The sequence below is a fragment of the Nonomuraea mangrovi genome (assembly GCF_042681425.1).
In the GTDB taxonomy this organism is placed as follows: Bacteria; Actinomycetota; Actinomycetes; order Streptosporangiales; family Streptosporangiaceae; genus Nonomuraea; species Nonomuraea mangrovi.
On sequence record NZ_JBHUFV010000033.1, the window covers coordinates 820,400 to 1,172,269 of the forward strand.

The following is a 351,870-nucleotide window of genomic DNA, read 5'->3' on the forward strand; positions in this document are numbered from 1 at the left end:
GTAGAGGTTCCCACCGACACTTCGCTCAGGTGACGACATCGGGAAGCCCGTGCGCGTCGGCCCTGCCGCGAACATCCCGACCAGCGCGGATCGCGACATATGCGGACCGGTGAGACCGCCGCGAGAGAGTCGTCGGCGCGGTGGACCGCCGGTCGCCGACGAGCGCGTTGGGCTGCCGGGTGGTGCGGGATCACGCTAGGGTGAGGCCCGGTAAAAGGGGGACATAGGCGTATACGGGCGGAGTTACCGTGCGTGGGGATAAGGTCACCGCGCTCGTCGCGGGCGGGGTCGTGGCGATCCTCGCGGTCGCGGCGGCGGTCTTCGGCGTGGGCGTCTCGTCCGCCAACCCGAAGCTGGCGGACGTGGGCGCGTGGCTGTGGTCCAAGGCCAAGGGCAGGGTCGTCCACGTGAACGGCCTGTCGGGCGAGGTCGACGGCTACCTTGACGACAAGCCCGGCAAGTCCATGAAGGTCGTGCAGGACGGCACGAACGTGCTGCTCGTCGACAGCCGCACCGGCTTCGTCGGCAGGATCGAGCCGAGCCAGCTCACCGTCTCGCAGACCAAGAACTTCGGCGCCGCGGGACTCCAGCTCGTCGTCAGCGGCTCCGACGCGTACGCCGTCGACCCCCGTGGCAGGGTCCAGCGGATCGACCCCGTCACGCTCAACACCACCGGAACGCCGCTCGACCTGCCGGGCCCGCTCGGCTCCGCGCGCATCGACGGCGGAAGGCGGCTGTGGGTGCCCGTCACCGCGACCGGCGAGGCCGTACCCGTCAGAGCGGGTGTGAAGGAGCGCGCGGTCAAGGTCGGCGAGGCAGGAGAGGAACTCGCGATCACCATCGCGGGCGGGCTGCCGGTGATCACCAACACCCGGGCGGCCTCCACCGTCATCATCGGCGCGGACGGCGGCGCGGGCGAGATCACGCTCCCCAAGGAGGTCGCCCAGGCCGGCAAGGGCGGCGTGCTGACGCCCGCGTCCACCGAGGGCTCGCTGGTGCCGATCCTCACGCCGGGCCGCGACGGCCTGCTCGTCGTGATCGACACCATGTCGAACGCCGTGCAGACCACCGACCTCTCGGTCAGGGAGGCGGGTGTCCCGCAGGTGCTCGGCACCAAGGTGTACGTGCCCGACCAACGGGCCGGCGCGATGATCGTGTGGGACACCGCGGCCGGCGGTGACCCCGTGCGGATGCAGGTGGCCGACCGGCCGGGTCCGATCGAGGTGTTCGTCAAGGACGGCCTGCTTTGGGCCAACGACGAGAACGGCGACAGGGCCGTCGTCATCGATCCTGAGGGCCGCAGGCACGCCGTGGACAAGGACGACACCGACGTGCCGGGACCCACGCGCACGCCCAAGCCGCGCCCCACGCCGACGACGGTGCCGACCAGCACCGTGCCGGATCCCGACCCCGAGCCAGAGTCGACCAGGACGGTGCCCGACCCCACGGAGGAGGCACCCGAGCCGACCAGGACCGCGCGGAAGAAGCCGACGCCGAGCCAGACGCCCACGCCGTCCGAGACGCCCACTCCGACCCCCAGCCCTTCCGCTCCGGGCGCGCCGGGATCGGTCTCGGCCAAGTCGGGACCCGGCAAGGTGGATGTGACGTTCGGCGCTTCGACGGGTGGCAAGGTCGAGAAGTACACGCTCAAGGCGTCGGGCCAGGGCAAGGTCATCCCCGAGTCGGTGGGCCCTGAGGGGCCCTTCCAGTTCGAGTACGCCTCAGAACAGTGCGCCGAGGTGAGTTTCACCGTCGTCGCGCACTGGGCGGGCGGCGAGGTGGAGTCGCAGTCGTCCGCGTCGGCCATGCCGTGCGTGGCGCCGGGCGCGCCGACGAACTTCCAGGCCAAGGCGAAGAACAAGGGCGCCGACCTGACGTGGGGCGCCCCCGAGAACGCGGCGGGACAGGGCGTGACCTACGTCCTGTCGGGCGCGGCGAGCAACAACGGGATCGAGGGCACCTCGTTCGGCGCCGAGGGGCTGAGGAACGACGCCAAGCACGAGTTCTCGCTGAAGGCCAAGAACGCGGCGGGGGAGAGCCAGACCGCCGCCACGGCCACCGCCGACCTCGCCTATCCGAAGAAGGCCTACCAGAACGCCAACAACAACCAGACCGACTCGTTGATCCAGTGCGGTCCTCAGGGCGGCTGCGAGGTCGGCAGGATCCCGAAGGGCCAGTACCGGTCGCTCACCGTGATCTGCCAGACGAAGGGCCGATCGGTGTCGGAGAGCGAGAGCGGCGAGAGCAGCGACGTCTGGAACAGGATCGAGTGGAACGGCGGCGTGGCCTACATCAGCGACACGCTGATGGCGATCCCCGGCAGCGGCCTGGCGGCCGACGGGCTCTACGAATGCGAGAACTGAGTTGAGCTACCCTGACACCGCCTCGATGGCGGGCCAGTTCGCGCAGCGCTTCCAGCTCCTCGCGGGCAACATCGAACACGTCATCAGAGGCAAGCGCGAAGCCGTCGAACTGGCCCTGGTCTGCCTGTTCTCCGAGGGACACCTGCTCATGGAGGACGTCCCAGGCACGGGGAAGACGACGCTGGCCCGCTCGATCGCCGCCAGCGTCGACGCCGAGTGGCGGCGGATCCAGTTCACGCCTGACCTGCTGCCCAGCGACATCACCGGCGTGTCGATCTTCAACCAGGCGCACCAGAAGTTCGAGTTCCACCACGGTCCCGTCTTCGCCAACATCGTGCTCGCCGACGAGATCAACCGCGCCTCGCCCAAGACCCAGTCGGCCCTGCTGGAGGTCATGGAGGAGCGGCGTGTCACCGTCGACGCCGAGCCGCACCCCGTGCCGAGGCCCTTCATGGTGGTCGCCACCCAGAACCCCGTCGACATGGACGGCACCTACCCGCTGCCCGAGGCCCAGCTCGACCGCTTCCTCATGAAGATCTCCGTCGGCTACCCCGACCACTTCGCCGAGGTCGAGATCCTCAAGGCGGGCGCGCAGGTCGAGCGGCTACCGCAGGTCGCCCGCGCCTCCGACGTCGCCGCGATGATCGACTTCGCGACCCAGATCCACGTGGCCGACCCCGTCTACGACTACATCGTGGCCCTGGTCGCCGCCACGCGCGCCAACCCCTACCTGCGCCTGGGCGCCAGCCCCCGCGCCAGCCTCGCGCTGCTGCGCGCGTGCAGGGTCAGGGCCGCGTCGACGGGCCGCCACTACGTGGTGCCCGAGGACGTCAAGGCCCTGGCCGTCCCGGTGATCGCGCACCGGCTCCTCCTCACCCCCGAGGCGGAGCTGCGCGAGCGGACCGCCGCCGACGTGCTGGGCGAGCTCATGGCCGGAATGCCGGTACCGCAGGCGGCCTGACATGCTGACCCCGCTGGGCTGGGGCACCCTCGCAGGGTCGCTCCTCCTGTACGTCGCGGGCTTCGTCCTGGGCTACAGGGAACCCGTGGTGCTGGCCACCGGCGGCCTGCTCGCCCTGGCGGGCGCGCTGGCGTGGACGGCGCCGAAGCCCAAGCTGGAGGTGCGGCGCGAGGTGACGCCGCTGAAGGTGCCGCGCGGCGACGCGGCGGTGGCCGTCCTCCAGGTGAGCAACCTCGGCGGCATGGCACTGGCAGGACTGCGGGCGCGCGACAGGTTCGGCGCGAGCGACCACACCGTCGAACTGCCCCGCCTGCCCAGGGGCGCGGCCCGGACCGTCTCCTACTCGCTGCCCACGGGCGTGCGCGGCGAGATCCCGGTCGGCCCGCTGCTGATCGTCCGCGCCGACCCGCTCGGCCTCACCCGCAGGGTCCGCGAGTACGGCGAGGCCGTCACCCTGCTGGTACGGCCTCGCACGGTCGCCCTGCCGGTCCCGCCGTCCGGACGCGCGCACCATCTGGAGGGCCCGACGAGCGACAACGCGCCCAGCGGCACCGTCACCTTCCACACGTTGCGCGAGTACGTCGTCGGCGACGACCTGCGCCATGTCCACTGGCGCTCAAGCGCGCGCACCGGCACGCTCATGGTCCGCCAGCTCATCGACGCGAGCCTGCCGACCACGACCGTGGTGCTCGACACCCGCGACCTGGACGAACTGTCCGTGGACGCCGCCGCCTCCGTCTCGCTCGCCGCCGCGCGCGCCGGCTTCCCCGTCAGGCTGATCACGGGGGAGGGGGTGCTCGCCGAGACGAGGGCGGACGCCGACCTGGTCCTCGACCGGCTGGCGCTGGTCGGCCCCTCCGACTCCCATGAGGGGGTGCGGCTGGCGCGCGGCGGCGGCTCCCTCGTCCTGGTGACCGCCGACCCCGCCGAGGCGGCCCGCGTGGCTGGAGTCAGGAAGCGGTTCGACAGGGTGATCTGCGTGTTCACCGGCCAGGCGGAGGTCAGCGTGCCGGGCGTGACCACGCTGCGCGTCAGGGACCTCGAGACCCTCCCCTTCGTCTGGGCGGCCCGATGAGCGCCCTTCCTTCGTCCGGGTGGCCCGATGAGCGCCCTTCCTTCGTCCGGGCGGCCCGGTGAGGGCCCTCTTCCGCGTCCGGGCGAGCCGATGACCGCGCCCACTCCGAGCCCGGCGTGGCGGCGGCTCGCCGCGCTCGCCGTCGTCGCCGCGATCACCGGCACCGCCGGATGGGGATTCCACCGCGTCTTCCCCACGACGGACCTGCTCGCCGTCGTGGCCCCCGCCGCGTGCGTGCCCGCCCTGATCGCCGCGCTCACCAGGACCAGGCCGTTGTGGCTCCCGCTCGTCCTGAACGTCCTGCTCTTCGCCGCGGCCACCGTCCCCCTCTACGGCGGCCTGGCCCCGCGCTTCCCTCTAGACCTCGCGAACGCCTGGCAGGCGCTGCTCACCACCCTGCTGCCCGCGCCGGCCGAGCCCAGGCTGCTCGTCCTCGTGCACGCGCTGGTCTGGCCGGCGGCCATCGCGGGCGCGGAGACGATCACCCGCACCAGGCTGAGGCTCGCGCCCGCCCTGCCGGCCTTCCTCGTGTACGGCGTGGCGCTGCTGCTCGGCGTCGACGGCGAAGGCTCCAACCTGGCACCGACGGCCGTCCTGCTCGTCCTGTCCGGCGTCCTGCTGGTCCTGCGTGAGGATCGGCCCGCCACGTGGCTGGTCGCGGCGCTGCCCGCCCTCGGCGTGGTCGCGCTCGCCGCCTCCCTGCTCGGTCCTCTGCTGCCGATGGCGCGGGAGCCGTACAACCCTCGAACGGACGCCGAGCTGCCGCCGCCGGTCAGGGTCGGCAGCGTCAGCCCGCTCGACAGGGTGTCGGCGTGGCTGCAGATCCCCGACCGGCCGCTGTTCACCGTGAAAGCGGACAAGCCGCTGAACTGGCGGCTGGCCGTACTCGATCGCTACGACGGGGTGCGCTGGACGTCCGGCGCGCGTTTCCAGCCGACGGGCGGCAGGGTGCCGTCCGACGAGTGGACGGGCAGGACCACGACCGTGCGGCAGACGGTCACCTTCGAGCAGCTGCAGGGCACGTGGTTGCCCGCCGCCGAACGGCCCGCCGAAGTGACGGGCGCGCGCGGCCTGGCCGTGGACCCCGACAGCGGGGCGTTGCTCACCTCGGCCAAGACGGGCAGGGGGTTCGGCTACCAGGTGGTCTCGCGCGTGGCCGCGCCCACGAGGGAGGACCTGCTGGCGGCGGTTCCCGCGGCCGACCCCGCCCTGACGGCCTTCCCTCCCGGTCCGCAGGAGGAGCCGTTCAGGAGGACGGCGCGGCAGGCGACCAAGGGGGCGGACACGCCCATCGGCCAGGCATACCGGTTGCAGAAGTTCCTGAGGACCACCGCCAAGTACGACATCACGGCGCCGCCTGGGCACTCGCTCAAGGCTCTGGAGTTCTTCATGGACACGACCTATCGGGGCACCTCCGAGCAGTTCGCGTCCGCCTTCGCGCTGATGGCCAGGACGCTGGGACTGCCTGCCAGGGTGGTCGTGGGATTCAGGCCAGGCGCGCCGGAGAACGGCGTCTACCACGTGCGCTCAGGACATGTCCTGGCGTGGGCCGAGATCAAGTTCGAGAAGCTCGGATGGCGGCCTTTCTACCCCACGCCCGGCAGGAGCGGGGCGAAGGACGACCACGACGTGGTGTCGGCGGAGATCCAGGAGAGCGAGCAGCTCGAGGGCGAGTTCGGCCAGGGCGGCACCTCGAAGGCCAAGGAGCCTGCGGCGAAGAAGACGCCCGTCGGGCCCGTGGCCTCGGACGGGGCGTCCCCGTGGTGGTGGACGGCCGCCGCGGTCCCGCTCCTGTACCTGGTCGTGGCGGCGGCGCTGCCGTGGTGGCGGCGTCGATCCCGCCGCCGCGGCGGGACGGCCGCCGACCGGGTCATGGGGGCGTGGCGTCAGGCCTGCGACGACCTCGGGCTGGGCGGAGAGCGGACGCTGACGGCCGCGGAGGTGGTGGCCGGGCACCCTGACGCGCGGGAGCTGCGGCCGCTGGCCGACCTGGCCAACCACGTCAGGTACGCGCCGGACACGCTGGGCGAGGAGGGGGCGGAGGCCGCCTGGCGCTGCAGCGACGCGGTGCGCGCCCATGCCCGCCGTACGAGGTCCGTCCGCGCCCGCCTGCTCCGTCGCCTCGACCCCCGCGCCTTCACCCGCTCCTGACCCGTCCTCCCCGGCCCGCGCGCTCACCCGCCGAGCCGGCGGCGGAGGTTCTGTCGGCGCCGCCCCGTAGGCTCCCCCTGTGCCGAACGATCTGCGCAGAGCCCGCCTGTCAGCCCAGCTGCTGCATCGCCCGTCCGTCCTCGACGCCGGCGAGATGGTCCGCCACCTGCTCGCCGTCCAGGCGCAGGACGTCCCCTCGGCGCTGCTCGCCTTCCGCGCCAGGTCGGCCTCGGTCACCGTGAAGGAGATCGAGGCCGCATGGGAGGACCGCGAGATCGTCAGGGCGTGGGGACCGCGCGGCACCCTCCACTTCGTCCACCGCGACGACCTGCCCTGGCTGCTCGCCCTGACCCGCAACGACACCGGCACGATGCGCAGGCTCGCCCAGGAGGGCGTGACGGGCGACGACCTGCCCGCCCTGATCGGCGACGCGCTCGCGGGGCAGGGCCCGCTGACCAAGGCCCAGCTCGAAGCGAGGCTCGCGGGCCGCGCCAAGGGCCAGGGGGTCGTCCACCTGGTCGCTCTCGCCGCCTTCCACGGTCTGGCCGTCCTGGGCCCGCTCCACCGGGGCAAGCCCACCTACGTGCACGCGGTCGACTGGCTCGGCGCGCCCGTCACCTTCGAACAGGACCGCGACAGGGCGCTGGCCGAGCTCGCCCTGCGCTACCTGCGCGCGCACGCCCCCGCCACCCCCGACGACCTCGCCGCCTGGTCGGGCCTTCCGCTGGGCACGGCCCGCGCCGCCTTCGACCTGATCGCCTCCCGCCTCGAGGCGGCACCCCTCGGCGGCTTCACGCTTCGGGGCGCGGACGCGGAAGCGGGCGGGCAGACCAACGGCGCGGTACGGCTGGCGCCCGCCTTCGACGAGTACCTCCTCGGCTGGGCCGACCGCGCTCTCATCCTCGAGGAGCGGCACCGCCGCGCGGTGTTCCCCGGCGGCGGGATCCTGCGCCCTGTCATGCTGGCCGACGGTGTCATCGAGGGCACGTGGTCACGCAAGGGCGAAGAGGTGACGCTCGCGCCGTTCGAGCAGCGGGATCCGGGCCCGTGGAAGGCGGAGGTGGCCGACGTCCGCGCCTACCTCAGCGGGTCACCGCGCCCCTGATGCAGTACGGCTTCGACCACGCCACCGTGCTCTTCTGACTGATCTCCAGCGCCGCGCCGACCAGGAAGCAGTAGCCGGTGTCGGGGTCCAGGCCCACCACTCTGGCCGTGGTGTCGCCCGCCTGGAGCGAGGCGAGCTGCTGCCCGTCGGCCGGCTCGCGCTGCAGGATGAGCGGGTAGCGGCGGGCGTCGGCGGGCAGCGTCCAGCGGAGGGTGACCACGGCGCCCCTGTCGGCGACCATGCGAAGCCCGCGAGGCGCGAGGGCGTCGCGCGCCGCCTTGCCGATCTCGGCCGGCTTGGCCGACTGAGGATCCTTGGCCGGCTGCGGCTCCTTGGCCACCGGCGGCTTCGGCTGCGTCCCCGGGTCCTGCGGCTGTCGCCAGGGGAGGAGGAGGACGAGGAGCACGCCGGCCGTGGCGACTGCCGCGACCGCACCGCCGATGAGGAGGCGTCCGCGCAGCGGCGACCGGCCTGAGCGGGCGGGAGCGGTGAAGGCATGGCGCGCCTCGGCGTACCCGGGTGCCTCGGCATGCCCGCGCGGTCCGCCGTCGGGCCGGTGCCCGGGAGGCGCGGGATGCCCGGGGTGGACCGCGCCGGGCGCGTGCGGTGGACCTGCCGCCACCGCGGAGGAGGCGACGCCGGGCGGCACGGTAGCGGGGGCCACTGAAGCGGGGGCCACTGAAGCGGGGGAGACAGATGCGGGCGCCGCTGAAGCGGGGGCCACGGGGGTGGGTGCCATGGAGCCGGGGCCGGGGGGAGGTCCGGCGGGGGCGTACGGCGAGCCGGATGCCGGCGCGGCGGGCGGCGCGTGCACGGATGGCGACGTCGCGGGTGGGGCGTGCACGGATGGAGACGTCGCGGGAGGGGCGTGCACGGATGGCGACATCGCGGGTGGGGCGGCCTGCCGTACGGGGAAGGTCGGCTCGCCTCCGGGGGCGGGCTCGGCGGCGACGAGGTCGGTGACCGGCAGGCCGAGTTCCTGCTGCACCTCCCGCAGTCGCCTGGCGAACGCCCACGCCGACTCGTACCGTGCCGAGGGCGCCTTCGCCATCGCGCGCACGATCGCGCCCGCGACGGCGGACGGCACGTCGGCTCTGTTGATCGGCGGTGGTTCGGCGCTCAGGACCCTGAACATCAGCGGCGCGATCGAAGGGTCGGTCGCCGAGTGGAAGGCGGGCTGGCCCGCGAGCAGGTGGTACAGCGTCGAGCCGAGCGAGTACACGTCGGTGGAAGCGCTGTGCGGCTGCCCGCTCAGCACCTCGGGCGCGGCGTGCAGCGGCGTGAACGCCTGTGCCGTGGCCGACGTCTCCGAGGAGTCGACCACCCTGGCCACGCCGAAGTCGGCGATGGCGGGCTCGCCGTACCGGGAGATGAGGATGTTCTGCGGTTTGATGTCGCCGTGCAGCACCCCGGCCTCGTGCACCGCGGCCAGGGCGGCGGCGAGCTTGACGCCGGTGCGCAGGACGTCGGCCACCGGCAGCGGCCCCTGCGCGCGCACCCTGTCGCGCAGCGAGCCGTTCTCGAAGAACTCCATCGCGATGTACGGCTTGCCGGAGCGGGTCGTGCCGGTGTCGAACACGGTGACCACGTTCGGGTGGCCGGTCAGCCGCCCGGTGAGCTGCAGCTCGCGCTGGAACCGGCGCATGGTGCGCGCGTCGACCCTGTCCACGGTCAGGACCTTGAGCGCGACGACGCGGTCGAGACGCTCCTGGTAGGCCTTGTAGACCACGCCGAAGCCGCCCTGGCCCGCCGTGTCGAGCACCCGGTAGCCCGGCGCGTCCTCCCCTGGCAGCACGTCCCCTCCCCCCGTCCCGGGCGAGTTTAGTGTGGTTTCAGGTGACTCGCGGGGCGTAGGGGCATTTCAGGTCACCACCAGGGGACGTCGGCGGCGGGGATCATGAGCCAGGCTCCGCCGGCCACCGAGGCGCCCGCCACCAGCAGGAAGAACAGCACGTAGAAGCCGCCGGGCAGGAACGTCAGCCGGGCGAGCTGGTCGGCGTCGGAGTCGGGCGCGTGGCCCCTTCGCCGCTTGTGCTGCAGCTCCAGGATCGGCCTGACCCCGCCGAACAGCAGGAACCACACCGCGATGTGCGCCACGATCATCTGGATGTCGCCGGGGGCGTACATGGACAGGGCGAACACCGCGCCGCCGGTGACGAGCAGGATCAGCGCGCCGTACAGGTTGCGGATCAGCAGCAGCATGCAGACCAGGAAGCCCAGCACGGTCCAGACCAGCAGCGTGACCCGCCCCTCCGCGGTCAGCCACGCGCCTGCCAGCCCCAGCAGGGACGGGGCGAGATAGCCGGCCAGCGCGGTGAAGATCATGCCGGGGCCCGTGGGCCTGCCCCTGGTGAGGGTCACGCCCGAGGTGTCGGAGTGCAGGCGGATGCCCTGCAGTTGGCGGCGGCTGAGCAGTGCCACCAGCGCGTGGCCGCCCTCGTGGGCGATCGTGACGAGGCCTCGCGAAAGGTGCCACGAGGGGCGGTAGGCGACGATCGCGAACGCGGCCAGTGCCGAGAGCGCCACGACCCACAGCGCGGGCGGCGACTGAGCCTCGACCAGGTGGGCCCATAGCTTGTCCATCGAACCCGACCCTATCCGGTTGCCCCTGCTCCTGTTGAGCGGATGACGCCTGGAGGCCGGGGTTTCCGGCGCGATGCGAGGTGTGCGAGGAAGGCCGGGCTCGGCGGTGCGAGCTCGCGCGCCAGAGAGCCGCCCGAGAGCTTCCGCGACCGCGAGGGGCCTTGGGTAAGGTCGCCGTGTGGGGATAGAACAAGATTCTGCCATTCCTGCCTGGTGGCAGGCGCTCGGCCTGCCGGGCATCATCGACCTGCACGTCCACTTCCTGCCCGAGCGCATGGAACGCCGGGTCTGGCACCACTTCGACCACGGCGGCCCTCTCATGGGCGACGGCTGGCAGATCCGCTACCGGCAACCGGTCGAGGAGCGCGTCGCCCTGCTGACCTCCATGGGCGTGCGTGCCTTCCCCGCCCTCGCCTACGCGCACAGGCCGGGCATGGCCGCCGACCTCAACGCCTGGACGCTCGACTTCGCCCGCAAGGTACCCGAGTGCCTGCCGTCGGCCACTTTCTTCCCCGAGCCCGGCGTCCTCGACTACGTACGGCAGGCCCTGGACGACGGGGTCAAAATCTTCAAGATCCACCTCCAGGTCGGTGCCTTCGACCCTCGCCTGCCCGAGCTCGACCCCGTCTGGGGCCTGCTCGCCGACGCGGGGGTCCCCGTGGTCGTGCACGCCAGCTCCGTTCCCGTCCCCGGCGGCTGCGTGGGCGTCGAGCCCGTCGCCGAGGTGATGCGCGGCCACCCACGCCTGCGCATGGTGATCGCCCACCTCGGCATGCCCGAGTACGAGGACTTCTTCGCGCTGGCCGAACGGCACGAGCGCGTCGCCCTCGACACCACCATGGCGTTCACCGACTTCGCCGCGCGGCTCATGCCCTTCCCCGCCGCGCTCAGGCCCCGGCTGCGTGAACTGGGCCTTGCGGGGAAGGTGCTGCTCGGCAGCGATTTCCCCACCATTCCGTACGCCTACGCCCACCAGCTCGACGGCCTGGACAGACTCGACATGGGCGATGACTGGCTTCGCGCGGTGTGCTGGGAGAATGCGGTACGCATGATCTGAATTGGAGGGGGACGTCATGGACAACCGGCACGTGGCCTTGATCGGCGCCTTCTACGAGGCGCTCGCCAAGGGCGACACCATCGCCATGGAGCACTGCTACCACCCCGACGTCAGCTTCGGCGACCCCCTGTTCCAGGAGCTCGAAGGCCGCGACAGGGTCATGGCCATGTGGCGGCTGATGCTGTCCAGGGGAAGCGGTGTCGCGGTGACCTTCCGCGACCTCGCGGCCTCCTCCCACGCGGGTAGCGCCCATTGGACCGCCCGCTATACCTTGACCAGCACGGGCCGCGAGGTCGTCAACGAGGTGGAGGCCTTCTTCCGCTTCGAGGACGACCTGATCGTGCGCCACCGTGACGACTTCGACTTCCGCCTGTGGTCCAGGATGGCTCTCGGCAGGCCCGCGGGGCTGCTGCTCGGCTGGACCCCGATGTTCCGCAAGACCATCCGCGATCGCGCCCACCGGGCTCTCGACGAGTTTCAGCTGTCCTAGGAGGTCGGGTATGGCACGGATGAGGAGCTTCCTGCGCAGCGGCGTCCGCGAGCCCGCCCCCGAGCACTCGATGGATCCGCGCGCCGACGAGGACTCGCCCTACCGCCCCACCGTCATCGACAACGCCCTCTACCTCGACGGCCACCGCATCGGCACGCCCGCCTCCCTCGCCGACGCCTTCGACAGCCTCAAGAAGACCCCCGGCAGCATGGCGTGGATCGGCCTCTACCGGCCGAAGGACTGGGAGCTGGCCAAGCTCGCGGAGGAGTTCGGCCTGCACGAACTGGCCCTCGAGGACGCCATCGTCGGCCACCAGCGCCCCAAGGCCGACCGCTACGGCGAGATGCTGTTCGTGGTGCTGCGCGCCGCCACCTACCTGGACGACGTCGAGGAGGTCGCGTTCGGGGAGGTGCACGTCTTCGTCGGCGCCAACTTCGTGATCACCGTACGGCACGCGGAGTCGCCCGACCTGAGCGCCGTGCGCCGTCGCATGGAGTCCGACCCCGACCTGCTGCGCCAGGGGCCGCAGGCCGTGCTCTACGCCATCCTCGACGCGGTGGTCGACGGCTACGCCCCCGTCGTGGCCGGGCTGCAGAAGGACATCGAGGAGATCGAGGTGCAAGTCTTCGGCGGTGATCCCTCGGTCTCGCGAAGGGTCTACGAGCTGTCCGGCGAGGTCATCGAGTTCCAGCGGGCCACCAGCCCGCTGCTGCCGATGATCGACGGGTTCATCGCGGGCGCCTCGAAGTACGGGGTCAACCAGGAGTTGCAGAGCTACCTGCGGGACGTGGCCGACCACGCGATCACCGTCTCCGAGCGGGTGGCGGGGTTCCGTCAGCTCCTGCAGAACATCCTGGTGATCAACTCGACGATGGTGGCGCAGGAGCAGACCAGGGCCAGCTACGCGCAGAGCGAGGAGGTCAAGAAGATCTCCGCGTGGGCGGCCATCCTGTTCGCGCCGACGCTGGTCGGCACGATCTACGGCATGAACTTCGACCACATGCCGGAGACGCACTGGGTGGCCGGGTACCCGTTCGCGCTGGTGTTGATGGCCGCGGTGTGCCTGGTGCTCTACCTGGTCTTCAAACGCCGCGACTGGCTGTGACCCCACCTCGGGTGTCGCGGGTACGGCGGGCGCGGGCCGCCTGCCGTACCCGGGAAAGGGTCAGCCGAGCAGCTTCCTGGCGGCCTGCTCGATCTCGGCCTCCGACAGCAGCACGTGGTCGGCCGCCTCGCCCAGCGGGATGAAGCTGTCCGCCGACGTCACCCGGGCGATCTGTCCGGAGAAGCCCGCGTCCAGCATCTCCGTCATGACGCCTTCGGAGACCCCGCCGGTCCGCCTGCACTCGTCGGCGATCAGCACCTTGCCGGTCAGCTCCGCGGCCCGCATGAGGTCCTCCAGCGGTAGCGGCGCCAGCCACCTCAGGTCGAGCACCCGGCAGCTCACCCCGTCCTGGGTGAGCTTGACCGCCGCGCGCAGGCTCATCCGCACGCCGTTGCCGTACGTCACGATCGTCAGGTCGCGTCCGTCGCCGTAGCCGCGCGCCCGGCCGATCGGCACGTGCGTCTCCGCCCACCTGGACGGCGGCGCGTACGGCGCGAGCCACCCGTTGTCCCCGTCGTCGAACAGGTCGCGCGTGTTGTAGAGGGCGATCGGTTCGAGGAACACGCACACCGAGCCCTCGGTGCGCGCCGCCGCCAGGCAGGTGCGCAGCATCGCGGAGGCGTCGTCGGGCCTGGACGGCGAGGCGATGACCACGCCGGGGATGTCACGCAGCGCCGCGACGGAGTTGTCGTTGTGGAAGTGCCCGCCGAACCCCTTCTGGTAGGCGTATCCGGCCACGCGCACCACCATCGGATTGCGGTAGGCGCCGCGGGAGAAGAACGACATGGTCGCCGCCTCGCCGCGGATCTGGTCGAGCGCGTTGTGCAGGTAGGCGAGGTACTGGATCTCGGGGACCGGCAGCATCCGCGACACGCCCGAGCCGAGCGCGAGACCGAGGACGGCCTGCTCGTCGAGGAGCGTGTCGAAGACCCTGCCCGCGCCGAAGCGCTTCTGCAGGCCGCGGGTCACACCGTAGACGCCGCCCTTCTTGGCGACGTCCTCGCCGAAGACCATCATCTCGGGGTAGACGGCCAGCGCGTCGGCCAGCGTGCGGTTGATCGCCTGGGACAGCGTGAGCGGCTTGTCCTCCTTCTCCGGGAGCTGTCCCGCGAAGGCCTTCTCCCTGGCGGAGGGCTCGGCGGCGACCGGGCTGATCTTGGCGATCAGGTCCGCCCTGCGCGGCGCGAGCGGTTCGGCGATCTCGCGGGCGGAGGTGAGCTTGGGTGTGCGGGTGGTCTCCATCGCCATCCGCAGCAGGTGCTCGCGCTCGGACTCGTAGCGCTTGAGCAGCTCCTCGGGGGTGGCGAGCCCGGCCTCGACGAGGAGGGCGGCGGTGCGCACCAGCGGGTCGCGCTCGTAGTCGGCGCGGATCTCGCGCTGGGTGCGGTAGGAGGATTCCACGTCGGAGCCGGCGTGGCCCATCAGCCGCACGGTGTCCAGGTGGAGGAAGGCGGGCGCGCGTGTCGAGCGGACGTGGTCGGCGGCGCGGGTGGCCGCGTCGTAGGCGTCGGCCAGGTCGCAGCCGTCGGCGTGGAAGTACTCGATGCCGGGGCGGCGGGCGGCCGTCGCCACCCATCCCTTGGGCGTGCGGACCGAGATGCCCAGGCCGTTGTCCTCGCACACGAACAGGATGGGCAGCGGCTGGCCCTGGTAGGTGGCGTAGGAGGCGGTGTTGAACCCCGACAGCGCGCTCGCGTGGTTGGTCGAGGCGTCGCCGAAGCTGCACACCGTGATCGCGTCATCGGGCCACGGCGTCGGCACGCCGATCGCCTTGGCCCGCTCGATGGCCAGCGCGACGCCGACCGAGCGCGGCAGGTGACTGGCGATCGTGGAGGTCTGCGGGATGATCGCGAGGTCGGGATGGCCGAAGACCTTGTGCCTGCCGCCCGCGATGGGCTCGTCGGCTGAGGCGGTCAGCCCCAGCAGCACGTCGCGCAGCCCCTGCTCGGGCAGGCGGCCCGCCATGGAGGAGCGGGTCAGGTAGAAGGCGCCTGAGCGGTAGTGGAGCAGCGCGGGGTCGGAGGTCCTGACGGCGGCCGCCACGGCGGCGTTGCCCTCGTGGCCCGCCGAGCCGATGGTGTAGAAGCCCTCGTTCTGCTCGCGCAGCCATCTGGCGGCGACGTCGAGCAGCCGGCTGCCCAGTTGGCGGTCGAACAGCTCGCGGCAGCGTTGCCCGGTGAGCGTGGTGCCGTCTCTGACGGGCCCCGCCGGGTCTCTGGGAGCGCCCGCCCTGAGCGTCGCAACCGCTTCGGTGAAATGAGTCTCAACAGTGTCGCGCGCCACAAGCCCGATTATGTCGCGCGCATGGTCCCTTCGTCTGCCCGAACGTGAGGACGAAGTTTTTGTCTGACCGATCTGAATGACAGTTTGTCAGCTTTTCAAACGCTTTACCTGTCCTAAACGTCTACTTTAAGTACGACGTGGCACCCTCATGCCGCGTTTCAACCACCGGGGAAAGGAACGGAGTACCCGAATGTTGCAACGCTTCCGAGCGACAGCTGTTGCACTCGCGGTTGGAGCAGGGGCCCTCGCCCTGACACCTTCCGCGATGGCGACGGCGGCACCGAGCATCTCGAAGGTGGATGTCTCACCATCACCGATCGTCGTGACGGGCGACCAGCGGGTCACCGCGACGTTCTCGTTCTCGACCAGGGGAGCGGGCAAGGCCGAGCTGCAGCTCAAGCCCCCTGGCGACGCGAGTGTCGGGTCGCCGGTCGACCTCACCGCCTCGCCGCACGGTCAGTGGACCAGGTGGACGGGCAAGAAGACCTTCGACGCCAAGAGCGAAGGCAGGTGGAGCTTCCTGGCGATCGCCCATGACGGCAATGGCGGGGAGAGGTCCACCGACGGCACGTTCGCCGTCGAGGTCAGGAAGACCGCGGCGGACACCAGGATCGTCGATTTCGGCGCGCATCCCGACCTGGTCTCCGCGGGCGACCACATCTCCGTGTCCGGCCGGCTCCAGCTGGAGCGCGGCGGCTGGCAGGGGTACGGCGGGCAGCGCGTCACCATCACCTTCCGCGAGAAGGGCACCGACGCCTACCGGCACATCACCACGGTCGACACCAGCCGCAGCGGCTGGTTCGCCACCAAGGTGAGGGTCGAGGCCACCGGCTGGTGGCGGGCCGAGTTCGGCGGCAACGCCGACACCAAGGGCTCGGTCAGCGACACCGACAGGGTCGACGTCAAGGCCAGGTCCCGCGACAGCAGGATCGTCGGCTTCGACGCCTACCCCGAACCGGTCGACAAGGGCGACAGGCTCGCCTTCAGGGGAACCCTCCAGGCGGAGGGCTCCCACGGCTGGGAGGGCCTGTCGGGCCAGCGGGTGGCCATCCTGTTCAGGGCCGAGGGCTCCAGCCGCTGGGAGCGGGTGACCGGTGACTGGACCGGCCGCGACGGCCGCTTCTGGGCCGGCGCCACCGCGCAGGCCTCCGGCTGGTGGCGTGCGGTCTTCGAAGGCGCCAGGGGCGTCGACGGCTCCAGCAGCGACAGCGACTGGGTGAGGGTCGTCAAGCCCACCCCGCCGCCGAAGGACACGAGCAGGCTGGTCAAGTTCAACGCCTACCCCGAGCCGGTCAAGTACGGCAAGTACCTGCGGTTCAGGGGCGTGCTCCTGGTCGACGGCGGTGGCTACGAGGCGAAGGTCGCCCTGTACTTCCTGCCCAAGGGCTCGAGCAAGTGGCAGTACGTCAAGACGACCAACTCCACCGGCAGCGGCAAGCTGTACACCAAGGTGAAGGCCTACAAGTCGGGCTACTGGAAGTTCGTCTTCGGCGGTGACGGAGACACCTACGGCTCCCAGAGCGGTAGGGACTACGTCCGCGTCAAGAGGTAAGTGACCGAGAAAGGGGCCTGGTCGCCAGACCAGGCCCCTTTCCCATGGCCGTCAGACGGGCCGCTACTCGGCCTTCCTGAACTGGGCGATCGCGATCCCGAGCAGCGCCAGGCCGAGCAGCGCCACCAGGCCGATCTCCATGCTCACGGGCACCTGCCAGCCGAACCACTGCACGCCCGGGTTGAGCAGCGCGTTCACCTGAGGAGGCAGGGAGAGGTGGGAGAAGACCGCCTGCCGCATGGGGTCGACCGCGTAGGTCAGCGGGTTGACGGTGGTCAGCACGTGCAGCCACGAGGGCAGGTTCGCCAAGGGGAACATCGCGCCGGACAGGAACATCATGGGCATGATCGCCATCTGCATCAGCCCGAAGAAGGTCTGCATGTTGCGCATGCGGGCCGCCAGCGTCACACCGAAGGCGGTGATGGTGAACGCGGCGAGGAACATCTCCGCCAGCAGCGTCACCATCAGCTCCGGCGAGTACGGCACGCCCACCAGCCCGGCCATCGCCAGGATGATGACGCCCTGCCCGACGGCCACCACCGCGCCGCCCAGGCACTTGCCCACGACGATCGACCCGCGAGAGACGGGCGCGACCAGCATCTCCCTCAGGAAGCCGAACTCCCTGTCCCACACGATCGACCCGGCGGAGAACATCGCGGTCATGATGACCGTCATCGAGATCATGCCGGGGTACATGAACGTGCGGAAGTCGACGCCGGGGATCGAACCGCGCACCAGCGTGCCGAGACCGGTGCCCATCACGAACAGCCACAGAACCGGCTGGATGAGCATCGACAGCATGCGCGTGCGGTCGTTGACGAAGCGCAGCATCTCGCGGTGCAGCACCACCTTGACGGCGCGCAGGTCGTGCGCCATGCCGCGCGCGGGCATCCGCACGCTCACCACGTCGGTCGCCATCAACGCCTCACCATCGCCTTCATCCACTCGTTGCCCGAACCGGACTCGGCGTCCCTGATCGTCGAGCCCGTGTAGGACATGAACACGTCGTCGAGGGAGGGACGCGACACGCTCACCGACCTGATGGGCAGCCCGAGCTCGGCGAACAGCCGCGGCACGAACTCCTCGCCCGAGGCGACCGCGAACGTCACCGCGCCCTCGTGGACGGCCGCCTCGATGCCGAACCTGCTCTGGAGCGCCGCGATGGCCCTGGTGTCGTCGCCGGTGTGGATCTGCACCCTGTCCTTGCCGACGCTCGCCTTCAGCGCCTCAGGGGAGTCGATGACGACGATCTCGCCGTGATCGATGATCGCGATCCTGTCGCAGTACTCGGCCTCGTCCATGTAGTGCGTCGTCATGAAGATCGTGATGTCCTCCTTGTGGCGCAGCTTGTTGATGTAGCCCCAGATGGCCGAGCGGGTCTGCGGGTCGAGGCCGACGGTCGGCTCGTCGAGGAAGAGCACGCGCGGCGAGTGCAGCAGGCCGCGGGCGATCTCCAGCCTGCGCTTCATGCCGCCGGAGAACGTCATCACCTTGGCGTCCTTGCGGTCCCACAGCGCGACCATCTCCATGACCTGCCGGATGCGGCCGGGGACCGCGCTCTTGGGCACGCCGTACAGCTCGGCGTGGAAGCGGAGGTTCTGCTCGGCGGTCAGATAGCCGTCCAGCGTCGGGTCCTGGAAGACCAGGCCGATGTTCTGGCGGACCTGGTCGCGTTCCCTGACCACGTCGTGGCCCGCGACGCCGGCGGTGCCGCCCGTGGGGTTGACCAGCGTGCACAGCATGCTGATCGTGGTGGTCTTGCCGGCGCCGTTGGGGCCGAGGAAGCCGAAGACCTCGCCCGCCCGCACCTCGAAGTCGACCCCCTTGACGGCCTCGACCTTGCCGTAGGTCTTGGTCAGGCCCTTCACCGTGACCGCGCTCATTCGCCCTCCGCCAGAATCTTGAAGATGGACCTGCGGGTTCGCTGGAGCAGTTGCTTGGCCGCGGCGACCTGGCGGTCGTCCGCGATGCGCGCCAGATGTCCGAACGCCTCGCTGACCTGTCCCCACAGCAGTCGCAGCTCGTGCCTGTCCTCAGGCACCGAGCCGGCCACCTGCTCCCATGGTGACAGCGTCTGCGCCCGCTCGCTGAGGTGTTTCCGCCCGAGCTCGGTGAGCCGGTAGGTACGGCTGCCGCCGGCCTCGTCACCGGTGAGCAGCCCCTCGTCCTCGAGCTGCTGGAGCGCCGGGTAGACCGAGCCGGGGCTGGGCCGCCACACGCCTCTGCTGCGCTCCTCGATGTCCTGGATCATCTGGTAGCCGTTCCTGGGCGCCTCGCCCAGCAGGCTGAGCAGCGCAGCCCGCACGTCACCCTTGCGCACTCGAGGTGCGAAATCCGGCATGTCGCTCTCCAACTATCGAGATACCCAAAAGATATATCTAGATAGTTGGCAGAACAACCCGTTTTCGGGACGGCTACGGGGATGTGGCGCCGAAGGCTCGCTCGGGGGCCGGGTCAGTCGTTAATGGTCGTTAACCGAGGGTGGCGAAGGCGGCCATCGCCATCCCGCGCAGCAGGTCGCGCATCGCCTCGGCGGGCAGTTCTCCCGCGCTGTGCGGCGTGGAGTTGAGCAGCCCGAACACCGCGTGGGTCGCCGCACGCAGGCGCGGCGGAGGGCAGGAGGGGTGCAATTCCGCCAGCACGGTCACCCACTCCTCGACGTAGAGCCGCTGCAACCGCCTGATCTGCCGCCGGTGCGGCTCGGGCACGTTGCCCAGCTCCCTGTCGTGCACCGTGATCAGCGCGGGCTGCTCGAGCGCGAACGTGATCTGCACGTCCAGCAGCGCCTCCAGCGCTGACGTGGCGTCGTGGGCGCTCGTCACGACGGCGACCGCGGCCTCGCGCAGGCGCGTGCTGATGTCGGTGAGCATCTCCACCAGCAGCGCCTCCTTGCCGCTGAAGTGGCGATAGAGCGCGGGCCCCGACACTCCGACCGCGCCGCCGAGGTCCTCGATGGACACGCCGTGGTAGCCGCGGGCGGCGAACAGCGTGGCCGCGGCCTCCAGGATCTCGCCTCGGCGATTGCGGGTAGGAGTGCTCACATCCCACATTCTAGACACAGACGTTAATGATGATTAACCTTCAGGGCATGTTCAAGCGCAACGCCGAGGTCAACGAGCGGCTGGCGGCCGAGCTGCGCGAGCGCCTGGCCGAGGCCGCGAAGGGTGGTCCCGAGCGGTCCAGGCAGCGCCACGTCGAGCGCGGCAAGCTGCTGCCACGCGACAGGGTCGACGGGCTGCTCGACCCCGGGTCCCGCTTCCTGGAGCTGTCGCCGCTGGCCGCCAACGGCCTCTACGACGACCAGGCTCCCGCGGCAGGCATCATCACGGGGGTCGGCAGGGTCTCGGGCCGCGAGTGCGTGGTCGTGGCCAACGACGCGACGGTCAAGGGCGGCACGTACTACCCGCTGACCGTCAAGAAGCACCTGCGCGCGCAGGAGGTGGCGCTGCAGAACCACCTGCCCTGCCTCTACCTGGTCGACTCGGGCGGCGCGTTCCTCCCCAAGCAGGACGAGGTCTTCCCCGACCGCGAGCACTTCGGCCGCATCTTCTACAACCAGGCCACGATGTCGGCGCGCGGCATCCCGCAGATCGCCGCCGTCCTCGGCTCGTGCACGGCGGGCGGCGCCTACGTCCCCGCCATGAGCGACGAGGCCGTGATCGTGCGCAACCAGGGCACGATCTTCCTCGGCGGGCCTCCGCTGGTGAAGGCCGCCACGGGCGAGGAGGTCACCGCGGAGGAGCTCGGCGGGGGAGACCTGCACGCGCGCGTCAGCGGCGTCACCGACCACCTGGCCGAGGACGACGCCCACGCGCTGGCGATCGTCCGCGACATCGTCTCCACGCTCGCGCCCAGGCAGGCCGCGCCGTGGGAGCGCCGGGCACCCGAGGAGCCGCACCTCGACCCGCAGGAGCTGTACGGCATCGTGCCGCCCGACACCCGCACGCCGTACGACGTGCGCGAGGTGGTGCGCAGGATCGTCGACGGCTCCCGCTTCCTCGAGTTCAAGGCCGAGTACGGCACGACGCTGGTCACCGGGTTCGCCCACATCCACGGCCACCCCGTCGGGATCATCGCCAACAACGGCATCCTGTTCGCCGAGTCGGCGCTGAAGGGCGCGCACTTCATCGAGCTGTGCGACCAGCGACGCGTCCCCCTGGTCTTCCTGCAGAACATCAGCGGCTTCATGGTCGGCAAGGCGTACGAGGCCGGCGGCATCGCCAAACACGGCGCGAAGATGGTCACCGCGGTGGCGTGCGCCCGCGTGCCCAAGTTCACCGTCGTCATCGGCGGGTCCTTCGGAGCGGGCAACTACGCCATGGCGGGCAGGGCCTACTCCCCGCGCTTCCTGTGGATGTGGCCGAACGCCCGCATCTCGGTGATGGGCGGCGAGCAGGCCGCCAACGTGCTCACCACCGTCGGCACAGCGGACGCCGACGCGATCAGGGCCCAGTACGAGGACCAGGGCAACCCCTACTACTCCACGGCCCGCCTGTGGGACGACGGCGTGATCGACCCGATCGACACCCGCACCGTCCTGGGGCTGGGCCTGTCCGCGGCGGCCAACGCGCCGCTCGAACCCGTCGGCTACGGCGTCTTCCGGATGTGATGATGTTCAGCACCGTACTGATCGCCAACCGGGGCGAGATCGCCGTCCGGATCATCAGGACGCTCCGCGCCATAGGGATCACCTCTGTCGCGGTCTACACGGAGTCCGACTACACCGCCCCTGACGCGGCCCCGCTGCACGTGCGCATGGCCGACCAGGCACTCCAGATCCCTCACTACCTGGACATCGAGGCACTGGTCGCGGCGGCCAGGGCGTCGGGCGCGCAGGCCGTCCATCCCGGCTACGGCTTCCTCGCCGAGAACGCCGCCTTCGCGCGCAGGTGCGCCGCCGAGGGGCTGGTCTTCATCGGGCCGCCCGCCGACGCCATCGAGGCCATGGGCGACAAGATCCGCGCCAAGCGGACCGTCTCCGAGGCGGGCGTGCCCGTCGTGCCCGGCGGGATCGGCGCCGACCTGGAGACGTGGACCGACTTCCCCGCGCTGATCAAGCCATCGGCGGGCGGCGGCGGCAAGGGCATGGTGCTGGTGCGCACGGCGGGCGAGCTGCCCGAGGCGCTCGCCTCGGCCCGCCGTACGGCGGAGGCCGCCTTCGGCGACGGCACCCTGCTCATCGAGCGCTACATCGAGAACCCCAGGCACATCGAGATCCAGGTGCTCGCCGACACCCACGGCGGCGTCGTCCACCTGGGCGAGCGCGAGTGCAGCCTGCAGCGCAGGCACCAGAAGATCATCGAGGAGGCGCCCTCGCCCTTCGTCACCGAGGCGATGCGCGAGGGCATGGGCGCGGCGGCGGTCGAGGCGGCCCGCTCGGTCGGCTACACCGGCGCGGGCACCGTCGAGTTCATCGTCGACGGCGTCTCCGGCGACTACCACTTCATGGAGATGAACACCCGCCTGCAGGTCGAGCACCCCGTCACCGAGCTGGTCACCGGACTGGACCTGGTCGAGCTCCAGGTGCGGGTGGCCGCGGGCGAGCCGCTGCCGTTCGGACAGGACGAGGTACGGCTGCGCGGCCACGCCGTCGAGGCGCGCGTCTACGCCGAGGACCCCGCCCGCGGCTTCCTGCCGACCGGCGGCAGGGTCCGCGCCCTGCGCGAGCCCACCACGGTCAGGGTCGACTCCTCGCTGGCCGAGGGCGTGGTCGTCGGCAGCCACTTCGACCCGATGCTGTCGAAGGTGGTCGCCTGGGGCGAGGACCGCGCCACCGCGCTGCGGACCCTCGACAGGGCTCTGGCGGAGACGACCGTGCTCGGGGTGACGACGAACATCCCGTTCCTGCGGGCGCTCGCCGGGCACCCCGACGTCGTCGCGGGTGAGCTGGACACCGGCCTGGTCGAACGGGTGCTGCCGGCGCTCGAACCGACCGCGGACGTCCCCGACGACGTCGTGGCCGCCGCGGCGCTGCTGTTCCACAACGCGCCGCCCGCCACGGACCCGTGGGAGGTCGCCGACGGCTGGCGGGTCGGCGAGCGGGCGTGGACGACCTGGCGGCTGGAGTCGCGCGACGGCGTCCACGAGGTCGCGGTGCGCGGCCTGCCCGCCTCCGGCGCCGAGGTCCGCCTGGAGCCCACCGGCGTCATGAGCGCCAGGGCGGTCGTCGAGGGCGGCGAACTCGCCGTCACGCTCGGCGCCCGCTCCCTCCGGTTCGTCGTGGTCCGCGAGGGCGACACGGTATGGCTGGGGCGCGAGGGCGCGGCCTGGACGCTCACCAGGCACAGGATCGGCGACCCCGGCGACAGGCCGGGAGCCGCGGGCGGCGGCGACGGGATTGTGCGCAGCCCCATGCCAGGCACCGTGCTGCTGGTCAAGGTCGCGGCCGGCGACCAGGTGAGCGAGGGGCAGCCGCTGGTCGTCGTCGAGGCGATGAAGATGGAGCACACCGTCACCGCCCCCGTCCAGGGCACGGTCACCGAACTGCCGGTCAGGGCCGGCCAGCCCGTCGACATGGACGCGGTACTCGCCGTCGTCTCATCGGAGGAGTGAGTCGCATGCCGTACGCCATGGACGGGCTTCCCGAGCGGGTCACGGTCTACGAGGTGGGGCCGCGCGACGGCCTGCAGAACGAGAAGGCCGTCGTCCCCGTCGAGGTCAAGGCCGCCTTCATCGACAGGCTCGCCGACGCGGGACACACCGTGATCGAGGCGACCAGCTTCGTCCACCCGAAGTGGGTGCCTCAGCTGGCCGACTCGGCTGAGCTGCTGGCCATGCTGGAGCGGCGCCCCGGCATCCGGTATCCGGTGCTCGTCCCCAACGAGCGCGGGCTGGACAGGGCGCTGGAAAGCGGCGTCGACGAGGTGGCCGTCTTCGCCAGCGCGACCGAGACCTTCGCCAACAAGAACCTCAACCGCGGCCTGGACAGCCAGTTCGAGATGTTCGAGCCGGTCATCGCCCGCGCCCTGGCCGCGGGCGTGAAGGTGCGCGCCTACGTGTCGATGGTCTTCGGCGACCCGTGGGAAGGCCCGACGCCGGTCGAGCAGGTCGTGCGGGTCGGCACCCGGCTGCTCGACCTCGGCTGCCACGAGCTGTCGCTGGGCGACACGATCGGCGTGGGCACCCCGGGCCACGCCACCGCGCTCATCGAGGCCTTCCCGTCGCCCGACCGGCTGGCCGTCCACTTCCACGACACCTACGGCCAGGCCCTGGCCAACACGCTCGCCGCGCTCAAGGCGGGCGTCACCGTCGTCGACGCCTCCACCGGAGGCATCGGCGGCTGCCCCTACGCCGAGTCGGCCACAGGCAACCTCGCCACCGAGGACCTGGTGTGGATGCTCCAAGGACTCGGCGTCGACACGGGACTCGACCTCGGCAAGCTCGTCGCCACCAGCGTCTGGCTCGCCGAACGGCTCGGCCGTCCCAGCCCGTCCCGGGTCGTCCAGGCCCTCTCGAAAGGCTGAACAACCATGCTCAACGACGAGTACGAAGAGCTGCGCAAGACCGTCGAGGCCTTCGCCCGCGACGTGGTCGCCCCTGTGATCGGCGATTACTACGAGCGCGAGGAGTTCCCCTACGACATCGTCCGCCAGATGGGCACCATGGGCCTGTTCGGCCTGCCCATCCCCGAGGACTACGGCGGGATGGGCGGCGACTACTTCGCGCTGTGCCTCACGCTGGAGGAGCTCGCCAGGGTCGACTCCAGCGTGTCCATCACCCTGGAGGCGGCCGTCTCCCTCGGCGCCATGCCGATCTACCGGTTCGGCACGGCCGAGCAGAAGGCTCAGTGGCTGCCCGAGCTGACCTCGGGACGCATGCTCGGCGCCTTCGGGCTGACCGAGCCCGGAGGCGGCAGCGACGTGCCCGGCGGCATGCGCACCACCGCCGTGCTGGACGGCGACGAGTGGGTGATCAACGGCACCAAGGCGTTCATCACCAACTCCGGCACCGACATCACCGGCGTCGTCGCCGTCGCCGCGCTGACGGGCGAGCGTGAGATCTCCACGATTCTGGTGCCCTCGGGCACGCCCGGCTTCACCGTGTCGAAGAAGTACTCCAAGGTCGGCTGGAACGCCTCCGACACCCGCGAGCTGTCCTTCGCCGACTGCCGCGTGCCGTCCGCCAACCTGCTGGGGGAGCGGGGCAGGGGCTACGCGCAGTTCCTGCAGACGCTCGACGAGGGGCGCATCGCCATCGCCGCGCTGAGCGTCGGCCTGGCGCAGGGCTGCGTGGACGAGTCACTGCGCTACGTCCGCGACAGGCGCGCCTTCGGCCACCCCATCGGCCACTACCAGGCCATCCAGTTCAAGGTCGCCGACATGGAGGCCCGCGCCCACACCGCCAGGCTCGCCTACTACCACGCCGCCTCGCTCATGATGGCGGGCAAGCCGTTCAAGAAGGAGGCGGCCATCGCCAAGCTGGTCTCCTCCAACGCGGCCATGGACAACGCCCGCGACGCGACGCAGATCTTCGGCGGCTACGGGTTCATGAACGAGTTCCCCGTGGGTCGCTTCTACCGCGACGCGAAGATCCTGGAGATCGGCGAGGGAACCAGCGAGGTGCAGCGGATGCTCATCGCCAGGCAACTCGGCATGGCGGACCTCTGATGCCCGGATCGGGGGCATATGCTCGTGATTCTGGAGTTCCGAATTGGACGACCCAGTGGGAACGATCTATGGTCCACGTCATGACCTCAGACGATCTGCACATTCGGAGGGCGGAGCCGAGCGACGCTGATGAGATCTTCGCGCTTGCGCGGGAGTTCGGGCTGACCTTCAGGCCCGAGCGCGCGGCCTTCGACCTGGCCTTCCCGCAGCTGCTGGAGAACAAGGACGCGCTGGTGCTCACCGCGGTGGCCGAGGGCCGCGTCCACGGCTACCTGCTCGGCTACGTGCACCTGACCCTGTTCGCCAACGGGCCGGTCGCATGGGTGGAGGAGGCCATGGTGCAGACCGGGTTCCGCAGGCAGGGCATCGGCCGCGGCCTGCTGGAGGAGTTCGAGGTCTGGGCACGGGAGAAGCAGGCGGGCTACGTCGCCCTCGCCACCCGCCGCGCCCCTGAGTTCTACCGGGCACTGGGCTACGAGCAGTCGGCGAGCTTCTACCGCAAGGTGCTCCGCTGAGTTTCGTCAGTATCTGATGGCATCCTGTTGGGCGTGAGCATCAATACGGTGAGTCCCCGGTTCGTCGGCCGCACCGACGAACTGGCCGCTCTGGAGTCGGCGCTGCGCCGTGCCCGCGAGGGCGCGTCCTCCACCGTCCTGGTCGGCGGGGAGGCGGGGGTCGGCAAGACCAGGCTGATCAGCGAGTTCACCGAGCGCGTCACCGATGCCAGGGTGCTCGTCGGCGGCTGCCTGGAGCTCGGCACCGACGGCCTGCCGTTCGCTCCCTTCACCGCGGTGCTCCGCAGGCTCGTGCGCGACCTGGGCCGCGACGCGATCGCCGCGATGGTGCCCGGCGGCTCCACCAGGGGCCTCGGCCGGCTGCTCCCCGAGTTCGGCGAGCCCGAGGGCGACGGGCCCGAGGCGCGCGCGAGGCTGTTCGAGCAGGTCCTCGGCCTGCTGGAGGGGCTGGCCGAGCGGGAGCCCACCGTCCTGATCGTGGAGGACGCCCACTGGGCCGACCGCTCCACCCGGGACCTGCTGTCCTTCCTCGTGCGTTACCAGCGCTCCGACCTGCCGCTGCTGATCATCGCCACCTACCGCGCCGACGACCTGCACCGCACCCATCCGCTGCGGCCGCTGCTCGCCGAGCTCGGGCGGGTCGCCTGGGTCAGGCGCCTCGAGCTGCGCAGGCTGAGCCGCCGCGAGGTCGTCGAGCAGGCCACGGGCATCCTGGGCAGGCTGCCGGGCAGGTTCGACGTCGACGACGTCTACTCCCGCAGCGAGGGCAACCCGCTGTTTGTCGAGGCGCTGCTGGCGGGCGACGGGCACGACAGCGTTCCCGAGTCGCTGCGTGACCTGCTGCTGGCCAGCGTCGAGCGGCTGCCCGACGACACCCAGGAACTGCTGAGAGTGGCCAGTGCGGGCGGCGCGCGGATCGATCACGCGCTGCTGACCGCCGTCGCGGGGCTCGACGACGGCGACCTGTCGAGGGCACTGCGCCCCGCCGTGGCGGGAAACGTGCTGGTCGTCGACGGCGAGGGCTACTCCTTCAGGCACGCGCTGATCCGCGAGGCCGTCCACGACGACCTGCTGCCAGGCGAGCGCACCCGCCTCCACACCCGCTTCGCCAGGACGCTGGAGGACAACCCGCTGCTGCTCCCCGCGACCAGGGCCGCCATCGAACTGGCCCATCACTGGCACGCCGCCCACGACGTCAAGCACGCGCTGGTCAGCGCGTGGCGCGCGGCGGCCGCGGCGCGCAAGGCCACCGCCTACGACGAGCAGCTCACCATGCTCACCCGGGTGCTGGAGCTGTGGGAGCAGGTGCCCGACGCCGCCGAGCTCATCCAGATCTCCTACATCGACGTCCTGCGGGCCAAGATCATGGTCTCCCATCTGGCGGGCGAGTTCGAACGGGCCATCTCCCTCTCACGGGCCGCCCTGCGCCTGGTCGACGCCGACAGCGACCCGATCACCACCGCCAAGCTCCTGCGCCACAGGGGCCTGGCCAGCTACGACCTCGGCCGCAAGGGATACGTCGACGACCTGCGCGCCGCGGCGCGCCTGGTACCCGCCTCGCCGCCGACACCGCTGCGCGCCAAGATCCTCGAAGCCCTCGCGCGCATGCTCAACACGCCGGACGTCTGGACGGAGAGGCAGACGCACGCCGAGGAGGCGCTGCGCATCGCCCGCCGGATCGGCGACGGCACCACCGAGGCACAGGCTCTCATCACGCTGACCTGGGCTTCCAGCCACAACGCCGAGGCCGACCAGCAGCTCGGCGGCTACACCGAGGCCAGGCGGATCGCCGGCGCGGCGGGCGCCTACAACGCGCTGATGCGGGCGGCCATCTCCGAGTCCGACACGCTGGAGGGCTGGGGGCGCCACGAGGCGGCCGCCGTCGTCGCCAGACAGGGCATCGCCCAGGCCGAGGACTACGGCCTCGCCCGCACCTCGGGCGCGTTCCTCGCGATCAACCTGGCCGAGCCGCTGGTCTCGCTCGGTCGCTGGGACGAGGCGCTCGAGGTCATCGAGCACGCGCTCGACCTGGCGCCGCCGCCGCCGTACCGGGCCAGCCTGCTGGGGTTCGCCACCGACATCGCACTCGCGCGCGGCGACGCAGACCGGGCGGAGACGCAGTTCAAGGAGGCCGCGGGGCTGCTGTCCTCGGGCTTCTACCGTGACCAGACCATCCTGCCCAACCTGGGCAGGGAGCTGAAGCTCCGGCTGGCCGGCGGCCGGCAGGAGGCCGCGCTCGAGGTGATCGCGCGGGCGCTGCGCACCCAGGACCTGCCCGCCAGCCCGCGCTACGCGTGGCCGTTCATGGTCGCCGCGATGCACGCCCTCACCACCGTGTCGCCACGGGGGCTGGCCGGGTATGCAGGCTCGAGCGCGGACCCACGGTTCGGCCTGTCCGACCCTGCCGAGCCCGTGCCGTCAGCCGACGAGCTGGTGGCGGCGCTGAGTGGGATCGCGGCCAAGGTCGACGTCAAGGGCGACCTGCAGCGGGCGCTGCGCCTCAACTTCGCGGCCCTGCTCGGGCACGACGTGGCGGCGTGGGACCTGGCGGCGGGGGCATGGGAGGCGCTGGACCAGCCGTACGAGCGGGCGGTGGCGCTGCTCGGCGCGGCCCACGCCGCGATCGCCGACCCCTCGGCCCAGCCGGTCGGCACCCCGGGATCCGGCGCCGCTCCGGGATCCGGTCGCATGCCAGGATCCGATGCCATGCCGGGCGGCCTGGCCGTGGGCGGCACGGACGGCTCGGGCTCGGACGGTGGCTCTGGCTCTGGCTCGGGCGGTGGCTCTGGCTCGGGCGGCTCTGGCCCGGGCGGTTTCTCTGGCGCGGGCGGCTCGGGCTCGGGTGGTTTCACGGCTTCGAGCGGCAGGGAGGCGGCGGCCGAGCGGCTGTCCGTGGCGCGGACGCTGGCCGAGCGCCTGCTCGCCGCACCGCTCCTGGCGGAGATCGACTCGCTGGCCCGGAGGGCGCGCATCCCGCTGACGGGCGAGGCGCCGGTCGAGGACAGCAGGCTGGGGTTGACCGCGAGGGAGTTCGAGGTGCTCAAGCTGGTCACGCGCGGGCTGAGCAACAAGGAGATCGCGGCCGAGCTGTTCATCTCGGTGAAGACGGTCAGCGTGCACGTCTCCAACATCCTGGGCAAGCTGGGCGCCGCGTCCCGGGGCGAGGCGGCCGCCACCGCCCACCGCCTCCACCTGTACGACACCCCCATCCCCTGACCACTCACCTCGCCTGCCTCGCAGTGACCGGCGCGGCCTGTCCCCGGGTGACGCGCCCTGCCTGGCCCGTAGCGATCGGCGCGGCCGGTCGCCGGAAGACTCGCCCTGCCCGGTCCGTAGTGATCGGCCCGGCCCGTCGCCAGGCGACTCGCCCTGACTGGCCTGTCGCGGGGTGACGCGCCCTGCCTGGCCCGTAGCGATCGGCGCGGCGTGACCGGCGCGGTCTGATCCATCCGCACCGCTCCGCGGAGGCGCACGGAGCGAAGGGGCACGGCCGTCCCAACGCTCGCGGAGTCAGGGAGGGGACGCTTCGAGGGAGCCGCGGAGGATCGTAAAGATCGGAGGGGTGCCCGGGCCCTCCACGGGAGGACCCGGGCGGTGGAGGGGACGTTCGGGTCGTGGGGCCCTCGGCGGGGTGAGGGCCCAGGGTCAGCTGGTGAGCTGGGCGTCGAGGCGGTAGCCGTCGACGGTGACGTAGACCTGGTCGCCGGGCCGGGCGTTCAGGCGCATCAGGACCGGCTGCAACGAGTCGAAGACCGGCTGCTGGTCGCGCCACACCAGGACGACCGCGTTGTCGCCTGGCCCTGTCACCGACAGCAGGGTGCCCGGGCGCATGCCGAGCTGGGCCGCGTATCCCTCGGGGACGGCCACGGGCCCGCCGCGCAGATGCTCGGGGGTGACGTCGATGCGCTGCCAGCGGCGCGGGTCGGAGGTGGGGCTCGGCGGCGGGGGCGGCGGCGAGGAGGGCGCGCCGGCCAGCAGCGGGGGTGGTGCGGAGGCTCCTGCCAGCAGCGGCGAGCGCCCGCCTGACAGCGCCGACAGCGTCGCCAGCGCGGCGCTCGGGTCGATCTGTCCCTGGGGCGTGGGCGGGACGGGCTGGCCGCCCCTGTGGTGGTGACCGTTGGCCCCCGGCGTACGGCGCGGCAGCGGCTGCTGTACGGCGGGCTGAGCGAAGGCCGCCTCGATGGGCGCCTCGGCGGGGAGGGCGTCGAGCCATGCCTTGGCGGAGTGCCGCCTGATGCCGAGTTCGCCGAGCAGTTCCTCCACGTCGGCGTCGGCGGGATGGGCCGCGAGGAGTTGCCTGGTACGCGCCTGCAACCCGGTCAGGTCGCCGACGACGAGCCAGCCGTCCTGCAGGCGGCGGTCGGGCATGAGCGTGACCAGCACCCGCCACAGCGGGCTGCGCAGGGTCGGCACGATGACGGGGTGGGCGGGGTCGGCGCCGATCAGCTGTTCCTCGGTGGCCGCGGTGCCGAGCCACTCGGTGAGGCGGAACATGTGCCCCGTGACGGGCGCGGACTCCGAGGAACGCAGCCAGTGCAGGACGCGTTCCTCGGCGGTGCGCTGGGACTGGGACAGCACGTCCCTGTCGACCAGGAGTTTGTGAGCGAGGGTGCGCAGCGTGTCGGGCTCGGCGGCGAACAGGCGGTTGACCGCCACCGCCAGCTCCAGCCGGTCGAAGGAGCGGAACAGGCCGTCGACCACGCGGACCATCGGGTAGTCGTCGTCGGGAGTCCCCGCGGGAGCCGACACGGGGGGTGCCGCGAGGGGCTGGCTCGGATAGGAGCCGCCCTGCTGCGCGGCGAACGGCGAGGTCTGGCTCGGCGGGGGAGCGGCCGCACCGCCCTGCTGGGCGGGCGGGGGAGCGCCGGCGCCCTGCCCGGGCGCGCCTGCGGGCCGGCCGGGCATACCAGGCTGCCCCGGCCCACCAGGCTGCCCGGGCATGCCGGGCTGGCCGGGCCTACCAGGCTGGCCGGGTGCGCCAGGCTGGCCGGGCGCACCGGCTCCGGGCACGCCGCCCGGCTGACCCGGCTGACCCGGCTGGCCTGGCTGACCCGGCTGACCCGACTGGCCTGGGGCCCCACCGGGCTGGGCGGGGAAGGCCCCGGTCGAGGGCCTGCCGGGAACGGCCGGGAAGGACCCCGTCGAGGGACCGCCGGACGGGGAGGGAGAGGAGCCTGCGGGCGTTCTGCCCGGGACGGCGGGGAAGGAGCCTGTCGAGGGGCCGCCGGGCTGGGAGGCGAACGAGCCGGTCGAGGTCCGGCCGGGAACGGCGGGGAAGGACCCGGTCGAGGGGCCGCCTGGAACCGCGGGGAAGGACCCGGTCGAGGGGCCGCCTGGAACCGCGGGGAACGACCCGGTGGAGGGCTCGCCGGGGCGCGCGGCGGCGGGGTCCTGCGCGCCGGGTCGCTGGGGTAGCCCCGGCCCCTGGGCGCCGGGCCGCTGGGGAAGCGGGGCGCCCTGTCCTGGGTCTTGACCCTGCTGAGGGGCGAAGAACCCGCCCTCAGGCGGCTGCGACGGCGTCTGCGGCCGCTCCGCCGGGCGTTGGGGGAGCGCTCCCGCGGGACGTACGGCTGAAGCGTCAGAGGTCGCGGGGATGCGCCCCAGTACTTCTCTGAACACCGATTCCACGACGACCTCGGTCGAGGCCGACGAGGCCGGAGAGCCCAGGTCCCCGGTGCTCAACCGGCGCAGCACCCGCCACCCGCCGAGGTCGGAGATCACCGTCCTGGCGGGTTCGGGCCAGCCGGGCAGCGAGGGGTCCACGTGGTGCACGTGCAGCGCGGGCAGCACGTCCGCCAGCGGCAGGTGGTCCCATCGGGAGGCGGCGAGTCGCGCGAGCCGCTCGCACATCCACTCGACGCCGGTGGTGCCGAGCGCCCGCGACAGCGAGAGCGAGCCCCACCAGCCGGTGGGGAGGCGAGGGTCGGCCAAGGCTTCGGCGACCTGCTGAGGACGGCTCCAGCGCAGCGCTGGGACCAGGTCGCTCAGGCAGATCGATGACTCGACGTCCATCGGCGGACCGCATCCTCCCCAGAAAGTTGTGACGCGTGTGGCTAATGGTGCAGCCTACGCCGCAAGCTATCAATCGGTGTGAATAGGGTAAAGACGGTTGGCACCCAAACCGTACCGTGGGCGTCCCCCGACGATGGCCACAGCGTCGGCTCCCGCGTCGCATCCGGCGTCGAGAGATGCCAGGTCATCGGCACCGGCGAGCATCGCCGTGAGAAAACCCGCGGCGAAGGCGTCTCCCGCTCCGGTGGAGTCGACCACGGCGCGTTCCCTGCCCTTGGTCGTGGCCGTCACACGTCCATTTCTGGCCAGGATCGCGCCGTCCGCGCCGAGCTTGACCGCCGCCGTGCCATACAGGGTGCTGAGCCTCTCGGCGGCCGCCTCGGGAGAGCCGGCGCCGCTCAGCAGGAGCGCCTCGTCCCTGTTGGGGATGACCAGTCCCGCCGGGGCGGTCTCGGTCAGGAAGCGTTCGACGCCGAACTCGCGCAGGGGGCCGGTCGAGGCGGGGTCGACGCTGATCGAGAGGTTCAGCTCCGCCGCCGCCCTCATGGCCAGCCTGGCCAGCTGGAGTCCTGGCTCGGCGAACAGCGTGTAGCCGGAGATGTGCAGGTGACGCACGCCGTCCAGCAGGTCGGGTGACCAGTCGTCGGCGGAGATGCGGCCACCCGCGCCGCGGTTGGTGAGCATGGAGCGCTCGCCCGTGACGTCGACCATCGCGATGACCACAGCGGTCGGATGGTCGGGGTCGACGCGCACGTGCGGGCGCACGCCGACCTTGGCCAGCTCGGCGGTGTGCCACTCGCCGGTGTCGAAGCCCACCCTGGTCAGCAGCCGCGAGTCGGCGCCCAGGTGGGCGGCCCACGAGGCGGTGTTCGCGCCCGAGCCGCCGGGTCGCAGCACGATGTCGGCCGCGGTGTCGGTGCCCGTGCGGACCGGGGAGCCGTGGATGGCGACGACGTCGGTGACGACGTCGCCGATCACCAGGAGTCCGGCGCTCATCCCCGGGCCCACGCGACCGCGATGTCGCCGGCGACGCGGACGTTGCCGCGGACGGCGGCGAGATTGGCCTCCAGGGATGCGCCGTCGGTGCCGCGCACCAGGTAGGAGAGCAGGAACGGGGTGATGGCCTGGCCGGTCACGCCCTCGCGCTCGGCGGCGGCCAGCGCCTCGGCCAGCACGCGGTCGTGCAGAGCGGGGTCGAGCTGCTCGGCCACCGGCACGGGGTTGGCGACGATCAGGGCCGTCTCGGGGCCGCCGAGGGCGTCCTGGCCGCGCATGATGGCGGCGGCCTGCTCGGGCGACTCGATCCGCCAGTCGATCGGCTGGCCGGAGCTGTGGAGGTAGAAGCCGGGGAAGGTGTCGGTGCGCAGCCCTGCGATGGTGACGCCACGCGTCTCCAGGCGCTGCAGGGTGGCGGGCACGTCGAGGATCGACTTCACGCCCGCGCAGACGATGGTGATGCGGGTGCGGGCGAGGGTGTCGAGGTCGGCCGACTCGTCCTGGTCCTGCGTCCAGCCGCGGTGCACGCCGCCCAGGCCGCCGGTGGCGAAGATCCTGACGCCCGCGCGGGCGGCCAGGAAAGAGGTCGCCGACACGGTGGTCGCGCCGCTGGCCCCGAGGGCCGCGGCGACGGGCAGGTCACGCTGACCCAGCTTGCGCAGGCCGGGCTCGGTGGCGATGCGGACCAGCTCGTCCTCGTCCAGGCCCACCCTGGCCACTCCGTCCAGCACGGCGATCGTCGCGGGCACCGCGCCCGTCTTGCGGACGATCTCCTCCAGCTCCCTCGCGACCTCCAGGTTCCGCGGCTGGGGCAGGCCGTGGGAGATGATCGTGGACTCCAGGGCCACCACGGGCGCGCCGGAGGCGAGCGCCTCCGCGACCTCGGCGGACGGGCGGAGGATGGGGTCAGTCGTGCTGGGCATGAGGTGGTTCGTGCTCCTTGGACGCGCTGGTGCTGGTGTCTTCTGGAACGGGCCAATGGCCGGGAATTGTTCCAAAAGGAGCAGGTTACCCCTGGTCAGACGAGGAGCGCCACGCCGCCCAGCGAGAGCACGACGATCATGGCGGTGGCAATGCCGCCGAGCAGCAGCGCACGCCCGCCCCTGGCGAGTTTGCGCACGTCGATGCCGGTGCCGAGACCGAACAGCGCGGCGGCAAGCAGCAGGCCGCTGATCTGGGGCGCGACGTCGGTGATCGGCTGCGGGACCAGTCCTGTGCCGCGTACCGCGACCATCAGCAGGAAGCCGAGCACGAACAGCGGGACCAGCGGCGTCGTGCGCTTCCTGTCCGCGCCCACGCCCTGGCCACGCAGGCGCAGCGAGGTCAGCGCCACCAGCGGTGCGAGCAGCACGACCCTGGCCAGCTTCACCGTCACCGCCACGGCGAGCACGGCGGCGCCGCCGGCCGCGCCGATCGCGGCGACCTGGGCGACCTCGTGGACCGACGCGCCCGCCCACACGCCCAGCTGGTGCGCGGTCAGGCCGAGCCACGAGGCCATCAGGGGGAGCAGCACGATCAGCGCCGTGCCGTACAGGACGACCACGCTCAGCGCGCCGGCCACGTCGTCGTCGTCGCTGACGCCGCCCTCGCCGCCCGTGGCCTCGTGCATGCCCGCCACCGCCGCGGCGCCGCAGATGGAGACGCCGGTGGCGACCAGCAGCGAGGTGCCCTGCGACAGGCCGAGTCGCCGGCCGATCAGCGGGGTGAGGGTGAAGGTGACCCCGGTGGCGAGCGCGATGACCGCCAGCGGCTGCCAGCCGAGCGCCAGCACGTCCGGCACGGCGATCTGCACGCCGAGGACGACGATCGCGACGCGCAGGACCGTCCGCGCGGCGAACCTGAAGCCAGGGGCGAACGCGGCGCCCACGCCGACGGTGTTGGCCAGGGCCGCGCCCAGGACCACCGCGACGATGGCCGGGCTGACCACCGGCACGAGCCTGTTCACCGTCAGCGCCACGACGACCGCGGCGGCGGTCAGGCCGAGCCCTGGCAGCAGCCCGCGGACGTTCGAGGTGCGGGCGCGGGCGGCGGGTGGGCCGGCGGTGAGAGTCATGCTCCCAGTCTTCGGGCCGGTATCGGCGTTCAGTAGGCCGATCTTGACTGGGAGGTCATAGCCTGAGGCTATGAGTGAATTGCCCGACTTGGAGTCCTTGCGGCTTCTGGTCGACGTCGGCGGGCTCGGCAGCCTCGGGCAGGCGGCCAGGGCCGCGGGCATCGCGCAGCCCTCGGCCAGCAAGCGCATCGCCAGACTCGAACGCCGCCTCGGCGTGCCGCTGCTCGAACGCACGCCTCGCGGCTCGACGCTGACCGCCGAGGGCAGGATGGTCGCGGGCTGGGCGGCGCAGGTGCTGGACGCGGCGCACGAGCTGATGCGCGCGGTCGAGGCGGTACGGCAGGGCGAGGCCGCCCAGCTCCACGTGGCGGCCAGCATGACCGTGGCGGAGTACCTCGTGCCGCGCTGGCTGGGTGAGCTGCAGAGCCGCGAGCCCGACATCCAGGTGGGGCTCGACGTGATGAACTCCGCCGACGTGGCGGTACGGGTGCTCGGTGAGAAGGTCGAACTGGGCTTCGTGGAGGGGCCGTCGGTCCCGGACGGGCTGGCCAGCAGGGTGGTGGCCACCGACCGGCTGGTCGTCGTGGTCGCTCCAGGGCATCCGTGGGCGCGCCGCCGTACGGTGCTGCGGGTGGCGGAGCTGGCAGGTACCCCGCTGGTGGTGCGCGAGCCGGGATCGGGCACCAGGGAGACCCTGGACCTCGCCTTCGCGGGGCAGCGCGTGGCCAGCCCCCGGCTGGAGCTCGGATCGAACGCGGCGGTGAAGGGCGCGGCCCAGGCGGGGGCGGCGCCCGCGGTGCTGAGCGGGCACGCGGTGGAGGCCGAGGTGGCCACGGGGCGGCTGGTGGAGGTGCCGCTGGCCGGGCTCAACCTGGTGCGCAACCTGCGGGCGGTGTGGCGTCGAGGCAGGTCGCTGACCGGGCCGGCCGCCACGCTGCTGGCGATCGCCTCCCGTCCGTGACGCCTTGACGGTTCGAGGCATATCTAGGACAAATAGGTCGTATGTCATATGACGTCGTGATCGCAGGCGCCGGGCACAACGGCCTGGTCGCCGCCGCCTACCTGGCCAGGGCAGGGCGCAGCGTGCTCGTCCTCGAACGGCAGGACCACGTGGGCGGCCTGGCCATCTCCACCAGGGCCTTCCCCGGCGTGGACGCCCGCCTGTCGCGCTACTCCTATCTCGTCAGCCTGCTCCCCACGAAGATCGTCAAGGATCTGGGACTCCGCCTCGAACTGCGCAGGCGGCGCTACGCCTCCTACACGCCCGTCGGCGACGGCGGCCTGCTCGTCGACAACGCCGACGACGAGCGCACGGCCGCGTCGTTCAGGCGCGTCACAGGAGGAGAGTCCGACTACCGGGCATGGCAGGAGTTCTACGCCATGACGGCGCGCGTCGCCGAGCGGGTCGCCCCGACCCTTCTCGAACCGCTGCGCTCCGCGGACGAGCTGCGCGCGACCATCGGCGACGAGGCTGCCTGGCGCGACCTGTTCGAGCGGCCTATCGGGCAGGTCGTCGACGAGCGGTTCGCCGACGACACCGTGCGAGGCGTGGTGCTGACCGACGCGCTCATCGGCACGTTCGCCGATCCCGCGGAGGACCTGCTGGCCAACCGGTGCTTCCTCTACCACGTGATCGGCGACGGCACGGGCGAGTGGAACGTGCCGGTCGGCGGGATGGGCGCGGTCACCGGGGCGCTGGAGGAGGCCGCCAGGCAGGCGGGCGCCACCATCAGGACGGGCGCGGAGATCGTGGGCATCGACCCCTCGGGTGAGGTGACCTTCCGCGACGCGGAGGGCGAGCACGCGGTCAACGGCCGGCACGTGCTGGTCAACCTGCCCCCCGCCGTCCTCGACCGGCTGACGGGACGCGCTCCGGCGACCCCCGAAGGCGCGCAGCTCAAGGTCAACATGGTGCTGAGCAGGCTGCCCAGGCTGAAGGACGCCGACGTCGACCCGCGCGAAGCCTTCAGCGGCACCTTCCACATCAACGAGAGCCGCGAACAGCTCGCTCGCGCCTACGCGCAGGCCGCGGGCGGCGAGGTGCCGGACCTGCCGCCCGCGGAGGTCTACTGCCACTCGCTCACCGACCCCTCCATCCTGGGACCGGGCCTGAAGGCGGAGACGATGACGCTGTTCGGCCTGCACATGCCTGCCAGGCTGTTCCCGGAACATCGTGACGAGGCGGTGGCCGCGACCCTGCGGTCGATCAACTCCGTCCTCGCCGAGCCCCTGGAGGACTGCCTGCTCATCGGGCCCGACGGCGAGCCGTGCATCGAGGCCAAGACGCCGCACGACCTGGAGACGGAGGCGGGGCTGCCCGGCGGCCACATCTTCCACCGGGACCTCACCTGGCCGTACGGCGAGACGGGCACCTGGGGCGTCGAAACCGAGAACCCGCGCATCCTGCTGTGCGGCGCGGGAGCCAGGCGGGGCGGTGGCGTCAGCGGCATTCCAGGACACAACGCCGCCATGGCGGTTCTGACCGGACCTTCATGACGTTCTCATGAAGGCGGTCTACCGTTGGTGACCATGAGTGATGGCGCGCGGTTGCTGGTGGTGGACGACGAGCCCGCCCTGCGGGAGGCGCTGCAGTCGAGCCTCGAGTTCGAGGGCTACAGGGTCGCCACCGCCTCCGACGGCCAGGCCGCGCTCGACGCGCTGGCCCGCGAGGGCTACGACGCGGTGCTGCTCGACGTCATGATGCCGCGCCTGGACGGCCTGACCGCGTGCCGCAGGCTGCGCGCGGCCGGCAACCACGTACCCGTGCTGATGCTCACCGCCAGGGACGCGGTCGGCGACCGCGTCTCGGGCCTCGACGCTGGGGCCGACGACTACCTCGTCAAGCCCTTCGAACTGGACGAGCTGCTGGCGAGAGTGCGGGCGCTGCTGCGCCGCAGCTCGCTCGGCGGGCCGAACACGGACCACGCGCTGGCCTTCGGCGACCTGCGCATGGACGGCTCCACGCGCGAGGTCACCAGAGGCGGGCGCCGCCTCGACCTGACCAGGACCGAGTACCTGCTGCTCGAACTGCTGCTCGCCCATCCGCGCCAGGTGCTGACGAGGGAGCAGATCCTGACCGAGGTGTGGGGCTTCGACTTCGAGCCGACCTCGAACTCGCTGGACGTCTACGTGATGTACCTGCGGCGCAAGCTGGAGGCCGAGGGCGAGCCCCGGCTGATCCACACCGTTCGAGGAGTGGGGTACGTGCTGCGGGCCGCCACGTGAGGCGACGCAGCCTGCGCTCGCGGTTGACACTGCTGGTGACGCTGGCGGTGGCGGCCGCGATCGCCGTCTCGGCCGTCGGCTGCTACGTGATCGTCGAGCATGAGCTGTACGACCAGATCGACCGGACCTTCGACGAGCAGCGGACCAAGCCGGCCTGGATCAAGCAGCAGGACGTGGACCGCCTGCTCCACGAGTGCCGGCCGACACCCGACTCCACCCCGCACTACGGCGGCCGCCCTCCGCAGTCGACCATGGTGATCTACGCGAACAGGTCACGCCACGACTGCTACATGGGCCCCGGACTGACCGTCCGTCCCAAGGACCTGCGGATCGCCGCCGAGGGCGGATGGGACCTCTACGACGGCACCACGGCCACGGGCAAGCCGGTGCGCGTCTTCGTCGAGTCCCCACGCCCCGGCATGGCGATCATGGACACCCGGCCGCTCGGCGAGATCCTGGGCACGCTGCGCACCCTCGCGGTCCTGCTGACCACCGTCGCCGCCATCGGCGTGCTCGGGGCGGCCTCCGCCGGCCTGCTCGTCTCCCGTACGGCCCTGCGCCCCGTCGGCCGCCTCACCAGAGCCGTCGAGCACATCGCCAAGACCGAGGATCTCAACACCAGCATCCCCGTCGACGGCACCGACGAGATCGCCAGACTCAGCCGCTCCTTCAACGCCATGACCGCCGCCCTCGCCGGATCCCGCGAACGCCAGCAGCAGCTCGTCGCCGACGCGGGACACGAGCTGCGCACCCCGCTCACCAGCCTGCGCACCAACATCGACCTGCTGCTGCGCAGCGAGCACACCGGCAGGGCCATCGAGCCCAAGGCCAAGGAGCGCCTGCTCGTCAACCTCAAGGCGCAGTTCGAGGAGCTGTCCACGCTGGTCGGCGACCTGCTGCAGCTGGCGCGCGGCGAGTCCGACCACGAGCCGCACGTCGAGCTGGCCTTCCACGACGTCGTCAACGCCGCCGTCGCCCGCGCCAGGCTGCGCGGCGCCGACGTCACCACCGACCTCGAGCCCTGGTACGTCGAGGGCCACCCGTCCTCTCTCGAACGCGCCGTCATGAACCTGCTCGACAACGCCGCCAAGTTCAGCCCCGGCGGCAAGGTCGAGGTGGAGCTGCGCCAGGGCGAGCTGACGGTCCGCGACCACGGCCCCGGCATCCCCGCCGACGAGCTCCCGCACGTCTTCGAACGGTTCTGGCGCTCGCCCTCGGCCCGCAGCCTGCCCGGATCGGGGCTCGGGCTCGCCATCGTGGCGCAGGCCGTACAGGAGACCGGGGGTGAGGTCCGGCTGGACAACGCCCACGGCGGCGGCACGATCGCGCGGATCACGCTGCCAGGCTCGCCCGTTCTCACTCACTCCTAAGAGCGACCTCAGTCGCGTCCAAGACGCTGTCGCGACCTTGTACACATGAAGACAGCACTCAGGACGCGCCTGGTCGAGGTGGTCGTCCCGGTACACAACGAGCAGCGGGCGCTGCCGGTGTGCGTGGCCCGGCTGCACGAGCACCTCACGACCTCCTTCCCCTACGGCTTCCGCATCACGATCGCCGACAACGCCAGCTCGGACTCCACCTGGCGGATCGCGCAGGAGCTGGCCGCGCACTACCCCGAGGTGCGAGCCGTCCACCTCGACGAGAAGGGCCGCGGCAGGGCGCTGCGCAGCGTGTGGGCCGGTAGCGACGCCGACGTCGTGAGCTACATGGACGTCGACCTGTCGACCGATCTGGACGCCTTCCTGCCGCTGGTCGCGCCGCTGCTGTCAGGACACAGCGACCTGGCGATCGGCACCCGGCTGGCCAGGACGGCCAACGTGGTGCGCGGGCCCAAGCGCGAGTTCATCTCCAGGGTGTACAACCTGCTGCTGCGCGGGGTCATGGGCGCCCGGTTCTCCGACGCGCAGTGCGGATTCAAGGCCGCGCGCACCGAGATCGCCCAGGCGCTGCTGCCCGCTGTCGAGGATCAGGAGTGGTTCTTCGACACCGAGCTGCTGCTCCTGGCCGAGCGGCACGGCCTGCGCATCCACGAGGTGCCCGTCGACTGGGTGGACGATCCGGACAGCAGGGTCGACATCGTGAAGACGGCCATGGACGACCTGCGCGGCATGACGCGAGTGGCCCGCAAGGCGCTGTCGGGAGCGGCCAACCTCACCGTCCCGCCGCGCGTGCAGCAGGCCGAGCTGCCCCAGGGCATGGCACGGCAGCTGCCCAGCTTCGCGGTCATCGGCGTCGTCAGCACGGTCAGCTACCTGGTGCTCTACTCCCTGCTGCGCCTGGTCGTGCCCGCCTTCGCCGCCAACGCGGTCGCGCTGTTCACCACGGCCGTGGCCAACACCGCCGCCAACCGTCGCTTCACCTTCGGCGTGAAGGGGAGCGCAGGCGTGCTGCGCCACCAGGTCGAAGGGCTGATCGCCTTCCTCGTGGGGCTCGCGCTGACCACAGGCGGGCTGGCCATGGTGCCCGAGGGCGCGCCGCACTGGGTGGAGCTGATGACGGTCATCGTCGCCAACGGGCTCGCCACGCTGGCACGCTTCCTGCTCCTGCGGGTGTGGGTGTTCAACCCGAAGCGGAGGAACGCCCGATGACCGTCACCGCGCAGCCTTCCTCCCCCGGGGCCGAGACGAGCCGTGGATGGCCCGCCCGCGCCCTGCTCGGCCCGGTCGACGATCCGCGCTGGTCGCGGCCCGCCCTGTGGAGCGTGCTCGCCGTCGCCTTCGTCCTGTACGCGTGGGCGCTGAGCGGCATGGCCAACGAGTACTACGCCGCCGCGATCCTGTCGGGGACCAAGAGCTGGAAGGCCTTCTTCTTCGGCGCCCTCGACGCGGGCTCCTTCATCACCGTCGACAAGCCGCCGCTGGCGCTGTGGGTGATGGGCCTGTCGGCGCGGGTGTTCGGGTTCGGCACCTGGAGCATGCTGCTGCCCCAGGCCGTGGCGGGCGTGGCCGCCGTCGCCGTCGTCTCCTCCGCGGTACGGCGCAGCGCGGGCCACGCCGCGGGGCTGGTCGCGGCGCTCGTCATGACGCTGACGCCGATCACGGTGGCGATCAACCGCGACAACAACCCCGACACCGTCCTGGTGCTGCTCCTGGTGACGGGCGCCTGGTTCGCTCTGGAAGCGGTCAGGCGGGGACGGCCGCGCTCGCTGCTGCTGTGCGCGCTGTTCGTGGGGCTGGCGTTCAACACCAAGATGTTGCAGGCCTACCTGGTCGTGCCCGCCTTCGCGCTCGCCTACGCGGTGTTCGCCCGGGCTCCGTTCGCGAAGCGGCTCCTTCACCTGTCGGCGGCCGGCGTCGTTCTGGTGGCCTCCAGCGCGTGGTGGATGGTGATCGTCGACCTGTGGCCCGCCGCGTCACGGCCGTACGTGGGCGGCTCGACGGACAACTCGGTGTGGGACCTGGTCATCGGCTACAACGGGCTCGGCCGGATCTTCGGGCAGGGCGGCGGGCGGGGCGGGCCCTCCTTCGGCGGCGAGCCGGGAGCGGGGCGACTGTTCAACGACGTCATGGCGGGGCAGATCTCGTGGCTGCTGCCGCTCTGCGCGGTGGCGCTGGTGTTCGCGGCGGCGCGGTGGCGGGCGCTGCGGGGGCAGGGGGCGGCGTGGGCGGTGTGGGGCGGCTGGCTGCTGGTCCACTACGCGGTGTTCAGCTTCTCCAGCGGCACCTTCCATCCGTACTACGCCACCGCCATGGCTCCGGCCGTGGCCGCGGTGACCGGGATGGGCGGGGTGCTGATGTGGCGGGCCTACGGGGAGTCGAGGGCGTGGGCGTGGGCGTGGGTACTGCCTGCGTCGGTGGCGCTGACCGGCGCGTGGGCGTTCGTGGTGTTGCGCCGTACGCCCTCGTTCGTGCCGTGGCTGGCGTGGGCGGTGGCGGCCGCGGCGGCGCTCGCGGTCGCCGTACTGATCGTCGCCGCGCTCGGGGCGGGTGCGCCGCGTGCCGGCGGGTCGTGTGCGGGTGGGCCGCGTGCGAGTGGGCCTTGGGCGGGTGCGCCGCGTGCCGGCGGGTCGGGGCGGCGGGGGCCGTGGCGGCCGGCGGCGTGGGCGGTGGCCGTGGCGCTGCTCGCGGGACTGGCGGGGCCCGCGGCGTACGCGGTGACGCCGCTGAGCTCACCGGTCAACGGGACCAACCCGACGGCGGGACCTTCGGGCGGAGCTGATCGTTTCGGCGGCGGCCCTGGCGGGTCCGGCGCGATGGGCCGCCCGCCTGCGGGACAGCAGGGCCAGGACGGCCCGCCTCCCACAGGCCAGTCCGCCCAGTCGGACCAGACCGGCCAGTCGGGCGAGGCCGCACAGCTCGGCCAGTCGGGGTGGAGCGGCCAGTCGGGCGAGGCCGCGCAGGACGGCCAGCCGGGGTGGAGCGGGCAGGACGGGCGGTGGGGCGAGAGCGGGCAGGGTGGGCAGGATGCGGGGCGGATGCGGGGTGGTGGTCCTGGGTGGGAGATCAGCGACGAGCTGACCGCCTATCTGAAGGAGCACCGGAACGGCGCCACCTGGCTCGTCGCGGTCGGCAGCGCGGGGCAGGCCTCGTCGCTCATCCTGGAGACCGGCGAGCCCGTGATCGCGATGGGCGGCTTCACCGGCGCCGACCCCGCGATGACCGCCGATCGGCTGCGGGAGCTCGTCTCCTCAGGGCAGCTGACATACGTCCTGGCCGGCGGTGGCGGCGGGCGGGACGGCGGCAGCGCAGAGGTCACCGCGTGGGTGGAGGAGAACTGCCCGCCCGTGGAGGGACAGGAGGGTCTGTACCGCTGCAGCCCGTGACCCCTCATGACCCAGGGCGGCCTCGGGCGCCGGCCGTTCCGCCATCGGCTACTCTTGGCCGGTGCGACGTGCGGACAGTGCCCGAGGCAGCAGGGCGGACCAGGCTGACCAGCGCAGGGCCGAGCTGCTGGAGGCCACCCGCAAGGTCGTGCTCGAACGGGGGCTGGCCAACACGAGGGTCGCCGACATCGCCAAGGCGGTCAACGTCAGCGGCGGGCTCATCCACTACCATTTCGCCACCAAGGACGAGCTGATCACCGCCATGCTGCGGGCCACGCTCGACATCGAGAGCGCGCGGCTCGACCAGCTCGTCTCCGGCGAGGGCGACGCCGTCGAGCGCCTCGACAGGGTGCTGCGCTTCTACATCCCGCAGTCGCGCTCCGACCAGAGCTGGCTGCTGTGGATCGACGCGTGGAACGCCGCGCTCAGGGAACCCGCGGTCCGCACAATCGTGCTGGAGCTGGAGACGACCTGGATGCGCGCCCTGGAGCAGGTGATCTCCGAGGGCGCCGACTCCGGCGAGTTCACCTGCGAGGATCCCGCGGGGGCGGCCGAACGCATCGACGCGATGCTGGACGGGCTCATCATCCGCTACACGCTCCACCCGAACGTGCTCTCCCGTCCCAGGCTGCTCGAACACGCGCACATGGCCGCGGCCCGCGAGGTCGGCATCTCCCCCGACGCCTTCGCCCCCAAGCCCTGACGCCCCAGCCGTGACGCCGCCGGCTGTGACCGCGTCCTCGGCGACCGCGTCCAACAGCGGTTCGGCACTGTGGTGGCGCTGGATGTCACGGTCATAGGTTTCCGGATCACGGGGTGCGGCCCGGTCAGTGCACAAGATCGCCACGCCCGCTCGGTCCGCGGCCTTTTCGGTACCGTTGAACGGGCCGTGCAGGAGCTGCTTCAACGAGGCGGGCGGTGGCGTTCCACCGACACGGCTCAGCGCCCAGGCAACCGTCACCTCACACCTGGGCCGCCTCATGACCGAACTCCAGCTGTCCAGCCGGGCCCAAACCGTTGTCTTCGCTTACGAGACCGGCCTGATCATCCCCGGATCCAGCCACCACGCCTGAGAGGGGTTGCCGTCGTACTCGCCGATGGTCGGGCGGATGTGGCGTGATCGGCGGTGATCTGTCGAAAGGCCGCCGGACGTCCTCGGTGGACCGGGTAGCGTGGGGAGACCCTCGTGATCGTCACGTACGACGAACGGGTCGCGGCCACCGCGGACCGGCTGATCTCCATGCGCGACGGGATGTTCGTCGACGACACCCGGATGGCCGGCTCCTACACGCGCGGGCTCGGCGGGCTGATCGGGCTGGAGGGCTGAACGTCATGGGCTCCATCGTGCTCGTCATGCGTCTGGTGCTGGCTGACGTGCGCCGGCACAAGGTCCAGGCCGTGATGCTCCTGCTCGCGGTGACCGTGGCCACCGCCACGATGGCCCTGGGCCTGTCCCTGCGCGGCGTGAGCGAGGCGCTGTACGAGCAGACCCGCGCGGCCACCGCCGGGCCGGACGTGGTGGCACTCTCCGGCGACACGGGCCCAGCCGTGACCTCGGCCCTGGTTTCGCTGGCGAACGAGCCCGAAGTCATCGCCCGCCATGGCCCCTATCGCATCGTCTACGCCGACCTCACCACGCGCGATTCCACCTCGTCCCCGTGGTGGTGCACGGCTTCGCCGACAAGCCAGGCGCGGTCAACCGGCCGCTGGTGACCTCGGGTCAGTGGGTACGCTCCGGCGGCACGGTCCTCGAACGCGGCTTCGCCTCCGCGCTGGGCGTCAGCGTCGGCGACCACGTCACCATCGCCGGCCGGTCGTATCCCGTCGTCGGGATCGCCGTGACCGCGGCCACCACGCTGCGGGCCATGCGTACGGCGACCGTCACGGCGCTGGCCGCCACCGCGCGCCAGCCCCGTCACCGCCCCTGGCTCACCGCGCTGTCCGCGCTGCTGCCCACGCCGCTGCTGCTCGGGCTGCGACTGACCGCCCGCCGGCCGGGCCGCGCCGTGCTGCAGGCGTGCTCCACCGCCGCCACAGTGATCGCGATCGTCGCCCTGCTGACCCTCTACGCCCAGCCGGAGAGGGGCTACGGCCTGGACGGCTCCGTCGCCCTGCCCAACCTGCGGGGCGAGCACGACCGCCGGATGATGCTCGCCGTCACCATCCTGCTGATCGCACTCGCCGTCGTGAACACCATCACGTTCACCTGGACCACTGCCATGGAAGCCCGGGCGAACATGGCCATCGCACGTACCCTCGGTGCCACCCCCGGACAGATCGCCAGGGGACTGTCCACCGCCCAGCTTTTGTTCAGTCTCCCCGGCGCCGTCATCGGCGTCCCTCTGGGCATCGGCCTGCTCTCGTTCTTCGCCGCCGGGAATTCGGCGGAACCCCCTTCCTCCTGGCTGCTCGGCGCCGCATGCGCGACCCTCCTGGCGACGGCGGTACTCACCGCTCTCCCCGCACGCCTGGCGGCCCGCCGGCCCGTGGCACAGACCCTCAGCGCCGAAACGGCCTGACCGGCCAGCCCAGTACGCGTCAGCCGTCCTGGCCCGTGTCCGGGGTCGTCCGGCCGCACGCCGGACGGAGCTCCGGCCACCGATGTCGCGCACCCGGGTTCCGGGCGCCATGCGATGATTCTTTACATCATGTAGTGGTCACGTTACGGTATGTAATCACGTGCACTCGAGCAGGAAGGCAGTACATGCCGTTCAGGACCCTCATGACCGTCGCGGCAGCCGTCGCGTTCGTCGCCTCTCCCCTCTCCGGCGGGCCGGCCGCCGCCGGTACGGCGAGCGTGGCCGCGTGCGGATACATCCCGCCGACGTTCACCGACGACCCCGCCTACGAGCACTGCGCGACCGACACCAACGTGTGGATCCGGGTCGATCGCTTCATCCGCGGCGACTACGAGCGCTGCGTGGGCCCGGGCAGGACGAAACTCGACAAGGACGCGGTCAACGCCTGGTACATCGGACAACTCTGCTCCCACCCGGGGGACACGCGCGGCGTGAGCTGACGAGGTTCACGTCCCCAACGGCGGAGCGGGAGGCGAGGTCCCGCCCGCCCGCGGGGGCGTCAGGCGGGAAGGGCGGCCAGGAGGTAGGCCAGGCGGGCGGCGGCGCTGTCGACGTCGTCGATCGTGCCGAGCCGGTAACCCCACGAGGTGACGTAGGCCCCTTCGGGCGAGCAGGTCACGGTCTCGGTCAGGGTGAGCGAGAAGCGGTTGACCACGGAGACGAATGCCGGCTCGCTGGCCAGTGCGAGGTTCTGAACCCGCAGGTCGGCGTGGGTCCCCGCCGCCCTGGCGAATGCCTCGAGGCACAGCATGGTGTCCAGCATCGTGCATCACCTCCGCATCAACTGTGCGCTAGGGTTGCACGATCTTGCTGCGGAATGCAAGCAATTGTGCCCATTAATGTGGCGATTGTTTGCCGTATCCGTTAAGGACGCGCATGATGACCGCTCGACCGGCCTCGTCGAACTCCGCGACCTTGCAGTAGTCCTCGAACAGCCGGCTGTAGAAGCCGATTTCGTGCAGCTCGGTGAGCCGCACCTCCTTGGTGCGCGTCGGCACCAGGACGATTTCCTCGTCGAACATCCAGAAGCCGGTGATCGGCGCCGACGGCATGTCGTGCTCGAAGGGGATGATGCCGAGCCGCACGTTGGGCAGCGTGCTGACCGCGAGCAGCCGGTCGTACTGGCCGCGCATGACGTGGTCGGGCCCCATCTTGGTGCGCAGCGCCCCTTCGGTCATGACGAAGCGGAACGTGCGCGAAGGGTCGTAGAGGATCTCCTGCCGCTGCATGCGCACGCGGACCGAGGAGTCGACCGCCTCGGTGGTCTGGAAGGCGTGCTTGAGGCGAAGCAGCACGTTGCGGGCGTACTCAGCGGTCTGCAGCAGCCCGAGGACGATACCGCCCTCGAAGACCCGCATGGCCTTGGCCTTCGACTCCATCTCCCGGATGTCCTCCTGGATGGAGGCCATCCCGCCGCGATCCTGCTGACCCCAGTCGGCCTGGCGTACGCCGAGGGCGACGGCCAGCGCGAGCAACTGGTCGACGGCGTCGGCGGGCGCGCCGACGCCCTCCGCCCATGCGAGGACGTCCTCCTCGGTCGCCGTCTGGCGGGCGTTCTCCAGGCGCGAGACCTTGGAGGCCTGCCACTGGAGGCGGGCGGCCAAATCCTTGCCCGACAGCTTGGCCGCCTCGCGTAATTGCCGCAATCGAAGCCCGAGGTCGATGCGCGCCTGCTGGAACGTCGTCACGCCGACAGAGAGTAGCCCCGGGTTCGGTTGTCGAACCAGGGGCAGTTTCGCAATCGTGATCAAGCAGTCACAACACTCGGCGGGCGATGTCGACCAGCAGTTCGCGTGGCACCTCCACCGCCCCCTCTCCCTCGAGGACGTCCCTGAGGTCGGCGAGCGCCTCGGGATCGGTGACCTGGAGGCCCTGGACGACGATGGTGCCGCGGTCGGTCTCGTAGAGGGTCGGGCACGCGCCCCCCTCTGACGTGGAGCCGAGGAACCGCATGCGCATGGTGATCCTTCCCCGAACTGCATGACAATTGCGCGCAATTGTAGGGGTCGGATGTCTGTTTATGCCGAAAAATCGCCGTATTTGGTCTTGGCTGCGGCTCTCTTGTCCGGCAGGTACTCGCTCGGCCACAACGCCGAGGGCGAGGGGGTGTAGGAGCGCAACACCCGCCGGGCGATCGACGCCTGGTGCACCTCCGTGGGACCGTCCATGATCCCCATCAGCGGCGCCGCCTGCCACAGCCGCGCCAGCGGCGTGTCCGTCGAGACGCCGAGCGCTCCGTGCAGGTGCATGGCCCGGTAGACGACGTCGTGGAAAACCCTGGCCGCCGCCACCTTGCAGGCCGCGATCTGCGTGCGGGCCTCGCGCGTCGAGGACTGGTCGATCAGCCACGCCGTGTGCAGCACCAGCAGCCTGAACTGCTGGATCTGCAGGTAGGAGTCGGCGATCGCGGCCTGGGTGAGCTGCTTGTCGGCCAGCACCCCGTCCACGGTCCGCCGCGACAGCGCCCGCTCGCACATCATGTCGAAGGCGCGCTTCACGGCCGCGACCGTGCGCATGGCGTGGTGGACCCTGCCGCCGCCGAGCCTCGCCTGGGCCACGGCGAACGCGCCGCCCTCCTCGCCGAGCAGCGCGTCCTCGCCGACCACGACCCGGTCGTAGCGGATGTGGGCGTGGTGTCCCGAGCGCTCGCCCATGGTGCCGATGTTGCGCAGGATCTCCACGCCGGGGGTGCCGGCGGGGACGAGGAACATCGACATCCGCTTGTACGGGTGCGCGTCGGGGTCGGTGACCGCCATGACGATGAGGAAGTCGGCGTTGGCCGCGTTGGAGGTGAAGTACTTCTCCCCGTCCAGGATCCACCCTCCTTCCCCGCGTACGGCCCGCATCGTGAACAGCCGGGGGTCGGAGCCGCCCTGCGGCTCGGTCATCGAGTACGCGGAGAACACCTCGCCCTCCAGGAGCGGCTTCAGGTAGCGCTCCTTCTGCTCGGCGGTGCCGTACATGGCGATGATCTCGGCGTTGCCGGTGTCGGGAGCCTGGCAGCCGAAGATCACCGGAGCCCAGGTGGAGCGGCCGATGAGCTCGTTCATCAGCGCCAGCCTGAGTTGGCCGTAGCCCTGGCCGCCCAGCTCGGGCCCCAGGTGGCAGGCCCACAGGCCCTGCTCGCGCACCTGCCGCTTCAGCGGGTCGACGATCTTTCTCAGCCGTTCGTCGAGCTTCTGGTAGGCCTGCCCGGGAAAGGCGAGATCGAGCGGCTCGACCTCCTCTCTGATGAAGACGTCCATCCAGTCCAGCTTGGCCTGGAACTCAGGCTCTACCGAGAAATCCATGTTTGCGCCCTCGCGAACAGGTCCAGGGTGGTCTGATGAAGAAGGTCACCGATGTCCTTGGGCGCCTTGCCCGCGCAGGCCCGCGCGTGGGTGCCCTCCAGCACGATGCCGAGCTTGAAACAGGCCATGACGACGTACCAGTCGACCGCCGACAGGTCCCGCTCGGACAGCTCGGCGTAGCAGGCGATCAGTTCCTCCGGCGCGGGCAGCTCGGGCAGTTGCTCCCGGGCGGACGGCAGCGTGGCCACCAGCCAGCCGAGGTCGAGCAGCGGGTCGCCGATCGTGCACATCTCCCAGTCGACGATCGCCGCCACCCAGGGTCCCTCGCGCGAGAACATCAGGTTGGCCAGGTGGTAGTCGCCGTGCATGATCCCCGGCGTGAACGCGGCCGGGGTGTGGCGCTCCAGCCACGCGGCGGTCTCGCGCAGCCGCGGGATCTCGGGGCCTGGGTAGCCGTCCAGCCTGCCGTAGGACTCCAGCTCGCCCATCCAGCGCGGCACCTGCCGCTCGAGGAACCCCTCGGGCCTGCCGAAACCGGGCAGCACGGCGGGGGAGACCCTGCCGAGCGCGGCGAGCGCGACGGCCGCCTCCAGTCCCATCCGCTGCCTGATCGCCGGGTCGGAGGCGTGCGGCTCGGGCAGCCCGAGGGTGGGGTTGAACCCGTCGACCGGCTCCATCAGGTAGAAGACCGGTTCCTGCTCCGTCTGCGCGGCCACCAGCCTGGGCGCCGGGACGTCCGTCCCGTCGAGCGCGGCCAGCACCCGCGCCTCACGGCGCAGCACCTCGTTGCTCTTCGCCCGTACGTGCAGCGGCGGCCTGCGCAGCACGTACGGCACGCCGCCCCTCTCGAAGCGGACCATGACGTTCTGCGTGCCGCCGGGAACCGGTTGGACCTGCTCGAAGCGGCCGCGGGGCAGGTCATGGGCGTCCATCCACGCGCCGAGCACGTCGAAGTCGATCAGGCTGAGGTCGATGTGCGAGGAGCTCGTTGCCACCCCAGAACCGAACCATGTTCTGGTTGCTGGGTCAACCCAGGGCCTGCATCGTCGGCGTGAAGAGCCGCCTGAAGTCGCCGGGCATGCCGTCGCCATGGACCATCGCGCTGGTGCCGAAGTAGTGGCTCACGCCATGCTCGGCGGCCCACGCCACCAACTCGGGGTGGCGCTCGTCGAGATCGAGACGCACCGGCAGCTCGACGCCCGCGACCAGGTCGGCGATGAGGTCGCGTGCGGTGGCAGGGTCGTCGGCGACGACGGGGCCGACGACGAGCGTGTCGTCGTTGCGCCACACGCCGCCGAAGCCGGTCACGCGCCCCCCTGACTCGGCCACCCTGACGCGTTCGTGGAAGGCAGGCATCCTGCGCAGCACCGCCGATCGGTCGGCGCCGAACGGCCCGGCGTCGTATGCCACGATGGCCTCGACGTCGTCGGGGTCCTTGACCTCGCGGGTGACGCCGGGCGCCTGCCCCGTGAAGTGCCCCTTGTGGGTGACGACGCCGGAGATCGTGCGGAAACCGACCCGCTCGTAGAGGGGGCGGCCGTTCTCGGTCGCGTGCAGCGACACCGTCCTGCCGGACGCCCGTGCCAGGACGTGGTCCATGAGCCTGCGGGCCATGCCCTGCCTGGCGTACCTGGAGGCGGTGAGGACCATGCTGATCACGGCGTGGTCGTCGCCGTACAGGGTGACGACGGTGGTGGCGGCCAGCCCTTCGCCGTCGGGGGCGTCGATGCCGTAGGCCTCCCCGACCTCCAGCAGGAAGCGCCACTTGTGCCTCTCGGGACCCCAGTCGCGGCTCACGGCCAGCGCGGCGCAGGCGTCCAGGTCGGATTCATCCAGTCGGCGGATCTGCATGCGGGCCATCCTGGCGGACACCGGCCAACCGCGACAAACCGGCCGGCGAGCCGCCCACGGCGATGGCGGCGGCGTGGAAGGCGGGAAACCACGTCGCCAGGTCGAGCAGCAGGAACGGGACGGCGACCACGAGCACACCCGCCGGGTACAGGGCCGAGCGACGGCTGTCGCTCCACCGCCTGAGCAGCGAGACCAGCACGAGCAGCGCCGACGCGGGGATCAGGAACAACGCGCCGAACCCGGCGGCGTCCTCGATCGGCGCGGGAAGGGCGACGGGGTTGCCTCCCGTGCCGCCGTCGCCGCGCGGCCAGTCGAACGTGGCCACGGCGACGGCCAGGCACCCGATGGTCAGCACCGAGAGCCAGATCAGCCACGGCCACGCGGGACGCCCGTCCGGGAAGAGCGCGGTGACCAGCAGCAGGGGCGCCATCACCTGCGGCACCCAGATCCAGTGGTGCAGCCAGTCCTCGAGGCCGACATCCGAGCCCGAGTCGATGTGCAGCCCCGGCAACTGGCTCAGCATGCCGACGACGCCCAGCAGGCCGCCGAACATGAAGATCATCCCGATGGTCCTGGTGTCGCGCATGGCGCCGGTCCACGCCCCCGCGAGCAGCATCACCGCGGCCCGCGCGGCCTCCGCCCCCACCTCGTCGGAGAAGACGCCGAACCCGGCTCGTACGGCGCAGCACACCACCACGGTCGCGATGCCCGATGCCGCCACGATCCAGAAGCGCACATGGCTTTTATAGCAAATGCGTAACGATGGGCGAATGGAATGTGTTGTCGGAATTGATGTCGGCGGGACGACGATGAAGGGCGGACTCGTCCGCGACGGTTCCGTCCTCCACGCCGAACGCCGCCCCACCCCGCGTGCCGAAGGGCCCGGCGCGGTGATCGCCGCGATCTCCGCCTTCGTCGCCGACCTGGCGGCGCCGCGCGGGGAACTGCGGCCCACGGCGGTGGGGCTGGCCGTCCCCGGCCTGGTCACGCCCACCCACGCGGTGTTCTCCGCCGCGTTCGGCTGGCGTGACGTGCCCGCCGAGGCCTTCGCCGACGTGCCGCTGCCTGTCGTGCTGGGCCACGACGTGCGCTCGGCGGGCGCGGCCGAGCTCGCGTACGGCGCGGCCCGCGCCGAGCCGAACGTGCTGTTCCTGCCCATCGGGACCGGCATCGCGGGCGCGATGGCGCTCGACGGCGCCCTCTACGGCGGCGCCGCCGGCTGGGCCGGGCAGATCGGCCACATCCCGGTCCATCCGGACGGCCTGCCGTGCGGATGCGGACAGCGCGGCTGTCTGGCCGCCTACGCCTCGGCGTCGGCCATCGCGGCCCGCTGCGGCGAGACCTCGGCCGCCGCCGTGGTCTCGCGCACCGACCAGGAGGCCCGCCAGGTGTGGGACGAGGCCGTGGACGCGCTCGCCCTCGCCTTGGCCACCTACACGCTGCTGCTGGATCCCGCGCTGGTCGTCATCGGCGGCGGGCTCGCGCAGGCGGGGGAGGCGCTGGTGGGACCGCTGCGCGCGCGGCTGGCCGCGCGCCTGGCGTTCAGGCGCCCGCCCGGGGTGGAGGTGTCGGCACTCGGCACGCAGGCGGGACTCCTCGGCGCCGCCCTCCTCGCCACCCGCGCCACCGCCTGAGTCCCGGAGCGCGTTCGCAGCGTCGCGACGGTGCGACGACGCCAGGTCGCCTGGGCGCCTCAGCGCAGGAACGCCTCCGGCACCTCCACGGTCCGGGCGCGCAACTCCTCACCGAGCGCCTTGGCCTGCGGGTCGAGCCGGGTGCTCGCCGCGACGCCCCTGCCCAGCAGCCCGTGGACGACGAAGTTCAGCGCATGGAGTTTGGGCAGCTCGTACCGCTCCACCGTCAACCCCTCCAGCGAGGGAAGCAGCGCCACGAGCCGCTCGGCGGTCAGCGTCCCAGCCAGCCAGCCGTACTCCTCGGGTGTCCGCACCCAGACACCCAGGTTCGCGTTGCCTCCCTTGTCGCCCGATCGGGCTCCGGCGACCCGGCCCAGCGGCGCGGCCACGGTCGGCACGCCGGCCCCGTCCCACCGCGGCACCGTGGGCTCGGCGGGCACGCGCACCCCCGCGTCCGGCCGCTCGGCGGCGCCCGGTTGTCTGGAAGCGTCCGGCCACCTGGAAACGTCCGGTTGTCTGGAAGCGTCCGGCCACTCGGAAACGTCCGGCCGCTCGGAAGGGGTGAACGCGACCTCTTCGCCGTCCACGAAGACCCGGGGGCGGACGTCGGCGGCGGGGACCAGCGTCGGCCAGTAGACGCCGTAGGGGGAGGCATCCCCTGGCGGGGTCAGCCCGTAGAAGCCCGGATAGCTGGCCAGCCCCGTCTCCACCACCGCCGAGGAGAAGACCCGCCCGGCCCTGCGCGCGTCCCGGTCCATGACGGTGATCCGCAGCAGCGGCGGGTCGAAGGAGACGTCCACCGACTCGAACGACTCGCGCGGCGTCCGCGCCCAGATCGCCTCCTGGGCCACCCTGGCCTTCTCCTCCAGATCGAGGCCGGTCAGCACGAGAGTCATCGTGTTGCGGTAGCCGCCCAGGTAGTTGACCGCCACCTTGAGCGTGCCTGGCGGCGGTTCGCCCCTGACCCCCGACACCCGCACCCTGTCCAGGCCCTCCTGCGACAGCTCGATGGTGTCGAAGCGGGCCACCACGTCGGGCCCGAGGTAGCGCGGCGAGCCGATCTCGTACAGCAGCTGCGCCGTGACCGTGCCGACCGAGACCATGCCGCCGGTGCCGGGATGCTTGGTGATCACCGAGGAGCCGTCCTCGTGCAGCTCGACGAGGGGGAAGCCGCAATGGGCCAGGTCGGGCACCTCGTGGAAGAAGGAGTAGTTGCCGCCCGTCGCCTGGCAGCCGCACTCGATGACGTGCCCCGCCACGACCGAGCCCGCCAGCGCGTCCAGGTCGTCGGGCCGCCAGCCGTACCGCCAGATGCCGGGGCCGGTGACGAGGGCGGCGTCGGTGACCCTGCCGGTGACGACCACGTCGGCGCCCGCCGACAGGGCCGCGGCGATGGGGCGGGCGCCGAGGTAGGCGTTGGCGGTCAGGACGGGCTCGGCGAGCTTCTCGCCGGTGTCGAGGTTGACCAGGTCGAGATCGTGCCCGGTGACGTCGTCGCCGGTGACGTAGGCGACCTTCGCGCCGAGGCCCAGCTGCCGGATCGCCGCCGCGCAGCCTTCGGGGTCGAGCCCTCCGGCGTTGGAGACGACCTTGATGCCGCGCTCGAGGCAGGTCCCGAGCACCTGCTCCATCTGCTTGACGAAGGTCGGCGCGTAGCCAGGGCGGCCCTTCATCCGGTTGCCCGCGAGAATCAGCATCGTCAGCTCGGCCAGCCAATCGCCGGTGAGCACGTCGATCGGGCCGCCCTCGACCATCTCGCGGGCGGCCGACAGGCGGTCGCCGTAGAAGCCGCTGCAGTTGGCGATCCTCAGCACCACTTCGGCGGCCTCTTCTCCATGAAGGCGGCGATGCCCTCCTGGCCCTCCTCGGAGGTGAAACGCTGGGCCGACAGCGCGGCCATCTGCCTGAGCCCCTCCTCGAACGAGACCGAGGGAAGGTCACGCACCAGGCGCTTGGTGATCGCCAACGCCTCGGGGCCGCCCTTGACCAGCATGTCGGCGTAGTGGGCGACCGTGGCGTCGAGCTCCTGCATCGGGACGGCCTTGTTGATCAGGCCGATCTCCTGGGCCCTGGTCGCGTCGAACACCTCGCCCGTCATGAGGTACTCGGCCGCGGCCCTGGCCTCCAGCCGCCGCAGCACGGGCACCGAGATCATCGCGGGCACCACGCCCAGCCGCACCTCGGAGAAGGCGAACGACGCGGTCAGCGGCGCGATCGCGAAGTCGCAGGAGGCCACCAGGCCGAGCCCGCCCGCCCTCGCGGTGCCGTTCATGCGGCAGATGACCGGCTTCGGGCTCTCCCAGATCAGCGCCATGATCTCGGGGAACGAGGCTGTCACGGGGGCGTCGCTCACACCGCGAGCGGGCTCGATGCGCTGCTCCTTCAGGTCCGCCCCTGAGCAGAACACCGTGCCGGTGCCGGTCAGCACGATGACCCGCACCTCCGGCTCGGCCAGCGCCCAGTTCAGCCGGTCCTCCAGATCGCCCAGCAGCCGCACCGACAGCGCGTTGCGGTTGGGCGGCGAGTCCAGGGTGATGGTGGCGATGCCACCCTCCAACTCCTTGTGGACCAGGCGCGTCATGCTTCCCCTTCCTCGATGATCGCGAGCACGGCTTCCGCCTCGACCTGCGAGCCCTTCTCCACCATGACGGCGGAGACGACCCCGTCGGCGGGCGCGGCGATCTGATGCTCCATTTTCATCGCTTCGAGCACCAGCACCACCTGGCCCTTGGCCACAGCCTCGCCCTGCTCGACCTCGACCCGCAGCACGCTACCCGGCATGGGCGCCAGCAGGGAGCCCGGAGCGTGGTGTTCGGCGGGTTCGGGCAGGCGGGAGAGCGGAGTGAGCCTGGTGTCGCCGACGTAGACGCGGGCGCCGTGGTGCGCGACGGCGAACGCGCGGCGCATCCCGCCGACCTCGACGACCACCTGGTACGGCGTCGCGCTCACGACGGTCACCTCGTCGGGCACCGGGTCGTAGCAGACCTCGATCTCCTCGAACCTGGCCACCCGCGGCTGCGACCGGACGTTGCGCCACCCGGAGGGCAGGCTCCGCTGCACGGTCGCGGCTTCCCTGTTGCGGGCCGCCGTGGCCAGTGCCGCCGCGAGCGCCTCCAGTTCGGTGGGCGCGGCCGGGCCGCCGAGGTCGTACTCGTCGAGGAAGCCCGTGTGCGTGTCGCCGCCGGCGAACGCCGGATGCGCCAGGACGCTCCGCAGCAGGGCGCGGTTGGTGACCAGGCCGTGGACGCGGGACCTGTCCAGCGAGGCGGTCAGCTTCCTGATCGCCTCGGCGCGGCTCGCGCCGTACGCGATGATCTTCGCAAGCATCGGGTCGTAGTGGGTGGACACGACGGAGCCCGACTCGACGCCCGAGTCCACCCGGACAGGGCCGGGGATCTCGAACAGCTCGACCACTCCCGACTGGGGCAGGTGGGAGGCGTCCTCCGCGTACAGCCTGACCTCGACCGCATGGCCCCTCGGCGCGGGTCCCCGACCGGGCAGTGGCGCCCCTTCGGCGACGCGCAGCTGCAGCTCGACCAGGTCCACGCCGTAGACCAGCTCGGTGACGGGGTGCTCGACCTGGAGGCGGGTGTTCATCTCCAGGAAGGCGATCGTGTCGTCCTTGAGCAGGAACTCCACCGTCCCCGCGCCGACGTAGCCGATCTTCGCGGCGGCCGCGACGGCCGCCGACTCCAGCCGTTCGCGCAGCTCGGGGGAGACGGCGGGGGAGGGGCACTCCTCCACCACCTTCTGATGGCGGCGCTGGATCGAGCACTCGCGCTCGCCGAGCGCCCACACCGTCCCGTGGACGTCGGCGAGGATCTGCACCTCGACGTGGCGGGGGCGTTCGAGCAGCGGTTCGACGAACACCGTGCCCTCGCCGAACGCCGACTCGGCCTCCCTGCTCGCCGCGGCGACGGCCGCGTCGAGCTCGCCGGGAGTCCTGACGACCCGCATACCGCGCCCGCCGCCGCCCGCCGCCGCCTTGACCAGCAGCGGGTAGCGCCAGCCCGCCCCTTCGCCCTCGCGGGCCGCCTCGACGGGCAGCGACGGCAGGACGGGCACGCCCGCCTCGGCCATGAGGCGCTTGGCCTCGATCTTGGAGCCCATCGCGGCGATCGCCTCAGGAGGCGGGCCCACCCAGGTCAGGCCCGCGTCGATCACGGCCGCGGCGAAGGCCGCGTTCTCCGACAGGAACCCGTAGCCGGGGTGCACCGCGTCGGCGCCCGACCGCTTCGCGGCCTCGACGAGGGTCTCGACGTCGAGGTACGACAGCGGCCTGCCGAGCCGCACGGCCAGGTCGGCCTCGGTCACGTGCGGCGCGTCCTCGTCCACGTCGGAGAAGACGGCGACGGTCTCGACACCGAGCTCGCGACACGTGCGGAAGATCCTGCGGGCGATCTCGCCCCTGTTGGCGACCAGCAGCCTGCTGATCGTGCCGTGCGTCGCGGTCATGGCCTGAACACCCCGAATCCGGCCGCCTCCGGCACGGCCGCGCTGTTGATCGCCGACAGGCACAGCCCGAGCACCGTGCGGGTGTCGCGCGGGTCGATCACCCCGTCGTCGTACAGCCTGCCCGACAGGAAGAACGGCAGCGACTCCTGCTCGATCTGCGCCTCCACCATGGCCCGCATCGCCGCGTCGGCCTCCTCGTCGTAGACCTGCCCGCGTGCCTGCGCCGCCTGCCGTCCGACGATCGACAGCACGCCCGCCAGCTGCGCGGGACCCATCACGGCCGATTTGGCGCTCGGCCAGGCGAACAGGAAGCGGGGGTCGTAGGCGCGCCCGCACATGCCGTAGTTGCCCGCGCCGTAGGACGCGCCCATCACCACGGTCAGGTGCGGAACCGTCGAGTTCGACACCGCGTTGATCATCATCGCGCCGTGCTTGATGATGCCGCCCTGCTCGTACTCCTTGCCGACCATGTAGCCGGTCGTGTTCTGCAGGAACAGCAGCGGCGTGCGCGTCTGGCCGGCGAGCTGGATGAACTGCGTGGCCTTCTGCGCCTCCTCGCTGAACAGCACGCCGCGCGCGTTGGCCAGGATCCCGATCGGATAGCCGTGCAGGGTCGCCCACCCGGTCACCAGGCTGGGCCCGTAGAGCGGTTTGAACTCCTCGAACTCGCTGCCGTCGACGATCCTGGCGATCACCTCGCGCGGGTCGAAGGGCACCTTCAGGTCCTCGGGGACGATTCCCCTGAGCTCCTCCGCCGCGTACCTCGGCTCCCGCACGGCTCGCGGTCCGGCGCCCAGCTTGCGCCACCGCAACGACTTCACGATGCTCCTGCCGATGCGCAGGGCGTCGTGCTCGTCGGCGGCCAGGTAGTCGGCCAGGCCGCTGACGCGCGCGTGCATCTCGGCCCCGCCGAGCGACTCGTCGTCGGACTCCTCGCCCGTGGCCATCTTGACCAGCGGCGGGCCGCCGAGGAACACCTTCGCGCGCTCCTTGACCATCACCACGTAGTCGCTCATCCCCGGCACGTAGGCGCCGCCCGCCGTGGAGTTGCCGAAGACCAGCGCGATCGTCGGGACGCCCGCGGCCGACAGCCGCGTCAGGTCCCTGAAGACCTGCCCTCCGGGGATGAAGATCTCCTTCTGCGTCGGCAGGTCGGCGCCACCCGACTCCACCAGGTTGACGTACGGCAGGCGGTTGCGCAGCGCGATGTCGGCCGCCCGCAGCGTCTTCTTCAGCGTCCACGGGTTGGACGCGCCACCTCGGACCGTAGGGTCGCTGGCGGTGATCACGCACTCGACGCCCTCGATGACGCCGATCCCTGTCACCACGCTCGCGCCGACGGGGAAGTCGCTTCCCCACGCCGCCAGCGGGGACAGCTCGAGGAAGGCGGAGTCGGGGTCGACCAGCAGCTCGATCCGCTCCCTCGCCAGGAGCTTGCCGCGCCTGCGGTGGCGGTCCACGTACTTCTCGCCGCCCCCCGCGACGGCCTTGCCGTGCTCGGCGTCCAGGTCGGCCAGCTTGGCGAGCATGGCGCGCCTGCGCGCCTGGTACGCGGGGTCGGCGGTGTCCAGCCTGCTGATGATCACCTGTCCTCCTTCCTGTCGGTCTCTGTCATGCATCCCTCGCCGCCCTGCCCACGGTCGACGTAGGGGACAGGCCCGGAAGTTGACGGTGACGTCAGGCCGATCGCCCGGGCCCAGAGCCTGGTCAGGTGGTCGACGGCCGTGCGCTCGTCGGCGCGCTCGCCCAGATCCAGCCAGACGTGGGCGAAGTGCTCGACCATGCCGCCCAGCATGATCGCCGTCAGCCTGGGGTCGAGCGTGGGATCGGCCAGGCCCTGTTCCTGCAGCCTGCGCAGGCCCTCGGCGCCCCGCCTGACGAACACCTCCCTGAGCTCCAGCAGCAGCCCGCGGAAGCGGTCGTCGCCGGTCGCGATGTGCTCCAGCATCCTGAGCAGCCGGGAGTTGGCCGCCCACGCGCGCAGGTAGAGCAGGTTCGCGGCCTCGACACGGGCGTACGGGTCGTCGGGGACGGTGGGGCCGACGACGCTCGCGGTGAACATCTCGCCCACCGCCGCGCCCGCCACCTCGCCGAACAGCGCCTCTTTGGAGTCGAAGTAGGTGTAGAAGGTGCCGTGCGAGACTCCGGCCCTGGCGCAGACGTCGTCGATGCGCACGGCGTCGTACCCGTGCTCCTCGAACGCCTCGCGCCCGGCCTGGAGCAGGGCGGCCCTGGTCCGCCGCCCGCGAGCGGTCAGCGCCTCAGACTTGACGATCACGTCAACAATCTAGCAACGCCGTGCCCGCCCGGTGAAGGGCCCCCGTCAGAAGTCGCGGGAACGAGAGTCCCGTCCGGGTCGCGGGAACGTGAGTCCCGTCCGGGGTCGCGGGAACACGGGGACCGTCCGGGGTCGCGGGAACGCGAAGGGCCCGGAGGACGCGGGTGCGCGTCCTCCGGGCCCTTCGCCGGTCAGCGGGTCAGCGGGTCAGCCGCAGTGGCTCCAGCCGCTCTTCCACGACAACGTGCCCCAGGAGCCGCCCCAGATCACGCACTTCTTGACCGCGGGCAGCCTCACCGGCCCCGCGTACGCGGTGAACGAGCCGGGGTTGGAGCCGCTGCCGCCGTCCTTGACCTGGAGGACGGCGTTCATCGACACCTTGGCGGGCACCACGTACTTCGACATCGTGACCACGCAGTTCCTGCCCGCGCTGGTGTTGTACAGCAGGTAGATCGTGGCCTTCGTGCTCAGCGCGTGCGAGTCGATCACCTTGTAGCCCGACCCGCAGACGCCGCCCGCCGTGTACGGGTTCGGCTTCGGCGTCGTGGTCGGCCTGGGCGTCGTGGTGGGCTTGCTCGTGGGCTTCACCGTCGGCTTGGGCGTCGGCTTGGGCGTCGGCTTGCCGTACGCGTCGCCGACCGTCGGCTCGGTCAGCCCCGTCGGCTCGGGATCGGGGTCGACCATGCCCGTGCTCTTGGTCGGCTTGGCCGTCGGCTTCTTCGCCGCAGGCCGCGACGGCGACGGCTGCTGCTGGGCTGGAGGCACCGTGGTGTGCGGCACGGAGACCGCCGGTTCGTCCACCTCCTTCTTCTTCGACCTGGTCACCTCGGGCGTCGGGGTGTCCTGCGTCAGCTCGGGCGAGATTTCGGGCTCGGCCGGCTGCTCGGCCGGGGGCAGCACCTCGGTGGAGCCGGCGGTCGGATCCTTCGCGGCCTGGCTGGCAGGGGAGTCGATCGCGACCAGCTCCGCCGGGACCCTGCCGCCCGCGTTCGCCCATACGACGGTGCCCGCCAGCAGGACGGCCCCCGCCGCCGCGACCGACACCGCGACCGTCACCGTACGGCGGCGCGTGCTCGAACCACCGGGCTGGGCCGTGTCACCGGAGGGCGGACGCTGACCGGGGACAGGAGCGCCGGGGGCGAACGGCTGTCCCTGCTGCGGAGGCATGGGCTGGCCGCCTGGCGCCACCGGATGGCCGGGCCGGCCACCGGCCTGCCCGAGCTGACCACCGGCCTGGCCGGCATGTCCGGGCTGACCTGGCTGTCCGGCGTGGCCCTGCTGTCCGAGCTGTCCGGCCTGGCCCTGCTGTCCGGGCTGGGGGAACGGCGGCGGCAGCTTGCTGCCGGTCTGGTGGACGGCCATCGCCGTCTCCCCGGTCGTCTGCCCCGTCAGGCGCGCGATCAGCTGCTCGGCCGTGGGCCGCAGCGCCGGATCCTTGGACAGACACGCGGCCACCAGCTCGCCGAGCACCCCGTCGAGCCCGCCGGTCTCCGGCTCCTCGTTCAGGATCCGGTTCATCACGACCGGAATGGAGTCGGAGCCGAAGGCGGGCTTGCCCGTCGCGGCGAACACCATCGTGACGCCCCACGCGAACACGTCGGCCGCCTCCGACACGGGAGCGCCGCTGAGCTGTTCGGGCGCCAGGTAGGCGGGCGTGCCCATGGCCATCCCCGTGGCCGTCGCGCCGGGGGAGTCCAGGGCGCGGGCGATGCCGAAGTCGATCACAACGGGGCCCTCGGGCCCCATGAGCACGTTCGCGGGCTTGAAGTCGCGATGCAGGATCCCCGCACGGTGGATGGCCGCCAGGGCGGTGGCCGTGCTGATGGCCAGCCGCTCCAGGGCCGCTCCCCTGCGCGGCCCCTCCCCGTCGACCAGCTGCCGCAGGGAGGGCCCCGGCACGTAGTCCGTCACGATGTACGGCCGGCTGCCCTCCAGATCGGCGTGCAGCACGGGCGCGGTGCAGAACCTCGCCACACGCTGCGCCACCGCCACCTCGCGCAGGAACCTCGTTCGCGCGTCGGCGTCGGCCACCAGCGCGTTGTGCAGGAGCTTGACGGCCACCTGCTCGCCTGCCGGGCCTTTGCCCAGGTAGACCACGCCCTGCCCGCCCTCGCCGAGCCGCGCGGTGATCTCGAACGCACCCAGCCGACGCGGGTCGTCCGCGGTCAACGGCTGGAACTGAGTCACGTCGAACCCCCGTATTCCATCTATAGGTGGGGCAAAACGCTATCAGTGTGGTTCGTGAGCCGTCTCACCGGTTTGACGATTGGTCCGGATCGCGATCGACCGGGCGCAGTCAGACGGCGACATGGACCCCGCGTCGACCTCCACGTCGTAGGCGACTCCATCGTGCACCAGCAGGGCCTGGGAGGCGGCCATGCCCGTCACCCTGTCGCCGCGCCCGCGCTCCCTCGCGGCCGCCACCTCGGGGTCGCACCGGACGCCCACCCACAGGACGTCCAGCCCCTCGAGCGCCGCGCGCCAACGGTTCTGCCGCGCCGTACCGTCGAGGAAGACCTCGTCGATGATCACCCTCGCGCCCGCGCGCGCCATCGCGGCCACGCCCGCCATCCACGCGCCGTCCAGTTCGCTGAAGGCGGGCCCGACACGCACCTCGCCGTCGGGGGTGACCGTGACGAACGAGGGCGGCATCCCCTCGATCAGGGTGTCCACGCCGAAGGTCAGCCAAGGGTCGGGCAGGATCTCCTGAAGCGCGCGGGCGAGCGAGGACTTGCCCGCGCTCGACCCGCCGTTCAGCACGATGACGTTCAAATCGCCTTGCCAGGGTTGAGGATGCCGAGCGGGTCGAAGACCCGCTTGATGCCCTGCTGGACCTCGGTCACGACCGGCCCCGCCTCCATGCCGAGCCAGCGGCGCTTCAGCAGCCCGACGCCGTGCTCGCCGGTCAGCGTGCCGCCGAGTTCCAGCGCGGCCCTGAACACCTCGTCCGCCGCCGCCCACACGGCGGCGGGCGGCTCAGGCGTGCCGTGCTCGAAGACGAAGACAGGATGCAGATTGCCGTCGCCCGCGTGGGCGACCGTGCAGATCATCACGTCGTGCCTCGCGGCCGCCGCCTCCACCGCCGAGATCATGTCGGGCAGTGCCGAGCGCGGCACGCACACGTCCTCGACCAGGCACGCGCCGAGACGCTCCTTGGCCTCGTAGGCCATCCGCCTGATGCCGATGAGGTCCTCGGTCTCCTCAGGAGTCGAGGACACCGCCACGAAGGAGGCGCCGTTCGCCTCGCACAGCTCCCGCATCATCTCCGCCATCGCCTGGCCGTCGGAGGCGTCCGACTGGCCGATCAGCATGGCGTTGGTGGCGTCCTCCAGGCCGATGTTGCGCCAGTCGTCGATCGCCTTCAGCGTGGCCCTGTCCAGCAGCTCCATCAGGGACGGCTGGCAGCCGGCCGCGATGATCGCCGACACGGCCGCGGCGGCGTCGCGCAGCGAGCCGAACTCCGCGGCGATCGTCGCGGGCGGAGCGATCGGGGCGCGGCGCAGCCGTACCGTCGCCGAGGTGATGATGCCGAGCGTGCCCTCCGAGCCGACGAACAGGCCGGTCAGGTCGTAGCCCGTCACGCCCTTGACCGTGCGGCGGCCGGTGTTGAGGATCCTGCCGTCGGCCAGAACGACCTCGAGGCCGAGCGCGGAGTCGCGGGTCACGCCGTACTTCACGCAGCGCAGCCCGCCCGCGTTTGTCGCCAGGTTGCCGCCGATGGTGGAGATCTCGTAGGAGGAGGGGTCGGGCGCGTACATCAGCCCGTGCTCCCGCGCCGCCCTGTCCAGGTCGGCGGTGATCACGCCGGGCTCGACGACGGCGATCTCGTCCGCGGGGTTCAGCTCGCGGATCGCGGCCATCCTGGCCAGTGACAGCACGACCGAGCCCTCGCTGGCGGTCGCCGCTCCCGCGAGGCCGGTGCCTGCGCCGCGCGGCACGACGGGAACCCGGTGCTCGGTGGCCCACCGCATGGTGGTCACCACGTCGTCGCGGCAGGTGGCGAGGACCACCCCGAGGGCCTTGCCCGGCTCGAGGAACGTGCGGTCGCGCGCGTACGAGTCGACCACGTCGGGGTCGGTCAGCACCCTTCCTTCGGGAAGGCTCTTCACAAGTGCCTCAATCACGTTGAGACTCTACGACCCGATTTGCGCCAGCCGCACGTCAGGGCCAGACTGCCCGGATGGATCTCTCCTGTCCGGAGTGCGGCAAGGCCGACAGGGTGGCGTCGGTACCGGGGGTCGTGGCCGACGGTACGAGTTTCCACCTCGGGCGCGCGAGCATGCCCAAGGACCGGGCCGTCGTCGACCTGCCCGCCGCCTCGCTCCTCGGTACCAGGAAGCACCCGATGACCAGGACCCAGCTGGCGGTGTGGCTGTCCTTCCCCGCCAGGCACGAGGTCCCCAGGGCGCGCCACCAGGGCTACGTCCTGCTCGGCTTCGCCGCTCTCGCGCACGTGGTGCTGGCGCTCACGCTGGCCATGAGCGACCGGACGAACGTCCTGATCGACCTGCTGGGGCCGTTCTGCGCGACCGGCGTGTTCTGGTGGTTCGGGCTGATGTTCGTCATGGGCGCGCACGGCGCGCGCAAGCGCGACCAGGCCGAGGCGCCGGCCCGCGAGCAGGCGCTCCAGGTGTGGCAGGAGCTCTACTACTGCTCGCGGGACAACGTCGCCTTCGAGCCTGGGGTGGGCGTCGCCTTCCACCCCAGCGAGACCCGTGAGTACATCTTCGGCTTCAGGTACGGCAGGCGCCGTCGCCCCTGACGCCGCCCGTCAGGCCTGCGACAGCAGCTTCTCCGTCGCGACCAGGCGGACGCACACGGCCAGACCCGTGATCGCCTCCTCCAGCTCCCCCAGGTCGGGGTAGGTGGGGGCGATGCGGATCGTGCGGTCGGCGGGGTCGTCGCCGTACGGGTGCGTGGCGCCCGCGGGCGTGAGCGCGATGCCCGCGGCCTTCGCCTTGGCGACGACCTCGCGCGCGCAGCCCTCGGGGACGTCGAGGCTGATGAAGTAGCCGCCCGTGGGCGCCGACCAGGAGGCCAGCCCCGTGCCGCCCAGCTCCTTGGTGAGGATCCTGTCGACGGTCTCGAACTTCGGCCAGACCAGCTCGGCGTGCCTGCGCATGTGCGCGGCCAGGCCCTCGGCGTCGCGCAGGAACTCCACGTGGCGCAGCTGGTTGACCTTGTCGGGGCCGATGCTCTGCTTGGAGAGGTTGCCGAGGTACCAGGCGACGTTGGCGGGCGAGGAGCCGAAGAAGGCCACGCCGCTGCCCGCGAGGCTAACCTTGGAGGTCGAGCCGTAGACGAAGGCGCGGTCGGCGTTGCCGTGCTCCTCGCACAGGGCCAGCAGGTCGGCCAGCTCGGTGTGGGTGTCGGTGAGGTGGTGCACCGCGTACGCGTTGTCCCAGAAGATGCGGAAGTCGGGCGCGGCGGTGGACATCGAGGCCAGGCGGCGGACGGTCTCGTCGCTGTAGGTGACGCCCGAGGGGTTGCTGTACTTCGGCACGCACCAGATGCCCTTGATCCGCGGGTCCTCGGCGACCAGCCGCTCGACGACGTCCATGTCGGGGCCGTCGCCGGTCAGCGGCACCTGGATCATCGTGATGCCGAAGCGCTCGCACAGGGCGAAGTGCCTGTCGTAGCCGGGCACCGGGCACAGGAAGACGATCTCGTCCTCCTCGACCCACCGGCGCGAGGCGCCGGGCAGGACGCTGAGCAGCGAGAAGACGATCGAGTCGTGCATCATCGCCAGGCTGGAGTTGCCGCCCGCGACCAGCTGCGCGGCGGGAACCTGCAGCTGCTCGGCGAACAGCTCGCGGACCTCGGCCAGCCCCTGCAGGTTGCCGTAGTTGCGGATGTCGGTGCCGTCGGCCGCCAGGTGCGTGGACGGCAGGCCGTTCATCCCGTCGGCCAGGTCGAGCTGGCGGGGGGAGGGCTTGCCCCTGGTCAGGTCGAGCTTCAGGCCGCGCCGTACGAGGGCGTCGTAGTCGGCTGCGGCCTGCTCGCGCTGAGCGGTCAGCTCGTCGAGGGTCACGGGATGTTCCTTCCTTAGGCTGAGATACGAAGAATAGTGGGTGTCGAAACGATAACGGCGTAGGAGCCCCGTCACCGCGTCAACCGCCAGAGAGAGGTGACCTCCGCGGACCTCGCCCGGTGCAACGGGTCGGCGGCGTCGGCGGCGCGCCGGTGGTGTGGCCTGGCCTCGAGCCGCCCCGCCACGCGCAGGCCCGCGTCGGCGAACGCGGCCAGCAGGTCCCTCCTGGTGCGCAGGCCCAGGAGCTCGGCCAGGTCGGACAGGATCAGCCAGCCCTCGCCGCCCGGGGCCAGGTGCGCGCCCAGGCCGCGGACGAAGCCGCCGAGCATCCGGCCTCCCGGGTCGTAGACGGCGTGGTCGAGCGCGGTGTGCGGCTCGGCGGGCAGCCACGGCGGGTTGCACACCACCAGCGGGACCCTGCCCTCGGGGAAGAGGGAGTGCCTCCTGACCTCCACCCTGCCGCTGAGGCCGAGGCGGGCGAGGTTGTCGCGGGCGCAGGCGACGGCCCGCTCGTCGACGTCGGTGGCCAGCACGCGCCCGACGCCGCGCCCTGCCAGGACGGCGGCCAGCACACCGGTGCCCGTGCCGACGTCGAACGCGGCCTCCAGGGAGGGGAGCGGCGCGCGGGCCACCAGGTCCACGTACTCGCCGCGGACCGGGGAGAAGACGCCGTAGTGCGGATGGATCCTGGCGCCCAGCGCGGGCACCTCCACGCCCTTCCTGCGCCACTCGTGGGCGCCGACGACACCGAGCAGTTCGGTGAGCGGGACGAGCGTGGGGCGGTCGGCGGAGCCGTACGCCTCGGCGCAGGCCGGCCGTACGTCGGGCGCCCTGCGCAGGGGGACGGTCAGGTCGGCCGCCAGCGGCACCAGCAGCCGGCCCAGCAGGCGCGCCCTGGCGGCGCGCGCCCGCCGGTACTCGTGGAAGCCGGACGGCGCCGCCGCCTTCCTGTCGATACGGCGGGCCATCGCGCGCAGCAGCTGCCTGGCGTTGTGGTAGTCGCCCCGCCACACCAGCCCCGTGCCCTCAAGGGCCAGGCGGTGGGCGGTGTCGGCCTTCGTCGTGTCGTCGGCCGCCGTCAGGGCGGCGGGCGGGGGCTCGGCGGAGCGCCATCCCGCCGAACGGGGACGGCCTTCCTCGGTCCAGTGGACGTCGAGCATCGCGTGCTCCTCTTGATCGATGGGGAATGTCGATGAAGAGCACTTCGACGCGGAGGGGACGGGCTAGCGGGTCACGGACCTCCGCGAGGAAGCGCGAGCCGCGGCGTCACCGAGAACGCTGCCCAGTACGGCGAACGACATGATCAACCTCCTTGGGGTCCGCCTCATGCTAGCCGTGCCCATGCCTGTGTCCGTGCCCGTGTCCCTGGGCGGGCTCGTGCCCAGGCCCGTGGTCGGGGTCCTGGACGTGTCCGTGCCCGTGGCCGACGAGGGCGGCGGGCCTGCCCGGCGGCACGAGTCCGAGCGCGACGGCCGCCGCCACGGCGGCTGCGCCCGCGCACCAGGCAAGCGCCGCGGGGAAGCCGCCCACCGCCAGGCTGGAGACCACCGCGACCCCGATCGAGCCGCCCAGCTCGTGGAAGGTGTTGATCACGCCGGAGGCCACGCCCGCCTCCCCCGGGGGGACGTTGGCCATGGTCGTCGCCGTCGCGGTGACGAAGGCGGGCCCGATGCCGAAGGCGGCGAGCACGAACCCCGGCAGGAGCGTGGTGGCGACGCCGGCCTCGGGCGAGACGCGGGTCATGAGGGCGGCGCCCGCGGCGGTGAGCAGGAAGGCGCCCACCGCGACGGGGCGGCCGCCCACCTTGCCGATCAGCCGCCCGCCCAGGTGCGCGCCGAGCGTGATCGCGACCGCCACCGGCAGGAACAGCAGGCCCGTCTCGAGCGCGCCGTACCCCAGCTCCCGCTGCAGGTAGAGCGAGCTGAGGAAGAACAGCCCCAGCATCAGTCCCGTGGCCATGAGCATGACGAACGTGCCCGACAGCACCGGCCGCCTGGCCATCGTGGCCGCGCGCATGAGCGGCGCCTCGGTCACCCGCTCGACCCACACGAACACCGCGTACAGCACGGCGGAGGCGGCCAGCCACAGAGCCGCCGTCCCCCATCCGGCCTCGCCCGCGCTGACCAGCCCGTAGATGAGCAGCGCCGTGGCGGCGGTGACCAGCAGCGCGCCCGGCAGGTCGAGCGGACGCCGGGCCGAAGGGGTGGAGGCGGGTACGAAGGACGGCAGCGCGGCCAGGACGATCAGGCCGACGGGCACGTTCACGAAGAACGCCCACGCCCATCCGGGGCCCGCGGTCAGCAGGCCGCCGAGCAGCACGCCGACGGCCGCGCCCGTGCCGCCGATCGCCGCCCACACCGCCAGCGCCCTGGTGCGGCGCTCGCCGTGGAAGACGCCGGTGATGGTGGCGAGCGCGGCAGGCGACAGCAGCGCGGCCCCGACCCCCTGCAGCCCGCGCCCCGCGATCAGCGCCCCTCCACCGGGGGCCAGCCCGCACAGCAGCGAGGCGAGGGTGAAGACGGCGAGCCCTGTCATGAGCATCCGGCGCGCGCCGAAGGCGTCGGCGAGCCTGCCGCCGAGCACCATCAGGCCGCCGAAACACAGCGTGTAGGTCGTGACCACCCAGGTCAGCGCCTCACGGTCCAGGCCGAGGTCGGTCCCGATGGACGGCAGCGCGACCTGCACGACGGTGATGTCGATGATCAACATGAACTGGGCCAGGCAGAGCAGGACCAGCAGCATGGCGAAAACACCCCTCTCATAACTCGTACAATAGTGTTCGAGTTATGAGGCAAGCATACGGAGGGTTGGTATGTCCAGCCCTGTCAGGCGGCGAGAACCGAGCGGAGCGTCCTGGTCAGCACGTCGGCGGCCTGAGCGCGCGGCAGGCGGCCCGCCTCGATCTCGCCCGCCGCGCTGTGCAACAGCCCGAAGAAGGTGCTGACCAGCCACGACAGCGGAAGATCGGTGCGGAAGGCACCCTCGTCCATGCCGCGCGCGATCAGCTGCTCGACCCTGGCCAGCGGCTTGCCGTGCCGTTCGCGGATCCGCTCGGCCGGCAGCGCCCTGTCGGCGGCGACGAACAGGCGGCTGTGCCGGTCGAGGATCTCCCACGAGGAGGAGATCAGCCTCTCCATGGCCTGCGCCGGGGGCACCCCTTCGAGGTCGAGGCCGGACAGCGCGAGCTCGGCGTGGTCGACGGCATCGCGCAGGACGGCGTCGACCAGCGACTCCCTGGAGGGGAAGTGGCCGTAGAGCGTGACCCTGCCGACGCCCGCCTCCTTGGCGATCTCCGCCACGCTGACGCCGGGGTCGGCGCCCAGCAGGCGTGCGGCCGTGGCCAGGATCGCGGCGATGTTGCGCTCGGCGTCGGCCCTGCGCGGCTGCGTCGACTTGCCCATGGTCAAACTGTATGTCCCGGCGTACGCTCCCCGAATGTCCACCGAACTCACGCTCGACGGCATCGTGGCCAGGGTCTGGCCCGGTGAGCACCCCCGCTACCTCGCCATCCTCGTCCACGGGTACGGCGAGCACATCGGCCGCTACGAGCACGTGGCCGCCGCCCTCCTGGCGCACGGAGCGGCCGTCTACGGCCCGGACCACAGGGGACACGGCAGATCCGCCGGCGAGCGCGTGCTCATCGAGAACTTCGAGGACGTCGTCACCGAGGTGCACGCCGTCGCCGAGCGCGCCATGGCCGACCACCCGACGGTGCCCGTGGTCGTGATCGGCCACTCCATGGGCGGCCTGATCGCCGCCCGCTACGCCCAGCGGTACGGCGAGGCCCTCGCCGCGCTCGTCCTGTCGGGCCCGGTCATCGGCACGTGGGAGGCGATCGACGTCCTCCTGTCGCTGGAGGAGATGCCCGACATCCCCATCGACCCCGCCACCCTCTCCAGGGACCTCTCGGTCGGCGCCGCCTACGCCGAGGACCCCCTCGTCTGGCACGGGCCGTTCAAGCGCCCGACGATCGCCGCGTTCGCCGCCGCCATGGAGACGATCGCCAAGGCGGGCGGCCTGGGCCCGCTGCCGACGCTGTGGATCCACGGCGAGGACGACCAGCTCGTTCCCCTCGCCGGCAGCAGGAGGGGCATCGAGGCCGTCAGGGGCGACGACCTCACCGAGGTGATCTATCCCGGCGCCCGCCACGAGGTGTTCAACGAGACCAACAAGGAGGAGGTGCTGGCCGAGGTCACCAGGTTCATCGACCGCGCGCTGGGTTGCTGGAACTCCCCATAGGCGAACGTGGCGCAGCGGGTGGTCTTCCGGCCGCTGCTCAGGGGGTCCGGAGGTCGGTGGGGCCGTTCCACGGGGTGGCGGGCAGGCCCGTGACGCCGGCGTCGGCGGCGAACAGCCCGCCTCCCGCGGTCGTGATGACGAGCGTCGAGCCGACGAAGGCGGCGCTCGAGGTCTTCGGCGAGGCGACCTTCACGGTGTCGAGCAGCCGCCCGCCGGGCGTGTGGCGGCGCACCTCCCCTGCGCCCCAGATCGCGATCCAGAGGTTCCCCTCCACGTCCACGGCCAGGCCGTCCGGCAGCCCGTCGCTCACCTGGAGGATCACCGTGCGCGGCCCGACCCGCCCGGTCTCCACGTCGTACGGCTGCGCCCACACCACCCCGGGGATGCTGTCCACGTGGTACAGCGTCCGCCCGTCGGGCGACCAGCCGAGCCCGTTGGAGATGGTCAGCCCTTCGGCCAGCACGCTCACCGTGCCGTCCAGCTCCAGCCGGTAGAGCTTCTCCTGGCCCTGCCTCTCGTCCTTGGCCAGGCTGCCGGCGAGGAAGCGCCCCGCCGGATCGCACCGGCCGTCGTTGAGCCTGCTCACCGTCCCCTCGGGCAGCACCCTCGGCCCCATCGTGGTCCGCTCGCCGATCGTCGCGAAGCCGTACTGCGCCGCGACCAGGAGGGAGCCGTCGGCGGCGGGCGCGACCGCGCCCACGGTGCCCGGCAGGGTGTGGGTCCTGACGACCCGCAGATCGCCGTCCCTGAGTAAGCCCTCCATGATCCGGCCGGTCGGGATGTCGACCCAGAGCAGCCGCTCGGCCACGGGGTCCCACAAGGGCCCTTCGGCCAGCTCGTAGGTCTCGGTGGACAGCGAGTCGGCGATCATCGCAGCTCCTTCACGATGGCGTGGATTTCGGGAAGCGCCTCCACCAGGGAGGACAGGGGCGTCCGGTAGGCCAGCGCGCTCACGCTGACCGCGCCGCTCGGCGTGGTGGCGGAGGTCAGGAAGACGGGGACGGCCACGCAGTTGACCCCTTCCTCGTTCTCCTGGTCGTCGACGGCGCAGCCCTGCTCGCGCACCGCCGCCAGCTCCGCGCACAGCTCCTCGGCGGCGACCTTGGTCCTCGGGGTGCGGCGCTCCAGCGGGCCCTGCCTCGCCCACGTGGCCACGGCCGCGTCGTCGGGCAGCGTCCAGGCCAGAAGCAGCTTGCCGACACCGGTGCTGTGGGCGGGGTTGCGGCCGCCGACCGTGGAGGTGAGGCGCACCGGCCCCGAGGGGGGATCGACCTTGGCCCGGTAGACCACCTCGCGCCCGTCGAGCACCGCGTAGTGCGCGGTCTCGCCGAACCGGCCCGCCAGCCGTTCCAGCGCGGGGCGGATCCTGACGTGGTCGGGCCTGGCCTCGTGGTGGGTGAAGGCCAGCCGGAGGAACTCGTCGCCCAGCAGGTAGCGGCCCCTGCCGTCCTGCACGGCGAACCCGGCGCGGCGCAGGGCGGCCAGGGCCCTGTGCACGGTGGGCTTGGGGCTGTCGACGGCCTTGGCCATCTCCTCCAGGCCGATGCCCTCGGGCCGTTCGGCCAGCACCCGCAGCACCACGAGCACCCTGTCGGAACCGACGAGCCGGTCTTCTCCTCGCGGCGTTTCGGGGTTAGGGTCGATCACGTTCCGAATGTTAGATCAGTGTTCCGGTTAATGGAAGAAGCGCATGCGTAGCTCGCACTGGTACGAGGGAACCCACCGAAACGCCTACATCCACCGCGCCTGGATGCGCCGCGGCCTGCCCCACGAGGCATTCGAGGGTGGCAGGCCGCACATCGCGATCGCCAACACCGCCTCCGACCTCACCCCGTGCAACGTCCATCTCGACGAGATCGCCACCAGCGTCAAGCAGGGCGTGTGGGAGGCGGGCGGCGTCCCGCTCAACCTGCCGGTCATGTCACTCGGCGAGACGAACCTCAGGCCGACCGCGATGCTCTGGCGCAACCTGGCCGCCATGGCCACCGAGGAGATGCTGCGCCAACCCCATCGACGGCGTGGTCCTGCTCGGCGGCTGCGACAAGACCATCCCCTCGCTGCTGATGGCCGCCGCCTCCGTCGGCCTGCCCGCCGTCGTCGTGCCGGGCGGGCCGATGCTGACCGGTCACTTCCGCGGCCGACCCCTCGGCTGCGGGACCGACGTGTGGCGGCTCAGCGAGGAGGTGCGGGCGGGCACGCTCTCCCAGGAGGCGTTCCTGCGGTCGGAATCGGCGATGATCCGCAGCAAGGGCCACTGCAACACGATGGGCACCGCCTCCACGATGGCGTGCGTGGCCGAGGCGCTCGGCATGACCGTTCCCGGTACGGCGGGCACGCCGGCGGCCGACAGCAGGCTCCTGGAACGGGCCCACGAGACGGGCCGCCTCGCGGTCGCCATGGTCGCCGAGGACAGGACGCCGGCCCAGGTGCTCACCCGCGCCGCCTTCCACAACGCGATCGTCGCCCTGGCCGCGATCGGCGGCTCGACCAACGCCGTCGTGCACCTGCTGGCCGTCGCCGGACGGCTCGGCGTCGACCTCACGCTGGACGACTTCGACAGGATCGGGGCAGGGGTGCCGCTCCTGGCCGACCTGCAGCCCGCAGGACGGCATCTGATGGACGACCTGTTCAGGGCGGGAGGACTGCTCGCGCTGCTCAAGGAGGTGAGCGACCTGCTGGACCCCTCGGCGCCGACGGTCACGGGACGGCCGCTCACCTCGTACCTGGACGAGGCGGAGATCTGGGATGAGACGGTCATCAGGCGTCGCTCGTCGCCGCTGCTGGAGGACGCGGGGATCGCCGTCCTGCGCGGCAACCTGGCGCCGCGCGGCGCGGTCATCAAGCCCGCCGCCGCCTCGCCCGAACTGCTCACGCACAGGGGCAGGGCGGTCGTCTTCGACAGCGTCGAGGACCTGCGCGAGCGGCTCGACTCACCCGACCTCGACGTCGACGAGACCAGCGTGCTGATCCTGCGCGGCTGCGGGCCACGCGGCTACCCCGGCATGCCCGAGGTCGGCAACCTGCCGCTGCCCGCGAAGCTGCTGGCCAAGGGAGTGCGGGACATGGTGCGCATCAGCGACGCCCGGATGAGCGGCACCGCCTACGGCACCGTCGTCCTGCACACCGCGCCCGAGGCGGCGGTCGGCGGGCCGCTGTCGCTCGTGCGCACGGGCGACCCGATCGTGCTCGACGTGCCCTCCAGGCGGCTCGACATCGACATCCCGCAGCGGGAACTGGCCGCCAGGGAGCCTGTGACCACGGGGTTCGCGGCCCCCGAGCGGGGATGGCAGCGGCTGTACATCGACCACGTCATGCAGGCCGATCAGGGCGCCGACCTCGACTTCCTGGTGGGATCGAGCGGCCACGAGGCCGGCAGGGAATCCCACTGAGGGGAGAAATCCGCGCGGACGGCTTCCGGTACGGCGGCCATTGGCGTGAAATGGAGTGATCGGGGCAACACTCCGCGTGGAGGGGAGCAGCCGTGACGACCGTTCGCGAGACCTCGATGCAGCAGGTCAGACGTCGCCGCACGGGAACCGTCATCGTCTCGTGGCTGTCGACGACCGACCACAAGGTCATCGGCTACCTGTACCTGATCACCTCGTTCGTCTTCTTCCTCATCGCGGGCGTGATGGCCATGATCATCCGAGCCGAGCTCGCCCAGCCCGGCATGGAGTTCGTGACCCAGCAGCAGTACAACGCCCTGTTCACCATGCACGGCACGATCATGCTGCTGCTCTTCGCCACCCCGCTGTTCGCCGGGTTCGCCAACGTCATCATGCCGCTCCAGATCGGCGCCCCCGACGTCGCCTTCCCCCGGCTGAACGCGGTGGCGTACTGGCTGTTCCTGTTCGGCGGCATCATCGTGCTCGCCGGATTCGTCACCCCCGGCGGCGCGGCCGACTTCGGCTGGTTCGCCTACACGCCGCTGTCGGCCGGGACGTACTCGCCGAGCGTCGGCGGCGACCTGTGGATCATGGGACTGGCGCTGTCGGGGCTCGGCACCATCCTCGGTTCGGTCAACTTCATCAGCACGATCATCGGCATGCGCGCCCCCGGCATGACGATGTTCAGGATGCCGCTGTTCACCTGGAACACGCTGCTGACCAGCATGCTCGTGCTGATGGCCTTCCCCGTGCTGGCCGCCGCGCTGCTGGTGCTGGAGTCCGACCGCAAGCTCGGCACCCACGTCTTCGACCCGGCGACGGGCGGGGCGCTGCTGTGGCAGCACCTGTTCTGGTTCTTCGGCCACCCCGAGGTCTACATCATCGCGCTGCCGTTCTTCGGCATCATCACCGAGGTCATCCCCGTCTTCAGCCGCAAGCCCATCTTCGGCTACATCGGCCTGGTCGGGGCCACGATCACCATCGCCGGGCTGTCGATGACGGTGTGGGCCCACCACATGTTCCCGACCGGCCAGGTGCTGCTGCCGTTCTTCTCGTTCATGACCTTCCTCATCGCCGTGCCCACCGGCGTCAAGTTCTTCAACTGGATCGGCACCATGTGGCGGGGGCACCTGAGCTTCGAGACGCCCATGCTGTTCGCCGTCGGCTTCCTCCTGACGTTCCTGCTCGGCGGGCTGACCGGGGTCATCCTGGCCTCCCCGGCGCTGGACTTCCACATCAGCGACACCTACTTCGTCGTCGCGCACTTCCACTACGTGGTGTTCGGCACGGTCGTGTTCGCGATGTTCTCGGGGTTCTACTTCTGGTGGCCGAAGATGACCGGGCGGATGCTCGACGACCGGCTCGGCAAGGTGCACTTCTGGTCGCTGTTCGTCGGCTTCCACACCACGTTCCTGATCCAGCACTGGCTCGGCATGGTGGGCTTCCCCCGGCGCTACGCCGACTACAGCCCCGCCGACGGCTTCACCACCCTGAACCTCATCTCGTCGGTGGGCGCGTTCCTGCTCGGGTTGTCCACGCTGCCGTTCCTCTACAACATCTGGAAGACGGCGCGCACGGCGCCCAAGGTGACGGTCGACGACCCGTGGGGCTACGGCGGTTCTCTCGAATGGGCGACCTCCTGCCCTCCGCCCCGCCACAATTTCGTCCGCATCCCGCAGATCCGCTCCGAGCGGCCGGCCTTCGACCTGCACTACCCGCGCCTCGCCGTGCAGGCCGGCCTGGTCGACGAGCCGGAGCCCGCACGGCTCGAGAAGGACCACATCCCGGCAGACCGGGCACACGCAGAGGAGGGCCACGAGGCGCCGAGGGAAGGCGGGCCCGGCGCCCAGACATGAGGTACCACGCCGCACCAGATCGGGGCTTTCCCAAACCCCGGCCCGGTGCTTACGTGGAAAGCGACGTTTCGCCAATCTAGGGAGATCGGCGATGACAGGTTCACGTACTCCCTTCAGCCCGGAGACCGCGCCCTGCGGCAGGACGTCCGGCGGTGAGCGGCTGGTCGACGACGACGGCTACGGGCTGCTGATCAGAGACCAGTACTTCGACTGCGGGTGCCGCAGGATCCGCCACGAGTACCACGACGGCAGCATCCACCTGAGCGCCGTGCGCCACGACGGCAAACGCGTCAGGGAACAGGACCAGCCCGACCACGGGAGCTGAGACATGATCGACGTGCTCATTGTCGGGGGCGGAGGGGCGGGCCTGCGGGCGGCGATCGCGGTCGCGGAGACCGACCCCTCGCTGACGGTGGCGGTCGTGTCGAAGGTCTATCCCATGCGCAGCCACACGGTCTCGGCCGAAGGCGGCGCCGCGGCGGTCATCGGGATCGGCGACACCCTCGACGAGCACGCCTACGACACGATCTCGGGCGGCGACTGGCTGTGCGACCAGGACGCGGTGGAGGCGTTCGTCGCCGAGGCGCCGCGCGAGCTGATCCGCCTGGAGCACTGGGGCTGCCCGTGGAGCAGGGAGAGCGACGGGCGGGTCGCCGTCAGGCCGTTCGGCGGCATGAAACGCATGCGTACCTGGTACGCCGCCGACAAGACCGGCTTCCACCTGCTCCACACCCTGTTCCAGACCACGCTGAAGTATCAGGAGATCATCCGGTACGACGAGTGGTACGTCACCCAGCTCATCGTCGACGACGGGCGTGTCCACGGCGTCGTCGCCATCGAGATCAGGACGGGCAGGGTCGAGGCCATCGCGGCGAGGACCGTCATCCTGGCCACCGGCGGCTGCGGGCGCGTCTTCCCCTTCACCACCAACGCGGCGATCAAGACGGGCGACGGCATGTCCCTGGCCTACCGGGCCGGCGCGCCGCTGAAGGACATGGAGTTCGTCCAGTACCACCCGACGGGACTGCCGTTCACCGGCATCCTCATCACGGAGGCGGCCCGCGCGGAGGGCGGCTGGCTGATCAACAAGGACGGCTACCGCTACCTGCAGGACTACGACCTCGGTCAGCCCACGGACACGCCCAAACTGCGCAGCATGGAGCTCGGCCCCCGCGACCGCCTGTCGCAGGCCTTCGTCGCCGAGCAGAACAAGGGCCGCACGGTCGAGACCCCCTACGGGCCCGTCGTCTACCTCGACCTGCGCCACCTCGGCGAGGCGAAGATCGACATGCGGATCCCGTTCGTCAGGGAGCTGTGCAGGAGCTACCAGAACCTCGACCCGGCCACCGATCTGATCCCGGTCAGGCCCGTCGTGCACTACATGATGGGCGGCGTCCACACCGACCTCGACGGCGCGACCCCGATCGCGGGTCTGTACGCCGCGGGAGAGACGGCGTGCGTGAGCATCAACGGGGCCAACAGGCTCGGCTCCAACTCGCTGCCCGAGATCCTCGTCTTCGGCGCGCGAGCGGGCGCGGCGGCCGCGGGGTTCGCCAGGTCGCACCAGGGCGGGCAGGCATCCGCCGTGCGCAGCCAGGGGGAGGACGAGCGGCGACGGCTGCGGCGCGTGCTCGACGACGGCCGCGGTACCGGGCCGAGGATCGCGGACCTGCGCGAGGAGATGCAGCAGACGCTGGAGGGGGCGGCGGGCATCTACCGGACAGGCGACCCGCTCGCCAAGGCCGTGGAGACGCTGGCGTCGCTGCGGGAGCGCGCGGTGGACGCGCGGGTGGACGACCACAGCGCGACGTTCAACACCGAGCTGATCTCGCTGATCGAGCTGCACGCGATGCTGGACGTCGCGGAGACCGTCGTGGCGTGCGCGCTGAACAGGACCGAGTCCAGGGGCGCGCACCAGCGGCTCGACTTCCCGGCCCGCGACGACGCGGGGTTCCTGGCCCACTCGCTGGTCCACCGCGCCCCGTCCGGTGTCCCCTCGGTGGGCCTGCTGCCCGTCACCCTCACCCGGTGGCCCCCCGGCGAGAGGGTGTACGGCCGTGACTGAGAAGCGGGCGGTGGAAGCGGCGATGCGGATGGGAGGCCGATGAGCACCAAGGAGAGCGAGCGGGCGGCGCGGAGGAAGGCGGCGGCCGACGGGCACGGCACGGAGACGATCAGGCTGGAGATCAGTCGCTACCGCCCCGAGCAGGACACCGAGCCGGTCTTCGAGTCCTTCGACGTGCCGATGAGTGAGGACTGGGCGATCCTCGACGGGCTCAACTACGTCAAGGACCAGCTGGACGGCACGCTGTCGTTCCGGTGGTCGTGCCGGATGGGCGTGTGCGGGTCCTGCGGCATGAACGTCAACGGCAAGCCCAGACTGACCTGCGGTACCTTCCTGTCCGAGTTCGGCAGGGGGCCGGTCAGGATCGAGCCGCTCAAGGGCTTCCCCGTCATCCGCGACCTCGTCGTGGAGATCGACGACTTCCTGGCCAAGCTCTCCCACGTGCGGCCGTGGCTGATCAGGGAGGGCGAAGAGCTGCCGCTGACGGCGGAGTACGCCCAGACGCCCGAGCAGCTCGAGGCCTACAAGCAGTACTCGATGTGCATCAACTGCCTGCTGTGCTACTCGGCCTGCCCCGTCTACGTGCTCAACCCCGACTTCCTCGGCCCGGCCGCGATCGCGCTCGCCCAGCGCTACAACCTCGACTCACGCGACCAGGGCGACCGGCTCGACCTGCTCAACAGCGACGAGGGGGTGTGGGGCTGCACGTTCGTGGGCGAGTGCACCAGTGTCTGCCCCAAGCACGTCGACCCCGCCGAGGCGATCCAGCGCTACAAGGTCACCGCGGCCATGCGGTCGGTCCTGCCGTGGAGCAGGAGATGACCGCCGGAGCCTATCGGCCGCCCCGCGACAGGGTGTGGTTCCTGCGCTCGCGGGCCTACGCGGTCTTCGTGGCCAGGGAGCTGACCAGCGTCTTCGTCGCCTGGACGATCGCCTACCTGCTGCTGCTCATCGCGGCCGTGACCGGCGGCACCCTCCAGGAGTTCGCCGTCCTGGCCGCACGCCCGTGGATGATCGCGCTCAACGTGCTGGCGCTGGCGGCCACCACCTTCCACGCGGTCACCTTCCTCAACCTGGCCCCGAAGGCGACCGTCGTCAGGCTGGACGGCTGGCGGGTGCCCGACTTCATGATCCAGGGCGGCAACCACACCGCGTGGCTGCTGGTCTCCGCCGTCCTGGCGTGGGTGGTGCTGCGATGAGACGCACGCCCGAGCCCTACCTGTGGCTGCTGTTCAGCGCAGGAGGTGTGGTCGCCGCGCTGCTGCTGCCCGTGCTGGTGCTGCTGTTCGGGGTGCTCATGCCCCTCGGCGTGCTCGACTGGCCCGCGCAGGCCGAGCTCGCCGCGCTGCTCGACCCCCTGGCTGTACGGCTGGCGCTGGTCGCGGTGGTCCTGCTGTGCCTGTTCCACGCCGCCCACCGGATCAGGTTCACCAGCGAGGAGGTCCTCGGCATCGCCAGGCTCGACCCGATCATCGCGGTCCTGTGCTACGGGGCCGCGATCGCCGGAGTGGTGGTCGCCGTCCTCCTGCTCTTCTGACATACCGCTTTCCGCGACATTCGGAACGATCTCCAGTTAGGCGCTTAACGTCCGCACTGCAGAACCTCTGTGGCCATTCGCCCGGTAGATCCCGGGAAGAGAGGGAATGTAGTGCACAGCACGAAGCGCCTCTTAGCGGTGCTGCCCGCGCTCGCTCTGCTCACCGGCGGCCCGCCGCCGGGCCAGGCCGTCGGCGCCGCCCGCTACGAGCCCGCCCCCGGCGACTCCTACATCAACTACGTCCAGCCCGCCGAGGGCTTCACACCCCCCGACCCGCCCGCTCCCGGCAGGAACGCCCGCGCGAGGATCCCCGCCCGCGAGCACGACAGGAAGTTCAGCAGCGGCAACCCGGTCACCGCCCGAGTCCTGGCCGCCAGGGAGAACCAGGCCGTCAGAACCGGCCGCAACCCCGCCGACCTGCTGTTCAAGAAGTCCCGCACGACGAAGACCGCCAGGCTGCTGACGATCCTGGTCGAGTTCAACGACCGGGCCGACGACGACTTCGCCGGGTTCGAACGGCTCGCGGGGCCGAGAAGCGCGCCCGACGACTGCGTCAAGGAGCCGCCGGGCACGAAGGCGAACGGTCCTCGCCACAACCGTATCCCCGACCCCGCGACCCTGCCCCGCAGGGACGACTTCAGTTTCTGGGTGCCCGACTTCAGCCCCGCCCACTACAACCGGCTCCTCTACTCCAAGCAGGGCGTCACCGCCCGCGGCGTGGACCTGTCGGGGCTGACGATGCGCAACATGTACGAGGAGATGTCCAAGGGCGCCTACTCCGTCACCGGCGCCGCCGCCGGATGGATCACGGTGCCGCACTCCGAGGCCTGGTACGGCGCGGCCGCCTGCGGCAAGCCGTACCAGGACATGTCCGGGCACCCGGGCAACCCGCGCGGTCACGCGCAGCTGCCCGTCGACGCCGTGAACGCGCTGGCCGCCGCCCAGCCCCGCTTCAGGTGGTCCGACTACGACATCGAGGACCTCGGCGACGCCGACCGCGACGGCGACTTCGACGAGCCCGACGGCGTGATCGACCATCTCGTGCTCGTGCACGCGGGCAAGGACAAGTCGGCGGACGGCGGCGCGCAGGGCGCCTACGCGTTATGGGCGCACTCCGGCGCCGTCGCGGGCGGCCACCCCGTTCCCGGCACGAACCTCAAGGTCTCCAACTACATCGTGCAGCCGGAGGACGCGGGCGTCGGCGTGTTCGCCCACGAGTACGGACACGACCTCGGCCTGCCCGACCTCTACGACACCAGCGGCGCGGCGAGCTCGGCCGTCGACTTCTGGGACCTCATGGCGGCCGGCTCGCACGCGGGCCCGCTCTACCAGGCCATGCCGTCGCACATGGGCCTGTGGGCCAAGTGGGTGCTCGGCTGGGCCGACCCCGAGATCCTCGGCCCCGGCGACGGCAGCCGCCTGCTCACCATCGGGCAGTCCTCGCGTACGCCGCGGCTGACCGCGGACGGGGTCAGGGTCGACCTGCCGAGTGAACCGCTGAAGATGCTCGACCCGCACGGCGGCGGGCGGATGTGGTGGTCGGGCATGGACCAGGAGTGGGCCGACGTCAAGCTCACCAGGCAACTCGAGGTTCCCGCGGGAGCCGAGCCCCGCTTGTGGATGTGGAACAACTTCGACATCGAGGCCGACTACGACTACGGCTTCGTCGAGGTCTCCACCGACGGCGGCGCGAGCTGGGCCCAGCAGAAGGTGTTCACCGCTTCGGGCGGCGAGGTCAGTACGCCCGACGACTACACGGACCCCAACAAGGCCCTGCACGGCTACGGCGGCAAGCGCTACGGCCTCACCGGCACGACCAACGGCTGGCGGCGCGACTACGTCGATCTCAGCCCGTTCGCCGGCGAAACGATCAGGCTGAGGCTCGCCTACAACACCGACGCGGGCACCACCGCGCGCGGCTGGTTCGCCGACGACCTCGCCCTCACCAGCGGCTCGGTCACCGTCTGGAGCGACGGCGTGGAACGGGGCGCGGACGGATGGGTCGCCACCGGCGGCACCTTCACCAACACCGCCGGCCAGGGCTGGACGGTCAGCACGGGCTCCCGCCGGATCTCGCGCTTCTACCTGGCCGAATGGCGCAACCTCGACGGCTTCGACCGGGGCCTGGCCCACGCCTACGACACCAGCTACCTGCGCGACGGCGCGTGGAAGGTCGAGCGGGTGAAGTACAACGCCCCCGGCCTGCTGATATGGCTGCGCGACTCCACCTACGCCAACAACGTGCTCGCCCCGACCCTGTTCGACGGGCCGAGCCTCGGCGTGAAGGGCGGGCTGCTGCTCGTCGACTCGCACTACGAGCCGCTGCGCCGTACGGGGAAGGCGGCCGCGGCCGACCCGAGGGTGCGCAAGAACCTCGACGGCCGCGTCCAGTCGTCCAACGCCGCCTTCTCCTCGGCCAGGACCTACCCGTTCAGGGAGTGCGTCGAAGGCGAGCCGTTCACCGAACACTGCGCCTCCTATCCCGCGCAGAAGGGTGTGCCCGCCTTCACCGACGCCAGGACCTGGTATCCGGGCCTCGACCTGGTCGAAGGCTCGCTCGACTACCGCGACTTCGACGCCTCCGCCGTCATCCCCGCCAAGGGCGCCTACTCGACCAGGGTCGTCGACGCCGACGGCGGCCCCGCCACCGAGCTGTACGGCACCGAGATCGCCGGCGGCCACGTCCTCGGCACCGGCGACCCGGGCGAGCGCGCGTTCGGCGTCCGATTCGCCCTTGTCACCGCGCTTCCCGGCAACCTGGGCGCGATCGTCCGGGTCACCCCGCCCAAGAAGTGATCACCCGGCCGCCGAGGTGAAGGCCCCGGCGGCCCTACCATGTCATCCATGACCGAGCTCCGCAGCAAGGCCGAGCACACCGAGGCCATCCGCAGGGACCGCAGGATCGCCGTGGTGATCAACACGCGTTCCCGCCGTGGCCGCCGCCACTACTTCGAGGTGCTGGACCAGATCCACGCCTTGGGCTTCGAGCCCCTGGCGGAGTACTCCGTCGTCAACCCCAAACGGCTGCGCGCCCACCTGGACAGGGCGCTGGAGACCAAGCCGGACCTGCTCGTCGTCGGCGGGGGCGACGGCACGCTCTCGTCGGCCGTGCGCCACGTCGCCCACCGCGACGTGGCCCTGGGCGTGCTGCCGCTCGGCACCACCAACAACTTCGCCCGCAGCCTCGGCCTGCCCCTCGACCTGGCAGGCGCCATCCGCGTGTTCGACACGGGCAAGGTCGCCGACATCGACCTGGGCATGGCCGAGGACAGGCCGTTCGCCAACCTGGCCAGCTTCGGCGTGTCGGTGGAGGTCGCGAACACGGTCAAGCCGTGGCTCAAGCGCATCCTCGGCCGGCCCGCCTACCCGCTGACCGCCCTGACGATCCTTCCGGGGCACAAGCCCTTCCGCGCCGTCCTCACCGTCGACGGCCAGCGCCACGAGCTGCTCACCGACCAGCTCAACATCGCCAACGGGCGCTTCCACGGCGGCTGGCAGGTCGCCCGCGACATCAGCATCGACAACGGCATGCTGGTGGCCTACCAGCTCGGCTCCGGCAAGAAACTGCGGCTGCTCGGCGAGACCCTGGCCCGCGCCACCACGGGCAGGTGGCGCAGCCTCGCCGGCGGGCCGTTCGTGATGGGCCGCGAGATGCTCCTGGAGACCGACCCGCCGATGGCGGCCGACGTCGACGGAGAGGTACGGCTGCGCACCCCGATCAGGCTCCGCGTGGTGCCCAACGGGGTGCGGGTGATGGTGCCGTCAGACTTCCAGGACAGCTGAGGCCTGCCTGTACCAGTCGAAGGTGCGCCGGACGCCCTCCTCCAGGCCGATCCTGGGCTCGAACCCCGTCAGCCGCCGCAGCAGGGAGATGTCGGGGCAGCGGCGGGCGACCGAGCCGGCCGGAGCGGGAACCGGGTCGATGAGCGGGTCCTCGCCCGCGACGCGGAGAACCAGCTTGGCCAGGTCGGCGATGTTGGTCTCCTCCGTGTCGTCGCCGATGTGCACGATCCGCCCGAACGCCTCGGGGGTCGCCATCAGCCGCACCATCGCCTCGACCGCGTCGTCGACGTAGCAGAAGGCGCGGCTCTGCTCGCCGCCGTACAGCGTGAACGGGTTCTCTCCGCGCATGGCCCGCAGCGAGAGCTCCGGGATCACGTGGGCGGTGCCCATCCTGGGGCCGTACACGTTGTGGAAGCGGCCGACGACGGCGTGCGCGCCGTGCAGCACCGCCGCCTCGCCGTGCAGCTTGCTGATCGCGTAGGAGAAGCGCGGCGACGCCACGTCCTGGATCACCAGCGGGACGCTCTCCGGCGTCGGCACGGGGACGAGGCCCGCGGTGACGCCGCCAGCGTACGCCTCGCTGGTGGAGGCGAAGAACAGCGGCGCGTCCCGTTCGATCCAGCCCAGCAGGTGCATCAGCGCCAGGGTGTTGACCCGCAGCACCCGCGAGGGGTCCCGCTCGACGTTGCGGACGCCCACGACGGCGGCCAGCATGTAGATCTGGTCCCAGCCGTGCTCCAGCTCCAAGTAGGACCGGGGGTCGGTGAGGTCGGCGTGGCGGACGTCCAGCGCCATCCCCTCCAGGTCCGCGTCGCGCCTGCCCCTGGAGAAGTCGTCCACGATGGTGACGGCGTGGCCGTCGGCCAGCAGGCGCCTGGCGAGGTGGAGTCCGATGAAGCCGGCGCCGCCGAGCAGAAGGGTTCTCATCGCGCGTATCCGATCCCCGCGTAGCGGATGCCGCGGCCGGTGAGCCGGTCCTCGTCGAGAATGCGCCAGGAGTCGAACAGCACTCTGAGAGGGGTGTCGCCGATCTCCATGCCCCGGTAGTCCGGGTGGTCGTTGATGATCAGCATGGCGTCGGCCTCGGCGAAGGCCTTGTCGAGGCTGACGGGCCGCCCGCCGTACCGGGCGATGACCTCGTCGGCGACCAGCGGATCGTGGCCGAGGACGGTCAGCCCGGCCCGGTCGAAGATCGGCATCATGTCCTCGACGGGGGTCCCGCGCATGTCGTCGGTGGCGGGCCAGCCCTTGTAGGCCCACCCCAGCACCGACAGCGTGACGCCGTCGGTCTCGCCGAAGACCTCCTGGATCATGGCGACCAGACGCTCGGCGACGTGGGACGGCAGCCGCTCGTTGAGCGCGCGCGCATGGCCGACCAGGGACGTCGTGGCGCTCGCCTGCATGAGGTAGGGGTCCTTGGTGAGACAGCCGCCGCCCACGTAGCCGGGCTTGGCCAGGTCGGGGCGGGGATAGTCGAGGTTGGCCGCGCGGATGACCTCCAGCGGGTCGAGCCGGTGCTGCTCGGCGACGAGGGCGAGCTCGTTGCCGTAGGCGTAGATGAGGTCGGTGTGGCAGTTGTTGGCGAGTTTGACCATCTCGGCCGCTTCGAGGCTGGAGACGGGGACGATCTGGTCGGCCAGGCCCTCGAACAGCTCGATGCCCGCGTCGAGGGCCGCCTGGTCGAGCCCGCCGATCACCTGGGGCAGCTCGACGAGCTCGCGCAGCGCCTGCCCCTGGATGGTCCGCTCGGGTGCCATCACCAGATGGGTGCCGGGACGCAGCCGGGGGAGCACGACGGCGCGGCTCGTGCCGATCGGGACCGTGGAGCGCACGACCACGAGGGTCTGCTCCCCGCACGCCTGCGCCGCGGCGGCCAGGTTGTCCAGACGCGGCGTGCCCGTGCCGAGGTCGACGGGCGTGGAGACGCACAGGATGACCGCGTCCAGTGGCTCGTCAGGCAACGCCGAGCCGATGCGGACCCGGGTGCCGAGCTGCTCGGCGAAGATCTCCTGCACGCCCGGCTCGAACACGTGGACGCGGCCGTGGGACAGGGCCTCGACGACGGCGGGGTTGGCGTCCACGCCGTGGACGACGAAACCCTTGCGGGCCAACGCCGCGGTGAGCGTCAGGCCCACGTATCCCATGCCGACAACGCCGACGGTCTTCGGCATCGTCACTCCTTTCCTTCGCAGGGGGAACTCACCAGGTCCAGTGCGACCGTGGTGACGTCGCCCGCGAATCCGTGCCTGCGATAGGCCGCGCAGGCGGTACGGCGGTTCGCGGGGGTGGTGGCGTAGTCGGTGGCCAGGACGGCCTTGCCCCTGGCGCGCAGCGCGGCGGCCTCGGCGAGGTTCTCCGCGCACCAGTCCGCGGCGCACGCCTGGTCCGTCGCCCTGAAGAACAGCTCCTCCATGCCGATGCCGTCGATGGCACCGGTGTAGCCGCTGTGGTGCCGCAGCTCGGGCGAGTTCTGCGGCACGATGAGGAAGCCGGGCTTGGCGGCCTTGGCGTAGGAGCTGATCTGGACGATCAGGTCGGTCATCTTCCTGCCGAGGCTGTGGCGGGTCTCGCCGGGCACGCGTGCCAGGTCGATCTCCTCGTACGCCAGGGGCGTGTCGAGGTAGACCCCGTCGAAGCCGGCCTTCACCGCCTGGTCGACTCGCGGCCTGATGACCCGCTCCCACCACCGCGGATCCCAATATCTGACGAAATGCTCGTCCGGCCAGTCCGGCCACACGTTCAGCTTCAGCTCCGCGGGCAGGCCCGCGTACTCCGACCTGAACTCCTCCACCGAGCCGATCTCGAAGTAGGCCAGCACCTTCTTCCCGCTCTCTCGCACCGCGGCGATCTCGGCGGCGGTGAAGTATCCGGGAACGGTGGCGTCGCGCGACAGGTCGACGATGGCCAGGTCGTGCGGGGCCGCGGCGACCGTGTCCAGCCTGCCGCCGGGATAGCCGGTCAGCACGTAGGCGAACGAGGAGACCCTGAGCAGCCCCTGCGCGCCCGAGGCGGGCGCGCAGCCGGTCGTCACCAGCAGCAGGAGGAACGTCGCGGCAAGCCGCCTCACCCCTCCTCCGCCATGGCCGCGACGGACTCGGCCAGGCCGTGGACGGGACGCCAGTCGAGCACCTTCTCGGCGCGCGTGATGTCGGCCCGGCTCCAAGTCGCCGCCCCCGACCTGTCGGACCCGCCCGCGACCTCGTGGATGCCGCCGGTGTAGCCCATCGCGCGGGCCAGCAGCCCCACGGCCTCGCGCACGGTCACCGCCTGCCCCGACCCCACGTTGAACACCCGCTCCTCTCCGAGGTCCGCGAACGTCGCGGCCACCACGGCTCGCGCGACGTCGCGCACGTCCACGAAGTCGCGCAGCGCGTCCAGCGGCCCGAGCGTGATGTCGTCCTTCGCCTCGCGCAGCAGAGCCGCGGCCCGTCCCAGGACGTTCGCCTGCGAGAGGCCGGGTCCGACCGGGTTGAAGACGCGCAGTGACACGCCGTCCACCGCCCCCGAGGTGATCAGGCCCGTTCCCGCCAGGTGGCTCACGCCGTAGGCGGTGACCGGCCGTGCCTCGTCGTCCTCGTGAACGGACCGGCCGTACGGCGTGGGGCCGTACTCGGCCGCCGAGCCGAGCCGTACCAGCCGGGCCGAGGGCGTCACCGCGCCCATCGCCTCCACGAGCATCGCCACCACGCCGGCGTTACCGCGCAGCAGCTCGTCGGGCCCGCCCGCCATCCGGCCCACGCAGCTGAGCACCGCGCCGGGCCGTACGGACGAGAGCAGCTCCGCGACGGCCTGCACGTCGGCGGTCAGCAGGTCGAGCCGCGACCTGCCCGCGCAGACCACCTCCCCGACCCTGGGGTCGCGCTCCAGCTGGGCGCGCACCTGGCGGCCGAGGAACCCCGACGCGCCCAGCAGCAGCACCCTCACCGCGCCCGCTCCCGCTCCGGCAGCAGCAGCGGCCTGATCTCCTCGAAGCGGGCGTTGGCCTCGTCGTAGTCGTCGGGCCTGCCGATGTCGAGCCAGTAGCCGTCGAACTCGAAGACCGCGGGCGGGCGCCGGTGCGCCAGCAGGTCGAGCACCAGCTCGTCGAATCCGAAGGACATCCCTTCCGGGTAATCCTCGATGCAGCCCCGCGACAGGGCGTAGACACCCATGCTGACCAGGTAGCTGAGCAGCGGTTTCTCCCTGAAACCCGTGATGTGCCCGCCCGCGGCCTCGAGCACCCCGAAGTCGATCTTGACGACGCGCGGGGCCGTGGCCACCGTCAGCGGCGCCGCCGAGTCGGTGTGCCGGCGCAGCAGGTCGGCGTAGTTGAGCGTGGTCAGGACGTCGCCGTTCATGACGAGGAAGTGCTCGGGCAGCCGATCCCTGATCGAGAACAGCGGTCCGATCGTCGACAGCGGCGTGATCTCCTCGGTGTAGTCGACGGCGAGATCCCACCTGGCGCCGTCCCCGACGAAGGCCCTGATCAGCGGTGACAGGTGGCCGACGGCCAGCGTGACGCTGGTGAACCCCTGCGCGGCGAGCTGGCGCAGGATGATGTCGAGGATCGCGTACTCCTCTCCGATCGGCACCAGCGGCTTGGGCAGCGCGGAGGTGTACGGCCGCAGCCGCACCCCCTTGCCGCCCGCCAATATGACGACGTGCATGAACATCCCTTTCAGCGGTGGGATCGGCGTGCGATGCACCGAGTGTCGTGGCGCCGAGTTTCACTTCGGTTCCTCTGTGGTTTCTCGCTGGGGCTAGGGTCGGTGGCTGTGGGGTTCAAGGGCGCCGAGGACAGATGGCGCGACAATCTCGGTAACCTGCGCAACGTCGTGCGCCAGGAACTGGTGACCAGGCAGCTCGAACGGCACCTGCCCGCCGGGCGCGCCGCCGTGCTCGACGCGGGCTGCGGCCAGGGCACGCAGGCGCTGCGCCTGGCCGGACGGGGCCACGACGTCACCGGCGTCGACGCCTCGCGGGACCTGCTCGACCTGCTGCCGGAGGGGCGGATCAGGGCCGTGCACGCCGACCTGGACGCTCTGCCGTCGCTGTTCGAGCCCGCGTCGTTCGACGTGGTGCTCTGCCACGGCGTGCTGATGTACCTCGACGACCCCGGGCCGCTGCTCACCGACCTGGCGCGCCTGGTCAGGCCGGGCGGATTCCTGTCACTGCTGGTGCGCAACGGCGACGCGCTGGCCATGCGTCCGGGCCTGGCGGGCGACTGGCGCGCGGCCCGCGAGGCCTTCACCGCCGACGGCTACACCAACAGGCTGGGCGTGCGCGCGAGGGCCGACCGCCGCGCCGACCTCACCGCCGCCCTCGCCGCGCGCGGCCTGGAGGTCACCCACTGGTACGGCGTGCGCGTCTTCACCGACGCCGACTCCGCCGTGGCCTGTCCGCCCGGCGACCTCGACGAGCTGATCGACTGCGAGGAGCTCGCGGGCCGTACCGACCCCTACAGAGGAGTGGCCGCGCTGACACATCTCATCGGTGGTAGACAGGAAGCATGAAACGTCCCGGCTCATGGTGCGAAACGCCGCGCCCGCCCCAGCCGTGGTGCGAGCGTCCCGCGCCTGCCGCCCCCTGGTGCGAGGTGCCGAAGTCCCCGGTGCTCGGCGTTCTCGGCGCGCTGCTGAAGGCCGCCAAGCGCTGAGGTTTCCCCCGCGCGGTGCGGGTAGTCGTCATGGTCATGCGGTGCCAGACGCGACCGGCCCGGTTGGAGCCCGCCGACTACGCGGACAGTCGGAGCTCGGCCGCAATCGTGGCCGGAGCTTTGCTCATGCTTGCCGCCATTCTTGGTCTTATCGGTAGAAACCGGGTCAATCACGCGACGCCCCCGATTCCCGAAGCGGAGATCGAGAGCGCCAAGACCGACATCGACGTGGTGGAAGAGAGGGCACGACGATGACCGAGACCGATCCGGGCTTCAGCGAGGCGCACGCGGGCGACGTGGGCGCGCGCCGGGCCACGGTGGGCACCCCCACCGACCACGAATCCATCAACGTCCCGCCGACCAGGGCGGGCGCCGCCGAGAACGCGGAGGCGGCCGCCGAGGCGCGCACGCCGCACGAGGAATTCGTGCCCGAGCCTCCCATCCCCGATGAGAAGGCCGAGGCGGAGGCGGCCGCGCGGGCGAGGAAAGAGCGCGACGAGCAGGACACGAGGACGACAGGCGCCGGCCGTCCCGGGGGCACGGGCAGCCGGACGGCAGGCGGGGCGGAGGACGACATGGGTAAGGACATGACCGAGACGCGCAGGGAACGGGGCGGCACCGTCGAAGCCATGGTCAACAAGGCCGACGTCAAGGGCAGGGCGAGCGGGATGGCGGGCGCGGCGAAGGACAAGGTCGCCGCCGTCGCCGACAAGGTGCCCGACCAGGTCAGGGACGCCGCCGGCAAGGTCAGCGCCGAGGCCAAGCGCAGGCCGCGCCTGATGATCGCGGCCGCCGGCGCGCTCGCGCTGCTCGTCGCCCGCAGGCTGCTGAGGCGCGGCCGGAGGTAGGACCGGTTCAGGGGGAGGCGAACGAGCCCGATACGCTGCCGCAATGATGCGTCGCGCGGTGATGGCCGCGATCCTGGCAGCCGGCATGGCCGGGTGCGCGGGCGGTGGCGCGGTCAGCGACCTCGGCAAGATCGTCGAACGCGGGCCCGGCGCGACCACCGAGGTCCTGGTGACCAAGGGACAGCGGTTCTCGCTCTCGCTCACCGACGGTGAGTGGGACCTCAAGGGCGTGCCCGACGCCAAGGTGGCCTCCTTCATCAGCGAGGAGCACGCCGACGGCCACTCCTACTTCGTCTTCAACGCCAAGCACCCCGGCAGCACGCGCGTGGAAATCACCGGCAGGGGAGAGGTGATCTTCGAGATCACCGTGCAGTAGGGTGCCGCGCATGAGCGATCTCCGAGAGTTCATGCGGGTGCGGGCCAGCGCCGACGGGGCGGAGACGGTGACCTGGTGGACCGGCGACGTCTACGCCTACCTCCCCGATGACGGACCACGTCACCTGTTCGGCTTCGAGGGCGTCAACGTGGCACGGGCGGTGGAGGGCGACGGCGGCTGGGAGCTGCTGACCAGGGAGGCGGCCGCCTACCTCGACCCCGCCTCGCGCGACCCCCTCGACACGTGGGACAACCCGTTCACCGGCCGGGCCGTGGACGTCCAGCACGTCTACAACGACCCCGTCAACCAGCGGCTGCGCGGCTTCACCGTGCCGACCACCAGACTGGGCGGCACGGTCGTGTTCAACACCGACATCCTGCTGGCCTATCCCTCGCCGCTGAAGGTGGCCGACTACCCCGACAACTCCTTCAGCGACACCTACCGGGCGATGGAGCTGTTCCAGTTCTTCGCCCCCGCCGCCGACCTGGAAGGCGAGGCGTCCTCGGTGCCGAGCACGCTGTCGTGGTGCAGGGTCTCGCCGTGGCTGCCGTGGATGGAGATGGCCCAGCGGCCCGGCGCGCTGGTCTACCACTGCAGGGGCGCCAAGGTCGGCGAGGTGCCCGGCAACCTGGAGGCCTTCTTCGGGCCGATGAGCGCGCCCACCGAGTGGAGCGCGCCCAACCAGTCGAGCTGGACGACGTTCGTTGACCGAAGAAAGTTCTAATCATAGATTGCCCAGGTGACGGTGCACCAACCCGGCCTGGGCCGGTACTACGAGGACTTCGTCGTCGGCGACGTCTACCAGCATCCGCTCGGCCGCACGATCAGTGAGGCGGACAACACCTGGTTCACGCTCCTGACGATGAACACCAACCAGAACCACTTCAACGCGCACTTCGCCGCGGGCGCCCCGGCCGGGAAGATCATCGTGAACTCCGGCCTGTCCGTGGCGATCGTGCTCGGCCTGTCGGTGATCGACGTCAGCCAGACCGCCATGATGAATCTCGGGTGGGACGAGATCAGGCTCACCCACCCCGTCTTCATCGGCGACACGCTCTACGCCGAGTCGAAGGTGCTGGACAAGCGCGAGTCGAAGTCGCGCCCCTACGCGGGCATCGTCACCTGCGCGACCCGCGGCCTCAACCAGGACGGCGACGAGATCATGTCATGGCGGCGGACCGTCATGGTCTACAAGCGGGACGCGCCGCACGACAAGGGCTACTTCCCGACCGCGAAGAACGGACCGATGTGATGGACTTCGAACTCGACGAGGACCAGCAGCTGTTCCGCGCCACCCTGCGAGAGTTCGTCGACAAGGAGATCGTGCCCGTCGCCGCCGAATGGGAGCGTTCAGGGCGCTACCCGGCGGAGATCGTCGAGCGATTCAAGGAGCTCGGCCTGTTCGGCATGACGATCCCCGCCCGCTACGGGGGGCTCGAGCTCGACCGCGTCTCCTACGCGCTGGTCTTCGAGGAGATCGCGCGCGGCTGGATGGGTGTGGCGGGCGTGCTCGGCTCCCACTCGCTGTCCGCGTGGATGATCGACCGGTACGGCACGCCCGAGCAGAAGGACCGCTACCTGCCCGGCCTGGCCAGCGGCGCCCGCCGTACCGGGATCGCGTTGACCGAGCCCGCAGCGGGCACCGACCTGCAGGGGATCACGACCCGCGCGGTCCGTGACGGCGACCACTACGTGATCAACGGGGCGAAGACGTGGATCACCAACGCCCGCCACGCCGACCCGATGCCCGTCCTGGTGAAGACGTCGGTGGAGACGCCCGCGCACAAGGGCATGTCGATGCTGCTGGTCGAGGCGGACACGCCCGGCTACACCGTCAGCCGTGACCTGCCCAAGCTCGGCTACAAGGGGACCGAGACCTGCGAGATCACGCTGCAGGACGTGCGCGTGCACAAGGACAGGCTGCTCGGCGGCGTCGAGGGGCGCGGCATGCAGCAGGCCCTGTCCGCGCTGGAGCTCGGCAGGGTGAACATCGCCGCCCGCGCGGTCGGTGTCGCGCAGTGCGCCTTCGACGCCGCTCTCGCCTACGCCAGGCAGCGCGAGGCGTTCGGCAGGCCGATCGGCGACTTCCAGGCCATCCAGCTCAAGCTCGCCGACATGGCCACCGACATCCAGGCGGCCAGGCTGATGACCTACTGGGCCGCCTCCCGATCGGCCAAGGCGGAGGCCGCCATGGCCAAGTACTTCGCCTCCGAGGTGGCGCTGCGGGTGACGATGGAGGCCATGCGGGTGCACGGCGGGTACGGCTACTCGCAGGAGTTCGTCCTCGAGCGCCTCTACCGCGACGCGCCGCTGATGGCCATCGGCGAGGGCACCAACGACGTGCAGCGCATGGTGATCGCGAGGGAGCTGCTGAAGGGAGCGGTTAGGGTCGGCTGGTGAGCTGTCTGTTCTGCGAGATCGTCGCGGGGGAGCGGGACGCCTTCGTCGTCACCTCCGACGAGGTGGCGGTCTCCTTCCTCGACGCCAGGCCCGTCTTCAAGGGGCACCTGCTGGTCGTGCCGCGCGAGCACGTGGAGACGCTGACCGACCTGCCCGACGTGGGGCCCTTCTTCGAGCGTGTCCAGCACCTGGCGGGCGCGGTCGAGAAGGGACTGGAGGCGGCGGGCACGTTCGTGGCGGTGAACAACCGTGTCAGCCAGAGCGTCCCGCACCTGCACGTCCACATCGTGCCGCGCAACAGGAAGGACGGGCTGCGCGGCTTCTTCTGGCCGCGCGTCAGGTACGACTCCGACGAGGAGGCCGAGTCCTACGCCGCCGCCATCAGGCGAACCAGCTGAGCGACTGCCCGTGCGGGCCGGCGTAGGCCAGTGGCCTGTCGTCCATGACCAGCGCCATCACGTAGCGGTCGGCCGGCGGCGGGTACGGCGGGCGCGCCCACGGGATCCGCGCGGGCCCCTCGTTGGCCAGCCAGCGGCACGGCAGCCCGCGCACGGTCGCCGCGAAGCGCTCCCGCTCGGCCTCGCTCAGGTACGGCATGACCGCGGTGTGGAAGACGACGACCGTGGCCTCCTCCGGCGCCGCCGCCACGAGCTCCTCGACCGTGTCGTTGAGGTCGCCGCGCACCAGACGGGGCGGCTCCCGCCGCGCGACGGCGAGCGCGCGCTCCAGATTCGCCAGCCGTTCGGGCTGCCACGGCCAGACCAGCGCCTTCAGCCAGGCCACCGCGTCGGGGTCGCGCACGCTCAGCGGGTTGAGGTCGACGCCGGCCCGCCACACCACCCCGGGCACCCTGTCCGGCAGCGGCGCGGGGCCGGTGACCTCGCACCTGAAGGCGCCCTCGCGTGGCCCCACCACGTGCTCGGCCCCGTCCGGCCGGGTGTAGCGGTAGCCGTACCGGTCGGGAAACAGGCAGAGCCCGGCCGAGGCGCCCACCTCGATCAGCGCCAGCGGGCCTTCGAGCAGACCGAGCGCGGGCAGCAACGCCGCGCACCTGGCGGCCTCGTTGGTCTGCGTGGAGCGCGCCATCATGGTCGCGCGCACCGCGGGCCAGCTCCGCCTGACGAACGCGGAGAACTCGGGATAGGAGGTGGTGGGGCCGCCCAGGTAGCGGACGGCGGCGAACAGCAGATTGGGCTGCTGCTTGGCGGGCGGCAGGGTGGCGAGCGACTTCAGGAGAGCGGGATCTGCGGCGATCCCCTCGGTCAACGGCCGGTAGCCGGTCGCCTCCACCCGCCCGAACAGCTCGTAGCGACGCGCGAGATCGTCCACACCGGCAGCATAGAGGTAGGCTCCGCCCGTGGAACCCGTGGTCGTCGTCGTGCTCCTTGCCCTGCTCGTGGGCGGCCCCGCGCTCGTGCTGTGGCGGGTGCTGCGCGGGCGCCGCGAGCTCGGCTCGGGACCCGCCGAGCGGGCCACTTTCGAGACGCTGCACACCGCCTCGCAGGCGGCGCCGCCGCTGCGCGCCGGACTGTCGGAGGACGGCGCCCAGAAGGCGTCCAGGCACCTGCGCGAGCTGCTCGGCTCGCCGGCGATCGCGATCACCGACGGCGAGCGGCTGCTGGTCTACGACGGCGCGGGCGAGCACCACGCGCCCGAGGCGTTCGCCCACGCGGCCGGGACGCTCAAGGACGGCCGCACCCAGGTGCTCCACCTCGACTGCGACCTGCTGGAGTGCCCGATCAGGCACGCGGTGGTCGTGCCGCTCACCACCGACGACAGGGTGGTCGGCTCGCTGGCCGCCTACGGCGAGCACACCTCGGCGGGGCTGGTCCGCGCCACCCAGGAGGTCGCCCGCTGGGTCGACTCCCAGCTCGAACTCGCCGAGCTCGATCGCAGCCGCACCCTGCTGATGGAGGCGGAGGTGCGCGCCCTGCGCGCGCAGATCTCCCCGCACTTCATCTACAACTCGCTCACCACCATCGCCAGCTTCGTCCGCACCGACCCCGAACGCGCCCGCGAGCTGTTGCTGGAGTTCGCCGACTTCACCCGCTACAGCTTCCGCAGGCACGGCGACTTCACCACCCTGGCCGAGGAACTGCGCTCCATCGACCGCTACCTCATCCTCGAGCGCGCCCGCTTCGGCGACCACCTGCGCGTCACGCTGCGCATCGCGCCCGAGGTGCTCCCGGTCGCCGTGCCCTTCCTGTGCCTGCAGCCCCTGGTCGAGAACGCCGTACGGCACGGCCTCGAATCCAAGCACGGCGTCGGCCGCATCACGATCCTCGCGGAGGACGCCGGCGCCGAGTGCCGCATCAGCGTCGAGGACGACGGCCTCGGCATGGACCCCGACCGCCTGCGCCGCATCCTCGCGGGAGACATCACGGCCGAGAGCGGCGTCGGCCTGGCCAACGTCGACGAGCGGCTGCGCCAGGTCTACGGCGACGAGTACGGCCTCGTCGTCGAGACGGCCCAGGGCGCGGGCACCAAGGTCAACATCAGGGTCCCGAAGTACCACCCCGGCGTCTCGGCCCGCTGAGCAGGCCCTCCGGCCTCGGCCCCTCGACCGCGCGCGGGACAGGGCACGCCGTACGGGTTCTCGACGTGGCGGCGGAACCGATCGAGGCGGTGTCCCGCGGACCATTCGACGATTTCGCGAGCATGTGACCGGGTCGTGACAGGCTTGACGCCTGATGTCTGTTTCATCACTCTCAAATGATTGGAGGGAGAGCTGTGAACGGGCTGCGGGTGCTGGCGGTGGACGATGAGCTTCCCGCGCTCGAGGACCTGTCGTACCTGCTGCGGGCCGACCCCAGGATCGGCGAGGTGGCCACCGCCCGCGACGGGGCGGCGGCGCTGCGGCTGCTCGACAGGGCCATCGCCGAGGGCAGGCCGATCGACGCGGTCTTCCTCGACATCAGGATGCGCGGGCTGGACGGGGTGGTGCTGGGCAGGCTGCTGTCGCAGTTCGCCAACCCGCCGCGGGTGGTCTTCGTGACCGCCTACGAGGAGCACGCGGTCGACGCCTTCGAGATCAAGGCCGAGGACTACCTGCTCAAGCCGGTGCGTCCCGAACGGCTCGCGGAGGCGATCAGGCGGGTGTGCGTCTCCGCCGACGTGCCGGTCGAGAGCGCGGAGTCCGACACGATCCCGGTCGAGCTGGGCGGCGTGACCCGCTTCGTCTCCACCGCCGACGTCGTCTACGTGGAGGCGCAGGGCGACTACGCGCGCCTGCACACCTCCACCGGCAGCCACCTGGTGCGCATCCCGCTGGCCACGCTGGAGGAGCGGTGGGCCTCCTCGGGTTTCGTCCGCGTGCACCGCAGCCATCTGGTGGCGGTCAAGCACATCGAGGAACTGCACATCGACTCGGGCCGGTGCACGGTCAGGGTGGGCGACACCGAGATCCCGGTCAGCCGCCGGCACACGCGCGAACTGCGTGACCTGCTGCTGAGGAGGGCGAAACGATGAAGGGCCGCGTCACCGTCACCAGCCCGCGCACGGCCGCCGCGCGCCGTCCGCGCTATCCGGCCAGCAGGGAGATCGACGAGCAGACGCGCCTGGGCGAGGTCTACATGCGCTCGCTGCTGCGCACCCAGTTCAGGCTGGCCCTGTTCGTCTGCACGGTGCTGGCCTGCGTGGTGCTGGGCCTGCCGCTGCTGTTCCTGCTGGCGCCCGACCTGCGCTCGGCCGACCTGATGGGCGTGCCGCTGCCGTGGGCGATGCTGGCCGGGCTGATCTACCCGCTGTTCGTCGTGGGCGCCTGGCTCTACGTACGGCAGGCCGAACGCAACGAGCGGCACTTCGAAGACCTGGTCGAGCGCCAGTGAATCGTTCCTGGCTCGCGCGAGCGGCGGGGGTGGCGGCGTGAGCCTCGCGGCCGTCGGCCTGGTGATGGTCGCGGCGATCCTGATCGGGGCGTTCGGGCTGCGGCTGTCGCGCACCACCTCCGACTTCTACGTCGCCTCCCGCACCGTCACCCCGCTGTGGAACGCCTCGGCCATCGGCGGAGAGTACCTGTCGGCCGCCTCCTTCCTCGGCATCGCGGGCCTCATCCTCACCCACGGCGCCGACATGCTGTGGCTGCCCGTCGGCTGGACCGGCGGCTACCTCGTGCTGCTGGTGCTGGTCTCGGCGCCGTTGCGCCGCTCGGGCGCCTACACGCTGCCGGACTTCGCCGAGTCCAGGCTGGAGTCGATGGCCGTGCGGAGGACGGCCAGCGTGCTGGTGGTGCTCATCGGCTGGCTGTACCTGATGCCGCAGTTCCAGAGCGCGGGCATCGTGCTGCGCGCGATCACCGGGGCGCCGGGCTGGGTGGGCGGGCTGCTGGTCGCGGTGGTCGTGGCGGTGAACGTGCTGTCGGGCGGGATGCGGTCGATCACCTTCGTCCAGGCGTTCCAGTACTGGCTCAAGCTGACCGCGCTCGCGCTTCCGCTGGTGTTCCTGCTCATGGCGTGGCACTCCGGCGGTTCGCCCGGCCTGTCGGAGCATGACACGGTCCACTGGCAGCTGCCGCTGGCCAGCACGAAGGAGTACGGGCTCTACTCCACCTACTCGCTGATCCTCGCGACCTTCCTCGGCACGATGGGGCTGCCGCACGTGCTGGTGCGCTTCTACACCAACCCGGACGGGCGGGCGGCCCGCCGTACGACGCTGGTGGTGCTGTCCCTACTGGGCGCCTTCTACCTGCTGCCGGCGCTCTACGGGTGGCTGGGCAGGATCTACACCCCCGACCTGGCCGGCACGGACGCGGTGGTCCTGACGCTGCCCACGCGGGTGATCGGCGGCACGCTCGGCGACGTCCTGACGGCGCTGGTGACCGCGGGCGCGTTCGCGGCGTTCCTGTCGACCTCCTCGGGGTTGACGGTGTCGGTGGCGGGCGTGATCGCGCAGGACCTGCTCGGCGGCGGCGCGGTGCGCGCCTTCCGCCTGGCGACGCTGATGGCCGTGGCGGTGCCGCTGGGCCTGGCGGTCTGGGCCAGGGCGCTGCCGGTCGCCGACGTGGTCGGGCTGGCGTTCGCCGTGGCCGCCTCCTCCTTCTGCCCTTTGCTGGTGCTCGGCATCTGGTGGCGCAGGCTGTCGTCGGCGGGCGCGCTGGCGGGGCTGCTGGTCGGCGGCGGCCTGGCGTGCGCGGCGGTGATGGCGCAGATCACCGGCGGCCCGTACGGCGGGCTCGTCGGGGCGCTGCTGGCCCAGCCCGCGGCGTGGACGGTGCCGATCGCGTTCGCCGTGATGATCGTCGCGTCGTTCCTGACCCCGCATCGGGTGCCCGCGGGAGTGGCCCGCACCATGGTGCGCCTGCACACGCCCGAGACGCTCAACCTGGACCGCGGCGACTGGCGTCCGCGCTCGTCGTGACCGGCAGCTCGCCCGACCCGCGCACCACCAGCTCGACCGGCACCCTGACCTGCCGCGGCGGCCCCGCGCCCAACAGCAGGTCCACGGCGGTACGGCCGAGCAGCGCCGTGTCGTAGCGCACCACCGTCACCCCCGGGTCGAAGACGTCGGCCAGCGCGAAGTCGTCGAACCCCACGAAGGCGGGTTTGTCCTGCCGGCCCCTCAGCGCCTGCAGGATGCCGATCGCCGCCCTGTTGTTGGTGGCGAAGAAGGCCGTGGGAGGGTCGGGCAGCGCCAGCAGCCTTTCCACCTCGCGCCCCGCCCGCCACGGGTCGAACACGCCGCGCGTCACCAGCGTCTCGTCCACGACGCCAAGCGCCTCGCGGTAGCCGCGCGCCCTGTCGTGCACCGAGCTGAGCGCATCGTCGTCGGAGATGAGCGCGATCCGCCGGTGCCCTCGCGCCATCAGGTGCTCGGTGGCCAGGCGCCCGCCCTTGAAGTCGTCGAGCAGCACCGCGCTGGACTCGGGCACGCCGGACGGCAGCCGGTCGACGAACACCGCGCGCAGCCCGCCGGCCAGCAGCTCGCCGAGCCAGGCGTGCCGGTCGGCCGAGGGCACCAGGATGAGGGAGTCGACGCCGCGCGCGAACATCGACTCGACCAGCATCCGCTCCCGCTCGGGCCGTTCCTCGTAGGAGCCGAAGACCACCAGTGCCTCGTGCTCGGCCGCCGCGCTCTCCACCGCCGCGGCCAGGTGGGAGTAGAACTGGTTGGAGATGTTCTCCATCACCAGGCCGATCGTGAGCATCGCCGCGCCCCTGGCCAGGCGGCTGGCCGCCTCGTTGCGCCGGAACCCGAGCGCGTTGATGGCCTCCTGCACCCTGACCTGGAGCGCGGCGCTGACGTGCGGCTCCTGGTTGACCACCCTGGAGACGGTCTTGAGGCTCACCCCCGCGTGCCTGGCCACGTCGGCCATGGTGGGAACCTGCTTGCGCGCTGTCATAGGGTCCCCCCATGAACGATGACTGGATCTGCGGCAGGCTGGGCGAGGACGAACCGTGGGCGCTGGGCGCGGTCAATCCTCCGATCTTCGAGAACTCCCTGTTCACCTTCGAGACGGCGGCCGAGCTCGCCGAGGCGATCAAGGACGAGGACGAGCGCTACGTCTACTGGCGCGGCACCAACCCCACCGTCGACCTGGCGCAGCGCAAGCTGGCCGCGCTGGAGCGGGCCGAGCGGGCCAAGTGCTTCGGCTCGGGGATGGGCGCGATCTCGGCGACCATCTCGTCGCTGGTGTCGGCAGGCGACCACGTGCTGGTGCTCGGCTCCATCTACGGGCCGACCACGCAGTTCCTGCGCTACCTGGAGAAGTTCGGCGTCACGCACACACATGTCGGCGACCTCACCGGCCTTGACAGCGCTATCAGATCGAACACGCGAGTACTCTACTTCGAGTCGCCGTCCTATATGAGCTACCGGCTGGTGGACATCGCCGAGGTGGCCGCGTGGGCCTCGGGACAGGGTCTGGTGTCGGTGATGGACAATACCTGGTCCACGCCGCTGTTCCAGAAGCCGCTCACCATGGGCGTCGACCTGGTGATCCACTCGCTGTCGAAGTACGTGGGAGGGCACAGCGACCTGGTCGGCGGGGTGGTGGCCGGCTCGACCGAGCTGATCAGGCCGATCGCGCTGACGGAGTACCAGCTGTACGGAGCGGCCATGTCGCCCCACGACGCGGCCAAGGTGATCAAGGGGCTGCGCACGCTGCCCGTGCGGATGGCCGCCCACCAGGAGCGCGGACTGGCCGTGGCCGCCTTCCTCGACGCGCACGAGGCCGTGCGGGTCGTCCACCATCCGGGGCTGGCCTCCCATCCCGACCGTGGGCTGGCGTCGCGGCAGATGGCGGGCTTCTCCAGCGTCTTCGGCTTCGAGCTCGGCAGCGACGACCGGCAGGTCGTGGCCGCCTTCCTCGACCGGCTCAAGGTCTTCAGGATCGCGGTGTCGTGGGGCGGGTTCGAGAGCCTGGTCGCCGCGCCCGCGCTGACCATCGAGGAGTCGGTGCGCGCCACCATGGGCGTCCCCGTCGGGCTGGTGCGGCTGTCGGTGGGTCTCGAACCCGCCGACACGCTCATCGAGGATCTGGCTCTAGCGCTCGAGGGGGTTGTACCCCTAGCTTGAGTGACAGCGCTGTCACTCAGGAGGCACCCATGAGAACTCCCCTCCTCGCGGCCCTGGCCGCCGCCACCCTCACGATCGCCGCGTGCGGTTCGGGCTCATCGTCCGACGGCGGCGGCACGGTCAGGCTCCGCATGATCGAGAGCCTGACCAGCCCCGACAGGACCAAGCTGATCAAGGGTCTGCTCGCCGAGTTCGAGAAGGCCAACCCGGGCGTGGAGGTGGAGCTCATCTCGCCGCCGCTGGACAGCGCGGACCAGAAGATCACCCAGATCCTGCAGACGAAGAAGGACCTGGACGTGCTGGAAGTGCGCGACCACACGGTCAAGTCCTTCTCCAACAACGGCTGGCTGGCCGAACTGCCCACCACGCAGTGGCCGGGCTGGAACGACCTGACCGAGCTGGCCAAGAAGAAGGCCGTGGAGGTGGGCGGCAAGCCGTACCTCATCCCCTACGGCTTCTACCAGCGGGCGCTGTTCTACCGCACCGACTGGGGCATGACCAAGCCGCCGACGACCTGGGAGGAGCTCTACCAGGAGGGCAAGAAGATGACGACCGCCGAGCGGTACGGCTACTCCTTCAGGGGCGGCAAGGGCGGCGCCGACTACGCGGTCCAGATGATCAGCGCCTACAACGGCGAGGCGCTGGACCCCGAGAAGTCCTTCTACCTGAAGGACAAGAAGACCATCTTCTCGACGCCCGAGGCGGCCCAGGCCATGGACCTCTTCGTGAAGATCTTCAAGGAGGCGTCGCCGCCCGACTCGGTCTCCTGGGGTTACCCGGAGATGGTGCAGGGCTTCACCTCGGGCGTCACCGGGATGCTGATCCAGGACCCCGAGGTGATCAAGACGGTGGAGGAGAGCGGGGTCAAGGCCTGGTCGACCGCGCCGATCCCCAAGGGTCCCACCGGCTACGCCTTCCAGCCCGTCGGCTACGCCGGATGGGGGGTGACCTCCTTCAGCGCCCACAAGGCCGAGGCGGTCAAGCTGGTGCAGTTCCTGTCGGAGGCCAAGCAGAGCATCGCCTTCGCCAAGGGCAACTCGCTGATCCCGATCTCGGCCTCGGCGCAGAAGGACCCGCAGTTCTCGCAGGGCGCGTGGAAGGCCTACCTGGAGGCGCAGCAGGACCCCAAGCAGGTCATCACGATCAGGCCCGTCGACTCGCCCGGCTGGAGCCAGTTCCTCGTCGACTCCGACCGTGACGTGCAGGCGCTGCTGACCGGCAAGAAGAGCGCGGCCGACGTGCTGAAGAGCTGGGACGCGTTCTGGGCTGGTCAGGCTTCGTGAGCCGTCCCGCCTTCACCACGCGGAAGGCGGGGCTCATCGCGCTCTGCCTTCTGCCGGGGGTCGTCTTCGTCGCCCTCTTCACCTACTACCCGATGGTGCGCGGCAGCGTCATCGCCTTCCAGCGCTACAACCTGTTCGACCTGACCTCGACGCCGTTCGTCGGGCTGGACAACTTCAGGGCGGTGCTGGCCGAGGACCGGTTCTGGACGGCACTGCGCAACACCGGCACCTGGGTCGTCGTCTCGCTGTTCTTCCAGTTCTTCCTCGGGTTCGGCCTGGCCCTGCTGCTGCGTCGCCACTTCCGTGGCAGGGGGCTCTACCAGGCGTGGGTGTTCTTCCCCTGGGCGATGTCGGGGTTCCTGATCGGGCTGCTGTGGCGGTGGATGTTCAACGGCCAGTTCGGCGTGATCAACGACCTGCTGCTGCGGACGGGCCTCATCGACACCCGCATCGGGTTCCTCTCCTCGCCCGGCTGGGCCATGACGTCGGTGATCGTGGCCAACGTCTGGTACGGCGTGACGTTCTTCGCGATCATGATCATGGCGGCGCTGCAGTCGGTGCCGCGCGAGCTGTATGAGGCCGCCGCCGTGGACGGAGCCTCCAGGCTGCGGCAGTTCTGGCACGTGACGCTGCCGCACATCCGCCCGACGCTTGCGCTGATCGTGCTGCTGCGGATCATCTGGATCCTGAACTTCCCGGACCTCATCTACTCCATGACCGGCGGCGGTCCCGCGGGCTCCACCGACATCGTGACGACCTTCCTGATCCAGCAGGTGATGGGCGGCGACTACGGCAGGGCGGGCGCGGTCGGCTTCCTCGTCCTCGGCCTCCTGCTGGCCTTCAGCGTCTTCTATCTCAACGCCACCCGTTTCGAGAGGTCCCGATGAGCGTGCGGCGAGTGGCCAAGGCGGTCGTGCTGGGAGCCTGGCTCCTGATCACGGTCTTTCCGCTGTACTGGATCGTCGTCACCTCGCTCAAGCCCAAGAGCGAGATCTTCTCCATGCCGTTGCGCTACTGGCCCGGCGAGCTCACCTTCGAGCACTACGCCGAGCTGTTCTCCTTCGCCGACTTCGGCCGCTACCTGCTCAACAGCATGGTGGTCGCGCTGGTGTCGGCGGCGGTGGTCACCGTGATCGGGGTGCTCGGCGGCTACGTGCTGGCCCGCTTCGACTTCCCCGGCAGGGGAGCGCTCATGCTGGCCTTCCTCGTCACGCAGATGATCCCGCTGTTCATCGCCCTGGGCCCGCTGTACCTCCTGATGTCGGACCTGGGGCTGCTGAACCGGCTGCCCGGGCTCATGGTCGTCTACGTCGCCATGCTGGTGCCGTTCTGCACGATCATCATGCGCGGATTCCACGAGCGGGTGCCCGCGGCGCTGGAGGAGGCCGCGCAGGTGGACGGCGCGTCGAGGCTGCAGGCGATGGTGCGGGTGATCATCCCGGTCATGCTGCCGGGGGTCGCGGCCACCTTCATCTTCGCCTTCGTCCAGGTGTGGAACGAGCTGTTCCTGGCGATCACGTTCATCGACAGCGAGGATGCCAAGACCGTCCCGGTCGCCATGAACTCCTTCATCACCCAGTACGACATCGACTGGGGATCGATGGCGGCGGCCACCGTGGTGTCGGTGATCCCGACGCTGGTGCTGTTCGCCGCGATCCGCCGTTACATCGTCGAAGGGCTCACCGCGGGCGCGGTGAAGGGCTGATCGCGGCGCACGCCCGACCGTTCAACCCGCAAATCAGACCTTTCATCGCAAGCCCTCCTCAGTTGGCCGCCGCGGCGTGGCGGCTCGCCGAAGGAGCGGCCTGACCCCCTCCACGGAAGGTAGCTTGCCCTCCTACCTTGTGCGTGATCCGCATCACACCCTGGAGGGCGTTGAGCCGTGACTACCAGAGAACATGACACGTCTGTCTACGAACAGGTGCAGGCAAGCAGTGAGTTCCAGGAGCTGAAGCGGCGCTTCAGGGCGTGGACCTTCCCCATGACCGTGGCGTTCCTGGCCTGGTACCTGCTCTACGTGGTGCTGTCCGCCTGGGCGCGTGACTTCATGGGCATCAAGCTCCTTGGCAACATCAACGTCGCGTTGGTCTTCGGTCTGCTGCAGTTCGTCTCCACCTTCTGGATCGCCTGGGCCTACGCCAGGCACGCGGAGAAGAAGCTCGACCCCATCGCCGACAAGCTGCGCCACGAGGTCGAGGAGAAGACCCAGTGAACCTCTCCGCGATCCTGTTCCTGACCTTCGTCCTCGTCACGCTCGGCATCACCTTCTGGGCCAGCCGCCAGACGAAGACCGCCGCCGACTACTACGCCGGCGGCCGCTCCTTCAGCGGATTCCAGAACGGCCTGGCCATCGGCGGCGACTACATGTCGGCCGCCTCGTTCCTGGGCATCGCGGGCATCATCGCGCTGTCCGGCTACGACGGCTTCCTCTACTCCATCGGCTTCCTGGTGGCGTGGCTGGTCGCGCTGCTGCTGGTGGCCGAACTCATGCGCAACTCAGGCAAGTTCACCATGGCCGACGTCCTGGCCTTCAGGATGAGCCCCCGGCCCGTGCGCACCGCGGCCGGCGTCTCCACGATCGTGGTGAGCATCTTCTACCTGCTGGCCCAGATGGTGGGCGCGGGCGCGCTGGTCGGCCTGCTGCTCGACATCCACTCGGCCGAGGGCAAGGTCTGGACGATCATCGGCGTCGGCGTCCTGATGATCATCTACGTGGTGGTCGGCGGCATGAAGGGCACCACCTGGGTCCAGATCGTCAAGGCCGTCCTGCTGATGGGCGGCGCGGCCCTGGTCACGCTGCTGGTGCTCGGCAAGTTCGGCTTCAACCTCTCGGCGTTGCTGGGCGACGCGGCCGCGCAGAGCGGCAAGGGCGACGCCTTCCTGAACGGAGGCGGCAAGTACGCCACCGACGCCCAGGGCCTGGCCGGCAAGATCGACCTGATCAGCCTCGGCCTCGCGCTGGTGCTCGGCACCGCGGGCCTGCCGCACATCCTCATCCGCTTCTACACCGTCCCGACCGCCAAGGACGCCCGCAAGTCCGTCCTGTGGGGCATCGGCATCATCGGCACCTTCTACCTGCTGACCCTCGTCCTCGGCTTCGGCGCCGCCGCCGTGGTCGGCAGCAAGGCCATCGCGGCGGGCGACAAGGCCGGCAACACCGCCGCCCCGATGCTCGCCCAGCAGATCGGCCAGGACATCTTCGGCCCGGTCGGCGGCACGATCCTGCTCGCCCTCATCGGCGCCGTCGCCTTCGCCACCATCCTGGCGGTGGTCGCGGGCCTGACCCTCGCCTCCTCCTCCAGCTTCGCCCACGACCTGTACGCCCACGTGTTCAAGCGCGGCAACGCCACCGAGCGCGAGGAGGTCGTGGTCGCCAGGGTGTCGGCGTTCGTCATCGGCGCGGTCGCCATCGGCCTCGGCATCCTGGCCCAGGGGCAGAACGTGGCCTTCCTGGTCGCCCTCGCCTTCGCCGTCGCCGCCTCGGGCAACCTGCCCGCGATCCTCTACAGCCTGTTCTGGAAGAGGTTCAACACGGTCGGCGCGGTCTCGGCCATCTACGGCGGCCTGGTCTCCGCCCTCATCCTGGTGATCTTCTCGCCGGTGGTGTCGGGCTCGGCGACCGCGCTGTTCAAGGACGCGAACTTCGCCTGGTTCCCGCTGTCGAACCCGGGCATCCTCTCGATCCCGCTCGGCTTCTTCTTCGGCTGGCTCGGCACCGTGCTGAGCAAGGAGTACAACGCCGGCAAGTACGCCGAGATCGAGGTCCGCTCCCTCACCGGCGTCGGCGCCGAGAAGGCCGTCGAGCACTGACCCGCCTGATCGAAGGGCCCGGCTCCCGCGGGAGCCGGGCCCTTCGCCTGCCGTACGGCCGCGGCCCCCTCAGCGGGAGGCCTCGTCCAGCAGGGTGAGCTCCTCGGCACCGAGCCGCAGGTGGACCGCGTCCAGCAGCGGCTTGAGCTGGGCCACCTCCCGCGCGCCTGCCAGCGGAGCGGCGACGGTCGGCTGCGCCAGCAGCCAGGCCAGCGCCACCGACGCCTGCTCGACGCCCCTTCCCGAGGCCACCGTGGCCAGCGCCTCGAGGACGCGCGGTCCCCGCTCGGTCGTCAGGTACTCCCCGGCCTTGCCGGCGCGCGGGCTGTCGACGACCACGCCCGGCGCGTACTTGCCCGTCAGGAAGCCGCGCGCCAGCCCCGCCCACGGCGTGCTCGACAGCCCCTCGCGGGCCACGACCTCGCGCAGGTCGCCCTCGTAGCCGCGCTCGACGAGGTTGTAGTGCTGCTGCAGCGCCACGTAGCGGGTCAGGCCCTCGTCGTCGGCGACGCGCAGCGCCTCGGCCAGCCGCGGCCCCTCGTGGTTCGAGGCGCCCAGGTGGCGGACCTTGCCTTCGCGCACCAGAGCGTCGAAGGCCGCGAGCGTGTCGGCGAGCGGGGTGTCCTGATCGTCGATGTGCGCCCAGTACAGGTCGATGCGGTCGGTGCGCAGGCGGCGCAGCGAGTTCTCCACCGCCGCGCGGATCGTGGCGGGCGACAGGCCCTGGAAACCGGCCAGCATGCCGACCTTGGTGGCCAGGACGATCGAGTCGCGGTTGCCGCGCTCCGCCATCCACTCACCGATGATGATCTCCGAGGTCGGCTCGCCCGTCGCCCAGCTCGGGTAGACGTCGGCGGTGTCGATGAAGTTGCCGCCCGCCTCCACGTACGCGTCGAGGATCGCGAAGGAGGCCTCCCGGTCGGCGGTCCAGCCGAAGGTGTTGGTGCCCAGGCAGAGGGGGAACACGGACAGGGCCGTGGTGCTGATCGTTCGCATCCGGCTATTATGCGCGGGTCTCATAGGGAGGCCGGATGACGGGCCGGGTCATGGTGCTGGGCGGTCTGCTCGTCCTGGCCGTCGCGATCGTGGTCGCCGTACTCGTCGCCAGGAGCCCCGGTCCCGGCGATCGGCCGGCGCCCGCCGTGCGGCACACCCCCGGACAGATCGGCGAGGTCACCGAGCGGCGGCTCGACGAGCGGCGCATGGAGCTGACGATCGAGTCGGCGGCGCTGGAGGCCACCACCAGGGTGAGACTGCTGCTGCCCAAGGGCTGGTCGCGCGACGCCGGCCGCACGTGGCCCGTGCTGTGGCTGCTGCACGGCGGGCTCGACAGCTACACCTCGTGGACCGCCAGGACCGACGTCGACCGCCTGACCAGGGACACCGGCGTCATCGTGGTCATGCCCGACGGCGGCAGGTGTGGAAGCTACTCCGACTGGTGGAACGACGGCGAAGGCGGGGCGCCCCGCTGGGCCGGCTACCACCTGAAGGAGCTGCTCCCGCTGCTGGAGTCCCGCTACCGGGCCGGCGGGCGGCGCGCCATCGCCGGCTACTCGATGGGCGGGCAGGGCGCCATGCTCTACGCGGCCGAGGGCCACTTCCAGGCGGCGGCCTCCTTCAGCGGCGCCGTCGACATCCTGCAGGAGGGAGTGCCGCAGGCGGTCATGGCGGGGACCACGGTCGGCTGCTTCGGCACCGACTGGAAGCGCATCTGGGGCGACCCCGACGCCCAGCGCGACATCTGGCGCGCGCACAACCCCTACGACCAGGCCGGCAGGCTCAAGGGCGTGCGCCTGTACGTGGCCTCCGGCACCGCCGAGTTCTGGGAGGACCCGGCCGAGCACCTGGCGGGCAAGGCGGGTAAGGCGTTCGCCGCCAGGCTCGAGGAGCTCGGCATCGCCGTACAGACGCACTTCTACCGGGGCAGGCACGATCACGCCCACTGGCAGCGGGAGCTGCACCGCGCCTACCCCATGCTGATGCGCGCTATCGGTGCTCGATGAGCTCCCGATGGCCGCTCAGATCGAGCGCACGCGGCGTGAGCCACCACACCGCGATCCCCGCCACCAGCATCAGCGCCGCTCCCGCCGCCCCCGTGACCGCGAGGGAGTCGGTGAAGGCCGCCTGCGCCTGCCGGGCCAGCAGCGCCCCCGCCTCACCCGCTTCGCGGGCGACGCGCAGCGCGCCCCCCAGCGACTCCTGGACGGCCTGCGCGGGAAAACCGTCGGGCACGGCGAGATGGGCCCGGTAGACGGCCGCGGCGACGCTGCCGAGCACGGCGACGCCCAGCGCGCCCCCCAGCTCGTAGCTGGTCTCCTCGATCGCCGCCGCGCTGCCCGCCTTCTCCGGCGGCGCGCCCGCCATGATCACCGCTGAGGCGATCGCCAGCGATCCCATGCCCGCGCCCACCAGCAGCAGCGACAGCGCGACAGGGCCGTAGCCGAGCGGGCTCGGCGCCACGAACAGCACCAGGAAGCCCACTCCCGCCACCAGCAGGCCGCCCGCCAGCACCGTCCTGGCGCCGATCCTGGCCGCGAGGGCGGGCGCCAGTGGTGACACCACGAAGGCGCCGACCGCGGCCGGCAGCATCCGCACGCCGGTCTCCAGCGGCGAGTAGCCCATGACGAGCTGCATCCACTGCGCCAGCAGCAGCATCATCGCGGCCATCGCGATCGAGGTGGTCAGCGCGGCCACCGTGCCCGCGCTGAAGGCAGGGCCGCCGAACAGCCTGATCTCCAGCAGCGGGTCCTTCCTGGCCAGGCAGCGGCGCACGAACCACGCCAGCGTCACGACGGCGACCGTGAGGGCAAGCCAACCGTCGACCGCGCCGAAGTGCTTGATGCCGTAGACCAGCGCGACCATGCCGGCGATCGACAGCAGCGTGCCGAGCGCGTCCCAGCGGCCCGGGGCCGGATTGCGCGACTCGGGCAGCAGGATCAGCCCTGCCACGATCGCCAGAGCCATGACGGGCACGTTGACCAGGAACGCCGCGTGCCAGCTGAACACCTCCAGCAGCAGCCCGCCGAGGATGGGCCCGAGCGCGCCGCCCAGCGCGGCCATCGCCGACCAGATACCGAGCGCGGTGGCCCGCTCCCTCGGGTCGGTGAACAGGTTGCGGATCATGGACAGGGTCGACGGCATGATCATCGCGCCGCCGACGCCGAGCAGCGCCCTGACCGCGATCAGCTCGGCGGCGCTGTCAGCCTGCACCACCGCCACCGACGCCACGCCGAACAGCGCGAACCCGCTGATCAGCATCCTCTTGCGTCCCCACCTGTCGCCCAGCGCGCTGACCGTGACCAGCAGCCCTGACACGGCCAGGGAGTAGGCGTCGACCATCCACAGCAGCTCGGTCGCGCCCGGGCGCAGGTCCTCGGAGATGGCGGGCAGCGCCACGTTGAGGATCGTCATGTCCATGACGACCAGCAGCAGGCTCGCCGACAGGACGGCCAGCGCCGCCCAGCGGCGTCCGGCGGTCATCGCCCGGCTCCGTTGAAGAAGGCGTCGACGAGCAGCCCCGCCATGTCCCTCCTGGCCACGTCGCCCCTGCGAAGGCTCTCGCGAACGGCGACGAGCAGGCCGTACCACGTGTTGCTGATCCAGCGGACCGGAAGCTCGGCGCGCAGCACCCCGGCCCGCTGGGCGGCGGCGAACAGGGCGATCTCCCGCTCCTCCAGCTCGTCCGAGCGGCGCAGCAGGTCGGGATGGACGGCCATGGCGTGGTCGGTCAGCGCGAAGCCGTGCTCGTCGGCGACCTCGACCAGGGCGGTGAGCAGGTCGCGCAGCGTGCCCCGCAACCGGTCCTGGTCGTTCTCCTGGGCGGCGGCGGTGAGGCCGACGGCGTCCTGTGCCTGCTGCCAGCGCTCCAGAGCGCGCCTGCCCAGCGCGACGAGGAGGTCGTCGCGGCTGGAGAAGTGGCGGTGCAGGGTCGCTCTGCTCACCCCTGCCGCCTCGGCCAGTTCGGCCATGGACGCGGTGGGGTGGTCGTTGAGGTGGTGGATCGCCGCTGTGACGATCTGGTCGGCCGTCACCGCCATCATACATCTCCGTCTCTTTTGCGACATCAATGTCTCATACGATACATGATTCCTTCATGTACGGTGATCTCCCCTTGACGGCAGGTACCTGGCGTGAGGGCCTTGGCTATCGTTCGGGCTGTGCACGAGACCTCCATGTCGCCTCGCGCGGCACACTCACCCCAGGTCCTTGAGGAAAGCGACTCGCGGACGCGGATCCTGGACGCGGCGGAGGAACTGTTCGCCGGGGGAGGCTACGCGGCCACGCCGACCTCGTTGATCGCCAAGCTGGCGCAGGTGCCCAAGGGCCTGCTGTTCCACTACTTCCCGCGCAAGATCGACGTCCTGGTGGCCCTGGTCGACGAGCGGACGCTGGTGGAGGAGGCCAAAGAGGTCGACGCGGTCCCCGGCGATCCCGCGGGCACGCTGTCCAAGCTCGCGCGGCGGCTCCCGCTGCGGGCCTCACCGGCCATGCGGCGCATCCTGTTCAGGGAGGCCGACACGCACGGATCGGTACGCGAGCGGCTCGGCAGGCTGAACGGGGAGCTCATCGGGCGGGCCCGGTTCGCGCTGGAACTGGCGCTTCCCGGGGCGCGGGGGGACAAGGCCAGGCTGGAGGTGGCGGCGGCGACGTTCGCGGCGGTCCTTCTGTATCAGGAGAACCTCTGCCAGCTCACCGGCCACCAGATCGACCCCGACGCCGTCGCCGACCTCATCGCCCACTCCCTCGCCTGAGGCTCGGCTGCCCGTGGACCTCCGGGCGTCTGGCGCGCAGGCCGGGGCGAGCCCGTCAGGCGGGGGCGAGGTCGCGGGTGAGGGCGGTGAGCTCGTCCATCGCCGCACTCAGGTGGTGCATCAGCCGCCACTCGTCGTCCACGCGGTTGGGGCAGGTGACGATCCCGAAGTCGAGCGCGCCGTCGTAGGAGAAGCAGGTGATGTTGAGCCCGCCGCTCACGTCCGTCAGCACCGACACCGGGTAATACGACAGCACCCGCCCACCGCACAGGTACAGCGGGAACTGCGGCCCCGGCACGTTGCTGATGATCAGGTTGATCGGCGGGAACGCCACGGAGGCGAGCTTGAACACCGCCGGCGTCAACGCCGAGATCGGCGCGGGCAGCATCGCGCACAGCTCGTTCAGCCAGCTCGCCGGCGACATCGCGAACCTGCGCTTGGCCGTGCGCATGGTCTCGCCCGTCGCGATCAGCCGTTCGCGCGCGTCGGCGACGTGAGTCGGCATGGGCGTGATCATGGCGGAGATCTGGTTGCCCACGCAGTCGCGCGCGCTCGCCGTACGCGTGGCGACCGGAACGGCGGCGATCAGCGGCTGGTCGGGCAGCGCGTCATGCTCCTCCAGCCAGGAGCGCAGCGCGGAGGCGCACACCGCCATCACCACGTCGTTGACGCTCATGCCGAAGGTCTTGGCGACGTGCTTGACGTCCTTCAGCGGCACCGAACCGTAGGCGAAGCGCCGCTCGGCGCTGATGGGGCCGTTCAGCGGCGTGCGCGGCGCGGACAGCGACGGCAGTTCGGGGCGTGGCCTGGCGTCGCCCGTGACGAACCGGGCGGCCTTGGCGATCAGCCGCGAACCCGGCAACGTGGCGGCGACGGGGATCGCGTCGAGGTCGCCCGCGGCCCTGGCCAGCGAGCGCACCGCGTTGACCGGATGCGAAGCCGCCCTTACGGCCGCGCCCGCCAGCATGTCGAACAGGTGCGGCGCCTGCGGCGGCGGGCAGGAGGGCGGCTCGACCGAGCGCGGCTCGGGGGAGAGGTCGAGCAGCGTGGCCAGCGTCTCGGCGCCCGACACTCCGTCGATCGCCGCGTGGTGGACCTTGGTGTAGACGGCGACCCTGCCGTCGGCCAGCCCGGTGATCAGGTGCATCTCCCACAGCGGATGCTCGCGGTCGAGGTGGCGGGCGTGGAGCGTGGCGACGGTCTCGGCCAGCTCCGCCTCGCCCCCGGGGGCGGGCAGTTCCACCTCGAACAGATGATTGTCGATCGAGAAGCCGGGGTCGGGCGCCCAGTAGGGAAGGTCGAGGCCGAACGGCACGCCTGCCACCCGCAGGCTCAGCGCCGGTGAGAGGTGCAGGCGCTCCAGCAGGAGGGCCGCCAGGCCCGCGCGCGTGATCGCACCCGATGGAGCGCAGCTCGGGTCGAGAATCGCCACCCCCGCCACATGCGCGGCGGTCGTCGCGGACTCGGCACTCAGGAACTGCGCGTCGAGCGCGGTCAGCTGCGTCATCGGGCCTCCCTCTCCACGATGCGGCCATCGTGACCCGTCAGGATTTCGGGAACGTTTCTGCGAGAGTCTTTCAGATGAATTCCAGGACGCAGACCAGTCATTGTGGAAAGCTTTATGACCTCCCAGCTCAGGTCATCGAAGTGACATTTTCCTATCCACTGGTAACCAGAATAGGATGCCGCACGACCGCGTCGAAGTGGTAGCCGAAGGGATGGCGGGCGCTGCGCAAGGGCTGGCGCGCCCCGGTGTCGTCGACGGCCCTGGCGAGCAGCGCGTGCGGGCCCTCCTCGCGCGGGGTCCACGCGATCCGCCATAGCAGCCACGCGTCGCGCAGATGGCCGCGCCGTTCGGCGAGATGCCAGGTCAGGCCGTTGTCGGCGCTCACCTCGACGTGATGGATACGACCCGTGCCCGACCACGACCTGCCGTACAGGCTGTGCCGCGCGCCGGCTTTCAGCACGGCGGGCCAGGGCAGCTCGAACGCGCTTTTCACCGTCATGGTGGTCACGCCCGGGTAAAAAAGCGTGTTCCATGGCGTGAACAACTCGCTGGTCGAAACTTCGAGGTCGCCGAGCCATTTGACGGAGGCGATTCCGGCCCAGCCGGGGACGATGAGACGGGCGGGAAAACCGTGGTCCGGGGGCAGGGGAGCGCCGTTCATCTCATAGGCGACCAGCACGTCGTCGAGCGCCTTTTCGACCGGGAGCGGGCGGCGCACGTGGCCGAGGTTCTCGCCCTCGTGGATGAACGGCTCGTCGAGGCCCGTGGCCAGCACGTCCACCGCGTCGCCGCGCAGGCCGGCCATCTCCAGCAGGTGCCTGAGCGCGACGCCCTTCCACCGCGCGACGCCGACCGCGCCGAGCCCCCACTGCATGCCTGGGGTCGCCTCGCGCTGCTGCGTGCCGTAGAGGCGGCGGCCGTTGCCGGCGCACTCCAGCGCGACGTCCCTCACGCGGTACGGCATGGCGCGCAGCTGGTCGTAGCCGATCTCCAGGTGGCGGCGCAGGCCCCTGCCGTGCAGGCGCAGCCGCCAGGTGGTGTGGTCGACGCGAGGGGTGGAGGTGTGGTTGCGGACGAAGAATCGGTCATTGGGGGTGTGGTAGCCCCGGCCCGCCATCGCTTCCCAGCGCATCTCCGCGCTGCCTTCGTGGAGGGTGAACAGGTGGGCCGGCAGGGGTTTGACGATGGTGTCGGTCGCTAGCCTCATGGTTCTCCTAATTCCCTACCTCTTAACCATCCAATCCTGGCAGGGAAGACACCTTCGTGTCCCGCAGGTGCGGCGAGCGCGTGCCAGCCGGGCCGGACCCCGCCCTCGGGGACGCGTCCGGAGCGTAGGGTGATCAAGCGGGAAGGGGAACTCGCATGAAGTCATATGTCGTGACCGGAGGCGGCAGGGGCGTCGGACGGGCGATCGTGCGCCGCCTGCGCGAGAACGGCGCCGAGGTGGTCGCCATCGAGATGGACCCCGAAGCCCTGACATGGGCCGACGCGGCAGGCGTGCACGCCGTGACAGGGGACGCGTCCAACGAGGCGGTCGCCGAGCGCGCCGCCGACCTCGCCGAGAAGGCGGGCACCCTCACCGGATGGGTCAACAACGCGGCCGTCTTCAGGGACGCCTCCCTCCACGACACCGGCACGAAGGAGGTCCTCCGGCTCATCGGCGCCAACCTCGACCCCGCCGTCGTGGGCTGCGCGGTGGCGATCAAACGCTTCCTATCGAGCGGCGTCCGGGGCGCGATCGTCAACGTCTCCTCCCACCAGGCGCAGCGGGCGGTGCCGGGCTGCCTGCCGTACGTGACGGCCAAGGCGGCGGTGGAAGGACTCACCAGAGCCCTGGCCGTCGAGTACGGCGCCCGCGGCATCAGGGTCAACGCCGTCGCCCTCGGCTCGATCACCACCGAACGCTACGAGCGCCTCCTCGCCGACCTCGGCCCGGACGAGGCGGCGCAGGTCGAGGCGCAGATGGCCCAGGTACATCCGGTCGGCAGGGTGGGCAGGCCCGAGGAGGTGGCGGCGGTCGTGACGCACCTGCTGTCGGAGGAGGCCGCCTTCATCACCGGCGCCACCGTGCCCGTCGACGGCGGCCGGTCGATCCTCGCCTTCGACCCCGAGGCACACCCACCCGCCCCCTGACCCGTCGAGCCTGACGGCCCGCCCACCTGTGGCGTCGACGCGGCCCGGCCCGCCCACCTTTGGCGTCGACGCGGCCCGGCTCGGCCCGGCCTGTCTTCTCGGCCCGGCCTCCGCCTCCGTCTGGCCCGCACCCTGTCCGGCCACCACCTCTCCCCGCCGCGGGAGCTGTCGTCACCGCCGATCACTCCTCACCCGGAGTCCGCCGGTGCCCCGCGCGGCCGAGGACACCGTCACGCGACGTGCGGCGCCGTCGGAAGGCGGGCCGCGCCGAGCTGCGGCCAGGTCCCATGTCGGGTCGGGGTCGGCCTTCCGGGCGGCCTCCAGATGGGCGGCGGCGCCACGGCGACGTGACCTTCCCGCCGGGCGTTCCCGCAGCCTGGCCACCTCCTGGCGTGATGGAGCGCCCCCCAGGGATGATCAGAGGGGATTCAGCGGCCGAGAAACGCCAGCAGCCTGTCGATCGGCCACGTGTTGATCACGTCGTCGGGTGTCAGCCACGCCCGCTGCGCGATGCCGACGCCGAAGCGCTGGTTGCCCAGGTGTGGGATGGCGTGGGAGTCGCTGTCGATGGAGAACTTCACGCCGTGGTGCTTGGCCAGCCGTACGAGGTCGGAAGGCAGATCCGAGCGGTCGGGGAAGGAGTCGATCTCCATCGCCGTGCCGGTGCGGGCCGCCGCGCGGAAGACCGCCTCCCAGTCGGCGTCGACGGGCTGCCGCTTGCCGATCTTGCGGGTGGTGGGGTGGCCGATGATGTCGACATAGGGGTTCTCGCAGGCGGCGATGAAGCGCCTGGTCATCTCCTCGCGGCTCTGCGTGAAGTGGGAGTGGACCGAGGCGACGCACACGTCGAACTCCCTCAGCACCTCGCCGGGCCAGTCGACCGAGCCGTCGGGGGCGATGTTGAGTTCGGTGCCGTGCAGCAGCCGCATGCCGGTGTAGCGGCCCTGCAGCTTCCGCAGGACGCCGCGCTGCTCGATCGCCTTGTCGAGCGTCATCCGCTGCATGGCCAGGTCGGGCGCGTGGTCGGTGACCGCGTAGTAGGCGTAGCCGAGCGCGTGGCCCGCCGCGACCATGTCCTCCAGCGAGGCGATGCCGTCGGTGAGGTCGGTGTGGGTGTGCAGATCGCCCTTGAGGTCGTCGAGGGTGACCAGGACGGGCAGTTCGCCGCGCAGCGCCGCCCGCACCTCGCCGCCGTCCTCGCGCATCGTCGGCGGCACCCACTGCATGCCGAGCGCCGCGTAGATCTCCTCCTCGGTCTGCGAGGCGATCAGCCGCTCGCCCTCGAACAGGCCGTACTCCGACAGCTTCCAGCCCTTCTTCACCGCCATTTCACGGATGGCGACGTTGTGCTCCTTGGAACCGGTGAAGTAGATCTGCGCGGCCCCCCACGCCTCCGCGGGCACCCTGCGCAGGTCGATCTGGATGCCGCTGGTCGTGCGCACCGAGGTCTTCTTGTCCCCGGAGGCGATCACCTCGGCGACGTACGGCTGCGCCCTGAACTCCTCCATGATCGACTCCGGCGCCACGGCCAGGATGTCGATGTCGCCGATCGTGTCCTTCATCCGCCGCAGCGAGCCCGCGTACGCGAGCCGTTCGGCGCTCAGGGACGCCATGACGCTCTCGGCCAGCGACATCGCCACCCCGATGTGGACCCGGCGGCCCGCCTGCTCCAGCTGCTCGATGCCCTTCACCAGGTTGGCGAGCGTCTTGGGCCCCAGCCCCTTGACGCCGTCGAGCCGCCCCGCGCCGATCGCCTCGGCGAGCGAGGCGGGCGAGTCGATGCCGAACTCCTCGAACAACATGATCGCGGTCTTCGGCCCGAGCGTCGGCACCCTGGTCAGGCTCCGCACGCCGTCGGGCACGCGCTCGCGCAGCGCGTCGAGCTGCCTGAAGCTGCCACGCTGCAGGAACTCCTCCATCTTCAACGCGATCGCCTCGCCGACCCCGGGCACCTTGCGCACGTCGACCTGCGAGATGTCCTCGGGGAACCCGGCGATCGCCTTGGCCGCCTTCTGGTAGCTGCGCACTCTGAAGGCGTCTCCACCGGTGAGCGCGAAGAGCTCCGAATACTCCTGAAGGGCGGCTGCCGCCTCGTCGTTTGCCCGTGCCATGGGGCCCAGCGTAGGGGAACGCTCTGACACTTCCAGATCACGGATCGGCCTGAATTGAATGTCGCCCCTTGTGTCAGATCAGGTGCGATCAGTACGAACGGAACTGAACCTTCTGGAGGAACTCCGTGCGCTTACGTGTTCTGATCCCTCTGCTGTCCGTCCTGCTCCTTCCCTCCGGTACGGCCTCCGCCGACCCCACGCCCCCCGTCAGGGACTTCGGCAACGGCGCCGACCGCAACGAGGAGGCCGCGGGAGTAGCCGAGTCCAAGGCCAAGACCCTTCGCGAGCTCGCACCGGAGCTGTCGTGGCATTCCGACCACGGCCGCGGCTACCCGCGCAGGACCACGCTCCCCATCCCGCCTGAGAACCCCGCCGACGCCTCCATCAAGCTCGGCCTCATCCCGCACCACGCCATCGCCGCCAAGCTCAACCAGCTCCAGGCCGTCGGCGACAGGGTCAGCGCGGAGGTCGTGGGCCGTTCCGCGGGCGGTCGTGACATGTATCTGGTGACGGTCACCGCCCCGGAGAGCGCCGCGGAGACCCGCAGGCAGGAGCAGCTGCGCCGGCAGATCGAGAGCGGCCGTGCCGTCCAGGCGAGGAAGTACAAGGCGCCGGTCTTCGTCAACGGCAACATCCACGGCAACGAGTGGGAGGGGACCGACGCCAACCTGCGCGTCATCGAGGAACTGGCCACCAGTACCTCGCCCCAGATCAAGGACCTGCTCGCGCACACCCGCCTGTACTTCAACATCACCGCCAACCCCGACGGCCGCGTGCTCGGCCAGCGGCCCAACGGCAACGGCTTCGACCTCAACCGCGACTTCGTCACCGCCTCCCAGCCGGAGACCAGGGCGATGCGCCAGATCATGATCGACAACCAGCCCGTCGTCATGATCGACCTGCACGGCTACGTCAACGGCACCCTCGTCGAGCCGACCACCCCGCCGCACGGCGCCAACTACGAGTACGACCTGTTCATCAGGAACGCCTACGCGAACGCGCTCGGCATCGAGCAGGCCATCCTCGCGCTGGGCTACACCCCCGAGAAGGACGGCACGTTCCCGCCGCAGATCCCCTTCCGCGACTCCGCCGAGGGCTGGGACGACTGGCCGCCGATCTTCACCCCGCAGTACGCCCCCTTCCACGGCGCGGTCGCCTCGCACACCATCGAGTTCCCGATGCGGGTCAACGGCAGCGACTACACCACGCAGCCCGTGGCCGAGCTGCAACGCCGTAGCCGCATCAACGTCGACATCGCCTCGGCCGCGATCAGGGCCACCTACACCTTCGTCCAGAACAACAGGGAGAAGCTGGTCGGCGACCAGGTCGAGATGTTCAGGCGCGGCGCCGCGGGCGAGCCCTCCAAGCAGGTGCCCCTCGGCATCGTGCCGGGCTTCGGCCCCGAGGACGTCTACAACACCACCTACCCCCGCGCCTACGCCGTTCCCGCCACGGGCCCCTCGGCCGCGCGCCTGGTCGACCACCTCATCGCCAACGACGTGAAGGTCGACAAGGCCGTCCTGCCGTTCCGCGCCGGCGGCAGGACCTATCCCCCCGGCACCTACGTCGTCGACATGCGCCAGCCCAAGCGCGGCATGGCCAACGTCATGCTGGAGGCGGGCGCCGACATCAGCCCGCGGGTCGATGCGATGTACGACATCTCCGGCTGGAGCCACGGCCTGCTGTGGGGCGCGACGGCCGACCCGATCACCGACCGGCGCTTCCACGTGGCGGCCGTGCCGGTCAGTGCCGCCTCACCCACCGGCTCGGTGCCGCATAGCAGCGGGCCGCTCGCGCTGAAGGTGGACGACGCCAAGGCGGTGCGCGCGCTCAACGACCTGCTCGGCCAGGGCGTGGCCGTCACACTGGCCGCCGACGGCGTCGCGATCGTGCCCGCCTCGGCACGCGAGGCCGCCAGGACCGCCGCCGACCGGTACGGCGTGCCGTTCACCAAGGCACCACAGGCCTCCGGCACCCCGCTGTCCAGCGTGCGGATCGCCGCGGCGGCCTCCGCCGACGAGCTGTTCACACTGCGCGAACTGGGCTTCGCCGTCACCCCCGTCTCGACCGCCGTGCTGAACGCGGGCTTCGACTGGAGCGGCACCGACGTCCTGTTCGTCTCGAGCGGGCTGTCGTACGGCGCGCTCAACCCCGCGGCCAGGACGGCGATCGAGGCCTTCATGGCCAGGGGCGGCGTCGTCACCCGGGGCGGCACCGGCGCGAACTTCAACGCCGCGGCGGGGCTGCTGACCGTCACCGCGGTGGCGGGCCGCGGCGACGCCAACGGCGTGGTCACGGTCTCCTCCACCACCGGCCCCGTCGGCACGGGCTCGCCCGCGCACTCGTTCGTCTACTCGCCCCGCTGGTTCACCGCGCTCGGTCCCGAGGTGAAGGTGGAGCAGTCCTACACCGCCGAAGGGCCGCTGGTCGCGGGCCACTGGCGGGCCAACGCGGACGGCACCGGCGGTCCCGAGGCCGCCAGGGGCCAGGCGGCCGTGGTCAGCGGCAGGGACGAGCGCGGCGCGGCCGTGGTGCTCTTCGGCACCGAGCCGATGTTCCGCAACCACCCCAAGGGCCTGTTCCCGCAGGTGGCCAGGGCACTGTTCTGGACCGCCTCCTCGGCGAAGGTCCTGACCCCGTAGACGGGCTGCGTGGGCGTCCCCCCTCGCCCACGCCGCCGGCACCGCGTGAGCCGGGCCGTACCCCCCTGACGGCCCGGCTCACGCATCCGTCCCGCACGTGCGACGTCACGGCGGCCCGCGGAGTCCTGCTGGAGCGCGCGTGATGGACGGGCGGCCACCGGCGGACCACAGTGGCCGTGGCCGGGCCTGCCGTACACCTGCGGTGAGGAAACCTGCCTCCGGCCGCTTGCGGTGAGGAAATCTGCCCGGCCTGCGCCTGCGGTGACGAAACCTGCGTCCGCGGTCAGGAGACCCGCCTCGGCCTGGCGCAGTCAGAAGCGCACCTCGCGCGGGCGGTACGGCTCGGCGAGGAAGGCGAGCTCCTTCTCGCTGAGTTCCACCGACACCGCCGCCACCGCGTCGTCCACGTGCCTGTCCTTGGTCGCGCCGACGATCGGGGCCGTCACCGCCGGCTGCCGCAGCAGCCACGCCAGCGCCACCTGCGCGGCGGGCAGCTCGCGGTCGCGGGCCACCTCGGCCACCCGCTCCAGGATCAGCCGGTCGTTGTCCGGGTCGTACAGGTAGTCGATCCTGCCGTCCGAGCCGCTGCGCGCGGTGGCCGCCGAGGTCGAGCCTGCGCGGGCCAGCGTGCCGCGCGCCAGCGGGCTCCACGGGATGACCCCGACGCCCTGGTCGGCGCAGAGGGGCAGCATCTCCCGCTCCTCCTCTCTGTAGAGGAGGTTGTAGTGATGCACTTCATGCTAGATGTTGACCATGACGCCGACAGCACCCCCCATCCCTGTCGTCTCCTACGCCCGTATCTCGGCCGACCTCCGGCGCGATGAGCACGGCGTGCAGGATCAGCACAAGGTCAACCGGCAGACGGCTGCCAAGTACGGCTGGACGGTCGTGTGCGAGTTCACCGACAACGACCGGTCGGCGGCGAAGGCCGACATCGTGCGGGACGACTTCGAGGCGATGCTACGCGTGCTGCGGGCGGGCAAACTGCCGAACGGCACTCTCGTGCAGGGCGTGGTCATCGTCGCGGCGGACCGGCTCGCCCGCCGCCCTGGCGACTACGAGCGGTTCGTCGAAGCGATCACCTATCAGGATGGGAGGGTGTTCGCCGACGCTCAGGGCCGCCAGGACCTGTACAGCGAGGACGTGGAGAGCATGGGCCTGTTCGGCGCGGTCATCTCCAAGATGGAGGTCCGCAAGATGCAGCGCAGGATGCGGCGCTCGCACCGGTCCCGCGCCGAGAAGGGAACACCAGCGGGCGGGCCTCGCCCCTTCGGCTGGAAGCCGGATCGCCTCGCCCTGGAGGAGAAGGAAGCCGCTCTGCTGAGCCAGGCGGCCAGGGACTTCCTCGGCGGCCGTTCCGTTCACTCCATCGTGCGGGAATGGCAGGAGAAGGGCGTCAAGACCTCGCTCGGCAACCAGTGGTCCGTCAACTCCCTGAAGATGGCGCTCTGCAACCCCCGCATCTGTGGGCTACGCGAGATCGGCGGTGAACTCGTGCGCGACCCGAACGGCGAGCCGATCCGAGGTCAGTGGACGCCGATCATCACCGTCGACGAGTGGACCGCGATCCGGGCCGTGTTCGACAGCCGCAAGGGGTACTTCGTCGGACGGGACATGAAGATCGTGAAGCCGCATGCGGCGGACTATCGGGACCCCACTTATCTGCTGGCGGGCATCCTGCGGTGCGGTGCCACGCTTCCGGACGGGACGCTGTGCAACACCCCGCTGCGGTCGAACCGCCAGAAGAACGCGGGGCATCACACGTACTGCTGCCTGAGCAAGTCCGAGGGCGGTTGCGGTGGAGTGTCTCGACGCGGCGACAAGGTCGATGAGTACATCTCGGAAGCCGTGCTGGCGAAGCTGGAAGAGAGATCGTTCAGCGCTGCGGCCCAGCAGACCACATGGAGCGGTGAGGCGGATCTGAAGGATGTGCAGGAGCGGATAGACGAGCTGACCCGTCAGTGGAACACCAAGAACATCGGCAACGAGCTGTTCTTCAACCTCATCCCGGGCCTGGAGAAGGAGAAAGCGCGACTGCGAGCGGAAGAGGCGAGCTTCACCGCTTCCGCTGAGACGCGGCAAGCCCGCGCCAACACAAACGTGGCCGAGATCCGGCGACGTTGGTACCTGCCAGAAGCGGAAGGCGGACTCCCTGTTTCGCGGAAGCGCGCTTACATCCGTGAGGCGCTCCACGCAGTGATCGTGTACCCGGCTGGCAAGGGCAACAAGATCTTCGATCCAGATCGGCTTGATCCCATCTGGAAGGAGGGCTGATCGGTAGGACGTCCAAGACGTCTTCCGCACGCTTCCGAGGCTGTCACTCTTACCTCAGGGTGACAGCCTCCTTGCTTTCACACCTATGCAGCCGTAGGCAACCGGACGCCACGGGACGCAGCCGTATGCAGCCGGACGCCAACGGACGTTCTCGCACTCGCTGAGGCGGGAACTTCGGCCTGCGTGAACGCGTCCTCGTAGTGGTACAACCGATCTACGCAGGAAGCTACCGACCCACCCACGGCACGACACAGCGAGCATCTCGGCGAATCACCTCAGGCGCATACACGAGTCCGGGCACACCATCACTTCTCGACCACCGATGATCCGTCGGAGGGCCCCGGCCCGACGGTAGGTGTCCACACAGAGCGCGCCATTCCCACTCTCGCCGCACTCCATCACTGATCTCTCTCGCTGCTGCGCTCCACCCGCCAACGGCTGTCTTCAGGCTGCCCTGACGGCGTGCGCTCCGTCGTGGACGTCAGGTGCGGCGGTGGCTCCACCCACGAGGGAAGGAGGCCACCTGAAACCTGAAACCCCCCTGTCTGCCCAGGAGTGGGGCAGGCAACAAGCCGCTCGATCTCCTCGCTGGTCGGAGGAGAAATGGCAGCGCATCGCCACGGTCCTCGGCGTTTGCGTCGCCCCCGCCTCACTGCCCGACGACGCGTCAGGCAAGGAGGCCGCGTGACCGTGTCCCCTACCTTCTCCTCCGACATGGTGGCCGCGATGGAGCGAGCGGCCATGCCGGACTTCGCCCGCTGGCAACGCATGGTGTACGCCACGGGCGGATGCGCTCAGCCCGTCCGGCTGCACGGCGAGAGGGTCACCCTGGACAGCCGGACGGGTGAAGTCCTGGACGTCTATCGGACTGCCGACGAGCCGACCGGGTTCCTGCTCACGGCGTGCGGCAACCGGCGCGCTTCACGGTGCCCGGCCTGCTCGGCGGTCTACAAGGACGACACCTACCATCTGATCATTTCCGGGCTGCGCGGCGGCAAGGGCGTCCCGGAGGAGGTGAGAGAGCATCCGCGCGTGTTCGCCACCTTCACCGCCCCGTCCTTCGGCGCGGTCCACGCTCACCGAGAGAAAGGAGGCAAGACCCTGCCATGCCGTCCTCGCCGAGACCATCCGATCTGCCCGCACGGACGGTCCGAAGGCTGCGGACGACGGCATGAGCTTGACGACCCGCAGGTGGGGCAACCGCTGTGCGTGGACTGCTACGACTACATCGGGGCTGTGCTGTGGAACGCTCACGCGGGCGCGCTGTGGCGGGAGTTCACCAAGGCCATGCCGTCCGTCCTGGCCCGTCTGCTCGGCATCACCCGGGCGGAACTACGTCGGATGGTCCGGCTGTCGTATGCCAAGGTCGCCGAGTACCAGGCGCGTGGCCTGGTCCACTTCCACGCGGTGATCCGGCTCGACGGACCGGACGGACCAACCGACCAACCACCGGACGGGGTCTCGGTCGAGCTGCTCGACCGGGCGATACGCCAGGCCGCTCAACAGAGTGCCGTCCGAGTGACGGACGGACTGTCGCTGACCGTTCGCTGGGGTGATCAGCTCGACGTCCGACCGGTGTACGTCTCGCCCGACCTGGAGGGCGTGAGCGATCAGCGGGTGGCAGCGTACGTGGCCAAGTACGCCACCAAGGGTGCCGAATCGGCCGGAACCGTCGACCGCCCGATCCGGCAGCCGTGGGAGATCGCGCGGCTGAAGGTGTCCGAGCATGCCCGTCGCATGATCTACACGTGTTTCAGCCTGGCTGACCTTCCTCCGTACCGAGAGCTGCTGCTTCGGCAGTGGTCCCACATGCTCGGCTATCGGGGCCACTTCTCCACCAAGTCACGCCACTACTCGATCACCCTCGGAGACCTCCGGCAGGCACGAGCGGACTACCGCGCCGAGCAAGCCCGCATCTTCCTCGGCCTCCCCGCCCTCGACCCAGACAAGACCCTCACTGTCGCCGAATGGCGCTATGCCGGGAGCGGCCTCCGCAACGGAGAGCCCTTCTGGGCGGAACTCGCCCGCCAACGCATCGCCACAGCGCGTCGCATCGCACTCGAACGAGACAAGCACGTGGCCTGATCGGGGCTCCGCACGGGCAGCACATGACGCACGACTGAGCCCGAGATAGGTGTTAGCGCTAGCGCCTCACCTGCTAGCGCTAGCACCCCCGCTAGCAGCCCAACCGGGCGTTGATCTGGCCGTTAGCAGCTAGCAGCCGATACCCGACAAGCTCCATGTAACTGAAATCCGGGTTATCGCGCCCCTCGACGTGCCTCTAGACCTAGTGGGGCAGCCCTCTAGGTCTAGAGGTGCCTCTAGAGGCTCATAACCGCCCTGACCAGCGGTCTAGAGGCTAGAGGCGCTCAGTCGCGTTGAGCTCCTTCGGGCCAGATGACCCGGATGCGTACCCCTCGCCGTCGTGCCTCTGCCACCACGTCAGCGGTTCCGCCGTAGCCTCGGGCAGGCTTGCCGTCCCAGACGGCGAACAGTTCGTCGGCGTGGTCGAGCATGCGACGGCTGGCGACCATGTGGGATTCGGACGTGGACTCGACGAACTCCAGCCGATGAACCTGGGCGGCGCGGCTCGCCAGCGCGTCATACTCCGGGTGGGCCTCGACTGGTAGACCGTCTCGGTACTGCTCGGCTGGGACCACAGCCTCCAGAACGCCGCCGAGATCGAGGACCGCGCGGGCGAAGATCTGATCAGCTCCGTCCGCCAGGCAGGACAGGCCGGTGATCGCGGGAGCGTGCTCGGCCAGGGCCTTGCGTATCGCGTCGTCGATCAGCGTGACGGTCTGGGACGGTAGGCCGCGATGGCCGGAGACAGCAATGCGGATCATGACCCTCCTAGAGGAGCGTGGCCTGTAGACGTTCGTCGAACGCGCGCACACTCGCCGTCTTCGGACCGTTGTAGGTCCTACGGAAGCGCCTGGCGCGATGGATCACCCGTTCCGAACCATAGGTGATCCCCACGGTGAGGGCGTTGGACGCCAGATGGAACGCCTCGTCATGGTGCCCGGACAGGGCCTTGGCGGTCGCGATCTCGGTCATCAGCACACCGCGTTGCTTGGCGGCGGGCTGGGCGGATGACAGCGACTCGGCGAACGCGGCCACGGCTTCCTCAGGACGGTCCAGCCGCACCATGACCAGGGCTCGATAGCCCGCGAGTTTGGCGTGGTCGAACGGGAACACCCACGGCCACGGCGGCGCGGTAGCTCGTTCGCTGGCCGTCACCGCTGACTCCGCCATCCGCAACGCCATGAGAGCCGAGGGCGCGTCGTGGGCGCTTGCGTGGCCGAGAGCCTCGATGCTGGACATCCAAGCGCGCGCGGTGGCCGGTGGTCGCTCGCCGAGTTCCTTTCGCGCGTGGGCGAGCAGCCCCAGGGCCAGCGTGGGGTCATCGGCGTCGATCTCGAACGCCGCCAGGCTGCCGATCATGTAACCAGCGAGCAGCGAATGCCCTGCCTGGCGGGCGCTGTCGATGGCCAGGCGGTAGTAGGTACGGGCGGTGCCGGTGTCGTGCATGTCGGCGTGTACCCATGCGGCGAACCCGGCAGCCTCGCTCAGCCCTGCCCGAATGTCACCTGCGAAGTGGGAGCGGGACGCACGGTTGAGGATGCGGCTCGCGAGATCGACGTGAGCCATCGCTCCCTTGGCCAGTTCGCGAGCTGGGGTATTGGCTTCCAAGCGGCGCTGTGCACCGGTGATGCTGGTCAAGGTCGGCGCGGTGGTCTCGTCCACCTCCGCGCGTTTGGGCAGTGCCACACCCACGAGTGCGGTCAGAGCCACCGCCTTGCCGAATTCTCTGCGCTTCGTCGGATCGTCATCTCCTCGGGCACCGAACCGGAGCATATGAAGCGGGACCCCGATTCGGATGGATATCTCCCGCACCTGGTCCACGGTGAGCGGTAGGCGACCGCGCAGCACCTTGGACACCCAGCTCTGGGAGTAGCCGACCGCCTCGGCAAGCTCGGCCTGTGTCCATCCGTTCGCCTGCCGTATCTCGGCGAGGATGGCCGCTAAGTCGCACTCGGCCAGAGCGGCGGCTACGGCGGGCGTAGACCAGAACTGAGGCGGTAGATGGCCTTGTGTCTGGGTCACAACGCTAGGTTAGGCCGCCAAGTGCGGCGGCACCGATATTCCTGACGAGAATATCCACAGCACCCTCAGTGCTACCGCGTTCACCTGCGGACATGCCCCGCGTGATGATCGCCCCATGAGCGCACCCCCACAGCACACGCTGCCGGTCGCCTCGCCCGGTGGCCCCCCTCCTCCCCTCGGTGATGCGGAACGGCTGGCCTCCGCTCTCGCAAGGCACGGAATAGCCGCCGACGTCCACGACGGCTACGGCCTCGCCTTGATCTCGGTATGGGTCGGCTTGGTCGTGTGGTGTGACGGCGAGCGCTTCTGGTGGCGCGCGGGATGGGATGCCATGAGGAAGCGCGTCGTCTACGCATGGCATCCGGCGATAGAGCCTGTCCGGGCTGCCCGCCGTATCGCCTTCCGGTACGCCGACCTCCGAGCGGCGCAGCCGCCGTTCGAGCTGATCACGGAGGTCCTGTGATCATCGCCGCGACTGGCCTACAAGTGGGGGACAGCCTGGCGTTCGTGCGGGTCCCCGAGGACGCGCCGCACCACATCAGGCCGCTATCCACTCGACGTCGAAAGCATGCGAACAGACCGTTCTGGCACCTGTGGAACCGCTGGCACCTGTGGGGCTCCGTCATCGAGATGGAACGGGTGCTGAGGCATGCTCCCAGCGACGCGCGCGACTGTGAGCGAGTGGTGTGGGCCTGGTGCGACTTCGGTACCGCTTCGATCATGGTGCACATCCCCGCCGACGACCTGATCTTGATCCAACGCCCGGAACGGGCCCCGGTCGGCGTCGCACCCGATGCGTGGCTGACCACCCCTTAGACGGCGCGGTGGTGCGGTGTGTCCCCTTCAACCGCAGGGGAGGGGATGCCCCCGTCTCCGCATCACCGCGTCCTCAGGGGCGGGTGCGGCAGCGTGGTTGATCTTCAGCCTTTAGGGTGGCTGGAGGCCCACACATCCCACGCTGCCGTACCTCCCCTCAATTGGACGCCTGTACGATCACCTGGCGGTACCCGGGTAGCTCGATGGCAACCCGACCCGGAGCGCAGGGCCGCCAGGCCCGAGCACCGGAAGCGGGGCGGCAGTTCTGATCTTGAGGTCGGCATGGAATGCTTTCGGCCATGACGAAACCGGATGAAGTACCCCAGACACGAAATTCTCAGGTAGAAAACCTGCGCAACATGGGCACTGCGGCGATCGCCCTCGGGCTGCTCATCTCTGTGGCCTTGCCCTTCACCTTCGGATTAGCCATGCCTGTGTGGCTGATGAGCGCGATTGCGCTGCTCGTGCTGGTAGGTGTAGGTCTTCGGATCGAGGCCGCGATCAGGGACCGGCCGCAGCGCTAGGTGCTCTGCCCTGACCCTCGCAGGTTGCCGAAAAGGGAGTCCTCAGGCGGCCACCAGGACGACTTGGGACGCGACCGCAGATCGCTACACGCGTGGGCTGTTGCTCGTCGGGGCCGACCGACCGCGTGCGGTGGCGGGCGCGTACGGCCCCCTAGGGCCGCATGCGCAAGCCCGCCTGGCCGCAAAGCGGGCGGGCGGCCCCGAGGCGAGCGAAGCGAGCCCTTGACCCTGTAGAGATAGTTGTCGCCGAGCCGCTCCATTGAGTACAGAGTCGATCTTGAATGGAGTGCACGAGGTAGGCGGCCAATGTGGCAAACATGCAGGCCAGCGGCTCTGTGAGGGCTGGCTGGCGGGCCATCTCAAGCGGCAAGAGCGTACGTCCATTCCTTCCCGCATGAAGTGAACCACTTGTTGTAGTGGTTCTGCATCGCGACGAATCTCGTCCAGCCGTTGGCCTCGGCGACGTGCTGGGCCTTCGCGAACTGCCACGCCCACATGGACGAGGCGCCGATGTAGCGGGCCTTGCCCGCCTTGACCACATCGTGCAGCGCCTCCATGGTCTCCTCGATGGGCGTCTCGTCGTCCCACCGGTGGATCTGGTACAGGTCCACGTAGTCGGTGCCGAGCCGCTCGAGCGAGGCGTCGATCGCCGCGTGGATGTGCTTGCGGGAAAGTCCCCGGTCGTTGACCGCCTTGCCGACGGGGAAGTAGACCTTCGTCGCCAGAACGTAGTCCTCACGCCTGGGGAAGATCTCGCGCAGCAGCTTGCCGGTCACGACCTCGCTGGCGCCTGCGGTGTAGACGTCGGCGGTGTCGAAGAAGGTGACGCCCGCCTCTGCCGCCCGCCTGACGATCGGTTCGGCCTGCTCCTACGTGAGCACCCAGTCCCACTGCTCGGGGTCGCCGTAGCTCATCATGCCCAGGCAGATCCTGGAGACCTTCAGACCGGTGCTGCCAAGCCTCGTGTAGTCCATGAGTGTCACTTTATGGGGGCTTGATGGGGGGAATAGCGATCAGAACGAATTATCGGGAATGCACATCTAACCCGGAATGGCCTCGGGGGCTAACACAGGTGAGGTGTCAATGGTCTCGGTCAAGCGCGCAGCTGCCAAGCTCCTGTTCGGAGCCCGCTACGACAAGGTGCCATGGGGGCAGCGAGTCTACGTCCGCCCTGGTGAGCGCCTGGTTCGTGAGGCGCAATGGCGCATCAAGGTCGCGGGGGCGAAGACCATGCCCCTGGCCGAATACCGGCGGAGAGTGCCGCTCGGGGAGATCGAGGAATTCCTCTCGTGCATGATGTGCGGCGAGTCCAGGCAGCAGCCGCTGTTCGAGCCGACGGGCGGAAACGGCTGGCGTTACCGCGTCGTCCGCTGCCCCTCGTGCGGCTTCCTCTACCGCAACCCCAACATCAGGCCCGAACGGCTGGCCGACCTGTACGCCGACTCCTACAGCAGCTTCCTGACCGGCAAGTACGCCGAGAACCGGCAGCGCCGATACCGCCTCACGATGGACGCCTTCTCCCCGGTCTTCGACGACGGCAAGGGCAGGCGGCTGCTCGACTTCGGCTGTGGTGCGGGACTGTTCCTCGAACTGGCCGAGCAGCGCGGCTTCGACGCCGTCGGCGTGGACCTGTCGCCCGACTCCGTCGAGCAGGCCAACGCCAGGCTCTCGCACGCCAGGGCCTACTTCGGCGCGCCCGAGGACGTGCCGGAGATCGCGGCAGGCGGGTTCGACGTCATCACGCTGTGGTCGGTGCTGGCGCACCTGCCCCGGCCGCTGGAGGACTTCGAGCGGTTCAGGAGCCTGCTGGCGCCCGGGGGCGTGCTGCTGATCCTCACGGTGAACGCGAGCTCCCTGCTGCTCAAGGCCTACGCGTCGGCGTGGAGCGGCTTCACCAAGAACCACCTCATGTTCTACTCCTCGCGCACGCTGCCGACGCTGCTGCGCCGTACGGGCTTCGCCGGGGTGGCGTACGCCCCGCACTACGGCGACACGATCGAGGAGGGCACCACGAGGCTTCCCGAGGCGATGCGCGTCAGGTTGCGGCGCGCCGTGGAGAGCAGCGACGGCGGCAACATGATGCGGGCTCTGGCCTTCGCCGACGACAAGGCGATCGAGACGTGGCGCGGGACGCTGGGGGTGCGCAGGCTCAAGGCGTGATCATCGTCACGCCCGGTACCGAACCGATCGAGGCCAGCGCCTTGCCCGCGTCGGCCAGGCCGATCGTGCGGGTGACGAGCTGGTCGGGATGGAGGATGCCCGCCCTGATCAGCTCGAGCATCGGTCCGTAGGCGTGGGCCGCCATGCCGTGACTGCCGAGCAGGCGCAGCTCGTGGGCGATCACCCTGCCCATCGGCAGGGGCGTGCGCTCGTCCGGCAGCAGTCCCACCTGCACGTGGCGGCCCCTGCGGCGCAGGCTCTCGATCGAGGCGGCGGCCGTCGAGGGGCTGCCGAGCGCGTCGATGGACAGGTGCGCGCCGCCCCTGGTCAGCTCCCTCACCTGGGCGGCGGCATCGCCTGAGGAGGCGTTGACGAAGTGGGTGGCGCCGGCCCGCTCGGCCAGGTGGAGCGCGTCGGTGCTGACATCGACGGCCACGACCCTGGCCCCCGCCGCGGTGGCGATCATGATGGCCGACAGGCCCACGCCTCCGCAGCCGTGCACGGCCACCCACTCGCCGGGCTTGGCCTCGCCGACGTGCGCGACGGCGCGGAAGGCGGTGGCGAAGCGGCAGCCGAGGCTGGCCGCCGTGGTGAAGGCCATCTCCTCGGGCAGCGCGATGAGGTTGACGTCGGCGTGGTCGATGGCGACCTGGTCGGCGAAGGAGCCCCAGTGGGTGAAGCCCGGCTGCGTCTGGCGCTCGCACACCTGCTGCTCGCCCGCGGCGCAGGCCGCGCACGAGCCGCACGCGCAGATGAAGGGGACGGTGACCCTGTCGCCCTCGCGCCACTCGCGCACGTCGGAGCCGACCGCCGCGACCACGCCGGCCAGCTCGTGCCCCGGCACGTGGGGGAGTGAGGTGATGTCGGGGTCGTGGCCCTGCCAGCCGTGCCAGTCGCTCCTGCACAGGCCCGTCGCCGCCACCTCGATCACCACACCGTGGGGCGAGGGGGAGGGGTCGGGCGCCTCCCGAACGTCGAGATCGCCGCCGAACAGGTCGAACATCACCGCGCGCATCTCATGAGCTTAGAGTGACCTCCCGCAGCCTGCGCAAGGCCCGGTGCGAGGGAGAACCCGGTTCGGTGGTGTACAGGACGAGCCGCAGGTCCTCACGGTCGGGCACCGGCAGGACCTGGCAGATCGCGTCGATCACGCCGGCGACGGGATGGGTGACGCGCTTGCGCTGCTCCCTCCGCACCTCCACCTCGTGCATCGCCCACAGCCGCGCGAACTCGGGGCTGAGCGCCAGCATCTCGGCGACCAGCGCCTGGATGTCCGCGTCGTCGGGGTAGCGGCCCGCCGCCCAGCGCAGGTCGGCCACCGACGCCCTGGCGAAGCGGCTCTTCTCCTCGTCGCCCAGGTGCTCGGCCAGGTCGGGGGAGCGGAAGACCCAGCGGATGACGTTCAGGTCCTCGACCGGCTGGCTGTCGAGGTCGCCCATGAGAGCGCTCGCCAGCGGGTTCCACGCCAGGATGTCGTACTTCGCGTCGAGGACGTAGGCGGGCACCTCCTCGAGGAAGGCGATCAAGTGCATGGTCCCCGGCGGGACGTCGCCGCGCCTGCGCGCGGGCTCCAGTTCCTGGCCGGCCAGGTGGAACAGGTGCGCGCGCTCGTCCGTCGTCAGCATCAGCGCCCTGGCCAGCGCGTTGAGCACCTGCCGCGAGGGGTGCGGTCCCCTGGCCTGCTCCAGGCGGATGTAGTAGTCGATCGACATGCCCGCCAGCTGCGCCACTTCCTGTCTGCGCAGTCCGGGGGTACGGCGGCGCTCCCCGCCGGGCAGGCCCACCTCGTGCGGCCTCACCCGCTCCCGTCGGCTGCGAAGGAATCCGGCCAGCTCGTCACGCTTCATGCCGCCCAGTCTTCACCAGGTCGGCGATGCGTGGGTGGTACCGCCGATCCCAGCCTCCCCGGGTCTCTCCCGCCCCGTCACCGATCGCGCGAGGGTGCAGGACATGACCACAGCACTCATCACAGGCGCCAACAAGGGCATCGGCTTCGAGATCGCCAAGCAGCTCGGCGAGCGCGGCATCACCGCGATCGTCGGAGCGCGCGACGAGGAACTCGGCAGGGCCGCCGCCGAGCGGCTCGGCCAGCCGTACGTCAGGGTGGAGGTCACCGACGCCGGCAGCGTGCAGGCCGCCGCCAAGTGGATCGAGCAGGAGTACGGCTCGCTCGACATCCTCGTCAACAACGCGGGCATCACCGTCTGGCAGGAGGACGCCAGGCCCAGCGCGACCTCTGCCGACGTCCTCCGCCAGGTGTATGAGGTGAACGTGTTCGGCGTCGCCGTCACCAACGCGATGCTGCCGCTGCTGCGCCGCTCGGCGGCGGGCAGGATCGTCAACATGTCGAGCGAGCTCGGCTCCCTCGCGATGGCCATGGATCCCGAGACTCCCTGGTGGCCCTACAACCTGGTCGCCTACAACTCCTCCAAGACCGCGCTCAACATGGTCACCGTGTCGTACGCCAAGGAGCTGTGGGAGACCCCCATCAAGGTCAACGCCGCCAACCCCGGCTACTGCGCCACCGACCTCAACGCGAACACGGGGTTCCGCACGGCGGAGCAGGGCGCGGCGATCGCCGTCCACCTGGCCACCCTCGACGCCGAAGGCCCCACCGGCACGTACCTGCAGGACGACGGACCGCTTCCCTGGTGAGGTGTGGACCCTTGCCTGTCGGACAGTAAGGGAGGCATGGGACAAGACGTTGACAAGGAGCGGTTCTCCGAGGCGGAGTACACCCGCTTCGGCCGGCGCCTCACGGAGCAGCTCGGGGAGCTTCGCGAGTTGCTCGGCAGACCGGGCTTCGGTGAAGGCCCCGCGACCGTCGGAGCCGAGCTCGAGCTCTTCCTGATCGACGAGCGCGGACGGCCGCTGCCGCGCAACGCCGAGGTGCTGGAACTGCTCGGCGACGACCGGCTGACCGTGGAGCTCGGCCGCTACAACGTGGAGGCGAATCTCACGCCGCTTCCGCTGGAGGGGCGCCCCTTCGAGAGGATGGCGGCCGAGACGCAGGAGCTGACGAGGGCCGTCGACGGCGCGGTCGGCTCGCTGGGCGGCGGGGGAGCGCTGCCGATCGGCATCCTGCCCACGCTCGGCACCGGCGACTTCACCCAGGCCGCCATCAGCGACGAAGCCCGCTACCGGGCGTTGAGCAGGGGGATGCGGCGGCTGCGGCTGGAGCCGTTCATCGTCAGGATCGACGAGCTGGAACTGGAGGTGCAGGACGTCATCCTGGAGGCGGCCAACACCTCCTGGCAGGTTCACCTGCGTACCCCTGCCTCCTCCTTCGCCAGGACGTACAACGGCGCACAGCTCGCCATCGGCCCCGTGCTCGCCGCATGCGGCAACTCGCCGTTCTTCCTCGGCAGGCAGTTGTGGGAGGAGACCAGGATCGCGCTGTTCGAGGAGGCGGCCGACGACCGAGACGTCGGCCGCCGCTTCCGCAGGGACGGCCGCGTCACCTTCGGCTCCGACTGGGTGCGGGAAGGGGCCTACGAGCTGTTCGAGCGGTGCGTGCGCGACTACGAGCCGGTGATCCCGGCGCTGTCGTCGGGTGGCGAGCTGGCCGAGCTCAGACTCCACATGGGCACGGTGTGGCAGTGGAACAGGCCCGTGCTCGACCCCACCGGCGAGGGCCACCTGCGCATCGAGTTCCGCGCCCTGCCGGCCGGGCCCACCTGCGCCGACATGGCCGCCAACAGCGCCTTCCTGCTGGGGCTCACGCTCGCGCTGGCCGAGAAGGACCTGACCGCGCTGCCGTTCGGCGACGCCTACCAGAACTTCTACCGGGCGGCCATGGGAGGGCTGCAGGCCAAGCTCTCTTGGGAGGGGCGCGAGGTGCTCGCCGCCGACCTGGTGCTGTCGTTGCTGCCCGAGGCCAGGGCGGCGCTGCTCAAGGCGGGCGTCGAGCCGTCCGACGCCGACCTGGAGATCATCGCACAGCGGGTACGGCTGGGCCGCACGGGAGCGGTGTGGCAGCGCGAGGCGATGGACGAGCTGGGAGGTGACAGCGAGGCGATGGTGAGGCGCTACCACGAGAACGCGCTAACCGGCCTTCCCGTGCACATGTGGCGTTAACCGAACCAGAGGCCCCTTGCGTTCGTCAAACTATCCCAAAGGAAGAGTAAAGCGAGGGTCGAGGGGAACATGGCTTCCAAGGGGATGGTTCCGGCCGACAAGGCGCCTTTCACACTGCGCCGGGCTACCGGGACCCTGGCGGACGGCGCGGCCAAGCTGGCCGCCGACATCGGGGCGGCCTCTGTCGAGGCCGTGCTGGCGCAGGCCAACAGGAAGGCCGTGCGCAAGGGCGCGGCGGGCGCGCTCGGCACGATGCAGCCCAGGCCCGCCGACTGGTACGCCTTCGACGAGAAGGACAACGACACCGCTGACTGGTATCCGCAGGGCCTGACCTGCGGGGAGGACTCGGGCTCCGCCGCGGTGCCGGTGTTCGTGGCCAGCTGGTACTTCAAGCCGACGGCGCCGGTGGCCGAGCGGGGGATCAGGGTGACGTTCATGAGCCCCACCTCCCTGCGCTACCAGCACGCGCTGCTGGTGGAGGCCAAGCCCGACGGGTCGTACGGGCCCATCAACATCCACGCGGGCGGGATCGCGTGGTACGGCGAGCACCTGTACGTCGCCGACACCACGCGGGGGCTGCGGGTCTTCGACCTGAACCACGTCCTCGACCTGCGCTCCGCGCAGAACGACCTCGGGGACGCCTCCCGCATCGGGCGGGACGGCGGGAGGTTCCACGCCTTCGGGTACCGGTACGTGATCCCGCAGACGGACTTCTGGCGAGTGGTGACGCCGGGGGCGCTCTTCTCGTTCGTCGCCGTGGACCGCAGCACCTCGCCGCACGCGCTGGTGTCCGGCGAGTACGTGCAGGACACGCCCACCGGCAGGGTCGCCAGGTGGGACCTTCCCCTGACGGACGGGACGCCGAGGGACGCCTACGTCATGCCGCACGCCAAGATCCAGGGGGCGGTGTCGTCCGGCGGGAAGTGGTACCTCAGCCAGGCGGCGGACGCGCGCACCAACGGCAAGCTCATCGTGGACGCCGGCGGCAAGGTGACGGTCCGGCCGTTCCCCGTCGGGCCCGAGGACCTGACGGTGTCGGGCGGGCGCGTCTGGAGCGTCACCGAGTTCCGCAACCGCCGCGTCATCTTCGGCGTCCCCCTGTGAGCCCGGCACACGTCCGCATGCCGGAAAGACCGAGCAGGTTCCGGCGAGGCACCCGCCCGGCACTCTCCTGGTCAGGCGTGCCGCACCGGGTCCGTGGCGTCGCGCGGCCGGACGAGCCGCGCGATCTCGTCGGCCTGCTCCGGCCCCTGGACGGCCGCGCCGAGGGCGGCCTGCTCGCCGGCCGCCGAACCGGCCACTCCGGCCGCCGAACCGGCCGCTGAGTCGGTCGCTGTGCCGGCCGTCACGGCCGGCTGCTCGTCGGGAGCCTTCTCCGCCGCGCGGGCCTCGGCGTCGTTCGCGGCGCGGTCGAAGAACCGCAGAAGCTCCACCGGCAGCGGCATGACCAGCGTGGAGGTCTTCTCCGCCGCGACCTCCACCACCGTCTGGAGGAGTCGCAGCTGCAGCGCCCCAGGCGTTTCCGACATGATGGCCGAGGCGTCGGCGAGCTTGCGGGCCGCCTGGTACTCGCCCTCAGCGGTGATCACGCGGGCGCGCCGTTCCCGCTCGGCCTCGGCCTGCCTGGCCACCGAGCGCTTCATTCCCTCGGGCAGCTGGACGTCCTTGATCTCCACCCGGTCGATGTGGATGCCCCAGCCGAGCGCCGGACTGTCGATCATCAGCGCCAGGCCCTTGTTCAGTTCCTCGCGGTTGGAGAGCAGGTCGTCCAGCTCGCTCTTGCCGATGATCGAGCGCAGCGAGGTCTGCGCCACCTGTTCCACCGCGAACAGGTAGTTCTGCACCTCGACGGCCGCCCGCAGCGGGTCCTCCACCCGGAAGTAGGCGACCGCGTCGACCTGGACGGAGACGTTGTCACGGGTGATGCCCTCCTGGGTGGGCACCGGCATCGTGACGATCTGCACGTTGATCTTCCGCATGCGGTCCACGACCGGAATGAGGAAGGTGATCCCCGGCTGGCGGATCTTCCGCTGTGCCCTGCCGAAGCGGAAGACCACGCCGCGCTCGATCTGGTTGACGATCTTGATGCCGCTGACCGCCGCCACGAAGAGGACGAGGGCGATCAACCCGAGCACGATGGTGGTGACTGTGACCATGGCCGTGTCCCTTCCAGTTCGAGGCTAGGCCCGGGCACACCTCGTCGCAGGCAAGGAATCCGTCAAGAAATGCCGACGGCCCGCACAACGGGGCTCGGCGGCCTCACACGGTCAGCACGTCCCCTTCGCCGCCCGCCACGGTGCCGAGCTCCGCGCACGCGCCGATGAACCGCTCGCAGATCCACGCCCGCTCGGACCCGCGGGCGAGCTCGGTCCTGCCGTACTCCAGCTTGATCGGAACGGCGCGCAGCCGCACCCCGCCGTGATCGTCGAAGGTCACCAGGAAGAGCAGTGAAAGATCGTTGCGCAGCACCGGATCCACCGCGTAGTCGTCGATGAAGTCCCCCATGTCGAACAGCACCGGCAGGGCCACACCGTGCGCGACGTGGGCCGAATGGCCCGCCACCAGGGTGGCCCCCGCGGCCACGAGAGCCTCGGCGGCCGCACGGACGTAGGGCAGCGGGCGCGCGGTCATGTTGGGCCCCCAGTGCGGGGTGACCAGGACGATGTCGGCCCTGGTGCCCGCCACGGTCTCGGTCAGCCAGGGCGGCACCCGCCTCGTCAGGTCCGCGTAGGCCACACCGGGCCGGTCCTGGCGGGCCGCGAAGTCGGCCGGGTGGTCGGTCGCACCGATGATCGCGATCCGCAGGCCGCGCACGGACAGCACGGCGGGCCGTCGCGCCTCGGCCACGTCGGCGCCCGCTCCCACCGCGGGGATCCCCACCCGGTCCAGCTGCTCGCGGGTGTCGAGCAGCGCGTCGTAGCCGTAGTCGAGGGCGTGGTTGTTGGCCAGCGTGACGCAGCCGACGCCGAGCTCCGCGAGCAGGTCGGCGGCCTGGGGCGGCGCCCGGAAATGGAACGGCTTGCCCGGGGCAGGCCACGGGCTGCCCCGTTCGGAGATGCAGCACTCCAGGTTGAGCACGAACAGGTCGGCGTCGGCGAGATGGCCGCGGACCTCGTCCGACAGATAGGCGGCAGGATCGGCGGATCTCGCCAGCAGGACGGCGACGCCCCGTCCGAGCATGGTGTCACCGGCCAGCGCGAGTGTGACGGACATGACGGTGCCCTACCCACCGGTCCGCCCTGCGCACCCGCCGGCGGAGCGGACGACGGGCACGCGCCCCGGCCCGACCCGCCCCGTGCGCCCCGGTCCCCGTGCGCCCCGGTCCCCGTGCGCCCCGGTCCGCCCGCGCGCCCCGCCCGCCGCGCGCCCTGCCGGGATGATCGCTCACGCGTCGAGGTGCCGGTGCAGCGCCCGCCGGTAGTCGCGGTCGAAGTCGTCGTAACGGGCCCGCAGCTCGGCGCCGGGCCACGCCTCGGGCAGCAGCTCGGGGGGCAGCAGCGGATCGGCCAGCAGGTGCCGCAGCACCGCCGCCGACACCAGGAAGCCCTCCGCCAGCCCCTCCGCCTGGCCGAGCGACTTCAGCAGCCGCCGCGCCTCGGCGGCCCATCCCTCCAGATCCCACAGCAGCCCCGTCGGGTCCTCGCGTGGCGTGCCGTCCACGAGCGTGCACTGCGCGGTGACGATCTCCGGCCACTGCCTGATCAGGTTCGCCGGCCGTAGCCAGGTGCCCTCGCGCAGCTCGGCCAGGCGCAACGCGGTCATCGTGTGCCGCAGCGCCGCCCTGTCGGAGGGCGCGCGCCGCTCGGCGGTGACGATCGCGATCTCCCACGTGCCGTCCCACGCCCTCGTGTGCGGGGAGCGGCTCTCGTCCTGCCTGGCCTGCCGTTCGCGCAGCCGCGAGGACAGCGCGTAGCGCCCACCCTCCTGTACCAGGTCGCCCGCCGCCACCATCCGCGAAAGGGCCACCCGCACGGTGCCCTCGGCGATGCCGAACACCTCGCCGATGCGTACCAGGGCCCTGCTCGGCAGGCGCGGCGGGTGGCTGCCGAGCAGCGCGCTCAGTACGGCCGAGCGCGCGGTCAGAGTATTACGGTCTTCCATCGCGTGTCGATTATATGTAACACTCCGAGAATGGCGAGCTATCTGATCGAACCCGTCGACGGCCCGAGCGGCCGTTACGACACCTCGCGCTACCAGGGAGCGGCCGGCCGCAACTGGTGGTCCTGCGACCCTTCGCTCCGGTTGCTGATGCGCCGCCATCTCGGCGAGGGCTACGGCTGGGCCGAACCCCACCTGTCCCGCCTCGGCGCGCTCATGGGCGGATCGATCGCCGCGTACGCGGAGGAGACCGACCGCAACCCGCCGCGCCTGGAGAAGTACGACAAGTGGGGGCGCGACATCAGCCAGGTCGTCATGCCGCCGTCGTTCACCGCCGCTCGCGAGGCGCTGATGGCCGACAACTTCACCTCGCCGGGGTTCGCCGCGACCGCCACGCGGAACGGCGCCGACCCCGCCGCGCTGGCGGCCGCCTGGACATACCTGCTCGACCAGGCGGACATCGGGATGGGCTGCGCGCTCGGCACCGGCGGGGACATGGTGGTCTCTCTCGCCGAGAAGCACGCGCCCACGGACGTTCTCGATCGGGTCCGCTCGATCTTCGCCAACGGCTTCTACTCCGGCGAGGCCGCTCAGATGTTCACCGAGCGGACCGGCGGCTCCGACCTGGCCGCGCTGGAGGCCCACGCCGAACCGGACGGGGAGGCATGGAGCCTGACCGGCCTGAAGTGGTTCGCCTCCAACGCCAACGGGTCCGCGTTCGTGGTGCTGGGCAGACTGCCCTCGGGCGACGTGGCACCGTTCCTCGTGCTGTGGGAGCGGCGCGACGGATCCCGCAACGCCGTACGGATCAGGAGGCTCAAGGACAAGCTCGGCACCCGCTCGGTCGCCTCCGCCGAGGTGGAGTTCACGGGGGCCGAGGCGTTCCTGCTGGCCGGCTCGGGCTCGGGCTCCAGTCTCGGCACCATGATGAAGCTCACCAACGCCTCACGGCTCGGCGTCGCCATGATGGGCGTCGGCGTCGCCCGCCGCGCCCTGGTCGAGTCGATCTGCTACGCCTCGGCCCGCGAGGCCTTCGGCCGCCGGCTCATCGACCAGCCGCTCATGCGCCGCAAGCTCGCCGAACTCGTCGTCGAGGTCGAGGCGGCGCAGGCGCTGGTCTTCGACGGCCACCTCGGCCCGCGGCTGCGGCTCGCGCCCGCCCTCGTCAAGCTCCGCGCGGCCAGGCTCGGCCTCACCGCGGCCAGCGACGCCATCGAGATCCACGGCGGCAACGGCTACATCGAGCAGTGGCCCGTCGCCCGCCTGCTGCGCGACGCCCAGGTCAACCCGATCTGGGAGGGCGGGGACAACATCCTCTGCCTGGACGTGCGCAGAGCGATGCTGAAAGAGCAGGCCCACCTGCCGTTCCTCGACCGGCTCCGGTCGGCGGCGACGTCGTCGCTGGTGCACGCGCGCGTCGACGACCTGGAGAAGGCGATCACCGCGTGGCAGTCGCTCGCCCCGGCGACGGCCGAGGCGAGGCTGTACCCGCTCGCGCAGTTCATGGCCGACGTCTACGCGGCCGCTCTGCTGGAGGAGCAGGCATCCTGGGGGCTCGACGACGGGCGCAAGAGCGTGGTCGCCCGCCGCTACGCCGAGGCCCACCTGGCCGATCGCGGACCGCTGCGCGGGATCGACGCCCCTGACACGGACGACTTCGACGCGCTCGTCGCGGGGGCGTTCGCCTGATGGCGGCGGGTCCCAGGGTCCGCACCCGACGACGGAGGACGAGATGACCGTTCGGAGCGAGCGAGAAGGCCCCGTCACCACGGTGGTGCTCTCCAGACCGGAGGCCCGCAACGCCGTCGACCGCGAGACCGCCGACGCGCTGGTCGAGGCCTTCACCGCTTTCGAGGCGTCCGACGCGGCCGTCGCGGTCCTGTGGGGCGAAGGCGGCGCGTTCTGCGCGGGCGCCGACCTCAAACGCCTCGACAACCACGTCGGCGAGGACGGCGGCGGGCCCATGGGACCCACCAGGATGCGCCTGACCAAGCCGGTCATCGCCGCCGTCGCGGGACACGCGGTCGCCGGGGGCCTCGAGCTCGCGCTCTGGTGCGACCTGCGGGTGGCCGAGGAGAACGCGGTGTTCGGCGTCTTCTGCCGCCGCTGGGGCGTCCCTCTGATCGACGGCGGCACGGTACGGCTGCCGCGCCTGATCGGCCTCTCGCAGGCCATGGACATGATCCTCACCGGCAGGCCCGTCCACGCCGACGAGGCGCTGCGCATGGGTCTGGCCAACAGGGTCGTCCCTTCCGGCCGGTCCCGCCAGGCCGCCGAGCGGCTGGCCCGCGACCTGGCCCGCTTCCCGCAGACGTGCCTGCGCGGCGACCGCATGTCGGCCCTGGAACAGGAGGGGATGACGGAGGAGGACGCGATCGTCAACGAACTGCGCCACGGCGTCGCCGCCCTGGGCGAAGCGGCGGACGGCGCCGCCCGCTTCGCCCGGGGCGCGGGACGCCATGGAGACTTCTCGGCATGACCGACGACGTCCACCGGTACAACTGTTCACACGGCCGAGGCTCGACCTGGACGCGGTGACCGCCCGCGCGTACCCGGGCCTGGACAGGCTCGCGATCACCTACCGCCCCGATCTTGTCGGTGTGCTCACGTAGGGTGAGACCATGCCGGACATCGACGGTGTGACGATCACGAGCCCGGACAAGGTGGTCTTCCCGCAGGGCGGGCGGACCAAGCTCGACCTGGTCCGCTACTACCAGGCGGTCGCGGAGGGGGCGCTGCGCGGCGTCTCGGGGCGGCCCATGATCCTCAAGCGGTTCGTGCACGGCATCGAGCAGGAGGCGTTCTTCCAGAAGCGCGCCCCCGCCAAGCGCCCCGCCTGGATCGAGGTCGCCGAGCTGCGGTACAGGTCGGGGCGGAGCGCGGAGGAGGTCGTGGTCACCGACACGCGCCAGCTGCTGTGGGTGGTCAACCTGGGCTGTGTCGACCTCAACCCGCACCCCGTGCGCGCGGCCGACCTCGCGCACCCCGACGAGCTGCGCATCGACCTCGACCCGGTGCCCGGCGTGCCCTGGGGGCAGGTGCTGGAGACCGCCCAGGTGGCGCGCGAGGTGCTCGCCGACCATGGGCTGGTCGCCTGGCCGAAGACATCGGGTTCGCGTGGCTTCCATGTCTATGCCCGCATCACGCCCGACTGGGACTTCTCGCAGGTACGGCGTGCGGCGGAGGCCGTCGCCCGCGAGGTCGAGCGCCGCGCCCCCGATCTGGCGACCAGCCGGTGGTGGAAGGAGGAGCGGCAGGGCGTCTTCGTCGACTACAACCAGAACGCCTACGACAGGACCGTCGCCTCCGCCTACTCCGTCAGGCCGGTTCGGGACGGGCGCGTGTCCACGCCGCTGACGTGGGAGGAGGTGCCGGGGTGCCGTCCGGAGGAGTTCACCGTCGACACCGTGCCGAAGAGGTTCGCCGCGCTCGGCGACCCATGGGAGGACATGGACCTGCACGCGGGCTCGCTCACCTCGCTGCTGGAGCTGGCCGAGGCGCAGGGGCCCCCGCCCGAGCGCACCGAGGTGCCGCTCATCGAGATCGCCAGGGCGCAGCACAAGGACGAGGCGCTGGCGGGCCTCGAAGCGTGGAAGGCCCGCCATGCCGCCGTCGTGGAGTTCCTCGAGCCCGCTGACGTGCTGGTAGACGGGATGAGGGGGCGCAGCAGCGTGTGGTATCGCATCAGGGTCAACCTGCAGCACGTGCCCGAGGGCATGCGTCCCGAGCAGGAGGCGCTGGAGGCGGACTACAACCCGTGGCCCGCCGACTGGCGCCCGCCCGAGCCCTGAGAACCGGCCGTGCAGGGGCGCTGGAACCGGCGCTCCTGCCGGCGCCTGAGACCGGCCCTAGACCAGGCCCTCCTCCACGACACGGTCCAGCTCGGCGAGCACGCCGGTGACGGGCGTGCAGGCCGGCAGGCGCGGCGCGCTGAAGTAGCCGGGTTTGTGCGCCCTCAGCAGCGCCTCGCCGTCCAGCGGCCACGTGAAGCCGCGCCGCCCGAGCAGTGTCGCGAACACCTCGCTCGCCAGCGCGTGGTCGCGGGCGGCCAGGTGCCTGATCGGCACGGGGGAGACCGCGTCGCCCCTGAGATAGCGGCTGACGGCGTCGCGGTAGCGCCCCCTGGTTACCAGGGAGGGGTCGGCGAAGGCCGCCTCGACGGCGCCGAAGTCGGTGTAGTAGCCGAGCCCGTCGCGCTCGTCGAAGATCAGCGCGACGCTCTCCTCCTCGTGGAGATGGTCGGGGAACTCCAGCGACGTGAACGCCCGCATCCGCGCCGCGACCTCCTCGCCCCGCAGGACCACCAGGTCGGAGCCGAAGTGCTCGACGAACTGCCGCCGCTGCGCCGCCTGGATCTGCCAGGCCTCGGCCAGCAGGGCGGGGTTGCGGAACACCCTGGCCGGATGGCGCAGCACGGCATCGGCCGCCGCCCGCACGAGTTGCGGCCGCATCTCGGCGGTGTAGACGGCGGGGGTGGCGCTGATCATCCAGTCGTCCAGGGTGACGGGGATGAGCCGCCCGACCATGAACATCCCCGGGTCGAGCACGTCGAAGGCCGCCTCGCCCAGGTCGGAGTGGGCGGTGTAGGTCAGCTCGTCGATCAGGTTGAACAGGATGATCGCCGGGCCCGCGACGGTGTGGACCTCGAAGATGCCCTCCACCACGTCCTTCCAGCCGAGCACCATGGCCCGCTCGGCCTCGTGCAACTCGGGACGCTCCGCCACGAACCTGTCGATCAGCAGGTCGCCTCCGGGCAGGCGGTACTCCAGCGCGAAGTGGTCGAGGGCGAGCGCGGAGGTCGCCTCGTCGGTGATCACCCCGTCGGGGAAGAAACGGCTGTACACCAGGCCGAGCTCCCTGGTGAACCTTCCTGACACCGCGAACTCCAGCAGCTCTGGTTTCAGCTCCGCGGCACGCGCGAGTAGATCCATGGGGCGACCTTAGCCGCGAGCCTCACCGGCTTGAGGTGATTTTCGGTAACCGTCACGGGACAGTCTGTTACTCCGGCGGCTGTCCGATGTCCTCGTTCCACACCTGGGGCCACTGCTCGATGAACGCCGCCATCAGCGCGCGGCATTCGGCGGAGTCGACGACCACGACCTCCACCCCGTGGGCGATCAGGAGGTCCTCGCGGCCCATGAACGTCCGGTTCTCGCCGATCACCACGCGCGGGATCTCGTAGAGCAGGATCGCGCCCGTGCACATCGCGCAGGGCGACAGCGTCGTGTACATGGTCGACCGCCGGTAGACCAGCGCGCTCCTGCGCCCGGCCCGCTCCAGGGCGTCGGTCTCGCCGTGGCGGATGACGCTGCCCTCCTGCACCCTGCGGTTACGGCCCGCGCCGAGCACCTCGCCGTCGGCCACCAGCGCCGCCCCGACGGGCACTCCGCCCTCGGCCAGTCCCGTGCGGGCCTGCTCGACGGCGATCTCCAGGAAGTCCATGGGCCCACCCTAGGGTGCTGCAACCGGCGTGCAAGGATCGCGCCCTACCTTCGGGGCATGTCAAGCCGATGGCTGTTCGGAATGGCCGCCGCCGCTGCGGCCGCCTCCCTCACGCTCCCAGCCGCCGCGGCGCACGCCGCGGCCCCCAGGCCGGCCACCCTGCCCGCCGCCCAAGCCGCCGCTCAGTCCGCTGTCACGGCTGCCACGCAGGCCCCCAAGGCCGCCACCACGGCCCGCAGGCTGTTCGGCGCCTGGCTGCGCGACGACAGGACGGCCGCCGCCACGTTCGCCACCCCGGCCGCGGTCAACACGCTGTTCGCCTACGTCTTCCGCGCGCCCGACACCTTCGCCGGCTGTGTCGCCGGCGCCTGCGCGTTCAGGCACACGAGCGTCCGCGTGCCGGGCGAGCTCAACGGCATCCTGATGATCGCCTCCGGCGGCAAGGTCGCCAAGGTCTACACCTCGCGCCACTACTCGAAGGAGAAGGCGGCCAGGCACCTGCTGGGCGCCTGGCACAAGGGCGATCGCAACCAGGGCGCCGAGGTGGCGACGGCCGCGGCCCTGAAGACGCTGTTCAAGGTCAAGTGGGACCCTCACGGCGTGCCGTACACCTTCCAGGGGTGCGAGAAGAGCGTCTGCTTCTGGTCGTACGAGGGCGGCGCGATGCTGATGCACGTGGCCGGCTCGAAGGCGCGCGGGTACGAGGTCAGGTCGATCAGCTACGTCGCCGACTGATCGGCCCACCTGTCGGCCCACGCCATCAGCGGGCGCATGGCCTCGACCAGCGCCGCGCCGCTCTCGGTGAGCGTGTAGCGGATCTGCACCGGCGTGGTCGGCCGCACCTCGCGCGCCACCACGCCCGACGACTCCAGCTCGCGCAGCCGTTGCGCGAGCAGGCGTTCCGACAGGCCGGGGACCGCGTCGCGCAGCTCGCCGTACCGCGTCGCGCCTCTGGCGAGCGCCAGCAGGATGACGCCGTTCCACCTGCGGCCCACCAGCTCGATGGCGACCTGGAAGTGCGGGCAGTGCCGCAGCAGTGCCTCGGGAGAGGTCATCACTTACCTTCCGTAAGCTGGTTATGTAATGTAAGGCCTATGACCGATTTTATGCATGAACTGTGGTTCGGCGCCTTTCTCACCCCCACCGCCGAGAACGCGCACACGCTCATGCGTCAGGCCGCGCTCGCCGAGGACGTCGGCCTCGACATCATCGGCGTGCAGGACCATCCTTACCAGCCGTCCTTCCTCGACACATGGACGCTGCTGTCGGTGCTGGCGGCGCGTACCCAGCACATCAGGTTCTTCCCCGACGTGGCCAGCGTGCCCCTCAGGCCGCCGGCCGTCCTGGCCAGGGCCGCCGCCAGCCTCGACATCCTGAGCGGGGGCAGGGTGGAGCTCGGCGTGGGGTCCGGGGCCTTCTGGGACGGCGTCGCCGCGATGGGCGGGCCCCGCCGTACCCCCGCGCAGGCGGTGGCCGCGCTCGCGGAGGGCATCGAGGTGATGCGCGCGCTGTGGACGCCCGGCGGCCCCGTCGCCTTCGACGGCGAGCACTACCGGCTGGACGGCGCCGCGCCAGGGCCGTTCCCGCCGCACCGCATCGGCGTGTGGGTCGGCGCCTACAAGCGCCGCATGCTGGAGCTGACCGGGCGCACCGCCGACGGCTGGGTGCCCTCGTCGGCCTACGCCGCGCCGGAAGAGCTGGCCGCGATGAGCGCGGTCGTGGATCGCGCGGCGGCCGACGCCGGCCGCGACCCCGCGCTGATCCGCCGCGTCTACAACGTCAGCGGCCGTTTCTCGCGTCTGGCAGGCCCGGGCTTCCTGGACGGGCCGCCCTCACTGTGGGCCGACCAGCTCGCCGAGCTGGTCCACCTGTACGGCATGAGCGTGTTCGTCATGGCCCCCACCGAGGAACGCGACCTCAAGATCTTCGCCGAGGAGGTCGCGCCCGAAGTCAGGGCGGCCCTCGGGCGCGAGCAGCGGCAGGCGGCCGAGCCGGGGACGAGCCCCTCTGCCACGCTCGACGAGTCGAGCAGGCCGCGCCTGCCCAAGCGCGACCTCGCCGAGCTCTCGCCCGCCCAGCGCGAACGCGGCATGCACCTGGTCAGGGTCCACGACGGCCTGCGCGAGGAGCTGGCCGAGATCCGGAAGGGCCTGGAGCAGGTCGCGGCCGGCCGTGGGGAGGTGGCCGCGCTCCGCTCGCTGATCAACCGGCTCACGATGCGGCAGAACTACTGGACCCTCGGCAGCTTCTGCGCCTCTTACTGCAGGGTCGTGACCACGCACCACACCATCGAGGACGAGCGCATGTTCCCCGCGCTGAGGGCCGCGCAGGCGTCGCTGGCACCCGTCATCGACCGGCTGGAAGAGGAGCACGAGGTCATCGCAGGCCTGCTGACCGGCCTCGACGCCGCGCTCGTCGCCATGGTCGAGGACCCCGACGGCATCGACGGCGTCCGCGACGCGCTCGACGCGCTGGCCGGGGCCCTGCTGTCGCACCTCGAGTACGAGGAGCAGGAACTGGTGGAGCCCCTCGCCCGGCTCGATCTGGACGTGTGACCCGTGAGCTACACCTGCGCCGTCGCGACCCCGCACACCCTGGCCACGGACGCCGCCTGCGACGCGGTCAGGAGCGGAGGCAACGCGCTCGACGCCGCCCTCGCCGCGGCGGCGACGCTCGCCGTCGTCTACCCCCACAACACCTCGGTCGGCGGCGACCTGATCGCCCTCGTCCGCACCCCCGACGGCCGCGTCACGTGCGTCAACGCCAGCGGCCCCGCGCAGTCCCGCGCCGACAGGGCGGCGCTGGCCGCCCGCCACGGCGACGCCATGCCCGTCACGGGACCCGACACGATCACCGTGCCCGGCGCGGTCGCGGGCTGGGACGCCCTGCACGAGGCGGGGGCCGCGCGCCCCTGGCCCGCCCACTTCGAGGCCGCGGTACGGCACGCCGCCGCCGCCCCCGTCGTGCGGGGGCTGGCCGAGGCGATCGCCGACGCCGACGAGCTGATCGCCGCCGACCCCGGCATGCGCGAGGTCTTCCGCCCCGGCGGCAGGCCGCTTGCCGCCGGTGACACGCTGCGCCAGGACGCGTTGGCCGCCACCCTCGCGGAACTGGCCGCCCACGGCCCCGCCACCCTGTACGGCGGGCCGCTCGGCGCGCGCCTGTCGGATTGGCTCGGCCTTGATGACCTGGCCAGGTTCGAGGTCGAGCGCACGGCGCCGCTCAGCCGTGCCTTCCGCGGGTACGAGGTGCACACCAGCCCGCCGAACACCCATGGCTTCCTGCTGCTGCAGGCCCTGGGCGCCAGGGGGCCGCTCGCCGCGGCCTTCCACCGGGGCATCGCCGACAGGGCCGCGTACCTGGCCGACCCGAGGTTCGTCCCGGTGGACGTGGACACCCTCCTGGACCCGGACAGACCGGATCTCGTCGCGCCGGCGTCCGCGGTCAGCGGCAGGGCGACGGGCGACACCGTGGCGGTCGTGACCGCCGACAGCGACGGACTGGCCGTCTCGCTGATCCAGAGCCTGTTCCACGGTTTCGGCTCGGGCGTGCTCGACCCGTCCACCGGCATCCTGCTGCACAACCGCGGCTCGTTCTTCTCCCTCGACCCCGCCTCGCCCAACGTCATCGCGCCCGGCAAGCGGCCCGCGCACACGCTCATGCCCGTCATCGTCACCAAGGACGGGCGGCCCGCGTGGGTGGCGGGAACGATGGGCGGCAAGGCCCAGCCGCAGATCCTCACCCAGGTGCTGCTGCGCCTGCTCGAAGGGGCCGATCCCGCCGCGGCCGTGGCCGCGCCGCGCTTCGTCGTCGGCGGCCTGGAGGTCGGGCAGCGGGAGGACACGATCAGCGCCGAGGCCGACCTGCCCGAGCTCGGGGAGCTGGCCGGGACGGGGGCGCCGCTGGTCGAGCTGCCGTCCCGCTCGGAGTGGGTGGGCCACGCCCAGGTGGTCGCGGCGGACCCCTTCGCCGCTGGTAGCGACCCGCGCAGCGACGGATCGGCGGTCGTGGTTCACATGTGATCAGCGGGGTACTACGCACCCTAGTACCTTTGCGTGCCGGGGGGTGATCATGACAGAGGTCCTGGCCGTCCTCTGCCTGCTCGCCGCCGGGGTGGCGGGGGTGTACCTGGTGTCGCTGCGCGTCGCCCCCGCCAGGGTCATGCCGTTCCCCGCGCTGCCCGAGCACGCGCTGTCCCGCTTCCACGTCCGCTGGTACGCGGTGGCGCTCGTCTTCCTCGCCTTCGACATGGAGATGGTCTTCATGTACCCGTGGGCGCTCGTCGTGGCCGAGGTCGGCGCGGCCGCGGTGGCCGAGATGTTCGTCTTCCTCGGCCTTCTGATGGTCGGCGTCCTCTACGCGTGGCGCGAGGGGGCGCTGCGGTGGGCCTGACCGGGTGGCTCGCCAGGGTGGCGGCGCGCGGCCCCAGACCCCTGGTCGTCACCGCGCCCTTCGGCACCGGCGCGCGACTGCTGGTGGAAGCGGAGACGGCCCGGAGGGGGTGGCTGCCCGCCCTCTCGCCCGCGGCGGCGAGCGTGCTGGTGGTGTGCGGCTCGCCGGGCGCGGAACTGGCCGAGCTGGTACGGCAGGCGTGGGCGGCCGTCCCACGCCCCCGCGCCCTGGTGCGGTTGCCCGAGCCGGTCGGCGCGGCCGAGGTGGGGGAGAGCCTGGACGGGGCGGTCGCCGCGCTGGGCGAGGCCCGCCATGACGACCACGATGAGACGCCCCCGCCGCAAGACCGCCGCGAACGCGGGCCGGACGACCCCGGAAGTCACGAGCACGGGAGTCGCCGGCACGGGAGCCACGGGCACGGGGGTCGCGAACCCGGGGATCACCAGCACGGGAGTTGCGAGCCCGGGGGTCACCAGCACGGGGGTCGCGAGCCCGGGGAGCACGCTCGTCACATGGGCGGCCCCGGCGGCCTCGCGATGGCCACCAGGGGCGACGACCGGGACGGCCTGCGGCTCGACCGGCTCCACGTCCCTCTAGGCCCGATCCTGCCCGACTGGCCGGCGGGGCTGATCGTCCACACCGTCATGCAGGGCGACGTCATCCAGGAGGCCGGCGTCGAGATCCTCCCTGGCGGTGGCCGCTCTGCCGTGCCGTACTGGATCGAGCCGTGGACCTCGGGGGCCGTGACCAGGCGAACGGGAGGGCGACGGCGAGCGGCGGCGCGGCTCGACGGCCTGGGCAGGCTCCTCGGCGTCGCGGGCTGGCCCGCGGCGGCCGCGCAGGCGCGCCGCCTTCGCGACGACCTGCTCGACGGCGGCGGCGACGGCGACGGCGGCGACGGCGTAGCGGCGGCGCGGGGCTTCGACAGGCTCGACCGCAGGGTGCGCCGCTCCCGGATCCTGCGCTGGATGCTCAGGGACGTCGGCCTCGTCGACGGCACCGACGTGCTGGGCCGGATGGAGCGCATGCTCGACGACATCGGCGTCGCACTCGACGAGCGCGTCCCGATGGACGGCCCGCCTCCGCCCGGCCCCGCGCTCGACCTCCTCCCCGGGCTGCTGGAGGGCGCGGAGCTGGCGCAGGCCAGGCTGATCGTGGCGAGCCTCGATCCCGACGTCGAGCGGGTGCTCCATGCCTGAGCTGCTCGCGCTCGCGGCTCTCGCGCTCGGCGCGGCGAGCCTCGACGGCGCGCTCGCCACCCGCTCGCCCGCGGCCGCGCTGCGGGAGACGGCCAGGCTGCTGGGCCGGCAGCGCCGCCGGACGCCGATGCCCGACCTGCTGCTCATGCGGATCGGCGTCGTCAGCCTGCCCTTCTTCGCGACCCTCGCCATGATCGTTCTACCCCTGGGCGGCGCCGCGCTGGTGGAGTCGAGCGTCGGCATCGTCTGGTTCAACGCCATGGAGGTCTGCGCGTGGGCCTCGCTGTGGCTGACGGGGTGGGGACCCAACTCGGTCTATCCGCTCATCGGCGGCTACCGCTTCCTCGCCCAGGGGCTGGCCTACGAGCTGCCGCACATGTTCGCGCTGATCACGGTGGCGCTCGGCGCGGGCTCGCTCGACCTGCGAGCCGTCGAGGAGGCGCAGCGGGGAGCGTGGTTCGCCCTCTGGATGCCCGTCGCCTTCGCGATCTACCTGATCTCCGCGCTGGCCATGGCGTTCTGGGGGCCGATGAGCCGGCCGCTCGGCTCCGATCTGGCCGGAGGGGTGACGGCCGAGTTGTCCGGGCCCGACCGGCTGGTCTTCCAGGCAGGCCGCTATCTCATGCTCGCGGTGGCGGCGTGGGCGGCGGGGCCGCTGTTCCTCGGCGGCGGCGGCCTGGCGGGGGCGGCGGCGGTGCTTGCCGTCCTCGTGCTCGTCAAGCACAGGGTGCCGGCGGTCAGGATGGACCGCTTCACGCAGGCCTCGTGGCTGGTCCTGCTGCCTCTGGCGCTCCTGCAACTGCTCGTGGTGGGAATCGTGGTGATCTGATGCTGTTCTGGGTGCTGGCCGTCGCGTCGGTGGGGTTCGGCGTCACGGTGTTCGTGGTCGACTCCATGGCGCGTGCGACGTTCGCGCTGCTGGCCTCCTTCCTCTGCGTCGGGCTCACGTTCCTGCTGATCGACCTGGCCTATCTCGGCGTGCTGACCATCCTCATGATGGTCATGGAAATGATGATCATGGCGGTCTTCATGATCATGTTCATGATGAACCCCGCGGGGCTCATGCCGATGACGATGGTCCACAACAACCGCGGCTCGGCGCTGATCGCGGGCGCGGTGTTCGCGGCCCTGGCGGCGGGCGCGCTGCTGACGCCGTGGCCCGAGCGCAGGGGAGCGCCGCCCGCCGATCCCACGCACGCGCTCGGCCTGGCGATCATGGGGCCGCAGATGCTCGTGATGATCGTGCTCGGCGTCGCCATCCTGGCCACCATGATCGCGGCCGTCGTCCTCGCCACGCACAGGGGGCGCTATGACGCTTGAGTCCTTCCTGCTGCTGGCGGCCGCGCTCTTCGCCGTCGGCGTGTACGGCACGCTGTCCCAGCAGTCGATCGTGATGCTGATGATGGGCCTCGAGCTCATGATCAACGGTGTGCTCGTCGCGGGCGGCGCGTTCTGGTACTTCCTCGCCCCCTCCTCCGCCGACGGGCAGGTCCTCGTCCTGGTCGCGCTGACGGTGATGGCGCTGGAGATGGCGATGGGCTTCGCCGTGGTCACCGCCATCTTCAGGGCGCGCGAGGTGGACACCACCGACGGGGCGGGTGACCTCAAGGGATGAACGCCCTGCTGCCGGGCCTGCCCATGCTCGCGGGCGGACTGCTGGCCTGGACGCGGCGCGCCGACAGGATCGCCGCTCCCGTCGCCGTGCTGGTCGCCCTGGTGACGCTGGCGGCGGCCTGCTGGGCGGCGGTGGTCAGGCCGCGGGTGACGTTCGAGCTGTTCGGGGGCATGGCGGCGGGGTCGGCGGTCGACGGGCTCTCGGCGGTGATGGCGGTGACGGTGGCGGCGGCTTCGCCGGCCGTCCTGGTCTTCGCCGCGGGCGACGTCGGCGAGGACAGGAGCAGGTTCTTCGGCCTGATGCTGGTGTTCGTCGGCGCGATGCTGCTCACGGTCACCGCGGCCGACCTGGTGCTGCTGCTCGTGGGATGGGAGCTGATGGGCGCGATGTCGTACGCGCTGATCGGCTTCTGGTGGCGCGATCCCGGCCGCGTCAGGTCGGCCACCGTCGCCTTCGTCACCACCCGCGCGGGCGACCTCGGCCTCTACTTCGCCGCCGGATGCGCGGTGGCCGCGGGCGCGGGCCACCGGGACGTGTTCGCGCTCGCGGGCCTGGCGCGGACGGCGGACCCGTGGCGGGATCTGATCGCCGCGGGGATCGTGCTGGCCGCGCTGGGCAAGTCGGCGCAGCTCCCGTTCTCGTTCTGGCTGTCCAGGGCGATGGCCGGCCCGAGCCCCGTGTCGGCGCTGCTGCACTCGGCCACCATGGTCGCGGCGGGCGCCTACCTGCTGCTGCGGCTGCAACCGCTGCTGGCGGCCACCGGCTGGGCCGCGGCCGCCGTGGCGTGGGCGGGCGCGCTGACCGCGCTGCTGCTGGGCGCCGTGGCCGTCGCCCAGCGCGACCTCAAGCAGCTCCTCGCCGCCTCGACCTGCGCCCAGCTCGGGTTCATGGTGCTGGCGGCGGGCGTCGCGGCCGTGGCGGGCGGCGCCGCGCACCTGGTCGCGCACGCCGCGGTCAAGAGCCTGCTGTTCCTCTGCGCCGGCGCCTGGCTGACCTCGATGGGCACCAAGGACCTCGCCGAGTTGCGCGGCGCGGCCCGCCGTCACCGGCTGGTCGGCGTCACCTTCGCCGTGGGCGCGCTGGCGCTGGCAGGGGTGCCGCCGCTGTCGATGTGGGTCACCAAGGACGCGATCCTGGCGGAGGTCTCCTCCGCGCCGCTGCGCGTCGTCGCGCTCGGCGGCGCGCTGCTGGCCGCCGCCTATGCCACCAAGGCGGTCGTCGCGGTCTGGGGCGAGGGCCGCAGGCAAGGGCGCCCCGTGGGGGTGCTCGAACGTCTCCCGCTTCCCGCCCTGGCCGCGGTGGCCGCGGCCTTCGGGCTCGTCGGGCTGCCCGTGGTGTACGGCCGGTGGTCCGCGCTGCTCGGCGACGCCTCCGCCCGCGCGCCCGGGGCGGGGGAGTCGGCGCTGTCGGGGGTTCTGGCGGTGGCCGTGGCGCTGCTCGCGGCCCGCGTCAGGCCTGCCGTACCGGCGATCCTGGCGGGCTGGCTGGGGCTGGAGCGCCTGGCGGTCGCGGCGGTGTGGCGGCCCGCCGACCGGCTGGCCCACGCGCTGGCCAGGTTCGACGACCAGGTGGTCGGCGGCGCGGTACGGGCCGTGCCCAGGGTCGCCACCGCGGCCGCGCGCCTGGCCAGGACCGGTCTCGAGGCGGGCGTCGACGGCATGGTGAGAGGGGTCGCGAGAGGCGCCGCGAGGGCGGGTGAGCTGGCCAGGCGCCCGCAGACCGGGCAGATCCACACCTACTTCGCCCAGGCCGCGGTCGCCCTGCTCCTGCTGGCCGTCGTGCTCGTCCTGACGAGGTGAGGTGTGCTCTCCCTCGCGGTCTTCCTGCCGCTGCTGGCGGCCGCCTTCCTGCCCTTCGCGGGACGCGCGGCCCGCTGGGTCTGGCCGGCGGCGGCGGTCGCCGACCTCGCCCTGGTGATCGCGATGTGGGTCGGCTACGGCGGCGGGGTCGGCTACGAGCAGCGGCTGCGCTGGATCCCCTCGATCGGCGCCGGCTACCACGTGGGGGTCGACGGGCTGTCGCTGCCGCTGATCGCGATGACGGACGTGCTGTTCCTCGTGTGCGCGCTCTACGCCAGGCGCGATCGCGCGTTCGCCGCGCTCTTCCTGTTCCTGCAGACGGTCTCGCTCGGCCTGTTCGCCTCCCTTGACCTGCTGCTGTTCTTCGTCTTCTTCGACCTGTCCATCGTCGGCATGTACGCCGTGATCGTGGGCTGGGGGCACGGCGACAGGTTCCGCTCGGCTCTGCTGTTCTTCCTCTACACCTTCCTCGGCTCTCTGGTGCTGCTGCTCGGCTTCATCGGCCTCTACCTGGCGGGCGGCACGTTCGACATGGTCGAGCTGGCGGGCCGGCCGCCGCCCGCGGGCGCGGCCGTCCTGCTGGCGGTCTGCGTCGGCCTCGCGGTGAAGACCCCGGTCGTCCCCCTGCACACCTGGCTGCCGCCCGCCCACACCGACGCGCCCGCGGAGGGTTCGGCGATCCTGGCGGGCGTGCTGCTGAAGATGGGCACGTACGGCTTCGCCAGGATCGCCATGCCCATGCTCCCGGGGCCGTGGCAGCGCCACGCCTGGTTGATCATCACCGTGGGCCTGGTCAGCGTCCTGTACGGCGCGCTCGTCGCGATGGCTCAGGACAACCTCAAGCGCCTGATCGCCTACACCTCGGTCAACCACATGGGCTACATCGTGCTGGCGCTGGGCGCGGCGGGGCTCGTCGCGGGCGGCGCGCGGGCCAGGGAGCTCGCCGTCAGCGGCGCGGTCACGCAGATGGTCAGCCACGGCCTGATCACCGGGGCGCTGTTCCTTCTGACCGGCGTGCTGTGGGACCGGGTGCGCAGCTACGACCTGCGCAGGCTCGGCGGCGTCGCCGCCACCGCGCCGGTGTTCGCCGCGCTCACCGCCGTGGCCGCCTTCGCCTCGCTCGGCCTTCCCGGGCTGTCGGGCTTCATCGCCGAGTTCCAGATCTTCGTGGGGGTCATCGGCGCGGGCGCGCTCTGGCAGGGGGCGCCGGCGATCGCCGGCATCCTCATCACCGCGGCCCTCCTGCTGCGCGCCCTGCACAAGGCATTCCTCGGGCCGCCGGGCGAGCTGTCCGTCACGGACGTGAAGCCGCGGGAGCTGGGCGCGGTCGCCCCTCTCCTGCTGCTCTCCCTGGCCATCGGCGTGGCTCCCCGGTGGCTGCTCGACCTGGTGGAGCCGTTCTCCGCCGCCCTCGTCACGCTGGTGAGCCGATGATCGCCGGCCTGCTCCCCGAGATCCTCGTCCTGACGGGCGCGGTCGCGGGCCTGCTCGCGGGCATGTTCGCACGGCGTGACAGGCAGTGGATCGTCGCGTGGATCTGCGCCGGTTTCCTGGTCGCGGCGGCGGCGACGACGGCCGTGGCGGCGGGTGGGGGCATGGCGGGTGGGGGCATGGCGGGTGGGGGCATGGCGGGTGGGAGCATGGCCGTCGAGGGGTACACCGTCGACGCCCTCACCATCGCCACCAGGCTCGCCGTCGTCGCCGCCACCCTCGTCGTGCTGGCCATGGCCGCCGGGTGGGCGCGCGGCCTGCGCCGCGAGGCCGAGCTCTACGTCCTGATCCTTCTCTCCTCGCTGGGCGCCATCCTGCTCGCGGGCGCCGCCGACCTGCTCCTTCTGGTGGCCGCCTACCTGCTGGCGAGCATCCCCTCCTACGCGCTCGCCGGGTTCGCCAAGGACGCCAACGGCACCGAGGCGGCGCTGAAGTACTACCTGATGGGCGCCTTCCTCGGCGTCCTCATGCTGGCAGGGGTGACCCTGCTGTACGGCGTGGCGGGTACGACCGCCTACCGCCAGACCGGGGGCGCCGGCGTCGCGGCGGTCCTGCTGATGGCGGGGCCGCTGTTCAAGGCGGGAGCGGTACCGGCCCACTTCTGGGTTCCCGACGTCGCGCAGGGCGCCTCCAGGCCGGTCGCCGCCTTCGTCACCACGGTTCCCAAGCTGGGCGCGTTCGCCGCGCTGTTCCGCCTGACCACCGAGGTCGTCGACGTGCGTCTCGCGGTCGCGCTGGTCGCCGCCGCCACGATGACGCTCGGCAACCTCGCCGCCTTCTACCAGGACAACGTCCGCCGCCTGCTCGGCTACTCGACGATCAGCCAGGCGGGCTATCTGCTGCTGCCCGTCGCGGCCGCCGGCGGCACCGCCATGGCCGAGCCGGCGCTGCTGTTCTACCTGGCCGCCTACGCGGTCACCAACCTCGGCGCCTTCGCCGTCGTCGTGGCGGTCGGCGGGGACGCCGTCGCCGACTACGCGGGCCTGGCGCGCGGCAGGCCGTGGCTGGCGGCGTCGCTGGTCGTGTGCCTGCTCGGCCTGGTCGGCACGCCGCCCACCGCGGTGTTCGCCGGCAAGGTGCTGGCGATGTCGGCCGCGTGGAGCGGCGGGCTGGCCTGGCTCGCGGTGCTGGCCGCCGTCAACACGGTCGCGAGCCTGTTCTACTACCTGCGCTGGATCCTGCCGCTCTACCGCGCCGGTGGCGCGCCGGGCGGGTCCGCAGGGCGCGTGGCATGGGTGGCCTATCTGACCGCCGCGACGTCCCTGGTGTTCGGAACGACCCTCTCTATCTACTATGCGCTATCGTAGAGATGGGTCGGAAACTGCTCTGTCCAGCGATATCACCAACTACGGAGAATCATGGCCAAGATCCGAGTCCTGCTCGCGGCGGGCGCGCTCGCGCTGCTCACCGCCTGCGGCTCCACGACGGGACACGACATGGCGGCCGCGCCGAGCGCCGCTCCTGCCGCCACCACTCCTGCCGCCACCACGGCGGCCGCCTTCAACGAAGCGGACGTGATGTTCGCGCAGATGATGATCCCGCACCACCGGCAGGCCGTGGAGATGGCGGACCTCGCCGCTACGCGTGCCGCCGATCCGGAGATCAAGAAGCTGGCCGCGAAGATCAAGGCGGCCCAGGACCCGGAGATCCAGACCATGACGGGATGGCTGAAGGCGTGGGGCCGGCCCGTACCCTCTGGCGGGATGGGCCACGCGATGCCTGGCATCATGTCGGAGGAGCAGATGAAGGAGCTGAAGCAGGCCAAGGGCGCCGCCTTCGACAGGCGCTTCGCGGAGCTGATGATCGCCCACCACGAGGGCGCGATCGAGATGGCCCGCACCGAGAAGGCCGACGGTGCCGATCCCGCGGCCAAGGAGCTGGCCGAGACGATCGAGAGCACCCAGCAGGCCGAGGTCACCGAGCTGCGGCAGCTCCTCGACCGCCTCTGACCATGCCGCCGAACGGCCGCCGAACGGCCGCCGAACCGCCGGCGAACCGTCGCCGAACCGCCGCTGGTGCGCCGCTGGTGCGCCGCTGGTGCGCCGCCGCGGGGCGGCCGTCGCATCCTCGCCGACATAACGGACTCCGTCTGGATTAGGTGCTCCACCTCGACCGCCGAGCACACCATTGACGCGTGATGTCACGAGACGAACGCCAGAGCAGGCCGTCCAGGCGGGCGTTCCTGACCGGCGCGGCGGCCGGCGGCGCGGGCCTGGCGGTGGGGGCCGCGGGCGCGTCGGCGCTGGCTAGCGCCGTACGGCAGGACACTCCCGCCCCGCAGGAGCTCATGTCGCAGGGCGGCGCCAGGGTGGCGCGGGCCACGTTCAGGGCCGCGCACCAGCCGGGCATCCTGACCGGGCCCGCGTCGGCGTGCCTGCTGGTCGCCTTCCGCTGCCTCGACCCCGACAGGCGAGCGCTCACCGGCACGCTGCGCGCGCTGTCGGCCGAGCTCGAAAGGCTCATGGCGGGCCGTGCCCTCGCGCCCGCCACCGCCGACCTGCCGCCCTCCGACAGCGCGCTGCTGCTCGGCCAGGGCCGCCAGCACGTGCTGGCCACGCTCAGCGTCGGAGCGTCGCTGTTCGACCGCAGGTACGGTCTGGCCGCCGCCAAACCCGCCGAGCTCGTGCCGATGGGCGTGCTCGCCAACGACGTGCTGGATCCCGCCCGCACCCACGGCGACCTGCTGCTGCTGTTGCAGGGCGACCACCCCGACGTGTGCGTGCACGCGCTGCGCGCGGCCGTCAGGGCCACCAAGGGCGGCCTCGCACCGGCCTGGTCGCAGGACGGCTTCGCCAGGCCGGACGCCACCGCGAGGGCGGGCACGACCGGCATGCGCAACCTGCTCGGCTTCAAGGACGGCACCGGCAACCCCGACGCGGGCAAGCCCGCGGTGATGGACAAGGCCGTCTGGGTCGGCGCCGACGACGGCGAGCCGGCCTGGGCCGTGGGCGGCAGCTACGTCGCCGTCCGCCTGATCCGGTTGCTCGTCGAGCAGTGGGACGGCACCTCACTCACCGAGCAGGAACGCGTCGTGGGACGGCGCAAGGACAGCGGCGCGCCGCTGGACGGCACCAAGGAGACCGACGTCCCCCGCTACCGCGACGACCCCGACGGCAGGCTCACCCCGCTCGACGCGCACATCCGCCTGGCCAACCCGCGCACGGCCGGCGCGGAGAAGGCGATGCTGCGCAGGGGCTTCAACTATGCCCGCGGGCTCGACGACCAGGGCCTCGCCTTCGTCAGCTACCAGCGCAGGCTCGCCAACTTCCTGCAGTCGCAGGCCAGGCTGAAGGGCGAGCCGATGGAGCGGTTCACCCGCCCGGAGGGCGGCGGCTTCTACTTCGCGCTGCCCGGCCTGACCGGCGACGATGACTACCTGGGGCAGCGGCTGGTCGAGACCTGATCGAAAGCCGGTGACTCCGTTAGCTGCCCAGAGCCTTCGCAGGACCGTTCGTCAATCATGAGCCTCATGATGGGAATGACGAGACGAGGCTTACTCGGGGCCGCTCCCCTTGCCGCCGTGGCGGGAGCGGGCATCAGCGGGTACGAGGCCGGCGGCCAGACGTGCGCCCCCGTGACGGCGGCGGTGAACATCTTTCCCGACGACCCCCGCTACCAGGAACTCACCGTCGGCTACAACCAGCGCTGGGTCGGCACGCCCGACTACGTCCGCCTGGTCAGCTCCACCGACCAGGTCGTGCGCGCCGTGCAGGAGGCGGTCGACAGGGGCAAACGGCTGTCGGTGGTCTCGGGCGGCCACTGCCTGGCCCCGTTCGTGTTCAACTCCGAGGTCGACGTCGTCATCGACCTGTCCGGCCTCGGCGGCGTCTCCTTCGACCCGCGCCGCCAGGCCTTCGCCGTCGAGGGCGGCGCGCGCCTGTCGGCCGTCTACGAGACGCTGTTCAAGAAGTGGGGCGTCACGCTCCCGGGCGGCATGTGCCCCACGGTCGGCATCGGCGGCCACGCCACAGGTGGCGGCTACGGCTTCCTGTCCAGGCAGTTCGGCGCGGTGATCGACCACCTGGAGGCGGTCGAGATCGTCGTGGTCGACCGTTCCGGCACCGCTCGCGCGGTGGTGGCGGGCCGCAACCCGGCCGACCCCCACCACGACCTGTGGTGGGCCAGCGCGGGCGGCGGCGGGGGCAACTTCGGCATCGTCACGCGCTTCTGGTTCCGCACCCCGGGGACGAGCGGCGCCGATCCGGGCAGGCTGCTGGTCAAGCCGCCCAAGGACGTGCTGCTGAGCGCGGTGGGCATACCGTGGAGCGCGCTGGACGAGGCGAAGTTCACCCGGCTGGTCACCAACTGGGGCCGCTGGTACGAGCAGCACGCCGCGCCCACCTCGCCCGCCAGGGTGCTGTCGGGCATCGCCTCGCTCGCCCACCGCTCCGCCCAGAACGTCTTCCTGCTGACCCAGGTCGACGCGACCGCGCCGGGCGCGCAGCAGCTGCTGGGCGACTACCTGGGCGCGCTCACCGAGGGGCTCGGCGTGGACGCGGTGGTCGCCGCCCAGCCCGCGCAGAAGCTGCCGTGGCTGCACGCCGTACGGCTGATAGCCGCCAGCATCCCCTCCTTCATCAACCCGACGCTGCGCGGCGCGTCGAAGTCGGCCTACCTGCGCACCGGCTACACCCAGGCACAGGCGGCGGCGATGTACCGGGCGCTGACCCGCACCGACTTCGCCAACCCGGCGGGCGCGGTGACGCTCGCGGGCTTCAGCGGCGGTGCGGTCAACGCGGTCCCCGCGAACAGGACCGCGCTCGTCCACCGCGGCGCCGCGTTCTGGACCCTGTTCGAGACCCAGTGGCAGGACCCGGCGGCCGACGCCGCCAACATCGGCTGGCTGCGCGAGCTGTACGGGTCGGTGTGGTCGGCCACCGGCGGCTACCCGGCGCCCAACGCGCAGGCCGACGGCTGCTACATCAACAACCCCGACCCCGACATCACCGATCCCGCCTTCAACCGGTCGGGCGTCCCGTGGCAGACGCTCTACTACAAGGACAACTACCCGAGGCTCCAGCGGATCAAGGCCGCCTACGACCCGCGCGACGTCTTCAGGCACGCGCAGTCGATCGCCCTGCCCTGACCCGGCCCTGACGCGGTGTCGCAGCGCACGGAGTGTCCGGGCCTACTTGACCAGGTCCCCGCGGCGTCCTTCCGGTGCGCGCGCCCCGCTCCCTAACGTCGGTTCCACCTACGCAGTGACGGAGGATTGCGGTGATTCATCAACTCATCTTCGCGGCGCCCAAGCCCGGAATGTCGGAGGAGGACTTCCAGCGGTACTGGGTCGAGGTGCACGCGGTGAAGTACGCCAGCAAGATCCCGCAGATCAGGAAGTACCTGATCGACACCACGATCCCCTTCGAGAACGAGCTGTGGAGCGGTGTCGCGGAGATCTGGCTGCGCGACGAGAAGGAGCAGCTGGAGTCGCTCCAGACGCCCGAGTTCCTCGAGGGCGCGCGCAAGGACGAGCCCACGTGGGCGGCCTTCTGGCGGACGGTCGTCCTCGACACCGACGCCCACGAGATCGTCAAGGGCGACGAGCTCGCGCCCGAAGCGGGGGTGAAGCTCATCGTGCTGGTCAAGCGCAGGGAGGGTCTGCCGCTGCGCGACTTCAGGAGCCACAGCCTCGGCGAGCACGCCGACCTGATGAGCAGGGTGCCGGGCCTGCGCCGGTACCTGCAGTGCCACACCAGGGACGGCTACTACGGCATCGGCGAGGCCGTGCTGGACGCCGCCTACCTGCTGTCCTTCCCCGACCGGCAGGCGCTGGACGAGGCGTTGTCCTCCGCCGAGTTCGCCAAGGCGCAGGCCGATCTGGAGTCGTTCGTCGAGCCCAGGTACATCCACCGCCTCCTCACCAGGGAGCACTGGATCATCGGGCCTGAGAGCCGCTGATGGCCGGCTACGACTACGTCGTCGTGGGCGCCGGCGCGGCCGGCGCCGCGCTGGCAGCCAGGCTGGTCGAGCGCACGGGCGCGAGCGTCCTGCTGCTGGAGGCGGGCGGACCCGCCGACCGCGACGAGATCCGCAGAACCGACATCCCCTCCATGGCCTCGCTGTGGGGGGACCCCGAGGTCACCTGGCAGCACCTCACCGAACCCCAGCGGGGACTGAACGGCCGCCGTATCGCACTGCCGCAGGGCAAGGTGCTGGGCGGTGGCACCTCGGTCAACGCCATGCTGTACGTCAGGGGAAACCGCCGCGACTTCGATCACTGGGCCGGGCAGGGCAACGAGGGCTGGGCCTACGAGGACGTGCTGCCGTGCTTCAGACGCGCCGAGGACTACGAGAACGGCGCCGACCGGTACAGGGGCGAGGCGGGTCCCCTCCGGGTCGTCCGTTTCGCCAGGCCCTCGTCTGTCTCGCAGGCGTTCGTCAGGGGCGCGGCGGAGCTGGGCTTCCCCGGCGGCGACGACTGGGACTACAACGGCGTCGAGCAGGAGGGCGCGTTCTTCTACCAGTCGACCAGGACGAAGGACAACGAGCGGGTCAGCACCGCGGCCGCCTACCTCGACCCGCTGCTCGGCCACGCGCGCCTCACCGTCGTGACCGGCGCGCGGGCCACCCGCGTGCTGCTGGACGGCACGACGGCCACGGGCGTGGAGTACGTGCGGAACGGCGTGAGGCACCGCGCCGACGCCGCGGCCGAGGTGATCGTCTCGTGCGGCGCGCTGACCTCGCCCCAGCTGCTCATGCTGTCGGGCATCGGGCCCGCCGAGCACCTGCGCGAGCGGGGCGTCACCCCGGTCGTCGACCTGCCGGGCGTGGGCGCGAACCTGCAGGACCACCTGATCCTCGGCGTCGCCTACGCCGCCTCGGCCGACCTGCCGATGCCCGAACTGCTGGCGGAGGCGGGGCTGTTCCCGCCCGACGACCCCGACCTGCAGCTGCTGTTCGGCCCCGTGCAGTTCGTCGAGGACGCCTACAGGATCGACGGCCCCGTCTACACCTTCGCCCCCGTGCTGGTGAAGCCGCGCAGCAGGGGGACGGTCACCCTGCGCTCGGGCTCGCCGGGCGACCTGCCGGTCGTCGACCCCCGCTACCTCGACGACGAGGCCGACCTCCAGGCGCTCGTGCGCGGCATCGAGCTGTCGAGAGAGCTGGCGCACACCGCGGCGATGACCCCGTTCCGCGACAGGGAGAGCGCCCCGGGCCGCGCCGCGGACCTGCGCGCCTACGTGCGCGAGACGGCCACCACCGTCTGGCATCCCGCCGGCACCTGCCGGATGGGCCGCGACCCTCTGGCGGTCGTCGACCCGGCGCTGCGCGTGCACGGCGTGGACCGGCTGAGGGTCGCCGACGCCTCGATCATGCCGACCGTCCCCGCAGGCAACACCGCCGCCGCCACGAACATGATCGGCGAGCGGGCGGCCGACCTGATCGTGTGAAGGAGCCGACCGTGGCAGACAGCTACACCTACATCGTCATCGGGGCGGGCGCGGCGGGTTCCGTGCTGGCCGCCAGGCTCAGCGCCGACCCCGGCGCCACCGTCCTGCTGCTGGAGGCGGGCGACGCGCGGGTCACCCCCGCGGTCAGGAGTCCGCACAGGTGGAACGAGGTGCTGTTGACGGAGCTCGACTGGGCCTACATGAGCGAGCCCCAGCCGGGACTCGGCGGCACCCAGGTCTACTCGGCCGCGGGCAGGGGCCTGGGCGGGACCTCGAACATCTACCACATGATGCACACCAGGGGCAGGCCGCAGGACTACGACAGCTGGGCCTACCACGGCTGTCCCGGCTGGTCGTTCGACGACGTCCTGCCGTACCTGCAGCGGCTGGAGGACCAGCTCGACGGGCACAACCCGCTGGCCGGCAAGGGCGGCCCGATGACGGTCGCCGACGCGGAGCAGACCGGCAACCCGATCTCGCGCACGTTCATCGACGCCTGCGCGGAGCTCGGCCACCCGCGCCTGGACGACTTCAACGCGGGGCTGTTCGGCGCGGGCTGGCACCACGTCAACATCAGGGACGGCGTGCGGTGGGGCGCCCGCGAGGCCTACCTCGACCCCGCGCTCGACCGGCCGAACCTGACCGCGCTGGCCGGAGCGCCCGCCGGCAGGCTGCTGTTCGAGGGCGACCGGTGCGTGGGCGTGGAGTACCTGCGCGAGGGCCGCACGCAGGTCGCCAGGGCCGAGGCCGAGGTCGTCGTGTGCGCGGGCGCCATTCAGTCGCCCAAGCTGCTGATGCTGTCGGGGCTGGGGGCGCCCGGGCACCTGGCCGAGTTCGGCATCGGCGTGCGGGCCGACCTGCCCGGCGTGGGGGCCAACTTCCACGACCACCCGCTGGTCATCGGCCCGATCGGCTACATGGCCAAGCCGGGCGACGACCCGAGGGGACAGGTCACCGAGGCCGCGCTGTTCTGCGGCTCGCAGGACGGTGTGCCCGTGCCCGACCTGGAGATCAGCCTGGTGCATCGAGCCCCGTTCGGTGAGAAGTTCTTCGCCAACGTCATCAGGCGCGTCCAGACCGGGCAGCCGGTCGCCGACGTGAAGGAGCTGGTCGACCCGCACGTGATCCTGAGTCTGTCCGGCGTCGTCCGGCCGGTCTCCCGCGGGTGGGTACGGCTGGCGGGCTCCGACCCCTGCGCCCACCCCAGGATCAACGCCAACTACTTCGGCGACCCTGTCGACCTCGACCGCACGGTCACCGTCGTCGAGATCGCCAGGGACATCTACCGGACCAAGGCCTTCACCGACGAGTGGGGTCTCACGGAGGTCGCGCCGGGCCCGGACGTCACCACCCGGGCCCAGCTCAGGGAGTGGGTGAAGGCCAACACGGGCTCCTACTACCACTTCGCCGGCTCCTGCAGGATGGGGACCGACCAGGACGCGGTGGTCGACCCGCAGCTGCGGGTGCGGGGCGTGGAGGGGCTCAGGGTGGCCGACGCCTCGGTCATGCCGTCGCTGGTGACGGCTCATCCCCATACCACGGTTGTCATGATCGCCGAAAGGGCGGCGGACTTCCTGCTCGCCGCGAATTAACCTCGGTGTCATAGATAGAACTGGCGATGCCACCATAAATGGCTTCTGTCACAAACCCCGTGATATTTCAATAATTACTACGTAAGGGGAGATATCGAATATTAGGGGCGGCCAGATGGCCATATACACGAATGTACAATCGCGGGGGACCTGGCTCACGCCATTCTGCGAAGACGTCTTCTCCACCTTCCTGCGGTCGGACCAGCGCCGGTGGGGCGAGGTCTACGTGCAGGGCCTGGTGTCGGTGCCGGGGCGCAAGTCGATCCGCAGGATCTCCGACCACGTGGTGGGCAGGCCGGTCGACCAGTGCCTGCAGCAGTTCGTCAACCAGAGCCCCTGGGACTGGGCCCCGGTACGGCAGCGCCTGGCCCAGCTCCTGGTCGAGGCGATCAGGCCGAAGGCCTGGGTGCTCGAGGAGGTCGTGTTCCCCAAGAACGGCGCCAACTCCGTCGGGGTGGCCCGCCAGTTCGTCCACTCGGCGGGCCGCCTGGTCAACTGTCAGGTCGGGCTCGCCCTGGTGCTGGTGGGCGAGCACGGCGGCTGCCCGGTCAACTGGCGGCTGCTGCTTCCCCGCTCGTGGGACGAGGACCCCGACAGGCGCGGCAGGACGCGGCTGCCCCACCACGAGCGCAGCAAGCCGCGCTGGCGGCACCTCCTGGAGGCCATCGACGAGATGGTGATCGACTGGGGGCTGCCGCCGGCGCCGATCGTCCTCGACGCCAGGGCGACGCCCAAGGTGGACCCGCTGCTGGCAGGGCTCGCCGAGCGGGGCCTGCCGTACCTGGTGCGCGTCACGCCCAACACGCTGGCCTCGATCGGCCCTGGGATCACGGCCAGGCCGCTGCTCGAACCCGTCAGGCCCAGGCTGCACGCCGTCGCGGGCCGGCCGTACGAGGGGAACAGGTGGCAGGCGGGTCCCGGCGCCAGGCCGATCTGGCTGGCCGACGGCAGGTCGCGGCTGCCCGACCTGGCAGGGCTCGTCGGCCTGCGCAACAGGGCGGCGGCCGAGCTGACCAGGGCCTCGGCCGAGTCGGGGCTGCAGCACTTCGAGGGCAGGTCCTTCCCCGGCTGGCACCACCACGTGACGCTCGTGTCCGTCGCGCACGGCTACCGGCTGCTGCGCGGGCTCGAAGGCGACGTCCTCGACACGAAAGGCTCGGAGGAGCTGTGCCTGCGCCCCCACGGATGACCGACCGCCTCGCCGAGATCGAGCTGTTCGCCGGGCTCTCCGGCGAGCAGCTCGCATGGCTGGCCGAGGCCGGCGTGTACAAGGAACTGGCCGACGGAGAGATGATCTTCCGGGAGGGCCAGGTGGCCGAGGCCTTCTTCGTCCTGCTCGACGGCGAGCTGGTGATCAGCAAGGACGTCGGCGGGAGGGAGGAGGTGCTGGCCAGGCACCTCGGCGGCGGGATGGAACACCAGTTCACCGGGGAGCTGCCGCTGCTCACGGGCGGCGACTACCTCGCCTCGGCGGTCGCCGTGGGATCGGCGCAGGTCATGGTCTACGACCGGGCCGCCTTCTTCGACATGATGGAACGCTGCCCACAGGTGTGCAGGGTCCTGCTGCCCGTGCTCGCCATGCGCATCAACGGCATGGAACGGCAGGCCGGGCACAGCCACATGCTCCAGGGGCTCGGCATGCTGGCCGCGGGGCTGGCGCACGAGCTCAACAACCCCGCGGCCGCCGCCGTGCGGGCCACAGGGGAGCTGAAGTCCGCGCTGCCCGACCTGGAGGCCGCGGCGATGTCCTGGGGCGAGCTGTCGGACGAGGGGGAGCGCCGGCTGGTCGAACGGCTGCGCGCCGCCCACGCCCACCGCGATCCGCAGGACGCGCTGGCCGCGGCCGACGCCGTCGACGAGATCGAGACCTGGCTCGACGAGCACGACCTGCTCGGCGAGAAGGGTGACGAGTTCGGCGTCGTCCTGGCCGAGCACGGCACCAGCGGCGCCGTCCTCGACGGGCTGGCCGCGCGGGTGCGGCCGGAGGCGCTCGGCCCCGCCGTCGCCTACCTCGCCATGGCGCTGCAGGCCGGCGCGCTGGCCGAGGACGCGGCCGAGGCCGGTCAGCGGGTCGTCGAGCTGGTGCGCCGCACCGCCGCCTACACCAACCTGGACAGGGCGCCCGAGCGGGAGGTGGACCTGCGCGAGGGCCTCGAGGCCACGCTCGCCCTCATGGCGCCCAGGCTGCGCGGCATCAGCGTGCGCCGCGACTACGGCTGCGTGCCGTCGCTGAAGGTCTTCCCCGGCGACCTCAACCAGGTGTGGACCAACCTCATCGACAACGCCGTCGACGCCATGGGCGGGACGGGGGAGCTGACGATCAGCACCAGGTGCGAGGGCGGCCACGCGGCGGTGGAGATCCGCGACACCGGCCATGGCATCCCCTCCGACGTGCTGCCGCGGGTGTTCCAGCCGTTCTTCACCACCAAGGACGTCGGCAAGGGCACAGGCCTCGGCCTGCACCTCAGCATGGACATCGTCACCCGCAGGCACGGCGGCACCATGGAGGCGACCTCCGTGCCCGGCGACACCCGCTTCGTCGTCCGGCTGCCGCTCGGCTAGCTCTCGGCCCGGTACCGGTGGATCATGGCGACCGCCATCGCGCCCTCGCCCACGCTGGAGGCCAGCCGCTTCACCGAGTTCGCCCGCGCGTCGCCCGCCGCGAACACGCCAGGCACGCTCGTCTCCAGCAGCAGCGGCGAGCGCGGCAGGTCCCACTCCGGCAGCGCCGAGGCGGGGCCGAGATCGGGCCCGGTCAGCAGGAACCCGTGCTGGTCCCTGCTGACCATGCCGTCCAGCCACTCGGTGCGCGGCCTGGCCCCGATGAAGGTGAAGACGTACTCGGCCTCCTCGGTGCTCTTCGCGCCGGTCGCCGCGTCGTGCAGCGTGATGCGCTCCAGCCGCTCGGTCCCCTCGGCCGAGACCACGGTCGTGTACGGCCTGACCGTGATGTTGGGCGTCGCCTCGATCTCGTCGACCAGGTAGGCCGACATGCCGCTGGCCAGCCCCCGCGAGCGGACCACCATGGTGACGTGCCTGGCGTTCCTGGCGAAGTGGAGCGCGGCCTGACCCGCCGAGTTGGCGCCGCCGACGATCCAGACGTGCCGGTCGGCGCACGACTCGGTCTCCGAGGTCGTCGCGCCGTAGTAGATGCCGGCCCCCTCGAAGCGCCCGGCGCCGTCGGCGTCGAGGCTGCGGTAGGACAGGCCCGTCGACAGCAGCACGGAGGCGGCGGTGACCTCCTTGCCGTCGGACAGGCGCAGCAGGCACGCCCTGCCCGCCCTGCGCAGCGCGACCGCCTCGACGGGGGCCAGCACGTCGACGCCGAACCTGAGCGCCTGCGTCACCGCCCTGCCCGTGAGATCGACCCCCGAGATGCCGGAGGGGAAGCCGAGGTAGTTCTCGATCCTGCTGGACGTGCCCGCCTGCCCGCCCGGCACGTACGCCTCCACCAGCAGCGTGGCCATCCCCTCGGAGGAGGCGTAGACCGCCGCGGCCAGCCCCGCGGGCCCGCCGCCCACGATCGCCAGGTCGTAGTGCGGATGGCTGAGCTCGGCCGCCAGGCCGAGCGCCGTCACCAGCTCGCCGTGGCTCGGCCTGACCAGGCGCTCGCCCTCGGGCAGCACCACGACCGGCAGGTCGGCGTCGGGCGAGGCCGCCTCCTCGAACCTGAACGGCAGGCGGTGTCTGGTGAGCAGGTCGCGCAGCCGGTGCGTGGCCGGCGCGAACCGGTGCCCGAGGATGCGGATCCCCTGGTACGGGGGCTCGTAGCCGGACTCCCAGTCGGCCAGCAGCTCGTCGAGCACGGGATACAGCCGCTCCTGCGGCGGCTCCCACGGCTTGGTCAGGTAGTGGTCGAGCCGCACCTCGTTGATCGCCGCGATGGCGACGCCCGTGTCGGCGTAGGCGGTCAGCAGGACCCGCTTGGCGGAGGGGAAGCGCCTGGCGGCCTCGGCCAGGAACGCGATGCCCGTCATCTCGGGCATCCGCTGGTCGGCCAGGATCAGCGCGGGCTGCTCCCCACGCTGGAGCAGCGTGTCGAGGAGCTGGATCGCCTCCAGCGGCGACCCCGACGCGAGGACTCTGAAACGCTCCCGGTAGGCGCGCGACAGGTCGCGCCTGACCGCGCGGAGCACGTGGTCGTCGTCGTCCACGGCCAGCAGGACCGGGCGGTGCGGCTCGTGCATGTTTCGCATTCTGCACACGAATTCCGCATACCCGAGGCGGCACCTGACGAAGTGCCGGAGAAATTCGCTGACTTGACGGAATGGGATCCTGCGCCTTGCCGGTGAATAGCGGCGCTTGTTTGACTCCGAACGCGGACGATTCACCTAACAACGGGAGTGATCGATGTCGCGCACCATTCTCATTGTTCTCTCCGAGTTCGGATATTGGGGCGAAGAACTGGTCGGCCCGCTGGCCGCCTTCGACAGGCAGGGCTACCAGAGCGTCATCGCCACGCCCACGGGCAAGCGCGCGCACGCCCTGCCGCCCAGCCTCGACCCGGGCTACGTCGACCCGCCGCTGGGCCGCTCGGTGACCACCCCCGAAGTGGCGGTCGAGGCCAGGCGGGTCGACGAGTCGAACAGGCTCGACGACCCGCTCAGCCTCGCCGACTGGATTCCCGAACGCCCCTACAACAGCGCCGACGGCTATCTCAGGAAGGTCGAGGCCTACTACAGGGAACTCGGCAGGGTCGCCGACGACATCGCGCGCTACGACGCGCTCGTCATCGTCGGCGGCAGCGGCCCGATCGTGGACCTGGCCAACAACGGCAGGGTGCACGACCTCGTCCTGGCCTTCGTGCGCGCCGGCAAGCCGATCCTGGCCGAGTGCTACGGCATCGCCTGCCTGGCCTTCGCCCGCGACTGGGAGGACAGGGCCAGCATCCTCTGGGGCAAGCACGTCACGGGTCACTGCAAGGAGTACGACTACAAGGACGGCACCGGCTTCTTCGGCGTGGACTTCAACATGGGGCCGCCGCCGTACCCGCTGGAGTACATCCTGCGCGACGCGACGGGGCCCGACGGCCGCTACCACGGCAACGTGGGCAAGGAGACGTCGGTGATCGTGGACTACCCGTTCGTCACCGCCCGCTCGACTCCCGACTCCTACCCGGCGGGCGAGAAGCTGGTCGAGGTGCTCGAGTCCGGCCTGCGACGCTACGGCTGGTGACCATGACCGCGCGCCCAGCGAAGAACGCGATCTTCGAGCAGTTCGCGGCCGACGGCATCTCGCTGATGTTCGGCAACCCCGGCACGGTCGAGCAGGGCTTCCTCGACGTGCTGGAGGAGACGCAGGCCATGGGTTACATCCTGGCGCTGCAGGAGGCGGCGGCCGTCGGCATCGCCGACGGCTACGCCAGGGCCGGCGCGCGGCCCGCGCTGGTCCAGCTGCACACCGGGGTCGGCCTCGGCAACGCCGTCGGCATGCTCTACCAGGCCAAGCGCGGCCACTCGCCGCTCGTGGTGATCGCGGGCGAGGCGGGCGTGCGCTACGAGTCGATGGACTCGCAGATGGCCGCCGACCTGGTCGCCATGGCCAGGCCCGTGACGAAGTACGCCACCAGGGTCACCCACCCGGGCTCGGTGCTGCGGGTGCTGCGCCGCGCGGTCAAGACGGCGATGACGCCGCCGCGCGGCCCCGTCTTCGTCTCGCTGCCGATGGACGTGCTCGACGAGCCGACCACCGAGCCCGCGGTGCCGAGCACGGTCCCGAGCAAGGCGACGCTGCCAGTGCCGGGGGAACTGGAGCGGGCGGTGGCCGCCCTGCGCGGCGCCCGCAGGCCCGTCGTGCTCATGGGCGACGGGGTGTCGGTGTCCGGCGCCCAGGCCGAGCTGGCCGCGGTCGCCGAGGCGCTCGGCGCGCCCGTGTGGGGTGTGGACTCCTCCGAGCTGAACATCGACACCACCCATCCCCTCTACAGGGGGCAGCTCGGCCACATGTTCGGCGAGCACAGCGCGGCCGCGCTCGAGGGCGCCGACGCGGTCCTCATCGTCGGGACCTACGTCTTCCCCGAGGTGTTCCCGCTGCTGGACAGCCCCTTCCCGCAGGGCTGCGCGGTCGTGCACATCGACCTCGACGACTACGAGATCGCCAAGAACTTCCCCGTGGACGTCGCGCTCGTCGCCGATCCCAAGGCCACGCTCGCCGCGCTGGCCGAGCGTCTCGGCCCCGGCGAGCCGCTCCAGGAGCGGGCGGCCGAGCCGTACGGGGACACGATGATGGACCTGTTCGCGGCGGAGCTGGCCAGGCGCGCGCCCGAGGGGCTCGTCGTCTTCGACGAGGCGCTGACCTCCTCACCCGCCCTGCTCAGGCACCTGCCGCCGCGCCTGCCCGGCAGCTACTTCCTCACCAGGGGCGGCTCGCTCGGGGTCGGCATCCCGGGGGCGATCGGGATCAAGCTGGCCAGGCCCGAGGCCGAGGTGGTCGCCTTCACGGGGGACGGCGGCAGCATGTACACCATCCAGGCGCTGTGGACCGCCGTCAGGTACGGCGTCGCCGCCCGCTTCGTCATCTGCGACAACCGCCGCTACCAGCTGCTCGACGACAACCTGGAGCAGTACTGGCGCGAGCGCGGCGTCGCCTCGCACCCCCACCCCGAGGGTTTCGACCTGTCCCACCCCGAGATCGACTTCGTCAGGCTGGCCAGGGGTCTCGGAGTTCCGGCCGTCAAGGTCGCCAAGCCGGCCCAGGTGGAGCCGGCCGTCGCCCGCATGCTCGCCGAGCAGGGCCCGTTCCTCGTCGATCTCGTGACGACCTGAGAGGTGCACCGTGAGTGAGAAGCGACTGGCAGGACGCACGGTCGCGATCCTGATGGAGAGCGACTACGTCGAGCCCGAGCTGCACTACTACCAGCGCCGCTTCACCGAGGAAGGGGCGCGGGTGGAGTTCCTCACCCGCCTGTGGGGGCAGGAATCGATCACCTTCCGAGGGCATGAGTACCAGCTGCCGTTCACGGTGACGGGGGACCTGGAGAGCGCCGACCTGAGCGCGATCGACGTGCTCATCGTGCCGTCGGGCATGGTGTCCGACCGGCTGCGCTACAGCGAGGACGTGCACGAGCTCGCACCCGCGGTCACGCTGCTGCGAGACGCCTTCGCCGACCCGCGCCTGGTCAAGGGCGTCATCTGCCACGGCCTGTGGCTCGCCTCGCCCATCCCCGAGGTCGTCAGGGACCGCAGGGTGACCTGCCACAACAACCTGATCGGTGACGTGCGCAACATGGGCGCCGTCTACACCGACCAGGACATCGTCGTCGACCGTGACCTGGTGACGGCCCGCAGCGCCGACCACTGCCACGAGTTCGCCCGCATGATCATCGACCTCGTGGCGGCCGAGAAGCCCGCGGAGAGCGGCTACCGGCCCGACTTCACCTTCTCCGACCTCGTCGCCGGCTACGTCACCGACTTCGAGGCGGGCGTGATCGGCCTCAGGACCAACGACGGCAGGCGGGTCAAGGTACGGCTGACCTCCACCACCACCGCGCAGTACCTGCGCAACCTGGCCGAGCCGTACCTCGACGCCTCCGGCCACCTGGACCAGTTGCTCACGCCCGGCGGCTACCTGTTCGCCCACGGGATCTTCTATCCCGAGCACGGCTCGTACACCGTCGAGGCCAAGTCGCTGACCTTCCTCGGCAAGACCTCCGGCGACTACACCTTCGAACAGCCCGACTGGTGGGTGCGCCAGATCCGCGAGCTCGGCAGGTTCTACCGCAGGGCCCAGTTCGGCAACGAGGGCCCGATCGACTACGCCTCCTACCGCACCATGCTGCGGCTCGGCGGCGACAAGGTCGACCACCACGTGCAGGAGACCGACACGATCTCCCGCATGATCTACGGCATGTCCTCCGCCTACATGCTCACCGGCGACGAGGACTTCCTCGAGGTCGCCGAGCACGGCGCCGCCTACCTGCGCGAGCACATGCGTTTCGTGGACCGCGACGAGGACGTCGTCTACTGGTACCACGGCATCGACCTGCGCGACGGCGGCGAGCGCAAGCTGTTCACCTCCGAGTTCGGCGACGACTACGACGCCATCCCGATGTACGAGCAGATCTACGCCCTGGCGGGGCAGACTCAGCTCTACCGCCTGACGGGCGACCCGCGCATCGCCTCCGACGTCGAGGGCACGCTGCGGCTGTTCGCCAAGTTCTTCCACGACCCGGACAAGGGCGGCTACTACTCCCACATCGACCCGATCCTGCTCAGCCCGCACCACGAGTCGCTCGGCCCGAACAGGTCGAGGAAGAACTGGAACTCCGTCGGCGACCACGCCCCGGCCTACCTGATCAACCTGTTCCTCGCCACCGGTGACGAGCGGCACGCCGCCATGCTCGAGGAGACCTTCGACCTGATCGTCGAGCACATGCCGCGACAGGACAGCCCCTACGTCCAGGAGCGCTTCCACGCCGACTGGTCGCCCGACACCACCTGGCACTGGCAGCAGAACAGGGCGGTCGTCGGCCACAACCTGAAGATCGCCTGGAACCTGATGCGGATGATGTCGATCCGGCCGAAGGAGCGCTACCAGCGGCTCGCCACCGGCATCGGCAGGAAGATGCCGGGCTACGGCAGCGACCCGCAGCGCGGCGGCTGGTACGACGTGGTCGAGCGCACGCTCGAGTCCGGCCAGAGCATCCACCGGTTCACCTGGCACGACCGCAAGGCCTGGTGGCAGCAGGAGCAGGCGATCCTCGCCTACCAGATCCTGGCCGGCCTGACCGGCGAGGGCGAGTTCCTGCGCAGGGCCAGGGAGTCGGCCGCCTTCTACAACGCCTTCTTCCTCGACCACGACGAGGGCGGCGTCTACTTCAACGTGCTCGCCGACGGGCACCCGTACCTGCTGGGCAACGAGCGGTTCAAGGGCAGCCACTCGATGAGCATGTGCCACGCCGCCGAGCTGTGCTTCCTGGCGACCGTCTACCAGCGGCTGCTGCTGGACGGGGAGCCGCTCACGCTCTGGTTCAAGCCGCGGCCGGACGGGTTCACCGACAGAGTGCTGAGGGTCGCACCGGACGCGCTGCCGCCCGGCAGGGTCAGGCTCGAGTGGGTCGAGGTGGACGGCGCGCCGTACCAGCTGTTCGACGCGGCGGCGATGACCGTGAAGCTGCCCGACACCTCGGTGCCCGTGACGGTGCGCGCGCACCTGGCACCGGTCGAGGAGTAGAGATGGACGTTGGCAAACACCTCATGGGCGAGGTCACCGTCATCACCATGGACGGCACGCTCGACAGCGCGACGGCGCCCAAGGTGCAGCAGGACCTCGAGGCGCTCTTCCCCGACGAGGGGCTGGTGGTGCTCGACATGAGCCGCACCACCTACATGTCCAGCGCGGGGCTGCGGGTGCTGCTGCTGATCTACCGGCGCGCGCAGGGGAGCGCGGCCAGGCTGGCGCTGACCGGGCTGCCGTCCGACGTGCGCGCGGTCATGGACGCGACGGGTTTCCTCGGGTTCTTCACCGTGGTCGAGTCCGTGGAGGAGGCGCTGGCGGTATGAGGGCGCTGGAGCCGATCGACGCCTACCCCACCCATCGGATCGCCGGCTTCCCCGTGCGCGCGGGACGGTCGCTGCCCTTCGGCGCCACCAGGGTGCCGGGCGGCGTGAACTTCTCCGTCTACTCCAACCACGCCACGTCCATGTCGCTGGTGCTCTACAAGGCGGGCGCGCCCGAGCCGATGGCCGAGCTGCCCTTCCCCGAGGCGTTCAGGATCGGCGGCGTCCACTCGATGACCGTCTTCGACCTCGACCCCGAGGACATCGAGTACGGCTACCGCGCGGACGGCCCCCACGAACCGCACAGGGGCCACCGCTTCGACACCTCCCAGGTCCTCGCCGACCCCTACGCCAGGATGAGCACCGGCATCGGCCCCTACCGGCACAGGTCGCGCGTCGCCCTCGACGACTTCGACTGGGAGGGCGACCGCTCGCCCCGGCTGCCGCACGAGGACCTGGTGATCTACGAGCTGCACGTGCGCGGCTTCACCATGGACCCCTCCTCGGGCGTCGCGGCGCCCGGCACCTACGCCGGCCTGGTGGAGAAGATCCCCTACCTGCGGCGCCTCGGCGTGAACTGCGTCGAGCTGATGCCGGTCTTCGAGTTCGACGAGACCGACAACATCTTCACCGGCGTCAACTACTGGGGCTACAACCCCCTCGGCTTCTTCGCGCCCAAGGCCTCCTACGCGGCCACGGGCCGCCATCACATGCAGGTCGACGAGTTCAAGCACATGGTGAAGGAGCTGCACAAGGCGGGCATCGAGGTGCTCCTCGACGTCGTCTTCAACCACACGGGCGAGGGCGACGAGCGCGGCCCCTCCATCACGCTCAAGGGGCTGGACAACGCCACCTACTACATGCTCACCCCCGACGGGCACTACTACAACTTCAGCGGCACGGGGAACACGCTCAACTGCAACCATCCGGTGGTGCGCGGCTTCGTGCTCGACTGCCTGCGCTACTGGGCCGCGGAGTTCCACATCGACGGGTTCAGGTTCGATCTGGCGGCCATCCTCGGCAGGGGCGCAGACGGCGAACTGCTGCACAACCCGCCGCTGCTGGAGTCGCTGGCCTACGACCCCGTCCTGCGCGACTGCAAGCTCATCGCCGAGGCGTGGGACGCGGCGGGGCTCTACCAGGTGGGCAGCTTCCCCGACTACTTCCGCTGGTCGGAGTGGAACGGCCGCTACCGCGACACCCTGCGCAGGTTCCTCAAGGGCGACCTCGGCGTCACGGGCGAGCTGGCCACCAGACTGGTCGGCTCGCCCGACATGTACAGCCGCAGGGGCACCTCGGCCACCGTCAACTTCGTCACCTCCCACGACGGCTTCACCCTGCGCGACCTGGTCTCCTACGACCACAAGCACAACGAAGCCAACGGCGAGCACAACAGGGACGGCGACAACAACGACCTGTCGTGGAACTGCGGCGCCGAGGGCGAGAGCGACGATCCCGTGGTCCTGTCCACCAGGGCCCGCCAGACCCGCAACGCCCTACTGCTCCTGCTGGCCAGCAGGGGCATCCCGATGCTGCTCGCCGGCGACGAGGCCGGCCGTACCCAGCGGGGCAACAACAACGCCTACTGCCACGACAGCCCGCTGACGTGGTTCGACTGGAGGCTGGTCGAGGACAACGCCGACCTGTTCGCCTTCGTCAGGAGGGCCATCGCGTTCAGGCGGGCCCACCCCGTGCTCAGGAGCGGCAGCCCCGAGCAGGTCACCTGGCACGGCGTGCGCGCGTGGGCGCCCGACTGGTCCACCCACTGCAGGCTGATGGCCGCGATGTTCGACGGCGGCGCGGACGACTGCGTCTACGTCGCCGCCAACTCCTACTGGGAGGGCCACACGCTCGACCTGCCTGCGCCGCCGCGCGGCATGGCCTGGCACCTGTTCGCCGACACCGCGGCGGCGTCCCCGTGGGACGCCCACGAGCCGGGGGCGGAACCGCCGCTCGCCGACCAGTCCCAGGTGGAGATCGGCCCGCGGAGCGTCCTCGTTCTGGTCACGCACGAGAGGGAAGAACAATGAGTTTCCAGGTGAGAATGAACGTCGAAGGGGACACCGCGACGCTGAGGCTGTCCGGCGAGCTCGACGGGCGGTCGGCGCCCGAGCTGAACCAGCTCGTGGGCGAGGCCGTCGAGCGGCGGGTCGGCAAGCTGGTGCTCCTGCTCGACGAGCTGACCTACATGTCGTCGGCCGGGGTGCGCTGCCTGGTGTTCGCCCACCAGAAGCTGCCGAGCGGCTCGGAGATCACGCTGGTCGGCACGCAGCCCGAGGTGGCCGAGACCATCAGGCTCACCGGCTTCGACCGCAGCATCGTGATGACGTGATGCTCGCCTATCGCCTCAGGATTGACGGGTCGAACACGTCGATGCCAGGGGTGGTGGCCGACTTCGTCGAGGCCCTGGCCGGCGAGGCGGGCCTCACCACCCACCAGACCTACTGGCTGCGGCTGGCGGCCGACGAGATCACCACGAACATCGCCCATCACGGCTACCGCGGCTGCGGGGGAGTGGTGGACATCGCCGGTGAGATCGAGCCCGACCGGCTGCGCGTGTGGATCGAGGACGACGCGCCACCCTTCGATCCCACGCTCTACGACCCCGCGCCCAGGCTGGCCGTACCGCCGTGCCAGCGTGAGGAGGGCGGCTACGGCCTGCTGCTGGCGCTGAAGAAGGTGGACGAGTTCAGTTACGAGTTCGTCGGGGGACGCAACCGCAACATTCTCGTCATGCAGCTGCTCGGACGGGATGGAGAAGCCGGTGCCGAATGCCCTCGTGATAGCTGAGACCGCCGACGCCGCCTCCGAGGCGGTGATCGAGCTCGACGGCGCGCTGCGAAAGGAAGGCTTCGAGGTACGGCACGCCGCCCCCGACGACCTGTCCACGCACCACGCCTGGCCGCACCCCGACCTGCTGCTGGTGTCGGCCTCCGTGGGGCTGCACCGGATGGCGCTGGTCAGCCGGCGCTTCGTCGTCGAAGGCCGCACCCCCACGATCGTGGCCTTCCCCGGCGAGGACCTGGCCGCGCTCGAGGAGTGCGTGCGCGGCGGCTTCGACTACCTGACCAGGCCGTTCCTTCCCAGCCTGCTGCGCAGCAGGGTCAACTCCTGCTGGGAGCGCTGGCAGCTCAGCAGCACGGTCGAGGAGATGGCGGCGCTGGCCAGCCTGCGCGAGTACGAGCGCGAGCTGAGCATCGCCCGCGAGATCCAGGCGGGGTTCCTGCCGGAGTCGATGCCCGCGATGGACGGATGGGAGATCGCGGCCAGCTTCCGCCCCGCCAGGCAGGTGGCCGGCGACTTCTACGACATCTTCACCCTCGTCAACGGGCGCAGGGTGGCCTTCGTCGTGGCCGACGTGTGCGACAAGGGCGTCGGGGCAGCGCTGTTCATGGCACTGATCAGGACCCTGCTGCGGCACACCGCCGAGCACACCGGCCTGGCCCAGGGCGTCAGCGACGACCTGGCCGTGGCGGTCAACGGCGCGTCGAACGACGGCACGCTGCCGCTGCTGTCGCTCGGCGCGGGGCCGCTCATCCAGGCCGTTGTAGGGACCAACCAGTACATGGCCCGCAACCACCTGAAGCAGGGCTACTTCGCCACGATGTTCTTCGGCGTGCTGAACCCGCGCTCCGGCGACCTGCTGTACATCAACGGCGGACACAACCCGCCCATCGTGATGCACGCCGACGGCCGCCGTACCATGCTGCCGCCGACGGGACCCGCGGTGGGCATGCTCGCCGACAGCTCCTACACCCTCGGCCACGTCCACCTCGCCCCCGGCGACTCGCTGTTCGCCTACACCGACGGGGTGGTCGAGGCGCGCAACCTCGAGCACCGGCTGTTCGGCACCGACCGGCTCATCGAGACACTCGGTGGCGCGGGGCCGGCGGCGGGCCTGCTCGACACGGTCGACCACGCCGTGCGCCGATTCGTCGGGACCGCGGAGCAGTCGGATGACATCACCACCCTGGCGCTCCGCAGGATCCCGCTCTGACTCAGGCGGCGGGTGTCTCCGCCGCGGTCGCCGTCGTCACCATCGAGACGGCGACCGCGACGTCCCATCCCGAGCCGGACTCTCCGCCGTGGAACCCGGTGGCCAGCAGCGTCGCCTCGGCCTCCCTGCCCGCCAGCAGCAGCGCGTCGATCAGGCAGGCCGTCAGATGCGGCGTCAGCCACGGCGGACCCGCCCCCATGCCGCCCGCGAGCAGCGCCAGCGCCCTGCGCAGGTGGAAGACCGCCTCCTGCGGCCTGGTTCGCAGGGCCACCATGGCCTGCGCCGCGTGCGCGAACAGGGCGCTCTCCCTGTCGCCCCTCTCGACCCTGGCCGCGCTCTCCGCGCCTGCCCCGGTCAGCGCGAGGACCCACGCCCGGTAGGCGTCGTACATCGGCCGCGAGGGCGAGCCCGCCCGTCGCAGGAAGTCGCCCGCGGCCGCGGGACTGCCCAGCCCGCAGGCCAGGTTGATGGCCCTGGCCAGCGCCAGGTGCGGGGTGTTCTCCACCACCCCCGCCGGCAGCGAGTCGAGGAACCTCATGCTGTCGTACGTCCTGCCGCGCAGCAGCAGCAGGTGCGCGAGCGGGACGGCGACCAGGTGGCCCATCCCGCACCACGCGGCCGCCTTGCACAGCTCGTAGGCCCGGTCGAAGGCCAGCCCCGACCACGCCTGCCAGGTCGCCTCCACCAGGTGCAGGGGCGGCGCGGCCGTACCGGCTCTGGCGCGCCACTCGGTGACCGGCTGCATCTCCCAGCCGTCGTGGGCGCGGCTGAGACGGGCGCCGAGCCCGCGCCCGACGAGCAACTCGCGCAGCAGCGCGGCGTTGCCCCTCGTCGCCGCGTGCAGCGCGGCGGCCGTGGCCTGCCTGACGTGCCCGCCCGCCAGCGAGGTGAGCAGGGCCGCCACCTCACCGACCGTGAACGGCGGCAGCGCCAGGCTGCGTGTGCCAGGCTCGAAGCGCAGGCAGTCGGTGGGGTCGGGGCGCCTGGCCTGTTCCCCCGACAGGGCGGTGACGATGACGGTGCCGACCTTCCTGCGGCCGAGCTCCCGCAGCGCCAGCAAGCTGTCGTGCCCGCTCAGGTGCGCGTCGTCGACGACCAGCAGCAGCGGCCTGACGGGGGCACTCGGGACCCGGCCCGCGATGCCGGCCGCCGTGACGGAGGCGTGCAGGCGGACCACGTCGTAGCCGGCCGCCTCCGGCGAGCGTAACGCCTGCTCGACCAGCGAGCTGCGCCCGCTGCCGGGCTCCCCCGTGATGACGATCGGTCCAGGCCTGGCCGCCCGCAGCGCCGCCCTGATCGAGGCGAGCTGCTGACTTCGGCCGACGAAATTCCACTCCATACCTTCCCCCTGTCAAATGATCGCTATGGAAATGCTTGGCGGAGGCACGGCAACGGGTCAATGTCAATGTGACGAAATGGATTGTCGTATCGGTCTACGAACCGATGACAGTTCGGGTCAGGCCTTCTACACTCGGGTCCGGACTTTGCACGGTCATTGTTAACGCGGTGGGGGTCGTACAGGGGGTCCAGTGTCAGGTGACGACTGGAATCGTCAGGAGCTGGCCAGGTTCTTACGCAGCAGGAGAGGCCGGGTCAGCCCCGAGCAGGTGGGTCTGCCCACGGGGGGGCATCGGCGTACCAAGGGCCTGCGGAGAGAGGAGGTCGCGGTCCTCGCGGGGCTCAGCCCCACCTGGTACACCTACCTGGAACAGGGCAGGGACATCAGGCCCTCGACGCAGGTGCTCGACAGCCTGGCCAGGGTGCTCGGCCTCACCGAGGACGAGCGCCGCTACATGCACACGCTCGCGCACGGGCAGGTGGCCAACCCGCAGCCGCTGGAGCCCGAACTGGCGGCGGGGGAGGTGATGCGGGGCCTCGTCGAGCTGATGCGGGGGCACGAGTTCCCGGTCTACGCCACCAACATCTACTGCGACATGCTCGCGTGGAACCCCGCGGCGACCGAGTGGTACGACGACTGGGGCGCGATGCCACAGGAGCAGCGCAATTTCCTGCGCTGGGTCCTGCTGTCGCCGCTTGCGCGCGACCGGCTCCCGGACTGGGAGGAGGACACCAGGGATCTGGTGGCCCGATGGCGCTCGGAGGTGGCCAGGTGGCCGGGCGACGAGCGCATGCAGGCCAGGATCGCCGAGTTCGCCAAGGCGAGCCCGGCCTTCACGCGTTTCTGGCGCGAGCACGACGTGCAGGAGCACCGCGCCCTCACCCGTGTCATCAACCATCCGCGGCTAGGCGCGCGCAAGCTGCGGATCATCCTTCTGCTGTCTCCGGACGAGCCGAAAGTCGGCGCGGTTATCCATTATCCAATGGATGCGTAAACCGAAATCTCCGGGAAATGCAATTGCAGCAATATGTCGGCTCCCGGTATTTCGTCAGCTGTTAATTGACAGTCTTGGCCCCGCGCCCGACCTTGGGTGATGTCGCGAACCATCAATACGGGTGCGCGGTCGCCACGAATTCCCCGGCGGCCCGTGCACAGATGGGAATGGGAGCATGCACAAGAGCAATGGGCGAGATCCCGTCGCCATCGTCGGTGCGAGCTGCAGGTTGCCCGGTGCGCAGGATCTCGGCCAGTTATGGGAGGTCCTCACCGAGGGCAGAGACGTGATCGGCACCATTCCGCACGACAGGTTCGACATCGAGACCAACCACGGCAGGCGGCGCGACGTCCTGCGCGGCGCCGGAGGCTATCTGGACGACATCACCGGTTTCGACGCGCGCTTCTTCGGCGTCTCGCCCTTCGAGGCGGTCAGGCTCGACCCGCAGCAGCGCGTGCTGCTGGAGGTCACGTGGGAGGCCCTCGCCGACGCCGGCATCCCCGCCGAGAGCCTGGCCGGCACCAACACGGCCGTCTACACGAGTCTGCTGTCGTCGGGCTACTGGGACCTGCTGCGCGGAGTCGGGCTCTACGACATGCACGCCGCGCTCGGCGCCGCCGTCAGCGGCATCTTCCCCGGACGCATCTCCACCATGCTCGACCTGCGCGGCCCCAGCATGGGCGTGGAGGCGGCCTGCGCCACCTCGCTGCTGGCCGTCCACGTGGCGTGCAGGGCCCTGTGGTCGGGCGAGACCGACCTGGCCATCGTCGGCGGCGCGAACCTGCAGATCGTGCCCGACCTCTACTTCTCCCTCGCCGACGCGGGCGTGCTGTCCAGCTCGGGCAAGTGCATGTTCGGCGACGTCCGCGGCGACGGCTACGTGCGCAGCGAGGGCGTGGCCAGCGTGATCCTCAAGCCGCTGTCGCGCGCGCTGCGCGACGGCGACCGCGTCTACGCCACCATCCTGGGCTCCTCCTGCACCCACGACGGCCGCACGGGCGGCTCCATGGTCGCGCCGGGGCTGGAGGGGCACCGGCAGATGCTGCGCTCGGCCTACCTCGACGCGGGCGTCTCTCCCTGCGACGTCGGCTACGTCGAGGCGCACGGTCCCGGCACCCGCGCGGGCGACCCGACCGAGCTGGCCGCCCTCGACGCGGTCCTCAGGGAGGGCCGCGAGGAGGGGGACAGGTGCCTGGTCGGCTCGGTCAAGTCCAACATCGGCCACACCGAGTTCGTGGCGGGGCTGGCGGGGCTGCTCAAGACCGCCCTCGCCGTACGGCACCGCACGATCCCCGCCACCCTGCACGTCGAGGAGCCGCACGAGGTGCTGCGGGAGCCGTACCGGGCGGTGGAGCTGGCCACCGGCATCCAGGAGTGGCCGCGGCCCGACCGGCCTGCCGTGGCGGGCGTGAGCTCCTTCGGCATGTCGGGCACCAACATCCACCTGGTGCTCTCCGAGGCGCCCGCGGCTGAGGAGCGCACCGCCGCTGCGCCGAGGCCCGTGTACGTGCTGCCACTGTCGGCGCGTGATCCGCAGGCGCTGCGCGAGCTGGCCGCCGACTACGCCGACCTGCTGGACGGCGAACCGGAGCTGGAGGACCTGTGCTTCAGCGCCGGCGCCCGCAGGTCGCAGCTCGACCGCAGGCTGGCCGTCGTCGGCCCCGACGCCGCGTCGCTGGCCGCCTCGCTGCGCGTGTTCAGCGAGAGCGGGCTCGACGACGGCAGGTCGCTCGTCGCGGGCGAGAACCGCGTGGCCAGGCAGCCCAGGGTCGTGTTCGTCTTCCCGGGCCAGGGCGCCCAGTGGGCGGGCATGGGCAGGGACCTGCTGGCCCGCGAGCCGGTCTTCGCCTGGCATCTGCACGAATGCGCCAAGGCGGTGGAGGCCGAGCTCGGCTACTCGCCGGTCGACGTCCTGCTCGGCGAGCACCCGATGACGGCCGTCGACGAGATCCAGCCCACGCTGTGGGCGATGCAGGTCGCCCTGGCCGCGGTCTGGCGCGAGTGGGGCATCGAACCCGACCTGCTCATCGGCCACAGCATGGGCGAGATCGCGGCTGCGGTCGTCGGCGGCTCCCTGAGCGTCGCCGACGGCGCCGCCGTCGCGTGCAGGCGGGCCCGCCTGCTGCGGGAGGCGGGCGGATCGGACGGCGCGATGTGGGCCGTGGCGCTCGGCGAGCAGGACGCCTATCAAGCCATCGGCGAGCACGCGGGACAGGTGTGCGTGGGCGTGGTCAACAGCAGGTACGCCACCGTGCTGTCGGGCGAGGCCGCCGCGCTCGAGCGGGTCGTCGAACCGCTGAGACGGCGCGGCGTGTTCTGCCGCAGGGTCGACGTCGACTACGCCTCGCACGCCCCCCAGGTGGAGCCGCTGCGCGACGCGCTGCTCGACACGCTGTCAGGGCTCAAGCCCGCGCGGGGCGACGTCCCGCTGCACTCCAGCGTGTGGGGCAGGCTCGTCGAGGGCGAGGAACTGGACGCCCGCTACTGGTTCGAGAATCTGCGGCTGCCCGTCCGCTTCGCCGACGCCGCGCAGTCCGTCATGGACGGCGGCAGGCCCACCGTCTTCATCGAGATGAGCCCCCACCCCCTGCTGCAGTCCTGCCTCGAGGACGAGATCCAGGCCGGCGGCGCCAGGGGCGCGGTCATCTCCTCGCTGGAGCGGGCGGAGCCGGAGGCCGACGTCCTGGCCGCGGCCCTGGCCAAGGCCTTCGCGCTCGGCTGCAGGCCCGCGTGGGAGCGGCTGCACCCCGACGGCGGGTTCGTCCCGCTGCCCGCCTACCGGTGGCAGCGCCGGCGCTTCTGGCCCGACTCGGCCAGGAGCGCGCAGCCGCCGGAGCCCTCGCCGGTCGTCTCGCGGCCCGACCTCGCGGGGTTGTCGGAGGCCGAGCTCGCCGCCTCCGTCGCCCGCCTGGCCGCGCAGGTCCTGGCCGTGCCGGGGCACGAGGTCGGCGTCGACGTCCCGCTCGCGCACCTCGGCCTCGACTCGGTCCTGGCCACCAGGTTCAGGGACAGGATGCGCCGCGACCTGGGCGTGGACGTGCCGATCCGCAACCTGCTCGGTCCGAGCACGCTGCTCGACCTGGCCACCGAGCTGAGGGCCGCCCGAGTCGCGGGCGCGGCCTGACCGGCCGCGGGACGGGCCCTTCGCCGCCGCCGTCCCGGGTGGCAGTCCGACTGCCAGTATCAAGCGGCTCTGGGACACCTGCTCCGCAGGCCGGAAGATGGGTGCCATGGTGATCGCCGTGATGACCGCGCTGGTCGGCGGCGCGCTGGTGACAGGGGTCTGGCTGAGCGTCCTGCTCACGGTCTTCACCCCCAGGGGCAGACCGTCCAGGCTGGTCCGCGGTACCCTGCGGACCCTCGCGTCCGTGCTCGTCGCGGTCGCGGGGCGGCTGCCTCGCCGTGTGCGCGAGCCGCTGCTCGACCTGTGCGCGCCGCTCGCCGTCTTCACGGTGGCCGCGATCTGGCTCGGCGTGTCGTCCGCGGGCTTCGCCCTGCTGGACGGCACGCCGCTGCGAGAGGCCGAGTGGGCCTCCAGAGGCCTGCTGCTGGCGGCCGTCACCGCCTACCTGCTCCGCTTCCTGCACGCCTACGGCAGGCGCGAACGCCTCGTCGCCAGGCTGGCGGGAAGCGTCTGCGGTCCCCGCGACGCCGACGCCCTGCTGGCCGCCTACCTCAGGACCGGCTCACGCGACCACCTCGACACCCTGTTCGCCGAGTGGACGGGCTGGATGACCGAGGTCGAGAGCACTCACATCGCCCACCCGACCCTCACCTTCCGCAGGCCCGCGGGCGACCTGGACTGGCTGAAGGCCGCGGTCATCGTCCTCGACGTGGCCGCGCTCACCGAGGCGCTGGCTCCCAGCTGGGCCCCGGCCCACACCCGCGCCCTGCTCGACACCGGCACCCGCTGCATGCAGCGCCTGGCCGCCGAACTGTGCATCAGGCTGCCGCCCGTGCCCGTCAGCCTGCAGGGCCGCGAGGAGAGCAACTTCTCCGACACCCTGCGCGTCGCCCACGATGCCGGCCTGCCCGCCGAGTGCGACGCGCAGGCCGCGTGGGTCGTCTTCCAGCACCGGCGCATCGGATACGCGCCGCACGCCTACGCCATCGAGGCGCGGCTGCACTACGAGCTGGACTGATCGGACTCCTGCCAGGTCCACTTCGGGACCGCGCGCAGCGGGTGGAGCTCCTCGTCGGTGGTGGCGAGGGAGTTCTGCTGGGCGACCCGCGAGCCGAACTCCAGGTGCTCGCGCACCGCCTCGCGGAACGGCTCGTCGGCGGGCAGCCCCGCCTCGTCGAAGGACTCCATGTACAGCGCCACGAAACGCTCGCGCTGCTCGTCGGTGATGTTGAGATGACGGTGCACCTGGACGAGGTAGTCGAATCCGAGCTCACGGGTGAAGCGGTCGGGCCCGCCGAAGGACTCGGCCGTGAACCAGGTCAGGTGATCGACGTGGGTGGCGCGACGCTCGGGAAACAGCTGCTTGAGCAGGGGATCCTCGAGGACCTTCACGTAGAAGATCTCCTCGAGCCTGTGCAGCGCGTCGTCGCCGCCTGCGTGCGCGTACAGACTGGTCATGCACCCACCTTCATGGTCACCCGCGGGGTTGTCCAGCACGTTCGCCCTGAAGGAAACCCGTCGAGCTGCGTTAAGTCAGCCTGTCCGCCGCGCTCGAGCCGTCCTTACGGTGGTCCTCCGGATCGCAGGCGGAGGAGGAGATCGTGCGCGCAGCCGTGATCACGCAACTGAACTCACCGTGGGAGTTCAAGGAGCTCGCCGACCCCGTGGCGGGTCCTGGCCAGGTCGTCGTCCGCATCCAGGCATGCGGCATGTGCTTCAGCGACGTCCTCGTCCACCGTGGGCACTGGCCCGTCCAGCTGCCCATCGTGCCCGGCCACGAGCCGGTCGGCGAGGTCGTCGAGCTCGGCCCCGGCGTCACCACGCTGCGCGTGGGCGACAGGGTGGGCGTCTCCTGGATGCAGCGCGGCGAGGGCCGCTGCGTGCACTGCCAGAGCGGCAGGCCGGTCCGCTGCGAGCACACGCAGACCTGGATGGACCTCGGCGGCGGCTACGCCGACCTGATGCTGGCCTGGGAGAGCGGCTGCACGCTGCTGCCCGAAGGCCTGTCCTACACCGACGCGGCGGTCGCCTTCTGCGCCGGGTTCACCTCGATGAGCGGTCTGCGCAACGCCGACCCCCGGCCCGGCGAGCGCGTCTGCGTGCTCGGCGTCGGCGGGCTCGGCCACATGGCCGTCCAGCTGGCCGCCGCCATCGGCCTGGAGACCGTCGTGCTCACCACCTCGCCCGACAAGGCCGAGTACGCCAGGGAACTGGGCGCCACCGAAGGCGTCGTCGTCGACGGCGACCCGGGCAAGGCGCTGGCCGAGGCGGGCGGCGCCGACATCATCCTGGCCACCACGACCTCCGCGGACCAGGTCGCGAAGGTCCTGTCGGGCCTGCGGTACGGCGGGCGCCTGGTCACCATGGGGGTCACGGGACCGCTGCAGGTCGAGGACATGATGACGCTGCTGTTCAAGCAGTGCTCCATCAAGGGCAGCACCCACAACAACCGCTCCGACCTGGTCGAGGTGCTCACCCTCATGGCGCAGGGCAAGGTCGTCCCGCGCGTGGAGAAGTACCCGATGGCCGAGATCAACGAGGTGCTCAAACGCGTCGAGGCGGGTCAGGTACGCTACCGCGCCGTGCTGGAGCACGACTGACATGCCCGAACCCGGCATCGTGGTGGCCAACAGGGAGCACCTGTGGTGGCTGCTCATCGAGGCGTCCCAGCTGGAGCACATGATCATGTGCCAGTACCTCTACGCCGAGTTCAGCCTGAAGGACGCCGGCGAGCTGACCGCCGAGCAGGCGGAGGCGGTCGGCAGGTGGCGCGAGACGCTCCACGGCATCGCGGTCGAGGAGATGCTGCACCTGGCACTCGTCGCCAACCTGATGGCGGCCATCGGCGCGGCGCCCACCTTCGGCAGGCCGAACTTCCCCCAGCGTTCGGGGTACTTCCCCTCGGGGTTCCAGCTCGACCTGCTGCCCTTCGGCGAGCAGGCGCTGCGGCACTTCCTGTTCCTCGAACGGCCCGAGGGGATGCCGATCGAGGACGCCCACGAGTTCGTGCCCTCCGCGCCGAGCCGCACCACGCTCGCGCCCGAGGAGCTCATGCCGCGTGGGCAGGAGTACACCACCATCGGGCACCTCTACCGCGGTCTCGAGGAGGGTTTGCGGGCGCTGTGCGACAGGCTGGGCGAGCAGGCGGTCTTCGTCGGCTCCCCGCGCGCCCAGGCCACGCCCGAGCTGTTCCGCTGGCCGCAGCTGACCGCCGTCACCGACCTGAAGTCGGCCCTGGCCGCGATCGAGATGATCATCGAGCAGGGGGAGGGTTCGCGCGGCGACTGGCGCCAGGCCCACTACGGACGCTTCCTGGCCATGTGGGAGGAGTACCGCGCCCTGCGCGAAGCCGATCCCGCCTTCGAGCCGGCCAGGCCGGTCGTCCCCGGCTACCTGCGCCAGCCGTACGACATCGTCAAGCCGGTGCCGCTGATCGCCGACCCCGGCACGCGCGCCGTGGCCGAGGTCGCGGTCGTCGCCTACGAGCTGGTCCTGCACGTCCTGACGCGGTTCTTCACCCACACCGACGAGAGCGACGAGCAACTCGGCCTGCTGGTGGGCACGGCGATCGGGTTGATGGCCCAGGTGCTGAGGCCGTTGGCGACCGCGATGACCATGCTGCCCTCCGGACGGCAGGGGAGCACCGCGGGGTTCGCGTTCGAGATGTACTACGCGATGACCAACTCCGTGCCCTGGCGCGAACCGTCGTGGGCGCTGCTGCACGAACGGACGCTGGTGCTCGTCGAGCGATGCGCGCAGATCGAGCGCTCGGGCGGCGCGCCCGCCGAGGTGGTCGCCGCCGGACGGCGTGCCGCCGAGATCGCCGAACGCCTCGCCGCGCACGTGCCGGCACACCTGCGGCCGACCTCACGAACTGCGTGAGCGACTTGCCGAGGTACCAGCCGGTTCTTTGACCCCCGCCGCGCGGCCGTAAAAGCATTTCCGCAGGAGGCAGTATGAAAACCAGCGCCGACATCACGCCCGAGCTCCTGGACGGACGGTGGCGCAGCCCGTTCGCGGCCGAGGTCTTTCCCGGGATCTACGGCATCGACGACTTCTGGCTGCGCAGCCCCTTCTGGGCCATCCACTTCAACTCCTACAAGGACCCCGACTGCGGAGAGCGGCTCTTCGAGCTGATCATCACCGGCTTCTTCGACGTGCTGGGCCCGAGCGCCGTCACCGAGGGGGCCAGGGAGGTCGACTTCTCCCGCACCAAGACGTGCCTGCGGCTGTTCGACGACGGCCTGATCGCGGCGGCCGAGGAGGTGAAGGCCGGCAGCGGGCACTGGGAGAAGGGCCAGTGGCAGGACGTCTCGCTCGGCGGCTGCCCCCCGATCGACCTGCCGGGCGTGGACGACTGCCCGCTGGAGTACGACCTGCTGGGCATCGACGGTGACCGGCTCTACTTCGGCCAGCGCCACCACGACGAGGCGGGTTCCATCTGGACGCGCCGCTCGCCCGGCCTGCTCGACTACTACGTCGTGCGCGTGACGGACGAACCACCGCAGGCCGGGCACGGCGCCGAGTGGGGCCCGACGGAGTGGTTCCGTCTCACCAGCTCCTACCCGACCAGAAGTGGAGACAAGCTGTGACCATCACCCAGGCAGCGGTCGTGGAGGGGCCAGGGGCACCCTTCACACTGCGAGAGGTCGAACTCGACGAACCCCGGCAGGGCGAGATCCTCGTCAGGATGAAGGCGGCGGGAATCTGCCACACCGACCTCACCGTCGCCGCGGGGCTCATCCCCTTCCCGCTGCCGGGAGTGCTCGGCCACGAGGGCGCGGGCGTCGTCGAGGAGGTCGGCCCGGGCGTGACCAAGGTCCGTCCCGGCGACCACGTCGTGCTCACCTTCACCTCCTGCGGCGGCTGCGCGTCGTGCAGGCTCGGCCACCCCGCCTACTGCACCACGTGGATCCCGCAGAACCTCATCGGCGGCAAGCGCGCCGACGGCAGCTCGCCCATCAGCAGGGACGGCACGCAGCTCGGCGGCCGGTTCTTCGGCCAGTCGTCGTTCTCCGAGCTGGCGATCGCCGACCAGCGCAGCGTGGTCAAGGTCGTCGACGACCTGCCCTTCGAGCTGCTCGCGCCGCTCGGCTGCAGCATCCAGACCGGCACCGGCGCGGTGTGGAACACGCTGAAGCCCGAGCCGGGCTCCTCCATCGCGGTCATCGGCACAGGCTCGGTGGGCCTGGCGGCCGTCATGGGCGCCGCGCTCATGCCCGTCGCCGAGATCATCGCCGTCGGCCGCAGGCAGGACCAGCTCGAGCTGGCCGCCAAGTTCGGCGCCACCCACACCGTCGACAGCAGTCAGGCCGACCTCGCCACCGCCCTGCGCGAGATCACCGCCGGCGCGGGCGTGGACTACGTCGTCGAGGCCGTCGGCAACCCCGACGTGCTGCGCGGCGGCATCGAGGCGCTGGCCCCCCGCGGCGCGGTCGCCGTCGTGGGCGCGCCGCCGTACGGGGTGGAGGTCTCCATCGACGTGCACCGCCTGCTGCCGGGGCGGCGCGTCCTCGGCGTCTGCGAGGGCGACAGCGACCCCGACAGGCTGATCCCCCTGCTGGCCAGGCTGATCAAGGCAGGCCGCCTGCCGATCGAGCCGCTCGTCAAGGAGTACCGCTTCGCCGACATCCAGTCGGCCGTGGACGACTTCAAGGCCGGCAAGAACCTCAAAACGATCCTGCGATTCGGCTGAGAGGCAACCATGGAGATATTCGAGCTCGGCGACTTCCAGCTCATCTCGGGCGCCACGCTTCCTGCAGCGCGCCTGGCCTACCAGACCTTCGGCGAGCTCAACGCCGCCAAGGACAACGTGATCGTCTTCCCGACCTTCCTCGGCGCCCCCGCCGAGGTGCTCAACGGGTGGATCGGCGAGGGCAGGCCGCTCGACCCGAGCAGGTACTTCATCGTGCTGCCCGGCCACTTCGGTCTCGCCCCCTCCTCCGCGCCCAGCAACACGCCCGCGCCGTTCGCGGGGCCCGCCTTCCCCGAGGTCTCCATCGCCGACGACGTCATCGCCCAGCGCAGGCTGCTGGCCGATCGCTTCGACGTGCACGAGGTCCGCCTGGTGCTGGGCTGGTCGATCGGCGCGATCCAGGTCTACGAGTGGGCGCTCAGGTTCGGCGACGTCGTGCGGCGCATCGCGCCCATCGCGGGTGCGCCCACCCCGCCTCCGTGGACCAAGCTGTGGCTCAAGACCGTCGTGGAGGAGCCCATCACGGCCGACCCGCACTGGAACGGCGGCGACTACCAGGACGCGTCGGCCGTCAGCGGCGGCCTGGCAAGGGTCGCGCACGGCTCCGCGCTCACCGCGCCCCCTCGCTCCTTCTACTACGGCAGCGCCGAGGTCTGGCGCACGCTCGGTTTCGACAGCGTGGACGGCTTCGTCCAGGGCTTCTGGGAGGGCTTCTGGCTGCCGCAGGACCCCAACGACGTGGTCGTCCAGGCGCGCAAGGCCCGCGCGTCCTGGCCCGGCGCCGACGGCGAGACGCTGCAGGAAGTGCTCGGCCGCGTCACCGCCAAGACCACCGTCGCCGCGCTCACCGGCGACTCGCTGTTCCCGCCCGCCGAGTGCAGGCAGTACGCGAGCTGGATCCCCGGCGCGCAGTTCAGGGAGATCGACAGCGTCTACGGCCACCTGGCCACCTTCGGGCTCAGCGAGGGAGACGTGAAGGCGATCGACGACGTCATCCGGCACGCCCTCGAAGGCTGAAGGGAGGTCCACCTTGTCCCAGGCAGAGTTCGTCAGGTTCCTGCGGGCCGCCCGCGACAGCCCCGCCATGCTCGAACGCTACGCGCCCATGGACATGTCGCGGATGATGTTCCACGCGCGCGGTGACGGGTTCACCTTCACCATCAGCGAGGTCGGCCAGGTCGTGGGCAGGCTGGAGGTCGACGTCGTCGTCGGGAAGGACGGCGAGTCCTTCGACGGCTCCAGCGGCCTGTGGCGGCAGATGTGGGGCAGGCGCTACCTCGACTACCTGGTCCACGACGTCGTCTCCCGCTTCAGCGACGAGGAGCTCTCGTGAGCACATCGGGCCTCATCGACTTCCTGCGCGGGCTGGCCGACCGGCCCGAGCTGCTGGACCGGCTCAAGGACAAGCCGAAGAGCGAAGTGATCGCCGCCGCGGGCGGGACCTTCACCGAGGAGGAGTTCAACTCCTTCGTCTGGGACCTCGAGGAGCGCCTGGCCAAGTCGCGCGGCGAGGCCTTCGACGCCGAGTTCTCGCTCTGGCACCTGCTGTGGGGCCAGTACTACCTCGAGTTCCTCGTCCACGACCTCGTGCCCACCCTCGACAGGGAGCGTCAGTTATGAACGGGTTGTACCTCGGGCGTGAATGGAACGTCGAACACGACAGGCGCGCCAAGGTGAGCGACGCCGAACTCCGCTACACGGTGCTCGGCGAGGGCGAGCCCGTGCTGTGCATCCACGGCACCAGCATCGCCGACAGCCTCATCACCCCGTTGCGGTTCCACCAGCCGCTGCTGGACGACTACCAGTTCATCAGCTACTACCGGGCCGGCTACAACGGGAGCACGCTCCACAAGGACTCGCTCAGCATCGAGGAGGGCGCCGAGCACGTCAGGGAGCTGCTCGACCACCTGGGCATCGACCGGGCGCACATCATGGCCTTCTCCTTCGGCGGCGTGATCGCCTTCCAGTTCCTGCTGTCGCACCCCGAACGGGTACGCAGCGCGATCCTGCTGGAGCCCTACCTGCCGCGCGAGGAGCCCCAGGCGATCCAGGCCAACGTCGACGCCTTCATGGGCGCGATGAAGCTCTACGAGAGCGGCGACAAGCTCGGTGCCGCGCAGCGGTACATGGAGTCGGTGTGCGGGCCGAACTTCCTGTCCGCCGTGGACATGACCGGGCCGCTCGACGTGTGGGAGAGGGTCGAGGAGTGCGTCGACACGACGTTCACCGTCGACTTCCCCGCGATCTCCCAGTGGGGCTTCAAACCGTCCGAGGCGGACCGGTTCGCCGACGCCAAGCCGGCCATGCCCGTGCTGGCCGTGATGGGCCTCGACAGCGAGTCGGCCATGCCGGGGTTCAGGGAGACGCAGCGCTTCCTGATGAACTGGCTGCCCCAGGCCGAGCGCTGCGGGATCCCGAACGCGACGCACGGCCTGCAGAGCATGAACCCCGTCGCCGTCGCCGAGGCCGCCCACGCGTTCCTCCGGCGCGTCGGCGGCTCCTAGGTGCGCGACAGCCGGTCGGCGAGCCTGATCGGCTCGGGCAGGCGGTAGGCGGGCGCCATGCGCAGGACATGGGCACAGGCGCGGTCGAGGCCGATCCGGTGCCCCTGGGACACGTAGACCGGCTTCACCCCGCGCCGCGTCCGCAGCGCGCGGCCGACGACCTCGCCGTCGAGCAGGATCGGGCTCCACGATCCGCGCTCGGCGGCGGGGTCGTCGTGCGTTCCCACGAAGGCGGTCTTGGCCACGCCGATCACCGGAAGGCCGGTCAGGACGCCCAGGTGGCAGGCCAGGCCGAAGCGGCGGGGGTGCGCCAGGCCGTACCCGTCGCAGACGAGCAGTCCCGGCGTGACCGTGAGCTCCTCCATGGCGGCCAGCAGCGGCGGCAGTTCGCGGAAGGCGAACAGGCCCGGCACGTAAGGGAAGGCCGCGCGCCGGCGGACGACGGCGCTGTCCACCACCCGCAGCGTGTCGGCCTCCAGGACGACGACGGCCCCTGTCACCTCGTCGCCGTCGGCGGCGTAGCCGACATCGAGCCCTGCCACGAACTCCACCCGCTCGGGCCCCTCGTCGTCGAGGTCGACCAGCGGGCGCAGCCGCTCCTGTACGGCCTCGGCCTCGGCGATGGTGGTGGGCCACTCGTGCGCGGACGTCATCCCGACATCCAACCGCGTCCTGCGTCCGCTCCGCACCCCGGATGGGGGCGCGAACTCAGCCCGGGGGAGGAGCGGCCAGGCCCGCGCCGCGTCGTCGACGTGGATCCAGCAGTTGGTCCCGCCGCCGCCGGTCGGGACGCACGGCCGCCGCTTGCGCATCAGGTCGGCGAACATGTCGCTGAAGGCCCGAGGGCCGTAGAACAGGCCGTACCGCAGCGCGACTCCTTCGACGTCGCCCGCGCCGAAGGCCTGCTGCTCGGTGGACTCGCAACCGGCCACCACGGTGTCGGCGTAGGAGCGGCGCGGCAGGCCGAAGGCGTCGGACTCGGTCAGGACGCGGTCACCGTGGTCGGCGTAGCCGTAGCCGAGGATCATCGACTGCGTGACGAGGCGGCGCGCGCCCACGGCCCGTGCCGCGGCGAGCAGGTTCTCTGTTCCGGTGTGCCGCAGCGCGTTGGTGGGGTCGCCCACCTTCAGCCGGGGTGCGGCGCCCCGCAGCGCCGTGGCCTCGTGCAGGACCGCGTCGGCCGTCATGTGGCCCGCGCCGGTCAGCGCCCGGACGAGGGGGACCCCGATGGCTCCTGTCGCGCCGGCCAGCAGGACCCTCATCGCGCTCCCGCCTTCGCCGCCGCCCCGTCCGTACGGCGAGCGGCGGCCAGAGCGAGCACCCCGATGACGAGGAGCGCCCAGCTGCCCGTGACGGGGAAGTAGAGCACGCACAGCGGCACGCCCATGGCCAGCAGGTACCACCCGACCTGCGCCGGCACCCTCCCCGTGGTCCGTACGGCGTGCAGGGTCAGCGTGCCGAGCGCCAGCAGCGCGACGCCGCACGTCATGAACCACACGCTCGACTCGCGCACCCAGAAGTCGGGTGCCTCGGTGTCGACGACGCTGCCAAGGAAGCCGTCGCCGGCGATGGCGGCCCAGGCGTTGGGCTGGGCCAGCGCCCAGACGAAGTGAAGTAACGCGGTCGCGATGATCAGCCGGGGGACCCATCGGGCCAGTCCGTTCATGCGTTGTCTCTCCGATCGTGCGGCGCCAGGCGCATGGCCAGCGCGTAGATCTCACGCAGGTCGTCCGCGGGCACGGGGGGCACGACCTGCTGGGCCCCGACCAGGACGAGGTAGAGCAGGTGCGCCATCGGCTCCACCTCGGCCTCCGGTCCGCCGAGCTCTCGCCACAGGGACCTGAGGTAGTCGACGCGCAGCCGGTCGACGCGCCGCTGGAGGGCGTGGACCTCGGGGTCCTGCAACGCCCACGCGCGCATGGCGATCTCCAGGTCGTGGTTGCCGCCCTTGTCCTCAAGGATCAGGTTCATCAGGCGGTGCAGCCTGGCGGACGCGGGTTCGCCCCCGACCTCCGCGCCCGCGATGTAGCGGCTGGTGTGCTCGGCCTCGAAGTGTTCGAGCAGGTCGGTCTTGAACCCGGACATGCCCTTGAAGTGGTGGTAGAAGGACCCTTTGGTCAGGCCGAGCTCGGCGCACAGGCGCTCGATGGTCAGCGCGGGGGCGCCGTCCTGGCCCAGCACCATGAGCCCCGCTTCCAGCCAGTCGCGTTTGCTTGCCATGTCCGGCACCGTACCATACGGGATGGTATGGAGTTGGAGCGGCACGAAAGAGGGTGCCGCCCACCTGGCCTCACGACGCCACGGCGCTCGGCGCGGGCGTGAGACTCGACAGGTAGCCCGCCTTCTCCTTGATCGGCACCAGCACCCGCACCGAGCCCGCGTTCTTGAACGTGAACGTCATCGGCACCCACCCCGTCGCCCGCACGCCGGTGACGGTGGCGACCGGCCGGTCGGTCCCGATCGGCTGCCGGGGCGGCAGGTCGAGCGGCGCGGCCAGCCGTACCGATCCGCCGCCTTCGACGCCGATCCGCTCCAGGCGATCGGGCTGCGGCTGGTCGTTGATGATCACCGCGTACAGCGGCAGCTCGCCGGGCGCCGGCTGTCCCGGCTCGCCGCCGAGAAGAAAGGCGTTGCGCAGGTGCAGGTTACGCTGGCTGGCGTTGGCACCCTCGTTCGCCGGCTGATGGACGTGCGTGACATCGCTGTAGTCGGGTCTTTCGCTGCCGCACGCGCCGCAGGCGAGGGCGAGACAGAACGAGGTGGCCACGATGACGCGAGAGCTCGACACGGCAGCCCTCCTGACACGAGGAGTCGGAACTTTCGCGCTACCCCCACCGGTCCGCGTGTAACTCGCCGTTCCCGCAGGTCGCACGCGGAACCTGGCCGCCGTGGGGGTCGCGGGTCAGGACGTCGGCCCTGGAGCCTTCGCGCACATGAGCCGCCCCGCCGCGGCGATCGCGTCGCCCGGCATGCTCGCGTTGACCTGCACCACGACCACGCGGCGGCCGTCCTCGGTGCTCATGGCGGCGCCGCCGTACCCGAGGATCAGGCCGGAGTGGGTGAGCACGTCCACACCGCAGTGGAGCCGCTCGGAGAAGACGCCGTACCCGCCCTCGCGCATGACCCTGCCCTCCGGCCGCGCCCCGCCGAAGAGCGCGCGGTAGAAGGCGGCCACGTCCGCGGCCGTCGAGACGAGCCCGCCGGCGGTCCAGAAGATCGACGCGTTCACCCTGGTGGCGCCGTCCCGCCCGTGCGCGAGGTGTGCGGGCAGCAGGGAGGTGGGCAGCTCGGTCGAGCGCAGGGCGATCCGTTTCCTGACCAGCTTCTCGTACGGCTCGCGGCGCAGCTTCTCCAGGATCATCCCGAGGAGGATGTAGTTGGTGTTGGAGTAGGAGGAGGTGCCGGGCCGACCAGGGGGGCCCGCCTGGGCGAGGAGCTCGCGCGGCGTCCACGCCTTGAGGTGTCCGCCGTCCTCCAGCGCCCTGGTGAAGCCGGGAGCGGTCAGGTAGTCGGGGATGCCGCTGGTGTGCGTGAGCAGGTCGGCCACGGTCGCCCTGGTGCTGATCACGCCGGGTAACAGGCGCTCGACCCTGTCGGTGACCGCCAGCTTTCCCTCGCGGACGAGTTCGAGCACGAGCGCGGCGGTGAAGGTCTTGGTGATGCTGGCGATCCTGAACCGGTGATCGGTCCGCATCGGCACCCCCTCGCGGGCGACGCCCGCGGCGGCCTGCCACACGCGCTCGCCGTCCCGCACGTACGCGACCGCTCCCGGAGCTCCCGCCCGTACCAGCCGCCGGGTCTCCGCCCGCACGTCCGGAGCGCCCGCCTGCGGTCCGGCCGGGGTGGCGGGGGGACTGGCCGCGGCGGCCGAGGTCTCGGTCATGGTGGCCGGGGTTCCGATCGGGGTGGTCGTGGCGGAGGCGCAGGCCGACAGTCCCAGCAGCAGGGCGACGGCTGCGGCACGTAATCCCATCCGTCGACGATACGCCAGCGAGCAAGATCGCTCCGAATCAGTCGGCCAAGGCTGCGCGCGTGCGCTCGGGGTTCCCGGCGCCGCGGTGGACGATCACGACCGCCGTGAGGCCGACGGCCAGGCCGAGGGCGATCTGGACACCGAACGGCTCGCCGAACATGAGGGCGCCCCACACTCGACCCTCGTCATGAAGAGTGTCGTGAAGAACCGGCCGCTGCCCCTGTGAACCCCCGACCCCCACCGGGGCGCTGGCCGTAGTGCGAGCGGCCCTTGCCTCGTGACCCGGTGCCGCGTCATCAGCCGGAACGCGCTGGTTCCGCCGCTGCCTGATCGCCGGGTGGAAGGGGCGCAGCCCGGCCTCGACCTCAGCGAGCGGCGGCACCACACCGCTCGTCATCGAAACGAAAATCAACTCCCTACCTCCTCGGAGGCCGGTCTGCCCCAGCTGCAACGTGTGAGGCGTGCCGCTTATGGGAAGGGCGCGAGGCGTGGCGGGCCCTGCCGGCCCGAGTGAAGAAGGGCCCGAACCCCGGAGGGGTCGAGCCCGTACATCTGGTGGACGATACTGGGATTGAACCAGTGACCTCTTCCGTGTCAGGGAAGCGCTCTCCCGCTGAGCTAATCGTCCGTGTTGAGTTGTCACTCAGAGCGGAAGACGGGATTCGAACCCGCGACCCTCACCTTGGCAAGGTGATGCTCTACCACTGAGCCACTTCCGCATGGTGCTCGCACTACTTTAGCGGATCCCGGAGGTTCCGCGTGACACACGAGGTGGAGACGGGATTTGAACCCGTGTGGACGGCTTTGCAGGCCGCTGCCTCGCCTCTCGGCCACTCCACCAGGAGATCTTGCTCCGAGCGGAAGACGGGATTCGAACCCGCGACCCTCACCTTGGCAAGGTGATGCTCTACCACTGAGCCACTTCCGCGTGATTTCCAGCGATTTGCTCGCCGGCCACGAGAAAACCATATCGCCTTTGGCGAGTGCACGTGCGCAACGTGCCGCCGCCGGCGGCGAGTTTCACCCCACCACGCGCACGTCATCGGCCTTGACGAACATCACCCTGTGCCCGAGCTGGATCTGGTGGTAGCGGAGCTTGCCGCGCACCGTGACGTGCTTGGACGGGTTGAAGTGCGACGCCGCGAGATAGGACCCGTGCAGCGTCTGCCCGAGCGAGTAGAACTGGCCCCGCTTCAGTGTGTACGGCAGCGCGGCGTGCTCCTGGAACTTCACTCCTCGCGGGTAGGCCGACCTCTCCGGGTACGCCCTGCCGTACACGGCGACCCTGTCGCGGACGGGGGTGACCAGCGGGCCCGAGGCGGGGACGGCGGTGGGCTGGGAGGGCGGGTTGCGGAACCACGCCTTCTGGCCGAGGTACCAGATGGCCGTCCAGTCACCCGAGGCGCCGGCGACGGCGTAGCGCTGGCCGACGGAGGCGCGGGCGCTCTGGTCGTAGACGCTGTAGGTGGAGGCCCCGGTCTTCCGCTGGCCGATGTCGTCGACCAGCGGGGCGTCATCGCGCGGTTCGGTGTGGAGCCAGACGCTGGTGGCGCCGTGCGGCTCGCACTGCTTGGCGGGACGCTTGCGCTTGCAGCCGACGAACGTGGGCTGGTGCTGGTCGTAGTCGGGCTTGATGATCACGGATCGGCCGTCCGGCTCACCCTCGATGGGCGCCTCCATCATGTCGAAGAAGCGCGCCCAGTCCCAGTAGGGCCCCGGGTCGTCGTGCATGCCCGCCACGCTGGAGGCGTGGGAGCCGGGGACGTTGTCGTGGCCGATGATGTGCGCTCTGTCGAGCGGCACGTCGTACTTGGTGGCCAGGTAGTGGACCAGCTTGGCGGAGGAGCGGTACATCGCCTCGGTGTACCAGCTGCCGCCCTGGGCGAGGTAGCCCTCGTGCTCGATGCCGATCGAGCGGGTGTTGACGTCCCAGTTGCCCGCGTGCCAGGCCACGTCCTTGGTCAGCACGTGCTGGGCGACGTGCCCGTCGCCGGAGCGGATGGTGTAGTGCCAGCTGACGTACTTCGGGTTCTTGACCAGTGAGGGGATGCCCGCGTAGGACCCCTCGGTGTCGTGGATCACGATGTAGTCGATCTCCCGCTCGGTCCTGAGCCTGTCGTGGTTGCCGTAGTCGTCCTTGCCGAAGCGTTTGTAGGCGGCGGGCATCCACTCGCACTCCAGCGTGGCGGGGCACTCGGTGTTCGGGGCCGCCGCCGTCCTGAAGGCGGGCACCGGGGTGGCGGGCAGCCGTACGAGCGATCCGTCGTCGGTGCGGCGCTCGACGCCGGTGCGCATCACGTCGAACACCTCGTTCGCGAAGGACGGGCCGGCGTAGCGGGCGACGGCCTCGTGCCATGCGATGGGGTCGGGGCTGGGCGGGGCGCCGAGCATGCGCTGCTGCTCGGCGAGGAGCGCGGCTCCGCCTCTGAGGTTGGCGGCCCTGTCGTGCCGTAGCCGCTCGGTGGGCAGCCCGGTCAGCCGCGCGGCCCGCTGCAACGTCCGCTCGTCCCTCTGGACGGTTGCCGGGGGAGTCGTGGTGATGCGCATCGGCCGCGCGTCGTCGCCCCGCGGGTCGCCCAGGTGGTGCGGTCCCGCCTCGGGTACGGCGTTGACGTCCACCAGGTGCATCGGTCCGTACCCGCCCGACACGCTGGGCCGCCAGTCGTGGGTGTCCCAGCGCGACTCCAGGTAGGACACGCCGAGCAGCACGCTCTCCGGCACGCCGTACTCCTTGGCCGCGGCCTGGAAGTCCTCCTGAGCCCCTCCAGGGCCGAGCGCGGCGATAAGGGCGGCGGCGGCCCAGAGCAGCATGAGAACCCCCTGCGAAGCGAGATCAGTCAATAACGCAGCGTAACGGGCGAGCTGATCGCGGCTTTCGCGGGGTATGGCGATCTCTGTGCGCGTGTCGGCCTCTTGGAGGCTTGCGCGCACCCCATTCATCGGCGTGTCGCCTTTCAGTGGGTGATTCCTGCCCGATTTCGGGCAGGATGTTGGCATGGCGTGTGATCCCTGCGTAGGGTCCTGCCCTGTGCATCCCTACGAGGACCTCATCGCGCACCTGACCAGGACGAGCCAGCTCGCCCACGGTGAGGCGGCGCGCGTGGTGGCCGAGGTGGTGGCGTACTTCTCCGAGCCCGTCGAGGAGTTCGTGCGGCGCCGCCACGGTGAGCTGAAATCCCGTGGCCTCACCAACGACGAGATCTTCCCCAGGATCGCGGCGGAACTACCCGCGCGGCGCGTGGCGGCCCCCGAGCTGTCGCTGCGCCAGCTGCGCAGGATCGTCTACGGATAGGAAGGTTGGCCCATGTGCGGAATCGTCGCTTATGTCGGCAGCAAGGATGCCGCGCCCATCCTGCTGGAGGGGCTGCAGCGCCTGGAGTACCGCGGCTACGACTCGGCCGGGGTGGTGGTGTCGAACAAGGGGCTCAAGCTGCGTAAGGTCAAGGGCCGCGTGGCCGACCTCGCCAAGGCCGTACCCGCCAGGTTCAAGGGGACGCTCGGCATCGGGCACACCCGCTGGGCCACCCACGGCGTGCCGAGCGACGAGAACGCCCATCCGCACCTGTCGTCCGACGAGCGCATCGCCGTCGTGCACAACGGCATCATCGAGAACGCCGACGAGCTGCGCGCCAGGCTCGTCGCCGAGGGCGTGGTCTTCGTCTCCGAGACCGACACCGAGGTGCTCGCGCACCTGATCGCCCGGACGGTCACCGAGACCGACACCCTGGAGGAGGCCGTCAGGAAGGCGCTCAAGAGCATCGTCGGCACCTACGGCATCGCGGTCGTCGACTCCGAGCGGCCCAAGGAGATCGTGGTCGCCCGCAACGGCAGCCCGATCGTGCTCGGTCTGGGTGAGAAGGAGATGTTCGCCGCCTCCGACGTGGCCGCCCTCGTCCGTTACACCCGCCAGGTCGTCCACCTGGAGGACGGCGAGCTGGCGGTGCTGACCGCCGACGGCTTCCACACCTTCGCCAGCGGAGGGCGCGAGACCGCCAAGGAGCCGCTGACCGTCGACTGGGACGCGGGCCACTACGACACCGGCGGCTACGAGCACTACCTGCTCAAGGAGATCTCCGAGCAGCCCGAGTCGATCGCCAGGACCCTGCGCGGCCGCCTCGACGAGCGCTTCCACATCGCCCACCTGGGCGGTCTCAACATGGACGCCCGCGAGACCCGGTCCTTCCGCCGGGTGAAGATCATCGGGTGCGGCAGCGCGTACTACTCCGGCCAGATCGGCGCGCAGCTGATCGAGGAGCTGGCCCGCATCCCCGCCGACGCCGAGCCCGCCAGCGAGTTCCGCTACCGCAATCCGGTCGTCGACCCCGACACCCTCTACGTCGCGATCAGCCAGTCGGGCGAGACCTACGACACGCTGGCGGCCGTGCAGGAGCTCAAGCGCAAGGGCGGGCGGGTCATCGGCATCGTCAACGCGGTGGGCAGTGCGATCGCCAGGGAGGTCGACGGCGGCATCTACCTGCACGCGGGCCCCGAGGTGTCGGTGGCCTCCACCAAGGCGTTCACCTCGACCGCGATCGCCTTCGCCCTGCTCGCCCTGCACTTCGGGCGGGTGCACGACCTGTCGCCGGCCGACGGCCGCCGCATCGTCGAGGGGCTGCGCGAGCTGCCGACGCAGATCGAGAAGATCCTCGAGCAGGGCGACCGCATCGCCGAGCTGGCCAAGAAGTACGCGGTGCATCCGAGCATGATGTTCGTCGGCCGGGTGCGGGGCTACCCGGTGGCCCGCGAGGGCGCGCAGAAGCTCAAGGAGATCTCCTACATCCACGCCGAGGCCTATCCGGCTAGCGAGCTCAAGCACGGGCCGCTCGCGCTGATCGGCCCCGAGCTGCCGACGGTGGCGATCGTGCCCGACGACGAGCTGCTCGACAAGAACCTCACCACGCTGGGCGAGATCAGGGCGCGTGGCGGCCAGGTCCTCATGGTCGGCCACCGCGAGCCCGACGCCAAGCTGGCCGACGACGTGATCGTGATCCCCAAGAACGAGATCGAGCTCGACCCGATCCTGCTGACGATCCCGCTGCAGCTGCTGGCCTACCACGCGGCCGTCGCGCTGGAGCGGGATGTCGACAAGCCGCGCAACCTGGCCAAGAGCGTCACCGTCGAATAGGCCCAAGGAGAGGGCCCTCAGGGCAGCAGCAGGCCCCAGTAGAGGGCCCACGGGATCATGACCGCGCCGGCCGTGACGAGCAGGCCGAGCCGTACCCGCTCGGAGCCCCGCCCGGCCGCGCGCCAGGCGCGGGCGGTCAGCACGGTGGCGACGGCGACCGTGACCACCAGTGCCTGCAGCAGCAGCCAGAGCACGGGCCTGCCCGCCAGGACGGGTCCGGGTTCGGCCAGCTTGCCACCCGTCATGACCAGGTACATCAGGTAGCCGAAGCCGCCGGCCACCACGGCCAGCCCCGCGCCCGCCAGCACTCTGGGCGCGGGGCCCGCGGCCACCGCCGTACCCCTGACCCTGCGGACGCCGGCGGCCAGCGGGTAGCCGAGGAAGGCGACCAGGAACAGCAGGAGCGCGGCGGCCTGCACGGGAGCCGACTCCCACCAGGCGGGCGGCGGCACAGGGATGGTCGCCGACGCCTGCTGCGCCTTCGTGCCCGCCTCCGGCGGGCTCGAACGGGGCGCGCGCCCGGAGGCGACGTCGGACACCCACGATCCGACCAGCTCGGGGTAGCCGGGCGTCAGCTCGGGCGCCCTGGTGACGCCGCCGTCGGGAGTGCGGTGGGCGGCGTGGTCCGCGCCGGTGAACAGGCGGAGCGTCACGTGCTCGTTGCCGCCCTCGGCCAGGGTTCTCGCCATCAGCGGAGGGCTCTCGACCGGCGGGGTCAGCAGGTCGTGCGTGCCCCAGATCGCCAGGACCGGCTGACGGACCTTCCGCAGCACGGGCAGCGGGTCGTGCCATGGCTCGGGGAACAGCCCGCCGTCGGAGATCGCCCGGTACAGCGTGGGCACCGAACGGTCGGGCAGCGAGCCCGCGACGCCGGCCTTGCGCAGGCCCGCCGAGACCGCCCACGCCTGCTGGCGCAGCGGCTGCAGGGAGTTGGCGCCGACCAGCACCACGAACGCCACGTCGGTGGAGCGTGAGGCGGCCAGCGGCACCACCCATCCGCCCTCGCTCAGCCCCCAGAGCCCGACGTGGGCCGGGTTCACGCCCGCCTGGCGGCGCAGCGCCGCCACCGCGCCGAGCGCGTCGTCGGCCAGCTGTGAATAGGAGCGCTCGAACAGCGAGTAGCCCTCGGTGCGCTTGTCGTAGACCAGCACCGCCATGCCGCGTCTGGCGAACTCCACGGCCTCGGTCATGAGCTTGGTCCTGGGCGTGCCCGCGCCGGCTCCGTGCACGAGCACGATCCCGGGGCGCGCGCCCTGCCCGCCTCTGGGGGACAGGACCGTGCCGCGCAGGGTGAGCCCGCCGCCGCCCGCGAAGCTCACTTCCGTCGTGGTCAGATCGGCCGGCACCGGTACGGCAGGCGGCGCCCCCGTCGCCGGTACGCCGGTCGTCGGCCTGGCGTGCGCCGCCGCCGGTGCGGCCAGCGCCACCAGCAGCGCCATCGCTGAGATCACTAATCTCTTCATGTTGCCGAACCTACTCTGCAGAGAGTTATCGGCAAAGACATGTCTGCAGAAATCCTTCTGGAGGACTAGGGTGCTCGTCATGAAGGATGACGAGCCGTGGGTCCTGGACGACCCGGGCAAGCTGAAGGCCCTGGCCCACCCGATGCGCCGCGCCATGCTCCGTCACCTGGGCCTGCACGGTCCCGCCACGTCCACGACGCTCGGCTCGCTGCTCGACGCCAAGACCGGCACGACCAGCTATCACCTGCGCCAGCTGGAGAAGTACGGGTTCATCGAGGAGATCCCCGAGCGGTCGGCCGGGCGTGAGCGGTGGTGGCGGAAGACGGAGACGGGAGACATCAGGCTGCCCCATCCGGCGCAGCTCGCGCCCGAGGACCGCCCGGTGCTGGCCGAGTTCCACCGGATCGGGCTCGAGGAGGACAAGGGGATCCTGCTGGAGCTCCTGCCCGCCGCCTACCAGGCCGATCCCGCGTGGGTGAAGGTCTCGCGCGCTCTCGGCCGGATGACGCTGGGCGAGCTGGAGGACTTCTTCGAGGAGTACATGCTGCTGCTGAAGAAGTACAGCCATCGTGCCGCCGACGCTCCTGAGCAGGCCCGGCCCCTGCACATCCGCCTGCTCGCCCTGCCCGCGGACCTGCCCGCCCCCGATGTGTGACTCTCCGCCTCCGACCAATAACATGGAGTAGCGGAGGGGTGGGGCGACGGGAGGGGCCTGCGCATGCGCCGTCGGGAGTTCGTCGCGAGAGCGCTGGCCGCTATGGCGGGCCTGGCCGGCTGCGGTACGGCCACGCGCCCGACCCCGAGCTTCTCCGTCGTGCCGGGAGGGGAGGCCTGGGTCCCCGTCGCGCGGGTGCTCGCGGGGCAGTTCAAACGCGACGGCGTGGCCGAGGGAGGGCCCCTGCTGACGGTGACCGGCCTGCCCGCGATCGCGGCCGCCGAGATGGCCGGGGTGAAGGAGACGGGCACCCCGCTGGCCAGGCTGGTCGGCGACGTCGAGGTCCTGGTCGTCTCCAACGCCTCCGTCTTTCGCGAGTTCGACGACTTCGCGCGGCGGCTGGTCGCCGACCCCGGCGGCACCGTGCTGGGCGGCAGGCCGCAGGGAGAGTCCGATCACCTGCTGTTCGGACTGGTCGCGCGCGGTCTCGGCGCGGACGCCAGGGTGCTCGACTACGCGGGCTACCCCACCACGGACGATGCGGCCGAGGCGCTGCTGGCGGGCAGGGTGGGCGTCGCCGCGGGCCCGCTCGGCGAGTGGCGCAAGCGCCTCGGCAAGGGGCGTCTCAGGGCGCTGGCCGTCTCCTCGGCCGAGCGGGTCGAGGACGTCGAGGCGCCGACCCTGCTGGAGTCCGGTGTCAGGGTCGACTTCGCCGACTGGTGCGCGGTGCTCGGGCCCAAGCAGATGAGCGAACGCGATCGCGCCCGGGCGGTCGAGGTGCTCGACGAGGTCGCCCGGTCCGCGCGGTGGCTGGACGCCTGCCGCGCCAGAGGGTGGAAGCCGATCCCGCTCAGCGGCGACGACTTCGCCGCGTGGCTCGGGTCCGAGGCCGGCAGGACCCGCGAAGTGCTCAAGGACCTGGGGCTGATCGACACAACTTGTTGGGGTAGTTGCGTCCGCGGCCACTAGATGTAGGATCCTGGTCGTCGCTGGTTCGCCCGAGCAGGGCGAAGCAAAAGGGAAGCCGGTGAGATGCCGGCACTGCCCCGCAGCGGTGAGCGGGAACGACCGCCGTCACGAAGCACTGGGCCCATGGCCTGGGAAGCGACGGCCAGTAGGAAGCTGACGTACGCCCGCGAGTCCGAAGACCTGCCAGCGGTGTGACCTGTCCAAGGCCTCGAGGGAGGGCCGCGGGGTCTCGCGGCGTGCCCGCGTGCTCTCGCCTGCCTTCACGGGGTGAGCTCGCGAGGAGAGAGCGTGACGCAGATCGTAGAGGTGGATCGCCGGCTGGCCATCGAGGAGGCCGCCGCCAGGGTGATCGCCGACCCGGAGAACTCCAGGGTCGCCGCCAGGCTGCTGGCCGAGCAGATCGCGGACGAGGCCGCCGCGCACGGCGTGAGGACCTTCTCCGAGTCGATCGTGGCCACCCACGCCGCGGGTCTGCTCCAGGACGGGCTGGCCGCCTTCGTGGCGGCCAACGCCGCCGCCCTCGACGCGCTGGTGGACGAGAGCGCCGACGACAGGTTCGAGTACTTCGGCCTGCGCACCGTCTACGACCGCTACCTGCTGCGCCACCCCGAGACGCGCGGCGTGCTCGAACGCCCGCAGCACTTCCTGCTGCGCGTCGCCTGCGGTCTTTCCGCCTCGGTCGCCGAGGCCGCCGAGCTGTACGCGCTGATGTCCACGCTGTCGTACCTGCCCAGCTCGCCCACGCTGTTCAACTCCGGCTCCCGCCGTCCCCAGCTCTCGTCGTGCTTCCTGCTCGACTCGCCGCGCGACGAGCTGGAAGGGATCTACGAGCGTTACGGCCAGGTCGCCAGGCTGTCGAAGTACGCCGGCGGCATCGGCATCGCGTGGACCAGGGTCCGCTCGCGCGGCTCGCTGATCCGCGGCACGAACGGCCACTCCAACGGCATCGTCCCGTGGCTGCGCACGCTCGACTCCAGCGTGGCCGCCGTCAACCAGGGCGGCCGCCGCAAGGGCGCGGCCTGCGTCTACCTGGAGACCTGGCACGCCGACATCGAGGAGTTCCTCGAACTGCGTGACAACACCGGCGAGGAGGCCCGCCGGGCCCACAACCTCAACCTCGCCAACTGGGTGCCCGACGAGTTCATGCGCCGCGTCGAGGCCGACCAGCCGTGGTCGCTGTTCGACCCCAAGCAGGTGCCGCACCTGACCGACCTGTACGGCGAGGCGTTCGACGTGGCCTACCGGGCCGCGGAGGCGGCGGGCCTGCACACCCGTCAGATCCCCGCGCGCACGCTCTACGGCCGGATGATGCGCACGCTCGCGCAGACCGGCAACGGCTGGATGACCTTCAAGGACGCCGCCAACCGCGCCTCCAACCAGACCGCGCGCCCGGAGAACGTCATCCACCTGTCGAACCTCTGCACCGAGATCCTCGAGGTGACAAGCGACGGCGAGACCGCCGTCTGCAACCTGGGCTCGATCAACCTGGCCGCCCACCTGGCGGGCGGCACCATGGACTGGGTACGGCTGCGCGCCACCGTCAGGACCGCGGTGCGCTTCCTGGACAAGACGATCGACCTGGGCTTCTACCCGACGCCCGAGGCCGAGACCGCCAACCTGCGATGGAGGCCGATCGGGCTCGGCGTGATGGGCCTGGCCGACGTGTTCTTCTCGCTGCGCCTGCCGTTCGACTCGGCCGAGGCGCTCGCGCTGTCCACGCGCATCGCCGAGGAGATCGCGCTGGCCGCCTACGACACCTCCGCCGACCTCGCCGTCGAGCGCGGGCGTCACCCCTCCTACGGCGACACCAGGGCGGCGCAGGGCGTCCTGCACCCGGACCACTACGGCGCCGGCGACTCGCCCGAGTGGACCGCCCTGCGCGCCAAGATCGACAGAACCGGGCTGCGGAACTCCCTCATGATCGCCATCGCGCCGACGGCGACGATCGCCTCGATCGCGGGCTGCTACGAGTGCATCGAGCCGCAGGTGTCGAACGTCTTCAAGCGCGAGACCCTGTCCGGCGAGTTCCTGCAGGTCAACCGGTACCTGGTCGCGGACCTGCAGGGCCTTGGGCTGTGGACGCAGGAGATGCGCGACGCGGTGAAGCGCGCGGACGGCTCGATCCAGGACATCCAGGGGATCCCGGCCGAGCTCAAGACCCTGTACAGGACGGCGTGGGAGCTGCCGCAGAAGGCGCTCATCGACCTGGCGGCGGCGCGGACGCCCTACATCGACCAGTCGCAGTCACTGAACCTCTTCATGGCGACGCCGACGATCGGCAAGCTGTCGTCGATGTACGCCTACGCGTGGAAGCAGGGGCTGAAGACCACCTACTACCTGCGCTCGCGCCCCGCCACCAGGATCGCGCAGACGACCGTGCAGGCGGCGCCCGAGCAGGCGTTCACGGTGAGCGAGGCGGTCGCGTGCTCGCTGGAGAACCCCGAGGTGTGCGAGGCCTGCCAGTAGGCACGCCGCCCCGCACGACAGACGTTCCGTTCGCAAGGAGAAACACATGCTGCTCGACCCCGGTATGGACCTGACGCTGCGCCCGATGCGCTATCCCGACTTCTACGAGCGCTACCGGGCCGCGATCCGCAACACCTGGACGGTCGAGGAGGTGGACCTGCACAGCGACCTGGCCGATCTCGCCAAGATGTCGCCCCAGGAGCGCCACCTCATCAACCGGCTGGTCGCCTTCTTCGCCACCGGCGACTCCATCGTCGCCAACAACCTCGTCCTCAACCTCTACCAGCACGTCAACGCCCCCGAAGCCCGCCTGTACCTGTCCAGGCAGCTGTTCGAGGAGGCGGTGCACGTGCAGTTCTACCTGACGCTGCTCGACACCTACCTGCCCGACCCCGACGAGCGCGTGAAGGCGTTCGCCGCCGTCGACAACATCCCCTCCATCCGCGACAAGGCCGAGTTCTGCTTCCGGTGGATCGACTCCCTGTCCGACCTGCAGCGGCTGGAGACCAGGCAGGACCGCAGGACCTTCCTGCTCAACCTCATCTGCTTCGCCGCCTGCATCGAGGGCCTGTTCTTCTACGGCGCCTTCGCCTACGTCTACTGGTTCCGCTCCCGCGGCCTGCTCGGCGGCCTGGCCACCGGCACCAACTGGGTCTTCCGCGACGAGTCGATGCACATGGAGTTCGCCTTCAGCGTCGTCGACACCGTCCGCGCCGAGGAGCCCGACCTGTTCGACGACAAGCTCGGCGAGCAGGTCACCAGGATGCTGGAGGAGGCCGTCGCGGCCGAGCTGGCCTTCGCGAGCGACCTGTGCGGTGACGGCATGTCGGGCATGACCGTCGGGCAGATGCGTGAGTACCTTGAGTACGTCGCCGACCAGCGGCTGCGCCGGCTCGGCCTGCCCATCAGGTACGGCACCGCCAACCCCTTCGCGTTCATGGAACTGCAGGACGTGCAGGAGCTGGCGAACTTCTTCGAACGCAGGGTTTCCGCATATCAGGTCGCGGTTGAGGGCAATGTGACCTTCGACGAGACATTCTGAGACATTAGGGGGCATGATTGTGTCGCCGATGAACTGGCTCATCCTGATCGGTTCCGTGCTCGGGGCGGTCATCGGCGTCGAACTGGTTCGCAGGGTCCTGCTCAAGGCCGGCCGTACCTGGGACTTCCTCAGGCACCTGGTGGTCAGGTGCACCTGGCCCGGGTTCGCCGTGGCGGCGGTCGTCGCCTTCAACGCCGCGTTCGTCCCCACCATGGTCAGCTCCTCGGCGAGCCCCATCGTCGAGCGTCTCACCGGCGTCGTCACCATCGCCGCGTTCACCTGGCTGCTCATCCAGGCCGCCTACGCGGTCACCGATGTCGTCCTCGACCAGCTCGAGCGGGTCGAGGAGAACAACCGCAGAGCCCGGCGGGCAAGGACCCAGATCACCCTGGTCCGCAGGGCCGCCGCCGCGGTGATCATCGTGATCTCGTTCGGCGCCGCGCTGTTCACCTTCCCCGAGGTGCGGGCGCTCGGCGCCGGACTGCTCGCCTCGGCCGGCATCGCGGGCGCGATCGTCGGCATCGCGGCCCAGTCCACGATCGGCAACATGCTCGCAGGGCTGCAACTCGTCTTCAGCGACGCGTTGCGGCTCGACGACGTGGTCGTGGTCAACAACGAGTGGGGCAGGATCGAGGAGCTCACGCTCACCTACGTCGTGGTCCGCTCGTGGGACGAGCGGCGCCTGGTCTTCCCCGTCTCCTATTTCACCCAGAACCCGTTCGAGAACTGGACCAGGCACGGCAGCAGGGTCATCGGGCACGTCTACTTCCGCGTCGACTGGTCGGTGCCCGTGCAGGAACTGCGCGAGGAACTGCACCGGTTCGTCAAGGACCACCCGCTGTGGGACCAGAAGGACTGGACGCTCCAGGTCACCGACGTCCAGCCCAACGGCCTGGTGGAGCTGCGCGCGCTGATGAGCGCGGCCGACTCGGCCTCGGTCTGGGATCTGAAGTGCGACGCCCGCGAGCACCTCGTGACCTTCCTGAAGACCCACTACCCGCAGGCGCTGCCCCGCTTCAGGGTCGAGAGCTCCTCCTTCGGCGCCTTCGCCGACTCAGGCTCCGGGGGCTGGCCGAAGGACCCGCGTGGCGCCCGCGATCAGCGCGGTGGCCAGAACCCACCCTGACACCACCAGCGTCCACGCCACCCACGCCGTCCACCCGGCGGGCTCGTACGCGCCGCGCACCTCGAACACGCTCACCGGCACCAGCAGGTCGAGCGAGTAGACGAACGCGTTGAACGTGCGGGTCTCGCCGGGGTCCACCTGTACCGGCGGCATCCGTCCGAAGATGACCGTTCCCGCGGCGAGCAGGACCACCGCCCACAGGCCTGCCAGCCACGAGCGGTAGCCGTACCCGACCATGAGGTCGAGCAGCCGCCCCCACACCCTGCCGGGCGCGCGCAGGGTGCCGCGCCGCTCGCGCTGCTTGGCCAGCAACGCCCGCCGCGCGTCGGGCTCGTGCCCGATGCGCCGGTACCACGAGGCCAGCTGCTCGTACGGCTGCGGCCGGTACCCGTTCGGATCGTGGCGCAGCCAGCCGAGCCGTTCGGCGAGCGTCCACGGCCCGCGCAGCGACTCGTACGTCAGCCCGTCGAGCTGCACGGCGTCCGGATAGGCGTCGGGGGAGTCGAGCAGCACCCCGAAGCGGGAGTAGCCGAAGTTGATCCCGCCCTCGACCACGTCGGGACGCATGATCACCTCGTCGGCCTGCATGTGGCTCAGGTGCAGCGCCCTGTCCGGCGACCGGAGCTCGGCGTGATGGAAGGACAGGACCCCGTCGACCCGCGCGCCGCGCATCCTGATCGTGCCGTCGGCGCGGAAACCGTTGCTGAGCTCGGCGGTGGCCGCCGTCATGAAGTCGGCGTTGATCGAGCCGACGTGCGCCCGCTCGAGATAGAGGCCGCCGGGGAACTCGCCGCCGATCAACCGCAGCCCGCCGTGGGCGCGCAGGCCGCGCAGGAACGTGCCGCCGCCCACCGACAGGCCACCCGCCCACAGCGCCCACTCGTGCATGGTGTCGCCCGCCTCGCCCTGGGGCTCGCGCACGTCGCCGTGGGCCGACTCGGACGTGGTGGTGCGCGGCGGCGGCGCGGAGAGCGTCGTCCTGGACAGCCGGCACTGGCCTTCGACGCGGGCGTTGTCCAGGCGTACCCCCGCGTGCACGGTCGAGCCGTCCAGCTCGAACAGGCCGTCCACCTTCATCCGCGAGCCCTTGAACCTGGTCAGCTCGCAGCCGCGCAGCCTGACTCCCCTGGCGGTGGCGTCGGACAGGTCGACGGGTTCGGCGACGTGGCAGTTGAGCAGGTAGAGCGGGACGTCGATGGCCGCGCCCGACAGGTCGAGGGCGCCGGTCACGCGGGCGCCGGCCAGCCGTACCCCCGGCACCTGGCCGGGGGTACGCTCGACCGCGCCGAGGAGCAGCGCGGCGATCACCTCGGCCCGCACCTCGCGCTCGCGCCCCCAGCGGTCGGCCTGCGACGGATCGTCGAGTTCCCTGTCGCCGGCGCGCAGATCCACCCATGCCCCGCTGGGAAAGGCCCGCCACAGGCGGCGTTCGGCCGGCGATAATCTGCGCACGGGTGAGATTTTAATCTGTGGCACTTTAGCGAATTGCCTTTTACCTTTGTGCTGTTCGCGAGAGAGAAAGCGGTCCAAGCCGTCAGGCTTTTTCTCTCTCAGGTCTGACCGGCGGGAATGGCGCCCCCCGGATGGATGTGAACGCCACTCGCCCCGGGCATGGAACCACGCCGCCCACGCCCGGGGTCACACCTCATGCGGTACCGCGGGCCGGACCCCGAGTTCGGTGAGAAGTCCGGCGATCTTGCCGGCGCGCAGCGGGTCGACGGGCAGGACATGGCTCGTCCACCAGCGCGCGGCCTCGGGGTTCGGCCCCGCCGGCACCTGGCCGAGGTAGTCGTTCAGCGGCGGGTCGTAGATGAACCCGGGCACGACGCCCCGCTGCTCGAGCTGGGCGACGACGGCGTCCCTGTCCTCGACCACGAGCGGGACCCGCAGCAGCGGCTGGGGCTCGGCGTGGCGCACCCCTTCGGCGGCCCACGGGGTCTCGCGCAGCAGGCGTACCCCCGCCAGACGCGGCTCCCTCTCGCGGTCGATCACGCGGAACCTGGAGTTCTGGTACCGGCGCACGAGCGGGCCGTGGCGCATCCGCCAGTCGGCCTGGTCGATCGACAGCCAGTAGTCGAGGGCCGACAGCAGTTCGGCGTCCGTGGACCGCGCGTCCCCGCCCCCTGCCGCGGCGGGCGCCGCGGCCAGCGCCGCCTTGAGCTCGGGCTCGCGCGAGGGCAGGCGGTGCCCCGTCCACGTCATCAGGCCCAGCCGCTTGAGCGCGTGCCAGATGGGCCGCACCAGCCCCGTGCGGTAGATCGTCTCCCTGATCACGGGCCGCATGACGGCCGCGAGCTGACGTCCGGGCACGAGGAGCTCGTCCCTGGCCTCCTCCAGCGCCCTCAGATCGGCGGGGTCGGCGCAGGTGAGGAAGGCGCCGGACATCGCACGGCCGTGCTTGGCCAGGCTGTAGACGCCCGCCACGCCGAACGTGCCCGCGAGCCGCCCGTCGACCGTGGTCAGCATGGCGTGGGCGGCGTCGTCGATGATCGTCACCCCGTGGCGCGAGCAGGCCTCCCGCAGTTCGGCGATCCGGTCGGGCTGGCCGTACAGGTGTGTGGTGAGGACGCCCGACACACCTGTCCAGTCGACGGCGGGCACGTCGATGTTGCCATCACGCCACGAGACCGGTGCCAGCACGGGGGTCAGCCCCGCCGCCAGCACCATGAACAGCACGATCTCGCAGTTGGTCGGTGCCAGCAGCACGCTGTCGCCCGGCTTGAACCAGTGGCGCAGCGCCAGATAGAGGGCGAACCTGCCCGAGGGCACGTGGAGACAGTCCTGCCCCGCTCTGTCGCGCATCACCGGCGCCTGCCGTAGGCGCGCAGCATCTTGTCGACGGCCCCGTAGAGCGCCGGGGTCTCCAGGATGAGTCTGCGCGCGCGGCGGACGGGTTCGTGGCGCAGCTTGTGCAGGGTGGCGCCCAGCGTACGGCGGCGCACGACCCCCTCGCCGACGGGCGCTCCGGTGCTGCGCAGCGCGTCCTTGTACTCCGAGCCCGTGCCGATGCCCAGGTCGAGGGCCTGGATGCCGATCTCAGCGGCGTCCTCGGCCATGTGCAGGTGCTGGATGAGGCCGGGGGAGTACTTGGCGAAGTCGGGGTCGTAGGCGGGGAACCAGCCGATCAGCACCGAGTCCGAGCGCAGCCCGAAGTGTCCGGCGACCGGGCGGCCGTCGACGTACATCATCGACAGCGGGCCGGCGAAGGAGGGTGTGTCGACGGCGTACAGCCGGTCGACCAGCTCCACCACCCACGGCTGTCCGAACCTGTCGGCGCGGCCCATCCGGCGGTACTGCGCCGACTTCCACTCGCGTAGCACGCGGAAGTCGTCGGCGCTGCGTGAGGCGAAGTCGAAGGTGACCTCGCCGAAATCCCTGCCGAGCTTGCGCTCCTTGTACAGCGTGCTCTTGTAGAACTTCGACGAGCGCTTGGCGAGCTCGGCCGCGTAGGCGGCGTACCCGGACGACAGGTCGAGCACCACGCTCTGCTGGGAGAGCGTCTCGTACGGCTGGAACCACGGCTGGCGCTCGACCAGGCAGCCGAACTCCCAGACGTGCAGCCCCAGCCCCCTGAGCAGCGCGTCGGCGTCGAAACGGACTCCGGTCCTGTGGATCACCCCCTGGCACAGCGAGACCCACGAGCCGATCGCGGTCCCCACGCCGCCCGCGCCGACCTCGAAGGGCAGGAACCCGGCGATGCCCTCGCCGTCACTGATGATCCCGACGCGCGCCGCCCTGCTCACCTCGCCCATGGCGATCGTGAACTCGGGACTCAGGAAGGGGTTGGCCAGATGGGGTTGCGCTGCCTGCATCTCACGCCAGGCGGTGAGTTCGCTCTCGCCGAGCTCACCGGGCCTGACCACGGAAAAGGTGGAACGTTTCATATCAAGCTGGAACATACCCATCCTCATGAAGAAACAGCAGCAACCCTACGAAGGTGCGGTACCACGGTCAGCGCAATGATCGCATTGGCCGCCAGCACCGCGTAGCCCACTCCGGTGATCCCCGCCACGGGGAAGAGGACGGCGATCAGGCCCAGCGTCAGCACCGCGAGGCCGATCTGCACGATCGCCAGCCGCCTGGCCTGGCTCATCGCCCTGAGCGTGCTGAGGTGGATCTCGATCAGCATGCCGGGCAGCACCGACAGCGCCATCAGCCGCAGCAGGGGCGAGGCGGCGTCGGCCATCTCGCTGCTGAAGACCGACAGGATCAGCGGCGCGCCCAGCGCGGCGATCGCCACGATCGGCACGATGATCAGCACGATGCGGCGCAGGGCGTTGCGCACGCTGCGGGCCAGCTCCGAGGCATTGAAGGCGCCCTCGACCGTGAGCGAGACGGCCATGTTGGCGGCCAGCAGCCCGATCATGCAGCCCAGCGTGTGGGTGACGGAGAAGTAGCCGAAGACGGTGGCGTCGTTGAGCCAGGCGGCCACCAGGACAGGGACCAGGTAGAGGGTCAGCAGCAGCGACAGCGCGCCGGGGAAGTCGCCGGCGAGGAACCTGCCGACCTGGCGGAGCCGGGGCGGGTCGCCGCCGTTCTCGGTGACGTGCCGGGGGATGAAGACCTTGAAGATGAACCAGTTGATCGGGATCAGCGCCATCGCCGTCGGGATGATCCACGACAGGAAGATGCCGCCGGACAGACCGCCATGGGGCAGCGCGAACGCCAGGGCCGCCAACATCACCATCTTCACCAGGCCGAAGGCCAGGCTGTTGGCCGGCACCCAGACCGCCTTGCGCAGTCCTGCCAGCGTCACGTCCTGGAGCGTGAAGATCGTCCAGACCAGCACGGAGGCCAGGAAGAACAGCCCGGGGCCGAAACCGCCGAGGTCAGCGTAGGCGGGGCCCCAGAGCGGGAGCGTCAGCAGGAAGGCGAGCGCCGCGACGACGCCCGTCGCCCCGGCCACGGCGTAGCCGCGCAGGACGAACTCGGCGGTGCGCCGGCCCGCCACCGGGATGAACCTGGCCATCGCCCCCGCGAGCGCCAGACCGGTCAGCGACGAGAACAGGCGCATGGCGCTGATCATCGTCTGACCCTCGCCGAAGGCGGCGGGCGTGTAGAGCTTGGTGGCCAGGAACCAGTAGCCGAGCCCGAGCACGGCGGTGATCCCTGTGTTGGCCATGAGCGCGTAGGCCTGCAGGAACAGCGGGTTCCGCAGGTCCCTGCGCAGTCGGTCGGCCAAGGTGGGTGCGGCCACGGGGGTTGGCATGGCTCCATCTTCGTCCTGGCCGCTTGCAGCGGTCTTACCGGTAACTTTCACCCGGTGGTCCGAGTCAGGTGCCTCACTTGTCACATTGACCATCATGTCCGACGGTTGGAGTGACCCGGCACGTCTTGAGTCACTCGTTATGCGCCGGGAACCGCCCGCGCAGCCCCGGATCACGAAATCTCGTGACCCGGGTGAACGCCGTCGGCCGTCACGCTCAGCGCCTCTCAGCGGCCTCGCGCGGCGGACCCGCGCGAGGCAGGCCGCGCTCGCCGCGGTACGGCTAGCGATCCACGATCTCGTTCTTGCCGATCACCACCACGCCGCCCCTGGTGACGGCGAAACGGGTGCGGTCGTAGTCGAGGTCGAAGCCGATCCTCGCGCCGTCGGGGATCACAACGTTCTTGTCGATGATCGCCTTGCGGACGACGGCGCCCCTGCCGATCTTGACGTTGTCCATCAGCACCGAGTCCTCCACCAGGGAGTGGGAGTGCAGGACCACGCGCGGCGACAGGATCGAGCGCTGTGCCGTGCCGCCGGAGACGATCACGCCGGGGGAGACCAGCGAGTCGATGGCGCGGCCCACCCTGTCGCCCTCGTTGTGCACGAACTTGGCAGGCGGCAGCGGGTCGTGCCCGGTGTAGATCGGCCACCGGTCGTTGTAGAGGTTGAAGATCGGGTGCGCGGAGATCAGGTCCATGTGCGCCTCGTAGTAGGCGTCGAGCGTCCCCACGTCACGCCAGTAGCCCCTGTCGCGCTCGGTCGAGCCCGGCACGAGGTTGTTGGCGAAGTCGTAGACCTCGGCGCCGCCCGACTTGACCATCATCGGGATGATGTTGCCGCCGAGGTCGTGCTTGCTGGTCGGGTCGAGCGCGTCCTCGCGAAGCGCGTCGATCATCGCCTGCGTCTTGAAGACGTAGTTGCCCATCGAGGCGTAGACCTCGTCGGGATGGTCGGGCAGGCCCACCGCGTCCTTCGGCTTCTCCCTGAACGCCACGATCCTGCGCCCCGAGGGGTCGGTCTCGATGACGCCGAACTGGTCGGCCAGCGACAGCGGCTGCCTGATCGCCGCCACCGTCACCTCCGCCCCGGAGTCGACGTGCTGGGCCACCATCTGCCGCGGGTCCATCCGGTAGATGTGGTCGGCGCCGAACACGATCACGTGCTCGGGCAGCTCGTCGTAGATGAGGTTGAGGTTCTGGAACAGCGCGTCGGCCGAGCCGGAGAACCAGCGCGGACCCAGACGCTGCTGGGCGGGGACGGGCGTCACGTAGTTGCCCAGCATGGCCGACAGGCGCCAGGTCCGTGAGACGTGGCGGTCGAGGCTGTGATTCTTGTACTGCGTCAGCACCACGATCTGCAGGTAGTGGCCGTTGGCGAGATTCGACAGCACGAAGTCGATCAGCCGGTACATTCCGCCGAACGGCACCGCTGGTTTCGCGCGGTCAGCCGTCAGCGGCATCAATCTCTTGCCTTCTCCACCTGCTAGCACGACTGCGAGCACCCTGGGCGACGTCATGGCGTGACGCTACCCCGAAACCGGCCGACAAAGCAGATCCACATGCCCACCAACAGGACAGCGAGTCGCTCTTCACCATGATCGTGATCATTCGGGACGTCTTCCCGCCCTGAGGCCCCGCCGCCGTGGGCCTCGGCCGCCTTCGACGGCGGTCCGGTCGAGGGCCAGCCGGCTAGGGCAAAATACTCCAAACGCATCTAATCAACGCTTTTACCCGCGTGTTCCGCGCACGGTGGGGAACGCGGGTGTGCGTTAGGGTCGGCGTGTGCGCGTGGATCTGCTGAGTCGTGAATACCCGCCAGAGGTGTACGGCGGCGCCGGTGTGCATGTGGAGTACCTCGCCAGGGAGCTCAGACGCCTGGCCGACGTGCGGGTGCGCTGCTTCGGCGCGGCGAGGTCCGAACCGGGCGTCTCGGCCTACCGGGTGCCCGGCGGCCTGGAGACGGCCAACGCCGCCCTGCAGGTGCTCGGCGTCGACCTCGAGATGGCCGCCGCCTGCGAGGGCGCGGACCTGGTGCACAGCCACACCTGGTACGCCAACTTCGCCGGTCATGTGGCCAAGATGCTGTACGACACCCCCCACGTCGTCACCACGCACAGCCTGGAGCCGCTCAGGCCGTGGAAGGCCGAGCAACTGGGCGGCGGCTACACGCTCTCCTCGTGGGCCGAGCGCACCGCGCTCGCCTCGGCCGACGCGATCGTCGCGGTGTCGGAGGGCATGCGGCGCGACGTCCTGGCCGCCTACCCCGAGATCCCGCCCGGCAGGGTGAGCGTGATCCACAACGGGATCGACACCGTCGAGTACGCGCCTGAACGCGGGCTCGAGGTGCTGAAGAAGCACGGGATCGACCCGGGCAGACCGTATGTCGTCTTCGTCGGCAGGATCACCCGGCAAAAGGGGCTGGTCCACCTGCTGCGCGCGGCCCGCGACCTCGAGCCGGGCGCGCAGCTCGTGCTCTGCGCGGGCGCGCCCGACACGCCGGAGATCGCCGCCGAGGTGAGCGGCCTGGTCGAAGGGCTGGGGCGTGACGGGGTGTTCTGGATCTCCGAGATGCTGCCCAAGCCCGAGGTCATCCAGCTGCTCACGCACGCCACCGTGTTCGTGTGCCCGTCGGTCTACGAGCCGATGGGGATCGTGAACCTGGAGGCGATGGCGTGCGAGACGGCGGTGGTCGCCACCGCGACGGGCGGGATCCCCGAGGTGGTGGCCGACGGCTCGACAGGCCTGCTGGTGCCGATCGAGCAGGGCCCCGACGGCACGCCGTACGATCCGGAGAAGTTCGCCGCCGACCTGGCCGAGAGGGTCAACGCGCTGCTGGGCGACCCGAACAGGGCGAAGGCGCTCGGGCAGGCGGGCAGGGCCCGCGCGATCGAGCACTTCTCGTGGGAGCGCATCGCCGAGCGCACCATGGAGCTGTACCGGACGCTCACCGGCTGACCGTCGCGGTTCGGGCCGTCAGCGGCGTGCGGTGCGCCAGAGGGCGGCGAAGGTGGGATGGTCGGCGCCCTCGGGAGCGAACGCGCCGACCGCGTAGACCTCCGCGCTGCCGGGCCGACGGGCCAGCGCGGTCAGCTCAGGCACCCGTCCGCCAGGCACGGGCGGGCTCTCCGTGGTCCACTCCCCGTCCGACAGGTGCCACAGCCGGCTCCGGGTCGAGTCCAGCGCCCACAGCCCGCCCGTCCCGTCGGATTCGGCCTCGGTGAGCATGGTCCCCACGGCGCCCCATCCGCACCGCCACGACGACCCGTCCCAGCGCAGGGCCACCGGACGCGTCAGTTCGAGCGGCTCGTTCTCCTCGTTGTACGCGCCAGGCACCAGCCACGACACCCCGCCGACCACCCACACCTCACGGGGGCCGAGCACCACGACGTCGGTCAGGGACACCCGCGGCGCCTGCGCCTTCGCCGGGACACCCAGCGCGGGCACGCCGACCTGGCGCCAGCCGGTGCCCTCCCAGCGCAGCGCGGCCGTCCCGCCGGCCGCCCACAGCTCGCCGCCCTCGCCGTCGACGGCCGAGGCAGGGGAGGGAAGCGCGTACGAGCGCCAGGCGCCGCCGGCGTCCAGCAGCCCTACCCGCCCGTTCACCGCCCAGAGCCTGCCGGGCGCGATGCTCTCGGCGGCGGTGCCGCCCCAGCCGATGCTCTCGGCCGCGGCCCCCGACAGCGGCTCCACCCGCCATCCGGCTCCGTCGAAGGCGGCGACATGGCCCGTCCTGCCCACGATCCCCAGCGCCCACGCCCGCCCCTTCGAGGCCGCGGCGAGCGCCACGACCCTGACATCGGGGCCGCTGGGCAGCGGCATCGCCGTCCACGCCGTGCCGTCCCACCGGCGCAGCCCGCCGTCGGTGTACTCCAGCACGCCTTGACCCGCGGCCTTCTGCCTGGTCGAGGAGGCCCACAGCGTGCCGTCGGGGGCGGCGGCCAGATCGTCCATGCTGCCCGTCGCCTCGTCGGTGGAGATCCGCTTCCAGCTCGACGCCGTGGGCCGGGGACTGAGATCGTCCCGCTCCGCGGGTGGTTGCGGGCACGACGCCGGCCGCGCGGGGATCGCGGTGAGATGGGCCGCCGGCACCGCCTCAGGGGAGATGGCGCCGGCCGGCGCCCCAGAGGACGTGGTGGTCGCAGCGGAGGAGGCGGTGGTCGCGGCGGAGGAGCGGGACCCGTCCGACCGGGCCGGAAGCCTGTCGGCCGACGGCGGGCCCGCGCAGGCGCCGGCCGCCAGCGCGGCGGCGAGGATCGAGGCGCGAACGGCGGAACGGGCCATGCCCGTAAGTCTCGCAGATCGATCATCGACTGGCCGCGCTACCCGGTTTAAGCTGGCCGCGGTTCCAACCCCCGGGAGTCGCGGTGACAGAGATCATGCGTATGCCCCTGGAAGGCGGCGGCGCGCTCTACGTCGAGGTGCCCGACCGCAGCCAGGGCACCCGCAGGGTCTCACGGACCGGCGAGGTCATCGAGGCCTCCGTCGAGTCGCTCGAAGCGGCGCTGCGCCCGATCAGGGATGCCGCCGCCGCCACCCTGGCCGCCTTCCGCGAGTCCTCGCCCGACGAGGTCGAGCTGGAGTTCTCCGTCAAGCTCAACGCGGAGGCGGGGGCGATGATCGCCAAGACCTGCGTCGAGGGCCATATCCAGGTGCGCCTGTCGTGGAAGGGCGAGGGCGGCTGAGCGACTGCCGTACGCTTCATGAGCCGACGATCGAAGGGAAGCCCGTGCTGCTGGCCGAGGGTGTGCACGTTGTCGTCACCGACAGGAGCGGGGGCGGCAGCGCTCCGCCGTACGACGGCAGGAACCTCGGCGGCGCGGTCGGCGACGAACCCCGCACCGTGCTCACCAACCGCCGCGACACCGCCGAGGAACTGGGGCTCGACCCCGGCAACGTGGTGTTCATGCGCCAGGTGCACAGCGCGGACGTGGCCTACGTGAGCGAGCCGTTCGGGGACGAGCCGCCCCCGCTCGACGCGATCTTCACCGACAAGCCGGGTCTCGGCCTGGCGGTGCTGGTGGCCGACTGCGTGCCCGTGGTCGTGGCCGACCCCGGCGCGGGGCTGGTCGGCGTGGCCCATTCGGGGCGCGAGGGCACGTTCAAGGGCGTGGTGCCCGCGCTGGTCGACGCGATGACGGGGCACGGGGCGCAGCCGGACAGGATGGTCGCCCTGATCGGGCCGTCCGCCTGCGGCCTGTGCTACGAGGTCTCGCCCGAGCTGATCGAGGCCGCGCCGCCCGTGATGCGCTCCACCACCCGCCTCGGCACCCCCGCGCTCGACGTGCGGGCGGGCGTGAGCGCCCAGCTGCGCGGCAGGGGCGTCCAGGACGTACGGCACGACGAGCGCTGCACGATCGAGTCGCCCGAGCTGTACTCCTACCGCCGAGAGCGCGTGACCGGCCGTTTCGCCGCCTACGCCTGGCTGGCAGGCTGAGCGTCCTCATCGGGCGATGTAGTGCAGGATCACGTTGTGCACGTGGTGGGCCTTGTTCTCGCCGCGGAACTCCACCTCGTAGGTGTGCGTCCCGACGTGGATGGCGATGGCCCCCGAGGAGAAGAACGACCCGGCGAACGACTTGTTGCTCACCACGCTGACGGCGGAGATCTTCGAGTAGGGAATGCTGGTGATCGCGAGCTTCTTGCCGACGAACGACTTGTCCTGCACGATCACGCGCCGGTCGGTCAGACCGAGGAAGCCCGTGCCCGCGCCGATGGCGTCGTAGACCGCTATGACCTGCTCACCGGGCAGCAGCCCGCTCTGGATCTGCTGGAGCTGCTCCTGGCGGTCGAACGCGATGTCCATACCCTAGGAATGGGCCTCGCTGCGAGGTTTGTTACAGATGCCCCTACTGCGTCCCGCGTGATCCGCCGGCGCGGAGCACCGCGTCACGGCCTGCCCGGGGTCGCAGGTCTTGATCGCGACGCTGAGCAGCGCCAGCAGGAGGTCGATGTCCGCCTCGCTCTCCAGCCGGACGCCGATCCAGTCCTCGCTCGGGCCGAACACCACCTGCCCGGTGTCGGCCAGCGCCGCGCGCATCCGATCGATCGTGGGGCGGGTCAGGCACAGCTCGGCGTCGCGGTCGGAGTGCAGGTGCAGGACCTCGCGGGCGCCGACGGCCACGCCGACGCCCCTGCGGCAGGAGGCCTGTGTCGTTCGCACCGCGGGCCATTCCTCCAGGAGCGCGAGGGCCCGGCGGGCCCGTGAGTCCAGGGCGACCGTCATGCTGCCATCGTGGTCCTGCTCGGCACCGGAGAGTAGCCGGGCGACCTCAATCGTTATGCGTCCTTGTCTGAGGCCGCCGGTCGGCGCCTGGCGGCGATCACCGGTCGCGGAGGGCGGCGGCCGTGTGCCCGGTTCGCCGGCGCAGCAGGACGCGCAGGGTGTTGGCGTGCTCGTAGCCGACCGCGCGGGCGATTGCCTCCAGCGAGAGGCCGGTCGTCCGCAACAGGTGTGACGCCTGCTCGACCCGCAGGTCCTGGACGAACCGCACGGGCGAGGTGCCGAGGACCCGGCGGACGGCTCGCTGGAGCGTGCGGTCGCTGACGCCGATCGCCCGGCCCGCGTCGGCGAGGCTGAAAGGCCGGTCGAGATGCCGCCTGATCCAGCGCTCGAAGGCGGCGACGACGGGATCGCTCTGCGCGAGCGCGCTGGGGATCGTGTAGGCCGACTGGGACGGGCGTTCGTCGATCACCAGGTACCGGGCGACGAGCTCGGCGAGGGCCGGGCTGCTCGATCGTACGACCGCCAGGGCCAGGTCGACGTGGCCGAAGGCGGCGCCCGCCGTGGTCACCCCGTCGCAGGTGACCACCATCCGGGTCTGGTCGAGCGCGACCTTCGGGTAGCGGGCGCGGAAGTACGGCGCCAGCCACCAGCTGGTGGTCGCACGCCGGCCGTCGAGCACGCCCGACTCGGCGAGCAGGAACGTGCCCGTGCAGGCGGAGGCGACGGGCGTGCCCCGTTCCCGCGCCGCGGCCGCCAGGCGCCGAACGCCCGCCGCGTCCGGCCCCGACACATGGCAGACAAGGGCGTCGGGGCGGCGCTCCGCCAGCGCGGGGATCACCAGCAGGTCGGCCCCCTCGGCCGCGGAGACCGGGTCTGCCGGCACCAGATGCCCGGCGCCGGTGCTGATCCTGCGGCGCAGGCCCACGGTGACGACCCGCCATTCGGGCGGCGGCTGCGGGAGCTCGCCGCGCATCGCGTTGGCCGCGGCCAGCACGTCCAGCATCGCCGAGAGACCGGAGTCGAAGACGCCGTCGTAGGCGAGCACCGCCACGTCCATGACGGGAACGGTATCAGAGCCGTCGTTTCCGACACTGGGAGCGGCGCCTGGGGCGAGGCTAGGTTGCCGGTGACAACGACGAAAGGAGCCGATGATGAACATCGGTCTGCTGGCCCGTATCGAAGCCAAGCCCGAGTACGCCGACCAGGTCGAGGCGCTGCTGCGCGAGGCGGTGCAACTGGCGAAGGAGGAGGACCACACCCTGACCTGGTTCGCCTTCCGGGAGAGCGACACCGCCTTCGGCGTCTTCGACACCTTCGCCGACGAGAGGGGACGCTCGGGACACCTGCAGGGCAGGATCGCCGCCGCCCTGATGGAGGCGGCGCCGACGATGTTGAGCGCGCCACCGGACATCCGCCCCGTGGACCTCCTGGCGGTCAAGCTCCCCTGAGCCCTGAGCCCTGAGCCCTGAGCCCGGCCCGGCGCCGGGCTCCTCAGGGGCCGCCACAGAACCCGTCCTTCGGGCAGCGACTCCACCCCGTTCCGGCGTTCGACGGCGATATCCGGCTCTCAGAAATAGGCCTTGCCTCGACCTTCTTCGCGGATCACCCTGATATTGAGAGGGGTGTGAGCATATGTCCCATCCGCTCGGCGTGAGCCGCCCTGACCTCGTCGTCACCGACCTGCCCCAGCCCGAAGAGGTCTTCGGCGTCCAGCGCATCGGGGCCAAGGAGCTGGTCAAGTACGCCATAGGCCCGAGCCTGATCGCTCTGGGCATCTCCATCGGCAGCGGCGAATGGCTGCTCGGCCCGCAGGCCGTCGGCCAGTACGGGTTCGTCGGCGTCGGATGGGTGATCACCGTCTCAGCGCTGCTGCAGACCTTCTACAACGTCGAATGCTCCCGGTACGTGCTGGCCACGGGCGAGGCGCCCGTCGTCGGATGGGGCAGGGTGCCCCCGGGCTTCCTGCTGTGGGTGCCCCTGTCCGTCTTCGTGGTCATCTTCGCCTTCATCGCAGGAGGCTGGGCCGCGTCGGCAGGACAGGGCGTCTACGCGCTGGTCCACGGCACGGTCGCGCCCGCGGGCGCGGAGGAGCCCAGGCTGTGGGCCATCGCCCTGCTCGTGCTGGTCTTCGTCATCACCGCCGCCGCCCGCCGCATCAGCAGGGCGCTGGAGCTGGCCAACTGGCTGATGGTCAGCGCGATCCTCGTCACGCTGCTGCTCATCGACCTGTTCGTGGTGCCCTTCGAACAGTGGTGGGACGCCATCCGCGGCTTCGTCACGCCCGCCGCCCCGCCGCCCGGCATCACCGCCACCCAGCTCGGCGGCCTCGCCGGTTTCACCGCCCTCGCCTCGGGCCTGAACTGGTACGTCATGGGTCACTACCGCGACAAGGGCTACGGCATGGGCTTCCGCACCGGCTTCATCTCGGGCCTGCGCGGCGGCCGTAGCGAGCTGCTCGACAGCGGCGTGACCTTCTCCGACGACGCAAGGAACACGGCCACGTGGAAGCGGTGGTACCGCCTGCTGATGGTCGACATGTGGGGCGTGTTCTTCGTCGGCGCGATCCTCGGCATGCTGCTGCCCACGATCCTCATGGCGCGCGCCGTCGAGATCTCGGGCCAGAAGCCGACCGCCGCCAACGTGCCGACCTTCGTGGCCAGCGTGCTCAACGAGCAGTACGGCAGGCCGATGTTCGTGCTCGTGCTGATCGTCGGGGTGCTGATCCTCTTCTCCACCCAGCTCGGCATCTTCGAGGCGATGGTCCGCGTCACCACCGACGCGGCCCACGCCACCAGCCCTCGCCTGCGCGCCCTGATCGAGGGCGATCCGAGGCGGTTCTACTACCCGTTCATGCTGACGCTGCTGGTCGTCATCGCCATCGTGCTGCACCTGGCGGTGCCCGTCGAGCTGGTGCAGTGGTCGGCCAACATGTCGAACCTGGGCGCGCTGATCTACCCGTTCCTGCTGATGTACCTCAACAGCCGGCTGCCGCGCGCGGCGCGGCCGCACTGGTGGCACTACGTGATCCTGGTGCTGAACTTCCTGTTCTTCGGCTTCTTCTTCGTCAACTTCATCGCCGACTTCATCGGAGAGCCTCTGATAACGTTCTAAAAGTGATCATTCGCCCCGCTGACAGGAAGGCGGACGCCGTCAGAATCGGCGCCCTCATGGCCCTCGCCTTCCACGACGACCCCGTCGTCCGCTGGATGCTGCCGTCAGGCGAGGGAACCGACCGCATGTTCGCCACCCTGGCCCGCCACGTGCACGCCCTCGGCGACCTGGCGTTCGACGGCGAGGAACCGGTGGGCGCCGCGCTGTGGGACCCGCCGGGCCACAGGCAGTCGGCGCTCGACACGGTCCGCTCGCTGCCGGGATTCGTCGCGGCCATGGGACGGCGCGTCTCCTACGGCCAGCTGCTGGAGTCGACGTTCCGCAAGGCGCGGCCATCCCGGCCCCACTGGTACCTGGCGCAGATCGGCACCGACCCCGCGGCGCAGGGACGCGGGGCGGGCAGCGCGCTGCTGCGCGCCCGGATCGAGCGGTGCGACGCCGACGGGGTCGCGGCCTACCTGGAGAGCAGCAAGGAGAGCAACGTCCCCTTCTACGAGAAGCACGGCTTCCAGGTCACCCGCGAGATCCTCCTGCCGGAGGACGGGCCCACGGTGTGGGCGATGCTCAGGGAACCGGTCAGCTGAGCGGCTCCAGGACCACCACGGGGATGTCGCGAGCGGTCTTGGTCTGGTACTGGTCGTAGTCGGGCCAGACCCTGGTCATCAGCCCCCACAGCGCGGGCTTCTGGTCGGGCTTGGCCGTGAGGGCGCGGGCCTTGAACTTCCGGTCCTTGACCTGGACCTCGACCGTGGGGTCGGCCGTCAGGTTGAGATACCACTCGGGGTGCTTCGGGTCACCGCCCTTGGAGGCGACGACGACGTAGGTGTCGCCGTGCTTCTGGTAGATCAGCGGAGTGGTGTACTTCCTACCCGACCTGCGGCCGGTCGTCGTCAGGAGCAGCGTCGTCGTGCCGTTCCAGTCGTGACCCTCCGCGCCGTCGGTCTCCTGATAGCGGCGGACGTGTTCTTTACCGTAGAGCATGTGGCCCTCCTACCCGGGATTCGGTAATGACATCGCCACGGTTGCGGTCGTTCGCGCCCCACGCGAACACCGGCCGACCCGGGTGCGGCACCGGCTTCCCCGCAGTCGCCGTGGCGCCGCCCGCGGCCTCCATGGTTAGAATCCGAACATGACCTGGCGACATTGATCCAGTACCAGAGGTCGCGGGGCGCGCGAGCGCGGACCCCCGGGCACGGCACCACGCCCGACGTCCGCACCGCCCCCCGACAGGAAAGACCTCATGCTGCCGAAGCTCTACGCCTATTCGTTCCTCGGCGACTTCATCCTGCTGTACCCGGTCTACACGCTGCTGTTCTCCGACACCGGGCTGACCGTTCCCGAGATCACCTCACTGTTCGTCATCTGGGTCGTCGCCGCGCTGCTGCTCGAGGTGCCCAGCGGCGCGCTGGCCGACTCCCTCTCCCGCAAGGCGCTCCTGGTCGCGGGCCCGCTGCTCGGTACCGCTGGCTTCGCGTTGTGGACGGCCGTGCCCTCCTACTGGGCCTTCGCCGCCGGCTTCGTGCTGTGGGGCGCGCGCGAAGCGCTGGAGTCGGGCGCGTTCGAGGCGCTCGTGCACGACAACCTCGCCCACACCGGCAGAGGCGAGCGGTACGCCGAGGTCATGGGGCGCGCACGCTCCATCGGCCTGGTCGCCACCGCGCTGGCCATGGCCGTCGCAGGACCCCTCTTCGCCGGCGGGGGCTACGTCGCGGTGGGCGTGGGCAGCGTACTGGCCTGCCTGGCGTGCGCGGCCGTCGCCGCCACGCTGCCCGAACACCGCGCCGAGCCCGAGGACGACGACCCGCACGGCTACCTCGACACGCTCAAGGAGGGGCTGGCCGAGGCGCGCCGCTCCCCCAAGGTCCTGCGCGCGCTGCTGCTGGTGCCCGCGGTGACGGCCGTGTGGGGCGAACTGGAGGAGTACGTGCCGCTGCTCGCCCAGGAGAGCGGGGCGACCACGCAGGCCGTACCGCTGCTGGTGCTTCTGCTGTGGGTGGGCGCCACCTCGGGCGGACTGCTCGCCAAGCGGGCCGCGCGGCTGCGGACGCGCGGCCTGGCCGCCGTCCTCGCCGTCGGCGGCCTCGCGCTCGGCGTCGGCGCGGCCACCGGGCACCCTGGGGGGTTCGTGGGCATCGCGGTCGCCTTCGCGATGTTCCAGCTCGGCGAGGTGCTGGCCGACGCCAGGCTGCAGAGACGCATCACCGGGCCGAGCCGCGCCACCGTCACGTCGCTGGCGGGCCTGCTCACCGACGTCTGCACGATCGTCGCCCTCGTCCTGTACGGCGCCGCCTCGCTCGTGCTGTCCCACAGCGCGCTGTTCGTGCTGTTCAGCGTGCCGTACCTGGTGACGGCTCTCGCGATGTCGAGAAGGACGAGTCCGCTCCCACTCCCTGGGGATGTACCGGGCAAGTAGAGGAGAGAACGCGTGACCATGCCACGTATCGGCTCCGGCCTTCCCGCCTTCGGCGCCCACGCGGGCCCGGACGCCGTGGCCGCCGCCGAACGCCCCGGCTTCGACAGCGTCTCGGCCGGCGAACGGCCGCAGGTGGAGGCGATGACGGCGCTGGCCGCGGTGCTCTGACCCGTGCGCGGGCCCTCACCTGCCCGGCAGGAGAGGGCCCCGCGACCGGTCCCGTCTTCTCACGGCCGGGTTCGCCGCCTCGGTGGTTCTCCCCGGCTTTCGTCCGGAACGTCATCGCGGTTCAGGCCAGGAGGAGCATGACTCCCATGCCGGCCGACAGCGCCGCGTGACACAGCCGGTGGGCACGGCGCCGCCGTACCGCTCCGGCCAGCCAGGGCACCGCGGCCAGGACGAAGTAGCCCGCCAGCGCCGCGACGACACCGTGTGGTGGAGGCGGCGCGACGAGGACGGCGCCCGCGGCCCCGACGGCTGCGTGGTGCGGGATCGCGGCGACCCCTTCGGCATGCCCGTGCAGAGTGACGATCATCCACGTCATCGCGACCGCCATCGAGGCATGGTGCAGGTTGGCCAGCCGCCTCGACGTCCCGCGCATGCCCGCTTCCATGGGGTGATCGCCCGCCACGGCTCTGTGCGCGACGTCCGGCGATGCGGCGAGCATGAGGAACCAGAGCGCGACGATCGCGAACACCAGCCCCTGCAGCCAGCTCGGAACGACCTCCCACGGCCACACCATGACGGCCATCCCCGCGGCCATCGTGGCATGAGCCACGTCGCAGACCCCGCCGGTGCCGCGCGCCGGAGCCTCGCGGGCGGAGGCCACACCGCGCCGCCGCCCGCTTGTGACCACGAACCAGGCCGTGACCAGCACGAAGACGACGGTGAGCGCCACGCGCGGCACGTCGGCGGAAGTCATGGCGGCCTCTCTGCAGGGGGACGGTCCACCTGTACTGATCCCCGTAGCGGCCGGAACTCATCGATAGGTTCGCGAACTACCGCGGACAGGCAGGAACCTGTGGCCTTCCGTCGCTGAAGCGGTCAACGATCACGACGCCTGCGCGGCCGCCGTCCGCTGGACGAGGAGGGAGCACGTGGCGCCCAGGACGGCGTGTTTCCCACGGATCGGCTCACCAGGGCCTGACCAGGGTGATGTGACCTGTGGGCATCGGCTCACCAGGGCCTGATGTGGCTTGCGGGGGATCGCTTCGCCGGGCCCGGTGGGAGCTGATGAGAGCCGCGGGGCCGGTTCGTCGGGCCTGCTCAGGACGTCGTGACCCGCTGACGCCCGGGGTCGCCTGCGTGTGATCCGGCTAGTCGCCGTAGGACGGCATCGGCCTGCGGACCGCGGCGAACAGGCGGGACAGGGTGGCCGACCGGCCGCCGTCCGCCGCCTGGGGCGCGATGGCGGCGACGCCATCCTCCAGCCAGGCCTCCCACGCGCCACGCTCGGCCGGGTCAAGACGGCCGTGCGCGACGGCCAGGTCGAGAATGGCGGTGCCGATCTCCCGTGCCATCGTCCCGCCGGTGGCGCGGAACCGGCTCCCGACGACACCCAGGTGCCTGACGTTCGCCCGCGCCCCCGCGACCGCGAGCGTGATGTTGAGGAAGGACTCCACCCCGAAGTCGGCGGGAAGCGGCTGGGTGAGCAGCGAACGGTGAATCGCCCGGTAGCCGGTCAGCGCGTTGGCGCCCATGAACCCGGTCTCGGGGAAGAACCTGTCGGTCAGCGGCTCGTAGATGGTGAAGGTGGAGCTGAGGATCGTGCCCGGATGGTCGTACTCGTAGTCGCCCACCACGTGGCCGGAGGTGCCCGAGACCGCGGCGGCGCGGAGTTCGGCGGCGATGTTGACCTCCGACGAGACCAGGTCGGCGTCGAGGAAGCACGCCCATTCGGTACGGACGAGGTCCAGCGCGGCGTTCATCGCGGCACCCTTGCCCTTCGGCCCGCGCAGGACCTCGGCACCCGCGGCCGACGCCCGGTCGGCGGTGGCGTCCGTGGAGGCGCTGTCGACGACCAGAACGCGATCGCCCTGCTGGGCGGCGGCGCGGGCCTGACCGACGATGGTGGCCACGGTGGCCTCTTCGTTGTGGGCGGGGATGACGAAGGTGAACAAGACCGTGCTCTCCCGGGGGTCGGCTAGATCGTCACACTAACGGGCCCACGATCGCTCGCAGCGCGAGGGGTCTTCCACGCGATGGCATGGGGGAAGAGCCAATCCGATGGACGGCCGCGAAGGGCCTTCCGAGAGGCCGTCGGCTTGAGGAGGGCAATCCGATGGACGGCCACGAAAAGTCTTCCAGGACGCATGGGCTCGGGGACGGCACTTCGATGGACGGCCGCGAAGAGCGGGCTCCGTTTTCTGAGGGGCGGGCTGCGGCCACGATCAGGCGGAGGACCGCGAGGGTGGAAGCTGCGCCTCCCAAGGAAGGGGCGCCTGGCAGGGAGGGTGACCCGCTAGGGACCGCACCGTGAGTGGCGTGGCCATCCCCTGAAGGCGACCATGCCGGGGAATCGGGAGGGGTACGGACTTGTCGGGGGGAGTCTGGGCGGCGTGTCGCCGGGCTGGGTTCTGTAGGTGCGCGCGCCGGAGACGCGGGCTTGCCCGAAGGACTCTGGGGCGGCATCACCGCCGGGCAGGATCCTGGAAGGCCGCGCGGCCGCGGGCGGTGGGCCGGCCGGAGGGGCGCTGAAAGGTCGGGTGGCGTCGGCGGTGGGCGGGACGGAGGGACGCTGAAAGGCCGCGTGGCGTCGGCGGTGAAAGTTCACCGAGGGGTCGCGGCAGGGGATGGCGTGAAGGGGGGAGCAGCCCGGTCAGGTGTACGGCTTGGTGACCGCGACCAGCTCGGGGAGGGCGTCGGCGGTCTCGACGAACAGCGCGGGTGAAGGGGTGCGCTCCCGGACGTCGGTCGCCCTGATCGCCATGACGGCCGGTGTCGCCGCCCCGAGGTCACCGTAACGGGAGTCGACGGCGGCGCTGATGGCCTTGCGCGCGTCGGCCACGACGTTCCTGGCCACGTGCTCGGAGCCCGAAGCGGCCAGGTAGCCGAGCAGCGCGGCGAACCTGAGATCGCCCGGAGCGTCGGCGGAGCCTGGCTGGTCGAGCCAGAACACCTTGCCCGCCAGGAACGCCGGATAGCTCGACCCGTCGCGCTCCAGGGTCCGCGCCGCGCCGGTGAGCAGGTCACCGAACTCGGCCAGATCCGCCTCGGGCGGCAGATCGGTGGTGACCAGTAGCGGCACGATCAGCGAGTCGAGCATCTGTGAACATCCCTCCGTGAGGTCGCTCATGCTAGACGGCGCCACCGACAATTCGCGGGCTGATGCCGATGTGTCGTGACCGGCTGTTGAACAAGGGCGACGACAGGCCCACCCTGATCCAGGACGGGCTGGGGCTGACCGGACATTCGCCTTCCTTGTCACCGGCGTGCGGCTCCGTCTGACGGCTTCCCGACACGCAGGAGGGCGGTTGACGCTCTTCGCGTCAACCGCCCATGTCCTGGCCGTATCACCGTCGATCATCGGCTTCGGGATCGATCATCTGGGGTGTTAGCAGACGCGGACCCGGTTGTTGTCGTTCCTGCTACCACCCTTGGCGACCTTGCCCTTGGCGTTGCCTACGCCGATGACGCTGTTCTTGATGATGCAAATTTTGATCACCGGTCGGCGCTTCTTGGCCCAACGAGGAGGCCTGCCCCAGGTGTTCGTGGCGGTGTGGAGGTCGACAGAGGCGACATCGGCGGTGGTGGCGGTCGTGGCGGCGCTGGCGGGCTGCGCCGTCAACGTCATGGGGACGACCATGGCGGAGGCGGCGAGTGAGACTGCGGCGATGGTCTTCGTGATGCTGAACATGAAGGTTCTCCTTGGTACGGCTCAGGAAGTTATGTGGATATTTCTACCGGAGTCGACTTGCATGTCCCTTTCATGCCGATAGAAGAAGCTATGCGCTATATGTCGTAATTGTGGATTGTGGGGAGAGGTCGACGCGCTGCTTGCGGTCTCGTGTCTGGGCGCACTCGGCATCCAGACTGGGGCGATCCGGGTTGGCCGTGAGCGGTTGCGACCGGCGGTGGGAGTGGATGCCGCAGGCGCGCGGGAGATGCCATGGCGGGGCATGTGCGGAGCTCGGTGTCATGGTGGTCGTACAGCAAGGGCGGCCGACGCGAACAGCGTCGACCGCCCTTGCCCCCGGGTTGATGATCGTTGAGGATCATCGCTCCTGGGTCGATATTCAGTTGAGGTCAGCCGCCGATGGAGACGGTGTTGCCGTCGTTGTCGTTGCCGCCGTTGTCCCCGTTGCCGTTGCCGACACCGACGTTGCTGTCGCTGATGTCGATGTTGTCGCGTCCGGCCTTCTTCCTGCCGGGGCCGTGACCCCCTCCGTCGCCGCAGGTGACCGAGGAGACGTCGGTGGCGTGGGTGGTGGAGGCCACGGGCGCCGCGGAGGCGGGCTGGGCCGACAGTGCCATGGGGACGACCATGGCGGAGGCGGCGAGAGTGGCGGCGGCGAGGGTCTTCTTGAGGTCGAGCATGTGTGCTTTCTCCTTTGGTGTGCTCCGGGGAGCTATGTGGTGGTGCGAGCTCGTTTGAGCTATGGGTGATTTCTAGTCGAACCGACTTGCATATCCCTTTCATGCCAATAGCAGTTGATATGAGCGATTTGTCGGAATCTCGTATCCGTCGGGGGATCCGCGCTCTGCTGCGTACCGGTCGGGAGTCTGGACAGGCCGCTGTCCGCCCGTCCGAGCGCCTGTGAGCTCGGCTCCTCCTGCCGTTCAGGGGCGGAGTTGAGGAGAGCGGCGCGGACGGCCTGGCGCGGGGACGTGGACCTTCGAGGCGGTCCAGCAACCACGCGGGGCTCGTGCTCGAAGGCTGTCTGCGGGCTGCAGGTCGTGTGACGACCGTGTCGACCCGTCGATGCCGGCCTGCGTACGGCGGCGCTGCCCGGCCCGCGCGCACAGCGAACCGGATCTTCGGCCAGGCTGAGGAAGTCGTAGCCGCCGGCCTGAAGTCGCCGTGTCCGAGTTGGTCGCGGCGATTCGCGGATGATCGTCGAGGGTCCGGCGGGCCGCAGATCGCTCTCACACGGCGGAGGCCGTGGCCGCATCGATGATCCGAGCGCGCCGTACACCGGCTGGGGTGACGAGCGGGCGCCACGCGCCTGTCGGCTGCTGCCTGATCGCAGGTCCGCCTCACAGGCGGCCTATCCCGAACATGCCCTTCATGGACTTCCGGCGAAGACTGCCGCGCGCGGCTCTGGTGCCGGTCACAGCGACTGGGAGGGCGGATGTCGAGGGCGTCTCATGGCCCGCCTGGACCTCGACGATCAACCGGCGGATGGGGCCGGGTGACGTGTCTCGCGCGGATGCGGGGGCGAGAGCGTCCCTGCACAAGGCCGTTGGGCGATGGTTCTCGTGGAGGGGCGGAGAGGGGCGGAGGGATGGAGGGGCGGAGAGGGGCGGAGGGATGGAGGGGTGGAGGGGTGGAGGGGCGGCATGTCGGTCGCGTCGGATGGGGTGGGCGTCTCGGATGTCGGGTGGGCGTCTCGGATGGGGTGGGCGTCGTGGGCCGGGGTGGTCGTCCAGGGGTGACGCTCGGCGGCGATCGCCGTGAACCCGTCTTCAGTCGATCGCTTTCTGCGGGATTGACGCTCCTTCTCGGCCCTTCGCGCACAGACAAGGGCGGTCGACGCGAGAAGCGCCGACCGCCCTTGCCCTGGATTGGTGACCGTTGAGGATCACTGATTCCAGGTTGATCAGTCTGTTGGCATCAGCCGCCGCCGCCGATGACGACGACGTTGCCGTCGTTGTTGTTGCCACCGCCGTTGCCGTTGCCGTTGCCGACACCGACGTTGCTGTTCCTGATGTCGATGTTGTCACGCCCGGCCCTCTTGCCCCGGCCATGGCCGTGGCCGCCCCCGCCGCCGCAGGTGACCGAAGAGGCGTCGGTGGCATGGGCCGTGGAGGCCACAGGCGCCGCGGAGGCGGGCTGGGCCGACAGTGTCATGGGGACGACCATGGCGGAGGCGGCAAGGGTGGCGGCGGCGAGGGTCTTCTTGAGGTCGAGCATGTCGGTTTCTCCTTTAGTGGGCTCTGAAGAGCTATGTGGTGGTGCAAGCCCGTTTGAGCTATGAGTGATTTCTAGCCGAACCGACTTACATATCCCTTTCATGTCAATAGCGGTTCAGATGAGTGGTTTGTCAGAATCCCGTAGTCGTCGGGCGATCCGCGCTCTGCTGCGTACCGGTCGGGCGTCTGGACAGGCTGCGATTCGCCCGTGTGAACGCTCGTGACCTTGGCCCCTCGTGCCGTTCAGAGGCCGAGTCGAGGGGAGTGGCGCAAACCGTCCGGTTCTTCTTTCGGCGGCACATCTGGCTCACTCGGACAGTGCGCCGGACCTCCAGCCGGGCCAGGGAAAGCGTCGCCGCCGCCGGACGAGACCATCCCCAGTCGGTCGTCGCGATTCGCCGGTTGATCGTCGAGGTCCGGGCGGGTCACGGGGCGCCCTCTCACGGTGAGTTCTGTCGCCCTGAGTCTTCGACTGCCTGCAGGAACAGGGTCGCCTGCACGACGGCAGCGGCGCGATGGCGAGAGCCTGCCGGAGACGACCTGCACGCTGTGGGGGCGCCACGCCGCGCCCCGCGAGGGCGGGACGGAGTGCGAAATCGTGGAATCGGCGCCGTCCGGCGCGGCGGACCGTCCGGCAGTCGATCCGGCGTCACTCCCACCGGCGGGGCCGGTTCCCCAGTCGCTTGCTGTGCGATCGCGGGTCACGCCTCACTGGCGCACGGTCGGAACAAATCTTTGTGATCGTCCGTGGACGACCTCTGTGTGCTGCTCTGGTGCCGGTCCCGGCGGCTGGGGGCGAGTGCCGAGGGCGGGACGAGGCTTGGGCGGCGGTCCAGTGCGGATGCCGGGAAGCCGTCTTGCGTTGATCGGCACGGGCAGGAGTGTCGCCCTTTTGCGGCTTTCACGCACAGATGGGCGGTCGACGCTGACAGCGTCGACCGCCCATGCCTTGGGTTGGTAACTTTTCAGGATCGGTCATTCGGGTGACGTCAGCCGCCGATGCGGACGTCGTTGAAGTCGTTGTCGTTGCCACCGCCGTCGCCGTTGCCGTTGCCGACACCGACGTTGCTGTTCCTGATGTCGATGTTGTCGCGCCCGGCCTTCTTGCCCCGGCCGTGGCCGTGGCCGCCTCCGCCGCCGCAGGTGACCGAGGAGGCGTCGGTGGCGTGGGTGGTGGAGGCCACGGGCGCCGCGGCTGCGGGCTGGGCCGACAGTGCCATGGGGACGACCATGGCGGAGGCGGCGAGGGTGGCGGCGGCGAGGGTCTTCTTGAGGTCGAGCATGTGTGTTTCTCCTTTTAGTGGGCTCTGAAGAGCTATGTGGTGGTGCGAGCTCGTTTGAGCTATGAGTGATTTATAGCTGAACAGGCTTGCATATCCCTTTCATGTCAATATCGGCATGTATAGGTGATTTGCCGGAATCTCGCATCTGCCGGGCCATCCGCTTCTTGCTACGGCGTCTGGACAGGCTGCGATTCGGCCGTACGAACTCCTCGTGAGCAGTCCTGTGGGACGCGGGTTGTGTGCCTTGCCGGTGCCCCTGAAGGGCGCGGAAGGCCTTCGATCGGTCGCCGCGGCGCCGCGGCGAACCCGTCGCCGCCCACTTGTAGCTGTTCGCGCACAGACAAGGGCGGTCGACGCGAGAAGCGTCGACCGCCCTTGTCCTGGATCGGTGACCGTTGAGGATCGCTGATTCCAGGTTGATCAGTCTGTTGGCATCAGCCGCCGCCGCCGATGACGACGACGTTGTCGTCGTTGTCGTTGCCACCGCCGTTGCCGTTGCCGTTGCCGACACCGACGTTGCTGTTCCTGATGTCGATGTTGTCACGCCCGGCCCTCTTGCCCCGGCCATGGCCGTGGCCGCCCCCGCCGCCGCAGGTGACCGAGGAGGCGTCGGTGGCATGGGCCGTGGAGGCTACGGGCGCCGCGACTGCGGGCTGGGCCGACAGTGTCATGGGGACGACCATGGCGGAGGCGGCAAGGGTGGCGGCGGCGAGAGTCTTCTTGAGGTCGAGCATGTCGGTTTCTCCTTTAGTGGGCTCGGTGTGAGCTCGTTTGAGCTACGAGTGATTTCTAGCCGAACCGACTTACATATCCCTTTCATGCCAATAGCGGAATGTATGAACGATTTGCCGGAATCCCGTAGTCGTCGGGCAATCCGTGTCCCGCCACGGGGTCGTCGGGCGTCTGGACAGGCCGCGATTCGCCCGTACGAACCGTTCGTGAGCAGTCCTGCGATACGCCGTGTCGGTGCCCCTGAAAGGTGTATGGGGGCCTTCGATCACCGCACCGTGCTGAGGGGCGGCTTGTCGGCGTGCCAGGGGAAGGCGCAGGCCCGCTGCCGTACGGAGGCGGACCTGAGGGAAGACGGCGCGGACGGCGCCCGGCTACGCGGGCCGGGTCAGAGGGCGCGGTCGGCGGGCCATTCGTCGGAGAGGGCGGAGTGGACGATGGAGTCGCGCCAGCCGTCCGGAGTCGACACGTGGTGGCGGATGCGGCCCTCCTCGACCATCCCTGCCACGAGCATGGCCAGTTGGGCGGCGGTGTTGGCGGGGGAGCGGGCGCCCCAGAGCCGGTGCAGCCCCAGCTCCTTGAATCCGAAGGTCAGCACCAGCCTGAACAGGTCGGTGCCGATGCCGCGCCCCCACAGGTCGGGCCTGAGACCGAGGCCGATCTCGGCGCTGTGCGGATGGTCGGCCTCGATGTGCAGACGGGCCACGCCGATCACGTGGCCCTCGGTCTCGGTGACGGCCAGCACGTACAGCCGGCGGGGGTCGGCCTGGGCCGCCGCGACCGCCTCGTCGACGATGTCGACGACCTCCGCGCGGGTCCGCGGGTCGAACGGCAGGTGCTGGGTCGCGGCGGGATCCCCGTAGACCGCGTGCAACGCGTCGACGTCCACGGCCGAGACCTCGCGCAGCCCCAGCCGCTTGCCGGTGACGTGGACGCTGCGCATGCGCAGACGGTAACCCTTATAGGACGATCTTCACAAGTGTTGTCAAGTCGCCAGTTGACTGCCGTAAGCGCGCGCGACAAGTTCGGCCACGGCGCCGTGGGCTCCCAGGGGGTCGGCGTAGCCGGCGTCGACGGTCGCGGCGGCCGACTCCAGGGCGGAGGCGCCGGTCTCGTGCCCGATCAGGCAGGGCGAGATGGCCAGACGGGCGGCGCCGGCGGCGCGCAGGCGTTCGGCGGCGACGGCCACGCCCGGGTCGCTGTCGAGCGAGGCGGCCACGACGGGCAGCGTGAGGCGGGAGGCCAGCAGGACGGCGGTGGCCTGCGCGGCGTGTACGGCATGCTCTCCGCCCACGGTGCCGAGGATGACGGCGTCGACAGGGCTGGAGACGCTGAGCAGCCGCATGCGGTCGGCCCTGGCGAGCTCCTTCTCGGCGAGCTTGATGTGCAGGGCCTCGGCCAGCAGCGGGTGGGGGCCGAGAGCGTCGGTGACGGTGGCGTCGCCGCCGGTCGCGGCGATGGTCTTGGTGATCTCTTCGGTGACGCGGGGGTCGGACCAGAGCGTCAGGGGGACCACGATCGCGCCGCGATCCTGGGGGAGCTGGTCTGCCAGGTCGTGCAGCGTGGCCAGCCGCACCTCGATGTGCGGGTTGTCGACCCGGACCAGCGCGGCGATCTCCGCGGCCAGGTCGCCGGCGTCGCCGGGATTGACGAGCACGAGGACGGGGGCGTCCGGTGGCAGGGACGTGGGAACGGGCCGGCGGTGGCGACCGCCGCCGGGCCGGGGGGAACGTTCACGTACAGGCAGGCTCACGGCGCGGAGTTTATGGCTATTTGGAAAGCCGCGTGCTCGAAAACGGCGGCGATTGCATTACAACCTCACCAGTCTCACCAGGCAGTCCTGTGACCGAGATCACATCGTGATGTCACATCGTAATAGTAGAAGCGAGTTCTAGAGCGACCTTCCGCCACCTGGAGGTTGGGGTATGAAACCGTTCTACGTCCGCGAGCTCACCGTCTACCCCGTCGGCGCACGCCGCATCAGGTTGCTGGCGGTCGCCGTCCTGGCGAGCCTGGTGGCCAACTTCGAGATCACCCTCGCCACGATCCTTCCCCTCCTGCGCGCGGACCTCGGCATGTCCCTGCAGGTCTACGGCCTGATCGCGGCGCTGTCCGTGCTGGTCGGCGGGCTTTCGGCGGGAATCGGCGGCGTCCTGTCCGATCGGTGGGGCAGGGTGACGCTGCTGGTGCCGACCCTCACCGTCACGGCGGCGTGCAACTTCCTGCTTGCCACCGTCGACACCGTCGGCGGGCTGTTCTTCGTGCGCTGCCTGATGCTGTTCATCGAAGGCGCGGCCATCACGATCACCGCCAGCCTGGTGCGCGACTTCTCGCCGCGGATGGGCAGGGCGCAGGCCTTCGGGTTCTGGACGTGGGGTCCGGTCGGCGCCTCCTTCCTGGCCTCGGCGATCGCCAGTGTGACGCTGCCGATCTTCGACAACGCCTGGCAGTCGCAGGCCGTCATCATGGGCGGGGTCTCGCTGCTGCTGTGCGCGATCATCATCTGGCAGATCGCCGAGCCTTCGGCCGCGCTGAGGGCGCAGGTGCTGACCGCCGAGTCCGAGGTGGCGGCGGAGGAGAAGGTCGACCCTGGCAAGGTGCGCGAACTGCTCAGGCACCCCCACCTGTGGGCGCACGTGTTCGGCAACACCGGCTGGCAGATCCTCTACTGGACCTTCGCGATCTTCGGGCAGACCATCATGGTCGACGCGTTCGGGATGACCGCCGCGCAGGCCAACGGCGTGGTCGCGCTCGGCATCGTGCTCAACGCCGTGGCGGTGATCGCCGTGGGCCGCCTGTCCGACCGGCTCCAGCTGCGCAAGCCGTTCACCCTGGTCGGGACGGTGCTGACGATCGCCGCTCTCGGCACGTTCGTCGCGCTCATCGGCCAGGGCGCCTCCGGCGCCGTGGTCACCGCCGTCTACGCGGCGCTGTTCCTGGTGCTCGGCGTCGCCTACGTGCCGTGGATGGCCAACTTCTCCGAGGACGCGGAGGACGTCGAGCCGCGCCTGCAGGGCGCCGCGCTCGGCATCTGGGGCATGGTGGTCCGCATCATGATCGTGGTCCTGCTGCTGGTGTCGCCCCAGGTGGTCGCCGTGGGCGGATGGGGCGCGTGGCTGCTGGTCGCGCTCGCGGGCCAGGTCGTCTTCCTGGTGTCCATGCTCGCTTTCCGCGGCCGCTGGAGTACGGCCAAAGCCGCCTCCGCATCAGCCTAAATATTCGGACAAATGTGACGCGGGTCACAAAATTTGCCGTTTACTTCCATGTAATCGATTACCTAAGGTGATGTAATCGATTTCATGGAGGACGCATGGCACGCATCAAGGACGTGGCCGCACATGCGGGCGTCTCGGTCGCCACGGTGTCCCGCGTGCTGAACGACAACCCGTCGGTCACCGCGGAGACCCGCGATCGCGTCTACGCCGCCATGTCCGCGCTGCGTTACGTGCCCAACGCCGTCGCCCGCTCGCTGCGCACCGAGGCCACCAGGACGTTCGGCCTCATCATCGGTGACATCCTCAACCCGTTCTTCACCCAGCTGGCCAGGGGGGTTGAGGACGAGGCCAGGCGCGCGGGCTACACCGTCATCATCGGCAACGCCGACGAGCGGGCCGAGGAGCAGGACCACTACGTGCGCACGCTCGTCGGGCAGCGCGTCGACGGCCTGCTCATCTGCCCCACCGCCGAGGTCACCCCGCTCGTGCAGGAGCTCGTCTCCACCGGCAGGCCGCTGGTCTTCCTCGACCGCACGATCAGCGGCCTCGACGTGCCGTACGTGCGCGCCGACGGAGCGAAGGCGATCGCCGAGCTGGTGGCGCACCTCAAGGCGATGGGCCACCGCAGGATCGCCTTCGCCTCGGGCCCCGCGACCCTCTCCACGGGCCGCGAGCGGACCGACGCGTTCGCCGCCGCGATGACCGAGGCCGGGCTCGAGGTCAGGCCGGAGTACATGGCCGCGGGCGACTTCCGCGAAGGCAGCGGCAGGGCGATCACCGCTCACCTGCTCGACCTGGCCGAACCCCCAGAAGTGATCTTCTTCGGCGACAACCTGATGACACTGGGCGGCCTCGACGAGATCAGATCCAGAGGCCTGCGCGTCCCCGACGACGTGGCCGTCGCCTCCTTCGACGACGTGACGTGGTTCGTCCACGTCGACCCGCCGATCACCGCGATCGCCCAGCCGACCGCCGAGCTGGGCCGCCGGGCCGTACGGCTGTTGCTCGACCGCATCGAGGGAAGGACGGGGGAGTCGGTCGCGCTCCCCGCCGAGCTGGTCATCCGCAGGTCCTGCGAGAGGAAGGGGGCCTGAGTTGACGTCCTCCCCACCCGATCCCGGACAGACCGGCGTGGCTGTCGCCCGCCCGAACACCAGAACCACACCAAGAGAGGGGTCGCTGTGAGGCGGAACAGGAAAGGTCACCGCACCGCTCGGGCCTTGACGGCCCTGTCGCGATCCCGATCCCACCCAGGGGCCGAAGCCCGGCCTCTCCTCAGGAGTCACCGATGAACCAGGAGATCCTCAGGGTCGAGGGCCTGCGCAAACGGTTCCCCGGCGTCCTCGCGCTCGACGGGGTGGACCTGGAGCTGCGCACCGGCGAGGTCCACGTGCTGCTCGGCGAGAACGGCGCCGGCAAGAGCACCCTGATCAAGATGCTCTCCGGCGCGTACCACCCGGACGAGGGGCGCATCGTGCTCGACGGGCGGCCGGTGGAGATCCGCACCGCGGGCGACGCCCAGCGGCTCGGCATCGCGACGATCTACCAGGAGTTCAACCTGGTCCCCGACCTGACCGTCGGCGAGAACCTCTCGCTGGGCCGCCCGCCGCGCAGGTTCGGCTTCGTCGACGTCAAGGCGATGCACAGGAAGGCCAAGGAGCTCCTCGACCGGGTCGGCCTCGACGTCGACCCCCGCACCAGGATCGGCTCGCTCGGCATCGCCCGCATGCAGATGGTGGAGATCGCGAAGGCGCTGGCGCTGGACGCGCGCGTGCTCATCATGGACGAGCCGACGGCCGTGCTGACCACCAGCGAGGTCGAGAAGCTGTTCGCCATCGTCAGGCAGCTGCGCGACCAGGGTGTGGCCGTCGTGTTCATCACCCACCACCTGGAGGAGATCGCCCAGATCGGCGACACGGTGACGGTTCTGCGCGACGGCCGGTCGGTGGCCGAGGTGCCCGCGAACACGCCCGAGAACGAACTGGTCAGGCTCATGGTGGGCCGGCCGATCGACCAGCAGTACCCGCGCGCGGCAGAGGAGCCGGGGCAGGCGCTGCTCAAGGTGGAAGGGCTGACCAGGCGCGGCGCGTTCGAGGACGTCTCCTTCGAGGTGCGGGCGGGCGAGGTCGTCGGGCTCGCGGGCCTGGTCGGCGCGGGCCGTACCGAGGTCGCCAGAGCGATCTTCGGAGCGGACCGCTACGACTCCGGCCAGGTCGAGGTCGACGGCAGGCGGCTGCGGCCAGGCGACATCGACGGGGCGATGGCGGCGGGCCTCGGCCTGGTGCCGGAGGACCGCAAGGGCCAGGGGCTGCTGCTCGGCGCGGACATCGCCGAGAACCTCGGCCTGGTCACGCTCGGCAGGGCCACCCACGCCGGCTTCGTCGACCGCGCGGGACAGCGCACGGCGGCGGCCAAGGTCGCGGGACAGCTCGGCGTCCGGATGAGCGGTCTGGGCCAGGAGGTCCGCACGCTCTCCGGCGGCAACCAGCAGAAGGTCGTCATCGGCAAGTGGCTGCTGGCCGACGTCAGCGTGCTGATCCTCGACGAGCCCACCCGCGGCATCGACGTGGGCGCCAAGGTCGAGATCTACCAACTGATCAATTCACTCACCGCCTCGGGCCACGCCGTCCTCATGATCTCCAGCGATCTTCCCGAGGTGATCGGCATGAGCGACAGGGTGCTCGTCATGGCCAGAGGCAGACTCGTCGGCGAGCTCCCCGCCGACGAGGCGACACAGGACGCGGTGATGGCGCTGGCCGTCGCCGAGGTGGAGGGTACTCGTGTCCAGTAAGACGAGAGTCTGGCTCTCGGAGAACGGCGCGCTCGTCGCGCTCGTGGTCCTGGCCGTCGCGCTGTCGCTGCTGTCCAGCGACTTCCTCAGCGTGAGCAACCTGCTCAACGTGGGTGTGCAGGCGGCCGTCACCGCGATCCTCGCCTTCGGCGCCACTTTCGTGATCATCACGGGCGGCATCGACCTGTCGGTCGGCTCCGTGGCCGCGCTGTCGGCGATCACGCTGGCCTACCTGTCCACGACCTCGGGCCTGCCGTGGCCGCTGGCCACGCTGATCGCACTGGCCGTCGGCGTCGTGTGCGGCCTGGCCAACGCCGCGCTCATCGCGTACGGCAAGCTTCCCCCCTTCATCGCCACCCTGGCCATGCTCGGCATCGCCAGAGGCCTCGCGCTGGTCATCTCCCAGGGCAGCCCGATCGCCATGCCGGACGAGGTCTCCCACGTGGGCGACACGATCGCCGGATACCTGCCGGTGCCTGTCCTGGTGATGGTCGTCATGGGTGTCATCGCCGCGGTCATCCTCAACCGCACCTACGTGGGCCGCGCGATGTACGCCATCGGCGGCAACGAGGAGGCCGCCAGGCTGTCCGGCATCAAGGTCAACAGGATGAAGCTCGTCACCTACGCCCTGTCGGGCGGCTTCGCCGCCGTGGCGGGCATCGTCCTGGCCAGCCGTCTGGCCTCCGCCCAGCCGCAGGCCGCGGCCGGGTACGAACTCGACGCCATCGCCGCCGTCGTCATCGGCGGGGCGAGCCTGTCCGGCGGCAAGGGCCGCGCCTTCGGCACCTTCGTCGGCGCACTCATCCTCGCCGTCCTGCGCAACGGCCTCAATCTTCTGTCCGTCTCCGCCTTCTGGCAGCAGGTCGTGATCGGTGTGGTGATCGCGCTCGCGGTCCTCGTCGACACCCTGCGCCGCAGATCAGCCAACTGAGGGGAAGCAACCATCATGAAACTCGGCATCATCGCGGCAGGCGCCGCGCTCGCACTCGGTCTCGCCGCCTGCGGTTCCGGCGGTTCGGGCGGCTCCGGCGGAACCACCGCCCCCGGCGCCGCGGGCGACGTCAAGATCGGCATGTCGGTCTCGACGCTGAACAACCCCTACTTCGTCCAGCTGCGCGCAGGCGCGGAGGAGGAGGCCAAGAAGCTCGGCGTCCCGCTGACGGTCACCGACGCCCAGAACGACGCCTCCCAGCAGGTGAACCAGGTCCAGAACTTCACCAGCCAGAACATGAAGGCGATCATTGTCAACCCGGTCGACTCCGACGCGGCCGCGCCCGCCGTCAAGGCGGCCGACCGCGTCAAGATCCCGGTGATCGCCGTCGACCGCGGCGTCAACGGCGCCGAGGTCGCGCAGACCGTCGCCTCCGACAACGTCGCGGGCGGCAAGCTGGCCGCGCAGGAGCTGGCCAAGCAGATGGGCGAGAAGGGCAAGGTCGTGGTGCTCCAGGGCGTCCCCGGCACCTCCGCCTCGCGCGACAGGGGCCAGGGCTTCAGCGAGGGCATCAAGGCCTTCCCGAACATCCAGGTGGTGGCGCAGCAGCCGGCCGACTTCGACCGCACCAAGGGCCTGGACGTCATGACCAACCTCCTGCAGTCGAACCCCGACATCAGCGGTGTCTTCGCCGAGAACGACGAGATGGCGCTCGGCGCGATCAAGGCTCTGGGCGCGAAGGCCGGCAAGGAGGTCAAGGTCGTCGGCTTCGACGGCACCCCCGACGGGCTGAAGGCCATCCAGGCCGGCACGCTCGCCGCGAGCATCGCCCAGCAGCCCAAGCTGCTCGGCCAGCAGGCCGTCGACAACGCGGTCAAGGTCGCCAAGGGCGAGAGCATCCAGAAGGTCGTGGCGGTGCCGGTGAAGGTCGCGACCAAGGAGAACATCGCCGAGTTCACGGGCTGACCGTGGACGTGGTGGTCGTGGGGTCGGTCAACGCCGATCTGGTGGTCCGGGTGGCGCGGCGCCCCGCGCCCGGGGAGACCGTGATGGGCTCCGACCTGGACATCTTTCCCGGCGGCAAGGGCGCCAACCAGGCCGTCGCCGCCGCCAGGCTCGGCGCGCACGTGGCCCTGCTCGCCAGGACCGGGACCGACCAGTACGGCACGCGCCTGGCCGAAGGGCTCGCCGGCGAGGGCGTCGACACCGGGCACGTGCTGCCCACCGAGGGGGCCGGCGGCGTCGCGCTCATCACCGTCGACGCCGACGGCGACAACAGCATCATCGTCTCGCCGGGCGCCAACGCCCGCCTCAGCCCGGAGGACGTGGTCGGCGCCGCGCCGCTGCTGGAGGAGGCGTCGGTGGTCTCGCTGATGCTGGAGATCCCGCTCGACACCGTGACGGCGGCGGCCCGTGCCGCCCGGCGGGTGCTGCTCAACGCCTCGCCGCCGAGGGAGCTGCCGGCCGAGCTGCTGTCGCTCGCCGATCCGCTGGTGGTCAACGAGCACGAGGCGGCGTTCCTGCTCGGCGGCGCCTCCGCCGGACGCGCCGCGGCTCACGACCCGACGAGTGACACCGCCGGCGACACGACCGGTGACACCGCCGGCGACCCGACTGGTCGCACCGCCGGTGACCCGACGGGTGACACCGCCCGCGACGCGGCCGGTGACGGGGACGGCGAGCGGGGGCGGGGCGCGGTTCGCGACGCGGCCGGGATGGCGCGTGACCTGCTCGCCCTCGGGCCGAGGTCGGTGGTGGTGACACTGGGCGCGGACGGCGCCGTGGTGGCGGAGAAAGCGGGGGCCGCCGTCACCGCCGTGCCGAGCCCTGCCGTCGAGGCGGTCGACACCACGGGCGCGGGCGACGCGTTCACCGGTGCGCTCGCCTGGCGGCTGGCCCGCGGCGACGGTCTGCCCGAGGCGGCGGCCTTCGCCGCGAGGGTGGGCGCGGCCGCCGTGCGCCGCGAAGGCGCGCAGAGCTCGTACCCGCGGCTGGAGGAGTTGTGAAGCGCACGGGGATACTCAACGCCGCCCTGGCGGGGCGGCTGGCCGCGCTCGGTCACACCGACCAGGTGCTGGTCTGCGACAGCGGGATGCCGATCCCGCCCGGCGTCACGACCGTCGACCTGGCCTTCGTGCCGGGCGTGCCGTCCTTCGCCGAGGTGCTCGACGGGCTGCTGGCCGAACTCGTCGTCGAGGGCGCGGTGGCCGCAGGAGAGGTGGCCGAGGCCAACCCCTCCTGCGCGGCCTTGCTCGCCGACCGGCTGCCCGGCCTCGAGCACGTGCCCCACGAGGAGCTCAAACGCATGTCCAAGGAGGTGCGGCTGGTGGTGCGGACGGGGGAGGCCCGGCCGTACGCCAACGTCATCCTGCGCTGCGGCGTCTACTTCTGAGTCATCTCGAGGGGACGACGACCGACTGCGGGTCGCCGGGCGCGGCGGTGGCAGCCGCCGCCCACGGCCCCTTTCGCGGCTATGCGATGGTTTCGGGAACGGGCCTGTCCACGTCCTCGCTCTTGGGCGCGATCGCGAGGCCGAAGGCGGTGATCGCCAGAGCGATCACCACATAGATCGACACGGCGGTGGTCGTCTTGTAGGTGGTGTAGAGGTGGAGGGCGATGATCGGCGCGATGCCGCCGCCCACGATGCCCGCCACCTGGTAGCCCATCGACGCGCCGCTGTAGCGCAGGCGGGTGCTGAACAGCTCGGCGATGAAGGAGGCCTGCGGGCCGTACATCGCCGCGTGGGTCACCAGGGCGACCACCGCGGCGACGACGATGAGCGGGAACGACCTGGTGTCGAGAAGAGGGAAGAAGACGAACACCCAGACGGCCGCGCCGATCGCGCCCGCCAGGTAGACGGCGCGCCTGCCGTACCGGTCGGACAGCGCGCCGAACAGCGGGATCAGCACCAGCTGGCAGGCCGAGCCGATGAGAACGGCGTTGAGGCCGACCGAGCGGTCCATGCCGAGCACGGTCGTGATGTAGAGCAGGATGTAGATGGTGAAGGTGTAGAAGGCGACGTCCACGCCGATGCGGGCGGTGAAGGCCGACAGCAGCGCGCGCGGGTGCGTGCGCAGCACCTCGATCAGCGGCATCTTGGCCTTCACGCCCTTCTGCTCGACCTCGGCGAACAGCGGCGATTCGGTGATCTTCACGCGGACCCAGAGGCCGACCAGGACCAGCACGCCCGACAGCAGGAACGGCACCCGCCAGCCCCACGACAGGAAGGCGGCCTCCGACATGGTGGCGTCCAGGATGCCGAGCAGGGCCGTGGCCAGGATGAAGCCCGCGGGCACGCCGACCTGCGGCCAGCTCGCGTTGAAGCCGCGCCGTCCCGGCTCGCCGTGCTCCATGGACATGATGACCGCACCACCCCACTCGCCGCCCAGGCCGAGTCCCTGGACGAACCGGAGCAGGCCGAGCAGGACAGGGGCGGCCGCGCCGATGGCGGCATAGGTGGGCAGCACGCCGATGAGGAACGTGGAGACGCCCATCACCAGCAGCGTGACCACGAGTACCGTCTTGCGGCCGACCCTGTCGCCGAAGTGGCCGAAGACGATGCCGCCGAGCGGGCGGGCCACGAAGGCGACCGCGTTGGTGACCAGGGCGAGCAGGGTGGCGTTGAGCGGGTCGAACGTCGGGAAGAACAACTTGCCGAACACCAGCGACGCCGCCGTGCTGTAGAGGAAGAAGTCGTACCACTCCAGCGACGTGCCGATCAGGCTGGCGAGGATCACTCGCCGCGTCTGGTGCATGTCATCGCTCCTAGGTGGGAAGGGGGGTGTTTCCTTGAATCTAAGGATCGTTGAACAATTCGACAAGAGTTTTGTTCGATGATTCGCTGTCACTTGTGGATGACGCGGTGGCGGCGCTTGAACACGAACGGGTCCGTCTGGGCCGCAGTAGCACGGCCGAAAGGGTGGCCGACATTCTGCGCGAGCACATCATCGAGGGACTGTTCGCGCCGGGGCAGCGGCTGTCGGAGGAGGCCATCGGCAGCGCCCTCGGCGTCTCCCGTAACACCCTGCGCGAGGCCTTCAGGCTCCTGGGCCACGAGCGGCTGCTCGAACACAAGCTCAACCGTGGCGTCTTCGTACGCGTGCTCTCGGCCGCCGACGTCGCCGACCTCTACGAGATGCGCAGGATCCTCGAAGGGGCCGCGGTACGGCGCGCCGCCTCCCTGGAGGCGCTCGCGCTGATCAAGGAGACGGTCGAGGAGGCCGAGCGGTTCGCCATGGCCGGCCGCTGGCAGGACGTCGGAACCGCCAACAGCCGCTTCCACCAGGCGCTGGTCGCGCTGCACCGCAGCCCGCGGCTGAACGAGGCGATGCGGCAGCTGCTGGCCGAGTTGCGCCTGGTCTTCCACGTCATGCACAACCCCCGGGTGCTGCACGAGCCGTTCGTCGAGCGCAACAGGCAGCTGCTGGAGCTGATGGCCGCGGGGCGGGCCGACGAGGCGGCCACCTTCCTCGAGATCTACCTCGACGACGCCGAACGGCTGCTCCTTCACGCCTACGAGCCGTCGCGCGCCGGCTGAGCCGTGTCCCACCTGTGACCAACCTCTCCACCCCGCCGGGAGTCCAACCCGGTGAGGAGAAGGAGAGGCACTGTGCGAAGGACACTTCTGGGAGCGGCGGTGGTCGCGGTCGCCGCGGCAGGCCTGCCCGCGCTCGCCCACGCCGACAGCGCGGGGGCGGCCAAGGTCGCGTGGGTGGGCGCCTGCGAGGCCGAGGACGAGATCAGCCGCGCCTGCGGCGCCTGGCGGTTAAGGCTCACCTCGGGGAGGGAGATCGCGGTCACGGACGCGGCCGCCACCTCGGTGGACGCCGACGGGCGCAGGACGGACGACACCGCCAGGTTCACCATCAGCGACGACGGCCGATGGATCGTCTACGAGCGGAGGACGGACCACCGCCTGGCCGTACGCAGGGCCGCGGGTGGCAGGGCCACCCTGCTGCCGAAGTCGCTGACCAGGCTCGGCACCGAGGACCTGTGGGTACGGCTGTCGCCCACGGGCGACAGGGTCCTGCTGGAGTACAACGACGACGACGAGAAGGAGCCCGGCAAGATCGTCACGGTGGCCACGGGGAAGATCGTGAAGCTGCCCGCGGGGGACGATCTCGAGGGCTTCAGCGGCGACGGCGACGAGGCGCTCGCCCTGCGCTACAACCCCGACAACACCACGACGCTCGTCGCCCACGGGGTGGACGGCAGCGTGATCGCGCAGGTCCCGCCGCAGGTGGTGGCCAACGCGACCGTGCGGGCGCTGGCGGCCGACGGCCGTACGGTGGCGGCGTTCACGGGGGAGAAGCCCAAGCTGCGCCTATACGACCTGGCGACCGACCGGCTGGCCGCGGCGGTCGATGTCCGGCTGGGGAAGGGCGAGACCGTCTACCACGCCCAGTGGAGCGGTGAGGACCGGCTGACGATCAAGACGCAGTCCGGCGGGGACGGCAAGCCGACGGTGGTACGGGTGCTCACCGTCGACACGGGCACGGGCGCGGTCAGGCCCGTCGACACGTTCAGGTTCACCGCCAGGCACCAGACCTGGCTGACGGCGGGAGAGTGACGAGATGAGACTCAGGATCCTGGCGGCGATCGCGGTCGCCATGGCGATGCTCGGAGCGCAGGGGGCGGCCGCGTACGCCGGCCCCGCCCACGGGCCCGGTCACGAGCATCACGGCGCCGGCAGGGGCGACGCCATCCGCTACGCCTCCGCCCAGGGCTGTCCGCAGAAGGACGGCAACGTCGTGCCCTGCGGCACCTGGCGGCTGGTCTCCCACAAGGGCGAGATCACGCTGCTGAAGGACGCCCAGCTGCGCGCGGTCGGCGCCGACGGCAAGCCCGTCGACTACGCGGTCGCCCCCATCGCCGTCTCCGGCGACGGCACGAGGGTCGCCTACTACACGAAGGCGGGACGGCTGGTCGTGCGCACCATGAAGGGCGGCGTCAAGCCGCTGCCCGCGGACGCGCTGCCGGCGAAGACCAACCAGTACGACGTGACGTTGCAGCTGTCCGACGACGGTGCCAGGCTCGCCGTCATCGCCGACAGGGTGCGGCTGTTCGACACCGCGACGGGCGGCAGGCTCGGCACGCTGCCCAAGCACAGCACCTTCGTCGGCTTCAGCGGCGACGGGGAGAAGGTCCTGGCCAGCACCGAGGGTGCGGAGTCCGAGGTCGAACTGCACGTCCACGACCTGTCGGGCGCGCGGCTGCTGAGCGACACGCCGCCCCAGCTGGTGGCCGCAAACGGCCCCTACGCGCTCAACGCCGACGGCAAGACGCTCGCGGTGCTGGTCGGGGGCACGAAGGTCACGCTCTACGACCTGACCGCCGGCCAGGTCCTCGGCGGGCACGCGATCAAGCTGCCCAAGGAGGGCACCGTCCACAAGGTCGACTGGACCGGCGACAACCAGGTGACCCTGCACGTCTCGCAGTACCCCGAGGGCAAGGCCACCAAAATGACCGTCCTGCAGCACGACGCGAGCTCGGGCGCGACCAAGGTGCGCGACTCGTACTCGCTGCTCAAGGACACGTTCGTCTTCGCCGCCTGCGGCGGATGAGCGCGCCACCGCCCGCCGTAACCCCTTTGCCGGGGACGGCGGGCGGTCGGCACAATGCCCGCATGACCGACAGGACCGTGCGGATCTCCAAATACCTCGCCAGGCACCTGCGCCACGACCCCGCGGCGATCGGCATCACGCTGGACGAGCAGGGCTGGGTACCGATCGACGAGCTGCTGACCGCCGCCGCCCTGCACGGCTTCCCCATCACCAGGGCCGAGCTCGACACGGCGGTGTCGGACAACGACAAACGGCGGTACGCGATCTCGGGCGACCGCATCAGGGCGAGCCAGGGACACTCGGTGCGCGTCGACCTCGGCCTGCCGCCGGTGGAACCGCCGCACGTGCTCTATCACGGGACGGTGAGCCGCAGCCTGGCCGCGATCCGGCGGTCGGGGCTGCTGCCCATGTCCAGGACGCACGTCCACCTGTCGGTCGACAGGGCCACGGCCGTACGGGTCGGCGCGCGTCGGGGGGTTCCCGTGGTGCTGGTGGTCGCGGCGGGGGAGATGCACGCGGCGGGACACACGTTCATGGTCAGTGCCAACGGGGTGTGGCTCACCGATGCCGTCCCTCCGGAGTTCCTGCTGTTCCCCGGCTGACGCCCCGCGCCGCGGTTCCGCCGCCCGGGGTGCCTTGATCATCCGTCGCGGCTTTCGGCATGCTCCGGTCATGGTCGATACGAAGCTCGCCGGCAGGGTCGTGCTGGTCACCGGGGCCGACGGGGGAATCGGCGCGGCGATCGCCCGCGCCTTCGCGGCCGAAGGGGCGCGGGTGGCGGTGCACCACGCCGCCGACGCGCCCGCACCGCCTCCCGGAGTGGCGTGGGAGCACCGCGCCCCCTCGCCCGGTACGGCCGAGGCGCTGGCGGCCGAACTCGGCGACGCGATCACGGTGAGGGCGGATCTCGGCGAACCGGACACCGCGCGCCACGATGGTCGAGCACGCCCGCTCGATCGTCCCGCTGGGACGCGTCGGCGAGCCGGACGACATCGCCGGCGCCGTCGTCTTCCTGGCCTCGCACCAAGCCCGCTGGATCACCGGACAGGTCCTTCAGGTCGCCGGCGGCCACGCGCTGTGACTCCTCGCGATCGCCCACCCGGATTGCCGGAGTGTGACGGGCATGCCATCAAGAGCCGGCGCACGCACAGGCAATGATCGAATCACTGATCATCTGCATTTCTTGACCTTTATGATGTGACGCGCATAGCTCCGCCGCTTGAGGCGAGTGCGGCCATGGCGGCGAGCAACTGGTCATCAGAATGGGGATGCGCGTTGATGGAGATCGGGCTGGCGGACACCATCCAGGCACTTCGGCAGGAACTGATCACCGCCATGGCCGACGGCCAGGACCAGCCGGTCAGGTTCCACGTGGAGTCGGTCGACCTGGAGCTGCAAGTCGCGGTCACGGCGTCCGCGGAAGCCTCGGCCGGCATCAAGTTCTGGGTGCTATCGGCCAACGGCAAGGCTTCGGCGAGCACCACGTCCACCCACACGGTCTCCCTCCACCTCGCGGCCGAGACGGAAGGCGGAGGACGAGTCCTCACCAGCAGTCAGGGGCGTCCCGCACGCCGTTGAGAGGGGCCTGAAAAGGTGCGCCTCGACTATGGACGGGACTTCCTCGACCGGGTGGTGGAGGTCAAGGGCGAAGAGCCCGGCACGGCAGACGTCCTCTTCGTCGCCACCGGCTTCCTCCTGACCGGGCGGCTGGTCCTCACCGTGAAGCACGCGGTGGAGCAGGACGGCCGATACCTGATCCGGCCCCATCTGGGCGGCAAGGACTTCGCGGCGGCAAGGGTGGTCCACCATCCCCGGCTGGATCTCGCACTGCTGGTCCTGGACAGATCAGTCAGGGACCTGGAACCGGCCCCGCTCGGCACGCTGCCCAAGCGGACGGGCAGGGTTCTGTTCCGGGCCGTGGGCTTCCCGGAGTTCGCATTCGACAAGGAGACGGCCACTCCCGCGCCGGAGACCCAGGTCGAGGGGTACATCGCCACCGGTTCGCACACCGACGTCGATACGCTCGACCTGCTGGTGCCCGACCGTGATCCGGAAAAGATCCGCGGGTCCTCTCCGTGGGTCGGCGCCTCCGGCATGGCGATCATTGATCGTACCGGCCACCTCATCGGCGTCCAGACCCACCATCTCACGTCGGCGGGCTCCAACAACCTCACCGCCGTACGGCTCGACACGATGGCTGCCGACCCCGCCTTCCGAGCGTGCCTCCTGGACCACGACGTCACCGCCGAACCGCTCCCTGTACCGCTGTCCACCGGCGATGACGCGGCGCTGACACAGGTCACCCCACATGAGGCGCTGGTACGGGACCTGCGCGTGACCAGACGCCACCTGTTCCCCGAACACCTGCCGTTCGTCTCACCGGGCCCGGACGACGAAGCGGACCCTTCACGCATCTTCACCGCGCTCGCCGCCCCCGACTCGGCGGACGTGCTCCTGACCGGCTCGGCGGGTTCGGGCAAGACCCGTACCTGCATGCAGGTCGCCGCCCTGGCCGGGCTGACAGGGGAGTGGCAGGTCCTCCATGTCGCCGCAGCGCCCGACGTCACCAACGAACAGCTCACCAAGGCGGTGTCGCGCTGGGGCAGCAGGCGTGTTCTCCTCATCATCGACGGCCTGCACAACTGCACAGGCCTGGTGCTGGAGACACTACGAAGCGATCTCGACAGGACGGGCGTCCGGGTCTCCTGCCTCTCGACCGTGCGTAAGGGAAATTCCTACCCTCGCTCGGCGGACGAGTACGGCGACGAGAACTTCCATGTGGTGCCGCTGGCGGAAGGGCGGCACTCTGCTGCGGTGGCCAGGCGTATCTACGCGAACGTGGCACCCCACGCTCTGGAACGCTGGGGCGAGGACGAGATGGCCAGGATCTGTGGCGAGCGCCCCATCATCGCTCTGCTGATCTCCGCGGAGATCGAGCGGCGTCTGACCGCCGGCGAGGCCATTCCCGCCTTTGCCGGAGTGCGCACCGGAGACCTCACGAAGTGGCTGAGCACCGCGTTGTTCACCGAGGACGCGCTCGGACGCCACGGACACACGGACAAGGACTCGCTCATCCCCGGCGCCGAGAGCACCAATCCGGTGTTGCTCGCGTCGGTGGCGGCGCTCGCCGCGTCTCCGCAGCCGGCGGCCGACGTCATCGCCGTCGTGAACGAGCTGGCCGAGACCGGAACACTCGGCAAGACCACCAGTCCGGGTCCTGACATCGTCCGCAACATGCGCAGGCTGGGCTGGATCCAGGAGTCGGGCCGGCACGAGCTCGAAGCGGTGCACGACTCCGTTGTCGAGGAACTGCTGATCGCCGCACTGCTGCCTCCCACCAGCGCTGAGCAGGCTCATGCCCTGTTCGGCGCGTACCTGGTCGGAGCCCGCTCAATCGATCGGCTCATCGGTCATCTGCGGCGCGCGGCCGGGAACGCCGACGACAGGAAGGCCCGCCGGCTGGAAGCCCTGTGCACGTCCTGGCTGCGCAGGCATGCGGAACGTCTTGCCGAGTTACTCGCGCCGCTCACGCCGGACTCGGTGGGGACACTGCTGAACCTGGTCACCGGCTCCCCCTGGCTCCCCGGCGCGGTCGAGAACTGGGATCTGCTGGTCGAGCCTTGGCTCCGCCGGGCCGAGGAGCGGAATCCCGTGTTGGCTCGCGCCCTCCTGGCGGGCGCCGTACGCCGCTCCGCCGGTCCGCTCCCGCCGCGCTTGACGGCCGCCGCCATGGCCGCACTGCTCGCCTCCCGCGAACAGCACGATCACCAGATCCTCGCCGCCCTGCTCTCCCGAGCGGACCTTCCCGCGCCGCAGGTGGAAGCGCTCTGCCGTGAGGCCTTGGCCGCGCTCGACGCGGGGGTGAGTCCGAGCGCGGCGCCCTTCCTGCTGCGCCACCTGCTGCGCCGTCACGACCTCGATCCCGAGGTGACGGCGACGGTAACCGGTCATGCCCTGCGCTGGACGGAAGCCGCCGGTGAAACCCGGCAGGCCAGCTTCGTGCTGGCGCCACTGCTGGCAGTGAAGGCATTACCCCTCGACAGCGAGTCCGCGACGGTACGGCACGCGCTGCGCTGGCTCGACCTGCACGGAACTCTCCCCGAGAGCCGATTCGTCATCCGCAGCCTGCCGAGAACAACCCGGCTGGCCTCCCAGCACGCCAGCCGCCTCGTCGACCATACGCTGGCCTGGGTCAGCGCCCACGGTGCCGAGGCGGACGCCCGATCGGTGGCGAAAAAGCTCATCAAACGCCCGAGCGACGACGATGCCCCCTGGGTCATCGACCGGGTTCTGGCGTGGCTGGGACGGCATAACGCCGGGCGCGAAGCCCAGTACATCCTGACGCGACTGGTCCAGAAGAAAGGCCTCACGGACGCCCAGGCCGACGAGACGGTGCAGCACGCGTTGATCTGGCTGGACCGGTACGCCGGCGACCAGGAGGCGCTGGGCGTCCTGCTGGGCATGGCAGGACAGGACGGTCTGCGCAGACGGGTGGTCAAGCGGGACCGGCTGACCTCGCAGCAGGCCACGCGATTCATCGGCCACGCGCTGTCATGGCTGCGGATCCACGGCCGCCAGCCGATGGCATCCACCCTTCTGCCTTCCCTGCTCGGCTACCGGCGCGCCTCGCCTGAGCAGAAACTCGATCTCGTCGCGCACGCGCTGGCCTGGCTGGACGCCAATGAGGTCACCAAGGATCCCAACGCCGTCGGCGTTCTGCAGGGCGTGCTCAACCGTGAGGCCTACCGAGCGGATCAGGAACAGCGTGCCATCGCCCATGCCTTCACCTGGATGGCGGCACAGTCCTCGGACACCGAGGCCGGCTTCATCCGCCTCCTGGTGAAACGACCGCTCAGTGCGGACCAGGCTCACCTGGTCATCGACCAGGCTCTGGATCTCCTGGAGTCACGCAGGACCGACGGCCTGTATTCCGATCTGCTCCGCGCGCTCCTCGGTAGGAGCGACCTCACGGCAGGCCAGTTCGCCCGGCTGATCGATCTCGCGCTGAGCTGGTTGTCGCGCAACGGCGTGTCCCACGACGGCAAGCCGCCGCACAACGACACCGATTTTCTGCTGCGCCGCCTGCTCGGACGTCCCGAACCGGACGGCCGCCAAGCCAGGAGCATCGTCGAGTACGCGCTCGCATGGCTCGCCACCGAGGCCGCGCGCAGCATCTACACCGGCCACGTCCTGCTGCCGCTCCTCGAGCGGTGCCACCTGACGGACGATCAGACCGCCGCCGTCGTGTCCGCCGCCCTCACGTGGCTCAGCTGGGACGCGCGCAGTCGGAACTCGCGGGCCGTCCTGCGCGCCCTGCTGGTCGTGCCGATGCTGGACGACGACAGGACAGCGCGTGTGCTGGCTCATGCTCTGGCCTGGCGGAGCCCTGAGGAGGTGCCACTCGTGCCCCTCGGAGGCGAGCACCTCGACGAGGAAGGCGAGCAGTCACCACCACTGCTCGCCGACAAGGCTCTGGCATGGCTTGAACGCAACGTCGGGCACCCGGACGCCTCGTCCGTGCTGCGGCAGTTGCTGCGGCACCCGGAGCTGGACGGCGCTCAAGGGGCCGTGGCCGTCGACCGTATCCTGGCTCTGCTCGATGACCCCGCCGCCGAGGCTCACACCGACGCGGTCCTCGGCTCCCTGCTACGCCGCCAGGATCTCCCTCTGGAGCAGGCGGCCGCCGCTCTCGGGCACGCGCTGCGCAGGCTCGGCCGGCCTTTCGCCGACATCGACGCCAGCCGCGTGCTGGGTCCGCTGCTCAAACGCGACGACCTGGACCCCGCACAGTGGGCAGAAGTCGTCTCCCGAGCCCTGGACTGGCTGGCGATAGCCCAGGTCGAGGGCGACGTCAGTTTCGTGCTCCATCCGCTGTTGGAGAGCCCTGTCCTGTCGGCCGATCAGGCGAGCGCTGCCGTCTCCCACGCGCTGCGCTGGCTGGGCGAGGGGGGTTGGGCTCGCGCCCCGAAGGCCGGCTTCGTGCTCCATCCACTCCTCGACCGCCGCGATCTGGACACCGGCCAGGCTCGCCAGGCTGTCGATCACGCCATGACCTGGCTGGCCAAATGGCATCGCCTCGCGCGGGAGGCGCCCAACCCGGACGCCGAATACGTGTTGCGGCCCCTGCTGCGCAGGCCCGGACTTCCGGTCCCTCAGGCCGCGCTAGCGCTCAACTACGCGCTGGCCTGGCGTGACAAGAGGACCACTCGGCTCTCCCTTGCCGATCCTGGTGCAGAGGGTGCGGCCACCGCGCCGCCCCTGACGGACTTCGCCCTGGACTGGTCCGAAGCGCATGCCGGCGCGCCACAGGCATACCTGGTGCTGGAACCCCTGCTGATGAGCGTGCGGCTGAGGAAGACCGCCGCCGCGGAGCGCATCAGCTCCTGTGCGCTGGCCTGGCTGGAAGGGCATCACTCGATGCCGGAGGCAGGCCTCGTGCTTCGCGGCCTGCTGACGAAGGCGAAGCTCGACTACGAGCAGCGGACCGACGCGCTGGCCTACGCCTCGGACTGGCTCGCCCGCCACGGTATGGCCGTGCAGGCTGCTCCGGTCTGGCAGGGACTGGTGGGCCGTTCGGCGCAGGGAATCGACGACGCGCTCGCGTGGCTGGTGGCATTCGGTTCGGCAGAGGCGGCCGGCTACGTCCTGACCGCTTTGCTGGAGCGCGTGGATCTCACCGAGGAACAGTCGCTGCTCACCGACACCTACGCGGCGATCTGGCTGGGCATTCACCCTGACAGCCGGGGTGCATCCCCCATCCGTAAGGCTCTCCAACGACGGCCGGGCGCGCCGCTGTCAGGAAGGAGAGCGGGGATCGCCCAGGAGAACGGCTGAGCGGGCTCCTACGAAGCGCCACGGGCAGATGGTCGGCGACGTCGAGCGGAATGTCGCCGAGGGGGATGAGCGACGCCCCACGGCGCCGCTTGCGGCGTGTGCCTGGACCGGGAGATCCATGGCGCGGCCTGCGGGTTCGAGGGGAGCGCGGCAGGCCGAGCGCCTGCGGGTGGACACGGTTCGCGTCTCGGGTCCAACACTTTGCCTGATCGGGAAGCACATAACGGCTGTCCGGCGGGTACAGGCGGGTAAACGACCGACATGAAGCGCGACAAGCCGGGCAAAGAGGATGTTTCGCCCGCGCTGTGCGACTGGTGCGGCGCGGTGATCTCAGCGGGGGCAGAGCTGTACAGCATGGCGCTCGACTCCTCCGTGATCCACGCCAGCAATCCCAGGTTCGACGGCAGACGTTTCCTGACCGCCTGTACCCATGAGCACCTGGCCGCCCTCGACGAGCACTACCGCCGCAGACCCTTCGTCGACGAAGAGCTGTGGGCGGGGAAGATCGCCAGAGCGATGGACAGCACGGCCGAGCCGCTGACCCTCGCGGATCTGGTCGACGCCACCGGCTTGAGCCGGGAGCAGGTCGAGCGATCCATGGCATGGCTCGAAGCCCAGATCCATCGGCTGCGCCATCGATGACGCCCCGCCTGCCGCCGCGGCAGGCAGGTCACCACCGCACCGGCACTTCGGTCAGTTCGCCGCTCAGGACGTTGTTCCCTCAGCTCCTCCACCCCCGCAGTCGCCGTAGCGGGGAAACGGGCAGTGAGCTGGGAGAAGAGCACCTGCAGCTCGATCCGCGCCAGGGCGCTCCGATGCAGTGGCGCGGGCCGTGGCCGAATGTGCGGCGCGGTGCGGTCCGGGCCGGGCCCTCGGACACCGTCGCGTCGTGGCTGGCCGCGCCGGTGTCCAGGAGCACCGGTTCTCCCCCGCGTACGCGTACGCCTTCGATGTCGAGGTCGGTGCGGGCGTAGCGGGGGATGCCGCTGCCCTGGCCGCGCGCGCAGGCTCTCCTCCACGGCTGGGTCGATGAGGGAGGGGTCGGCGACGAGCGCCTGCCGTCGGTTGGGGTCGGCAGGCAGCCACAGCGCCCATCCGCGACCTCGTCCACGGCCTCACGGCGGCCTCCCGCGAGGTCGCCGAGCGAAACCTGGCCGAACGCATCCCGCCGGGCCCATGGCGTTCGTGGGCGTCGCGCCTGCTACACACCCCCACCCTGGAAGCGGTCATCGCCTGGCTCGACGCGGGCAGGCCCGACCTGGCCGACCCCGCCGATTCAGCCGCGCGGATCGGCGAGGCCGTCCACGGCGTGATCGCCGCCGCACAGGGCGTGAGCCCGGACGAGTGAGCCGAGGCCCGGCGTGGCGTCCGCCGTGCGGCTTGGCGTGGTGCCCGCCGTGCGGTTTGGCGTGGCATGCGCCGTGCGGTTTGGGATGGCGTCCGCCGTGCGGTTTGGCGTGGTCCGCCGTGCGACTCGGCGTGGCCCCCCGCCGCAGGGGGGCGGCCATCCGCTGACCCGGGTAGCGGAAGAGGGGAAGGAGGGGAGCGCATGGGAGGTCTCACCCGGCGGGAACAGTCCGTGGGTTCCGCCGCCGGCACGGTGGCCGGCCTCATCTGGGGCCTGGCCTTCCTGATACCGGTGCTGCTGCCCGGCTGGAGCCCGGTGGCCGTGACGGTCGGCAGGTACCTGGCCTACGGCCTGGTCTCCCTGGTGCTCTTCGCCTTCGGCGGGCGTGTTCTGTGGCGCCTGCTGCGGCGGCACTGGCGGGTGGCCCTGGCGTTCGCGCTGACGGGCAACGTCCTGTACTACCTGCTGCTCGTCGTCGGCATCGAGCTGGTCGGCGCGCCGGTCACCGACATCGTGATCGGCTGCATCCCCGTCACCGTGGCACTGCTCGGCAACGCGCTGTCGGGGGCCTACCGGTGGCGCTCGCTCGTCATGCCGGTGACGCTCGTGGCGATCGGCCTGACCGTGGTGAACGCGCTGGAGCTGGGTGGGGCCGCCCCCACCGAGGACCGGCCGCTCGGGCTGAAGGTGCTCGGCCTGCTGGCCGCCGTGGGCGCCGTCCTCCTGTGGACCTGGTACGGGCTGGCCAACGCGCGCTTCCTGAGCCGCCACCCCGAGGTGCCGGGCGGGGGCTGGTCCACGGTGATCGGCCTCGGCACGGGGGTCGTCACGCTGGCCGGCCTTCCTGTGGCCGCGCTGTCGGGCGAACTGTCGCCCGTTTCCGGCCCGTCCGGGGAGAGTCCGGACCTGGCCGCGTTCGTCGTCGCCGTGCTCGTGCTGGGTGTCGTGGTGTCATGGGCGGCCACGGGCCTGTGGAACGTCGCCTCGGCCCGGCTGTCGCCCACGGCCGCGGGCATGCTCATCAACGTCGAGACCGTGGCCGGGTTCGCCTACGTCTACGCGGCACGCGGCACATGGCCGCCGCTCGGCCAGGTCGTCGGGTTCGCCCTGATCCTCATCGGCGTGCTCAGGGTCGTCCGGCTGCCCACCACAGGGGGAAGACCGGCTGAGACCCGGTTCGGCCGCGCCGTTTTCCTCTGACGCGATGTCCTCTGGCGTGACGTTCCTCTGGCTCGACGGTCCTTTGACTCGACGCTCGTGAGCGCCGGGACGCCTGGATCGGCGACGCGGTGGCCGCGACGGACGCGGCGCGCCGCTGGACCGCATCGAAAGGGGTTCGACGGAGGGGGGACCTGGCCGGAGACGCCGGTCAGGGGCAGCCGGAGACGGGAGGGGAAGGTGTCCTGGACCCACCGCGACCGGACGCGTGTCGTCGGGGGGAAGGCCGTGGGAGGACACGGCACGTGCGGTTCGTGCCGTCGGGGGGAGGGCCGGGGAAGGACACGACACGTGCGGTCCGTGCCGTCGAGGGGAGGCCGGGGGAGGACACGTGTGGTCGGAAGAAGGTGGGGGAGGGGGCCGGCCGCTGGAAAGCGGGAGAGCCAAGGCGCCCTGCGTGGCGAGGCCCTGACGGCGGCCGCCCCGGGTCCCGTGGTGGGCCCCCGTTACCAGGAGACGTGCCCGATGAGTCGTGGTTCGATCATCGGGCCGACCTGGCAACAGGGCCGGGGGAGTGCGGCGGAATCGTCAGCCCGAGTAGGTGGGGTAGCCGTAGCCGACGACCTGCGACGTGGGACGGACGCGCTGCTCGACGACGCCGTTGCCGGTGTTGCCCTCGATCGTGGAGATCGTGCCGTCGCCGTTGCCCTTCTCGACGAAACCGACGTGGTTGATGTCGTCGAGGCTCTTGCTGCCGCTCCAGGAGAAGAAGACGACCGCTCCGGGCTTGGGGGTCTGGCCCCAGCGCTTGTTGGCCTTGAACCACTTGGCGTGAGTTACGGTGTAGGCGTCCCAGCCGACCTGCGGACGGGCGCCGGTCTGCTCGCCGACCCAGGAGACGAACATCGCGCACCACGCGGCGTTGGCGTAGGCGGTGACGCTGCCGCCGTCCCTGGCGACGGTCTCCCTGGCGCGCTGCGAGTTGACGTACCAGTTCTGGAACTTGGTGCCGCCGCCCGCGGCGTTCTCCTTGATACCGATCTGCTTCTTGGCCTCGGCCAGAACCGCGGCAGCGCTCGGCATGGCCTTCGTCTGAGCCTTGCCGGCGGCGCTGACCCTGGCCGCGTCCTCCTTGGGCGCGCCTGCGAGGGCGGCTACCCGGGGGCTGTCGGCAAGCGGGAGCTTGTCGGCCTGCGCGATCTGGGTGGGTACGAGCGCGCCGGCGATGACGACTGCGCCCAGCGCGGCATGCGCGTAGTTGAGCTTGGGGGCACGGCTACGGCTGTGCTTTGCCATGTGAAGGGGAACTCCTTGCTAGCTTCCTGCCGCTTACCGGGTTAGCTGACGGGTTCGGACGCGAAGCTGCCCTACGGCACGATGTGCCGATTCACCCCAGAGAGATTGGGTCCCCGGTTCCGCGTGGTGCGGATTCAGCGGTCACAGGTGAACCTGTGATGATTGCAATGTCTGGCAATGTCCGGATTGCCCGGTATATGCCTTGAGTGAGCCTAAGGTAATACATGAGGCAAGTAGCTTACAAATTGATAAAGGTCCGTCGATCATCTACGGTCAGGACATGTCGCCACAGGACCTGTTCAACAGGGGGCTGCGGGAAGACGGACACCGTCCGGACGAAGCCCGGCGATGGTATCTCCTGGCGATCGAATCGGGTCATCCCGCGGCCGCCCAGCGGGCGGCCTTCAACCTGGCGCTGATCGAGGACGAGAGCGGCCATCTCGACGAGGCTCGCCACTGGTACGGCAGGGCCGCCACACCCAGGGCGCAGTTCAACCTCGGCGTCCTGGAGGACTGCTGCGGCAACACCGAGGTCGCGCGCCGGTGGTACACCAAGGCTGTCGAATCGGGCCACCCGGAAGCGGCCCCGCGCGCCATGTTCAACCTGGGCCTGCTCGAGGACAGGGAGGGCAGGCCGGAGCGGGCCCGCGCCCACTTCCTCATGGCCGCGGGGTCGGGGCACGAGGAGGCCGCCGCCCGCGCTAGCGAGCGCCTAGCCTGATCCGCGCGTCCTCCAGCATCCGCATCATCGCCAGACTCTCCTCCAACGGCATGATCGCGCTCTCCGTCCTGCCCTCGGCCAGTGCCAGCCGTACCTCGCGCACCTCTTCGGCGTAGCCGTTCATGGCCGGGTCAAGAACGAGTTCCTCGGGCTCGACGCCGGGCCCTGAGAGCAGGATCCGCTGCGGCGCCCAGAACGGCGCGGCGATGTCGGCCCGCAGCTCCGTCCCGACCACGGTCGCGGTGTTGGCCAGCGGGCTGAGCAGGGACGTGTCGAGCAGCGCCCGCGCCCCGCCCTCGTAGGTCAGCAGCGCCCCCACCTCGGCGTCGACGCCCGAGGGGCCGAGCGATCCTGTGAGATGCGTCTCAGCCGGCTCGCCGAGCAGCAGCTGCGCCAGCCCGAACGGGTAGATCCCCAGGTCCAGCAGGACTCCGCCGCCCAGCGCGGGATCCCACAGCCGATGCCGCTCCTCGTACGGCATGACGAACCCGAACGACGCCTGCACCGAGCGCAGCGCCCCGAACCGCTCCTCGGTCAGCAGCCCTCTGATCAGCGGGTTGAAGCGCATCCACATCGCTTCCATGAGGAACACGCCGGCCTGCCTGGCCAGGTCCACCATCCGCTCGGCGTCGGCCAGGCTCGCCGTGAGAGGTTTCTCACACAGCACGGCCTTGCCCGCCGCGATGGCCGCCTCGGCCACCTCCAGGTGCTGGGCGTGCGGGGTTGCCACGTAGACCACGTCCACCGCCGGGTCCTGGCACAGCTGCGCGTAGGAGCCGTAGGCCGACTCGGCCCCCAGCGTCGCCGCCAGCTCGGCGGCCCTGCCCTGGTCGCGGGAGCCCACGGCGGCGACCCGCATGCCGGGCTCCGCGGCGATGACCGCGCCGACCGTCCTGGCGATCCCGCCCGTGGCCGCGATTCCCCAACCCAAGTCACGCATGAGAGTCCTCTCTATCGGTGATCGATCTTCCCATCACCCCGGACACGCGTACGGCCCGCGCCCGGGGCGCAGGCCGTGGCCGACGGGCGGGTCAGCCCATCCAGTCGAAGGTGGCGGGGTCGGGACCGAGGCGCGTGCCCCTGTTCAGCGCGCCGATCGCCGCCATGTCCTCGGCGTCGAGGGTGAAGTCGAACACGTCGATGTTCTCCCTGATCCGCGAGGGGGTGACCGACTTGGGGATCACCACGTTGCCGAGCTGGATGTGCCAGCGCAGCACGATCTGGGCTGGCGACTTGCCGTGCTTGTGGCCCAGCGTGGCCAGCGCGGGGTCGTCGAGCAGCCCCCTGCCCTGGCCGAGCGGGCTCCACGCCTCTGTCAGGATGCCGTTGGCCTCGTGAAAGGCGCGCAGCTCCGCCTGAGGGAAGTGGGGGTGCAGCTCGATCTGGTTGATCGAGGGGACGATCTCCGTCTCGTTCATGAGCCGCTCGAGGGTCTCGATCGTGAAGTTCGAGACGCCGATCGCCCTGACCCTGCCCGCCCTGTAGAGCCGCTCCAGCGACTGCCACGCCTCGACGTACTTGTCCTGGGAAGGGACGGGCCAGTGGATGAGATACAGGTCGAGGTAGTCGAGGCCGAGCTTCGACAGGCTCGTCTCGAAGGCGGCCTCGGCCCTGTCGTGCTCGTTGTTCCACAGCTTGGTGGCGATGAACAGTTTCTCGCGAGGCACGCTCGAGCCGGCGATCGCGCGGCCGACGCCCTCCTCGTTGTAGTACAGCTTGGCCGTGTCGACGCTGGTGTAGCCGGCCTCGATCGCGGCTGACACGGCCCGTTCCGCCTCGTCGTCGGGCACCTGCCAGACGCCGAAGCCGAGTTGCGGTATCTGAACGCCGTCTGTGTTGAGCAGCAGCGAGTTCATGTTCATGCCTCCATTGTTCACTCCGCGTTAGCTGGCGCTTCGAGTGGGCGTCCTACCGTTGCGCGTGTCGTGAACGAACAGGAATCCGTGGCCTGGGTGGAGTCGCCACTACAGATGCTCTGCGCCGTCGAGGCCCACCACGCCGGGCTGCTGGGAGACCGGACGCTGGTGGTGCCACGCGCCGGGCTGCGCCCGCTCGCGGCCACCAGGCGTGAGCTGGTCACGCTCGACCTGCCAGAGGGGCTCGAGCTCGCCAAGCCCAGCGAGCGCATGCCACGCAGGCTCAACGCCGTCGGCGACGCCTTCTCCGGAAGGGTCCAACTGCGCTGGGTCATGATCCGTCCGGGCCGCGTCGTGATCGTCGACGACGGTCTCGCCACGATCAGGCTGCTCGAACTGCTGTCGGCCCGCCCTGTCAAGCCGCTGCTGCGGGCGCGCGCCACCCCGAGCACGTGGCGGAACACGCTCGGCCACCTGGCCGCCCGCAGGCTGCGCGCCACCGCCCGCAGGGGCGCGCTCTCCGTCTTCACCGCCCTTCCCGTGGAGGGCGAACTGGCCGCGGCCGTCGGGCAGGCGGGCGTGGAGCTGGCCCGCCACGACTTCGGCTGGCTGCGCAGTCAGCCGATGAGCACGCCCGGCCCCTCCGAGCGGACGGTCGTCCTCGGCACCTCCCTGGTCAGGAACGGCCTGGTGCACCGCGAGCGCTACCTGCGCTGGCTGACTGAGCTGGCAGAGCGGGAGCCGCTGGCCTACTACCCCCACCGCCGCGAGGACCCCATCGACCTGGCGGTCATCCGCGAGCGGCCGGGCATCACCGTCCACGCCCCCGGCGTCCCCGCCGAGCTGACGCTGCGGGGCCTGTCGGCCGAACAACGTGTGGTCAGCCTTCCCTCGACCGCGATCAGCTCGCTGCGGGTGCTGCTCTCCCCGCGCGGCGTCGCCGTCGAGCCCGTGCACGTGCCCGATGACTGGTGGACCAGCCGCGCGGCGCCTTCCCTCCGTTCGCACCTGCAGATGTTCACGGGAGTACCCAGTTGAAGGTCCTGGCCCTGGCCGATTCCGACTCGTACCTGAAGTGGGCGGCCAGCCTCCTGGACGACCTGCCTGCCGACTGCGTGACAGAACTGGCGGTCGTGCGCACCCCGATCACCCCCTCGCCCGAGCAGATCGCCGCCGCGGTGGCGGGGACCAGGGCCTCGACCGTCCCGGTCCTGTCGGCCAGAGCCCTCAGGCGTACGGCGGAGCGGCTGCGTCCCGACGCGATCCTCGTGGCGTGCACGGGCCCCGTGGTGGACGTGCTGGTCGCCGAGGTGTTCGACGGCCTGCGACCCAGGCCGGTCTTCGTCACAGGACTGCCCGGCATCTCGGTGCCGGCGACCGAGAAGGCCTGGCTGTTCCGCAGCGGCTGCGACCTGTTCGTCGTGCACAGCGGCAGGGAGGTCGCCGAGTTCGGTGAGCTGGCCGCGCGGCTCGGCGGTGGCGGCGCGGTGGGCCTGGCCAGGCTGCCCTTCCTGCGCGACGTCCCCTCCGTCGAGGGCGGCAACCGCGTGGTCTTCGCCACGCAGGCCAAGGTGCCGGGGCGGCGCGAGGAACGCGAGCTGATCCTGCGTTCTCTGGCGGCGCTCGCCGCCGCCCGGCCTGACCTGGACGTCGTGGTCAAGCTGCGGGCCCTGGAGGACGAGCGCCAGACGCACAACGAGCGCTACCACTACCAGCGGCTGTGGCGGGAGCTCGGCCTCGAAGGCACGGTCAGGTTCGCGGCGGGGCCGATGCACGAGCACCTGGCCCAGGCCGCGGGGTTCGTCACCGTCAGCTCCACCGCGGCGCTGGAGGCGATCGCCCAGGAGGTGCCGCTGCTGGTCCTGTCGGACTTCGGGGTGAGCGCCGAGATGATCAACCTGGTGTTCGAGGGGAGCGGCGTCCTCGGCACGCTCCAGGAGGTGGCGGAGGGCGCCTTCCGCGAGCCCTCGCCCGGGTGGTGCGCGGAGAACTACTTCCACCCCGCCGGCCGCAGCGACTGGGTGGCGCTGCTCACCGCGCTGGTCATCGGGCCGCGCACGCCCGCGCGGTCCCTGCTCGACGGGCCGGAACACGTGGCCGCACGGCGCCGCGCCCGCCTGCGGGTGGAGGTGCCACCCCAGGTGCTGCGGGTCGGCTACCGCGCCAAGCGCAAGGTCCGTCGCTACATCAGGTCGTTCACCTGACGCCCCAGCGTCAGCCGGCGAGCCGCTGCATCCTGGCGGCGGCCGCCCGGTGCCGGCGCAGCACGTCCTCCACGCCCTGCGCGGTCAGCAGCCCGTCCCGCACGAGCGCCCGGCCCGCGATCAGCGTGTGCCTCGCCGAGGCGGGCCCGCACCGCAGCCACGCCTCCACCGGGTCGGTCAGCGCGCCCGCGTAGGCCGGCCCCTCCAGTGGCCAGCACACCAGGTCGCCCACGGCGCCCGGCTCCAGCACGCCGAGTTCGCCGGAGCGCCCCAGGCACGCCGCGCCGCCGCGCGTGGCCAGGTCGAGCACGTCACGGGCGGTCATCCCCGTGGGGCCGAGCCGTTGGCGGCCGAGCAGCAGCGCCGTACGGGCCTCGAGCCAGAGCGAGGCGGAGTCGGTGGAGGCCGAGCCGTCGCATCCCAGCCCGACCGGCACTCCCGCCGCCCTGAACTCGCGGACGGGCGCGAAGCCGCCTCCGCCGATCAGCATGTTCGACGAAGGGCAGTGCGCCACTCCCACACCCGCCGCCCCGAGCCTGGCGATCTCCCCGTCCGAGGGGTAGATGCAGTGCGCCACCCACGACCTGCCGGTCAGCCATCCGACCTCCTCGAACTGCTCCACCGGCCGCCTGCCGAACCGCTCCATGCAGTAGGCGTCCTCGTCGGGATCCTCCGCCAGGTGGGTGTGCAGCCGCACGTCCAGGGACTCGGCCAGCTCCGCGGCCCGCCGCATCAGGGAGGGGCTGACGCTGAACGGCGAGCACGGCGCGATCGCCACCCGCACCATCGCCCCGTGGGAGGGGTCGTGGTGCAGCTTCACCAGGCGCTCGCTGTCGGCGAGGATCTCCTCCTCGTCCTGCACGACCGAGTCGGGCGGCAGGCCGCCGTCCTTGACCGACAGGCTCATCGAGCCGCGCGTCGGATGGAACCTGAACCCCAGCTCCCTCGCCGCCTGGATCTCCGCCGACCACAGGTCGCCGTCCCCCGCGACGTAGAGGTGGTCGGTGGAGGTCGTGCAGCCGCCCAGCGCCAGCTCCGCCAGGCCCACCCACGCCGAGAGGTAGCTCGCCTCCTCGTCCAGGCCGGCCCACAGCGGGTACAGGCCGGTCAGCCACTCGAACAGGCTGCCGTTGACGACCGGCGCGTAGGACCTGGTGAGGTTCTGGTAGATGTGGTGATGGGTGTTGACCAGCCCGGGGGTCACCAGGCAGCCGGAGGCGTCGAGGATCTCCACAGCTCGCGGTTCCTCGCCGGCGCCCACGCCGCTGACCAGGCCGCCGGTGACGGCGACCCAGCCGCCCGCCAGCTCTCGCCTGTCGTCGTCGCAGGTCGCCACCAGGACGGCGTTCCTGACCAGCAGATCGTGGACCATCTCAGGCGCCCCTCTCCTCGTGTGCGCCTGTGGTCGTACCCGGTCCTGCGGCCCCGCACCCGGGGCAGGAGGCGGATCAGCCGAGGGTGCGCGAGAGGCGGCGGCGGATGCGGCCGAGCGTGCCGGGGCGCTCGCCCTGCGGCAGCAGCCCGATCGACCCCAGCCGCTGCCGCTTGAAGTAGCGGCCGACGCCGTGCCCCGCGATGAACGCCTCCGCGACCGGCCGCAGCTCGGGGTAGGCCTCGCTCTGCATGCAGTACCCCACCGCCCCCACCAGGTCGGAGATCTCCACCGGCGGCGGCGCCTGCAGCGCCCCGTCGGCGGTCAGCCGGGGCAGCAGCGCGTCGACGACCGTCACCGGGATCCTGTTGCTGTTCTCGTACGGCGAGAGCCGCTCCAGCACCGTCGAGGTCCCGTGCGTCGCCACCTCGAGCCCGAAGTAGCGTGAAGCCGTCACCAGACCGGTCGAGAAGCACCCCACGACCAGGGCGGGCCGCAGCGCCGCGAAGCACACCTCGGCCGGCACGCTCTCGCCCGCCACGACCAGCCGTACCCCCAGCTCGTCGGCGCAGGCCCGCAGCAACTGCGTGTGGCGGCGGCCTGCGGCGGGGTGCGGCTTGAACACCACGCTCCTGTGCCCGCGCGCGACGAGCCCGCGCAGCATCGCCTCGTGCAGGCCGTGCTCCTCCTCGGGCGTGACGATGTCGAGCGAGGACAGGTACTGCCCGAGGATCATCGCCTCGCCCGCCATCATGTCGGGCGCGGTGCCCGCCACCTGCCCGACCACCGACAGGAACGACTCCGGCGACAGGGTGGTGGCCGGCACGCCGTACTCCGAGAGCAGCAGCGGCCTCAGCCCGGGGACCAGGTCCAGGTGCAGCAGGCGGGTGACGCGCCGGAAGATCTCGGCCGGCAGCGGGTCACGGGTGGGACCGTAGCTCATGAGCCCGTCGGAGTAGACGGTGATGGGGCAGTCGCGCACCAGCCCCGCGATCGTGCGCGCGGGCGGAACCGCGATCGACTCCAGCACCAACTCCTCGACCGTGTCCAGCCCGAGCGACGCGCTGATCAGCCGGCTCATCATCGGCACCTCGATGATGCGCGCCTTCCAGTCGGACGGGTGCAGCGGCGCGATGAGCTCGTTCCACGAACGCACCTCGTCGAAGCGGGAGCGCAGCGCCGCGAACCCCGGCGTCTGGTCCAGGGGGGTGGACACCTCGGGGACGGCCGTGTTCGTGGAGACGATCAGCAGCCTGCGCCCGCCCTCGCCGAAGTGGCCGGCGTCGATCGCCGCCGCCAGCGACATCGCCCCGAACAGCGTCGAGGCGTAGAAAACCCGCGTCACGGCTCCTCCCTCCGCACCCGCACACCGGCGGGGATCTCAGGCAGCAGCGCGCGCAGCGTCTGCTCGCGCTCGACGGACATGCGCGGCACGGCGTCGGCCACCAGCTCGGCGGGCAGTGCCCGCACCATCGCCGCGCCCCGCGTCTCGAACCGGCGCCGCAGCTCGGGCGTGAACCTGTCGGCGATCTCCAGGTGATGGGCGAACAGCGCGCAGAAGTTGCGCACCGCCTTCGGCGCGAACTCGGGCTCCAGGTCCTCGAAGACGAGCTCGAAGGCGTCGAAGAAGTGCAGCTGCCGTTCGTCGCCGATCTGGGTCAGCGACCCCGACACGCCCCTGCGGTAGAACAGCCCGGCCAGGGACACCACGCCGAACGAGGCCGCCTGCCTGTGCAGGCGCCAGATCCACGGCCTGTCCTCGGCCGTGTGCAGCGACCCTGGAAAGCGCAGCAGGTCACCCAGCGCGCGCCGGTAGATCCCGGCCCACGCGTAGGGGTAGTCGACCATCGTCCTGACGCCCGCGGGCAGGATCGCGTCGCGCGGGTCGAGCACCAGGCCCCGGCGCGCCTCCGGAGCCCGGTGCACCACCCGCTTACGCCCTTCGACCTGCACGTGGTCGACGCGGACGAAGTCACAGCCGAGCCCGTCGATCGCGGCGACGAGATCGGCCAGGTATCCGGGGGCGAGCCAGTCGTCGCCGTCCATGAACGTCACGTAGGTACCCGAGGCCAGCTTCAGCCCCGTGTTGCGCGCGTCGGCCAGCCCGACGGGCGCCGGGTTGCGCACCAGGGACAGGCCAGGCACCTCCGACTCGGAGACGATGGCCGCCGTCTCGTCGACCGAGCCGTCGTCCACGACGATGAACTCGAAGTCACGCCGGGCGTTGCGGGCCAGCGAGGCGAGCGCGTCGAGGATGAAACGCTCGCCGTCGCGGACCGGTACGACGACGGAGAGGGTGATCACGCCTCGTCACACCGTGACCCTGCGGAGCCTGGCCTTCGGCGCCTCCTCACCGGGGAAGACGCGCTTGACGCCGTCGCCCATGGCCTGCTCGATGATCCTGATGTCGCGCACCAGGTGCTCGAGGCCGGCGGGCTCCAGCGAGGCGGCGTGGTCGGAGCCCCACATGGTGCGGTCGAGCGTGATGTGCCGCTCGACGGTGACCGCGCCCAGCGTGACCGCCGCCAGCGAGATCTGCAGGCCGCGCTCGTGGCCGGAGTAGCCGACGGGCACGCCGTACCGCTCCTTGAGGGTGGTGATCGTGCGCAGGTTGGCCTCCTCCGGCGGCAGCGGGTAGGTGGAGGTGGCGTGCATCATGATCAGCTTGTCGGTGCCGAGGATCTCGACCGCCTGGTCGATCTCCTGCAGCGTGGACATGCCGGTCGACAGGATCAGCGGCTTGCCGGTCGCGGCCAGGGCGCGCAGCAGCTCGTGGTCGGCGACGCTGGCCGAGGCGATCTTGTGGACGAGGACGTCCATCTCCTCGAGGAACTCCACCGACGGCACGTCCCACGGAGAGGCGAACCAGTGGAGGCCGCGCTCGTCGCAGTACTTGGCGATCTGGGTGTACTCCTCGCGGCCGAACTCGGTGCGCTCCTTGTACTCCAGGTAGGTCATCTCGCCCCACGGCGTCTGCCTGATCTGCGAGCGCTGTTCCACCGGCACGCAGATCTCGGGCGTGCGCTTCTGGAACTTCACCGCCTGGCAGCCCGCGTCCGCCGCCACGTCGATGAGCCTGCGGGCGATGTCGATGTCGCCGTTGTGGTTGATGCCGATCTCGCCGATCACGTAGACCGGCTCGCCGTCGCCGACCAGCAGGTCGCCGACGGCCACCGGCTTCGGCTGGCCGATCCGCAGCGACGCCCTGGTCAGGGGGGCGGGGGCGGCCGGCTCCTGAACCTCGGGCCTGGCCGCGAGCACCCGCTCGCACAGCTCCCTGACGGCGCCGTCGCCGCCGGCCCTGGTCAGCACGACCCGCGCCGCGGCCCGCACGCTCGGGTGCGCGTCGGGCACCGTGATCGGCCAGCCGACCAGCGACATCGGGCCCAGGTCGTTGACGTCGTTGCCGACGTAGGCGACGCGGGCGGGGTCGAGGCCCTCGATCGTCAGCCAGTCGCGCAGCACGGTCCGCTTCTCGGCCAGGCCCTGCAGGACAGGCACGCCCAGCTTGCGGGCGCGGGCGGCCACGACCGGGTTCTGCTCGGTGGACATCACCAGCAGCTTCACACCCGAACGGCGCAGCAGCGAGATGCCCATGCCGTCGGCGCGGCTCACCAGGACCATCTCGCGGCCCTCGGAGTCGACGTAGGCGCGGTCGTCGGTGTGCACCCCGTCGAAGTCGGTGATGACCGCGTCGACGTCGATCGGCTCGGGAAGGTCGACGAGCGGCGCGAGCGCCCTGACGATCTCCAGGTCCTCGGGGTCGTCGATCTCGATCGCGTGGCGGGTCGGGACCGGCTGGACGGTGACCTCGCCGAAGAAGCGGTGACCGTGCTCGCGCAGGCCGGCCGTCCGCATGACGTAGAAGGCGCCGGTCTCGCGGAACTCGGCGGGCCTGTCCTGGCGCATCTGCCGCGTCGCCCGGTCGTGGTTGATCCCCGCGCCCTCGGGCGTCCAGAGGAAGGCGTGGTTCTGCGCGCCCGACAGCACCGCGTCGGCCTCGCCGTCCAGCACCTTGCGGACCGCCTCCGACAGGTCGGAGGGGTCGATGAACGCGCTGGTGCACTGCACGAGCACGACGATCTCGGGGTCGCCGTCGAGCGTGTCGAGCGCGTGCAGGACCGCCGACTCGCTGGAGGCGCTCGCGCCGCTCAGCTCGGCGGGCCGCTCGACGACCGTGGCGCCCGCCTCGCGGGCGGCCTTCGCGATCCCCTCGTGATCGGTGCTGACCACCACCTGGTCGACCAGCTCGGCGCGCAGCGCGGCCTTGACGGCGCGCGTCACCAGCGGGACGCCGCCCACCTGGGCGAGGTTCTTCAGGGGAATGCCCGCCGAACCTCCGCGGGCGGGAATGACGGCGAGGACTCGCAACGTGGCTCCTTGAATTGCTTGAGGTGCCAAGGAAGCTAGCCACGCCATCCGACCGTGCCGGGGATCGGAGCTGAACTCCCTGTTAACGTTGCGTGCGGATCCGGTAGAGGAGCTCAGGTCTGCCCACCCCGCCGTACTGCGGGACCCTGTCGGCCGCCCCCGTCTCCACCAGGTACTCCAGATACCGCCGCGCCGTCACCCGCGACACGCCGATCGCAGCGCCCACGGCCTGCGCGCTCTTGGCCGCCTTGCGCAGCTCGGCCGCCACCGCGTCCAGGGTGTCCTGCGTCATCCCCTTGGGCAGTCCCGAGGGTCCGCCCCTGAGCGTCGCGAGTGCCCTGTCGACGTCGCCCTGTCCCGTCACCTCGCCCTCGCCTGCCCTGAACTCCGCGTAACGCGTCAGCTTCTCCCGCAGGGTCGCGAAGGTGAACGGCTTGAGCAGATACTGCGCGACACCGAGCGCCACCGCGTTGCGCACCACCACCAGGTCGCGGGCCGAGGTCACCGCGATCACGTCGCACGACAGGCCGGCGGCCCTGACCGCCCTGCACACCTCCAGCCCGTGCATGTCGGGCAGGTAGAAGTCGAGCAGGATCAGGTCGACGGGCGTGGTCCGCAGGAAGCGCAGCGCCTCGCTGCCCGACCTGGCCACGCCCGCGACGGTGAAGCCGGGCACCCGCTCCACGTAGACGCGGTTGGCCTCGGCGGTGATCTCCTCGTCCTCGACGACCAGGACCGTGATCGTGGGGCCCGTCATCGGGGCACCTTCACCGTGAAGGCGGAGCCCGCCACCTCGATCGTGCCGCCGAGCTGTCGAACCGCCTGCCCGACCAGGGCGAGGCCGAGCCCCCGGCCGTCGCCCTTGGACGTCCAGCCCTTCGTGAACGCGGCTGTGTCGGCGAGGCCGGGGCCGTCGTCCTCGACCCTGATGACGAAGCTCTCCTGGTCGGCGTGCAGGTGCACCTCCACCCGGGTGGCCGCGTCGATCGCGTTGTCGATGAGGTTGCCCACGATCGTCACCATCTGACGGGGGTCCAGGCCCAGGTCGTCCAGCTCGCTGTCGGGGGTGATGACCAGCTCCGCGCCCCGCTCGGCGGCCTCGGCCGACTTGCCGAGCAGGAGGGCGGCGAGCACGGGCTCGCGCACCGCGCCGACCACTCTGTCGGTGAGCTCCTGGGCGGCCCTCAGCTCGGCGGTGCCGAACGCGACGGCCTGTTCGGTCCTGCCCAGCTCGACCAGCGTGATGACGGTGTGGAGGCGGTTGGCCGACTCGTGGGCGGCCGCCCGCAGCGAGTCGGCGAAGCCGCGCTCGGCGTCGAGCTCACCGGTGAGCGCCTGGAGCTCGGTGCGGTCGCGGAGGGTGACGACGGTGCCGAGCCTGCTGGGCGCGACGTTGACGACGAGCACGCGCTCGCCGACCAGGTGCACCCTGTCCTCAGGCGCCACCTCGTCCTCCGGCGCCGCTTCTCTAGGGCGGGGCTCCCGCGACCCGGGTTGCCGTGACCCGGGCGGCTGTGACGTGGGTTCCTGTGACGGGGGTCGCGGTGAAGTGGGTCCCTGTGAAGTGGGTCGCTGTGACGTGGGTTCGCGCGGGCCCGGGACGGGCGGGAGGGGGGCGACGACGTCGGCTATGCCGAGATCGGCGACGTGCCGTCCCTCGGCGTCGGACGGCAGGCCGAGCAGCGTACGGGCGCCGTCGTTGCACAGCGTGAGCGTGCCGTCCTTGGCCACCAGCAGCAGCCCTTCCCGCACCGCGTGCAGGATCGCGTCGTGGTGCTCGTGGATGCGCCCCAGCTCGGCCGGTCCGAGCCCGTGCGTCTGGCGGCGCAGGCGGTCGCCGACCAGCCACGTGCCGCCCGCGGCCACCCCCAGCCCGAGCGCGCCCACCAGCCCCGCCCACGCTATCTGCTCGCGCAGCCTCGCGTCGATCCGCTCGACCGTGATCCCCGCGCTGACCAGCGCCCTGACGGTGCCTGTCGCGTCCTTCACCGGCGCGACCGCCCGCATGGAGGGCCCGAGCGTGCCCGTGTAGGTCTCGGTGAACGTCTCGCCCCGCAGCGCGCGGTCGATGTGGCCGAGGAACAGCCCGCCGATCTGCCCAGGGTTGGGGTGGGTGTACCTGTGCCCGCGGGTGTCCATGATCGTGATGAAGTCGACGCCCGTGGCCGTGCGCACCCGCTCGGCGTACGGCTGCAGCCGTACGGAAGGGGCGGCGTCGTCCAGCGCCGACAGCACGTCGGGTGAGTTGGCCACGCTCACCGTGACGGCCCGCGCCTTGCCCTCAGCCTCCTCGGTGAGCAGTTCGCGGGTCTGGATCAGCGTCAGCGCCACGGCGCCCGTCAGCGTCACCACCACGACCGCGAGCTGGAGGACCAGCATCTGCCGGGCCAGGCTCCAGTTCCGCACAGACGCCTCCTCTCTCCCGTGAACGAAACTTACGCAATAGTGACCTACATCACTCCCGGAGCGCATATTCGCACGAACAGCAGCCAAGCGTTCAAGGAGTCGCCCCATGCGTGACCGCACACGGTACCTGTACCTGGCGGTGATCCTCGCCGTCGTCGCCGGAGTCGTCGTCGGCTTCGTCACGCCCGAGGTCGGCAAGGAACTCAAGCCCCTCGGCACCGCCTTCGTCGCGCTGATCAAGATGATGATCAGCCCCATCATCTTCTGCACGATCGTGCTCGGCGTCGGCTCGGTCAGCAAGGCGGCCAAGGTCGGCAGGGTGGGCGGCCTCGCGCTCGGCTACTTCCTGCTCATGTCGACGGTCGCGCTCGGCATCGGCCTGGCCGTCGGCAACCTCCTCGACCCGGGCGCTGGGCTGCAGCTGACCGACGCCGCCAAGCAGGCCGCGGAGGCGGAGGCGGCCAAGGGAGGCGAGTCGAGCACCGTCGACTTCCTGCTCGGCGTCATCCCCACCACCCTGGTGTCGGCCTTCACCGAGGGTCAGGTGCTCCAGACGCTGCTCGTCGCCCTCCTGGTCGGCTTCGCCCTGCAGGCCATGGGGACCAAGGGGGCCCCGATCCTCAAGGGCATCGAGCACATCCAGCGGCTCGTCTTCCGCGTCCTGGCCATGATCATGTGGGCCGCGCCGGTGGGCGCCTTCGGCGCGATCGCCGCGGTCGTCGGCTCCACCGGCATCAAGGCCCTGGAGTCGCTCGCGGTCATCATGGTCGGCTTCTACGCCACCTGCCTGCTGTTCGTCGGCCTCGTGCTCGGCCCGCTGCTGTGGGTGGTCGCCAGGATCAACCTTTGGTCGCTGCTGCGCTACCTGGGCAGGGAGTTCCTGCTGATCCTGTCGACGTCGTCCTCGGAGTCCGCGCTGCCCAGGCTGATCGCCAAGATGGAGCACCTCGGCGTCTCGCGCCCGGTGGTCGGCATCACGGTGCCCACCGGCTACTCCTTCAACCTGGACGGCACCGCGATCTACCTGACCATGGCGACGCTCTTCGTCGCCTCGGCCACCGGCTCGCCGCTGACGCTCGGCGAGCAGATCTCGCTGCTCCTGTTCATGATCATCGCGTCCAAGGGCGCGGCGGGGGTGACGGGCGCGGGCCTGGCCACGCTGGCGGGCGGCCTGCAGTCCCACCGGCCCGACCTGGTGGACGGCGTCGGCCTCATCGTCGGCATCGACCGCTTCATGTCCGAGGCCAGGGCGCTGACCAACTTCGCGGGCAACGCGGTCGCCACGGTGCTGATCGGCACCTGGACCGGAGAGTTCGACAGGCAGCGCGCCGTCGAGGTCCTCGCCGGCGAGGCGCCCTTCGACGAGGCGACGCTCCTGGACGAGGCGGAGGAGCAGCAGCAGCCGCCCGCCGAGCGCGAGATGACGGCGGTCTGACCGGTCCCTTCCTGCGGCGTGGGCGCCCTTCATGCCAGAGGCAGCCTCAGCACGAAGCGCGCCCCGCGGGGACTGTCGGCCACCCTGATGTCCCCGCGGTGCGCCACCGCCACGTCACGCACGATCGCCAGGCCGAGTCCTGTGCCGCCCGCGTCCCTGCTGCGGGCGGCATCCAGCCTGGTGAAGCGTTCGAAGACCCGCTCCCGCTCGTCGGGCGAGATCCCCGCCCCGTCGTCCTGTACGGCGAGCACGGCGAAGCCGTCATGCGCGGTCACCGACACCGACACGAAGCTCTCGGCGTGTCGCTGAGCGTTGTCCAGCAGGTTGGTCAGCGCCCGGCGCAGCTGCATCAGGACGCCGTCGACCACGATGCCCTCGGTCATGTCGAGCCTGACGGGGACCTTGTCCACGCGGCCCGCCAGTTCCTCGCGCACCAGGCCCGGCAGGTCGATCCGCTCCCTGGCCACGTCCACCCGCGAGCCGATCCTGGCCAGGAGCAGCAGGTCCGTCATGATCGCCTCGAGCCTGTCGGTGTCGTGCAGGGCGCTGTCCACCAGCGCCTCCAGGTCGGTGTCCTCGGGGTAGAGCTGGGCGCTCTCCAGCTGCGCCCGCAGCCCGGCGATCGGGGTGCGCAGCTCGTGCGAGGCGTCGGAGGCGAACTGCCGCTGCTGCTCGGCCGAGCGTTCGAGCCGGTCGAGCGTACCGTTGATCGACTTGGCCAGCTGCGACACCTCGTGCACCCCCGGCGGCACCGTCACCCGCCTGCTGAGGTCGGTGGCGTTGACCGCGTCCAGCTCGGTGCGCATCGTGCTCACCGGCTGCAGCGTGCGGCCTGTGACCATCCAGGTCACCCAGCCCACGAGCCCGATGACCAGGATCACCTGGGCGCCGATGGCCAGCTCGAGGGTGCGGGTGGCCAGGAGGCTGGGTGTCGGCCGGGCCGCGTAGACCACCATCGAGTCGGGGGAGGTCGACAGCCTGATCGCGGTCAGGTGGACGCAGCCCGCCGCGCCGCAGGTGGTCAGGTTGACGATGCGCCTGCCGGGCGCGGGCATGACGTTGGCGAGCGGGGGCAGGCGGGCCGCGGCGCCGCTGTTGGCCACCACCCTGCCTCCTCTGGTGACGACCTGGAGCAGATCGACCTGGTCGACCGTGACGGGGATCGTGCCGGTGACCAGATGTCCCTCGCGCAGCGAGGCGGTGACGGCGGCGGCGGCGTCCCTGGTGTCCTTCCACGCGCCCGCGGTGACGGCGGACCGCGTCACGATGGCCCCCGCGAACCCGGTCGGGACCAGCACGAAGGCCGCGACGGCCACAGCGATGAGCGTGACCCGTCCGCGGAGGGAGCTCGCCCACATGCGCGACACGCCACGAGGCTAACGAGCGACTGTTGTCCCAAAAGCCCAAGAGAGGGAAAGATTAGGTCATCTTCCGCTGGCTGCGCCGTACCGTGGTTCAGCGCCCGTGGGCCGCCAGCCGGTAGGAGTCCGGCGCCCGGCCCTCGCCCGTGACGAGGTCGGTGAGGTGGCGCGCGACGAGCGGGACGAACTTGAAGCCCTGCCCGCAGAAGCCCGTGGCGACGCTGACCGGCCCCCGCCGGTCGATCACGAACGTGTCGCGCGCCGTGTTGTCGTACAGGCAGCTGATCGGCGTCGAGTCATCGGCGTCCAGCCCTGGGAACCAGTCCCTGACGTAGTCGAGCAGCGCCGCGTCGGCCCGCGCCTCCGGCGCGAAGTCGCGGGTGTCGGGGTCGACGACAGGGCCGGTCCCGTGGAGCCCGACCTTGACGCCCGAGCCCTGCTCGAACAGCCCGTACGCCCCGGCCGCCGAGAGCGGGTCGGTGCCCTGCCGCCAGTGCACGAAGCTCGGCCATGGATCGGCGCCTTCGCGTGGCGCGAAGAACCTCGGCTGCTCCTGGGTCACCACGATGTCAGGCAGGTCGACGTGCCCGTCGAGCAGCCCGGGCGCCCACGGACCCGCCGTGACGACGACCTGGCGCGCGCGTACGGCGCCGCCCGGCGTGTCCATCTCCACCAGCCCGTCGGCGACGCCGTCGCCGTGCCTGACGACGCGCAGCGAGGTCACCGGGCAGTGGGGGCGGAACTCGGCGCCGTGCTCGCGGGCCAGCCGCTGGATCACCGCGACGGCGCGGTCGGCGAGCAGCCGCCCAGAGCCCGGCTGGTACAGCACCGGGGTCTCGAAGCGCATGCCGGGCCACCGCTCGGCGGCCTGGCCCGGCTCCAGCACCTCGTGCGGGAGGCCGTGGCGGGCGAACAGGGAGCGGAACTCCTCGGCGGTCCTCTCGCCGACGCCGTGGTCGACGCCGCCGGTGGGTTCGAGCAGCCGCTCACCGGACTCGCCTTCGAGCTCGGCCCACAGCCGGCCCGCCAGAGCCGCCCTGAGCGCGTAGTCCTCGTCGTCGACGGCGAGCCTGAACAGCCTCGTCCCGCCGTGCGAGCCGCCGCGGTCGTGGCCGAGCCCGTACTTCTCCAGCGTCACCACCTGGCGGCCGGCCGCGGCGAGGGCGCGGCTCGCCGCCGAGCCCATCGCGCCGGCCCCGATCACGACGACGTCATGCGTCTCCACGCCGCGTTCCCCCTCGCGCTCCTGCCGACCGCCCTGGCTCAGCCGAGCGGGCCGTCCTGCGTGGCCACCCAGACCGCGGTGTCCGAGGGCAGCGAGCCGTCCGGGGCCAGCGGGCCGCTCGACAGCAGCACCCGGCCCTCGCAGGGGATGGTGGACTCGCCGAAGTTGACCAGCACGAGCAGGCCGGGCTCGCGCCGGAAGGCCAGCACGTCCTTCGGCGAGTCGAGCCAGGTCAGCTCGCCGCCGCCGAGCGCGGGGTGCTCCTTGCGCAGCCGCAGCGCGGCCCGGTAGAAGGCGAGCGTCGAGCCGGGGTCGCGCTCCTGCGCCTCGCGGCTCAGCGGCCCCCAGGTGGAGGGGATCGGCAGCCACGGCCGCCGCCAGCCGTAGCCGTCGGAGGCGGTCCACGGCAGCGGCACCCTGCAGCCGTCGCGGCTCTCGCCGCTGCGCAGGAAAGCCGGGTCCTCCCTGAGCTCGTCGGGCAGGTCGAGCACCTCGGGCAGGCCGAGCTCCTCGCCGTTGTAGAGGTAGGCCGAGCCCGGCAGCGACAGCATGAGCTGGGTGGCGGCGCGGGCACGGGCCAGGCTGCCGTGCCTGGTCACGTGGCGAGGCTTGTCGTGGTTGGACAGCACCCAGGTCGTCGGCGCGCCCACCAGCTCCGCCTCCGCCAGCGCCTTGTCGATGACGTCGCGGAAGGACTTGGCGCCGTAGGCGGCCATCATGAACTCGAAGTTGAACGCCTGGTGCAACTCGTCGGGGCCGATGTAGCGGGCCAGCCTGGCGGGGGAGGACACCCATGCCTCGGCGACCGCCATCCGCCCGCCGGGGTAGGAGTCCAGGATGGGCCGCCACTCACGGTAGATCTCGTGCACGCCGTCCTGGTCGAAGTACGGCACGCTCTCGTCGCCCAGCATCTCGGCCTGGCGTCCCTCCTTGGGCCCCACCGACGGCAGCCCCTCCGCCTTGACCATGCCGTGGGCCACGTCGATCCTGAACCCGTCGACGCCCCTGTCCAACCAGAAGCGCAGCACCTCGCGGAACTCCTCGCGGACCGCGGGATGCTCCCAGTTGAGGTCGGGCTGCGTGGGGTCGAACAGGTGCAGGTACCACTGGCCGTCCTCGACCTGGGTCCAGGCGGACCCGCCGAAGATCGACTCCCAGTCGTTCGGCTCGTCGCGGAAGATGTAGCGGTCGCGCAGCCCTGCCTTGAACCACGGGTGCTCGGAGGAGGTGTGGTTGGGCACGATGTCCACGATCACCCTGATGCCGAGCGCGTGGGCGTCGGCGATCATCGCGTCGAAGTCGGCGAGCGTGCCGAAGCGCGGGTCGACGTCACGGTAGTCGGCCACGTCGTAGCCGCCGTCGTTGAGCGGCGAGGTGTAGAAGGGGCTCAGCCAGATGGCGTCCACGCCCAACTCCGACAGGTATCCCAGGCGCTCGCGAAGCCCGATCAGATCGCCGGTCCCGTCCCCGTTGCCGTCGGCGAAGCTGCGGGGGTACACCTGGTACACGACAGCGTCGCGCCACCAGTCGTCGTTGCCGAGCATGGAGCCGTCCTTCCCCGATGTCCACGATGTCGGAAGAAGGATCCCCCGTGAAGATGGTCAAGCGCAAGTTTCGGAAAGTTGCAACATCGTGGATCGTCTCGCACGTCCCCCATATGGCGCTTCAGGGCAGGTAGCGGTGAGGTAACTCTCGTACGCAAGTTCTTCCAATTCTTGCAAAGAGTCGCTAACGTCCCCGAAACATAAGCCGCAAAGGCGGCTGTTTCAGGATCTTTCAGCGGCGCTCCCCCACACGTGCCGCTTGACCTCAGGAGGGTCCCATGCGCATCCGAGCACTGGGTGTGGCCGCGCTGACGACCGTGGCGTTCGGCGCCACGGCGTGCGGCGGCTCAGAGCCTGCGCCGTCCGCGGCGCCGAGCTCGGCGACCTCGGCCTCTGCCACGGCCTCGGCGACCGCCGACAAGGGCAGCGGCAAGCTCGTGATCTGGGCCGACCCCAACCGCACCAAGGCGCTCAAGCCCTTCGCCGACCAGTTCGGCACCGAGAACGGTGTCACGGTGGAGGTGAAGGAGATCAGCAAGGACAACCAGCAGACCTTCCTCACCGCCTCACAGCAGGGCAGCGGCCCCGACGTGATGATCGGCGCGCACGACTGGATCGGCAACCTGGTGCAGAACGGCGCCATCGACCCCGTCAACCTGACCGAGGAGCAGAAGGCGAGCTTCTCGCCGATCGCGCTCAAGGCGGTCACCTTCAACGGCCAGGTGTACGGCGCGCCGTACGCCGTGGAGAACGTCGCGCTGATCCGCAACACCAAGCTCGCGCCCGACGCCCCCGCCACCTTCGACGACGTGATCGCCAAGGGCAAGGAGCTGAAGAAGGCCGGCAAGGTCGACGAGGTGCTCTGCCTGCCCGTCACCGCCAAGGGCGACGCCTACCACGTCTACCCGCTCTTCTCCTCGGCGGGCGGCGCCATCTTCGGCACCACCTCCAGCGGCGACCCCGACCCCAAGCAGGTGCTGGTCGGCTCCAAGGAGTCGCAGGCCGCCTTCGAGAAGCTCGCCAAGCTCGGCGAGAAGGGCGAGGCGGCGCTGAAGACCTCGCTCACCAACGAGAACACCATCCCGTCGTTCGCGGGCGGCAAGTGCGCCTTCCTCGTCTCCGGCCCGTGGGCCATGGCCGACGTCAAGAAGAGCGGCGTCGCCTATGACATCAGCGCCGTCCCCGGCTTCAAGGACGGCAAGCCCGCCACGCCGTTCGTGGGCGTGCAGTCCTTCTTCGTCGCCTCCAAGGGCGCCAGCAAGACCCTCGCCCAGGAGTTCGTCACCAACTACGTGACCAACGCCGACGTCGCCAAGGCCCTCTACGACGCCGACCCGCGTCCGCCGGCCCTGACCGCCGCCCTCGAGTCCGTCAAGGCCGCCGACCCCGACGCCGGCAAGTTCCTCGAGGCGGGCAGCGGCGGCATCCCCATGCCCGCCATCCCCGAGATGTCGGCCATCTGGGAGCCGTTCGGCATCGCCGAGGCCGCCGTCGTCAAGGGCAGCGACCCGGTCAAGGCCGCGGAGTCGGCGCAGAAGACCATCGACGGCTCGCTGAAGAACTAGCCGATGTCCCTGGACGTGCGTCAGGCCGCGGAGATCAGGTCCTCTCCGCGGCCCCGTCGCGAGTTGACCACCGCCTTCGTGGTGAGCAGGATCGCCGTGCTGGGCGTGGCCGCCGCGATCCTGCTCTACGCCGTGCCGCCGCTGGTCGCGGCCGAGTCGTGGGTCTCGCTGACCCTGCTCGGCCTGGCCAGCGCGGTCATCGGCTACCTCTATCTGACCCGCCGCTTCGTGCCGGCGAAGTACCTCGTCCCCGGCACCGTCTTCCTGATCGCCTTCCAGGTCTTCCCCGTGCTCTACACGGTGAGCACCGCCTTCACCAACTTCGGCGACGGCCACCGCGGCGACAAGGCGGCCGCGATCACCGCGATCGAGACGGGCTCGGTACGGCAGGCGCCGGGCTCGCCCGAGTACGGCCTGAGCGCCGCGCTCAAGGACGACGCGCTCGTCTTCCTGCTGGTCGACCCCAAGACCAAGCAGGTGCAGGCGGGCACGGCCGGCGGGCTCACCCCCGTCCAGGGCGCCAGGCTGGGAGTGACGGGCAAGGTCCTCGAGGCGCCCGGCTACACGGTGCTCAAGACGCAGGAGGCAGCCGCCCGCGCCAAGCAGATCGCCGAACTGGCCGTGCCCACCGACGGCGGGCTGATCAAGGCCAACGGCCTGAGCCGCGCGGTCGAGGGCAGGGCGGCGCTGGCCTACGACGCGGCCTGCGACTGCGTGAAGGGCAACGGCGACACCTGGAAGGCCGACGAGTCGCAGGGCTACTTCGTCAACGCCAAGGGCGAGCACCTCGCGCAGGGCTGGCAGGTCAACGTCGGCGTCGCCAACTTCGCCCGCGTCGTCACCGACCCGACGCTGTCGGCGCACTTCCTCGGCATGTTCACCTGGAACGTGGCCTTCGCGCTGCTGTCGGTGCTGGCCACGTTCGCGCTCGGCATGTCCGTGGCGCTGGCGCTGCACCATCCCAGGATGCGCGGCACCAGGATCTACCGGATCGCGCTGATCCTGCCGTACGCCATGCCCGCCTTCGCGATGCTGCTGGTCTGGCGGGACATGTTCAACCGCGACTTCGGCCTGATCAACAACCTGTTCGGGCTCGACGTCGACTGGATGGGCGGCATGGTGTCGGCCAAGGCCGCCGTCATCCTGGTCAACCTGTGGCTGGGCTTCCCGTACATGTTCCTGGTCACCACGGGCGCGTTGCAGGCGATCCCGCGCGAGCTGACCGAGGCCGCCTCCATCGACGGGGCGCCGCCGTCCTACGCCTTCCGCAAGGTGACGCTGCCGCTGCTGCTGGTGGCGCTGAGCCCGCTGCTGATCTCCTCGTTCGCCTTCAACTTCAACAACTACAACGCGATCGCGCTCACCACCGACGGCGGGCCCTTCCCCGCCGAGAGCCCCACGGTGGGCGGCACCGACCTGCTGATCAGCTACACGGTCAGGCTCGCGTTCGGCACGGGTTCGGCGCAGTTCGGCCTGGCGGCGACCATGTCGGTGTTCATCTTCGCGATCGTGGCCACCATCTCGGCGATCACGTTCAGGCGGACCCGCAAGCAGGAGGATATGTACGCATGACCGAACGTCGTGAGGTCGGGGAACACAGCGTTTCGCGTTTCACCAGGCCGACCAAGGAGGCGTGGTGAAGCTGGCCCTGCGGCATGCCTACGTGCTGCTGGTGTGCGCGTTCGCGCTGTTCCCGATCCTGTTCGTGGTCTCGGCGGCGATCAACCCGCTGGGCACGCTCGCCTCCTCCGACCTGCTGCCCAACGGCGCGGGCCTCGACAACTTCGTCAAGCTGTTCGGCTCGGACATCTACCCCTTCGGCCGCTGGTTCCTCAACTCGGTGTTCATCGCGCTCGCGGCCTCCTCGGCGAGCCTGCTGCTGTCGATGTTCGCCGCCTACGCCTTCAGCCGCATGCGCTTCGCCGGTCGCAGGGTCGGCCTGCTCGCTCTGCTGCTGATCCAGATGTTCCCGCAGTTCCTGGCCATCGTGACCATCTTCATGATCTTCACCAGGGTCACCGAGCTCTACCCGGCGTTCGGCTTCAACACCACGTGGGGCATCCTGCTGCTCTACCTGGGCGGCGCGCTCGGCGTGAACACCTGGCTGATGAAGGGCTTCCTCGACACCATCCCCAAGGAGCTCGACGAGTCGGCCACGGTCGACGGCGCCACCCACGCGCAGGTCTTCTGGAAGATCATCCTTCCGCTGGTCACGCCCATCCTCGCCGTCACCGCGCTGCTGGCCTTCATCGGCACGATGAGCGAGTTCCTGATGGCCAACATCTTCCTGCGCGACCCCGAGAGCAAGACGCTGGCCGTGGGCATGTACGGCATGATCGCGGGTGACGGGCGCAACGCCAACTTCGGCATGTTCGCCGCGGCCACCCTGCTCACCGCCGTACCGACCGTCAGCGTGTTCCTCTGGCTGCAGAAGTTCATCGTTTCAGGGCTGACCGCGGGCGCGGTCAAGGGCTAAGGACGCTCCGTGCATCTCCTCGACCAGCCGCATCACGACGGCTCGTCCCTCTACGTCTCCACGCTCGCCCCCGCGCTGGGGGAGGAGGTGACGGTATGGCTGCGCGTCCCCCCGGGCTTCGCCCTGGAAGCCGTGCACGTCCGCACCGTCCAGGACGGCGAGCCGCGCTACAGCGCGGCCGAGCCCGATCCGTCCCGTCGCGACCTCGGCGGGTACGGCGGCGCCGACACCTGGTGGAAGGCGACGATCACGGCGGTCAACCCCGTCGTGCCGTACCGTTTCCTGCTGCTGTCTCCCGGCGGGCAGCGGTGGCTGACCGCGCGCGGGATGGTCGGTCACGACGTGACCGACGCGACCGACTTCAGGCTCGTCGCCCACGAGGTGCCGCCCGCCTGGATGGCCGACGCGATCGTCTACCAGATCTTCCCCGACCGGTTCGCCCGCTCGCGCGGGCACGCCGAGCCGCCCGCGTGGGCGTTGCCGGCCGAGTGGGACACCGACGAGGTCATCGGGCAGGGGCCGGGCACGCCCGAGCAGTTCTACGGCGGCGACCTCGACGGCATCGTCGAGCACCTGGACCACATCCAGGCGCTCGGCGCCGACACCGTCTACCTCACGCCCATCTTCCCCGGCCGCTCCAACCACCGGTACGACGCGGCGCGCTTCGACGCCGTCGACCCGCTGCTCGGCGGCGACGAGGCGCTGGAGCGGCTCTCGGCCGCGCTGCACGAGCGCGGCATGCGGCTGCTCGGCGACATCACGACCAACCACACGGGCGACTCGCACGAGTGGTTCACCGCCGCCGTCTCCGATGTCGGCGCGCCCGAGCGGGAGATGTACTACTTCGACGGCGACACAGGCGAATACGAGTCGTGGTGGGGCGTGAAGACGCTGCCCAAGCTCAACTGGGGCAGCGACCTGGTGCGCGACAGGATGGCCGCCGTCATGACGAAGTGGCTGGGCCCGCTGGACGGCTGGCGCGTCGACGTGGCGAACATGACGGGCAGGCGCGGAGCCGACGACCACAACCACGAGGTGGCCAGGCTGCTCAGGCCGCGCGGCGCGGCCTTCATCGCCGAGCACAACCACGACGCATCCGCCGACCTGGACGCCGACGGCTGGCACGGCACGATGAACTACGGCGGCTTCACCCGTCCTGTGTGGGCCTGGCTGCGCGGCGAGTCGCTCGACCTCACCCACTTCCTCGGGGTGCCTGGCGGCGTGCCCACCAGGGACGGCGTGGCGACCGTCGCCACCTTCAGGGAGTTCGCCGCGCACATGTCGTGGCGCTCGCTCGTCCACTCGTGGCAGCTGCTCGACTCCCACGACTCGCCCCGCATCCGCACCGTCACGGGTTCGGCCGAGCGCCACCTGGTCGCCCTCGGCCTGCAGGCCACGCTGCCCGGCACGCCGATGGTGTTCGCGGGCAGCGAGTTCGGACTCACCGGCGCCAACGGCGAGTACTCCCGCACCCCGATGCCGTGGAACAGGCCAGGCGAGCGCGACGAGGAGATCCACGCCGCTTACCGCGAGCTGCTGGGCCTGCGCAGGGCCGAGCCCGCGCTGCGCAGGGGAGGGCTGCGCTGGGTGCACGCCTCCGCCGACTGCCTGGTGTTCCTCAGGGAGACCGCCACCGAGTCGCTGCTGGTGTGCGCGCGCAGGGCGCCGGGCGACCCGGTGAGCCTGCCGCTGGACGGCACGGCACGCGGCGTCTACAACGCCGACGACCTTGACTCCCCTGTCCTACCGGGAGAAGGGCCATCCTTCAAGGTTTGGCGTCTCGCCGTGCGGAGCTGATCACGCTACGGTATGCAGCTGACGGTTCGTCTTTCAACTAGATAAGTGGTGCGCCGATGAAGTCGCTGGTCGTGGCCCTGTTGTTGTTGCCCGCCGGACACCTGGAGAGCAATGTCGCGGGAACGGCGTACTACGTCGACTCCAAGGCAGGCGACGACGCGGCGGCGGGCACCAGCGCGGCCACGGCATGGAAGAGCCTGGCCATGGTCAACGCCGCCGCCCTCAAGCCCGGCGACACGGTCAACCTCAAGCGGGGCGGCGGCTGGAGCGAGACGCTGACCCTCGCCGCGAAGGGGACCGCGGCCAGGCCGATCGTGCTCCAGCCGTACGGCACGGGCGCCGCCCCCAAGCTCAGCGGCCAGGAGCAGCCCTGTGTCGTGATCACCGGCAACCACTGGAAGGTCGCAGGGATCAGGGCCAGCAACTGCCAGTGGGCGGGCTTCGAGATCAGCGGCGACGGCAACGAGCTCGACGGCGTGGCGGCCGACCGCAACATCGCGGGCGTCCACGTCGCCCCTGAGGGCAGCCGCAACACCATCAGGAACAGCACGCTCACCGGCAACGACCGGATGAGCGTCAACGACGACGGCGGCGACAACGACTCGGGCGCCTTCGGCGTTCTGCTCAACGGCGACGACAACCTCGTCACCGGCAACACGATCACCGGCAGTTACGCCGCCAGCAAGGACTACGGCGTCGACGGGGCGGCCATCGAGATCTTCAACGGCGACCGCAACAGGATCACGCACAACCTCTCCCGCGACAACGTCACCTTCACCGAGCTCGGCGCGCGGAAGGGCAGCACGGCGACGGGCAACGTGTTCGCCTTCAACGTGGTCACCTCCAGCCGCAAGCTGGGCTCGTTCCTGGTGACGCGCGGGTCGGGACACGTGGTCGGGCCCGTGAAGGGGACCCTGGCCGTGCACAACTCGGTGTACCTGCCCGCGGCCAAGACGATCGGCTGGTCGTGCCACGACGGGTGCGCGCCCGGCATCCTCAAGCTGCGCAACAACGTGATCGTGGTCGGCGGCGAGATGGGCTGGGAGGACGGGAAGGGCGCGGACGACGCGGGCAGCGTCTACCTGGGCAGGAAGAAGCGCTTCACACTCGGCCCCAAGTCGGTGATCGCCGACCCGCGCTTCGTCTCCAGGACCGACCTGCGCCTGCGCCCTGGCTCGCCCGCCGTGGGGCGCGCCGCCGTGCTGAGCCCCGTCTGGTTCGGCGGCTCCGCCATCACCAAGGACTTCGCGGGCAAGGCCCTCGGCGGCGCGCGCGACGCCGGGGCCTACCAGCACTGAGCCGCCTCAGGAAGGCGGCTGCGAGAGGGCGGCCTTGGCGTTCCTGCTCAGCTCGTCGGCCAGCACCTCGGTCAGGCCCGCCTCGACGCCGTCCAGCGCCATGGCGACCACCTCCGCCGGGGCCAGCTTGGGCGCGTCCACGCGTGCCGCCATGTCGGTGTCGATGTAGCCCGCGTGGACGCCCACCACGAGCGTGCCCTGCTCTCGCAGCTCCATCCGCAGCGCGTTCGTCAGCGACCACGCGGCGGCCTTGGAGGCGGCGTAGGTGGCCACCTGCGGGAACGTCAGGAACGACAGCACCGAGAGCATGTTGACCAGCGCGCCGCCTCCGTTGCGGGCCAGCACGGGGGCGAAGGCGCGGCTCATCGCCAGCACGCCCAGATAGTTCGTCGCCATCTCCCGCTCGGGCGGGCCGAGCACGCCCGCGTTGTTGACCAGCAGATCGGTGTCGCCGCACAGCTCGGCAGCCGCGGCGACCTGGGCGGGGTCGGTGACGTCCAGGCGTACCGGCACCAGCCGCGGGTCGGTCACGGTGGAGGGGTCGCGGGCGCCCGCGTAGACGGTCTTCGCGCCGCGCTCGAGGAGGGCGCGGGCGAAGGCCGCGCCGAGCCCGCGGTTGGCGCCCGTCACCAGGGCGACACTGCCGTCGATCTTCATTGGATCCGCTCCAGGACGGTGGCGTTGGCGAGGCCGCCGGCCTCGCACATGGTCTGCAGCGCGTAGCGGGAGCCCCGCTGCCGCATGGCGTGGACGAGGGTGGTCATGATGCGCGCGCCGCTGGCGCCGAGCGGGTGGCCGAGCGCGATGGCGCCGCCGTTGACGTTGACCTTCGCGGGGTCGGCGCCCGTCTCCTGCAGCCAGGCCAGCACCACGCTGGCGAAGGCCTCGTTGACTTCGAACAGATCGATGTCGGACAGGCTCAGACCCGCCTTCCTGAGCACCTTCTCCGTGGCGGGGATGACGCCCGTGAGCATGAGCAGCGGGTCGGAACCCGTCACGGTGAAGGAGTGCAGCCGGGCCAGCGGGCGCAGGCCGAGCCTCGCGGCGGTCTCGCCGCTGGCGATCAGCAGGGCGGCCGCGCCGTCGTTGGTCGGGCTGGCGTTGCCCGCCGTGACCGACCAGTTGATCTGCGGGAAGCGCTCGGCGTAGCCGGGGTCGGCGAACGCGGGCTTCAGGCCGGCGAGCACCTCCATCGTCGTGCCGGGCCGTACGGACTCGTCCCTGTCGTAGCCGTCGATCGGGGCGATCTCGGCGGAGAGGTCGGCGGCGGCCGCCTTGCGGTGCGAGTCCATGGAGAAGGCGTCCATCGCCTCACGGGTCAGGCCCCACTTGGCCGCGATCAGCTCGGCGCTGATCCCCTGCGGGACCAGGCCCTCGGGGAAGCGCGCCGCGACGCCGGGGCCGAAGGGGTCGGCGCCCTGCGGCACGTTCGACCACATGGGCACCCTGCTCATCGACTCCACACCGCACGCGACGACCAGGTCGTAGGCGCCCGACATGACGCCCTGGGCGGCGAAGTGGACCGCCTGCTGGGAGGACCCGCACTGCCTGTCGACGGTCACCGCAGGCACCTCGTCCGGGAAGCCCGCCGACAGCCACGCGTACCGGGTGGTGTTCATCGCCTGCTCGCCGACCTGGTCGACGCACCCGCCGATCACGTCGTCCACGAGCGCGGGGTCCACGCCGCTGCGCTCGACCAGCGCTCGCAGGGTGTGCGCCAGCAGTTCGACGGGGTGGACGTGCGCCAGCGCGCCCGTGGGCTTGCCCTTGCCGATGGGAGTCCGTACGGCCTGCACGATCACGGCGTCACGCATCGCGCCTCCTAGTGAGTTGGAAAACTGGATGCACTCTACCATTTGGTTTTCCAACGCACTCGTGGGCGCCCTTCCGGCTGTCGACAAAAGGGTGATTGGGCATCATTCTGGACATAGCCCGGAAACGCGCGCGAAATCTCCCTGCGGCACTGTGTTGAGCCTTCGAAAGGGGGAGATGCGATGTTGCTGAGACTCAGGGTTTCGTTGCCGGATCGCCCAGGCGGTCTGGGTCAGGTCGCAAGGGCGCTCGGCGCGCTCGGAGCCGACATACTCCAGGTGACCGTGCTCGAACGCGAGACGGGCCGAGCGGTCGACGACTTCACCGTGTCGTGGCCGGGCACCGCCACCCCCGCTTCCGTGCGTGAGAAACTGTCGGCCGTCCCCGGCATGCGGGTCGAGGGCGTCTGGCCGACCAGGGAGGTGCCAGGCTCCGCGCCCGACTACGATCTCCTCCTGCACGTCGCGACCGAACCCGCACGCGGGCTCGCCACCATGGTCGACGCCCTGCCGTCGCTGTGCGGAGGCGACTGGGCGCTCGCCCTGGCCGACGGCGTCGTCCGGCACGCCAGCCCCGCCGCGCCCCCCGCCTTCGGGCTGGAGGAGCTGCCGCTCAGGGCCGCCTCTCACGTGGCAGGCGAACACCGGCTGATGGTCCTGCCCGTGGCCAGCACGGCGATGCACGTCGTCGTGGCCCGCTCCGAGGGCCCGCCCTTCCACCGGGCCGAGCTCGAGCGCGCGTCCCGCATCGTCGAGGTCGTCTCCCGCATGGCCGCCCGCTTCGAGCCGGTCGCCGACTGACCGCCAACCGCCCGCGCGGGTCTCAGGGCAGCGGCCGCCACCCGCGCGGGCCCCACAGGATCGCCCAGATGGTCGGGGGCCTCAGCGGCGAGGCGGGTCGATGCGGGCGCCGTCCGGCTTGAACAGCATGAGCCTGGTGACGTCCACACCGATCTTGGCGGGGTCGCCGGTGCGCCACGCGGGCCTGACGCCGAGCCGTACGATCAGGTCCGCCCTGCGGTGGCTGCCGTCGCGCAGGTGACCGACCTGCTCCTGCTCGGCGTGTTCCTCCTCCGGCGCGCCGAACAGCCGCCTGGCCATGGCGCGCAGCCCGCCGCCGCCGTTCTCGTGGCCGTTGGCGTTGCGCCTGGGGTCGGGCGGCTCGGGGACGGCCACCGCGGGCACCCCGCACTCGACGTACGCCAGCCACTCGTGCCCGTGGTACTCCAGCGCCCTGACCCTGCCGTAGAAGCTCGGCCCCTCGTACGACTCCTGGACGGGAGCGAGCCCGTCGGGTCGCAGCCCCACGATGATCTGGCCGCCGGTGTGCTGGGAGACCGCGTACGCCCTGGGATCGCTCCAGGGCATCACCAGCTGGTGGGGGCCGAAGTCCAGCAGCACGTACTGGTTCTGGGGGGTTCGCACGGTCGCCGGCAGCAGGTTGAGCTGCTGGGAGCTGAGGAAGGCGGCCACGAACGCGGTCGCCGGGTCGTTGTAGATCTGGCCGGGTGTGCCGACGTCCTGCAGCACGCCCCTGTTCATGATGGCGATGCGGTCGGCCAGCGTGAGCGCCTCGACCTGGTCGTGTGTGACGTAGATGGTGGTGACGCCGAGCGAGCGGACCAGCGAGGAGATCTCCATGCGCAGCTCGGTGCGCATGCCGGCGTCGAGGTTGGACAGCGGCTCATCCATCAGGAAGATCTTCGGCTGGCGCACGATGGCGCGGCCCATGGCCACCCGCTGGCGCTGGCCGCCGGACAGGGTGCCCGGCCTGCGGTCCAGGGTCTCGTCGATGTGCAAGGCCTTGGACAGCTCCGTCACGCGCTCCTTGACCAGCGCGGGGTCGGCCTTGGCGATCTCCAGGGGGAAGGACATGTTGCCGCGCACGGTGCGGTGCGGGTAGAGCGCGCCGTTCTGGAAGACCATGGCGACGTCGCGGTCGCGCGGGGCCAGATGGTTGGCGAGCCGGCCGTCGAGCCAGAGGTCGCCGTCGGTGACCTCTTCGAGGCCGGCGATCATCCTGAGCAGTGTCGACTTGCCGCAACCCGACGGTCCGAGCAGAACGAGGAACTCCCCGTCGGCGGCACGCAGGTTCAGCCGATCGACCGCCAGGTATCCCCCGGGGTAGACCTTGGTTACCTTGTCAAGGACGACCGTGCTCATGGGTCTGCTCCACGCTTGTCGATACGCATCAGACTCCCGGGACGGAGGGAGTCATCGCTGCTTGGCGGGCATGAGACGTCACCTGTGACGGGGCTGAATGTTGAGGTAGTACATCGCGTGTTCACTCCGGTGTCCAGACTTGACATGAAAAATCTGTAACCGTCGCGTTCCTCATTCAAGGTCCCCTGACGGGCCACCCACTTCCGTCCCACCCCTGGTCGCGTTTCGGTATGCCCGCAACCAGCCCACGCCTCCAGTTATTGCGAAAAATCCCACTTTGGAAAGCCTTGCGTAAACTTGCGGCAAGCCTTTTCATATGAGGGGGCCCTGTCGTACGGCGGGGCCTGTCAGTTTGTTCCGGGGGACGTCTCATGACCCACTCTTCGACATCGACCCGCTGGTGGCGGGACGCGGTGATCTACCAGGTGTACGTGCGCAGCTTCGCCGACGGCGACGCGGACGGCGTCGGCGACCTGAAGGGCGTGCGCGACCACCTGGGGTACCTCGCCGACCTGGGTGTCGACGCCATCTGGCTGACCCCGTTCTACACCTCGCCGATGGCCGACTTCGGCTACGACGTGGCCGACTACCGCGACGTCGACCCGCTGTTCGGCACGCTCGCCGACGCCAAGGCGCTCATCGACGAGGCGCACGGCATGGGCATCAGGGTGATCGTGGACGTGGTGCCCAACCACACCTCCTCCGCCCATGCCTGGTTCCAGGAGGCGCTGCGCGGCGTCAACCGCGACCGCTACATCTTCCGCGACGAGCCGAACGACTGGGAGTCGATCTTCGGCGGGTCCGCCTGGACCCAGGTCGAGGACGGCCAGTGGTACCTGCACCTGTTCGACTCCTCGCAGCCCGACCTCAACTGGGACAACCCCGAGGTGCGCGCGGAGTTCGAGTCGATCCTGCGCTTCTGGCTCGACCTGGGCGTCGACGGCTTCCGCGTCGACGTCGCGCACGGCATGATCAAGCCCGAGGGGCTGCCCGACATCGGCCACGCCGACCAGGTCCGCCTCATCGGCAACGACGTCGTGCCGTACTTCGACAACGACGCCGTCCACGAGATCCACCGCTCGTGGCGCAAGCTCCTCGACTCCTACCCCGGCGAGCGCATCGGCGTCGCCGAGGCGTGGGCGCCCACGCCCGCCAGGCTGGCCCGCTACGTCCGCGAGGACGAGCTCCACCAGGCCTTCAACTTCCACTTCCTCAACGCGCGGTGGGACGCGGGCGCGCTGCGCGAGGTGATCACCGAGTCGCTCGCGACGGCGGACTCCGTGGGCGCGCCCTCCACGTGGGTGCTGTCCAACCACGACGTGAAGCGGCACGTCACCCGCTTCGGCAGCTCCGAAAGGGCCCGCGCCGCCGCGCTCCTCATGCTCGCGCTGCCCGGCTCGGCCTACGTCTACAACGGCGAGGAGCTCGGCCTGCCCGAGGTGCTCGACCTGCCCGCCGAGGTCTGCCTCGACCCCCAGCGGCTGCGCGACCCCGACAGCGGCCGCGACGGCTGCAGGGTGCCGATGCCGTGGACCTCCTCCGACGGCTACGGCTGGCGGCGCCCATGGCTGCCCGTCCCCGGCGACTGGGGCGGCCTGTCGGTCGAGGCCCAGGACGGCGACCCCGGCTCGATGCTCTCCCTCTACAAGCAGGCGCTGCGGCTGCGCCGTACCGTGTCGGGTGAGCTGCGCTGGCACGACTCGCCCGCCGGCACGCTCGTCTTCAGCCGCGACGACGGCTTCGTGTGCACCGTCAACCTCACCGGCGACCCCGTCGACTATCCCGTCGACGGCCGGGCGGTCCTGTCCAGCGCTCCCGTCGAGGAAGGCAGGCTCGCTCCCGATTCCACCACGTGGTGGCGGGCCAAGGTTGCGTAAAGTGTCCACCATGAACGGTCACGCCCGTCTCGCCGACATCGCCGCCCAGGCAGGGGTGAGCGAGGCCACGGTCAGCCGGGTGCTCAACGGCAAGCCGGGGGTGTCCTCCGCGACCCGCCAGGCCGTCATGACCGCGCTCGACCTCATGGGCTACGAGCGGCCTCAGCGGCTGCGCCAGCGCAGCAACGGGCTCATCGGGCTGGTCACGCCCGAGCTGGACAACCCGATCTTCCCTGCCTTCGCGCAGGCCATCGAGAAGGCGCTGACGCACCACGGCTACACGCCGGTGCTGTGCACGCAGCTGCCCGGTGGCGCGCCCGAGGACGAGTTCACCGAGCTGCTGGTCGACAGAGGCGTCAGCGGCATCGTCTTCGTCTCGGGGCTGCACGCCGACACGACCGCCCGGATGGACCGCTACACCAGGCTGACCGACCGAGGGCTGCCGATCGTGCTGGTCGACGGCTACAACGAGAACGTCGACGCGCCGTTCATCTCGCCCGACGACCGGCTGGCCTCGCGGCTGGCCGTCCAGCACCTGGTCGACCTCGGGCACGAGCGCATCGGGCTGGCGCTGGGGCCGCGCAGGTTCGTGCCGGTGATCAGGAAGATCGAGGGATTCCAGCAGGCGATGGCCCAGCTGCTCGGGGTCCACGACGTCGACGACCTGATCGCCCACTCGCTGTTCTCGGTCGAGGGCGGGCAGGCCGCCGCGGCGCAACTGCTGGCCCGCGGCTGCACGGGCATCGTGTGCGCCAGCGACCTCATGGCGCTGGGCGCGATCAGGGCGTGCAGGGAGCGGGGCAGGTCGGTGCCGGGCGAGGTGTCGGTGGTCGGGTTCGACGACTCGCCGCTGATCGCCTTCACCGACCCGCCGCTGACCACCGTCCGCAAGCCGATCGGGGCGATGGCCTCGGCGGCCGTGCAGACGCTGCTGGAGGAGGTCAACGGGGCGCCGGGGCGGCACCTCGAGCTGATCTTCCAGCCCGAGCTGGTGGTCCGCGGCTCGACGGGCTCGGGACCGCTGGTCAACCGCTGATCGGCGGCTGACACGCGGCTCGTGGAAGGCTGAACTCGTGGAGGGTCGACGAATGTACGACGTTGTGGTCATCGGCGGCGCGGGGGTCGACTCCACCGCCTACGTGCCCGCGCTGCCCCTGCCGTACGCCGACACCTACCACGTGCCTCCCGTGGTCGACCGCATCGGCAACACGGGGTCCGGCGTCGCGCTCGGCTGCGCCGCGCTGGGACTGCGGACCAGGTTCGCCGACCTGATCGGCGACGACCCCCACGGCAGGCTCATCAGGGAGCATCTGGCCGCCAACGGCGTCGACTTCGCGTGGGCGCGATCGGCCGCGGGCACCAGGCGCAGCCTCCTGCTCGTCGGCCCCGACGGCCGCCGCACCTCGCTCTACGACGGGCGCGGCGTGGCAGGGGAGCGGCTGCCGCGCGAGCTGTACCTGCAGCCCACCCGCCACGTGCACGTCTCGATCACCGACTTCGCCCGGCATGTCTACGCCGACTTCTCCGGCGTCCCCATCTCGACGGACCTGCACGACTGGGACGGCGTCTCCGACCACCACAAGGACTTCGCCTACGGCTCCGACCTGGTCTTCATGTCGGCCGCCAAGCTGGAGGACCCGCGCGCCACGATGCGCCACATCAGGCGGCACGGGCGTGCCGGCACCGTCGTCTGCACCGACGGGGCGCGCGGCTGCCTCGTCCTGGCCGGGGACGACGACGTGCAGGCCTTCCCCGCCGCGCCGCTGCCCGCGCCGGTCGCCGACTCCAACGGCGCGGGCGACGCCTTCGTCTCCGGCTTCCTGTACGGCATGCTGCGCGGCGAGCCCGTGGACACGTGCGCCCGCCTGGGCGCCATCGCAGGTGCCCACGCCTGCGTCTCCGAGGGCACCCACGAGAACCCGATCACCGAGGACACGCTGCTGGCCCGCGCGGCTACTGCTTAGTGCACCTGGTCGGGCGCACGACCAGGACCACCCGCCGCTCGGCGTCGCCCACGGGGGCCTCGTAGTCCAGCCCGTAGCGCCTGGCCAGCACGTCGAAGAAGGCACCCTCGGGATCGGGGTCGATCCGCTCCACGACGCCGCGCACCTCCAGGTAGCGGTACGGCGCGTCGGGGTCGTTGACGGACAGCGCGACCGTGGGGCGCGCGGCCGCGTTCCTGCCCTTGCGCCGGTCGGTTGTCGTCGTGAAGCGGAGCAACTTCCCGTCCCAGATCGTCCACACCGGCGTCACCTGTGGCGTCCCGTCGGGCATCAACGTCGCCAGGTGGGCGAACAGCGGCCGGGTCAGCAGATCGAGATGGCTGTCTGGAATCACACTCATGGCGGGCACACTATCAAAGTATTGATGGTGCTCAAGGTCTGTATAGTTCGGGCATGGGAATGCCGGCCGAGGAGCGCCTCGGGCTCGATGTGAAACGTGCCGAGCAACTGCTGATGGCGGCCAAGCACGCGGCCGTCAAGCAGGCGGGTGTCACCGTGCCGCAGTACGCCGCCCTGCTGGTGCTGGCCGGCAACCCGGGCATCTCCAACGCCGCCCTGGCCAGGCAGTGCCTGGTGACCCCTCAGGCGTCCAACGTCGTGCTCAAGAACCTCATGGATCGCGGGCTCGTCGAACGCCGTCCCCACCCCTGGCACCGCCAGATGCTCGAGACCCACCTCACCGACGAGGGCAGGCGGGCGCTGGCGCTGGCCGACGCCGCGGCCGTGACGATCGAGCGCAGGATCGCCGCCGCGTTCACGCCGGAGGAGCGCGACCTGCTGCGCGACCTGCTGGCCCGCTTCGGGCGCGCCCTGACGGATTCGCCCGGCCCGGATGACGCAACGAACTCGGATATTTCCCAACACGTCACCGACGACCACTAAAATCACTCGGCGTGTCCTCTCAACGCCGCCGTTCCACACCTCCTCCGCAGGCGGTGTTCGTCGACCACAGTGGCCGCCGCAGGCGGCTGATCATGCTCGGCTCCGTCGTCGCGTGCTCGCTGGCCTTCGCCCTGCTGGCCGTCGTGCTCAGCGGCCTGTTCACCGGCACGACACTCTCGGTGAGCGGCTGGCCGGGCGGCGGCTCGCCGGCGGAGTCCCCGCAGCCGTCCAGGAGCGGGGCCCCGCGCCAGTCGCCGACGGCGACCCCGACGCCGGCCAGGGTCCGGCCCACGCCCCCGCCCACGACCAGCGCGGAGCGCCAGCCCACACCCTCGCGCACGTCCACACCCGAGCGGAGCTCGCGGACGACACGACCCTCCAACGGCGTCGAAGGACGCGAGGAGACGACCTCCACCCCGAGCGCCGGGCCCGCCCCCGTCACCGATCCGGCCGCCACGGCCGAGCCGACGGCCGCTGACACGCCGCCCGGCCTGGACGGCAAGACGCCGCCCGGCCATGACCCTGACAGGGCGAAGGGTTCGAAGGGATGAGCGCTCCCGCCGGCGGCCGTCGCGCCGCCGCCGTCGACCCGACGACCACGGTGTCCCGAGTGAAGGCGGCCGACCCTCGCGGTCACTGGTTCCTGCTCGCCGTCGGGATGGTTCTGCTCGCCTGCGCGCTGGTGCTCAACGGCTACGTGACCAACGTGGCCGGCGAGACGCAGGCTCCCGCGCCCGCGACCGATGTCTCCACCCCCGAGCTGGACGACGTACGCAGCGGCGGCCCCGTGCTGAACCTCACGGCGGGCGCGGCCTCCAGCGCCGGACCGGCCGCCAGGACGGTGGCCCTGACCTTCGACGACGGACCCGATCCCACCTGGACCCCGCAGATCCTCGACGTGCTCAGGCGGTACGGGGCGAAGGCGACCTTCTTCGCCGTCGGTTCGAAGGTCGCCCAGTACCCGGACCTCGCACGGCGGATCGTCGCCGAGGGGCACGAGATCGGCAACCACACCTACGCCCACGCCGACCTCACGGCCGTGTCAGGGTGGCGGCTGCGGCTGGAGCTCTCCCTGACGCAGAAGGCGCTGGCAGGGGCGACGGGGTTGCACACCACCCTCGTCCGCCCGCCGTACTCGTCGACGCCCGCGGCCGTCACGCTGCCGCAGTGGCAGAGCCTGCGCGCCGTCGCCGCGGAGGGATACCTGATCGCGCTGACCGACCTGGACACCAAGGACTGGAGCCAGGCGACGGCGGCGCGGATGGCGAAGAGCGCGCTTCCCGCCAAGGGGCGCGGCGCGATCGTCATGATGCACGACTCCGGCGGCGACAGGAGCCGCACGGTCAAGGCCCTCGACCTGGCGCTCAGGGAGCTCGGCCGTCGGGGATACCGGGCGGTCACCGTGACGGGCGCCCTCGGCATGCCGTCCGCGCACCAGCAGGCGGGAGGGGTGGAGCGCTTCACCGGCTGGGCACTCAACCTGGCCCAGCGGGCCTCCGGCTCGCTCACGGCCGCACTGTCGTGGGTGCTCCTCGCCGCGGGCGTGCTCACCCTGGCGAGGCTGGGCCTGTTCGCCGCGCTCGCCTGGATGCACGCCCGTCGAACCCGGAGAGGCAGGCGTCGCCGAGGGATCGCGCGCTGGGAAGCGCCACCTCCGGTGACGGTGATCGTGCCTGCCTTCAACGAGGAGGCGGGCATTCAGGCGACCGTGATGTCGCTCGTCCAGACGACCTATACCGGCGAGCTGGAAGTGATCGTCGTCGACGACGGCTCCACCGACGCGACCGCCGACCTCGCGGCGGCCCTCGGCCTGCCCAACGTCAGAGTGATACGACAGCCGAACGGAGGCAAGCCGGCGGCGCTCAACACCGGCATCGCGCACGCCCGCCACGAGCTGCTCGTCATGGTGGACGGCGACACCGTCTTCGAGCCCGCCACCATCGGGCACCTGGTACGCCAGCTCGCCGATCCAGCGGTCGGCGCGGTCAGCGGCAACACCAAGGTCGGCAACAGGCGCGGCATGGTGGGACGCTGGCAGCACATCGAGTACGTCATCGGCTTCAACCTCGACAGGCGGGCGTTCGAACTGCTCGACTGCATGGCGACGGTGCCGGGCGCCATCGGGGCCTTCCGCCGGTCGGCACTGGTCGCGCTCGGCGGCGTCAGTGTCGACACCCTGGCCGAGGACACCGACCTGACGATGGCGTTGTGCAGGTCGGGGTGGCGGGTGGTCTACGAGGAGAAGGCGCTGGCATGGACGGAGGCGCCCACCTCGCTCGGCCAGCTCTGGAAGCAGCGCTACCGATGGTGCTACGGCACCCTGCAGGCGATGTGGAAGCACCGGCGCGCGCTGATCGAGCGCGGCCCCTTCGGGCGGCGCTGCCTGGGCTACCTCGCCCTGTTCCAGGTGGTGCTGCCCCTGCTCGCGCCCGTGGTCGACCTCATGGCCCTTTACAACACCGCCGTCGGCGACCCGCTCCCCGTCGTGGCGGTGTGGGCGGGATTCGTCGTCGTCCAGGCACTGACGGGCTGGTACGCCCTGCGGCTCGACGGTGAGCGCGCCTCCGCCTTGTGGGTGCTGCCCCTGCAGCAGTTCGTCTACCGGCAGCTCATGTATCTCGTGGTGATCCAGTCCGTGGCCACCGCGGTGCTCGGGGTACGGCTGCGCTGGCACACCGTGCGCAGGGAGGGCACGTTCGGCGGAACGCTGCCCCCGCAGGCGGCGCCGCAGGGCGCGCTAGCCGAGCGTCACCCTGACGCCGCGGCTCAGCCCTGAGTCGTGTAGCTCGACCTCGCTCGCCTCGGCCGTCTTGGGCAGCTCGAACACCACCCCGCCGGTGAACGACTCGCCGGGGCCGATCCTGATCGGCTGGATCTCCTTGCCCGCCTTGTCCAGGAGCTTGGCCCCGGGATGCGCGACGCCGTCGCCGTCGAGCAGCTTCTGCTGGCCGGGGTAGAGGACCCTGCCCTCCTGGCCGATGTTGCCGACCTTCAGCGTGACCCTGCACTGGCGCACGGTCGCGGGCTTCGCCGCCTTCGCGCACTTGTGCCCGGCCACCGTGAAGCGCAGCTTGCCGTCCTGGACGGGCCCCTCCGCGCCGATGGCGGCCGGCTTGAAGATCCAGGCCATGACCATGATCAGCAGCAGCGCCAGCGCCACCACGACGGCGGCGGCGACCAGGCACCCGGTGAACACCCCGCCTCTGCGCGCGGGCGGGCGGGGCAGCGGCCCCTGCCCCGTCGTCTGGTACGGCGGGCGCGGTGCCTGCCCGGTGCCGTGATAGGCCGACAGCGACCCGGGGCCCGTCGTCTCGGCGGGGTTGGCCGGCGGCGGGATCGGCCCCCGCCGCGTGGGCGGGATCGTCGTCTCCGCGGGCGGCACCTGCTGCCTCTGAGGCGCCGGCGGCATCGGCTGTCCCTGATGCGCCTGTGGCCGCTGCTGTCCCTGGGCCGCCTGCGGGGGCGGCGCGGGGGGCCTGGGCTGCCGGTCGGGCGCGCCGGGTTGCGGCCCGTGAGCGGGAGGAGCCTGATGGGCGTGCGGGCGCGGCCCGTGCGGCGCCGGACGCTGGTCGGGCGGCGGGGTCCAGCCGGGAGGGGGCGGCGGCTGCCGTACCCCGAAATCGGCGGGATTCCACGAGTTCGTGAGGTGACGGGTGGCGGCCAGCTGCGCCCCGGCCACGTCGGGGGCGCCGACCAGCTCCAGCAGCAGCTCCCTGGCCTGCGGGCGGCGCGCGGGGTCGGGGTGGATGGCGGCGGCCACCAGCCGGTCGAGGGGCGCGGGCAGCCCGCGCAGGTCGGGAGGGGCGGTGCGGGCGCGCGCCGCCATCACGTAGGCGTCGCCCGATCCGAACGGGTGCCCGCCGAGCCCCGCGTAGGCGATCAGCGAGCCCCAGGCGAACACGTCGGCCGCCGGGCTGGTGCGTCCCTCGAAGACCTGCTCGGGGGCGATCCACCCGGGCGTGCCCATGACCAGGCCGACGTTGGTGTGCCGCGAGCCCACCTGCGTGGAACGCGCCAGACCGAAGTCGATCACGCGAGGGCCCGCGAGGGTCAGCATCACGTTGGCGGGTTTGAGGTCGCGGTGGACCAGGCCCGCCGCGTGGATCGCCGTCAGCGCCGCCGCCACTCCGACCGCGGCCGAGTGCAGGACGGAGGGCGACAGCGCGCCGTGCTCGATGAGATGGTCCTCGAGCGAGACGCCGTCGATGTACTCGGTGACCAGGTAGAGCAGGCCGTCGTCGTCGCCGTGGTCCAGCACGCGGGCGGTACAGAAGGAGGCCACCCGCCTGGCGTTGGACACCTCCTCGTGGAAGCGCGCCCGGTAGACGGGGTCGGCGGCGAAATCGCGCCTGATGGCCTTCACCGCGACCTTGGCCCCGTCGGGCGCCAGGGCGAGGAAGACGGTGCCCATGCCACCGGAGCCCAAGCGGCTCTCGAGCTGGTAGGGCCCGATCGAGACCGGGTCCTCAGGGGCCAGCGGCGATCCCACCGTCGCAGCCCCCTCGCCTTCGTGCTCCCGCCGTCCCAACCGACCGTCCTTCGCCCGGCATGACCGTATTCACCCGGAACTCTAACCGAGAACGGCCTGCGAGGGGCTCGACTGCGCTCCAGCGGCCGTGTCGGCGGGGCGTTCGCCGGCCAGTCCCCAACCCTCCACCTGGAAGTGGGCGGTCTGCCCCCCAGGCCTGACCGCCTCGCCGCAGGACGCGCACGTCACCACCGCGTCCAAGGACGCGCCGCACGAGTGCTCGAACACCACCGGCGGAGCCTCGACCAGGTGCCTGTCGCCCCACTGGCGCAGCAGGTGGAGCACGTTCTGCAGGTCGAGTCCCGCCTGCGTCGGCCGGTACTCGTACCTGAGCGGCCTGTCGCTGTAGGCGACCTTCTCCAGCACGCCTGCCTCGACCAGCCTGCGCAGCCTGGCGGCCAGGATGTCGCGGGGCGCGCCGATGTTGCGCACCATCGCCTCGAAGCGCCGCACTCCGAAGAACACCTCGCGCAGCACCAGCAGCGAGTACTTCTCGCCCACCACGGCGAGGGCGTCCGCGATCGAGCAGGGCCGGGCATTCGTCATGAGCCCAGATTACTGCGTTGGATATCCGGACTGACCCCGTTTCCCCCGCGTGGGGGAGCGGGATGGCCCCGTCGAGGGAGGCCACGCCCGTCCCCGCCCGCGAGCCTTGGCGGCATGAACGCGCTGATGATCTGGGCCTGCGTGTACGCGGCCGCGCAGGTGGGCTGGGCCGTGACGGGAACGCCTGTCGAGTGGGCGATGCGGCATGGCTACACGCCCGCCGTCCACCTCCTCATGGCGGCGCTGGCCGTCCTCGCCGCGCTGACGGGTCGCACCAGGCGGGGCGGCGTGGTCGTGACGGCGACGCTGTGGGCGGCCCTGGCCGTCTTCGCCGCGGGGACGGCGGGCGCGCCGATGCACTTCGTCACGCTGATGTCCATGACGGCGGTGGACAGCCTCGCGGACCTGGCGCAGGTGGTGCTGAACGCCGTCGGCGCGGTCCTGCTGCTGAGGGTCGCGGTGCCGTACGGGAGGAGGTTGCGGGGACGCTGCCCTCGGTGCGGAGGCAGGCACGAGGGCGAGGGGGAGCCGACCCACCGCGTGCCGACGCGGGCGTCCGGGCGGACGCGGGTGGCGGTCTACGCGCTGATGTGCGGGCTGCTGCCATGGGCGGCGGTCAAGACGATCTGGCTGCTGGGCGGCGACGCGCTCGGCGTGACCGGCAAGGAGTGGCAGGAGGTGATGGCCGCCGGCGACAGAGGCGTGTCGGCGGCGCTGGCGTCGGTGGGGGTCGACGTGACCGTGCTGGCCGCGCTGGTCGGCGTCTTCCTGCTGGCCGGCCTGATATACCCGTGGGGGCAGGTCTTCCCACGCTGGACGTTGTTCCTGGCGGGACGGCGGGTGCCGCGCCTGCTGCCGCTGATCCCGGCGTGGTTGACGGCCGCCACCTTGGCCGTGTACGGCGTGCTGCTCGTCTTCTACGCCGCGCTCATCGCCGCCGGGATCCTGCCGGAGATGGCCGCCTCGCCGCCCTTCACCGCCGAGGGCATCACCTGGATGACGCTGTTCGGCGGCCTCGCCTTCGCGGGCCTCGGCATCGGCCTCGTCGTGGCCGCCGTCTCCTACGCCCGCCGCTCGCTGCCGGTCTGCGTCCCCGCTAGGGTCTGACCTGCGCTCCGGCACCGCCGCCTACAGAGCCTTCCCTGCTGCGGGACCTGCTGGAGGTGGACCTCGGGGATCAGTGGCCTGCGCGACCACGTCCTCACCCTCGCCTGCCACCGCCTCGGCCTGCCCGTCGCCTACGCCAAGGGCGCCGACCGGCTGCCCGCGGCGGTCACCGCGCCGCTGAGCGGGGCCATGGTCGGCGACCTGGACCCCGCCGAGCTGCGCCGTGCCCTGGGAGTGGCCACCCGTGCCCTGCTCACCGAGGTGGGCGAGAGCGACCAGGACCTCGCGGGCCGGCTGTCAGCGCTTCTCCATTAGCGTGAACGCGCCCTTGGCCAGGGCGCTCAGCTCGGAGCCGACGTTGCCCTCGTCGAGCGGGGCCGCGGTGTCCGAGGCCATGGCCGTGACGAAGAACGTGCGCCCGTCCTTCGTCCTGGCCGAATAACCGAGGTCCACGACCCCGGGCTCGGAGCCGCCCTTGAACCACACCGACCGCCACCTCTTCGGGTCGAGGCCGAGCCCCCCGTCGTGCTGCGTCATGACCCCCTCGACGCGCCTGTCCTTGAGCCCGCGCAGCTTGGCGTGCGCGGCGCAGACGTCGGCGGGCGAGCCGAACCACTCGATGGTGTCCAGCTCACGCGGGGGGACCCACGCGGTGATCGCGTTGAGCGGCACCTTGGCGACCACCTCGTCCAGGTACTTCCTGCGCTGCTTCTCCCCGAGCGACAGGTAGCGCTTGGCGTGCGTGGGGTAGTCGGCGCCCTTCAGCGCGAACAGCTCCCGCGTGGTGAGGAACGGGACGTTGCGCGACTGGGTGGCCTCGACGGCCTTCCTGCCCACCTTGTGGATCAGCAGGTCGGTCGCGGTGTTGTCGCTGATGGCGATCATCAGCTTGGCGGCCTCCATCACCGAGACCTCGCTGCCGTCCGGCCTGTCCTGCAACTGGCCGGAGGGCAGGCTCTTCAGCTCCGGCTTGATGGTGAGCTTCGTGTTCCAGTCGGGGATCTTCCTGGCGGCGGCCCGCAGGACGTACAGCTTGAACATCGAGCCGAGCGGCCTGGCGGTGCGGGGGGCGAGGGCGCGCACAGGACGGCAGTCGCCGCCGGGAGTGATCTCGGCGGCCATGAACCCGACCCTCGGCGCCGCCTTCCCGAGCCGCTCGTCGATCTCCTTCCAGCTCGTGGGCGTGGGCTTCGGCGTGATGGGGTTCTGCAGCCGCAGCCCGTTGATCTTGCCGTCGGGATCGACGGCGAGCTCCATCCAGAACGTCTTCCCGCCCGTGGTCACCTCGGAGGTGATCATGGTCGGTTCGGCGTGCAGGATCTTGCCGAGACGCAGGTCCTTCATGGTGACCAGGCTCTTGTTGAGCTCGGCGGGCGGCAGCTGGGCGAGCATCGCCGCGCTGAAGTGCTCGGGGAACTGCTCCTCGGGGATCGGCGCCTCAGGCACGGCCCCCAGGAACCAGCGCAGCTGCCTGCCCGCCGGTGTGTCGGGGATGGGGACGTCCTGCACAGTCGCGGTCCCCGCCGTGAGCCCGGAGGCGGCGGAGGCGGCCGGCGAGATGACGGCGGCCCCGCATGCCGTCAGCAGCAGCGACGAGGCGGTCACAGCGAAAGCAACGGTTCTCATGCCGTCCAGCCAATCGAGTCGGGCACGGGGAGCCCACCTAGCCAGCCTCATCATCAAATATGCGGATAACCTCATAGACGCCCCCCGGCCGGCTCGCGACGATAGGTGCTCATGGGTTCGAGGCTGATTGCCGGGTTCCTCGCGGCGATCGCCGCCGGGGGCGTGGTCGCAGGCGCGTTGCTGGAGTCGGGGCTGCCCGCTCCGCTGTCCCAGTGGGCGTTCATCGTCGTGGCCCTGCTCTGCCCCGCGCTGGGCTGGCTGCTGGCCGTCAGACGCCCACGGATCCCCTACGGCTGGCTCCTGCTCGCCACGGCGGTGTGCCTGGGCCTCGGCGCCCTCGGCGCCGGCCTCTGGGTCAGGGCCGGGGCCGCCGCCGGGTTCGCGGGCGTGATCGGCGCCGCGATGTACGCCGTCTACTACGGGCTCAACTCGATCTTCGTCCCCTTGCTGTTCCCCGAGGGGCGGCTCCCGTCAGGACGCTGGCGGCCTGTCGCGTGGATCGGGGCCGCCGCGACCGTCACGCACGCGACCGGCATCACCCTGCTCGGCCCCCTGCCGCTGGGGGAGCCGCCGCCGCGCATGGCGGTCGCCGGCGCGATGGCCGGCCTCGGCCAGCTGACCGCGTGGCTCGTGGCCGTGATCGTGCTCGTGGGTGTGGTCGTGCGATGGCGGCGCAGCCGTCCTTCCGAACGCGGGCAGTACGCGTGGATGGTGGCCGGCGCGACGGCCAACCTGGCGGGCTTCGTCGCGCTGGTCGTCTTCCTCTTCGGCGGGCACACGAGCTGGGGCGTGGCCGGGCTGACCGGCTCCCTCGGCGCGCTGCCCGCCGCCGTCGCCGTCACCGTCCTGCGCCACCAGCTCCTCGACATCAGGATCGGCATCCGGGGCTCCAGGCTGCTCATGGTCTTCGACGTGCGGCCCACGGTCGGCGAGGTGCTCTCCCGCTTCGGCTCCGTCCTGGACGACAGCCCCGAGCCCGTCGAACTGCTCGGCAGGCTCGCCGCCGCCGTGCGCGCGGCGCTGAACACCACCTGGGCGGCGGTACGGCTGGCCGACGGCACCCGAGTCGTCGCGGGGTCCGAGGACGGGCCCGCCGCGCTCGTCGTCCCCGTCAGGGGCGGGCTCGGCCGGCTGGAGTGCGGCCCGAGAGCGTACGGCGAGCTCACCGCCGAGGACCGCCGCTTCCTCGAGGCGCTCGCCGTGCCCGCAGGGCTGGCCATCCAGAGCGAGGGCCTGGCCGCGCGCCTGGTCAACGCGCAGGAGGCGGAGCGCAGGCGCATCGAGCGCAACATCCACGACGGCGTCCAGCAGCAGCTCGTCGCCCTGATCGCGGGGCTCGAACTGGCCAGGGCCACGGGCGGCGGGCCGCGGATGCTCGCCGAACTGCGCGAGCAGGCCCGCCAGACCCTCGCCGACCTGCGCGAGCTGGCCGCCGGCATCCACCCGTCCTCGCTCGGCCAGGGCGGCCTCGTCAACGCGGTGGAGGAGCGCTGCGCGCGGCTGCCCGTCCCCACCAAGGTGAGCGCCGGCGAGGGACTGCGCGCCGCCCGCTTCACCGACGAGGTGGAGGGCGCCATGTACTTCACCGTCAGCGAAGCGGTGGCCAACGCGCTCAAGCACGCCGCCGCCACGCGGCTGGAGGTACGGCTGGCCCGCGAAGGCAACAGGCTGGTCGCCACCGTGGCCGACGACGGCAGGGGCTTCGATCCGGCGACGACGGCCAGGAGAGGCCTGGCCCCGCTGTCGGACCGGCTCCACGCTCTCGGCGGCAGGCTCGAGGTCGTCAGCGAGAAGGGGAAGGGGACACGGATGATGGCGTGGGTGCCGGTCGATGGCTGAGCCGCTGCGGACGGTCGTGGCGGACGATCACTACCTGGTGCGCGAGGGCACCAGACGGCTGCTGGAGATGTCCGGCGAGATCGTGGTGGTGGGCGCCGTCGGCAACGCCGACGAGCTGCTCGACGCGGTGCGCAGGCTCACCCCCGACGTGGTCGTGACCGACATCAGGATGCCGGGAGGGCAGTGGAGGGCGGGCTTCGAGGGCATCGACGCCGCGCATCGCGTCCACGCCGAGCACCCGGGGGTGGGTGTGGTCGTGCTGTCGCAGTACTCCGACGCGCTGTTCGCCTTCGAGCTGTTCAAGCACGGCACCGAAGGGTTCGCCTATCTGCTGAAGGACAGGGTGGGCGACCTGGAGGAGCTGCTCGGCGCGATCAGGGCAGTCGCCTCGGGCGGCTCGGTGATCGACCCCAAGGTGGTGGAGGGGCTGCTGGCCAGGAGGGACGTGCGGGAGGAGCAGGAGGAGCTGACGCCGCGCGAGCGCGATGTGCTGCGCGAGATGGCAAGGGGGCGGTCGAACGGCGGCATCGCGCGGGCCCTGCATCTGTCGATCTCGTCGGTGGAGAAGAACGTCAACGCCATCTTCACCAAGCTGGGCCTGGAGAACAGCGCCGACGTCCACCGCCGCGTCGCCGCCGTTCTCGCCTACCTCGGACCCTGACCGCCCGTCTACTTCTTCAGAGCCGGTTGGTTGAAGGTCGCGGGGATGTCCAGGGAGCTCCACCGCGACACCGGCCACATGATCACGAAGGCCCTGCCCAGCACGTTGTCCACCGCGATCGTGCCGCCGCCCGGGTCGCCGATGTGGCCGCGCGAGTCGTAGGAGACCGACCTGTGGTCGCCCATGACCCACAGCCTGCCCTCCGGCACCGTGACCTTGAACTCCCTGTCGGAGGGCACGTCACCCGGGTACAGATAGCTCTTCTCGTCGAGCGGTACCCCGTTGACGGTGACGCGGCCCTTGGAGTCGCAGCACTCCACCTTGTCGCCCGCGACGCCGATGACGCGCTTGATGTAGTCCTTCTCACCCGGCACGAGGCCGAACAGCTCGCCGACCCAGCGCAGCGCGCCCGTCACCGGGTTGCTCGGCGCCTCGGTCACCACCTCGGGGTCCCACGAGTCCTCGCCGTTGAAGACGATGACGTCACCGCGCTCGATCTCGCGCGTGTGGTACACCAGCTTGTTCACCAGCACCCTGTCGTTGATCAGCAGGGTGTTCTCCATCGACTCCGAGGGGATGTAGAACGGCTGCACGATGAAGGTCTTGATGAGCAGGGCGAGACCGAGCGCCACGACGACGAGGATCGGCAGCTCCTTCCATGAGGAGCCTTTCTTCTTGCTCTTGCCGTCATCGGCACGTCGCTGCGCGTCCTTGGCCGTCACGTCCACCTCGTCCCCCCCGGAAGGCGCCTTCCGCGCCGTGGTCACTGATTCCATCATCGCTGATGGGACAGCTCAGCTTCCTGATCTCACGCCCAACAGTCAATTCGTATCCTCTCGTGTTCCGTGTCAAGTGGGCATACAGGGCACTGAATCAGGAGCCAATGCTCAGCGACTGTGGGAGATGACACGGGAAAGGCCCGTGGGCGCCGGTTCGCCCCCACGGGCCTGTTCCATGAGCTCGGTGCCGGGTCACGGCATACCCATGGCCGCGGCGGGCGAGGGAGGTTGTCCCGCCGGCGAGTCTTCGGTTGTCAGCGCAGCGCCGCCGCCTCGGCGGCGAGCTTCTCCACGCGTGCCCAGTCGCCCGAGGCCAGCGCGTCGGCAGGCGTGAGCCAGGTGCCGCCGACGCAGCCGACGTTCGGCAGCGCCAGGTAGTCGCGGGCGGTCTCCGGCCTGATCCCGCCCGTCGGGCAGAACCTGACGTCGGGCAGCGGGCCGGCCAGCGACTTGAGGTACGGCAGGCCGCCCGCGGCCTCGGCGGGGAAGAACTTGAGCTCGTCCAGCCCGCGCTCGGCCAGGGCCATGACCTCGGAAGCGGTCGCCGCACCAGGCAGGAAGGGTACCCCGGCGGCCACGAAGGCGTCCAACAGCGCGGGGGTCGTGCCCGGCGAGACCAGGAACCTCGCCCCCGACTCCACCGAGGCCGCGATGTCGGCGGAGGTCCTGATCGTGCCCGCCCCGACCACCGCGCCGGGGACCTCGGCCGCGATGCGCGCGATCGCCTCGAGCCCGCACGCCGTGCGCAGGGTGACCTCGATGACCGGCAGCCCGCCCGCCACCAGGGCGCGGGCCATCGGCACGGCGGTCTCCACGTCGTCGACGACGACGACGGGGATCACGGGGGCCAGGTCGAGCAGACTCATGGGACGAGCTCCTTCAGCGATTGCTGCGCCAGCCACGCGGCGGCGCCGGTGAGCGCCGGTTGCGGCGCGACGATCAGGGTGGTGGCGATGGCCGACAGATAGTCGACGAGCTGGGGCGTGGCCTCGAACCGGCGGCGGAAGTCGCTGGCGCGGACCCTGTCCACGATACGCGGCAGCACGCCACCGCCGAGGTAGACCCCGCCCCTCGCGCCGAGGGTGAGGGCCACGTTGCCGGCGAAGCTGCCGAGCATGCCGCAGAACACCTCGACCGTCTCCGCGCACAGCGAGTCGTCGAGCCTGGCCACGATGTCGGAGGCGCCGAGCGTGGGGGCCCGCACGCCGTTCACCACGGCCAGCGCGTCGTGCAGGCGCGTCAGCCCGGGGCCCGACAGCAGGTGCTCGGCCACCACGTGCGGCATGCCGCCCGCGCGCAGGACTCTGACGATCTCCAGCTCGCGGTCGTCGAGGATCGGCACCGTCACGTGGCCGCCCTCGCCGGGGACCGGCACCCAGCCGCGCTCGGCCGGCACCAGCCCCGCGACGCCCAGGCCCGTACCGGGGCCGAGGACGGCCTTGACGCCGTCCACCGGCGCCGGGCCGCCCAGCGAGGCGAGGTCGTCGCCCTCCAGGTGCGGCAGCGACAGCGCGAGCGCCTCGAAGTCGTTCAGCAGCGTGGCGTACGGCACGCCGAGGTCGCGCACCGACCCCGTCCACGGCAGGTTGGTCAGGCGGTAGGAGTCGCCGTCGATCGGGCCCGCGACCGCCAGGCACGCGGCTCCCGGCCGCACTCCGCCCGCGTGGTCGGCGAGGTACGCGGCTACGGCTTCGGGAAGCGTGTCGTGGTCGGCGCCGGCCAGCACGGCGATCTCGGTGGGCGCGCCACCGGGCTCGATGACGAGGCCGAACCTGGCGTTGGTCCCGCCGATGTCGGCCACCAGCCACGGCAGGTCGAACATCCTCACCTCGCGCCCCCTCGGAACGCCTCGGGGAGCGCGGCGCCGTGGGCCGGGGTCACCCGGCGACCTCGGTGTGGGCGAAACCGGCGGGGGCCGCGAAGCCCAGCCCTGGACCGTGGGTGGCGGACTCGGCCCCGTTGACGCCGAAGACGCTCGCCCCGTGCTCGGCGTGCCCCGCCATCCTGCGGAACGCCGAGAACAGCTCACGCCCCGTCCCGACCCACTCCGCGTCGCTCAGCGCCCGCCCGTCGGGCGTGCGCCCCGACAGGTCGGCCAGCACGTCCAGCGTCCCCGCCGCCGAGTCGAGCCTGATCGGGTCGCCGTCACGGACCAGCGCGATGGGGCCGCCGTCGGCCGCCTCGGGCGACAGGTGGATCGCCGCGGGCACCTTGCCCGACGCGCCGGACATCCGCCCGTCGGTCACGATCGCCACCCGCTGCCCGCGGTCGAGCAGCACCGCCATCGGCGGGGTCAGCTTGTGCAGCTCGGGCATGCCGTTGGCGCTCGGCCCCTGGTAGCGGATCACCGCGACGAAGTCCTGGCCGTCCAGCTCGCCCGCCTCGAAGGCCCGCAGGAGCTGCAGCTGGTCGTCGAAGACGCGCGCGGGGGCCTCGATCACCAGGTGCTCGGGCTTGACCGCCGAGACCTTGCTGACCGCGCAGCCCAGGTTGCCGTCGACCATGTGGATGCCGCCGTCGGCGGAGAACGGCTCCGCGACGGGCCGCAGCACGTCGAGGTCGGCGCTGCCGGAGGTGCGCTCCTCCCAGACCAGCGCGTCCTCCTTCAGCGTGGGAGCGGACCTGTAGTGGTCCAGGCCCCTGCCCGCGATCGTCAGGACGTCGCCGTGCAGCAGGCCGTTGTCCAGCAGGTCGCCGATCAGCGCCTGCATGCCTCCCGCGTCGCGGAAGTGGTTCACATCGGCCTGGCCGTTGGGGTACATCTTCGTCAGCGAGGGCACGACCTTGGACAGCGCGGCCAGGTCGTCCCAGGTCAGGACGATGCCCGCGGCGGCCGCGATGGCCACCAGGTGCAGCGTGTGGTTGGTGGAGCCGCCGGTGGCCAGCAGCGCGACGCAGGCGTTGACGATCGCCTTCTCGTCGACGACCTCGCCCACGGGCGTGTACTCCGTGCCGTGCGCGGTGATCTCGACGGCCCGCGCGCCGGCCGCCTCGGTGAGGGCGTGCCGTAGCGGGGTGTGCGGGTTGACGAAGGTCGAGCCAGGCAGGTGCAGGCCCATGACCTCGATCATCACCTGGTTGGAGTTGGCGGTGCCGTAGAAGGTGCACGTGCCGGGGGAGTGGTAGGACTTCGACTCGGCGTCGAGCAGTTCGTCCCTGCCGACCTTGCCCTCGGCGAACAGCTGGCGGGTGCGCGCCTTGACCTTGTTCGGCAGCCCGGAGGTCATCGGTCCCGCGGGCACGAACACCGCGGGCAGGTGCCCGAAGTGCAGCGCGCCGATCAGCAGGCCCGGCACGATCTTGTCGCAGACGCCCAGCATGAGCGAGGCGTCGAACATGTCGTGCGACAGCGCGATCGCCGTCGCCATCGCGATCACGTCGCGGCTGTAGAGGGACAGCTCCATGCCCGCGCGGCCCTGCGTGATGCCGTCGCACATGGCCGGCACGCCGCCCGCGACCTGCGCGACGCCGCCGGCCCTGCGCACGGCCGTCTTCAGCTCTCCGGGGTAGGTCTCGTACGGCTGGTGCGCGCTGAGCATGTCGTTGTAACTGGTCACGATCGCGACGCCGGGCTTGGCCGCGCCTCTCAGCGCCGGCTTGTCCTCGGCCGAGGCCGCGGCGAATCCGTGGGCCAGGTTCGCGCACCCGAGGTGCGCGCGGGCCGGGCCGCGCGAGCGGGCCAGCTCGCCCTCGCGTCTGACGCGTTCCAGATAGACGGCACGGCTGGCGAGGGAGCGCTCGGCCACCCGCTCGGTCACCTGCTGGATAGTCGGATTCACTGTTCTACGCCTCCTCGTCGTGCCAGGCCCGGCCGCTGCGGCCGAGCAGTTCGTGGGCGCCCGCGGGACCGGTCGTCCCAGCGGGGTAGGGCTCGGGGAGTTCGGCGGACGACTCCCACGCGGCGAGGATCGGGTCGATCCACCGCCACGCGGCCTCGACCTCGTCGCGCCGCATGAACAGGGTGGGGTTGCCGCCGAGCACGTCGGACAGCAGCCGCTCGTACGCCTCGGGCACGCGCGCGGCGAACGTCTCGCCGAAGCTGAGCGACAGCGGCACCGGCTTCAGCAGGGTCTCGCCCGCGCCCGGCTCCTTGGCCATGATGTGCAGCTCGATGCCCTCCTCGGGCTGCAGCCGCAGCACGAGGCGGTTGGGCGTGCCGCCGGGGAAGATGGAGTGCGGCACGTCCTTGAACTGGATGACGATCTCCGAGCGCCGGTACGGCATGCGCTTGCCGGTCCGCAGGTAGAACGGCACGCCCGCCCAGCGCCAGTTCTTGACCTCGGCGCGGATCGCGGTGAACGTCTCGACCCTGCGCGAGGCCTCGGTCGTCGGAGTGGAGCCGGGCTCGTCGAGGTAGGAGGGCATGTCGCCGGCGCCGGTGTACTGGCCGCGAACGGTGAAGCGGTCCACCTCGGTGCCGACGATGGGCCGCAGCGACTGCAGCACCTTCACCTTCTCGTCGCGGATGGCCTCGCGGTCGTTGCGCGCGGGCGGTTCCATGGCGACCAGCGTCAGCAGCTGCAGCAGGTGGTTCTGCACCATGTCGCGCAGTGCGCCGGCCTGGTCGTAGTAGCCGCGGCGCCCCGGCGTGCCGACGGTCTCGGCCGCGGTGATCTGCACGTGGTCGATCCAGAGGGAGTTCCAGATCGGCTCGAGGAAGGCGTTGGCGAACCGCAGGACGAGCAGGTTCTGCACCGTCTCCTTCCCGAGGTAGTGGTCGATGCGGAAGATCTGCCGCTCGTCGAAGATCTCGCCGACCTCGTCGTTGATGCGCTGGGCGCTGACCAGGTCGCGGCCGAGCGGCTTCTCCAGCACCACGCGGGAGCGGGGCGTGACCAGCCCCGCCTCCTGCAGCTCCCTGCAGAACGGGCCGAAGGTCATGGGCGGGCTGGCCAGATAGAAGACCCTGTCCCTGTCCTCGTGCCCCGCCAGCATCTTCACCAGGCTGGACCAGCCGCCGCCGTCCTCACCGCCCACGTCGACCGACACGTGGTACAGACGGCCGAGGAAGCGCTGCCAGGCGTCCGCGTCATCGGGCACGGCCGAGCGCACCTCGGCGTCGACCTTGCCGCGGAAGTCGGCGTCCGTCAGCCCGCCGCGCGACATCGCGATGACGCGCGTCTCGGGGGCGAGCCTGCCCTCGAGGTCGGAGTGGAACAAGGCGGGCAGCAGCTTGCGCATCGACAGGTCGCCGGTGCCGCCGAAGACGACCAGATCGGCGGTGTGACAGGTGGGGGACAACACGGCTGGACTCCGATGATCTACCAAGGAAGGACAGAACGGACATTAGCCAGAGTTCGGGGAGTACACAAGCGGGCTTTTGCTATTTGAGATGACAAAGTCTCGACTTTTCATTACCTAACTGTCTGTGATTCACTTGGCCGATGCCCAGACGTACCGCAGCCACGCTCGCCACCAGCGGGGAGGTCCTCGACCTCATCCGCACGGGTGAAGCCGTCACGCGAGCGGACCTGGGGCGGGTGACGGGCCTGTCGCGACCCGCGGTGTCACTGCGGGTCGGCGAGCTGCTCGAGCGCGGCCTGGTCGTCGAGCGGGCCGACGCGCCCTCCACGGGCGGGCGGCCTCCTGTCCGGCTGGAGTTCAACGCGGCGGGCGGCGTGGTGCTGGTGGCCGCGCTCGGCGCGAGCCGTACCAGGGTGGCCGTGTGCGACCTGGCGGGCCGCGAGCTGGCCGGCCGCGAGTTCGTCATCGACGTGGAGCAGGGTCCTGACGTGGTGCTGCCGCTGCTCATGGACACCTGGGACGAGCTGCTCGAAGGCTGCGGCGGCGGCCCGGTCAAGGGCGTGGGCATGGGTGTGCCCGCGACCGTCGAGTTCGCCGCAGGGCGGACGGAGTCGGCCAGGGTTATGGCGAGCTGGACCGGCGTGGTGATCCCCCCGCTGATCCGCGAGCGCTACCCCGTGCCCGTCTTCGTCGACAACGACGTGAACGTCCTGGCCATCGGGGAGCACCGCGGCGTCTACGCCGAGGAGACCGGCGACCTGATGTTCGTGAAGATCTCCACCAGGATCGGCGCCGGCGTCATCGCGGGCGGCGAGATCCTGCGCGGCGCGCTCGGCGCGGCGGGGGAGATCGGCCACATCCCCGTGCGCGACGGAGGTGGCGTGCTGTGCAGGTGCGGCAACGTCGACTGCGTCGACTCGGTGGCCAGCGGCACCGCCCTGCTCCGCGACCTGAGCGCGGCCGGGCGCGATGTGAAGACCATCGCGGACGTGACCGCGCTGGTGCGCGCGGGCGACGCGGGGACGATGGCGATCGTGCGTGAGGCGGGCCGCAGGATCGGCGAGGTGATAGCGGGCGCGGTCAACATCCTCAACCCCGCCGTGGTCGTGCTCGGCGGCGACGTGGCCGAGGCGTTCGGACCGCTGGTGTCGAGCATCCGCGAGGTCGTCTACCGCCGCTCCACCGCGCTCGCCACCCGCCGGCTGCGGATCGAGACCAGCAGGCTGGGCGCGGCGGCGGGCATCAGCGGATGCGCGGTGATGGTGCTCGACCACGTCCTGTCCCCTGACGCCGTGGACGAGACGCTGACGAACCGCCTGCCGCGCTGACGCGGGCAGGATCCGCCGGGCGCCGCTGCGCCCTCAGAAGCCACCGCCCCCCTCAGAAGCCGCCCCCTCGGAAGCCGTCGACCTCGGAAGCCGTCGATCTCAGAAGCCGTCATCCTGCTGACGGCCGGAGTCGCCGACCTCCTTGAGATCGGTGTCGCTACGGATCAGCTTCTTCGGCCGCTTGGGCTTCTTCGTCCGCCGCGGCGGCTGGGGGGCCGCCGTGGTCGCCTCGATCAGTCCCGGCACGGGCGGCCTCGCGGCGGCCGACATGTCGGGGCTCTCGGTCGGCGTGGCAGGGGGGACCATGCCGGGGCTGCGCATCGCCTTGGTCCTGGCGGGTGAGGACGCGGGCGAGGACGTGGGAGCGGAGGGGTGGGTGTTCTGCGTCGCGAGCGGCAGGGGCGCCTCACGCGCGCCGGAGGGCCGCTCGGTCGATCGGGGGGTGCTGCTCACCGAGTGCGTGGCGGCGGGGCGCTCGGCGGGCGAGGGCGGCTCGGCCTCGCCCTGAGCCCTCCACGGCCCAGGTGAGGGCAGGGATCCGCCTATGAGGATCGCCGAGAACGCCAGCATCATCGTGCCGGCGAGAGCCGCGATGGTCATCATGGCGCGCTCGCGCCGCCCGGTATCGCTCACGACATGCATGGTAGGCGAGCCGCCGAGCGCGTGGATCAAGCATGCCCGCCCTCGTGGAGAGTTGGCGGCGGTCGCGGGCGGCCTGGGCGGGGCGGCAGGGGGCGGCGGCTCAGCAGGTGCAGAGGATGGCCCTGAGCGCGGTTTCCAGGCACAGTCCGGTGCCCGCGGGCACCGGCCACGGGAAGCGCACCAGCGCGGGATCGTCGTCTCCGAGCCTGACCGTCGCGCCGTACCTGTCGAGCTCCCACAGCCACGCCGACTCGGCCGGCAGCCCGAGCAGCCGCCCGACGCCCGCCGCCAGCTGCGGCCGGTGCGAGCCGTTGACGTGGGCCAGCACCTGCTCGGCCACCTCGGCCAGGGGGTCGGGCGACGCGTCCAGGTACTCGTCGGCGTCCAGCGTGCCGGACTCCTCGCCCGTCAGGTAGACCACCTGGCCGACGTCGAGGCGCAGCAACCGGGGCGCCTCCGGCGAGCCGTACCGCTCCAGGGCCTCGAACAGGCCCTCGTCGGCGCTGTGCGCGGAGATCGCCACCGCGGCCTCCCGCGCCTCGTCCTCGGGCACGGCCTCGGCCCACCCCTGGACCTCGATCAGCCCACGAGGGTGCTCCACCTCGCCGAGCCGCCGCGTCGCGGCCAGGCTCACCGACACGACCGCGTCGCCGCGTAGCCCGTGCAGTACCTCGCCGGGTCTGACGAGGAGGACGGGGCGCCCGCGAGAGTCGGCGGCGCCGCTCACGGGGCATCGGACGCCGTCGACGACCAGCTGCGCGGCCCGCGACGTCGCGGCCAGGGTGCGGATCCGTTCGGGCAGCGGAGGGGCGGCCAGAGGCATGGCGTCTCCTTGAGATCTACGACGAATATAGGTTAGGCTTCCCTAAGTAAGGATTACCTAATCACATCGAGGTGAACGTGCGCTACACCGGCCCGAAGGTGCGACTGTCCCGACGCGCGGGCGTTCCGCTGACCAAGAAAGCCGTCCGCTATTTCGAGCAGCGCCCCTACCCGCCGGGCGAGCACGGCCGCAAGACCAACCGCCGCAGCACCGGCGACTACGGCCTGCGGCTGATGGAGAAGCAGAAGCTGCGCTGGTACTACGACGTCTCCGAGCGCCAGCTGCGCCGCTACTGGGACCTGGCCGTGCGCAAGTCGGGCGCCTCGGGCGCCGAGCTGGTCGTGCTGCTGGAGAGCCGCCTGGCCTCGCTCGTGCTCCGCGCGGGCCTCGCGCCCTCGATCTACGCCGCCAGGCAGTACGTCGCCCACGGCCACATCACCGTCGACGGCCGCAAGGTGGACATCCCCAGCTACCTGGTCAAGCCGGGACAGGTCGTTTCCGTGCGCGAGCGCTCGCGCAGGATGCAGCCGTTCGTGGCCGCGGCCGAGGGCGTCCACGCCGACGAGCGGATCGCCGCCTACCTGAGCGTCGACCACGCCGACCTGACCTTCACGCTGGCCGCCAGGCCCGAGCGCGAGCAGATCGCGGTGCCCGTCGACGAGCAGCTCGTGGTGGAGTTCTACTCTCGTTAGCCGTGAATCACACGGACGAACGCCACGCCAGCTGGCTCGAGCTCTTCTTCGACCTGGTGGTCGTGGTGGCGGTCGCGCAGTTAGCGCACCGCCTGCACCACCCGACGTGGGCCGTTCTGGCCCTCTTCGCGGTTCTGTACTACGCGGTGTGGAGCGTGTGGACCTCGCTCACGCTCTACTCCAACGTCGAGGCGGACAGGACCCGCACCCGCAGCATGCTGATCGGGATGTTCTGCATCGCGGTCATGGCCGCGGCCGCACCGCACGTCGCCGACAACCTCCCAGGAGAGCCGGGCACGCACGACACCGCCTTCGTGCTCGCCTACGTCATCTGCAGGATCAGCGCCTCCAGGTCGCTGCAGGCGACGGGGGCGGTCATCACCGCCTGGCCCGCCGCCCAGCTCGGCATCGGCCTCGGCCCGTGGATCGGGTCGCTGTTCGTCGACGATCCGCTGTGGCGCTATCTCCTATGGGGCATCGGCATGGCGCTCGACGTCGTCTTCACCGTGATCCAGGCGCGCAATCCCGAACGGCTCGTCGACGAGATGCGGCAGCACCATGCGCGCCTCCAGGCCCGCGAACTGCGCCGCGGCGGTGCCCTCCGGCGGATCGAGGCGCCCGCGGCGGCCGTCCTGCACACCGCGCACCTGGGGGAGCGGCTGGGCCTGTTCGTGATCATCGTGCTCGGCGAGGCGGTGATGCAGGTGGTCATGGCCGCCTCGGGTCAGGAGGAGTGGGGGCAGAGTCTCGTGCTGGCCGCCCTCGCCGGGTTCGGGCTGATCGTGTGCCTGTGGTGGCTCACCCTCCACTACGGCCTGAGCGCCGTACCGGAGGCCGGCGAGCAGGGGCTCAAGCCGTACCTGCTGCTGCCGGCCCACTTCGTCATGACCGCCTCGATCACCACGGTCGCCGCCGGCCTCGGCCTGGTGGCCGAGCACACCGAGGGTCACGTGCCCGACGGGATCCGCTGGCTGCTGTGCGGCGGCCTCGCGGCCTACTTCGCGGTCTCGACCCTGCTCGGCGTCTTCGCCAAGGCGGGGCGGCGGTGGATCCTGCTGTGGGCGCTGCCCACGGTCGTGGCGCCGCTGCTCGCGGGGCTGCTGGCCGGGCCGCTGCCGGGCTGGGGTCTTGTCGCCCTCATGCTGGCCATCGCACTGTGGCGGGTGATCTACAAGCCTCCCGCGCCGGCCGCCGGCCCGGTCCTGCCGGCCTAGCCGGGCGAGCCGACGCCCATCTCCTCGCGCAGCAGCCTGACCTCCGCCCGCAGCGCCGCCAGCTCGGACATGATCGCCTGGGTGGCGTTGGCCGAGGTCTCCTCCACGACCTCGCTCAGCGCCTCCTCTTCGGCGTGCTTCTCGTCGTCCATGGCGCTCACCACGACCGCCATGAAGAGGTTCAGCACCACGAAACTGCAGATCAGGATGAAGACGACGAAGAAGATCCAGGCCGAGGGGTGCGAGGCCATGACCTCGCGGGCGATGTCAGGCCACGCCTCGCCCGTCATGGTCTGGAACAGCGTGAACAGCGAGACGGGCAGCGAGCCGAAGTACTCCGGCGCGGTCGTGCCGTAGAGCTTGGTGGCCATGACGCCGCCGACGTACAGCACGAGCGTGAGCAGCACCACGATCGAGCTCATCCCCGGCATCGCCGCCAGCAGCGCGTTGACCACCCGCCGCAGGCTCGGCACGACGGACACCAGGCGCAGTACCCGCAGGACGCGCAGCGCGCGCAGCACCGACAGGCCGCCCGTGGCGGGCAGGACGGCGACGGCGACGATGACGGTGTCGAAGATGTTCCACGGGTCGCGGACGAAGCGCCCGCGGTGGACGTAGACCTTGGCGAGCAGTTCGGCGACGAAGACGTACAGCGCCGCGTGGTCGACCGCGCCCAGCACGGGCCCGGCGCTCTCCATGGCCCAGGGGACGGTCTCCAGGCCCAGGGTGACCGCGTTGATCAGGATGACGGCGATGACGAATCGCTGGAAGCGGGGGCTCTCGATGATCAGACGAGCGCGCTCGCGCACAGAGGAACTCCTTGTGAGGGTGGTACGTGAGCAGACCCCCATGAGGGATGGGGGTGGACGTCCCGTGGACGGTCAGTCAACGGGCGTCAGCCTGAAGACGCGCAGGTGCCTGCCGGACTTGACGGTGTAGCGGTCGTAGACCGGCCACTGGGCGACCAGCCCCGGCCAGACGCGCTCCCGCTCCTCGCCCTCCAGCAGCCTGGCCACGACGGCGACCCGCGCGCCCCTGAAGCTGACGACGGCCTCGGGCGTCCTGAGCAGGTTGCCGCTCCAGGCGGGGTGATGGTCCCTGCCGAAGTTGCTGCCCACGATCAGGAAGGCGCCGCCGGGCTCGGGCAGGCAGGCCAGCGGCGTCTGCCTCGCCTGCCCCGTCTTGGCGCCGGTCGTGGTGAGCACGAGCGTGGGGATCATCTTGTCGCTGATCGGGCGGCCTCGGGTGACCTTGTGGACCAGGCGGTCCATCGCGGGGACGATCTTCGGGCCGACCTTCATGAAGGCGTCGGTGCCGGCCAGCCACTGGAAGAACGGCTTGAGCCGCTCAATGATCGTCACATTCGCACACAGTAGTCCGAGATTCCGCGTTCCAGAAGATCGAAGGCGCGCTCCGCCTGTGATCTGAGGAGGGGGATGATCTCCGCCCAGCTCTCGCCCGCGAGCTTGCGCGCGATCGCGTGGCGCGACAGCAGGCGCGTGGCGTCCATGATCTGCGCGGCGACCAGATGGGGCGTCAGGTCGTCGGGGTCGGCGTCCGACTCCTCGGCCAGCGTCCTCGCCAGGCGCTGGGTCTGCTCGTGCTCGAGTTCCCTGAAGCGCGCCATGAGCGAGGGGCTCTCACCCACGATGCGGCCGAAGACGTCGGAGCCCTCGTTGAGGCCGTAACGCCAGTCGCGCTGCTCGATGGCCTCCAAGAAGTCGCGGCGGAAGGCGGCCACGGCGCTCTCGCCGCTCCGCCGCTCGCGTACGACCCTGCTCTGCAGTTCCTCGACCTCCTCGCGCCGGTCGAGGAACAGGTCCTCCTTGGTGCCGAAGTAGTTGAAGACCGTGTTGACGGACACGTCGGCGGCCCTGGCCACCTCGGCCACCGTGACCTGCTCGAACCCGCGCATCATGAACAGCCCCATCGCCATGTCGGCGATGCGCTGCCTGGTCTCTCGCTTCTTGCGCTCCCGCAGCCCCTCTTCCATGTGGACATGCTACAAGGTTGCAGTGACTCTAAAAATGTGGCTACTCTAAAAATGTGATCGATGTATCCGGTCTGACCAAGACCTTCAAGAACGGCGTGAACGTCGTCGACGGCGTCGACTTCTCCGTCGCGCCGGGCGAGATCGTCGGCTTCCTCGGCCCCAACGGGGCAGGCAAGACCACGACCATGCGCATGCTGACGACCCTCCTGCCCCCTACTTCGGGCAGGGCCACCATCGCTGGACACGACCTGCTGACGGACCCCCGCGGCGTGCGGCGCAGCATCGGCTACGTCTCGCAGGGCGGCGGCATCAACCCCGTCAACCCCCTCGGTGACGAGCTCGAACTCCAGGCCATGCTGTACGGCATGAGCCGCGCCGAGGCCCGCGAGCGCATCGCGCAGACGCTGGAGACCCTCCAGCTGACCGGCATGGAGAGCATGCCGGGCGGGGCGCTGTCCGGCGGTCAGCGGCGCCGCTTCGACATCGCCTTCAGCCTGCTGCACCGCCCGTCCGTGCTCTTCCTCGACGAGCCGAGCACCGGCCTCGACCCGCAGAGCAGGGCGGGACTGTGGGATCACATCCGCTCGCTCGGCCTCACCGTCTTCATCTCCACGCACTACCTGGAGGAGGCGGAGGCGCTCTGCGACCGGCTGCTCATCATCGACAGCGGCAGGATCGCCGCCCACGGCAGCCCCGCGGAGCTGAAAGGCGACCGCACGCTGATCGAGGCGTTCATGGAGATCGCGTCATGAGGGACACCTGGCTGATCTTCCGGCACGACGCCCGCATCATGCTCCGCCACAAGCTGGGCATCCTCATCTCGGCCGCCCAGCCGCTGTTCTTCCTGGTGCTGTTCGGGCCGATCTTCGCGACCTTCGGCACGTGGGAGACGCTGGTCCCCGGCCTGATCATCCAGCTCGGGCTGCTCAGCGCGGGCCTGGCGGGGTTCGGGGTGGTCTTCGACTGGCGCTCGGGCGTGCTCGAACGGCTCAGGGTGACCCCGGCGAGCCGCCTGTCCCTGCTGCTCGGCCGGGTGCTCACCAACGCCTTCACACTGGTGATCCAGACCGTGCTGCTCGTCGCCGTCGCCTACGCCCTCGGCCTGCGGTCCCCCCTCCCCGGCGTGATCGCCGCACTGCTCCTGGTGATCGTGCTCGGCGTGAGCCTGGCGGCGCTGTCCTACGCGGCGGCGATGCGGTTGAACGAGCACCTGTTCGCGCCGGTCATGATGACGGCGGTGTGGCCGCTGATGCTGCTGTCCGGCACGTTCCTGCCGATGTCGATGGCGCCGGCCTGGCTGAACACGCTCTCGTACGCCAGCCCGTTCCGCTATGTGCTCGAGGCCATGCGCGAGCTGTTCGCCGGGCGGTACACGACCGGCACGGTCGGGCTCGGCGTGCTGGTCGTGGCGGTCTTCGCGGCGATCAGCCTGACGGTCGGCAACAGGGTCTTCAGTCGCGCGAACGCCTAGGCGGGCCGTAGGGCTCGATCCTGGGGTCGGAGAAGGGCGGACCGGCCGTGCGGCCCGCCTCCTCCGTGACGCGCAGCCCGTACAGATCCTGGTCGGGGTCGATGAGGACCAGGCCGTAGCCGGTGTCGACATCCTCCTCCGACAGGTGAAGCCGCTCGATCGCGTCGGCGAGCGTCGCGTCCCGCGGCAGCCGTACCGTGATCAGGACATGGCGGCGCTCGCCGCCCTCGGACCCGGACTGCTCCATGGGGTCAGGCTACGCGCTTGGCCCTTCGCTGCAGCGCGGCGAGGATGCCGACGGCGTCGACGACGCCGTAGCCGTAGTCGAAGTCGTAGCCGACCTCGCTGCGGTCCTCGGCGGTGCGGCGCAGCAGCGAGCGCAGCTGGCTCGGCGAAAGGCGGGAGGCGGGCCAGTGGGTGCGGATCGCCGCCACCAGGCCCGCGGCCACCGGGCAGGCCGCCGAGGTGCCCGAGTCGGGCTCGCCGTCGCCGAACGCCTTCGACCCCGAGAAGTGGGTGAAGGCGCACACGTCGGGCTTGCGGGCGGTCAGCCGTCCCGGGCCCTGCGAGGAGTAGCCGACCCGCTCGCCGCTGATGTCGACGCCGCCGATCGACAGCGCCCTCGGGTGGGAGTTGGCGCCGACGATCGGCCGGTCGGGATAGGCGCACCTGCCGTCCTTGCAGTCGCGGCCGCAGTTGCCCGCCGCGAACAGCACGTCGGCGCCCGCCCTCTCGAGCGAGGCGACGATCAGGTTGAACGGGTGGGCGGCGTTGTCGGAGTAGTTGCCCGGATGCCCGGGAGGAAAGTCCCACCGCGGGGAGAACGAGCCCCACGAGTTGCTGATCACCAGCGCCCTGGTGTCGGCGGGCTGGGCCTCGAGCACGGTCCTCAGGTGCGCGAAGGCGGCCACCGCGTCCGACAGCAGCCCGTCGAGCGCCGACCCTCCAGGGCGGCTGGACAGCAGCACGGGAATGTCGATCAGCGACGCCTGCGGCGCGCCGATCAACGTGTCGAACGCGCACATCGTCCCGTGGTCGACCTCGAACTCGCCGGGCCGGCCTGAGACGCTGGAGGGGTTCCAGCTGCGCTCGGCGTCGAGGTTGACGCCCCTGCCCAGATGCCTGGCCACGTGCGCGGCGTTGATGCCCGTGTCGAGGACGGCGAGCGCCACACCTGAGCCGTCGAGCCCCTCCGAGTGCAGGGCGGCGACGCTCAGCAGCCGCTCGACGTCGCGCCAGTCACCGACGGGCGCGTCGCCGCCACACGTGAGGCTCGACTCGATGACAGGGTCGGCGTAGACCCCGACGACGTCGGAGCGCATCGTGGGCAGCAACGCGATCCTCGTGGCCAGCTCGTCATCGGCGATCTCGCCCCGCACGAGCACCGAGGCGTCCTCGGCGGCCAGCGAGAAGTCGAGCGGCTGGTCGAGCGAGAGCGGGTCGGCGCCGGGGGCGGGAACAGGACGGGGAACCGCCACGGGAACGAAAGAAGGGTCGAGCACCACACCAGGGAGGCCGTCGGCGACGTCGGCGGTGGTGGCGATCCGCTCGGGGTCGGCGACCGCCGCCACGAGATCGGGGGATGGACGGAGCTGGATGAGCACGCGCATGGAGGATCACCGAATTCTGCTGGAGGGAATGAACCACCCCCACATTCCTTCAACATCACCTCCCGCGTCCAGCGAGTCTCCATGGTTGTGACCTGCAATAACGCGGCAAATCGCCCGTATCGGGACGCCGCGTGGGGGCTTCCCTGTTTACGGTCGGTTCACTAGCGTGTGACGGCATGACCGCACAGGTGCAGGCCACCTCCCCCGGCTCCATGCGTGATCACTGGATGGCCGTGCGGCCACGGCTGATCCTGGCGAGCGGGTTCATGCTCTTCCTCGAGCTCGCGCTGATCCGCTGGACCGGCTCGAACATCGTGCACCTGAGCTACTTCACCAACTTCGTCCTGCTCGGCTCCTTCCTCGGGATCGGCCTCGGGTTCCTGCGCGTGGGCAGGAGCAGGCGGCAGCCGTACTACTCGCCCGTCGTGCTGGCCGCGCTCGTGGTGGTCGTGCTGACGTTCCCCGTGACCGTCGACCGGCAGGCCGACGGCGTCCTGTACTGGACCAGCCTGGAGACCACGGGGCCGCCCGCGTGGGCCATCCTGCCGGTCATCTTCGCCGCCGCCGCGATCGTGCTCATGGGCCCCGCCGAGCTGGTCGGGCGCTGCTTTCCCGAACTGCCGAGGCTGGAGGCCTACCGCTACGACCTCATCGGCTCGCTCAGCGGGATCGCCCTGTTCACGGCGCTGTCGTTCCTGAGCGCCCCGCCCGTCTACTGGGGCGTCCTGGTGGCCGTCGCCTATGCGCTGCTGCTGGTGCCCAGGCCGCCCGTGCCGTACCTGCTGCTGGTCGTGACGCCCTCGCTCGTCGTGGTCGGGCTGCTGCTGGCCGAGACCCTCACCGCGGGCGCCCTCTGGTCGCCCTACTACAAGGTCACCTACCGGCAGCTCGAGAGGGCCGGCGAGCAGGTCATGAACATCCAGGTCAACGGCATCCCGCACCAGGAGGCCGTGCCCGCGGCCGCCAGGCTGCAGTGGGAGGCGCAGTACGGCCTGCCGTACGAGAGGGCGGTCAACCCGCCCAAGGAGGTGCTGATCGTCGGCGCGGGCAGTGGCACCGACGTGGCCATCGCCCTGTCGAAGGGCGCGCAGAAGGTCGACGCCGTCGAGATCGACCCCAAGCTGCGCGAGCTGGGCGGCACCTACCACCCCGACCACCCCTACAGCGACCCGCGCGTGAGCACCACCATCACCGACGGCCGCGCCTACCTCGAGCAGACCGGCAAGAAGTACGACCTCATCCTGTTCGCCCTGCCCGACTCCCTCACGCTGGTGTCGGGGGCCTCGTCGCTGCGCCTGGAGAGCTACCTGTTCACCGAGGAGGCCATGCGGGCCGCCCGCGCGCACCTCAAACCAGGCGGGGCCTTCTCGATGTACAACTACTACCGGGAGAGCTGGCTGGTCGACCGGCTGGCCGCCACCATGCAGAACGCCTTCGGCCACAAACCGTGCGTCGACGTGGTCAGCCAGGCGGGCCAGCAGGCCGTCATCACCGCGGGCCGCACGCCCGAGGCCCAGCGCTGCGGCCGCGAGTGGGCGGGCGCGGCGGCGGGCACGCCCGCGCCGACCGGCGACGACCGGCCCTTCCTCTACCTGAAGGACTCCGCGGTCCCGTCGCTGTACATCGTCACGCTGACCCTCATCCTCATCGTCTCGCTGCTGGCGGTGCGGGTCGTCGCGGGGCCGTTCGCCAGGATGCGGCCCTACGCCGACCTGTTCCTGCTCGGCGTGGGCTTCCTGCTGCTGGAGACCAAGAGCGTCACCGGTTTCGCGCTGCTGTTCGGCACCACGTGGGTGGTCAACGCGATCGTCTTCGCGGGGGTCCTGGTGGCCGTGCTGGCCGCGGTCGAGGTCACTCGCCGCTTCCGCGTCCCGCCCCTGCCCGTGATGTACGGTGTGCTGTTCGCGGGACTCGCGCTGGCCTGGCTGGTGCCGAACTCGTGGCTGCTCGGCCTGCCGGTGCCCCTGCGCGCGGTCGCGGCGGTGTCGGTGGCGTTCCTGCCGATCTTCGCGGCGAACGTCGTCTTCGCCAAGCGCTTCGCAGACACCGCCGACGCCACCACCTCCTTCGGCGCGAACCTGCTCGGCGCGATGGTCGGCGGCTGCCTCGAGTATCTCGCCCTGGTCATCGGCTATAAGGGACTGCTGCTCGTGGCGGCCGTCCTCTACCTGGGCGCCTTCGCGCTCCTGCCGCGCCGGGCGGCGGCGGCCTGAGGAGACGACCACGGCGACCGCCCGCCCCGGCCTCGGTGGAGGTCACCGCGGGGGCGGCCGGCTCGTCCCACCTGGCGGGCGGGACGGCCGCCTGGCGTGCGGTCAGCCGGGGTGGGTCTCGTCGTCCTTCTTGCCGATGGCGGCGTGACCGTGCCCCTGGCCGTCGTCCAGCGGGACCTTCTCCCCGCCGTAGGCGTTCGACATCCGCCCGCGCAGCTTGCCGAGCGGACCGCGCAGGCCCTTCGGCGGGATGCCCTCCCCGTCGGCGCCCGCGGTCAGTTGCGGAACCGCCGTCTTTCCCCGCATGTGCGCCTCGATGTCGTCCGCCGGCGGCGTGTGCATCTCGACGTACTCGCCGTGCGGCAGCCGCTTGATCACACCCGCCTCGACGCCGTGCCCGATCACCGCGGCGTCCGAGATCTGCAACCCCAGGCAGATGCGGTAGGTGACGATGTAGGCGATCACCGGGCCCAGCAGGACCAGCACCCGGCCGATGTAGGTGGTCCAGGTCAGGCTGATGTGGAAGTTGGCCGAGATCTCGTCGTTGGCTCCGAGCAGCCACAGCACGCCGTAGAACGTGATGGCCGCCATGCCGATCGCGGTACGGTGCGGGTTGTTGCGGGGACGGTCGGTGATGTGGTGCTCGCGCCTGTCGCCGGTCACCCACTGTTCCATGAACGGATACAGGGCGAGCCCCGTCATGATGATGCCCATCGGCACCAGCGCCGGGATGATCACGCTCAACGGCAGCGTGCCGAACTGGCTGGTCCCGAACAGGTTGATCTCCCACGCGGGCATCAACCGCAGCGCGCCCTCCAGGAAGCCCATGTAGAAGTCGGGCTGCGAGCCGGCCGAGATGTCGGCCGGAGTGTAGGGGCCGAACGCCCAGATCGGGTTGATCTGCGCGAACGTCGCCAATCCGGTGATCACCGCGAAGGTGAACAGGAAGTACGCCCCGGCCTTGAGCATGAAGGCCGGGTAGAACGGCGCGCCGACCACGTTGTGGTTGTTACGGCCCTTGCCGGGCATCTGGGTGTGCTTCTGCACCCACATGAGCACCATGTGCGCCGTGATCAGCGCCACCAGGATGCCGGGGATCAGCAGGATGTGCAGCGAGTAGAACCGGGCGATGACATCCACACCCGGATACTCGCCGCCGAACAGGAAGAAGGTGATGTAGGTGCCGACCAGCGGCAGCGAGATCATCACGCCCTCGGTGATGCGCAGGCCCGCGCCGGACAGAAGGTCGTCCGGCAGCGAGTAGCCGGTCAGGCCCTCGAACAGCGCCAGCGTCAGCAACATCACGCCGATCAGCCAGTTCAGCTCGCGCGGCTTGCGGTAGGCGCCGGTGAAGAACACGCGGAGCATGTGCACCATCATCCCGGCCACGAACAGCAACGCCCCCCAGTGGTGGATCTGCCGCATCAGCAGGCCGCCGCGGACCTCGAAGCTGATGTTCAGCGTCGAGGCGTAGGCCTCCGACATCATGACGCCCCTGAGCGGCTCGTACGCGCCGTTGTACTCGACCTCGCTCATGCTCGGCTGGAAGAAGAACGTCAGGAACGTCCCACTCAGCAGCAGGATGATGAACGAGTAGAGCGCGATCTCACCCAGCAGGAACGACCAGTGGTCGGGGAAGACCTTGCGCAGGTTCCTCTTCAGGAAGCCGCCGACGCCCGTCCGGTCGTCGATGAACGTGGCAGGTCCCGCGATGGCCTTGGGTACCGTCGTCAGGTCATCCATCGCCCTGAGCCTTCCTGCGCCGCGACACCGCACGGTGGTATCGCCAGGCCACCCAGAACCCCACGCCGACGCCGATGCCCGCGGCCAGCGCGTTGATGGTCCAGTAGACGACCTCGGAGCCGTACCCGTAGCCGTTGCCCAGCACGAGGATGGCGATGATGATCGCGGCCAGGACGCAGGCCCCGATGCCGGAGGCCACGCCGACGGCGATCGTGCGGATCAGCCGGGAGGCCCGCGACCGCTGCGGTGGCGGCGGCCCCGAGGGCACGGCCAGACGGCTGACGATGGCCTCCGGCGCCTCGCCCACGCGGCCGAGGCAACGCTGGGAGATCAGGCCGGATCGGTCCTCGCCGACGCAGATCCACTGGTCTCCCGACACGTAGAGAATCGAGCGCGCGGAGTCGGGCAGGCCCAGGCGGACAAACTCCTCCCCCTCGGGGAAGTGCCTGATCCGGTACGGCACGGCGGGCAGCTGGGCGTCCAGCGCGTCGAGGAGTTCGGTCAGCTGGTGCATCCGGGTCATCGCCCCCTCACCCTCTCCCTCCTATCTTCGCGCGGCAACCGTCTGTGGATGCACTGCCAGCCGTCAAAGATGCATCCATACGGGGACAAAGGCCGCGCCTGTCAGGGAGGCGGTCGTCGCACCCGCCGGGGAGCATGGCGGGTCGTGCGACGCATCCGCCGCGACCCGCCGGTGGAAGGGGAACCGGTGTGAGAGGTCGTCGGAAAGGACCTTCGCCGGGCGATGGGGTCGGCGCGAGGGGGGCCGTCCATCCATCCCAGGAGGTGTTACGGCCCGCGGCCCGTCAGGCCCTCTGGTCAGCCGCGAGATCCTCGGAAGCTCTCGGTCCGCCTGGGCCGCCTGGGCCGTCCTCGGGGGATCCGCACCCCATCGCTCGGCCCGGCCGACCTGGCCCAGCGCGGCGCGCACGGCGGCATCACCGCCGTGCTCGACGGGCACTCCCGCCGCCGCGGCGATCCCCGCCGGGATCCGCGCGATGATCGACGAGAGGCCGGGGTGCTCGACCCGGTGTCAGACGGTCAGAGGCCGCACAGCTCCGACAGGCTCTTGGCCGACCCGTTCTGCGCCGCCTGCCCGTTCCTCGTCGGCGTCTGCGACGGCGTGGCCGTACGGCTGGCCGACGGCGTGACGGGGCGGCTGCCGGACGGCGTGGAGGTCGCTCCGGGGGACGCCGTCACCTGGGCCGCCAGGGCGCGCCGCGTCGGCTTCGTCGAGTCGCTCAGCGCCTTCACGGTCGCCCTGCGGATCTTCGCCCAATCCGGTGATCCGGTGTAGAACTGCGGCGGCACGAACTGCAGGCTCGTGATCCGCGCGTCCTTCACCTTGAGCGCGAGGTTGGCCAGCGGCTCCAGCAACTCCTGCGGGATGTTCGTGTCCGCCATCCGCCTGGCCGCATGAGCGATCTTGGTGAAGTTGGTGAGGATCTTGTCCGGCGTGGCCTGCTGGGCGAACGCCCCGATGACGCACCGCTGCCTGGCCATGCGCCCGAAGTCGTCGTCGACGACGCGGGAGCGCCCGTACCACAGCGCCTCCTCGCCCGACAGTCGCTGGTAGCCCGCCTTGATCGTGCCCGCGGTGCCGTAGTGGCCGCCCCACGGGATGTCCTTCTCCACGCGGAGCTTGATGCCGCCGATCGCGTCGACCAGGTCGACGAAGCCGTACATGTTGATCAGCGCGTAGTAGTCGAGCCGCAGGTTGAGCGTGTGGCCGATGGCGTCCATCAGCGCGCGCGGGCCCTTGTTCTTGCCGCCCATGATCTGCGGGTTGTCGTTGGCGAACTTCCAGACCTCGTTCAGCAGGCCGCCGTTGGGAAGCTCGGCCATGAAACCGTTGGGGAAGTGCTTGGCCAGCGGGGAGGAGGCGGGGAACCGTACGTGCTGCAGGTTCCTCGGGAGGCTGAACAGCACGGTGTTGCCGGTCTTGATGTGGACGCTGGCCACGGTCATGCTGTCGGTCCGCACGCCGTCGCGGTTGCCGGCGCCGTCACCGCCGATGAGCAGGAAGTTGACCCGGTCCTTGCCGTTCCACGGGTCCTCCTCCTTGATCGGCTGTACGTCCGGGTCGGCGGTCGAGGGGAAGATGCCCTGCACGGTCTCGCGGACGGTCAGCATCGTGTTGGCGGTCAGCGCGAACGGCGCCATCACCGAAACGCACAGCAGGCCGACCACGATCCCCGAAACGATCTGGCCCCGGCCGTTCAGACGGTCGGGGCCGAGCGTGATGTAGGAGGTGAGCACGAGCGCGAACCACGCCAGCGCGCCGATCACGGCGGCCACCGACACGGTGAGCATCGTGCTCTCCCTCGTCACGGCGCCGATGTTGCCCATGAAGGACAGGCCGTAGACGAGCGCCGCGATCAGCAGCGCGCCGAACGATCCGAGCAGGATGAAGCCGGTACGGCGGCGCCCGGCACGCAGGTGCGCGGCGCCGGGGATGATCGCCGACAGGGCGGTCCACCCGATGATCGAGCCGAGGCTCATCTTCGCGGCGAACCTGGGCGCCTGAGCGGCCTTCGGCGCTCTCGGGGCCCTGCCCGCTCTGGGACGCGTGTTGCCGGGGTTGGTGTCCCGGTCCCGAACCGGATGGCCGGCCTCGGCACTCCCGGTGTCGGTACGGCCGGCAGGCCCGCGATCGGCGCGTCCCCGCTCACCGCGCCCCCGCGCGCCGGGCCCACCGCCGGCGCGACCAGGGTCGGTGTGGCCCTGGGGCGGGCCGTCCTGGCCTGCCCGCTCCCGCGCGGCACGGTCCTGGGGTACCTGGTCCCGTGCCGCCCGGTCCTGAGAACCGCGGTCCTGGGGCGCACGGCCCTGAGCCGCCTGGTCCTGAGGACCACGGCCCTGGGGTGCCCTGTCGCGGGGTGCGCGGTCCTGGGCGGGCTGGTCAGGGGCGCCGCGGTCCTGCGCCGCCCGGTCCGTCATGGCGGGGTCCTGGGCGGCGGGGTCCTGAGTCGAACGGTCCTGCGCGGAGGACTCGGCGGGCGTGGCGCGCCGCGGAGCACGCCGCTTTCTGCCCCGCTCGGCGGAGTCTCCTCCAGGGCGCTTCGACACACCGGCTCCTTCGCATGTCGTACCAGGCCAAACCCAAAGGTTTGCCCCCCGTTGGTCACGAGATTGCCAGGATTCTAGCCCCCATATCGGGACATCAATGACAGATGACCAATGTGGGATGAACGGCCCATGAAGCTACGACGTCGTCGAAGCGGGAGCGAGCCAAGTGTTGCACTGGTAGGCCTTGTTCTTCAGCCAGCCCTGCCGGAACCAGACGTTGTTATTGGCTGGAGTGCCGTGGTCGCGGGGATATCCGGGGTGATCGCCGACTCTCGAGTAGAACCAGAACAACACATCACGTTGGCGAGAATTGACCGGATATGTCCCGGATACAGCCCGCATGAACATCCCGCCGAAACACGTTGCCTGGAGCTCCAGTTTTCTGCTGAGTGCCAGCCGCCCACTCTGGCTCGACGTCTGGAGATGCTTCTGCCAGTGAGAGTCGAGGATGCCGGAGATCTGCTGGATGTGGTGACCGTACTCGTGGGCCATCATGCTGATCGTCGCGCCGTGCCACGAGACCATCTCCCCGTAGCCGATGGAGTTGCCATTGCCTCTGGCCAGGGCCGAGGTGGAGGCGTAGATGGTGTTGTTGCGCGGGCAGTAGTACGGCACCATGCTGCCCGGGGACGGGTAGTCGCCGCACGCGCCTCTGCCGCGTTTGGCGGCGATCGCGTAGTTCGGCGGGCTCCACGGAATGCCCTTCTTGCGCAGGATCGGGGCCCACGCCGCGTCCATGCACTTGCCCGTCTTCAGAATCAGCGCCTTGAGCTGGCTGTGGCTGAACAGGCTCGCGTTCCCCGCCCTGCACGTCGTACGCGGCAGCGCGCCCGCGAAGTACAGCGTGTTGGCCTGCAGGCTCGTGTTGAGCGGGACCCTGGCCGGCTGCTGCGAGGGCTGCTCGGACGGCTGCTCGGACGACGGCTGCTCCGAGGAGGACGGTTGCTCCGAGGAGGACGGTTGCTCAGAGGAGGACGGCTGCTCGGACGAAGGCTGTTCGGACGAGGACGGCTGCTCGGTCGGCCGGTCCGACGGCTCGATCGGCGCGTCGGTCTCCTCGTTCCACGGCGTGAAGGTGGGCGGCGTGAACGTCGGGATCGCCACCGGCGAGGTGGTGTCGGTCTTCGAGGCGCTCTTGAAGACGGCCGAGCCGATCACGAGCAGCACGAAGATCGCCGCCATGGCGCCGAACACCGCGCCGATGACCGCGCCCGCGTTCGACTTCCTGCGCTGCGGCGGCCGCTGCCACGGCCCGTACGCGCCCTGCGGCGGCCCCTGGGGCGGCCTGTGGCCGCCGGGAGCCTGCCCCTGGTACGGCGGCCATCCCGGCTGCGGGTGGCCGTTCCCGTTCGGATACGGCCCGCCCTGCCCAGGCGCACCCTGCCCATGTCCGCCGTTTCCCGGCGCGCCCTGTCCGTGCCCGCCGTATCCGGGCCCGCCGTATCCGGGCCCGCCGTATCCGGGCCCGCCGGGACCCGGCATCCCGGGGCCGCCGGATCCCGGCCCCGGCGCTCCCGGAACGGGCATGCCCGGTCCCTGCACGCCCGGCCCCTGAGGCGGCGTGCCAGGCGGCGGCGGTTGCGGCCCACCGGGAGGCGGGGGCAGCGGACGGCCATACGGCTGGGGGCCACCGGGCGGCGGTGGCGGCGCGCCGTACGGAGGGCCCGTGGGCGGAGGCGGCGTCTGCGGCGGTCCCGCGGGAGGCGGCAGGGGCGCGTAGGGGCGTCCCTGCGGCGGTCCGGCGGGAGGCCCCTGAGGCGGTCCCTGGGGCGGGGCGGGCGGCGGAGGCGTGGGCCGGTACTGGCGGGTGGCCGGCTCCTCGTACGGCTGGCCGTACCCCTGCTGGTGCGGAGACTGCTGCGGAGGCCAGGGAGGGAAGGGTGGCTGCTGGGGTTCTCCTGAAGTGGGTTGCCCCTGATGTCCGGGAGGCGGCGGTGGGTATTGCCCGTTGCCTGTCACCCTGTCTCCCCCTTGACCTGGTTGTCCGAAACGGGACTCACACTTCGGACCTTTGCCGAATTTGGGGCAGAAGCATACTGATTTATCACCCGTCACGGATGTCGCGGTGCTCGGTTACAGTCCGAAATCATTCGAGGTGATCTCCGCTATGTCGCCGTCCGAGCGGCGGCCGTTGTCCTAGCTTCAATGCCATGAATCTGCAGCAGCTCCGCTACGTGGTCGCGACTGCGGAGCACCGCACCATGACCGACGCGGCCAGGTCGCTCTACATCGCGCAACCTGCACTTTCACGCGCGATCCGAGACCTGGAGCGCGAGCTCGGGATGACCCTCTTCGCCCGGTCGGGGCGCGGCGTGGTCGTCACCGCGCAGGGCCGCAGGGTCGTCAAACTGGCCAGAGAGGCGCTCGACGCGGTGGGGGAGATCGAGGCGCTCTCCGGCCACGGCGGTGTCTCCGACGCCGAACTGCGCATCGCATCGACAGCCAACCTCGAGCCCGGCCTGGCGGGGCGGCTGCTTCCCGCCTACGCGGCCGAGCATCCCGGCGTCCGCGTGCACATCATCCGCTGCGACGGCCGCGAAGCGGTCGTCAACGCCATCAGGGACCAGCGGGCCGATCTCGGCCTCACCGACCTGCCGGTCCCGACCGACCTGATCACCCACCCGCTCGAGCGGCAGGAGATCGTGCTCATCTCCCCGCCCGGGCTCGACCTGCCCGACCCCGTCCCGATGACCCGCCTCGACGGACTACGCCTGGCCCTGCCCGCGAGGGGCAGCGTCAGGAGAAGGGAGCTCGACGCGATGTTCGGCAAGTACGCGGTCAACCCGATCATCGTGCTGGAGACCGACGAAAGGAACGGCTGGCTCAACGCGGTCCGCGCGGGCCAGGCGTCGCTGCTGTGGTACCGCGGAATGGCCGAGCAGGCGGCGAGGGCGGGGCTGGTGGTGCGGTCACTCGAACCGGCCGTCCGCCGCGTGATCGCCGTCATCCACGCACGCCGGCGACTGCCGCTGATCGCCCAGGACTTCCTGGCGACCGCTGAGAAGGGCTCGGCCGCTTAGGAACGTTCCCAAGCCCACAGAACCATCCGCCCCGGGGGCCACGCGCCACCCCCGGGACCAATGCGGCCCCGGTTGAGCAAGCCGACGAGGACCGCCGTTCCCTCCCTGAGGCCACCGCCGACTGACAGCCGGCGACGGAGCCGCTCCCGCGAGACCGACCCGCGTCCCGCCGCGCCGAGAGACGCCGCCTCCCCTCGCCCCGGCCGTCCGGACGCGCTCACGCCCCCGTCCTCTGGATCCAGAGCCAGGCCCCTCCAGGGTCAGCTGGCCACAGCCATGTAGCGGGATGACAGCGCTCACGCATGCCCCGTTTCCGCAGGGGAATCCACTGCTCGCCCGCCGTACGTGACGACGCCCCGCCAGGGCGTGCCGCCGGGCGGGGCCTCGCAGGGGAGTGACGTCAGGGCGTGAACGGCTCCACGTGGCCACCGCTGTTGCGGGCGTCGACGGCGTGCCCGGCGCACAGCAGCGTCTCGGCTCCGTCGGCGTCGATGAGGCGGTGCGTCGCGAACTCGGCGCACGGCGCTTTCTCGTGGCCGTGGCCCCATGTGCGGCCGCATCCGCGGGCAGTGCACCGGGTTGCGCTGCCGATCGAGGCGAGGGTGTCGCCGTGCTCGGGGCATACTCCCCAGCCCATGCTGCAGAAGGTGAACGGGGGGTAGCCGGACCGGGCCAGGTCGCCGGCGGTCGCCATCAGCTCGTAGGCGGCCTGGCGGAGGAGGCCGGCGGCATCCGGCAGCCGGAATCCGGCCCGGCCTTCGGGGTCGGCCTGCGACAGATCGCCCGACAGGGTGTCGATGGTGTCCGCCAGCTCCTCAATGTGGGCGGCGAGCTCACGTATCCCCGCGGCCGTGGGCTTGGCCGGTGTCGACGTCATGGTCACTTCTGCTCTGGGTGTCGGCGGGCCGCTGCAGGAAGCGGCTGGCCCTGCTGCCGGAAGTACCCCCGCTGGCGTCGTGAAACCTGTTCTGACCTGGCCGGTAGCAGGAAGCAGGAGCGCGAGGCGAGGCCCGCCAGGACGGCCGGGCGGGGTGCCAGGCGAGCGGGCTCGTGCTCCTGCCGGCCTGCGGCCCGCCGACGGCCGCATCGGCGGGTGGATCTTCCTTCGTCGTGGTCGTCGTGGTCGTCGTGGTCGTCGTGGGCGTGGTGGTCACAGGGAGGCGAGGGCGCGGACGCGGTCGGCGATGACACGGCGGGCGGCGTCGGAGGTGAAGGCGATGCCCTCGAACTCGTGGGGGACGCCCGGGTGGAGGTGGAACTCGACCGGGACGCCGGCCTGGCCGAGGCGCAGGGCGTAGGTGAGGTCCTCGTCGCGGAAGATGTCGAGCTGGCCGACTTCGATGTAGGCGGGCGGCAGGCCCGAGGGGTCGGCGACGCGGGCGGGAGCGGCGTAGGCGGGAGTGCCGGGGCCGCCGGCGGCCTCGCCCAGCAGGGCCTGCCAGCCGGTGCGGTTGTCGTCCCACGACCACAGGACGAACGGCGCGATCTGCGGGTCCGGGGTGAGTGTGCGGTCGTCGAGCATCGGCATCACGAGGATCTGCTTGGCGATGGCCGGGCCCTTGCGGTCGCGGGCCAGGATCGACACTGCGGCGGCCAGGCCGCCGCCGGCGCTGTCACCGAACACGCCGATGCGGGCGGGGTCGACGCCGAGCTCAGCGGCATGATCGTGCAGCCAGACCAGGGCGGCGTAGGCGTCCTCGACCGGGGTCGGGTAGGGGTGCTCGGGGGCGCGCCGGTAGTCGACCGACAGGATCGGGGTGCCGCTGGCCGACACGTAGCGGGAGACCGACCCGTCGAACAGGCCGACGTGCCCGAGGATCATGCCGCCGCCGTGGAGGTAGACGGCCGCGGGGCCCGGCTCGGAGTCCCGCTTGGCATACCAGCGCAGCAGGATCGTCGCGCCGTCGGCGGTGGCCAGGTGGTGGTCGATGATCGTGACGTCGTCCGGGGTCGGCTGGGCGGTGTCGGCGTGGCCGATGAGCCCTTCCAGGGCGGCGCGGCGGGCGGCGACGTCACCGACCGGTGGCGGTGTGCTGCCGGCCATCGCGGCGGCGATCGGGGCGAGGGCTTCGGCGACCTGGGGGTCGAGGGTGAAGGACATGACGGTTCTCCTTGTGGTTTGCGTGTTGTGGTGTGCGTGGCGGTTGCCGGGCACCCGGCCGGGGAGGCCGGGGGCCGTGCGGGGGTCAGGCGGGGGTGAGGACGGTCTTGCCGGCCAGCCGTCCGGTGACGGCCTCGTCGTGGACGGCGGCCAGGTCGGACAGGGGCCGCCGGGCGGCGACGTCGATCTTCAAATCGCCGGCGTCGACGCGGGTGACGAGTTCGGCGAGCTGGACGGCGTCACTGCGGGCGAAGACCCGTACGGCCCGCACGTCCCGATCGGTGTCGTCCTGGCCCGGGGTGGTGGTGCTGACGAACACCCCGCCGTCGGCCACGAGGCCGACCAGCGCCGCGGTCTCCTGCGGCGAGGTGGTCACCAGGTTGAGGACGACGTCGAACCGCTCCCCGGCCCCGGTGACGGGGGCGGCGGCGTAGTCGACGATCTTCTCGGCGCCGTGACCGCGCACCCTGTCGGCGCTGCGGGCGCCGGCGGTCGCGGTGACCACGGCCCCGGCCTGGGCGGCGAGTTGGACGGCGTACCCGCCGACCGCACCGCCCGCCCCGTTGACCAGGACGCTCTGCCCGGCCTTCAGGCCGGCGTGCTCGAACAGCGACTGCCAGGCCGTCAGGCCGACCGCGGGCAGCGCCGCGGCGTCGGCCGGCTCCACCGTCTGGGGTGCGGCGGCCAGGATCTCGGCGGGGACGGCGACGTAGGCGGCGGCCGCGCCGTCGGCGTTCATCGGCAGGAACCCCACGACCGCGTCGCCGGCTTTCCAGCCGATGACGCCCGCACCGACCTCGGCGACGCTCCCCGCCACGTCGATGCCCGGCACGTGCGGGAAGGTCACCGGGAACACCTGCTGCAGATAGCCGGCGCGGATCGCCGCATCGACCGGGTTGAAAGAGGTGCCGGCCACTTTCACCACCACCTGCCCCGCTGCCGGAACCGGGCGGGCGGCCTCCTCGTAGACCAAGACGTCGCTGGCGCCGTAGCGGTGGTACCGAACTGCCTTCATTGTCTGTCTCCTCACTCATTTGCTTCGAATGTGAAGCATGTGGGGACTGTAACCTGCTTCGAGTTCAAAGCAATACCCGTGAATCGTGTGACGTCCGTCACTATGCTTTGAATTTGAAGCAGGTACGGTAGGGGAGTGACCGACACCGACGACCACGGCACCCTCGAACCCGAGCAACTGGGGGCCTACTTCGCGCTCATGGAGGCCGTCAGCCTGCTCCAGCACTCCGTTGAGCAGCAGCTACGTGCCGAGGGCGACCTCAGCTGGGTGCAGTTCCAGCTCCTGGCCCGCCTGGCCGACGCCCACGGGCAGCTGACCATGACCGCGCTGGCCGACGGCGTCGTCTACAGCCGCAGCGGCCTCACCTACCAGGCCGCCCAGCTGGAGAGGGCCGGTCTCGTCACCCGCGCCCCCAGCTCCGACGACGAACGTGTCACCCTGGTCACCATCACCCCCGCCGGCCTCGAACGCGTCGCCGCCGTCCTGCCCGGCCACATCGAGGTCGCCCGCCGCCTGCTGTTCGACCCCCTCGCCGACGACGACCTGCACCACCTCGGCGACATCATGACCCGCGTCCGCGACCACATGCGCGCCCAGCCGCCCCGCTCCGCCGCCCCCCGCAAGCGCCGCACGCCCACCGACGAACTCACGGACCCGGACGCAGCACAGACCTGACCCCTCCCTCTGGACCCGCGGCACAGCCTTCCTCACGCCCGAGGACCACGCCGCGGTGATGGGCCGATGGGGCGGGCGCAGCGGTCGCCACCTGACACCGGCGACTGTCCGCGCTCACCTCCTTCATCGCCTGGGCGAAGCCTTCATCGCCTGGGCGAAGCGGCAGGAGATCCTGGTCACCAACCCGGCGCGGCGGCTGGAGTGCCGCGCACCCGGCCGCCGCGGCGGCCCCACCATCGTGCTCTGGCCGGTCAATGTCCTCTGGCTGTCCTCGAACGGCACCGCGGACTACGCGACGGTTGGCAGAGGCAACCCCGACTCCAGAGAGGAACCAACATGCGCACCTGGCGGAAACTGTCGAAGCTCGCGGCTGCGGTCACGGTGGCCGGAGGCCTCGCGTTCACCGGAATGCCATCGGCGGTCTCCGACGAGCAACCGGCTCTGGGGAACGCCGCCCCGCTCACCTGCGGCAGCGGCGTGTTCCTCGACGGCCTCCGGGCTCTCACGATCACTGAGAGCGGCCGCGACGAGGTGTTCCTCACGAGCAATGGCGTGAAGATCTGGCCGGCGAGCTCGGCCTACGTGTCCATGTCCCAGGGCCAGCGGGTCGAGGTCGACAAGTGCGTTCCCAACGGCGCCCAACTCCGCCTCGTCGAGGTCGACGACCTCGATCCCAACGACACCATCGGAGGCCAAACCGTCAACGGGGACGTGACCCGGGACTACGAGTTCTGCTGTGGCGACGGCGGCCGGTACCGGCTCGGTGCCGTCGCCTGACCCGCCGCTCCCGCATGGCACGCCTCCAGCCTTCTTCAGCCGGCCGGAGGCGTGCCGTTCTCAGACGTGACCCAGCTCTCGCAGGACTGGGGTCACGTCTGAGAACACGAAGAGGAGTCATCGTCGGATACACCCGGGTTGCGCGGGATGAGCCCGGGGCGCCGGCATCTGGTCGCCCAGCCGCCCCAGGAGGTGCCGCACTCTCCAGGCCTGGGCGCCGCCCCGGCTGCGGGTGGCGCCACACCGCGGGCCGCCGCCGCGAGTATCGCGCGTTCCTCCTCGTCCAGTTCCAGCGCTTCGCCCACCAGCCGTAACGACGTGCTGCGAGCGCGTGGCGGGCTGCCGCCCTCCATCCGCCGAACGGTCCTGACGCTGAGCCCTGAACGCTCGGCCAGCTCTTCCTGGGTGAGCAGGGCCCGCTCCCGCCAGCGTCGCAGCACCGTACCCGACGCTCCTCGATCGTCCCTTTCCCCCTCGGTCACAGCCTTCCCGCCTTTCCTTCGGCCTGGTCTCCGGAGGGCGCAGCCCTCTCGCCAACACTCTCCTCGACCGGTCCGGCGCCCACATCCGTTGCCTGGCCGACTCCGTGATACATCACTGGATGTAGTGACAGGGAGTCGGCGCTTCCAGTCATCCAACCGGCGATACGGCCTTTCGCTCGGGCGGGGGACTTGGTCACTGCTGTGACCTGTGACAACACCGCTACTTTGGGCCTGTCGCACGGACCCGAAAGGAGGGCCGGCCAGAGGCCACCCGTACGGAATGGTCGATGGCGATACCTCCGCTCATGCCACCGGCCGTTCGGTTGTTGTTCAAAGCCCGGTACTCCTGCAGGCCGAACAAGGCATGCTGGCACGATTGGGATATGGCGATCTCCCACAATGACCACCCTGTCCGCCTGTTCTCCTATGGAACCCTGCAAGATCCCGCGGTTCAGAAGGCCAACTTCGGCCGCGAACTGGCCGGCGACCCGGATTCGCTCCCGGGCTACGAACTGTCCATGGTGGAGATCACCGATCCGGACGTGGTCGCGGTCAGCGGGGCGGCGCTTCATCCGATCGTGCGGCCCACCGGCAGGCTCGAAGACGCGGTCGAGGGCACGGTGTTCAGCATCTCCGAAGCCGAACTCGCCATGGCGGACGACTACGAGGTGGACGACTACACCCGGATTGCAGTGGTCCTTGGTTCTGGTACGGACGCCTGGGTGTACGTCCAGGCAGACCTGGTGCCGTAGCGGCGCTCAGCGACAATCCTCACTGGCCGAGGTGTTCCACGTTCACGTTCACTCCCGCTGACCGCGACCGCCTCCGGGCTCGGGTGAGGCGCGCCGCGGACGGGCGATGTGCCAAGCCGTGGGATCTTCCGTAGGCTCGGAGGCGATGAGCATCTTGCGACTGCGCGGCAGGGAGTTCGGTATCGGTGATCACGCGGTGATGGCCGTGGTCAACAGGACCCCCGACTCCTTCTTCGACAAGGGGAAGACCTACGGCTTCGGCGCCGCGCTCGAAGCGGTCGACGCGGCCGTCGAGGGCGGCGCCGACATCGTCGACATCGGCGGGGTCAAGGCGGGCCCCGGCGAGCTCGTCGACGCCGCCGAAGAGATCAGGCGTGTCGCCGACCTGGTCTCGGCCGTGCGCGAACGCCACCCTGATCTGGTCATCAGCGTCGACACCTGGCGCTCCGAGGTAGGCGACGTCGTGGCCAGGGCGGGGGCCGACCTGCTCAACGACACGTGGGGCGGCGTCGATCCGCTCCTGGCCGAGGTGGCCGCCAAGCACGGGGTCGGGCTCGTGTGCGCGCACGCGGGCAGGGTGGAGCCGCGGACCAGGCCGCACCGCATCGCGTACGCCGACGTGGTCGCCGACGTCATCGGCTACACGGTCGACCTGGCGGAACGGGCGGTCGCGGCGGGGGTCTCGAGGGAGTCCATCCTCATCGATCCCGCGCACGACTTCGGCAAGAACACCTTCCACTCGCTGGAGGTGAGCCGGAGGCTCGACGAGATGGTGGCGACGGGGTGGCCGGTGCTGGTGGCGGTGTCGAACAAGGACTTCGTGGGGGAGACGCTGGGCGGGCTTCCGGTCGACGAACGGCACGCGGGCACGATCGCGACGCTGGCGGTGTCGGCGCTGCAGGGCGCCCGGGTGTTCAGGGTCCACGACGCGGCCTCCGCCCGTGCGGCACTGGCGGAGGTGGACCGCCTCAACCCCCACCCCAGGCCGGCCGACGGCTGACGTCCATGCAGGCGGCTGGCGGCCGGCGTCTTTTCGTCGGACGTGTGAGCCGCCCCCGGGGTGAGGAGCGGATGACCTGGCGCGGTGAAGGAGGGGGTCGCCCGCGGTTCAGGTGTAGATCGACGAGAGGAAACGCACCAGGATCTCCTCCCGTTTCGCGGCCGGCAGCGCGTCCAGAATTGTGTTGACCACTGCCATCTCCGGCTGGCCGCCCCCGGTCAGGTCCACACCCACCGAGGCGGCCAGAGCCCCGAACTCCTCGTCGTCCAGCGTCGACAGGTCCAGCGAGGCCACCAGTTCCACCAGCCCGTCCGGCACCACGACCGGCCCGCGCGTCCTGGCCGCAGCGACCGAGTCGGCGATCACCGACAGCATCGCGTCGACGCCGGCCAACGTGACCCCGGTGACCGTGATGTGCAGGTTCGCGGGGATACCCGCATACGAGAGCTGCGGCTGGATGAACCACCCCCTCCGCCTGGCCTCGTCCGCCACCACGAACACGTCCACCTCGTCCGAAGCGAAGGCGATCAACGACGAGCCCGGCGACCCGAGGACCCGAAGGCCGTGGATCTTGCCCAGGCCCTCGCGCAGCCGTACCGACGCCTCCAGAGTCGCCCGCCCCAGGGCCAGGTAGCCGTCCCGCCCCAGCGCCCGCAGCGTCGCCCACGCCCCGCCCAGCGGTCCCGCCGACTTCGAGCTCTGCACGGTGGCGTTGATGACCGTGTATCCGGGCCAGGCGGCCGACGCGAAGTACGCTCTGCGCCGCATCGCGGGGTCGGCGAACAGCACCACCGACGCGCCTTTGGGCGCGTAACCGAACTTGTGCAGGTCGCAGGAGATCGACGTCACCCCCGGCACCGACAGGTCGAAGGGCGGCACCTCGGCCCCCGCCAGGCGCAGCCACGGCAGCAGCCACCCGCCGACGCACGCGTCGACGTGACACGGCACGCCGCGCGCGGCCGCCACCGCCGCCACCTCGGCGACGGGGTCGATCACTCCCTGCGGGTAGGAGGGCGCCGAGACGACCACCATGATCGTGGACGGGGTGATCGCCGCGGCCACGTCGTCCGCGGACACCGTGAACGTCTCCAGCGAGACCGGCACCTGGATGACCGACACCCCGAGGTAGTGGGCGGCCTTGTGGAAGGCGGGATGCGCGGTCACCGGCAGCACGATCGACGGCTCGGCGGCGCCCGACGCGTCGCGCGCCGCCTTCACCGCGAGCATGATCGACTCGGTGCCGCCGCTGGTGAAGATGCCGTGCCCGCCGCCGAGCTGCGCCGCCACCGCCCCGACGACCTCCTTCTCCATCGCCACCACGCTGGGGAACGCGGTCGGATCGAGGGTGTTGGTCTCCAGCATCTCGAAGTACACCCTGGCCGCCGCCTCGTGGACCGCGGGCAGTCCGGTGTCGTAGACGTAGGCGGTCACCTTCCCCCCGCGCACGGGCAGGTCGTCGGCGCGCAGGCGGGAGACCTCCGCCAGCAGGTCGGACAGGTTCACGCGGACTCCTTGGCGTACCAGATGATCAACGGCAGGCTGGCGAGCATGAGCAGGGCGGGCAGCGCGCTGAACCCGAGCGTCAGCCCCGCCAGCGCCGGGGCCGGCTGCGTCACCGAGCCTTCGACGGACACGAAGCCGGTGGCGGCCAGCACCAGCGCGTAGAGCCCTGGACCGAGCGCCATGCCCGCGGTCTCGCCGGCCGTCCAGAGGCCGGTGAAGGCGCCGGCCTGGGCGTGCCCGGTGCGGGCGGCGTCGGCGTGGACGGTGTCCGGCAGCAGTGACAGCGGCAGCAGCTGCAGGCCCGCGTAGCAGACCCCGGCCAGCGCCGTGAGCGCCAGCACGCCGGGCACGCTCGCCAGGGAGATCGCCCCGATCAGCGCCAGCGCCACCAGACCGAACCCCGTCGCCGCGACCAGGTAGGCGCGGACCATGCCCGCCGCGCGCCCCAGCCACGCCCACGCCGGTACCGCCAGCATGCTCGGCCCCACCATCCCGACGAACATCGCCGACGTCAGCCCGTAGTCGCCGAGCCGGTGGGCGGCCACGTACGGCGCGCCCGCCAGCATCACCGACACGCCCAGCGCCTGCACGACGAACGCCGACAGCAGCGCGAAGAAGGCCCTGTTCCCGCGCGCGACCCTGAAGGCCGCCACCAGCCCGAGCGGGGCCGGTCCCGGCATCGAGCGCACCCAGCGGGTGGAGAGGGCCGCCGTCAGCAGCGCCGCCGCCATCACCGCGCCGACGGCCACGCCCATCCACGCGTAGCCCGCCGCATGCGCGATCGCCGGAGCCAGGCCGCCCGCCACCAGGATCCCCACCGTCAGGCACACCACCCGCCACGACATGATCCTGGTCCGTTCGGCGGGAGACGCCGACATCTCCGCGGGTAACGCCACGTAGGGAACCTGAAAGCAGGCGAACGCCGACGCCGCCAGGACGAAGGCCACCGCCACCAGCGGCGCGTTCGGCACGGCGAACGTGGCGGCGAAGGCCGGCGGCAGCGTCACCGACCCGAGCAGCAGCAGCCTGAAGCGCCTGGCCGTGCGGACCGCCTCGCGGTCGCTCGCCGCCCCGATGACCGGGTTCAGCACCACGTCCCAGATCTTGGGCGCCACCAGCACGGCGCCCGCCACCCCCGCGGCCACGCCCAGCACGTCGGTCATGTAGTAGAGCAGCAGCAGACCCGGCACCGCCGAGAACACGCCGGTGCCGACCGAACCGATCCCGTAGCCGAGCAGCCGCCCTCGCGACAGGCTCACGGCGGGACGCCGGGCAGGTTCAGCGCGCGGTGCAGCACCTCGTGCAGGTAGGCGCGGAACCGCCGCAGCGCCGCGCGGTCGTCGGCGCCCCTGCGCACGCCCTTGTCGTCGAGGATGCCGCCCCTGACGAACCCGTTCACGCACCACACGACCGTCCACATCGCCATCTCGCTGTCCGCGCCCGTCGCCTCGCCGACGAGCGTCAGCAGCGGCCTGATGTACTCGCGTTCCAGCTCGGTGACATCGCTGGCGTCGAGCAGCCACCGGTGCAGCCACAGGGCCGACACCTCGGGATTGTCGACGTAGAAGTCGAGGTAGCGGTCGGCGATCAGATGGACGCGGTCGGCGAGGCCCATGCCCTCGGTGTCGGCGACCGCCCGTTCGAGCATCGCCCGTTCGGCCTCGTGGGCGCGCTTCATCACCGCGAGGTAGAGCTCACGCTTGCCGCCGACGTGGTAGTTGACCGTGGCGATGTTGAGCCCGGCGGCCTCGGCGATCTGCCTGGTCGTGGTGCCGTCGTACCCCAGGGCGGCGAACAGCTGTGTCGCCGCCCTGAGGATCGTCTCGACCTGGCTCATAGGACCGAAACTAGTTCCGGTCGCCTCGTCCGGTCAATCACTTGATGGAGGGCAGTGACACCACCGCGCGCAGGCCGGGCGCCGCGTCCTCCAGACGGACGGCCCCGCCGTGTGCCACCAGTGTCTCGCGGACGATCGCCAGGCCCAGGCCCGCGCCGCCCTCGTCCCTGCTGCGGCCGTGGTCGAGCCTGGTGAACCGGTTGAACACCCGCTCCCTGTCCTCCGCGGGGATGCCGGGCCCGTCGTCGGTCACCGTCAGCACGCCGTCACGGGTCAGCGCGACCTCGACCGTGGAGGCGGCGTGCCGTACCGCGTTGTCCATCAGGTTGGTCACCACGCGGCTCAGGTCGAGGGCGTCGCCGCGCACCACGACCGGATCGCAGGCGGTCAGCCTGGCCTCGCCGTACCTCTCCACGACCTGCCTGACGACCTCGTCCAGGTTGACCGGCTCGTTCCTGGCCAGCCTGCCGCCGCGCTCGTCGAGCCTGGCGAGGGCGAGCAGGTCCTCGGCCAGGCGCGACAGGCGCAGGGTGTCCTCCAGCACGCCCTCGGCCGTCTCGGGCCAGTCCTGTCCCTCGGGATGGCCGAGCGCCACCTCCAGCTGCAGCCTGATGCTGGCCAGGGGGCTGCGCAGCTCGTGCGCGGCGTCGGAGACGAGCGCGCGCTGGCGAGACTCGGCCTCCTCCAGCCTGGCCAGCATGTCGTTGAGCGTGACGGCCAGCGAGTGCACCTCGTCGCGCGCCTCCGGCACCGGCAGCCGCCTCGACCTGGCCGTGTGGGTGATGTCGGCCGCGCCCCTGCGCAGCGCGACGATCGGGCGCAGCGTCCTGCCGATGATCAGCCAGCCGCCGCCGGCCAGGAAGACCACCAGCAGCGGCGTGCCGAACAGCAGCACCCTGCCCGCCGTGAGCAGGCTCCGCTCGATCTCACGCACGGGCCGCGCGGCCAGCACGGTCACGCCCCTGTCGCCACTGATCACGATCACCCGCAGCGGCCCGGGGATCCCGTACGGCTCGCCGTCCAGGAACCACGCCGATTCGTGGCGCAGCGCTCTCCGCCGGTCGCCCGCGTCCAGCAGCGGGACCAGCCTGTCGGCCCCGTAGGTGCCGTGCGTGACCTTGCCGTCGGCGCCGACGACCTGCACGATCGTGCCGTCCTGCGTGGTGATCGGATCGGTCAGCGTGCCGCTGTCGGCCTGCGCGCGTACCGCCTGCGCGTGCTGTTGCGTGGTCTCGTCCACCGTGTCCATCAGGGACCTGCCGAGCACGATCATCAGTACCGAGGCCGACGCCGCGAACACGAGGGTGAGCCCCACCACCGACAGCGCCGTCAGCCTGAAGCGCAGGCTCTTGCGCCGCCACCATTCAGCCACCGTCGCCGGCCAGCCGGTAGCCCGCGCCCCGCACGGTCTGCAACGCGTTCCTGCCGAACGGGCCGTCGATCTTGCGTCGCAGGTAGCCGACGTACACCTCGACCACGTTCGGATCGGTGTCGAAGGTGTCCCACACGTGCTCCAGGATCTCCGCCTTCGACACCACCTCGTCGTGGCGGCGCATCAGGTACTCCAGCAGCGCGAACTCCCTGGGGGTCAGTTCCACCGACTCCTCGCCCCGCTGCACCCGCCGTCTCGCCGGGTCCAGCGACAGGTCGCCCGCCGTGAGCACCGCGGGACGCCGCCCCGCGTCGCGCCGCAGCAGCGCGCGCAGCCTGGCCACCAGCACCACGTAGGAGAACGGCTTGGTGAGGTAGTCGTCGGCGCCGAGGTCGAGCCCGTCGGCCATGTCGTACTCGCCGTCCTTGGCCGACAGCATGAGGATCGGCACCCAGTTCTCCTCCGCGCGCAACCGCTTGCACACGTTGTAGCCCGACAGCCTGGGCAGCATGATGTCGAGCACCACCACGTCGTAGTCGCCGTGCCGGGCCAGGTGCAGGCCCTCCTCGCCGTCGTGGGCGAGATCCACGGCGAACCCCTCGGCCTGCAGCCCCCGCTGGAGGGCGGCGGCCATCCGCCGTTCGTCCTCGACGACCAGAACTCTCATAGGGCACATAGTGCACCATCTGCGCTGAGAGGCCTCTCAGCTCGTCTCAGGATCGCCACAGCACTCCTCACGCACTGTTGAGACGTAAGCAATACCGTGAAGGAGTGAGATGTCCAGAGGCAAGCTCGTGAGGTGGGGCGTCCCTGTCGCGGCCGTCGCCGTGATCGGCGCGGCCATCGGCGCCGGCCCGGTGATCGCCGCGGTCAGCGGGGACCCTGTCCTGCCCGAACGCTCGGCGCAGCAGCTGCTGGCCGACGCGGCCGCGGCGGTGCAGAAGGACGGCCTGCCCCCGATGTCGGGGACCGTCCTGGAAACCGCCTCCCTCGGCCTTCCCGCCCTCCCGCAGGGCGCGGCCACCGCTTCCCCGCTCAGCCTGCTGTCGGGTTCCCACGAGGCGAAGGTCTGGTACGGCTCCCGCGACCAGTTCAGGCTGGCCGTGCCGGGGCCCATGAACGAGACCAACGTCATCGTGAACGGCGACCAGACGTGGCTGTGGGAGAGCCAGACCAACAAGGCCACCCGGATCAAGCTGGCGCCGGGCGCCACCGACCGGCCGGACAGGACGCAGGTGTCGAGCGCCCCCGCGATGACCCCGCAGCAGGCAGCCGAGCAGTTGCTGTCCAAGGTCGGCGAGCACAGCGTGGTCAGCGTCACCAACACCACCCAGGTGGCCGGGCGCTCGGCCTACGAGCTGGTGCTCGCGCCCAAGGAGGGCGGCTCGCTGATCCAGGACATCCGTCTGGCGCTCGACGGGGAGACCTACGTCCCGCTGCGCGTGCAGGTGTACGCCAAGGGGTCGGCCGAGCCCGCCTTCGAGGTCGGGTTCACCCAGGTCACCTTCTCCGCCCCCGCGCCTGAGAACTTCACCTTCACCCCACCGGCCGGCGCCAAGGTGGAGGAGAAGACGCTCAGCGCCCCCAAGGAGGCACAGCAGCGGAGGGAGGACTTCCGCGAGGGCGACGTCAAGACCGTCGGCGAAGGCTGGACCACGGTCGCGGTCCTCCCCGTCCCCAAGGCCGACGCGCCCCGGTCCACGGCCGAGTCCGGCGGGCAGGAGGCGCCGTCGCTCGAGACCATCCTGCGATCCGCCACCCCGGTGAGCGGGCCGTGGGGGAGCGGCAAGCTGATCAAGACCAAGCTGGTCAGCGCGCTGTTCACCGACGACGGCCGCCTGCTGGTCGGCGCGGTCACCCCGGAGGAGCTCACGAAGGCGGCAGGCGCCAGGTGAGCATGACGCTGGAAGCGGGGGCGCCCTTCGGGGCGTCCCCGCCCTCCGACGACCACGCGATCGTCACGGAGGGCCTGACCAAGCGCTTCAAGGGCGGGCAGATCGCGGTCGACGCCCTCGACCTGACCGTGCCGCGCGGCTCGGTCTACGGCTTCCTCGGCCCCAACGGGTCGGGCAAGACCACCACCATCCGCATGCTGCTCGGCCTGGTCGCCCCCACCTCCGGCACCTTCTCGGTGGTCCCGCTACCGCGGGTCGGCGCGCTGGTCGAGGGTCCGGCCTTCTACCCCTACCTGTCGGGCGAGGCCAACCTGCTGCGCTACGACGCCGCAGATCCGACCGCGTCGGGCCGCACGGCCCGTACCAGGGTCACCACCGCGCTGGAACGCGTGGGACTGTCGGCCGCCGCGGGCAAGCGCTACCGCAACTACTCCCTCGGCATGCGTCAGCGCCTGGCCATCGCCGCCGCCCTGCTCGGCCCGCGCGAGCTGCTCATCCTCGACGAGCCGACCAACGGGCTCGACCCGCAGGGCACCCGCGAGGTCCGCACGCTGGTCAAGGAGATCGCCTCCGACGGCACCACCGTGTTCGTCTCCTCGCACCTGCTCGCCGAGGTCGAGCAGATGTGCACGCACGCGGCGATCATGCGCACCGGCAGGCTCGTCGCCCACGGCACCATCGCGTCGCTGAGCGGCGGCCGCGCCCCGCGCCTGCGGGTGGAGACGCCCGACGGGGCGGATGCCGCACGTGTGCTGCGCGGGCTCGGCCTGACGGCCGTCGCCCACGAAGGGCCGGAGGTGAGCGCCGAACTCGGCGGACACGCCCCCGAACGTCTCAACGCCGCGCTGGTCGAGGCCGGCGTCGCCGTCAGGGGCCTGTCGGTCGTACGGCCCAGCCTGGAAGAGGTCTTCGTCGGCCTGACAGGGGAGGGGTTCGATGTCGAAGGTTGAGCCTGAGGTCGCGCAGGAAGCGCCGGTCTCACGCGGCGGCGCCAGGAGGACGCCGGGGCTCGTGCCGGTGAGCGAGTCGAGGCGCACCGCCGAGCACGGCCCGCGCGCCGACCTGCCTGAAGCCGGGCCGAGCGCCCCCGCCCGTCACGACCGGGCGGCTGCGGCGACGGGGCCCGCGGGCGCGTTCCTCAGGATGCTCGGCTCCGAGCTCGGCCTGACCTTCCGCAGGCCGCGCAACGTGGCCATGCTCGCCGTCCTCACCGCCGTCCCCGTCGTCATCGGCGTGGTCCTGCGCCTGCTGGGCGACGACATGTCCGACGGGCCGGGCGGCATCATCCAGCAGGTCACGGGCAACGGCTTCTTCCTGGCGTTCATCTCGCTGAGCGTGCTCGTCCCGCTGCTCATGCCGGTCGCCGTCTCCGTCGTGGCGGGCGACGCGCTCGCCGGCGAGGCCGCCGGAGGCACGCTGCGCTACCTGCTGGCGGCGCCCGCGGGCCGTACCAGGCTGCTGGCGGTCAAGTACCTCAACGCCGTGCTGTTCTGCCTGGCCATCGCCGCGGCCGTGGCGCTCGCGGCGCTGGTCACCGGCCTGCTGCTGTTCCCCGCGGGGCCGGTGACGCTGCTGTCGGGCGTCGCGATCCCGCTCGGCGACGCGCTGCTGCGCATGCTGATCGTCATCGGCTACGTCACGCTCGGCATGGCCGCGCTGGCGGCGGTCGCGATCGCGCTGTCGACGCTGACCGAGGTCCCGATCGGGGCCATCGCCGCGACCGTCGTGCTGGTCATCACCACGCAGGTGCTGCGGGCGATCCCCCAGCTCGACGTCATCCAGCCGTACCTGCTGCCGAACTGGTGGGACGACTTCGACGCGGTCCTGCGCGATCCGATCGCCTTCGACGACCTCACCTCGGGGCTGCTGACCTTCGGCGCCTACATCCTGCTGTTCGGGTCGTTCGCCTGGGCCCGCTTCACCAGCAAGGACATCACCTCCTGACGGCCGGCGGCCGGGGCGGGAGACCCTCCCACCCCGCCACCGTCCCGTGCGGTCGCCGCCGGCCGGGACCCCGGGCGTCATCGTCCCGGAAGCCCCCTGGCAGCGGAGGTCTCAGGCGCTGCGGCGGCGCAGCCCCAGGAAGCCGATCACCACGCCGACGATCCCCACGATCAGCCCAGCTCCGCCGAGCAGGCGGGCCGTCCCATCGGACGACGAGCCCGAGCCGGCCGCCATCGGCGCCACCGACGGGGCCGCGGGCGAGGCGGCCGGCGGCGCCGAGGGCGCGGCCGACGCCGTGCCGTGGTGGTCATCGTCGGCCGAGGCGGGCGTGAGCTTCAGCGTCGGCGCGGGCCGCTCCGCCTCCGTGCCGTCCGCCTTCGGCTCGTCGGCCCACTTCACGACCTCCCCGCCCGAGTAGGTCTGCGTCGTGGGGAACATCAGCCGGTCGGTGTCGGTCGGCAGCTGCCCCATCGACACCTCGAACTCCTGGAACTGGCCCGGCTTGATCTCGCCCCCCGACCAGACGACCTTGGTGACCGCCTCGGTCAGGTCGCCGTACTCGGTCTTCACCGGCTTGGGCAGCTTGCCCTCGGTGACCTTGACCTCCCAGCCGGGCACCGGCTTGACCGAGACGAAGGCCAGCGGGTGGTCGACGGGGAAGGACACCTCGATCTTGGTGGTCGAGGCGTCGTCCCGCTCGTTCGGCACGCGGAAGGCGACCTTGGTGAAGCCGCCCTGCTCGGCGGTGCCGGGGTTGACGGTGACGTGGGCGAGGGCGGGGATCGCCAGACCGAGGGACAGGGCGGTGGCGGCGGCGAGGACGGCCGCCGTACGGCGGAACTTGGACATGCGGAAACTCCACTTGACTGGGAAAGAAAGAAAGGGAAGAGGGCGTCAGCGGGCGGGAAGTGGAGGACCGCGCCTGCTGACGATGTGGCGGAGGAGCACGCCGCCTGAGGCGACGCGGACGGCCGTGCGCACCGGCGCCCGCAGTACCGCGGCCATGGAGGGCAGCGGCGGCAGCAGCCTGATCAGGCGGCGCCCGAGACGGCGCAGCAGCGACCAGAGCGCGGCCTCGCCGCGGGCCAGCCACCAGCCGGTGATGAGCGTCACCGTCAGGTGCGCCAGCAGCATGCCCAGGCTCTCACCGAGCCCCGAGCCGTGGCCCGACCCGTCCTGCCCGTGGGCCAGAGTGAGGACGGCGCCCGTGCCGTCGAGGCCGAACAGCTCGTGCAGCCCCGCCTGCAGCGCCACGAGCGTGACATTGATGGTGGAGGTCGAGCGCTCCCTGCCCGACAGGGTCAGCGCCACCAGCATGACGATGGCACCGCCCAGGCCGAACGCCCAGGTGGCCGGGCCCGTGCCGCCGGCCGCGCTGTGGCCGAGGGCGGCCAGCAGCACGCAGACGGCGGAGAAGGCCGCCGCCCGCGTCAGCCGCAGGGGGAGATTGGCGCGCATGGGTGACCATATGTTCTCACGGCGGCGGTGCCGCCGAGGGGCGGTGGGTTTCTTCGGGCCGCCTTCACTCTCAGTTCATGACTTTGTCGGAACCATCGCCGCTCACTCCATTAACGTCTATTTCGGTCTGCTCCCTAATGAAGACGGGTACCGGAACATGCGCACAATGGCGACGCTCACCTTGGCGGCCACCTTCACCCTCGGGATGTTCTCCTCCTCCGTGGCGGCGGCCGAACCGGACAAGGCGCCACGGGAGATGCCGACCGAGATCTACGGCGGGGCCTGGCCCTCGGGCCACGTCCAGGGCATCGCCGTCGACCAGCGGAAGGGATTCATGTACTTCTCCTTCACCAACCTCCTGGTGAAGACCGACCTGCGGGGCACCCCCGTCGGATCGGTGTCCGGCTTCACCGGCCACCTCGGCGACCTGGACTTCAACGAGCAGGACGGGCGGGTGTACGGGTCCCTGGAGTACAAGGAGCAGGAGTCGTTCTACATCGCCGTCTTCGACGTCGACCGGATCACCAGGATGGACATGGACGCCCAGTCCAGCGACGTGGTGAGCACGGTCTACCTGAAGGAGGTCGTGGACGACTACGTCGCGGACATGAACGGCGACGGCACCTTCGACGGCAACGTCGCCGACACGCCGGACCACCGGTACGGCTGCAGCGGCATCGACGGCGTGTCGTTCGGCCCCGAGTTCGGCAGGAGGCACGGCAGGCAGCGGCTCACCGTCGCCTACGGCGTCTACTCCAACGTCGGCCGCCAGGACAACGACCACCAGGTCATCCTGCAGTACGACGTGCGGGACTGGAAGAAGTACGAGCGGCCGCTCACCGAGAGCGCCCCGCACAGGAGCGGTCCCGGCAAGGTCGACGGCAAGTACTTCGCCTACACGGGCAACACCACCTACGGCGTGCAGAACCTGGAGTACGACCCCCACACCGGCAACTGGATGATGGCCGTCTACAAGGGCGTCAAGCCGCAGTTCCCCAACTACTCCTTCTTCGTCGTCGACGGTGGCCGGCCCCCCAGGACCGGCCCCGTCGTGGGCCAGCCCACCCCCGAGACCGGCAAGCTCCTCAGCCTGGCGCCCGGCGGACTCCAGCACGAGGCCTCCGGTGTCCGCGGCTGGGAGTTCGGCGGCCAGTACGGCCTGGCCGCGCTCGGCGACGGCCGCTTCTACGTCTCCAAGGCGGGGACCCTCACGGAGGGCGGGGTCACCAAGCAGACCAGCCACGCCCAGCTCTACCGCTGGACGGGCCAGGCGCCGACCCCGTTCGAGAGGATCGGCTAGCGGCTACGTGATGTCATACGGCTCCGGCCAATGCCTGGCTCAAATATCTGGTTTGTCGCTATGGTCGGGGCCGAGGTGATGTTTGTGCGGCATTTTGCTGGTTTGCTACTCGGCGTGATCGTGACCGGCGCCCTGCTGGTCGGAGGAGGCTGGGCAGTCCAGCAGGCGTTGATGATCGCGCCTGGAACGGCCGCCCCGGCCGCGGGGCCGAAGCTGTGGATCGCGCTCGGCGCCATGGCGGTGATCGGCCTGGTGGTCGGGTTGGTGGTGGCGGGCAGGGTGTCGCCGCTGGCCACGTTCGTGCCCTCGCTGGTGCTGCTGGCGTGGACGGTCGTCTACGCGCTCGACGTCAACAGGGCGCTGTCGTTCGTTCCCGACGAGCCCTCCATGCACCAGATCGTGCTGGAGGCGGGCGCGGGCAGCAGGACACTGCTCACGACCGGCGTCTACGCCATGCTCGGCGTGGCGTTGTTCCTGCCGGTGCTGATGCCGTCCCGCTGGGCCGGCCGGCGGGACGACATGGACGACGAGTACGACGAGAGCGAGCAGAGCGGCTACTACTGACCCGCGCGCGTGTAGAGCCTGGTCACGACCTCCTCGATGGTCTCGTCCGGCGCGGTGGCCATCAGGTCGCCGAGTGAGCCGTCGAAGGCCAGCCTGCCGTGGTCGATCAGCATCACCCTGCGGCACAGGCGTTCGATGTCGCCGAGGTCGTGTGTGGTCAGCAGCACGGTGGTGCCGCGCTCGGCGTTCACCTTCAGCAGGAACGCGCGGATGCTGTTCTTGCTGACCACGTCGAGTCCGATCGTGGGCTCGTCGAGCACCAGCACGTCGGGCGCGTGCAGCAGCGCGGCGGTCAGGTCGCCGCGCATGCGCTGGCCGAGGCTGAGCTGGCGCACCGGCGTGCGCATGAACCCGGCCAGGTCGAGGGTCTCCACCAGCTCCTCGAGCCGCCCGGCGAACACCTTGCGATCTACTTTGTAAAGGAGCCGGATCAGTTCGAAGCTGTCCCTCAACGGCAGGTCCCACCACAGCGTCGTCCGCTGCCCGAACACCACGCCGATCCGCCTGGCCAGCGCGGTCCTCCTGCGCGACGGATCGAGGCCCGCCACGCGGACCCTGCCGGAGGTGGGGGTGAGGATCCCGCACAGCATCTTGATCGTGGTCGACTTGCCCGCGCCGTTAGGGCCGAGGTAGCCGACGAACTCACCCGGCGCCACGCTGAAGGACAGGTCCCTGACGGCGTGCACGACCGTGCGCCTGACCTTGAACGAGCGCCCCGCGCCCTCCAGTTGGATCATCTCTAACTCCCCGTCGATCGGTAGCGGCGAAGGCCCTGGCGCCAGGCGAAGGCGGCCGTCAGGGCAAGGAGCAGGGCCGCGACGGGCCCGAGGAAACGCAGGAAGCCGGGCGTCCCGAAGGGGTCGTCCCTGCCCAGCACGTACAGGCCCGGCTGCCAGTTGACGAAGGCGAGCGGCAGCACGTAGGTCACTCCGGCCACCAGGTCGCGTCCGTAGACGCTGAAGGGGTACTGGGTGAGCTGGCCGCCGCCGTAGGTGAAGGCGTTGACCACCTCGGGGGCGTCGGTGAGCACGAACTGCGCGGCGCCCGCCAGCGTCCACAGTGACGCGAAGATGACCATCGCGGTGGCGATCATCACCGGGATCATCCACGCGCGCTCCCACGGCACGCCGACCCCGGCCAGCCCCGCGGCCAGGACCACGACGGCCTGCAGTACGCGGCCGATCCTGGTAGGGGTGAACCTGTCGGCGGCGGCCTGCACCCAGGCCGAGGCCGGCTTGACGAGCATCGTGTCCAGGGTGCCGGCCTTGATGTGCTGGCTGATCTTGTCGAGGTTGCCGACGCACATGTCGACCACGGAGAAGGCGGTGCCTGCCGCGCCGTACAGGAAGAGGACCTCGTCGCGGGTGAACCCGGCCAGCGCGGTGGTGTTGGCGAAGACGACCAGGATCACCGCGACGTCCACGGCCGCCATCAGGAAGCCGAAGGCGACCATGAGCGCGAAGGAGGCGGGGTAGGCGGCCGCGGCACGGGTCCACGTCCATACCAGCATGGCGTAGGTCCTAACCACCCTGGATCACCACCTTGTGCCTGATCGCATGGGTGCCGACCGCTCCGAGGGCGAGCAGTGCGGCCGCCCAGAGGGCCTGGAAGGGCACGGCGTCGAGGAGGCCGGCCTTGCCGAGGTAGACGTCGGCGGGCACCTGCGCCATCGCGGCCCAGGGCAGCGCGGCGGCCAGGTCGCCGAGCGGTCCTGGGAAGATCGTCAGCGGCAGCATCAAGCCGCTGAAGAACGTGGTGAGGACCAGCGACACCGTGGCCACGCCGCGGTCGTCGGCGAGCCAGCAGACCGACAGCGCCACCAGATAGCGCCAGGCGAAGCTGACCAGCACGCCGAGGGCGAAGCTGACGGCGAAGGCGGCCCACCGCCCCGGGTCCGAGGGCACGACGATGCCGAACACGAGCGCGCCGACGATCGTCGGCGGGACGCCGCGCACGAGGAAGAGGTAGGCGGCTCTGCCCAGGTCCTCCGACAGGGCCCAGGCCTGCAGGGAGGCGGGCCTGACGAGGTCGAGGGCGATGTCGCCGGTGCGGATGCGTTCGGGGATGGTCAGGCCGCCGCCGAACAGCTGCATCGGGCCGATGAAGGCCTGGGTGACGAAGCAGAAGGTGACGGCGTCGGTGACGTCGTAGCCCGCCAGTCCTGGCCTGACGTGCCAGAGCGCGATCAGGACGTAGGCGCGCAGGACGCCGAAGACGCTGTTGGTGAACGCGCCCGCCGCCGCTGCCCAGACGTAGGTGGCGTGTTTGCGGAAGCCGAGCCGGATGAGCCGGAGATAGAGGGAAATGGTGCGTCACCTCCGCAGAGTGATGGCATGACGACAGCCCGTGCCCGGAAGGGGGCACGGGTGTTCGGGGCGGTAATTATCCGCTCAGAGATCAGCGGTCGGCAAGCCGATAGACGAAGCGCAGACCCGACCAGGTGCTGTCGATGGCCGCGACCTTGTTGTCGACGAGACCCTGTGCTAGGCCGTACTGCCTGACGTGGTCGTCACTCAGGTCGGTCGGCACGCCGCTCGCCCGTTTGGGCCGGCACACCCACAGGCCGCCGTTCCTGACCAGCCGTGCCGCCGCCTTGCCGAACCGCTGGTGGAGGGTGGCCGCGTCGAGGCAGAAGAGCAGGATCACGTCGTACGGCTCTCGCCCAGGACGCCGGTGGTAGGCGGGCACGTCGAGGTCGGCGGGCGCGCCGACGGCGAGCACGCGATGGCCCGGTTTGATCCCCGGCTTCCGCGGCAGGGGCGTTCCGGAGTATCCGGCCATGCGTGAAGGGTCTCATACGGTCATCCGTGATTCACCGGAAACAGAAGAGTGACGTCCTTGTCGATAGAACGATCCTCTAGAGGGAATTGTTTAGGTGTGCGGCACGAGATCGACCTGGACGTCATCCCCGACTATCCGTTCAGCTGGCAGTCCCGAGCGCTCAACGGCCTGATGCGCGGCACCCTGAAGCCGGCCTCCAGCCTGCTCCTGCGTCACTCCCTGGCCATCACCGCCTGCTCCAGGCTCGGTGAGCTGGTCAGGCTGGTCCCGGTGCGACCGCCGAGCCACGTCGGCATCGTCCCGCACCGTTCGGGCGAGTGGGTGCGCGCGGGGCAGGGGCTCGACGAGCGCAAGGTGCTCCTCTACTTCCACGGCGGCGGCTACTTCAGCTGCTCGCCCGCCACGCACCGGCCGATCACCTGGCGGCTGTCGGTCGTGGCGCGCCGGCCCGTGTTCGCCCTCGACTACCGGCAGGGCCCCGTCCACTCGCTGGCCGAGTCGCTGCAGGACGCGCTCGACGCCTACGGCGAGCTGCTCGAACGCGGCCACGATCCCGCCGACATCCTGTTCGCGGGCGACTCGGCGGGCGGTCACCTCACGCTGGCCACCCTGCTCGCGCTGCGCGACCGCGGGCTGCCGCTGCCGGCCGCGGCCATCTGCCTGTCACCGTGGACCGATCTGAGCGACACCCCGCGCAGGGCCAACCGCTGGGAGGACCCGATGCTGCCGGCCGGCCGGGTCGAGTGGCTGGCCAGACGGTGGACGTCGGGCCTCGATCCGCGCGACCCGCTCGTCTCACCCGTCTTCGGCGACTACACCGGGCTGCCGCCGTTGATGATCGTCACAGGCTCGACCGAGGTGCTGCGGGACGAGGGCCGCCGAGTGGCGCTGCGCGCCCGCGAGGCGGGCGTGCCGGTGACCTACGAGGAGTGGCCGCGGATGCCGCACGTCTTCGCGATCCTGGCCGACGTGCTGCCCGAAGCGCGCCTGGTCTACCGGCACATGGCCCGCTTCCTGTCCGCCGTGCGCGGCTCGGGCGAGGAATCTTCTCTCGCGGCATGACGTTCCAGCTGTAGGTTAGGTGTGCCTAACTACAGCTGGAGGGTTCATGACGGAACACAGGGGCGTCGTGCTCAGGACCGAGCGGCTCACCCCGCACATGGTGCGGGTGGTGGTCGGCGGGGAGGGAATGCGCGGCTTCGCCACCGAAGGGTTGACCGACCACTACGTGAAGCTGGTCTTCCCCTACGAGGGGGTGGAGTACCCGACGCCGTTCACCGTGGCGAACTGCCGGGAGAGCGTGCCGCGCGAGCACTGGCCGAGACTGCGCACCTACACCGTGCGCGCATGGGACGCGGCTGCCAAGGAGTTGACGCTCGACTTCGTGGTGCACGGCGACGAGGGTCTGGCGGGCCCGTGGGCCGTGGCCGCGCGCCCCGGCGACGTGATCCACATGATCGGCCCAGGTGGAGGCTACGCGCCGAGCCCCGAGGCGGACTGGCATCTGCTGGCCGGCGACGAGAGCGCGCTTCCGGCGATCGCCGCCTCGCTCGAGGCGCTCGCCCCGGGCGCGAAGGCGTACGTGTTCATCGAGGTCGAAGGCCCTGAGGACGAGCAGAAGCTCGACGTTCCCGTGACCTACCTGCACCGTGCGGGCGCGCCGTACGGCAGCAGGCTCGTGGAGGCGGTTCGCACCCTCGACTTCCCCGAGGGCAGGGTGCACGCCTTCGTCCACGGAGAGGCCGCCTTCGTCAAGGAACTGCGCAGGCTCCTGCGCGTGGACAGGAAGATCCCGCTCGACCAGCTGTCGATCTCCGGCTACTGGCGGCTCGGCGTCGACGACGAGGGCTGGCGCGCGGTCAAGAAGGACTGGAACCGTCAGGTCGAGACCGAGGAGAGCGCCGCCCTCGGCGCGTGAGCCTCACCGCCCTCTCGTCTTACCTGAAAGCCCAGGTACCTCACTTCTTTCTCACTGCCGGGGAAGATTCGCCTTACCTTCGATACCCCTTGTGACAGTCCTGGGGAAATGCCTCGCCCGATCCGGTCACAGTGTGCTGTGGCCGTGTCCCAGCGCAGGAGAGGCGACCCCCGGATGGCACGTGGTTCGAGCGGCATGCCACCAGGCGTGCGACCGCTGACGGTGGGCGACCCCGTGATCATCGGCAGATACCTGCTGCTCGGGCGCCTGGGAACCGGCGGGATGGGCGTGGTCTACCTGGCCGAGCACCCCCGTGGCGGGTTCGTGGCGCTGAAGACCCCGCACGCCGTCCATCTCAAGGACGCCACTCTTCGCGCCAGGTTCGCCGAAGAGGTGACGTTCTCGCGCAGGGTGGTCCCGTTCTGCACGGCGGCCGTGATCGAGGACGGCACCGACCGCGACCGCCCCTACCTCGTCTGCGAGTACATCCCGGGGCCCGCGCTGTCGCAGGTCGTGGTCGCGCGCGGCCCGCTGACCCCAGACCTCGCCTACGGGGTGGCGCTCGGCGTGGCTGCCGGACTGGTCGCCGTGCACGACGCGGGGCTGGTTCATCGTGACCTCAAACCGGGCAACGTGTTGCTGTCGCCGGACGGGCCGCGCGTCATCGACTTCGGCATCGCCCGCGACGTCGACACCGCGGCGGCCCACACGCAGGCGGGTCAGGTGATGGGCAGTCCCGGCTGGGTGGCGCCCGAGCGGCTGACCGGCGGGGCCGCGCTGCCTGCCTCCGACGTGTTCGCCTGGGGATGCCTGATCGCCTTCGCCGCCACCGGCTACCACCCGTTCGGCACCGGTGAGGCCGACGTGCTGACCAGGCGCATCATGCTCGAGCCCGCGCGCGTCGAAGGTGTGCCCGCGCTGCTGCGGCCCGCGGTGGAGGCGTCGCTGGCCAAGGATCCAGCCGAGCGGCCCACCTCGGTCGAACTGCTGCGGGCCTTACTGGCCGCGGGCGGCGTGGGCGACCCATGGGACCTGCGCGAGGCGGTCGCCAGTGTGCTGGCGGAGATCTGGACGCCGGTGCCGTACCCGCCGGGCGGCGGCAGGGTGCGCCTCGCGGACGTGCCCCGGGAAGGGGCCGAGACGGAGACGCCGGGTCCATCGGCACGCCGGCGGCGGGCAAGGGCGGGGGCGCAGCTGTCGCACGCCAGCTTCGCGGCGCTGGCCACCGTCTCGATCGCGGCGCTGACGGTGGCCGCGGCCAGCGGGGGAGGAGGGGTACGGCTGGACGGCACCGGGCTGCCGGAGACCGTTCCCGTCGTCGTGCCGAACGGCACCGCGGGGTCCACGATCAATCCGATCACGCCGTCCAGGCGCCCGGCGGGGCCGTTCCCGGCCGGGCCGTCGATCACCCCGACCGTCGTCATCACCCACACCAGGACGGTGGAGCCATCGAAGCTGCGGCCGACGCGCTCGGAGTCGGAGGAGCGGACGTGGTCCGAGCAGCGCGGCAGGTCGCCGGATCCGCCGGGCAACGGCGACCCGGGCGACTGCGTCAACCCCGCGGGCAGGAAGCGGGCGAGGGACTGCCCGCAGCCGTCCTCCAGCATCACGACGATCCCGCAGGAGGGGCCGGGGGAGACGCCCGATCCCACGGCGTCGGTGTCCGTCACCCCGACCGATCAGGTGTCGCAGACGCCCACCGGGTCGTCGTCGGGCTGACGCGGAGGCGGGTGCGGGGTTTCGCGGTTCAGGGCGGGGCCGGACAGCCGGATGCCCCGGCCCCGCGGGCGCGCGGGGCCGGGGCGGTCGCCGGGGAACCCTCCCATGCCCTAGGAGGAATCGGCGAGTCTCGGGCGGCTCAGTGGGCGAACTGCTCCTCCTCGGTGGAGCCCTTGAGCGCGGTCGTCGAGGAGTCGGGCGCGATCGCCGTGCTGACCAGGTCGAAGTAGCCGGTGCCGACCTCGCGCTGGTGCCTGGTGGCGGTGTAGCCGCGCTCCTCGGCCGCGAACTCGGCCTCCTGCAGTTCGACGTAGGCGGTCATGCCGTCGGCCGCGTAGCCGTGCGCCAGGTTGAACATGGAGTAGTTGAGCGAGTGGAAACCGGCCAGCGTGATGAACTGGAACTTGTACCCCATGTGCCCGAGCTCGCGCTGGAACTTGGCGATCGTGGAGTCGTCCAGGTGCTGCTTCCAGTTGAACGAGGGCGAGCAGTTGTAGGCGAGCATCTGGTCGGGGTACTTCGCCTTGATCGCCTCGGCGAACTCGCGGGCCACGTCGAGGTCGGGCGTGGAGGTCTCCATCCACAGCAGGTCGGAGTAGGGGGCGTAGGACAGGCCGCGGTCGATGCAGGCCTCGACGCCGTTGCGGACCCGGTAGAAGCCCTCGGCGGTACGGTCACCGGTGGTGAAGCGCTGGTCGCGTGGGTCCACGTCGCTGGTCAGAAGCGTCGCGGCCTGTGCGTCGGTCCGCGCGATGATCAGTGAGGGGACGCCCGCCACGTCGGCCGCCAGGCGGGCGGCGTTGAGGGTCTTGATGTGCTGGCCGGTCGGGATCAGCACCTTGCCGCCGAGGTGGCCGCACTTCTTCTCCGAGGCGAGCTGGTCCTCCCAGTGCACGCCCGCGGCACCCGCCGCGATCATGCCCTTCATCAGCTCGAAGGCGTTCAGCACGCCGCCGAAGCCCGCCTCGGCGTCGGCCACGATCGGAGCGAGCCAGTGGGTCTCGTCCGACCCCTCCGACCAGGTGATCTGGTCGGCGCGCAGCAGCGCGTTGTTGATGCGGCGCACGACTGCGGGGACCGAGTTGGCCGGGTACAGCGACTGGTCGGGGTAGGTCTGCCCGCCGAGGTTCGCATCCGCCGCCACCTGCCAGCCGGACAGGTAGATCGCCTTCAATCCCGCCTTCACCTGCTGCACGGCCTGGTTTCCGGTCAGCGCGCCGAGCGCGTGCACGTAGTCCTCGGTGTGCAGCAGGTCCCACAGCCGCTCGGCGCCGAGTCTGGCCAGCGTGTGCTCCTCCTGCACGCTGCCGCGGAGCCTGATGACGTCCTCGGCGGTGTAGGTGCGCTCGGTGCCCTCCCATCGGGGGTCGTTCTTCCAGTCGTGCCGCAGCTGCTCAGCCGCTCCCTTGAGGCGATCGTTCATTTTTCACTCCTTTGTCGTCCCCTGGGGTGCTTGCACCGAGTGTCTGCCCCGGTGCAGCCCTTCCAGTAGGGTTCGCATAGGAGAAGAACGATGAAATTTCCGACTAGGAGCATACTGGCGAGTATTCGATAGAGAAGAAATCGCGACTTTTCTCTATGGACTAGACCAATGTGGGTCCGTGCCCGGCTCGTCTGCCGCAGGGCGCGGTCGATTCGCGAGTGACTGCCGGCTTCGGGCCGATCTGAGGCGCACGGCGCAGCTGGCTATAGAAAAAGGGTGATTCTTCCGCCTATGATGCGCACATGGCCCCCTTGCTCGGCGAAGAACCGCTTTCTTTGACGCAGGAGCTCGATCTCATCGCCTTCGGCCAAAGGCTGCGTCACCTGCGCAAACAACGCGGACTGACCCTGTCCGACCTGGGCGGGCGTGTCAGCAGAGCGCCCAGCCAGCTCTCCCTGCTGGAGAACGGCAAGCGCGAGCCCAAGCTGTCGCTGCTCAAGTCGCTGGCCACCGCGCTCAACGTGCCGGTCGAGGAGCTGCTGCGCCGCCAGCCGCCCAACCGCCGCGCCCAGCTGGAGATCGCGCTGGAGGAGGCCCAGCGCGACCCGCTCTACGCGGGGCTCGGCCTGCCGCGGCTGAAGGTCTCCGCCCGCGTGCCCAACGACGTCCTCGAACACATCCTCGGCCTGTACGGCGAGCTGCGCGCCAGGCAGGCCCGCGGCACCGCCACCCCCGAGGAGGCCAGAGCCGCCAACGCCGAGCTGCGCCGCAGACAGCGCGAGCAGGGCAACTACTTCCCCGACATCGAGAAGGCGGCCGCCGCCGCCCTCGCCGCCGTCGGCTACCGCACGGGCGCGCTGTCCCAGAGCACGATCCAGGCGCTCGTCACCCATTTCGGGTACACCGTCCACACCGCGCAGGACCTGCCGCGCTCGGTCCGCTCCATCACCGACCTGCGCAACCGTCGCATCTACGTCAAGCACGAGCAGCTCGGCATGCACACCCCGCGCACGATCCTGCTGCAGACCCTCGGACACCTCGCGCTCGGCCACGGCAAGCCACGCGACTTCGCCGACTTCCTGCTGCAGCGCACCGAGGCCAACTACTTCGCCGCCGCCGTCCTCGTGCCCGAGCGCTCGGCCACCCAGTTCCTGCAGGAGGCCAAGCAGGACCGCGCCCTGTCGGTGGAGGACCTGCGCGACGTCTTCGCCGTCTCCTACGAGATGGCCGCCCACCGCTTCACGAACCTGGCCACCCACCACCTCGACCTGGTCTGCCACTTCGTCCGCAACGACGCGGGCGGCACGATCTACAAGGCGTACGAGAACGACGGCATCGTCTTCCCCGCCGACGAGCAGGGCGCCATCGAGGGCCAGCGCATGTGCCTACAGTGGTCGGGCCGCCAGGTCTTCCAGTCACCCGACAGGTTCTCGGTCTTCTACCAGTACTCCGACTCGCCGACCGGCACCTACTTCTGCGTCGCGCACGTCGACCCCTCCCGCGAACGGGACTTCGCGATCACCCTGGGCGTGCCGTACAGGGAGTCGCGGTGGTTCCGCGGGCGCGAGACGACCAACAGGACCCGCTCGAACTGCCCGACCGGCGACTGCTGCCGCCGCCCTCCCACCGAGCTGGCTCAGCGCTGGGAGGGCTACGCCTGGCCCTCGGCGCGTGCCAACTCCCACGTGCTGGCCGCGCTGCCGCCCGGCTCGTTCCCCGGCGTGGACGAGGCCGACGTCTACACCTTCCTCGAACGGCACGCCACTCAGGCCTAAGGCGTGTCTGATAAATGATCTCGGTGGTGCGGTTAGATGATCCTTCGTGGTGCGACG

320 protein-coding genes, 4 tRNA genes, 3 pseudogenes and 2 riboswitches are annotated in these 351,870 nt (G+C 71.0%); of the genes and pseudogenes, 183 read left to right on the plus strand and 144 right to left on the minus strand.

Translation table 11 applies throughout. The features are described from left to right. Positions 1–248: 248 nt before the first annotated feature. The 5 genes from ACFSKW_RS22185 to ACFSKW_RS22205 all read left to right on the plus strand — a co-directional run bounded on the left by ACFSKW_RS22185 (position 249) and on the right by ACFSKW_RS22205 (position 7,655). Entirely contained in the window at positions 249–2,363 is a 2,115-nt protein-coding gene (locus tag ACFSKW_RS22185; RefSeq protein WP_379574229.1) for a hypothetical protein, read from the plus strand. A 25-nt stretch (positions 2,364–2,388) separates the two neighbouring features. Continuing rightward, positions 2,389–3,324 carry an AAA family ATPase gene (locus ACFSKW_RS22190; RefSeq protein ID WP_379574566.1) on the plus strand — a complete coding sequence of 312 codons (936 nt, stop codon included), beginning with the start codon at positions 2,389–2,391 and terminating at the stop codon, positions 3,322–3,324. A 1-nt stretch (position 3,325) separates the two neighbouring features. Continuing rightward, positions 3,326–4,399: a DUF58 domain-containing protein gene (locus ACFSKW_RS22195; RefSeq protein WP_379574230.1), complete on the plus strand. Its 1,074-nt coding sequence runs from the start codon at positions 3,326–3,328 to the stop codon at positions 4,397–4,399. Positions 4,400–4,489: 90 nt separating this feature from the next. Then, positions 4,490–6,550, plus strand: a complete 2,061-nt coding sequence (locus ACFSKW_RS22200; RefSeq protein ID WP_379574231.1) for a transglutaminase TgpA family protein — start codon at positions 4,490–4,492, stop codon at positions 6,548–6,550. 79 nt (positions 6,551–6,629) lie between these two features. Next, entirely contained in the window at positions 6,630–7,655 is a 1,026-nt protein-coding gene (locus ACFSKW_RS22205; RefSeq protein ID WP_379574232.1) for a winged helix DNA-binding domain-containing protein, read from the plus strand. Here ACFSKW_RS22205 and ACFSKW_RS22210 read toward each other — a convergent pair. Together ACFSKW_RS22210 and ACFSKW_RS22215 are read right to left on the minus strand one after the other, a co-directional pair. Beyond that, entirely contained in the window at positions 7,633–9,450 is a 1,818-nt protein-coding gene (locus tag ACFSKW_RS22210; RefSeq protein WP_379574233.1) for a serine/threonine-protein kinase, read from the minus strand. The two genes, ACFSKW_RS22205 and ACFSKW_RS22210, sit on opposite strands and share 23 nt — an antisense overlap. Positions 9,451–9,521: 71 nt before the next feature. Further along, the gene (locus tag ACFSKW_RS22215; RefSeq protein ID WP_379574234.1) at positions 9,522–10,238 is read right to left on the minus strand and encodes a M50 family metallopeptidase; all 717 of its coding nucleotides are present in this window, start codon (positions 10,236–10,238) and stop codon (positions 9,522–9,524) included. A gap of 178 nt (positions 10,239–10,416) precedes the next feature. Between ACFSKW_RS22215 and ACFSKW_RS22220 the strand changes: the two genes are divergently transcribed. The 3 genes from ACFSKW_RS22220 to ACFSKW_RS22230 are packed head-to-tail and all read left to right on the plus strand — an operon-like array spanning position 10,417 to position 12,890. Beyond that, complete coding sequence (locus ACFSKW_RS22220) at positions 10,417–11,295, plus strand: amidohydrolase family protein (protein WP_379574235.1); 879 nt, start codon at positions 10,417–10,419, stop codon at positions 11,293–11,295. A gap of 16 nt (positions 11,296–11,311) precedes the next feature. Further along, the gene (locus tag ACFSKW_RS22225) at positions 11,312–11,785 is read left to right on the plus strand and encodes a nuclear transport factor 2 family protein (protein WP_379574236.1); all 474 of its coding nucleotides are present in this window, start codon (positions 11,312–11,314) and stop codon (positions 11,783–11,785) included. 10 nt (positions 11,786–11,795) lie between these two features. Next, a complete protein-coding gene (locus tag ACFSKW_RS22230) occupies positions 11,796–12,890 on the plus strand; it encodes a magnesium and cobalt transport protein CorA (RefSeq protein WP_379574237.1) in 1,095 nt (364 codons plus the stop codon). A gap of 60 nt (positions 12,891–12,950) precedes the next feature. Here the strand turns inward: ACFSKW_RS22230 and ACFSKW_RS22235 are convergent, their stop codons facing one another. Beyond that, positions 12,951–15,173 carry a thiamine pyrophosphate-dependent enzyme gene (locus ACFSKW_RS22235; RefSeq protein WP_379574238.1) on the minus strand — a complete coding sequence of 741 codons (2,223 nt, stop codon included), beginning with the start codon at positions 15,171–15,173 and terminating at the stop codon, positions 12,951–12,953. A 295-nt stretch (positions 15,174–15,468) separates the two neighbouring features. Between ACFSKW_RS22235 and ACFSKW_RS22240 the strand changes: the two genes are divergently transcribed. Further along, positions 15,469–16,725 (plus strand): hypothetical protein, encoded by a 1,257-nt coding sequence (locus tag ACFSKW_RS22240; protein WP_379574239.1) that lies wholly within the window; start codon positions 15,469–15,471, stop codon positions 16,723–16,725. Between the two features lie 63 nt (positions 16,726–16,788). Here ACFSKW_RS22240 and ACFSKW_RS22245 read toward each other — a convergent pair whose 3' ends face one another. The 4 genes from ACFSKW_RS22245 to ACFSKW_RS22260 all read right to left on the minus strand — a co-directional run bounded on the left by ACFSKW_RS22245 (position 16,789) and on the right by ACFSKW_RS22260 (position 19,775). Then, the gene (locus tag ACFSKW_RS22245; RefSeq protein ID WP_379574241.1) at positions 16,789–17,643 is read right to left on the minus strand and encodes an ABC transporter permease; all 855 of its coding nucleotides are present in this window, start codon (positions 17,641–17,643) and stop codon (positions 16,789–16,791) included. Beyond that, complete coding sequence (locus tag ACFSKW_RS22250) at positions 17,643–18,608, minus strand: ATP-binding cassette domain-containing protein (RefSeq protein WP_379574242.1); 966 nt, start codon at positions 18,606–18,608, stop codon at positions 17,643–17,645. Before ACFSKW_RS22250 ends, ACFSKW_RS22245 begins: the two co-directional genes overlap by 1 nt. After that, positions 18,605–19,066 carry a PadR family transcriptional regulator gene (locus ACFSKW_RS22255; RefSeq protein WP_379574243.1) on the minus strand — a complete coding sequence of 154 codons (462 nt, stop codon included), beginning with the start codon at positions 19,064–19,066 and terminating at the stop codon, positions 18,605–18,607. Before ACFSKW_RS22255 ends, ACFSKW_RS22250 begins: the two co-directional genes overlap by 4 nt. 130 nt (positions 19,067–19,196) lie before the next feature. Continuing rightward, the gene (locus tag ACFSKW_RS22260) at positions 19,197–19,775 is read right to left on the minus strand and encodes an SACE_7040 family transcriptional regulator (protein WP_379574567.1); all 579 of its coding nucleotides are present in this window, start codon (positions 19,773–19,775) and stop codon (positions 19,197–19,199) included. Positions 19,776–19,813: 38 nt separating this feature from the next. Between ACFSKW_RS22260 and ACFSKW_RS22265 the strand changes: the two genes are divergently transcribed. From ACFSKW_RS22265 to ACFSKW_RS22290, 6 genes are all read left to right on the plus strand, one after another. Next, positions 19,814–21,334 (plus strand): carboxyl transferase domain-containing protein, encoded by a 1,521-nt coding sequence (locus ACFSKW_RS22265; RefSeq protein WP_435191018.1) that lies wholly within the window; start codon positions 19,814–19,816, stop codon positions 21,332–21,334. Between the two features lie 2 nt (positions 21,335–21,336). Next, complete coding sequence (locus tag ACFSKW_RS22270; RefSeq protein ID WP_379574568.1) at positions 21,337–23,277, plus strand: acetyl/propionyl/methylcrotonyl-CoA carboxylase subunit alpha; 1,941 nt, start codon at positions 21,337–21,339, stop codon at positions 23,275–23,277. Positions 23,278–23,282: 5 nt separating this feature from the next. Then, complete coding sequence (locus ACFSKW_RS22275) at positions 23,283–24,188, plus strand: hydroxymethylglutaryl-CoA lyase (RefSeq protein WP_379574245.1); 906 nt, start codon at positions 23,283–23,285, stop codon at positions 24,186–24,188. 6 nt (positions 24,189–24,194) lie between these two features. Continuing rightward, on the plus strand, positions 24,195–25,331 hold the full coding sequence (locus tag ACFSKW_RS22280; RefSeq protein WP_379574246.1) for an acyl-CoA dehydrogenase family protein: 1,137 nt from the start codon (positions 24,195–24,197) through the stop codon (positions 25,329–25,331). Positions 25,332–25,411: 80 nt separating this feature from the next. Next, positions 25,412–25,846 carry a GNAT family N-acetyltransferase gene (locus tag ACFSKW_RS22285; RefSeq protein WP_379574247.1) on the plus strand — a complete coding sequence of 145 codons (435 nt, stop codon included), beginning with the start codon at positions 25,412–25,414 and terminating at the stop codon, positions 25,844–25,846. A 33-nt stretch (positions 25,847–25,879) separates the two neighbouring features. Continuing rightward, positions 25,880–29,062: a helix-turn-helix transcriptional regulator gene (locus ACFSKW_RS22290; RefSeq protein WP_379574248.1), complete on the plus strand. Its 3,183-nt coding sequence runs from the start codon at positions 25,880–25,882 to the stop codon at positions 29,060–29,062. Positions 29,063–29,491: 429 nt separating this feature from the next. Here the strand turns inward: ACFSKW_RS22290 and ACFSKW_RS22295 are convergent, their stop codons facing one another. The 4 genes from ACFSKW_RS22295 to ACFSKW_RS22310 form a co-directional block, all read right to left on the minus strand. Next, positions 29,492–31,858, minus strand: a complete 2,367-nt coding sequence (locus tag ACFSKW_RS22295) for a hypothetical protein (protein WP_379574249.1) — start codon at positions 31,856–31,858, stop codon at positions 29,492–29,494. Between the two features lie 69 nt (positions 31,859–31,927). After that, positions 31,928–32,854, minus strand: a complete 927-nt coding sequence (locus ACFSKW_RS22300; RefSeq protein ID WP_379574250.1) for a carbohydrate kinase family protein — start codon at positions 32,852–32,854, stop codon at positions 31,928–31,930. After that, positions 32,851–33,777 (minus strand): pseudouridine-5'-phosphate glycosidase, encoded by a 927-nt coding sequence (locus tag ACFSKW_RS22305; protein ID WP_379574251.1) that lies wholly within the window; start codon positions 33,775–33,777, stop codon positions 32,851–32,853. Before ACFSKW_RS22305 ends, ACFSKW_RS22300 begins: the two co-directional genes overlap by 4 nt. Positions 33,778–33,872: 95 nt before the next feature. After that, on the minus strand, positions 33,873–34,907 hold the full coding sequence (locus ACFSKW_RS22310; RefSeq protein WP_379574252.1) for a YeiH family protein: 1,035 nt from the start codon (positions 34,905–34,907) through the stop codon (positions 33,873–33,875). A 70-nt stretch (positions 34,908–34,977) separates the two neighbouring features. Here ACFSKW_RS22310 and ACFSKW_RS22315 point away from each other — a divergent pair, with 70 nt between their 5' ends. The 11 genes from ACFSKW_RS22315 to ACFSKW_RS22365 all read left to right on the plus strand — a co-directional run bounded on the left by ACFSKW_RS22315 (position 34,978) and on the right by ACFSKW_RS22365 (position 45,913). Continuing rightward, on the plus strand, positions 34,978–35,868 hold the full coding sequence (locus tag ACFSKW_RS22315; protein WP_379574253.1) for a LysR substrate-binding domain-containing protein: 891 nt from the start codon (positions 34,978–34,980) through the stop codon (positions 35,866–35,868). 41 nt (positions 35,869–35,909) lie between these two features. Further along, positions 35,910–37,403, plus strand: a complete 1,494-nt coding sequence (locus tag ACFSKW_RS22320; RefSeq protein WP_379574254.1) for a phytoene desaturase family protein — start codon at positions 35,910–35,912, stop codon at positions 37,401–37,403. Between the two features lie 33 nt (positions 37,404–37,436). Continuing rightward, positions 37,437–38,132: a response regulator transcription factor gene (locus ACFSKW_RS22325; RefSeq protein ID WP_379574255.1), complete on the plus strand. Its 696-nt coding sequence runs from the start codon at positions 37,437–37,439 to the stop codon at positions 38,130–38,132. Further along, on the plus strand, positions 38,129–39,502 hold the full coding sequence (locus ACFSKW_RS22330) for a sensor histidine kinase (RefSeq protein WP_379574256.1): 1,374 nt from the start codon (positions 38,129–38,131) through the stop codon (positions 39,500–39,502). Before ACFSKW_RS22325 ends, ACFSKW_RS22330 begins: the two co-directional genes overlap by 4 nt. A gap of 45 nt (positions 39,503–39,547) precedes the next feature. Further along, complete coding sequence (locus tag ACFSKW_RS22335; protein ID WP_379574257.1) at positions 39,548–40,720, plus strand: bifunctional glycosyltransferase family 2/GtrA family protein; 1,173 nt, start codon at positions 39,548–39,550, stop codon at positions 40,718–40,720. After that, positions 40,717–42,894: a glycosyltransferase family 39 protein gene (locus ACFSKW_RS22340; RefSeq protein ID WP_379574258.1), complete on the plus strand. Its 2,178-nt coding sequence runs from the start codon at positions 40,717–40,719 to the stop codon at positions 42,892–42,894. Before ACFSKW_RS22335 ends, ACFSKW_RS22340 begins: the two co-directional genes overlap by 4 nt. Positions 42,895–42,955: 61 nt before the next feature. Continuing rightward, complete coding sequence (locus ACFSKW_RS22345; protein ID WP_379574259.1) at positions 42,956–43,597, plus strand: TetR/AcrR family transcriptional regulator; 642 nt, start codon at positions 42,956–42,958, stop codon at positions 43,595–43,597. 483 nt (positions 43,598–44,080) lie between these two features. Continuing rightward, positions 44,081–44,221 (plus strand): hypothetical protein, encoded by a 141-nt coding sequence (locus ACFSKW_RS22350; RefSeq protein ID WP_379574260.1) that lies wholly within the window; start codon positions 44,081–44,083, stop codon positions 44,219–44,221. A gap of 5 nt (positions 44,222–44,226) precedes the next feature. Beyond that, on the plus strand, positions 44,227–44,607 hold the full coding sequence (locus ACFSKW_RS22355; protein WP_379574261.1) for a hypothetical protein: 381 nt from the start codon (positions 44,227–44,229) through the stop codon (positions 44,605–44,607). After that, positions 44,553–45,413: an FtsX-like permease family protein gene (locus ACFSKW_RS22360; protein ID WP_379574262.1), complete on the plus strand. Its 861-nt coding sequence runs from the start codon at positions 44,553–44,555 to the stop codon at positions 45,411–45,413. The genes ACFSKW_RS22355 and ACFSKW_RS22360 overlap by 55 nt, the downstream gene beginning before the upstream one ends. 185 nt (positions 45,414–45,598) lie before the next feature. After that, positions 45,599–45,913: a DUF6355 family natural product biosynthesis protein gene (locus ACFSKW_RS22365; protein ID WP_379574263.1), complete on the plus strand. Its 315-nt coding sequence runs from the start codon at positions 45,599–45,601 to the stop codon at positions 45,911–45,913. Between the two features lie 59 nt (positions 45,914–45,972). Here the strand turns inward: ACFSKW_RS22365 and ACFSKW_RS22370 are convergent, their stop codons facing one another. The 7 genes from ACFSKW_RS22370 to ACFSKW_RS22400 form a co-directional block, all read right to left on the minus strand. Further along, positions 45,973–46,236: a hypothetical protein gene (locus ACFSKW_RS22370; protein WP_379574264.1), complete on the minus strand. Its 264-nt coding sequence runs from the start codon at positions 46,234–46,236 to the stop codon at positions 45,973–45,975. Positions 46,237–46,309: 73 nt separating this feature from the next. Then, positions 46,310–47,161 (minus strand): helix-turn-helix domain-containing protein, encoded by an 852-nt coding sequence (locus tag ACFSKW_RS22375; RefSeq protein ID WP_379574265.1) that lies wholly within the window; start codon positions 47,159–47,161, stop codon positions 46,310–46,312. A gap of 67 nt (positions 47,162–47,228) precedes the next feature. After that, complete coding sequence (locus ACFSKW_RS22380) at positions 47,229–47,432, minus strand: hypothetical protein (protein ID WP_379574266.1); 204 nt, start codon at positions 47,430–47,432, stop codon at positions 47,229–47,231. A 59-nt stretch (positions 47,433–47,491) separates the two neighbouring features. Next, complete coding sequence (locus ACFSKW_RS22385; RefSeq protein ID WP_379574267.1) at positions 47,492–48,763, minus strand: acyl-CoA dehydrogenase family protein; 1,272 nt, start codon at positions 48,761–48,763, stop codon at positions 47,492–47,494. Further along, a complete protein-coding gene (locus ACFSKW_RS22390) occupies positions 48,748–49,758 on the minus strand; it encodes a phosphotransferase family protein (protein WP_379574268.1) in 1,011 nt (336 codons plus the stop codon). The genes ACFSKW_RS22385 and ACFSKW_RS22390 overlap by 16 nt, the downstream gene beginning before the upstream one ends. 31 nt (positions 49,759–49,789) lie before the next feature. Beyond that, the gene (locus ACFSKW_RS22395; RefSeq protein WP_379574269.1) at positions 49,790–50,614 is read right to left on the minus strand and encodes a GNAT family N-acetyltransferase; all 825 of its coding nucleotides are present in this window, start codon (positions 50,612–50,614) and stop codon (positions 49,790–49,792) included. Then, entirely contained in the window at positions 50,592–51,350 is a 759-nt protein-coding gene (locus ACFSKW_RS22400; RefSeq protein WP_379574270.1) for a hypothetical protein, read from the minus strand. Before ACFSKW_RS22400 ends, ACFSKW_RS22395 begins: the two co-directional genes overlap by 23 nt. A gap of 34 nt (positions 51,351–51,384) precedes the next feature. On the opposite strand from ACFSKW_RS22400, the gene ACFSKW_RS22405 reads away from it, so the two are divergent. Next, a complete protein-coding gene (locus ACFSKW_RS22405; RefSeq protein ID WP_379574272.1) occupies positions 51,385–52,248 on the plus strand; it encodes an ROK family protein in 864 nt (287 codons plus the stop codon). A 59-nt stretch (positions 52,249–52,307) separates the two neighbouring features. Here ACFSKW_RS22405 and ACFSKW_RS22410 read toward each other — a convergent pair whose 3' ends face one another. From ACFSKW_RS22410 to ACFSKW_RS22445, 8 genes are all read right to left on the minus strand, one after another. Next, positions 52,308–54,065 carry an acyclic terpene utilization AtuA family protein gene (locus tag ACFSKW_RS22410; protein WP_379574273.1) on the minus strand — a complete coding sequence of 586 codons (1,758 nt, stop codon included), beginning with the start codon at positions 54,063–54,065 and terminating at the stop codon, positions 52,308–52,310. Beyond that, the gene (locus ACFSKW_RS22415) at positions 54,056–54,829 is read right to left on the minus strand and encodes an enoyl-CoA hydratase-related protein (protein ID WP_379574274.1); all 774 of its coding nucleotides are present in this window, start codon (positions 54,827–54,829) and stop codon (positions 54,056–54,058) included. The genes ACFSKW_RS22410 and ACFSKW_RS22415 overlap by 10 nt, the downstream gene beginning before the upstream one ends. Beyond that, positions 54,826–56,703 carry an ATP-binding protein gene (locus tag ACFSKW_RS22420; protein ID WP_379574275.1) on the minus strand — a complete coding sequence of 626 codons (1,878 nt, stop codon included), beginning with the start codon at positions 56,701–56,703 and terminating at the stop codon, positions 54,826–54,828. The genes ACFSKW_RS22415 and ACFSKW_RS22420 overlap by 4 nt, the downstream gene beginning before the upstream one ends. Then, on the minus strand, positions 56,700–58,322 hold the full coding sequence (locus tag ACFSKW_RS22425; protein WP_379574276.1) for an acyl-CoA carboxylase subunit beta: 1,623 nt from the start codon (positions 58,320–58,322) through the stop codon (positions 56,700–56,702). Before ACFSKW_RS22425 ends, ACFSKW_RS22420 begins: the two co-directional genes overlap by 4 nt. Beyond that, a complete protein-coding gene (locus tag ACFSKW_RS22430) occupies positions 58,286–58,981 on the minus strand; it encodes a TetR/AcrR family transcriptional regulator (protein ID WP_379574277.1) in 696 nt (231 codons plus the stop codon). The genes ACFSKW_RS22425 and ACFSKW_RS22430 overlap by 37 nt, the downstream gene beginning before the upstream one ends. Positions 58,982–59,188: 207 nt before the next feature. Continuing rightward, positions 59,189–61,168: a protein kinase domain-containing protein gene (locus ACFSKW_RS22435; RefSeq protein ID WP_379574278.1), complete on the minus strand. Its 1,980-nt coding sequence runs from the start codon at positions 61,166–61,168 to the stop codon at positions 59,189–59,191. Between the two features lie 42 nt (positions 61,169–61,210). Further along, positions 61,211–61,753 (minus strand): chloramphenicol phosphotransferase CPT family protein, encoded by a 543-nt coding sequence (locus ACFSKW_RS22440; RefSeq protein WP_379574279.1) that lies wholly within the window; start codon positions 61,751–61,753, stop codon positions 61,211–61,213. Further along, positions 61,750–63,105 (minus strand): FAD-binding oxidoreductase, encoded by a 1,356-nt coding sequence (locus tag ACFSKW_RS22445; protein WP_379574281.1) that lies wholly within the window; start codon positions 63,103–63,105, stop codon positions 61,750–61,752. The genes ACFSKW_RS22440 and ACFSKW_RS22445 overlap by 4 nt, the downstream gene beginning before the upstream one ends. A 56-nt stretch (positions 63,106–63,161) precedes the next feature. Here ACFSKW_RS22445 and ACFSKW_RS22450 point away from each other — a divergent pair, with 56 nt between their 5' ends. Next, a complete protein-coding gene (locus ACFSKW_RS22450) occupies positions 63,162–63,743 on the plus strand; it encodes a hypothetical protein (RefSeq protein ID WP_379574283.1) in 582 nt (193 codons plus the stop codon). Positions 63,744–63,752: 9 nt separating this feature from the next. On the opposite strand, the gene ACFSKW_RS22455 is transcribed toward ACFSKW_RS22450, so the two are convergent. The 4 genes from ACFSKW_RS22455 to ACFSKW_RS22470 all read right to left on the minus strand — a co-directional run bounded on the left by ACFSKW_RS22455 (position 63,753) and on the right by ACFSKW_RS22470 (position 68,413). Further along, positions 63,753–65,012 (minus strand): aspartate aminotransferase type Ic, encoded by a 1,260-nt coding sequence (locus ACFSKW_RS22455; protein WP_379574285.1) that lies wholly within the window; start codon positions 65,010–65,012, stop codon positions 63,753–63,755. Positions 65,013–65,083: 71 nt separating this feature from the next. Further along, positions 65,084–66,172: a methyltransferase gene (locus tag ACFSKW_RS22460; protein WP_379574286.1), complete on the minus strand. Its 1,089-nt coding sequence runs from the start codon at positions 66,170–66,172 to the stop codon at positions 65,084–65,086. Positions 66,173–66,341: 169 nt separating this feature from the next. Further along, a complete protein-coding gene (locus ACFSKW_RS22465; RefSeq protein WP_379574287.1) occupies positions 66,342–67,754 on the minus strand; it encodes an MFS transporter in 1,413 nt (470 codons plus the stop codon). A gap of 83 nt (positions 67,755–67,837) precedes the next feature. After that, positions 67,838–68,413, minus strand: coding sequence for a TetR/AcrR family transcriptional regulator (locus tag ACFSKW_RS22470; protein WP_379574288.1), 576 nt, complete (start codon positions 68,411–68,413; stop codon positions 67,838–67,840). 34 nt (positions 68,414–68,447) lie between these two features. Here ACFSKW_RS22470 and ACFSKW_RS22475 point away from each other — a divergent pair, with 34 nt between their 5' ends. Beyond that, positions 68,448–69,251: an alpha/beta hydrolase gene (locus ACFSKW_RS22475; protein WP_379574289.1), complete on the plus strand. Its 804-nt coding sequence runs from the start codon at positions 68,448–68,450 to the stop codon at positions 69,249–69,251. 37 nt (positions 69,252–69,288) lie between these two features. On the opposite strand, the gene ACFSKW_RS22480 is transcribed toward ACFSKW_RS22475, so the two are convergent. Then, complete coding sequence (locus ACFSKW_RS22480; protein ID WP_379574290.1) at positions 69,289–70,122, minus strand: SMP-30/gluconolactonase/LRE family protein; 834 nt, start codon at positions 70,120–70,122, stop codon at positions 69,289–69,291. Beyond that, positions 70,119–70,898, minus strand: a complete 780-nt coding sequence (locus ACFSKW_RS22485) for an IclR family transcriptional regulator (protein ID WP_379574291.1) — start codon at positions 70,896–70,898, stop codon at positions 70,119–70,121. Before ACFSKW_RS22485 ends, ACFSKW_RS22480 begins: the two co-directional genes overlap by 4 nt. Positions 70,899–71,001: 103 nt before the next feature. Between ACFSKW_RS22485 and ACFSKW_RS22490 the strand changes: the two are divergent. The 9 genes and pseudogenes from ACFSKW_RS22490 to ACFSKW_RS22530 all read left to right on the plus strand — a co-directional run bounded on the left by ACFSKW_RS22490 (position 71,002) and on the right by ACFSKW_RS22530 (position 81,878). Next, positions 71,002–72,640: pseudogene (locus ACFSKW_RS22490) on the plus strand (IlvD/Edd family dehydratase). A gap of 116 nt (positions 72,641–72,756) precedes the next feature. Beyond that, entirely contained in the window at positions 72,757–74,493 is a 1,737-nt protein-coding gene (gene ctaD, locus ACFSKW_RS22495; RefSeq protein ID WP_379574569.1) for an aa3-type cytochrome oxidase subunit I, read from the plus strand. A 91-nt stretch (positions 74,494–74,584) separates the two neighbouring features. After that, positions 74,585–74,818 (plus strand): hypothetical protein, encoded by a 234-nt coding sequence (locus tag ACFSKW_RS22500; RefSeq protein WP_379574292.1) that lies wholly within the window; start codon positions 74,585–74,587, stop codon positions 74,816–74,818. A gap of 3 nt (positions 74,819–74,821) precedes the next feature. Continuing rightward, the gene (frdA, locus tag ACFSKW_RS22505; protein WP_379574293.1) at positions 74,822–76,558 is read left to right on the plus strand and encodes a fumarate reductase (quinol) flavoprotein subunit; all 1,737 of its coding nucleotides are present in this window, start codon (positions 74,822–74,824) and stop codon (positions 76,556–76,558) included. A gap of 39 nt (positions 76,559–76,597) precedes the next feature. Next, positions 76,598–77,380, plus strand: a complete 783-nt coding sequence (gene sdhB / locus ACFSKW_RS22510) for a succinate dehydrogenase iron-sulfur subunit (protein ID WP_379574294.1) — start codon at positions 76,598–76,600, stop codon at positions 77,378–77,380. Continuing rightward, the gene (locus ACFSKW_RS22515; RefSeq protein WP_379574295.1) at positions 77,377–77,757 is read left to right on the plus strand and encodes a hypothetical protein; all 381 of its coding nucleotides are present in this window, start codon (positions 77,377–77,379) and stop codon (positions 77,755–77,757) included. Before sdhB ends, ACFSKW_RS22515 begins: the two co-directional genes overlap by 4 nt. Then, positions 77,754–78,095, plus strand: a complete 342-nt coding sequence (gene frdD, locus ACFSKW_RS22520; RefSeq protein ID WP_379574296.1) for a fumarate reductase subunit FrdD — start codon at positions 77,754–77,756, stop codon at positions 78,093–78,095. Before ACFSKW_RS22515 ends, frdD begins: the two co-directional genes overlap by 4 nt. A 111-nt stretch (positions 78,096–78,206) precedes the next feature. Then, on the plus strand, positions 78,207–80,891 hold the full coding sequence (locus ACFSKW_RS22525; protein WP_379574297.1) for an immune inhibitor A domain-containing protein: 2,685 nt from the start codon (positions 78,207–78,209) through the stop codon (positions 80,889–80,891). Between the two features lie 48 nt (positions 80,892–80,939). Continuing rightward, positions 80,940–81,878, plus strand: a complete 939-nt coding sequence (locus tag ACFSKW_RS22530; RefSeq protein WP_379574298.1) for a diacylglycerol/lipid kinase family protein — start codon at positions 80,940–80,942, stop codon at positions 81,876–81,878. Here the strand turns inward: ACFSKW_RS22530 and ACFSKW_RS22535 are convergent. Genes ACFSKW_RS22535 through ACFSKW_RS22555 form a run of 5 tightly spaced genes read right to left on the minus strand, consistent with a single transcriptional unit; the run spans position 81,858 to position 86,524 of the window. Next, positions 81,858–82,805, minus strand: a complete 948-nt coding sequence (locus ACFSKW_RS22535; protein ID WP_379574299.1) for an NAD-dependent epimerase/dehydratase family protein — start codon at positions 82,803–82,805, stop codon at positions 81,858–81,860. The two genes, ACFSKW_RS22530 and ACFSKW_RS22535, sit on opposite strands and share 21 nt — an antisense overlap. Continuing rightward, positions 82,802–84,049 (minus strand): nucleotide sugar dehydrogenase, encoded by a 1,248-nt coding sequence (locus ACFSKW_RS22540; protein WP_379574300.1) that lies wholly within the window; start codon positions 84,047–84,049, stop codon positions 82,802–82,804. The genes ACFSKW_RS22535 and ACFSKW_RS22540 overlap by 4 nt, the downstream gene beginning before the upstream one ends. 2 nt (positions 84,050–84,051) lie before the next feature. Further along, positions 84,052–84,945 carry an endo alpha-1,4 polygalactosaminidase gene (locus tag ACFSKW_RS22545; protein ID WP_379574301.1) on the minus strand — a complete coding sequence of 298 codons (894 nt, stop codon included), beginning with the start codon at positions 84,943–84,945 and terminating at the stop codon, positions 84,052–84,054. Next, positions 84,942–85,802 (minus strand): NAD-dependent epimerase/dehydratase family protein, encoded by an 861-nt coding sequence (locus tag ACFSKW_RS22550; RefSeq protein WP_379574302.1) that lies wholly within the window; start codon positions 85,800–85,802, stop codon positions 84,942–84,944. Before ACFSKW_RS22550 ends, ACFSKW_RS22545 begins: the two co-directional genes overlap by 4 nt. Beyond that, positions 85,799–86,524 carry a sugar phosphate nucleotidyltransferase gene (locus tag ACFSKW_RS22555; RefSeq protein ID WP_379574303.1) on the minus strand — a complete coding sequence of 242 codons (726 nt, stop codon included), beginning with the start codon at positions 86,522–86,524 and terminating at the stop codon, positions 85,799–85,801. Before ACFSKW_RS22555 ends, ACFSKW_RS22550 begins: the two co-directional genes overlap by 4 nt. A 108-nt stretch (positions 86,525–86,632) precedes the next feature. Here ACFSKW_RS22555 and ACFSKW_RS22560 point away from each other — a divergent pair, with 108 nt between their 5' ends. The 9 genes from ACFSKW_RS22560 to ACFSKW_RS22600 are packed head-to-tail and all read left to right on the plus strand — an operon-like array spanning position 86,633 to position 91,535. Next, complete coding sequence (locus ACFSKW_RS22560; protein ID WP_379574304.1) at positions 86,633–87,370, plus strand: class I SAM-dependent methyltransferase; 738 nt, start codon at positions 86,633–86,635, stop codon at positions 87,368–87,370. Beyond that, positions 87,367–87,513 (plus strand): hypothetical protein, encoded by a 147-nt coding sequence (locus ACFSKW_RS22565; RefSeq protein ID WP_379574305.1) that lies wholly within the window; start codon positions 87,367–87,369, stop codon positions 87,511–87,513. The genes ACFSKW_RS22560 and ACFSKW_RS22565 overlap by 4 nt, the downstream gene beginning before the upstream one ends. Before the next feature lie 36 nt (positions 87,514–87,549). Continuing rightward, positions 87,550–87,768 carry a phage holin family protein gene (locus ACFSKW_RS22570; RefSeq protein WP_379574571.1) on the plus strand — a complete coding sequence of 73 codons (219 nt, stop codon included), beginning with the start codon at positions 87,550–87,552 and terminating at the stop codon, positions 87,766–87,768. Next, positions 87,765–88,361, plus strand: coding sequence for a hypothetical protein (locus ACFSKW_RS22575; RefSeq protein WP_379574306.1), 597 nt, complete (start codon positions 87,765–87,767; stop codon positions 88,359–88,361). The genes ACFSKW_RS22570 and ACFSKW_RS22575 overlap by 4 nt, the downstream gene beginning before the upstream one ends. 43 nt (positions 88,362–88,404) lie before the next feature. Then, positions 88,405–88,737: a hypothetical protein gene (locus tag ACFSKW_RS22580; protein ID WP_379574307.1), complete on the plus strand. Its 333-nt coding sequence runs from the start codon at positions 88,405–88,407 to the stop codon at positions 88,735–88,737. A 10-nt stretch (positions 88,738–88,747) separates the two neighbouring features. Next, on the plus strand, positions 88,748–89,461 hold the full coding sequence (locus tag ACFSKW_RS22585; protein ID WP_379574308.1) for a DUF1838 family protein: 714 nt from the start codon (positions 88,748–88,750) through the stop codon (positions 89,459–89,461). A 15-nt stretch (positions 89,462–89,476) separates the two neighbouring features. Next, entirely contained in the window at positions 89,477–89,989 is a 513-nt protein-coding gene (locus tag ACFSKW_RS22590; protein ID WP_379574309.1) for a MaoC family dehydratase, read from the plus strand. Beyond that, complete coding sequence (locus ACFSKW_RS22595; protein WP_379574311.1) at positions 89,989–91,137, plus strand: acyl-CoA dehydrogenase family protein; 1,149 nt, start codon at positions 89,989–89,991, stop codon at positions 91,135–91,137. Before ACFSKW_RS22590 ends, ACFSKW_RS22595 begins: the two co-directional genes overlap by 1 nt. After that, positions 91,134–91,535 carry an HIT family protein gene (locus tag ACFSKW_RS22600; RefSeq protein ID WP_379574312.1) on the plus strand — a complete coding sequence of 134 codons (402 nt, stop codon included), beginning with the start codon at positions 91,134–91,136 and terminating at the stop codon, positions 91,533–91,535. Before ACFSKW_RS22595 ends, ACFSKW_RS22600 begins: the two co-directional genes overlap by 4 nt. On the opposite strand, the gene ACFSKW_RS22605 is transcribed toward ACFSKW_RS22600, so the two are convergent. Beyond that, complete coding sequence (locus ACFSKW_RS22605; protein WP_379574313.1) at positions 91,519–92,466, minus strand: DUF2332 domain-containing protein; 948 nt, start codon at positions 92,464–92,466, stop codon at positions 91,519–91,521. The two genes, ACFSKW_RS22600 and ACFSKW_RS22605, sit on opposite strands and share 17 nt — an antisense overlap. A gap of 28 nt (positions 92,467–92,494) precedes the next feature. Between ACFSKW_RS22605 and ACFSKW_RS22610 the strand changes: the two genes are divergently transcribed. The 4 genes from ACFSKW_RS22610 (at position 92,495) to ACFSKW_RS22625 (ending at position 96,492) form a co-directional block, all read left to right on the plus strand. Then, positions 92,495–93,673 carry a sensor histidine kinase gene (locus ACFSKW_RS22610; protein ID WP_379574314.1) on the plus strand — a complete coding sequence of 393 codons (1,179 nt, stop codon included), beginning with the start codon at positions 92,495–92,497 and terminating at the stop codon, positions 93,671–93,673. Positions 93,674–93,867: 194 nt separating this feature from the next. Further along, positions 93,868–94,605 carry a LytR/AlgR family response regulator transcription factor gene (locus tag ACFSKW_RS22615; RefSeq protein ID WP_379574315.1) on the plus strand — a complete coding sequence of 246 codons (738 nt, stop codon included), beginning with the start codon at positions 93,868–93,870 and terminating at the stop codon, positions 94,603–94,605. Then, entirely contained in the window at positions 94,602–94,964 is a 363-nt protein-coding gene (locus ACFSKW_RS22620) for a hypothetical protein (RefSeq protein ID WP_379574316.1), read from the plus strand. The genes ACFSKW_RS22615 and ACFSKW_RS22620 overlap by 4 nt, the downstream gene beginning before the upstream one ends. A gap of 37 nt (positions 94,965–95,001) precedes the next feature. After that, positions 95,002–96,492 carry a sodium/solute symporter gene (locus ACFSKW_RS22625; protein ID WP_379574317.1) on the plus strand — a complete coding sequence of 497 codons (1,491 nt, stop codon included), beginning with the start codon at positions 95,002–95,004 and terminating at the stop codon, positions 96,490–96,492. On the opposite strand, the gene ACFSKW_RS22630 is transcribed toward ACFSKW_RS22625, so the two are convergent. Continuing rightward, positions 96,452–97,474: a LacI family DNA-binding transcriptional regulator gene (locus ACFSKW_RS22630; RefSeq protein ID WP_379574318.1), complete on the minus strand. Its 1,023-nt coding sequence runs from the start codon at positions 97,472–97,474 to the stop codon at positions 96,452–96,454. The genes ACFSKW_RS22625 and ACFSKW_RS22630 overlap by 41 nt on opposite strands. Before the next feature lie 11 nt (positions 97,475–97,485). On the opposite strand from ACFSKW_RS22630, the gene ACFSKW_RS22635 reads away from it, so the two are divergent. The 6 genes from ACFSKW_RS22635 (at position 97,486) to ACFSKW_RS22660 (ending at position 103,742) form a co-directional block, all read left to right on the plus strand. Then, positions 97,486–98,649, plus strand: a complete 1,164-nt coding sequence (locus ACFSKW_RS22635) for a trans-sulfuration enzyme family protein (protein WP_379574319.1) — start codon at positions 97,486–97,488, stop codon at positions 98,647–98,649. A 29-nt stretch (positions 98,650–98,678) separates the two neighbouring features. Next, the gene (locus ACFSKW_RS22640) at positions 98,679–99,932 is read left to right on the plus strand and encodes an ABC transporter substrate-binding protein (RefSeq protein WP_379574320.1); all 1,254 of its coding nucleotides are present in this window, start codon (positions 98,679–98,681) and stop codon (positions 99,930–99,932) included. Beyond that, complete coding sequence (locus ACFSKW_RS22645) at positions 99,929–100,819, plus strand: carbohydrate ABC transporter permease (RefSeq protein ID WP_379574321.1); 891 nt, start codon at positions 99,929–99,931, stop codon at positions 100,817–100,819. The genes ACFSKW_RS22640 and ACFSKW_RS22645 overlap by 4 nt, the downstream gene beginning before the upstream one ends. Continuing rightward, complete coding sequence (locus ACFSKW_RS22650; RefSeq protein WP_379574322.1) at positions 100,816–101,637, plus strand: carbohydrate ABC transporter permease; 822 nt, start codon at positions 100,816–100,818, stop codon at positions 101,635–101,637. Before ACFSKW_RS22645 ends, ACFSKW_RS22650 begins: the two co-directional genes overlap by 4 nt. A gap of 177 nt (positions 101,638–101,814) precedes the next feature. Further along, a complete protein-coding gene (locus tag ACFSKW_RS22655; protein WP_379574323.1) occupies positions 101,815–102,144 on the plus strand; it encodes a DUF485 domain-containing protein in 330 nt (109 codons plus the stop codon). After that, positions 102,141–103,742, plus strand: a complete 1,602-nt coding sequence (locus ACFSKW_RS22660) for a solute symporter family protein (protein WP_379574324.1) — start codon at positions 102,141–102,143, stop codon at positions 103,740–103,742. The genes ACFSKW_RS22655 and ACFSKW_RS22660 overlap by 4 nt, the downstream gene beginning before the upstream one ends. A gap of 69 nt (positions 103,743–103,811) precedes the next feature. On the opposite strand, the gene ACFSKW_RS22665 is transcribed toward ACFSKW_RS22660, so the two are convergent. Next, a complete protein-coding gene (locus ACFSKW_RS22665) occupies positions 103,812–104,738 on the minus strand; it encodes an aldo/keto reductase (RefSeq protein ID WP_379574325.1) in 927 nt (308 codons plus the stop codon). Between the two features lie 35 nt (positions 104,739–104,773). On the opposite strand from ACFSKW_RS22665, the gene ACFSKW_RS22670 reads away from it, so the two are divergent. Next, complete coding sequence (locus ACFSKW_RS22670; protein ID WP_379574326.1) at positions 104,774–105,745, plus strand: alpha/beta hydrolase; 972 nt, start codon at positions 104,774–104,776, stop codon at positions 105,743–105,745. Here the strand turns inward: ACFSKW_RS22670 and ACFSKW_RS22675 are convergent. Continuing rightward, the gene (locus ACFSKW_RS22675) at positions 105,729–107,222 is read right to left on the minus strand and encodes an MFS transporter (RefSeq protein WP_379574327.1); all 1,494 of its coding nucleotides are present in this window, start codon (positions 107,220–107,222) and stop codon (positions 105,729–105,731) included. The two genes, ACFSKW_RS22670 and ACFSKW_RS22675, sit on opposite strands and share 17 nt — an antisense overlap. Beyond that, on the minus strand, positions 107,219–107,782 hold the full coding sequence (locus tag ACFSKW_RS22680; RefSeq protein ID WP_379574328.1) for a TetR/AcrR family transcriptional regulator: 564 nt from the start codon (positions 107,780–107,782) through the stop codon (positions 107,219–107,221). Before ACFSKW_RS22680 ends, ACFSKW_RS22675 begins: the two co-directional genes overlap by 4 nt. Before the next feature lie 117 nt (positions 107,783–107,899). On the opposite strand from ACFSKW_RS22680, the gene ACFSKW_RS22685 reads away from it, so the two are divergent. Continuing rightward, the gene (locus ACFSKW_RS22685) at positions 107,900–108,493 is read left to right on the plus strand and encodes a TetR/AcrR family transcriptional regulator (protein ID WP_379574329.1); all 594 of its coding nucleotides are present in this window, start codon (positions 107,900–107,902) and stop codon (positions 108,491–108,493) included. A gap of 55 nt (positions 108,494–108,548) precedes the next feature. On the opposite strand, the gene ACFSKW_RS22690 is transcribed toward ACFSKW_RS22685, so the two are convergent. Next, positions 108,549–110,000: a WS/DGAT/MGAT family O-acyltransferase gene (locus ACFSKW_RS22690; RefSeq protein WP_379574330.1), complete on the minus strand. Its 1,452-nt coding sequence runs from the start codon at positions 109,998–110,000 to the stop codon at positions 108,549–108,551. A 151-nt stretch (positions 110,001–110,151) separates the two neighbouring features. Continuing rightward, on the minus strand, positions 110,152–111,207 hold the full coding sequence (locus tag ACFSKW_RS22695; protein WP_379574331.1) for a sulfite oxidase: 1,056 nt from the start codon (positions 111,205–111,207) through the stop codon (positions 110,152–110,154). A 155-nt stretch (positions 111,208–111,362) separates the two neighbouring features. Here ACFSKW_RS22695 and ACFSKW_RS22700 point away from each other — a divergent pair, with 155 nt between their 5' ends. After that, positions 111,363–112,133 carry an SDR family NAD(P)-dependent oxidoreductase gene (locus ACFSKW_RS22700; protein WP_379574332.1) on the plus strand — a complete coding sequence of 257 codons (771 nt, stop codon included), beginning with the start codon at positions 111,363–111,365 and terminating at the stop codon, positions 112,131–112,133. A 428-nt stretch (positions 112,134–112,561) separates the two neighbouring features. On the opposite strand, the gene polX is transcribed toward ACFSKW_RS22700, so the two are convergent. After that, positions 112,562–114,244, minus strand: a complete 1,683-nt coding sequence (polX, locus tag ACFSKW_RS22705) for a DNA polymerase/3'-5' exonuclease PolX (RefSeq protein ID WP_379574333.1) — start codon at positions 114,242–114,244, stop codon at positions 112,562–112,564. Positions 114,245–114,369: 125 nt separating this feature from the next. On the opposite strand from polX, the gene ACFSKW_RS22710 reads away from it, so the two are divergent. Then, positions 114,370–116,886, plus strand: coding sequence for a M14 family zinc carboxypeptidase (locus ACFSKW_RS22710; protein WP_379574334.1), 2,517 nt, complete (start codon positions 114,370–114,372; stop codon positions 116,884–116,886). Between the two features lie 311 nt (positions 116,887–117,197). On the opposite strand, the gene ACFSKW_RS22715 is transcribed toward ACFSKW_RS22710, so the two are convergent. Then, positions 117,198–117,620 carry an aldo/keto reductase gene (locus tag ACFSKW_RS22715; RefSeq protein ID WP_379574335.1) on the minus strand — a complete coding sequence of 141 codons (423 nt, stop codon included), beginning with the start codon at positions 117,618–117,620 and terminating at the stop codon, positions 117,198–117,200. 19 nt (positions 117,621–117,639) lie between these two features. On the opposite strand from ACFSKW_RS22715, the gene ACFSKW_RS22720 reads away from it, so the two are divergent. Together ACFSKW_RS22720 and ACFSKW_RS22725 are read left to right on the plus strand one after the other, a co-directional pair. After that, entirely contained in the window at positions 117,640–119,160 is a 1,521-nt protein-coding gene (locus ACFSKW_RS22720; RefSeq protein WP_379574336.1) for a recombinase family protein, read from the plus strand. A 684-nt stretch (positions 119,161–119,844) separates the two neighbouring features. After that, positions 119,845–121,245, plus strand: coding sequence for a replication initiator (locus ACFSKW_RS22725; RefSeq protein WP_379574337.1), 1,401 nt, complete (start codon positions 119,845–119,847; stop codon positions 121,243–121,245). Between the two features lie 284 nt (positions 121,246–121,529). Here the strand turns inward: ACFSKW_RS22725 and ACFSKW_RS22730 are convergent, their stop codons facing one another. Together ACFSKW_RS22730 and ACFSKW_RS22735 are read right to left on the minus strand one after the other, a co-directional pair. Next, the gene (locus ACFSKW_RS22730) at positions 121,530–122,006 is read right to left on the minus strand and encodes a hypothetical protein (RefSeq protein ID WP_379574338.1); all 477 of its coding nucleotides are present in this window, start codon (positions 122,004–122,006) and stop codon (positions 121,530–121,532) included. A 7-nt stretch (positions 122,007–122,013) separates the two neighbouring features. Beyond that, on the minus strand, positions 122,014–123,267 hold the full coding sequence (locus ACFSKW_RS22735; protein ID WP_379574339.1) for a multiprotein-bridging factor 1 family protein: 1,254 nt from the start codon (positions 123,265–123,267) through the stop codon (positions 122,014–122,016). A gap of 115 nt (positions 123,268–123,382) precedes the next feature. Between ACFSKW_RS22735 and ACFSKW_RS22740 the strand changes: the two genes are divergently transcribed. The 3 genes from ACFSKW_RS22740 to ACFSKW_RS22750 all read left to right on the plus strand — a co-directional run bounded on the left by ACFSKW_RS22740 (position 123,383) and on the right by ACFSKW_RS22750 (position 124,607). After that, the gene (locus tag ACFSKW_RS22740; protein WP_379574340.1) at positions 123,383–123,730 is read left to right on the plus strand and encodes a hypothetical protein; all 348 of its coding nucleotides are present in this window, start codon (positions 123,383–123,385) and stop codon (positions 123,728–123,730) included. Then, the gene (locus ACFSKW_RS22745) at positions 123,727–124,083 is read left to right on the plus strand and encodes a hypothetical protein (protein WP_379574341.1); all 357 of its coding nucleotides are present in this window, start codon (positions 123,727–123,729) and stop codon (positions 124,081–124,083) included. The genes ACFSKW_RS22740 and ACFSKW_RS22745 overlap by 4 nt, the downstream gene beginning before the upstream one ends. A gap of 299 nt (positions 124,084–124,382) precedes the next feature. Further along, entirely contained in the window at positions 124,383–124,607 is a 225-nt protein-coding gene (locus tag ACFSKW_RS22750; protein ID WP_379574342.1) for a hypothetical protein, read from the plus strand. A gap of 410 nt (positions 124,608–125,017) precedes the next feature. Here the strand turns inward: ACFSKW_RS22750 and ACFSKW_RS22755 are convergent. Further along, a pseudogene (locus ACFSKW_RS22755) lies at positions 125,018–125,581 on the minus strand (aldo/keto reductase); the annotation flags it as partial. Between the two features lie 109 nt (positions 125,582–125,690). On the opposite strand from ACFSKW_RS22755, the gene ACFSKW_RS22760 reads away from it, so the two are divergent. Next, positions 125,691–126,767, plus strand: a complete 1,077-nt coding sequence (locus tag ACFSKW_RS22760) for a class I SAM-dependent methyltransferase (protein ID WP_379574343.1) — start codon at positions 125,691–125,693, stop codon at positions 126,765–126,767. Here the strand turns inward: ACFSKW_RS22760 and ACFSKW_RS22765 are convergent. Both ACFSKW_RS22765 and ACFSKW_RS22770 read right to left on the minus strand, forming a co-directional pair. Further along, positions 126,757–127,782, minus strand: coding sequence for a zinc-dependent alcohol dehydrogenase family protein (locus tag ACFSKW_RS22765; protein ID WP_379574344.1), 1,026 nt, complete (start codon positions 127,780–127,782; stop codon positions 126,757–126,759). The two genes, ACFSKW_RS22760 and ACFSKW_RS22765, sit on opposite strands and share 11 nt — an antisense overlap. Position 127,783: 1 nt before the next feature. Then, positions 127,784–128,614, minus strand: a complete 831-nt coding sequence (locus ACFSKW_RS22770; protein WP_379574345.1) for a helix-turn-helix transcriptional regulator — start codon at positions 128,612–128,614, stop codon at positions 127,784–127,786. A 103-nt stretch (positions 128,615–128,717) separates the two neighbouring features. Here ACFSKW_RS22770 and ACFSKW_RS22775 point away from each other — a divergent pair, with 103 nt between their 5' ends. The 3 genes from ACFSKW_RS22775 (at position 128,718) to ACFSKW_RS22785 (ending at position 131,948) form a co-directional block, all read left to right on the plus strand. Beyond that, positions 128,718–129,422, plus strand: a complete 705-nt coding sequence (locus tag ACFSKW_RS22775) for an SDR family oxidoreductase (protein ID WP_379574346.1) — start codon at positions 128,718–128,720, stop codon at positions 129,420–129,422. 36 nt (positions 129,423–129,458) lie between these two features. Beyond that, complete coding sequence (locus ACFSKW_RS22780; RefSeq protein ID WP_379574348.1) at positions 129,459–130,844, plus strand: glutamate-cysteine ligase family protein; 1,386 nt, start codon at positions 129,459–129,461, stop codon at positions 130,842–130,844. 69 nt (positions 130,845–130,913) lie between these two features. After that, entirely contained in the window at positions 130,914–131,948 is a 1,035-nt protein-coding gene (locus ACFSKW_RS22785; protein WP_379574349.1) for a hypothetical protein, read from the plus strand. A gap of 71 nt (positions 131,949–132,019) precedes the next feature. On the opposite strand, the gene ACFSKW_RS22790 is transcribed toward ACFSKW_RS22785, so the two are convergent. The 3 genes from ACFSKW_RS22790 to ACFSKW_RS22800 all read right to left on the minus strand — a co-directional run bounded on the left by ACFSKW_RS22790 (position 132,020) and on the right by ACFSKW_RS22800 (position 134,945). After that, entirely contained in the window at positions 132,020–133,000 is a 981-nt protein-coding gene (locus ACFSKW_RS22790; protein ID WP_379574350.1) for an SPFH domain-containing protein, read from the minus strand. Between the two features lie 103 nt (positions 133,001–133,103). Beyond that, entirely contained in the window at positions 133,104–134,057 is a 954-nt protein-coding gene (locus ACFSKW_RS22795) for a CapA family protein (protein WP_379574351.1), read from the minus strand. Between the two features lie 171 nt (positions 134,058–134,228). Next, positions 134,229–134,945 (minus strand): PaaX family transcriptional regulator C-terminal domain-containing protein, encoded by a 717-nt coding sequence (locus ACFSKW_RS22800; RefSeq protein ID WP_379574352.1) that lies wholly within the window; start codon positions 134,943–134,945, stop codon positions 134,229–134,231. 30 nt (positions 134,946–134,975) lie between these two features. On the opposite strand from ACFSKW_RS22800, the gene ACFSKW_RS22805 reads away from it, so the two are divergent. From ACFSKW_RS22805 to ligD, 3 genes are all read left to right on the plus strand, one after another. Beyond that, complete coding sequence (locus tag ACFSKW_RS22805) at positions 134,976–136,631, plus strand: acyl-CoA dehydrogenase family protein (RefSeq protein ID WP_379574353.1); 1,656 nt, start codon at positions 134,976–134,978, stop codon at positions 136,629–136,631. Between the two features lie 43 nt (positions 136,632–136,674). Then, positions 136,675–137,421: a crotonase/enoyl-CoA hydratase family protein gene (locus ACFSKW_RS22810; RefSeq protein WP_379574354.1), complete on the plus strand. Its 747-nt coding sequence runs from the start codon at positions 136,675–136,677 to the stop codon at positions 137,419–137,421. 142 nt (positions 137,422–137,563) lie between these two features. Next, complete coding sequence (ligD, locus tag ACFSKW_RS22815) at positions 137,564–138,733, plus strand: non-homologous end-joining DNA ligase (protein ID WP_379574355.1); 1,170 nt, start codon at positions 137,564–137,566, stop codon at positions 138,731–138,733. Positions 138,734–138,790: 57 nt separating this feature from the next. Here ligD and ACFSKW_RS22820 read toward each other — a convergent pair whose 3' ends face one another. Further along, on the minus strand, positions 138,791–139,873 hold the full coding sequence (locus ACFSKW_RS22820) for a hypothetical protein (protein ID WP_379574356.1): 1,083 nt from the start codon (positions 139,871–139,873) through the stop codon (positions 138,791–138,793). Positions 139,874–139,940: 67 nt separating this feature from the next. Further along, positions 139,941–140,384, minus strand: a complete 444-nt coding sequence (locus tag ACFSKW_RS22825) for a nucleoside deaminase (protein ID WP_379574357.1) — start codon at positions 140,382–140,384, stop codon at positions 139,941–139,943. Between the two features lie 57 nt (positions 140,385–140,441). Here ACFSKW_RS22825 and ACFSKW_RS22830 point away from each other — a divergent pair, with 57 nt between their 5' ends. Next, positions 140,442–141,119 (plus strand): hypothetical protein, encoded by a 678-nt coding sequence (locus tag ACFSKW_RS22830; protein WP_379574358.1) that lies wholly within the window; start codon positions 140,442–140,444, stop codon positions 141,117–141,119. Here the strand turns inward: ACFSKW_RS22830 and ACFSKW_RS22835 are convergent. Next, complete coding sequence (locus ACFSKW_RS22835; protein ID WP_379574359.1) at positions 141,104–141,439, minus strand: winged helix-turn-helix transcriptional regulator; 336 nt, start codon at positions 141,437–141,439, stop codon at positions 141,104–141,106. The two genes, ACFSKW_RS22830 and ACFSKW_RS22835, sit on opposite strands and share 16 nt — an antisense overlap. A 51-nt stretch (positions 141,440–141,490) precedes the next feature. Between ACFSKW_RS22835 and ACFSKW_RS22840 the strand changes: the two genes are divergently transcribed. The 18 genes from ACFSKW_RS22840 to ACFSKW_RS22925 all read left to right on the plus strand — a co-directional run bounded on the left by ACFSKW_RS22840 (position 141,491) and on the right by ACFSKW_RS22925 (position 162,425). Then, positions 141,491–142,939, plus strand: coding sequence for an LLM class flavin-dependent oxidoreductase (locus ACFSKW_RS22840; protein WP_379574360.1), 1,449 nt, complete (start codon positions 141,491–141,493; stop codon positions 142,937–142,939). Between the two features lie 3 nt (positions 142,940–142,942). Beyond that, complete coding sequence (locus ACFSKW_RS22845) at positions 142,943–144,406, plus strand: gamma-glutamyltransferase (protein WP_379574361.1); 1,464 nt, start codon at positions 142,943–142,945, stop codon at positions 144,404–144,406. Between the two features lie 49 nt (positions 144,407–144,455). Continuing rightward, entirely contained in the window at positions 144,456–144,776 is a 321-nt protein-coding gene (locus ACFSKW_RS22850) for an NADH-quinone oxidoreductase subunit A (protein ID WP_379574362.1), read from the plus strand. After that, positions 144,767–145,975, plus strand: coding sequence for a hypothetical protein (locus ACFSKW_RS22855; RefSeq protein ID WP_379574364.1), 1,209 nt, complete (start codon positions 144,767–144,769; stop codon positions 145,973–145,975). The genes ACFSKW_RS22850 and ACFSKW_RS22855 overlap by 10 nt, the downstream gene beginning before the upstream one ends. Further along, on the plus strand, positions 145,968–146,804 hold the full coding sequence (locus ACFSKW_RS22860; protein ID WP_379574365.1) for an NADH-quinone oxidoreductase subunit H: 837 nt from the start codon (positions 145,968–145,970) through the stop codon (positions 146,802–146,804). The genes ACFSKW_RS22855 and ACFSKW_RS22860 overlap by 8 nt, the downstream gene beginning before the upstream one ends. Further along, complete coding sequence (locus tag ACFSKW_RS22865; protein ID WP_379574366.1) at positions 146,804–147,295, plus strand: NADH-quinone oxidoreductase subunit J; 492 nt, start codon at positions 146,804–146,806, stop codon at positions 147,293–147,295. Before ACFSKW_RS22860 ends, ACFSKW_RS22865 begins: the two co-directional genes overlap by 1 nt. Beyond that, positions 147,285–147,590, plus strand: a complete 306-nt coding sequence (gene nuoK, locus ACFSKW_RS22870; protein ID WP_379574367.1) for an NADH-quinone oxidoreductase subunit NuoK — start codon at positions 147,285–147,287, stop codon at positions 147,588–147,590. The genes ACFSKW_RS22865 and nuoK overlap by 11 nt, the downstream gene beginning before the upstream one ends. Then, positions 147,587–149,389 carry a proton-conducting transporter transmembrane domain-containing protein gene (locus ACFSKW_RS22875; RefSeq protein WP_379574368.1) on the plus strand — a complete coding sequence of 601 codons (1,803 nt, stop codon included), beginning with the start codon at positions 147,587–147,589 and terminating at the stop codon, positions 149,387–149,389. Before nuoK ends, ACFSKW_RS22875 begins: the two co-directional genes overlap by 4 nt. A 3-nt stretch (positions 149,390–149,392) precedes the next feature. Next, entirely contained in the window at positions 149,393–150,823 is a 1,431-nt protein-coding gene (locus ACFSKW_RS22880; protein ID WP_379574369.1) for a complex I subunit 4 family protein, read from the plus strand. Continuing rightward, positions 150,820–152,187 (plus strand): NADH-quinone oxidoreductase subunit N, encoded by a 1,368-nt coding sequence (locus ACFSKW_RS22885; protein WP_379574370.1) that lies wholly within the window; start codon positions 150,820–150,822, stop codon positions 152,185–152,187. Before ACFSKW_RS22880 ends, ACFSKW_RS22885 begins: the two co-directional genes overlap by 4 nt. A gap of 51 nt (positions 152,188–152,238) precedes the next feature. Continuing rightward, entirely contained in the window at positions 152,239–152,829 is a 591-nt protein-coding gene (locus ACFSKW_RS22890) for a DUF305 domain-containing protein (RefSeq protein WP_379574371.1), read from the plus strand. Positions 152,830–153,017: 188 nt separating this feature from the next. Beyond that, positions 153,018–154,283: a Dyp-type peroxidase gene (locus tag ACFSKW_RS22895; RefSeq protein WP_379574573.1), complete on the plus strand. Its 1,266-nt coding sequence runs from the start codon at positions 153,018–153,020 to the stop codon at positions 154,281–154,283. A gap of 75 nt (positions 154,284–154,358) precedes the next feature. Then, positions 154,359–155,966: an FAD-binding oxidoreductase gene (locus ACFSKW_RS22900; RefSeq protein WP_379574372.1), complete on the plus strand. Its 1,608-nt coding sequence runs from the start codon at positions 154,359–154,361 to the stop codon at positions 155,964–155,966. Positions 155,967–156,097: 131 nt separating this feature from the next. Then, a complete protein-coding gene (locus tag ACFSKW_RS22905) occupies positions 156,098–156,778 on the plus strand; it encodes an EthD domain-containing protein (protein ID WP_379574373.1) in 681 nt (226 codons plus the stop codon). Next, positions 156,778–158,271 carry a GMC family oxidoreductase gene (locus ACFSKW_RS22910; RefSeq protein ID WP_379574374.1) on the plus strand — a complete coding sequence of 498 codons (1,494 nt, stop codon included), beginning with the start codon at positions 156,778–156,780 and terminating at the stop codon, positions 158,269–158,271. The genes ACFSKW_RS22905 and ACFSKW_RS22910 overlap by 1 nt, the downstream gene beginning before the upstream one ends. Positions 158,272–158,282: 11 nt before the next feature. Beyond that, positions 158,283–159,863, plus strand: a complete 1,581-nt coding sequence (locus ACFSKW_RS22915) for a GMC family oxidoreductase (protein ID WP_379574375.1) — start codon at positions 158,283–158,285, stop codon at positions 159,861–159,863. A gap of 115 nt (positions 159,864–159,978) precedes the next feature. Beyond that, positions 159,979–161,052, plus strand: coding sequence for an IS701 family transposase (locus ACFSKW_RS22920; RefSeq protein WP_379574376.1), 1,074 nt, complete (start codon positions 159,979–159,981; stop codon positions 161,050–161,052). Beyond that, positions 161,049–162,425 (plus strand): sensor histidine kinase, encoded by a 1,377-nt coding sequence (locus ACFSKW_RS22925; RefSeq protein WP_379574377.1) that lies wholly within the window; start codon positions 161,049–161,051, stop codon positions 162,423–162,425. Before ACFSKW_RS22920 ends, ACFSKW_RS22925 begins: the two co-directional genes overlap by 4 nt. Here ACFSKW_RS22925 and ACFSKW_RS22930 read toward each other — a convergent pair. After that, entirely contained in the window at positions 162,422–164,050 is a 1,629-nt protein-coding gene (locus ACFSKW_RS22930) for an NAD(P)/FAD-dependent oxidoreductase (protein WP_379574378.1), read from the minus strand. The two genes, ACFSKW_RS22925 and ACFSKW_RS22930, sit on opposite strands and share 4 nt — an antisense overlap. Before the next feature lie 163 nt (positions 164,051–164,213). Between ACFSKW_RS22930 and ACFSKW_RS22935 the strand changes: the two genes are divergently transcribed. Genes ACFSKW_RS22935 through ACFSKW_RS22970 form a run of 8 tightly spaced genes read left to right on the plus strand, consistent with a single transcriptional unit; the run spans position 164,214 to position 173,357 of the window. Then, a complete protein-coding gene (locus tag ACFSKW_RS22935; RefSeq protein WP_379574380.1) occupies positions 164,214–165,038 on the plus strand; it encodes a type 1 glutamine amidotransferase domain-containing protein in 825 nt (274 codons plus the stop codon). 2 nt (positions 165,039–165,040) lie between these two features. Further along, positions 165,041–166,627 carry a thiamine pyrophosphate-binding protein gene (locus ACFSKW_RS22940; protein WP_379574381.1) on the plus strand — a complete coding sequence of 529 codons (1,587 nt, stop codon included), beginning with the start codon at positions 165,041–165,043 and terminating at the stop codon, positions 166,625–166,627. Positions 166,628–166,637: 10 nt separating this feature from the next. Further along, positions 166,638–169,034, plus strand: coding sequence for an AGE family epimerase/isomerase (locus ACFSKW_RS22945; protein WP_379574382.1), 2,397 nt, complete (start codon positions 166,638–166,640; stop codon positions 169,032–169,034). A gap of 2 nt (positions 169,035–169,036) precedes the next feature. Continuing rightward, positions 169,037–169,363, plus strand: a complete 327-nt coding sequence (locus ACFSKW_RS22950; protein ID WP_379574383.1) for an STAS domain-containing protein — start codon at positions 169,037–169,039, stop codon at positions 169,361–169,363. Further along, positions 169,360–171,390: a glycogen debranching protein gene (locus ACFSKW_RS22955; protein WP_379574384.1), complete on the plus strand. Its 2,031-nt coding sequence runs from the start codon at positions 169,360–169,362 to the stop codon at positions 171,388–171,390. Before ACFSKW_RS22950 ends, ACFSKW_RS22955 begins: the two co-directional genes overlap by 4 nt. After that, positions 171,387–171,692 carry an anti-sigma factor antagonist gene (locus tag ACFSKW_RS22960; protein WP_379574385.1) on the plus strand — a complete coding sequence of 102 codons (306 nt, stop codon included), beginning with the start codon at positions 171,387–171,389 and terminating at the stop codon, positions 171,690–171,692. The genes ACFSKW_RS22955 and ACFSKW_RS22960 overlap by 4 nt, the downstream gene beginning before the upstream one ends. Continuing rightward, positions 171,692–172,150, plus strand: coding sequence for an ATP-binding protein (locus ACFSKW_RS22965; protein WP_379574575.1), 459 nt, complete (start codon positions 171,692–171,694; stop codon positions 172,148–172,150). Before ACFSKW_RS22960 ends, ACFSKW_RS22965 begins: the two co-directional genes overlap by 1 nt. Then, on the plus strand, positions 172,125–173,357 hold the full coding sequence (locus tag ACFSKW_RS22970; RefSeq protein ID WP_379574386.1) for a PP2C family protein-serine/threonine phosphatase: 1,233 nt from the start codon (positions 172,125–172,127) through the stop codon (positions 173,355–173,357). The genes ACFSKW_RS22965 and ACFSKW_RS22970 overlap by 26 nt, the downstream gene beginning before the upstream one ends. Position 173,358: 1 nt before the next feature. Here ACFSKW_RS22970 and ACFSKW_RS22975 read toward each other — a convergent pair whose 3' ends face one another. After that, positions 173,359–174,696, minus strand: coding sequence for an ATP-binding protein (locus tag ACFSKW_RS22975; RefSeq protein WP_379574387.1), 1,338 nt, complete (start codon positions 174,694–174,696; stop codon positions 173,359–173,361). A gap of 190 nt (positions 174,697–174,886) precedes the next feature. Here ACFSKW_RS22975 and ACFSKW_RS22980 point away from each other — a divergent pair, with 190 nt between their 5' ends. The 3 genes from ACFSKW_RS22980 to ACFSKW_RS22990 all read left to right on the plus strand — a co-directional run bounded on the left by ACFSKW_RS22980 (position 174,887) and on the right by ACFSKW_RS22990 (position 179,832). After that, on the plus strand, positions 174,887–175,690 hold the full coding sequence (locus ACFSKW_RS22980) for a helix-turn-helix transcriptional regulator (RefSeq protein WP_379574388.1): 804 nt from the start codon (positions 174,887–174,889) through the stop codon (positions 175,688–175,690). Positions 175,691–175,865: 175 nt separating this feature from the next. Beyond that, positions 175,866–178,814: a type I polyketide synthase gene (locus ACFSKW_RS22985; protein ID WP_379574389.1), complete on the plus strand. Its 2,949-nt coding sequence runs from the start codon at positions 175,866–175,868 to the stop codon at positions 178,812–178,814. 106 nt (positions 178,815–178,920) lie between these two features. After that, positions 178,921–179,832 carry a hypothetical protein gene (locus ACFSKW_RS22990; RefSeq protein ID WP_379574390.1) on the plus strand — a complete coding sequence of 304 codons (912 nt, stop codon included), beginning with the start codon at positions 178,921–178,923 and terminating at the stop codon, positions 179,830–179,832. Here the strand turns inward: ACFSKW_RS22990 and ACFSKW_RS22995 are convergent. Continuing rightward, positions 179,817–180,272, minus strand: coding sequence for a group II truncated hemoglobin (locus tag ACFSKW_RS22995; RefSeq protein WP_379574391.1), 456 nt, complete (start codon positions 180,270–180,272; stop codon positions 179,817–179,819). The two genes, ACFSKW_RS22990 and ACFSKW_RS22995, sit on opposite strands and share 16 nt — an antisense overlap. A gap of 143 nt (positions 180,273–180,415) precedes the next feature. Between ACFSKW_RS22995 and ACFSKW_RS23000 the strand changes: the two genes are divergently transcribed. The 8 genes from ACFSKW_RS23000 to ACFSKW_RS23035 all read left to right on the plus strand — a co-directional run bounded on the left by ACFSKW_RS23000 (position 180,416) and on the right by ACFSKW_RS23035 (position 187,013). Beyond that, positions 180,416–181,414 carry an alcohol dehydrogenase catalytic domain-containing protein gene (locus tag ACFSKW_RS23000; protein ID WP_379574392.1) on the plus strand — a complete coding sequence of 333 codons (999 nt, stop codon included), beginning with the start codon at positions 180,416–180,418 and terminating at the stop codon, positions 181,412–181,414. A 1-nt stretch (position 181,415) separates the two neighbouring features. Next, on the plus strand, positions 181,416–182,696 hold the full coding sequence (locus tag ACFSKW_RS23005) for a ferritin-like domain-containing protein (protein ID WP_379574393.1): 1,281 nt from the start codon (positions 181,416–181,418) through the stop codon (positions 182,694–182,696). A gap of 74 nt (positions 182,697–182,770) precedes the next feature. Further along, positions 182,771–183,406 carry a hypothetical protein gene (locus ACFSKW_RS23010; RefSeq protein WP_379574394.1) on the plus strand — a complete coding sequence of 212 codons (636 nt, stop codon included), beginning with the start codon at positions 182,771–182,773 and terminating at the stop codon, positions 183,404–183,406. Continuing rightward, complete coding sequence (locus ACFSKW_RS23015; protein ID WP_379574395.1) at positions 183,403–184,509, plus strand: NAD(P)-dependent alcohol dehydrogenase; 1,107 nt, start codon at positions 183,403–183,405, stop codon at positions 184,507–184,509. Before ACFSKW_RS23010 ends, ACFSKW_RS23015 begins: the two co-directional genes overlap by 4 nt. Positions 184,510–184,518: 9 nt before the next feature. After that, the gene (locus tag ACFSKW_RS23020) at positions 184,519–185,526 is read left to right on the plus strand and encodes an alpha/beta fold hydrolase (protein WP_379574396.1); all 1,008 of its coding nucleotides are present in this window, start codon (positions 184,519–184,521) and stop codon (positions 185,524–185,526) included. A 13-nt stretch (positions 185,527–185,539) separates the two neighbouring features. Then, the gene (locus ACFSKW_RS23025) at positions 185,540–185,842 is read left to right on the plus strand and encodes a hypothetical protein (RefSeq protein ID WP_379574397.1); all 303 of its coding nucleotides are present in this window, start codon (positions 185,540–185,542) and stop codon (positions 185,840–185,842) included. After that, positions 185,839–186,129 carry a hypothetical protein gene (locus tag ACFSKW_RS23030; protein WP_379574398.1) on the plus strand — a complete coding sequence of 97 codons (291 nt, stop codon included), beginning with the start codon at positions 185,839–185,841 and terminating at the stop codon, positions 186,127–186,129. The genes ACFSKW_RS23025 and ACFSKW_RS23030 overlap by 4 nt, the downstream gene beginning before the upstream one ends. Beyond that, positions 186,126–187,013 (plus strand): alpha/beta fold hydrolase, encoded by an 888-nt coding sequence (locus ACFSKW_RS23035; RefSeq protein WP_379574399.1) that lies wholly within the window; start codon positions 186,126–186,128, stop codon positions 187,011–187,013. The genes ACFSKW_RS23030 and ACFSKW_RS23035 overlap by 4 nt, the downstream gene beginning before the upstream one ends. On the opposite strand, the gene nfi is transcribed toward ACFSKW_RS23035, so the two are convergent. From nfi to ACFSKW_RS23090, 11 genes are all read right to left on the minus strand, one after another. Further along, positions 187,010–188,275 carry a deoxyribonuclease V gene (nfi, locus tag ACFSKW_RS23040; RefSeq protein WP_379574400.1) on the minus strand — a complete coding sequence of 422 codons (1,266 nt, stop codon included), beginning with the start codon at positions 188,273–188,275 and terminating at the stop codon, positions 187,010–187,012. The two genes, ACFSKW_RS23035 and nfi, sit on opposite strands and share 4 nt — an antisense overlap. Beyond that, the gene (locus ACFSKW_RS23045; protein WP_379574401.1) at positions 188,272–188,679 is read right to left on the minus strand and encodes a DUF6463 family protein; all 408 of its coding nucleotides are present in this window, start codon (positions 188,677–188,679) and stop codon (positions 188,272–188,274) included. The genes nfi and ACFSKW_RS23045 overlap by 4 nt, the downstream gene beginning before the upstream one ends. Beyond that, positions 188,676–189,233: a TetR/AcrR family transcriptional regulator gene (locus ACFSKW_RS23050; RefSeq protein ID WP_379574402.1), complete on the minus strand. Its 558-nt coding sequence runs from the start codon at positions 189,231–189,233 to the stop codon at positions 188,676–188,678. The genes ACFSKW_RS23045 and ACFSKW_RS23050 overlap by 4 nt, the downstream gene beginning before the upstream one ends. Before the next feature lie 70 nt (positions 189,234–189,303). Beyond that, positions 189,304–189,801, minus strand: coding sequence for a copper chaperone PCu(A)C (locus ACFSKW_RS23055; protein WP_379574403.1), 498 nt, complete (start codon positions 189,799–189,801; stop codon positions 189,304–189,306). Between the two features lie 114 nt (positions 189,802–189,915). Further along, complete coding sequence (locus ACFSKW_RS23060) at positions 189,916–190,986, minus strand: serine hydrolase domain-containing protein (protein WP_379574404.1); 1,071 nt, start codon at positions 190,984–190,986, stop codon at positions 189,916–189,918. Between the two features lie 37 nt (positions 190,987–191,023). Next, positions 191,024–191,161 (minus strand): hypothetical protein, encoded by a 138-nt coding sequence (locus ACFSKW_RS23065; RefSeq protein ID WP_379574405.1) that lies wholly within the window; start codon positions 191,159–191,161, stop codon positions 191,024–191,026. A gap of 378 nt (positions 191,162–191,539) precedes the next feature. Then, positions 191,540–191,614: transfer RNA gene (locus tag ACFSKW_RS23070), tRNA-Val, on the minus strand. 19 nt (positions 191,615–191,633) lie between these two features. After that, positions 191,634–191,705 (minus strand) — tRNA-Gly (locus ACFSKW_RS23075). A gap of 50 nt (positions 191,706–191,755) precedes the next feature. Continuing rightward, positions 191,756–191,826 (minus strand) — tRNA-Cys (locus ACFSKW_RS23080). Positions 191,827–191,842: 16 nt separating this feature from the next. Next, positions 191,843–191,914 (minus strand) — tRNA-Gly (locus tag ACFSKW_RS23085). Positions 191,915–192,006: 92 nt separating this feature from the next. Next, positions 192,007–193,827 carry an N-acetylmuramoyl-L-alanine amidase gene (locus ACFSKW_RS23090; protein ID WP_379574406.1) on the minus strand — a complete coding sequence of 607 codons (1,821 nt, stop codon included), beginning with the start codon at positions 193,825–193,827 and terminating at the stop codon, positions 192,007–192,009. Positions 193,828–194,014: 187 nt separating this feature from the next. Here ACFSKW_RS23090 and ACFSKW_RS23095 point away from each other — a divergent pair, with 187 nt between their 5' ends. Both ACFSKW_RS23095 and glmS read left to right on the plus strand, forming a co-directional pair. After that, positions 194,015–194,278, plus strand: coding sequence for a hypothetical protein (locus ACFSKW_RS23095; RefSeq protein ID WP_379574407.1), 264 nt, complete (start codon positions 194,015–194,017; stop codon positions 194,276–194,278). A 12-nt stretch (positions 194,279–194,290) separates the two neighbouring features. Beyond that, the gene (glmS, locus tag ACFSKW_RS23100; protein WP_379574408.1) at positions 194,291–196,111 is read left to right on the plus strand and encodes a glutamine--fructose-6-phosphate transaminase (isomerizing); all 1,821 of its coding nucleotides are present in this window, start codon (positions 194,291–194,293) and stop codon (positions 196,109–196,111) included. A gap of 17 nt (positions 196,112–196,128) precedes the next feature. On the opposite strand, the gene ACFSKW_RS23105 is transcribed toward glmS, so the two are convergent. Next, the gene (locus tag ACFSKW_RS23105) at positions 196,129–197,574 is read right to left on the minus strand and encodes an alpha/beta hydrolase family protein (RefSeq protein WP_379574409.1); all 1,446 of its coding nucleotides are present in this window, start codon (positions 197,572–197,574) and stop codon (positions 196,129–196,131) included. Positions 197,575–197,653: 79 nt separating this feature from the next. On the opposite strand from ACFSKW_RS23105, the gene ACFSKW_RS23110 reads away from it, so the two are divergent. From ACFSKW_RS23110 to ACFSKW_RS23130, 5 genes are all read left to right on the plus strand, one after another. Beyond that, a complete protein-coding gene (locus tag ACFSKW_RS23110) occupies positions 197,654–198,229 on the plus strand; it encodes an ArsR/SmtB family transcription factor (RefSeq protein WP_379574410.1) in 576 nt (191 codons plus the stop codon). 63 nt (positions 198,230–198,292) lie between these two features. Continuing rightward, a complete protein-coding gene (locus ACFSKW_RS23115; protein WP_379574411.1) occupies positions 198,293–199,198 on the plus strand; it encodes a Bug family tripartite tricarboxylate transporter substrate binding protein in 906 nt (301 codons plus the stop codon). Between the two features lie 4 nt (positions 199,199–199,202). Continuing rightward, positions 199,203–199,400, plus strand: a riboswitch (cobalamin riboswitch). An 86-nt stretch (positions 199,401–199,486) separates the two neighbouring features. Next, positions 199,487–201,664, plus strand: coding sequence for a ribonucleoside-diphosphate reductase subunit alpha (locus tag ACFSKW_RS23120; protein ID WP_379574412.1), 2,178 nt, complete (start codon positions 199,487–199,489; stop codon positions 201,662–201,664). A gap of 46 nt (positions 201,665–201,710) precedes the next feature. Continuing rightward, positions 201,711–202,706, plus strand: a complete 996-nt coding sequence (locus ACFSKW_RS23125; RefSeq protein ID WP_379574413.1) for a ribonucleotide-diphosphate reductase subunit beta — start codon at positions 201,711–201,713, stop codon at positions 202,704–202,706. Between the two features lie 28 nt (positions 202,707–202,734). Then, positions 202,735–203,832 (plus strand): mechanosensitive ion channel family protein, encoded by a 1,098-nt coding sequence (locus ACFSKW_RS23130; protein WP_379574414.1) that lies wholly within the window; start codon positions 202,735–202,737, stop codon positions 203,830–203,832. Here ACFSKW_RS23130 and ACFSKW_RS23135 read toward each other — a convergent pair. The 5 genes from ACFSKW_RS23135 to glgC form a co-directional block, all read right to left on the minus strand. Then, entirely contained in the window at positions 203,761–205,284 is a 1,524-nt protein-coding gene (locus ACFSKW_RS23135; RefSeq protein ID WP_379574415.1) for a hypothetical protein, read from the minus strand. The genes ACFSKW_RS23130 and ACFSKW_RS23135 overlap by 72 nt on opposite strands. 186 nt (positions 205,285–205,470) lie before the next feature. Continuing rightward, on the minus strand, positions 205,471–206,634 hold the full coding sequence (locus ACFSKW_RS23140) for a DegT/DnrJ/EryC1/StrS family aminotransferase (protein WP_379574417.1): 1,164 nt from the start codon (positions 206,632–206,634) through the stop codon (positions 205,471–205,473). After that, positions 206,634–207,716 (minus strand): GNAT family N-acetyltransferase, encoded by a 1,083-nt coding sequence (locus ACFSKW_RS23145; protein ID WP_379574418.1) that lies wholly within the window; start codon positions 207,714–207,716, stop codon positions 206,634–206,636. The genes ACFSKW_RS23140 and ACFSKW_RS23145 overlap by 1 nt, the downstream gene beginning before the upstream one ends. Before the next feature lie 23 nt (positions 207,717–207,739). After that, positions 207,740–209,041, minus strand: coding sequence for a lipopolysaccharide biosynthesis protein (locus tag ACFSKW_RS23150; protein WP_379574420.1), 1,302 nt, complete (start codon positions 209,039–209,041; stop codon positions 207,740–207,742). 280 nt (positions 209,042–209,321) lie between these two features. After that, complete coding sequence (gene glgC / locus ACFSKW_RS23155) at positions 209,322–210,557, minus strand: glucose-1-phosphate adenylyltransferase (protein WP_379574421.1); 1,236 nt, start codon at positions 210,555–210,557, stop codon at positions 209,322–209,324. A gap of 265 nt (positions 210,558–210,822) precedes the next feature. Between glgC and glgA the strand changes: the two genes are divergently transcribed. Next, positions 210,823–211,995, plus strand: a complete 1,173-nt coding sequence (glgA, locus tag ACFSKW_RS23160) for a glycogen synthase (protein ID WP_379574422.1) — start codon at positions 210,823–210,825, stop codon at positions 211,993–211,995. An 18-nt stretch (positions 211,996–212,013) separates the two neighbouring features. Here glgA and ACFSKW_RS23165 read toward each other — a convergent pair whose 3' ends face one another. Next, entirely contained in the window at positions 212,014–213,321 is a 1,308-nt protein-coding gene (locus ACFSKW_RS23165) for a hypothetical protein (protein WP_379574423.1), read from the minus strand. A gap of 95 nt (positions 213,322–213,416) precedes the next feature. Here ACFSKW_RS23165 and ACFSKW_RS23170 point away from each other — a divergent pair, with 95 nt between their 5' ends. Both ACFSKW_RS23170 and pgeF read left to right on the plus strand, forming a co-directional pair. Further along, positions 213,417–213,722, plus strand: a complete 306-nt coding sequence (locus ACFSKW_RS23170; RefSeq protein ID WP_379574424.1) for a CU044_2847 family protein — start codon at positions 213,417–213,419, stop codon at positions 213,720–213,722. Beyond that, a complete protein-coding gene (gene pgeF, locus ACFSKW_RS23175; protein WP_379574425.1) occupies positions 213,701–214,474 on the plus strand; it encodes a peptidoglycan editing factor PgeF in 774 nt (257 codons plus the stop codon). Before ACFSKW_RS23170 ends, pgeF begins: the two co-directional genes overlap by 22 nt. Positions 214,475–214,480: 6 nt before the next feature. On the opposite strand, the gene ACFSKW_RS23180 is transcribed toward pgeF, so the two are convergent. The 3 genes from ACFSKW_RS23180 to ACFSKW_RS23190 all read right to left on the minus strand — a co-directional run bounded on the left by ACFSKW_RS23180 (position 214,481) and on the right by ACFSKW_RS23190 (position 216,320). Continuing rightward, entirely contained in the window at positions 214,481–214,843 is a 363-nt protein-coding gene (locus tag ACFSKW_RS23180; protein WP_358143442.1) for a PH domain-containing protein, read from the minus strand. A gap of 3 nt (positions 214,844–214,846) precedes the next feature. Then, the gene (locus ACFSKW_RS23185) at positions 214,847–215,263 is read right to left on the minus strand and encodes a luciferase domain-containing protein (protein ID WP_379574426.1); all 417 of its coding nucleotides are present in this window, start codon (positions 215,261–215,263) and stop codon (positions 214,847–214,849) included. A gap of 97 nt (positions 215,264–215,360) precedes the next feature. Beyond that, a complete protein-coding gene (locus ACFSKW_RS23190) occupies positions 215,361–216,320 on the minus strand; it encodes a GlxA family transcriptional regulator (RefSeq protein WP_379574427.1) in 960 nt (319 codons plus the stop codon). 91 nt (positions 216,321–216,411) lie between these two features. On the opposite strand from ACFSKW_RS23190, the gene ACFSKW_RS23195 reads away from it, so the two are divergent. From ACFSKW_RS23195 to ACFSKW_RS23205, 3 genes are all read left to right on the plus strand, one after another. Beyond that, positions 216,412–216,711, plus strand: a complete 300-nt coding sequence (locus tag ACFSKW_RS23195; protein ID WP_379574428.1) for a putative quinol monooxygenase — start codon at positions 216,412–216,414, stop codon at positions 216,709–216,711. A gap of 184 nt (positions 216,712–216,895) precedes the next feature. Next, positions 216,896–218,374 carry an Nramp family divalent metal transporter gene (locus tag ACFSKW_RS23200; RefSeq protein WP_379574429.1) on the plus strand — a complete coding sequence of 493 codons (1,479 nt, stop codon included), beginning with the start codon at positions 216,896–216,898 and terminating at the stop codon, positions 218,372–218,374. A 2-nt stretch (positions 218,375–218,376) separates the two neighbouring features. Further along, entirely contained in the window at positions 218,377–218,958 is a 582-nt protein-coding gene (locus ACFSKW_RS23205) for a GNAT family N-acetyltransferase (protein WP_379574430.1), read from the plus strand. On the opposite strand, the gene ACFSKW_RS23210 is transcribed toward ACFSKW_RS23205, so the two are convergent. Further along, positions 218,951–219,355: a nitroreductase family deazaflavin-dependent oxidoreductase gene (locus tag ACFSKW_RS23210; protein WP_379574431.1), complete on the minus strand. Its 405-nt coding sequence runs from the start codon at positions 219,353–219,355 to the stop codon at positions 218,951–218,953. The two genes, ACFSKW_RS23205 and ACFSKW_RS23210, sit on opposite strands and share 8 nt — an antisense overlap. 259 nt (positions 219,356–219,614) lie before the next feature. Here ACFSKW_RS23210 and ACFSKW_RS23215 point away from each other — a divergent pair, with 259 nt between their 5' ends. After that, entirely contained in the window at positions 219,615–220,787 is a 1,173-nt protein-coding gene (locus ACFSKW_RS23215) for an MFS transporter (protein ID WP_379574432.1), read from the plus strand. 12 nt (positions 220,788–220,799) lie between these two features. Then, positions 220,800–220,955 carry a hypothetical protein gene (locus ACFSKW_RS23220; protein WP_379574433.1) on the plus strand — a complete coding sequence of 52 codons (156 nt, stop codon included), beginning with the start codon at positions 220,800–220,802 and terminating at the stop codon, positions 220,953–220,955. A gap of 121 nt (positions 220,956–221,076) precedes the next feature. Here the strand turns inward: ACFSKW_RS23220 and ACFSKW_RS23225 are convergent, their stop codons facing one another. The 10 genes from ACFSKW_RS23225 to ACFSKW_RS23270 form a co-directional block, all read right to left on the minus strand. Continuing rightward, positions 221,077–221,709 carry a DUF5134 domain-containing protein gene (locus ACFSKW_RS23225; RefSeq protein WP_379574434.1) on the minus strand — a complete coding sequence of 211 codons (633 nt, stop codon included), beginning with the start codon at positions 221,707–221,709 and terminating at the stop codon, positions 221,077–221,079. 394 nt (positions 221,710–222,103) lie between these two features. Further along, positions 222,104–222,907, minus strand: coding sequence for a glycosyltransferase family 2 protein (locus ACFSKW_RS23230; RefSeq protein WP_379574435.1), 804 nt, complete (start codon positions 222,905–222,907; stop codon positions 222,104–222,106). Between the two features lie 698 nt (positions 222,908–223,605). Next, entirely contained in the window at positions 223,606–224,052 is a 447-nt protein-coding gene (locus tag ACFSKW_RS23235; RefSeq protein WP_379574436.1) for a hypothetical protein, read from the minus strand. 288 nt (positions 224,053–224,340) lie between these two features. Next, positions 224,341–224,643, minus strand: coding sequence for a hypothetical protein (locus ACFSKW_RS23240; RefSeq protein WP_379574437.1), 303 nt, complete (start codon positions 224,641–224,643; stop codon positions 224,341–224,343). Between the two features lie 389 nt (positions 224,644–225,032). Continuing rightward, the gene (locus ACFSKW_RS23245; protein ID WP_379574438.1) at positions 225,033–225,323 is read right to left on the minus strand and encodes a hypothetical protein; all 291 of its coding nucleotides are present in this window, start codon (positions 225,321–225,323) and stop codon (positions 225,033–225,035) included. A gap of 1,237 nt (positions 225,324–226,560) precedes the next feature. Continuing rightward, complete coding sequence (locus ACFSKW_RS23250; protein WP_379574439.1) at positions 226,561–226,860, minus strand: hypothetical protein; 300 nt, start codon at positions 226,858–226,860, stop codon at positions 226,561–226,563. A gap of 988 nt (positions 226,861–227,848) precedes the next feature. Continuing rightward, positions 227,849–228,142, minus strand: a complete 294-nt coding sequence (locus ACFSKW_RS23255) for a hypothetical protein (protein WP_379574440.1) — start codon at positions 228,140–228,142, stop codon at positions 227,849–227,851. A gap of 434 nt (positions 228,143–228,576) precedes the next feature. Continuing rightward, positions 228,577–228,876: a hypothetical protein gene (locus ACFSKW_RS23260; RefSeq protein WP_379574441.1), complete on the minus strand. Its 300-nt coding sequence runs from the start codon at positions 228,874–228,876 to the stop codon at positions 228,577–228,579. Positions 228,877–229,259: 383 nt separating this feature from the next. Then, the gene (locus ACFSKW_RS23265; RefSeq protein WP_379574442.1) at positions 229,260–229,814 is read right to left on the minus strand and encodes a GNAT family N-acetyltransferase; all 555 of its coding nucleotides are present in this window, start codon (positions 229,812–229,814) and stop codon (positions 229,260–229,262) included. Between the two features lie 42 nt (positions 229,815–229,856). Beyond that, a complete protein-coding gene (locus ACFSKW_RS23270) occupies positions 229,857–230,624 on the minus strand; it encodes a sirohydrochlorin chelatase (RefSeq protein ID WP_379574443.1) in 768 nt (255 codons plus the stop codon). A gap of 172 nt (positions 230,625–230,796) precedes the next feature. Here ACFSKW_RS23270 and ACFSKW_RS23275 point away from each other — a divergent pair, with 172 nt between their 5' ends. From ACFSKW_RS23275 to rbsD, 7 genes are all read left to right on the plus strand, one after another. Then, complete coding sequence (locus ACFSKW_RS23275; protein WP_379574444.1) at positions 230,797–232,086, plus strand: MFS transporter; 1,290 nt, start codon at positions 230,797–230,799, stop codon at positions 232,084–232,086. Positions 232,087–232,181: 95 nt separating this feature from the next. Continuing rightward, a complete protein-coding gene (locus ACFSKW_RS23280) occupies positions 232,182–233,180 on the plus strand; it encodes a LacI family DNA-binding transcriptional regulator (protein ID WP_379574445.1) in 999 nt (332 codons plus the stop codon). A 194-nt stretch (positions 233,181–233,374) separates the two neighbouring features. Next, the gene (locus ACFSKW_RS23285; RefSeq protein ID WP_379574446.1) at positions 233,375–234,877 is read left to right on the plus strand and encodes a sugar ABC transporter ATP-binding protein; all 1,503 of its coding nucleotides are present in this window, start codon (positions 233,375–233,377) and stop codon (positions 234,875–234,877) included. After that, positions 234,867–235,808: an ABC transporter permease gene (locus tag ACFSKW_RS23290; RefSeq protein ID WP_379574447.1), complete on the plus strand. Its 942-nt coding sequence runs from the start codon at positions 234,867–234,869 to the stop codon at positions 235,806–235,808. The genes ACFSKW_RS23285 and ACFSKW_RS23290 overlap by 11 nt, the downstream gene beginning before the upstream one ends. 15 nt (positions 235,809–235,823) lie before the next feature. Continuing rightward, the gene (locus ACFSKW_RS23295; protein WP_379574449.1) at positions 235,824–236,774 is read left to right on the plus strand and encodes a substrate-binding domain-containing protein; all 951 of its coding nucleotides are present in this window, start codon (positions 235,824–235,826) and stop codon (positions 236,772–236,774) included. Between the two features lie 2 nt (positions 236,775–236,776). After that, a complete protein-coding gene (locus ACFSKW_RS23300) occupies positions 236,777–237,814 on the plus strand; it encodes a ribokinase (protein WP_379574450.1) in 1,038 nt (345 codons plus the stop codon). Next, positions 237,811–238,200 carry a D-ribose pyranase gene (rbsD, locus tag ACFSKW_RS23305; RefSeq protein WP_379574451.1) on the plus strand — a complete coding sequence of 130 codons (390 nt, stop codon included), beginning with the start codon at positions 237,811–237,813 and terminating at the stop codon, positions 238,198–238,200. The genes ACFSKW_RS23300 and rbsD overlap by 4 nt, the downstream gene beginning before the upstream one ends. 79 nt (positions 238,201–238,279) lie before the next feature. Here the strand turns inward: rbsD and ACFSKW_RS23310 are convergent, their stop codons facing one another. Further along, positions 238,280–239,563, minus strand: a complete 1,284-nt coding sequence (locus tag ACFSKW_RS23310; protein ID WP_379574452.1) for an MFS transporter — start codon at positions 239,561–239,563, stop codon at positions 238,280–238,282. Between the two features lie 164 nt (positions 239,564–239,727). Between ACFSKW_RS23310 and ACFSKW_RS23315 the strand changes: the two genes are divergently transcribed. The 10 genes and pseudogenes from ACFSKW_RS23315 to ACFSKW_RS23360 all read left to right on the plus strand — a co-directional run bounded on the left by ACFSKW_RS23315 (position 239,728) and on the right by ACFSKW_RS23360 (position 251,753). Next, entirely contained in the window at positions 239,728–240,345 is a 618-nt protein-coding gene (locus ACFSKW_RS23315; protein ID WP_379574453.1) for a GntR family transcriptional regulator, read from the plus strand. A gap of 72 nt (positions 240,346–240,417) precedes the next feature. Beyond that, a complete protein-coding gene (locus ACFSKW_RS23320; protein ID WP_379574454.1) occupies positions 240,418–241,377 on the plus strand; it encodes a WD40 repeat domain-containing protein in 960 nt (319 codons plus the stop codon). A gap of 4 nt (positions 241,378–241,381) precedes the next feature. Next, entirely contained in the window at positions 241,382–242,371 is a 990-nt protein-coding gene (locus tag ACFSKW_RS23325) for a WD40 repeat domain-containing protein (protein WP_379574455.1), read from the plus strand. Positions 242,372–242,433: 62 nt separating this feature from the next. Next, positions 242,434–242,973, plus strand: coding sequence for an RNA 2'-phosphotransferase (locus ACFSKW_RS23330; RefSeq protein ID WP_379574456.1), 540 nt, complete (start codon positions 242,434–242,436; stop codon positions 242,971–242,973). Between the two features lie 70 nt (positions 242,974–243,043). Then, positions 243,044–243,127: pseudogene (locus tag ACFSKW_RS23335) on the plus strand (SDR family NAD(P)-dependent oxidoreductase); the annotation flags it as partial. Positions 243,128–243,305: 178 nt separating this feature from the next. After that, positions 243,306–243,452: an SDR family oxidoreductase gene (locus tag ACFSKW_RS23340; protein WP_379574457.1), complete on the plus strand. Its 147-nt coding sequence runs from the start codon at positions 243,306–243,308 to the stop codon at positions 243,450–243,452. 197 nt (positions 243,453–243,649) lie between these two features. Then, complete coding sequence (locus ACFSKW_RS23345) at positions 243,650–243,949, plus strand: trypco2 family protein (protein ID WP_379574458.1); 300 nt, start codon at positions 243,650–243,652, stop codon at positions 243,947–243,949. A gap of 15 nt (positions 243,950–243,964) precedes the next feature. Further along, the gene (locus ACFSKW_RS23350) at positions 243,965–249,205 is read left to right on the plus strand and encodes a trypsin-like peptidase domain-containing protein (protein ID WP_379574459.1); all 5,241 of its coding nucleotides are present in this window, start codon (positions 243,965–243,967) and stop codon (positions 249,203–249,205) included. A 261-nt stretch (positions 249,206–249,466) separates the two neighbouring features. Then, positions 249,467–249,847 carry a hypothetical protein gene (locus ACFSKW_RS23355; RefSeq protein ID WP_379574460.1) on the plus strand — a complete coding sequence of 127 codons (381 nt, stop codon included), beginning with the start codon at positions 249,467–249,469 and terminating at the stop codon, positions 249,845–249,847. A 907-nt stretch (positions 249,848–250,754) separates the two neighbouring features. Then, complete coding sequence (locus ACFSKW_RS23360) at positions 250,755–251,753, plus strand: DMT family transporter (RefSeq protein WP_379574461.1); 999 nt, start codon at positions 250,755–250,757, stop codon at positions 251,751–251,753. Between the two features lie 546 nt (positions 251,754–252,299). On the opposite strand, the gene ACFSKW_RS23365 is transcribed toward ACFSKW_RS23360, so the two are convergent. Beyond that, entirely contained in the window at positions 252,300–253,007 is a 708-nt protein-coding gene (locus ACFSKW_RS23365) for a CHAP domain-containing protein (protein ID WP_379574462.1), read from the minus strand. 15 nt (positions 253,008–253,022) lie between these two features. Beyond that, positions 253,023–253,157: riboswitch (cyclic di-AMP (ydaO/yuaA leader) on the minus strand. A gap of 130 nt (positions 253,158–253,287) precedes the next feature. Here ACFSKW_RS23365 and ACFSKW_RS23370 point away from each other — a divergent pair. Beyond that, entirely contained in the window at positions 253,288–253,728 is a 441-nt protein-coding gene (locus tag ACFSKW_RS23370) for a tetratricopeptide repeat protein (RefSeq protein WP_379574463.1), read from the plus strand. Here the strand turns inward: ACFSKW_RS23370 and ACFSKW_RS23375 are convergent. Then, complete coding sequence (locus ACFSKW_RS23375) at positions 253,709–254,668, minus strand: Gfo/Idh/MocA family protein (RefSeq protein ID WP_379574464.1); 960 nt, start codon at positions 254,666–254,668, stop codon at positions 253,709–253,711. The two genes, ACFSKW_RS23370 and ACFSKW_RS23375, sit on opposite strands and share 20 nt — an antisense overlap. A 91-nt stretch (positions 254,669–254,759) precedes the next feature. After that, positions 254,760–255,584 (minus strand): aldo/keto reductase, encoded by an 825-nt coding sequence (locus ACFSKW_RS23380; protein ID WP_379574577.1) that lies wholly within the window; start codon positions 255,582–255,584, stop codon positions 254,760–254,762. 69 nt (positions 255,585–255,653) lie between these two features. Here ACFSKW_RS23380 and ACFSKW_RS23385 point away from each other — a divergent pair, with 69 nt between their 5' ends. Beyond that, a complete protein-coding gene (locus tag ACFSKW_RS23385; RefSeq protein WP_379574465.1) occupies positions 255,654–256,622 on the plus strand; it encodes a hypothetical protein in 969 nt (322 codons plus the stop codon). Next, a complete protein-coding gene (locus ACFSKW_RS23390) occupies positions 256,619–257,788 on the plus strand; it encodes a DUF6716 putative glycosyltransferase (RefSeq protein ID WP_379574466.1) in 1,170 nt (389 codons plus the stop codon). Before ACFSKW_RS23385 ends, ACFSKW_RS23390 begins: the two co-directional genes overlap by 4 nt. 10 nt (positions 257,789–257,798) lie before the next feature. Here the strand turns inward: ACFSKW_RS23390 and ACFSKW_RS23395 are convergent, their stop codons facing one another. From ACFSKW_RS23395 to ACFSKW_RS23420, 6 genes are all read right to left on the minus strand, one after another. Beyond that, positions 257,799–259,160, minus strand: coding sequence for an 8-oxoguanine deaminase (locus tag ACFSKW_RS23395; RefSeq protein WP_379574467.1), 1,362 nt, complete (start codon positions 259,158–259,160; stop codon positions 257,799–257,801). 76 nt (positions 259,161–259,236) lie between these two features. Then, a complete protein-coding gene (locus ACFSKW_RS23400; RefSeq protein ID WP_379574468.1) occupies positions 259,237–260,505 on the minus strand; it encodes an alpha-2,8-polysialyltransferase family protein in 1,269 nt (422 codons plus the stop codon). Further along, on the minus strand, positions 260,502–261,464 hold the full coding sequence (locus ACFSKW_RS23405) for a glycosyltransferase family 2 protein (RefSeq protein WP_379574469.1): 963 nt from the start codon (positions 261,462–261,464) through the stop codon (positions 260,502–260,504). Before ACFSKW_RS23405 ends, ACFSKW_RS23400 begins: the two co-directional genes overlap by 4 nt. A gap of 6 nt (positions 261,465–261,470) precedes the next feature. After that, positions 261,471–263,531, minus strand: coding sequence for an N-acetylneuraminate synthase family protein (locus ACFSKW_RS23410; protein ID WP_379574470.1), 2,061 nt, complete (start codon positions 263,529–263,531; stop codon positions 261,471–261,473). An 82-nt stretch (positions 263,532–263,613) separates the two neighbouring features. Further along, positions 263,614–264,288, minus strand: a complete 675-nt coding sequence (locus tag ACFSKW_RS23415) for a response regulator (protein WP_379574471.1) — start codon at positions 264,286–264,288, stop codon at positions 263,614–263,616. Then, positions 264,285–265,937, minus strand: a complete 1,653-nt coding sequence (locus tag ACFSKW_RS23420) for an ATP-binding protein (protein ID WP_379574472.1) — start codon at positions 265,935–265,937, stop codon at positions 264,285–264,287. The genes ACFSKW_RS23415 and ACFSKW_RS23420 overlap by 4 nt, the downstream gene beginning before the upstream one ends. A 106-nt stretch (positions 265,938–266,043) precedes the next feature. Between ACFSKW_RS23420 and ACFSKW_RS23425 the strand changes: the two genes are divergently transcribed. After that, the gene (locus ACFSKW_RS23425; protein ID WP_379574473.1) at positions 266,044–267,372 is read left to right on the plus strand and encodes a cation:dicarboxylate symporter family transporter; all 1,329 of its coding nucleotides are present in this window, start codon (positions 266,044–266,046) and stop codon (positions 267,370–267,372) included. Between the two features lie 29 nt (positions 267,373–267,401). Here the strand turns inward: ACFSKW_RS23425 and ACFSKW_RS23430 are convergent, their stop codons facing one another. The 3 genes from ACFSKW_RS23430 to ACFSKW_RS23440 form a co-directional block, all read right to left on the minus strand. Next, positions 267,402–268,730 (minus strand): sensor histidine kinase, encoded by a 1,329-nt coding sequence (locus ACFSKW_RS23430; RefSeq protein WP_379574580.1) that lies wholly within the window; start codon positions 268,728–268,730, stop codon positions 267,402–267,404. Positions 268,731–268,827: 97 nt separating this feature from the next. Further along, complete coding sequence (locus ACFSKW_RS23435; protein ID WP_379574474.1) at positions 268,828–269,958, minus strand: FAD-dependent oxidoreductase; 1,131 nt, start codon at positions 269,956–269,958, stop codon at positions 268,828–268,830. 38 nt (positions 269,959–269,996) lie between these two features. Then, positions 269,997–271,502, minus strand: coding sequence for a glycoside hydrolase family 13 protein (locus ACFSKW_RS23440; protein ID WP_379574475.1), 1,506 nt, complete (start codon positions 271,500–271,502; stop codon positions 269,997–269,999). Positions 271,503–271,780: 278 nt separating this feature from the next. On the opposite strand from ACFSKW_RS23440, the gene ACFSKW_RS23445 reads away from it, so the two are divergent. The 5 genes from ACFSKW_RS23445 to ACFSKW_RS23465 all read left to right on the plus strand — a co-directional run bounded on the left by ACFSKW_RS23445 (position 271,781) and on the right by ACFSKW_RS23465 (position 278,638). Beyond that, on the plus strand, positions 271,781–273,067 hold the full coding sequence (locus ACFSKW_RS23445) for a sugar ABC transporter substrate-binding protein (protein WP_379574476.1): 1,287 nt from the start codon (positions 271,781–271,783) through the stop codon (positions 273,065–273,067). Between the two features lie 3 nt (positions 273,068–273,070). Then, positions 273,071–274,639 carry an ABC transporter permease subunit gene (locus ACFSKW_RS23450; RefSeq protein ID WP_379574477.1) on the plus strand — a complete coding sequence of 523 codons (1,569 nt, stop codon included), beginning with the start codon at positions 273,071–273,073 and terminating at the stop codon, positions 274,637–274,639. A 64-nt stretch (positions 274,640–274,703) separates the two neighbouring features. Then, complete coding sequence (locus tag ACFSKW_RS23455) at positions 274,704–275,543, plus strand: sugar ABC transporter permease (protein WP_379574478.1); 840 nt, start codon at positions 274,704–274,706, stop codon at positions 275,541–275,543. 9 nt (positions 275,544–275,552) lie between these two features. Continuing rightward, positions 275,553–277,340 (plus strand): glycoside hydrolase family 13 protein, encoded by a 1,788-nt coding sequence (locus tag ACFSKW_RS23460; protein ID WP_379574479.1) that lies wholly within the window; start codon positions 275,553–275,555, stop codon positions 277,338–277,340. A gap of 56 nt (positions 277,341–277,396) precedes the next feature. After that, entirely contained in the window at positions 277,397–278,638 is a 1,242-nt protein-coding gene (locus ACFSKW_RS23465; protein ID WP_379574480.1) for a right-handed parallel beta-helix repeat-containing protein, read from the plus strand. A gap of 6 nt (positions 278,639–278,644) precedes the next feature. On the opposite strand, the gene ACFSKW_RS23470 is transcribed toward ACFSKW_RS23465, so the two are convergent. Further along, entirely contained in the window at positions 278,645–279,295 is a 651-nt protein-coding gene (locus ACFSKW_RS23470; RefSeq protein ID WP_379574481.1) for an SDR family oxidoreductase, read from the minus strand. Continuing rightward, the gene (locus tag ACFSKW_RS23475) at positions 279,292–280,452 is read right to left on the minus strand and encodes a thiolase family protein (RefSeq protein WP_379574482.1); all 1,161 of its coding nucleotides are present in this window, start codon (positions 280,450–280,452) and stop codon (positions 279,292–279,294) included. Before ACFSKW_RS23475 ends, ACFSKW_RS23470 begins: the two co-directional genes overlap by 4 nt. A gap of 180 nt (positions 280,453–280,632) precedes the next feature. Here ACFSKW_RS23475 and ACFSKW_RS23480 point away from each other — a divergent pair, with 180 nt between their 5' ends. After that, positions 280,633–281,250, plus strand: coding sequence for an ACT domain-containing protein (locus tag ACFSKW_RS23480; protein ID WP_379574483.1), 618 nt, complete (start codon positions 280,633–280,635; stop codon positions 281,248–281,250). A gap of 81 nt (positions 281,251–281,331) precedes the next feature. Here the strand turns inward: ACFSKW_RS23480 and ACFSKW_RS23485 are convergent, their stop codons facing one another. Next, the gene (locus ACFSKW_RS23485; protein WP_379574484.1) at positions 281,332–282,612 is read right to left on the minus strand and encodes an ABC transporter ATP-binding protein; all 1,281 of its coding nucleotides are present in this window, start codon (positions 282,610–282,612) and stop codon (positions 281,332–281,334) included. 371 nt (positions 282,613–282,983) lie between these two features. On the opposite strand from ACFSKW_RS23485, the gene ACFSKW_RS23490 reads away from it, so the two are divergent. The 3 genes from ACFSKW_RS23490 to ACFSKW_RS23500 are packed head-to-tail and all read left to right on the plus strand — an operon-like array spanning position 282,984 to position 286,453. Further along, complete coding sequence (locus tag ACFSKW_RS23490; protein ID WP_379574485.1) at positions 282,984–284,489, plus strand: glycoside hydrolase family 13 protein; 1,506 nt, start codon at positions 282,984–282,986, stop codon at positions 284,487–284,489. A gap of 10 nt (positions 284,490–284,499) precedes the next feature. Beyond that, positions 284,500–285,525: a LacI family DNA-binding transcriptional regulator gene (locus ACFSKW_RS23495; protein ID WP_379574486.1), complete on the plus strand. Its 1,026-nt coding sequence runs from the start codon at positions 284,500–284,502 to the stop codon at positions 285,523–285,525. Between the two features lie 52 nt (positions 285,526–285,577). After that, positions 285,578–286,453: a carbohydrate kinase family protein gene (locus ACFSKW_RS23500; protein WP_379574487.1), complete on the plus strand. Its 876-nt coding sequence runs from the start codon at positions 285,578–285,580 to the stop codon at positions 286,451–286,453. Here ACFSKW_RS23500 and ACFSKW_RS23505 read toward each other — a convergent pair. Continuing rightward, positions 286,443–286,832, minus strand: a complete 390-nt coding sequence (locus ACFSKW_RS23505) for a PPOX class F420-dependent oxidoreductase (RefSeq protein WP_379574488.1) — start codon at positions 286,830–286,832, stop codon at positions 286,443–286,445. The two genes, ACFSKW_RS23500 and ACFSKW_RS23505, sit on opposite strands and share 11 nt — an antisense overlap. Positions 286,833–286,885: 53 nt before the next feature. On the opposite strand from ACFSKW_RS23505, the gene ACFSKW_RS23510 reads away from it, so the two are divergent. From ACFSKW_RS23510 to ACFSKW_RS23520, 3 genes are read left to right on the plus strand one after another with little or no spacing between them, the layout of a single operon-like run. Next, on the plus strand, positions 286,886–287,374 hold the full coding sequence (locus ACFSKW_RS23510; RefSeq protein ID WP_379574489.1) for a MarR family winged helix-turn-helix transcriptional regulator: 489 nt from the start codon (positions 286,886–286,888) through the stop codon (positions 287,372–287,374). 11 nt (positions 287,375–287,385) lie between these two features. Next, positions 287,386–287,925 carry a hypothetical protein gene (locus ACFSKW_RS23515; RefSeq protein ID WP_379574490.1) on the plus strand — a complete coding sequence of 180 codons (540 nt, stop codon included), beginning with the start codon at positions 287,386–287,388 and terminating at the stop codon, positions 287,923–287,925. Then, the gene (locus ACFSKW_RS23520; protein WP_379574491.1) at positions 287,922–290,150 is read left to right on the plus strand and encodes a bifunctional polysaccharide deacetylase/glycosyltransferase family 2 protein; all 2,229 of its coding nucleotides are present in this window, start codon (positions 287,922–287,924) and stop codon (positions 290,148–290,150) included. The genes ACFSKW_RS23515 and ACFSKW_RS23520 overlap by 4 nt, the downstream gene beginning before the upstream one ends. Here ACFSKW_RS23520 and ACFSKW_RS23525 read toward each other — a convergent pair. Beyond that, complete coding sequence (locus ACFSKW_RS23525) at positions 290,112–291,902, minus strand: serine/threonine-protein kinase (RefSeq protein WP_379574492.1); 1,791 nt, start codon at positions 291,900–291,902, stop codon at positions 290,112–290,114. The genes ACFSKW_RS23520 and ACFSKW_RS23525 overlap by 39 nt on opposite strands. A 42-nt stretch (positions 291,903–291,944) precedes the next feature. Beyond that, entirely contained in the window at positions 291,945–292,448 is a 504-nt protein-coding gene (locus tag ACFSKW_RS23530; protein WP_379574493.1) for a winged helix-turn-helix transcriptional regulator, read from the minus strand. Between the two features lie 114 nt (positions 292,449–292,562). Between ACFSKW_RS23530 and ACFSKW_RS23535 the strand changes: the two genes are divergently transcribed. Next, positions 292,563–293,555, plus strand: coding sequence for a hypothetical protein (locus tag ACFSKW_RS23535; protein WP_379574494.1), 993 nt, complete (start codon positions 292,563–292,565; stop codon positions 293,553–293,555). 189 nt (positions 293,556–293,744) lie between these two features. Next, positions 293,745–293,870 carry a hypothetical protein gene (locus tag ACFSKW_RS23540; protein ID WP_379574495.1) on the plus strand — a complete coding sequence of 42 codons (126 nt, stop codon included), beginning with the start codon at positions 293,745–293,747 and terminating at the stop codon, positions 293,868–293,870. On the opposite strand, the gene ACFSKW_RS23545 is transcribed toward ACFSKW_RS23540, so the two are convergent. Further along, the gene (locus tag ACFSKW_RS23545; RefSeq protein WP_379574496.1) at positions 293,853–295,181 is read right to left on the minus strand and encodes a serine hydrolase; all 1,329 of its coding nucleotides are present in this window, start codon (positions 295,179–295,181) and stop codon (positions 293,853–293,855) included. The two genes, ACFSKW_RS23540 and ACFSKW_RS23545, sit on opposite strands and share 18 nt — an antisense overlap. 111 nt (positions 295,182–295,292) lie before the next feature. On the opposite strand from ACFSKW_RS23545, the gene ACFSKW_RS23550 reads away from it, so the two are divergent. Further along, positions 295,293–297,020, plus strand: a complete 1,728-nt coding sequence (locus tag ACFSKW_RS23550) for a sensor histidine kinase (protein ID WP_379574497.1) — start codon at positions 295,293–295,295, stop codon at positions 297,018–297,020. Beyond that, positions 297,013–297,681, plus strand: coding sequence for a response regulator transcription factor (locus ACFSKW_RS23555; protein ID WP_379574498.1), 669 nt, complete (start codon positions 297,013–297,015; stop codon positions 297,679–297,681). The genes ACFSKW_RS23550 and ACFSKW_RS23555 overlap by 8 nt, the downstream gene beginning before the upstream one ends. A gap of 8 nt (positions 297,682–297,689) precedes the next feature. Here the strand turns inward: ACFSKW_RS23555 and lepB are convergent, their stop codons facing one another. The 5 genes from lepB to zwf form a co-directional block, all read right to left on the minus strand. Then, positions 297,690–298,448: a signal peptidase I gene (lepB, locus tag ACFSKW_RS23560; protein WP_379574499.1), complete on the minus strand. Its 759-nt coding sequence runs from the start codon at positions 298,446–298,448 to the stop codon at positions 297,690–297,692. A 266-nt stretch (positions 298,449–298,714) separates the two neighbouring features. After that, the gene (gene eda, locus ACFSKW_RS23565; protein ID WP_379574500.1) at positions 298,715–299,326 is read right to left on the minus strand and encodes a bifunctional 4-hydroxy-2-oxoglutarate aldolase/2-dehydro-3-deoxy-phosphogluconate aldolase; all 612 of its coding nucleotides are present in this window, start codon (positions 299,324–299,326) and stop codon (positions 298,715–298,717) included. Next, positions 299,323–300,282, minus strand: coding sequence for a glucokinase (locus tag ACFSKW_RS23570; RefSeq protein WP_379574581.1), 960 nt, complete (start codon positions 300,280–300,282; stop codon positions 299,323–299,325). The genes eda and ACFSKW_RS23570 overlap by 4 nt, the downstream gene beginning before the upstream one ends. Positions 300,283–300,337: 55 nt before the next feature. After that, a complete protein-coding gene (gene edd, locus ACFSKW_RS23575) occupies positions 300,338–302,239 on the minus strand; it encodes a phosphogluconate dehydratase (RefSeq protein WP_379574501.1) in 1,902 nt (633 codons plus the stop codon). A gap of 4 nt (positions 302,240–302,243) precedes the next feature. Beyond that, complete coding sequence (gene zwf / locus ACFSKW_RS23580) at positions 302,244–303,704, minus strand: glucose-6-phosphate dehydrogenase (protein WP_379574502.1); 1,461 nt, start codon at positions 303,702–303,704, stop codon at positions 302,244–302,246. A gap of 140 nt (positions 303,705–303,844) precedes the next feature. Here zwf and ACFSKW_RS23585 point away from each other — a divergent pair, with 140 nt between their 5' ends. Beyond that, positions 303,845–305,032 carry an ROK family transcriptional regulator gene (locus ACFSKW_RS23585; protein ID WP_379574503.1) on the plus strand — a complete coding sequence of 396 codons (1,188 nt, stop codon included), beginning with the start codon at positions 303,845–303,847 and terminating at the stop codon, positions 305,030–305,032. 99 nt (positions 305,033–305,131) lie between these two features. Here the strand turns inward: ACFSKW_RS23585 and ACFSKW_RS23590 are convergent, their stop codons facing one another. Together ACFSKW_RS23590 and ACFSKW_RS23595 are read right to left on the minus strand one after the other, a co-directional pair. Further along, complete coding sequence (locus ACFSKW_RS23590; protein WP_379574504.1) at positions 305,132–305,665, minus strand: hypothetical protein; 534 nt, start codon at positions 305,663–305,665, stop codon at positions 305,132–305,134. Positions 305,666–305,774: 109 nt separating this feature from the next. Further along, positions 305,775–306,497: a DUF2470 domain-containing protein gene (locus tag ACFSKW_RS23595; RefSeq protein ID WP_379574505.1), complete on the minus strand. Its 723-nt coding sequence runs from the start codon at positions 306,495–306,497 to the stop codon at positions 305,775–305,777. A gap of 77 nt (positions 306,498–306,574) precedes the next feature. On the opposite strand from ACFSKW_RS23595, the gene rpsD reads away from it, so the two are divergent. After that, on the plus strand, positions 306,575–307,189 hold the full coding sequence (gene rpsD, locus ACFSKW_RS23600; protein WP_379574582.1) for a 30S ribosomal protein S4: 615 nt from the start codon (positions 306,575–306,577) through the stop codon (positions 307,187–307,189). Positions 307,190–307,191: 2 nt separating this feature from the next. Beyond that, positions 307,192–308,403, plus strand: coding sequence for a low temperature requirement protein A (locus ACFSKW_RS23605; RefSeq protein ID WP_379574506.1), 1,212 nt, complete (start codon positions 307,192–307,194; stop codon positions 308,401–308,403). On the opposite strand, the gene ACFSKW_RS23610 is transcribed toward ACFSKW_RS23605, so the two are convergent. From ACFSKW_RS23610 to ACFSKW_RS23620, 3 genes are all read right to left on the minus strand, one after another. Next, positions 308,400–309,212: an ion transporter gene (locus tag ACFSKW_RS23610; RefSeq protein ID WP_379574507.1), complete on the minus strand. Its 813-nt coding sequence runs from the start codon at positions 309,210–309,212 to the stop codon at positions 308,400–308,402. The two genes, ACFSKW_RS23605 and ACFSKW_RS23610, sit on opposite strands and share 4 nt — an antisense overlap. A 72-nt stretch (positions 309,213–309,284) precedes the next feature. After that, complete coding sequence (locus ACFSKW_RS23615; protein ID WP_379574508.1) at positions 309,285–309,764, minus strand: nitroreductase family deazaflavin-dependent oxidoreductase; 480 nt, start codon at positions 309,762–309,764, stop codon at positions 309,285–309,287. Then, on the minus strand, positions 309,761–310,396 hold the full coding sequence (locus ACFSKW_RS23620) for a TetR/AcrR family transcriptional regulator (protein WP_379574509.1): 636 nt from the start codon (positions 310,394–310,396) through the stop codon (positions 309,761–309,763). Before ACFSKW_RS23620 ends, ACFSKW_RS23615 begins: the two co-directional genes overlap by 4 nt. A gap of 53 nt (positions 310,397–310,449) precedes the next feature. Here ACFSKW_RS23620 and ACFSKW_RS23625 point away from each other — a divergent pair, with 53 nt between their 5' ends. After that, positions 310,450–311,148 carry an ABC transporter ATP-binding protein gene (locus ACFSKW_RS23625; RefSeq protein WP_379574511.1) on the plus strand — a complete coding sequence of 233 codons (699 nt, stop codon included), beginning with the start codon at positions 310,450–310,452 and terminating at the stop codon, positions 311,146–311,148. Next, positions 311,145–311,867 (plus strand): ABC transporter permease, encoded by a 723-nt coding sequence (locus tag ACFSKW_RS23630; RefSeq protein ID WP_379574512.1) that lies wholly within the window; start codon positions 311,145–311,147, stop codon positions 311,865–311,867. The genes ACFSKW_RS23625 and ACFSKW_RS23630 overlap by 4 nt, the downstream gene beginning before the upstream one ends. Here the strand turns inward: ACFSKW_RS23630 and ACFSKW_RS23635 are convergent. Both ACFSKW_RS23635 and ACFSKW_RS23640 read right to left on the minus strand, forming a co-directional pair. Beyond that, entirely contained in the window at positions 311,848–312,114 is a 267-nt protein-coding gene (locus ACFSKW_RS23635) for a hypothetical protein (RefSeq protein ID WP_379574513.1), read from the minus strand. The genes ACFSKW_RS23630 and ACFSKW_RS23635 overlap by 20 nt on opposite strands. Positions 312,115–312,118: 4 nt before the next feature. Further along, positions 312,119–313,477: a S8 family peptidase gene (locus ACFSKW_RS23640; protein WP_379574514.1), complete on the minus strand. Its 1,359-nt coding sequence runs from the start codon at positions 313,475–313,477 to the stop codon at positions 312,119–312,121. Between the two features lie 176 nt (positions 313,478–313,653). Between ACFSKW_RS23640 and ACFSKW_RS23645 the strand changes: the two genes are divergently transcribed. Continuing rightward, a complete protein-coding gene (locus ACFSKW_RS23645; RefSeq protein ID WP_379574515.1) occupies positions 313,654–315,690 on the plus strand; it encodes a spermidine synthase in 2,037 nt (678 codons plus the stop codon). Positions 315,691–315,792: 102 nt separating this feature from the next. Here the strand turns inward: ACFSKW_RS23645 and qcrB are convergent, their stop codons facing one another. From qcrB to ACFSKW_RS23665, 4 genes are all read right to left on the minus strand, one after another. Next, positions 315,793–317,433: a cytochrome bc1 complex cytochrome b subunit gene (qcrB, locus tag ACFSKW_RS23650; RefSeq protein ID WP_379574516.1), complete on the minus strand. Its 1,641-nt coding sequence runs from the start codon at positions 317,431–317,433 to the stop codon at positions 315,793–315,795. Continuing rightward, entirely contained in the window at positions 317,426–317,956 is a 531-nt protein-coding gene (locus ACFSKW_RS23655) for a hypothetical protein (protein ID WP_379574517.1), read from the minus strand. The genes qcrB and ACFSKW_RS23655 overlap by 8 nt, the downstream gene beginning before the upstream one ends. A 518-nt stretch (positions 317,957–318,474) precedes the next feature. Further along, the gene (locus ACFSKW_RS23660) at positions 318,475–320,502 is read right to left on the minus strand and encodes an LCP family glycopolymer transferase (RefSeq protein WP_379574518.1); all 2,028 of its coding nucleotides are present in this window, start codon (positions 320,500–320,502) and stop codon (positions 318,475–318,477) included. Positions 320,503–320,637: 135 nt separating this feature from the next. Beyond that, a complete protein-coding gene (locus tag ACFSKW_RS23665; RefSeq protein ID WP_379574519.1) occupies positions 320,638–322,029 on the minus strand; it encodes a neutral zinc metallopeptidase in 1,392 nt (463 codons plus the stop codon). A 623-nt stretch (positions 322,030–322,652) separates the two neighbouring features. Between ACFSKW_RS23665 and ACFSKW_RS23670 the strand changes: the two genes are divergently transcribed. Continuing rightward, positions 322,653–323,522, plus strand: coding sequence for a LysR family transcriptional regulator (locus ACFSKW_RS23670; protein WP_379574520.1), 870 nt, complete (start codon positions 322,653–322,655; stop codon positions 323,520–323,522). 400 nt (positions 323,523–323,922) lie between these two features. Here the strand turns inward: ACFSKW_RS23670 and ACFSKW_RS23675 are convergent, their stop codons facing one another. From ACFSKW_RS23675 to ACFSKW_RS23685, 3 genes are all read right to left on the minus strand, one after another. Continuing rightward, a complete protein-coding gene (locus ACFSKW_RS23675) occupies positions 323,923–324,399 on the minus strand; it encodes a hypothetical protein (protein WP_379574521.1) in 477 nt (158 codons plus the stop codon). A 273-nt stretch (positions 324,400–324,672) separates the two neighbouring features. Continuing rightward, positions 324,673–325,623 carry an alpha/beta hydrolase gene (locus ACFSKW_RS23680; RefSeq protein ID WP_379574522.1) on the minus strand — a complete coding sequence of 317 codons (951 nt, stop codon included), beginning with the start codon at positions 325,621–325,623 and terminating at the stop codon, positions 324,673–324,675. A gap of 85 nt (positions 325,624–325,708) precedes the next feature. Further along, a complete protein-coding gene (locus tag ACFSKW_RS23685; RefSeq protein WP_379574523.1) occupies positions 325,709–326,638 on the minus strand; it encodes an NADP-dependent oxidoreductase in 930 nt (309 codons plus the stop codon). A gap of 135 nt (positions 326,639–326,773) precedes the next feature. Between ACFSKW_RS23685 and ACFSKW_RS23690 the strand changes: the two genes are divergently transcribed. Together ACFSKW_RS23690 and ACFSKW_RS23695 are read left to right on the plus strand one after the other, a co-directional pair. Further along, positions 326,774–327,313, plus strand: coding sequence for a MarR family winged helix-turn-helix transcriptional regulator (locus ACFSKW_RS23690; protein WP_379574524.1), 540 nt, complete (start codon positions 326,774–326,776; stop codon positions 327,311–327,313). 336 nt (positions 327,314–327,649) lie between these two features. Then, a complete protein-coding gene (locus ACFSKW_RS23695; RefSeq protein ID WP_379574525.1) occupies positions 327,650–328,090 on the plus strand; it encodes a hypothetical protein in 441 nt (146 codons plus the stop codon). 92 nt (positions 328,091–328,182) lie between these two features. Here ACFSKW_RS23695 and ACFSKW_RS23700 read toward each other — a convergent pair whose 3' ends face one another. Further along, complete coding sequence (locus tag ACFSKW_RS23700) at positions 328,183–328,530, minus strand: helix-turn-helix domain-containing protein (RefSeq protein WP_379574526.1); 348 nt, start codon at positions 328,528–328,530, stop codon at positions 328,183–328,185. Between the two features lie 425 nt (positions 328,531–328,955). Between ACFSKW_RS23700 and ACFSKW_RS23705 the strand changes: the two genes are divergently transcribed. Beyond that, positions 328,956–329,324 carry a gamma-glutamylcyclotransferase family protein gene (locus tag ACFSKW_RS23705; protein ID WP_379574527.1) on the plus strand — a complete coding sequence of 123 codons (369 nt, stop codon included), beginning with the start codon at positions 328,956–328,958 and terminating at the stop codon, positions 329,322–329,324. Positions 329,325–329,469: 145 nt separating this feature from the next. Beyond that, complete coding sequence (gene folP / locus ACFSKW_RS23710; RefSeq protein ID WP_379574528.1) at positions 329,470–330,324, plus strand: dihydropteroate synthase; 855 nt, start codon at positions 329,470–329,472, stop codon at positions 330,322–330,324. A gap of 108 nt (positions 330,325–330,432) precedes the next feature. On the opposite strand, the gene ACFSKW_RS23715 is transcribed toward folP, so the two are convergent. Genes ACFSKW_RS23715 through ACFSKW_RS23735 form a run of 5 tightly spaced genes read right to left on the minus strand, consistent with a single transcriptional unit; the run spans position 330,433 to position 335,703 of the window. Next, on the minus strand, positions 330,433–331,821 hold the full coding sequence (locus tag ACFSKW_RS23715) for a pyridoxal phosphate-dependent decarboxylase family protein (RefSeq protein WP_379574583.1): 1,389 nt from the start codon (positions 331,819–331,821) through the stop codon (positions 330,433–330,435). Positions 331,822–331,823: 2 nt separating this feature from the next. Further along, positions 331,824–333,086: an MFS transporter gene (locus tag ACFSKW_RS23720; protein WP_379574529.1), complete on the minus strand. Its 1,263-nt coding sequence runs from the start codon at positions 333,084–333,086 to the stop codon at positions 331,824–331,826. After that, on the minus strand, positions 333,083–333,664 hold the full coding sequence (locus ACFSKW_RS23725) for a TetR/AcrR family transcriptional regulator (protein WP_379574530.1): 582 nt from the start codon (positions 333,662–333,664) through the stop codon (positions 333,083–333,085). The genes ACFSKW_RS23720 and ACFSKW_RS23725 overlap by 4 nt, the downstream gene beginning before the upstream one ends. 37 nt (positions 333,665–333,701) lie before the next feature. Further along, positions 333,702–335,036 (minus strand): sensor histidine kinase, encoded by a 1,335-nt coding sequence (locus ACFSKW_RS23730; protein ID WP_379574531.1) that lies wholly within the window; start codon positions 335,034–335,036, stop codon positions 333,702–333,704. Next, complete coding sequence (locus tag ACFSKW_RS23735; RefSeq protein WP_379574532.1) at positions 335,029–335,703, minus strand: response regulator transcription factor; 675 nt, start codon at positions 335,701–335,703, stop codon at positions 335,029–335,031. Before ACFSKW_RS23735 ends, ACFSKW_RS23730 begins: the two co-directional genes overlap by 8 nt. 109 nt (positions 335,704–335,812) lie before the next feature. Between ACFSKW_RS23735 and ACFSKW_RS23740 the strand changes: the two genes are divergently transcribed. From ACFSKW_RS23740 to ACFSKW_RS23750, 3 genes are read left to right on the plus strand one after another with little or no spacing between them, the layout of a single operon-like run. Further along, positions 335,813–336,931: a LolA family protein gene (locus ACFSKW_RS23740; protein WP_379574533.1), complete on the plus strand. Its 1,119-nt coding sequence runs from the start codon at positions 335,813–335,815 to the stop codon at positions 336,929–336,931. A gap of 2 nt (positions 336,932–336,933) precedes the next feature. Further along, positions 336,934–337,881 (plus strand): ABC transporter ATP-binding protein, encoded by a 948-nt coding sequence (locus ACFSKW_RS23745; RefSeq protein ID WP_379574534.1) that lies wholly within the window; start codon positions 336,934–336,936, stop codon positions 337,879–337,881. Then, positions 337,868–338,875, plus strand: coding sequence for an ABC transporter permease (locus ACFSKW_RS23750; protein WP_379574535.1), 1,008 nt, complete (start codon positions 337,868–337,870; stop codon positions 338,873–338,875). The genes ACFSKW_RS23745 and ACFSKW_RS23750 overlap by 14 nt, the downstream gene beginning before the upstream one ends. Before the next feature lie 111 nt (positions 338,876–338,986). Here ACFSKW_RS23750 and ACFSKW_RS23755 read toward each other — a convergent pair whose 3' ends face one another. Together ACFSKW_RS23755 and ACFSKW_RS23760 are read right to left on the minus strand one after the other, a co-directional pair. Next, positions 338,987–339,724: a YcnI family copper-binding membrane protein gene (locus ACFSKW_RS23755; RefSeq protein WP_379574536.1), complete on the minus strand. Its 738-nt coding sequence runs from the start codon at positions 339,722–339,724 to the stop codon at positions 338,987–338,989. 45 nt (positions 339,725–339,769) lie between these two features. After that, positions 339,770–340,333, minus strand: coding sequence for an MFS transporter (locus tag ACFSKW_RS23760; protein WP_379574537.1), 564 nt, complete (start codon positions 340,331–340,333; stop codon positions 339,770–339,772). A gap of 166 nt (positions 340,334–340,499) precedes the next feature. Here ACFSKW_RS23760 and ACFSKW_RS23765 point away from each other — a divergent pair, with 166 nt between their 5' ends. Beyond that, the gene (locus ACFSKW_RS23765; protein ID WP_379574539.1) at positions 340,500–341,633 is read left to right on the plus strand and encodes a hypothetical protein; all 1,134 of its coding nucleotides are present in this window, start codon (positions 340,500–340,502) and stop codon (positions 341,631–341,633) included. A gap of 114 nt (positions 341,634–341,747) precedes the next feature. Next, positions 341,748–342,197 (plus strand): hypothetical protein, encoded by a 450-nt coding sequence (locus ACFSKW_RS23770; protein ID WP_379574540.1) that lies wholly within the window; start codon positions 341,748–341,750, stop codon positions 342,195–342,197. Here the strand turns inward: ACFSKW_RS23770 and ACFSKW_RS23775 are convergent. The 4 genes from ACFSKW_RS23775 to ACFSKW_RS23790 all read right to left on the minus strand — a co-directional run bounded on the left by ACFSKW_RS23775 (position 342,191) and on the right by ACFSKW_RS23790 (position 344,978). After that, positions 342,191–342,934, minus strand: a complete 744-nt coding sequence (locus ACFSKW_RS23775; protein WP_379574541.1) for an ABC transporter ATP-binding protein — start codon at positions 342,932–342,934, stop codon at positions 342,191–342,193. The genes ACFSKW_RS23770 and ACFSKW_RS23775 overlap by 7 nt on opposite strands. Before the next feature lie 2 nt (positions 342,935–342,936). Then, positions 342,937–343,725 carry an ABC transporter permease gene (locus tag ACFSKW_RS23780; protein ID WP_379574543.1) on the minus strand — a complete coding sequence of 263 codons (789 nt, stop codon included), beginning with the start codon at positions 343,723–343,725 and terminating at the stop codon, positions 342,937–342,939. After that, positions 343,718–344,503, minus strand: a complete 786-nt coding sequence (locus tag ACFSKW_RS23785) for an ABC transporter permease (protein ID WP_379574584.1) — start codon at positions 344,501–344,503, stop codon at positions 343,718–343,720. Before ACFSKW_RS23785 ends, ACFSKW_RS23780 begins: the two co-directional genes overlap by 8 nt. 91 nt (positions 344,504–344,594) lie before the next feature. Beyond that, entirely contained in the window at positions 344,595–344,978 is a 384-nt protein-coding gene (locus ACFSKW_RS23790) for a hypothetical protein (protein ID WP_379574545.1), read from the minus strand. 96 nt (positions 344,979–345,074) lie between these two features. Between ACFSKW_RS23790 and ACFSKW_RS23795 the strand changes: the two genes are divergently transcribed. The 3 genes from ACFSKW_RS23795 (at position 345,075) to ACFSKW_RS23805 (ending at position 348,615) form a co-directional block, all read left to right on the plus strand. Continuing rightward, positions 345,075–346,040 (plus strand): alpha/beta hydrolase, encoded by a 966-nt coding sequence (locus ACFSKW_RS23795; RefSeq protein WP_379574546.1) that lies wholly within the window; start codon positions 345,075–345,077, stop codon positions 346,038–346,040. 46 nt (positions 346,041–346,086) lie between these two features. Continuing rightward, a complete protein-coding gene (locus ACFSKW_RS23800) occupies positions 346,087–346,896 on the plus strand; it encodes a siderophore-interacting protein (RefSeq protein ID WP_379574547.1) in 810 nt (269 codons plus the stop codon). A gap of 207 nt (positions 346,897–347,103) precedes the next feature. Beyond that, the gene (locus ACFSKW_RS23805) at positions 347,104–348,615 is read left to right on the plus strand and encodes a serine/threonine-protein kinase (protein WP_379574549.1); all 1,512 of its coding nucleotides are present in this window, start codon (positions 347,104–347,106) and stop codon (positions 348,613–348,615) included. A gap of 139 nt (positions 348,616–348,754) precedes the next feature. Here ACFSKW_RS23805 and aceA read toward each other — a convergent pair whose 3' ends face one another. Beyond that, positions 348,755–350,038: an isocitrate lyase gene (gene aceA / locus ACFSKW_RS23810; RefSeq protein ID WP_379574551.1), complete on the minus strand. Its 1,284-nt coding sequence runs from the start codon at positions 350,036–350,038 to the stop codon at positions 348,755–348,757. A 302-nt stretch (positions 350,039–350,340) separates the two neighbouring features. Here aceA and ACFSKW_RS23815 point away from each other — a divergent pair, with 302 nt between their 5' ends. After that, complete coding sequence (locus ACFSKW_RS23815) at positions 350,341–351,813, plus strand: helix-turn-helix domain-containing protein (RefSeq protein WP_379574552.1); 1,473 nt, start codon at positions 350,341–350,343, stop codon at positions 351,811–351,813. The last annotated feature ends 57 nt before the right edge of the window (positions 351,814–351,870 follow it).

Bases quoted from the DNA above. Each gene is read 5' to 3' on its own strand.
- ACFSKW_RS22190 (WP_379574566.1), top strand. From the start codon at position 2,389: ATGGCGGGCCAGTTCGCGCAGCGCTTCCAGCTCCTCGCGGGCAACATC.
- ACFSKW_RS22195 (WP_379574230.1), top strand. From the start codon at position 3,326: ATGCTGACCCCGCTGGGCTGGGGCACCCTCGCAGGGTCGCTCCTCCTG.
- ACFSKW_RS22200 (WP_379574231.1), top strand. From the start codon at position 4,490: ATGACCGCGCCCACTCCGAGCCCGGCGTGGCGGCGGCTCGCCGCGCTC.
- ACFSKW_RS22215 (WP_379574234.1), bottom strand. From the start codon at position 10,238: ATGGACAAGCTATGGGCCCACCTGGTCGAGGCTCAGTCGCCGCCCGCG.
- ACFSKW_RS22225 (WP_379574236.1), top strand. From the start codon at position 11,312: ATGGACAACCGGCACGTGGCCTTGATCGGCGCCTTCTACGAGGCGCTC.
- ACFSKW_RS22230 (WP_379574237.1), top strand. From the start codon at position 11,796: ATGGCACGGATGAGGAGCTTCCTGCGCAGCGGCGTCCGCGAGCCCGCC.
- ACFSKW_RS22245 (WP_379574241.1), bottom strand. From the start codon at position 17,643: ATGGCGACCGACGTGGTGAGCGTGCGGATGCCCGCGCGCGGCATGGCG.
- ACFSKW_RS22250 (WP_379574242.1), bottom strand. From the start codon at position 18,608: ATGAGCGCGGTCACGGTGAAGGGCCTGACCAAGACCTACGGCAAGGTC.
- ACFSKW_RS22255 (WP_379574243.1), bottom strand. From the start codon at position 19,066: ATGCCGGATTTCGCACCTCGAGTGCGCAAGGGTGACGTGCGGGCTGCG.
- ACFSKW_RS22260 (WP_379574567.1), bottom strand. From the start codon at position 19,775: ATGTGGGATGTGAGCACTCCTACCCGCAATCGCCGAGGCGAGATCCTG.
- ACFSKW_RS22265 (WP_435191018.1), top strand. From the start codon at position 19,814: ATGTTCAAGCGCAACGCCGAGGTCAACGAGCGGCTGGCGGCCGAGCTG.
- ACFSKW_RS22270 (WP_379574568.1), top strand. From the start codon at position 21,337: ATGTTCAGCACCGTACTGATCGCCAACCGGGGCGAGATCGCCGTCCGG.
- ACFSKW_RS22275 (WP_379574245.1), top strand. From the start codon at position 23,283: ATGCCGTACGCCATGGACGGGCTTCCCGAGCGGGTCACGGTCTACGAG.
- ACFSKW_RS22280 (WP_379574246.1), top strand. From the start codon at position 24,195: ATGCTCAACGACGAGTACGAAGAGCTGCGCAAGACCGTCGAGGCCTTC.
- ACFSKW_RS22285 (WP_379574247.1), top strand. From the start codon at position 25,412: ATGACCTCAGACGATCTGCACATTCGGAGGGCGGAGCCGAGCGACGCT.
- ACFSKW_RS22295 (WP_379574249.1), bottom strand. From the start codon at position 31,858: ATGGACGTCGAGTCATCGATCTGCCTGAGCGACCTGGTCCCAGCGCTG.
- ACFSKW_RS22300 (WP_379574250.1), bottom strand. From the start codon at position 32,854: ATGAGCGCCGGACTCCTGGTGATCGGCGACGTCGTCACCGACGTCGTC.
- ACFSKW_RS22305 (WP_379574251.1), bottom strand. From the start codon at position 33,777: ATGCCCAGCACGACTGACCCCATCCTCCGCCCGTCCGCCGAGGTCGCG.
- ACFSKW_RS22310 (WP_379574252.1), bottom strand. From the start codon at position 34,907: ATGACTCTCACCGCCGGCCCACCCGCCGCCCGCGCCCGCACCTCGAAC.
- ACFSKW_RS22315 (WP_379574253.1), top strand. From the start codon at position 34,978: ATGAGTGAATTGCCCGACTTGGAGTCCTTGCGGCTTCTGGTCGACGTC.
- ACFSKW_RS22320 (WP_379574254.1), top strand. From the start codon at position 35,910: ATGTCATATGACGTCGTGATCGCAGGCGCCGGGCACAACGGCCTGGTC.
- ACFSKW_RS22325 (WP_379574255.1), top strand. From the start codon at position 37,437: ATGAGTGATGGCGCGCGGTTGCTGGTGGTGGACGACGAGCCCGCCCTG.
- ACFSKW_RS22335 (WP_379574257.1), top strand. From the start codon at position 39,548: ATGAAGACAGCACTCAGGACGCGCCTGGTCGAGGTGGTCGTCCCGGTA.
- ACFSKW_RS22340 (WP_379574258.1), top strand. From the start codon at position 40,717: ATGACCGTCACCGCGCAGCCTTCCTCCCCCGGGGCCGAGACGAGCCGT.
- ACFSKW_RS22355 (WP_379574261.1), top strand. From the start codon at position 44,227: ATGGGCTCCATCGTGCTCGTCATGCGTCTGGTGCTGGCTGACGTGCGC.
- ACFSKW_RS22365 (WP_379574263.1), top strand. From the start codon at position 45,599: ATGCCGTTCAGGACCCTCATGACCGTCGCGGCAGCCGTCGCGTTCGTC.
- ACFSKW_RS22370 (WP_379574264.1), bottom strand. From the start codon at position 46,236: ATGCTGGACACCATGCTGTGCCTCGAGGCATTCGCCAGGGCGGCGGGG.
- ACFSKW_RS22380 (WP_379574266.1), bottom strand. From the start codon at position 47,432: ATGCGCATGCGGTTCCTCGGCTCCACGTCAGAGGGGGGCGCGTGCCCG.
- ACFSKW_RS22385 (WP_379574267.1), bottom strand. From the start codon at position 48,763: ATGGATTTCTCGGTAGAGCCTGAGTTCCAGGCCAAGCTGGACTGGATG.
- ACFSKW_RS22395 (WP_379574269.1), bottom strand. From the start codon at position 50,614: ATGCAGATCCGCCGACTGGATGAATCCGACCTGGACGCCTGCGCCGCG.
- ACFSKW_RS22405 (WP_379574272.1), top strand. From the start codon at position 51,385: ATGGAATGTGTTGTCGGAATTGATGTCGGCGGGACGACGATGAAGGGC.
- ACFSKW_RS22415 (WP_379574274.1), bottom strand. From the start codon at position 54,829: ATGACGCGCCTGGTCCACAAGGAGTTGGAGGGTGGCATCGCCACCATC.
- ACFSKW_RS22420 (WP_379574275.1), bottom strand. From the start codon at position 56,703: ATGACCGCGACGCACGGCACGATCAGCAGGCTGCTGGTCGCCAACAGG.
- ACFSKW_RS22425 (WP_379574276.1), bottom strand. From the start codon at position 58,322: ATGCATGACAGAGACCGACAGGAAGGAGGACAGGTGATCATCAGCAGG.
- ACFSKW_RS22450 (WP_379574283.1), top strand. From the start codon at position 63,162: ATGGATCTCTCCTGTCCGGAGTGCGGCAAGGCCGACAGGGTGGCGTCG.
- ACFSKW_RS22460 (WP_379574286.1), bottom strand. From the start codon at position 66,172: ATGCTCGACGTCCACTGGACCGAGGAAGGCCGTCCCCGTTCGGCGGGA.
- ACFSKW_RS22465 (WP_379574287.1), bottom strand. From the start codon at position 67,754: ATGCTGCTGGTCCTGCTCTGCCTGGCCCAGTTCATGTTGATCATCGAC.
- ACFSKW_RS22470 (WP_379574288.1), bottom strand. From the start codon at position 68,413: ATGGGCAAGTCGACGCAGCCGCGCAGGGCCGACGCCGAGCGCAACATC.
- ACFSKW_RS22475 (WP_379574289.1), top strand. From the start codon at position 68,448: ATGTCCACCGAACTCACGCTCGACGGCATCGTGGCCAGGGTCTGGCCC.
- ACFSKW_RS22480 (WP_379574290.1), bottom strand. From the start codon at position 70,122: ATGATCGCCGACTCGCTGTCCACCGAGACCTACGAGCTGGCCGAAGGG.
- ctaD (WP_379574569.1), top strand. From the start codon at position 72,757: ATGCAGCAGGTCAGACGTCGCCGCACGGGAACCGTCATCGTCTCGTGG.
- ACFSKW_RS22500 (WP_379574292.1), top strand. From the start codon at position 74,585: ATGACAGGTTCACGTACTCCCTTCAGCCCGGAGACCGCGCCCTGCGGC.
- frdA (WP_379574293.1), top strand. From the start codon at position 74,822: ATGATCGACGTGCTCATTGTCGGGGGCGGAGGGGCGGGCCTGCGGGCG.
- sdhB (WP_379574294.1), top strand. From the start codon at position 76,598: ATGAGCACCAAGGAGAGCGAGCGGGCGGCGCGGAGGAAGGCGGCGGCC.
- ACFSKW_RS22515 (WP_379574295.1), top strand. From the start codon at position 77,377: ATGACCGCCGGAGCCTATCGGCCGCCCCGCGACAGGGTGTGGTTCCTG.
- frdD (WP_379574296.1), top strand. From the start codon at position 77,754: ATGAGACGCACGCCCGAGCCCTACCTGTGGCTGCTGTTCAGCGCAGGA.
- ACFSKW_RS22530 (WP_379574298.1), top strand. From the start codon at position 80,940: ATGACCGAGCTCCGCAGCAAGGCCGAGCACACCGAGGCCATCCGCAGG.
- ACFSKW_RS22535 (WP_379574299.1), bottom strand. From the start codon at position 82,805: ATGAGAACCCTTCTGCTCGGCGGCGCCGGCTTCATCGGACTCCACCTC.
- ACFSKW_RS22540 (WP_379574300.1), bottom strand. From the start codon at position 84,049: ATGCCGAAGACCGTCGGCGTTGTCGGCATGGGATACGTGGGCCTGACG.
- ACFSKW_RS22555 (WP_379574303.1), bottom strand. From the start codon at position 86,524: ATGCACGTCGTCATATTGGCGGGCGGCAAGGGGGTGCGGCTGCGGCCG.
- ACFSKW_RS22565 (WP_379574305.1), top strand. From the start codon at position 87,367: ATGAAACGTCCCGGCTCATGGTGCGAAACGCCGCGCCCGCCCCAGCCG.
- ACFSKW_RS22570 (WP_379574571.1), top strand. From the start codon at position 87,550: ATGCGGTGCCAGACGCGACCGGCCCGGTTGGAGCCCGCCGACTACGCG.
- ACFSKW_RS22575 (WP_379574306.1), top strand. From the start codon at position 87,765: ATGACCGAGACCGATCCGGGCTTCAGCGAGGCGCACGCGGGCGACGTG.
- ACFSKW_RS22580 (WP_379574307.1), top strand. From the start codon at position 88,405: ATGATGCGTCGCGCGGTGATGGCCGCGATCCTGGCAGCCGGCATGGCC.
- ACFSKW_RS22585 (WP_379574308.1), top strand. From the start codon at position 88,748: ATGAGCGATCTCCGAGAGTTCATGCGGGTGCGGGCCAGCGCCGACGGG.
- ACFSKW_RS22595 (WP_379574311.1), top strand. From the start codon at position 89,989: ATGGACTTCGAACTCGACGAGGACCAGCAGCTGTTCCGCGCCACCCTG.
- ACFSKW_RS22620 (WP_379574316.1), top strand. From the start codon at position 94,602: ATGAAGGGCCGCGTCACCGTCACCAGCCCGCGCACGGCCGCCGCGCGC.
- ACFSKW_RS22630 (WP_379574318.1), bottom strand. From the start codon at position 97,474: ATGACAGCGCGCAAGCAGGTTCCCACCATGGCCGACGTGGCCAGGCAC.
- ACFSKW_RS22635 (WP_379574319.1), top strand. From the start codon at position 97,486: ATGAACGATGACTGGATCTGCGGCAGGCTGGGCGAGGACGAACCGTGG.
- ACFSKW_RS22640 (WP_379574320.1), top strand. From the start codon at position 98,679: ATGAGAACTCCCCTCCTCGCGGCCCTGGCCGCCGCCACCCTCACGATC.
- ACFSKW_RS22650 (WP_379574322.1), top strand. From the start codon at position 100,816: ATGAGCGTGCGGCGAGTGGCCAAGGCGGTCGTGCTGGGAGCCTGGCTC.
- ACFSKW_RS22665 (WP_379574325.1), bottom strand. From the start codon at position 104,738: ATGCGAACGATCAGCACCACGGCCCTGTCCGTGTTCCCCCTCTGCCTG.
- ACFSKW_RS22670 (WP_379574326.1), top strand. From the start codon at position 104,774: ATGACGGGCCGGGTCATGGTGCTGGGCGGTCTGCTCGTCCTGGCCGTC.
- ACFSKW_RS22675 (WP_379574327.1), bottom strand. From the start codon at position 107,222: ATGACCGCCGGACGCCGCTGGGCGGCGCTGGCCGTCCTGTCGGCGAGC.
- ACFSKW_RS22680 (WP_379574328.1), bottom strand. From the start codon at position 107,782: ATGATGGCGGTGACGGCCGACCAGATCGTCACAGCGGCGATCCACCAC.
- ACFSKW_RS22690 (WP_379574330.1), bottom strand. From the start codon at position 110,000: ATGACGCAGCTGACCGCGCTCGACGCGCAGTTCCTGAGTGCCGAGTCC.
- ACFSKW_RS22695 (WP_379574331.1), bottom strand. From the start codon at position 111,207: ATGAGGCTAGCGACCGACACCATCGTCAAACCCCTGCCGGCCCACCTG.
- ACFSKW_RS22700 (WP_379574332.1), top strand. From the start codon at position 111,363: ATGAAGTCATATGTCGTGACCGGAGGCGGCAGGGGCGTCGGACGGGCG.
- polX (WP_379574333.1), bottom strand. From the start codon at position 114,244: ATGGCACGGGCAAACGACGAGGCGGCAGCCGCCCTTCAGGAGTATTCG.
- ACFSKW_RS22720 (WP_379574336.1), top strand. From the start codon at position 117,640: ATGACGCCGACAGCACCCCCCATCCCTGTCGTCTCCTACGCCCGTATC.
- ACFSKW_RS22730 (WP_379574338.1), bottom strand. From the start codon at position 122,006: ATGATCCGCATTGCTGTCTCCGGCCATCGCGGCCTACCGTCCCAGACC.
- ACFSKW_RS22740 (WP_379574340.1), top strand. From the start codon at position 123,383: ATGAGCGCACCCCCACAGCACACGCTGCCGGTCGCCTCGCCCGGTGGC.
- ACFSKW_RS22750 (WP_379574342.1), top strand. From the start codon at position 124,383: ATGACGAAACCGGATGAAGTACCCCAGACACGAAATTCTCAGGTAGAA.
- ACFSKW_RS22760 (WP_379574343.1), top strand. From the start codon at position 125,691: ATGGTCTCGGTCAAGCGCGCAGCTGCCAAGCTCCTGTTCGGAGCCCGC.
- ACFSKW_RS22765 (WP_379574344.1), bottom strand. From the start codon at position 127,782: ATGCGCGCGGTGATGTTCGACCTGTTCGGCGGCGATCTCGACGTTCGG.
- ACFSKW_RS22770 (WP_379574345.1), bottom strand. From the start codon at position 128,614: ATGAAGCGTGACGAGCTGGCCGGATTCCTTCGCAGCCGACGGGAGCGG.
- ACFSKW_RS22775 (WP_379574346.1), top strand. From the start codon at position 128,718: ATGACCACAGCACTCATCACAGGCGCCAACAAGGGCATCGGCTTCGAG.
- ACFSKW_RS22780 (WP_379574348.1), top strand. From the start codon at position 129,459: ATGGGACAAGACGTTGACAAGGAGCGGTTCTCCGAGGCGGAGTACACC.
- ACFSKW_RS22785 (WP_379574349.1), top strand. From the start codon at position 130,914: ATGGCTTCCAAGGGGATGGTTCCGGCCGACAAGGCGCCTTTCACACTG.
- ACFSKW_RS22790 (WP_379574350.1), bottom strand. From the start codon at position 133,000: ATGGTCACAGTCACCACCATCGTGCTCGGGTTGATCGCCCTCGTCCTC.
- ACFSKW_RS22795 (WP_379574351.1), bottom strand. From the start codon at position 134,057: ATGTCCGTCACACTCGCGCTGGCCGGTGACACCATGCTCGGACGGGGC.
- ACFSKW_RS22800 (WP_379574352.1), bottom strand. From the start codon at position 134,945: ATGGAAGACCGTAATACTCTGACCGCGCGCTCGGCCGTACTGAGCGCG.
- ACFSKW_RS22805 (WP_379574353.1), top strand. From the start codon at position 134,976: ATGGCGAGCTATCTGATCGAACCCGTCGACGGCCCGAGCGGCCGTTAC.
- ACFSKW_RS22810 (WP_379574354.1), top strand. From the start codon at position 136,675: ATGACCGTTCGGAGCGAGCGAGAAGGCCCCGTCACCACGGTGGTGCTC.
- ligD (WP_379574355.1), top strand. From the start codon at position 137,564: ATGCCGGACATCGACGGTGTGACGATCACGAGCCCGGACAAGGTGGTC.
- ACFSKW_RS22820 (WP_379574356.1), bottom strand. From the start codon at position 139,873: ATGGATCTACTCGCGCGTGCCGCGGAGCTGAAACCAGAGCTGCTGGAG.
- ACFSKW_RS22825 (WP_379574357.1), bottom strand. From the start codon at position 140,384: ATGGACTTCCTGGAGATCGCCGTCGAGCAGGCCCGCACGGGACTGGCC.
- ACFSKW_RS22830 (WP_379574358.1), top strand. From the start codon at position 140,442: ATGTCAAGCCGATGGCTGTTCGGAATGGCCGCCGCCGCTGCGGCCGCC.
- ACFSKW_RS22835 (WP_379574359.1), bottom strand. From the start codon at position 141,439: ATGACCTCTCCCGAGGCACTGCTGCGGCACTGCCCGCACTTCCAGGTC.
- ACFSKW_RS22840 (WP_379574360.1), top strand. From the start codon at position 141,491: ATGCATGAACTGTGGTTCGGCGCCTTTCTCACCCCCACCGCCGAGAAC.
- ACFSKW_RS22850 (WP_379574362.1), top strand. From the start codon at position 144,456: ATGACAGAGGTCCTGGCCGTCCTCTGCCTGCTCGCCGCCGGGGTGGCG.
- ACFSKW_RS22860 (WP_379574365.1), top strand. From the start codon at position 145,968: ATGCCTGAGCTGCTCGCGCTCGCGGCTCTCGCGCTCGGCGCGGCGAGC.
- ACFSKW_RS22865 (WP_379574366.1), top strand. From the start codon at position 146,804: ATGCTGTTCTGGGTGCTGGCCGTCGCGTCGGTGGGGTTCGGCGTCACG.
- nuoK (WP_379574367.1), top strand. From the start codon at position 147,285: ATGACGCTTGAGTCCTTCCTGCTGCTGGCGGCCGCGCTCTTCGCCGTC.
- ACFSKW_RS22875 (WP_379574368.1), top strand. From the start codon at position 147,587: ATGAACGCCCTGCTGCCGGGCCTGCCCATGCTCGCGGGCGGACTGCTG.
- ACFSKW_RS22885 (WP_379574370.1), top strand. From the start codon at position 150,820: ATGATCGCCGGCCTGCTCCCCGAGATCCTCGTCCTGACGGGCGCGGTC.
- ACFSKW_RS22890 (WP_379574371.1), top strand. From the start codon at position 152,239: ATGGCCAAGATCCGAGTCCTGCTCGCGGCGGGCGCGCTCGCGCTGCTC.
- ACFSKW_RS22895 (WP_379574573.1), top strand. From the start codon at position 153,018: ATGTCACGAGACGAACGCCAGAGCAGGCCGTCCAGGCGGGCGTTCCTG.
- ACFSKW_RS22900 (WP_379574372.1), top strand. From the start codon at position 154,359: ATGACGAGACGAGGCTTACTCGGGGCCGCTCCCCTTGCCGCCGTGGCG.
- ACFSKW_RS22910 (WP_379574374.1), top strand. From the start codon at position 156,778: ATGGCCGGCTACGACTACGTCGTCGTGGGCGCCGGCGCGGCCGGCGCC.
- ACFSKW_RS22920 (WP_379574376.1), top strand. From the start codon at position 159,979: ATGGCCATATACACGAATGTACAATCGCGGGGGACCTGGCTCACGCCA.
- ACFSKW_RS22925 (WP_379574377.1), top strand. From the start codon at position 161,049: ATGACCGACCGCCTCGCCGAGATCGAGCTGTTCGCCGGGCTCTCCGGC.
- ACFSKW_RS22930 (WP_379574378.1), bottom strand. From the start codon at position 164,050: ATGCACGAGCCGCACCGCCCGGTCCTGCTGGCCGTGGACGACGACGAC.
- ACFSKW_RS22935 (WP_379574380.1), top strand. From the start codon at position 164,214: ATGTCGCGCACCATTCTCATTGTTCTCTCCGAGTTCGGATATTGGGGC.
- ACFSKW_RS22940 (WP_379574381.1), top strand. From the start codon at position 165,041: ATGACCGCGCGCCCAGCGAAGAACGCGATCTTCGAGCAGTTCGCGGCC.
- ACFSKW_RS22950 (WP_379574383.1), top strand. From the start codon at position 169,037: ATGGACGTTGGCAAACACCTCATGGGCGAGGTCACCGTCATCACCATG.
- ACFSKW_RS22955 (WP_379574384.1), top strand. From the start codon at position 169,360: ATGAGGGCGCTGGAGCCGATCGACGCCTACCCCACCCATCGGATCGCC.
- ACFSKW_RS22960 (WP_379574385.1), top strand. From the start codon at position 171,387: ATGAGTTTCCAGGTGAGAATGAACGTCGAAGGGGACACCGCGACGCTG.
- ACFSKW_RS22965 (WP_379574575.1), top strand. From the start codon at position 171,692: ATGCTCGCCTATCGCCTCAGGATTGACGGGTCGAACACGTCGATGCCA.
- ACFSKW_RS22975 (WP_379574387.1), bottom strand. From the start codon at position 174,696: ATGGAGTGGAATTTCGTCGGCCGAAGTCAGCAGCTCGCCTCGATCAGG.
- ACFSKW_RS22985 (WP_379574389.1), top strand. From the start codon at position 175,866: ATGCACAAGAGCAATGGGCGAGATCCCGTCGCCATCGTCGGTGCGAGC.
- ACFSKW_RS22990 (WP_379574390.1), top strand. From the start codon at position 178,921: ATGGTGATCGCCGTGATGACCGCGCTGGTCGGCGGCGCGCTGGTGACA.
- ACFSKW_RS22995 (WP_379574391.1), bottom strand. From the start codon at position 180,272: ATGACCAGTCTGTACGCGCACGCAGGCGGCGACGACGCGCTGCACAGG.
- ACFSKW_RS23005 (WP_379574393.1), top strand. From the start codon at position 181,416: ATGCCCGAACCCGGCATCGTGGTGGCCAACAGGGAGCACCTGTGGTGG.
- ACFSKW_RS23010 (WP_379574394.1), top strand. From the start codon at position 182,771: ATGAAAACCAGCGCCGACATCACGCCCGAGCTCCTGGACGGACGGTGG.
- ACFSKW_RS23020 (WP_379574396.1), top strand. From the start codon at position 184,519: ATGGAGATATTCGAGCTCGGCGACTTCCAGCTCATCTCGGGCGCCACG.
- ACFSKW_RS23035 (WP_379574399.1), top strand. From the start codon at position 186,126: ATGAACGGGTTGTACCTCGGGCGTGAATGGAACGTCGAACACGACAGG.
- nfi (WP_379574400.1), bottom strand. From the start codon at position 188,275: ATGAGGGTCCTGCTGGCCGGCGCGACAGGAGCCATCGGGGTCCCCCTC.
- ACFSKW_RS23045 (WP_379574401.1), bottom strand. From the start codon at position 188,679: ATGAACGGACTGGCCCGATGGGTCCCCCGGCTGATCATCGCGACCGCG.
- ACFSKW_RS23050 (WP_379574402.1), bottom strand. From the start codon at position 189,233: ATGGCAAGCAAACGCGACTGGCTGGAAGCGGGGCTCATGGTGCTGGGC.
- ACFSKW_RS23060 (WP_379574404.1), bottom strand. From the start codon at position 190,986: ATGGGATTACGTGCCGCAGCCGTCGCCCTGCTGCTGGGACTGTCGGCC.
- glmS (WP_379574408.1), top strand. From the start codon at position 194,291: ATGTGCGGAATCGTCGCTTATGTCGGCAGCAAGGATGCCGCGCCCATC.
- ACFSKW_RS23105 (WP_379574409.1), bottom strand. From the start codon at position 197,574: ATGAAGAGATTAGTGATCTCAGCGATGGCGCTGCTGGTGGCGCTGGCC.
- ACFSKW_RS23110 (WP_379574410.1), top strand. From the start codon at position 197,654: ATGAAGGATGACGAGCCGTGGGTCCTGGACGACCCGGGCAAGCTGAAG.
- ACFSKW_RS23115 (WP_379574411.1), top strand. From the start codon at position 198,293: ATGCGCCGTCGGGAGTTCGTCGCGAGAGCGCTGGCCGCTATGGCGGGC.
- ACFSKW_RS23125 (WP_379574413.1), top strand. From the start codon at position 201,711: ATGCTGCTCGACCCCGGTATGGACCTGACGCTGCGCCCGATGCGCTAT.
- ACFSKW_RS23130 (WP_379574414.1), top strand. From the start codon at position 202,735: ATGAACTGGCTCATCCTGATCGGTTCCGTGCTCGGGGCGGTCATCGGC.
- ACFSKW_RS23140 (WP_379574417.1), bottom strand. From the start codon at position 206,634: ATGCGCGACAGAGCGGGGCAGGACTGTCTCCACGTGCCCTCGGGCAGG.
- ACFSKW_RS23145 (WP_379574418.1), bottom strand. From the start codon at position 207,716: ATGAAACGTTCCACCTTTTCCGTGGTCAGGCCCGGTGAGCTCGGCGAG.
- ACFSKW_RS23150 (WP_379574420.1), bottom strand. From the start codon at position 209,041: ATGCCAACCCCCGTGGCCGCACCCACCTTGGCCGACCGACTGCGCAGG.
- glgC (WP_379574421.1), bottom strand. From the start codon at position 210,557: ATGACGTCGCCCAGGGTGCTCGCAGTCGTGCTAGCAGGTGGAGAAGGC.
- ACFSKW_RS23165 (WP_379574423.1), bottom strand. From the start codon at position 213,321: ATGGCCCGTTCCGCCGTTCGCGCCTCGATCCTCGCCGCCGCGCTGGCG.
- ACFSKW_RS23170 (WP_379574424.1), top strand. From the start codon at position 213,417: ATGCGTATGCCCCTGGAAGGCGGCGGCGCGCTCTACGTCGAGGTGCCC.
- ACFSKW_RS23180 (WP_358143442.1), bottom strand. From the start codon at position 214,843: ATGGACATCGCGTTCGACCGCCAGGAGCAGCTCCAGCAGATCCAGAGC.
- ACFSKW_RS23185 (WP_379574426.1), bottom strand. From the start codon at position 215,263: ATGACGGTCGCCCTGGACTCACGGGCCCGCCGGGCCCTCGCGCTCCTG.
- ACFSKW_RS23190 (WP_379574427.1), bottom strand. From the start codon at position 216,320: ATGGACGTGGCGGTGCTCGCCTACGACGGCGTCTTCGACTCCGGTCTC.
- ACFSKW_RS23195 (WP_379574428.1), top strand. From the start codon at position 216,412: ATGATGAACATCGGTCTGCTGGCCCGTATCGAAGCCAAGCCCGAGTAC.
- ACFSKW_RS23200 (WP_379574429.1), top strand. From the start codon at position 216,896: ATGTCCCATCCGCTCGGCGTGAGCCGCCCTGACCTCGTCGTCACCGAC.
- ACFSKW_RS23210 (WP_379574431.1), bottom strand. From the start codon at position 219,355: ATGCTCTACGGTAAAGAACACGTCCGCCGCTATCAGGAGACCGACGGC.
- ACFSKW_RS23215 (WP_379574432.1), top strand. From the start codon at position 219,615: ATGCTGCCGAAGCTCTACGCCTATTCGTTCCTCGGCGACTTCATCCTG.
- ACFSKW_RS23225 (WP_379574434.1), bottom strand. From the start codon at position 221,709: ATGACTTCCGCCGACGTGCCGCGCGTGGCGCTCACCGTCGTCTTCGTG.
- ACFSKW_RS23235 (WP_379574436.1), bottom strand. From the start codon at position 224,052: ATGCTCGACTCGCTGATCGTGCCGCTACTGGTCACCACCGATCTGCCG.
- ACFSKW_RS23240 (WP_379574437.1), bottom strand. From the start codon at position 224,643: ATGTTCAGCATCACGAAGACCATCGCCGCAGTCTCACTCGCCGCCTCC.
- ACFSKW_RS23245 (WP_379574438.1), bottom strand. From the start codon at position 225,323: ATGCTCGACCTCAAGAAGACCCTCGCCGCCGCCACTCTCGCCGCCTCC.
- ACFSKW_RS23250 (WP_379574439.1), bottom strand. From the start codon at position 226,860: ATGCTCGACCTCAAGAAGACCCTCGCCGCCGCCACCCTTGCCGCCTCC.
- ACFSKW_RS23255 (WP_379574440.1), bottom strand. From the start codon at position 228,142: ATGCTCGACCTCAAGAAGACCCTCGCCGCCGCCACCCTCGCCGCCTCC.
- ACFSKW_RS23260 (WP_379574441.1), bottom strand. From the start codon at position 228,876: ATGCTCGACCTCAAGAAGACTCTCGCCGCCGCCACCCTTGCCGCCTCC.
- ACFSKW_RS23265 (WP_379574442.1), bottom strand. From the start codon at position 229,814: ATGCGCAGCGTCCACGTCACCGGCAAGCGGCTGGGGCTGCGCGAGGTC.
- ACFSKW_RS23275 (WP_379574444.1), top strand. From the start codon at position 230,797: ATGAAACCGTTCTACGTCCGCGAGCTCACCGTCTACCCCGTCGGCGCA.
- ACFSKW_RS23280 (WP_379574445.1), top strand. From the start codon at position 232,182: ATGGCACGCATCAAGGACGTGGCCGCACATGCGGGCGTCTCGGTCGCC.
- ACFSKW_RS23285 (WP_379574446.1), top strand. From the start codon at position 233,375: ATGAACCAGGAGATCCTCAGGGTCGAGGGCCTGCGCAAACGGTTCCCC.
- ACFSKW_RS23295 (WP_379574449.1), top strand. From the start codon at position 235,824: ATGAAACTCGGCATCATCGCGGCAGGCGCCGCGCTCGCACTCGGTCTC.
- ACFSKW_RS23310 (WP_379574452.1), bottom strand. From the start codon at position 239,563: ATGCACCAGACGCGGCGAGTGATCCTCGCCAGCCTGATCGGCACGTCG.
- ACFSKW_RS23325 (WP_379574455.1), top strand. From the start codon at position 241,382: ATGAGACTCAGGATCCTGGCGGCGATCGCGGTCGCCATGGCGATGCTC.
- ACFSKW_RS23330 (WP_379574456.1), top strand. From the start codon at position 242,434: ATGACCGACAGGACCGTGCGGATCTCCAAATACCTCGCCAGGCACCTG.
- ACFSKW_RS23340 (WP_379574457.1), top strand. From the start codon at position 243,306: ATGGTCGAGCACGCCCGCTCGATCGTCCCGCTGGGACGCGTCGGCGAG.
- ACFSKW_RS23345 (WP_379574458.1), top strand. From the start codon at position 243,650: ATGGAGATCGGGCTGGCGGACACCATCCAGGCACTTCGGCAGGAACTG.
- ACFSKW_RS23355 (WP_379574460.1), top strand. From the start codon at position 249,467: ATGAAGCGCGACAAGCCGGGCAAAGAGGATGTTTCGCCCGCGCTGTGC.
- ACFSKW_RS23360 (WP_379574461.1), top strand. From the start codon at position 250,755: ATGGGAGGTCTCACCCGGCGGGAACAGTCCGTGGGTTCCGCCGCCGGC.
- ACFSKW_RS23365 (WP_379574462.1), bottom strand. From the start codon at position 253,007: ATGGCAAAGCACAGCCGTAGCCGTGCCCCCAAGCTCAACTACGCGCAT.
- ACFSKW_RS23370 (WP_379574463.1), top strand. From the start codon at position 253,288: ATGTCGCCACAGGACCTGTTCAACAGGGGGCTGCGGGAAGACGGACAC.
- ACFSKW_RS23375 (WP_379574464.1), bottom strand. From the start codon at position 254,668: ATGCGTGACTTGGGTTGGGGAATCGCGGCCACGGGCGGGATCGCCAGG.
- ACFSKW_RS23380 (WP_379574577.1), bottom strand. From the start codon at position 255,584: ATGAACTCGCTGCTGCTCAACACAGACGGCGTTCAGATACCGCAACTC.
- ACFSKW_RS23395 (WP_379574467.1), bottom strand. From the start codon at position 259,160: ATGGTCCACGATCTGCTGGTCAGGAACGCCGTCCTGGTGGCGACCTGC.
- ACFSKW_RS23415 (WP_379574471.1), bottom strand. From the start codon at position 264,288: ATGACGGGCCCCACGATCACGGTCCTGGTCGTCGAGGACGAGGAGATC.
- ACFSKW_RS23425 (WP_379574473.1), top strand. From the start codon at position 266,044: ATGCGTGACCGCACACGGTACCTGTACCTGGCGGTGATCCTCGCCGTC.
- ACFSKW_RS23430 (WP_379574580.1), bottom strand. From the start codon at position 268,730: ATGTGGGCGAGCTCCCTCCGCGGACGGGTCACGCTCATCGCTGTGGCC.
- ACFSKW_RS23440 (WP_379574475.1), bottom strand. From the start codon at position 271,502: ATGCTCGGCAACGACGACTGGTGGCGCGACGCTGTCGTGTACCAGGTG.
- ACFSKW_RS23445 (WP_379574476.1), top strand. From the start codon at position 271,781: ATGCGCATCCGAGCACTGGGTGTGGCCGCGCTGACGACCGTGGCGTTC.
- ACFSKW_RS23450 (WP_379574477.1), top strand. From the start codon at position 273,071: ATGTCCCTGGACGTGCGTCAGGCCGCGGAGATCAGGTCCTCTCCGCGG.
- ACFSKW_RS23465 (WP_379574480.1), top strand. From the start codon at position 277,397: ATGAAGTCGCTGGTCGTGGCCCTGTTGTTGTTGCCCGCCGGACACCTG.
- ACFSKW_RS23470 (WP_379574481.1), bottom strand. From the start codon at position 279,295: ATGAAGATCGACGGCAGTGTCGCCCTGGTGACGGGCGCCAACCGCGGG.
- ACFSKW_RS23475 (WP_379574482.1), bottom strand. From the start codon at position 280,452: ATGCGTGACGCCGTGATCGTGCAGGCCGTACGGACTCCCATCGGCAAG.
- ACFSKW_RS23480 (WP_379574483.1), top strand. From the start codon at position 280,633: ATGTTGCTGAGACTCAGGGTTTCGTTGCCGGATCGCCCAGGCGGTCTG.
- ACFSKW_RS23485 (WP_379574484.1), bottom strand. From the start codon at position 282,612: ATGAGCACGGTCGTCCTTGACAAGGTAACCAAGGTCTACCCCGGGGGA.
- ACFSKW_RS23490 (WP_379574485.1), top strand. From the start codon at position 282,984: ATGACCCACTCTTCGACATCGACCCGCTGGTGGCGGGACGCGGTGATC.
- ACFSKW_RS23495 (WP_379574486.1), top strand. From the start codon at position 284,500: ATGAACGGTCACGCCCGTCTCGCCGACATCGCCGCCCAGGCAGGGGTG.
- ACFSKW_RS23500 (WP_379574487.1), top strand. From the start codon at position 285,578: ATGTACGACGTTGTGGTCATCGGCGGCGCGGGGGTCGACTCCACCGCC.
- ACFSKW_RS23505 (WP_379574488.1), bottom strand. From the start codon at position 286,832: ATGAGTGTGATTCCAGACAGCCATCTCGATCTGCTGACCCGGCCGCTG.
- ACFSKW_RS23510 (WP_379574489.1), top strand. From the start codon at position 286,886: ATGGGAATGCCGGCCGAGGAGCGCCTCGGGCTCGATGTGAAACGTGCC.
- ACFSKW_RS23520 (WP_379574491.1), top strand. From the start codon at position 287,922: ATGAGCGCTCCCGCCGGCGGCCGTCGCGCCGCCGCCGTCGACCCGACG.
- ACFSKW_RS23530 (WP_379574493.1), bottom strand. From the start codon at position 292,448: ATGACGAATGCCCGGCCCTGCTCGATCGCGGACGCCCTCGCCGTGGTG.
- ACFSKW_RS23535 (WP_379574494.1), top strand. From the start codon at position 292,563: ATGAACGCGCTGATGATCTGGGCCTGCGTGTACGCGGCCGCGCAGGTG.
- ACFSKW_RS23540 (WP_379574495.1), top strand. From the start codon at position 293,745: ATGGTCGGCGACCTGGACCCCGCCGAGCTGCGCCGTGCCCTGGGAGTG.
- ACFSKW_RS23545 (WP_379574496.1), bottom strand. From the start codon at position 295,181: ATGAGAACCGTTGCTTTCGCTGTGACCGCCTCGTCGCTGCTGCTGACG.
- ACFSKW_RS23550 (WP_379574497.1), top strand. From the start codon at position 295,293: ATGGGTTCGAGGCTGATTGCCGGGTTCCTCGCGGCGATCGCCGCCGGG.
- ACFSKW_RS23555 (WP_379574498.1), top strand. From the start codon at position 297,013: ATGGCTGAGCCGCTGCGGACGGTCGTGGCGGACGATCACTACCTGGTG.
- eda (WP_379574500.1), bottom strand. From the start codon at position 299,326: ATGAGTCTGCTCGACCTGGCCCCCGTGATCCCCGTCGTCGTCGTCGAC.
- ACFSKW_RS23570 (WP_379574581.1), bottom strand. From the start codon at position 300,282: ATGTTCGACCTGCCGTGGCTGGTGGCCGACATCGGCGGGACCAACGCC.
- ACFSKW_RS23585 (WP_379574503.1), top strand. From the start codon at position 303,845: ATGCCCAGACGTACCGCAGCCACGCTCGCCACCAGCGGGGAGGTCCTC.
- ACFSKW_RS23595 (WP_379574505.1), bottom strand. From the start codon at position 306,497: ATGCCTCTGGCCGCCCCTCCGCTGCCCGAACGGATCCGCACCCTGGCC.
- ACFSKW_RS23620 (WP_379574509.1), bottom strand. From the start codon at position 310,396: ATGGAAGAGGGGCTGCGGGAGCGCAAGAAGCGAGAGACCAGGCAGCGC.
- ACFSKW_RS23630 (WP_379574512.1), top strand. From the start codon at position 311,145: ATGAGGGACACCTGGCTGATCTTCCGGCACGACGCCCGCATCATGCTC.
- ACFSKW_RS23635 (WP_379574513.1), bottom strand. From the start codon at position 312,114: ATGGAGCAGTCCGGGTCCGAGGGCGGCGAGCGCCGCCATGTCCTGATC.
- ACFSKW_RS23640 (WP_379574514.1), bottom strand. From the start codon at position 313,477: ATGCGCGTGCTCATCCAGCTCCGTCCATCCCCCGATCTCGTGGCGGCG.
- ACFSKW_RS23645 (WP_379574515.1), top strand. From the start codon at position 313,654: ATGACCGCACAGGTGCAGGCCACCTCCCCCGGCTCCATGCGTGATCAC.
- qcrB (WP_379574516.1), bottom strand. From the start codon at position 317,433: ATGGATGACCTGACGACGGTACCCAAGGCCATCGCGGGACCTGCCACG.
- ACFSKW_RS23655 (WP_379574517.1), bottom strand. From the start codon at position 317,956: ATGACCCGGATGCACCAGCTGACCGAACTCCTCGACGCGCTGGACGCC.
- ACFSKW_RS23665 (WP_379574519.1), bottom strand. From the start codon at position 322,029: ATGCCCGTTCCGGGAGCGCCGGGGCCGGGATCCGGCGGCCCCGGGATG.
- ACFSKW_RS23670 (WP_379574520.1), top strand. From the start codon at position 322,653: ATGAATCTGCAGCAGCTCCGCTACGTGGTCGCGACTGCGGAGCACCGC.
- ACFSKW_RS23675 (WP_379574521.1), bottom strand. From the start codon at position 324,399: ATGACGTCGACACCGGCCAAGCCCACGGCCGCGGGGATACGTGAGCTC.
- ACFSKW_RS23680 (WP_379574522.1), bottom strand. From the start codon at position 325,623: ATGTCCTTCACCCTCGACCCCCAGGTCGCCGAAGCCCTCGCCCCGATC.
- ACFSKW_RS23685 (WP_379574523.1), bottom strand. From the start codon at position 326,638: ATGAAGGCAGTTCGGTACCACCGCTACGGCGCCAGCGACGTCTTGGTC.
- ACFSKW_RS23695 (WP_379574525.1), top strand. From the start codon at position 327,650: ATGCGCACCTGGCGGAAACTGTCGAAGCTCGCGGCTGCGGTCACGGTG.
- ACFSKW_RS23705 (WP_379574527.1), top strand. From the start codon at position 328,956: ATGGCGATCTCCCACAATGACCACCCTGTCCGCCTGTTCTCCTATGGA.
- folP (WP_379574528.1), top strand. From the start codon at position 329,470: ATGAGCATCTTGCGACTGCGCGGCAGGGAGTTCGGTATCGGTGATCAC.
- ACFSKW_RS23725 (WP_379574530.1), bottom strand. From the start codon at position 333,664: ATGAGCCAGGTCGAGACGATCCTCAGGGCGGCGACACAGCTGTTCGCC.
- ACFSKW_RS23735 (WP_379574532.1), bottom strand. From the start codon at position 335,703: ATGAGAGTTCTGGTCGTCGAGGACGAACGGCGGATGGCCGCCGCCCTC.
- ACFSKW_RS23740 (WP_379574533.1), top strand. From the start codon at position 335,813: ATGTCCAGAGGCAAGCTCGTGAGGTGGGGCGTCCCTGTCGCGGCCGTC.
- ACFSKW_RS23745 (WP_379574534.1), top strand. From the start codon at position 336,934: ATGACGCTGGAAGCGGGGGCGCCCTTCGGGGCGTCCCCGCCCTCCGAC.
- ACFSKW_RS23750 (WP_379574535.1), top strand. From the start codon at position 337,868: ATGTCGAAGGTTGAGCCTGAGGTCGCGCAGGAAGCGCCGGTCTCACGC.
- ACFSKW_RS23755 (WP_379574536.1), bottom strand. From the start codon at position 339,724: ATGTCCAAGTTCCGCCGTACGGCGGCCGTCCTCGCCGCCGCCACCGCC.
- ACFSKW_RS23760 (WP_379574537.1), bottom strand. From the start codon at position 340,333: ATGCGCGCCAATCTCCCCCTGCGGCTGACGCGGGCGGCGGCCTTCTCC.
- ACFSKW_RS23765 (WP_379574539.1), top strand. From the start codon at position 340,500: ATGGCGACGCTCACCTTGGCGGCCACCTTCACCCTCGGGATGTTCTCC.
- ACFSKW_RS23775 (WP_379574541.1), bottom strand. From the start codon at position 342,934: ATGATCCAACTGGAGGGCGCGGGGCGCTCGTTCAAGGTCAGGCGCACG.
- ACFSKW_RS23790 (WP_379574545.1), bottom strand. From the start codon at position 344,978: ATGGCCGGATACTCCGGAACGCCCCTGCCGCGGAAGCCGGGGATCAAA.
- ACFSKW_RS23800 (WP_379574547.1), top strand. From the start codon at position 346,087: ATGACGGAACACAGGGGCGTCGTGCTCAGGACCGAGCGGCTCACCCCG.
- aceA (WP_379574551.1), bottom strand. From the start codon at position 350,038: ATGAACGATCGCCTCAAGGGAGCGGCTGAGCAGCTGCGGCACGACTGG.
- ACFSKW_RS23815 (WP_379574552.1), top strand. From the start codon at position 350,341: ATGGCCCCCTTGCTCGGCGAAGAACCGCTTTCTTTGACGCAGGAGCTC.